Origin of the sequence: Xanthomonas sp. Leaf148 (assembly GCF_001423585.1) — a bacterium.
Taxonomy (GTDB): Bacteria; Pseudomonadota; Gammaproteobacteria; order Xanthomonadales; family Xanthomonadaceae; genus Xanthomonas.
Genome location: NZ_LMOP01000008.1, coordinates 1,034,902 through 1,496,274, shown reverse-complemented (window position 1 = coordinate 1,496,274; position 461,373 = coordinate 1,034,902). Strand labels below are relative to the sequence as shown.

The following is a 461,373-nucleotide window of genomic DNA, read 5'->3' as shown; positions in this document are numbered from 1 at the left end:
CGCACCTACCTCACCGGCATCTCGATGGGCGGTTATGGGGCGTGGGAAATCGGGCTGATGCAGCCGCAGCGATTCGCCGCGATCGTGCCGGTCTGCGGCGCACTCAAGGCGCCACGCGACGAGCGCCACACGCTGTACGTCAGCCTGGTGGCCAAGGAAGCCGACCCGTACACGGCGGCGGTCACCCAGCTCAAGCACGTCCCGATCTGGACGTTCCATGGCGCCAAGGACACCTCCGTGCCACCGCACGACGACCGCGCGCTATACCGCGCGGCAAAAGGCGTGGGCGCCAACCTGCGCTACAGCGAATATCCCGAAGGCAACCACAACGTCTGGGACGCGACCTACGCGGACCCGGCAATGTGGGAATGGATGTTCAAGCAGCGCCTGCGCTGAGCATGTTGCAGTTGGATGCAGTGGACGCGCGCTCAGGCGCGCGGCGACTGCTGCAGTGAAGGCGAAGGCCGGCGGTGATTCTGCCGGCGCCTACCTGACGCTACCGCGCGTTGCGCCTGCCAGTTGATTTCAACCCGCACAGCACCCGAAGACCTAACCGCCGCCATCAATGGTGGTAACCAGTCTCCGCAGTGATCTTGCCGCGGAACACCCGGTACGACCACACCGTGTAGCCCAGGATCAGCGGCAGCAACATCACCAGACCCACTATCGCGAACAGTTGCGAAGACTGCGGAGCGGCGGCCTGCCAGATGGTGTAGACCGGCGGCACCAGATACGGCCACATGCCCAGCACCAGGCCCAGAAACCCGAGCACGAACAAGCCCATCGCCAGCAGGAACGGCGGTGTGTCCGGCCGCCCCGGTTCGGTCGCGCGCCACAGCGCATAGCCCACCACGGCAACCAGCACCGGCACCGGCATCAGCCACAGGTAATGCGCATCGTTGAACCAGCGATCCATCACATGCGATTGCAACGACGGCAGCCACGCGCTGACCAGGCCGATGAAGACCAGCACGCTGAGGGTCAGTGGCCGGCTCAGCTGACGCGCCAGCGCTTGCACGTGGCCTTCGGTCTTGAGGATCAACCAGGTGCTGCCGAGCAGCGCATAACCGAATACCAATGCCGCGCCGGTCAACATCGCAAACGGGCTGAACCAGCCCCAGATCCCGCCGACATAGCGGTCGTTCTCGATCGGCAGGCCCTGCACCAGTGCGCCCAGGATCACGCCCTGCGCGAAGGTGGCCAGAATCGAGCCGGCGGCAAACGCGTTGCTCCATAGCCGCCGCGAACGCTGTGCCTTGAACCGGAACTCGAACGCCACACCGCGGAACACCAACGCCATCACCATCAGCAACACCGGCAGATACAACGACGACAGAATCACTGCGTAGGCCTTCGGAAACGCCGCCAGCAGCCCTGCCCCGCCCAGCACCAGCCAGGTTTCGTTGCCGTCCCAGATCGGCGCGGCAGTGTTCATCATCAGGTCCAGCTGTGCTTCGTCCTTGCGAAACGGCGCCAGGATGCCGATGCCGAGCACGAAGCCGTCCAGCACTACGTACATCAGCACCCCGAAGCCGATCACCGCAAACCATGCCACCGGCAACACTGTTGTCATGTCCATCATGCGGCTCCGTCGATCGATGCATCGGCCGCCGACAGCGGCCGTGCGGGGGTGTGTTCGCCATGGTCCAGATGCGGTGCATCGTGCGGGGTCGGCCCGGTCTTGCCGATCTTGACCAGGTACCAGATGCCCCAGCCGAACACGAAGGCATAGCCGGCCACGTACACCGCCAACGAGATAGCGGTCATCAGCGCCGACTGCGGCCCCACCGCATCGGCGGTGCGCAGCAGCCCATAGACCACGTACGGCTGCCGGCCCATTTCAGTCACAAACCAGCCGGAGATCAGCGCGATGAAGCCGCTCGGCAGCATCCAGCGCCAGGTCGCCAGCAACCAGCGCCACTGCAACAGCTTGCCGCGCCACAACGCGAATGCCGACACCCAGGCCACCAGCAACATCAACGAGCCGATCCCCACCATGATGCGGAAGGCGAAGAACACCGGCGTCACCGGCGGGCGGTCGTGCGCCGGCACCGAGGTCAGCGGCGCGATGTTGCCGTCCAGGCTGTGGGTCAGGATCAGGCTGCCCAGGCGCGGAATCGCCAGCTCGTAGTCGTTACGCTCGGCCTGCGCATTCGGCAGGGCGAACACCACCAGCGGGAATCCCTTGCCCGGCTCTTCGGCATGCCAGTGCGCTTCCATCGCCGCGATCTTCATCGGCTGATGCTTGAGCGTATTCAAGCCATGCATGTCGCCGACGAAGATCTGCAGCGGCACGGTGATGGACGCGAACACCACCGCCAGCTTGAGCATGCGCAGGCCGGCCTCGCGGTGCACGCCGCGATGCAGATACCACGCACCTACCGCGCCCACCACAAAACAGGTGGTGATGAACGAGCCCAGCGCCATGTGCGCAAGCCGATACGGAAACGAGGGATTGAAGATGATCTTCAACCAGTCCACCGGATGCACGATGCCCTCGATCACCTCGTAGCCGGCCGGCGTCTGCAACCAGCTGTTGGAGGAAAGAATCCAGAATGTGGACAACAGCGTGCCCAGCGCCACCATGCAGGTGGCAAAGAAGTGCAGGCGCTCGGAAATGCGTCCCCACCCGAACATCATCACGCCCAGAAAACTGGCTTCGAGGAAGAACGCGGTGAGCACTTCGTAGCTCAGCAACGGCCCGATCACCCCGCCCGCAATGCGGCTCAGTTCCGGCCAGTTGGCACCGAACTGGAAGGCCATCACGATGCCGCTGACCACACCCATGCCGAACGACACGGCAAAGATTTTTTGCCAGAAGAAATACAGCTCGCGCCAGACCGGCAGACGAGTGCGCAACCAGCGCCATTCCAGAAACGCCAGCAAGCTGGAAAGCCCGATGGTGAAGGCGGGAAACAAGACGTGGAAGGCGATGACGAATCCGAACTGGATACGCGATAGCAGCAGAGCGTCCACGGAGAGTGCTCCAGGAAAAGGTGGGAAGCGTCGGCGCACACGCTGCAAATCGATCGCCGAGACACACTGCGGTGGTCGATCGCGACGTCTACGCGACACCAACATGGTATGGACGGATGCGCCCGTTCCCGATGCGACATGGCGTCGCATCTGCGGCAGTGTGTCGCAGCTGCCAGGCAAAAACGGCGCACCGGTGCGCATGCGGCAAGGCCCTGATCAGTGCGACCCGCTCAGACGATGCGCGCACGTCGCACCGCTCGCCGTGCACTTACAGCGGCGAACAAAACGTAGCGAGCAGTCGTCAGGTGGGTGTGGACGGCGCGGAGGAACCGGAGTGTACGAGGGGGGATACATGCCGCACCGAGCACCGGCCGCGCCCGCCTGGCGGTGAGCACAGGAGTTTTGTTAGCTGCTCTTAGTCGTCCGCCTCCCTGCCGGCACCGGCACCGGCACCGCCGAGCCGCTTGACAGCGCATTGGCCTCCCATGCCGCCACGGCATCACCCAGGCCGCTATGGCCGCACCTGCTCCCAGATGCGCACGAAATTGCCGCTATAGACATCGACGATGCGCTGGATGGGCCAGCCTGCGTCGAGCATCGCCTGGGTGAGCCGGGGCAGATCCGCGCCGCTGCGCATGCCGATCGGCAGGCTGGAGATGCCGCCATCGAAATCGCTACCGAAACTCAGATGCTTCCACGGATCTTCGACGATTCCCATGCCGGCGATCAGCCGGGCAAAGGCTTCGTAGTAGCCAATGACGAAGGCCAGATCGGCATCCATATTCGGCGTGTCGTCGGCCAGATACGCATGTTGCAGAAAGTACGGCGCCAGAATGACGCTGATGCAGCCACCGGTTTGCACGATGGCGCGGATCGCCGCATCGTCGAAGCCGCGCTCGAGATGATGCGATGGCCGCGTTTCGGTGCCCCTGGTAATGCTGCGCGATGCGGCGTGCGAGGCCATGGCCGGCACGTTGCGCTGCACGCAGATCTCGCACGCGTCGATCACCCCCTGGCTCGATGTATGCGAAAGATCCACCAGCAGTCCGACCGCGATGCAGCGCTCCACGACCTGCCGACCGAATTCCGACAGACCTGCCCCCTCGATCATGCGCCACGGATTGAGCGCGGCATAGCCGGCCTGCGAGATGTCGGTATGGCTGAAATGGTTGAGTGTCAGGTAGGCGGCCCCTTCCTTGGCAGCGGTGCCCAGACGCTCCAGCCGCAACGCCTGGCTGCGACTGCCGCGTGGACCGAGCATATGCGCCCCCTCCAACGACAGGATCGCGCAACACAGACCTTCGGCCCGAATCGCACGCAGCTCGGCGGCACTGCGTGCCAACCGTAAGCGTCCCCGGCTCGCTTCCACCATCGCCTCGACATAGCGCCGATGATCCACCCAGTTTTTCCAGGGGTCGAGGAACGGCACGGCAACGAGGTTTTCCCAGAGCGCGTGGGCGCTGAAACAGGCACCGCCGTAACCGCCTGCAAGAAAATCGGGGCCACTCACATGGTGCATCAGCGGTTGATTGCGACCTCTCGGCGAGGTCTTGTTCATCAGCCAGAGGATCAACGAGCGTCGATGCGCCTTCCAGTCGCCTTTCCAGAAATCGTAACCGCCCACCCGCGACAGATACAGCGAATCCAGATGCGTGTCGACCGGATAGGCCAGCGCATGCACGGCCTCCAACGTCTGCGCAACAGTCAGGCCTGCAGACTCCTGGGATGACACGGCACTCATGGACGCTCCGGCAATGCCCCTGAAAAACGCACGACTCACAGCGCCCTATGAGCGTTGGATTATAAAAGATGGCATCCGGAAAACTCGCTGAAAGCGCTGGATTCGACTGCCTAAAAGCTAATGGAACCGTTCCGGCAAGTCCACGGGCGCAGCGCTTTTTTGAGAGCGCATCCACAAGGCGACGTGCGTGCTCATTGGCGGTGATGGGTAGTCGACCCTCTGACTGGCGTCATTTGACCGCAGGATGCGCGCGTGTCATGGCATTGCCGTCGGCAACCGCAAGTGCGTGCAGCGACGGGATCGAGCCGGCGGCATGACATTGCCGCCGATACCCGCCTGCAGGTCGCTGAACTGCAGGCGCCGACAGTTTGCCGATGCAAACCGATGCGTCGGCTCTACGCACCCGGCACGATTACGCCGCGGCGCGTACCCGCCGTGCCAGTTCGCTGATCAACGCGATGCCGGCAGTGAGTCCCACCATCGACAGGAATTGCGCGCGGGTGTCCGCCGAGGACGCCAGCAGCACGAAGATCACCGCCAGGATCGCCAACGCCAGCAGCGTCAACACCGGATACCCGCGCATACGGAACGGCAAGGCGATACCGGCACGGTCCGCGCGCGAACGCAGGATCAACTGCGACAGCAGCGAGATGGTCCACACCAGCAAGCAGGTGGCGCCCACGATATTGAGCAGCATCGGCAGCACCTTGCCCGGATACAGCAATTCCAGCACGGCGGCGGCAAAACCGAACAGCACACTGGCGATCACCGCCACCAGCGGCACCTGCTGGCGGCTAGTGTTGCCCAGCCAACGCGGCGCCTCACCGCGCTGGGCCAGCGAGAAGATCATGCGCGAGGCGCCGTAGAGATTGGCGTTGAGCGCCGACAACAGCGCCACCACCGCCACCAGCGTGATACCGGTGGCCGCGCCGGGAATCCGCGCCACTTCCAGCACGGCGGCGAACGGCGAACTCAGCGCGGCGCTGGTCCACGGCACCACCGCCACGATGACGCTGATCGAACCGATATAGAACACCAGGATGCGCCAGGCCACGGTGCGGATGGTGCGCGCCAGGCTGCGCCCGGGGTCGGCGGTTTCGGCCGCCGCCACGGCCACGATCTCGGTACCGCCGAAGGCGAACACCACCACCAGCAACGCGGTGCCCACACCGGCCAGACCCTTGGGCGCGAACCCGCCGTGCTGGGTAAAGTTGGACAGCCCCGGCGATGCCACGCCCGGCAGCAGGCCGGCCAGCAATGCGCAGCCGAGTAGCAGGAAGATCACGATGGCGACCACCTTGAGGATGGCGAACCAGAATTCGAACTCGCCGAAATTGCGCACGCCCAGCAAGTTGATCACGGTGAAGGTGGCCATGAAGATCGACGCCAGCAGCGGCACCGGCAATGCCGGCCACACGGTGGCCAACAGGCTCGCCGCGCCCACCGCCTCGGCGGCGATCACCACCACGATCTGCAGCCACCATAGCCAGCCCACGGTTGCGCCAGCAGTCGCCCCCATCGCATCGGCCGCGTACACCGAGAAGGCGCCGCTGGCCGGCTTGGCCGCGGCCATCTCGCCGAGCGCGTTCATCACGATGATCACCAGCGCGCCGGCAATCAGATAGGACACCAGCACGGCCGGGCCGGCCGCATGGATGCCCACCCCCGAGCCCAGGAACAACCCGGCGCCGATCGCCGTGCCCAGGCCCATCATCATCAATTGCCGCGGTTTCAAGGCATGGCGCAACGCAGGCGCGGCGGTCTCAGCAACAGGATCGGTCGGAAGCGACATGGACGGAATCGCGAAGGTGGTAACGCGACACGATACCGCGTCGTGGCGCCGGCCGCGCCTCTTGACGAAGACGTCCAGGCCAGGCTCAAGTTGCGGCCGCGCCGTCGACAGCGTGCGCTCGCTCCGAAGCGATTGCCCAAGGCCATGCCGGTGCGCGAAGCGCTCGCGCGTCATGCTGCAGTGCACACTGACCGCAGGAGCAACGCCGGCGGCGGCATTGGCAAGGCGAGGCGATGCGCCGGTCGGTCCGAAGACAGGCTGCAACGTGGCGACGTCGCCGAGCGTACGCGCTGATCGAAGGCAGCCTGTCCACACCGTGATCTTGTATCGCGATAACGCGTCTGCGGCACCGTCCACACCAACCGTGTGGCGATGCGCGGTCGTCATCGCCCTTCCCTTCCTACCAACGGCATGTCGCTGCGGCGCGGCCACCTCAGACACATGAGAAGGCGTGGCCGGCAACATCGCGACACATAAAAAAATCCCCGGCATTGCCGGGGATCTATGGATGCAACGCTGCGCCGACGCTTACTCGGCCAGATTCTTGCCTGCACCTGCGGTGGCGATCACCTTGGCCTTGACCTGCGCGGCCGGCGTGACGGTGTAGATGTAGCCCAGCGATTCCGGGAACACCTTGGAGCTGACCCAGTTGGTGGCATTGGCGTAGGGCTTGCTGCCATCGGGCGTACCCCAGGTGATGCCGCTGCCGACGTAGTTGTTGATCAGGTCCCAATAGCCGATCTCGCTGCTATCGCGCGAGGTCACCGGGTTCTTGATGTTCTCGAAGTAGTTGGACTCGATCTTGGCGACGCCGCCCATGCGCACGTTGATGCCCGAGGTGGTGACGTTGTTGAAGTAGTTGTTGTAGATATGGCTCAACCCGCGACGCTGCAACGGCACGCGCGACTCGACGTTTTCGAAGCGGTTGTGGTGATAGGTGGTGCGTGCGGCCGAGTTCTTGGTGTCGCTGTCGCTGTAGCCGTTGAGCGCGACCTTTTGATAGTTGTAGACGTAGTTGTAGGACACGGTGACGTGGTGCACGCCCTTCTTCATGTCGATGCCGCCATCGAACGAGGCATCGCCGGCGCCGGAGCACTTGGTCAACGAGGCGAACACGGTGTTGTGGTCGACCCAGATCTTGGACGGTTCGCCAGTGGAATTGCCTTCCAGCGAAATCGAATCGGCATCTTCGCCGCCTTGCAGCAGGCCGATGGTCATGTTCTGGATGATCACGTTATGCGCGTTGCCGACCACGCGCACACCGAAGTTGGCCGCCGAGCCGTTGGCACCCTTGATGGTGACATCGCTCTTGTTCTTGATCTGCACGGTCTTGGCCGGCAGCTTCCACTGCGCGCACACATCCTTGATGGTGCCGAAGTCGAACTTGCCGGTGTAGTTGAGCACCAGACCACCACTGCCGGAATAACCGTCGATGGCCGCCTGCATCGCTTCGAAGGTGGCCACGTTGACCGGTGTCTTGTTGCCGCCGCCAGTGGTGGCAGCGCCGTAGCCAACCGGGCCGGCAATGGCGCTTGCGGCACCCGTGGACAGTGCAAGCGCGAGTGCGCCCTGGAGCATCTTGCTAATCATGCAGCCTCTCCCAAAGAAGTCGATAGGCGATGCGCGACGTCAGCGCGATGGCAACGACGTCGGCAAAGCAGTGCGTGGGGGCCGCATTCTTCGCGCGATTTAGAACATAAAACAATTATCCATCTTTGAAACTTTGACGCACCACGGTGTTCTCTTTGCAGGACATGCAAAAGAGACAGCAAGAGACACGCAGGACAGGACACTGCTGTGCATGCAACGCCACGCGCGATTGGCGGCTAGATGCAGGTATTTGCGATGCGTACGATGAGCGCAGAGGCAGCTACAGCGGCGCTGATTGCTGCACGGTTGCGCTGAGACAGCGCGTCGCTTCGATCGGTTGTTGCAATGCAGCGCCACGCAACGCAGCACAACCTGCACATCGACGATGTGCGCACGTCATAGACAATCAAGCGAATGCAACCCTGCCGTGTGGCCTCTACGTTGCAGCGATGACATGGCGCACCAGTCCCGCAGGCACGGCACGCTGCGGCGAGTGCTGATGACATGCCGCGCAGTGTCAGATCAACCGATGCCCCTGGCGATGACAGGCTGATGCAGCCACAGTGTTAAATGCAGTAGTACGCGCGACCGACAGCGCGTGGCTTGCGAGCGCTATGGCGCCGCAGTGGGCGCAGAAACCCGCTTGCCACGCAATTGCGCGGCAGGCAACGCAGTGAACGATCAAGGTGACCGCATATCACCGACGCACGCAGTCGATGTCTCGTCGAGCACTGGCGCGATGTTCTCGCGCACAGGCCGCATGCCTGATGCAGCGCACCACTGCGACACGCTCGCGCGACAATGCTCGGCTTTGCACGACAGTCGGCGCGCGACAGCGCCAGTGCTACGCCGCAACGCAACAGGAAGACAAGCTGCCCACCAGGAGCACCGCGCCTTTACACAGCGCGAGCGACCGATCCCGACACATGCGCAAGCTCACCGCCCGGCCACGGCGTGTGGTCATCGAGAAAGTCGCCGACCAGACGCATGCAGGCAGCGCGTTCTTCCACGTGCGGCATGTGGCTGGAGTTGGCGAACACATGCCAGCGTGCATCCGGAATCAGACGCGCGTACGGCTCGACGGTTTCCGGTGTGGCCTCGTCGTACTTGCCGGACAGCACCAGCGTGGGTGCCATGATGCGGTGCAGGCGCTCGATGATGCTCCAGTTGCGCAGACTGCCCACCACGTGGAATTCGGTTGGGCCATTCATGGCGTGATACACGGTCGGGTCGGCATCGATGGCGGCGAAAGTGCGTGCCACCTCGTCCGGCCAAGGCACCAGGCGGCACACATGCTGCGCGTAGAACACCTGGCTGGCCGCCCGGTATTCCGGGTGATCCAGCGTGCCGGCAGCTTCGTGTTGGTCCAACGCGGCCTGTACCTGCTCGGGCAGGCCGGCGCGCAGACGCAGCGCTGCCGCGCGCCACAAGCCCATCGACGCCGGCGAATTGGCGATCACCAACGCACGCAACCCGCTGGGCCGGCGCACCGCGTGCTCGGCGGCCAACATCCCACCCCACGACTGCCCCAGCAGGGCGTATTGCGAGAGGCCCAAGTGGTCGATCAGCGTCTGCAACTCGTCCAGAAACAGCCCGACCGTCCAGAACGCGGAATCCGCGTTAGGCAGATGGGTGGAACGGCCATTACCCAGCTGGTCGTAATGAATCACCGCCCGGCCGCTGCCGGCCAGGTCCTTGAAGCTGTCGACATAGTCGTGCGTGCAACCGGGCCCACCGTGCACCACCACCAGCGGGCAGGCATCGCTGCGCAGGTCGCCGCTGATGCGGTACCAGGTGCGATAGCCGCGGAATTGGACATACCCCTCGGTGGACTGCATGACCTGCGCCTGCTCGGCTAATGATGAGCGCCGAGCCTAGCGGGCAGCTGCGTCTGCGTTAACTGGCAAATCTCACAGGTTTGCAGCGGTTTCGAGGCCACCACATTGGTGGCTTGCGCGTTAGACAGGCTGCGGATCAACGCCTATGAAGTACCGACGATTGTGCAGACCAATCGCAAATTCGATGTTCAAGGTCGACGACTATCGACCACACCGCTACAACTACTGCGATGCGCAGCGTGACCAGGTCTTCAGCATCACCCATTGCAACCCAGGCGCGCGCCCTGCTATGACGTCAGGCGTCGTACCCAGCCTGCGCAACGCGGCGCCGGTCATTGAGAACGTCGATCGCCGCGCATCGATGCGTGGCGTGCAGTCAATGCCACAAGCAGCCACCGCAACGTACTTAAGGCTCCAGCAATCGGTAGTGCATGCCCCGTACCACCGCCTCGACACGATTGCGTGCGCCCAGTTTGCGCGCGGCCGAATTCAGATGCAGGTTGACCGTGGCGGTGGACCGATTGAGCGCGGCCGCAATGCTTTTGGCGGTTAGTCCCTTGGCCGAATACTGCAGGCATTCGCGCTCGCGCCGGGTCAGCGCGATGTGGTGGCAACGACGCTCCTGCGGGTCCAACAGCTCCTGCGCACGCGCCTGAAACGCATGCGCAAGCAGCAAGAACGCAGCAAGCTGCGCTTCGGCCAGGCGCGGCGCTTCGGCAACACTCGCGTCGACCGCACCACTGAACGTGGCAAACGCGCCGCCGGGCAGATGCAGCGGCACCGTGACACCGGTACCCATGCCGCTGTCGCACAGATAGCGCGTCACCTGGCGGTGCTGGGCGCCGACGTATTCCACTCCGGGCCGGTCGCCATCGGTGCGGTACGACCACACGAAAGGCGTGGTGCGTCGCGTGGCACGCTGCTGAACGGGGTCATGTTGATAGTAGCCGTGCTCGCACCAGACATGCTGCATATCGCCTGGCGCATTGCGCTGCATGAACACAGTCGGGGTGATCAGCGCACCTTCCATACTCAGCGGCACTGGCGCGTAGTCGTATACCAGCGACTGGAAGCCCAACGCGCACACGTCGCCAAATACCCGATCCAGACAGGCATTGAGCGTACGCAGTGCCTGCAGATCGCGGCCCAGGCTGGCCAGAGTGTCGAACATGGGGGTCCTTCGGAGCCGTTGACGCCATTGCTGGATGACATCCAGCACGGAAAACCTAGCACTTTTACCAATGGATGGGCTTGCCGGCCACATTATCGTCACAATGCCGGTCACACAGCTGCAGTGCAGCATCGGCGTCCCGGACCGCGCGCCTGCGCTAAACCTGCCTTCCTTACAGCGGATATCTGCATGACCGATACACCACGCCGCGACGATGCGGCAGAGCTGGAACGTTTTGGCTACACGCAAGAGCTCAAGCGCCAGCTCACGCTGAAGGATCTGCTGATCTACGGCTTGGTGTTCATGGTGCCGACCGCGCCGTTCTCGATCTTCGGCGGGGTGTTCGACATCAGTGCGGGGATGGTGCCGCTGGTGTATCTGGTCGGCTTCGTGGCGATGCTGTTCACCGCCTTGAGCTATCAACAGATGTCGCAGGCATTTCCGGTGGCCGGCTCGGTGTACGCGTACGTTGGCCGTGGGCTAAGCAGCGGCATGGGCTTCCTCGCCGGTTGGGCGATCCTGCTCGACTATCTGCTGGTGCCCACCCTGCTCTACGTCGTTGGCGCCAATGCCATGCATAACGTGTTGCCGGGGGTGCCGCAGCCGGCATGGATCGCGTTCTTCGTGGTGCTCAATACCGTGGTCAATCTGCGCGGCATCGAAACGACTGCGCGGGCGAATCGATTTTTTCTGTTCGCGCAGTTGGTGGTGCTGGCGGTGTTCGTGGTGCTGGCGACGCTGGCGATCCAGCGCGGCGTCAACGGCGCGCAGTGGACGCTGCGCCCGTTCTACAACCCGCAGGCGTTTTCGCCGCAACTGATCTTCAGTGCGCTGTCGGTGGCGGTGGTGTCGTTTCTGGGTTTCGATGCGATCTCCACGTTGTCGGAAGAAACGCGTGGCGGCAACCGCGTGGTGGGCCGCGCCACCTTGCTGGCCTTGGTGCTGGTGGCGGGCCTGTTTGTACTACAGACCTGGCTGGCCGCGTTGCTGCAACCGACGCTGCAGCGTTACCCAAGCGCGCAGGCCTCCAACGATGCGTTCTTCGACATCGGCCGGCTGATTGCCGGGCCGTGGTTGCAGATCGTCATCGCGTTGACGGTGGCAATCAGTGCGGCAATCGCCAATTCGCTGGTGGCGCAAGCAGCAACTTCGCGTCTGTTGTTCGCCATGGCACGCGACCGCCAGTTGCCGGCGTTCCTGCGCTACATCCATCCACGCACCGGCGTGCCGCAGCGCGCCATCCTGCTGGTGGCGGCGTTGAGCATGGTGCTGGGCGAAGTGTTTGTCGGCCAGATCGCGCTACTGTCGTCGCTGTGCAACGTCGGTGCGCTGACCGCATTCGTACTGCTGCATCTCGCCGTGCTCTGGCACTTTCGCAACCAGGGCCGGATCGTGTTGCATGGCGTGGTGCCGCTGATCGGCATCGTGATCCTGGCCTATGTGTTGATCAACGCCGACCGCCATGCGCAGCTCGGCGGCAGCGCATGGATGGTGGTGGGGTTGTGCGTGTTGGCGTTCTTGAAAGTCAGTGGTCGCTCGACCGAGTTCCGCGCCAGCGACGCAGTGGAATAGCGCTTCGCGCGCGGCGTTGAGCGTATGCAGTGTCTATATGCCACTGTGCACTGCGTGCACGCTGCAGTGCGCGCGTCTGCTGTGGAAATCAACGCCCGCTCGAATGCGGCATGTCGCGATGCATTAGCCGCGCGCGCATCTTTCGTCGACCCGCGGAGTCGCGCAGCCAGCCTCCCTAACGTGCTGTTCCAACAGTGCTGTGCACGCACGCGTGCACGTGCACTAAGTACACGCACGCGCGACGCTCCTATGTCCATCGCGCATGCGACGCAACGCATCGATGTGTACAAAAGCGATTGTATTTTTCTTGATCGCCCGTCTCTGAACGAGATTTTCAGCACATATTCAGCTCTAAACATTCGCTAGTCTCGTTCGGCGCCAACGATGGCGCCGAAGGGTGTAGCCCCCGCCGCACCCTGCCGATCCCTGACGAGAAGGACTACCCATGAATCGCAAGAATGCGTTGTACCTCGCGCTGCTCTCTGCTGTGTCCGGCGTTGCGCTGGCTGCGCCGCCCACCGAGATGGATGCCGCACCGGTGAGTAGCGCGCCGCAGGCGACCAAGCTCGGCGCGGCGACGTTGCAGTCGGCCAGCCTGCGCGGCGGCATCATGCCCACGCGCGTGGCGCAACTGGCTGCACCGAGCAGCAAGGAACTTGGCGCCGTGCGTGAGCGCCGTATTGCGCAGGTCAAGCATGGGCAGCCGCTGCAGATCGGCTTTACGCGCGCGGTGGCGCAGCCGTTGGTCAACCTGACCAAGCTCGATTGGCAGATGGCCGGCGACGGTTCGCGCGTTGCGACCTTGAAGCTGGGCTCCGCGCAGGCAGCATCGTTGCGTGCGGCGTTGCTGCTGCGTGGTGCCGGCGCAAAACCGGGCGACCCGTCCAAGGTGACACTGCGCTTTGCAGGCGACGACGGCCGCGTGTTCGAACAATCCGGTGCCAGCTTCGTCGGCACCGGCGATGCCATCGGCTGGTCGCCGACGGTGAGCGGCGAAAACCTGCTGGTCGAGCTATCGCTGCCGGCAGGCCTGTACCCGGAGAACTTCAGCCTCAGCATTCCGCAGCTGTCGCATCTGGATATCAGCCCCACCGCCAGCCCGCGCGACATGATGACCATTGCCATCGGCGAGAGCGATTCCTGCCAGAACGACATCGTGTGCCGCGCCAATCCCACCGCCGGCTTTACCAGCGCCGCGAAGGCGGTGGCGCGCATGTTGTACACCACCAGCCAGGGCTCGTTCCTGTGCACTGGCACCCTGCTCAACAACACCAACACGCCCAAGCGCAATCTGTTCTGGACTGCGGCGCACTGCATCAGCACGCAGACGGTGGCCAACAGCCTGCAGACATACTGGTTCTACGATGCGGCCAGCTGCAATGGCAACACCGCCAGTTCGCAGGCGACCACGCTCACCGGCGGCGCGTTCCTGCGCCATGCCAACACCACGCGCGACACCGCGCTGCTGGAACTGAAGACCGCACCGCCGAGCGGCGCGTTCTATGCCGCATGGAACAGCGCGGCGATCGGTGCCACCAGTACTTCGATCGTGGGTATCCATCACCCCGCGGGTGACGTCAAAAAGTACTCGCTGGGCACGGTCAATGGGCTCAACACCTCCATCGACGGCAAGACGCCGCTGTACCGCGTGGTGTGGAACGACGGCGTGACCGAAGGCGGCTCGTCCGGCTCAGGGCTGTTCACCATTGCCAGTGGCGGTGCGTATCAGCTGCGCGGCGGCCTGTATGGCGGCTATTCGTACTGCACCGCGCAGACCGATCCGGATTACTACTCGCGCTTCTCCGACGTGTATTCGTCGATCTCCACGTTCTTCGGGCAGTAAGCGTCAAAGCGTTGTAGTGCAATGCGTGGCAGGCGGTAGATCGCCTGTCACGCGTTTGCATGCCACGTACTGGGCCGTGCCGATCTAGAGCTACTTACAAAACTACTGCGCAACCGTCAGGCAGGCGTGGCCAGCGCCCAACATTCTCATGGACCACTCTTAGACTCGGTTTCCGGTACGCCGTCCACATGCGCCGGACGACTGCTCGCCACGTGTTGTGAGCCACTCTTAGAAGCACAGCGGTGCTCCGCACAGCCATCTGCATGATCGATGTGTCCAGCGTCTTGCCTGGCGCAGTTACGGCAACGCGGTGATGCGCTCCCGCGATGGGTCGTTCCACAACTGTCTCTTGGTGGCATTGTTCAACAGCGTGGTCGCGGTGCTGTTGCCGGTGCGATGCGTGTACAGAATCCAGTTCGGCAGACCCGGGAACGCGCGGTTCGCTTCGATCGCGCGAGCGCCCTGAAAACGCATCAACCGGTACACCCAGAACGTATGCCAGCGATGGTCGCGGGTCGCAGCCGGGTTGGCGGTGATCACCGACAGCTGCAGCAGCGCGCAACCGCGACGGCGTGGCACGCGCCGGTAATCGTCGGCGGTGGGTTCATGCGTGGGCACACGCAGTGCGCGGTAGCGATCGCCCTGCGACAACACCACGGTGCGCCACGCATTGCCGCCGGCCAGACCAACGCCGCCACTACCCAGGGTCACCACGTAATCCGGACGACGGTCGCCATTGAGATCCACGCGCTCCACGTCATGAAAACCAAGCAGCCCACCACCCAATTCGACCGGTGTCAGCAGCACGCGTCCGGCTGCGTCGTTTACCTGCAACATCGGCGCTGCGCCGCGATTGTCCATGGCGAGCACAGTGTTTGCATCGCGAAAATGGGTCACGTCCTCCCACTGCACGCTGCCTTCTACCGCGGATAGCGAGTCCACTTTGCACTCGGGGCCAACGGGCGGCCGCGACCAGGGCGGATACTGCGGATGCCAGGCCTGCGCCTGCGACGACAACAGCGAGGTCAGCACTGCGAGCCGGCATGCGTAGCGACGGCGCTCGCGCCGTCTCGTGGTGTTGCGCACATCCATGGCTGCGACGCTCTTGTTCCGATGGTGCCGCACTATGCGGACTCGCCTGCATGGCGGCAAGCGTGTGCAGCGCTGCCAAGGCAGTGCGGGTGCCAGGCAGGATGACGCCGCGTCGCAGGACCTTGGGCCGACCTACTTTGGAAACCGACTGGCCTCGCGGAGACGGCACCAAGCGCAATCCCCGGCAATCCATGTGGTCGCATATTGTGGTGCCTGCGCAGCCATCGCTGCGGCGATGCGGCGATGCGGCGATGCGGCGATGCGACGCACGCTCCTGCCACGCCAAGCGCATCGCATGTTCAAGCGAGCAAAGCACATGGCAATCCTGCAGACTGCCAGTACTTCCATCGCCAGGATCGGCATGCCGTTTTCCCATCGCTGTCGCCCTGCCGTCACCGCCGCGTTGCTTGCCGCAGTGTCCGCCATCTCCACTGCCGCAATGGCCGCGGCGCCGGCCGCCGCGGAAGACGTCAAGGCCTATGCGTTGCAGCTGTGCCTGCAGCAGAACTACGAACGTAGCGGCCGGCTGGAACCCGACCAACTGCGCGACCGCTCGTATCTACTCACCACTTACGCGCTGGACAATGCCAGGCCTGGCGCCACCGGGCGGTTGCAGACCTTTGTCGCGCAACAGACGGCGGAGTATCACCGTGGCGAGGTGCCGATGAAGGACGAAGCACGCCGCGGGCCGTTCACCACTATCTTTGCGCAATGCATGGCGTTCTATCGCTCACCCGCGCTGCGCGACTTTGTGGCGAAACAACGCTGAGTCGTGCCGGCGCGGCGTGTTTCGATCGCTGCCGACATCCTGTCCCCCGATGATCCCGGAACCGCGATGACCAGTTTCACCAATCTCCGCAGCCGCCGCGGTGTGCTCAAGACCGCACTCAGTGCCGGCGCGTTGCTGGCGGCAAGCCAACTCGCTGCCGCTCCCCGCAAGAAGGTTGCGACAGACGGCAGCGCGCCTGCGCCGTTCCCGGCCAAGGGCAGCGTGCTGGTGCTGCTCGGCACCAAGGGCGGGCCAACGCCCTCGCCGCTGCGTGCGGCGGCAGCCAATGCGCTGGTGATCGACGGGCAGCCGTACCTGATCGATTGCGGCAACGGTGTGGCCCAACAGCTGGCCAAGGCCGGCATCCGGCTCCCCGCACTGCGCGATATCTTCCTGACCCATCATCATTCCGATCACAACGCCGATCTGCTCACTGTGGTGTGGCTCGCCTGGGCCAGTGGCTTGCAGACGCCAGTGCATCTGTATGGGCCACCGGGCATCGGCAAGATGGTGGATGCGTTCGTCGAAATGCATGCCATCGACATTGAAGCGCGCATCCGCGAGGAAGGCCGCCCGCCGTTCAAACCGCTCATCCATGTGCACGAGTTCGACCAGGCCGGCACCGTGTTGCAGAACGATCAGGTCACGGTGACCGCCACGCTGGTGGACCACTACACGCTCAAACCGGCGTTCGCCTACCGCTTCCAGGCCCGCGACCGCACGGTGGTGTTCTCCGGCGATACGCGCTACCTGCCGGCGCTGGCCGCATTTGCCAAGGACACCGATATCCTGGTGCATGAGGTGATGTATCTGCCCGCGCTGGAAAAGATGCTCAAGACCAACGACAACGCCCCCACCTTGCTGGACCATCTGCTCAAGAGCCATTCCACCAGCGAAGAGGTGGGGCGGATCGCCGCCGCGGCCAACGCCAAGATGCTGGTGCTCAATCACTTCGTGCCAGGCGGTGACCCCAGCATCACTGAGGCGATGTGGAGCGAGGGCGCGCGCAAACACTACGCCGGGCCGATCGTGGTCGGCGCGGATTTGATGCGGCTGTAGCGGCGGAACTACACTATGGATCAAGATAATGATGCGCAAGCTTTGGAATAAATCCAAAACTTGAAAGATCGAACAAGTCAAATTTCATCATTTTAACTGCCCGTTGCAGGGCATTTCGCAGGCCGAAAATAGTGCCGCAAGATATGGAACCAGCCGTTGATCCAATGCAGGAAAATCGCCGTCTGCGCGCGTCGATGGAGCGCATGCGCTCTAACCAGCGGCTTGCTCGCAGCGGTGTACTGATCGCGATGTTCGCCGGCATGGCGTTTTTCCAAGTCCGAGATCTATTCAAGGACAACGCGTTACTGATGGTTGGCGTATTACTGTCGGCGGTGAGCAGCATCATTATCGTATTGACGGCGCTACCATTTCTGCGTAGCCCCTGCGAAAATGCAAGCGTTCCTATCACGGTCCGGCAGCATTGCTACGCTCGGCGGAGCAAGCAGCACCTTGCAAGCATTATGGCTTCCAGATCAATCAACACGTTTCCCGTTACTCCTGAAACGCAGTGCACCTAATCGCCTTCATGTCGTGATCTTTAGTTGGAGCACGCAGGCATCTTAAGGTGTGGGAAACAAGCAACTAAACATACTTACATAGCCACCCGCCTGCGCCCACCCCATAGCTGCTCGTCAGCCTTGCAATACGCGCTGATGAAGTCCTGCTGCGACGGCATCTGCTCCACCACGCGCTGGATCGGCTGCGCAATGCCATCCAGCAGGCGGCGCAGATCGGTGTCGGACAACGCCGCCGCCAGCGGATGATGCTGCTGCGGCACCACGCCCTGCCCCAGCAAGACGTGCGTCCAGGAATCCACGCGAAACAGTTCGTCGGTGCCTTGCCAGGCGTGCGCGCGCTCGCGCCAGGCACGCAGACGCAGGCGCAGCGAGTCGGGCAGTTCCATGTCGCGACACTGCTGCCACAGCGGCTCGTCGCGCTGCGTAGCGTGGTAGTGCAAGGTGACGAAATCCCGTACGTGTTCCATCTCGGTGCGGCTGATGTCGTTGAACACATCGACCTGCGACGGCGCGATGCCATCGGCCGGGAACAGCGTAATCAACCGCACCACCGCGGCAATAGTGAGATGGATGCTGGTGGATTCCAACGGCTCGATAAATCCGCTGGCCAGGCCGAGCGAGACCACATTCTTGTTCCAGGCCTTGAGCCGTCGCCCGGTGCGGAACGGCACCAGCCACGGCTCCTTGACCGGGGTTGCGGCCGTGTCGCGCAGCAGCTTGGCGTGCGCCTCGTCATCGGACATGTGCTGGCTGGAAAACACCAGCCCGTTGCCAACGCGATGCTGCAACGGAATATGCCAGCGCCAGCCCGCCTCATGCGCAATGGCGCGCGTATACGGCACCGGTGGGCCCACAGCTTCGGTCTGCACCGCCACCGCGCGGTCGCACGGCAGCCAGTGGCTCCAGTCTTCGTAGCCGGTGTGCAGTGTCTGCTCGATCAACAGACCACGGAAGCCAGTGCAATCGATGAACAGGTCGCCTTCGATCACCTGCCCGTCCTCCAGCACCAGCGCGGCCACATCACCGCTGTCTGGCTGCAACGTCACCTGCTGGATCTTGCCCTCGACACGCGTGACCCCGTGCGCTTCGCTACGCGTGCGCAGAAACCGCGCGTACAACGCCGCGTCCAGGTGGTAGGCATAGTTGACGGCCGGTTCGCGTGGCAACGCGAAGCGGTCCACCCGCGAGGCCACGGTTTCCAGGCAGTAATCGCCGAACGCGCCGGGCATGCCGCGGCGCTGACTTTCCAGCCATAGATGATGAAACGCGCACACCAGCGTGCTCTGGCCGGTAATGCCGAAGGGGTGGATATAGCGCTCGCCCTGCCGGCGCCAATGCTCGAACGAGATCGACAGCTTGAACGTGCCGGCGACCGCGCGCAGAAACTCCTGTTCGTCGATCTGCAAAAACCGATGAAAGGTGCGGATGGGCGGCACCGTGGACTCGCCCACCCCCACGGTGGCGATCTGATCGGACTCGACCAGGGTGATGTCCAACAAGTCGCGAAACTGATGCGACAACGCGCAGGCGGCGATCCAGCCGGCGGTGCCGCCCCCGGCGATGACAACCTTGCGAATCCTGGCCTGGTTCACGGCGTTTTCCTGTCAGTGGGAGCACAACACGATGGAGGTGATCAGCGATTGAGCTTGCCGATCAGCATGGCGCGCAGCTGGCGCGCCAGTGTGGGGTCGATCGGGCCCAGCACCTGGCGCGCGTGCTCGGGCAGATGTTCGCCGGCACGCTCGGCAGGGCCGAACACGTAGTAGTCGAATAACGCACGCCAGGCGGCCTTTTCCGAGGCCGGTCGGTCGCGGATGGCCCACAGCGCGTGATACAGCGCCTGCATCGGTGCAGGCAGCTGCGCGGGAGCGGTGCTCCACCAATAATTGACCAGCACATTGAACGGCTGCAGCGATTGCACGTGGTGCCACCACATGCTGGGGATGAAAATCGCATCGCCCGGTTCCAGCACCGCCGTACGCGCCTGCGACACCGCATCGGCCATGCGCGGATAGCGCGCAAGATCCGGATTGATCACATCCACCATGCTCACCACCTGGCCGCCCGGCGTGGGTTCCAGCGGGCCCGGATACAAATTGGCCACCTGCTCGGGCGCAAACAGCGTGAAGCGCCGCTGGCCTACCGCGCAGACCGCCAAGTTATTGGGCGCATCGAAATGGCAGGAGGCGATGACCCGGTTGCCGATCCAGATGCTGGGCGGCACGGCGTTGCCGTCTGCGCTGACATCCAGCGCATTGCCTGCCGCAAAGCCCGGCAGATGCGCATCGATCGGCAACGAGGCCAGGTAATACGTAGGCGGCTGCGGATCGTCCAGATGCGCCTCGATCGCGTCCAGCAGCGCGCTCAAGCTACCGCGCTGCACCTCGAAGTTGAGATCGCTGCAATCGTCGCGATAAAACGGCCGGCCGCCGATGTCCGGAGCGCCATACGAATACTGCAGTGCGCGGCCGGTATCCATGCTGCGCAACTGCGTCATGGCCTGCGATGTACCACGCTGCGCGGCCTGTACCAGCGCCCAGTCGCGCGCCACCCCGCGCAGCACCAGCGGCTGCGCAGCCGCGCACAACTGCGCCAGCAATGCCGCATCCGGCCGGCAGTCGCTGCGCTCGGGCAACGGGGCGATCGATGACAATGCGCTCATGCGATCAAGCGTTTGCCGCGGCTGCAGCAGCGGCCTGCAGGTGCTGGAGCCGCCGCTGTTTCTCGCCCATCAGCCGGCGCAGGTTGTGGTGCGAGGCCAGCATCAAAAAGGCGCCTTCCAGATATCCGGCGTGATGCAGCTGCTGCAAGCCTGCGCCATCCAGCGCAGCCAATCGCTCGCGGTCGATGCTGTGCAGACCTTCCAGGTGCACGCCGTGGCTGTCGTCGAGCACTACATCCAGCTTCACCGGTTGAATCAGGCCCAGCGCATCGAAGGCGGCGCACATCGCCTGCCCCGCATCCATGCCGTCACGGATGCCGCGCAACACGCTAATGATGTGTTCCAGATAGGCGCTGTGCCCGCCCTGCGGCAGAAACACCGGCTCGCCGTCTGCGCGACTGATGCGCGGGTGCTCCAGGTCGACATGAATCACCGGCTCCTGCACCAGCGCGCCATCGATACGCTGCTCCTGAAACCCGATCAGAAACGGCCCCTTGGCGACGATGCCCGGCAGGTAACCCGCATTCCAGCGGCCGTCTTGCAGAAATAGGTTTTCGTCGGGCGCAAAGCCCAGCAGGGCCACCGACTGATAGGCGCCGGTGGCCGCATCCTTGCGAAAGAACAGCGGGTATTCGCGTTGCAGCTCGGCGTACTCGGTGACGAATGCCGGCACAAAGCCCACCGCATCGCCGAATTCGGCACCAAAGCGCAGAATCACGCGCAGATCGTGGTGCGCCACATTGTTGAGCACTGCATATCGCGTCATCTAAAGCTCCAGCAGTGGCCTGCGATGGGCACTGCACCGGTCGGGGATCGATCACGCGACGACATGCCGCGCCTGCTGCCCGCGAGCATTGCCAAAAAGTGCGAAGCCGGCAAGCGGCAGAGCAGCATGTGCCGGCGGACTGCAGATGATGGGCTGTCGATTGGCGGACACGTCATCCGTGGGCCGGTTTCACTTCGATGACGCAGCGCAACTGTGCCGCCTGTTGCGCTCGTCTCCGAGGTCGCTGCCGGATGACGCATGCAGCCTGCGTGGCTGGTGCGGCAGCGTCTCGCCCCACAGATCTCGACTGGCACCATCGCATGCGCGTATCGCGCAGAGACAGCCCGCGCGGCAGCCGGTGTGCACCAAGGCACACACCGGCTGCGCAGACAGGCCGCACTGGCGTCAAAGCATCACGACCTCTGCGATGCACTCAGAACGCGTAGCGCACACCCAACGTATAGCGCGGCTGCTGGTCGATCAGGCGGACGATCTGCTTCTCCGACCGCCCGTGCCAACGCACGTCTTCGCCGGTGAGGTTGATCGCCTCAAAACCCACCGACAGCTGCTTGTTGACCGCGTAGCTGAGGCTGAGATCGATCTGCTGATAAGCCTCGACGTAGTACGGGTTGCGATTGGAGGCGTCCTGATTGGCCGCGATCAGGTACTCGTCGCGCCAGTTCCAGGCCAGACGCGCGCTCCAACCGTACTTCTCGAACATCAGCATCACGTTGGCGGTATCGCTCAAGCCAAGCAACGCGAATTGATCGCGATCGATGACGTTGTTGTCGAATGCCACATCGCCTTCGACGATGGTGTAGTTGGCGTAAATGCCGAAGCCGGTACTGCCGAAGAAATACTGACCGCCCAGCTCCCAGCCGTGGATGTTGGCCTTGTTCTGGTTGACCGGTCGCGACACATCGAACTGATACAGCGGGTCGGAGGCATTGCCCACGATGTCGTACGCATTTTCCAACGCCAGGCTTTGCGCCGAGCCGCCGTTATACGCACCCAGGCCACCGGTGGCAGCGGCGTTACGCAGCAAGGCCATTGCCGCAAACAGCGAGGTATCGTTGGCCGAGCAGGCCGCCGCCACGTCGTTGCCGGCGGCGCCCACCTGCGCGGTGCAGGCGCCGCTTTGCAGGAACGCCAATGCCGCCTGCGCGTCCGGCCCCGAGGTCGGGTCGGTCAAGCCGTACAGGGTTTCGCGCGAGACTGTAGTGCCGATGAAGTTGCTGACACGCTTGTTCCAGAACGTGGCCGACACATAGCTGGCATCGGCGAAATACCATTCCAGCGCCAGGTCGAGGTTGTCCGATTCCAGCGGGTCCAGGGTCGGCGTCTGCGAATCGCCGCTGGCGCGGTTGGACGGGTTGATCAGGACCGAGCCGGACGGCGTGTTCGGCGTGGGTCCGGCGATGAGGTTGTTGTACGGCGCCCGCGCGATGGTCTGGCCGAACGAGGCACGGCCTTTCAGCTGATCGGTGATATCGATGCTGAAATCCAGATTCGGCAGGATGTAGTTGTAGCTGGTCTTTTCGCTGAAGGGTTGCTGCTCGGCGGAGCGCAGCAACTGGAAGTCGTTGTTGGCCTGCCATTGCAGCGCGACGGGCGTGGCCACCTGCGAGGTGGATTCCACATCGGTGCGCTCGTAACGCAGGCCCAGGCGCGTGTTGGTGGTCATGCCGGCGATGTCGCCGGTCAATTCCAGTTGCACATACGCCGCGCGGGTCTTTTCTTCGACCTGATTGTCCGCGCTGTACAGCGGGTTGTAGCGCGTCGCAGCGCCGTACTGGCTTCCACCCCATAGCGCCAGCTGGCTGGCATCGCCGCGCCATGCATTACGCGCGGCGCCATTGGCGTTGAAGTCATCGAACATGCCGACGATGCTCACCGGCCGCAGCAGGTCGGTCATGCCCGGCTCCCTGCCGGCGTTGGCCACGCCCCAGTCGCCCAGCGTGGAATAATTGTCGCTGGTCAGGCGGTGCATGGTGGTGTTGGACGAGCTGACGCCGAACTGGAAACGCCCGTCGTCGAAATCGAACTTGCCATCCAGGCGGCCTTCCTTGGTCTCGGTCACCTGCTTTTGATAGTAGATGCGCTGCACCTGCGAACCCAGATTGTTCTTGGTGAAGTCCGGGTTGACCACGCCATTGGTACCGGCCAGCGAATCGGCGACGGTGGGATACCACGTGCGTGCGCCGATCGGCAGCGAGTTGTTGAACCACAACTCCTGCCCCCACTGGCCGCCGCAGGACGGACCACCGGTGCAGTTGTTGGTGCCGGCAAAGCTGAAATAAGTCGCGCTGCCGCCGGTGACCGGATCATTGGGCAGGCTCTGGGTCTTGGAGTTGTGCGCATCGAAGGTCAGCTGGAAGCGATCGCTCACCTGCCAGTCCGCGTTGAAGCCGAGCGAACCGAGCGTGTACTTCTGCTCGTTGCGCTGCTGCTCCATGCCGAAGTCCTTGGCGCCGTTGGGCACATCGCGCAGATACACCGGCGTGGCCACGGTCTGACCGGTATCGAAGGTCAGATCGGTGAAGCTGTTGGCGCGTTGCAGCCAGATGCCCTGCTCGCCGCGTTCTTCGCGGATCTCGTTGGACGAATAGGTGTAATCCAGGGTCAGCGTGAGGCTGTCGGTCGGTGCGAACTGCATCACCGCCTGGCCGTTCATGCGCTCGCGCTGGAAGTCGGCGAATGCGTAGCGGATATCGTTGGGCAGGCCATACAGCTGGCCGATGGCCGGCGCGTTGGTCACCACGGTGTCCGGACGCAGTGCCGGGTCGGTACCGGTCCAGCGCTGGATGTTCCAGCGGTTTTCGGTGGCCTGCACCGAACCGCCATGACGCTTCTGATAACTGGCGCTCAGGCCGATACCGAAGGTCTTGTCCGGGTTGGTGTAGCTGAAGATGCCCGACACTTCCGGGGTGAGCGAATCGCCGAACGGCTGCGAGCGATCGGACACCATCTTGGCGCCGGCATTGGCCACCACGCCCTCGTGATTGAACGGCTTGTCGGTCTGGATGTTGATCGTGGCGCCGATACCGCCGCTGGGTGCAGTGGCGCGGCTGGTCTTGAACACTTCGATGCCGGTAATGGCTTCGGAGGCGAGCTGCGCGAAATTGAACGCGCGCGTGCCCACATCCACGCCACCGATCGGCGTCTGCCCGGGCGCACCGAAGGCGTCGGCACCGGGAATCAGGCGGCCATTGAGCGTAACCGTATTGAATTGCGGGCCGAAGCCGCGGGCGGTGACCTGCGCGCCTTCGCCATCGCGGCGTTCGATCGAGATACCGGTGATGCGTTGCAGCGATTCGGCCAGGTTGGTGTCCGGAAACTTGCCGATATCTTCGGCGCTGATCGCATCCACCACACCGGCGGCATCGCGCTTGATGCCCATCGATTGGTCCAGGCTGCTGCGGATACCGGTGACGTTGACGGTATCGAGCGTGGTGGCAGAGTCGCTGCTGGACTGCGGCGCGGGTGTCGGCGGCGCGACGTCCTGCGCAAACGCGGGATTGATGACCAACAGGCCGCCAACGAAGGTGAACATGGCCTTCGACTTGAAGCTGTTCAACGTACGACGCATCGATGTGTCCTCGGGAGTGGAGTCCAACCGCCTACGGCCGATGTCGCGGCATGCGACACGGCGAAGTCATGACCACCGCCCGGTAGGCGATGGAACAGCACTGCTGTGAATACGAGCAGCTGACAAACCTGTTGTGCAGCCGCCAGGCGGACGGGGCCGGTGCTCGGAATCGGCATGTACCGCTCGTACATTCCGGTTCTAAGCGCGCCGTCCGCACTCGCCTGACCACTGCTCGCTACGTTTTGTTGGTTGCTCTAACGGTCCCCTAGCGCGCATGCCGCCGATCGCCCCTACGATCGTCGACTGCGTTGTGCAGTGCATGCCTGCAGCAGACATCGCCAACAGAGGTGATGTCGGCGACAGCTGCGCAACGCGTGCCATGCACGGTGTGTCTGCCAGTGATAGCGCTAACACGCTGCGCAGCCTAGTCAGGCGATAAAGCGCTTGTCACCGTGCGTTGCAGCATAGTGATGGGCACGCACTGTTACAGCCGATACGGCACTCGCTTGAGCCCGCATGCGGTAATCAATGGCAGCGCGGCTGTAAGCGTTATCATCCGATTGCGCGAAAACCGGCGACGGCCACGGTGAAATTCGCACAATGAAACCGGCGTAGCAGGGTCGCGCAAGGCGATTGCGCAAACGTCGCATCGACAACAACGCGGCTGACTCAGACGCGCGACGCACACGATGGCCATGCACTGATGCCGGCTGACGTCGTGGCGTTGGAAACCAGTGCAGCGCCGACGGATGCACAAAGAAAAACGGCGCAATCTTCGCAATCGATTGCGCCGCGTAGCGCGGTTGCAGCGCGCGGCGATTGCGCGCATTGCCGAGCGGGGTCGTCAGCCCGCTCGCGCTGGCGACGGTCAGCCGATCACGTCCACGCGATCGTCGCTGCGGTCGGCATCCGGCAGCGCATGATCCGGGTCCAGGGTCACATGCAGCACTTTCTGCGTGGTAGGCAGGGTCAAGGTCGGGGCGGTGTTCTGCAGCCAGGTCTCCACCGGCACGCGACGGTCCAGATGGCTGCCGTCGGCCAGATCCACCCGCACGGTGACCGGCATCACCAGTTTCTGCCGGCTACGTAAGGTGAGCTGCAGCCCCTTGGCCGGGTCGTGATCGACGTACTGCGCGCGGGCGATGCCCATGTCCAGCTGCCAGTTATTGAGATACCAGCCGCGCCACCACCAGCTCAGGTCTTCACCGCTTTCGCTTTCCATCAACCGGAAAAAATCCGAAGGCGTGGGATGTTTGTAAGCCCAGGTGGCGATGTATTTGCGAAACGCCGGATCGAAGCGCTCCGGCCCCAGAATCTGCTCGCGCAGCAACACCAACCCCAACGCGCCTTTGAAATAGGTCAGCGGATGACGGTAGGTTTCGCTGGTGGCATCGGCGATATCCATCAAGGTGGGCGCCGTGCGATCTGCCAGCAACGGCAGGATTTCATCGACCGGGTTTCCGCCCTTGGGCGCATATTCCGAGTCGCGCTTGGGCGCGTATTCGCCCTTGTTGAAGGCATCCGATGCGTACACATCGATAAAGGTGTTGAAGCCTTCGTCCATGAAGGCATGGCGGCGTTCGTTGGAGCCGACGATCATCGGGAACCAGGTGTGGCCGATCTCGTGTGCGGTGATCCAGAACAGGTCCTTGCCGCCGTCTTCAAAGCCATCGAACACGATGCCCGGGTACTCCATGCCCGCGCCGTAGCCGCCCAGGTTGATCGCAGCGGGCCACGGGTACGCATACCACTGCGAAAAATGTTCGATCGCACCTTTGACGTATTCGGTGGAGCGGTTCCATTTATCCGCGCCCACACCTTCCACCGGGTAGACCGACATCGCCAGCGACTGCTTGCCGCCCGGCAGATTGATGCGTGCGGCATCCCAGACGAACGCAGGCGATGCGGCAAACGCGACATCGCGCGTGTGCTCCATATGGAAGCGCCAGGTGCGCGTGCCGCTGGCTGCCGGTGCCGCTGCGCGTGCGGCGACCTCTGCGGGCGTGCGGATCAGCACCGTGCGGTCGCTGTCGCGCGCCTGTTGCAGGCGTTGCTGCTCGGCGCGGCTGAGCACCTCGGCCGGGTTGGTCAACGCACCGGAACCGGCCACCAGAAATCCATCCGGCACGGTCACCGCGTAATCGAAGTCGCCGTACTCCAGATAAAACTCCGAGCCCAGATACGGTTGCGTATCCCAGCCACGCAGATCGTCGTAGACGGCCATGCGCGGGTACCACTGCGCAATCTCGTAGATCTCACCCTGCTTGCTGGCGCTGTAAGCGGTGCGCCCGCCCCAGGTGCCGGGAATGCGGTAGCGGTAATGGATCTGCAGCGTCAGCGCCTTGCCCTGCCCGGCCAGCGGCTGCGGCAGGTCCACGCGCATGCGGGTGTCGTCCACCACGAAATGCGCGGGCTGGCGGCGGCCATCGCGCTCGATCTCCACGCTGGCGATCTGCATGCCCTCGGTGAACTCGGTGCGCCGCGATGGACGGCTGGCCGCCGCACGCGCGTCGGCGCGGTACATGTTCTGGTCCAGCTGCAGCCAAAGCACGTCCAACGCGTCCGGGCTGTGGTTGGTGTAATGGATGGCGGCGGTGCCGGTGAGCGTGTGGCTGGCCGGATCGATGCGCGCGTCTAGCTGGTAATCGGCACGGTTCTGCCAGAACAACGGCCCGGGCACGCCACTGCCGCTGCGGTAGGCATTGGGCGCATCGGGTAATTGCAACGGGGCGAACAAGGCCAGTGGATCGAAAGGGCTGGCCGGTGCGGGTGCTGCGGTTGCGGAACTGGCTGGTGCGGGAGCGGCAAGTGCGGGCACGGCAACGCATGCCAGTGACAATGCAACGGTAAGCGATCGGCGCACGGTGGGGGTCATGCGAAATCCTGCGGCGTGGGGGACTTCCATCCTACGGCGCGCCTCGCCGCGCGCGGGAATGCCATTGGTCCCGGATGGCGCTGCACGATTCCGCGGCAGCAGCGCTCCGCTCGACGATCTGCGCGACAGCCATGCTGGTGACGCTGAGAGCGGCCACCAAAACTAACCCACGCCTGCCTACCGCAGGGCGGCTGATCTGCGGCTTAAAGTGGACAACAAAACGTAGCGAGCAGTCGTCAGGTGGGCGCGGAGGAACCGGAGTGTTACGAGTGGTACATGAGGATTCCGAGCACCGGCCGCGCCCCTTGGCGGCTGCACAGTAGTTTTATTAGCTGCTCTTGGTTGCAGGGTCCTTGCCCACCTACCATCGCGGGACACGCTGCAAGTACGTCCTTGTCAGCGCTTACGCGGCATCCATGCCGCGTAAGGTCCCGCGACGGTAGGCAGGCAAGGACCAGTCGGGATGGTCGGTATGCATGGCTTTGAGTAAAGCAGCCAGCAAGCTCTCTGGTGCGGTGTCCTCGCCGATTGCGGGACCGTGTGGCGGCATGGATGCCGCCACCGAGACCGCATGGAGTTCACGGCGTGTGCCGCGAGCGGCGAAGGCACCGCGCACGCGATCCACTCAGCGTTTGACCTGGACTTCTGACCGCATCCACCAAGACACGGCCGACAAAACCAGACTCACCACCAGGCGCCCGCTCGCTACGTTTTTGTTAGCCACTCTTATTCCGGAATCAAGCTGCCCAGTCGCAACGCACCATCGCCGTCCGCGCCGAGTGCGTCATCCGGATTGCTCAAGCGGCAGCGGCGCAACGACAGGCAGCCGCAGCCGATGCAATCGGTGAGCTGGTCGCGCAAGGCCTGCAGTTCGCTGATGCGCGCATCCAGCTGCCCGCGCCAGCGCGCGGACATGCGCGCCCATTCCGCGCGCGTGGGCGTGCGCTGATCCGGCAATACCGAGAACGCGTCCAGCACCTGCTGCAAAGGCACCCCGAGCCGTTGCGCGACACGAATCACCGCGATGCGCCGCAACACATCGCGCGCGTAACGTCGCTGATTTCCTGCAGTGCGCAGGCTGCGAATCAGGCCTTTGCGCTCATAGAAATGCAATGCCGATACCGCCACGCCACTGCGCTTGGCCACTTCGCCCACCGACAACTCACGCTGCATTGCCTTGACCTCAACCTTGGTTGAGGCAGGATGCTGCGCGGCCATGACCGACGCAAGCGCCACGGTCACGCCCCTGCTCACTCGCTCTGGATGTTCGATGCCCACCGATACCGCCCTGCCCGCCACACCGCCCCACGCCACGCACCCCACCTCGATTCTGGCAGCGCCATATCGCGCCGCCACGCTCGGCATGGTCGCGCTGGTATCGCTCAATGCCTTCGAATCGCTGGCGGTGGCCGCCGCCATGCCCACCGTGGCGCGCGAGTTGAACGGCTTGCCGCTGTATGCACTGGCCTTCGGCGGCACCCTGGCCACTAGCGTGGTGGGCATGACCGCCGCCGGGCGCTGGAGCGACCGTCGCGGCCCCGGCGGCGCGCTGGGCGTCGGGCTGCTGTGTTTCGTGATCGGGCTATTGATCGCCGGGCTAGCACCGAGCATGCCGTCGCTGATCGCCGGGCGCCTGTTGCAGGGGCTGGGCGCCGGCGCGTATTCGGTGGCGTTGTACGTGATTGTCGGGCGGCTGTATCCGGAAGCGTTGCGGCCACGCGTGTTTGCCGCGTTCTCCGCCGGCTGGGTGGTGCCGTCATTGATCGGGCCGAGCATCAGCGGGTTGATCGTGCAGCACGTGGGCTGGCGTTGGGTGTTTCTATCGGTGCCGCTGCTGGCGATTCCGGCCGGGTTGATGCTGTGGCCGGCACTGCGCGGGCGGAGCTGGACCAATGCGGATCCCGCCGCGCCGACTGCGTCGCTGGGCTGGGCCATCGGCGCGGCATTGGGCGTACTGGGCGTGTATCTGGGCGGTCAATTGCACGGCATGACTGCGCTGGGCGCGATGCTGCCGCCGCTGATGCTCACGGTGTATTGCGCGTGGCAACTATTGCCGGCCGGCACCTTGCGGCTTGCACGCGGGTTGCCCAGCGTGATCGCGCTACGTGGCATCGCTGCGGCGGCGTTCTTCGGGTTCGAGGCGTTTTTGCCGTTGCTGCTGTCGCGCGAACGCGGGCTCACACCGCTGCTGGCGGGCGTGGCACTGAGCCTGGGCGCGCTTGGCTGGTTCAGTGGCTCGTGGTACCAGGGCCACAGCCGCGCCGGCTGGTCGCGGCCGCGCCTGCTCAAGACCGGCGCGCTGCTGATGACGCTGGGCATCGTGATCGGCGCAGGCGCGGTGTGGCCGGCGATTCCGGTGCCGCTGGCCGTCGCCGGCTGGGCGCTGACCGGCCTGGGCATGGGCCTGGTGTATCCCAGCCTGTCGGTGCTGACGCTGGCCTTGTCGCCACCGGCGCAACAAGGCGCCAACAGCTCTGCGATGCAGCTGAGCGAAGCGATTGCCGTTGCCGGCATGCTGGCACTGGCGGGCGCGCTCTTCGCCGCGCTGTTGGCGTCGGCACCATGGGCGGCCTACCTGAGCGTCTTCGCGCTGGCCTGGTTGCTGGCGATGGCGGGCTTTTTTGTGGCGCGCCGGGTATGACGAGGGCTGCGTAGCTGTCGCACTGAGTTGTAGTGCGGATAGGCCGATGCTGCATATCGCATCGGACCGACGCGGATACGTCGTGCAGGCCTTGCGCAAACGATCATGCCTGGTTGGCCGACTGCATCCGCAGTGACATCGCGACGCAGAGCGCTTCCAGAAGTTTGCCGATTCTGTCCAGATCGCTACAAAAGCTGCGCCTGCTTGCTCACCGCGAGCGATTGGTCATTTTTTCGCCACCCATCTTGACAGCGTTGCGGGCCGGGGCCTGCACGCAGTTGTCCACAGCCTTGTGCAAGTTCCATCCACAGGGGGTGTGGAAAACCTGCGCTGCGTCGCACAGCCCGCAGGGCTTGCGCGCAACTGCGGCGTATGCAAAGCAAACGCCGCAGTTACCTGGACACGCGTGACGCGCATCGTCGCTACGACCACATCGCCTATCTGCAACGCGCTGACGCGTTGAGATCAGTCCACGATCACATGCGGCACGAAGCGCGAGGTGTCGCGGGTGATCGGGCCATCGTCGTCGCGCATGCCCAACCCGGCGGGGCGATCGGCCACCACCCAACTGCCCACCAGCGCATGGCGGCCATCGAAGACCGGCAGCGGATGGTGCGCCTGCAGGATCGCCGGGCCGTCCACATACGGGCCATCGGTTTGTGCAGCCTCGCCTTGCGCGGTGACCAGCGCGATGTTGGCGCCTTCGCGCGAGAGCAGCGGCTTGCGTACCCAACCGGCAGCGGGTGCTTCGCCGGCCTGCGCAAAGCGCGCTGCCAGCAGATTGGGATGCCCTTCATGGCGTTCCCACAGCAGCGGCAGGATGCCCTTGTTGCTCAATACCGATTTCCATGCTGGTTCGATCAGGCGCACGCGGTTGGCGATCAACGCCGGGCCGAAGCGCTCTTCCATCATGAATTCCAGCGGATACAGCTTGAACAAGGTCTGGATCACGCGGTCCTGGTCATCGGTGAACCAGCCGTCGGCGCTCAGGCCGATGTCTTCGATGGCGACTTCTTCGGTCGCAATGCCGACCTGATGCGCGCAATCGCGCAGATAACGCACAGTGGCGCGGTCTTCCAGCGAGTCGCGCACCGCCGAAAAATGCATCTGCGCACCCAACGCGCCATCCACCGCCAGCGCGCCCAGCGTTTCGCACAACAGATCCTGGATCAGGTTGTACTGATCGGTGCCCGCTGGCAGCACGCCGGCAGCGATCTGCTGCTCCAGCCACAACCACTGGAAATACGCAGCCTCATACAGCGAGGTAGGCGTGTCGTAATTGAGCTCGTACAACTTGGCCGGGCCGTTGCCGGAGTACGCCAGGTCCATGCGGCCATACAGATGCGGGTCGCGGTTCTTCCAGGAGTTGGCGATCCAGTCCCAGTAAAACGGCGGGATGGCCAGCTTGGTCAGCAGCGCCTCGGAGCCGACCACTTCGTCCACCAGCTGCATCGCCATGTCGTGCAGGTCTTGGGTGGGCGCCTCGATGTCGTCTTCGATCTGCCGCAACGAAAAGGCGTAGTACGCGCGTTCGTCCCAATACGGCTCGCCGTCGATGGTGTGAAAATGAAAACCGAGCGACTCGGCCTGCGCGCGCCAATCCGGGCGTTCGGCAATTGCGATGCGTTGCATGTCAGCCGCCGAACCCGGAACTGCGTCCGCCACTGCCGAACGAGCTGCGTGCCGCCGCACTGGAACCGAAGCCCGAGCGCGACACTGTGATCGCGCGCGTGGGCATATCGATCGCGCCACTACGTCCGCGCACGCTGCCGATGCGATTGCTGGCCAGATCGCCATTGGGCTTGTAATAGCCGCCGCTGCGGTAATCGCGATACAACGGAATCGAGCCGCCGTAGCGATAGCCGCCACCGCCGGTCATGTTGCCCAGCGCGTAACCCAGCAAAAAACCGCCCATCGGCGGAATCCAGCTCTGCTGGCCCTGATTCTGCACCGCGGTGCAGCTACCGAACTGTTCGTCGCACTCGTAGCGCGTGTTGAAACGCGGCGCGGCCTGCTGGTGCTTGGCCACCGCCTCGTCGTAGGCCTTGAGGCATTGCTGGATGTCGTTCTGTTCCTGCTTGACCTTGTAGCAGTCGGAGGCCGACTGCAGCACCACGCCGGTTTCCGGCTCCGAGCCGCAGCCGGTGACCAGCGCGGCTGGCAATGCCGCCATCAGGGTGAGCTTGAGATTGCGTGATCGCTTCATGGCGCAGGCTCCGTTACGGCGTGATCGCCGCGGCGTTGATCAGGCCAACCGCGATCGACACGCCGGCAGAAAAAATACCGGCGGCGGCGACGTTGTCGGTGATCTGCCGCGAGATGCGTCCGGCCACCAGGTTGGCCAGCAGATACGCCACCACCTGGATACCGCAGGCGACCACGCCCCAGATCAAGGCATCGATCAGACTCACAGAATGGGTAATGGCCGAATGCAGCGGCAGCGCCACCCCGATCAGGTTGCCGGCCAGCGCGCTGGCGGCGGCCACATTGCCTTGCCGCAGCAAGGTGAAATCCTTGTGCGGGGTGACCAGGGTCACCAGCACCACCGCGACGATCAACACGCCCAGGCCAGTACCGAAGTAGGAAAGAAACGCGAGAAAACTCTGCAGATTGATCGGATTCATGACAGGACCGGTTGAGTGAAGGGCGAGCGCGTGCTCAGGTGATGTCCAGATCGGCGACGGTGACGTCGATACCGACCGCGTAGGTCACGCAAAATTCGTTGGGGCCGGAATCCTCGCCAGTCACCAGCAAAAATTCTTCGCGCTGCAGCTCGGGCACATCGCGGCTGTAGAGCATGGCGTAATGGGTCAGGTCGCCATCGCGGCGCGGCGGCTGATAGCGGTACAGCACCTCGTCGTAGGCGATCGGCGGAATGCGTGCACTGTCGTCGGTGGATTGGGTGGCGCGCTCCCAGCGCTTGCCGGCGTACTCGATCTGCGCCGCGCCCAGGTGCGGGTGCTGCATCACGAACTCCTGAAACGCCTGCTTGCTCGGCGGGTTCACCGTCTCGCAATACACGAACGCCTTCATCGCTTCCAGATCGCCGCCCACGGTGGTGACCTGCAAAAACGCATCGTCGTCCAGATAGAACCGGTGCAGCGAATAACCATCGCCCAGATTGACGTGGCCATAGCACGGAATGCCCTGATTGCCGCCCGGCAACTCGGCGGTCATGGCATCCGGCGCCATGCGGTACAGCGTGGTATCGATAGCCACCTGCCCCCCCACGCGCAGCCCCAGCGGCAATGCGTGGCCGATGGCGCCGGTGCCGGAGCTGGGCAACGGTGGCGGTTGCGGTTGGCCGAACAACTTGCTGAAAAAACTCATCGTCAGACACCTTGTGGCGATGCAGGAATGGGGTCGGCGGAAGCGCGCAGCGCCTGCCAGGCAATCGCCTGGGCAGGCACGCGCTGTTCGGCCAGGTAATACAGCATGGCACCGCCGGCCACAGCGGTGCGTGCTGGCGGGTTCAAGCGCAATGCGCCATCGGGCGCACGCAGCCCTAGCAGCAAAGCGCCGCGCTGGCTGAAATCGGCGGCCAGCCGGCTGTAATCCAGTGCATCCACCTCCGCAGGCACGGCAAGACTGAACTGGGTGGGGCCATCGTCCACCGACAACAACTCGGCGGTGATGGCGGCACTGCCCGGGTCCTGCGCGGCGCGGGCCAGGATTTCAGCGGTCATCGGGCGCGTGCACTCGATGGCCGGGTAATGGTGGTTGACCAGCCGCGCGGCGCTGGCCGAGTCGAAGTGCGCCACCACATGCGCGCGCGGCGCATGCGCCATCAACGCGAACACCGCCGCCAGGGTCTGGTCGTCGGACGGCGGGTTGACGATCACCCGCGCCGCGCCCGCGATGCCGGCGCGCAGGTACACCTCGGTATGCGTGTACGACTCGGCGGCGACAAAGCGCATATGGTCGGGCATCGGGTTTTCAGCGACCCCTTCGGCGATCAGCACCACGCCTTCGTCGTCGGTGGCGGTGTCCGACAGCAGCAGCTCCAGCAAGCGTGCCGAGGCCGCGCCCTGCCAGCCGATCAGAATGGTGTGCCCGCTCAAATCGGCGTAGGCCATCTTGCCCATGGAATGACGCCTCCAAAACGTGATGAGGACGCCGCTGGTCTTGGCCAGCACCGTGGCGAACAACGCCACCGCGCCCGGCATCAACACGAACGCGGCGATATAGCGCCCGGCCACCGAGCCCGGCGACAGGTCGCCATAGCCGATGGTGGTGGCGGTGGTCATGTAGTAATACGGAAACGCATCCAGACCGACCAGCTTGTGCTCGCCAGCCAGCCACAGCAACGCCCAGCTCAGGCCCATGTGAGCCAGCAACGCCAGCGCCACCATGCCCCAACTGACGCGGCGCACATGGCGCCGCAAGACCCGGAACAGCTTTCCAACGATGATCATGGCGCGTCCTGTGCCGTGCCGCTGTAAGAGCGACTAACAAAACGTAGCGAGCAGTCGTCAAGTGGGTGTGGACGGCGCGCAGAAACCGGAGTGTACGCGTGGTACATGCCGATTCCGAGCACCGGCCGCGCCCACCTGGCGGTGAGCACAGTCGTTTTGTTAGCTGTTCGTAAGTCAGCTGTCGCTGCGGGGAACCTGCTGCACGTCGCGCACCTGGCCGATCAACGGCGCGGTCCCGCTGGCGGTGTCGTGGCCGAGCTGGGCGGCCGGCTTCTTGAAGCGTGCCAGCACCGCGGCTGCATTGGATTCGCCTTCCATCAGGCCAGCCGCAGCCAGACGCCGATTCAGATCGCCATCGCCAGTGGACGATTCGAGCTCTTCGGCCGATTCGATGCGTGCGGAGGTTTCGGCCTGGCGCGCCTTGATGCGTTCAAGCGATTCCAGTGCCGAGCCCATCTTGCTGCTGGCACCAGAGTGCCGCGCAGCGATGGCGGCCTGCGCCTTCTGCACTGCATCGGTGGCCTTGACGGTGTCGATCTGCTGGCGCATGCCGCGCAGCTGGTTTTCGGTCTTCTGGATGGTGGCCTTGAGCATCACCACCGATTGGTCCAGCGACGTCTTGGACGCCTTGTCGCCGGCGTCTTCGCTTTCCAGCGCGGCCAGTTTGACCGCCACGTCATGCGCCAGCGCTTCGTCGTTCTTGGCCAGCGCGCCTTCGATGTAACGCGTGTACTCGGCCATCTTGCCGCCACGCGCGTCGATCTTCTGCTGCGCCAACTTGCTCTGCGCCATCAGTTTGGTCAGCTCTTCGCGCGAGCGCGTGAGCTGGGCGCCGGCATCGCGCATTTCCTGGTCCAGGATGCGCAATGCATTGGCGTCGACCGCTTTCTGGCCGGTTTCATGTGCGGTGCCACGCAGCAGCGTGATCAGTTTGGAAAAAATACTCATGACAACACGCCTTTAGGAAAAGAACGGCTTGAGAGATTCGGCGGCATCCAGCGTATTGGCCGCCAGGGTCTGGATTTCCTCGTCGATCTGGTCGAGCGTGGACGACGCCGACAGCTCGCCGAAGACCACATATGCATCCTTGCCATCGACCTGGACCAGGCCCAGGTTGGACAAGGGATTGAGCGGATTGAGCCGCAGGCAGGCGTCGTTGAAGGCTGCGCGGTCGCTGACCTGGTCGGCGTTGGCCAGCAGCGTGGAAACGAACACCTGCGAGCCGGAGGCGGCAACCTGGATCTGCATGTCGCCGTGGTCGGCCAGGATGAGGTTGATGGCCGGTTCCAGCCCGTCGATCAACTCGACCTCGATCGGCTGGTCGCGGTAGCGCTCGGCCAGCAGGCCGTGCAATTCGACAGTGGTGTACTGCGTCATACGATGTCCTGTCCTTTGGAAACGATGGTCAAGCGATGGGCGGACATACTACAGACTGTTCGCGACCGGCAGAACGTGCCGTTTGGCACCGGTTATGCCGCATCCAGTGCCGCGGCTTTGGCGGATGCGCAGCACGGCCGGGTCCCGGTCTGCCCAGGGCAGCGAGGCGTCCGGACAGGGCGACAGAGGCCGGGCGCCGGGCGTCACGCGCCTGCATGCCAAGGCAGCGGTGCGTGGCACCGACCGGATACACCCACTCTTTGGCAGGCGTCGCAGCGCCAATGCCGCACCGTGCGCCAGCGGCTCGCCCGCGAGCGCGCCGCAGATGGCCGCACTTACGGGTACAGCATCCGCTTGGTCCACCGGCTGGCCGCATCGGCCTCATAGCGCCAGCGCTCGTGCAGGCGGAACTTGGCGCCGTACCAGAACTCGAACGCCTGCGGCACCACCCGGAAGCCGCCCCAGCCGTCCGGACGTGGCACCTCACGGCCTTCGAAGGTGGCCTCGACCTTGGCGATCGCCGCATCGAACTCCTCGCGCGAGCCCAGCGTCTGCGATTGCAACGAAGCCCACGCGCCGATCTGGCTCATGCGCGGGCGCGAGGCGAAATACGCGTCCGATTCGTCCGCGCTCACCAGCTGCACGCCGCCTTCGATACGCACCTGGATGCCGGCCTCGCGCAAGCTTCGCCACAAGAACAGCAGCGCCGCCTGCGGATGGGTCTGCAAATCGCGGCCTTTTGCGCTGTCCAGATGCGTGTAGAACACGAATCCGCGCGTGTCGAAGGCCTTGAGCAGCACGGTGCGCGCGCTCGGCCGCCCATCCACGTTGGCGGTGGCCACGGTCATTGCGCTGGCTTCCAGCTCGGCGCTGTTTTGCGCCTCGGCATACAGCGCGGTAAAGGTGGCAAGCGCTTCTGCGTACAGATCGGGCATGACGGTAGGTGGCAGCAGGAGAAGTGCCCATTGTGGGCGCATCGCACGCGCTTGTCGCATGGGCTGGCTGTCGCCGCCTGCGCAGTTGGCATTGCCATCGGCGCGCGGTTGCTGCGGCAGGCACCGGCCGTGCGCGGGCCGCACTGGTATCGGCGCACGTTGGGCGGCCCGGTCCGCGCGTGCGGAATGCTACGATCCGTGCGCATGAACCCCGCACCCAATCTCGTGATGATCGGCCCGATGGGCGCCGGAAAAAGCTGCATCGGCCGCCGCCTGGCCGAGCGCTTCGGGCTGGAGTTTGTGGATGTGGATCAGGCCATTGTCGAACACGTGGGCAGCAGCATCCCCGCCATCTTCGAACAGCATGGCGAAGCGCGCTTTCGGCAGCATGAAACCGAGACCTTGCAGGCGCTGTTGCAACAGGACAACAAACTCATTTCCACCGGTGGTGGCGCGGTGCTGGATCCGCTCAACCGCGCGCGGATTCGTGAGCGCGGGTTTGTGGTCTATCTGCACGTGAGCGTGCCGGCGCAACTCACCCGGCTGGCGCGCGACCGCAATCGCCCGCTGCTGCAGCGCGCCGACCGCGAGCAGGTGCTGCACGCGATGGCCGCACATCGCACCCCGCTGTATCAGGAGGTCGCCGACCTCACTCTGGAAACCGATCACTTCTCCCCCGCCGAGGCCACCGCGCAGCTGGTGCTGCGCCTGGCTGCGCAATGGCGCATGTCGAGTACCCCCGCATGACACTTCCCCGTTCCTCGCGCAGCGTCGATGTCGACGGTGCGCAGCCGTACACCATCACCATTGCTCCCGGCCTGCTGACCGACGGCGCGCGCCTGGCCAGCCACGTGCGCGGCCGCCATGTACTGTTGCTCAGCGACACACAGGTAGCCCCGCACTACGCGGCCGGCGTGCGCAGCGCGCTGCTGCAGGCGCGCCCGGACCTGCAACTGGGCGAGCTGGTGATCGCCGCCGGCGAAGCCTCCAAGACGCTGGACAACTTCGGCGCCGCCATCACCGCGCTGGCCGAACTGGGCGCCACTCGCGATGCCTGCGTGTTCGCGCTCGGCGGCGGCGTGGTCGGCGACCTGGCCGGCTTCGCCGCCGCCTGCTGGATGCGCGGCGTGGACTGCGTGCAGCTGCCAACCAGCCTGCTGGCGATGGTGGATTCGTCGGTCGGCGGCAAGACCGCGGTGGATATCCCGCAGGGCAAGAACCTGGTCGGCGCCTTCCATCCGCCGCGCGCGGTGATCGCCGATACCGACACCCTGCACACCCTGCCCGCCCGCGAACTGCGCGCTGGCCTGGCCGAAGTGATCAAGTACGGCGCCATCCGCGACCCGCTGTTCTTCCAATGGCTGCACGCCGAACGCCGCGCCTTGCTCGACAGCGATGCGGCAGCGCTGGCACAGGCCATCGCCCGCAGCTGCGAACACAAGGCCGAGATCGTGGCGCGCGACCCGCTGGAAAAAGGCGAGCGCGCGCTGCTTAACCTGGGCCACACCTTTGGCCACGCCATCGAAACCGAGCAAGGCTACGGCGCGCCCGGCAACGACAACCTCAACCATGGCGAAGCGGTGGCGGTAGGCATGGTGCTGGCCGCGCGCCTGTCGACCGCGCTGGGCATGAGCGACGCACAGGACACCGAGGCGCTGCGCACCCTGCTGCAGGAGTTCGACCTGCCCACCGAGATCCCACCCGGCCTGTCGCCCGAGGCCCTGCTGGGGCGCATGCGCCTGGACAAAAAGAATGTCGCCGGCCGGCTGCGCCTGGTGTTGTGGCGCGGCATCGGCAAGGCCGAAGTGGTGCCCGATGTGGACGAGGCGGCGGTGCTGCGGATTCTGGCGGATTGAGGTTGTCTTGCCGGTTGAGGTTGCGTCGGCTGGTTGAGGGTGCGTTGGCTGGTTGGGGTGGCGTTGGCCGGCTGAGGTGGCGTTGGCCGGTTGAGGTTGCGTTGGCTGGTTGGTGTGGCCTTGGCCGGTTGAGGTTGCGTTGACTGGTTGAGGGTGCGTTGGCTGGTTGGGGTGGTGTCGGCTAATTGAAGCTGGGGTTGGCTGGGTTGAGGTCGACGTTTGCCAGCGAAGACAAGCACGGACTGCTAGACGGCCACGCAACACCGCCGTCGGACGCCGGCCCGACGCCCACTGATCTGACAGCGCGAAGACATTGCATTGGTAGGAGCGCCCCTGGGCGCGATGGGCCTCACCGATAAATACCCGTCGCGCCCAGGTGCGCTCCTACGACCAGAGCCCCACGCACCTACAGCGCGACACCGCTGCCTTTGGATACTGCTGCCTTCGTAGGAGCGTGCCTGCGCGCGATGGGCCTTATCGATAAAACCCTATCGCGCCCAGGGCGTTTCTGCGAAACGCTTGTGCACCGATAAACCGCGCACCGTCCGGCCCGACGCTTTTTCCAACCACGCAACTCATCGCCGGCCACGACGCCGACGCATCTGACAGCGCGCCACTGCTGCGCTTGGATACCGTTGCCTTGTAGGAGCGCCCCTGGGCGCGATGGGCCTCACCGATAAATCCCCGTCGCGCCCAGGTGCGCTCCTACGACCAGAGCCCCACGCACCTACAGCACGACGCCGCTGCCTTTGGATACCGCTGCCTTCGTAGGAGCGTGCCTGCGCGCGATGGGTCTTATCGATAAAACCTCAGCGCGCCCAGGGGTGCTTCTACGCACAGACAACCGCAGCAAAACGCATCAGCCACCAGGCATCCGCCCATTTCCGCCCCACTGCCAGCGATGGGCCTTCGCAAGCGGAGCAGCAAGGCGCGCCCACTGCCCCCCAGCCTTCAGCACTGCCCGGCTACAATCGGCCGCATGCGCATCCTCCTGCAACACGATTCCGGCGGCAACGAGCCGCTCCGCTACGTCCAGCTGACCCTGCAACCGGACCTGTTCGGTGGTTGGGAACTGCTGCGCGAGAGCGGCCAGATCGGTGGGCGCACGCAACTGCGACGCGACCAGTACCTGCTGCAGGACGAGGCCGACCGGGCGTTCGAAAAGGCCCGCGATACCCAACTCAAACGCGGCTTCCAACTCATCACCGGCGGCGCCGACGCGCCGCGCTGAGGACACATCTCCCATGCTCAAGAACGATCGCCTGCTGCGCGCCCTCAACCGTCAGCCCGTGGACCGCACCCCCGTTTGGTTGATGCGCCAGGCCGGCCGCTACTTACCGGAATACCGCGCCACCCGCGCGCGCGCCGGCAGCTTCCTGGGCATGGCCAAGAACCCGGACATCGCCTGCGAAGTGACCTTGCAGCCGCTGCAGCGGTTTCCGCTGGACGCGGCGATCCTGTTCTCCGACATCCTGACCATCCCCGATGCGATGGGCCTGGAGCTGTACTTCGTCGAAGGCGAAGGCCCCAAGTTCCGTCACCCGGTGCGCGATGCCGCCGCCATCCATCGCCTGGGTGTGCCGGACATGGAAACCGAGCTGCGCTACGTGATGGACGCGGTGCGCCTGATCCGCCGCGAACTGGATGGCGCGGTACCGCTGATCGGCTTTTCCGGCAGCCCGTGGACGCTGGCCTGCTACATGATCGAAGGCGGCGGCAGCAAGGAATACGCGCGCATCAAGGCGATGGCCTTCAATGCCCCGGACGTGCTGCACCACCTGCTCAGCACGGTGACCGATGCGGTGATTGCGTACCTGTCTGCACAACGTGCGGCCGGTGCGCAGGCGCTGCAGGTGTTCGACACCTGGGGTGGCGTGCTGTCGCCGGCGATGTACCGCGAATTTTCGCTCCCCTACCTCACCCGCATCGCGCGCGAACTCGAACGCGGCGACGGCGCCGAGCGCACTCCGCTGGTGCTGTTCGGCAAGGGCAACGGCGCCTACGTGGCCGACCTGGCCGCCAGCGGTGCCGAAGCGGTGGGTGTGGACTGGACCATCTCGCTGGCCGACGCCGCCCAGCGCGCCGGCGGCCGTGTCGCCCTGCAAGGCAACCTGGACCCGGCCACGCTGTACGGCTCGCCCGAGGCGATCCGCAGCGAAGTCGGCAAGACCCTGGATAGCTACGCCCAAGGCAATGGCGGCTCGCGCGAGGGCCACGTGTTCAACCTCGGTCACGGCATGTCGCCGGATATGAATCCGGATCACGTCGGCGTGCTGGTGGAAGCGGTGCAGAGCCTGAGCAAGCGCTGATGCACGGCGTGATCGACAGCGCCGATATTCGCTGTCGATCACGGCTCGGTTGTGCGCAAGCACCTGCGTCCGCGCGGCGACTGATGGCGCTTACCAGCAAAAGCACCTTGCTGGACAGAAAAGCCGAAAATCCCATCGGTTAGCAAGCCACAAACCATGGCAGAGCGTGATCACAGCTCTGAGCCGACGGCGAGAAACGCATGCTACGCGCAGCAGTCGCCACCTACCGCAGTGCGCTCCCGTCCATCTCCTACAGCCAACTGATGGCAGCGCTCTGTGCCCGCGCACGCCGTCTGCGTTGATGTCATCAACGCGACGCAGCGCACCGCGTAAGACCGCGCCACCCAGGCCAACGTCCGCGTATAGCGCGCGCACCGCAGCGCTGAACCGCCATCTGCAATCGTCCCTGCACATCGGGCCGATTACAGGCTCACGCGCTTGCGCCTGGCAACGCCTACCGACCCACACCCTGGGCATCAGTGGCGCCGCACCGCCCACATTCGATGCGTCGATGTCCCACCCTCGAATCATGGCGTGGTGCTCTGGCAGCGCGCTCGTCAGCAGACTCAGCCGCAGCCATCGATCGATACGCATCTGATCGTCCGGCACACATCGGAAACGCGATCGCGCGCACAACCTGTGGCGCTTGGCACACGCAAAGCCATCAAGCGGAAAAACATTCAAAGATCACCGCGTTTGCCAACTGCGGCGCTCCCGTCGGTTCTACGGGGATTTAGTGCAAACCGCATCGCGGTTTACCGCTGAACGCGCTGCAAGATTCGATAAAACCGGCATTAAGTCGGATACAACGCTAAAGCAGAACAGCATTCACGTCGTTAACCCCGGTATTGCCATCGTTAACCCCAATTTCCTCGATCGATGGCGCTCTATTGTGGCGACACGGTGATGCGGTGGAACTGCACATTCTCTCGACAGGCCAACGACCTGGCAAACCTCGACACCGTCGCGCTTTTCAAGCATTCCAACCGTCGTCACATTCCAAGGAGAGACACATGGCATTTCCAACCGCCGTCAACGACCAGATCACCGACTCCGTCACACAAGCCAACACCAAGGTGCTGGGCGATGCCCCGGCCATCGCCATGGGCAATCTGTATCAGGCAACCGCACAAGCGTTGGCAAACGCCGCGCACAACGCGACCAACGCGCAGCAGCAAAGCTACGTCACGGCGCAGTCGGCCACCACGATGGGGGTCGCCACGCTCTACTCCATCGATACCGCCACCACCGGGATGGCGACCAAGCAGATCCTGAGCACTGGCGTGAAGGGCCTGGGCTGAGTTAATCGCATTGATCTCTGGCACATAAGGAGCACGAAATGGCATTTCCGACCGCAGTCAATAACCAGATCACCGATTCCGTTACCCAGGTCAATACCAAGGTCCTGGGCGACGCGCCCGCAATCGCCATGGGCAATCTCTATCAGGCAACGGCGCAAGCGCTGGCCAATGCCGCCCATAACGCGACCAATGCGCAGCAGCAGAGCTATGTCACCGCGCAGTCGGCCACCACGATGGGTGTGGCGATGCTGTACTCCATCGACACCGCCACCACCGGTGTGACCACCAAGCAGATCCTGAGCGTTTAATCGCCAGGCTGACGCCAAGGACATCCGCGCATGGCATTTCCCACCGCCGTCAACGACCAGATTACCGACTCGGTCACCCAGGCCAACCTGCAGGTACTGGGAAGTTCCCCTGCCGCAGCCATGGGCAATCTGTACCAGGCCACCGCGCAGGCGCTGGCAAACGCAGCCCACAACGCAACGCTCGCGCAACAGCAGATGTACATCACCGCACAAGCAGCCACCACGATGGGCGTTTCGCTGTTGTATTCGCTCGATACCGGCGCCACGGGTGCCGCCACCAAGAAGATGCTCGGCTAACCGCTAACGCCGCAACGTCTTCATTCTTTCACTACCTCAAGGAGCTATCACCATGGCCTTTCCGACTGCCGTCAACAGCCAGATCACCGATTCGGTTTCCCAGGTCAACACCAAGGTCCTCGGCGATGCGCCGGCGATCGCAATGGGCAATCTGTTCGTCGCCACCAGCCAGGCGCTGTCCAACGCCGCCCACAACGCCACCAACAACCAGCAGCAGTCCTACGTGACGATGCAGGCATCGACGACCCAGGGTGTGTCCACCCTGTATGCGATCGACACCGCGTCCGATGGCGTCGCCACCCGGGAAATCCTGAGCACCGGGCTTCGGTAAGCGGCAACCGGGCGCCGCTGTCGCCACAAGAGCGGCGCCCGGTCTGCACTGCCATTGCCGCTGTGACCTACCCCCTGGACGTATCGAGAAAGGACGCATCATGTTGCAACTACATCATGTCCCCACGTCCAACACACTGGACGTGGTTGTGAGACTGATCAGAGGCCGCACCATCGTGGCGACGTTCGCGCCGCACCAAAAAGCGGTGATGAACGTCGAGTTCGACGGCATCCTGCCGGTGATTCCCGGCGTTGAGCCCTTGGTGTACCGCCAGCAGTCCGACAGCGTGATCGACGTACCGTACGGCAATTTCGCACTCCTCGAACGCGTACACAACGGCGTGGCCTTGCAGTACGCGTGCAAACACGAGCCACAGACCACCGTCCTGTTCGCGGCATCGGTCAGCGTTGCCCAGCGCAGGCCGTTGTTGGCCTAGCACGCAAACGCCAGCGCACGGTCATGCAGCCCAGCGCACGTGCCGCAAGCGTGGCCAGCCTGGTCGGCACTGCCGCCACGGGCGCGGCGCTGACCATCGGGCAGGCCCCGGCTTTTGCAATGGGCGCGACGTATCTGGCGCTAGCGGACTCGATCGCACTGGCGATGGAAAACGCCGTCGCCAACCAGCAACGCGGACAGGTGCTTGCCGATGCCGCCCTCACCCAGATTCTTGCCTTAATCATCCAGAAGGGAGCGACTTCGTCATGATCGACGACAGTACCGTGAACAGCCAGATCGTCGACGCCGTCAGCAGCATCGTGACGCTGACCACCGGTCAGGCACCTGCGCAGGCGCTCGGCATGCTCGATGCCGTGATGCTGGAGACGCTGGGCATGGCGATGCACAACGCGGTCAACCGACAGCAGGGCGCCGGCATGATCAATGCCGCAGCGATCACCGCGGCCTGCGCCAAGATGATTTCGGCACCGTTCCCGGTTCCAGCGCCGTTGCCACCCGCACCACCCGGCCCTGCACCGACAGTCGCGCCCTTGCCTGGGCCGCCGCCGATGCCGCCTCCACCGGCAGCGCTGATCGCCGCCGCCGCTGCAGAAGCCAAGGTGGCTGTCGATGTGCTGAAAACGCAGGCGCAGGGTGCGTCGGCAAACGCGGCGACCGCAACCGCCGACCTCATGCAAGTGCATGCGCTAAGCGTGCCGCCCCCTCTGCCCACCAGTCCTCCCGCCCCCGGCGCCGGCTCAGATCATGCTGCCACTTCTGATGCTTCTGCTGCTGCACCCGCAACTGCAGTTGTTGTCACTCCCGCAGCTGTTCGTGCATCTGCACCTATTGCTCCTGTTGCACCTTCATCTACATCTAGCTCTGCACCTGCACCTGCGCCACCTCCTCAGTCGTAGACCGTCTACGGACATGGCGTGTTGCCCCCCTATCACCAGGCCTCATTGAAAGGCGGCCGATCCTTCCATGGGAACCAAGATGGAACCGACAAAGGTCAATGCGCAGGTCATCGACGTCATCAACCAGGTGCAGCTTGCGACCATGAGCCCGCAGGTCGTACTGACAAGCGGAGCCGGCAAAGCCTATCAATCGGTGGCGCAATCGACTGCCATCGCAGTACAGGACGCCACCGATGCGCTGCGCAATGTCTCGACCATCGCGACTACCGCGGTCGGCGTAGCGATGGCGCAGTACCTGGCTACCGGCGACGACAAATATGTTGTCGCGCTCGTCCAGGCGCAGGCACTGATGCAGGGCGCCACCGACGACTTCGCCAGGATCGGCTCGGCGGCAGGCCTGGTACTGAAGAATTTCCCCGCTGGTTGAATCCACAAGGAGTCATGCAATGTCCGTTTCTGTCGCAGGCCGCCTGATCTCGATGCCAAGAATGTTGTCGTCACTGGGCAGGCAGGCCATGGCGTTTATTGATGGAGGCACGCAATGGCTGGACTGGGCGATCCAATCGCCCGGCGCGCGCTATGACTTTCCTGACGAGACCAGCTTGCTCGACGAGGTGCAGCAAGGTCTGCATGGCTCGCGCCTGACCTTGCTCCCGCAGCTGGCGCTGAAGGTCAGCCCGGTCAAGCTGATGACCTTGAGTTCGGCCGACCTGGGCACGCTCTCACAGGCAGAATCCGGCGATACAGGTTCGGTGGTCAAAGCGCAGCTGCAGCGCATTTTTCACGACAACGCCTTGTTTACCGCAAGCGACCTGGCCGCAGGCCGTAGTCTTCTGACGCAGTTGAAGGTCGATGGCGCCGGAGTGTTCCAGTCGCTGGACCTGCAGGAAAGCCTGGCGCTGCGCCAACTGGCCGCCGAAGCGCCGCCAGCCAACGTGACGCCTGCGCTACAGCAGGAGGCCGCCGCATTCGCCATCGAGCAGGCGCGCACACCGCTGGAATTTTGCGATTACTACCGCTTCTATCTGGCCTGCACCGCCACGCTCGCCACTGAGGACGAGCGCGCGCTTGCGGCGTCCTCGGCACTGCAGACACTGCTGCCGCTGCTGTTCGCTGCCCTGGATTGCCCACAAGTGCAGGGGCTGCCCTCGCCCAACGAGGTCGCAATGAGCGTTGCCGAATGGCTGGCGCGCGGTCGCCAGATCGGTTTCGCGCGGTTATCGCTGGCCGCCCAGCAGATCGTCCAACACACCCGCTACCAAGGCGAAGGCGACAACCAGGCAGCGAGCGATGCAATCCGCCTCTATCTGCAGTCTGCACAGGCATTCCTGGCGGCCAACCGGCCCAGCCATGGCTTGCTGGGCCAGGATGGCAATAGCTGCGTGTTCGCCATACAGAACGACACTCTGGCTGCGTTGCTGCAGGTCAACAACGGAATCATCTCGCTCCGCGATTTCGGGGCGGCGCCAGCGAGTGCGGGTACGAGTGTGCCCCAGGATGCAGAGGAGCCGGAGTGAACGCACCAACATCGCTTCCCGCGACAACAGACCAGGCCCCGCCTGCAATCAGCGCCGCCGACGCAGTACGCAACGCGGTGCACACAGGACGCGCCGCTGCCCTGGCTGCCGCACGCCAGGGCATGACGCAGGCCGAACACGCACTGGGCGAGATGCTGCGCACGCTCGAAGCGCAGCGCCCGCCCGATACCGCATCGCTGCCGGCACCGATACAGCACCCGCGAAGCGATGCCGTTGCTCCGCTCCAACCCGCTTCCACTTCAGGAGACACCGACATGTCCGACGACACCCTTCCGACCCCAGCAGCCACGACCGCTGCAGCGCCAACCGCAAGTACTGCGCAACCGCCTGAGCCATCGGCAATCGATGCCGCGTTGCAGGCCGCACAAGCTCAGGTCGAACAGGCAATAGCCGCCAGCGACAGGGCCGTACAGGCGGCGATGCAGGCCGCAACCGCCGCCGTCACCGACAACGAGCAGGCGGTTTATGCATCCCGTCAGGCATTGCAGCAGGCCGATGAAGCCGCAACCGCTGCCGTTGCCGCCGCGCAGCAGCAGGCCGAGCAGGCGATGGCGGCGACAGTAGCGGCATCGCAGCCGGCCGCAGGATCGCCATCGAACGGAGGCTGAGGCCATGCAGGTCTATGCCGCGTTGTGGGATGAAGCGGGCACCTATCTGATCGCACGCAAACGCTGTTTCAACAACTGGTGGGGGGATCACTCCGCACCGGTGTTGGCGGTGGAAGCGGTTGCGCTGTTGTGCAAGATCACTGCGAATGCAGCCGGTGTCAGCCCACCCTTTCCAGATGTCGACTGGGACAGTGCTCGAAACTGCCTGCGAGGAGCGTGGCTAGCCGCCAACGGCCTGCGGGAGAAAGATGCAGCCTACATCGGCGCAGCGCAGGCACTCGGTCTTGCATACCAGAATGCTTGCACCGACAGTCCAAGTTGCGATGCAGTCACCGACAAGGCCATGGAGGGCGCCGGCCACTTGCTCAGGGTGAAATTCGGACCGAGCTCGTCTCGTACAAAGACAGGCGAATCGCTGGAATCGAAAATCAAAGGCGCCGGCAGCGATCCTCTGCAATGGAACGCTGCATGCGTGGAGGCCGACACGCTCGCACGCGACATGTGGGAATGGGCCCGGCAAAAACCGTTGTCAATCGTGAACCAGGCTGGCCAGTGGGCACTGCCTGGCGGCCGTCTCAATCCCGGGGAATCTCCCGAACAGGCGGCGCGGCGCGAATTTAGCGAGGAAACCGGCTTCGCTGTTGAAAATCCCGCCGACTTTTTGCGGGATCTCGACATCGAACTGAAGGATCCCGGTGGGAACGCTTTCCAGCTGGTGCGTTTCAAGAGCACGGCTGCACTCGATGGCATCGTGGATGTCATCAATCGGGCGATCAGGTCGCGAGTCGGCGCCAATCGACCGAACGCAAGTGCGGTGTGCGATTGGGAGATCGCCTCGGTGCAACGCATCGATCGATCGCAACTGACCCACTACCTCGGCGTCCACCAGCCGTTGGCGCCACAGACCATCGAGGAAGGCGCTTACGTCAGCGCAAAACTCGCTTATCCACCCAAGCCAGGCCCGCCCTATCCAACCACTCGTGACGACACTTGGCCGCGAAGAGAAAGCCAGGCAATTGGTTGGTACGGACAAATGGCCACGTATCTGCAGACATCTCCCTGATTCCGATCTCGACGCTTCCTCCCCTCGACGCGGAGCTTCACCATGACCTTCCACACCGGCTTCGACACCGACCGCTTTCCGGGCCTGGCCGCGTTGGCCTGGCTGAAGACAAATACCAGCCTTGCCTGGTGCGGCTATTACCTTGCACCGGCGCCCAGCCATGCCGATACCGGCTGGATGGGATGGCGACCGACGCTGGTCGCCAATGGCTGGGGATTGGCACCGGTCTATCTGGGCCAGCAGACCGCTGGCCCAGGCGCGCACTTTGTGACCGCCGAGCAGGGCGGCATCGACGGCGCGCAGGCCGCCGCGTTGGCCACCAGCGAGGGATTTCCAACTGGCGCCACCGTCTACCTGGACTGGGAGGACGGCAGCCGCCCCGGCGCCGCTGCGATCGCCTACATCCGTGCCTGGATCGTCGCACTGGCTGACGCCGGTTATGCGCCGGGGCTGTATTGCTCGCATGTGCTGGCAGCGGATCTGGTGGCTGACCTGCCGCCGGGGCCGAGTCCGCAGATCTGGGCATGGCGTGTCGCGAGCGTCGGCAGGCATCCCTATGCCGGCGACATTCGCACGCTGACGGCATCAGATCCGGCCGGCTGCGGCTATGCGCACGCTGCGCTCTGGCAGTTCGAGCAGGACGCAGTGCTGTTGCTGCCCGGGACGCCCTGCGATGAACTGGAAATCGACCTGAGTCATTCGTCCGTCGCGGATCCGAGCACGCCGTGAGCACAGATCTTTTCCACAGGTTCGCAGACAAGGCCAAGCCATGAAGGAATCTCCCGAACAAGAAGACCTGCGCCGTGCGATCAGCGGCGAGCTGACCAAGCGGATCAACGACGCAGCACGCTATCCCAACGTGCGCTCGACGGTGATCCAGGCGTTGGGCACCATCCAGGATCGGATCGCGAGTCTGTGCATCGAGTTACGCGACCGTTTCATGCTGCGCGCCGACCAACCGCTGGCCCGTTTCTACATCAAGGGCGGCAACGCGTTCACCGCCTGCATGGATCTGCTGCAGGGACACGACCAGCACCTGTTCGACTCGGGTAGCTCGGACTGGGACACCCAGGTAGCGATCGACCCCTGGCTTCCCGGCTCCGTGCAGGATGCGCTGCATGCAGAGATCGAAGACATCGTCGTCGATGAAATGAAAAAGGCCGGCGTGCTCATCGCGTTCGAGCTCAGCCTGCTTGCGTCTGACGCGTCGCCGTTGGCACAGCAGGTCTACCCCATTCCACGTGCCCAATGGCCTCCGCATACGACCGACGTGGGGTGTTTGCTCAAGTGCGACGAGCCGCAAACCTTTCGCCGTGTCTTCGACCGCGACCGCACCGGCTTGTCTGCCTACACCGGTGTGGAAATCGCCAAACTCGGCGAGCGCGATATGCCCTCCCCACCGGGTATCGTGCTGAACGATGGGATCAAGCCCTTTGTTCTCTATCGACTGGGCTACACCTGGCACGCCACGCTGATCGAAGGCTACCCCGACCACATCGTTTCGCAGCCGGCCAGTCCACGCGGCATTCTGATGGAACTGATCGATGTCAGCGTGCCACGCCGCGATACGATCGAGGCAATCGCGATCTGGTCGGAAATAGGCAATGGGCACCTGACCATCGCCACCGCTGCTGGCCAACAGGAACGCTGGCAATTGCCGCTGCCGGATCTGGACTACCATCTGCGCGAGAATCTGCTGATGTTGTGCGAGATCGCCAGCGATCCGTTGGCACTCGGTGCGCACAAGGAAGCAAAGCGCCGCGAGCGCGTCGCCGCAATTCACGCCTGGTACGCATCCGCCGCTCAGCTGCCGCATTTTCAGGGCGTGCTCGCCGGGATGGCTGGCAGACACGTAGGCGCGTTAGGCGACGATGCCGCCACGCTGGTCAACGCGTTGATGGCCTCGGTGCGCGCACGCACCACGCAGGCGGCGCCGGACTATGCCAATGGACAGCCGACTGACGCCACGCGCGCGCGCATTCTTGCCGCACGCCACGGCACCGGCACCCTGCTCACGTTGCTGTCGGATGCGTTCACCGCGCCGGTCCTGCTCTCGGCCGCCTTCAGCGACGATCTGCTGTTGATGAACACCCTCGCACAAAGCCCGTATCTGGCTGTCGATCAGCTGCGCTTTTCCGGCGTGGACATGGCAGCGGTGGCACGGGTCAGCTACAAACAGCTGCAGGCACTGGACATTGCTGCATTCGAGCACGCCGTAGGACAGTGGCTTGGCGAGGACGTCCAGGTTCTGGCCCAACCGCACAACACGCCGCGCGTGGGAGGCATCAGCTACGAATGCACACTGGTGGTGTTCGTCAATGCCAAACAGCCACCGTTCGAAAAAACCGTCCTGGCGTTCTTGACTCTCACTACTGCCACGGACGCGCAGGCGCCGTTCCACTCTGGCCCAGCCGGTCAAGGCAGCGCTTACGCAGCGCTGCTGGATATCGACGGCCAGCGCAAGGCGGCTGCAGCGCTGGTCGACGAGTTCGTGCTGCGTGAACGGCTGTCCAAACAGCACGATGCCATCAAAACCCTATTACCTCAGGCTTAAACCGGAGACAAATCCCCTTGTCCACGCGCGTTGCGAAACGCGCGCGGACTGACACCCACCAGCCGTCGAAAACTCTTTTCGAAATGACTCAAGTCGCCGAAGCCGACCTTCAGCGCCACTTCGGTCACACGCAGTTTCTGCTCGCGCTGCAGCAGATCCTTGGCCTTCTCGATACGGAGCTGCTGCAGCAGCGGCTTGAACGTGGTGCCCAGCTCCTCGCGGAACAGAAAGCCCAGATGCGACTGGCTGACGTGCGCCTGCCGCGCCAGATCGCCCAGGGTCAGCGGCTCGGCGTAATGCGCGCCGAGATAGACCAGAGCTCGCCGCAGGGCGTCATGCAAGGTGGCGAGGCGCTGACCTGGACGATGCGGAAGACCGTCGATCCAATCGACAGGCGCTGCCGGTAGCGTGGGCGCGAGCGGACCATCGTCCGGCTGCGATGGCACTGAGCCCGCGACACGCTGTTGCCCTTGCAGCAGGCTTGCGGCCAGCCGAGGTGCATGTTGCTGGAGATCGGCGAGCTGGATCGGCCTGCCTGCGGTCATGACCGCCAGGCGCAGCACCACCCGCTCCAGTTCCAGCAGGTTTTCGGGCCATGGATACTGCGTCAGGGCATCCATCAGCGTGTCAGTCACCCATTGCCGGGAATCGAAGCCGTGCCGCTCCAGCACGCGCTCGAGATGAAACCCGATGTCCGGCAACCGCTCACACAACGCGGCAAGCTCGATCGACAGCACATCGAGTTGCGACAACAACGCACGCGAGAAATGCCCCGCGCGCACGCGCTGCGACAGATCGGCAGTGGTGGACGCGATCACCCGGGTGAAGACATCGGTACCCGAGGCGGACCACTGGCCGTGCTGACCCCGAAGACACCGCGACAACTGGCGCTGCAGCGCTGGGTCGAGCTCATCCACTCCTCGCAAGTACAGCGTTCCGCCGGCCGCGCGCTCGAACCAGGCCGACGGGTCGCCATCCGCATCGTCGCAGTCCACCGCGACGAATGGCCCATCCCGCCAGGGCCCCGTTGCATGCAGCAAGACGGCCACTTCCTCTTTCTCGGTGCCGAACCCACCACGCACGATGGCCGGCAAGCGACTGCCTGCGGCACGTTCGACAAACGCATCGACCATCCAGACCTGTTCGCACACGCCTGCCACAAACAACGGCCGATCGAATCGATCTTCCGCCCAGGCCCGCGCGGCATCACGCTTGATCAGATAGGCACAACAGGTGGCGATTCGCTGGCACAACGTCATCGCCTGCGTGGTCATACCGCCCTGGGCCGGCGTCACTCTCAGTGTGCCGAGAACGTGATGGGCATGCTGGACAGGAACATCATGGGTGATCGTCGTCTGCTCGTTCGTCAGATCCGGAGCCGGCGCATCGCTGCCCTCCACCCCGAAAAACGCGCATGTCGCGTCGTTCAAGAGTTCGCTCTGCGCCAGTTCCGCGGCGATCTTTCCAAGCATTGTTGCCAGGGAATCGCCCGGAAGATAGGCGCGCCGTAATACATCGAAGACCTGCTTTTTCATTGATAGTCCGACTCGATACTGGCGCGCTCAGAAGGCGGCCATACCCAAGTCGCGCCATCCCTGACCAGACCGTCGGCAACGCTCCAAGAAACGACTCGGCTTTTCGCGACAATCCAACGCTCCCCGCGTGTCCCGCTCGATCGATCCATCGCACTGTGGGATGAACCTCGCTTGCGTTGGCTGGACCCGTTGGAGGCACCAAGTAGTCGCCAGCGAATCAGACGCTTGTTGCAAAGCCATATTGGGCATTAACACGCTGCTTAGTGTCTGTCCCGACCATTCGTGGCATGTGGCTGCCCCTATCGTCCATTGGGTGAGGCTCGTCTCATTCGTTGCCGGCATGGCGATGGCGTGCTGCGAAGATCTCCAGCAACCACCCGTGCAAACGAGCCCGCATTGCACCGAGCAAGCGGGCGACGTTAGCGGATATGCTGATGCCAAGACACTGCGATGCAGTCCGCCATGCAAGGCATCGGGATCAGTGACGCAGCGCCAGGGTCGCAAGGCGTTCGCTGCGGTGCAGACTGGGGCATCGGAATCGACCGCGCCCTTGCAAGCAGCCCGGCAACACCTCTGGCGACGCTTCACTGCAGTCCGCAGGACATGCACGTTCTGATCAGATGCGCACACCGTTGCGACTTTCTGCACAATGGCGCTGAGAGAATGCGCTGTCCTTCCGATGGCGATCCCCATGTCCCAGCCCGCCCCCATCCTGCGTGGCTACGCCACCATCAAGCCGCTGTTGTGGCTGGTATCGCTGGCGATCTTCATGCAGATGCTGGATGCGACCATCGTCAATACGGCATTGCCGTCGATGGCGCGCAGCCTGCACGAGAGTCCGCTACAGATGCAGTCGGTGGTTTTCAGCTACGCGCTGGCGGTGGCGATGTTCATCCCGGCATCGGGCTGGATCGCGGATCGCATCGGGACACGGCGTACCTTTCTGGCCGCAATCATCGTGTTCACGCTGGGCTCGTTGCTGTGCGCAGCAGCGCAGCAGCTGCCACAGCTGGTGGGCGCGCGCATCGTGCAAGGCATCGGCGGTGCGATGTTGTTGCCGGTGGGCCGGCTGGCGGTGCTCAAGACGGTGGCGCGCGAGGACTTCCTGCGCGCCATGAGTTTTATCGCCATTCCGGCGCTGATCGGCCCGCTGATCGGCCCGACCTTGGGCGGTTGGCTGGTGGAAGTGGCGTCCTGGCACTGGGTGTTCTTGATCAACCTGCCGATCGGCGTCATCGGTTTTATCGCCGCACTGAAGATCATGCCGGACCACTACGGCGATGCACGCAGGCGCTTCGATCTGGTCGGCTATCTGATGCTCGCGTTCGGCATGGTGGCGTTGTCGCTGGCGCTGGATGGCATTTCCGAACTCGGGCTGCGGCATGCGTTTGTGATGTTGCTGGCGATCGGCGGGCTGGCTGCATTGGCCGGCTATTGGCTGCATGCCGGCAATACCGGCAACGCGCTGTTCCCGTTGGCGCTGTTCAAGGTGGCGAGTTATCGCATCGGCATTCTGGGCAACCTGTTTGCGCGGGTCGGCAGTGGCTCGATGCCGTTCTTGATTCCGTTGCTGCTGCAGGTGGGCCTGGAGATGAGCCCGATGAACGCCGGGCTGATGATGGTGCCGGTGGCGCTGGCCGGCATGGCGGCAAAACGGGCGGCGGTAAAGCTGGTCGGACGCTTCGGCTACCGCAACACCTTGATGATCAATACCGTGCTGGTGGGCCTGGCGATGGCCAGCTTCGCACTGATCGATGTGGGCCAACCGCTGTGGTTGCGACTGCTGCAACTGGCCTGCTTCGGCGGTGTCAATTCGCTGCAATTTACCGTCATGAATACCGTCACCTTGCGCGACCTGGATCGCGATCAAGCCAGCCCGGGCAACAGCCTGTTGTCGATGGTGATGATGCTGGCCACCGGCTTCGGCGCGGCGGCCGCCGGCAGCCTGTTGGCCGCCTTCAACACCCATCTGGGCGATACGCACGGCGCCACTGCGGCACTGCATGCCACCTTCCTGTGCGTGGGCGGCATCACGCTGACGTCGACGCTGATCTTCTGGCAGCTGGCCGACACACGGCCGCATCCCAAGGACGTGGAAGCGGTGGCCGAGTAATCGGCGCAACGGCTTGGCGCGGACGCGTTGAAACGCGGTGCGTGCAGGCCGCGCATGGCACAGGTGTCGCCAGTGATGCGGCGGCTTTTTAGATGTCTTCGCGCGGACGGACCCGTCGCAACGCATCGGCAATGGTGTCGGCCAGCATGTCGCCGGTCAGCGGCTTGCGCAGGAAACTGTCGAAGCCTGCTTCCTTGGCGGTTGGCTCGGCGGCTTCATCGGAACGTGCGGTCACCGCAATCAGCGGCATCTCGTAACCGAACACGCGCAATTGCCGCGCGAGTGCGAACCCGTCCAGGCCGGGCAGATCCAGATCCAGCAGCGCCAGGTCGAACGTGTTGTCGGCGGCCTCGGTCAACGCGGCCAGGCCGTGCGGTGCATGCACCATCGAGTGTCCCTGCGAGCGCAGCAGGCCGATGATGACCTCGGCGATGGTCGGGTCGTCTTCCACCAGCAGGATGCGCTGCGGCGCGATCACCGCGCTGGCACGCGTCACCTCGCCGCTGAGTGCAGCGTTGGAGGTGACCCAACGCAGCGGCAGGTCCACGACAAATCGCGTACCGGAGCCAAGCCGGCTGATCACCTCGATATGCCCGCCCATCGCCAGGGCCAGCTCCTGGCAGATCGCAAGACCCAGACCGCTACCGCCGTAGCGCGAGGTGGTCTTGGCGCCATCGCCCTGCTCGAACCGTTGGAACAACCGCGCTTTCTGGTCGGCGTTGATGCCCGGGCCGGTATCGGCGACTTCGAACCGCAGGCCCTGATACGACCCCAGCGTGGTCAACTTCAAACCGACCACACCGCGCTCGGTGAACTTGATCGCGTTGCTGAGCAGATTGAGCAGAATCTGCCGAATCCGGGTAGGGTCGCCGCTGGCGGTGATGTCCCCGAGCAGGCCCACTTCCAGGCTGAAACGCAGGCCACGCTCCTGTGCGAGCGGCGCCATCAACGCTTCGACCTCGGCCACCAACTGACGCAACGAGAACGGCTGCTGATCCAGCTCGAGGCGCCCGGATTCGATGCGCGCCAGGTCCAGCGCATCGTTGACCAACCGCAACAGGTGCGCACCGGCACGACGGATGGATTCGGTATAGCTGCGTTGCCGGTGATCCAGTTGCGTCTTGAGCAACAGCTCGCTCATGCCCATCACACCGGTCATCGGCGTACGCACTTCATGCCCCAGCGTGGCAAGAAAGCGGGTCTTGGCCAGCGACGCCTGCTCGGCCAATTCCTGCTTGTGCACCGCCAACTGCCAGGCATTCAACCGGCGCAATCGCCGACGATACAACAGCACCGCTGCCACCACCACGCACACTGCCAAGGTGACCAGCAGCAGCAGCCCCCACGGGCTACGCCACCACGGCGGCAGGACCTGAAACTTCAATGTCTGGGTCGCCGACCAGATGCCATCGGCGGTACGCCCCTGCACGTCCAGGGTGTAGTCACCCGACGGCAGCCGCGAGAACAGACGTTCACCGCTGGGACCGACGTCGATCCAGTCCGGGTCGTAGCCGCTCAGACGGAAGCGGTAGCTGGACGATTCCGGGTGGGTAAAGGTGGGCATACGCGCCACGATGTGCAGGTCGCGGTCGTCGTCCTGCATCCTCAACGGCTCCTGCCCGGTGACATCCAACCCACGTTCGCCACGTCGCAGGCCAACCCGCTCGATCAGCAGGGGCGGCCTGCGGGTGTTGGGGCGCATGGCAGTGGGATCGAACACCACCACGCCGTCGGGAGAACCTGCAACGATCTGCCCGCCCGTCGCCTGCACCAGGGTGTTGGGCTGCAATTGCGGGCTTGGAAGCCCGTCGTGTACCCCATACACCCGCACCAGCTTGCTGCCGGGATCGATACGGATCAAGCCGCGCTGACTCGACACCCAGGCCACACCTTTGGCATCGACCACCAAGCCGTTCGGCGCCACCATCGGGAATTCCTGATCTTTCCCCACCGTGTCCAGATGCTTGAGCTGCCGACCATCCCAGAGGTAGCGCCGTATCTGCCCCGTCAATCCGATCCAGACGATGTTGCCTTCTGCGAGACGAAAGACCTGCGTTGGCAGCGTTGGCGCGCCGCGCACCGGCACAAAACGGTCGGCAGCCGGATCCCAGCGCCGCAACCCGGCATTGTTGGCAAGCCAGATCTGTCCATCCGGACCCGCGCGGATGTCGAGAATGGTCAACGCTTCCAGCCCATGACTGCCTTCGACGATGGTCCGAAGCAATTGCCCTTCCTCGCTTCTGATCTGCAGCCCCTGCTGCACAACGGTGACCCACAGTCGCCCCTGCGCATCCTCGGCCATCCGACCTGCCCGCTCAAGGGACGCATCGGCATCGACATTGCTACCCAACTGCCAGCGTTTGACCTGGCGCGAGCGCGGGTCATACCGTACCAATTCGTCGTGGACCCCAATCCAGACGTAGCCGGCCCGGCTTTCGAGCATGTAGTCCGCGGCAACGTACTTGCCGATCATGGGCCGCTCTTGCCGCAGGTTCCCGGTTGCCGGGTCGAGGTATTCCAGCACGCCTTTCGTGCCCGTCAACCAGATGCCGCCAGAGGCCGCCTGCGTCGTTGCCGTGATGGACGGATTGGCCGGCGACTGCAGAGCGTTGCTATGGTGAGACAGCACGGCAAACATGTCCCAGTGGGGAGGCAGGTGCCACAGCCCTCCTTCGAGCGCCGCAAACCACAGTCCACCTTCGCGGTCTTCGTAGGCGGAGATCCAGTTCCGCTCGACCAGGCCGTGTGCCGAAAAGCTGTAGATCGGCACGTTACGAATGTTTTGCTCTGTAACCGCCAAGCCAATGCCACCATTGGCGTCCAGCCAGTACCGCCCACTGCGATCATGCAGCAGCACGCCCAGGATGCGTTGCTTGCGCGAGATGTCGCGCCATGGCTGGGGACGGACCTGACCATTGGCCTTCACCCCGAAAAAATCGCCAGTAACATCCGACACCCACAGTGTGTCGCCGCTACGCTCCAGGTACAGCCGGTTGACGGCCTGGGAGTTTCCGGGAAGCGCTACACGCTCCAGCCGCGTGCCGTTCCAGCGTGCGACCCCACCGGGAGTGCCAATCCACAACGTTCCATCTGGCGCCACCTCGAACCCCATGACGCTGTCAGCCGGCAGGCTCGTGTCATCGCCCGGTACAGAGGAGAAGCGCTGCACGCTGCCATCGGGTCGCCGCCGATACAGACCATGGGTTGCGGTGCCCAGCCAGATGTCGCCGTTCGGGGTCTGCGCCAATGCCCACACCGTGATTTCGCGCAACTCCGGAAACTGCGGGCTCTCAAACGGCGTGAAGATGCGCGTCTTGTTCTCCAGGAAACCGGCACCGCCGTTCTCGAAGCCCATCCACACCCGATTGTCGGCGCTGATGCAGACCGTCCAGACCGCATTGCTGGGCAGCCCTTCTTCCATGCGCCAGATGCGGAAGTTGCGCCCATCGAATCGGGCCAGACCATCGTCGCTGGCAAGCCAGAGATAGCCCTGCTTGTCTTCGGCGAGTTCGTTGATGGTCTCCGACGGCAGCCCATCCGCAAGCGTGATCTGGGTAGGCACCGGAGTCACCGGTGCGCGTACTGCCAATGCGGTTGGCACACCGATGCACAAGCCAAGCGGCAGCAAGACCGATAACCGATAGAGAAAAGACAAAAAAAGGCGCACTGGATACGTTTCACGACAAGTCGCCGCATAGTGCGGGCCGCGCGGTACGCGGGCAAGCCCAAGCGGCCTCAAGCAGCCGGTCCAGCAGCGCCAGCAGTTCGATCGCAACGCCGCGGCTAGCGGCTAGCGGCTAGCGGCATAGGGTGTCGAGCCCACGCAGGATGGGCACCATGGTCATTTGGCCAGATTGCAGCATCGCCAGCGGCACCTGGACCGCCAGGCCATGGGCTCAAGCTTCGGCCAACTGCCGTTGCCCGGCAGATCACAAGGCATGCGCGGCCGGGCTGGCAAACCCGTGGCGCGCGCTGCTAGGCAGCGTCGATGTGCGGCCCACTGCCCGCATGCCCATCCCGATGCGGGCCAACTCCAGTGCTTTAGTGCCATCTCCGTCATGGCACTGAAGCAGGCCGTGCGCGGTGAGCGCTGTGCGCCAGCTCAGCCTGGCATAGACATGGACTGATCGCGCGAGCGCGCCGTTGCGCATGCCGCCGCAATCGCCTCGATCAACATGTCGGCTGTCACCGGTTTGCGCAGGAATCCGTCGAAACCGGCGATCTGCGCCTGGCGTTCGGCATCGCCATCGGCGCGTGCGGTGACCGCCAGCAACGGGAAGCCGTGACCGAGCCGGCGCAGTTGCGAGGCCAGCGCAAAACCGTCCAGGCCCGGCAGATCCAGGTCCAGCAACGCGACATCGAAGCCGCCATCGACCGCTTCGGACAATGCCGCCAGACCGTGTGCGGCATGCACCACGCGATGGCCGCGCCCGATCAACAGCCCGCTGATCACTTCGGCCACGGTGGGGTCGTCTTCCACCAGCAGGATGCGCAGCGGCGCGCCGGCCAGCGTGCGTGTTTCGCCCGCAGCACTGCGCGGGGCCGACCGATCGATCGGCAACGGCAGATCCACAGTGAACTGGGTCCCGACGCCGAGTCGGCTGCGGACACGGATCTGGCCCTTCATCGCCACCGTGAGCTCCTGGCAGATCGCCAGCCCCAACCCACTGCCGCCATAGCGCGAGCTGGTACGCGCGCCTTCGCCCTGTTCGAAGCGTTGAAACAGATGCTTCTGTTGCTCGGGCCCGATGCCGGGGCCGGAATCGCGCACCTTGAAGCGCAGGCAGTCGCCATGCCGGCTGACGGAGAGCCCCACTTCACCGCGCTCGGAGAACTTGATCGCATTGCCGAGCAGGTTGATCAGGATCTGCCGCACGCGCGTGGCGTCGCCCATCACCGACAGATTGGCGGGCAGCTGATTGCGGTAATGAAACCGCAGCCCGCGCGCCTCGACGATGGGCTGCATGAAGTCGGCCAGGTCCTGGGTCAGCTGCGATGGATCGAACGGCTGCTGCATCAATTCCAGTTTGCCCGCTTCGATCCGTGCCAGATCCAGCGCATCGTTGACCAGCCGCAGCAGATGCGCACCGGCCTTGCGGATCGCATCGACATGGCTGCGCTGTTTCGCATCCAGCGGCGTGGCCAGCAACAGCTCGCTCATGCCCAGCACACCGGTCATCGGCGTACGCACCTCATGCCCCAGCGTGGCCAGAAAGTGCGACTTGGCGATCGAAGCCTGCTCGGCAAGTTGCTGGCGCTGCTGCGCCAGCACCCACTCCTGCTGGCGCCGCACGCGTCGCCGCCAGCCCCACACGCCCAGGCAAAGCAGCAGCACGCCCAGCAGCACCGCAACCAATTGCGCTGGCGTACTCAGCCACCACGGCGGACGCACCTGCAGGTGCAGCGAAGGTGCGGCGATCCAGTCGCCGTCGCCGGCACGCGCCTGCACGTCGATGCGGTAGTCGCCGGGCGGCAGCCGCGACATCACGCGCTCGCCGGTAGCGCCCTGCTCCACCCACCCCGCGTCGTAACCCTCCACACGGTAGCGATAGCGCGCAGAGGCAGGATCGACGAACGACAACAACCGCGCGCTGATGCGCAGATCGCGATCGCGTGCATGCAGCACGATCGTCCCCTTGTGCGGCAGTGCCTGCGGACGCTCGGCATCGTTGCGGCGGACCTGCACCGATTCGATCACCAGCCGCGCCACCGGTGCCGGCGCGAATGGCTGCGCAGGGTCGAACAACACGATGCCGCTGGTGGTCAATGCCAACACCTGCCCGCCGGGTCCGGTCACCGGCGGGCGCATCGAAAATTCGCTGTCCGGCAGGCCGTCGCGCTGCCCGAACATGCGCACCTGCGGCTGCCCGCGCCGGTAGGCGTACAGACCGCGCGAGGTGGTCGCCCAGACGGTGTCGGTGCCGCCCAGCGCCAGGCCGCGAATCTCGGTGGAGGGCATGCCCTGCGCGTGGCCCACCCGCTCCAGCAGATGTGCCTGCCGGCCATCCCAGCGGTAGCGCTCGATCGCCCCAGGCCGCCCGGCCCAGAACTCGCGCGGCGACACGAACGCCAACGCATAGACTTCAGACGCAGCGTCGGCGCCGCCGATCACTTTGCGAAAGCGCTCGCCCTGCCAGACCCACAGCCCGTCACCGGCGGCCACCCATGCCGAGCCATCCGGGCGCACGAGCAGTTGCTGCACCATGCCTCCCACTTCGCTGAGGTCGGTACCGAAGCGAAAGGTGGCCAGCAGGCGGCCATCGGCCGCACGCCGCTGCACGCCGCCTTCGACGATCGACAACCAGAACTCGCCATCGATGCCCGGCGTCATCAGCTCCACGCGATGCGCGTCGGAGGTGTCGATCTGCATTGCCAGTGGGTGTTTTTCTCCGGTCTTGGGCTGATAGCGGGTCACGCCGTTCTGCAGCGCCACCCACAGGCTGCCGTCGCCGGCCGGCAGCACCGACTGCACGCTGCCGCCTCCCAGCACATCGCTATGCAGCACGGGGACGATCTCGCCTTGATCGCCGACGCGATACACCCCTTCGCCGGTCGTCACCAGGAAGCTGTCGCCGTCAGCGGCCGCGTTCATCAGGTACAGACTTTCCAGCGGCTTGCCCTGCGCCTGCAGGATCGTGGAGAAACGCCGCCAGTCCGGCGGCAGATAGGCCAACCCCTGCGAAATCAGCCCCAACCACAAACCGCCCTGGCGGTCCTGCATCACATCGAGCACGCCGCTGTGGGCGGTGAGAAAGCCGCTGCCCCGATCGCCTTCCATGACGCGCAGTTTGGTCTCGCCCGGCGCAACGCGAAAAAATCCATCGGCCGCACCCACCCAGTAACCACCATGCACGTCGTGCACCACGCTGCCGGCACGTACGCTGGAAGCTCCTTCCCAGGGTGCGGGTTCGAACACACCGGCCGGTGTCACCCGATACAGGCCCTTGCCGCTTCCCACCCACAGCGTGCCGTCCGGATCCTTGCTGAGCTTGAAGACAGTCGCGCTCAGGCGGTCGGGTGCGACGCGTACGAAGCGCTCGCCGTCGCGCATCACCAACCCGCCCGCGGTACCGATCCACAAGCGGCCGCGTGCATCGGTGAGCATGCTCATGATGGTGTCGCTGGGCAGCCCGTCCACTGCGTCGGGCGTGGCACGGAAGACGGTGATGCGGCCATTTTCCTCACGACGGCACAGGCCACCGCCGCTGCTGCCGATCCACAACGCACCCTGCGCCTGCGCCAGCGCCCAGACCTGCCCGACACAGGCTTGCGCAATGTCCGGAAAGGTCGTGAATGCCGCACGGTCCGCATCCAGCATGCTCAGTGGCGAGCCGTTGACGCCCAACCACACCCGGTCGCGATCGTCGACCAGGAGCGTTTCCACCTCGTTGCCGGGAATCGAGCGGGCATTGTGCGGGTCGTGCTGCCACACCTCCAGGCCGATACCGTCATGACGCGCCAGGCCGTCGCTGGTCGCCGCCCAGACATAGCCCTGCCGATCCTGCGCCATTGCCAGCACCATGCGCGAAGGCAGACCTTCGGCTGGCCCGAACCGGCGCATCCGCGGCGTCTCGATTTGATTGACTGCCACCGCATCCATGCCAAACAGCAGCAGCATGGATGCCAGCAAACACCGCACTAGCGTCTTCATGGTCGTCCTTGTCGCGGCCACTTGCGCGATCGCGCGCACTCCCCGGCCGGACTGCACTTTACCCGCTCCAGCACACTTGCCCCTAGTCGGCGGCGCTGTCGTCCGGCGAGTCGGCTGCGTCGGCAAGCGCCCTTGCCAGGGCGTTCGCCAGCAGCTCACCGGTGACCGGCTTGCGCAGGAAACCATTGCAGCCAGCCGCCATTGCCTGCGGCTCGGCATCGGCGTCGGCCCGCGCGGTCACCGCCACGATCGGGAAGCGCACCCCCCGCGCGCGCAGTTGCGCCACCAGCGCGGCACCGTCCAGGCCGGGCAGATCCAGATCGCATAATCCGGCGTCGAAGCTCCGCGTGCTTACCTCGGCCAAGGCGGCCAACCCATGCAAGACATGGGTGACCTGGTGCCCGCGCGTCTGCAGCAACCCCACGATTACCTGCGCCACGGTCGGGTCGTCTTCCACCAGCAGCAACTGCAGCGGTGCCTGATCCCGGGCAGCGACCGCGCGTGCTGGAGCTGGTGCCGCCGCAGGCAACGTCGCCACCCAACGCAGCGGCAGCTCCACCACGAAGCACGCGCCCTGCCCCAATTCGCTGTCCACGCTCACCACGCCGCCCATCGCCGCAGCAAGCTCACGGCAGATCGCCAGGCCCAGCCCACTGCCGCCATGCCGGGCCAGGGTCAGTGCGCCTTCGGCCTGTTCGAAGCGCTGGAACAGGCGCCCACGCTGCTCGACGCTCATGCCGGGGCCGGTGTCGCGCACCTCCACCCGAATGCCTTGTGCAGGACGTTGCGGTAACGCCGAGACGCGCAAATGCACGCCGCCGCGCTCGGTGAACTTGACCGCATTGAACAGCAGATTGAGCAGAATCTGCTGCACCCGACTGGCATCGCCATGCAGTGCCGGCGGCAGCGCGTCATCCAGTTCGCACGCGAACGCCAGCTGCTTCTGCTCGGCACTGGGACGAACCAGTTCGACCACTTGCCCGATCAACAGGCGCAGATCGAAATCGCGATTGTCCAGCGGCAGCTTGCCTGCTTCGATCCGCGCCAGATCCAGGGCATCGTTGACCAGTCGCAGCAAGTGCTTGCCGGCCGACTGGATCGCGCCGGCGTAGCCCTGCTGGCGCGCATCCAGCGGTGTCTGCAACAACAGCTCGCTCATCCCCAGCACACCGGTCATCGGCGTGCGCACCTCATGCCCCAAGGTCGCCAAAAAGCGGGTCTTGGCCAACGACGCCTGCTCGGCCAACTCGCGCTTGTGTTGGGCCAGCTGCCACTGCGCCCGCATGCGCACACGATGCCGGTAGGCCGCGGCAAGCAGTGCACTGAGCAGCAGGCCGAGCATGCAGATCACTGCAATACCGATATCGCTGCGCCACCAGGGTGGCAGCACCGAGAACTGCAACGATTGCACCTGCGATGCATTGCCAAGTGGATCGACACCCTGCATCTCAAGCACATAATTGCCCGGCGGCAACGATGAAAATTCGCGCATGCCCGCGGCGCCATGCTCGACCCAATCGGTGTCGAAGCCGTTCAATCGCGTGCGGTAACGGTTCGCCATCGGGTCGATGAAAGACAGCAGCCGCATATTGATGCGCAACTGACGATCGCTCGGTACCAGCGAAAAACCACCGCCAATCGGCAAGGCGCGACGTCGATCGCCCTGCTGGACACTCACCGCTTCCAGTCGCATCTGCGGGGTAAACGAGGGAACGTCTGGCGCATTGGTATCGATCAGCAGCGTGAATCCGTCGGCGGTCCCGCCCACCAACACACCGTTGTTGGACATCAGCAGACAGCGGCGACTGAACTCCTGGCTGGTCAATCCGTCACGTGCGCTGAAACTGCGGATCTTGGCAGGGGTTGTGCGGGGGTCGATACGCCATAGGCCACGCGGGCCGGACATCCACACACGCCCAAGCGCATCCAGCTCAAGACCGTAGGCATCCATGGCAGGAAATCCTTCGGCAGCGCGAATGCGGCCTCCCCGTTTCCAGACACCATTACGTTGCTCCCAGTGCTCGATGCTACCGGGGCGGTAAAGCCAGATGCGATTGCGATCCTTGACGACAAAGCGCTGGATAAAGTTGACATCCAGCCCCGGCACCAGCATGAATCGATGGGTGTCGGCATGCCAGGCATACACTCCGCCAGTACCGCTGATCCACGCGCGCCCATCCGGCCCCAGGCTGATCTGGTAGTACGGCAACTCCTTCAGGCCATGCAGATCGTTTTGGGAGATCGTCTCCAGGACGCGCCCGCTGACGAGGTCGCGTCGCTGGATCACTTGCTCGAACGCTGTCCACACGGTGCCATCGCCCGGCTCCCCGATCCAGAACACCGCCTCGTCGGGTCCATCCCCGGTGAAATGGGTCAGCCCACCAGTGGTCAGATCCAGACGCGACAGTGCATGCCGTCCGTTACCAAGCCAGAGCTGCCCGCGACTGTCTTCCAGTGCGGAGGTGATTGCCATCTCACGCAAATCCGGATGCTGGATTCCGGTCTGCACCAAGGCACCAGACGACGTGTCGTAGCGCAGCAACCTGCCACTGCTGTCGAATTGCCACAGACCACCAGAGCGATTGGCCAACGCAAGACTGCAAGAGATGCCTTTGCCCTGATCGTTGACCTGCTTGAAAGCTGCCGTCCGATGCCAGTCCTCGCGCAGGTAGGCAAGCCCGCGGCCATGCAGGGGCACCCAGATCCCTCCATGCGGACTTCGCCAGATGGTGGTGACATGACGATTGGAGACCAACGGTTCATCCCCGTTGTTGACCGGCGTCGGTGGATGACCGGCGCGGGTGTGCCATAGCCCCTGCTCGGTGCCGAGCCAGAATTCGCCATCTCCGGCATCGGCCACCGTCCAGACCCGATTGCCTGTCGCAAACATCGAGGCCCAGGTGGGCGTATGCCACCCACCGGAGGAATCCATGTAGCGCAACCCGGTGTCCGAGGAGCTCCACAGCCGCTGGCCTACCCACTGCAGCGCATTGATGCCGCCGGCATCGCCATCCGGTCGCACGCGGTGTAAGGCCAGCCCGTCGTAGTACGCCAAACCGCCGAGCGTCCCGATCCACATGCGCTCACGGTCGTCCAGGGCCAGGGCATAGACCGGATTGGGGTCTAGTGGGTCTTCCATCTTGGACAGATCGAGTGAGCTGAAATTTCCCTTGGCATCCAGGCGCAAGACATTCCCGGTCGACATGCCGAGCCATATCTCATCGCCGCGGCCGGCAATGGCATAGATATCTCCCAACGACAGCGCGGGAACGTCGTCGGGCAGATAGGCGGTGAATTTGTTGCGATCGGCGCTCAGCATTGTCAACCCGGCACCCGCCAGCGCCAGCCAGATGCGATCCTGGTCGTCGATATACATCGCCTGCAGGTTATTGCTGCGCAGCGAGTAGCGATCGGTCGGATCGTTACGCCATACCTTGAACTCGGCGCCGTCATACCGAACCAGGCCATCGGTGGTGGTCATCCACAGATAGCCCGCACGATCCTGTGCGATTGCGGTAATCATGGTCGAGGGCAGCCCTTCGGCGGCACCCACGATGCGAAAGCGCGGGATGGCCGGCACCTCGGCCAGGGCCGGCAACGCCATCAACGCCATCAACGCAACGAGCAACCCCAATAACAGACCGCGCATGCGGGAATCCTTTCCACGTCCAGCCGGCATGCTCGCAATGGATCGTTGCAAGCGCAAGCCGCCCGCGCAGCGCCGGGATGTGTCTAGAATCCGCCCATGACACCCCTCGCCCGCCTGTTGCTCCTTCCCGCTCTGGCATTGACCAGCCTGGCCGCCTCCGCCGCACCGGTACGCTATGCGCTGGATCCGGTGCACACCCGCGTGTTGTTTGCGGTCGAACATGCCGGCTTTTCCAAGGCATTGGGCACCGTGTCGGGCAGTAGCGGCACCCTGGTGTTCGACCCGGACGACTGGGCAGCCGCGCGGCTGGACGTGACCGTGCCGCTGCACCGCGCCGACCTGGGCGATGCCAAGTGGAACGAGGCCACCCTGGCACGTAACCTACTCGACGCCGAGCGCTTTCCCGACGCGCATTTCGTCTCCACGCGCGTGGAGGCCAGCGGCGAGAACCACGCCAAGGTCACCGGCAACCTGACCCTGCACGGCGTCACCCGCCCGGTGACCCTGGACGTCACCCTCAACGCACTCAAACGCCATCCGCTGCCGCCGTTTCGCCGCACTGTCGGGTTCTCGGCAACCGCCACGCTGAGTCGGGCGGAGTTCGGCATCGATGCGTGGAAATCGATGATCGGCGACAGCGTGGAACTGCGCATTGAAGCCGAAGCCGTGCGCGAAGGCCGTGCCGACGACGACGCAGCGCCACCGCAAGCCGAACCTGCCACCACTGACGCGCCCGCCGGCCAGGAATCGGGAACATGAGCCTGAAAAACAACGAGCGCTGGGGCGGTGTCAGCCAGACCCTGCATTGGCTGATCGCCTTGCTGATTCTGGTGCTGGGCATCGTCGGCCTGACCATGGGCGAACTGCCCAAGACACCGAAATACTTCTGGGTCTATACCGCGCACAAATCGGTGGGGCTGACCGTGCTGGCGCTAGTGATCGCGCGGCTGGGTTGGCGTCTGTACGCAGGCGCGCCGCCGCCGGTGGCGGGCACCCCGCGCTGGCAGGAACGGATCGCCGGGCTGACCCACTGGCTGCTGTACGCAATGATCTTCGCCATGCCGCTCTCTGGCTGGTTGTACGACTCCAGCAGCGGCTTGCGCCCGTTCCGCTGGTTCGGCCTGTTCGCGGTGCCCAAACTCAGCGGCCCGGACGAGCAGCTACGCGCCACCTCCCATGCCATCCACGAGTGGGGCTTCTGGCTGTTGATCGCTGTCGTGCTGGCACACGCCGGCGCTGCGCTGTACCACCACATTTTCCAGCGTGATGCCACCCTGGCGCGGATGTTGCCGCGCGGCTGGCTGTCCTCCAAACCTTAAGGATTTCCCATGTCTTCCAAGTTGTTCGCCTCTCCCCTGCTGGTCGCCGCGTCGCTGGTCGCCACCTTCGCCACCGCGCCGGTGCTGGCCGCCGACTACGTCCAGGCGCCCGGCTCGTCGCTGGTGTTCGCCAGCAAGTACGACGGCGAAGTATTCACCGGCAAGTTCCCCGGTTTCGATACCACGCTGAGTTTCGATCCGGCCAATCTGGCCGCGGCCAAGCTCGATGTGCGCATCCCGCTGGCCAGCGCGATCAGCGGCAATAACGATCGCGATTCGACCCTGCAAGGCCCGGACTTTTTCAACGTCGCCAAGTTCGCCACCGCGCGCTATCGCGCCGACAAGTTTCGTGCGCTCGGCGGCAATCAGTACGCGGCCGACGGCACCCTGGAACTGCGCGGCGTCAGCAAGCCGGTCACGCTGACCTTTACCTGGACACCGGGCGCGCAGCCCGTGCTGGCCGGCAAGGCATTGGTGAAGCGGCTGGACTTCGGCGTGGGCGGTGGCGACTGGGCCGACACCAAGACCATCCCCAACGAAACCGCGATCAGCACCAAGGTCGTGTTGAAGGCGAAGTAAGGCCACAGGCCGCAACCGGACGCGGCCACTGAGCGGCGGACTACCTCGTCGGGTCCGCCGCTTTTTTATGCCCGCATGCCGGATGACACCGCACGACAGCTAGACTTGGCGTCCACTCAGGGACGCCGCCAATGCGCACACATGGAACGTTGACCCGCTGGAATACCGACCGTGGCTTCGGCTTCATCACCCCTGCTCAACCGGGCGATGACGTGTTCGCGCACATTTCTGCGTTTGCGCGCAGCGCCGAGGCGCCACGTATCGGCGAAGTGGTCTCTTTCGAAACCGAGCCGGGTCCGGATGGTCGCCCGCGCGCGGTGCGGGTCGTGCGTGCCGGTACGCACGCGCCAAAACACAACGCCCCTGCACGACGCAATACGACACGCACGCCGCCGGCAAAAGGGCAGATCGGGCTTGGCAAGGCCTTGCTCATGATGCTGGCGCTCGGTTGCGGGGCGTTTGCCTATCAGCAGCGCGATTACTTGATCGATGTGTTCACCCCGACACCGGCATTGGAGCAAACGTCGTCGCCAACGCCGTCCGTAGCAACCACTCCCGCGTCTGCGCCCACCGCGCAATACAGCTGTGGCGGGCGCACGCGTTGCACACAGATGAGTTCCTGCGCCGAAGCTACTTACGTACTGCAGAACTGCCCAAATACCGTAATGGACGGCGACCACGATGGTGTGCCGTGCGAGGACCAGTGGTGCCGCTGAATCAATGCGGCTGACACCTTGAACGGTCGGCCGACAAGAATCGTGTGTTAGCCGCATCTTGTTAGATGCAGTCAAAAGCCCAGGTCAAACGCCGAGTCGGCCGCGCGAGCGGTACCCTCACCGCTCGCGGGACACGCCGCGAATACGTCCGTGTATCCATGCCGCCACACGGTGCCGCAATCTGCAAGGACACCGCTCCAGCGAGTGAGTCGTTGGCTTTTTTTAAAGCCGTGCACCCCGACACTCTCGACTGTTCCTTGCCCGCCCACCGTCGCGGGACCTTACGCGGCATGGATGCCGCGTAAGCGCTTACAAGGACGTACTTGCAGCGTGTCCCGCGAGGGTGCGCGGGCAAGGACCCTGCAGCCAAGTCGCAGACCCGCAGCTCCGCACCAGACCGGCGTGAAGTCGTCTTCAGTCGCTCCAAATCCATAAGCTGGCGCGTATCGCATGCGCACACGCCGCATCAGCGTGTACCGGCGTTCAACCACGCGCGCAACCGCACGCCATCGAACGGCCAGTCCAGCTCGCGTCCGTGCACGTCGCGCAACACCGGCACACGTGCGCCATAAGCGGCCTCAAGCGCCACATCGTCGTCGATAAACACGCTACTGAACTCGCCGGCACGCGCCTGCGCCAGTACTTCCACCGCCAGGTCGCAGAGGTGGCAATCGTCGCGCTGGTACAGGGTCAGGGCCATCGAACAGGTCTCATGCTGCGCTGCAGCCGTGCCGCAATCGTCGAACGACTAGAATAGCCGCCTTTACGCTCACCTCTCCGGCACCCATGGCTGTCAGCACGTTCGACCTGTTCAAGATCGGCATCGGTCCGAGTTCCTCGCACACCGTGGGGCCGATGCGCGCCGCCGAGCGTTTCGTGCATCGCTGGTTGCTCGATGCCGGCCGCCTGCAGGATGTGGTGCGCATCCGCGCCGAGGTGTTCGGCTCGCTGGCGCTGACCGGCCGCGGCCACGGCACCGACAAGGCGTTGCTGCTCGGGCTGGAAGGCCATCGCCCCAACCTGATCGACCCGGACGTCATTCCTGCCACGCTCGATCGTATCCGCAGCAGCAAACGCATCACACTGATGGGTCAGCACGAGATCGGCTTCGACGAAAAGCGCGACCTGCCGATGAACAAGCGGCAGAAGTTGCCGTACCACACCAACGGCATGCGCTTCACTGCCTACGATGCCGATGAAGGCGTGATCGCCACCCGCGATTACTACTCGGTGGGCGGCGGATTTGTAGTCAATCAGGACGACGCCGCCGACGACCGCATCGTGGCCGACGAAACGCCGCTGCCGTATCCGTTTCTCAGTGGCGACGAACTGCTGGCCCAATGCGCACGCAGCGGTCTGAGCATTGCCGCGCTGATGTTCGAGAACGAAAAGAGCTGGCGCAGCGAAGACGAAATCCGCGCCGGCCTGCGCGAACTGTGGGTGGCGATGCAGTCCTGCGTGGAGCGCGGTATCCGCCAGGAAGGCACGTTGCCCGGTGGATTGAACGTGTCGCGTCGCGCGCCGGCACTGTATCGCGAGCTCTCGTCCAAACCCGAAGCGGCCATGCGCGACCCACTGACCACGCTGGATTGGGTCAACCTGTATGCACTCGCGGTCAACGAAGAGAACGCAGCCGGCGGCCGCGTGGTCACCGCGCCGACCAATGGCGCGGCCGGCATCATTCCCTCGGTGCTGCATTACTTCGATCGTTTTTGTGCCGGCGCTTCCGAACAACGTATCTTCGATTTCCTGCTCACGGCCGCGGCCATCGGCATCCTGTACAAGGAAAACGCCTCGATCTCCGGCGCTGAAGTGGGTTGTCAGGGCGAAGTGGGCGTGGCCTGTTCGATGGCAGCCGGCGGCCTGGTTGCCGCGCTTGGCGGCAACCCGGGCCAGATCGAAAACGCCGCCGAAATCGGCATGGAACACAACCTCGGCCTGACCTGCGATCCGATCGGTGGCTTGGTGCAGATCCCGTGCATCGAACGCAATGCGATGGGCGCGGTGAAGGCGATCAACGCCAGCCGTATGGCGATGCGCGGCGACGGCAAGCACAAGGTTTCGCTGGACAAGGTCATCAAGACCATGCGCGACACCGGCCGCGACATGCAGGACAAATACAAGGAAACCAGCCGCGGCGGCCTGGCGGTGAACGTCATCGAGTGCTGAGTCTGCCGGTGGCATTTTGATGCGGCGTCTGTACGCAGCACTGGAATGCATTTGCGCGTCGTAGCCGAATGCAGGGGCTGGGCGCGCCGCGGTGAGCGCACGGCGTGGTCGGTCTGCGCGATGCAGCAAGCGCCGCGTCCGCGCGCTTGCTGCCCGAACCGCAGCGCAAAGCGGCATCTTGACCACGCAGTGCGACACCCACGTCCGCATCACGCTGCCGCCCTGCACGTCTGGCAAACAACAGCGCTAAATCGCACCTGCGCTTCTTGCGAAAAGTCACACTGCACGTCAGCTTGTCCTGAGAAGACCAGCGACAGCGCGCGCCTCGTTCGCACGGCTCAAGACACCAACGCACTGTCTGGAGTTAGCTGAAACCGCAGCAGCGAAAACAGCAAGACGGCATCTGCCCATCCCGCCACGCGCGAAGCTGCTCGAAGGGCGGATGAGGACAACCCGCACACACCCTCGGCTTCCACCACAACGCGCGCCCTCGCCGCGGCAACGCCTGGATCCACGCCTCCACCACGGTGCGCCGTGTAGCCTTCCTGGACGGATCCCGGATGGAGAAACACGATGCGACACCTCGCCTGTGCACTCGCACTGTCCCTGGCCTGCGGCCCGCTGATGGCCCAGCAAGCCAGCTACGGCCCGCGTCTGGAAGGCTTCGATTACCCCTACCCGGTCAAGACCTACGCGTTCACGTCGCAGCAGCAAGCGCTGGAAATGGCGTATCTGGATGTCGCCCCCACCGGCAAGCCGAACGGACGCACCGCCGTGCTGCTGCATGGCAAGAATTTCTGCGCGGCCACCTGGGAATCCAGCATCGCAGCCTTGAGCAAGGCCGGCTACCGCGTGATCGCGCCGGATCAGGTGGGCTTCTGTAAATCGAGCAAGCCGGCGGCCTACCAGTTCTCGTTTGCGCAGCTCGCCGACAACACACACGCGCTACTGCAAAAGCTTGGGATCGACCGCGCCGTGGTCGTCGGCCACTCGATGGGCGGCATGCTCGCGATCCGCTACGCGCTAATGTACCCGCAGGCCACCGAACACCTCGCCCTGGTCGACCCGATCGGCCTGGAAGACTGGAAGGCCGCCGGCATTCCGTGGCGCAGCGTGGATGCCTGGTACGACAACGAACTCAAGATCAGCTTCGACCGTATCAAGAAGTACCAGATGGACGTGTACTACGCCGGTCAATGGAAGCCCGAATTCGAACGCTGGGCGCGCATGCAGGCCGGCATGTCGCTGGGCAACGGCAAACAGGCGGTCGCCTGGAATCAGGCCCTGACCTACGACATGGTCTTCAACCAACCGGTCGTCTATGAGCTGCCCAAGTTGGCGGTGCCGACCACGCTATTCATCGGTCTCAAGGACCGCACCGCAATCGGCAAGGACACCGCACCGCCAGAGGTCAAGGCGCGCGTCGGCGATTACACCAAACTGGGCAAGCAGGCAGCTGCGGCCATTCCGAATGCGACCTTGATCGAATTTGCAGACTTGGGGCACTCGCCGCAGGTGCAGGACCCGGCGCGTTTCAACGCTGCGCTGTTGAAGGCGCTCACGCCGTAATCGCCGCAGCGCGCGGCAGACCGATGCCGTGGATGATTGCCTTGTGCGAACCGCAGCCGGATTGCTCCCGGTTGCGGCCATCGCGCAGCGTTGGTCAGACGAGTACCGCAGAAGACGGCTGCAGGCCACCGCGATCGAATCGGTCAGATGCTTGTCGTGACTGAATCGTCGTCATGCGAGCGACGAGATGCGAGCGACGAGGCGCGTTACAGCGCCGGGAGCCGCACACACGCCGGTCAAGCGACAAGACCCAGAGAACGCGCAGACGTTCTCTCGTCCTCGACCGCCAACAACCCAGACGCCTGCACATAACCCGGGCACGCCTGCGGGAGATGCCGCACGTCTCGCGACCCCACTCCCCAAATCAGCCAGCCACGATCCGCAGTACATCGTCCAGCAACGCGGCCGCAGTGACCTCCGCACCCGCACCCGGGCCCTGGATCAACAACGGCTGCTCGCGATAACGGTCGCTACTGATGGCGACGCGGTTGTCGGTGCCGGCGCCACCGGCCAAGGGATGGTCCAGCGCAAGCTCACGCAGACCCACGCTTGCGCCATGCGCGTCCACGCGGCCTACAAAGCGCAGACACCGCCCTGCTGCGCGTGCTTGCTGCCAACGCGCGCCCACCTCGGCATCCAGCGCGCCCAATCGCGCGTCCAGTTCAGCGATCGGCACGCTGGCCAGGCCGGTGGGCACCAGCGACTCAACATGCACCTGTTCGGCCTCCAATTGCCAACCGGCCGCACGCGCCAGGATCAACAGCTTGCGCCGCACATCCTCACCGGACAGATCGATCCGCGGATCCGGCTCGGTATACCCCGCTGCCACCGCCTCACGCACGCATTGCGAAAACGCGCCGCTGCCGTCGTAGCGATGAAACAGCCATGCCAACGATCCCGACAGCACGCCCTCGATCGAATGGATATGGTCGCCACCTGCCACCAGTGCGCGCACGCTGCTCAACACCGGCAACCCGGCGCCCACGGTGGCGCTGTCGCCGTAATGCGCACCGCTGGCATGGCGGGCGGCAAGCAGCGCCTGCGCACGCGATAACGCCGTGCCCTGACCCAGCTTGTTGGCAGTGACCACATGCACGCCGCGCCCCAACCACTCCACATGCCAATCGGCCACCACATCGCTGGCCGTGGCATCCACCAGCACGTCGCCAGCGCGCAGCGCCACGGTTTCGGCCCACGGCTGCAACACCGCCTGGCCACGCGGCGCGGCGTTGGCCTGCAGCAATGCCTGCTCCGCACTCACGCCACAATCCTGAGCGATCCGTGAGTTGGCCAGCCAATCGAAGCGCGGCAACCGCAGCTGGCGTTGCTGCAGGGCGGTGTAGCGCGTCACGAAGGCGCGGCCCACGGTGCCGGTACCCAGCAATGCCAAACGTGGCGTGGGGGTGACCGTCGCCGCGGATGCACGTCGCGAAACAGGCAATACGCTGCTCACGCGTCGACCTGTTTGCGGGAGGCCGCAGTCAGGGTCGCTTCGGCACGCGCCAGACCGGCGCGCAGGTCGATCAGCAGGTCTTCGGCCGATTCGATCCCGATCGACAACCGCAACAAACCATCGGAAATTCCGGCCGCCGCACGAGCCTCGGCGGTCATCGCCGCATGCGTCATCGAAGCCGGATGCGCGATCAGGCTTTCCACTCCACCCAGCGACTCGGCCAGCGTGAAGTAGCGCAGCCCATCAACGAAGGCGCGGACCGCCGCTTCGCCACCATTCAATTCAAAACTCATCATCGCGCCGAAGCCCTTCTGCTGACGCGCCGCCAGCGCATGGCCCGGGTGCGATGCCAGTCCCGGGAAATACACCTGGTTGACCACCGCGTGCCCGTCCAGCAACGCAGCGATCGCATCGGCATTTTCCTGGTGCACGCGCAGACGCGCATCCAGCGTGCGCAGGCCACGCAAGGTGAGGAAAGCATCGAACGGCGAGCCGGTCAGGCCCAGCGCATTGGCCCACCACACCAGTTGCTGATGCAGCTCGGCATCGCGCGCCACCACCGCACCGCCCACCACATCGCTATGGCCGTTGATGTATTTAGTGGTGGAGTGCAGCACCACGTCGGCGCCGAATTCCAGCGGTTTTTGCAGCGCCGGCGACAGGAAGGTGTTGTCGACCACCGTCAACGCACCCACCTTCTTCGCCGCTTCGATGACAAAGCGCAGATCGGTGATGCGCAGCAGCGGGTTGGACGGGGTTTCGATCAACACCAGCTTGGGCGACTGCGCCAATGCATCGGCCAGCGAGCGCGGGTCGGTGAGGTCTGCAGTAATCAGCGCGAAATGGCCCTTCTTGGCCAGCGCATTGAACAGACGCCAGCTGCCGCCGTAGGCATCGTGCGGCACCACCAGCGTATCGCCGGGCTGCAACAGCGCATTGAGCACCAGATTGATCGCGCCCATACCGGTGGAGGTGATCACCCCACCCGCGCCGCCTTCCAGCTCGGCCAACGCTTCGCCTAGCAGATCGCGGGTGGGGTTGCCGCTGCGGGTGTAGTCGTACTGGCGCTTGTTGCCGAACCCATCGAAGGAAAAGTTCGACGACAGCACGATCGGCGGGGTCACCGCACCGTAGGCGGTATCGCGGTCGATGCCCGCGCGCACGGCGGCAGTGGCGGCGGTACAAGGGGCGTCGGCGGGGTCACGATAGCTCATGCGGTTTCTCCGGTGATGCGAAGGGCAGTAGTGAGGATCGCGTCGATGCGATCGATTTCTTTCAGAAAGGCGTCGTGGCCATATGGCGAGCGCAACACACGCAGGCTGCCGCGCGGGCCAAGACCTTCGACCAGGCTGACCATGTCGGCCAACGGCACCAGGCGATCGCCTTCCACCGCCACCACGACGGTGGGCACGCTCACCTGCGCCGGGTCGATACGGTGCAGGTCGATGGATTCGGACAGGCGTAGGTATGCGGTAACCGGCGTGCGCGCCACGTACTGCGCACCGGCGGCATCCAGATAGTCTTCGGCGGCCACGCGCACGCGGCCATTGATCACTTCCGGCGGCGCATCGAAGCGCTCGCTGAATTCTTCCGGCGTGCGATAGCTGAGCATCGCGAACTGCCGCGCCAGCGCCAGCCCATGATTTTCCGCGCACTGCAGCTGGCCCAGCGCCACTGCGCGGCGCTGCAGTGCGCGCCATGCCGCGGCATAGGGATGCGCGCGATGCGCCCCGCTCACCGCAATCAAGGTGCCCACGCGGCCAGCATGACGGGTGGCGAATTGCAGCCCGACCAGCGCGCCATACGAGTAACCGACAAAGCCGTGCAGGCGGGCGATTCCCAGCGCGTCCAGCAGCGCCGCAATCGCGTCGGCCTGGTCGGCGGTATCGATCGGCGCATCCAGCGTGCCATCGGCACCGAGAAAGTCGAATGCCAACAGACGGCGCGATGCAGGATCCAGCGCTCGGCCCGCACCGACCTGGCCATCCACCCAGCCCTTTTCGGGGAACACATCGCTGGCCGCAAGATGCCGATGGGCAGAGATGCCGCCGGCAACGAATACCACCGGCGCATTGGCAGCGCCGATCAACTCGTAGCGCAGGCGCACCTCGCGCACACCGGCATGGCGCATTGGCAACGACACGGCAATGTCGCCGCGCAACGCGATGGCGCCGTCGATGTCGGCGGCAGGTGTATCCAGGTAATCAGTGATAGTTGGCGATGCTGTGGTCACGAGGCTCATGGCGATATCCGGGGTGGATCGGCCATCGAGCTTCGCGGGAGCTCGCGTTCGAGGTGCGCAAGGCACGATTCGAACCATCTTTCGGCGGACGCGGAGGTCCCCGCAGGATTTGGCACCAAACGCGGGCGCTTGCGCGCTCCGCTGGCTGCCCCGGCATCAAAGGGCCTGTCCCTCCGCCGGTCTCGATGGTGAGGCTAAGATGCCACCGCACTTTTGCGATGTCAATCGCTTCATGCGGATGGAAAGATATATTTTCATTCGATACCACCGAATACCGTGATGGGCCGCATACTTGCGCCCCCGCTCGCTCAAGCCAATCGCGTGCACTACCGCGTCTTTCGCCTTCTTTCGCCCGCACTTGCTCCGTTGCTGGTCGCCGCCCTGCTGGCAGGTGCGCCGCCCGCCGCTGCGCAACAGCGCTGGCATTGGAACGGCGGCGCGGCACCCGCCTCACCTGCCACCACGCCGGCGCAAACGACCATTGCCTCAACCGGCACCGGCCCGACCCTGCAACTGGAATGGCAGGCGCCGGTCTATCTGGCGTGGGTGACCAACCCGCTGGCCGGACCTGCGCAGGTCCGGCTGAGTGCGCCGCCCAGCGAGGATTACCGCGCCGTGCCGCAGTTGCCGCTGACGATGTTGCTGGCGGCAAACGAGCGGCGCCTGCTGGCACGGCTGTACCCGGCCAGCAACCAGCGCACGCTGGGCGGGCTGGGACTCAAACTCGACATGGTGCCCGGCGATCCGCTGGCGCAGCCGCCGCCGGTGCGCTACCAGCTGCCGTTCCGCGACGCACCGGTGCAGGTGGATCAAGGCTTCGGCGGCCAGTTCAGCCATGCCGACCTGCCCAATTGGTATGCAGTGGACTTCGCCCTGCCGCAGGGCACACCGGTGCTGGCGGCGCGCGAGGGCATAGTCATGGAAATACGCCAGGACGTTGCCGAAGGCAGCGCCCACGACCCCAGCGCCGGCGGCGGCAACCTGGTGCGGGTGCTGCACGCCGACGGCAGCATGGCGCTGTATGCCCATCTGGCCCCGAACGGGGTAGCGGTCCGCCCCGGCCAGCGGGTCGGCACCGGCGAGCGGCTGGGCGCCTCCGGCACTACCGGCTACAGCACCGCCGCGCACCTGCATTTTTCGGTGCAGCGCAACGCCGATCTGCAGCTGGTGTCGGTGCCGTTCCGGATGCTGGGCCCGCAAGGCGAGCTGCACTTTCCCTCGCCGGCCCCGTAGCGCGCCGCCGCCGGCACAGCGGCCCGATGCCGCCTGGCCGCGGGTCCATAAAAGCCCCCTGCGCCGAAGCCGCTATAATCACCGGCTTCCTCAGTTTCCGCAGGCGTCCGACCGGGCGCGCCCCCGCCCATGTCCGAAGTCTCCAACGAAGCCGCGCGCCGCCGCACCTTCGCGATCATTTCCCACCCCGACGCCGGCAAGACCACGCTGACCGAAAAGCTGCTGTTGTTCGGCGGCGCGATCCAGATGGCCGGCTCGGTGAAGGGCCGCAAGGCCGCGCGCCATGCCACCTCGGACTGGATGGCGCTGGAAAAGGAGCGCGGCATCTCGGTGACCTCCTCGGTGATGCAGTTCCCGTACGAGGGCAAGGTGATCAACCTGCTCGACACCCCCGGCCACGCCGACTTCGGCGAGGACACCTATCGCGTGCTCACCGCGGTGGATTCGGCGCTGATGGTGATCGACGTCGCCAAGGGCGTGGAAGAACGCACCATCAAGTTGATGGAAGTCTGCCGCCTGCGCGACACGCCCATCATGACCTTCATCAACAAGCTCGATCGCGAGGGCAAGAACCCGATCGACCTGCTGGATGAAGTGGAAACCGTGCTCGGCATCCAGTGCGCACCGGTGACCTGGCCGATCGGCATGGGCCAGCGACTGAAGGGCGTGGTGCATCTGATCACCGGCGAGGTGCATCTGTACGAACAGGGGCGCAACTTCACCCGTCAGGATTCGACCATCTTCCCGTCGCTGGATGCACCCGGCCTTGCCGCCAAGATCGGCGAGCAGATGCTGGCCGAACTGCGCGACGAGCTGGAACTGGTGCAAGGCGCCAGCAACGCCTTCGATGTGGACGCCTACCGCGCCGGCCAGCAGACACCGGTGTTCTTTGGCTCCGGCGTCAATAATTTCGGCGTGCAGCCGCTGCTGGACTTCTTCATCGAACACGCCCCGCCGCCGCAGGCGCGCGACACCACCGGCCGCCGCGTCGAAGCCACCGAAGCCAAACTCAGCGGCTTCGTGTTCAAGATCCAGGCCAACATGGACCCGCAGCATCGCGACCGCGTAGCCTTCATGCGCGTGTGCTCGGGCAAGTTCACCGCAGGTATGAAGACCTTGCACGTGCGTAGCGGCAAGGACGTCAAGCTCGCCAACGCGCTGACCTTTATGGCCTCCGACCGCGAGATCGCCGCCGAAGCCTGGCCGGGCGATGTGATCGGCATCCACAACCACGGCACCATTTCCATCGGCGATACCTTCACCGAAGGCGAATCGCTGTCGTTCACCGGCATTCCGAACTTCGCGCCGGAATTGTTCCGCCGCGCGCGCCTGCGCGACCCGCTCAAGCTCAAGCAGTTGCAAAAGGGCCTGGCGCAGCTGTCCGAAGAAGGCGCCACACAGTTCTTCCGCCCGTTGATGAGCAACGACCTGATCCTGGGCGCGGTGGGTGTGCTGCAGTTCGACGTGGTGGCCTACCGGCTCAAGGACGAATACGGCGTGGATGCGATCTTCGAGCCGGTGAGCGTCACTACCGCGCGCTGGGTGCAGTGCGAAAACGCCAAGAAGCTTGAGGAATTCCGCGAGAAAAACGCCGGTAATCTGAGCATCGATGCGGCCGGCCAGCTGGTCTATCTCGCCCCCACGCGCGTCAACCTGCAGCTGGCGCAGGAACGTGCGCCGGATGTGCGCTTCTCGGCGACGCGCGAACATGCGCACGCCAAGGCCATCGATTGAGCCGCGCTTAACGGGAAAAACGCTACGCGACTGCTGGCGATGCGAATTGCTCGCAGTTGCGCTACATTTTTGGCATGAATGCAGACGCCTCCCCCTCGACCGACCTGCGCGACGAAATCGCCAGTGCGCTGACCCATGGCCTGGGCGCCATTGCCGCATTGACCGGTGGCTCGGTGCTGATCACGCTGGCAGCCATCTATGGCGATGGCTGGCAGCTGGCCACCTCCATCGTCTTCAGCGCCACGCTGGTGCTGCTCTACGTCGCCTCCACGCTGTTCCACGCCATCCCGCATGCCGGCGCCAAGGCACGCCTGCAGGTGCTCGATCACTGCGCGATCTACCTGCTGATCGCCGGCACCTACACGCCATTTACGCTGATCAATCTGCGTGGTTCCTGGGGCTGGGGATTGTTTGCCGCGATCTGGACCATCGCCGCGGCCGGGGTGATCTTCAAACTGTTTTTCACCGGCCGCTTTCGGTTGCTGTCCACCGTGCTGTATCTGGCAATGGGCTGGCTGATCGTCGTGGCGATCGAACCGCTGTTGCGTTCGGTCGACACCTGGTCGCTGTGCTGGTTGCTCGCTGGTGGGCTCTTCTACACCTTGGGCACCTACTTCTACCAACGCGACACCCAGCGCTATTTCCACGCGATCTGGCATCTGTTCGTGCTGGCCGGCAGTGCCTGCCACTTCGTTGCGGTGATCGAACAGGTGGTGTGATCGTCGTCGCGTTCGCGCGCCGGTCACGAGCCATCGCCAACCATGGGTCGCGTGAACAACGCGCCCCCGACTGCTGTCACCCCTTCCGCCCGCATACCGCGCCGTCGACGCTGGCTGATCGGGCTCGGCAGCGTTATCGCCATCGTGGCGGTCCTGCTGCTGCTCTTCGACTGGAACTGGCTACGCGGCCCGGTCGAACGCATGGTCAGCGCCAAGACCGGCCGCGTTTTCCATCTGGGACATCTGGATGTGGACCTGGGCCGCACCATCACCGTTCGTGGCGAGCGCTTGCAGCTGGGCAATGCCGCGTGGTCCAAGCGCGGCGCGATGGCAGAACTGAACGCTGCCGAGATCGATGTCGAGCTGTGGCCCCTGCTGCGCGGCAAGGTGCGGCTGCCGGAAATTCGCCTCGATCAGCCCACCGTTCTGCTGGAAGCGGGCGATGAGACGCATCCGGGCAACTGGGTGTTCGATACCCAGAAAGGCGATGGCAGCATGCCGCGGCTCGGACGGCTGCTGGTGACCAAGGGACGGCTGCAATACATCGACGATGCCATGCGCTCCAATATCGATGTGGCCATCGACAGTCTGGCGCCTCCGCGTAGCGACCAGCGTGCAGCGCCGATCGGCATCGACGGCAAGGGCCGCTGGAAGGGCTACCCGTTTACGCTGAAAGGCAACACCGCCTCGCCGCTTGAGTTGAGCCAGAGCGAACATCCCTTCCGCATCGATTTGCGCGGCAGTGCCGGCGCCACCCGTACGCACGTGCGCGGCACGCTGACCAATCCGTTTCAGTTCCGCGTCTTCAATTTGCAGATGGCGCTCAGCGGCCAGGATATGGAAGACCTGTATCCGCTGACCGGCGTCGCCATGCCATCCACGCCGCCGTACACACTCGACGGCCACCTGCGCCGCGATGGCGATGTATGGCGCTACGAGACGTTCACCGGCACTGCCGGCGATAGCGATCTGTCCGGCACGGCGGAGGTGGACCTGCGCAACAAACGCCCGTTTCTGCGTGCCGATCTCGCATCCAAACGGCTGGATTTCGACGATCTGGCCGGCTTTGTCGGTGCACCGCCCAAGACCGGCGCGAACGAATCGGCCAATGCCGAGCAGAAAAAGCAGGCGGCGCAACTTGCCGCCAGCGCGCGCATCCTGCCGACCACGCCCTACGATCTGTCCAAACTGCGCGCGATGGATGCGCAGGTGCGTTGGCGCGCGCAGCGCATCAATGCACCGTCCTGGCCACTGGACGACATGGATGCATCGTTGACGTTGAAGGATGGCCTGTTGCAACTGGACCCGCTCAACTTCGGCGTGGCCGGCGGAGACATCCGTTCGACCATCCGCATGGATGCGCGCAACCCCGTCATCACCACGCAGCTGAAGGCCGGCATTCGCGGCATTCGGCTGGACCGGCTATTTCCAGACGCCACACTCGCCAAACAGGCCTCAGGCGCGATCGGTGGTGAGCTGGACCTGCGTGGCCGCGGCAATTCGATTGCGGCGATGCTCGGCAGCGCCGACGGCTCGATTGGCGTTGGCATGGGCCGCGGTCATGTCGGCAACCTGATCATGGAACTGGCCGGTCTGGACATCGCCGAATCGCTGAAGTATTTGATCATCAAAGATCGTCAGATCCCGGTGCGTTGCATGTTCGGCGATTTCGGCGTCAAGGACGGACTCATGCAGTCGCGTGCCCTGGCGTTCGACAGCACCGACACCATCATCGTCGGCGAGGGCAGCATCAGCCTCAAGAACGAGACGCTCGATCTGCTGCTGCGCCCACGCCCGAAAGATCGCAGCATTCTGAGCCTGCGTTCGCCGTTGCGGATTGCCGGGACCTTCAAGGACCCGAGCTTCCGCCCGGATTTCAAGGCACTCGGGCTACGCGGCGCGATTGCTGTCGCACTCGCCACCATTGCACCGCCCGCAGCATTGCTTGCCACCTTCGAACCCGGCCCGGGCAAGGACAGCGATTGCGGCGGCAAGTACGTGCATTGATCGCGCTGGGTCGTGTGACGCTTGGAGCCGCTGACAGAACGACTGTGCTCACCACCAGGAGGGCACGACCCGTGCTCGGTGCGGCATGTACCACTGGTACATGCCGGTCCTGAGCGCGCCGTCCGCACCCACCTGACGAGTACTCGCTACATTTTTTAGGCACTCTTAGGCTGCACTCGACGTGCATGCGCCGACCCCACTGGCAAGATCAGCCGGCTGGCAGACTAGACCTGCCGCCAACCGGGTTAACGCTCAACTGGCGATATAGCGCTGCAACTGGTCGATATCCTGCCGCTGCGCTTCGATCACCGCCTTGACCAGATCGCCGATGGAGATCACGCCGTGCACGCGGCCGTTCTCGACCACCGGAAGATGCCGAAAGCGGCCGTCGGTCATCAACTGCATGCAGCGCTCAACGGTCTCCGATGGAGACACCGTCACTACCTGAGAACTCATGATCTCCGCCACGCTGGTGGTGGACGACGAGCGATCGCGCAGCACCACTTTGCGCGCGTAATCGCGCTCGGACACGATGCCGGCGAGTCGCTGGCCATCCATCACCAAGACCGCACCGATGCCCTTTTCAGCCATCAGCCGGATCGCCTCGATCACCGCGGCATCGGCCGCAACTGCGAATACCTCAACCTGTTTGGTCCCCAACAGCTGTCGTACGGTCTGCATGGCCCGCTCCGCGCTTGGTCTGGTCGTCGCAGACTACTCCCACCGCGCCGCGGTGGGTATCGACCAAATACAACGGGCGCTGTTTGGCCTCGTCGTACAGCCGGCCCAGGTATTCGCCGATCAACCCCAAGGCAATCAGCTGGATGCCGCCCAGAAACAGGATCACCGACATCATGGTCGGCCAACCGGCCACCGGGTCGCCCATCAGCGCCGCCTTGACCACCACCCAGCCCCCGAACAGGAAGGCAGCAAGCGCGGTCATCAGGCCCAGGTAGGTCGCCGCGCGCAGCGGCACCGTGGAAAAACTGGTGATACCGTCGAGCGCGAAATTCCACAACCGCCACACGGTGAACTTGCTACGCCCGGACAGGCGCGGCGAGCGTCGGTACGGCAATGCCACCTGTCGAAACCCCACCCAGCCGAACAAGCCTTTCATGAACCGGTGGCGTTCGCGCAGTTGCTGCAAGGCTTGCACGACGCGGGGCGAGAGCAGTCGAAAGTCGCCGGTATCGGCTGGAATCGGAGTGCGCGACAAACGCCGAATCACCCGATAAAACGCATGTGCGGCGCCACGCTTGAGCCAACTCTCGCCCTCGCGAAAGACGCGCGTGCCAAAGATGTTGTCGTATCCGGCACGCCACAATGCAACGAATTCGGGAATCAATTCCGGCGGATCCTGGCCATCGGCATCGAGCAGGACCACCGCACCCGGCAGCACATGGTCCAGGCCTGCGGACACCGCCACTTCCTTGCCGAAGTTACGCGACAGCCGCAGCGCACTCACGTGCGTATCGGATTCGGCAAGCGCCCGCAGCACATCCCAGGTGCCGTCGGTGCTGCCGTCGTCGACATACAGCACGCGCGTCTGCAAGCCATGCAAGTCCGCCAGCACCGCACACAGGCGCGGATGCAACAGCGGAATGCTTGTTTCTTCGTTGAACGCCGCGATGACCACCGTGAGACGCTCGGTGGCGGCCGGCAATTGGGCGGTGTCGATGGCGCTCACCTCACCGCGCCTGCAGGTACGCGGCGCCGCCCAACTGACGCGCCTGCCGCTGGATCCAGGCGGTGCGTCGTTGCACATAGGCACCCGGCCGGCGCGCATCGTACCGGCGTGGAGAGGGCAATACCGCGGCCAGGCGCGCCGACTCGGCCGGCGACAGGCCAGCCGCATCCTTCCCCCAGAACTGCCGCGCAGCCGCCTGCGCGCCGTAGACCCCGTCGCCAAATTCGGCCACGTTAAGGTACATCTCCAGAATGCGCTGCTTGGGCCAGAACAGCTCGATCAGCACGGTGTACCAGGCCTCCAGGCCTTTGCGCACCCAACTGCGGCCCTGCCACAGAAAGACATTCTTGGCGACCTGCTGACTGATCGTGCTGGCGCCGCGCACACGCCCGCCGCGCGCATTGTGATCGCGCGCCTTCTCGATGGCCTGCAGATCGAAACCGTGATGCATCGGAAACTGCTGATCCTCGGCAGCGACCACCGAAATCGGCAGGCTGGCGGCGATCTGATCGTAATCGCACCACTGCTGGTGCAGGGAAAAACTCCCGTTCCCCTCGCCCCAGGCCTCCAGGTAGCGCCCGACCATCATGCTGCTGATCGGCGGGTCGACCACCCGCAGCACCAGCACCTGCAACACGCTCGCCGCCGCGAACAGCAGCGGCGCCGCCAGGATCCAGCGCAGCCAGCGTCGGCGCCGCGGTGCTGTCACCTGCTTGCCATCCAATGCATCCGTCCCCATTAGTTCGCTTCGACCTTCAATCCCGATGCCTGCCGCATTATCCGGCAACCAGCGTCCCTTACGTCCGATGTCTCCATGACCGATCACGATCAGCTTTCCCGTTTCCTGCTGCCTGCCGCCGGCGTGCGCGGTGTCCACGTGCGTCTGACCAAGGCCTGGCACGACGTCCAGGGCGCCGCCGAGTACCCTCCTGCCGCGCGCCAGCTGCTGGGCGAAGCCGCGGTGGCGGCCGCCCTGTTCACCGGCCACACCAAGGTCGACGGGCGTCTGTCGGTGCAGTTGCGCGGCAACGATACCCTGCGCACCCTGTTTGCCGAATGCACGGCCGCGGGCACCTTGCGCGGCATCGTGCAACTGGCCGAGGGTGCCGACGCGCCCACCGACCTGCGTGAGCTGGGCGAGGCCGCCCTGCTGGCGATCACCATCGAAAACCCCGGCCTGGACCCGCGCGAACCGCAGCGCTACCAGAGCCTGGTCGGCATGCAGGCCCCGGATCTGGCCGAAGCCTTCGAAACCTATTTCAAGCAGTCCGAGCAGCTGCCGACCCGCCTGTTGCTGGCCGCTGGCCCGGATCACGCCGCCGGCCTGCTGCTGCAGAAACTGCCTGGCGACGAAGGCGACAACGACGGCTGGACCCGCATCGGCGCTCTGTTCGACACCCTCGGCGCACCCGAGCTGCTGTCGGTGGCCGGCGAAGACCTGCTGCACCGCCTGTTCCACGAAGAAGACCCGCAGTTGTTGGGCGGCAAGCCGCTCAGCTTCGGTTGCTCCTGCTCCCGCGAGCGGGTCGCGTCGATGCTGGAATCGCTGGGTGAAGAAGAGGCGCGCGCAGCCGCTGAAGAAACCGGCGAGGTGGAAGTGCGGTGCGAGTTCTGTGGCCGCGAGTATCACTTTCCGTTGACCGAGTTGGCCGTACTTTTCAGCACGGCGCAGCCCTCTCAGCAGGCGCCGGAACGGTTGCAATAGATAGCATCGGCGGTGCGTTCTGGGGAACGTGACCACTTGTTAAATAATCATAAACGCCCTAGCATTCTCACTGCCCGCTCTCGGGAACTTAACAACTGCCCCTAGGGTCTGAACTCTGGTATGCGACACCTTCTGCGCCTTCCGCTCGCTTTGCTGGTTGCCCTTGCGGCAGCTACGGGTGTGCATGCGCAGTCGGCATCCCAGCAGTTGCGCGAGAGCACCATCCTGCCGGTGTGGAACAAGGGCAGCGGCAAGGTGGAAGCGTTTCTGTACCTGGAACCCACCGGCGAGCAGAAGGCCGGCGCGCGCTGGCATTTCGGCCGTAATTCGCTGGATGCTGCGCTTGGCATGACCTCGGGCGATTCCTTAGGCCTGCTCTGCAATAGCAGCCGTGGCACCAACATCAGCGGCCTCGCCAGTCACTGCCTGCTGGCCGGCATCGGCGACGATGAAGAAGACAGCGCTGCCGCGTCGCGTCGCGTCTCCGGCACGCTGGGCTTCAACCGTGGCAGTGGCCGCGTCGGCGTCACCGCAGGTGCCGGTCGCGACACCCTGCCCGCCTGGCTGATCGGCGCCGGCAAGGCACCGTTGACCCGCGTGGAGCAAAACGACCTGACCGTTTTCGGCCAGAAGAACATCGGGCGCGAAGGCTTTGTCTCGATTGGCGGCACCTACGCCCGTGCGCGTCTGGTCCCGCTGGCTGACGTCTCCCCGGCCATCGCCGACCAGTGGGACAGCAAGACGCTCAGCGTCGGTGGCGGCTACGGCGCCTTCAGCGCCAATGTCATCGGCCGCGTCGTCGATGTCCCCGGCCAGCCGGAAAAATGGGAAGGCCTGGGCCTTGGCCTGACCTGGCGCACCCCCTGGAGCGGGCAGTTGACAGTGGGCGCGGAGAACGTCATCTCCCGCGGCAAGAACCCGTTCGCTCCCAACAACGAGAGCAACAGCGACGGCACCATTCCTTATGTCAGGTATGAGCAAGACCTTTAATTTTCTTCCATTCTGAAGTCATAACGCCACCTTCACATATGGTGGCGTTTTCGTTCATGGGAGCAAAATTTAACGGGACTTTAATTTTTAGGGACAGCCATATACCATCGGTTCACCCTGACGCTTTGGGACCGCTGTTTCGGACCCGCCTGCCAGGCCAACCTAACCGTTACACGGAGAGAGAGCCCATGAAGTGCACGTCAAGCAAGCTGCGTGACGCCGTTGTACTTGCGCTTGTCGTCGGAGGAGCTTATTCATCAACATCCTTCGCACAGGACACATCCGCTGGTACAACAACCAACCTCGACAAAATTGAAGTGACCGGATCACGCATCAAGCGCGCTGATCTGGAGACTTCTAGCCCCGTATTCGTGATTGATCGTCAAACGATCCAGAGTTCCGGCGCGGCAACGGTCGGCGAATTTCTCCAGCGCACGCCTGCCATTGCCGGCGCCGCTACCAATCCTCAGGTCAACAATGGCGGCGGCGCGGGCGCGGCTACAATTGATCTGCGCGGACTTGGCGTCAACCGATCACTCGTCTTGGTCGACGGTAAGCGATGGATTGGCACTGTCAGCAATGCGAACGGCGCGGTGGACATCAACTCCATCCCTCTAGGTCTCATTGAGCGCGTCGAGGTGCTGAAGGATGGCGCATCGGCAATCTACGGCTCTGACGCAATTGGCGGCGTCGTCAACTTCATTCTTCGCAAAAATTTCGACGGCGTTGAAGCAAGCGCCTACTACGGAACATCGTCACGTGGTGACGCGTCGACTGAGCGGTATGACGCCGTCTTCGGCATGACAAACGATCATGGCAGCCTGATGCTAGGCGCAAGCTACGACAAAGCAGAAGAAGTACGTGCGGCAGATCGAACCTACTCAAGCCAGCCCTATCAACTCTACGCTGGCGAGAAAGGCATTGGTGGGACCAGCCGCATTTTGACTGGCCGCTATGTCGTGCCGCGTGGGAATGCTGCTGGCGTCAATTTATCTGATCCCAATTGTGGCGCTGGCGCGAACGTTACTCTTACGCGAATCGATGGACGTCCTGGCTCGTCACCGTCGGACTTTCGTTGCTTCAACCCGCAAACCGATGTTTACAACTATCAGGCCGATGGAAATTTGACGCTGACACCGCAGGAGCGGACCAGCCTCTTCATGAACGGCACTTACAAGCTGAGTGACAACGTCGAAGCGTTTGTGCTTGGCTCGTGGCTGCGGACCGAGTCCTCCTTTGCACTGGCACCTCTGCCGTTTGATGGCCGACCTGCAGTCGATGACGTTCCGATCAGCGCAGATAGTCTTTACAACCCCTTCGGGGTCGATATCACGGACGCGCGCCTGCGTCTTCGTGACTTCATCCCCACGCGCACAACCCGCTTCGTAACGGAGACCTACCAGATTACCGGAGGCCTTCGCGGTGCGTTTGGTGACAGCAGCTGGAGTTGGGATGCGTCGTACGGGTACGGCCGTTCGCCACAGTCATCCTCGGTGAAAGGGTATTTGTTCAGCCCTGGCCTCACGGCGGCACTTGGCCCGTCCATGATCGATCCTGCAACCGGAAATCCTATTTGCGTCCGGACGCCAGGTAACCCGGCCACGGCCATCAATGGCTGCTTGCCGGTCAACTTCCTTGGCCCCGCACCCAATGCAAGCACGGCTGTAGGCCAGGCTCAGTTGACTGCGCTTGGCCTGATCAATCCAACGATTACCAATACCAACGAAAACACTCTTAAGGTTTTCAATGCCAACGCGACAGGTGACCTATTTGATATCCCCGCAGGAACCGTCTCATTGGCGGTTGGCGTGGAGCGACGCGAAGAGTCAGCAAGTTCGACCAGCGATTTCCTCACGATCATTCCGCCTGGCGAAACTGTCTGCTTGACCACGCAGGAAGCATGTACGTTTGGTGATATTTCTGGGAAGTTTGACGTCAACGAAATCTACGCTGAATTACTGATCCCATTGTTGACCGACGCACCTTTCGCAGAGAAGCTCAATCTGACACTGGGAACCCGTTACTCGGATTACTCAAATTTCGGCGGCACCAACAACTCGAAAATCGGGCTGGAATGGAAGCCGTTCTCCGATCTGTTGATCCGCGGCACCTATGCAGACGTCTTCCGCGCACCTACGATTGGCGACCTGTTTTCACCTACAGCGCCAAGCGCAAATAGCTATGTCGATCCTTGTAACGGTTACTCGGGCCAGACGACGGCCGACCCGCGCGCCTGTGCAGGTGTTGCGCCTGACGGATCCTTCCGTCAGAGCAACAACCAGGTAACCTCTTTCCAGGTCTCAAACCCGAACCTTCAACCAGAGGAAGGCGATGTTTTCACATATGGTTTCGTGTATAGCCCGAGCTGGCTCGAAGGGTTTAGCGTAACCGCTGACTACTGGCGCGTAAGCCTGGATCAGTTCATTACCAATCTTCCAGAAACCGTTATGCTGAACCAGTGCTACCAATTCGGCCGCTACTGCGACACCTTCATTCGCGACGAAGCAGGTGACGTTGCGCAAATGACGAACGTGATTGGCAACTTTGGTGAGCTGCGGACCAGCGGCGTCGATCTCGGGTTCCGCTACACCACTCAGGAAGCTGCGTGGGGCAAGCTTTCGTGGAATCTCGATACAACATATATCCGTCAGTACGACGTTCGTCTGTTGTCAGGAGACCCGACCAGCGACGTGGGAGCATTCCCAGGCATTCCGGAAAGCAAGGGACTCGCCGGCACGTTCGTTGACTCTGCATCTTCGGGCTTCGGGAATATCGCGCGCTGGCGCGCGCTTAACGATTTGACCTGGACCTATGGCAATCTAAATGCAAGCCTGACAACTCGGTATGTCCACCACGTCAACGAGGCACCGGACGTCGCCGAAGTAGGTACAGACGGCTACGTGGCCAAGCGTCAGGTCCCCTCCTACACCCAGACGGACTTCCAGCTCGGGTATCGCCTTGAGTCGTTGAACAACAGTACGATTCAAATCGGTGTTCGCAACCTGGCAGATCGGCAGCCGCCACTGGTTTATTCCGGCTTCAATGCCTCCACCGACTTGCGGACCTACGATGCCATCGGCAGGTACTACTGGATGCGCTGGACTGCACGATTCTGATCTGAAAAAGGAAAAGGAGGATGCCGCTTCTGCGGCATCCTCCTCTCCGGGTCACCTTCGGCATTTCATTCGAATAAAAGACAATAGTTTGTCAGCACAATTGTGCGCCAAACTGGTCGACTCTTTTGAGGCGCTCAGCGAATTTCACGAAAGAAATGGCCAGGGCATTCGCCAAGGTCTGGAAGAAAGTTCCTGGACGGAATTGGACATCTCCAAATTGTCCGATAGTGCTTTTCTTGGATTCTTCCGCTCGCTGATCAGCGAGGAGCTCAAGCGCTACAACACGGAAGTAGACCTAGACATTGCTGTCCCCGACAGCCCGCTACTAAGCCCGTTGATTCTCAAGCGCTATCGTGCAGGAAGCGATGAACGCTTCCAGACACATTTCGACTCCATAAACAACGTATCCGATCGATACATGGTTTTTCTATGGTATCTCAACAATGTATCGGAAGGCGGCGAAACTTGGTTTCCAGGGTTGAACTACGGCGTCGAACCGAGAGCCGGCAGGCTTTTAATGTTTCCACCATATTGGATGTACGCCCACCAAGGCAGGCCACCGCATAGTGGAGACAAATACATACTTTCCACCTACCTCCGCTTCCCGCAACGCTGACTAATCGTAGCCATAACGGCGACGCCATGGCGCGAGAAGAGTTAGCGTACGCTGCGAGAAATGGTGTCGATAATTTTCCCACCGCCCAATTGCTCGACCATTGATCGGCTCGATAACCTGGGCATAACTCGGCGTGTTGATTCGTGTCGATCGCGACATGGCATGCTCCCGAAAATTTGCCATGGCGTCGTCCCACTCTGACTCCAGGAAGTCTAAGAGTGCAGAGACATGCAAAGGCATGTCATTCACCAGATCTTCGTAACGAACCTCCTGGACATGGGCGTTTGCCAATGCTCTATGACGCTCCCAGTGAGACATCACATTTACATAAGTCTCCGCGGAAGCTTCCAACGTTGCAAATGAAAGAGCACCTCCACGCATGCCAAATGCCTGCATGTAACAGCTCAGCACGCAGTCGTGGGGGTCCCGCAAGAGAAAAATATACTTCGCACGCGGAAATATTCGCGCAATGTAAGGAACTCGCGTCAGATTCAAAGGGTACTTATCGATCAGACTCGGCTTTAGAGAGATGTATTTGGCGGCAACTGCATAATAACAACCTCTCGCCCGACCGATCTGATCGTCAGAGAGTGCAGTCAGCCAATCATCTAGTTGCGGTTCGGCAAAATGCTTACTTGAGCGCAGGCTAGCGATGGCCTCTTCTAACGCCGGACGCTCATCCAATACCGCAAAACCTGGGTGCGCGTCCAATATGCGCTCTAGCAAGGTTGTACCTGATCGCGGGAAGCCCACGAGAAATGTCGGATCTTCCGAACGCTCACCCCTTCTTAAATTACGCCAAGCTAAAGGAACAGGATTCGCCAACGATTCTTCCAACCATCTCAGGGCGTTATCAGCCAACTGCCCTGGAAACCGCTGGTTGTATGCCGCAACAGCGCGTACATGCCCGCGATTCAACGCGGCCATCGCTTCGTCAAAGCGGCTACCAGCATCAGCATTCTTGGCGCGCTCGAACTCCAGCAGCGCTCCAATTGCTCCATCTCCAACCATTGCAATGCCGGAAGCTAGGCATTTTTCAGCGCATTCGTATTTCATTTTCCGACGAAATATTCGCCCCAATGCGAGCGCCTTCATTGGCGACATTTCGCTCCCAATAACGCTTCGATGCTGCAGATAACCTTCAGCTTCCTCCACACGATTAAGTCTCTCAAGCAAAAGAACAAGCTGCATCCGCAACTCACTCGTTGCGTGCGTATCATCAAGAAGATCTTTATACAGAACCAACGCGCGCGGCTCTTCACCGCAATTCGCAAGCAACCAAGCGAAGCTTTCACGCTGCGCACGCGACATTTCGTAATACTCAAGGCGAGCAAGACAAGATTTCATCTCGTCGAATCGCTCAAGCTCCATCAAGCATTGCGAATAAGCCAGAACAACATCACATGCCTCTGGCTCCTGCTGCCAAGCATTTCGAAGACTTATTTCTGCCTGCTGGTACCTTTGCAGATAAAGCAGTGCCAGCCCTTTTCCCAAATGACAAGCCACTTCATCCCCAGCACCTCGCCGCACAGCCTCTTCATAGGCTACCAGCGAACCCGAGAAGTCCTCTAGCTCAAGCAGCAAATTGCCGATGTTTATCAGATATGCGGGCTCACTGAGCTGAAGACTTGCCAGATGCCAATAAGCATGACAAGCATCAAGCAGTAACTTGCCATTATGCAACTCTTCTGCAAATCGCGACCAAGCAGCTGCACTTGAGAGATCGGGCACGACCTCGTCACGAATCCAGGCCTGCATTTTTTCTTGGTGATCAGACAGCAACGTAAGCATCACCGAATGATCTCACATTGCGGCGGATAAGAAAGCGCATAGCTTCATGCGTCTTGTTGAAACGAATACTGCGAATTCGCCGCAGACATTAGAGCCTCAACCGAGTTTAAAAACTTTGCCTGAGCCCTACTAGCTCAGATGCTGATTTAAAAACGCATAGACAGCTACGCCCCCGAAATCGGGGGCGTAGCTTAAGTCAAGCAACCGAACTGCTTATCAGAAACGCTGGGTATAACGCATGTACAGGAAGCGACCGATGTCGAAGCCACCAAAGTAAGAAACGTTGGCGCTAGGCTGACTGTACAAGGTCGGACCAACACGATCAAACACGTTGTTTGCGCCTGCGGAGATCGTCGCGTTCCACGGAGCATTCCAACGGACCTGAACATCGTTGAAGACGGTCGCGCCACGCTCATTGGTTGGATTGCCAATCGAAACGCCTTGATTGTTCGGCGCGCGATAGTTGGGATCACTGCACTCGTCCGGGAACAGGGACGCGCTAAGGCAAGATTCCTTCAAACCGGAGAAGTAACGCATTGTCCAACTTGCACCAAAGTCGCCCTTATCCCAATTGAGTGCAACATTGGATCGAACGCGGAAGTGCGTACCCGTAGTCGTTCCAGCCCAGCCCACCCCCGTCAGCGGGTTCGGATTAGTAACGGACGTGCGGGTGGTCACCAAGTCGTCGCGACTGGTGTAAGTGGTTGTCCACTTGACGCCAAAGGTGCCGAGCGAGTCGGTGGCCAGGCGATAACCGAGATCCAGATCATAACCCTCAACCTCACGGTAGCCGGCATTGATCGAAGTACGATTCAAGGTGTTGACGATGCCGCTCACAGGATCACGGGTGAACGCGTTGCAACGCTCGGTGATGCCGTTGATGTAGCAATCGTTGAGGATCAGATTTGCCGTGTCACCGATGATGGTGTTTTCCACGCGAATCTGCCACCAATCGAGCGACACGTTCAGGCCGTTTACGAAGCCCGGGCTCCATACGAAACCCAAGGTCTTGGAGGTAGAAGTTTCCGGGGTCAGTTCTTCATTGGAGCCCGACAGGAACGCCAGAGGTGTCTGCGAGGACGCTGCCGTGGTCGGCACGAAACCCTGGGCCTGCTGACGGAACGTATTGGCATTGACCGGCAACGCGGCAGCACAGCGTGCTCGAACTGCAGGGCTATTACGCGAGGCACCAAACTGCACATCGCAGGGGTCGGTGTAGGAATCGAAAGACTGTGAACCACCACCGTAAAGATCGGAAATGGTCGGGGCGCGGAAACCTTCAGCCCAGGTACCACGGACCAGCAACGACTGGATCGGCTTCCACTTGAAGCCAAACTTGCTGTTCACTGTGTCACCGAAGGTGTTGTAGTCGGAGTACCGTGTCGCCATGCTCAGGCCAAGCTCGCGAGCGAACGGCAGGTCGGCTAACAGCGGCACGTTGAACTCTGCATACACTTCCTCGACCTTGTAACTGCCGCCGGTGGGGAAGTTGGCCAAACCGGAGGTATTTCCCGACTGAGCGAGCGCGTCAGGGCTGAACTCACCCTCTTCCTTGCGCTGCTCAGCGCCCACTGCAAAACCAAGATCGCCGGCCGGCAGGGTGAACAAACTGCCAGAGAGGTTGGCCGAGATCACCTTGGTCTTGGTGTCCGCAGTTGCATGCGTGGTTGGGATCAGGAAATCCTGGAGAGCCTGGTTGCCGGTCAAAGCACCCGGACCGGACAGGCCGGCAGCAATGAACGGGTTGAATGGCACGCACTGTGCCAGCGCGATCGGGGCCGCAGCCGAGCCGCACTGTGCGACACCGGACGCGTTGATGAAGGACGGACCCACAGCAGCACGCAACGAAGTCAGATTGAGATCACCGTAACCGCTCTGCACCAGCTTGTTGTTGTTGTAGAGATAGCCCACATCCCAGTCGAAGATGCGGTCGCCGACATTGAACGACCCGTCGAATGCGCCCGAGAAACGGTAGGTGGTCAGTTCGGCACGCGTGGTACGCGGCACTTCCGTCGTACGACGCCACCAATTCGGAATTTCGCGATTCAGTGGATTGAACGCACTGTCCACCGACATCGGTGACCCGAATGCAAGCGCTTGGTACGGATAACCCGCAATCTGGCGCTCCGAGTCACGATTGCTGTACAGCACGTTGGTGCGGAAACGCACGTTGTCGGTCAGGTCGTAAGAGCCATCGACGAACAACGAGCGGCGTTCCTGCGGAGTGCGCAGGTCGGTCCAGCGATTGGTGTTGGTCTTGTCCTGGGTGACAGTCTGATCGGTATTCTGAAGACGGTAGTCAGCCGGGTTGTCGGGGTTTCCACCGTCGCGCACCAAAACGCGCACTTCGCGGTTGGGGTTGGCTGCGCTTGCTGCCGGATAGCGGACGTTAGGAAGCGCGTCACCCGGGCGGCTCACGAAACCACCGAACTCACCGACTGCGGTCCAACCAAAATCCGGATGATTAGACGAGCGCGGGAATTCAGAGTAAGGACGGTCAGAAGCCGCAACCTTGTTTTCCTTCGCGTATTCGATGCCGACGGTTAGCGTTCCACGCTCGCCCGTCACGCCCATCACGAAGTCCGCATTGGTCGTTTCACCATCGCCCTGCGAATACTGGCCGTAGTAAACACTGCCGGTCGCGCCATCGAAATTGGTACGGGTGATGATGTTGATGACACCAGCAATTGCATCGGAACCGTAAATCGAAGAAGCGCCATCCTTCAGCACCTCGATTCGATCAATCGACGACACTGGAACGGTCGAGATGTCCTGCAGACCGTCCGTGGTGATCCCCAGACGCTTACCATTGACCAAGACCAGCGTACGTGCGGCGCCGAGATCGCGCAGGCTGATGTACGTGCCACCAACTGCTTCGCCGGAAGACAGCGGCGAAGCGCGACTGATTGGCGGGGTACCCACAGCACTGATGTTCTGCAAAATGTCGGCGACCGACGAAAAACCCTGCTTTTCAATGTCAGCGCGGCTAACTGTCAAAATCGGCTGGGCCGTTTCGGTATCCACCTGGCGAATGCGCGAGCCGGTGACTTCGATGCGATCGAGGTTGGTCGCCCCCGCGTCCTGGGCGATTGCCGTTGACGGCAGTGCCGAGGCGGAAGCGCCAACCGCGATAGCGAACGAAATCGCATCGCGAAGCTTGCTGGTCTTGTAAATCATTGAGCTCTCTCTCCGAGATCTTGATAGTGGCGTGATGAACAACCGTTCGAGGGATCGAAAAACGAACCCAAAACGAAGGTGACGCCGATAGTAGCTATCAACTTGGAAAAATTAAAGATGCGTTAACAAGAAATTGTCTTGTCGTGAATTTTGCGCAAGAATGAAAATAACAGTCTCTTTAAGAGACCATTTAAGTAGTGCGCCGATCGGCCGCTAACAGTGTGGAACTGCGCCCATATGCAGCTGAGTTCGGAAGCTGATGCCTACCGGTGTCATGAGGGTGATGCGATGATTGCACTGATTCGCTAGCTAACCAGCGCTGGCGCCCAGCTGAGTGATGGCTCTTCTACCCAGGAATCAACGTCTGAATCACATGCTCGACGTAGGATTCGAATTCTTCGCGGGCCTGTTTGGGTTGCTGCAGTTGCAGCGATAACTGCAGGAAGCCGACGTAAGCCGCGTAGGCGAGGCGGGCGCGATGCTGGGCGTCGGTGCGGCTGAGGCCGGCCTGGCGGAACGAGGCGATCAAATAGTCGAGGCGGCGTTGCGAGACGCGGTCGATGACCGGACGCACGGCCGGGTGGTCGAGTGCCTTGAGCAGTTCGCTGTAGATGACGTGCGGTTTGACTTCGTGGGCGACCAGCTGAAACAGCGCGCGCAGACGGGCGCTGGGATCGGGAACGTCTTCCAGACTGCCGAAGACTTCCTTCTGCTCGAAGATTTCCCAGCGCTCCAGGGCGGCCTGCAACAGGGCGTCGCGCGAGGGGAAATGCCAGTAGAAGCTGCCCTTGGTGACGCCGAGACGACGCGCCAATGGCTCGACAGCGACGGCACTCACGCCTTGTTCGGCGATCAGGTCCAGCGCCGCCTGCGCCCAATCGTCCGCGCTGAGGCGATTACCGCGACCGGAACTGGCACGGGGCGTGGTGGGGTTGGATTCGGTGATGTCGTTCATGGCGCGATTTAACCATACGCCTGGGTCAGTTGCAGTATGCATCACAAAAATGACAGACAACTGCCATGATTCAAGGGCTTAACACTCCATACGAGGGAGTATTGACAGCAGGTGTCCCGCATCCATACCATTAGGTATGGTTACATCTCCCTCTACGCTTGCCCCCATTGCGACCATGTCGCGCGTTAGCGCTGGCGACGTAGAGCTGGCCGTGTCGATGCGGGGTGCGCAGCACGCACCCACGGTGCTGCTGGCGCATGGGTTTGGGCAGACGCGGCATGCCTGGGAAGCGACGGCAACCGCGCTGGCGCAGGCCGGTTACCGCGCGCTGTCGTACGACTCACGCGGGCATGGAGACTCGGGCTTCAACGAGGCCGATCTGCCCTACTCGCCCACCCAATTCACCGACGACCTGATTGTGTTGGCCGGCGAGCAGCCAGAGCCGCCGGTGCTGGTCGCTGCCTCGATGGGCGGCCTGTTCGGGCTGCTTGCCGAGGCGCGCTGGCCGGGGCTGTTCCGCGCGATCGTGCTGGTCGACATCACCCCGCGTTGGGACACCACGGGCGTGGAGCGCATCCTGCGCTTCATGACCGCGCATCCGGATGGATTTGCCTCGCTGGATGCGGCGGCCGATGCAATTGCCGCGTATCTGCCGCATCGCCCGCGCAAGACTGCGCATCAGTTACAAGCATTGCTGCGTCAACGCGCAGATGGACGTTGGCATTGGCACTGGGACCCTCGCCTGGTCGACGAACTGGCCGGTCAGGATGCGCAGTTGCAGCAGCACGCCTTGTTGGAAGCCGCAGCGCAGGTGCGTTGCCCGATGCTGTTGATCAGCGGCGGGCGCAGCGATCTGGTCACGCCGGACAACATCACCGAATTCTTGTCGATCGCCCCGCATGCGCAGCACGTGCAGCTGGCCGACGCCACGCACATGCTGGCAGGCGACGACAACACCACCTTTACCGCCACCGTGTTGCATTATCTGGACGCACTGCCCTCGGTTGGCACCATTGCAGCGTCCAACATCACCGAGCATGTCACTGGAGCAAGACCATGAGCATCGTTGCACCGTTCCTCCTCGTCATCCTGGCGGCGGGTATCGCTGCCTATCACCGCATGCGCCTTGCCACCTGGGTTGCGATCAGCGCCTGCGTGCTGGTGGCGTGCTGGCTGCTGGGTGCCAATCTCACCGCCACCATCGCCGCCGCCGCACTGGTGGTGCTGGTGTCCGCTCCGGTGCTGTTGCCGTTCCTGCGCAAGCCGCTGCTGACGACGCCGTTGATGGGCTTTTTCCGCAAGGTATTGCCGCCGCTGTCGCAGACCGAGCGCATTGCGTTGGAGACCGGCTCGGTCGGTTTCGAGGGCGAGCTGTTCACCGGCGACCCGGATTGGCAGAAGCTGCTCAACTACCCCAAGCCGCAGTTGACCGCCGAAGAGCAGGCGTTCCTGGATGGCCCGGTGGAAGAGCTGTGCAAGATGGTCAACGACTGGGAAATCACCCACGTCCATGCCGATCTGCCGCCGGAGCTGTGGGACTACATCAAGAAGAACAAGTTCTTCGGCATGATCATTCCCAAGCAATACGGTGGTCTGGGTTTCAGTGCACTGGCGCACCACAAGGTGATCCAGAAGCTGTCGTCGATCTCCAGCGTGGTCAGCTCCACCGTCGGTGTGCCGAACTCGCTCGGGCCCGGTGAGCTGCTGCTGCATTACGGCACCCCGGAACAGAAAGACTATTACCTGCCGCGTCTGGCCGTTGGTGCGGAAGTACCGTGTTTCGGTCTGACCGGCCCGTTTGCCGGCTCGGATGCGACCTCGATCCCGGACTACGGCATCGTCTGCAAGGGCGAGTGGAATGGCGCCAACGTGCTCGGCGTCAAGCTCACCTTCGACAAGCGTTACATCACCCTGGCACCGGTCGCTTCGCTAATCGGCCTGGCGTTCCGCGCCTATGACCCGGACGGCCTGATCGGCGACAAGAAGGACATCGGCATCACCCTGGCGCTGCTGCCGCGCGAGACCCCGGGAGTGGAAATCGGCCGCCGTCATTTCCCGCTGAATTCCACCTTCCAGAACGGCCCGATCCGTGGCACCGAAGTGTTCATTCCGCTCAGCCAGCTGATCGGCGGCGTGGAGATGGTGGGCAAGGGCTGGAACATGCTCAACGAGTGCCTGGCAGTGGGTCGTTCGATCACCCTGCCCTCCACCGCCAGCGGTGGCGGCAAGTACGCCGCGGTGGTGACCGGTGCGTATGCGCGCATCCGCAAGCAGTTCGGTCTGTCGATCGGCCGCTTTGAGGGCGTGGAAGAAGCGCTCGCGCGGATCGGCGGCAAGGCCTATGCGATCAGTGCGCTGGCACAGGCCACTGCCGCAGCGGTGGATCGTGGCGACGTGCCGTCGGTGCCGTCGGCGATCGCCAAGTACCACTGCACCACCATGGGCCGCGAAGTGGTCAGCGACATGATGGATGTGATCGGCGGCAAGGGCATCATTCTGGGGCCGCGCAACTTCGCCGGCCGCGCCTGGCAGGCTGCACCGATCGGTGTGACCGTGGAAGGCGCCAACATCATGACCCGCAGTCTGCTGATATTCGGCCAGGGCGCCATCCTGTGCCATCCGTGGGTGATGAAGGAAATGAAGGCGGCGCAGGATCCGGATACGCGCCGTGGTCTGGAAGAGTTCGACCAGAGCCTGTTCGGGCACATCCGCTTCGGCATTTCCAATGCGGTGCGTTCGTTCTGGTTCGGTCTGACCGGTGCGCGTATCGGCGCAGCGCCGGGTGATGCATACACGCGTCGCTTTTTCCGCAAACTGGATCGCTACTCGGCCAACCTGGCCCTGATGGCCGACGTGTCGATGCTGATGCTGGGCGGCAAGTTGAAGTTCAAGGAGTCGTTGTCGGGTCGGCTGGGCGATGTGCTGAGCCATATCTACATGACCAGCGCGATGCTCAAGCGGTATCACGACGAAGGCGCGCCGGCGGCCGACCAGCCGCTGCTGGCCTGGGCCTTCCACGACAGCGTGCACAAGATCGAGACCTCGCTATCGGCGGCGCTGCGTAACTTCCCGATCCGCCCGGTGGGTTGGCTGATGTGGGTGTTGATCTTCCCGCTGGGCCGTCGTGCCGAAGCGCCGGGCGACCGCCTGGGACACCGTGTGGCATCGATCCTGATGGCCCCGAACGAAGCGCGCGATCGCCTGGCACAGGGTGTGTTTCTGACCCCGTGCGCCAACAACCCGGGTGGCCGCATTTCCAGCTATCTGGCCAAGGCGGTGATGGCCGAGCCGGTGGAACGCAAGTTCCTGAAGGCGCTCAAGACCAAGGGCATCGAAGCCCTCGACTTCAGTGCACAGCTCGACGAAGCGGTGGCCGAGGGCGTGCTCACCGTGGACGAGCGCAAGCTGCTGGAAGAGCTGCGCGAGATCATGATGGACACCATCACCGTGGACGACTTCGATCCGCACGAGTTGCGTGCGGCGAGCTTCTACGACAAGCCGCAGGCGCAGCAGCCGCGCGAAGCCGCGTAAGGTTCGTGCCAAGGTTGTCAGCGACGACGGCGGGCTTTTAGCCCGCCGTCGTTGTTTGCGGGGGCCGCCCATCACCCGGTTACGCTGTGAGCAGATGCGAGCAGCCATGGGCTGCCGAACTATCAGTCTCAGGTGGCTGTCTTGCAGGCGTGGGCTTGCCCACGAAGCGGCGTGACCGGTGATGCCGCATCGCGGGCAAGCCTGCTGACGAGAGGCAAACACCCTGCCAACAGACGCCTCAGTGTGGTAGCCACACCAACCCGAGCGCGATCAACGCGGGCACCGCCTGCACGAAGAAAATGCGGCGGTTGACGCTGTAGGCGCCGTAGCACCCCGCTACCACCACACAGCCCAGGAAAAAGCTCAGCACATCGACCCGTGCCGCCAGCGCGCCCCAGAGCAGACCTGCGGCGAGAAAGCCGTTGTAGAGGCCCTGGTTGGCTGCCAGCACGCGTGTGGCCTGTGCCTTCTCCAATGTGTTGCGGAAGGTCTTCAAGCCCAACGGGTGCGTCCACAGCGCCATCTCTAGTACCAGGATGTAGACATGCAGCAGGCCGACAAGGATGCCGGCGATGATCGCGAACAGGGACATGGCAAGAAAGTCGTGTGGACGTGGCGGCAAGCATAGCCGCGATGCCGCTCCGGCTGTCTGGCAACACGCACAGAGATCGTGCCTTGAACGAGATGACGTCACCAGCGCAGCACTGGCCCACGCGTGATGATCGATGTCGCGTGCTGGTTGTCATCCGCTGGCTGCGGAGTGCGCGCGCAGTCACGGGATAGACACCCCGTACAAGCACTACCACGCGTCAGCACCTGGCCGCCCAACTATGCGCGCGCCATCGTTCCATAGATGTCCCGGCAAGGCCGCCCTGCGCAGCGACAACACAGCTACAAACATGTGACGCGGGTCAGCCCTGCGACTCCGCTGCGCGCCCATCCGCCACACCGTCGCGCTCTGCAGGCAACTTGCGTGCTTCGCGCAGCAGGCCGAACGTGCCCAGCGTCATGCCCACCGCCGCCAATAGACCAACCCCGAACACCGCGGTGGAGCCCAAGCCCGATACCAGCTTGTGGATCCACACAAAGCTCAGGTCGCCGCCGCGATAGACCACCGTGTCGATCGCCGCACCGGCCTTGTAGCGCCATTCGCGGCTGACTCGCGTGTACAAGGTTTCGCGCGCCGGCTTGGCCAGTGCAAACTCACTGGAACGCGTGATCACCTGCACGATGGCGATCATCAGCGGCAGCGGAGAGGCTGCCAGCACCGCGTACCCCAAGGTGATGGCCACCCCCGGAATCAGCAGCGCCGGTGCGATGCCGAAGCGCGACAACAGCGCGCGCGTCACCAGCAATTGCAGCACCAGTGCGAGCGCGTTGACCGCCAGGTCGATACTGGCGTAGTACGCGGTGCTGGCCGCCGCATCGGTATAGAGCCGCCGTACCAGCGCCGCCTGCTCGTTGTAGAGCAAGGTGCCCACGCCCACGCCGAATAACGTCATCAACGCCAGCCAGCGCAGCAACGGCTCGCGCACGATCAGCTTGAGGCCGCCGAGCACGTCGCCGCCCATCGGCACCTCGCCGGAGTCCAGTTGACGCTCCTGCTCGCGCGCCACCGCCCACAAGCGCAGACGCAATACGCAGACCACGCAGACCGTCAGGAACCCGGCCGACACCAGCATCAGGTGCGCAATGCCGATGCGCTCGACCAAGGTGCGGGTGAGGATCGGCCCGAGAAACGCGCCCAGGGTGCCGGCCGCACCGATATAGCCGTAGTAGTTGCGCGCTTCGGCATTGCTGAAGACGTCGGCCATGAAGCTCCAGAACACCGCCACGGCAAACAGGTTGAAGACCGTGAGCCACAAAAAGAACGCCATCCCGCGCCCTGGCACGCCGCTGTCGAACAGCACGTAGAACAGCAGCAGGGTCGCAATGAAGAACCCGTAGACCAGCGGCAGGAACACGCGCCGCGGATAGCGGCTGACCACCACGCCGTACACCGGCTGCAGTAGCAGCATGATCAGGAAGGTGCAGGTAAACAGCACCTGCAAGGTGAAGTCCTTGAGCGGCATGCCGTGCGCGGCAAAGAAGCCGATCATGCCGGCCGGAAACAACGCGGCCACATCCGACGATGCACCCATCGCCTCGCGCACCGGACGCAGCACGTAGTAACCGCTGAGCAGGCAGAAGAAATACAGGAACGACCATGCCAGCGGTGGCGAACTGCGCAGCGCAGCGCCCAGACGGCCAGCCGCCGAGCGCGGGGCAAAGGGACGGGTCATGGCTTCAACATCGCCCGTGCGAACGAGCCCGACAACAAGAGCATGGCGGCGGCAGCACCTGACGAAGTAGCGCGCAAGTTAGCCGATGCGGCGCAGCACCACCAGCGGCGGAGGCAGGACGCTGCGACGCGCGCGTGGGCTGCCCCGGCACGGCACTTGCAACCCGCTTCGCATGCACCCTGCGTGGCGTCGCCACGGCCCTGAGCAGCCCGATTTCTGAACCCAAATCGTCAATAGGATCAATATGATGCCCATTCATCTTCCGGCAGTTTGTGCTATTGCGAAGCGCGGGGCTAGAATCGCTCCAAGCAGTGGAACAGGCGGGACAACCATGACAGTAATGCGCAGGCGCCGACGGTTCCGTCCGTTGGCCATCGGGCTGCTCGGGGCGTTATTGCCTCTGGCCCTCTCTTCCACGGCACAGACGCCCGCGCCCACCGCTTACGCGCTGCAGCCGGCGACCGTCGCGCAGTCGCCCACCGCCCCGCTTCCGTATCGCACCTCGTTGCCGGCCAGCAGCGTGTTGGCGCCGGACGCCGGCTTCGACGTGGCGGCATTCGAATCGATGGCCGACCAGTTGACCTACGGCAACCGCGTACCCGGCATGGCGATGGCCATCGTGCAGGGCGGCAAAGTGCTCAGCGCGCGCGGCTATGGCGTCACCGACGTCAATCACCCGCAACCGGTCGATGCGCATACCGTGTTCCGCCTGGCGTCGCTGTCCAAGGCCTTCGCCGGCACCATGGCTGGCCTGCTGGTCAACGATGGCGTGTTGCGTTGGGACAGCAAGGTGGTCGACTACGTGCCCGGCTTCCAGCTGAGCGACAACGTCGCCACCCGGCAGCTCACTGTCGCCGAGGTGCTCAGTCATCGCGTCGGCCTGACCCGCAATGCCTACGACCGCGATATCGAATCCAACGTCGACTATTACTCGCTGAGCCACAAGCTGGCTGCCGCGCCGCTGCGGTGTGCGCCAGGCGATTGCTATGCGTATCAGAACGTGGCCTTCAGTCTGGTCGGCGATGTGGTCTTCGCCGCCTCCGGCAGTTTTTACGAGCAATCGGTGGAGCGCCGCATCTTCAAGCCGCTCGGCATGAACGATGCCAGCATGGGTCTGGCCGGCATCCAGGCCAGTCCGCATTGGGCACGCCCGCACGTGCGCAGCCGCAACGGCTGGGTGTCGCTCACGCCCAAGCCCACTTACTACCGTCTTGCTCCTGCTGCCGGCGTCAATGCCAGCGCCAGCGACATGGCGCAATGGCTGCTCGCACATACCGGCCATCGCACCGACGTGTTGCCTGCGCCGCTGCTGGCGACATTGCACGCGCCACTGATTTCCACGCCGGGTGAAATGCGTTCGGGTTGGCGCCACGAGCGCGTGGACGCGGCCAGCTACGCGCTGGGCTGGCGCGTGTTCGACTATGCGGGCCACCAGGTGGTCTTCCATGCCGGTGCGGTGCAGGGTTACCGCGGCTTGGTCGCGTTGCTGCCCGAGCGCGACGTCGGCATCGCCATCATGTGGAATGGCGAAAGCGGCCTGCCCTCCGGCATGCTGCCGACCATTCTGGACCGCGCCCTCGGTTTGCCGACCAAGCGTTGGCTGGACATCGATGTGGACGGCGACTTCGGCAGCGAGAACATGCTGGCAGAGAAGGCCGACCCGGCTGGCAAGGGCGCGTCGTCGGGCAAGTCGGTGGCATCGCCGCGCTAAGGGGCGAAGCGCCGGCACCGTAGCGGTGCATGCTGAAACCCAGGCGGCCTTGGCCGCCTGTGTTGTTTCTGATCGCTGGAGTCTGCAGGTGGTTTGAACGCCCTGGCGCCAGACGTGTGCCGGGCAGCGTGCTTGGCGTGCTTGGGGCGTGCTTGTCGTGCTCGGCGTGCATGAGACCAACGCTGCAACGCGATACTGCATCTGCGGCGCACCGCTGGGCTTAGTTCGTCGCCGCTGCACGTCGCCTTTGCATGTAGAGAGTGGATGCGGTTGCTCGGCAGCGGATCGACGCGAGAGGTGCAGGCGCCGTCAGGCTGCCGCACGCGTCATTGCTGGATCCACGACACCCTGCACCACAACGTATCGGACCAAGAGCGCTAACAACACGTCGCGAGCAGTCGTCTGGTGGGTGTGGACGGCGTACTCAGAACCGCAGTGGACGTGTGGTCCATGCGGCACCGAGCACCGGCCGCGCCCGCCTGCCGGTGAGCACAGTCGTGTTGTTAGCTGTCTAAATCATCTGGCTGTCGCGTGGTCGAGAGACGGGCGTCGGGCAGTGCGACGGCGGCAAACTATCGCTGCATCCGGCAGACCAACGGCCCAGGGAATCGGACTGGACAAGTGGTGGCCGAACAATCCTTAGGGAACGCCGATACCGATACGGGTTGGAAGCATCGCCGCCTCAACGCAAGTGCAGCCTTGGGTGATGCATCGGACGCGTCAATGCGTCGCGCAGCACTCTCTTTTTGAGAAGCTCTCGGCGTTGGCGTTGGCGTTGGCGTTGGCGGTTGGCTACAGCTCCAGACCGTGCCACCTCGCGAACCACGTCGCCTCGATGACGGTCGGCATTCGCGCACTGCATCGGACGTGGTCACGGAGCCGTGCAATAAAAAAGCTCCCTCCCCGCTGGGCGTCGGGGAGAGAGCTCGATGTTTACGGCGATCGGGTGTTGCAGATCAGATCAGCGGTGCCGGAGTTGCGGGCAGCGCGACCGGAGCGGCCTTCTTCTTGCGAGCGGCCGGCTTCTTCTTGGCGACCTTCTTCACAGCAGGCTTCTTGGTAGCAGCCTTCTTGGTGGCGGACTTCTTGGTCGCCTTCTTCGCGACTGCCTTTTTGGCAGTTTTCTTCACTGCTTTCTTGGCGGCCTTCTTGACGGCCTTTTTGGCGGCAGTCTTCTTGGTCGCCTTCTTTGCGGTCTTCTTCACTGCCTTCTTGGCGGCAGTCTTTTTGGTTGCCTTCTTGGCAGTCTTCTTCACTGCTTTCTTGGCGGTTGCCTTCTTGGCAGTCTTTTTGACGGCCTTCTTGGCAGCAGTCTTCTTCACTGCTTTCTTGGCAGTTGCCTTCTTAGCGACCTTCTTGGTCGCCTTCTTGGCGGCGGTCTTCTTCACTGCCTTTTTGGCGGTGGGTTTCTTTTTCGCAGCTTTTTTAGTGGCCATGTAATTGGCTCCTCGTCAGTGAACTATGGAGGTGAAACGCCCAGTTGAACCAAACCCCGCGTCGGCATGCCGTCGTCGGGTACCGTCCGCAGGTAATGCGCGACGGGACGGATACAGAAACACCCGCATCGAACGGCGACACGGGTGCGTAGTCGAAACGACAACTGCTTTTTTGGAGAGAAGCGGACCCGACTCCACCATTGAGTGTGCTTCGGTGGACGTCTTGAACAAGCGTGTCGGCTCGATGTCGATTCTGCTCACTCTCTTTCGCAGCAATGTCTGCTGGGCGAAACCTAATCACGCTTTTTTTTACTGTCAACACTCTTTTGCATTTTTTTTTCAGCCGACCATCGCCACGTTCGCCATCGACGTCCGGCAAACGCACCGCGCGCGGCTAGCTGGATGGGTTGGAAGCGCGCGCCCACGCAACAGCGTTAGCGAAAAAGCACTTCTTTTCCGCTGTTTTCTTCAAGCGCTCTAAATCCGCACGATGCAGGCCGCGGTAACGCTGCGACGATGCGCTGCGCGTTGCGGCATCGCTTGCCGCCTGTCCGCCAGCTGAAAATTTTTTATCCGACAACTCCGCTTCCGACGTCGTACGAGCAGAAATGCGCAAACTTATTGCGCCGTTCGATCGCCATGCAGGTGCGCTTGCGCATCGCCGACAGCGTGTTGCGCAACGTCGATCGGTCATCGATGCATGTTGCGAGCGTCGAATTTTTTTTCACCGAGCACACCCCAGACCCTCACGAGCGACTCACGTCAGAAATCCGGCGCACCGGGATGCAGGCGGTTGTGCGGCGACAGGTCGCGCATGGATGCCTCCACGCGCATCGCGTCAGCGCATCGCCAACCGCCTTTCCAACCTGCGAGTGTCAGCACCGTGCAGGTGGCTGCCCCACCGCCCCCTCGATCTCGATCTCGAACGCACACCGCACGGCGGCGGCGCGCCAAAAAAAATGGCCGCTCTGGGAGCGGCCATCGGTGCGCAGCAGGGAAGACGGACTCAGTGGTCGTCGTCTTCGAGCAGCTCGGCGTAGTCGTCGGGCGACAGTAGATCGTTGAGCTGCTCCTTGTCGTCGAGTTCGACAACGAAGATCCAGCCCTCGCCATAGGCATCTTCATTGATGGTTTCCGGCTTGTCGCTCAGCGCGCCGTTGACCTCGACCACGGTGCCGCTGACCGGGCTGTAGACATCGGATGCGGCCTTGACCGACTCGACCACCGCCGCGCCGTTGCCGACCTGCACGGTGTCGCCGACGCTCGGCAGCTCGACGTAGACCAGGTCGCCCAGCAAGCCCTGCGCGTGGTCGGAAATACCGACGGTCACGCGGCCGCTGCTTTCGACACGGGCCCACTCGTGGGATTTGAGGAACTTGAGGTCGCCAGGAATCTCGCTCATGGGTGTGCTCCGGGGAAACTGGGGTTGGGGACAGGTGGTTAGTTTAGACCGCGCGACAAGACAGGTGCACGCATGTCGGTATGGCTGGGTTGCATGCGGTGACAGGAGACCGGCCGACGGCGACCGGCGTCATGCGACTCAGTCACCAAGAACGCCGGGCTGCGCCTGACCGTCGCGCACGAACGGAAATTTCACCGCGCGCAACGGCACCTGCTTGCCGCGAATGTCCACGCGCAGGTCGTCGATGCTGCCGGCCGGCACGCGTGCGAATGCGATCGCCTTGCCGAGCGTCGGCGAGAAGGTGCCGGACAGGATCTCGCCTTCGCCGCTGGCGGTGAACACGCTCTGGCCGTGGCGCAGCACGCCCTTCTCATCCATCACCACGCCGATCAGTTGACGCGGTGCGCCCTGTGCCTTTTGCGCTTCGAGCACGGTGCGACCGATGAAGTCGCGGCCTTCGTCCAGGGTGATCGTCCACGCCAACGCAGCCTCATAAGGAGTGACCGCGTCGTCCATGTCCTGCCCATAGAGATTCATGCCCGCTTCCAGACGCAAGGTATCGCGCGCACCCAGACCGGCCGGCTTGACGCCCTGCGCGAGTAGCGCATTCCAGAACGCAACCGCCGCGTCCTGCGGCAACACGATTTCGAAACCGTCTTCGCCGGTGTAGCCGGTGCGCGCAACAAACAGGTCGATGCCATCGCGCGAGCGCGTCTGCAGTGCGGCGAAACGGCCGAGCTTGCTCGCTGCCGTGGCGTCGGCCGGATCGACCAGTTCGATGACCTTGGCGCGTGCGTTGGGGCCCTGCACGGCGATCATCGCGAAGTCAGCGCGCTCTTCCACGCGTACATCGAAGCGTGCGGCCTGTTCGCCGATCCACTGCAGATCCTTTTCGCGGGTGGCGGCGTTGACCACCAGACGGAAAAAATCTTCGGTCATGAAATAGACGATGAGGTCGTCGATCACCCCGCCCTGCGGATTGAGCATGCAGGTGTACAGCGCCTTGCCGGACACCTTGAGCTTGTCCACCGAGTTGGCGAGCAGGTAGCGCAGGAACTCGCGCACGCGTGCGCCGCGCAGATCGACCACGGTCATGTGACTGACGTCGAACATGCCGGCGTCGCGACGCACCTGATGGTGTTCGTCCAGCTGCGAGCCATAGTGGATCGGCATATCCCAACCGCCGAAGTCGACCATCTTGGCGCCGAGCGCGCGATGGGTGTCGTTGAGGATGGTCTTCTGGGTCATGGGCGCCGGTCCAAGGGAAAGATCCCCATTATCGCTGCCTGGCCGTGCTTGCGGGTAACCGCGTCACTGCGCAGACGCAGCACCGGCCCAACCGTGCAATTGGGCACAAGCACGCCGCACTGCAGCAATGTGCGGCCGGGCTGCTCGCCTTGCTCGGCGATCAGCTGGTGGCTTGCACCTGCAAGGTCATGCCATCGACGCCGACGATGCGCACCGGCGCGCCGGCGGGCAGATCCGGACCACTGACCACCCAGAACGCATCGTCGACCTTGGCGCGACCGCGGCCATCGTGGATGGCTTGATCGAGCAGCACACGACGGCCGATCAATTGCTCGGCACGTCTGTTGAGCAAGGGACGATCGCTCTGCCGCCCCTTGCCGCGGAACCAGGTGCGATAGACCTGCACCGACACAAAGCTGAGCACGACGAACGCCACAATCTGCACCAGCAGCGACATGCCCGGCAGCGCCAGCACGAGCACGCAGACGGCGGCGGCGGCAATCCCCATCCACAGCAGAAACGCGCCGGGCACCAGCGTCTCTGCGGCGATCAATAGCAGCGCCAACACCGCCCAGATCACAACGTCCCAGCGCATGGCTCAGCCTCCCGCGCGCGGCGGCATCGGCGGCATGCGTACGGCTGGCGCGTCGGGCTTGCCCATCGCTTCCTTGGCCAGTTCGGCGATGCCGGCAAGCGAGCCGATGATGCCGCTGGATTCCATCGGCATCAGCACGAACTTCTGGTTGGGCGCGGTGGCCAGTGCCTTGAACGCCTCCACATACTTTTGTGCGACGAAATAATTGATTGCCTGCACGCTGCCGTTGGCGATCGCATCGGACACCACCTGGGTGGCGCGGGCTTCGGCCTCGGCTAGACGCTCGCGGGCCTCGGCGTCGCGGAAGGCGGCTTCCTTGCGGCCTTCGGCTTCGAGCACGGCCGCCTGCTTCTCGCCCTCGGCGCGCAGGATCTCCGATTGACGCGAGCCTTCGGCTTCCAGAATCTGCGCGCGCTTTTCGCGCTCGGCCTTCATCTGCCGCGCCATCGAGTCGATCAGATCGCGTGGCGGCTGGATATCGCGAATTTCGATTCGCGTGACCTTGATGCCCCATGGGTTGGTGGCCTGGTCCACCACGCTCAGCAACTGCGCATTGATGGTTTCGCGCTGGCTCAGCGATTCGTCCAGATCCATCGAACCGATCACGGTACGGATATTGGTTTGCACCAGCGCGATGCTGGCGATCTCCAGATTGGAGACTTCATAGGCGGCCTTGGCGGCATCCAGCACCTGGAAGAACACCACACCGTCCACGCGTACCACCGCGTTGTCCTTGGTGATGACGTCCTGGCTGGGCACGTCCAGCACCTGTTCCATCATGTTGATCTTGCGGCCCACGCCGTAGACCACCGGCACCAGAAAGTGCAGACCCGGACTCAGGGTGTGGGTGTAGCGGCCAAAGCGCTCCACCGTCCACTGAAATCCCTGCGGCACCATGCGCACGGTCTTGAACAACACGATGACGCCAGCGACCAGAACGGCCATGGCCAAAAACGAAGTCGGAAACATGTGCATCCCCTTGCATATGACGAGTCGATCCTTGCAGCAGTATGCACCCGCGCTGCCCGTCGCCGGCTTGGGGATGCAGTGCAGGAATGCGCTCGCGACCATTGCCGCGTCGGGCAGCAAGCGCCTCGGCGCACGCGGATCACACGACCGCCAGGCTCAGACGTTGCGCGGCGCGAACATGATGACGGCCATGCCGAGCAGACAGCAGGCAGCGCCGAGCAGGTCCCATCGCGTCGGAGTGATGCGGTCCACCCACCACAACCACAGCAAGGCACTGGCGATATAGACCCCGCCATAAGCGGCATACACGCGTCCGCTGGCAGTCGGATGCAGACTCAACAGCCACACGAAGATCGCAAGGCTCAGCGCGCTGGGCAGCAGCAGCCACGCGCTGCCGCCTTTGCGTAGCCATAGATAAGGAAGGTAGCAGCCGACCAGTTCGGCCACGGCGGTGGCGACAAACAGCAACAGTGTGGTCAGCGCGGCGCTCATGCGCCGGGCACGGCGCCGGCATCCGGCACCGCGGCGGCGGATTCGTCACGCTTGACCTGTTGCCACAGCGCTTCCTGCGCGCCCAGCGACAACCCATCCAGGGTGGTGCCCTGCGCGTGCGCCTGCGCTTCCATCGCACGGAAGCGCCGTTCGAATTTCAGATTGGCATGCCGAAGCGCGGCGCCCACATCGACCTTGGCGTGTCGCGCGAGATTGGCGCAGACAAACAGCACATCGCCCAGTTCGTCTTCGAGGCGCGCCTGATTGTCGGCCACCGGGCCGCGGGCAAATTCCACCCGCAGCTCCTCGATTTCTTCCTGCAGTTTTTCCAGCACCGGCGTCGGACCAGGCCAATCGAAGCCCACCCGCGCCGCGCGCGACTGCAACTTGGTGGAACGCTGCCACTCGGGCAGCCCGCGCGCGATGCCGGCCAGTGCAGAGTCGTCCTGGTGTCCTGCGGCGCGGCGTTCTTCGCGTTTGATCTGGTCCCAGTTGGCGCTCACCGCCTGCGCATCGTCTGCCGCTTGCGCCGCGAACACATGCGGGTGCCGGCGCACCAGCTTGTCGCTGAGTGTGGCGACCACGTCGGCAAAGTCGAACGCGCCCTGTTCGGACGCCATCTGCGCATGGAAGACCACCTGCAGCAGCAGATCGCCCAACTCGTCGCGCAGCCCGGGCAGGTCGTTGCGATCGATCGCGTCGGCGACCTCGTAGGCTTCTTCGATGGTGTACGGCGCGATGGTGGCAAAGCTCTGCTGCACATCCCAGGGGCAACCGTGCTCACGGTCGCGCAGGCGCGCCATCAACTGCAGCAGGCGGTGGATATCGCCGGTGGGCGGAGTCTGGAGCATGGTGTGTTCCTGGAGCGATGTTGGAAGGCGCATTCGCGGCGAGAGCGCTGACGCAGTGCGGCATTGCGCGTGGCAGCAACTCCGACGCGCGATGCCGCCGCAGTGTACCGGTCAGCCAATCAGGACCTTGCACATCCGCGTTGCCTGGCGTGCGACATTCGCACGGCAGGCGGGCATGCTCAGGCCAGCCAATCGCGCCAAGGCAGATTGGGATCGCCCAGCGCGATGAAGTCGCCATTGAGCAAGGTGTCGCGGCGGTTGTAGCGGAACGGCTTGCCGGAACCGCCGGCCAGCAGCACACCGCCGGCGGCGTGCAACACGCATTGGCCGGCTGCGGTGTCCCATTCGGAGGTGGGGCCGAAGCGCGGATAGACATCCAGGTCGCCTTCGGCGATGCGGCAGAACTTCAACGACGAGCCTTGCGCCAACACGTCGATCTCCCCCATGCGCTCCAGCGCGGCCGCCGTGCGCGCGTCGCGATGCGAGCGGCTGGCAGCGACCCGTAAGGGTGTGGCGGCCGGTGTGCGGGTGTGCAGCATCTCGTCGCGGTCGCCGTCGCGGCGGAACGCGTTCTCGCCGCGTGCGGCGTACCAGACCCGGCCATCGACCGGCGCCTGCACCACGCCCAACACCGGCGCGCCCATGTGGATGAGGGCGATGTTGACGCTGAACTCGCCGTTGCGTTTGACGAACTCGCGGGTGCCGTCCAGCGGATCGACCAGCCAGTAGCTGGTCCAGTACTGCCGCTCTTCCCAGGCCACGTGCGCGGATTCTTCCGACAGCACCGGCACGTCGGGCGTGACCCGACGCAGGCCATCGACGATGACGCGATTGGCGGCAAGGTCGGCCTGGGTCAACGGACTGGCATCGTCCTTGATCTCGACCGCGAAGTCCTGCGCGTACACCTGCATGATGGCCTCACCCGCTTCGCGAGCAATAGCGATCACGGTTTCGCGCAGTTCCATCGGGATACGGATCATGGGTTGCGCTCCAGCCACTCGCGCGCAATGAACAAGGCGGCCAGCGAGCGGCCTTCGGAGAAATCGTCGCGCAGCATCAATTCGTCCAGACGAGCAATTGGCCAGGGCACCACTTCCATCTCTTCCGGCTCATCGCCGACCAGGCGCTCGGGATACAGGTCGCGCGCCAGCACCAACCAGGATTGGTGACTCATATAAGTAGGAGCGAGCGTCATCGCGCGCAGCACCTGAACCTGGCGCGCGCCGTAGCCGGCTTCTTCCTTGAGCTCGCGGTCGGCCGCCTGCTCCGGGGTCTCGCCGGCATCGATGCGCCCCTTGACCAGACCCAGCTCGTAGCGGTGCACGCCGGCGGCGTACTCGCGCACCAGCAGCACGGTGGTCGCGTCGAGCATCGGCACCACGACCACGGCACCGTGGCCCTGGCTGAGTTGCCGTTCGTAGAGGCGGCGCTGCCCGTTGGAAAACTCCAGATCCAGTTGCTGGCGACGGAACGGCCCGTCGCCAAGATCGGTGATCTTGTGGATGGTCGGCAGACGCGGGCTCATGCGTGGCACGCAGCCGCGGAGCGGACCGATAGAATAGGCAGATGCATCGACATGTTCATGAGCCCGAAATCCTAGCAGACCCTGCAGCCTCCGAAGCTGCCGAACATTGGCGGCAACGCGATCTTGCGGTGCTGTGGCACCCGTGCACACAGATGCGCGAGCATCCGCACACGCTTCCGCTGGTCCCCATCGCCGGTGGCCAGGGTGCGTGGCTGATCGGTCATGATGGCCGTCGCTATCTGGACGCGGTCAGCAGCTGGTGGACCAACCTGTTCGGCCATGCCGAGCCGCGCATCGGCGCGGCCATCGCGCGGCAGGCCGGCACCCTGGAGCAGGTGATGCTGGCCGGCTTCACCCACGCGCCGGCAGTGCAGCTGGCCGAGCGCCTGCTGGCGATTGCGCCGCGCCAGCCCGACCGCGCACCGCTGTCCAAGGTGTTCTATGCCGACAACGGCTCGGCCGGCGTCGAAGTGGCCTTGAAGATGGCCTTCCATTATTTCCACAACCGTGGCGAGCATCGCCGCACGCGTTTCATCGCGTTGGAAAACGGGTATCACGGCGAAACCATCGGCGCACTGTCGGTCGGCGACATCCCGTTGTATCGGCGCGTGTATGCACCGCTGTTGTTGCAATCGCTGTTTGCGCCATCGCCCGACGCTTACCTGGCAGAGCCGGGCCAGAGCGCGGAAGACTACGCACTGCAGGCGGCCGATGCACTGCAGGCACTGTTCGAACAGTCGCCCGGCGAAATCTGCGCGTTGATACTGGAGCCACGGGTGCAATGCGCCGGCGGCATGCGCATGTATCACCCGGCGTATCTGCGCCGCGCACGCGAATTGTGCGATGCGCATGGCGCGTTCCTGATCGCCGACGAGATCGCCACCGGCTTCGGACGCACCGGCACCCTGTTCGCCTGCGAACAGGCCGGCGTGATGCCCGATCTACTGTGCCTGTCCAAGGGATTGACTGGCGGCTTCCTGCCGCTGTCGGCGGTGCTGGCCACGCAGCAGTTGTACGACGCGTTTCTGGACGATTCGCGCGAGCGCGCGTTTCTGCATTCGCACAGCTATACCGGCAACCCACTGGCGTGCGCGGCGGCATTGGCGACGTTGCAGATCTTCGCGGACGACGACGTGATTGCGCGTAACCAGCACACCGCCGCGCGCATGAGCGCCCTCGCTGCGCAGATCGGCGAGCACAGCGCGGTGGCGGACGTGCGCCAGGCCGGCATGATCGTGGCCTTCGAGTTGACCCAGGGCGGCGACAAACGCACTCCCTTCCCTGCTGCGGCACGGGTTGGATTGAAGGCGTATCGCGCGGCGCTGGAGCGCGGCGTGGTGCTGCGCCCGCTGGGCGACGTGCTGTACTGGATGCCGCCGTATTGTGTGGATGAGGCGCAACTGGCCTTGCTTGCCGCAACCACCCGTCACGCCATCGACGAGGCCGTCGCATGCGCCTGACCCGGTCCCACGTTGCGCTGCCGCTGCAGTGCGACCAGGAAGTGACCCTGCCCGAAGAGTCCGCCAATCATCTGCTGCGCGTGTTGCGCCTGCGCGAGGGCGATGCCTGCATCCTGTTCAATGGCGATGGCAGCGACTACCACGCGCGAATCACCGTGGCTGGCAAGCGCGAAGCGCGTGCGCTGGTCGAGCGTGCGGAAGCGCTGTCCAACGAATCGCCTTTACGCATCACGCTGCTTCAGGGCATCGCGCGCGGCGAAAAAATGGACCTGATCCTGCAGAAAGCCACCGAGTTGGGCGTCACCGCCATCGTGCCGGTCAACGCCGAGCGCACCGAGGTCAAGCTCGATGCAGCGCGCATGGAAAAACGCATCGCGCATTGGCGCAGTGTGGTGGTGTCGGCCTGCGAACAATCCGGCCGCGCACGCGTGCCGACCGTCGCCGCGCCACTGGGCTTGCAAGAGGCCGCGCAGGCCAGCGACCCGCAGGCGCGACGGCTGACCCTGGACCCGCAGGGCGAGCATCGCCTGTCCACCCTGAGTGCGGATGCCGACCAGGGGCTCATCGTGGCGATCGGGCCGGAAGGCGGCTGGTCGCCACGCGACCGCGCCACGCTCGCCGCTGCCGGTTTCACCGGCCTGCAGTTAGGCCCACGCATCCTGCGCACCGAGACCGCCGGCCTGGCCGCCATCGCCGCGTTGCAGGCGCGGTTCGGGGACCTGTAGGTTCAAGGACTTGTTAGGACATCGCGGCTGCTGATGCGGAGTGCGGGTAGTGTCGCGCCTCGTGTGACCGAACGATTGGCGATCCCCCACGGTGGCGGCAACCCACGTAGGAGCGCACCTGGGCGCGAGAAGCCTTACCGGTAACGCCCTATCGCGCCCAGGTGCGCTCCTACGGAATGCGGCGATGCGATTGCCGAGAGGCCCGATACAGCACGAGTGGAATTACTGCAAAGACGCACGACGCCCGGCCAATGCGTAGGAGCGCACCCGGGCCGAGAAGCCTTACCGGTAACGCCCTATCGCGCCCAGGTGCGCTCCTACGGCGTGCGGCGATGCGATTGCCGATAGGTCCGACACAGCACGAGTGGAATTACTGCAAAGCGCACGACGCCCGACCACGGCGTAGGAGCGCACCCGGGCGCGAGAAGCCTTACCGGTAACGCCCTATCGCGCCCAGGTGCGCTCCTATGGTGTGTCGTGCGTCAGCGGCCGTGCTGCAAAAACCAGCTGGCCGCGCCGATGACGCCTAGCTGGCCGTGTTCGACGATGCTGACCGGCACCTGCTCCAGGGCAGGCCGCAGCGTGCCCTTGTCGAGCAGGCGGGCGGTGAAGTCGCTGGAGGCAATGAACTCGGCGATCTGCGGCAGGAATCCTCCGGCCAGATAGACGCCGCTGCGGATGCCGTAGAGCAGCATCATGTCGCCGACCACGCTGCCCATGAACCCGCAGAACGCCTGCAACGCATCGCGCGCGAGAACGTCGTTGCCGGCCAATGCGGCGGCGGTGACATCGGCCGGGCCTTGATGCAGGGCAGGCTCGCTACGCAGCGCGGCCAACGCGGTGTAAAGGTTCAACAGGCCCGGACCGGACAACAAGGTTTCGGTGCCCACATGCGTGCGCGTGCGACGCAGTTCCTGCAGCAAGGCCACTTCCAGATCGCTGGCGGCGGCAAGCGCGGCGTGGCCGGCTTCGGTCGGCAGCACCATCGGGTGGGCGCCGTTGGGAATCCACACCGCCGCACCCAGCCCGGTTCCGGGACCGAGCACCAGCGCCGGGCCGGGCGCGCCCTGAGCGGGGCCGGACAGCTGCATGACCTGATTGCCGGTCATGTAATTGGCCGCGTAAGCGACCGCTTCGAAATCGTTGACCAGATGCAGCGCCTGCATGCCGAGCTGGCGGCGAATCTGTTCCGGCGCCAGCACCCACGGCAGGTTCGCGGTGATCACGCTACCGTCTTCCAGCGCATAACCGGCACTGGCGATCACACCGCGCCGCACTGGCGCGCATCCCATCTCGGCAAAGAACGCGGACATGATCTCGGCCAGGCCCGGATAATCGGCGCAGCGGTACTTGCGATACTCCAGCACGGTGACCGGCTTGCGCGTATCGGTGCTTGCGCAGACCAGCGCCAGGCGCACATGCGTCCCTCCCACGTCTGCGGCAACGAAGGTGTCGGGGCGCGGAAAGGCCACCGCTTCCATTGGGCTGCTTGCGCTCACGCATTCTCCTGATAAGTGGCAGCGGGCTGGCGTCATGTCCCGTTGTCCGACGAACGGCAGCGGGTAGACAACGTTGTCAGTAATCGCCCTGTAACGCAACCGTGGCGGCGACGATCAGGGCATTCTCCCGCACCGCCCATCATCCACGAAAAATCCGCATGCATCACGGGGATTTCCGCATAAAAACCGCGCATGTGCCAGTGGAACACCGTCCAGCCATAGAAGCCGCCAATTGAGGGTTGGCGACGGAATCCCGCATGTGCGCACGCTCTCAGCGACTTCGACGATCACGTCGCAAAAAATGCTGCATTGCAGCGCAATCGCAAGCGCTTCAGAGATCTGTGACGATGTGTTGACAACGCTGTCAACGCTACGCGAGACTCGATCCAAATCGGGGTTCTGGCAGGAGGGGCCAGCAACTGTTCGGTACTGAAGAACGGCGCTTCCCTCGCCTGCCACGCCAGATTCGTGAGTGGCGCGTCATCCGACGTTCGACTCGCCGATGTCGCATTCGCTCCACCGCTTCACCACACGGGGGACACCTCCTCTACCACGCGCATCGACGCCACCTGCTGCCATTGCGGAGCACGGAGTGCGATCACCGCGATCGGTCAGGGCGTGTTGTTTTGCCGGCCACGCCGAGCGCGTTGTGCCCACTACGGGCCATGCGCACTCACAGCACTAACCAATGAGGTTTAGCCATGCACAGCCGCACCACGACGTTAGCACTCTGTATCACCGCCGCTCTGTACTGCTCCGGCTCTGCAATGGCTGCCGGACAAGAACAACAAGCCCCGGCTGGCGCCACGCCGTCGGCCACCACCGAGCTGGACACCATCACCGTCACCGGTTACCGCGCATCGCTGGAGAAGAGCCAGGCGGTCAAGCGCTCGGCCAACTCCATCGTCGATGCGATCAGCGCCGAAGACATCGGCAAGTTTCCGGACATCAATGCGGCCGAATCGCTGTCGCACCTGCCGGGCATCAGCGTCGACCGCCAGTTCGGCGAAGGCGAAAAGGTCAGCATCAACGGCACCGACCCGGCGTTGAACCGCGTGCTGCTCAACGGCCAGACCATCGCCTCGGGCGACTGGGGCGGCAATCCCACCGACACCAGCGGCCGTACCTTCAACTACACCCTGCTGTCGCCGGAAATCATCGGCCTGATGGAGGTCTACAAGACCCCTGAAGCGCGCATCGACGAAGGCTCGATCGGCGGCACCGTGATCGTGCACACCCGCAAGCCGCTGGACCTGCCCAAGAACACCATTCGCGGCTCGGTCGGCTACAACTACAACGACCGTTCCGAAGAAGGCAATCCGCGCGGTTCGGCGCTGTGGAGCTGGAAGAACGACGACGAAACCTTCGGCGCGTTGATCTCCGCCACGCACGACAAGCAGGACCTGGCACGTGCCGGTATCGAGTACTTCGGCTATACCACCGGCGCCGGCATTCCGCCGACGGCCACCATCACCGGCGACGGCAGCGATGTGGCCACCGCCCGCGTGCCGGCCGGCATCAGCAGCGCGTTCTTCCAGCAGACCCGCGAGCGCAGCGGCCTGCAGGGTGCGTTGCAGTGGAAGCCCAACGAGCAGAACGAGTTCAACCTGACCGGTCTGTACATCAAGGGCAAGTACAACAACTTCAGCCAGGCGCGTTATGTGTGCCCGGCCTGTAACGACGACCGCCAGAAGATCACCCAGGCCAATGTGCAGAACGGCGTGGTGACCTCGGCCACGGTCAGCGATGGCGCAGCCGGTCAGCCGTACGCGCAGCTGGATGCCAACTACCGCGAGAGCACCGTCACCACCAAGAGCCTGAACCTGCGTCACGACTGGTCCGGCGAGAAGTGGGTATTCACCACCCAGGCCGGCTACACCGAGGCCACAGGTGGCAAGAACCCCGAATACCTGATGAAGTACCTGATGCAGGACGGTGGCTACAATTACGCGTTCGACGGCAGCAATACGTCGGTCAACTACGACAACGGCGGCGCCTCCAACTGGGCACTGCCGGGCAACCCCGCCGGCCTGGCGCCGGGCCAGGAAGGCAATATCCCGGGCACCACCACCGGCATCATGCAGGCCGGCGGTATCGCTTACCAGAAGAGCAAGGACGACGAAAAGTACTTCCAGTGGGATGCCGCGCGCGACCTGGAATGGGGCCCGTTCACCAAGCTGCAGTTCGGCTACAAGTACATCAACCACAACAACGGCGTCGACGCGCGCGGTAACCGCATCAACACCACCGACCCGGTGTCGCTGACGCAGTTCAACCCAGGCACCACACCCAGCAGCCTGTACGACGGCCTGGGTGCCAGCGGCGACTTGACCACCTGGCCAACCGCCAACCTGGGCGCCGTGCGCAGCTACTTGCTGTCGCAGCCGCAGGGCCCATACCGCACCGATTTTGGCGCGTCGTTCGACGTCAAGGAAATCACTCAGAACGTCTACACGCAGTTGAACTACGAGACCGGCAAGTGGCGCGGTAACGTCGGCGTGCGCCTGGTCGACACCACCGACAAGTCGCAGTTCTGGCAGAGCAATGACGGCGGCACCAGCTTCCAGCGCGTGGCCGAAACCAATGACTACCGCAAGGCGTTGCCGAGCTTCAACATCGCCTACGACATCACCGACGACACGGTGCTGCGCTTCTCGGCGGCCAAGGTCATCGCCCGTCCGCGTTACGCCGATCTGGCAGGTACGTTCACTGTCAACAGCGGTAACGGCAACCTGACCGCCAACGGCGGCAACCCGGATCTGAAGCCGTACGAGTCCACCAACTACGATCTGGCGGCCGAGTGGTATTTCGCTCCGTCCAGCATGTTGTCCGGTGAAGTGTTCTATCGCGACATCAGCTCCTACATCGTCAACACCACGGTCACCCAGCAGCTGAATCCGGCACCGCCGGCCATCGCTGGCCTGTACCAGGTGACCACACCGGTCAACGTGTCCGATGCCAAGGTCAAGGGTGTGTCGGTCAATTACCAGCAGAGCTTCGGGCTGGGCTTCGGTTTGCAGGCCAACTACACCTTTGCCGAGTCCGACTCCAGCTCCGGTCTGAATCTGCCGTACCTGTCGCGCGATACCTACAACGTGATCCCCTACTGGGAACACGGCGACTGGATGGTGCGTGTGAACTACAGCTACCGCTCGAAGTACTTCACCCAGATCGGTCGTCTGGAGTCGCGTGACTTTGCAGATGCTTACAAGCAGCTGGATCTGAACGCCTCGTACCAGATCACCGACTACATGGGCATCACCGTCGGCGCGACCAATCTGCTGGATTCCACCTACCGGGTCTTCAGCAACACCCGCGATACCCCCACGGCGTTCTACAAGAACGGCCGCGGCTATCAGGCCCAGCTCAACTTCAAGTTCTGATGTAGCACCGGCGCGCCACCGACCCTCCACGGTGGCGCGCTTTTTTTTGACCTGTGCGTTGCATGCAGCGCACAGGTCGATGTTGTACCAAGGAGTGGTACTGGCCACGCCCCTTCGCGGTTGAGGGAGCATGGCCAGGCCCGCTTTTGCCATCCACGTGCCGGCTGCATGCGACCGACACGTTTCGCTTAGAGGAGCAGTTCCCATGACGACCGATAGCCGCATCCATGCGGCTCCATCCCGCCGCCACGCCGGAGCTGCACCCAGAACGCGAATGCTCGCGCTCGGTCTGCTGCTGGCGTTGCCTGCTGCCACGCTCAGCGCGCAATCGCCCACTGCAGCCACGGCCACCACGCTCAGCCCCGAGGTCATCGACCAGCAGTGGCTCGATGCCACCGCCAAGTACGCGCCCGAACGCGAGCGTCTGGTGCGCGAAGCCGAAGCCGGCGCGCGCAAGGGCCCGTTCCGCCCCGACTGGGCTGCGCTGAAGGCGTATCAATCGCCTGCGTGGTACGACAATGCCAAGTTCGGCATCTTCATCCATTGGGGCGTGTTCTCGGTGCCGGCGTTTGGTAGCGAGTGGTATTCGCGCAACATGTATCTGCAAGGCTCCAAGGAATTCGCCCATCACGTGGCGACCTACGGCCCGCAAGCGACCAGCGGCTACAAGGATCTGATTCCCAAGTTCACCGCGCCCAAGTTCGACCCCACTGGCTGGGCCAAACTGTTCCGGCAATCCGGCGCGCGCTACGTGGTGCCGGTGGCCGAACACCACGACGGCTTTGCGCTGTACGACTCCAAGTTGTCGGACTGGACCGCAATGAAGATGGGGCCCAAGCGCGACCTGCTGGGCGAGCTGTCCACCGCAATCCGTGCGCAAGGCCTGCACTTCGGTTTGTCGTCGCACCGCGCCGAACACAACTGGTTCTTCGACGGCGGGCGCAAGTTCGATTCGGACGTCAACGACCCGCGCTATGCAGCGCTGTACGGCCCGGCGCAGGTGCGCCTGCCGGGCAAGGACGACGGCGATGTCACCAACGACTGGACGCCGGTGTCGCAGGCCTGGCTGGACGACTGGCTGGCGCGCACCACCGAGTTGATCGATACCTATCAACCGGACCTGATCTATTTCGATTGGTGGATTGCCCACCCAACGTTCCGGCGCAGCCTGCCGACGATGCTGGCGTATTACTACAACCAGGGCGCAGCGCGCACCGAGGCCGATCGCGGCGTGGTGGTGAACTACAAGCTCGGCGCGTTTCCGGAAGGCGCCGGCACGCTGGATATCGAACGCGGCCAGCTCACCGGCATCCATCCCACGCATTGGCAGACCGATACCTCGGTCAGCAATGCCTCGTGGGGTTATATCGAAAACGACACCTATAAATCGCCCACTTTCATCATCCACATGCTGGCCGATGTGGTGGCCAAGAACGGCAACCTGATGCTCAACATCGGCCCGCGTGCCGATGGCTCGATCCCCGACACCGAGCGCGGCATCCTGCTGGCGATCGGCAAGTGGCTCAAGACCAACGGCGGCGCGATCTACGACAGCAAGCCGTGGCGCGTGTATGGCGAAGGCCCGACCGAAGTGGTGGGCGGCACCTTCCAGGACGTCAAGACCAAGCCATATACGTCCGACGATTTCCGCTTCACCACCCGCGATGGCGCACTGTATGCGATCGAGTTGGGTTGGCCGACCGATGGCGAGGCGGTGATCCGCTCACTCACGCCGGCCGATGGCGTGCGCGGGGTCACTTTGCTGGCCAACGGCAAGAAGATCCCGTTCGAACAACGCGCCGATGGCCTGCATCTGCGCCTCCCCGTAAAGCCGGTTGGCGAGAGCGCCTATGTGTTCCGCATCGACCTTTCTCCCCCTACTCCCTGACGGATGTTGTCCTCCATGAGCAAACGATTGACCTGGATGTTGCTTGCGCTGGCATTTGCCTGCGTCCCGGCCCTGGCCAAGAACCCCACGGCGTTGTTCTATCTGATGAACACGCAGAAATCGACCAACTCGTTCATTGCCAACGTCGACAAGATCGATGTGGTGGTGCCGACCTGGTATGGCGTGGATCAAAACGGCCTGGTCAACGGCACGCCCAATATGTACCTGTACGACATCGCCAAGCAGAAGAAGCTGCGGGTGATGCCGATCCTGTCGATGACCACCGGTCGCGACGGCTTCCACAAGCTGATGCATGACGAAGCGGCCAAGAAGCGCATGATCGAATCGCTGTTGATCCACGGCAAACAGCACAAGTACTACGGCTTTCAGTTCGATTTCGAGAACATCGCCTGGACCGATCGCGACGCCTACACCTTGATGGTCAAGCAGACCGCCGATGCGCTGCACAAGGCCGGTTTCAAGATGTCGGTGGCGGTGGTACCCAATGCACCGGGCCACGCCGAAGGCGGCCAGTTTTCCAAGTGGATGTGGGAATACTGGCGCGGTGCGTATGACCTGAAGGCGCTGGGCCAGGCGGCGGATCTGGTCAGCATCATGACCTACGACCAGCACACCCGCTGGACCACGCCCGGCCCGGTCGATGGCATGGTGTGGATGAAGAAGCATCTGGATTACGCAATCACCCAGGTGCCGAAAGAAAAGCTCTCGCTGGGCATCGCCACCTATGGCTACCGCTGGTTCACCGGCAACCCGGTGAAGGAAGACGGCACCGAGGCGTCGAATATTTCCGCAACCTACATCGATGCCGACGAATCCTTCCCGCTGGCGATCGAACAGAACGCTACCGTGCAGTGGGATCCGGTCGAACAGGAATCGTGGTTCTACTTCTACCGCGACGACATGCGCGAGTGGGTGTTCCGCCCGGACGCGCGCAGCTTCAAGGCACGCTACGAGATGGCCAAGCAATACGGTCTGGAAGGTTTCAGCTGCTGGGTGCTGGGCGCCGAAGACCCGAAGGTGTGGGACGAGCTGCCGACCGCGCATCGCTGATCCCTGTTGCATGCCTGGTGCACGCCGATGAAGCGTGCGCCAGTGCCTGTGTGAGTCGCTGCGGCTTTGCTACTGTGCGTGGCTGCCGCGCATCGCCATCGTCGGCATGACCGAGCGGTGGTGTCGATGCGATATGGTGTTGTTCCATTTGGCTGCGCGCATGCAACCGCGCAGCGACACGCTCTCCGCTACTTCGGGATGTGATTGCATGATGTCCAACACCAGTCGTACGCCACGCATGTTGTTGTCGAGGGCGCTGTTGTTGGACATGCCGTTAGGCAAGAAGCCGTTATCGATGCAGTTGCCGTCGCGGTTGCTTGCACTGTCGTTGGCCGCACTGGCGCTCACCGGTTGCGGCAAACGCGACGCAGCTACGGCACCGGCAGCGGTTAACGCAGGCGCGACGGCGGCGTCACCTTCCGCAACTGCGCCGCTGCCGCTGATTCCCGCACCGGTGGAGGCCAAGCGCAACGCCAGCAGTTTCAGCGTGGGCACCGGCACGGTGATCTCGATCGTGGCAGGCGACGCCGATGCGCGTCGCAGCGCCGAGTACCTTGCCGGCCTGCTCAAGCGCACACGTGGGCTTGCACTGGAAGTGCGTGCAGAAGCCACGCCCTCGCCGGCCAGCATCCGCCTGGAACGCAATGCGCAGGCAGCGGTGACGCAGAAAGAAGGCTATCGCCTGGATGTGGACGCCACCGGTATCCGCATTGCCGCGCGCGATGGTGCCGGCCTGTTTTATGGCGCAATCAGTGCCTGGCAATTGATGACCCCGGATGCGCGCAAGGGCGCGGTGGCGGTGCCCGGCGTCAGTATCCGCGACTGGCCGCGCTTTGGCTGGCGTGGTCAGCATCTGGACGTGGCCCGCCACTTCCACGACGTGGACACCGTCAAGCATGTGCTCGATGCGATGGCGGTGCACAAGCTCAATGTGCTGCATTGGCATCTCACCGATGACCAGGGCTGGCGCATCGAAATCAAGCGTTACCCCAAACTCACCGAGGTTGGTGCTTGGCGCACGCCGCCGGGTGCCGGCAGACACGGCACACCGGAGCGCTCCGGCGGCTTTTACACGCAAGAGCAGATCAGCGAAATCGTCGCGTATGCGGCGCGCCTGCACATCACCGTGCTGCCCGAGCTGGACATGCCCGGCCATGCGCAGGCGGCGGTTGCCGCCTACCCGGAAGAGGTGGGCGTCCCCGGCGTGCGCACCCAGGTGGGCGTGGACTGGGGCGTCAACCCGTATCTGTTCAACACCAGCGAACGCAGCCTCACCTTCATCACCAATGTGCTGGACGAGGTGCTGACGCTGTTCCCGTCCACCTATATCCACATCGGTGGCGATGAGGCGGTCAAGGATCAATGGGAAGCCTCGCCGGCCGTTCGCGCACAGATGCGCAAGCTGGGCGTCAAGGATGCCCATGCCATGCAAGGCTGGTTCAACGAACAGCTTGCGACCTACCTCACCAAGCACGGCCGGCGCATGATCGGCTGGGACGAGATTCTGGAAGGCGGCGTGCCGGCCAGTGCGTCGGTGATGTCGTGGCGTGGCGTCGAAGGTGCGGTCACCGCCGCCAGACAGGGACACGATGTGGTGCTGGCACCGGGCGACTGGCTGTACCTGGATAACCTGCAGACCACGCGTAGCGACGAGCCCAACGGTCGCCTGACGGTGCTGCCGTTGTCGAAGGTGTACGCGTTCGATCCGGTCCCGAGCGACCTCACCACCGAGCAGGCCAGGCATGTGTTGGGCGCACAAGGCGCGTTGTGGTCCGAATACATCCCCTCGCGCTGGCATATTGATCACGCGCTGTTCCCGCGTCTGGCGGCGGTAGCGGAGATGACCTGGTCGCCGCCGAGCGCACGCGAGTGGAAAAACTTTCTGGCGCGGTTGCCGGCGCAGTTGCAGCGCTACAAGGCACTGGACATCGCCTACAGCGACGGTGCGTTTGCTGCCGATATCGCGCTGGAAAACGGCCCCAACCCGGTGCTCTCCGGCAGCCCGGCCAAGGTAGCGTTGAGCACGCAGACTGGCGCAGGCGCACTGCATTACACCGTGGACGGCAGCGACCCTAGCCCCACATCGCCACGCTATGAGGCACCGTTTGCGATCAACCTGCCGACCACGGTCAAGGCCACCGCATTCACCGCCGACGGCGCGCCGCTGGCCGCCACGCGCAGCCGCACCTTCGACCGTGCATCGCTGTTGCGCGTGGACACGCAAGGCCTGCGCGATTGCGTGGAGACTGGCGCGCTCGGCCTGCGCCTGCCATTGCTGCCGGAGATGACCGGCGCCGATACGCCGGTTTACAACGTCGATCTGTTTCATGCCTGCCGGCTGTATCCGCAGGCACGCCTGGATGGCATCGGCGCGATCCGCATCGAGGCCGCGCGCCTGCCCAACAACTTCGGCCTGGCGCACGAGCAATCCAAGGTGGTGCAGTACCCGGCCAAGACCCGCGGCGGCGAGCTGGAAGTGCGCCAGGGTTGCGACGGCGAACTGATCGCCAGCGTGCAACTGCCCAAGAGCGACACCCTGGGCGAACAATTCACCCTGGAAACGCCGCTGCCTGCACGCACCGGCACCCACGATCTGTGCCTGCGCGTCACTGCGCCGATTCGCGGCCCGTTGTATGCCATCGGCGCCGTCCAACTGATTGAAACCACCGCGCAGGCGCCCCCCGCCGCCACGCGCTGATCCATCCAAGGAGACTCACCCATGCCCCTGTCGCACCGCACTGCCCCCGCACTGTCCCTGCTCACCCCCGCCCGGCTCGGGCTTGCCCTGACCTTTGCACTTTCGCAGGCCTGGGCGGCACCGCCTACGGCAGTGACCCTGGACAGCGGCTGGCAGGTGCGCCTGGTGCCGGGGCAGGAACAGGCCAAGACCTATCCCAAGGCGGCCAGCTGGATGCCGGCGCAGGTGCCGGGCGTGGTGCAGACCGATCTGATCGCCGCCAAGGTGGTGCCGGACCCGTTCCTGCGCGACAACGAGGGCAAGATCCAGTGGGCGGGCTTAAGCGATTGGCAATACCAGACCCGCTTCAACGTGGATGCGGCCACGCTCAAGCGCGCGCATGTGGAGCTGGTGTTCGATGGCCTGGACACGCTGGCCGAGGTCACCCTCAACGGCAAGAAGCTGCTCAGCGCCGACAACATGTTCCGGCAGTGGCGCGTGGACGCCAAATCGCTGCTCAAGCGCGGCGACAACGTGCTGGAAATCACCTTCTTCTCGCCGATCAAGAAGATTCAGCCCTGGCTGGCAAAGCAGCCGTATGCGCTGCCGGGCGCCTACGATTCGGCGTTCGGCGACGAGCCGGATGGACGCCACAGTTCCACCTACGTGCGCAAGGCGCCGTATAGCTACGGCTGGGACTGGGGCCCGCGCATGGTCAATGCCGGCATCTGGAAAGATGTGCGCGTGGAAGCATGGGATGCCGTGCGCGTGGACGGCTTGCATATCGACCAGCAGCGCGTGGACGCTGACAGCGCGCAATTGCAGGCGCAACTGGAACTGCAGGCTGGCCGCAGCGGGCCGGTGCAGGTAACGCTGGATGTACTGGGTCCGGATGGACAAAAGGTCGGCCAGTTCACCCAAGACGCGGTGATCGACCCGGGCCAGAACCGCATCGATCTCGCAGTTCGGATTGCCAAGCCCAAGCGTTGGTTTCCGGCCGGCTACGGCGCGCAGGACCGCTACACCTTCGTGGCCACCGTGCGCGATGCCGATGGCGACAGCCAGCAGATCAAGCGCGTCACCGGCCTGCGTTCGGTGGAGTTGCGCCGCGAAAAAGACAAGTGGGGCAAGAGCATGGAGATCGTGATCAACGGCATCCCGATCTTCGCCAAGGGCGCCAACCTGATCCCGCTGGATGCGTTCCCCTCGCGCGTCAGCCAGGAGCGCATGCGCAGCACCTTGCAGGATGCGCGCGATGCCAACATGAACATGCTGCGCATGTGGGGTGGCGGGCATTACCAGGACGATCACTTCTACGAGGTGGCCGACGAGCTGGGCATCATGATCTGGCAGGACTTCATGTTCGGTGGCGCGGTGCCGCCGTACGACGTGGAGTTCCGCGAGAACACGCGGCAGGAGGCGATCGAACAGGTCAAGCGCCTGCGCGACCATCCCAGCATCGTGTTGTGGTGCGGCAACAACGAAGTGCAGACCGGCTGGGAAAACTGGGGCGATCGGGTCAAGTTCAAGCAGTCGGTGGACCCGGAAGAACGCACCCGCATCGAGCGCGGCATGACCACGCTGTTCGGCACCGTGTTCCGCGAAGTGGTGGCCACCTACGATAGCGACGTGCCGTATTGGGCCACCTCGCCGGGCACCGATTTCGACGGCGGTGCCGACCAGGCCAACGATGGCGACATGCATTATTGGAAAGTGTGGGGCGGCCCGGCCCTGCCGGTGACCGAATACCTCAACGTCACCCCGCGTTTCATGTCCGAATACGGCCTGCAGTCGTTCCCGGACATGCGCACCTTGCGTGTGTTTGCCGATGCCGCGGACATGGACCCGGAATCGCCGGTGATGCGCGCGCATCAGAAGTTTGACAAGGGTAATGGCAACAAGCGGCTGATGCTGTACATCCGCCGCGAGTTCGGCGAGCCCAAGGACTTCGAAAGCTTCGTGTATCTGAGCCAGTTGATGCAGGCCGAAGGCATCAACCTGGCCGCCTCGCATCTGCGCGCCTCGCGTCCGCAATCGATGGGCTCGCTGTATTGGCAGCTCAACGATGTGTGGCCGGGTGCGTCGTGGTCCAGCGTGGATTACTACGGCCGCTGGAAGGCGCTGCAATACCACGCGCGCCGCTTCTATGCGCCGGAGATGATCGCCGCGCTGCGTAACGACAAGGGCCAGACCCAGGTGTCGCTGGTGTCGGACCGCACCACCGGCCTGGATGCACGCTGGCGCATGCGGGTGATGAGTATGGACGGCAAGGTGCTGAGCAAGCGCGAGCAAAAGGCCAGCGTCAAACCACTGAGCAGCCTGCAGGTGGGCAACTTCAGCGATGCGCAATTGCTGGGCAAGGCCGACCCGAAGCGCAGCTATGCGGTGTTCGAGTTGTTCGATGGCGAGAAGCTGTTGTCGCGCGAAGTGGTGTTCTTCGCGCCGGCCAAGCAACTGGCGTTGCCGACCGCCAAGATCGACAGCCAATGGCGCGCCGATGGCGATGGCTACGCGCTGACCTTGCGCAGCGACACGCTGGCGCGCGAGTTGTGGTTGTCGTTCGGCGATCTGGACGTGAACGTGGCCGACAACGCCTTCGACCTGTTGCCGGGCGAGCCGCTGACGGTGCACGTGTCCAGCAAGCTGCCGCTGGCGCAGGTGCAGGCCGCGCTGCAGTTGCGCGACCTGGCCAGCACGCTGGCCGGCGCGCCGCCGGAGCCGGCCGAAGCGAAGTGATGCGGCCCTCATCCGCCCTGCGGGCACCTTCTCCCGCAGGGCGGGAGAAGGAACGTATGGCGATTGCAGGGCGATCAACTGCAGGACGATCAACAGAACGAGTGGATCGCGTTTCCCATTGGCACCCGAACACCTTGCCACCCGAACACCGAGAGCATCTCCTTCTCCCGCCTGCGGGAGAAGGTGCCCCGCAGGGGCGGATGAGGGCAACGCTGTCCGTAAAAAAGTAATCCCCCTTGTTGCCCCCGCCTCAATAACAAAAACAAAAGACGCATGGCCGCAGCGCCACTGCGCAGGAGTGCATTGATGTCATCCGTGTTTGTATCGCCCCTTGCCATTGCGCTGGGCCTGAGCCTTGGGCTGCCGTGCATCGCGCACGCTGCCACCGCCGACCGCAGCAGCAGCCCCGAACAACGCGCAGCCGCACTGGTGGCGCAGATGAGCCGCGACGAAAAAGTGGCGCAGGCCATGAACGATGCGCCGGCCATTCCGCGCCTGGGCATCCCCGCCTACGAATGGTGGAGCGAAGGCCTGCACGGCATCGCGCGCAATGGCTATGCCACGGTATTTCCGCAGGCAATCGGCCTGGCCGCCAGTTGGAACACTGCCCTGATGCAGCAGGTGGGCACCGTGGTGTCCACCGAGGCGCGCGCCAAGTTCAATCTGGCCGGCGGCCCCGGCAAGGACCACCCCCGTTACGCGGGGCTGACCATCTGGTCGCCCAACATCAATATCTTCCGCGACCCACGCTGGGGCCGTGGCATGGAAACCTACGGCGAGGATCCCTTCCTCACCGGGCAGCTGGCAGTGGGCTTCATTCGCGGCCTGCAGGGCGATGATCTGAACCATCCGCGCACCATCGCCACGCCCAAGCACATTGCCGTGCACAGCGGCCCGGAACCGGGCCGGCATGGTTTCGATGTGGACGTGTCGCCGCGCGATGTCGAAGCGACCTATACCCCCGCCTTCCGCGCGGCACTGGTCGATGGACAGGCCTGGTCGGTGATGTGCGCCTACAACTCCCTGCATGGCACACCGGCCTGCGCGGCCGACTGGTTGCTCAATGGCCGCGTGCGTGGCGATTGGGGCTTCAAGGGTTTTGTGGTGTCCGACTGCGATGCGGTGGACGACATGACCCAGTTCCATTACTTCCGCCCGGACAATGCCGGCTCGTCGGCCGCATCGCTCAAGGCCGGCCACGACCTCAATTGCGGGCATGCGTATCGCGCACTGGGCACCGCCATCGAACGTGGCGAAGTCGACGAAGCGCTGCTGGATCAATCGCTGGTACGCCTGTTTGCCGCGCGCTATCGGCTGGGCGAACTTGAGGCACCGCGCAAGGACCCGTATGCGCGTCTGGGCGCCAAGGACATCGACAACACCGCCAACCGCGCACTGGCCTTGCAGGCCGCTGCCGAATCGATCGTGCTGCTGAAGAACAACGCCAATACCTTGCCGTTGAAAGCCGGCACGCGGCTGGCGGTGATCGGCCCCAATGCCGATGCGTTGGCCGCACTGGAAGCCAACTATCAGGGCACTTCCTCCACACCGATCACCCCGCTGCTCGGCCTGCGCCAGCACTTCGGTGCGCAGCAGGTGCGCTACGCGCAAGGCGCGCCGCTGGCCGCCGGTGTGCCGGGCATGATTCCGGAAACCGCGTTGCGCAGCGACGGCAAGCCGGGATTGCGCGGCGAATATTTCGACAATGTCGATCTGGACGGTAGCCCACGCGTAGTGCGGCAAGACCGCACCATCAGCTTCAACTGGGATCAGGTCAGCCCGGCCAAGGGCGTGCCGGCCAATCGCTACGCGGTGCGCTGGAGCGGCGAGCTGTTGCCGCCGGGCACCGGCGATTACACATTGGCGGTGCGCGTGGCGCGCTGCTTCGATTGCGCCGGGCATGACCCGGTGCGGCTCTACATCGACGACAAGCTGGTGGTCGCCGGCAACGCCGAAGACAAGCACGTGCCGGCCGGCATGCACAACGCCGATGGCCGCAGTGTGGAAACCGTGCTGCATTTCGACGACACCCGCCCGCGCAAGATCCGTCTGGAAATGGAGCATCGCGGCCAGGACCAGGGCCTGCGCCTGGAGTGGCTGGCACCGGCCGCCGCGCAACTGGCCGAGGCCGAACAGGCGGTGGCGCAGTCCGATGCGGTCGTGGCCTTCGTCGGCCTGTCGCCGGATGTGGAAGGCGAGGAACTGCGCATCGACGTGCCCGGCTTCGACGGTGGCGATCGCAACGACATCGCCCTGCCCGCCCCACAGCAAGCCTTGCTGGAACGCGCCAAAGCCTCCGGCAAACCGCTGGTGGTGGTGTTGATGAGCGGCAGCGCGGTGGCGCTGAACTGGGCCAAGGCCAACGCCGACGCCATCGTGGCGGCATGGTATCCCGGCCAGTCCGGCGGCACCGCCATCGCGCGCGCACTCGCCGGCGACGACAACCCCGGCGGGCGCCTGCCGGTGACGTTCTACCGCTCCACCAAGGACCTGCCGCCGTACGTCAGCTACGACATGAAGGGCCGCACCTACCGCTACTTTAAGGGCGAGCCGCTGTTTCCGTTCGGCTATGGGCTGAGCTATACGAGTTTTGCCTACGACGCGCCGCGCCTGTCCACCAGCACGCTGCAAGCCGGCAGCACGCTGCAGGTGACCACCACGGTGCGCAATACCGGCAGCCGCGCTGGCGATGAAGTGGCGCAGGTATATCTGCAGTATCCGGACCGCCCGCAATCGCCGCTGCGCAGCCTGGTCGGTTTTCAGCGCGTCCACCTCGCGCCCGGCGAACAACGCGAACTCACCTTTTCGCTGGATGCGCGTGCACTGAGCGATGTGGACCGCAGCGGCCAGCGCGCGGTGGAAGCCGGCGATTACCGCGTATTTGTCGGTGGTGGCCAGCCGGGGACCGGCGCAGCGGGTGAGGCGGCGGTATTGTCGATTTCGGGGCGCTCGCCGTTGCCGAAGTAAGAGTTACTAACGGGTTTACCCTGGCTATCACGGACCTTACAAGAAAGCCGATCGAGGCCCTGATGATTGCTCATGTCCGAGCGAAGGAAGTTCAAAGCGGAGTTCAAGCGTGGTGCGGTTGCGCAAGCCATTCAACCCGGCGTCAGTTGTGTCCAGGTCGACGCCCCCCGATTTTGAGTAGCGCCCCAGTTTGGAGTCCAATTTCCTATCCCGAGGAGATTGGACGTGAAGAAGCGTTTTTCCGAAGAGCAGATCATTGGCTTCCTGCGCGAAGCTGAAGCGAGCGTGGCCATCAAGGACCTTTGCCGGCGGAATGGCTTCAGCGAGGCCTCCTATTACCTATGGCGCAGCAAGTTCGGCGGCATGAGTGTGCCCGATGCCAAGCGGCTCAAGGACCTTGAGGCCGAGAACACGCGACTGAAGAAGTTGCTAGCCGAGCAGCTATTCGAGAACGACCTGATCAAGGATGCACTGCGAAAAAAGTGGTGAGCGCACCGGCACGTCGTACGCTGGTGCGCGAGTGGATCGATCGTGGTGCTAGCGAGCGTCATGCGTTGGCAGTGATCGGCATGAGCGCCAGTGCACTGCGTTATCGCCAGCGCGAAGATCGCAACGTCGAACTGCGCGAACGCATCGGTGCGTTGGCGCATCACCATCGCCGTTATGGCGTGGAAATGATCTATCTCAAACTGCGACAGGAGGGACGCCTCGTGAACTACAAACGCGTGGAGCGGTTGTACCGCGAGCAGCAGCTACAAGTCCGTTGCCGCAAGCGGAAAAAAGTACCGGTGGGTGAGCGCCAGCCGCTGCTTCGGCCGGCGCGGGCCAACCAGGTGTGGTCGATGGATTTCGTCTTCGACCGCACCGCCGAAGGCCGGGTGATCAAGTGTCTGGTGATCGTAGACGACGCGACACACGAAGCAGTGACCATTGAGGTGGAGCGTGCAATCTCGGGCCATGGTGTGACGCGGGTGCTGGACCGGCTGGCCCTCAGTCGTGGCTTGCCTCAGGTCATCCGTACCGACAACGGCAAGGAGTTTTGCGGCAATGCCATAGTCGTCTGGGCGCATGCCCGTGGCGTGCAGTTGCGACTGATCCAACCAGGCAAACCGAACCAGAACGCCTACGTCGAATCCTTCAACGGCCGGCTACGCGACGAATGCCTCAACGAACACTGGTTCCCAACACTGCTGCATGCGCGCACCGAGATCGAACGCTGGCGACGCGAATACAACGAGGAACGACCCAAGAAGGCAATCGGCGGCATGACGCCGGCTACTTATGCCCAACACTTAGCAAACACCCATATCATCAACTCTGGACTCTAAATCCGACCGCTATTCACGGCGGGGGACGTCGAGCCCTCAAAATTCTTGACCTGCTGTAGGTACGCATCGGCTTGTTTGCGAGCTTTCGACAGAGTGACCTCGAACCCTGAAGGATCTGGGTACACGGCCATGATGGATTGGTCCCGGAACCATTGCAGCGAGAAGTCGACATCTTTGTCCGCCATGGCAGCCCATCCCTGATAAGCGGTGCTCGACTGTGGGGCCTGTTGCGCGCTAGCAGGGGAAAGCATCTCGGACCCGAGCACCAAGGCGGCGCAGAAGACAGAAAGTACGCGGCTCGAAGACGGGCGGTGCTTTGGAACGGATGCCATTAGATGAGAGCCTTGATAGATCAGGTAGGTCAGGCAGGATCCATGCCAAGCTCTTCCGCGACAGATGTTATCCCTACTGGTCGCACGGTGTCCGCGGACGTCCGAGGGGTGTCCGCCTGTCCGCAGGTAGACGCGCCACAACAGTTCCGCATACTTATTGAGGAAAGTCTCGCGCCTTTTGCAGCCGGCCGGGTCAGGCCAGCTGCATGAAGGCATTGGTCAGCGTAATCCGCCGGTGACCAGGATCTCCTCACCGGTCACGAATCGGGCATCGTCAGATGCAAGGAACGTCACCACGCTTGCGATGTCTTCCGGCTGGCCTGCACGTCCAAGGGGCGTCTGCGCCACGATGCCACTTGCCATTTCCGAACCGACGATGCCGGCAGTGATCGTTCCTTCAGTGATTACAAATCCTGGGCTGACGACGTTGACCCGAATCTTGCGGGGGGCAAGTTCCTTGGCTAACACACCAGAAACTGCGTTCACGGCCGCCTTGCTAGCGGTGTACAGCGATGTACCTGGCGATCGCAAGGTGGTGATTGAGGAGGAGATGTTGACGATGCTGCCTTCATCTTGAAGATGCTTGATGGCGGCCTGTGTGGTCATGACCATGCCTAGAACATTAACGTCGAATAGGCGACGGTACTGATCCTCTGTGACGTGCTCTACCGCTCCCACATCCCAGACCCCAGTGTTGTTTACCAGTATGTCGAGACGCCCGAACTGCGTCACCGCAGATTCAATAAGTGCCTGTGCTTCGATGGCGATGGAGATGTCTGCCCGGACTGCAAACGCATTGCCGCCTGCTGCGGAGATAGCCTCAACCACGGCATCTGCTCCCGCCTTGCTCGACGCGTAGTTGACCACTACTGATGCGCCTTCTGCCGCCAACGCCTTTGCGATGCCAGCGCCGATCCCCTTTGAGGACCCCGTCACCACTGCCACCCTACCTGCCAGCTTCTTCATGTTGCTATCCTCGGTTGTTACTTTTGACATCGACATTGACCAGAGCTGCAGAACGCACACCATAGTCCCGTAGTTCGGATATTATGAACTATGGCCACCAAGGTCAAGCGCTGCAGAAAATCACCATGAGACCCTTACTTCATCCTGCTATCGAAGACGTTCGACCCGCCGCGATTCTCCATGCGCTGTCGGACCCCAACCGTGCGGCGATCCTTGCCAAGATCCTCACTGACGGCCATGTCGAGGCGTGTGCTTCTGTCGCCGAGCTGGGCGATCGCGTGATTCCGAAATCATCGCTGTCGAATCATTTCAAGATCTTGCGCGAGGCTGGACTGATCCGCAGCGAGCGTCACGGTGTTGAGATGCGGAACCATTCGAGATTTCCAGAAATCAACGCCCGCTTCCCAGGGCTGGTAGCAGCGATCATCAACGCCTATGCATCGGACAACGCAGATGGCGCGCCTAACTTGAAATCGTAGGTCAAGATCCTACGCTGCGTGAACCAGCCGCTGGTCAGCGACCGCGAGCGGCGGCTGGTACGCATACTGGAGTGGAACAATATCAGCCTAGCCAGTTCGTGCATTCATTATCAGTCTCACTCCTACACACGGCCTTACCAGCCCCGGAGAAGCCAGCGATCTGCAGCGCTTCAGTGAGCAGCTGCAACTGATATCAAGCATTGAACAGCAACACGGCGGGCGCAGTCTTTTAAACGCTCCCTAACCCCGATAAACATAGATGTGTCCACTTCAAGTGCGAGCGTTCGTCGCGCTCGTTGCGGACAAGATTGGCATGCATCGCGCCATCGCTCCGGACGCAGGTCTGCGGCGGCGGCTCGGCCCACTCTGCCACGCAGGACAGCACAGGCATAAGAAGGTTACTCAGTGTTTCGAACGAAATTCATCTCAACCGTGGGCTTCCTGGTCGGCACGTGCCAGCCCAGGCCATTATTTCAACGCCAAGCGATAAATGGTTAAGACGAATCGAGCTCGCCAGTAAAATTTGCACGCCAAATCATTAGTCAATCATTATCCAATATGCAGTCACGTATTTTTTTACGAAGCTCTCATGTAGCAGTGACGATTATAAATTTTATTGCGCTTCCAATAATCTTGAAACATTCGCTTCGCGGTTTCAATTTGCGTTACTAGGCAACAATATGATCAACGAAGATGTACGTTAGCCAGCTCATTAGTCGCCGGTCCGCTCCCCATGTCTGACCCATCCGCGCCCGATCATCTACAGCGCAGTCTTTCCAACCGCCACTTGCAGCTAATCGCCATTGGCGGGGCAATCGGCACCGGCTTGTTCATGGGTTCGGGCAAGACGATCAGCTTGGCTGGGCCTTCAATCCTGTTCGTCTACCTGATCATCGGCGCAATGCTGTTCTTTGTTATGCGTGCCATGGGCGAGCTGCTGTTGTCCAACCTCGAATATAAGTCGTTCATCGACTTTTCCACAGATTTGCTTGGCCCATGGGCGGGCTTCTTCTGTGGATGGACCTATTGGTTCTGCTGGATCATCACCGCCATTGCGGATGTCATCGCGATCGCTGCTTACGCACAGTTCTGGTTTCCGGACCTAGCGCCGTGGATTCCAGCGGTGATTTGTGTATTACTCTTGCTTGCGTTGAACCTGGTGACAGTGAAGCTCTTCGGCGAGCTAGAGTTCTGGTTCGCACTAGTTAAGATCATCGCCATCTGCGCATTAATCATTACTGGCGCGGGGCTGGTGATGTGGGGGTTCCGTTCGCCTTCCGGCAACCTGGCATCGCTGTCCAATCTGTGGAATGACAGCGGCATGTTCCCAATGGGAATTGGCGGGTTCTTCGCCGGATTCCAGATCGCAGTGTTCGCCTTTGTCGGCATCGAGCTGGTCGGCACCACTGCTGCAGAAACCGCCGACCCGCATCGCAACCTGCCTAAAGCGATCAATTCAATCCCTGTCCGAATTCTGATTTTCTATGTGCTTGCCCTGATCGCTATCATGGCCGTGACGCCCTGGCGGCAGGTAGTGGCCGGCAAAAGTCCGTTCGTGGAGCTATTCGTACTTGCCGGAATACCAGCGGCGGCAAGTCTGATTAATTTTGTAGTGCTCACCTCCGCCACCTCGTCGGCTAACAGCGGTCTATTTTCGACCAGTCGCATGCTTTACGGCCTTGCCGAAGAGCAAAATGCACCAAAGGGATTTGCGAAGCTCTCTCGTGCAGCAGTGCCAGCACGCGGCTTGCTGTTCTCCTGCGTTTGCTTGTTGTTGGGCGCCATGCTGGTGTACCTAATCCCCAACCTAATCACCGCCTTTACTCTGGTCACGACATTGTCGGCGGTGCTCTTCATGTTCGTGTGGTCGTTGATTCTGTGCGCTTACATCGCCTATAGGCGCAAGCGCCCGGAGCTACACGCAGTGTCAGCTTTCAAGATGCCCGGCGGTGTGCTGATGTGCTACGTATGCCTCGCGTTCTTCGCCTTCGTAATTGTCTTACTGACCTTACAGACCGACACACGCCAGGCGCTGTTGGCCAGCCCGATGTGGTTCCTGATACTGGCCGTCAGTTATCTAGCCAAATCGCGCAGCGCAAGCGAAAAGAAATGATAAATTCATCAATAAACGCAAGTATTCCTACCAAGGAGAGAGCACGCCTGCCGATTAGCATGAATTTCATTAATTTGTTTTGAAGAAGCCGCATTTTCATAAAATGCCTTTATTGGCTCCGCGCTTAACAAGCGCGGAGCTCTTATTTTTTCGTTGAATTCCCAATATATGCCTTGAATGAAATGGCATTCGGCGACCTAATGATACCCTCAGCCCCATAAGGAAAACTAATTTTGCGGCATTTTTTCCACACAAAGCAAAAATGGCTTGCGATTTCTTGCAAACACAGTCATGTCAAAATATAAATAATGAAACTTATTGAGGATGAGTTATTAAGTCCTGCGGATCGATGGCGTCTAGCCATTCAGCGGCTCCTGCGTCTTGCGGGCTTGAACTACGCTCCCGCGCATAGTATTTCGCACCCTACAATAATTTTCTAATATTTTTTTAATAACTTTAGATATAAGCCAAACATCGCGTCCACCTCTCCAAGGCAATCACTGTGCGATACATCCTGCAAGCTGCCATCACGTTGACTTTGATCAGTACTTCCCTGCCTTCCTTGGCTCAAGGGGGGGCTGCTGCCCAACGCAGATCAAGCTCGCCGGTGAGCACGGTTACGACCCAGTTGCCCCGTTCCGCTAGGCCCACGCATTACGCGGTAGAGATAACGCCGCATGCCGATACACTTACCTTTGATGGCAAGGTGACCATTGACGTCGTCGTGCTGCAACCCACTGACAGCATCACGCTACATTCGGCCAAGCTCACCTTTGTCAACGCCACGCTCACCCAGCGCAAGCGTGGCACGCCGCAGCCAGCCATGGTCAGCGCCAATGATGAGGAACAGACTGCCAGCTTCACTTTTGAAAAGTCGCTGGCGCCCGGTAACTACGTGCTATCCATCGCCTATAGCGGGGTGATAAACACCCAATCCAACGGACTGTTTGCTGCTGATTACCCGACACCGCAGGGCCCACGGCGTGCATTGCTTACTCAGTTTGAGGCGGCCAATGCGCGCAACTTCATTCCCTCCTGGGACGAGCCCAACTTCAAGGCCACCTTTGATCTGGCTGTGAATGTACCGGCCGCGCAAATGGCGATCAGCAACCTATCGGTGGCCAAGTCCACCGCGATCGCCGGCGGATTGAAGCGGGTGGTGTTCCAGCGCACGCCCCCTATGTCCACGTATCTACTGTTCCTGGGTGTTGGCGATTTTGAGCGCGCCACGATCAAGGCCGAGAATGGCACCGAGATCGGCGTGGTGGCCCAGACCGGCAAGCTGGGTCAGGCGCAGTTTGCGCTGGAGTCGTCGCGCAACCTTCTGCATGAATACAACGCATATTTCGGCGAGCCTTACCCGTTGCCAAAGCTAGACAACATTGCCGCACCGGCACGCTACAACGCAGCTATGGAGAACTGGGGCGCCATTCTCAGTGCCGAAGCTTATCTGTTGCTGGATCCGGCAGTGGCTGGCATTGACGACAGGCAACGTGCCTTCGGCGTGGCCGCGCATGAAATCGCGCATCAGTGGTTTGGCAACCTAGTCACCATGGCCTGGTGGGACGACCTGTGGCTCAACGAGGGCTTTGCCAACTGGATGGGAGCGCGTACGACGCAGAAGCTGCACCCGGAGTGGGACAGCAACAACATGTTTCCAGCTCTGCGTAGCCGCAGTGCTATGCAGGGCGACGCATCTGCCACCACTCACCCGGTGGTGCAGCACGTGACCACGGTGGAGCAAGCCGATCAGGCGTTCGACCAGATCACCTACAACAAGGGTGAAGCGATCATTGCGATGCTGGAAGATTACCTTGGTGCCGAGCAATGGCGCGATGGTGTCCGGCGCTACATCCGCCAGCATCGCTACGGCAACACCACCACCGATGACCTTTGGCAGCAATTCGATGCCGTAGCGCCAGGCAAGCAATTCACTCACGTGGCGCATGACTTCACCCTGCAACCGGGCGTGCCCTTGATCAAGGTGCGCACCACCTGCACTGTGGGCAGCACCACGGTTGATCTGGAGCAGGGCGAGTACACGCTGGATCGCCCGAACAAGACGCCGCTGCGCTGGCGCGTACCGGTGGCTGTACGCGGTGCCAGTGGCACGCTCACGCGTGTGCTGGTGGACGGCACCGCGCAACTACAATTGCCTGGGTGCGGTGGGCCTGTTGTGGTTAATGCCGGGCAAAACGGCTACTTCCGCACGCTTTATTCGCCCGCTGATTTCAAGGTGCTGCGCACAGGTTTCTCCACATTGCCGGTCGTGGATCAGATGGGCGCACTGATGGACACCAGTGCGCTTGCCACCAACGCCCTGCAACCGGAGGCCGACCTGCTCGATCTCACCACCAGCGTGGCATCCACGGCACCACCAGACGTGTGGCAGGTGGTGGCCGAGCTGTTCGACGGAATCGACACGGTATTCGATGGCGCGCCCAAAGAGCAGGCCGCATGGCGTAGCTACGCGGCGTCGCGGTTGACGCCAGCTTTTGGCAACCTGGGCTGGGACAGCCGCGTCAACGAGCGCAGCCAGGTGAAGCTAGCGCGCGCGCAATTGCTCAGCGCGCTGGGCGCCATGGGCGAGCCTGCCATCGTCGCAGAAGCGCGGCGCCGCTTTGTCGCGTTTGAATCCGATCCCGATGCATTGCCGCCTGATCTGCGTAAGAGTGTGTTGGACATCGTGTCCCGCCATGCCGACGCCGCCACATGGGATCGTCTACACGTTCTGGCCAAGGCACAGACCAGCAACACGCTGCGTACGCAGTACTACGTGCTGCTTGCGAATACGCAAGATGCTGCGCTGGCACAACGTGCACTTGACCTAGGCATGACCAGCGAGCCTGGCGGCAACATCGGCATGCGCATGATTTCGCAGGTGGCACGCCAGCACCCGGACCTGGCGTTTGACTTCGCAGTCGCGCATCGCGAACAAGTAGACACACTGATCGGCGCAACCTCCCCCAGCGGCTTCTACACGCGCCTGGTTGCCACCTCGGCCAACCGGCAGACCGCCGACAAGGTCAAGGTGTACGCAGACCACTATCTTGAGCCAGACGCACGCAGCAATGCAGAAAAAGCCATCGCCGCCATTCAAACGCGCGTCACGCTGAGAGAGCGACGGGTTCCGGAAATTGAAGCTTGGCTGAGAGGGCGTAAAGAGTGAGTGCATTTACAGATGCATCGTTCTGTTGCTGCTCGCCCCATGCCCTCAGTCCAAATCAAGTGGGGCTGAGGCTGGTTGATGGACTAAAGAGCGATCTAGCGCTTCACCCTTTGTTTCCATTTACATTCAATTAAAATCGTCTAAAAAAATATCTATTCAACGCAAATTACGAGTCACCCACCTTAACGACAACGCACAATTAGTCCGGAAAAATGCTATCAATAGCATGTATTGCTTTTGGTAGTGCAGCTCTTTATTGCTAGCGCAATCTTTTATTAAAAATCAACAGGCCTGATACAAAAATCATGGATTCATATAGAAAATACTTGAATTATTCAGGCGTGATTTGTCGAGCGCAGTTTTTTTACTAGGTCGCGCCTGCCCAATGCTCCAATGATCTCAACAACATGGCGCGGCATCAATCCACAGCAAAACAGGCTTAGCTCGGGCCGGCTGAGGCTTGGAATCCGGGCAACGAGCAAGCGCTTGCCGCCGACTCGTTGCTACCTTTTTTTCGACAGCGTAGTGATTGATGAAGATAATGGACGTCGCTGGCGCATTCGTATTGCACGTCCATGTGTGCAGCCACCCAGCCGCGGTTTTCCGTCCCTGTGGATGCTGGACGGTAACCGGGCGCTTACCCACTTCGATACCGTCTTGCTGTGCCGGTTGTCGCAGCTGCCGGCGCCGCCCGTGCTGGTGTTTATCGATGCCGACCACGACCTGCTGATCGATTTGCCTACCCGCGCTCGCGATTATACGTTCCAGCCGGCCGACCATCCGTTTCTTAAAGCTCCCGATGCGCCAGACGGGCTAGTAGGTGGCGGCGCGCAAGCATTGCTCAATGCTCTGCTGCTGAAAGCAATGCCTGCTATCACACACCACGTGCGGTTGGATCACAGTAGGCAGGCGCTGTGGGGACACTCATTGGCCGGACTGTTCGTGTTGCACGCGTTGTATGCCGGCGACGGCCTGTTCACCGATTTTGCCACTGCCAGCCCATCACTATGGTGGGGGCAAGGCGCACTGTTAGGCACGCCCGAGGAGCACTTCATTGCAGGCGGGTCGCACTATCCCGCGCGTATATGGATATTTCTCGGTGGAGCAGAGCGAGCCGGCCAGATCGATCCGCGTAGCCGTGAACGTCCTGATCACACAGACTTATTGACTGCAATTCAAGGCGCGCCAGCTGATGCAGCATTGCATCTGGCAAGGCGCCTGGCGACGCTGCCAGGTCTTGCAGTGCGCTACCGCGAGTTCCCCGCCCTGCATCATGCGGCAATGTTCCATGCTTCATTGCGCGCGGTATTGCAACACATTGTCGGACTCCCGAGCCGGGGGCCTCGTAACCGCGGGTTATGAGTCGGTCGGGCTGTCGATGGCTACTACTGGCAAGCAAGTCAAAGCCGGCATGTCCCACACAGCTGTACTAAACGGCAATCGTGCGCTTCGCGCATGCAGCGGGAACTTTGCGGACGGCAGGAACAGGCGATTCTCCGGCGCGTGGATGTCGAATCGGCCAGTCTCTTGAAGCTTCGCCAGCAACTCGTTGTTCTTAAGCGTCTGCTGCTCGATGTTGTGGTGATCTTGAAAAAGCGTCCGGTAGTTCGGCATGACTCAGGCTCCTTCCTATTGGCTCGCGGCTCGCTTCAACGGTTCACGACGTCGTAGAACCAGAGGCCGTCCGATTGGCCTTCGTTGCCAATCCCCGCTGCCTCAACAGCGTCCTTGAACACCCGATCGCAAAAAACACCGCCATGGAAGGGAAGCCTGAAAACGTGGGCCTCTCCAAGCACGTCCCGTTTAAAAGCCAAACGACTCCCACCGGCCAAGCTGTAATACCTTCCGTCCTCATAGTCATCGCTGATCTTGATATCGAGCTCGGAGGCTTCCTCGTCCAAGGCATCCAACGTCCGCACGACATCGCAAAGGAAGACGGTCGGCCCCCTGGAGCCATCGATCAAGCGATAGTCGGCGTCAGTGAAAACGAAGGCATCTGCGTCCACGGACTCCATCACTTGGCGAAGCCGTTGGGAGACCAACCAGTACCCACTGAAGCCACCCTCCAGATCCTGCGGCAATCCCCCTTCGCTGGGGATATAGACCAGGCGCGGAGTCTCGTGCAGTGGGGGAAACCCACCCTCGTCTGGCTTCAAGATGAGCCGCGGAGGCGACAGCAATGCCTTCTCGTTCTCGAAGACCACGCCGTGACCTTTTCCACCTCGGCGGGCATCGGGACGCAACTGGAAGAACTCACCGACCTTGGGTTCGTTGATCGTCTTCTTTTCCATGTATCCGGTCTCCTCCATGTAGCCGCCACCCCATTTTTCTGCGCAAAAGTTTACCGCTCTAACCTTGTCCGTGCGACGCCCACAGTCCTGGATAGCGACTGGATCCAGAACGGCTAACACCCCCTCCTTGAACAATGTCTTTTAAGTATTTTGTACGCATGATCTGCAACAGGAGTCGGATGCCGTTACCGGCGCCTGCTGGGTTATTGACACGTGTTGCGCTGCATCGCATGACCGCCATATCGCTGCTGTGCGCGGCCGAATTGGTGCGCAATCGGCAAGCAACACGATGATGTCCGCACATACTTCACACCTGCTTGACAGACCCAAGCATGAGGTCTATCACTGGCTGCGGTCGGCAGTCCACGCCATCGGCGATCGGTACGACTCATCGACGGCAAAAGCGTTTCCACGCGGCACGCACACTGGGAGAGGATTGTATGCAGCAGCGTCGTATCCACCCGCGTATCCGCGTTGCCGTGATCGCTGCCCCGAGGGTGCAGCGCGCATGACCAAGCACTACAAATTGAGCGCCATGCGCTCGCGTTCCAAATGCATCGCCGGCTACTCGCCGCCACGCCACTGACGCCTGCAACGCTGTTCTAGCTGGCAGACGCTCCGGCGCACTTCCCGTTCGGTCTTTCGCACACGCATCGCGCGTGGCGTTTATTGCCGTGCGCGTGTATTGCCGTGCAGATCGTCTGCACTGACACAAGGCATCGCAAGGCCGTTACCCCCTGGTAACGCGGCCCAGCATCTGGCGAGGTGGCATGTGCACAAGCATGAGCGTTTGACCCGTAAGCAATTGATCGTAGCGATCCTGGCCGTGACCGGCATGGCCTCGGCCGCAACTGCGTTGGCGGGCACGGTGGAGGGAACCCTCAAGGAACGCAGCAGCGGCAAACCGGCTGCCAATGCGAACGTACGCATCGCCGGCACCGCGTACAGCGCGGTGGCCGATGCGGGCGGGCACTTTGTCATCCACGACGTGCCAGCCGGGCAGTACGCACTGAATCTGGACTACCCCGGTTTCAGCGCAGCCGACACCAGCATCCAGGTCGGCGACAGCGGCACCGCTGCGGTAACCATCGCACTGGACGAGGTCAAGCAACTGAAGGCGATCAGCGTGGTGAGCAACCGCTACGACGCCAGCGATCTGAAGATCAATGCGGCCAATACCGTCGATGTGCTGTCGGCCAACGATCTGCAGCGCACCGCTGTGCACAACGTGGCCGAAGCGCTGGGCCTGATCGCCGGCATCAACATCACCAGTACCGGCTCGGGATACTTCGGCGGCATCGATGGCGCCGCACGCGGCGAAGGTATGTTCGCCTCAGTGCGTGGGTTGCCGTCCGAATACAACGTCAACATGATCGACGGCGTCACCGTGGCGCAAGGCATGCCGTATAGCCGCAGCGTGCAACTGAGTTTGTTGCCGCCCACCGGCCTGCAGACCATCGTCGCCAACAAGACCTCCACCGCCGATATGGACGGCGATGCGATCGGCGGCACGCTGGATTTCCGCACCCCCACCGCCTACGACTTCAAGGACGTGAGCAGCGGCAGCGTCACCGGTAGCGGCCGGGTGGAAAGCCGTGCGCGCGATTACGGCGGCGATGGATTGGGCGGCGGCTTTGGCGGCGAGTTCCAGCACAAGTTCGGCGACGCGCAGCAGTTCGGCGTGTATGCCAGCGCCTACTACGACTACCGCACCACCACCAACAGCGAAGTGGCCGCCGCCACCAGCGCGCTCAACGATGGCTCGTGGGAGTACTTGAACACCGATGCCGACGGCGGCAACGCGGCCGGCTTCGATCCGCAACACAACCTCACCAGCACCGGCATGAATGTCGGTATCGCCGCGGGATGGGAGCGCCGTTACGGCGGCAATGCCTCGTTCGACTGGCATGTGGACGACAGCCTGTCGCTGTACGCACGCATGACCTACGCCTACGCCAAGACCGAGCAAGGCACCACCTTCGTGCAGTTGCTACCGCAAGATGTGCGCTACGTACCGAGCGGCACGCCGGGAGGTTTCACGCCCGACATCGGCCGCATCGCGGCGCGCTTCTGGTACGAAACCAATCCGGAAATCGCCGACCTGGCGACCTTCCAGATCGGCGCAAGAAAAACGGCAGGCGGCTGGACCTTCATGCCCAACCTGTTCTACAGCTTCGGTGACAACGACCGCCCCGACCATGTCGAAATCGACGGGCGGCAAGACAAGTTCACTCAGGACAACTACGCCTATTCCGGCAACACGTTCGTGCGCTACGGCGGCGGTGCGTTCCCGTATCCGCAGCTCACACCCGCACTGCTGGCGCAGGTCAACAATATCCCCTCGTTGTTTGCCAGCAGCTATGGCGAGCAGACCAAGATCTACTCCGGCCAGAAGAAAGGCGGCGCACGTTTCGATACCCGCTACGACTTCGAAGATAGCGCGCTGCGGTCGGTGCAGTTCGGGGTGAAGTACAGCAAGAGCAGCCGCCGCTACACCAATCGCGACTGGTATACCGGCGGCGTGGACGGCACCACCACGCTGGGCGATCTGGGCATCTTCACCGGCACCTATGCATCGATCTTTCCCGGTAAATACGCCTGGAACACACCGCGCGTGAGCGAAGCGGCGGTGGCCGGCGTGATCGCCCAGCACCTGACCGACGACGACCTGGACACCTGCGGCAGCGCGTTCTACGTCAACAACTTCAACTGCAACACCATGCGCGGCACCGAGGCGGTCAGCGCCGCCTATGCCACCGCCACCTTCACTGTGGGCAATCTGGATATCGTGCCGGGCGTGCGCTTCGAACACACCGGCATCGACAACACGTTCTGGGTGAGTCCGGTGGATGCGGACGGTAACCAGATCGTCGGTTACTTCGACCACAACAGCACCTCCTACAACGAACCGCTGCCCAGCGTGTTCCTGACCTGGCGGCCGAATCTGCGCACCGCGTACCGTGCGTCGCTCTGGACCAGCTACACGCGCCCGGCGTTCGTGCAATTGGGCGGCGGCAGCCAGATCGACATCTCCAATGGCGTCACCACCATCACCCAAGGCAATCCGGATCTGAAGCCGATCGAATCGACCAACCTGGATCTATCCGGCGAATGGTCTACCGAACGCGGCGGGTTCTTTTCGCTGGCCGGCTTCTACAAGCAGCTGCGCAACTACATCTACGACGCCGGCTCGGCCCAGGCCAACGGCAGCACCACCGGCAGCGGCACGGTGCTGTACCACATGCCCACCAATGGCGGCGACGGCAAAATCTACGGGGTGGAACTCAGTGCGCGGCAAAAGTTCCAGGACCTGCCGGCGCCGTTCGACGGCCTGGGCATCAGTGCCAATGCCACCCGACAGCATGCGCGCGCCGACCTCGGGCTGGACGGCTTTGACAACGAACACATGCAGTCGGCGCCGTCGGCGATGGCCAACCTGGAACTGTTCTACGAACACAGCGGTTTTTCGTTGAACCTGAGCTATCACTTCAGCAGCTCGTACCTGCTGGGCTACGACTTCCTGCATGAAGGCGCGCCGTGGAACGACCTGTGGGCCCGCCCGACCCGGCGCGTGGATCTGCACACCGGCTACCGCTTCGACAACGGCGTGAGCATGGACGTATCGATCTCTAACCTGACCAAGGAATACAGCTACTGGGCGCATGTGGGCCGCAGGAATCTGGCGATCTCCGACATCGTCGATGCCGGCAGCACGGCGCTGTTGACGGTGAAGTACGCGTTCTAGCGCAGCGGTGCATGACGCCGTGTCGCCGGTGGCGGCGTGGCGACGCCTTCCCTTTCGGCTGGAGAGACGATGAAGCGCAGGACCTTGTGCACGTTCGGCCTGTTCGCCCCGTTGGGATTGGCGGCCACACCAGCGCTGCGATCGCCGGCGCGCACCGCGCTGCATGCGCCGCTACCGGATGGGCAGCCGCATGCGTTTGGATTCGCGCACGGCCACTTCACCCTGGACGGGCAGCCCTGGCAGCTGCGCAGCGGCGAAATGCATCCGCTGCGCATCGCGCGCGCCGATTGGCTGCACCGCATCCGCATGGCCAAGGCGATGGGGTTGAACACCATCGCGTTGTACCTGATGTGGAACGCGCTGGAACGCGAACCGGGGCAGTTCGATCTGGACACCGGCGAGCGCGATTTCGCCGCCTTCATCCGTCTATGCCAGCAGGAAGGGATGTGGGTGTATCTACGGCCCGGTCCATACGTCTGCGCCGAGTGGACGCTGGGCGGGCTGCCGCCGTATCTGCTGCGCGAGCCGGACATGCGCCTGCGCGATGCCACCGACGCGCGCTACATGGCTGCGGTGCAGCGCTACATCGACGCAGTGGCGCCACGGATCGCACCGCTGATGGCCAGCGCGGGCGGCCCGGTGCTGATGCTGCAGATCGAGAACGAATACAACATGCACGGCACCGATGTGGGCTACCTGCAGGACTTGGCCGCGCTCTGGCGCGCGCACGGCATCGCCGGCCCATTCTCCTTGGCCGAGGGTCTGAAGGATCTGCGTCGCCGCAAGGCGTATCTGCCTGGTGCGGCACTGGGCCTGGATGGTGCGGACATGGCAGACCTGCAGGCCGCCAAGCAGTTCGCAGGCGACGCGCCGGTCTGGGTGGCCGAAGGCTATCCGGGCTGGTTGACGCATTGGGGCGACGACGACGTTGCACGGCGCGATTACGCGCCGATGCTGCGGCAACTGATGGCCGCCGGCGACTCGTTCAATCTGTACGTAGTGCACGGCGGCAGCAACTTCGGCCTCAGCGCCGGTGCCAATGCAGAAGACGATGGCTCGCAATTCCAACCCGCCCTGACCAGCTACGACTACAGCGCTCCCATCGACGAAGGTGGACGTGCCACACCCGCCTACATGGCGCTGCGCGGGATCATCGCAACGCATCTCGGCACATCGCTGCCGCCAATACCGGCTGCACCGCCGCGCGCGCGTTTTGCATCAGTCACTGCCCGCCCGGTGGCCGCGCTCTGGGACAACTTGCGTGTCGACCCTGTACACACCGAGCGGCCCACCGACAACCAGACCTTGCTCAAGCAGAACCTTGGGCTGGTGGTGTACCGGCGTCGCATCGCGGCCGGTGCGCAACTGCACCTGGGGCAAGTGCACGACTACGCGGTGGTGCATCTGGACGGTGCCGAACTTGGGCATGTGTCGCGCATGCAGCACGCACGCCTGCACAGCGACCCGCAGCTGGCATTGCCGCCGTCCACCGCTACCGAGCGCACGTTGGAGGTGTTGGTCGACAGCTTCGGGCATATCAATTTCGGCCCGGCGTTGGGCGATGCAAAAGGCTTGCTCGGCCCGGTGCAGCTGGATGGCAAGGAGCTGCGCGACTGGCAGGTGCAGGGCCTGCCGCTGGACGGCGACCACGCGCCGACGCTCCGCCCGCTGCACGCAGCACCCACCCGGCCCGGCCTGTTCTTCGCTGCCGACATCGCGTTGGAGACGGTCGGCGACATCTACCTGGACATGGGTCAGTGGCGCAAAGGCTATCTGTGGATCAACGGCCGCCTGCTCGGGCGTTACTGGAACATCGGCCCGCAGCAGTGTCTGTTCTGCCCTGGCGCGTGGCTGCAGCCGGGCAACAACGCGGTGCTGGTGCTGGACCTGCATCAACTGCAGCCCACCGCCATCCACTGCGCCGATGGGCTGACCTCGGCACACAACGCGCCCCCTGTCGCGGCACTCGCACACCCAGAGCGCTGCGCATGTTGACCGCCCCCATCGCGCCACTATCAGCCACGCCCGTCGCTGCACCGCCGCGCACGCTCGGCGTGTGGAGCGCGCTGTCGGCCAACCTGCTGAACATGATCGGCATCGGCCCGTTTATCACCATTCCGCTGGCGTTGTCGGCGCTGGCCGGGCCGGCGGTGTTGCTGGGCTGGGTCGCCGGTGCGCTGCTGTGCCTGTGCGATGGACTGGTGTGGGCCGAACTGGGCGCGGCGATTCCACGCTCGGGCGGGCCGTATCACTATCTGCGCGAGGCCTATGGGCGCGAACACTGGGGGCGGCTGTTCGGCTTTCTGTATCTGTGGCAGACGCTGTTGACCGCCCCGCTGTCGGTGGGCTCGGCGGCGGTGGGCTGCGCGCAGTACCTGGCCTTCCTGATGCCGGGGCTGGGCCATGCCCAGCTCACCGCGATCGCGATGACGCTCTGCGCGTTCAACACGCTGCTGCTGTATCGCAAAGTGCGCTCGGTGCAGGTGCTGTCGCTGCTGGTCAGTGCGGTGGTGATCGGCGCTTGCGTGTGGATCATCGGCAGCGGTGTGCTGCATTTCAATGCCGGCATCGCGGCAGAGTTTCTGCACGCACGCCCTGCGTCGCCGCATGGGTTCTGGTTGGGCTTCGGCACGGTGGCGCTGATCGCGGTCTACGACTACGGCGGCTACAACAACGTGTGCATGCTCGGCGGCGAAATCCGCAGGCCGCGGCGCACGATTCCGCGCGCGGTACTGCTCTCGATCCCGATCGTGGCGCTGCTGTACCTGGGCCTCAACATCACCCTGCTCGGCGTGCTGCCGTGGCAACAGGCCGCGCAGTCGAAGGCGGTGATGGCGGACTTCATGCAGACCATCTACGGCCCCATCGGCGCCACAGTGGCGGTGGCACTGATCGCGCTGGCGGCATGGGGCTCGGCGCTGGTGGTGCTGCTGGGCTATTCGCGGGTGCCGTATGCAGCCGCTGCGGCCGGGCAGTTCTTCGCGGTATTCGCGCGGCTGCATCCGCGTGGTGGATTTCCTACCGTGTCGCTGCTGTTCGTCGGCGCAACCTCGACCCTGGCCTGCCTGCTGTCGCTGGAGGATTTGATCGCCACCTTGATGATCATCCAGATCCTGTTCCAGTTTCTGGCGCAATGCCTGGCGGTGGTGCTGCTGCGGCGCAAGCGTCGCAGGCGTGCGTTTGCGATGCCGCTGTATCCCTGGCCGCTGCTGATCAGCGTCGTGGGCTGGCTCTACCTGCTGGCCACCAGCCCGGGACGGCGCCTGCTCGCGGCAGTGTTGGCGCTGTGCGTGGGTAGTGCGGTGTATCTGATCCAGGCACGGAGGGAGCGCGCATGGCCGTTCCAGCTGCAATGAGCACTGCGCAGATCGCGGTGGTCGGCGAGGTATATCTCGACCATATCTTCAGCGGCTTCGCACGCTGGCCGGCACCGGGCGAAGAAGCGTTCGCGCAGCACTACCGGCGCGAACTCGGCGGCGGCACCGTCATCACCGCCTGCGCACTGGCGCAACTGGGCTGCAGCGTGCGTGTGATCGGTGCGATCGGCGCGCACGATCGCGCACTGTTCGTGCAGCGCCTGGGCGACTTTGGCGTTTCGGCCGACGGGCTGATCGACTCGCCCAGCGGTACCGGCGTGACCACCAGCGTCTCGCTGCAGGACGACCGTTCGTTCTTCACCTATGCCGGCGCCAATGCGGAGCTGCCCGCGTTACTGCTGCGCGAAGACACCATCGCCGCCCTGTGTGCGGCCACGCATGTGCATTTCGCGCTGCCGTTGCCGGCCGTAGTGGCACGCACGTTATTGCCGCAGCTGGCGCGCGCCGGCTGCAGCACCTCGCTGGATGTCGGCTTCAGCCCGGCCTGGCTGACCGACCCGGCCAACCGTGCAACCTGTAGCGCGGTGACCTGGTTCCTGCCCAACCAGAAGGAAGCCGCACTGATGGGCTGCGGCGACGGCGCCGACGCCTGCAGTGCCTGGGCACAGGCGCAAGGCCTGCATCAGACGGTGATCAAGCACGGCGCTGCCGGCGCGATGGTGGTCGATGCCGACGGCGCACGTCTGATTGCCGCCCCCCAGGTGCAACTGCGCGACAGCACCGGCGCCGGCGATGCCTTCGATGCCGGCTTCATCGCCGCGCGCCTGCATGGGCTGTCGCTGGATGCAGCCGCCGGGCACGGCTGCCGCAGCGGCGCGGCGTGTTGCAGCTCGCTGGGCGCACTGGACGGCCTGGTTTCCCTCTCTCCCCTTTTCTCCCCCACTGAGGACGTTCCATGAGCAGTTCTGTCGACAATCGCAAGCTGACCTTGATCGGCGGCGGCGGCGTGCGCACACCATTGGTGGTGTACGGCGTCAACGAAGCCGCCGAAGCACTCGGCGCCCGCGAGATCGTGCTGTACGACCCCGACCAGGAGCGGCTGGCCTTGATGGTGGCGATGGGCCGCGCCATCGTGGCCGAGTCCGGCGGCACGCTGCAGGTGCATGCCGCAACGTCGTTGGAAGCGGCCATCGAAGGCGCGCACTTCGTACTCAACAGCATCCGCATCGGCGGCATCGCCCAGCGCGCCTCCGATGAAAAAACCATCATCGACCATGGTTATTCGGGCCAGGAAACCACTGGACCCGGCGGCGTAGCCAAGGCGCTGCGCACGGTGCCGGTGGCGATCGAGCAGGCGCGCATGATCGAGCGGCTGAGTCCGGACGCATGGCTGGTCAGCTTCACCAACCCGGCCGGGCTGGTCACCCAGGCCATCACCGCGCACACCCGCGCGCGCGTGGTCGGCATCTGCGATACGCCAGTGGAGCTGTTCCACAACATCGCGCGCGCCCTGGGCGAGCCGGCGGCCGATGTGGAGTGCGACTACGTCGGCCTCAATCACCTGGGCTGGATCCGCGCGGTGCGTTTGCGCGGGCAGGACATCATGGACCGCATTCTCGACGACGACGCCATCCTGCGTCAGCTGTATCTGGCGCCGCTGTTCGATTTCGAAATGCTGCGCGCGTTGCGGCTGATCCCCACCGAGTACCTGTATTTCTTCTACGAACGCCGCCGCGCCCTGGACAACCAGCGCGCCAGCGGGGCCAGCCGCGGTGGCGAGATCGAGCGGCTCAACCGCAGCCTGATCGCCGACCTGCGCAGCCGCCTGGAGGCAGGCGACAACGCCGGCGCGGTGCAGACCTATGCTGCCTACCTGGCGCAGCGCTCCGGCTCGTACATGAAGCTGGAGGCCGAAGCCGGCTCGGCGTTCGCACCGGATCTGGCGCCGCAGCCGGATCCGTTCCGCGCCAGCACCGGCTATCACCGCATCGCGGTGGACGTGATGAGCGCATTGACCGGCGCACGCCCGGGCCGGCACGTGGTCAACGTGCGCAACCGCGGCGCGATGGCCGAGCTGGCCGACGACGACGTGGTGGAAATCGCCGCAGACATCGACCGCGACCGCATCGTGCCGATTCCCGCCGCGCCCCTGCCGGACGCGGTGCATGGCCTGGTGCGTGCGTTCAAGGCCTACGAGCACGCCGCGATCGACGCCGCGCTCAGCGGCAGCCATCGGGATGCCTGCAAGGCCATGCTGATCCATCCGGCGATCGGCGAGTGGGGCCCATCGCAGCGCCTGCTGGACGCCTTGTTCGGGCACGACCACGACGACGGCCAATGCGCCGGCCCGGCACACTGGCGCGGGCATGCGGCCGGGTGATGGAGCCGGCCTGCGGATATCGGCCTGGCCGGCACCACGCCGACGCTGGACGCCTTGCACGATCACGACCATGACGACGGCCAGTGCGCCGGCCCGGCGCACTGGCGCGGGCGTGTGGCTGGGTGATGGAGCCGACCTGCGGATGTCGGCTTGCCGGCACCACACCGACGCTGGACGCCTTGCACGATCACGACCATGACGACGGCCACTGCGCCGGCCCGGCGCACTGGCGCGGGCATGCGGCTGGGTGATGGAGCCGGCCTGCGGATATCGGCGTGGCCGGCACCACGCCGCTATCCGGAGGTGTTCCAGCCAAGCCGCGCCGCCACGGCCTGGCAGGCATCCGGCGGCGCGCGCACCCCCAAAATTGTGCGAGCGCACTATGCAGTTTCGACGCACACGTTGTATGGTCATCGGGAATTGGTCATGCATAGGTCTCATCGCCCAGGCTGCCGTCTCGCAGCCGCCAGCGCAGGGAGCACCGTCATGCGGATCGCAGGTCGAATCCATGGAGTCTTGAGGTCATGCATACCCGCCGCGACATCCTTCAGCTAATGGGCGCCAGCGCCGGTGCCGGCCTGCTGGCCAGCGCCCTGCCCGCGTTCGCGGCAGCGCCTGCCGCCGGCGCTTCCACGGCCGGCGGCGCCTTCGTCAGCAAGCGCCCGCCCAAGGCGCAGCGCCGCTTCGTCAGCAAGGCGGTCGAGCAGCAGATCGTGCAGATCAAGGCGCAGATTGCCGACCCGGAACTGGCCTGGCTGTTCGAGAACTGCTACCCCAACACGCTCGACACCACGGTGGAAACCGGCACCCGCAACGGCAAGCCGGACACCTTCGTCATCACCGGCGACATCCATGCGATGTGGCTGCGCGATTCGTCCGCACAGGTGCATCCGTACGTGCCGTTGGCCAAGCGCGACCCCGCGTTACGGCGCATGTTCCATGGCCTGATCCAACGCCAGGCCGCGTGCATCCGGCTCGACCCGTATGCCAACGCCTTCCTGCCCGATGGCCAGACCCAGCGCCTGAAGTGGTCGCTCAACGACATCACCGAAATGAAGCCCGGCGTGGGCGAGCGCAAGTGGGAAATCGATTCGCTGTGCTACCCCATTCGCATCGCGCACGAATACTGGCGCGCCACCGGCGACACCGCTCCGTTCGACGACGACTGGCGCGAGGCGATGCACGTAGTGGTCAAAACCTTCCGCGAACAACAGCGCAAGGACAATCGCGGCCCGTACGTGTTCCAGCGCCCCTCCCCGCTGGCCACCGAAACCCTGGTGCTGGAAGGCTACGGCCAACCGACCAAACCCAACGGCATGATCCACTCGATGTTCCGTCCGTCCGACGATGCCTGCGTGTTTCCGTTGTTCGTACCGGCCAACCTGTTTGCGGTGGCCTCGCTGCGGCAGTTGGCGACGATGAGCAACGCGTTGCATCGCGACACCGCCTTCGCCGCCGAGTGCACCGCACTGGCCGATGAAGTGGAAACCGCAACGCGCCAGTTCGGGCAGTTGCGCGATACCGATGGGCAAGCCTATTGGGCCTTCGAAGTGGACGGCTTCGGCAACCAGTTGTTTATCGACGACGCCAACGCCCCCGGCCTGCTCAGCCTGGCGTACCTGGGCTGCTGCGATCGGCGCGACCCGGTATTTTTGCGTACACGCCAGCTGGCCTGGAGCGAACGCAACCCCTATTTTTCGCGCGGCACCGCGGCCGAAGGCGTCGGCAGCCCGCACAGCGGCATGGGCACCATCTGGCCGATGTCCATCGTGCAATACGCGCTGGTCAGCGACGACGACGCGCAATTGCGCCAATGCCTGCAGTGGCTCAAGACCACACACGCCGGCACCGGCTTCATGCACGAAGCGTTCGACAAGGACACCCCGAGCACGTTTACCCGCGACTGGTTCGCCTGGGCCAATACCTTGTTCGGCGAACTGATCATCGATTTGCATCAACGCAAACCCCAATTGCTGCGCAGCGCCTGAACACCGCGCAGCGCTTGATTGCTATCCGAAGCACCTGATTGCTACTCGAAGCGCTTGATTGCTATCCGAAGCGCTTGATTGCTACTAGAAGCGCTTGATTGCTATCCAAAGCGCTGGATTCCGTCCTTCTCCCGCCTGCGGGAGAAGGTGCCCGAAGGGCGGATGAGGGTGCCCCGGCATCGGCCCGTACATTCAGAGACAACACCCCATGGCAACACGACGCGGTTTTCTCCAAGGCGCCATCGCTGCAGCATTGTTCGGCAGCGTGGGCCTGCCCGGCGCAGCACGCGCACGCGGCGGCAACTACGCGCTGCCCGCCGATGCGCGCACGCGTGCCGAGCTCACCCGCCATGTCGATGTATTCATCGGCACCGGTGGTCATGGCCATACCTTTCCCGGCGCCACGCTACCGTTCGGCATGGTGCAGCTGAGCCCGGACACCTACAACGCGGTGTGGGATTCGTGCTCGGGCTATCACGAGTCCGATGGCTCGATCATGGGCTTTTCGCACACGCATCTGTCCGGCACCGGTATCGGCGACATGCTGGATTTTCTACTGGTGCCCGCCACCGGCGAGGTCAAGCTGGTGCCTGGCTCGCTGGATAACCCGGATGCCGGTTACCGCTCGCGCTTCGATCATAGCGACGAAGCCGCCTCGCCCGGCTATTACCGCGTGCGACTCAAGGACAGCGGCGTGCATGCCGAGCTCACCGCCACCGCACGTGCAGGCCTGCACCGTTACCACTTTCCCAAGGGCAAGCCGGCGCACGTACTGCTCGACCTGTGCCACGGCATGCAGGACAAACCGGGCATTCCCACCCGCGTCAGCGATGCACAGTTACGCGTGGTCGACGCGCAAACCCTCACCGGCGGGCGCCGCGTCTACCAGTGGGCTAAGGGGCGCTACATCTACTTCGCCATGCGGCTCTCGCGGCCGTTTGCACGCGTGCAGCTGTACAACGAAGACCAGTCGCTGGCAGCCGACACCCGTAGCCTCGATGGCACCCATCTCAAGGCTGCGCTGCACTTCCCGGATGCCTCCGAGGCCCCGCTGCTGATCAAGGTCGGCATCTCTGCCGTCAGCGCCGACAACGCGCTGGCCAATCTCGACGCTGAGCTACCGGACTTCGACTTCGCACGCGTGCATGCGCAAGCCGTGGCGACCTGGGAAAAAGAACTGGGTCGTGTGCGCATCGACAGCGATGACGATGCGCAACGCCGCATCTTCTACACCGGCCTGTATCACAGCCTGCTCGCACCCACGCTCTTCAGCGACGTGGACAACCGGTACCGCGGCATGGACCTGCAGATCCACACCGCGCCCAAGGGCTACAACAACTACAGCACTTACTCGTTGTGGGACACCTACCGCGCCGCGCATCCGCTGCTCACCCTGGTGCAGCCCGAGCGCGTGCCCGACCTGGTGCAATGCCTGGTGCGCGGCGCCAACGAATGCCCGGACGGCGTCGGCATCTGGCCGCTGCAGGGCGTGGAAACCGGCTGCATGATCGGCTACCACTCCGCCGTGGTGCTGGCCGAAGCGCACGCCAAGGGCTTTACCGGCATCGACTACGCCGCCGCGTGGCCGGCCTACCGCAAACGCGCGATGGACGACACCACCCACGGCCTGGCGTACTACCGCACGCTGGGCTACATCCCCGCCGACAAGGTGGACGAAGCGGTCAGCCGCACCCTCGAATACGCCTATGACGACTGGGCCTGCGCGCACCTGGCGCAGGCCGCCGGCGCGGTGGACGATGCACGCGCGTTGCGCAAACGCTCGCGCAACTACCGCAACGTGTTCAATCGCGACAGCGGCTTTGTGCAGGCGCGCCTGGAAGACGGCAGCTGGGCAAAACCGTTCGACCCGCGCGGCATGGGCCACATCGCCAAGTGGCGCGATTTCACCGAATCCAACGCCTGGCAGGCCACCTTCCTCAATCAGCATGACCTGTACGGTTACATGGAGCTGTACGGCGGCCGCGATGGCTTCGTCGCCAAGCTCGACGAACTGTTTTCCACCAGTTCCGAACTGCCGGCCGATGCGCCGCCGGATATCGACGGCCTGGTCGGCCAGTACGCGCACGGCAACGAGCCCAGCCACCACGTGGCCTATCTGTTCGCCTATGCAGGCCAACCGTATAAAACCCAGGCGATGGTGCGCCGCTTGCTGCGCGAGCAATACCACGACGCGCGCAATGGCCTGTCCGGCAATGAAGATTGTGGGCAGATGAGCGCCTGGTTCGTCCTCAGCGCACTGGGCCTGTATGCGGTGGACCCGGTCAGCGGCAACTACATCGTCGGCAGCCCGTTGTTCAAGCGCGCAGAACTGGATGTGGGCAAGGGCCGCACGCTGCGCATCGTGGCCAATAACACCAGCGCACAAAATGTCTATGTGCAATCGCTGACGTGGAATGGCAAGCCGATCAATCGCGCCTGGCTGCGTCACGCCGATCTGGCTGCCGGCGGCACGCTGGAATTCACCATGGGTGCCAAGCCCAATCCAGCCTTCGGTGCGAACAAGGAGGATTTGCCGCCGTCGTTCGCATAACGCACTTCCCTGGCGTCGCGCTCACCGCAGCGGGAGCATGCCCTTCCCTTCTCCCGTAAGCGGGAGGCTTGCTTCTCCCTTCTCCCGTAAGCGGGAATCTTGCCTTTCCCTTCTCCCGCATGCGGGAGAAGGTGCCCGAAGGGCGGATGAGGGCCAACACGCAAGCGGCCTCACGCAAAAAAAGCACCGCTGCCGCCATCTCCACTCGTCACTCGTCACTCGTCACCGCCGAGAATCGCCCATGTTGCGCACCACCCTCAGCCCCCTCGTCCTGGCCCTCGCGTTCGCGCTTCCCGTCACCGCCATTGCCGCCGACACCGAGCGTTGGCCCAGCGTCGGCACGCAGGGCACGCAGTTCGTCCGCGACGGCAAGCCGTATCAGATCCTCTCCGGCGCCATCCATTTTCAGCGCATTCCACGCGCGTACTGGAAGGACCGTCTTCAAAAGGCGCGCGCGCTCGGCTTGAACACGGTGGAGACCTACGTGTTCTGGAACCTGGTCGAACCGCAACAAGGCCAGTTCAATTTTGCCGGCAATAACGACGTGGCGGCCTTCGTCCGCGAAGCCGCGGCGCAAGGCCTCAACGTCATCCTGCGCCCCGGCCCTTACGTCTGCGCCGAATGGGAAGCCGGCGGTTATCCCGCGTGGTTGTTTGGCAAGGACAACATCCGCGTGCGTAGCCGCGACCCGCGCTTTCTCGGCGCCAGCCAGGCGTACCTGGATGCAGTGGCAAAACAGGTGCAACCGCTGCTCAACCACAACGGCGGCCCCATCATCGCCGTGCAGGTAGAAAACGAGTACGGCTCCTACGACGACGACCACGCCTACATGGCAGACAACCGCGCCATGTTCGTCAAGGCCGGCTTCGACAAGGCGCTACTGTTCACCTCCGACGGTGCCGACATGCTCGCCAACGGCACCCTGCCGGACACCTTGGCGGTGGTGAATTTTGCGCCAGGCGAAGCCAAGAGCGCGTTCGACAAACTGATCAAGTTCCGCCCCGAGCAACCGCGCATGGTCGGCGAATACTGGGCCGGCTGGTTCGACCATTGGGGCACGCCGCACGCCAGCACCAATGCCAAACAGCAGACCGAAGAACTGGAGTGGATCCTGCGCCAGGGCCACTCGGCCAACCTCTACATGTTCATCGGCGGCACCAGTTTCGGCTTCATGAATGGCGCCAATTTCCAGGGCAATCCCAGCGACCATTACGCGTCGCAGACCACCAGCTACGACTACGACGCCATCCTCGACGAAGCAGGCCAGCCCACGCCCAAGTTCGCATTGATGCGCGATGCCATCGCACGCGTCACCGGCGTGCAACCGCCCGCGTTGCCGGCACCGATCGCCATGGCCGCACTACCGGACACCCAACTGCGCGAATCCGCGTCGCTGTGGGACAACCTGCCCGCACCAATCGCCATCGACACCCCGCAACCGATGGAACATTTTGGCCAGGATTACGGCTACATCCTCTACCGCACCACCATCACCGGCCCGCGCAAGGGCGCGCTGTATCTGGGCGAGGTGCGCGATCTGGCGCGGGTGTATGTCGATCAGAAGCCGGTCGGCAGTGTCGAACGTCGGCTGCAGCAGGTCTCCACCGACGTGGACATCCCGGCGGGCGAACACACGCTGGACGTTTTGGTCGAAAACAGCGGCCGCATCAACTACGGCACGCGCATGGCAGATGGCCGCGCCGGCCTGGTCGACCCGGTGCTACTGGACAACCAGCAGCTCACAGGCTGGCAGGCCTTCCCGCTACCGATGCGCTCGCCCGACAGCATCCGCGGCTGGACCCGCAAGCCCGTGGACGGCCCGGCGTTCCATCGCGGCAGCCTGCGCATCGGCACGCCCACCGACACCTATCTGGACATGCACGGCTTCGGCAAGGGCATCGCCTGGGCCAACGGCGTCAATCTCGGCCGGCATTGGTCCATCGGCCCGCAGACCGCGCTGTATTTCCCCGCCCCGTTCCAGCGCAAGGGCGATAACAGCGTGGTGGTGTTCGACCTGGAAAGCACCGCCAACCCCAGCGTGCGCGGCCTGAAACAGCAGGTGTGGATCAAGCCGAAGAACTGATGACGTCACCTTCGCGCAGATCCAGAAGGTGGTAAGTAACTGCAACACTCAACTCAAAGCCCCTCTCCCCTCGGGAGAGGGGTTGGGGTGAGGGCACTGGGCGGGCCGCATGTATCAGATGAAGGGGCGCCGCACGCGTCAAACCCATCAGCGCTTTAAACCCACCAGCGTTCGCGGGCAAGCGTGCCGTTCCACAAAGCGTTTGTTCGACAACCAGACGAAGTTACGCCGCACCCTCATCCGCCCCTGCGGGGCACCTTCTCCTGAGGGGAGAAGGGAAATCAAAGCCACTCTCCCTTCGGGAGAAGGCGTTGGGGTGAGGCTACGGGGCAAGCCGCACGCACTGCAGGGCAGCCTGCATCGCTCGCCACCGCCAAACCCACCGCCAACCAACTCGGTGCAAGGCGCCTCAACTGCCGCCCCTTCAGACCGCGCCTTGCGCGCCGTTATCTGGAAGTCCGGTGCACCTGTACCGCCCGTTGCCGTCCTGGTATCGGGCGGACCATATTCCAGGCAAGATCACCGGCTGACACCGTTACGGGGGCGCTTTGGTTGCTACGTAGACGGCCTGATTGCAGGTTCCAGGAGCGTTGCATGTCGTCGTCCACCGTTGTTGCCCAAGATTCCACCTCCGTTGCCCCGGAGCACACCCAGCACGCGTTTGCAGAGCAGGTCCAGAGCAAGCCCATGGGCAGCACCGAAGCGGCGCACATGATGACGTTCCTGTGCCAGACCCAGTCGGCCAAGAAACCGCAGACACTGTTGCCGCCACAGGTGCGCGACGAGAACGCCGCCTAAGCACGGCCCGACGCGTGCGCCGCTGCCGACTGCGGTGCACACTTGCCAACGCCCAGCCCGCAGCGTTATTCAAACGCGTTGAGCACCGTCGGCAGGCTGCTCAGGTATCGGACACGCCTGCCTGCGCAACCGTCTCGGTGGCATCGGCTAACGCCGTGGTATCCACACCGTAAATCTGCATCACGCCCTGGTTGGTCGCGGCCTGCGCCAGCGTGTTCTGTTGCTGCTGCGCCGCTACCGCGTTCTGGAACAGGATGCCGGCCGCTTGGGCCATGCTCTGGTAGATCGTGCCCATTGCCATGGCAGGCGCCTCGCCGATGACCTTGACGTTGGAGTGGGTGACGGCATCGGTGATCTGATTGTCGGCTGCGGTTGGAAAAGCCATGCTGCGCTCCTGCGTGAACGAACGCACGGCGTTACGTGCCCCGGCAGCCAAGCTCGGCGGCTGTCGACCGCATCGCGCTCCACAGACCAGGCCGCAAGACACAACACACCATGCCCTCCCGATAGCGGCGTGCAGTCCCGCGCCTGAACCCTCGCAGCGCAGCTTCGCAACGGACGTCGCAGTCACCTCTGCAACGTTTTGCGCAATGGCTCAAGGCAGGGTCAGCGCGCTGAGGCCAAAGGCGGCCAGCCAGCGCAACGGGCAGAGCGGGCGCGACGACATCGCGGGTCCTCGCAGTAGAAGGCGACCAAGGCCGCCTGCGATGACCAGAGCACATGGTATTTAAGAGATAATAAATAGGTATTTTTAAAATCCGCACAGGACTGGACCACGATGGCTTCGCCACGCCTGCTGATTGGCCTGATTGCCAGCCTTGCCGCCTTTATCGCCGGGGCACAGGCGCCCGCCTCGCCGCCTTCGCCGATCGTGCTCAGCGAGTTCATCGCCGACCCGGCACCTACCCCGCAGGCGCATGCCTCCACGTTATTGGAGACCCGCGATGGCCGCCTGCTGGCTGCCTGGTTCGGGGGCGCGCACGAAGGCGCGGCCGACGTCGGCATCTGGCTGACCCAGCGCGACGCACAGCACTGGCAGCCACCGCGTCGCATCGCCGATGGCACGCGTGCCGGCAAACAGGGCGCGACCGTGCCGGCCTGGAACCCGGTGCTGTTTCAATCGACCACTGGCCTGGTGCAGCTGTTTTACAAGCTCGGCCCCAACCCGCGGCAATGGTGGGGGCTGCGCATGACCTCAGCCGACGATGGAACGCATTGGTCTGCGCCACAGCCGTTGCCTAACGGCATCCTTGGGCCGATCAAGAACAAACCCGTGCAACTGCCGAGCGGGCGCATCCTGGCACCAAGCAGCAGCGAAGATCGCGGTTGGCGTGCGCATCTCGAATGGAGCGACGACGACGGTGAGCACTGGCAGCGCGGCATGCCGCTCAACGACCCCAGCGTGATCGGTGCGATCCAGCCCAGTCTGTTGCTGCACACCGATGGCCGCTTGCAGGCGCTGGGCCGCAGCCAGCAGAACAAACTCTTCAGCACCTTTTCGCACGATGGCGGCCTGCATTGGCAGCCGATGCAGTTGCTCGATGTGGAAAACCCCAACTCCGGCACCGATGCGGTGACGCTGCGCGATGGTCGCTCGCTCCTGGTCTATAACCCCGGTATTGCCGGCAAGGACTGGTGGGACGGGCGCGGTACCCTGGCCGTGGCGGTGTCCGACGATGGCGTGCGCTGGCAGCGCGTGTTGACACTGGAAGACAGCGCAAAAGACGAATTTTCGTATCCGGCGGTGATCCAGACCCGCGACGGGCTGGTGCACATCAGCTACACCTGGAAGCGTCAGCGCATCAAGCATGTGGTGGTCGATCCGGCGCGGCTTGGTGGCGGCGAATAACACGCAACAAGCGCGGTGGATGCGGCTGCGTCGGAGTCGCTATCGATAAGCACTACCGTGGTGTTGCGCGCTGTCTGCTGTGTTCTCAGCGTCACTTCAAACACGTTGAATGCACGTCGTGGCAGGTAAACCGCGAACGTGACTACCCCCACCCCAACCTCTCTCCCGAGCGGAGAGAAGCTCTGCCGAGGGCAACGGAGTTCTGATCCTTTCTCCCCTCGGGAGAAGGTGCCCCGCAGGGGCGGATGAGGGTACGGCGTAGCTTGGCGTGCCTGGCGAACACGCGCGTTGCAACGTTGGGCGAGTGCCTGCAAGCGCTGCCGGCCTCAAAAAGATAATGGGGTTAACGCAGGCAGCGCGCTGCGAGCTGGTGCCGGCCGATCGCCTCGTACCCTTATTACCCCGCCCACTTTTCCCAGCGGGAAAGAGGCACATCGGCATTGCCCTTGATGGTCTGTTCCGCGCCAGTGTTCCCAAGAAAGAAGGCAAAACAATCTACGCCCCCTCCCCCGCTCGCGGCGCTGCTGCCCAACCCGCAGCGTGAGATGTTGTCATCGATAACGCACATCAGCTACGCACAACGCACGCGCAACTCACCCGCGCAGCAACGCCACGAGACGCCGCACACGCTCCACATCCGTGCGTTGGTAATCGCCACCCAGGTCGCTGATGTAGGCATGCGGCGCATGCACCTGTGCGGCCACCGGCCCGCGCAAGGAGGCATGAAATTCATGCGCGCCAGTCCGCGCACGCAAGGCTGCAAGGGTGTGCTCGGACACCCCGGCTCCGGGCATGATGTCGATGCGGCCGGCGGCCTGCGCCACCAGCGCAGCGATGGTGTCGATGCCCTCCAACGCACTCGCCCGCGCGCCCGAGGTCAGCACGCGCTCGCAGCCCAGCGCGATCGCGTCTTCCAGTGCGCGTGCCGGATCGGCACTCACATCGATCGCACGATGGAAGGTCACGCCCAGCGCTCCAGCCGCTTCGATCAATACACGCATCGTGGCCATATCGACCTGTCCGTGCCGATCCAGCGCGCCCAGCACCACGCCATCGCAACCCAACCGCACGCACTGCTCCACATCGCGCTGCATCGCCTCGACCTCGGCGGCATCGAACACGAAGTCGCCCACGCGCGGGCGAATCAAGACATACAACGGAATCTGCAAGCGCTCACGCACCACCGCCAACGTGCCGAACGAGGGCGTCAAGCCACCGCCATCCAGCCCGCCGCAGAGTTCCACACGCATCGCACCGCCCTGCTGCGCGGCCAGCGCCGAGCCCACCGAGTCGGCGGCCACCTCAAGCCCCATCGCCACCGACTTGTCAGCTGCGCTCATGCCGCAGGCTCCTGGGTGTAGTGGCTTTCGCCGGGCACCAGCAGGTCCTGCCGCGTCGCATCGCATACCGCGTAACTAAAGCCTTTCTGGATCGCAAACGCTCCCACTTCGCCACGTTTGTTCATCGCCAAAAACCCGACCTGCAACGTACGCGTCAATTCCGGCTTGCGGTGGATCAACCGCATCACCACCTCGCGGCAGGCATCGGCCGGCGACTTGCCTTGGCGCATCATTTCCACCACTGCAAAACTGCCCACGTTACGAATCACTTCTTCGCCCACGCCAGTGGAGGTCGCGCCGCCCACCTCGTTATCCACGTACAGGCCGGCACCGATGATCGGGCTGTCGCCAACCCGGCCATGCATCTTCCACGCCATGCCGCTGGTGGTGCAGGCACCGGAGAGATTGCCGTGCGCATCCAACGCCAACATGCCGATGGTGTCGTGATTGTCTTTACCGCCGGGCAATTTGGCGTCGCGCCATGCGCGGTTTTCCACATTGGCTTCGGGCGAATACTTGGACGTCTTCAACCACTGCTTCCACGCCGCTTCCGAACTTGGAGTGAGCAGCTTGGTCTTAGGAAAGCCCTGTTCCAACGCGAACTGCCGCGCACCATCGCCGACCAGCATTACGTGCGGGGTTTTTTCCATCACCGCGCGCGCCACCGAAATGGCATGCACCACATCTTCCAGCGATGCCACCGCGCCGCAATTGCCCAGGTGATCCATGATGCAGGCATCCAGCGTCACTCGACCGTCGCGATCCGGATACCCGCCCAGGCCAACGGTGGGATTGGTCGGGTCCGCTTCTGGCACGCGCACACCTGCTTCCACTGCATCCAGCGCGATACCGCCGGCACTCAGGATTTGCCACGCGGCCTGATTGGCGGCCACGCCGAAATCCCAGGTCGAGATCACTCGCGCCGCGCCCGCCGGCAAGGCCGCAGGGCGTGCTGCTGCGGTGGATTTCGCTGCGGCCTGCGCACGTGCGCCCCACCCGGCCAGACCGGAAGCAATGGCGCCCAGCGTGGCGCTCTTGAGGAAATGACGACGTTGAATCATCCAGGCGAACTCCATGACGGAAACAGATGCCGCGCACTGCGCCGCAGCCTCCCATCATGCGACAGCGCTGGCTGCGGATAAACCGCATTGCCGTGCGCAACCGGTGCGGATCCATGCACAACCGCGCCTGGCTTAGCGCGGCGAGCCAAAAGTAGCGAGTGGTCGTCAGGTAGAGGCGGATGGCGCGCTCCGAGCCGGAGTGGACAAGGGGCATGCCGCACCGGGCACCGGTCGTGGCCGCCTGGTGGTGAGCGAAGTGGTTGTGTTAGCCACTCCCTCTCTGGCTGGTATCGATGCAATTGCTGAGCGTGCTGGCCACTGCACGCGCCAACGTCCATCGGACAGAGCACCGGGCCTGAGGAAGACCTGCACACCTCCCGGCGGTCCCGAAAAAGGCGTTTTCCTTGCCCAAGGGAAAGGGATTGCGGTGGGCGGACCAGACGTCCGCAGGCGGCAGCCACGAAGCAGCACCAGCTATCGCCAAACCCAATCGCAAGCCCATCGCAAAAAATCTTTCTTCAGTTAACCCCATTTCCCGCGCTGGCCCGTTTTACCTACAGAGGCGCAGTGCACGGCGACCTCGGGCTGTCTGGTTGTTACCCACTTCGTCATCGCCACGCAAAGGATTCCCATGCCACGTCACAGCCTTCTCGCGCTCGCCCTGCTGCTGAGCGCCTGCTCGCACGAGCCCACCGCACCCGTCGTTGGCGACCCGCCGTCATCGCCCCCCTACACCGGCGAGATCGCGTATACGCCCGCAGCCAAACCCGAACCCCAACCCGCGCGTCCACCCGTGCTCGCGGATCCCGCACCGATACAACCAAGCCAGGCTGACATGGTCTATGCGCCCAGCCCGCCAGCACCCGCGGCGCCGCAGAGTGCCAATGGCGCACTTGCGCGGCAAGCACCTGCGGCCACGCTGATGGCCAAGCACGCACTGCCGGATCGGTCCATGCCCGCACCACCCATTGCGTCGATAACACCGGCCGAGAATCGCGAAACCTACCAGACCCTCAGCGACAACCCGGTCGTGCAGGCCGCAGACAATCCGGTGTCTACCTTCAGCATCGACGTCGACACCGGCAGCTACAGCAATGTGCGGCGCTATCTCACCAGTGGCAGCCTGCCGCCGGTCGATGCAGTGCGTGTGGAAGAGATGATCAACTACTTCCGCTACGACGACCCCGCACCCCGCGACGGCCAACCGTTTGCCGTGCGTACCGAACTGGCGCCCACGCCCTGGAACAAGAACAGCGTGCTATTGCGCATCGGCATTACCGGCCGCGATGTCCCCGCGTCCGCCATGCCGGCAGCCAACCTGGTGTTCCTGGTCGACGTCTCCGGCTCGATGGATGCGCCCGACAAGCTGCCGCTGTTGCAGTCCTCGCTCAAGCTGCTGACACGCCAGCTGCGCGCGCAGGACCGCATCACCTTGGTGACCTACGCCGGCAACACCGCCGTGGTGTTGCCGCCCACGTCAGGTAATCAGCAAGCACGCATCGTCGAAGCCATCGACAGCCTGCAATCGGGCGGCGGCACTGCCGGCGCCAGCGGCATCGAGCTGGCCTACAAGGCAGCGCAGCAGAGTTATCTGCGTGGCGGCATCAACCGCATCCTGCTGGCCACCGATGGCGACTTCAATGTGGGCGTCACCGACTTCGATACGCTCAAGGGCATGGTGGCCGAAAAGCGCCGTTCCGGTGTGGCGTTGTCCACGCTCGGCTTTGGCACCGGCAACTACAACGACACCTTGATGGAGCAATTGGCCGACGCCGGCGACGGTGCCTACGCCTACATCGATTCGCCGCTGGAAGCGCGCAAGGTGTTGACCCACGAACTGGGCGCCACGCTGGAAACCATCGCGCGCGACGTCAAGATCCAGGTCGAGTTCAACCCGGCCACCGTGCAGGAATACCGCCTGATCGGCTATGAAAACCGCGCACTGCGCCGCGAAGATTTCAACAACGACCAGGTCGACGCTGGCGACATCGGCGCAGGCCACAGCGTCACCGCACTGTATGAAATCACCCCCGCACGCGGTGAAGCCTCGGTCGACCCGCTACGGTATGCCACTAAAGCCAAACGCCCGGCCGCAGACAATGGCAACGAGCTTGCCCATCTCAAGCTGCGCTACAAATTGCCGGACGCGCACCGCAGCCGCCTGCTGGACACCGTCATCCGCAGCGACCAGCAGGTTGCGCTGGCCGCCTCCAGCGACGCGTTCCGGTTTGCGGCAGCGGTCGCTGGTTTCGGCCAACGTCTGCGCGGCGGCAACCAGTTGCACGGTTGGGATTATCCGCAGCTGCGCGCCTTGGCAGCAGGCAGCATCGGCAAGGACCGCTTCGGCTATCGCGCCGACTTCCTGCGCATGGTGCAGCAGGCCGAAACGCTGAGCAGCCGGCCGGTCGCCACCACCGACTGATGCGCGCAGCGGTTGCCTATACTGCGCGCATGCATCCTGCCGATCTTGCGCATCTCCCCGACGAGGAGCTCATGCTCCTCGTCGCCAATGGCTTTGTCGAACAGCCGGCCACCGAGCTGTTCAAGCGGCATAACCGCGCCTTGTTCAATTTTCTGGCGTGGCAGTGCGAGGGCAATGTCGGCGAGGCCGAAGACCTGGCACAGAAGACCTGGCTCAAGCTGATGACCCGCTGCAGCGACTACCGCCCCGAGCAAGCCGCCTTCAGCAGTTTTCTATTCCAGATCGCGCGCAATGCGTGGATCGACACCCGCCGTAGTGCTTACGTCGCCACCTCGGTGCCGTTGGACGACAGCCATCTGCACCTGCCCGACGACGACCTGTCCACCGAGCAGCTGGCAATGCTGGGTCAGCAGCAACATCGGGTACGCAGCGCGGTGATGGCCTTGCCCGATGCGCAGCGCGAAGTGATCGTGTTGCGGTTCTTTTCCGGCCTGGCCATCGAAGACATCGCACAGGTGGTCGGCGAAGGCTTCGAGACCGTCAAAAGCCGGCTGCGTTATGCGTTTGCCAAGTTGCGCCTGAGCCTGGACGCCGCGCAGTGAGCACACTATTCGAGCGCTTTATTGCTGGCGAAGATGGCCTGGCCGCGTTGCTACGTGCATTGCCGGCCTACGCGCCGCCCGACAGCATGCAAGCGTGGTTTGCGCAGGCCGCTGCGCAGGCCGACAGCACGCGCAATACCGCTGCGCCTGGATCGGCGCAGACAATATCGGCAGACGCAGCAGACACCTTGCAGTTCGAACCACCAGCGACGATGGGCGCCATCTTCGCTGCCGCTGCCGCGCAGGCGGAGCAGGCGCAGGCCGCACAGCGCGCCGCCATCCACGCACGACTGGCAGACGGCGACGACGCGGCGCAGGCACTGGGTGCGCCGGTACACGACAGCACGCGTGCGTGGTTGCAGCAGCAGCTTCCCGTTGCGTCCACAGCCACGCATGCCGCCACGCCTGCGTTGCGAGAGAACGATGGCGCCGATGCGTCTGTGGGTGATGGCACTGCGCCAGTGGAGGCGACGCAGAAGGCGAGTCGCTCGTCCTCCAGCGTTGCACCAGGTGATACGTCGCTGGCTCCAGTGCTGGCAGCGGCGACGTCACCGATCACCTCGCATGCCGCGCAGAACAGCGATGCAGCACAAGCAACCGATGCAACGCGCGCGCATCCCCCTGTCGCGCGTCGCGCACGACGCCAGCGCTGGATGCCGGCATTGGCGCTGGCGGCCTCGGTCACCCTGGCGGTCGGCGTCGGCCTGCAATGGCAAGCGACTACGCCGCCGACAACATCGATGGAGGCTGCGCCGGCTGCGGCTATGCCAGCCGATCAAGCCCAGGCGGACGCAGAAAAGCTGACAAGATCGGCCCCGGACAATCAGGCACCGCTGCCTCAGATTCCGCAGCCAGAGCCCGCGCCCGCATCAGCGTCAGCGTCAGCGTCAGCGTCAGCGTCAGCAGATTTTGATAGCACGGTCGAAGAACGCATGCATCAACCCGCTTCTGCCCCGCCGCCGCCAGCGTTTGCGCCACCGCCGATGCCCGCGCCCGCGCAACCTGTGGAGTCGTTGGTTGTCGTTCCGACTCCCCCGGCGCCGGCCGCAGCACCTTCCGAACCCGCGCCAATCGCAGCAGCCCCTGCCGCCGACCTCGCGCTGCCGGCGCTACCTGCACCGGTTTCGCCGTCCGTCAGCGCATCAGTCGCCGAGATGCCGTCTCCGTCCGCAAATCGCAACGCCGCTGTGCCGGATACCGCCAACGCCGCGCAGGCACGCGTACGCAGCAAACCGAAGCCGGCAGCTGCGCCTGCGTTTGCCGCTGCGACACCGGCAAACGACATGCAGCCATTCGGGCAATTGGACGCGGGGAACCCTGCGCACTCCACGCCAGCCGCTGCAGTGGTCTCCCGGGCGCCTCAGGATGCACAGCTGTCGCGTGCGCCCTCGATCAAACGCGCACCATTGCAGAAAGACGCTGCCACGCAACAACGCGTGCAAGAACACACCGCAGCGCAGGCTCCCGGGCCGGTATCGACAGTGGCTGCTCCGCAAGCCAGCGCCGCAGACGATGCTGCAAGATCCTCCAAGCCGGTGCACTTGCTTGCGTTGACGACCTCGCCGGATACGTGGCTCGACCACGCGCTGCCTGCCGGACAACGTGGGCCGGTGCAGCTGCGAATCTGGACGGCAGATCCCGAGGCGAACGCGTTCCGACAGTGGCTCGATCAACTGCGCAAGGCATACAGCAAGCGCAATGTATCTGCGCAACTGGACATCGCTCGCGACCCACGGCTGCCAACCGACCGCGTGCGCGTCGAAACGGTGGGCCCAACGCAACCGAAGTGAGTGCAGCCAAAAAAGCGCAGCGAGCAGACGTCAGCCGGCTGTGGACGGCGCACAGGACGCGGAGTATCAACGTGGTCCATGTCGACTACGACCACCGGTCGCGCCGGTCGATGCCGCGCTATCGCAAGCATCCGCTATCGCCAGCAGAAACGCGGCGCACCTCACTCCGCGCCGAACTCCCCGTCTTCGCGCAGCAGGCTGGTCAGCACATGATCGCGCCAGACACCGTTCAACTGCAGATAGCGTCGCGCGCGGCCCTCGATCTGGAAGCCCAGCCGCGCCAGCACCTGCGCGCTGCGCACATTGTCCGGCACGTATTGCGCCATGATCCGATGCAACCCGAGCGGCCCGAACACGAATGCGATGCCCTGCGTGGCGGCCCACTGCATCAACCCGCGCCCCTGATGGGACGCATCCAGCCCGTAGCCGAGATGACAGCCCTGAAACGCCCCGCGCTGAATCTGGGTGAAGCCCACCGTGCCGATCACGTCTGGCCCGGAACACAGCACCAGTTGCAGTTCGCGCTCACCGGGCACCGACGCGCGGTAGGCGATGCACAACCGGCGCCAGCCTTCGACGGTGTAGAACGCAGGCGGCCGCAGCGGCATCGCCTCGATCAGATGGCCGCGGTTGCGCGCGTGATAGTCGGCCACTGCGGCGGGGTCGGCGTTGGCCAGATCGGACAACACCACACCGTCCGCATGGCACACGGGCTTGAAGGCGGGCAGGCTCATGACGTCACTCTACAATCGCGATATCGCGCATCGTATCGATCAGCGCCAGCTGCGCAGCGCGATGCGAAATCCACAACGCTGACGCCGAACCATCCACCCGCCGCGCTCACGCATGCGCGCGACCGCAGACGCATCGCCTGGATTCCAGTCGTTTCAAGCGCGGCGATCCACACGCTGCGTGCATGTCCCGCTTGGATCTGGAGATCACACAGAGGCTGCACTCTGCGCGCACGCCCTGCCGAAGGAGAGCACCGCACACGTCGGTCCGACGGCTGCGGTGTCGCTGTGACGGCTGCTCTAGGCGGCGGCAGCCGAGGCAAGCGCCTGCGCCACCTGCGACTCGATGGCGTCCAGATTCGGCAGCAGCGCGCTCTGCTCACCGAGCAGCACACGCATGTGCACGCCGTCCGGCAGCGCGTCTTCCGAGGCGTCGGCCAGCAAGCCGTCGCGCGGCACCGAGATCAGCTGCGGGAACGAGGCAGTGAGCAATGCGAAGTACGGCAGCACGGGATTGCCGCCCAGCGCCTTCAGCACGATCACCTTGTTGTTGACGGCCGTAGGTTCGTCGCCCAGGCCGCTGAGGCGTGCGAACGACAGCAGCGGCACCTTCCAGCCGTACCAGTCGATGCGCCCAACCACCCACCGCGGCATGTCCGGCAGCGCCTCGACTGCCACGCGCGACATCACCTCGGCCACCGTGGCGTTCGGCAGCAGCACCCGCTCGGTGCCGGCCTGAATCAGGACGCCGCGGATTTCGTCATTGTTGGCGTAGCTCATCGCACCATTCCGAATCTGAGAGGGAGCGCCCGGCTTACGCCGGCCAACGCTGTGCCAACGCCTGCGCCAATTGCGCGGGATCGCCGGTCAAAATGCCTTGTCGTGACAGGCGCGCCGCAGCGGCCGGGTCGTAGCAACCGTCGGCGGACTGACCGGCCAACCAGCCACCCTGCTCGGCCAATGCCAGCGATGCATCCACCAGCGTCTCGTTGGCGCCGCTGAGCATCAGCACTGCACTGTCGGTGGCCGGCAGCGCCGCGATCAGCGCAGCAGGATCGCTATGCGCCACGAAGGCCAGTGCACCTGCGTGTTGCTGCAGGCCAATTTCGTCGGACAACACGTAGACCTTGCTCGGCGCGACCACCTGTCCCGGCTCACCCAGCTCGACCGGCAACGCGGAGACGCGCCCCATCTGCCGCACCAGGTTGCCGTACTGGCCACCATCGAGGGTCATGCGCACCAGTACCGCGCGCGGGAAGTTAGGCGGCAGCGCCGCCAGCAGCCGGCGGATCGCATCCGGCCCACCAATGCCGGCCATCACCAGCACCGCGCCGGTCACTTCGCCGCTGTGTTCCAGATCCACCAGCGACAAGCCGCCGGTCGACAGCGCTGCCACGTCCACTTCGGTACGCGGGCGCACCACCACGGCAACCTCGTCGACCAGACCCCAGGTACTGGAATCGCCCAGCGTCGTACTCGGCTTATCGGCAGCGGCAGCGGCAGGCGTCTGCGCGTGATCGACAGCGCGCGTAAACATGGCATCACCCGGCATGCTTTCGAAGGCATGCGCGGCCGCTTCCAGATGTTGATCGAGTTGCAGGTCCGAATGCTGGCGCGGGGCGAGCGTCAGACCCGGCTCGGGTTGCAGCGAGGGCTCGCTTTCGGTGCCCGGCGGCAACACATCGGCATGGCCGTGCAGCTTGGCGGCCAGATGGCGTACCCAACGCTGCGCTTCCCAGCCCTCGCGGCGCACCGTGAGTTCGGCTTCGTCGAAGATCACCGTCACACCAGGCATATTGAAGGCCGGCTCCAACGCCTCCAGCGCGTCTTCGATCGACGGTTCCAGCGAGACCAGCACCGCTACCGGCTCGGCATCGCGCAGCATCTGCACGTCTACCGCCGACGGTTCGTCTTCCAGCACGACCTGCGCACCGGCCAGGCCGAGCGCTTCGCGCAGACGCTCGCGCGCCTCACCCGGCCGGCCCAGCAGGGCGACCGGAGTTCCCATTGCGCCATTAGTCTCGGACACGAGCGATCCCCAGCAGGTCATACACGTTGCGCATCAGATCCAACTCTTGGTAAGGCTTGCCCAGGTAGCGCTGCACGCCGATCTCGAAGGCGCGCTGGCGATGCTTCTCGCCACTGCGCGAGGTGATCATCACGATCGGCACCGCCTTGAAGCGTGGGTCGGCACGCATCGCGGTGGCCAGCTCGTAGCCGTCCATGCGCGGCATTTCGATATCCAGCAGCATCAGATCCGGAACGCGCTCTTCGAGCAGTTCCAGGGCCTCGACGCCGTCGCGGGCGGTGGTGACATCCAGGTTGTGACGTTCCAGCACGCGGCTGGTGACCTTGCGCATGGTCAGCGAGTCGTCGACCACCATCACCAACGGCACCTGGCGCTGCGCTTCGGCTGGGGTTTCCAGCGTAGGACGCGCCGGCTGGCTGAGGTAACGACGTACCAGCGGCGCCACGTCCAGGATCACTACCACGCGGCCATCGCCGGTGATGGTGGCGCCGTAGATACCCGGCACCGAGGCGATCTGCAGACCCACCGGCTTGACCACGATTTCGCGGTTGCCCAGCACCTGATCGATCGCCACTGCCGCGCGCAGATCGCCCGCACGCACCAGCAGCAACGGCACCTGCGCCTGACCGTCGGCACGTGCAACGGGCTGGCCGACCAGCGAGCCCAGATCGTGCAGCACATACTCTTCGCCGGCGTAGTGGTAACCGCCCTCGCCCGACTCGTAACGGGTGCGCGAGATGCGGCCGATACCGCTGACCGAACCCACCGGCACCGCGAACGTCGTCTCGCCGATGCGCACGAACACCGCCTGGGTGACCGCCAACGTCTGCGGCAGGCGCAGCGTGAAGGTGACGCCCTGCCCGCGTACCGAGTGGATGTCCACCGAGCCGCCGAGCTGACGCACTTCGTTGCGCACCACGTCCATGCCCACACCACGGCCGGACAACTGACTGACCTGTTCGGAGGTGCTGAAACCGGAGGCGAAGATCAGACCATCGAGTTCGGCCTCGCTGAGCTCCTGACCCGGTTCGATCAGGCCGCGCTGCTCGCCACGGCGACGGATCGCCTCGCGATCCAGCCCGGCGCCGTCGTCGGCCACTTCCAGCACGATTTCCGAGCCTTCGCGGCGCAGCCGGATCGCGATATTGCCTTCTTCCGGCTTGCCTGCGTCGCGCCGCTGTTCCGGCGTTTCCAGCCCGTGCGCAACCGAGTTGCGCAGCATGTGTTCCAACGGCGCGACCATGCGGTCGAGCACGTTGCGGTCCAGTTCGCCCTGGGTGCCTTCCAGCAGCAGATGCACTTGCTTGCCGGTCTCGCTGGCCGCCTGGCGCACTACACGGCGCAGACGCGGCACCAGGCCGTCGAACGGCACCATGCGCGCACGCATCAGGCCGTCCTGCAGCTCGGAGCTGACGCGCGACTGCTGTTGCAGCAAGCCGTCGTACTGACGCGAAAGGTCTTCCAGTACACCTTGCAGACCGCCCAAGTCGGCCGCCGATTCGTTCAGCGCGCGGCTGAGCTGCTGCAGGGTGGAGAAGCGGTCCAGTTCCAGCGGATCGAAGGTGCGATCGCCCTGGTCTTGTTCGCGCTGATAACGCGCCACGATCTGCGCTTCGGTTTCCAGATCCAGACGCCGCAACTGGTCGCGCAGACGGGCGTTGGTGCGATCCAGTTCGCCCATGGCGCCACGGAATGCACCCAACTGCTGTTCCAGGCGCGACCGATAGATCGCCACTTCGCCGGCATGGTTGACCAGGCGGTCCAGCAGGTCGGCACGCACGCGCACCTGTTCCTGCTGTGCACGCGGCATCAACTCTTCTTCGACCTGGCCTTCGACCGGGATCGGCGCCGACAACGGTGCCTGCTCCACCGACGCCTTGGCGATCGCGCGGACATCGGCGTCGCTGGGCGGGGCGGCATCGCGGCCACGGGTACGGGTTTCGAATGCTTCCACCAGGTCGGTCGGCATCGACACCGCGCGGTGCATGCCGGTGCGGGTCAACAACTGATGCAACCGGTCGAAGCCGCGTTCGAACAAGCGCACGTCGTCGCGATCGATGTCGGTACGGTTGGCCGCCACTGCTTCGAGCAGCGATTCGATCGCATGCCCGAGGTCGCCGATGGCGTTGATGCCGGCCATGCGCGCGCCGCCCTTGAGCGTGTGCAGATCGCGCTGCAGTCCGTTGAGGACCTCGCGGTCTTCCGGCACTTCGCGCATGCGGGCGATAAGACCATCGCAATGGTCCAGCAGGTCGCGGCCTTCTTCGACAAAGATGTCGATCAGCTCGCCATCGAGCCGATCGAAGTTGAGCGGACCGATATCGAACGCGGCGCCCACTTCGTTGGTGGCCGTCTCGACCGGCGCGGCGTCTTCCACCGGTGCGCTGAAGGCCGCGGCTGCGGTGGTTTCATGCTCGGCGTCTGCGTGCTCGGTGTCGGGTGCGCTGTGGTCTGCAGGCTCGCCGGCATCGACGTGCTCTGCATGCTCCGGGTGTTCGAACTGATCGCGCATTGCGGTCGCGTCGTCATGCTGCGCATGGGCGTCGGCCGTCGCGATCTGGTCATGCAACTCAGGCGCAATCTCGGACTGCGGATCACCCGATTCCTCGACCTGATCGGCCGCATGCGCCATTTCGAACGCCTGCACCGACTCGATGGTCTGCTCCGACACTGCCTCATCGGCGTGCACCGTCTCGGCCTGCTGCGCGTCGGCGTGCTCGGCCTCTGCGTGCGCTGCGTCCAAATGCTCGACGTCCGCCTGCGCGGCTTCGTCGACAGTCTCGGCAGTCAATGCATCGTCGTGCGACAGCTGGTCCGGCTGCGCCTGTTCGATCGCATCCAGCTGCTCGCTCGATTCGCCTTGCGCGTCCGACTGCGACGGTGCGTCGTACGCCGGCTGTGCTTCGGAATGCGCAAGCTGCTCGGCGTCCACATGGTCTTGCGACCCTGCGTGCTCGTCCGCTTGCGCGGCGTACTGTTCCTGTTCGCTGACCTGCGCACCGGCGTCGTGCGCCTGCTGCGACTCGGCGTGCTCTGCGGCCTGGTCTGCGACGTGCTCGGCGTGCTGATCCTGCGCACCGGCGTCATGCTCGGACGACGCAGCAACGTGGTCGAGGTGGCCCTGATCGGCGTACTGACCCTCCTGATCGGTCGAGACGCTGTCCAGCGCCGCGGTTTCCGGGGTCCAGTCCTCGGCGATTGCCGCAGGCGCTTCGTCGGCGACCGGCGCATCGGCGTGCACTGCTTCCAATGCGTCGATGGTTTCGACAGTCGCTTCGTCTGCAACCGTGTCGGTATCGGCCGCTGGCGCTAGCGTCTGCGATTCGCCCAGAGTGGCTTCTGCCTCGGCCAGCTCGTCTACCGCAACGGCATCGTCTGCGTGCGTGCCATGTTCTGCCGCGTCGGACGCAGCGGAAGGCGTTGCATCGGAAGCGACGTCCGTTTCAGTCGCTGCAGCTTCGGCATGGTCTGCAGGCTGCAACGCCGTTTCCGCTGTCTCGGCGTGCTGCAGTTCGGTGGCATCCCAGGCGTCGGCTTCGACCGCCGGCTCATCGGAGGCGTCGTGCGTCGCGGCGGCCTGCAAGGGCGCTTCGTCGTGCTGCGCGGCATCGCCATGCAGCTGTTCGGACTGCTCTGTGTGCGTCACCGCTGCGGCGCCATCGCTGGACGCGGCATCGGACGCGACAAATGCAGTGTCCTGCTCCAGCGCTGCGACGTGTGCATCGCTCGCTGCAGGTGCTTGCAGCGATTCGTTCGCCTCGGCCTCGGCCAGCTCGTCCACCGCAATCGGTGCATCAGCGTGTGCGTCGGCGTCTTGCGACTGGTCGGACGGATGCGTCGGTGCGGCGGTATCGGCCGGCAGTGCGCTGGAGTCCAGGTACTGCGACAGATCTTCCACGCCGGTGAGTTCGACCGCTTCGCTGGCGGCAACTTCATCGCTGGCAGCGTCGAGATCGTCCAGCTCGTCCAGGAACGCCTGCGGCGGCCACTGCGCTTCGGGAAGCGTGTCCACCAACGCGCGCAAGCGCTCGGTCAGGGGCGCAAACGATGGAATCAACGGCGCATCGGCGCGCAGTGCGGTGACCGTGGTGGCGATCGCTGCGGCCGTGGCCGTGATCGCATCGATCCCGTCCTGCGATGGCGTTTGCGACGCCCCCAGCAGACGCTTGACATAACTTTCGGCCGGCGAGGTCACCAAGGTGATTTCCGGCACATCGGTCATCGCGAACGCGCCACTCATGGTGTGCACGGCGCGCAACAATTCTTCGGTTGCCAGTTGCGGCTCGGCCTGGGTGGCCTGCAACCAGGCGTTGACCGTTTCCAGATGCGTGGCGACTTCGGCTTCGAGGATCTCGCGCAGCACGCTGTCCACCGATGCGGGGGTCCCGCCGCTGGCGACAAACGCACCGGCAACCGCAGGAATCGCAGCAGTCTCGGCCGCCACCGGCGTGACCGGTGCGGGCACGTAATAGATCTCTTCGCCGGCGGCAACCCGCTCGGCGATTGCCTGGATTTCCGGCAGATCGGCACTGATGCGGCCCTGGTCGCGCAGCGCTGCATTGAATTGCGGCAGCACCTCGTAGGCCAGCTCGACCATCGCCACGACCGCCGGGCTGGCCGGGCGCGAGTTGTCGAGCACGCGGTTGAGCATGCTCTCGACCTTCCAGCTGAACTCGCCGAGCACATTGGCACCCACCAGACGCCCACTGCCCTTCAAGGTGTGGAAGACGCGGCGGATCGGGCGCAGATGTTCCGGGCTATTCGGCGCAGCGCGCCAGACCGGCAGCAACTGCCCGAGGTTGACCAGCTCTTCGTCGAATTCTTCGAGGAAGACATCGCGGATATCGTCGTCGATATCGCTGTCGCCAAAGCCGCCGAAAATGCCGGCATCGGCATCGGCATCGGCAGCAGCGGCCGGAGCCGGTTCGCTCGCGGCCTGCACCGGCGTGGCGTCGGACGCTGCGTCGCTGCGTGCCGATGCATCCTGCGGACGCTCCACGTCGAATTGCGCGGCGGCAGCGTCGAGCTGTGCCAGGAAGGCAGACGATGCATCGTCCAGTTCGAACTCGCTGACGGTCGCCTGCTGCACACGCGCAGCGGTCTGCTCGGCAGTGGCGTCGGTCGGCGCATCCTGTGCGTCATCCGGCGCGGACTCGACGAACGGATCGTCCAGTTCCTGCGGCGGAGCCGGCGGCGGCGAGAACGCATCGTCGATGCTGATCTGCGCGCGGCGCGCTTCGTTTTCTGCAATGAAGTCCAGCGGCGCGTCGACCTGGTCCGCATCGCCCGGCAGATCGATCTGCTCGATGTGCAGCGGCGTCGTCTCGACCACCGCAGGCGCAGCGGCCTGCTCCTGTTCCAGCGCGCTCAGATCCACGGTGTAGCTGACCTGTGCGGCCTCGCTCGGCGCGTGGCTGTCCTGCTCGGCCGACACCGGGTCGAACGCGGACGTGGCGATCGGTGTGGCCTGCTCGGTAGTTTGCAGCTGCCAATCACCCGGCGCGTGCGCACCGTCGTCGGACAGATCCAGCGGCGCAACCGTAAACGGCACGTGCGCCTGCCCGGAGAGGGTTTCTTCCGCGGCCACCGGGTCGAACGAGAACACCGTATCGGTGGCCGCAGCGCCGGTGTCGTGCACCACGCTGGCCGCGAACGGCGTTTCGACCACGGTTTCGTTAGCCCATTCCAGCGACGCGACAGGCGCCGCATCGTTGGATGCTGCTTCCGGCGTGCCGGCGTGCGGGGTAAGCGACGCAGCGACCGGCTGCGACTCAGCCACGTTGCCCGGCTGGTCGGCGCCGACCGGCAATTCGGACGGTTGGCCCGACGGTAGCGGCCAATAACGCAGTGTTTCCAGGCTGTTGCGGGTGATGTCCAGAATCTCTTCGCGGCCGGGACGGCGCTCGCGCAGGGCTTCCAGGTAGTACTCCAGGCTGGCCATCGCGTCGGCCAGCGTATCCAGCTGGCGGCCGCTGGGCACGCGCTGCTTGCCGATCAACTCCAGATCGACGTAGCGACGCACACCTTCAAGATAATCGGCAGCCTGCGGCAGTTCGAGGATGCGCAAGGCACCACCGACTTCGCCGAGCAGATGCGGCACATCGGTCAGACGCGCGTGATCCCAATTGGTTTCGATAAAGGCGACGAAATGCTCGCGCGCCGCACCGAAATTGGCGATCGCTTCCTGCGCCAGCACATCCACGGTGCGGCGCACTTCCGCCGAGGTGGCGCTGTTGCCGGCCTCATTGCCGTCGCCGATGTCGGCACCAAGACTGGCGACCTGATCGTCCAGCGACGCATCCACGTACAACAGCGCGCCGGCGATATCCAGCAGCACGCCTTCGTCCATCTGCACCTGGCCATCGACCACGCGCGCCAGCGCATCGCGCTGCTGCACGACGACGTTGCGTGCCACGCCCAGACCCATCATGCCCAGGGTGTCGGCAACGCTGCCGAGGTCCTTGACCTGGGTCTGCAGCTCGGCGATGTCGCCGCCGGTGCGCAGGTGCAGGTCCAGCGCGTCTTTCACGCGCAGCAATTCTTCCTTGACCGCACTGCCGACAGTGTCGAGCAGTTCGCGGTTGCGGCCAGACAGGCTGCCGCGCGCGTGATCCAGCTCGGCTTCGGTGGCAACACCGGCCTGCGGGTCGAATGCGAACAACACGCTCTCGTTGAGACCCGGCTGGCCACGAGTGGCGCGGATTTCATTGAGCAGCGGCAGCAGCACAATCGGAATATCGCGGTGACCGTTCTGCAGACGCTCCAGATAATCGGGCAGCAGCACGGTGCCACGCATCAGCATGGCGCAGGCTTCGTCGCGGTCGGCCACTTCGCCGGCCTGTACGGCCTGGGCGAGCAGCTCAAGCTCCTCGGCCACCATCGCCGGCGCGTACAACTCGACCATGCGCAAGGTGCCCTGCACTTGGTGCAGGTAACCGGCGCACAGCCGCATCCGACTGGTATCGGACGGTTCTTCGGCGAAGTATTCGATCTCGTTGCGCGCCTGGCGCAACGTTTCGTCCAGCTCCGGCTTGACCCAGCCCAGTGCGGCGTGGCTCATCGCATCGCGAAGCGCACTCATTGCAGCCCCCTGACAACGGCCGGCTCACCGCTTGCGCGGTCACCGGTCACTTCCTGCATCGACGTAATGCGACTACGCGCCATCTGCTGATCCTTTCCCATTCCGCGTCGTGGTCACGCCGGCAGCTTGAAGTCGGCGACCGAACGGCGCAGATCGGCAGCGAGCTGAGCCAGGTTGCCGATCGAGTCGGCCGTCTGTTCCGCACCCTGCGATGTCTGGCTGGTGATCTGACGGATCACGCCCATGGTCTGTGTGATATCGGTGGCCGCCGCCGACTGCTGGTGTGCGGCGATGGAGATGTTCTTGATGAGGTTATTCAGTGCGTTGGACACGCGCTCGATTTCGGTCAGCGCGGTGCCGGCGTCTTCGGCCAGGCGTGCACCGGACACCACTTCGGAGGTGGTCTGCTCCATCGAGCTGACCGCCTCGTTGGTATCGGCCTGAATGGTCTGCACCAGGCCTTCGATCCGGCGCGTCGCACCGGAGGTGCGTTCGGCCAGGCGTTGCACTTCGTCGGCCACCACAGCGAAACCGCGACCGGCCTCGCCTGCCGAGGCCGCCTGCACCGCGGCGTTGAGCGCCAGGATGTTGGTCTGCTCGGAAATGTCGTTGATCAGTTCCACGATCGAGCCGATTTCCTGGGTCGATTCGCCCAGGCGCTTGATGCGCTTGGAGGTTTCCTGGATCTGGTCGCGAATCTGGTCCATGCCCTGAATCGTTTCGCGCACCACGCCGGCACCTTCGGCGGCGATGACCACCGAGCGCTGCGCCACTTCGGCCGACTCGGTGGAGTTGCGCGACACCTGTTCGATGCTGGCAGCGATTTCGCTGATGCGCTCGGACGCGGTGGTGATCTGGTTGGCCTGCTGGCCAGCGGCTTCGGCCAGCTGCATCGCAGTGGCCTGGGTTTCCTGGGTCGACACGGCCACCTTGGCCGAAGTGTCGTTGATGGTGGTCACCAGGTGACGCAGTTCGTCCACGGCGTAGTTGATGGCGTCTGCGATGGCGCCGGTCATGTCTTCGGTCACCGAGGCCTTGACGGTCAGATCGCCTTCACCGAGCGAGCTGATTTCGTCCAGCAACCGCATAATCGCCTGCTGGTTGCGGCTGTTGAATTCAACCTGTGCCTGGTAGCGCACGTCCTGCTCGCGGGTCCGTACGCGCACCGAGCTCCACACGAAACCGACGATGGCCAGCAACGCGATAAGGCCGGAGACCACACCCAGCCAGAAGTTCGGAAACAGGCGCGTATCGCGCACCGAACCGAAGGCGGAGAACGCATCGAACAGCTTCTTGCTGTCGTCCAGCATCTTGCTCGAACCGGCGGTCAGCGCTGCAGCCGACGACTGCGCGGCGAACAGGTTGCGCGAGCTGGCGAGGATGGCGTCGATGTCCTTCTTCATCGTCGTCCACTGCGCCTGCGACTGCTCCAGCGCCGACAACGCGGCCGGATTGCGCACCGCGGCGATGCCCATTTCTTCGTTACCTGCGCGCAGGCCTTCCAGCATCTGCGTGAACACCACCGAGTCGCGTGCCAGCGCGTCGCCCGAGGCGGCGGCATTGGCGCCACCGGCGCGCATTTCGGTGACCCGGCGCGCCATGGTGCCGGCAACCACGACCTGCTGCAGCGTGTTGTAGATCTGCGATGCGGGTGCGCCGCTGACCGTCATCGCGCGCACCACTTCATTCAACTGCGCCTGCAGCTGCGGCACGTTGCCGGAAAAGCGTTCGGCGTTGCCGGCCAGACCGAGCACCGCCGGTTCGCTGGCGATGACCTGGTCGGCGTTCTTGCTGAGCGGCACCCAGGTCGCCTTGAGTTGCGCCATCGAACTGGCCACCGAGCCTTCCTGGCCGTAGCGGCCATCCAGTTCGCTCACCGTGCTGTCGATGCGGCCCTTGGTTTCCTTGAAGGCCGCAAACGCCTTGGCATCGCCGGACACCGCTTCGCGGCCCTGGTTGGCCAGCTGCTGCGAGAGCACCTGCAAGTCGGCCGCGCCGGTGCCGGCACCGGCAAGACGACTGCCTTGCCAGGTCGCGACGCCGGTATTGGCGCCAAACACGATCATCGACAACACCAGCAAGCCAAGCCAGAAGCTGGTGCTGACGCTGCCGAGCTTGTTGGTCTTGCGGGCGTCCGGGGCGGTACTCATGGTTCGACCTCGATCTGTATGACGTGGCGGGGTCGCGGCTTAGGCCGCGGCCTGCCGGAATTCAGGAGTGCGCGACAGCAACGCCAGGGAGAACACACCCCAGTCCTGCGTCTCGTTGCGGAAGGCACGGCCGATAAAGTGCGCGTAGCGGCCCTGGGCCAACTCGCCGGGCTCGACCGCCTGTGACTGTTCGAAGCTGCGTTGGCCGTACAGCTCATCGATGGTCAGCGCGACGTCGCCGCCGCTCTGCCGCATGATCAGCACACGCTGGCCTTCCTGCAGCACCGTGCGACGGCCCTCCAGGAACTGCTTCAGATCGATCACCGGAAACAGATTGCCGCGCAGGTTGCCCACGCCCAGCAACCAAGGCTGCCCGCCGGGCACCGGCGTCACCGGCGGCATCGGCACGATTTCCGCCACTTCGCGGAAATCCGACACCAGTCGCCGGGTACCGACCCGGTAGCCGACGCCACGCCAGATATCGACCGAGAACTGGCGTTCCGGCAGCGGCGTGGCATGCGCAAGACTACGACGCTCGTAGTCTTCAAGAATATCGAATGGAGAACGCATCAACGCACCAGTTGTTTGATGCGTGCGATCAGATCGTCTTCGCGCGGCGGCTTGACGATGTAGTCGCTGGCACCTTGTCGCAAACCCCAGGCCTTGTCGGTTTCCATGCCCTTGGTGCTGACCAGCAGCACGGGGATGTCCTTGGTGGCCTGGTCGCGTGCAAGTGCACGCGTTGCCTGGAAGCCGCTCATGCCGGGCAGCACCACATCCATCAACACCAAATCGGGCGCCTGGCTGCGAATCAGCTCAAGTCCCGCTTCGGCGTTGTCGGTGGCGACAACCGTATGGCCAGCTTTTTCCAGCCATTGACTGAAGACTGCCCGATCGGTGGGCGAGTCCTCGATCAATATAATTCGAGCCATGTTGCCTTTCCCCCTGGTCAGGCGTGGACGTACGTGCGGATCGCGCTCAGTAGTTCTTCACGGGTGAATGGCTTGGTCAGATATTGCTCGGAGCCGACGATGCGGCCGCGTGCCTTGTCGAACAGGCCATCCTTGGAAGACAACATGATCACCGGCGTCGACTTGAAGAGCTGGTTGCCCTTGATCAACGCACACGTCTGGTACCCATCCAGGCGCGGCATCATGATGTCGACGAAAATGATCTGAGGTTGCTGGTCCGCAATTTTGGCCAGTGCCTCGAAACCATCCGTCGCTGTCACTACTTCACAACCTTCCCGCTTCAGCAGCGTTTCGGCGGTGCGGCGAATGGTCTTCGAATCATCGATCACCATCACCTTCAGTCCTGCGAGTTCCCCACCCGCAGCAATGTTTTCACTCATGCAAATATCCCCGGACGCGCAACGCTTCATCCCTTCCGACGTCGCTACGAAACTGCATGTATATCCCAAGACCCGCATTGACTGTCAAGGGCGCATTGCCGGGCCCCCGCCAGGCGGACGTTCCGACCGCGTCTGGGTGCGTCCGGACCGGCAAGTCGCGCATTTGCGACCCGCCAGACACGCCATCGCCCACCGCTTGAAGTTACCATCGGCAGCTTGTTCGAAAGGTTTAGCCCCATGTTGCTCGACGTCGTTGTGGTGATGGATCCCATCGCCTCCATCAAGATCGCCAAAGACACCACCTTCGCCATGCTGCTGGAAGCCCAGCGCCGTGGTCATCGCCTGCATTACGTGCGCCCGGGCGGACTCAGCCTGCGCGAGGGCCGCGCGGTGGCGCAGGTCGCGCCGCTGAGCGTGCGTGAGGATAAAGCCGGCTGGTTCACCCTGGGCGAGTTCGCCGAACTGGCATTCGGCCCCGGCCAGGTGGTGCTGATGCGCAAGGATCCGCCGGTGGATGCCGAGTTCGTCTACGACACCCAGGTGTTGAGCGTGGCGCAGCGCGCCGGCGCGCAGATCGTCAACGACCCGCAGGGCCTGCGCGACTACAACGAGAAGCTGGCGGCGCTGCTGTTTCCGCAGTGCTGCCCGCCGACCCTGGTCAGCCGCGATGCGGCGGCGCTGAAAGCCTTCGTACTGGAACATGGACAGGCGGTGCTCAAGCCGCTGGACGGCATGGGCGGGCGTTCGATCTTCCGCAGCGGCACCGGCGACCCCAACCTCAACGTGATCCTGGAGACGCTGACCGACGGCAACCGCAAACTGACCCTGGCGCAGCGCTTCATCCCCGACATCACCGCCGGCGACAAGCGCATCCTGCTGGTGGATGGCGAGCCAGTGGACTATTGCCTGGCGCGGATTCCGCAGGGCGATGAATTCCGCGGCAACCTGGCCGCCGGCGGGCGTGGCGAAGGCCGGCCGTTGTCCGAGCGCGACCGTTGGATCGCCGCGCAGGTCGGCCCGGAAATGCGCCGGCGCGGCATGCGCTTTGTGGGCCTGGACGTGATCGGCGATTACCTGACCGAGGTCAACGTCACCAGCCCCACCTGCGTGCGCGAGTTGGACGCGCAGTTCGGCCTGAACATCGCCGGGCTGCTGTTCGACGCGATCGAGGCCGGCGCCGCGCAATGAGCACGGCCGCGGCGCAGCCTGCTGCGATGGATGAGCGCCAGCGCCTGAGTGCGATGCTGGTGATCTCGCTGTTGCTGCACGCCGCGCTGATCCTGGGCGTGGGTTTTACGATCAGCGAAGACGCGCCGCTGGTACCGACGCTGGATGTGATCTTCAGCCAGACCAGCACGCCGTTGACGCCCAAGCAGGCCGACTTCCTGGCCCAGGCCAACCAGCAGGGCGGCGGCAACCACGACACCGCCCAGCGTCCGCGCGACAGTCAACCTGGCGTGGTGCCGCAGGACCGCACCGGGCTTGCCCCACAGGCGCAGCGCGCAACCAGCGTGCAGGCCCCGGAGCCGACCCAGACCCGCGTGGTGAGCAGCCGTCGCGGCGAGCAGGCGGTGCCGACGCCACAACCCAATCCGCAGACCGATCCGCTCACCCCGGCCGATGCGCAGCGCGTGCAGCGCGATGCGGAAATGGCCCGGCTTGCGGCCGAAGTGCATCTGCGCTCGGAGCAATACGCCAAGCGCCCGAACCGCAAGTTCGTGTCGGCCAGTACCCGCGAATACGCTTACGCCAACTATCTGCGCGCCTGGGTGGATCGCGCCGAGCGCGTGGGCAATCTGAATTATCCGGACGACGCGCGTCGGCGCCGACTGGGCGGCAAGGTGGTCATCAGCGTGGGCGTACGCCGCGACGGCAGCGTGGAAAGCAGCCGCGTCCTGATCTCCAGCGGCGTGCCGGCGCTGGACGATGCCGCGCTGCGCGTGGTGCAGCTGGCCCAGCCCTTCCCGCCCCTGCCCAGGACCAAGGACGACGTGGACATTCTGGAAGTCACGCGCACCTGGTTGTTCCTGCCCGGCGGCGAGCTGCACGACGACCGCTGAAGGTGCGGTGGAACCCGACCGATCTGCGCGGGCCATGCGAGGTGTTGCGGTTCGGGCACGATGCGGATTTTCACCCTTGGGCTGGTGCGGCGTCCCTTCAGGCGGGTGCGACCTGCAGGCCGGCGCGATCGCGTTGCCCGCGTTGATTGAGCGGAGCATTGACAACGATCACAGCCGGCTGCGGCCGCCAGTGTGTTCAGCCAAGCGGTCGCCGTAAGTCAGGCAACCTGCGCCGCGGCATGCAACTGGTCGGCCAATGCCACAATCTCGGCAGCATCCTGGACCCGCTCGCGCCAGGCGGCCGGAATGCCGTCGACGCCGTAGAACGCGCCGGCCAGCTGGCCGCAGATCGCAGCGGTGGTGTCGGCATCGTCGCCCAGGTTGGCCGCGCGCAGCACCGCATCGGCGAACGTCTCGGTGGTGGCGAAGCACCAGAGCGCGGCCGACAGCGAATCGACCACATAGCCGGTGCCGCGGATCTGCGCCGAGGGCACGGACGCGTGGTCGCGCGCAGCCAATGCGCGCACTGCCGGCGTCACCAAACTATCGCACTGCGTTTGCAGCACTGTCTTACGATCGCCACCGAGCAGCGCGGCGCGCAGCTGCAACGCGAACAGCCGGCAGGCATCCAGCGCTTCGGCGGCGGCATGCGTGGTGCGCGAACTGTCCGCGGCACGCGCGCCCAATTCGTCGGGGCGATGCGCGTAATACATCGGCACCGGGGCCAGCCGCATCAACGCGCCGTTACCGGCCGTGCGCGGGTCCTCGCTGCCGCTGAAGGCCGGTCCGCCATCCAGATACCGCTCCAGCGCCTGCCGCACGGTGCCGCCAATATCGAAACAGGTGCCGGTGCTGCTGAGGTAACCGTGCTGGTACCAGTTGCAGTAGCGATTCATCTGATCGGCGGCATCGAATCCGTGCCGATACAGCAGGCTGTGCGCCAGGCACAGGGCCATCGAGGTGTCGTCGGTCCATTGCCCGGCACGCAGCGCGAACGGGCCACCGCCGCGCATGTCGTCGATCGGGGTAAAGCTGCCGGGCGCGCAAAATTCCAGCGTGGTGCCAAGCGCATCGCCGACCGCCAGACCCAGCAGACAGCCGCGAAACCGCGCGCGTTCGCTATCGCCGCGTGTCATGGCGCGGCTAAGGCTGCGGCTGCCTTCGCTGCACGTGCGGCCTGTTGCTCGACCAGCGTCAGTGCGACGTTATCGCGCAGATAGGCAGGCTCCACGCGTTCCGGCGCCACGCCTTCGCCGCGCTGCAACGCCGGTACCGCCAGCGTGAGCAGGTCGGCGGCATGCGGCAAGGCGCTGGCATCAACGCTGCTCAACTGCGTTGCAAAACGCTGCTGCAGCAGACCATCGGCGGCAGCGAACCCGGTGCCCACTCCGGCGAAGTAGTGCTGTGTTTCGGGCACGACCAGCGTATCGGGCGTGCAAACCACTTCCGGCGCCAGTTCCAAAAACCCATTGCCATGACGCGCGAAGACGCCGGCATACACCTCGCCCATACGCGCATCGATGCAGGCCAGCACATGCGTGGCATCGGCAGGCGCACGCAGCGCCAGCACCTGCAGCGTGGAGACCGCAAGCACCGGTCGATCCAGACCCAATGCAATGCCCTGCGCGATGCCGATGGCCAGGCGCACGCCGGTAAACGCGCCGGGCCCACGACTGACCGCAATCGCATCGAGCTGACGCCGCGTGATGCCGGCTTCGGCCAGCAACTGCTCGGCCCACGGCAACGCCAGTTCCGCATGGCGACGTGGCGCCAGTTCGAAACGCTCGATGACGCGCCCGTCTACGGACAGCGCGACGGAACAGGCTTCGGTAGAGGTTTCGAATGCGAGAACGTTCATGGCAGGGCCGCAACAGGAAGAAGGAGAAGGATCAGCCGTCGCCGAACGGCAACGTCAGTCCGGCATTGTCACCCAGCGGCGCGGAGACGCCAAAAAACGCCCGCACATCGGCGATTTCACGCGTGCGCGCAAACGGTGGCAGCGACTTCATGAAAGTGCGTCCGTAGCTCTTGTTCACCAATCGCGGGTCGCACAGCACCAGCACGCCACGGTCGGTCTCGCTGCGAATCAGCCGCCCAACACCCTGCTTGAGCGCGATGACCGCCTGCGGCAACTGCTCGTCGCGAAAGGGGTTGCCGCCCTCGCGGCGGATCGCATCCAGGCGCGCTTCGAACACCGGGTCGTCGGGCGCGGCAAACGGCAGTTTGTCGATCACCACCACGCTCAATGCATCGCCGACCACGTCCACGCCCTCGCGGAAACTGGCCGACCCCAGCAGCACGCCGTTGCCGGAATCGCGAAAGCGCTGCAACAGCGTGGCGCGCGGTGCTTCGCCCTGTACGAACAACGGCCACGGCGCACCACGCAGTGCTTCGGCCGCTTCGCGCAGCGCGCGGTGCGAGGCGAACAACAAGAACGCGCGGCCGTTGGAGGCGTCCAGCACCGGGGTCAACGCCGCGATCAAGGCGGTACCGAAACCGCGCGCGGCCGGATCGGGCAGATTGGGTGGCAGGTAGCACAACGCCTGACGTTCCCAGTCGAAGGGACTGGGCTGCAGCAAGGTCACCGGGTCGCTCAAGCCCAATCGCAGCGCGATGTGGTCGAACTCGCCGCCCACCGCCAGCGTGGCCGAGGTGAATACCCAGGCTGCCTGTGATTTTTCGCGGTGCTCGCGCAGCGGCCCGGACACGTCCAGCGGCGTGCGCTGGCAGCGGAATCCACGCGGACTGAGCTCATACCAGAGCACATCGTTGTCGACGGCCTGTTCCGGCAGATCCTGGGCAAAATCCGCCACCGGCACGTCTTCGCCCAGCCAGCGCGACAAGCGGTTCAGCGCTTCCTGCGCACGTGCGGTGCAGCCATCGAATCCCGGTGAGGCCTCGCGCAACGGCAGCAGCGATTCGCCCAAGCGCGCCAACGCCGACAGCACCGCATCGAACCCTTCGCGCACCTGCGGTTTGGCCAGCGCACGCCATTGCGTGCCGCGCGGCGGCAGGCCTTCCATGCCGGCGCGCAGGCCGCGCAAGGCCTCGTCCAGGGCGAGGATCGGCTCTTGCAGACTGGCCTGCGCACCGGCGACCAGACGCGCTTCGACCATGCAATCGCGCGCCAGCTCCTGCCACGGCCGCATGCCGAAACTTTCGCCAAAGAAATTGGCTGCCAACTCCGGCAGCTGGTGCGCTTCGTCGATGACAAAGGCCTGCGCGCCCGGCAGGATCTCGCCGAAGCCTTCCTGCTTGAGCGCCAGATCGGCCAACAGCAGATGGTGATTGACCACGACCAAATCGGCGGCCTGCGCACGCTGGCGTGCCTGCACCACGAAGCACTCGCTGTAGAACGGGCACTCGGTGCCGAGGCAGTTGTCGACGGTGGAGGTCACCATCGGCAGCAGCGGCGAATCGTCCGGCAAGGCTTCCATCTCGGCCATGTCGCCGTACTGGGTGCGTCCGCTCCAGGCCACGATGCGCTGGAATTGCGACACCTGCTCGGGCGTGGCGAAGCGCGGCTCGCCACGCGCCTGCTGGGTGCGGTATTTGCACAGGTAATTGGCGCGGCCTTTCAACAACGCACTGCGCAACCCGATGCCCAACGCGGCGCGCACGCGCGGCAGATCGCGGTGGAACAGCTGATCCTGCAGCGCACGCGTGCCGGTCGAGACGATGGTCTTGAGCCCGGACAGCAATGCCGGCACCAGATACGCATAGGTCTTGCCGGTGCCGGTGCCGGCCTCGGCCAGCAGCACGTCGCGCTGTTCGAACGCCTCGGCGATGGCGCCGGTCAGGCGCAACTGCGCATCGCGCGGCGCAAACGCATCGAGCTGACGCGCAAGCGCCCCGCCCTCGCTGAGCGCCTCGATGCTGGCAGTGGCAAGTTGGGACATGAGACCGACGGATGCGGAAGAAGAAGCACGACAGCCTAGCGCGTGCGCGGTGATGCTGCCTGGATCGGGTCTGCAGCAGTCGGTAAACACTTCATCGCGGTAAGGCGACTGCGGCAGACGTGAGAGGGTGATGCATCGATTTTACAGCTGCGTTGTGCCATGCGCGGCTGATGCCGATTGCCAGCGAGGCCCAGGCGCCTTCGATGCAGTTGGCGCGCGCTGATCGCTGCGTCATCCGTGCGGTCCGATGCGCTGTTACGTTTTTGTCGCTAGAGATGCGCTGCCCCATCCGGACACAGATTGCATCCCGATCGGCGATGCAAACTTCGTCACCCAGCGGCTTGGTTGGCATGAATCGGCGACTTGCAGACAACAAGGCAGATTGCCCATGCCACGCGCGTGGTCACACATCACCCAGAAGCGGCCAAAGGCACGCAACCACGAACGCATAGCACTCGAACACCAGACCTGCTGCGGACGAGGCAGAGGGTGCTGTTATCGAGTGACCTATAAGAGGCCCGCTTACGAAACTACTCGCTCAACCGCGCATGACGCAGCCAGCCGAACCGGCCGCGCTGCTGGCAGCGCAACCGGTATTCCACGCACTCAGTACCGCTTCACGCCCGGCACGGTGCAGCCGGCGATCTGCGACTTGGCCGAGGCAGCATTTTCCTTTTCGCCACGCGCCAGCCGCGATTGTTCGATGGTGGCCCAATGGCGCCGGCACAGCGGGCCGGTCTTGGAGCCAAGCTCCACAGCCTGGTTGGCAAAGCGTTCGGCGGCCGGCCAATCGGCCTGCAGCACGGCCACTTCGGCACGCTCCTGCAGGATCGCCGGGTCGCCGGACACCAGCCCCAGGGCCTGATCCAGCGCCGCCGCAGCGCCGGGCAGATCGCCGGCCTGGCGCTTGGCCTTGGCGCTCTCGCGCAGATCGTCCACCTGCGGGTCGCGCAGCGGCTGCACCGACAACTCGGTGTCGTCCACGCCGGCTTCGCGTTCGATCAGCAACAGCCGTTGGGTGGGCGTGGTCGGGTCCACCGGGGTCGGCGGCGGCGCGGGCGGCGCACTGACGCAGGCAGTGACTGCGGCGAGCACGCCGATCAGGACAACAAGGCGGTGCAATCGGATCATGGGGTCACTCCACTCAATGTGCAGGGGGCGCCGACGCAGGCGCCGGGGCGGGTTCTTCCGGCTTCTTTTCCAATCCGAAGAAACGCCGCCAGCCGCCACCGCTGGATTGCTCGGCGGGTGCGGATCCATCGTCCGGCACGTCTTCGATGGAGGGCGCATTACCGGCACACGGCGCATAGGCCGGCGTGAAGCCGACCACGAACGGGAACTGGCGTGCGCCCGGGCAGCCAGCATCGGTGACGCCGGTGCCGGCCGCATCTACCGACTGCCAGTCCAGGCCCTTGCCGCTGACCTTCAACGGTGCGCTGGGCAGGCGCGCGAAGATGCTCGACCACACCCGCATCGCGCCGGTCGCGCCGTACAGGCCGGTCTGCTCGTTCTGATCGTTACCCATCCAGATCACCGCCAAATGGTCGCCGGTGTAGCCGGCATACCAGCTGTCGCGGCCGTCGTTGGAAGTGCCGGTCTTGCCGGCCGGCGACAGGCGCCCGAGGCCATCGCCGAGCAGCTGACGCGCGGTCCCGCCACTGACCACCTGCTGCAGAGCGACGCTGATCAGGTTGGCCGCCACCGAATCGCCTTCCTGCGCTGGCGCCGGGGTCTTGTCATAGCGCTTGAGCAACTTGCCCTGCGGGTCGAGCACGCCACGCACCGCATGCAGTGGCTGGATCTCGCCACCGGCGGCCAGGAACTGGTACAGCTGCGCCATGCCGTAAGGACTCTGATCGGTGGCGCCCAGGATCAGCGATGGGTTCGGGTCGGCCTTGATGCCGGCCAGCACCTGGATCAATTGCGCCACGCGGTCGGCGCCGACCTGCATGCCCACCCGCACCGTGGCCTGGTTATAGGAATGCGCCAGCGCATCGATCAGGCGCACCGTGCCGTGGCTGCGGTTATCGGAATTGCCCGGCGACCAGGTCTTGCCGCGACTGAGCTGCACCGTCACCGGTGAATCGTCGACCCAACTGGACAACGCCCAGCGATCCGGCGAGGCCAGCGCCAGCAGATAGACGAAGGGCTTGAGCAAAGAACCCACCTGCCGCTGCGCTTCGACTGCGCGATTGAAGCCCGGCTTGGCGACATCGCGGCTGCCGACTACTGCCAGCACATCGCCGTTGTGCACGTCGGTCATCACCAGACCCGCCTGCAGCGGCGGGCGCTTTTTGTTGTCCAGCCGCTTGATGGTGCCGGTCACCGCGCCTTCGGCATAGGCCTGCGCGGACGGCGACATGCCGGTGAGCACGCTCATGCCGGCGCCCTGCAGCACGCCTTCGGGGTAATCGTGGGCCAGCTGCCGGCGCACCAGATCCACATAGGCCGGGAAACGGTTGGCCGCGACCAGACCCGGCTCGGTGGGCACGCCCAGCGGCGCAGCCAGCGCGCGCTTGTATTCGGCGTCGTCGATCAGCTGGTTCTCGTGCAGCTTGCCCAGCACAAAGTTGCGTCGATCCAGCGCGCGCTCCGGATTGCGCCGCGGGTCATAATACGACGGCCCCTTGACCAACCCGATCAGCAGTGCGATCTGCTCGGTGGTCATCGAATTGAGCTCGCGACCGAACCACAGCTCGGCACCCGATGACACGCCGTGGATGGCCTGCCCGCCGCGCTGACCCAGATAGACCTGGTTGAGGTAGGCCTCCAGGATGGTGCGCTTGTCGTAGCGCGCCTCCATGATCACCGCGTACAGAATTTCGTTGAATTTGCGCGTGACCGTCTGTTCCTTGCCAATGCCGAGCAGCCCGCTGCGCGCCAGCTGCTGGGTCAAGGTGCTGGCGCCCTGACGGACCTGGCCGCCGGAACGCACCATGATCCACGCCGCACGCACCATGCCGCTCAGATCGATGCCGTGGTGGCTGTTGAAATCGCGGTCTTCTACCGCCTGCAAGCCGGTGACCAGCAGTTCCGGCACTTCTTCCATGCGCACCAGTCGGCGCTCTTCCTGCTTCTGGCCATACAGCGTGGCGATACGCGCCGGATCCAGGCGCGCGCTCTTGAGCGTCTTGCGGTCGGCAGCATCGCGCAGGCTCGCCACGCGGCCACCGGTCAGGCTGACCTCGATACGTCGGGCAGGCACGCGCCCGTCCACATCGTTATAGCCGCGGCTGGCGATGGTGAAGCGGCTGCCATCCTGCTGATAGGTGCCGGCCAGCTTGGCCTGGCCGTCGTCGCGGTAGGACGCCGCATCGAGCTCGGTCTTCAGCGTGGCCGCATCCAACGCTTTGCCGGGCACCAGCACCAACGGGCGCCCGTACACACGGGTCGGGATCTGCCAACGCAGCTCGCCGAAGCGTTGCGTGACCTGCTTGTTCAGATACACGGTGTAAGGAATCAGGAAACCGAGCGCCAGCGCGATCGCGGCAAATCCCCAGACAATTAGCCTGCGTTGCCAGCGGGGGCCTTGCGCGTTGGAGTCGTCCTGAAAGTCGTCGGAATCGTCGTGGTCGTAGCGTCGGGGCACAGGGATGCGAGAATGTAGGGTCGGGCGAGTCTAGCGCAGCGCTGTCATGGTTGCGGCCCGCTGGCCCCGCCGACTTAAGCGCGGCTAACAAACGTCCACGCTCACCGCCACGCCGCCGCGGCCGGTGCTCGGCGCGGCCAGTGCTCCTCGGTACACTGGCGGCGGTTGTCTGCCGGCTGCGCCATCGCACTCCCTGCTGACTCCATTCACCCGTCTCTCCGCTGGAGTTTCAACGCAATGTCGATGTCCCTGGCCGATGCGCGCTATCTGTTCAATCGCGTGCTCGGCCTGATCCACCGCAGCGTGGCCAGCATGCGTACACGCGGGTGGCGGGCCACCTGGCAGCGCATTCGCGTACACACGCAGGCACCGCCGGTTGCGCTCGGCACACCGCTATGGCTGCCCGATGCCGCGCCATTTGCTGCATTCGCAGTACCGCACAGCGCCGTGCCGCGCGTGACGGTGGTGATCCCGGTCTACAACCACATCGCCCATACGCTGGCCTGTCTGCGTGCGCTGGCTGCACATCCACCAACGCTGGAGGTGGAGATCATCGTGGTGGACGACGGCAGCAGCGATGCCACCGGCGTGCACTTGCCGCAGATTGCCGGCCTGCACTACCACCTGCGCACCAGCAACGGCGGCTTCATTGCTGCCTGCAACGACGGGATTGCGCTGGCGCGTGGCGAATACGTGGTGTTGCTCAACAACGACACCATTCCGCAACCCGGCTGGCTGGATCGACTGATCGGCACCTTCGCCGCGCATCCGAACGCTGGCCTGGTCGGCGCGCAATTGGTGTATCCGGACGGGCGCCTGCAGGAATCCGGCGGTGTGGTCTTCGGCGACGGCAGCGCCTGGAGCTACGGCCGCTTCGAGTCGGCCGACGACCCGCGCTATGCCTATGTGCGCGCGATGGACTACTGCTCGGGCGCGGCGATCGCGCTGCCACGGGCGCTGTTGCAGACGCTAGGCAGGCTAAAGGGGTGCGATACCTCATCGGATTGGGATGCTGCCGACCTGGCCTTTGCAGTGCGCGCCGCCGGGCATCAGGTTCTGGTGCAGCCGGCCAGTGTGGTGGTGCATGACGAAGGCACCAGCAACGGCACCGACACGCGCACCGGAGTAAAGGCCTATCAGGTGCGCAATCAAGCCGTTTTCGCAGAAAAATGGCAGCAGGCGCTGGCGACGCAGTTGCCGGTCGGCACGGTGCCCGGGCCGGCGCAACTGCATCGCGGGCAACGCCAGGTGCTGATCCTGGACGAAGGCGTGCCGCACCCGGATCGCGATTCCGGCTCGTTGCGGCAGTTCAATCTGATCCGGCTATTGCGCGAAGAAGGCGCCCATGTGGTGTTCGTACCGACCCGGCGCGAACATGCAGGACGCCACACCCAGGCGCTGCAGCAACTAGGCGTGGAGGTCTGGTATGCGCCGTTCCTGGACGGCATCGGCAGCTGGTTGCGCGCGCACGGCCCGCGCTTTGCGGTAGTGCTGCTGGTGCGGCATCACGTTGCCCACGCCTGCCTGCCACTGTTGAAACAGTACGCGCCGCAGGCACGCACCTTGTTCGACACCGTCGACCTGCATTACCTGCGCGAGCGCCGCGGCGCCGAGCTTGCCGGCGATGCCAATCTGCTGCGCAGCGCCGAACGCACCCGCGTACGCGAACTGGAAATCATGGCGGCCACCGACGTCACCCTGCTGGTGTCTGCTGCCGAACAGGCGCAATTGCGCGCGGACGCGCCGCAGATCCGCACTGCCCTGCTCTCCAACCTGCATGAGGTCGCCGGCAGCGGCCACAGCTTCCTGCAACGCCGTAATCTGGTGTTCGTGGGCGGCTTCCGCCATCCGCCCAATGTGGATGCGGTGCAGTGGTTCATCAGCGCGATCTTCCCGCAGGTGCGCGCGCAACTGCCCGACGTGGAATTTCATTGCATCGGTGCGGATCTGCCGGCGGCGCTGAAGCTGCTTGCAGACGAATGCCCCGGCGTGCGATTGCATGGCCATGTGCCGGATCTGGTGCCGTTCATGGACAGCGCCCGCATTGCGGTCGCCCCGCTGCGCTTCGGCGCCGGCGTCAAAGGCAAGATCAATCTAAGCATGGCGCATGGTCAGCCGGTGGTCGGCACCACCTGCGCGGTGGAAGGCATGCATCTACGCGATGGCGACGATGTCTGCGTGGCCGACGAAGCCGATGCCTTTGCCAGCGCCATCGTGCGGCTGTATCAGGATGCAGCGCTATGGCAGAAGCTGGCCGACAACGGGCTGCGCAACGTGGCCGAGCACTTCTCGCTGGACGCAGCGCGCGCGACGGTCCGCGAGCTGTTTATCGCGGACTGAGGTGGCGCCCCTGGTGACTCACGGGTGCGTTGCGGATCGAGCAGTGGTCGTCGTACCACGCAGATCATTGCGGGCTGCATCGATGTCTTGGCGCGCAGGACGCGGGACTTCGCACAGTTCGCTCACCGCGACGACGAACGCGCACATGAATCGCCAAGCTTCGCTCGTACCCTCATCCGCCCTTCGGGCACCTTCTCCCGGTGGGAGAAGGGAGCAACAATCGGTACGGACTGCGAGCAACTAACAAAACTACTTTGCTGCGCCAGGCGAGCGCGTCCGGCACTCGGAATGCTCATGTATCACGCGCACGCTCCGGTTCTGAGCGCGCCGTCCACACCCACCTGTCAACCGCGCACTACGTCTTGCTAGCCGCTCTGAGGTCATCTTCTGCGCGACAGGGGCAGTGCTGCGGGTGCGGCCAGCCGCCATGGTTATCTCGCCCTGAGCAATCGCCTGATGCGCCCAAGCTGGTCGGCCATTGCCTGCGGCGAAGATGACGTCGAAGCGCTCCTGGATGTCTCCGGTCTGATCACCATCCACTACCGGCATGCACAGGCCAAACGCCGACCAAAACAGCGCACGCCTCAGCGCTGCTCTGCCACCGCTCTGACCCGGCGGGTGAATTCGGCCAGCTCCGGCAAACCAGGATCCAGTTGCTGCGCTTCGTCCTGGGCACGGCGCGCGAACGCCGCATCCTCCTGGCCCAGGCGCTCGCTACCGACCGCGACCCAGCGCTGGGCCAAGCGTCGACGCGCGCCGGGTAGCGCATCGCCATTCGGCGTCAGCGCCTGCCAGGCATCCAGGCAGCCGCGCGCGGCACGCAGACGGTTATTGCGCAGCTCGTCTTCGAAACAGCGCTGGCTGGCCGGCACCACGCGTGCGGCAGCCTGCAGCACGCGTGGATCGCGCGGTGCTAGCGCTTGCGCCGCACGCACCGCGTCGTAGGCGCTGGCACCGGGCGGCGTCATCCATTGCTGCCGCGCTTCGGCGTCGGCGACGCGTTGCAACAGCAGGCGCAGACGGCGCTCGCGCACGCCGCGCGATAGACCGGTTTCCGGGCTGCGCTGGGCGTCACGTGCGCGGGCGATGGCCTGCTCGGCCTGGGCGATGGATGCGGCGCCGGGCACCAGCGACTGCGCTTGTTGCAACGACTGCATCGCCGCGTCGAACTGAAAGTCCGCGGCCTGCCGGCCTGCCTGCGCGGCGTATTCGCTGGCCACCCGTTCCAGCCCGCGCTGCGCGCCGACATCGGCCGGCTCGGCCGCCAGCACGGCGTTGAAATCGCGTGCAGCGGGGGCCAATCGACCGCGTCGCAGCAATGCCTCGGCACGTTGCCGGCGCTGATCCAGCACACGGTGATAGTGCCCTTCGGTCGACGGCACGTCGGCATGCCCGGCGTCGTAACGTTTGGCCGCTGCCAGCAGGCGCGCCGCCTCGCCGAGTGCGTCGCGCGCCAGCGCGTGACGCGCCTGCGCCAAGAGATCGGTCAAGGCATCTTCGCGCCCTTCCAGCGCGTCGGTGCGGTCGGGCGCCAGGGTCAAAATGCGCTGATACAGCGGCAGCGCGCTGTCGGGCGTGCCATCCAGGCGACTTTGCTGCTGGGCGGCAACGGCCTGCGCCAGCAAGGCATCCAGCCCGGCGCGGCGCGCCTGCAGTTGACGCAGCCGCAGCGCAACCGGCGCCACCTGTGCCTGCGGCACCTCCAGTGCAGTTGCCAATGCCAGCGTGCGCTGCGCGGCGTCCGCATCACCGGCCGCGATGGCGGCGCGCGCCTGCACCACGGCAGCCACGCCGGTCCGGGCCAACCCGACACGCGCCTCGCTACGATCGTTGTCCAACGCAAGCGCCGCGGTAAACAGTTCGCGCGCACCGCTGCCATCGGCGGCACTGAGCTTGCCGCGCGACAGCGCAACATCGCCACGTTGCAGCAGTTGCTGGATCCGGGTATCCGGCCACAGCACATCGCCCAGCGGCTTGCGCAGCGCGATGACGCTCAACAGCAGACAGGCGGCCAGCGCCAGCACCACGCGCCACAGTGCACGGCTGCGCAACGGCGCCCAGAGGCGCGGCGACCTGACCCAGCGCGGCAGCGGGAACATACGGTAGCGTCCATCCTTGGCGCGACCTGACGGGGGCGCGTTCACGTGCGCATGGTAGCTGGCCGTGTTGCGAAGACGGTGTAGGGGCGGGATTGGCGGATTCGGAATTGGTCAAGGCAAGCGCTGCGGGTGCGGGTGCGCTGTCCGGACTGCTCTGGTGCATCAATGCATCGTCGTGGCAGTTGCACGACGCCTGGGGTGGCTGACACGTGGGGCCCGCAGCACGGAGACCGCGCAAGCGACTCCCGAAGCGCAGTACACCGAGAGTCAGCCGATGCTCTGCGCCATCCCAAGATGATGTGCGCCACCCCAACCACCAGCAGCATTCGCCAAAAACACGCAACGCCGCTTGATCGCGCTCAGCCCAGCCGCCGCACCTCGTTCACGCCGGGCAAGGCATCCAGCTTGCCAAGCAGGGCGGACAGCTGGTCGTAGTCGCTCACCTTGAGCCGCAGTCGCAGCTGCGCCCTGCCGGTGTCGCGCACGTTGTCGCTGTTGATTTCCAGCACGTGGGCATCTTCCTGCGCGATCAGGTTGGTGATGTCCTTGAGCAGCCAGCGGCGGTCCACCGCGCGCACCTGCACATCTACTTCATACCCGCTGCCGGCCTTGCCCCACTCCACCGGCAACACGCGTTGCGGGTGGGCGGCCGCCAGCCGTGCCAGTGCCGCGCAGTCGGTGCGGTGCACGGTGATGCCGCGGCCGCGGGTGAGGTAGCCGGCAATCGGTTCGCCGGCCACCGGTTGGCAGCACCGCGCCAGTTGCACCAGCAGATTCCCCACGCCCTGCACGGTGAATTTGGATTTCCCCAAGCTCTCGCGGCGCGCAGTCGGCCGCGGCGGCGCCGGCACCGCAGGTTGCGAGGCCGCGCGCTCGGCTTCCAGCAGCGCACGGCTCACCTGGTTCGGCCCGGTATCGCCCAGCGCCACCTGGATATACAGATCGTCGACGTTTTCAGCATGGAACTTGCGCGTCGCCACGCTTAGATCGGCATGCTGCAGACCCAGACGCTTGAGCTCGCGATCAAGCAACTCCTTGCCCGCCTGCACATTGCGCGCGCGGTCGAGCTTGTGAAACCAGGCACGCACCTTGTCGCGCGAACGCCCGCTGGCCAGAAAGCCGTTGGACGCCAGCAGCCAGTCGCGACGCGGGTCGGCTTCCTTGGCAGTCATGATCTCCACGCGGTCGCCGCTGCGCAGCCGATAGGTCAGCGGCACGATGCGGTCGTTGACCCGCGCTCCACGGCAGCGGTGCCCCACCATGGTGTGCACGTGGTACGCAAAATCCAGCGGGGTGGCGCCCTGCGGGAGATCGATGACCTCGCCCTTGGGCGTCAGCGCATACACGCGGTCTTCGATCAGCTCGGCATCCAGCGCACCGGCCAACTCGCCGTGGTCGCCTTCCTGCACCTGTTCCAGCAACTGGCGCATCCACAGGATCTTGCGGTCGAAGGCTTTTTCGGCGCCCTTGCCGCCTTCCTTGTACTTCCAGTGCGCGGCCACGCCGAGCTCGGCCTGGGCATGCATCTCGTGGGTGCGGATCTGGATTTCGATCGTGCGCCCCTCCGGGCCGACCACCGCGGTATGCAGCGAGCGGTAGTCGTTAGCCTTGGGCCGGGCGATGTAATCGTCGAACTCGCTGGGCACAGGCGCCCACAGCGAATGCACCGCGCCCAACGCCGCGTAGCAGGCCGCCACGTCGTCGACCATCACGCGCACCGCGCGCACGTCGTAGAGCTGGTCGAACGACAGCCGCTTTTTCTGCATCTTCCGCCAGATGCTGTAGATGTGCTTCGGCCGCCCGCTCACCTCTGCGCGCAGGCCCTGCCCTGCCAATGCGCTCGACAAGGTGCGCTTGACCGCCTCGATATAACGCTCGCGCGCCACCCGGGTTTCGTCCACTTCGCGCGCGATGCGGCGATAGGTATCGGGTTCCAGGTGCCGGAAGGCCAGGTCTTCCAGCTCCCACTTCACCTGCCAGATGCCCAGCCGGTTGGCCAGCGGCGCATGGATGTCGCGGGTGAGCTGGGCCAGCGCGCGGCGCTGCTCCTCGCTGAGGCGGTCGCCCACGCGCATGCGCGTCAGCTGCCGCGCCAGCAGGATCGGCACCACGCGCAGGTCGTGGATGATGGACAACAGCAGGCGCCGCAAGCCCTCGCTGTTGCGCCCGGCCTCGCGCCCGGCATGCAGCGCCCAGACCTGATCGGCCGCATCCAGGCCATCCAGCAATCCTTCCACTGCCACGCGCCGCTCCGCCGGTTGCCAGGGCAAGCCGGCCACCGCACCGCGTAATGCCGGCAGATCGAACAGCAAGGCCGCAATCACCGTGGCCTCGTCGGCTGCCAGCGACGCCAGCACGTCCAGCGTGTCGGCCAGCAGCGCCCACGGCACGCTGTCGGCCTGCGCGGGCGGCGCCTCCTGCCAGGCCTGCGCCAATGCATCGCGTAATGCCGGTGCGATCGACGCAACGGCCGGGCGCTGCAGCAAGGCATGCAGGCGTTCGAATGAGGAACTGGTCACAACGGTGGACACGGCGGCCGGCGATCACTGGGGTCTGACAGCTACGGTAACGTGCGCGTCACCTTCTCTACAACGCGCAGTTTCGGCGCAAATGCCGGCCGGCAGCATGTTTGCGCTTATGGTCGGTTCACCCGCCAAGGTCTTGATTCGCAACCGCTCTGCGATGGATAGGCGCTGGCGCGACGTGCCAATTGCGACGCAATGCCAGCTTTTTACAAGCTCTTTACAATTGGAATAAACCGGCTGCCTATGCTCGGCTCACGTCATCGCTGCATTGCGCCGCGACGGCGTTTTTCCACCCACTGCGAGGTAGCCGATGAAGACCTGGAAGAAGCCTGTCGTTCGTGAAGTCAACTGTGGCGCCGAAATCAACTGCTACGTCTCTGGCGAGTTTTGATCCGGCACGTCTCAATCGCACCAGCCGCCCTTCCTTTTGATGCATGACCGGCAACTGCCGGCAGAGTAGGTAACAGTTTCCATGCGCATCATCGTTTTGGGATCGGCGGCCGGCGGTGGGCACCCGCAGTGGAATTGCCATACACCCGCAAGTCAGCGGGCCTGGCAACAAGCAGACGGTGCCCAACGTCGTACCCAAGCCAGCATCGCGGTCAGTGCCGACGGCGAGCGCTGGGTTCTGATCAATGCGTCCCCCGATTTCCGTCAGCAGATTCTCGCCACACCCGCGTTATGGCCGCAGCACAGCCTGCGCCATTCGCCGATCGAAGCGGTGCTGCTGACCAGTGGCGAGATCGACCATATTGCCGGATTGTTGTCGATGCGCGAAAGCCAAGCCTTCTCGCTGCATGCCAGCAGCCGCGTGCTGGACCTGCTGGCACAAAACCCCATCTTCGACGCGGTGAATCCAAACTACGTGACACGCCAGCCATTTGCGCTGGACACGCCGGTGTCGCTGCTCGGCCTGCAGCTGACGCCCTTCTCGGTGCCAGGCAAGGTGCCGCTGTTCATGGAATCGCGCAGCGGCGGCGATCTGGCTGGCTCCAACGAAGAAACCCTCGGACTCACCATCGACGATGGCCAGCACCGCGTGCACTACATCCCCGGCTGCGCGGCGATGACCGATGCACTGCGCGCGCGCCTGCAAGGAGCCGAATTGGTCTTTTTCGACGGCACGCTGTGGCGCGACGACGAGATGGTGCAACTTGGCATCAGCCAGAAGACCGGCCAGCGCATGGGCCACATGAGTATCGATGGCGCCGACGGCACCATCGCTGCGTTCGCGCCGTTGAATGTGGAACGAAAGATTTTCATCCATCTCAACACCACCAATCCCGTGCTCGACATCCACTCGCCGGAGTACGCCAGTGCGCGTGCCAGCGGCTGGAACGTTGCCCACGACGGCCTGGAGATCACGCTGTGACCGCCCTGCTCACTCCCGACCAACTGGAAGCGGATCTGCGCGCGATCGGCGCACGCCTGTATCACGACCAGCATCCGTTTCATGCGCTGCTGCACGACGGCAAGCTCGATCGCGGCCAGGTGCAGGCCTGGGCGCTGAATCGCTTCGAATACCAGCGCTGCATTCCGCTGAAAGATGCGGCGATCCTGGCGCGCATGGAAGATCCGGCGCTGCGGCGAATCTGGCGCCAGCGCATCCTCGACCACGACGGCAATAGCGCCACCGATGGCGGCATCGCACGTTGGCTGCATCTGACCGACGCGCTGGGCCTGGATCGCAGCCTGGTCGAATCCGGGCGCGCCTTGCTGCCCGGCACGCGGTTTGCGGTGCAGGCCTATCTGCACTTCGTCCGCGAAAAAAGCCTGCTCGAGGCGATTGCCTCCTCGCTCACCGAACTGTTCGCTCCCAACATCATCGGCCAGCGCGTGGCCGGCATGCTCAAGCACTACGATTTCGTCTCGTCCGAGGCGCTGGCGTACTTCGAGCATCGCCTGACCGAGGCGCCGCGCGATTCGGATTTCGCGCTCGATTACGTCAAGCAGCACGCCGATACGGTCGAAAAACAGCAGCTGGTCAAGGCCGCGCTGCATTTCAAATGTTCGGTGTTGTGGGCACAGCTGGATGCCTTGCACGTGGCCTATGTCACGCCGGGCATCGTGTGGCCGGACGCGTTCGTGCCCGACCGCGACGCCCGCCGGGCCGCTGCGTGAGCGACATTACACGCGAGAGTCAGCCAGCACTGCGCGCAGGCGTGCGTCTGCAGCACGACCGCACACGCGACCAGTGGGTGCTGCTTGCGCCCGAACGCGTGGTCGAACTCGACGAGATCGCCCAGGTGGTGGCGCAGCGCTTCGATGGCGCGCGTTCGCTGGCGCAGATTGCGCAGGAATTGGCCGCAGAGTTCGATGCCGACGCCGCCGAGATCGAAGTGGATGTGATCGAACTGACCAACACACTGCACCAGAAACGTCTGTTGCGGCTATGAACACTGCACCGCCACCGCTGTCGGTCCTGCTGGAGCTGACCCATCGCTGCCCGCTGGCATGCCCGTATTGCTCCAACCCGATTGCACTGGCGGCACTACGCGAAGAAATGGATACCGCCGGCTGGCGTTCGCTGCTGCAGCAGGCCGCCGAGATGGGGGTGCTGCAGGCGCATTTTTCCGGCGGCGAACCGATGTTGCGCAAGGATCTGCCCGAGCTGGTGGCGCATGCGCGTGAGCTCGGGCTGTACAGCAACCTGATCACCTCCGGCGTGGCCGGCGGCGAACCGATGCTGGACCAACTGCAAGCCGCCGGACTGGAGCATGTGCAGCTGAGCGTGCAAGACGTCGACCCGGACGGCGCCGACCGCATCGCCGGGTATCGCAATAGTCTGTCGAAAAAGCGTGATTTTGCCGCGGCTGTGCGTGCACGCGGCCTGCCGCTCACGATCAACGCGGTGCTGCACCGGCACAACGCCGACCGCGTGCCCGGCATGATTGCGCTGGCGCTGGAATGGCAGGCCGAGCGCATCGAAGTGGCGCACACCCAGTACTACGGCTGGGGCCTGCGCAATCGTGCTGCGCTGATGCCCAGCCGCGAGCAGCTGATGGACACCATTACCGCAGTGGAAACCGCGCGGCGCGAGCTCGGCGATCGTCTGGCGATCGACTTCGTCACCCCCGACTATTACGCGCGCCTGCCAAAGCCCTGCATGGGTGGCTGGGGCCAGCGCTTCGTCAATATTTCTCCACGCGGCGACGTGCTGCCCTGCCACGCGGCCGAAACCATCGACGGCATGCGCTTCGACAACCTGCGCGAGCGCTCGCTGGCCGATATCTGGAACAACGGCGAGGCGTTCGTGCGGTTTCGCGGCACCGCCTGGATGCCCGAGGTCTGCCAGGAGTGTCCTAAACGCGAGATCGATTGGGGCGGTTGCCGCTGCCAGGCGCTGGCGCTCAGCGGCGATGCCGCCACGCTTGACCCGGTCTGCGAACGCTCGCCCGACCATGCGCAGGTGCGCGCGATTGCCGACACCGAGGCGGCTGCGTCGGCGCCGGAATTCATCTATCGCCGCCCGGCCCGCCCCGCGAAGGCACCATCAGCCGCTGCCGATCGCGTGGACTGACCGGCGCCGGCTGGCACGGCACAGCGTCTACACTAGCCACCTCTTCCCTGTCGGATGGCTTCCATGTCGCTCGTGCGCCGCATTCCCCTGCTGGTCTGCCTGTCTCTTGCATTGACCGCCACCCCGGCCCTGGCGCAGCGCGCAGTCCACGGCGATCTGCAGTCGCAGATGAGCGCCGAACAGTTCAAGGCTGCTGGCCTAGACAAGCTCGATGCCAGCGAACTGGCTGCGCTCAACGACTGGCTGCAGGGCAAGGTCGCCAAGGAAGCCGCCGTCGTGGTCGAACAGGCCAAGGAAGCCGGCCGCCAGGAAATCATCGTCAAGAACCGTGGTTTCTTCGACTTCGGCAGCAAGGAGCCGATCGAGAGCAACATCGTCGGCGAGTTCAAGGGCTTCTCCAAAGGCCGCGTCTATACGCTGGCCAATGGTCAGGAATGGGAACAAACCGATGTGGCCAGCCTCTCCGGCGTGCGCAAGGAGGCTCCCAAGGTCAAGATCAAGCCCGGCCTGGTCGGCGTGTGGTATCTGCAGATCGAGGGGTACAACACCCCGGCCAAGGTGCGGCGGATCAAGTAAGCGCGGCCAACAAAACGACTGCGCTCGCCGTCAGGCGGGCTTAGCCGGTGCTAGGTGCTTGGTGCGGCATGGGCCCGTCGTACGCTTCGGTGCTGAGTACGCCGTCAATGCATCGCTGACGGCCGCTCGCCGCGTTTTTTAGCCCTTGCAAGTGTTAGCCCGTACAAGCAGTGCGGATGGCGGAAAGGTGCTGCAGAAGCAGAGAAACGCAGCCCCTTGCCGGCGCGCGCGGATGTGCGATGAAGACTGGCCGGCACTGTCCGACCGCTTGTAAGCGCGCTTCTGCGAGAAGCTGGTAAATCAATGGAGCGGCCTCTGTTCGCCGACAGCCCTGACTTCGTTTTCGCCGGCATCTGGTGTGGGCACTGCAAAGGATGGATGCGTCGTACGTGCCAGACTGGCCACCGACAACGGGTTTGATCTGCGCGTCTGGCGCAGGCCGGACCCTTGATCGCGCTGCCCCCCAGCGCCGCTGACGGAGAATGCCGATGCGCCTGATGACACGCTGCGGGATTGCACTGCTGGCCTTGATCGCAGGGCCAGCACTGGCGTCCACTGCTACCGAACGCTGCGCCACCGCGCCCCAGGTCGGGTTTGATCAGGCCCTGATCTGCTATCGCGATGCAGTAGAACAGCAGCCGCTGGTCTACACGCGAGGGGCCACCAGCCGCATCGCTGGTGTCGAGCGGCGCGAGTACCTGTTGACCTCGCAGACATGGTCGCCTGAAGGGCTCGTCACCCCGGCCACCTGGCAGCATGACGTGGCGATGTATGTGCCCGACGATGCGCTGCCGACGCGCGCGTTATTGATCTCCACCAATGGCACGCGTCATCCGGTCGCCGGCAGTGCGGTACAGCCGGCCAGCGAGTTGCCGCCGGAAGCGCTAGCGGCGCTGGCGCAACGCAGCCGCACCGTGGTCATCGCGCTGAGCGACATCCCCAATCAGGCGCTGCAGTATCAGGGCGATTCCGCCCCGCGCCGCGAGGACGACAGCGTCGCCTACAGTTGGTCGCTGTTTCTGCAATCGCCACAGCAGCGCAAGACCATGCCGCTGCATGTACCGATGGCCGCGGCGATCGCGCGAACCATGAGTCTGGCCGAGCGCGAGTTGGCACCGCTGCAGATCCATCGCTTCATTCTTGCCGGTGCATCCAAGCGCGGCTGGGCCAGCTGGCACGCCACCATCGCCGACCCACGCGTGGACGCTGTGGTGCCGTTCGTAATCGACATCCTCAACATGCCGGCCGTGCTGGACCACATGTATCGGGCGTACGGTGGCAACTGGCCGATTGCATTCAACGCCTATGCGAAGCAGGGAATTACCGCGCAATTGCAGACCCCGGCGTTCGCGCAACTGGTGCAACTGCAGGACCCGCTGAGTTATCTGCACACGCCCTATCGCAAGCGCTTGAGGGTGCCCAAGTACATCGTCAACGCCAGCGGCGATGATTTTTTTCTGCCAGACAACACGCAGTTCTTCTATGACGCGCTGCCTGGCAGCAAGGCCTTGCGTATGGTGCCCAACAGCGCGCACAACGGCATCCGCACATCGATCGTCGATAGCTTGGTGCCGTTTCTTGCGCGGCTGCAGCAGCAGCGCTCGCTCCCCAATGTGAGCGATACATTGCGCGCAGGCGACGCACCGCACATTCGCTTCCGCTCGTCGGAACGACCGACGCAAGTGCGGCTGTGGGCGGCCACCAATCCGCAGGCGCGCGACTTCCGCTATGCCTGCGGCATCCGCTACCACGCCACCCCGATTGCGCTTGCACGCGGCAACGCCGTCTCGGTGCCGGTGCAGATTCCAGATGCCGGTTGGAGCGCCTATTTCGTCGAAGCCACCTATGCGGATGGATTCGTCGCCACCAGCCAGACCTATGTGCTTGGCAAGCAGCAATATCCCTCTACAGCACCGCCCACCGACAATGCCGCGTGCAGCACGTTGCCCGGACTTGCGAGTCGCGCTGCTGCGGGTTGAACGGTAATTGCTTTTGCAGTGAGCGCGGGCAACGCATCGCGCGGCGCGCCGTTCGGCATCGTCCATAGCCAACCTTGATCCGCAAACGGCAGTGACGCTGCGTGACGCTGGGCATGCCAATGGCTTCGGCTTTACTAGGCAGTAGTTCGCGATGTCGTGTAGCGCTCCCAAATAAAGACAGGTGGTCGGTGGACTCGCACCTCACTGGCACCGCGTGCATGCGCACCAGCTGAGCACGCCTGCACACCGTCACCGCGCCAACTGCAAGCGCACCGACTGCACCGTCTTGTCCACTTTGCGCAATGAAGTCCGCATAGAACCGGTCCAAAGCGCGGTTTTTGCACTTGAGCCTGCCAACAAGATCGATCCAACCCGACTGGACCATTGACATCGTTGTCACCAACTTCTAAACAGGCCGCTACGCGCTGATGGCATCGGCTGATCAGACGGACTAAGGACTGCATGTGGCTGCGACTTCGCGTTCTGCTCACGCTTCTGCCACGCCTGCTGCTGCGGCCACCGGCTTTATCGCGGCCGATGTCGGCGGCACGCATGTGCGTCTTGGCCACGTGCTGCAGCCAGAGGGCGCAGCGATTGCGCTTGCCCACTACCGCACCTATCGCTGCGGCGACTACGCCAGCCTGGACGCCATCCTGGCCGACTTCCTGCCGCAGGTGAGCCGTGTCGAGACGGTCGTGATCGCCAGCGCTGGCGTTGCGCTGGACGACGGCAGCTTCATCAGCAATAACCTGCCATGGAGTATCTCGCTCAGCCGCCTGCGCGCCGCGTTGGAACTGCGCAACTTGCATCTGGTCAACGACTTCGAAGCGGTCGCCTATGCGGCGCCGCAGATGGAAGCGCGTGCGGTGCTGCAACTGAGCGGTCCCACGCCGCGGCATGCACGCAGCGCCGGGCCGATGCTGGTGGTCGGCCCCGGTACCGGATTGGGCGCGGCGGTGTGGATCGATGCCAAGCCGCGCCCCATCGTGCTGGCGACCGAAGCAGGCCAGGTCGCGCTGGCCAGCACGCACGCGCACGAACAGCAGTTGCTGCGCATCCTGCTGCGCGACCAACACTATCTGCCGCTCGAGCACGTGTTATCCGGCCCTGGACTGTTGCGGCTGTATGCCGCGGTGTGTGCGCTGCACGGTTCGCCGCAACGTCATCAGCAGCCTGCGGCAATCACGCATGCGGCATTGCATGAAGACGACGCACTGGCGCGCGAAACCCTGCACGTGTTCTGCGCCCTGCTCGGCCACGCCGTCGGCGACATGGCGCTGGCCTACGGCGCTGCCGGCGGCATCTATCTGGCCGGCGGCATTCTGCCGACGATCGGACACTTTCTGGCGTCCAGCACGTTCGGCGCGCGTTTTCTGGACAAGGGCAACATGCGCGCGGTGCTCGAACGCATCCCGGTCAAGCTGGTCGAGCACGGGCAGTTGGGTGTGCTCGGTGCAGCCAACTGGTATCTGCAACACCACGCTGACGTGTCGTAAGCGTTCCGCCGCGCGTTTTCCCGAACGTGCGGTTACTAAAAGTGGCTAACAAAACGTAGCGAGCAGTCATCAGGTGGGTGTGGACGGCGCGCTCAGAACCGGAGTGTACGAGGGGTACATGCCGATTCCGAGCACCGGCCGCGCCCGCCTGGCGGTGAGCACAGTCGTTTTGTTAGCTACTTTCAGTCCCCGCATCCGGCGAGCCACGGCCCGCCATCCATCCCTGTGCGTGATGAGGAGAGACATCATGAAATACAGCACCACCCTGCTGTGCAGTGCGATTGCGTTGTCGTTGGCGGTCACCGCGCAAGCCCAGGACAGCCCTGGCCGGCAAGCCACCGAGCTGGACGCCGTCCAGGTGGTCGGCATCCGTGCCAGCCTGGAAAAATCGCTGGATACCAAACGTAACAACACCGGCATTTCCGAAGCGATCACTGCCGAGGACATCGGCAAGTTTCCCAGCACCAATGTGGCCGAAGCGCTGTCGCAGATTCCCGGCGTCACCCTGGACCGACGCTTCGGCCAGGGCGAGCGCGTCAGCATCGACGGCACCGACCCGAGCTTGAACCTGTCGTTCCTGGATGGCCACCCGGTGGCGCAGGCGATCTGGTTGTACGGCGAGCAGCCCAGCCGCGGATTCGATTACACCTTGCTGGCGCCGCAGATCCTGGGCCGCGTGGAGATCCTCAAGTCCTCCGAAGCGCGGCTGACCGAAGGCAGCCTCGGCGGCACGGTGCTGATGCACACGCGCCAACCGCTGGATCTGAAGGCCAACGAGATCGCCGGCTCCATCGGCTACAGCTACAGCGACCAGGCCAGCAAGGGCAATCCCAATGCGGCCCTGCTCTATAGCTGGAAAAATCCCGCAGAAACCTTCGGCATTGCCGTGTCCGCGCAGCACTACGAAGAACGCGTGGACCGCCGCGGCATGGAAGTATTCGGCTATGCGCCTGCCAGCACCTTCGCCAACGCCGCAGGCACGGTTCCGGCCGATGCAGACGTGCCCAACTCGATCAACGCTGCGTGGTTTCAGCAGGACCGCGAGCGCGACAGCGCAGTGGTCAACCTGCAACTCAAGCCCAGCGACGCGTTGGAATTCAATCTGAGCGGCGTGTACATCAACGAGAAGTTCGACAACTACAACCAGTCGATGTACAGCTTTTTGACCTGGAATGCCGGCACGGTAGCCGCGGTGGACCAGCTCGGCGATGTGCGCAACGGCGTGGTGACCAGCGGCCATTCCAGCGCCAATGCCGATCCGCTTGGCGGCACGGTGATCTACGACAACAACGTGCGCGAATCGGAAGTCACCACCAAAGGCCTGGATCTGCGCGGCGCGTTCCGCGGCGATGGCTGGGGTGTGAAGGGACAGGTGGGACAGAGCAAATCCGAAAACAAGGATCTGTCGCAATACTTCATCGAGCCGTTCTACAACGGCGGCTTCCGTTGGGACACGCGCCGCGGCATCCAGTTCGATGACCCTGCGCGCGCACGCGACCCGGTCAATTGGGGCTCGGCCGGCGGCTGGTTCGGCAACAACGGCATCTTCTCCACCGAGAGCAAGGACACCTACGGCCAACTGGATCTGGATGTGCAGTTCGATGGCGTGTTCAACCAGTTACTGCTGGGCGTGCGTCATGGCAAACATGAGGAACGTTTCGAGCTCAACGTCTACGGCGGAGTGACCCCTGGCACATTGGCCGATGTTGGCACGATCGGTCTGACCGACCTGCAGGATTTTTATCCCGACCACGGCCAGCACGTGCAGGCCGGGCGCAACAATGTGCTGAACTGGATCCGCAACAGCCCGGTCGATTACAACGCGCCGGATCCGGCAAGTTATCTCAACAACAGCTGGGCGCTGGAGCAGACCAATAACGCGGCCTACGCGCAGTTGAATTTCTCCGGCGGCGGTCTGCGCGGCAATCTGGGCGTGCGCTATGTGGACTCCAAGACCGAGGGTAGCGGCTTTGTCTATAGCGGCACACCGTCGCTGGCCAACGCCGAAAGCCTGTGGCAGACGCGCACCCGCAAAGAGGACTTTCTGCTGCCGTCGCTGACCGTGTCCTACGACGCCAGCGAGGACTGGGTGTTCCGCTTCGCGGCTGCCAAGGTGATCGCCTGGGCGCCTTACAACCAGATGGTCAACAACACCTTCCTCAACGACACCACGCTGACCGGCAGCGGCGGCAACGCCGAGCTGTCGCCATATGAATCGTGGAATTTCAATTTATCGGCTGAGTATTACTTCGCACAGCAATCGGTGGTGGCGTGGTCGGTGTTCTACAAAAAGATCGACAACTACATCGACACCAGCGCCAGCGTGGAGCGTCAGTACAACGCGCTGCGCGATACCGCACCGCAGAGTTGGGCGCAATTGCTCGGCAGCAACGGCTGCACCGCCGACGGCTACTGCGACTACAGCGTGCAGCGGCCGCGCAATGCCGGCGACGGCAAGGTCAAGGGCTTCAACCTCTCATTCCAGCAACCCTTTGGCGACAGCGGCTTTGGCCTGACCGCCAACTACACCTACGCCAACGGCGAAAACAACACCGGCGATGCGCTGCCGTACCAGTCACGCAACAGCGTGGCCTTCAGCCCGTACTTTGAGAAAGGCCCGCTCAACGCGCGACTGACCTACAACTGGCGCGACAGCTATCTCGCCGGCGGCTATGTGGCCGGTGCGGCACCGGCCAGCGTGGACGACTACGCCGAACTCGGCGCCAGCATCGGCTATGCATTCAGCCCGAACTGGTCGCTGCAGATCGATGGGCAGAACCTGCTGGATGAAGAGTATCTGCAGTATCTCGGCGACAAGGACCATCTAGCCGGCCGCTACAAAAGCGGGCGACGCTATATGGCGAGCCTGCACGTGAAGTTCTGAGGCTGCGACGTTCTGACGCTGGCGTCTTCGTGGGTGCGGCCACTGCCATGTGGCCGCACGCGCGGGGAGCGCTGGAAACCTGCATCGACTAGTACTGTTTGGCGAGGCGTCGGTGTACGCCACACATCGCTCGTCCACGCAACATGATCTAGACGTCACGCATGGCAAGGCAAGCGACCGACATGCCATTGCGGCGGCCAAGCGCATGGCCCATCACTCGTCGCCAGGTAAGTGCGAACGGATCACGCTACAGCGGGCTGCAAGCAGCCGTACGCAATCCGCCGACAACTCATCAGCGCAACGCCGCCACCCGCTGCGACAATTTCTTTGCCGACACGCCGGACCTGGCACCGAGCTCCTGCGCGAACACCGACACCCGCAGTTCTTCCAGATCCCAGCGCAGCGCCTGCCAGTCGGCACGCTGCTGCAATCCACGCGCAGCCGCATCGCCCAACGCATCCACAAACGGCTTGAGCTCGAGCATGCGCGACTGATCGCGCGCCGGGTCGCGCTTGGCACGCTCGGTCCGCAGGATCATCGCCTTGAGATAGCGCGGATAATTGGCCAGCGCCTCTGCCGGTGTGTCACGCAAAAAGCCCGCATGCACCAGTGCGCGCAACTGCTGCTCCATGTCGTCCAGATTGCCGCGTGCCCAGCCCATCAGTGGCGCTTCCAGCAACGGTTTGAGCTCGGCAACGGCGCCCAGGATGCTCTCGGCCAATTTGAGCCGTTCCATCGCTTCGCCGAACAGGCGCTTGGTCGCATCGTCGCGGCGTTGCGCAAACGCACCCGGGTCGCGGATCGCGCCCAGCCCATCGGCCAGCACCGCATTGAGCGCGGCATCAACCAGATCGCCGCGCAGGCGCTCCTGCGATTCGATCGCTGCGTACAGCAGACCGGTTTTGGGCGAGACCGGCAACTGTTTGCGCGCGTGTTTGATCTTGTCGGCCAACGCGATTTCCAGCAGGCGACGCACGCCGCGTGGATGCGCCTGCGCGGCGTCGTTGCGATCGGCAAAGATACGCAAGGCAGCATCGTCGCCCTGATCCACCAAGGCCGGGTACGCCGGCACACCGGCCTCGCCGGCGACCTGTTCGGGAATCGGCGTGGCGGGGAAATCGCGCAATCCTTCCGCAGCCAACGCGCGCCCGGCACGCGCAGCAAACGCCTGCCCGGCGCGTTCGCCGAAGCGCGCACGCAGCCCGTCCAAATCGCGCGATTCGGCAAGCACCTTGCCATCGTCGTCGCGCAGACGCAGGTTCATCAGTAGATGCGTGTCCAGCGATTCTTCGTCGAAATCCAGCGCGGCGACCTGCACACCGGTGGCCTTGGACAGAAAGCGCGCCAGCTCGCCACGGATATCGTCGGCCGACGGCAGGCTGTAGGCCTCGTAGAACGCACGCCCGAAATCCGGCGCCGGCACAAAATTGCGCCGCTGCACCTTGGGCAGGCTGCGGATCAGCGCCGATGCCTTGTCGGCGACAAAGCCAGGCGCCAGCCATGACAGGCGCGCCGGGTCCAGCGCATTGAGCAGGTGCAGCGGCACGTCCAGGGTGACGCCGTCATCGATCGCACCCGGCTCGAAGCGGTACTGCAACGGCAGCCGCGCATCGCCGAGCGGGAAATACTTCGGAAAGCGATCGGCTTCGCTGCCTTCGCCAGGCAGCAGATCGTTCAAGGTCCAGTGCAGGCCGCGGCGCTTGTCCGGCGGCAAGGTTTTCCACCACGCATCCAGGCCGCTGGCCGAATGCAGCTCGGCCGGAATGCGGTCCAGATACCAGCGCGCCTGCCAGCCTTCGTCGGCCACGATACCGGCACGGCGCAGCTTGGCCTCTTCCTCACGCGCCTGTTCCAGCACCTTGAGGTTGTCGGCCACAAACGCCGCGCGCGTATTGATTTCGCCGGTCACCAGGGCTTGCCGCACGAACAGATCGTGCGCGGCGGCCGGGTCGATCTTGCCGAAATGCACCGGCTTCTTCGGCGCCAGCACCAGCCCGAACAGGCTGATCTGCTCCGAGGCCACCACCTGCCCTTGGGCGCGCGACCAATGCGGGTCGAAATGCTTGCGTGCCAGCAGATGCGGCAACTCGGCGATGGCCCAATCCGGCTCGATCGCGGCGTTGGTCATGCCCCACACTTTTTGCGTGTCCAGCAAGGTCGCCGCAAGAATCCACGGCGGTGGCTTGCGCGCCAGTGCGGAACCCGGGAACGGCACGAAGCGGCGTTGCCGCGCCGCCAGGAAGTCGCCCTTTTCGGTGCGATGGCCGATCTGCGTGGGTAGGCCCGCCAACAGTGCGCGGTGCAGCGATTGGTACGCGGCAGCGCGTTCGCGCTCGCTCGCGCGCGCCGATACTTCCGCGGCCTCGGCCTGTTTGTTCGATGCCGCCGCAGCAGATTGCGTCGGTGGCGCAGTCGGATCGGATTTGCCTTCGCGCGCAAGACGCGCGGCGCGATGCAGCTGCCCGCGCGTCGGCCGGTTGGCGTTGTGACCATCCTCGCGCGCAGGCGCACTGGCGCCCGCCAGCAGCGGCGCCAGCATCACGTTGGCCGGCTCTTCGCTCCAGCCGAGTTCTTCGCACAACAGGCGCAACTGCCGATGCAGCTCGCGCCACTCGCGCATGCGCAAAAAGCCCAGAAAATGCCGGTTGCACCAATCGCGCAACTTGGACTGAGTGAGGTCTTCGTGCACCTGCCGGTACGCGTCCCACAGGCGCAGGATGCCGACGAATTCCGAGCGCGCATCGGCAAACAATGCATGCGCATTGTCAGCCGCCTCGCGCGCTTCCGGCGGGCGTTCGCGCGGGTCCTGGATGCCCAGGAACGCGGCGATGATGATCATCTCGCGCAGGCAGCCGTGCTGCTGCGCGGCCACCAGCATGCGCGCCAGCTTGACGTCCACCGGCAGGCGCGCCATCTGCCGACCGATGGCGGTCAGACGGCGCTCGGCGTCGATCGCCCCCAGCTCCAGCAGCTGCTGCCACCCATCGGCCACCGCGCGCTCGTCGGGCGCTTCCAGAAACGGGAAGTCTTCGATCCGCCCCAGCCCGAGTTGCAGCATGCGCAGAATCACGCCCGACAACGACGCGCGCCGGATTTCCGGATCGGTAAATGCCGGCCGCGCGGCAAAGTCCGCTTCGGCATACAGCCGGTAGCAAATGCCTTCGGCGATTCGCCCGCAACGGCCCATGCGCTGATTGGCGCTGGCCTGCGAGATCGGCTCGATATGCAGGCGGTCCAGCTTCTGCCGCGGGCTGTAGCGCTTGACGCGCGCAAAGCCCGGGTCAACCACATAGCGGATGCGTGGCACCGTCAACGAGGTTTCGGCCACGTTGGTGGCCAGCACCAGACGCCGGCGCGGGCCTGGGTTGAACACGCGGTCCTGGTCGGCCGCCGACAGCCGCGCATATAGCGGCACCACTTCGGTCTCGCGGTATTTGCGCCGTTCCAGCGAATGATGCGCATCGCGGATCTCGCGCTCGCCCGGCAGGAACATCAGCACATCGCCACGTGGATCGATGCGGGTGATCTCGTCGATCGCCGCCACGATCGCATCGTTGACGCTGCGCTCGCCGTCGCGGCCGGCATCCTGCGCATCGTCGCCGCCGCTTTCGCCTTCGAGCGGGCGGTAGCGCACTTCGACCGGAAAGGTCCGCCCTTCCACATTGATCACCGGCGCATTGTCGAAATGCTGCGCAAAGCGCTCGGTATCGATGGTCGCCGAAGTCACGATCAACTTGAGATCAGGGCGTTTTTTCAGCAGCTGCTTGAGGTAGCCGAGCAGGAAGTCGATGTTGAGGCTGCGCTCGTGCGCCTCATCCACGATGATGGTGTCGTAGGCCGACAGCCAGCGGTCGCTGGCGATCTCCGCCAGCAGGATGCCGTCGGTCATGAACTTGATGCGCGACTGCTCGCTCACCCGGTCGGTGAAGCGCACCTGGAAGCCCACCACGGTGCCCAACGGCGTCTTCAGCTCGTCGGCCACCCGCGCGGCCACCGCACGCGCGGCGATCCGGCGCGGCTGGGTGCAGCCGATCATGCCTGCGGCACCGCGCCCGGCGGCCAGACACAGCTTGGGCAGCTGGGTGGTCTTGCCGGAGCCGGTTTCGCCAGCGATGACCACCACCTGGTGGTCGCGGATCAACCCGATGATGTGCTCGGCTTCGCGTGCGATCGGCAGTTGCGTGTCGAGCGTGATTGCGGGCTGCTGCTCGGCACGCGCCTGCCGCTCCGTCAGCGACGCCGCCAGCGCCTGCTCGAACGCGTCGCGCAGCTGCGGGTTGCCGGGTTTGCCCTGCCAGCGCGACCATAGGCCAAGCAGGCGGCCCCGGTCTCGGCTCATTGCGCCATCCACGGCATGGCGGCGCTCACGCAGCAGCGTGGCAAGGTCGGTGTCGATAGCGCTCATTGATGGAAAAATGTGAAAGATTGAATGACGTTTGATCCTTTAGCCTGTCTATTGTGACGCCATATCTGTTCCATCAGACATCCACTTCCTCAGAAGGGCCATCCCATGTCCAAGAAAAAGAACGCCAACAAGCCCGTCGTCATCAACGATGCCCTGCCGGTCGCTGCCGCGTCGGCGCCGCATATCGATATCGGGATCAAGGACGGCGATCGCAAGAAGATCTCCGACGGTCTGGCCCGCTACATGGCTGACGCCTTCACGTTGTATCTGAAGACCCACAACTTCCATTGGAACGTCACCGGGTCGATGTTCAACTCGCTGCACACCATGTTCGAAACCCAATACACCGAGCAGTGGGCTGCGCTGGACGAAGTGGCCGAGCGCATCCGCGCCCTGGGCTATAACGCACCGGGCTCCTACAGCGAGTTCGTCGCATTGACCTCGATTCCGGAAGAGCCGGGCCTGAGCGACAGCGCCGACTGGCGGGAGATGGTGCGTCAGCTGGTCAGCGGCAACGAAGCGCTTTGCCGCACCGCGCGCAAGGTGCTGGGCACCGCGGACGATGCCGGCGACGACCCGACCGTGGACCTGCTGACCCAGCGTCTGCAGACCCACGAAAAGTACGCCTGGATGCTGCGCTCGCTGCTGCAGTAACCCCTTGGGCTTGGCCCCTGCGGATTGCCCAAGGTTTCGCTGCGCCGAAACCTTGGGCGCCTGCTCACTGCCTGCCTCACCCAGCGCCTTCGGCGCGCCCCCTGACTCAGGGGGTGCGGCCATCTCCGCTTCGCGGACATGTCCCCCAACGTTTGCTCTGCAAACGGCGGGCCCCGCTACGCATCTCCACACCCCGCGCCTTCGGCGCGCCCCCTGACTCAGGGGGTGCGGCCATCTCCGCTTCGCGGACATGTCCCCCAACGTTTGCTCTGCAAACCTCGGGCCCCGCTACGCATCTCCACACCCCGCACCTTCGGCGCGCCCCCTGACTCAGGGGGTGCTTTGTGCTGTCAGTTGTTGAGCCCCTCTCCCTCCGGGAGAGGGGTTGGGGTGAGGGTACGGTGCGAAGCCTCATCCAGCTCAACCTCACAAGACCTCACACGCCACTGATACACCACCACCGCATCACGGCAATCCCCGACCCGCTATCGGACAACACTGCCGGCATGACACCGACCAGAACTTGACCCGCACGGTATCCTAGGCGGATGTCTTCCCCCGCCCACGAACTGCTCAGCCGCGTCTTCGGTTACGACGACTTCCGCGGCCCGCAACAAGCCATTGTCGAACATGTTGCTGCCGGCAACGACGCCCTGGTACTGATGCCCACCGGCGGCGGCAAGTCGCTGTGCTACCAGGTGCCAGCGCTGTTGCGCGACGGCATCGGCATCGTGGTGTCGCCATTGATCGCGCTGATGCAGGACCAGGTCGAAGCCCTGCGTCAGCTGGGCGTGCGCGCCGAATTCCTCAATTCCACGCTGGATGCGGAAAACGCGCAACGGGTCGAACGCGCCCTGCTGTCAGGCGATCTGGATCTGCTCTACGTCGCACCGGAGCGCCTGTTGACCCAGCGCTTCCTGTCGTTGCTGGAACGCAGCCGCATCGCGCTGTTCGCCATCGACGAAGCGCATTGTGTGTCGCAATGGGGCCACGACTTCCGCCCCGAATATCGCCAGCTCACCGTGCTGCACGAGCGCTGGCCGCACATCCCGCGCATGGCCTTGACCGCCACCGCCGACCCGCCCACCCAGCGCGAGATCGCCGAGCGCCTGGATCTGGTGGACGCACGCCACTTCGTCAGTTCCTTCGACCGCCCCAACATCCGCTACACCGTGGTGCAGAAGGACAACGCGCGCAAGCAGCTGCAGGAGTTCCTCACCCGCCATCGCGGCTCGGCCGGCATCGTCTATGCGATGTCACGGCGCAAGGTCGAAGAAACCGCCCAGCAGCTGTGCGCGCAAGGCTTCAACGCCCTGCCCTATCACGCCGGCCTGCCCGCCGAAGTGCGTGCGCAGAATCAGCGCCGTTTCCTGCGCGAGGACGGCATCATCATGACCGCCACGATTGCTTTTGGCATGGGTATCGACAAGCCGGACGTGCGCTTCGTGGCGCATGTGGACCTGCCCAAATCGCTGGAGGGGTACTACCAGGAAACCGGCCGCGCCGGCCGCGATGGCGACCCGGCCGAAGCGTGGCTCTGCTACGGCCTGGGCGATGTGGTGCTGCTCAAGCAGATGATCGAACAGGGCGAAGCGGCCGAGGAGCGCAAGCGCCTGGAACGCGCCAAGCTCGATCACCTGCTCGGCTACTGCGAATCCATGCAGTGCCGCCGCCAGGTACTGCTGGCCGGCTTCGGCGAGACCTATCCCAAACCCTGCGGCAACTGCGACAACTGCCTGACCCCGGCAGCGGCGTGGGATGCCACGGTAGCCTCGCAGAAAGCGCTGAGCTGCGTGTACCGCAGCGGGCAGCGCTTCGGTGTCGGTCACCTGCTCGACATCCTGCGCGGCAGCGAGAACGAGCGCATCAAACAGCTTGGCCACGATCAACTGAGCACCTACGGCATCGGCCGCGACCTGGACGAGCGCACCTGGCGCGGCGTGTTCCGCCAGCTGGTGGCGGCCAGCCTGCTGGAAGTCGACAGCGAAGGCCACGGCGGCCTGCGCCTGACCGATGCCAGCCGCCAGGTGCTCAAGGGCGAGCGCCAGGTGATGATGCGCCGCGAGAACCCGGCCGCCGGACGGGATCGCGGCGCGCAGCGCACCGGCCTGCCGGTGCAGCCGCAGGATCTGGTGTTGTTCAACGCGCTGCGCGGTTTGCGCGCGGAACTGGCCAAGGAACAGAACGTGCCGGCCTTCGTGATCTTCCACGACAGCACGCTGCGCAATATCGCCGAGCAACGGCCCACCAGCATCGATGCGTTATCGCGGGTCGGCGGCATCGGTGGCGGCAAACTGGCCCGCTATGGTGCGCAGCTGATCGAGATCGTGCGCGAGCAAGGCTGATGCAACAGCGTGTGTCAGCGCCATGCCTGTCTCGACACAACAATCGGCCGAATCGACAGCGCGCATTCAATCAGCCGTTGCTAGTTTCACAAGGCGAGCTGGCACGCGCTGCCAGTCATTCCTATAGAGTCCAACCGATGAAACGCAGCCTGCTTCTCCTGGCCACTCTATTTGCCGCCGGTGGCGCGCTCGCCCAGACCGGCGATGTCAGCGCCGAACCGGCCACCGCCCGCTCGCTGGACCTGAGCGTCCCCCAGGCACCTCTCCAATACCGCTCCGACCCGGAGTACAGCACCGACCCGCCCGGCACGTTTTACGGCGACAAGAGCGGCCCCCGCCCGGCGCTGGCACGCCCCAGCGCCGCATCGATCGCGGCCGAACGCGCCGAGCAATGCCAGGGCAAGCTGCATGGTGCGGTCGAGACCGGCATGGGCTATTCCAACCGCGGCGGCAACAGCAACTGGCAGGCGGTCAATCTGAACTCCTGCAAGACCTATTACGACGACGACGGCAAGGCGCATCAGATCGGCGTCAGCATCAGCGTCGGCCGCGGCGAAGGCCCGGTATTCGGCCCACGCTACGCACCCGGCGGTTATGGCCCCGGCCCGTTCGGCTGGTAACCATACGGCTCCGTCTGCGTTGACGGGGGGTTCACTGCCGCATCGCTGAAAATGTGGCTTGCCTTACGAGACGTGCTCATGTCACAGAACAAGGAACGGCCAGTTGTATTCGTCGTTGAAGACGGCGACGGCACCCGACAACTCAGCTGCCTTGTCCTGGAAAGTTACGGCTTTACCTGCCGCAGCGCCGGATCGGTCGAAGAAGCCCTGACCCTGATCGACAGCGACCCGCGCGTCGATGTGTTGTTTTCCGATATCCATTTCCCCGGTGGCCTGACCGGCGTGGATCTTGCGTTGAAGACTGCGTATGCGCCATACAACCTGCCCGTGTTGCTGACCTCCGGTCTGGCGGTGGAGTACGTGGAAGAGATCCTGCCTGACGGCGTGGCCTTCCTGGAAAAGCCCTACACCCCCGAACAACTGCTCACCGCGATCCGCAGCGTGATGGCGAAACGCCGCGTGCTCGCCACCCCAGGCGTGTAACGCAGACGGCCGCAGCTGGACGGCGGCCCACAATCCCGGTATGAAATGCCAGCCGCCGCGCGATGCGGCGGCAACGGGGATTGATCACGACATAGCTGTGCCAAGGCCGCGGTGCAATGCCCGCCTGGTGCCGCTGTGCTTTACGCCAGGGGACAACATGAAACAGCTAGTGACCGCAGCCATCGCCATGGCTGCGTTGAGTGGTTGCGCAACGGTGATGAACGACGCGACCCAGCCGATACGCGTCGATACCAAGACCGCCGACGGCCAAACCATCACCGGCGCCGACTGCGCCATCGGCAATGACAAGGGGCGCGTCACCCTGAAGTCCGGCCAGACCGCGCAGGTGCGCCGGTCCGCGCACGATCTGGAGGTCACCTGCGTGCTGCCCGGTCAGCGCGATGCGGCAGGCCGCTCCATCTCGCGTGCCAACATGGGCATCTGGGGCAACATCCTGATCGGCGGCGCAATCGGCGCCATCGTCGACCACAACAAGGGCACCGGCTACACCTACCCGAGCTGGATCCAGCTGGTGTTCGGGCAGACGCTGAGCTTCGACCGCCGTCGCGAGGAACGTGGGCAGCCACTGCAAGGCGAGACCGCGCAAGGCGGTGGGGTGGCGGCAAGCGGCCGCACGCACAACGAAGCGGTGACAACGCCGCTGGCAAGCGATGTCCCCTCCGCTGCGCCTGCCCGCGTTGCGGCATCTCCCGTCGTCGCTGCGGCTCCGACGACCACTGCAGGCCCGGCGATGTCGAGCGAATCGTCCATGGCACGCGCTCAAAGCATCAGCAGCGGTTTGAACTGCGGCCCGGTGCAGGCGGCTGGCCCCACCCGCTTCACTGCGACTTGCCAGAGTGGCAGCACGGTGCAGATCGATTGCGCCGGCTTCCGCTGCACGCCCGCTTTTCAGTGACCTCCGGCGACTGCGCTCCGCTGCGAGCGCAGTCGCACCAGCATGGTTGTCGGGAACACCCCGACAGCCTGTGGGCGCGCCCCCGATTTGCGTGATGCAAGTCTCATTTAAACTGCAACCACCGGACGCGAGGCCTGTTGGGCCGCTCAACTCGCGAGGCGCTGAGCACGCCCCTGCCGGGACATTGCTGATGCAGACCTGCCGTGGCGCAGTGCTGTCTTGCATTGGCCAACGCGCTCGTCAGACCGTTGCGACGCGATGAGCGCGCTCCGTTGGCTTTTCATCTGTTTGCCTGCGTGCGTCGTTTCCGTGTGCCAACAGTTGCGTCTGCTGATGGAAACCTGCACTTCACTGGATGTCGCGAAGCGCGTCCAGCGATGCGAACGGCATCATTGCTGCAGTCGACACACGTGGCGACCATCGCTGGTTTGCTGACTGATCCAGTCGATCTCGTCTGCTGGCCGATCTCATTGGTGCAGTACGCATCCTGCTCGCGCCTGCGTCGCACGGTTCAAATGTCGCTGGCTGCTGGTCGCAGTAGCGCAGCTGCTGACACGTCTGTCTGAAGTTGGTTGACTTGCAATGGCTCTGACTGCGCACGTGGCCTCCGTGCTAGTTGCACCAAACGCCGCAGAGCAAGCGCCTCCACTGCAGCAATGCACTCCTAGCCGCACGACAGTGCTCCTGGCCTTCGAGCTAAGTAAGCGTGCGTCGATGCATGCGTGCTTGCACTGGTGCGTGCTTGCAAGCAAGCAAGCGCATTTCACGCGATCACGCAGACCGCTCGCTAGGCTAACGCCAGTGCAGCGCTTCGCTGCAATGACTTTCAGGAGATTCTCATGGGCGACAACGCGTTTCTGACACCGGCATTCGCCATCTTGGTCATCGGGATCATCGCCGTGGTGTTCTGGCTGGTGACCCGCGCCAAGAAAAGGCGCAACAAGAAGTAAGCGAACCAAGCGTCAGCCTGCGACGTCCTTGCGCGGCGCGCATCGCTACGTGCGATGTGGCCGGTCGGGCGTCGGCCGACGTGAGTCGGCGTGTGCTTGGTACACACCTCATGATGTTAGATGCCGACATCGCGAAGGCCGCAGCAAAGACGCTTGGGTTGCCTTACAGCAATCCGCGTTTGCCGAAACGCATCGCGGTGTCGATGCGGCCACTGTAGTCAAGTGCGCTACGTGCAGACACCGTACGCGCACTGACCAATACGTCTCTTAGAAACGTTCGCCCGACGGCAGATAGCGCCACTGGCCGATGGCCAGCTTGCCCAGCGACACGCGACCTACGCGCAGCCGGCGGATGCTCACCACGTCCAGCCCCACCTCGCCGCACATGTAACGCAGTTGGCCTGGCTGCACATGCTTGATCGCAAAGCGCAGCCGCTCTTCGTTCTGCCAGCTCACCTTGCACGGCGGCAGGCTGCGCTGCTGATACACCAGACCGTGCGCCAGACGCGCCATGCCATACGGGCGCAGCTCGCCGCGCACTTCCACCAAAAATTCCTGCTCGATCGAGCTGGCATCGGCCGTCAGCCTGCGCAGTACGCGGCCGTCCTGGCTCAACACCAGCAAGCCGCTGGCGTCGTCTTCCAGTGGCAGCGGCGCGCTGAGGCGCAGAAAATGCCGCTTGAGCACGCGCAACTCGGCGTTGTCCAGCTCGCTCCGGCTTGCCGGGTTGGCCAGCGCCAGCGCAGCGTCGGCGGTCATGCCTGCCGGCTTGTGCAAGAGCAGGGTGGCAGGCTCGGCAGGTTCAAGCACTGCATCCGGTGCAAGCGTCACCTGCACGGCGGTTGCCAGGGCCTGCGGCTCTTCGACAACGACCCCGTCCACGCTGACCCAGCCACCCTCGATGTACTGCTGCGCCTCGCCACGCGAGCAGCCGAACTGCGCGGCAACGCATTTATCGAGACGAATGGGATCGGACATCGGGCAGGCTCAGCATCAGGGCACGGCAGTGTACGTGCTGGGTCGCCGAATGCGTGAGGCGAGCGCCTTTCCAGTCACCCGCTCCACAGGTGGGCCACGCCACAAAAACCGCAAGGACGCTGCGGCATTGCCTGGGGTCACCTCATCGACGCGCCTTCATCCATGCATGCTTCTGCCCAGCAGCACAAAGTGGGAAACTCAGCGCTCACACAGGAGCTCGCAGATGTTCATCAAGTTCGGCACCACCCGGGTCCGCGTCACCCATATCTCCGTCATCAGCGATCCGTTCAACGCTGGTGAAAGCTTCGGCTCGTATTGCCACTCGGTCCGGGTCGGCATGATCTCTGGCGAAGAGGTCTTCGCGCGGTTCAACAGCGAGTCCGATGCACGACAGCTGCACGCCGACGTGCTGGCTGCGCTGGAAGCCTGATGCCGGTTGGTAGCGCGGCGCGCGTGCTCGGCTGCTGAGGTTCGCCTCGTCACCAGATGCAGTGCGCGCTGCCGACCTGCTTAACGCTCCCAAGCAGTGCCCTGCACTGGGGGCACTGGCGCAACATCGATCGACGCAGGTTGACCGCATCTCTCGCTATCGCTCCAGCGAATCTGCGCAAGGTCCATTGCAGGTAGTAGGCAAGACGCAATCCGACGCGCCTACCAGCGTGTCACGCGCTGCAGAACGAACGTTCTGCAGGTGACACGCATCGATCCAGTCAGACGTTACAAGTGCGACTAACAAATGGCGCGCGCGATCAGTTATCGATGCGGATTCCTGCACATACGCTGCGACGACATGCGTATTGCGAGCACTATTTCCAGCATCGGCAACATCTATTTAACGTGCACGCAAAAGCGGCGTTAGCTGCGCTCCATGCCTCTGACGCCATCAAGATGTCAGGCGCCGATGGACAGCTGTCGGGGAATCTCTTCCGCGCAATGAATCCGCTGTAACTATTACAGAACGGAAGGCTTTAGCACACCCGTCTCCAGCCGCTAGCTGGGCAAGAGGCTTGAGTGGATGCACCCCGCATCCACTGGCCCCTTCAGCTGCGCTAACTGGATGCGGTTATGAACGATTATTTGCAACGCTTCAATGTCGGTCGTCGCTTGGGCATGGCTTTCGGCATTTTGATTCTCTTGTCGGGTCTGCTTGTGGCGACCGGCCTGATCACCATGTCCAACGCCCGTTACGAGCTGGATACCATCGTCAACAACAACATGGAGCGGATTCGCCTCTCGAGCGACATGCTCGATGCCAATACCAACGTGGCGATCGGCTTGCGCGACATCGTGATGGTGTCGGGCGATGCAGCAAACCGCAGCGCAATGGAGATGGTCCAAAACAATCGCGCGCGTTACAAGGAATCTCAGGCTGCACTGGCGGCCATGCCCAGCAGCGACGTAGAAAAGGCTGCGCTCAAGCTGGTGCAGGAAAAACGCGACATCTCGGTCAAGTTCAACAACCAGATTCTCGACTACGGCATCCACGACCAGAACCAGGAGGCCCTGGGCTTGTTGCAAGGTGCGGCCGCCACTGCGATGAATGAGCAGCAGGCCGCCATTCGCGACAACGCCGCGTTGGAGCGGCGCCTGAGCAAGGAAGCGTATGCCGCGGCCGTGCAATCCATGCATCGCGGCAAAGTCATCCTGGCAAGTGGCGGCATCGCGGCATTGGTGATCAGCACCTTGCTGGCGTGGTTGATCACGCGCAGCCTGACCACACCATTGAGCCAGGCCACACGCACCGCCGAAGCCATCGCCGCCGGCAACCTGCACAACGACGTCCACACCACCGCCACCGACGAAACCGGCCGTCTGCTGCAGGCCATGGACAAGATGCAACTGCAGGTGCGCAACCTGATCGCTGCACAGACCGATATGGCCAGGCATCACGACGCCGGCACGATCAGCTTCCGCATCGATGCTTCGGCATTCCCCGGCGACTACGGCCGCATGGCCAATGACACCAATCTGCTGGTGGCCTCGCACGTTGCCGTACAGACCGATCTGGCACGCATCATGGGCCGCTATGCCGTTGGCGAACTATCCGAAGACATGCAGCCGTTGCCCGGTGAAAAAGCGGTGTTCAGCGACACCATGTCGCAGGTCAAGCTCAACCTCTCGGCGATGAATCACGAGATCAAGCATCTGGCGCAGTCGGCCGCCAACGGCGACTTCAGCGCGCGCGGCGATGTCGAGCGCTTTCAATTCGACTTCCGCATCATGGTCGAAAGCCTCAATCATCTGATGTCCACCGCCGACGGCAATCTGCAGTCGTTGTCGTCGTTGCTGCAATCGATCGCCGCCGGCGATCTCACCGCGCGCATGAGTGGCGACTTCCGTGGCGTGTTTGCGCAAATGCGCGACGATGCCAATGCCACCGCCAGTCAGTTGGCGCAGATCGTCGGCAACATCCAGCAGTCGGCGGTATCCATCAACGCGGCTGCCAGCGAGATCGCGGCCGGCAACCAGGATCTGTCGCAACGCACCGAACAACAGGCGGCCAATCTCGAAGAGACCGCAGCGTCGATGGAAGAACTGACGTCCACCGTCAAACAGAATGCCGAGGGCGCACGCCAGGCCAATCAACTGGCGATCGGTGCCGCACGCGTTGCCTCGCAAGGTGGCGAGGTTGTGGGCAAGGTCGTCGACACCATGAGCGGTATCGAAGCCTCCTCGAAGAGGATCGCCGACATCATCAGCGTCATCGATGGCATCGCGTTCCAGACCAACATCCTCGCGCTGAACGCAGCGGTGGAAGCCGCACGTGCCGGCGAACAAGGCCGTGGCTTTGCCGTGGTCGCCTCCGAAGTGCGGACGCTCGCACAACGCTCCTCCGGTGCGGCCAAGCAAATCAAGGATCTCATCGACGACTCGGTGCAGCGCGTGGCCGATGGCTCGGCGCTGGTCCACAGCGCCGGCAAGACCATGAGCGAAGTGGTCGCGAGTGTGCAACGCGTCACCGACATCATGGGCGAGATCTCCGCCGCCTCGCAGGAACAATCGGCCGGCATCGAACAGGTCAATCAGACCATCACTCACATGGACGAAACCACGCAACAAAATGCAGCGCTGGTGGAAGAAGCCACCGCCGCCGCACGCTCGATGGAAGAACAGGCAGCGCAGCTCACCGATGCGGTGGCCATCTTCAGAATCGATGCACGACAGGCGCAAGACACCAACATGCGCACGGCTGCTCCGGTCGCACGGCTGCTCCACAAAGTCGCCAACGCCTGATCGATCCGCGGCGGCAAGTTCGCCGCGATATCTCCAGCACCGCCGCGTGCAACATGTCAGCAAAAGAGCGCCGCCTGGCGCTCTTTTGCTTTGGCTATTCACGCATCACGCCATCGGCAAGCGCTGGCGCGTGACACCGATGCGCGAGCGCGAGCGAACCTTCGCTATGGCGCATCTGCTCGACCAAGCACGCGCGCGATAGGCACTGCCTAACAACTTCGCAATGCCGCAACCGTCGACGCAACCACTACTCCCGCTAGCGACACATGGCATCGCCCTCACCCCAGCGCGCGTCACCGGCGCGCCGTATCGCGCTTCGCTTATGACTTCACAAGTTCGCACCCTGGTGCGCCTGCGGTACAGATGTGAAACATCATCATTACTTCATCAGTTGACCTTCGAGAAGTGGTTATTTATTTCCTATCACTGTGAACAGTCATTGCATTACAGATAGGTATTACCTAACACGCATGACTGGGACGAATGCCGTGCAGCAGAAGCCGCTGGATTGCAGGCTCCGACGCTCTCCGCCGATGGCTGCACACCCCGCACGATGACCGGCTGATAGTGCTGCGCGCGCGACGTTCCCACCCATGCTCATTCCGACGGCCCCGACCGTCATCCCCCTGCCGCTTGCCCAGGGCGTCATGTAGCGAGGTCTTTACATGGAATTGCGAGTCAACATCGGCACGGCATTGGGCATCGCCCTGCTGGCCACCGCCGGCGCTTCGCAGGCGTCCCCCTTCGGCACCCATCCGGCCCGTGGCACGGTCTTGTCGAGCAACGTTCTGACCAGCTACACCCGCGATGCCATTGCGAACATGCTGCGCGACGACCCATCGCATGAGCAGCCCAGTTGCAACGTTCGCGTAGCGGAATTCACCTACGCCACCATCGGCGTCGAAGGCGAACCGGCCACCGCCTCGGCCGCGCTGCTGGTGCCGGGCGGTCCACAGTGCCAAGGCCCCTATCCCCTGCTGGCATGGGGCGAAGGCACCCAGACGTTGCGTAGCACGGAGCAGGCCAAGGACATCCGCGACGCGCGCGGGAACGATCCGTTGGTCACCCGACTTGCCAGCCAGGGCTATGTCGTCGTCGCCACCGATTATCTCGGCCTTGGCAAGTCGAATTACCCGTATCACCCCTACATGCACAGCGCCTCGCAAGCCAGCGCCATGATCGATGCGATGCGCGCCGCGCGCAGCGTCCTGCGCCGCTTGAACACGCCGCTGTCGGGCAAGGTGATGCTCTCCGGCAACTCGGCCGGCGCCCACGCCGCACTGGCAACACAACGCGAGATCGAAGCGCACATATCGCAGGAGTTCAACCTGGCGGCCAGCTCGGGGATCTCCGGACCTTATGCGCTAAGCGAATCGGTGCTGGATGATCTGACCGGGCGTAACACCGTGGCCGAAAGCACCTTTGCCTTGGTCTTTTTGAGCTACGCAATCACCTCCATGCAGCGCACTTACCACAACGTCTATCTGGCGCCCTCGCAAACGTATCAAGACCCCTGGGCCGCACAGGTGGAAGCGTTTTTCCCCGGTACGCGTAGCGTGGGCGATCTGGTCACCACGTTGCCGCCGGTCGGCAAGATCAAGGACTACTTCACCGCGGCCTTTCTTCAGGACGTCGCAAACAATCCGTTCAACCCGTTGCGGCAAGACTTGCAACGCAACGACCTGCTCGACTGGCGCCCGCGCACCCGCACCTTGCTGTGCGGCTCATCCAACGATGCGAGCGTGCCGTTCAAGAACGCCACCAGGGCGATCGACACGTTCAAGCGCAATGGCAGCAACCAGGTGACAACGCTCGATCTGGGCACCGGCAAGCGAGAAGACAACAGCGCCTTCGTGCATCTGGCAGTCGAGGAAAGCTGCATCGTGGCCGTGCGCCAACAGTTGCTGGACCGTAGCCGCTGACGGTTGCGAATACGCGCGTCTGCGCCTTGCCACCATCCCGCAGGCAGCTGCGGGATGGTCGATCATGATTGCTTACTCAGGCCGCAGCTGCGCCAGCGCATCCTTCAGGTCGCGAAACTGAAAGGGTTTTTGTAACCCATGCCGATGGCGGAACTTCTCCGGAATTCCGCTTTTCGCATATCCGGTTACGAAGATGTAAGGCACTCCGCGCGCATCGAGTTCTTCTGCGATCGGAAAGGACAAGGTTCCACCCAGGTTGACGTCGAGCACGGCCAGATCCAGGTTGCCCTGCTGTACCACCACAAGCGCGGTATCGACATCGCCTACCGTCGCGGCAATTTCATACCCCAGCTCGGACAGACAATCTTCCAGCAGCATGGCGACCAGCGATTCGTCCTCGACCAACAACACACGCATGGTCACGGACGCACCTCGGCGAGCTCGATCGGCAGCGGAATGGACACGCAAAAACGCACGCCCGTCGGCTCGAACGAAAGCTCTACATCGCCCTTGAGGTCGTGCTTCAAACCGCGTTCCAACATGCGCGACCCAAAGCCCTTGCGCGTGGGCGGTTGCACAGCCGGGCCACCGGACTCCTGCCAGATCAGCTCAAGCATCTCTTGGCCGTCTTGGGTGTGGCGTTTCCACGCAATCTGCACAGCTCCCTCGGCCGACGACAGCGCACCATATTTGAGGGCGTTGGTGCACAGCTCATGCAACGCCATCGAGAGCGCCAACGCGCGCCGCGGATCAAGACGGCAGGAATCGCCCAGCAGCGTAAAGCGCTGACTGTCGCGCGGTGCGTGCAGCGCCGCCGCATCGCGGGTCAGCTCCAGAATATCTGCGCTAACCCAGTTCTCGCGGGTCAACGTGTCGTGCGCACGCGACAGCGCGAGCAGACGCGCATCGATTTTTTCCTGCGCATCGGCCAGGCTGTCGGCATTGCTGAACGACTGACGCGCCAACGACTGCACCATCACCAACGAATTCTTGACCCGATGGTTGAGCTCGTTGATCAACAACTGCAGATGCTGCTCGTGCTGTTTGTGCTCGGTGATGTCGCGCGTGGCGCCGGCGATTGCCTCGACGTTGCCATCCGGCCCGAACACCGGCGTAAAGATGTAATCGTAGACCCGCAATCCCTTGACCGTATGCGGAAACGGCACCTCGCCCCGAATCGGCTGACGCGTGGCAATGACGCGCTCGATCTCCTCGTCATGCATCGCGGCATGCCACGGCTCGTAGCCCAGCTCCAGACACGTCTTGCCGCACGCGTCTTCCCAGCGCATGCCCCACATCGTCAGTAGCGCATGGTTGGCGTAGACGAAGCGATGCTGGGTGTCGAACACGTATAAAAGGTCCGGCGTGGCCTGTAGCAAAGCCTCGTAAATACGCGACTTTGCGGCGTCTTCCTGATACTCGGCCATTCCCGTCATGGTCCTGAAGTTGGATCGCACAATAGAACGATTGCCGTGAACGCTCGATCATGCCGGCACCGGGATCTTGCCCACCCCAAAATGCATACCTGCCGCGCGCCTTATGCCCGGCGAATCAGACAGATACGCCAACTGCCGCGAAGCGGCCCCGACCAAGGCATGCGCCGGCACCGCTGTGCCAGAGGTTGCACGCACTGAGGTTTGGCGCGACCTCCACGCCAGCTTCGCCCTGCCATCCAGGTAGTTGAAAGGTCTGACGGATCAGCACCTGGACGCCCGGACGCGGCGGCTTGCGCTGCGATCGCCGTCGGGCGATGAACACCGGAATAACCCATTCGATTCGCAAACCCACGGTCACCGGGGCGTCTTATGCACCCCGTAGCCTCCCGCCGAAAGTGACCAACACCCCCACCCTTCCATCACTCGAATCGGCCAGACCATGTCTTCGTTCTCACGCAAAAACTCCCTTCGCACCTCGATGCTGGCGTTCGCAATCATCCTCTGCTCCAGCGTGGCCACGACTGCCGCTGCAACATCGCTGCATGTCGTCTCCCGCACCGAGCAGATGACATCGTTCACCCACACCGGGCCGAGCAGGACCGAGGTGTTCAATCAGCAATGGGCGGACAGCGCCGCGCAATGCCGCGACACGTTTCCGCAGACCACCTCGGTGCAACTCGGCCAGGTCAATACGCGTGCGATCAACGCAAAGACCTTCAAGGTCACCGGCAAGTGGATCTGCAGGGGCTGATCGCCGCGGCCGGCAAGCAGTGCTGATTCAAGAGTCAGCCTGCTTCAGGCGTAATCGCCAGTCGGGAAAAAAACATCGCGGCGACTGAGCATTCCATGCCTAGGCGCACGTCATGAGAACGCACGCCAGCCGCTAATCGCGGGGCGGATGAGAGATTGCAGCGCGGGGAGTTTGGTTAAAGCGTTGATGTAGATGGTGGGCCGTGATGGATTCGAACCATCGACCAAAAGATGAAAAGTTGGCTTTGCTGAGCTTACGAATCAGCAATTTGCATGGCTTACTTTTCCTGGCGGCTAGCGCCGGAGGCCTAGTGCGCGCTGGGGCGTCCTGCAAATTTTCCCGATCCTTGCGGGCACTTACCTCGCGCTATATGGATCGAGCACTCGGTCTCCGGGTTGTAACTGCAGCTCGGATCCTCACCTGGTGCCGCGCGGCCCACATGGCGGAGGCCGCACAGCGCAAATCGGAAATCGGAAATCGCCTGTCTGGATCGGGTCGCGCGCGCCAATCTGATTCCATGTGGCGAAGACAGGCTGTGCGCAGAGCTGGAGAAGAAAGGACCACGCTATGGTGATAGCGCGCAATATCGGGCCATCATCTTGCGCCCGTCCACCCCGCAATAAGAACCGCGCCGCCACATGGGACGGCTCGGTGACTTCGACCACAGGGCTTTCAAACGGTCGCGGACAACGGCGGCATATTGATCGGTCATCTTGATGCCGACCGCCTCGTCACAGCTGCCCAGATGTTGCTGAGCTCCTGTAGGTAGACGATGCCCGCAAGCAGGCACTGAACGCACAGCGGCCACATCGCAGCCTCGCCCCAACTTGATCATCGCTGCATCAATTGTGACAGTGCGGTACTTGCCGCGTTGCGCCGAAGCCGACGTCGCACTAGTCGCCGCCTTCGTTGCACGACCCCACAGTTCGTAGGCAAGCAGCGCGGGCCAGGCGATGACGCAGATGATTTGGTTCTTAGAACAACGACCAAGAAGTTAAGGCTGGGAATGCCGATCATCTTGTGCGTTGGCGGCACCAAGGATGGCGATATGGGGCACCGTTTCGATCCTGCTACTGCAAGGACGCAACCTATCTAAAGTTCGCGCATGGGACTCGCGTAACACCACTTTCCCAATCCCGACACCCCTGAGAAAAACTCGATACCTGATGAAGAATCTATTGCTGCAAAAGCATGCGGCAGCCCTGGCAATTGGCATTGCAACCATCCTTGCATCCTCCGTCGCCACCGCTCAAACCCCCGGCATCGTGGCGCCTCGAAATCCCGATCGCGCGGTCCTCCCGGTTATCTCCGGCTCAAAAGTCAGCGTTCCCTTTGGGTCATGCACCGTAGGTGCGGTACTGGTGCCCACGAGCATCTTTCACAGACTGACGCCTTACCAACGTGCAACGCGATGGATCGTACTAGCTAAGCACTGCGCGCCCATGTACGCGAGCATCCACGTGGGTACGGATGCCATCGGCAACGTTGTGTGGCAGTCGGCTACCTCTGACATTGAGCTTGTGCGGGTATCGCCCCAGCAGAATCAGGCCGCAGTGGTGTACTGCTCTTCCCACAGCAGCGCAGCCTTTTGCAATCCAATCCAGTCCTACACTCCTCGGGCGAACAACCAAGTCTTCATGCCGCGTGCCGGGCGGGAGGCACGGCTTCCTGTTACCGGGTGGTCGAACGCACCGGATGGGCAGTTCTGCACAAGCGGATGGCGCACTGGCGTCCGCTGCGTATGGCAAGGATTCTCGCTCGTACCGGGAATTTGGAGACCGGCTTATGAGCACATCAGTACGGCCCACTCGTCCGAGCTCAATAGCATTGACAACGGCGACTCCGGCGGACCAGTCGTCACCTATGACCGGCATCTAGTCGGGATCATTTCCTCCGGTGAACCTGAGGGCCGTTCGATCGTCTACTACACGCCGATGCAGCAGGTGCTGCACGAGCTGTATAGCTACACCCTCGCTCCGGCCAACCTGCCTACCGCTGCCGGCGACGACAACCCGCTTTCTCCGGGTGGCGAAAACGCTGGGTGGGAACTGGCACCGGCCGACGGCTGAGGCGAGCGGTTGACGTCTAATGCCGAATGGAGTGGCACAGGTCAGCAATCAGGAAATCGCCTGTACCGTCAGCATCCCGTGTGGCATTCGGGGTAGCTCTTCAGATAGTAAGGCGCCGCCTCCGTGCGGCGCTTTGCTATGGGGCGTCCAGCGACCGCCTGCACGGCTCTCAGTTGCTAGGCCGCGCTCTTGCAATATCAGCGTAAAGCGAAGTCATCTCCATACCTGTAAGACCGTAGCCCTCCACCTGCGCCGCCACCAGGGTCGTTCCGCTTCCGGCGAACGGATCTAGCACCCGTCCTCCGGACTCACAGATCCGGACCAACTGCCGCATCAACTCCGTTGGTTTGCCTGTTAAGTGATGCTTGTCAGTCTTGCGCACTGGCTCGCGGATCACTCCCGGCAGCACGGGCGCGCGACGGTCTAGCGGCATGTTGCCCTTGCTGCCCCACACGATGTACTCGGCCTGGTTGCGGAAGCGGCCCAACTGCGGCCGCACGCCTTCGGTCTTGTCCCAAACAGTGATGCCGCGCCAAGTGAAGCCGGCGATCTGCAGCGCGTCGGTGGTCAGCGGCACCTTCCGCCAGTCGGTGAACAGCAATACCGGCGCGCCATCCCTGAGCACGCGTGCGCACTCGGACAACCACAGGTGCATCCACTTCAGGTGCGAGCGCTGGTCGCGCTCGTCTCCCACAAAGTCGGCATGCAGTTGCGCACCACTGCCCTGGACGTACTTCTGCGATGGTGGCTTGGCGCGTGCCGCAGGGGTGAGGCCACCGTTCGCATAGGGCGGATCAGTGATCAGCGCGTCGAACGAATTCGCGTCGAGCGTGGGCAGGATGGTCAGGGCGTCGCCCTGCAGCAGCTGGTTTTTCATGGTGAGAGCCTTCTTGGATTCGCTCGCGGCGATCGGAGGTGAGGCTCTCGGCCTTCATGTGATTGAGCGTGCCGCAACGCGGGCACTGGATCTGGATTTCATCGAAGGCGCCGGCCTTGCACAGCAGGCGGGCGCCTTCGCCACAACGGAGGTTCTTGAGCATTGCGTGGTCTTGCAGTGGGAAAGGATTACGCGGCCGCTGGCGGCGCATAGGCGGCGAAGGCGATCACCTCATCGCCCACTCAATCGTTATGAACTGAAGCACCGGGGCATCACGGATACCGAGGGCACGCGTGCCGACAAGCAGGAAGCTGCCGGCCACAGAACGCAGAGAATGACGCAACATTATTCCCACGATGTGCCAGCAGTGAAGCCGCCTCGCCGGCCTTGATCGGCCGTGGTCTTCGACACAATTGCGGCCGAGGAACGCATCTCCGCTCAGTTATTTTCCCGGCAATTTTCCCGGAGACACAAAAAAGGCGCCTACGGCGCCTTCTAAGGTACTGATTTAGTTGGTGGGCCGTGATGGATTCGAACCATCGACCAAAAGATTAAAAGTCTTCTGCTCTACCGACTGAGCTAACGGCCCACTGACCCGACTTTGCGTCGGGGTGCGCATTCTACCCTACACAAGCGTCAAGACGAAATCGCGTAATGCGTGGGGTCCTGAACGCCGGCGTCGGCGAAGCCGGCGGCGCGCAGCCGGCAGGCGTCGCAGTGGCCGCAGGCGCGTCCGTCGGGGTCGGCGCGGTAGCAGGACACAGTGAGGCCGAAGTCCACGCCCAGGCGTACGCCTTCGCGCACGATGTCGGCCTTGCTGAGGAACTGCAGCGGTGCGTGGACGCGCAAGCCGGCGCCTTCCACGCCGGCCTTGGTGGCCAGGTTGGCCAGCACTTCGAAGGCGCGCACGAATTCGGGGCGGCAGTCGGGATAACCGGAGTAATCCACCGCATTGACGCCGCAGAACAGGTCGTTGGCGCCGACCACCTCGGCCCAGCCGAGCGCCAGCGACAGCATGATGGTGTTGCGCGCGGGCACGTAGGTGACCGGGATGCCGTCGCCGCCGGCATCCGGCACCTCGATGTCGTCGGTGAGCGCCGAGCCGCCGATGCTGCGCAGATCCACATCGACCACCTTGTGCGCGACGACGCCCTGCGCCGCGGCAACGCGGACGGCCGCATCCAGTTCGGAGGTGTGACGTTGACCGTAGCGCACACTCAGCGCGTACACGGCAAAGCCCTGCTCCTGCGCGAGCGCAATGACAGCGGCGGAGTCCATGCCTCCGGACAACAGAACGACAGCTTTTTTCATTTCAGGGCAGCATCGACAACAGAAGACGCAAAGGCTAGCAGGGTCGGCGCCGGGCCGCGATGGCGAGCGGTCTGTTCGGCACGCTCATCAACCGAGGCGACACAACGGAGGCGCTGGAGACTGTTTGGTAGCCGAGGTCAGAATGCGGGCGCTAATGCATCAACAGCGCGCCGCTGCCGATGACCAATCGCGCCTCGCCTACTTCCAGCGCCATCGCGTTGATCGACCGGCACCATCCGTCACGACGACCATGCGCGTGCGTCCCTTCGGCATGCCGTTTTCCAAGCAGATTGCAGGGCGTCTGTGCGGACCACTGTCAGCTACCGATACGACTCAAAGCACCACCTCGCGATTGCTTCTGAAGGCACGCATGCTGGTTGGTGCCGCGCTAGCACGGGAGACGTCGGATGTTGCAGCCGCTGTGGAGACAGCCTCCTTGCTGCCATCCCCGCGCCAACGCGTCTGCAACGCAACCGGCGTACTCAAGACGGCCGACAAACCGGAGCGAGCAGTCGTCAGGTGGGTGTGGACGGCGCACTCAGAGCAGGCATGGAAGCGTGGTCCATGCCGCGCCAAGCGCCGGCTGTGCCCGCATGGCGGTGCGCGCAGTCGCTCTGTTAGTCGCTCTTAGCGGCCCGGCTCGTCGTCCCAGAGAATCTTGTGCAGCTGCATCTGGAAGCGGACCGGCAGGCGGTCGGCCACGATCCAGTCGGCGAGCTGGCGCGGCGTCACTTCGCTCTTGCTGGGTGAAAACCACACCGTGCAACGGCGGTCGAGCGCATGCGTCGCCACGATCTCGCGCGACCATTCGTAATCGGCGCGGCTGCAGATCACGAACTTGATCTGGTCGCGTGCGGTCAGCAATGCCAGGTTGTCCCAGCGGTTGCGCGGCTCTTCGCCCGAGGCAGGCGTCTTGATGTCGACTACACGCGAGACGCGCGCATCGACCTCGGAAACATCCAGTGCGCCGGAGGTTTCCAGCGACACATCGAAACCGGCATCGCAGAGCTTCTGCAGCAGTACCAGGCAGCGTTTTTGCGCCAGCGGCTCACCGCCGGTCACGCAGACATGCCGCACACCATGGCTGGCGACCTCGGCCACGATCGCGTCGATGTCATGCCACTGGCCGCCGTGAAAGGCGTAGGCGGTATCGCAGTAGTTGCACCGCAACGGGCAGCCCGTCAGGCGCACGAACACGGTTGGCCAGCCAGCCGCTTCGGCTTCGCCTTGCAGGGACAGGAAAATTTCGGTGATCTTCAATCGCGGCAACGGCGACTGGACGATCTCGCTGGGGACGGCGGCGGCGTTCATGGGCAAAGTATGCGCCGCGCCAACAGGCGACGACACGCGGGCTCAGCGCAGTTGCTGGCCGAGACGGATGGACTGCAGGCGTTCCTGGGCGACACGTGCTGCGTCCGAGCCCTGGTACTGCGAGACGACCTGCTGCAAGGTCTGCTGGGCTTCGTTGTTCTTGCCTTCGCCGTACTGCGACAGGCCGAGCTTCAACAGACCGCCAGCGGCCTTGTCATGCGTGGGATAGCGGCTGACGAGATCGCGGAACTGCGCCTCGGCAAGCTGGAAATTGCGGGTGGCGTAATAACTCTCACCCAGCCAATACAGCGCATTGGGGGTGTAGACACCATTGGGATAGAGCTCGAGAAAGCTCAAAAACAGCTGCGACGCGTCGTCGTATTTGCCGTTCTTCAATGCATCGAACGCGACGTTGTAGGCAGTGCGCTCATCGTTACTGACAGCCAGGGTGCCTGCGTCGCCATGGACGGACGGCGGCTTCTCGGAAGTGGCCGCCGCTGCAGGCCGCGCGGCCGGAGCCGGGGCTGGGGGGACGCTGCCGGTGGCAGAAGGCAGCGGAGGCGTTGCGCCACCTGCACCTTCCAACCGGTTCAGACGTCCGTCCAGGTCCAGATACTGGTCCTTGGACTGTTGCTTGAGTTGCTCGTTGTCGTGCTGCAGCTGTTCAACGGTCGCACGCAAGCCCTGCAGGTCCGAACGCGCCTGCTGCAGCTGGTTGAGAAGATCGTTGTTGGCCTGACTGTTGGCCTGCTGCTGCTCGAGTACCGCCACACGATCAGCGAGACTGGCTCGCTGGGCGTATGCCGGCGCGGCGACCACAAGGGCCGCCGCGACGAACAGAGATGTCACTCGAAAGCGCATCGTTTCTTACTGAGCCGTGTACACGATTTCGACGCGACGGTTCTGCGACCAGCAGCTTTCGCTGGTTTCGGTGCAGACCGGACGCTCTTCACCGTAGCTGACGACGGTCAGCTGGCTGGCCGAACCACCGGCAGCCTGCAGCGACGACGACACAGCATTGCCGCGGCGCTCGCCCAGGCCCATGTTGTACTCGCGCGAACCGCGCTCGTCAGCATTGCCCTGCAGGGTGATGCGCGAGGACGGACGGTCGCGCAGGTACTTGGCGTGGCACGCCATGATGGCCTGGAATTCCGGCTTCAGGGAGTCCTGATCCAGATCGAAGTAGACAACGCGCTGGCGCAGGCAAGCATCGGTATCCAGGTCGCCCGGGCCGTACAGGCCAGAGGTGGCCGGGCCGGTGGGAACGGAGGAACCGGCGGTGGTGTCGGTTGCAGGAGGCGGAGTTTCCTTCACCTTCTTCGAGCAACCAGCCAGCACGGCAACGGACAACAGGGAGACAAGCAAGACGCGGGTGGACTTGTTCATGGGATACCTATGGAGGCTCTGGGCCAATGAGTGGTTTAACGCAGCGAAATATTAACATTAATGCGCGGTTCGGTAAGGCCCCCAAGCGGGTTCTCTCACATCACCATCGGCCAGAACCAGACGCTGGCGAACCCGAGCGTCGGCGGATACGGCGTAAAGCACGCCCCGGCCACCCTCACGTGCGGCGTACAACACCATGCTGGCGTTGGGCGCAAAGCTCGGCGATTCGTCCAGCGAACCCGGCGAGAGCGTGCTCCAGCTGGGCGAACCCAGGCTGCGATCCATCATGGCGATGCGGTAGCTATTGCCACTGCCCTGCGCCACGGCAATCTTCTTGCCGTCGAACGACACGCTGGCGGTCGCGTTGTAATTGCCCTGGAAGGTCACGCGGTTGGCGCTGCCGCCGCTGGCAGCCACCTGATAGATCTGCGGACGACCGCCGCGATCGGAGGTGAAATAGATACTGCTGCCATCCGGCGCCCAGGTCGGCTCGGTATCGATGCCGAAGTGGTTGGTCAACTGGGTCAGCTGCTTGCTGCCCAGATCCATCACGTAGATCTCTGGGTTGCCGCTGCGCGACAGCGCCAGCGCCAGGCTACGGCCGTCCGGCGAGAACGACGGTGCGCCATTGATGCCGCGGAAGCTGGAGACCAGCTCACGTGCGCCGGTGGCGATGTCCTGCAGGTAGATCGAGGAATTGCCACGCTCGAAGCTCACGTAGGCCAGCTTCTTGCCATCCGGGCTCCAGTTCGGCGACAGCAGCGGCTCGGCCGAGCGCACGATGGTCTGCGGGTTGTAGCCATCCGAATCGGCCACCATCAGCGCGTAGCGCATGGCGCCACCCTTGCCGCTGGCGGTCACGTAGGCGATACGGGTCCAGAACGCGCCGCGCACGCCGGTGATTTTTTCGTAGATCGCATCGGCCATCTGGTGCGACACGTCACGCATCGCATTGGCGCGCGCGGTCATCGCCAGACCGAGCATGCGCTCGCCCTTGGCCACGTCAAACAGTTCGTACTCGACGCGATACGCGCCCTCGCCCGCATCCATCACGCGGCCGACGACGATGTAGTTCTGCTTGAGGGTGCGCCAGGTCTGGAACTGCACCTCGGTACCGCGGGTGGGCTTTTCGACGATCTGCGCTGCCGGCAACGTGCGGAACTGGCCGGAACGATCCAGGTCGGCGCCGACGACGGCAGACACATCGGTCTGCGGTGCGGTGCCGGAGCCCTGGTAGGGCATGGGGATGACGGTGATCGGCGTCGCCGAGGCGCTACCGCCCACGATGTCGATGGTGAGCCCTTGCTGTTGCGCGAGTGCGCTCAGCGGCAACAACAGGGCGGTCAAGGCAGCTAGCCAACGCAGCGGTTTTTTCATGGACGGCTCGGATCGGGCAGGAAAAGTGTGCAAGGGATACCAATCAGCGAGTGAACATACTCGCAATCATGAACGAGACAACGTGAAAATGGAGCGAGCGGTCGAGCGGCGAGGCAACTTCGTAAGGCCTGAATCTGGTCGGGCGCTACCAAGCCGCAATCGACGCCGGCAAGACATTAAGACGACAACGCATTGACCCGGTTGTCATCCCGGGCCTCGTCCCCCGGTGCAGCGCTCGCAAGCTGCCGCACCGCGATCCACCCAACGATTACTGATCCTGCGCGGTGAATACGAAGGTCAGATTGCGCTGGAACACCGATTCGAACCCGCGATACGGCAGCGGCTGTGCGCTCAACACCGCGGCCTCGATCGAGCGCTGGCCGGCCTCGTCGTACGGGCAACCCGGCGCGACCTTGGCCTCCATCACGCTGCCACCGGGCAACTGACGGATGTTGATGGTGCACTTCTGCCCCGGCGGCACCGATGGCGGGCGCACCCACTGGGCAAGCACCTTCTGCTGGATCGCGGCGGCGTACTTGGCCGACAGGTCGGTACTGGTGCCGCCTTGCCCCGCGGTCGGCTGCGCACTGGTCGCTGCCGCGGCAGAGGCCTGCTGCGCGCGCGCAGCCGCAACCTGGCGCAGCTTCTGCTCGGCCAGCGTAGCCTCCTTGGTGGCCTGCTCACGCTGGCGGCGGATGTCGGCGATCTTTTTCTGGCGCTCGACATCGGCAGCCTGCTCGGCAGCGGCCTGCTTCTTCTTGGCGTCGGCCTCTTCCTGCTGCTTGGCCAGGCGCAGTTTCTGCTCAGCCTCGTCCTGACGCTTACGCTCGGTCAGGTCGATCTGCTCCTGGCGGCGCTTGGCTTCCTGTTCCTGCTTGGCTTTCTCTTCGGAAATGGCCAGCGCATCGACCTTGTCCTGGTCGACCTTGTCCGGCTGGGCAACGCGTTCCTGCGCCTGTGCCTGCTGCTGCGTAGGCGCATCCTGCGGGCGCAGCTCCGGGATCGGCTGCGGCGGCGGCACACTTTCTTCCGGCGCGGGCTCGGGCAACGGTGCCGGCGGCGGGGGGGCTTCCACCGGCGTGGCCTTCAGCGCCTGACGCGCGACGCGTGCCTCGGCGGCGGAAACGTCCAGCGAGGCTTCCATACTGGGATCGCCCGCAGCCGGTTCGACCGAGCGTTCGGGCGACCACAGCCAGCCGGCGATGAACACCAGCGCGACCAGAATATGCACGACCAAGGCCAGCATGACCGGTCGCAGCCAGCCATCCTCGCGCGCGCCCTGGGTGGGGAGTGCGTCAGCGTGCATCGCTGCCTGCAGTGCCGCCGGAGTCGGAGATCAGGCCGACCTTCTCGACCTTGGCCTGCTTGAGCACGTCGATGGCGTCCATGATCTTTTGATATGGCGCGGCGCGATCGCCAGCCACCACCACGCGTGCATCCTTGTCCTGCGCCACGATGGCGGCCAGCTGCGCCTGCAGCGCATTGACGTCCATGGCCTGCGGCTTGCCCTTGGGCAGCTGCAATGCCAGTTGGCCATCGGCGGCAACCACCACCACGATCGGGTCCTGCTTGCTTTCCAGCGCCTTGGCGCGCGAGCTCGGCAGGCTGACGTCGGTACTCAGGGTCAACAGCGGCGCGGTCACCATGAAGATGATCAGCAGCACCAGCATCACGTCGATGTATGGCACGACGTTGATGTCGGATTTGAGCTTGCGCTTCTTACGGCGGGAAATACCGGAAATCATCGCGAAACGTTCCTAATTAATCCCTCGCACAGACGTGTGCGACCTGTCGCCAGTGGCTCGCCTGTCCAGGTGCTGCAGACCAGTGCGTGCGCATCGGCGGCGGACGTATCCAGCCGCCGCGCGGTGCAGGTTCCTGCAACGCGCGCGCGCAGGCCAGAGAGCTTGCGAGAGAGGCGCATTACTCGTCCGCGCCAGCCTGGCGCTGCAGGATGGAGCTGAACTCGTCGGCGAAGGTTTCGTAGCGCACCGACAGCCGTTCCACGCGGGTGGTGAAGCGGTTGTAGGCCCACACCGCCGGGATCGCCACGAACAGGCCGATGGCGGTGGCGAACAAGGCTTCGGAAATACCCGGCGCCACGGCCGCGATACCGGCCTGCTCGCCGCTGCTGACCATGTCGTGCATGGTCACCATGATGCCGAACACGGTGCCGACCAGGCCGACGTACGGCGCGGTGGAGCCGATGTTGGCCAGCAATTCGAGATTGCGCTCCAGCTGATCGACCTCACGGGTGAAGGCGGTCCGCATGGCGCGCTGTGCGCCTTCGAGCTGCACGCGCGCATCCAGGCGGCGGCGATCGCGTAGCCGCGAAAATTCGCGAAAACCGCTTTCGAACATCGATTCCAGACCACCGACGGTGCGGTTGCGGTCGGTTGCCGAAGCGTAGAGCTTGGCAAGATCGGCGCCGGACCAGAAGCGGTTTTCGAACTCATCCGCCTCGCGGTTGGCCTGCTTGAACGCACGCGCCTTGCGGAAAATGATCACCCAACTGATGAACGAGCCGATCAACAGCAACAGCACGATGATCTTCACCGGGATGCTGGCGCGCAGGATCAGATCAACATAGTTGATGCTGCTGTTATGCGCCGCCGTGGCGGTTTGCGCCGCGGCCGCGGTGACTTCCTGCGGTAGTGCTTCCACTACCGTGTCCTGCAGGGCCAGGAGCAATGCAATCGACATCCGTTGGTTCCTCAGTAATCTGATTCTGGGGTTTCTAAAGCTTTCAACACGTCATACAGCGCATCGTCCATGCCGCGCGGGCGGAAGTCGCTGGTGCCGAGTGCGGCGATGCGCACCTCGGCAGTCAACAGCACCTCGCCTTCGCGACGGACCGACTGCGCAAACAGCAGGCTGGCCCGTTTGCATTTCAGCAATACCGCCGACACAGACAGCGCGTCGTCGAGCCGGGCCGGCTTGAGGAAATCCAGTTGCATCGAGCGGACCGCAAACACCAGACCGTGGTCCTGGCGCATCAGATCCTGCCCGTAACCGACCGCGCGCATCCACTCGGTGCGCGCGCGTTCCATGAAAGCAACGTAGCGCGCGTGGTAGACCACCCCGCCGGCGTCGGTATCTTCCCAGTAGACGCGTGTCGGCCAACTGAATACAGGCGGGGAATCGGGAGACGGGAATCGGGAATCGGTGGTCATGGGGACGGATTGTTGGTCGAGACGGCCTGAGCAAGCGACAAGCGGAGCGTCATCAGAACAGGTCTCCCGGCTCGCCGATGGCTGGTGCGCGGTCGCGCGGCGGCTTCAGGCCCAGGTGCAGATAGGCCTTGGTGGTGACCATGCGGCCGCGCGCGGTGCGGATCAGAAAACCCTGCTGGATCAGGTAGGGCTCGATCACGTCTTCCAGCGTGCCGCGCTCTTCCGACAACGAGGCGGCCAAGGATTCCACACCCACCGGGCCGCCGTCGAAATGTTCGACGATGGTGCGCAACATGCGGCGATCGAGCTCGTCGAAGCCTTCCGGGTCGACCTTGAGCATCTGCATGGCGGCCTGCGCCACCGGCAGATCGATATGGCCGGCGGCTTTGACCTGGGCGAAATCGCGCACGCGGCGCAGCAGCCGGTTGGCGATACGCGGGGTGCCACGTGCGCGACGCGCGATTTCGGCGGCGCCGTCGGGCGTGCAGTCGATGCCCAGAATCGCGGCCGAGCGGATCACGATGCGGGTGAGCTCTGCCGGCGAATAGAACTCCAGCCGCTGCACGATGCCGAAACGGTCGCGCAGCGGCGCGGTCAGCAGACCGGCGCGGGTGGTGGCGCCGATCAGCGTAAACGGCGGCAGATCGATCTTGATCGAGCGTGCGGCCGGGCCGTCGCCGATCATGATGTCGATCTGGAAATCTTCCATCGCCGGGTACAGCACTTCTTCCACCACGGGCGACAGCCGATGGATTTCGTCGATGAACAACACGTCGTGCGGCTGCAGGTTGGTCAGTAGCGCGGCCAGATCGCCGGCCTTTTCGATCACCGGCCCGGAGGTGGAACGCAGGTTGACGCCCAGCTCATTGGCAATGACGTGGCTGAGCGTGGTCTTGCCCAGGCCGGGCGGGCCGAAGATCAGCACGTGATCCATCGCCTCGCCACGCGCCTTGGCAGCCTGGATGTAGATCTCCATCTGCTCGCGCACCGGCTGCTGGCCGAGGTAATCGGCCAGGCGCTTGGGGCGGATGCTCGCATCGGCGGCATCGTCTTCGCGGGTGGCGCTGCTGGCGATGATGCGCTGTTCGGTCATCCCGCCATCTTCGCATGCCGCGCGCGGGCGGCGCAGCTTCTAGAAATCAAGATCGGCCTGCCGCAGCACGCTGAAGAACGCATCGAAGCTGGGCGCGCGCCAGGTCGGGACCAGCCCCTCCCATTTCTCGAAATAGACGACTTCCGGCTCGCCCTGCGGGCCGCGCGCGCGATAGTCCAGGCACAGCAGGCAATCGATGTTGTGGCACGACAGCACCAGCACCTGGTCCAGGCCGGCATGCAGGCACGCCGCCGCACTGAAGTCGTCAGGGTCTTCGAAGGCCGCGGCCAGGTCCAGCAGGCTGCCGATCTGCGCAAGCGGCGATAGATACCGATCCACCAGCACGCATTCCCAATCCACGTAATGCGCGGAAGCAAAGCGCGTGCGCGGCACCCAGCACCAGCCCGTGTCGCCGCCGTCCTGGACGCTATACAGCCGCTTGAACAACGCCGGCAAGCGCACGCCCAGCCGCGCTTCGGCAGCGGCCAGCGCACCGGCATCTGCGGCCGCTGCGGTGTCGTTCCAATGCCCGGGGCCGCTCCAGAAAGTGCGCAATGCCGGTGGCTGAGGCTGCCAGTGCACCAGCTCGTTCTCATCGTGCTTGGCCTGCAATGCAGGCGACCAGTGCACGACATCGACAAGCTGCGACAGCAGAGCGTCCACGTTCTCGAACACGATCAACCGACGGTTCCCGCCGGCATCGACATAGACCAGGGTGGGCTCGGCGCCGGGCACGGAATAATCCAGACACAAGGCCCGGCTGGGTGAGCGGTGGTCGGCGGCGATGACGATCAGGCGGCGATCGTCGCCACCGGCGGCCAGACCGGCAAATGCATCATCGCGGTAGTCCTCGCGGGCACGCACCTGCGCGAAGGAAAACAACTCCGCGCTGCCAAGCAGGCGCGCGCGCGGGATCAGCCATTCGGCCTTAAGCCAGTTGTCCGGCTCATCGAGCGACTGACCACGCGCCATCTGCACCGCGCCGCCGTCATAGCGCGCATACAACGTGCGTAGCCACGTCGGCAGATGCACCTCGAGCCGCGCTTGCGCGGCGGCGATGGCGGCCTCGCTTGCCGGTGCACGCCCAAGATTCAGCGCTTCGTCCCAGAAGGTATCCAGGCTCGGCGAGCGGCCGTAGACCATCCACTGCAGACCAGCCACGCTCAGATCTCCACTTGCGCGCCCAACTCGACCAGGCGGTTACCGGGAATACGGAAGAAGCCGGTGGCCGGGGCGGCGTTGCGATGCATCAGCGCGAACAGCTTGTCGCGCCAGATCGGCATGCCGCGGTTGGCGCTGGCCACGATGGTTTCGCGGCTGGCGAAGAAGGTGGTGTCCATCGGGTCGAAATGGATGCCGCCCTGGTCGCAGGAGCGCATCAGCGCCAGCGGCACGTCGGGCGTTTCCATGAAGCCGAAGCGCACGTAGACGCGGTAGAACTCGTCACCGATCGATTCGATCTGCAGGCGCTTGTCTACCGGCGCATACGGGATCGGCAAGGTGTCGACGTTGAGGAAGATGTTGCGTTCGTGCAGCACCTTGTTGTGCTTGAGGTTGTGCATCAGCGCATGCGGCACGACCATCGGATCGGCGGTCAAGAACACCGCCATGCCCGGCACGCGCGCCGGCGGCGCCAGCATCAGGCCCGGCAGGAAGCTGTCGATGCGGATGCCGTCCTTGCGGATCTCTTCGCGCAGCAGCGCGCGGCCACGCCGCCAGGTGCGCATCAGGGTAAACACCACGATGCCCAGCGCCAGCGGGAACCACGCGCCCTGCAGCAGCTTGGCGCCGTTGGCGATGACAAACGCCAGCTCGATGATGAAGAACACCACGCACAGCGGCAGCACCCAGTTGCGCCAGCGCGGCCACAACGACCGCGCCACCAGGGCCAGCAGCAAGGTGTCGATCAGCATCGTCATCGAGACCGAGATGCCGTACGCCACGGCCAGATTGGTGGAGCTGCGGAAGATCAGCACCAGCGCGATCACCATCACCATCAACAGCCAGTTGATGCCGGGCACGTAGATCTGGCCGATGGTGGTGCGCGAGGTGTGCTTGATCTGCATGCGCGGGATGTAGCCCAGCTGCATGGCCTGGCGGGCCACCGAATACGCACCGGTGATCACCGCCTGCGAGGCGATTACCGCCGCCAGCGTGGCCAGGATGATCATCGGGTACAGCGCCCAGCTGGGCACCGCTTCGAAGAACGGGTTTTTCAGTGCGGCAGGGTGATTGAGCACCAGTGCGCCCTGGCCCAGGTAATTGAGCAGCAGCATCGGCAGCACGAAGAAGTACCAGCCATGCCGGATCGGGCGCGCGCCGAAATGGCCCATGTCCGCATACAGCGCTTCACCGCCGGTCACCGCCAGCACCACCGCGCCGAGGATGAACACCCCGTGCCAGCCGTGCTCCATGAAGAAGCGGATCGCCCACCACGGGTTGAAGGCTTTCATCACTTCCGGCGCATCGACGATGTTCCAGATGCCGATCGCGCCCAGCGACAGAAACCACAGACAAGTGATCGGGCCGAACACCTTGCCGACCGTTTCGGTGCCGAAGCGCTGCACCATGAACACGATCAGCAGCACCACCACGGTGATCGGCACGATGAAGGGGTGCAGGCTGGGCGCGGCGATCTCCAGGCCTTCCACCGCGCCCATCACCGAGATGGCCGGCGTGATCACACCGTCGCCGAAGAACAGCGAGGCGCCGAAGATCCCGAGGATGCCAACCACGTACGCCGATCGCGAGCCCTGTTTGAGGGTGCGCTGGGTCAGCGCCATCAGCGCCATGATGCCGCCCTCGCCCTCGTTGTCGGCACGCATGATGATGGTGACGTACTTGAGCGTGACGGTGATCATCAGCGCCCAGAACGCCAGTGACAGCACGCCCAGCACGGTGTCGTGATCGCTGGTCAACCCGTAGTGCGGCGAAAACGCCTCCTTGAGGGTGTACAGCGGACTGGTGCCGATATCGCCGAAGACGACGCCGATGGCGCCGACGACCAAGGCCATATGGCTGTTGGCAGGCGCGTGGCCGTGGCCAGCTGCGGGAGTGGAGGTCTGTGACATTGAGTGGGCAGGTTATCGCTGAAGGGCGTGAAGAATGAGAAAGGCCGAGCTCGCTTAACGCAGCGCGGCCTGGAGTGCCTTGCGAATGACCGTGGCGACTTCGTCGCCTTCTGCCCCGGCCTCGCGTGCCATGCGTGCGGCCTCGGCCGGCTTGTAACCCAGTTGCTGCAAGGCGACCGTGGCTTCGGATACCGCATCCGGACCCAGCTGGCCGGTGATCGGCGCGCCGCTGCTGAAGTCGGCGGCGCGGTCGCGCAGCTCAACCACCATGCGCTCGGCGGTCTTCTTGCCAATGCCCGGAATGCGCGTCAGCGCGGTGATGTCGCCGCCGGTGACCAGGCGGGCGAACTCGTCCACGCTGACCCCGGAGAGCACCGCCAGCGCAATTTTGGCGCCGATCCCGGTGACTTTTTGCACGTCGCGAAACAGCCGCCGCTCGCCCTCGCGCAGGAAGCCGTACAGCGCGACGCTGTCTTCCTTTTGCGCGTAATGGGTGAACAGGATGACGTCGCGACCGACATCGGGCAGATCGTAGAAGGTGCTCATCGGCGCCTCCAGCTCGTACCCCACCCCGCCCACGTCGATCACCAGCCACGGCGGCTGCTTGTAGGCCAGGATCCCGCGCAGACGGCCGATCATTGGGCACCGCCTTGGCGGTGCCGGGAATGGGGAATCGGGAATGGGGAATCGAAACAGCACGCGCCGTTGTGGACTCCGCTCTCGGCGTTTCCGATTCCCGATTCCCGATTCCCGATTCTCATTTCTTGCGGCTCCAGGCCTGTTGGGTAGTGACGCCCAGACGCTGCGCGGTGGCGCGGACGTGGGCGTGGGTGATGGCGACCGCCAGTGCATCGGCGGCGTCGGCCTGCAGCTTGCCTTTCAGGTTGAGCATGATGCCGACCATGTGCTGCACCTGCACCTTGTCCGCGCCGCCCTTGCCGACCAGCGCGAGCTTGATTTCAGTGGCAGCGTACTCGTGCACCGGCAGATCGCGCATGACGACCGCGCAGATCGCCGCGCCACGTGCATGGCCGAGCTTGAGCGCCGAAGCGGCACTTTTGCCCATGAAGACCTTTTCGATCGCCACTTCATCCGGCCGGTAGGTCTCGATCAACTCGCCCAACCCGTGCAGCAGGCGCTTGAGCCGCTGCGCAAAGTCGCCCTCGCCCAGCAGCACCAGCGGTGCGTGATGCACATGCCGGCTGCGACCGCCCTCGTCGATGTCGATGATGCCGACCCCGGTGCGCTGGGAGCCGGGATCGATGCCCAGGATGCGGGTCATCGAGGGGCCGGGAATCGGGAGTCGGGAATCGGGAATGGGTAAAGCGGCCTACTGGCGTGCTCGACGTCGCCGAGCACCGCAGGATGCAGTCGTTTCGATTCCCGATTCTCCATTCTCAATTCCCGGCGCCTACGCGCCGAAACTCGATTGATCGACGTTCGAATACACGTCCTGGACATCGTCCAGGTCTTCGAGCAGGTCGAGCAGCTTGCGGACCTGCAGGGCCGTGTCGCCGTCGACGGCGATGTCGTTTTCGGCGCGGAAGGTGACTTCGGCGTGGGCCGGTTCCAGGCCGGCCGCAGCCAGGGCGTCCTTGACCTGGGCGAAGGCATCCGGGGCGGTCAGCACGTCGATGGCGCCGTCTTCCGGGTACACCACCACGTCGTCGGCGCCGGCTTCGATGGCCGCGTCGGTGAGGGTGTCTTCATCGATGCCGGCGGCAAAACTGAGCACGCCCAGGCGCTTGAACATGAAGGCCACCGAGCCATCGGTGCCCATGTTGCCGCCGCATTTGCTGAAGGCATGGCGCACGTCGGCCACGGTGCGCACGCGGTTGTCGGTCAGGCAGTCCACGATCACCGCCACGCCGCCGGGCGCGTAGCCCTCGTAGCGCACTTCTTCGTATTCCACGCCTTCCAGCTCGCCGGTGGACTTCTTGATGGCGCGTTCGATCACGTCCTTGGACATGTTCGCCGACAGGCCCTTGTCCATGGCGGTGCGCAGGCGCGGATTATTGGACACATCGCCGCCGCCGGCGCGCGCAGCGACGCTGATCTCGCGGATGATCTTGGTGAACATCTTGCCGCGTTTGGCGTCGGAGGCGTTCTTGCGGCCTTCGATCGAGGGGCCTCTACCCATGGGTGATTCCAGACTGGCTTGGATGACAGGGCGCGGATTTTACCTGATTGCTTGCACTCACCGGGGCCGCGACATCCGCCAGCGGATGTTCAAGACGAAAAGCGGCCGCTGCGCAGGAAGGCCAACGCCTGCCGGGCGGCCTCGGGCGAGCGCAACAGCCCGCTGTGGCTGGCGTGCACCACGCAGTGGTCGCGCAGCCCCGGCAGACGGGTTTCGGCCAGCGCCACGGTGCCGTCCGAGCCCTCGGCCAGCGGCGCCAGCCAGCGGCCGACCCCGCGCGGCACGCACCCGGCGACCTGGCCGATCTCGACCGGGCCGTCCCAGCGCGCAAACCCTTGCTGCAGCAGGGCGGCGCTGCGCCCCATCGCCCAGACGCCCCCGCGCCGCGCCAGTCCGCGCGCAGCGGCGCTGCCGCACAGGGGCGAGCCCAGGCAGACCACGCGACGCACCGGTAGGTCGGGGGCATCGCACAAGGCCTGCAGGGCCATCAGCCCACCCAGGCTGTGGCAGACCAGCAATTGCGCGCGGCTGGTGCGCAGGCGTTCGATCAAGCGCGGCACCGCCTGGGCCGGCCCGCCGAGCACGCTGGCATAGCCGAACAACGCAGGCGCCAGCCCATCGGCGCGCATCCGGCGCGCAAGCGGCAACAGCCAGTGCGCGGTATTCCAGATGCCGTGCACCAGCAGCACATCGGCGGTGGCGGTGGCGGTGGCGGTGGCCGCGTGCTTGCGCGGACTGCGCCGAGGGATGACAGGGATGGCCGACGATGCGTTGGACAAGGACGTGGTTACCGGAAGGGAAGGTGAGCGTCAGGCGAATGTCTGACGCGCATGGGGTCTGCAGCACCGACTGCGCGATTGCGATCGTAGGCCCGCTGCGCCGATCTTGCGGCAAGCGCAGTCGCGCCTGGGCAGAACAGAATGCCTTGCCGCGCTGCCACGGTTAGGCAGCCCTGGCTTGGAGCCGCGAATACACCGTAGCGAGCGGCTGCCAGGCGGGCGCGGGTGGCGCACGGGAGACGGCCTGCCCGAGCGACACATGCCGATTCCGCGGCACCGGCCGCGCTGGTCCGATGCGCGTGCAGTCGTTTGGTCGTCGCTTAGTCGGCCGCCAGCACCGGCTTGCGGCGCAGGATGAACTCGCGGTCGACGATCTTGCCCACCGGGAAATCGTATTCGCCGATTTTTTCGAAACCGTAGCGGGCGTAGAAGCGCTGCGCACCGAAATTCTCCGACCACACACCGATCCACAAGGTGTGTGGGCCGTCGCGTTCGAGCCATTCCAAGGCAGTTTCGAACAGCCGGCTGCCCCAGCCGCTGCTCTGGTAGTCCTTCAATAGATACAGGCGCTTGAGTTCCCTGTCGCCGGGGCGCACCTCGTCGTGCGGCAAACCGCATGGGCCGGCGGCGGCGTGGCCAACCAGCAGGTTGTCCAGCTCCAGCAACCAGATCGCGTAGTCCGGATGCGCCAGCACGATACGCGCACGCTCCACCGCATAGGTCTCTTCCAGAAAACCGCGCAAGTCTTCTTCCGGATACAGATGCCCGAAGGTTTCGGTAAACGTCTGCGCAGCCAGAAGCGACAGCGCTTCGGCATCGTCCGGCGTGGCGCGGCGGATGCGGGTCATGCGGGCCTCTCGTGCCGGGTGGACGTGGCAGCTTCTCGCATGCGGCGGCGGTTCTGCAAGTTGGGGAATCGGGAATCGGGAATCGGGAATCGGGCAAGCATCTGCGATGCGTGGATTACCCGTGTGCGGGATTCGGTGTGGGCGCTGATGGTTTTGGCGAAGCGCGCGACGCTGGCTGCGCACCGCAGCGCGTCGGAAAGATAACCACGACGTGCGAGTCGCGGCCATGTACTGGCGCAACGCCGGTCGGTTCGGAACGGACCTGCAGGCAAACCGCCGCCGGTTGATCGGCGGCGATTGGATGGCCGTGATACATGCACAGCCTCCGGCCCTGGGGCTGACGGTTCCGCCAAAGTGCGCAGCGCTGGCTGCGCTGGGCGCCTTGTACAGATGACCACGCATAGCGCGGCCATCTGCTCGCGCAGGTCAGACCTGCTTGGGGCGCACCTGCACGTGCACTTCGGCCAGCTGCTCGGCGGCGATCGGCGACGGGGCGTCGGTCATCAAATCCTGCGCGCCGGTGGTCTTGGGGAACGGGATCACGTCGCGAATCGATTCGGTGCCGGCCATCAGCGCGGCGATACGGTCGATACCGAAGGCGATGCCGCCGTGCGGCGGTGCGCCGTAGTTCAACGCATCCAGCAGGAAGCCGAACTTGGCGCGCGCTTCTTCCGCGCCGATGCCCAGCAACTCGAACACCGCGCTCTGCATGTCCGGGCGGTGGATACGGATCGAGCCGCCGCCGATTTCATTGCCGTTGAGCACCATGTCGTAACCGCGCGACACCGCAGTGCGGGCGTTGGTGCGCAGGTCGGCGATATCGTCCACCGCCGGTGCGGTGAAGGGGTGATGCAGGGCGACGTACCGCTGTGCTTCGTCGTCCCACTCGAACATCGGGAAATCGGTGACCCACAGCGGCGCCCAGGTATCGGCGACCAGCTTGAAGTCCTTGCCGGCTTTCAGGCGCAGCGCGCCCATGAAGTCGGACACCTTGTTATAGCCGCCGGCACCGAAGAACACGATGTCGCCGTTGCTTGCACCCACGTGCTTGAGCAGCGCGGCGAACGCTTCTTCGGAAAAGAACTTGGCGATCGGCGAGCTGACTTCGCCGGTTTCCGACAGCTTGATGTAGGCCAGCCCCTTGGCGCCGTATTTGGCGGCGTGCGCGGCGTACTCGTCGATCTGCTTGCGCGACAGCGCTGCGCCACCGGGAATGCGCAGTGCTGCCACGCGGCCGTCGGCATCGTTGGCGGCGGCGGTGAACACCGGGAATTCGCTGGATTTGACCAGCTCGGCCACATCGATCAGTTCCAGCGCGATACGCAGGTCCGGCTTGTCCGAGCCATAGCGACGCATCGCCTCGGCCCAGGTCATGCGCGGGAACTGCGCGGCCAACTCGACGTCCACCACTTCCTTGAAGATGGCGCGGATCATGTCTTCGACGAAATCCTGCACATCGCGCTCGCGCACGAAAGCGAATTCCATATCGAGCTGGGTGAATTCCAGCTGGCGATCGGCGCGCAGCGCTTCGTCGCGGAAGCAGCGCGCGATCTGGTAGTAACGGTCGAAGCCGGCCACCATCAAAATCTGCTTGAACAGCTGCGGGCTCTGCGGCAAAGCGTAGAACTCGCCCGGATGCATGCGCGCCGGCACCAGGAAGTCGCGTGCGCCTTCTGGGGTGGCCTTGGTCAGGATCGGGGTTTCGATATCCAGGAAATCGCGCGCATCCAGATGGCGGCGCAGCGCCTGCACCAGCTTGATGCGGGTGCGCTGCATGCGCTGCATTTCCGGACGGCGCAGGTCCAGATAGCGGTACTTCAGGCGGGTTTCTTCGCCCGGATTTTCGTGCGCATGGAACGGTAGCGGCGCCGCCTTGTTGAGGATGGTGATGCGGGTGGCGATCACTTCGACCTTACCGCTGCGCAACTTGTCGTTGACCGCATGCCGCGCACGCACCACGCCTTCGACCTGCAACACGTCTTCGTAGCCCAGGCTGGCGGCCACCGGGAACACCTCGGCGTTCTCCGGTTCCACCGTCACCTGCACGATGCCTTCATGGTCGCGCAGGTCGATGAAGCAGACGCCGCCCAGGTTGCGGGCCACGTCGGTCCAGCCGGCGAGAGTGACGGTTTGGCCGATCATGGTCTCGTCGACCAGGCCGCAGAAGTGGGTACGCATCGAAAGCTCCGCTGAAAACCCGACGCAGGCAGCGCCGGAAAGCCGGATATTCTGGGGCCGGCGGGCGGCAGGAGCAAATGCGGCGACGGTCACCGGCGCTTAAGTCAGCGCCCGGCTGAATAGGCGCCACGCCCCTCCCGTACCAAGGACGTCACGATGCTGCGCACCGCCCTGCTGATCTCCGGCTTCAGTCTTGTCGCCCTCGCCGGCGCCCTGGTCAGCCGCCCCGCCGCCGCGCAGGACCGCGGCTTCAACGGCCCCAGCATCACCTGCTCCAGCAACGATAACCGCCGCCGCGAGTGCGACACCCCGTTCCGGGGGCGCGCCGCGCTGGTGGAAAACATCTCCGGCACCCGCTGTATCGAAGGCCGCAACTGGGGCAGCGACCGTGGCCGCGTCTGGGTGGACAACGGCTGCCGCGGCCGCTTCGTCGAGGCCCGCGGTGGCTGGGGCGGTGGTGGCTGGAATGGCGGCGACGACCGCCCCGGCAACGCAGCCGCCGGCACCGTGCGTTGCGAAAGCCGCGACCAGCGCCAGGCGATCTGCAACACCGGCTGGCGGCGCGCGACGATCGTGCGTCAGCTCTCCGGCACGCCCTGCGTGGAGGGCCGTAACTGGCACCAGGAAAACGGCCGGATCTGGGTGGATGACGGCTGCCGCGCCGACTTTGCGCAGGCCCGTGGCGGCGGCGGCTGGGATCGCGATGACGGCTATGGCGGCCGTGACGATCGCCCGCGTGGCGACTACTCGGTGACCTGCAGCAGCGACGACCGTCGCCTGCGCAGCTGCGACTGGGACGTGCGCGCAGGTCGCCCGGTGCTGACCCGCCAGTTGTCGAACACCCGTTGCGAAGAAGGTCGCACCTGGGGCTTCGACCCGCGCCGCTCGGCGGTCTGGGTCAACGATGGCTGCCGCGCGCGGTTCGACGCGCGCTGAGGTTTCCAGGCTTGGTGTCTTTATGTGTTTGTCGCAACAGGCCGGTTCGTGGTGAGCCGGCCTGTTTGCGTTGGCGCTTTGCGGTTTTGCAACAAGATGAGCGGCCGCGCTATCTGAGCGGCAGATTGGCGGTGGCAGGACCGAGGACGCTATTTACCGCCGGCCGGGCGGCTCAGTCACGCGTAACCAAGCCTCGCTATCCACTCTTGCGATCGGCCGACCAAACGTAGCGCGCCGTTGTCAGGTGCGCTTGGACGGCTTACGGGAGCCAGAGTCTGCGCGTGGCAATAAGGATGCCGGGCACCGGCAGCGTCCGCATGCGGTGAGCGCCATCGTTTTGTCAGCCGCTCTTGGCCGGCTCTCAACTTCCCCACGGCGCCGGAGGCAAGGGCACCGGCCGGGTGAGATCGAACTCCACCCGAAACAACCGCCCGCCCGGGCGACTCAGCTCGTACACCACGCTGCGCCCGGGCTGGACCTCCATCGCCCAAGTGTTCTGCAGCGAGGCGGTGGCGCCCAATCGCTTGAACAAGGCAATCGACTCGGCATCCACCGGGAATTCCTGACGCGTGGCACTGCCCGCGTCACGGCTGTCGCCGCCGTACTGGGTCAATGCATCCGCACTGCCATCGGCATGCCGATGATCGTGTTTGAGGCGTAAACCGGCCTGCGTGCGGGTCAGCACCCAGGTGCGCGAGTGGTCGTCGCCCACATGGAACGGCACCCGCAGCTCGCGGCGCGGGTCGGCGCAACCGCGCACATGCATCACCAGCGGCTTGCCAGCGAACGGACTCGGCGTTGTCGATGCGGGCGTGTCGACCAGCACACGACCGGCAAACGCCTGCCCGCAGTGCGCCGCAAGCGCGGAGAGAAAGCGGTCGGCTGGCACGACGGCGGTGCTGGGCGGCGGTGCGGCGCTGGCGCAGCCGCTGATCGCGATGGCCAGCAGCCACGGCGCCAAGCGCGACATCGTGCTGACAACGCTGCCGCGCCTATCGACCATCACGCCGCGCCGGATGCCGGCTTTGCGGCGGGCGCGGCCGGTGCGGCTGCGGGCTTGCTGTCGCTGGCCGCCGCCGGCTTGGCATCGCCGCCGCCTGCGCTGCTGCTCTCGGTGAGGTTCTTCTTCTTTTCGCCAGCCGACTTGAAATCGGTCTCGTACCAGCCGCTGCCGGATAAGCGGAATGACGGCGCGGTGACCTGGCGCTTGATGGTGGCCGCAGCGCAAGACGGGCAGGTCTGCGGATCGGGGTCGGCCATCTTCTGCAGGCGGTCGAACGAGTGGCCGCAGGTGGTGCACTGGAACGCGTAGATGGGCATGACAAATTCGCTGAAGACGATGCAAGGGCGCCGATTCTAGACGGATGCGGGCATGTCGGCGCAATGATCGAATCGCGCGCTGGCGCATGGCCGGGCTGGCGGGAGAGTGCTGGGCAGTGACCGACGCATTGCGGATGCACGTGCGGTGCGTCGGGCCTCTTGGCACGCTGGGGCGTCTCGCAGGCTGGACGCTTGAGGCTGCTGGCTGCTGGCTTCTGGCTGTTGGCTTCTGGCTGTTGGCTTCTGGCTGTTGGCTTCTGGCTGTTGGCTTCTGGCTTCTGGCTTCTGGCTTCTGGCTGTTGGCTGTTGGCGGTTGGCGGTTGGCGGTTGGCGGCGACATCGAGACGAGTAGCGGATTCGCTGCGTCAACGAAGACGCTTTCGGCCAGCTCGTCAGTTACGGCCTGAAAGGCTCTCCTCGTCTATAGAGCGCGGCTTAGCCATGCCATTTTGATCCGGCACTTCCGGCGGCTCTCCTTCACCAGCGCGGACCTGGCCTCAGAGTAGCTAACAAAACTCCTTCGCTCACCGTCAGGCGGGCGCGGCCTGTCCGCGGAATTCTCATCTACCACTCGTACACACCGGTTCCTGCGCGTCGTCCGCACCCCTTGACGACTGTTCGCTACGTCTTGTTGGCCGCTCTAAATGCACGCCGGCCCGCGTCTCCGCCAACACATGGTGATAGCGCAACCCCATTCCATCGGCAGCGAGCTGCTCAGCCATCGCCACCTGATCGCGTTATGCGAGCCACATCGATCGAGTCGCAGCAGCGTGGCTGCTACACTCGATCGCGTGATCGACGCGCCTTTTCCCCCACGAGGGCCGCATCCATGTTGCGGCTGACCGCCCTGTTGCTGGGCGTTGCCCTGCTGCTGACCGGCAGCGGGCTGCTCGGTACGTTGCTCGCCGTACGCGGTGGTCAGGCCGGGTTCGATGCGCGTGCGCTGGGCCTGATCATGTCTGGTTATTTCGCCGGCTTTTTTCTTGGCACGTTTTTCGCGCCGCCGTTGATTCGACGCATCGGGCATATCCGCGCATTTGCGTTCTACGCATCGCTGGCGGCCATTGCCGTGTTGTTGCATCCGATCTGGCTCGACCCCTGGGGTTGGGGTGTGTTGCGCCTGGTCACCGGCGCTGCCCTGGTGGGCTTGTACACGGTGATCGAAAGCTGGCTCAACGCCGAGCCGGATGCACGCCGACGTAGCCGTGTTTTCTCGGTGTACATGGCGATCAATCTGTCGGCGCTGGCGCTGGGCCAGATTCTGCTGACTGCAGGCGACGCGCGAGCACCGGCCATGTTCACGCTGACCGCCATCCTGATCTGCGCAGCGGTAATGCCGGTCGTCACCACGCGCTTGATTCCGCCGGAGGTGCCGCAGGTGTCGCGCCTGCGCCTGAAAACGCTGTATGCGCTGGCGCCGGTCGCCACCGTCGGCGCCGGATTGTCGGGATTGGCGATGGGTGCGTTCTGGGGCTTGCTTCCGGTGTATGCCAACCGCATCGGACTGGATGCCGATGGCGTGGCGATGTTCATGCTCACCGCAATCGTGGGCGGTGCCGTGCTGCAATGGCCGATCGGGCGCATCAGCGACGGGCACGACCGACGCATCGGCCTGGTCACGGTGAGCGTGCTGGCCGCCGCCATCGCCATCGCTGCTGCAGTGCCGATGGTGCAGTCGCAGACCACCGTCTTGTTCATGCTGTTTTTCGTGTACGGCGGGCTGGCGTTTTCGCTGTACCCGTTTGCGGTGGCGCACATGCTCGATTACCTGCCGCGCGAAGACCTGTTGTCCGGCTGCAGCAGTCTATTACTGGTGCATGGCGTGGGTGCTGCCATCGGCCCGGCGCTGGCGGGCGGGGCGATGCAGAAGTTCGGCCCTGCGGCGCTCCCGGTTTATTTCGCAGTGATGTTATTGGCGCTGGCCGGCTTCACGCTGTCGCGCTTGCTGCGGTTTGCACGTCGTCGCACGCATCCCATCGCGTTCCGGCCGATGCTGCGCACCACGCCATCGGCACTGGAATTGATGCCGGAAACCCAACAGATCGAAGCAGCGCCAAACGCCAAGAAGCGCTGAGAACGCGATGTCTCGGTCGTAAGCTACCGACGCTGGTGCGATACGCGGGATACAGCTCGCAGCGGCATGTATCTTTCGCACAGATCTGGTCTGCGTGAGATGCCCACACGCCCTGCCGGTTGCTCGCGATGTTTTGTCAGCAGCTTCAAGACTTGGAGCACGCGTTGTGGTGCGGCTGGACGCTTTGAATGCGTTGAGTGCAGAGCGGTGGATCTGCGCTTTACTGCAGGGCCCTTGCCCGCCCACCATCGCAGGACACGCTGCAAGTACGTCCATGTAAGCTCTTTGGCGGCATGGATGCCGCCACGGAGCGTCCATGGATGGATTCACAGCGTGTCCCGCAAGCGGTGAGGACATCGCGCCCTCGACCAACCGACCACAGCTTGCGCATCCCCAAACAGCGTTGAATCGCGCGCGGTGAGAACACCGCATCTCGACCAATCGTAAATGCTGCTTACGCACTGCAAATAGCGCTGAATCGCACTCCGCCTAGGGGTAGAGAAGCTGCGCACATCCACCCAGTGATCGCAGCCCATCTGTAGCGCGGTCATCATCACGCAATGCAAGCACGGCAGTCTGCGGCCACCTCCCCCGCTCGTTGGATTGCAATGGATTTGACCACCTGCCCGCGCGTGCGACATCCGGCCACGCTTGCCCTGCTGCTGGTTCCATTCGCCCTGCCCGCCTACGCGCAGCAGGCACCGGATGGCGCCACACCGGCAGCGCCGAGTTCAGAAGTGCTTGCCAGCGGCGAGCAGGTGTCCACGCTCGATCAGGTGCAGGTGGTCGGGCAGGCAATGACGTATTCCAAGACCACCGTGAGCAAGGAAATGCTCGACCGCCAGTTCGTGCTGGGCAGCGTCAACGACGCGCTCAACGAACTCCCCGGTGTGGTGGTCACCGAAGCCGATGCATTCGGCTCGTCCGATTGGGGCACGCAGATCAGCATGCGTGGCTTTGTCAGCAACCGCGACACGCAGCAGATCGGCACCACCGTCGACGGCGTGCCTAACGGTGGCTCGGCGTATGGCGGCGGCTCCAAGGCCAACCGCTTCATCGACATGCCGGACCTGGAAACGGTGGAAGTGAGCCAGGGCACTGCCGATATCGCGTCGCGCTCGAACGAGGCGCTGGGCGGCACCCTGAATTACCTCACCGGCGAGCCGCTCGAAGAACAGCGTGTGCGCGTGATCGGTGGCATCGGCGACAACCAGGCGCGCAAGTATTACGCGCGCTACGACACCGGCCTGCTCGGCGGCAACACGCGTGCCTGGATTAGCGGTTCGTCGGCGCGCAACGACGACTGGATCGACGGCAGCGGCCACACGAGCCGCGACCATCTGGCCGGCAAGTTCGTCAGCGCGTTGAACAAATGGACGCTGAGCGGCTACGCGTCCTACGACGATGCCGACGAATCCGAATACACCAGCGTGACGCCTGAGCAGTTCGCGCGCGACCCGGAACACGATTTGTTGACCGGCACGCTCACCGGCATTCCGTATCTGGATCAGAACTACCGCTCCGGCTCGCGCGCGCTGCGCAAGAACACCTTCGGTTATTTGCGCGGCGCCTTCGATGGCGGCAATGGCTTCAAGACCACGCTCACCGGCTACGCGCATCGCATGCAAGGCCGCGGCGACTGGATTCCGCCGTATCTGGTGGACGTCACCAACGATGGCGCGGGCGCGCCGGAATCGGAGGCGCGCGGCGGCAACACCGTGTATGCCGGCAGCGACCTGGGCAAGCTGTATTACCTGACCCCAGGCGGTGCGGCGGCAACGCTGCTGGCCGGTTGCGCCGACAGTGCGGCGGTGCCGGCCGAATCCAATCCGGCCTGCTATCCGGCAGGTTCGGTACCGGTGCAGTCGTATCGCCATAGCCATTACGACAATCACCGCACCGGTGCGATGGCCGATGTGGAATGGCGCCACGACCTGGGCCCGATCGACAACACCGTGCGTGCCGGCGCTTGGCTGGAACGTTACGACCGCAGCGTCACCCGCGACTGGCATCGCCTGCTCAACGTCGGCACCAACATCAGCTTCGACCATCAGCCGTACTGGGTGCAGTTCAAGGACAACTACCAGACCGACGAGCAGATGTATTACGTCGAAGATGTGATGCGTTACGGCGCTTTCGCCTGGCGCGTGGGTGTGAAGCAGTTCTTCCTCGACCAGACCCGCGACCGCCGCATCGGCGATGCGCAGCATGTGGAGTCGGATGCGCACTCCGACCCGCTGCTCTCGGCGGGCCTGACCTGGACCACGCCGGTGCAGGGGCTGGAAGCCTTCGCCGGGTATTCGCAGAATTTTGCCGCGATTCCGTCCGGCGTGCTGGGCGAAACCGACCCGGTCGCACTCAGCCGCGTGCAGCCGGAAACTGCCGACAATATCGAGCTTGGCCTGCGCATCAGCCGCTGGCCGTTGACCGGCAGCGTGACCTTGTACGACATCCGCTTCGACAATCGCATCGTGTATGTGCCGGCCAACTTCGTCAGCGGCATCGACTATCTGGGCGAGACCGACGGCGTGTATGAAAACTTCGGCGGCGTGCACGCGCGCGGCGTGGAAGCGGCGCTGGGCTACGGTTGGGACAACGGCTGGCGCCTCAATGGCGCCTACACCTACAACAAGGCCGATTACCTGGGCAGCGGCGATGCCGCGCGCGATACCGCCCTGGATATCACACCCGGCGCGCAGGTGATCGGCCAGCCGCGCAACACCTTGGTGGTCTCGGCCGACTGGCGTGGGGAAGCATGGCGCTTCGGTGTGTCCGGTCGGTATCTGGGCAAGCGCTATCTGGATGCATCCAACCGCGCCGCGCTCGATGGGGTGACCACCTTCAATGCGAATCTGGGCGTGGAGCTGTCGCAGCTGTCGGCGCAACTCAAGGGCCTGCAACTGGCGCTCAATGTCAGTAACCTCACCGACAAGCGCTATCTGGAAGGCGTGGATGGCAGCGATAGCGCCTTCATCGCCGCGCCGCGCACGCTGGGGCTGACGCTGACGCTGGATCTGTAACGGCCACCTGCCATGCTGACGTGCACGCCGGGACTGTCTTCCTCTCCTGCTTTGCGGGAGAGGGCTGGGGTGAGAGCACAGCGCCCCCATCCGCCCTTCGGGCACCTTCCCCCGCAGGCGGGGGAAGGCACTCGGACGGGTTCAGCCACTCAGAGGTGACACGATGATCGACCTGCCCCGCCGCCGTTTGCTGCAAGCCGGCCTGACCAGCGGTGCGGCCGCGCTGTTGCCCAGCATCGCGCGCGCCGCTGCCATCGCGCCGGACCGCCGCAGCGGCACGCTGGAGGATCTGCAGCACGTGGTGATCCTGATGCAGGAAAACCGCGCTTTCGATCATTACTTCGGTGCGCTGCCCGGCGTGCGCGGGTTCGGCGATCGCTTTCCGATCCCGGCCCGACCGCTACCCGGCGCGCCCTCGCGCACGGTGTGGCTGCAGCCCAGCGAAGACGGCATGCAATGGCTCACGCCGTTTGCATTGGATACCGCAGCGCAATTCGGCTTCATGCGCGTCAAGGGCACGCCGCATAGCTGGCCGGATGCACAACAGGCCTGGGATCACGGCCGGCTCGGGCAATGGGCGGCAGCCAAGCACAATCACGCGCTGGGCTACTACGGACGGGCGGATATTCCCTTCCAATACGCGCTCGCCGATGCGTTCACCATTTGCGATGCCTACCACGCCTCGATCCAGACCGGCACCAATTCCAATCGCGTGTTCCTGTGGACCGGCGGCAACGATCCGCACGGGCGCCATGGCGGGCCGGTGATCGGTAACTCGCACGACAACTTTCCGGAGCTGGGCGGGTTTGCCGAGCCGTATCGATGGACCAGCTATGTGGAACAGCTGCAGCGCGCGGGTGTGAGCTGGCAGATCTACCAGGACATGGCCGATAACTTCACCGACAACCCGCTGGCCGGGTTCGAGGCGTTTCGGCAGGCTTACAGCAACGCGCCCGGTCACGATGCACAGCTGCGTGCGCGCGGCATCAGCACGCGGGGCGTGGAGCAGTTGCGCGCAGACGTGATGGCCGATCGGCTGCCGTCGGTGAGTTTTGTCATTGCCGATGCGGCCGGCAGCGAACATCCGGACCCGTCCAGCCCGGCGCAAGGCGCGGCCTACACCGCACGCGTGCTGGATGCGCTCACCGCCAATCCGGCGGTGTGGAGCCGCACTGCATTGCTGCTGATGTTCGATGAGAACGACGGCTTCTTCGATCACATGCCTCCGCCTGCACCGCCATCGCCGGACCCGCGCGCAACCGGCGGGTTTGCCGGCGCTTCCAGCGTCGCCACCGACGACGACTACCATCACCAGCCTGCACCCGGTGAGCAGAAAGTGGATCTGCCCGCACTGCACGGCCGCCCCTACGGGCTTGGTCCGCGTGTGCCGCTGTATGTGATCTCGCCGTGGAGTCGCGGTGGCTGGGTGGATTCGCAGGTGTACGACCACACCTCGGTGCTGCGCCTGCTGGAACGACGATTTGGCGTACAGGCGTCGGAGATCACGCCATGGCGGCGCGCGGTATGTGGCGACCTGACCAATGCGTTCGATTTCCGCAACGCCGATGCACGCCCATTCGTCGCATCGCTACCCGATGTGGGCGATGCGGCAGCGCGCGCAGCAGCCTTGCGCGAGCACACGTTGCCGCCGCTGCCGGCCACGTTGCAAGCGCCCGAGCAACCGTTCGGCGTGCGCCGTTCGCGCGCCGTGCCGTATCGCCCGAGCGTGCAACTGGCGCATGTGCAAGCGCGCGGCGAGGTGCAACTACGCCTGCGCAACAGCGGCGCGGCGGCGGTGCTGCATGTCTACGACCGCTACGACCTGGCGGCGATCCCGCGCCGCTACACGGTGGGTAACGGTGCCACGCTGGACGGCGACTGGACCACCTACGATGGCCGCTACGATCTGTGGCTGATCGGCCCCAACGGATTCCATCGCCACTATCGCGGCGACCTGAGCGCTGCATTGCTGCTGGCCGACATCACCCAGGCAGCGGACGACCCGGCGGCGCTGTCGTTGTCGTTGCACAACACCGGCACCACGCCGATCCAGATCGCACTGCAACCGGCCGCGTATGCGCAGGCGCAACCGCGCGAGCAACTGCAGCTTGCGGGCGGCCAGACCTGGCAACGCAGCTGGAAAGCGGCAGCCAGCGGCGGTTGGTACGACCTGTGGATCGAACACGACGGCGCAAGCCAACGCCTGGCCGGTCGCATCGAAACCGGCGCAGACAGCGTCAGCGACCCGGCGATGGGTGGGCCGGCGCGGCTGCAGCAGGACAGGCCTATCGTGATTGGCCCATTGGGCTGAGCCGTGCGGCCTTGCGCCGTGCGAAGGCTGCGCGCAGTGCGGGATCGCGAGCGAAGGTCACTCCGTGCAAGCAGGGCAGCGGGGGTCAGTGCCCTGCGGCCGGGGCCAACACGCCGATAGTCCCCAGCCACGTCTCCACCAGACTTGGCCAGTGCGCGATCGGCAGCTCCTTGGCGCGCAGGCCGAAGGCATGCCCGCCCTGCGCGTAGAGATGCATTTCCGTCGGCACGCCGACCTGCTTCAGCGCAACGTAGTAAGCCAGCGACTGCGTTACCCCATCCACCTCGTCGTCCTCGGCCTGCAGCAGAAAGGTCGGCGGGGTATCGGCGCTCACGGTGATGTCTGGACGCAGCTGTAGGTGGGTTGGATCGCGCTTGGCATGATCCTCATCTTCGTGCGCCCACAGATGGCCCGGATAGACCGCGATGGCAAAATCGGGACGGCAACTTTCCGCATCCGCCGCGTCCACCGGCTGATAGGTGCGCTTTGCGAAATGCGTGCTGGCCGCGGCGACCAGATGCCCGCCGGCGGAAAACCCGATCACCCCGACCTTGTGCGGATCGATCCGCCACTCCACCGCATGCAGGCGCACCAGTCCCAGCGTGCGCTGCGCGTCCTGCAGCGCGGTCTGTACCTTCGGATAGTAGCGGCCGCCGTTGACCCAGGTCGGCCCCGAGTTGGGTACGCGGTACTTCAGCAACACACAAGTGATGCCGCGCGAGGTCAGCCAATCGCAGATCTCCGTGCCTTCCAGATCCATGGCCAGGACTTGATAGCCACCACCGGGGAACACCAGCACCGCCGCACCGGTGTTGCGGCCCGTGGGCGCATACACCGTCATCGTCGGCCGGCTGACATCGTTGGCCCTGGGCCACCACGGACGCCCCGGGCCGGGACCGACCGATTCCGGTTTCGGATGCGGCAACCCATTGGGCACCTTGCCAGGCCAGATCGGCACCTGCACATGGCCCGGTGCCGGTTGCCAGATCTGCGCCTTCGCCGATCCATGCGCGAGCGCAAGTGCGGCGGCGACGACCGCCAAAAAGAGGGGAGTACGCATTGTGCTGATCCAGTGGGTGGCGAGGATGGGATAGAAGCGGATGCGATGCGTGGAACGCGCGGGAGGTGCGACCACAGGCCTGGCCGCGCATGCGCCGAGGACTGGATGTCGTGATCGGCAACGCGGGCGCGGCTACCGCGCACGGCGGGCAGTGCGCGATGCCGCCAGCCAGCGGCGGCATCCACTGGACTGCCACGCGCGCCGAACGGCGCGATAGCGACACCCCAACCGCGCGGAATCGCCGCGTCGCGGCACTCAAGGCGCGAGCGTCTCCCGCACCGCCACCGCAACCGCCTTCAACGCCGCATCGCGCCCAGCATCGTCGACCTTGGCGCCGTTCAAATACGTCGTCAGCAACAGCGGCGCCCTACCCTTTGGCGGCCACAGGATCGCGATGTCGTTGCGGGTGTCGGTGCCGTTGCTGCCGGTCTTGTCGCCGATCTTCCAGTCGCGCGTGAGCCCTGCACGCAGGCAATCGTCGCCGGTGCGGTTGTCGATCATCCAGTCGGTCAGCTGCTTGCGCGAGGCAGGTTGCAGGGCATCGCCGAGCAGCAGCGTGCGCAGCGTGGACGCCATTGCCGCCGGGGTGGTGGTATCGCGCGGCTCGCCGGGGGCGAACCCATTCATCTCCGGCTCGTAGCGGTCACTGCGGGTCTTGGCATCGCCGATGCTGCGCAAGAAGGCGGTCACGCCGGGCGGGCCGCCGACCAGTGGGAACAACAGGTTGGCGGCCGGGTTGTCGCTATAGATCATCGTGGCCCGGCATAGTTCGCCGACACTCAGCGCGCTGCCGACATGGCGCTCGGTCACCGGCGCATGCGACAGCATGTCCGAGGCACCGATCTTGACCGGTTGCGCCAACGGCAGCTTGCCGCGGTCCACCTGCTGCAATACCGCGGCAGCCAATACAAATTTGAAGGTGCTGCACATCGGAAAGCGCTCGTTCTCGCGCTGCCCGATGCGCCATCCGGTGGCGCTGTCGAGCAAGCTGATGCCCAGGCGACCGCCGGTGCCACGTTCGATTTCCGCCCATTGCGCCCGCAGCAGGCCGTCCACCGTCACCACCGGGCTGAGCGCCCGTGCGGGCCGGGACGCCGCAAACAGCATGCCCGCGCCAGTTGCGCATAAGAACTCTCGCCGATTCACCATGTGTCTGCTTCCTTGAGGGAGCCCGCAGTATCGATGCGCACGAAGCAGCCGACCATCGCGATGTTTCGATCCCTGACATGAATTGAACTAATCTCTACGCATGCCCCGCCCTCGCCTTCCACTCAATGCCCTGCGCGCCTTCGAGGCGGCCGCACGTCATCAGAACCTGACCCGCGCAGCCGGCGAGTTGTGCGTGAGCCAGGCCGCGCTCAGCCACCAGATCAAGGCATTGGAACAGCAGCTGGGCACCAGCCTGTTTCACCGCCTGCCACGCGGCGTGGCGCTCACCGACGAAGGGGCGGCGCTGGCACCGGTGCTCGGCGAGGCCTTCGACCGCATCGCCGCCACCCTGGAGCGCTTTGCCGATGGGCGCTATCGCGAAGTGCTCAGCGTGGGCGTGGTGGGCACCTTCGCCACCGGCTGGCTGCTGCCGCGATTGCCGGCGTTTCATGCCGCGCATCCGGATATCGAATTGCGCCTGTCCACCCACAACAACCGGGTCGATCTGGCCGGCGAAGGACTGGATCTGGCAATCCGTTTCGGCGACGGCGACTGGCAGGGCCAGATCGCGCAGGCGCTGATGGAGGCACCGTTTGCACCAGTCTGTGCACCCAGCATGGCGCGTGGCTTGCGCACGCCGGCCGATCTGGCGCAGCTGCCGTTATTGCGCTCGTACCGCCTGGACGAATGGCCGCAGTGGTTTCGCGCGGCGGGCGTGGCCGAGGTTCCCGCACGCGGGGCGATGTTCGATTCGTCGTTGACCCTGGCCAGCGTGGCGGCGGCCGGGAGCGGCGTGGCGTTGCTGCCGTTGCCGATGTTTCGCCAGGATCTCGACGCGGGGCGCCTGGTGTGCCCATTCCCGATCCAGATCGACGCCGGGCGCTACTGGCTCACCCGGCTGCGCTCGCGCCCGGAGAGCGATGCCGACACGCGACTGCGCGATTGGCTGATGGCAGAGCAACAGCGCTCCGGTTAAGCGAGCTCAAGGTGCCGCTCAGCGGCGCGCCGCCTCGATCCCCTGCACCGCCACGCGGCGAAATGCCTCGTAGTGCGCCTGGTCGGCGAACCAGTGCGGGGCGAACAGCTCGAACAAGCGGTCGTTGTGATACAGCAGCAGCACGCGCTCGTTCTCGCGGTAGCGGATGTAATCGGACCAGGGCCGGCGCAGCCGCCCGTCCACCCAGGTGATCTCCAGCCCGCTCTCGTCCCACGCAAACGTATAGGCATACCGCAGCGAGGCCTGCTGGGCGTGCAGGCGTTTGATCTTTCGCGGCAAGCCCCACGCGTGCAACACGGCCAGGCCGATCAAGCCGCCGCCACCGCCGCCGAGCAGCACCGACCCGATGATTTCGCTGGCCCCGATCAGTTGCAGCATGCCCGCCCCGATCAGCAGCAGGACCACCAGGATCACGATCAACAGCTTGCCCGTCTGCCGCGCATGCAGGCGCTGTGCGGCCAGGTGGTCTTCCAGACTGATGGTGGCGCTGATCATGTTCGCTCCTTCCTTGTGCTTGGCCCGACACGCATCGTAACGCCTGCGCGTTACGCGCCCTCGATCAACTCCATCCACGCCGCTTCCGCTGCGGCCAGCTGCTGCGCCGTCGCCTCACGGTCGCGGCCCAGCACCGCCATCTTGTCGGTGTCGGAGTAGTTCCCCGGGTTGGCAAGTTCGCGGTCGAGCTCTGCCAGCAGCGCTTCCAGCTCGCCCACACGCTTTTCGGCGCTGGCCAGCTTGTGCGGGTTGACGGCTTTTTTCGGCGGCAGTGGTTTGGTCGGCGGCGGCGGGGTCGGTGCCACTTCGGCCATCTTCTGCTTGGTGCCCTGCGCGGCCGGGCGGCTGCGCAGCCAGGCGGCGTATTCGTCCAGATCGCCATCGAACGGCTCGACCACGCCATCGGCCACCCGCCAGAAACTGTCGCAGACCAGGCCGATCAGATGGCGGTCGTGCGAGACCATCACGATGGCGCCTTCGAAGTCGCTCAGCGCCTCGGCCAGGGCCTCACGCATCTCCAGGTCCAAATGGTTGGTCGGTTCGTCGAGCAGCAGCACGTTGGGCTGTTGCCAGGCGATCAAGGCCAATGCCAGACGCGCACGCTCGCCACCGGAGAAGCCATCCACCACTTCAAACGCACGGTCGCCGGCGAAATTCCATTTACCCAGGAAATCGCGGAACGCCTGATTGGAACCATCCGGCGACAGATCGCGGAAGTGATCCATCGGCGACTGACCTTCGTGCAGCGACTCCACCGTGTGCTGGGCGAAGTAGCCGATGCGCAGGTCCGGATGCGCGTTGCGCTCGCCCGCCAGCGGCGCCAGCTCGCCGACCAGGGTCTTGACCAGCGTGGTCTTGCCCGCGCCGTTGGGACCGAGCAGCCCGATGCGATCGCCGGCCTCCAGGCCGAATCCGACGTCGTGCAGAATCACCGAATCGGCGCCATAGCCGGCTTCGATATGGTTTAGCCGAATCAGCGAAAACGGCAGCCGATTGGGCTGCGCGAACTGGATGCGGAATTCGCGCTCGGCGCGCACCGCCTCGGTGCCGGCCATCTTGGCCAGGCGCTTCATGCGGCTCTGCGCCTGCGTCGCCTTGCTGGCCTGCGCCTTGAAGCGGTCGATGAAGCTCTGCAAATGCGCGCGCTCGGTCTGTTCCTTGTCGTGCGCGATCTGCTGCTGGCGCAGGTGTTCGATGCGCTGGCGCTCGAAATCGGTGTAGCCGCCGACGTACAGCTTGGCGGTGCCGCCATGCAGATGCAGCGTGTGGGTGGCCACGTTGTCCAGAAACTCGCGGTCATGGCTGATCAACAGCAAGGTGCCCGGGTACTTGAGCAGCCATTGCTCCAGCCACAGCACCGCGTCCATGTCCAAGTGGTTGGTTGGTTCGTCCAGCAGCAGCAGGTCGCTGGGCATCATCAGCGCGCGCGCCAGGTTCAACCGCACCCGCCAGCCGCCGGAGAACGACGACACCGCGCGGTGGTGCGTGTCGGCCGGAAAGCCCAGGCCGTGCAGCAGCTTGCCGGCACGCGCTTCGGCATCATAAGCGCCGAGTTCGGCCATCTTCTGGTGCGCATTGGCGACCGCTTCCCAGTCTTCACGCGCGGTGGCTGCCGCTTCTTCCTGCAGCACCGCGGACACCTCGATATCGCCGCCGAGCACGAACGACAGCGCCGGGTCCGGCAACGACGGGGTTTCCTGCGAGACGCTGGCGGTGCGCACCTTGCCGGGCAGATCCACGTCGCCCTTGTCGGCCTCCAGTTCGCCCTTCACCGCGGCGAACAGGCTCGACTTACCGGTACCGTTCCGCCCCACCACGCCGACGCGGTAGCCGGCATGCATGGTCAGGTCGACGTTGGACAACAGCAGACGCTCGCCGCGTCGCATGGAGAAGTTGCGCAGGGAAATCATTGATGGACAGTCCGATAGAACGAAAAGGAATGAGCAGATGAGCAGCATTCCTGCGACGCCATTCTAGCGTTAACGAATAATTAGCGCCTTCAGGTTGAACGACACGCGCGCTTCGCACGGCCGTGATCGCCACCCGCCCAGTCTAGTTGGCCCCGCTTGGGCTGCCGTTTTCGGAGTTGTCATGAACCACCCCCTGTCCTTGCTTGCGACCGCCGTGGTCGCTGCACTGCTTGCTTCTCCCGCCCTGGCGCAAGACGCCGCGCCGGCCACCGCCAATACCCTGGATACGGTGATCGTCACCGGCACCCGCGTGGCCGACCGCACCGTGGCCGAGTCGCAATCGCCGATCGACATTATCAGCGCCGAGTCGCTACAGGCCACCGGCACCCCGGAACTGGCGACCGCGCTGGCGCGCGCGCTGCCGTCGCTGAACTTCCCGCGCCCGGCGCTGAGCGACGGCACCAGCGCGATCCGCCCGGCCCAGCTGCGCGGCCTGTCGCCCGATCAGGTACTGGTGCTGGTCAATGGCAAGCGCCGCCATACCTCGTCGCTGCTCAATCTCAACGGCACCATCGGCCGCGGCGCGGCGGCGGTGGATCTGAACACCATCCCGGTGGCGGCGATCGCGCGGGTGGAAGTGCTGCGCGACGGCGCGTCGGCGCAATACGGCTCCGATGCCATCGCCGGCGTGGTCAACATCGTGCTCAAGGGCGCGGAAAAGGGCGGCAGCCTGCAGGCCGGGTTCGGCCAGTATTCGGCCGGCGACGGTAACAACTACGAGCTGTCCGGCGACACCGGCGTGGCCTACGGCGGCGACCGCGGCTGGCTGCATGTGGCCGCCCAGCTCAATCAGCAGGACCCCACCGACCGCGCCCGCGGCTATGCCGGCGCACCCAGCGTGTCGCAGCCGGCCGTGGGCCAGAAGGCATTCAAGATCGGCGACCCCGACGTCAATGCGCAGGCCGCCTCGCTCAATACCGAATACCAGTTCAGCGACAGCATCACCGGCTACGCGTTCGCCACCGCCAGCAACCGCGATATCACCTCGTTCGCGTTCTTCCGCGCGCCAGGCAGCAGCCAGAACATCCTGTCGATCTACCCGCAGGGCTTTTTGCCGGAGATCCAGAGCTATGCCAAGGACCGCTCGCTGGTGGCCGGCGTGCGCGGCTCCACCGCCAGCGGTTGGGACTGGGACGCCAGCTACAACTACGGCTACAACCGCATCGATTTCCACACCCGCAACACGCTCAACGTGAGCCTGGGGCCGACCTCGCCGACGTCGTTCTACGACGGCGCGTTGGAGACCACGCAGAGCATCGTCAACCTGGACGTCAAGCGCGGTTTCGACTGGGGCCTGGCGTATCCGGTGACAGTGGCCTTCGGCGCCGAATACCGCAACGAAAAATGGAACCAGTCGCCGGGCGAAGTGGGCTCCTACTTGCAGGCCGGCACGCTGGCCGGCGGCGCGCAGGGCTTCGGCGGATTCGCCCCCAGCGTGTCGGGCCAGTATTCGCGCAACAGCTATGCGCTGTACGCCGACCTGGAAGCCGATTTCACCGACAAGTTCTCCGCCGGCCTGGCCGGCCGCTACGAAGACTATGACGACTTCGGCAGCCAGGCCTCGGGCAAGTTGTCGGGGCGCTATGCGTTCACCGACAAGATCGCGTTGCGCGGCACGGTGGCCTCGGGCTTCCGCGCACCGTCGCTGGCGCAGCAGTATTTCCAGTCCACCAGCACCACCTTCCTGGCCGGCAACCCCAATCCGTTCGAAATCCGCACCTTCCCGGCCGACAGCAACGTGGCGCGCGCCTTCGGTGCCGAACCGCTGGATGCGGAAACCTCGCTGTCCTACAGCCTGGGCCTGGTGTTGCAGCCCACCGATGCGCTCTACCTCACCATCGATGCCTACCAGATCGACGTGGACGACCGCATCGTGCTGTCGTCCAACCTCACCGGTGCCGGCGTGCGCAGCCTGCTGGAAGCACAGGGCATCTTCGGCATCAACGGCGGGCGCTACTTCACCAACGCGGTGGATACGCGCACCCGTGGTGTGGACGTGGTCGGCAGCTACCGCTGGCAGCTGGCCGCCAGCAGCGTGGACCTGACCGCCGGTTACAACTACTCCGAAACGGACGTGCGCAATGTGGCGGCCAATCCGGCGGCGTTGTCGGCCAACGGGCTGAGCCTGGAGCGCATCGACCGCACCGAGCGTGGGCGCATCGAAGAAGGCTTCCCGCGCGACAAGTTCCTGGTCAACGGCAGCTGGAATTCCGAGCACTGGACGCTGGCGCTGGGCGCCACCCGCTACGGCGAATACAGCACGCGCCCGGCGGCGGCGATCAACGACCAGACCTTCGGTGCCAAGTGGGTGGTGGATGCCTCGGCCAGCTATAAGGTCGATCGCTGGACGCTCACGCTGGGCGCAGACAACCTGCTGGACGAGTATCCGGACGAGAACAACTTCGCCAACTCCACCAGCGGGCAGTTTGCGTATAGCAATCTGTCGCCGTTCGGCTTCAACGGTGCCTATGTCTACGGGCGGATCAACTACCGCTGGTAAACACGGCCAACGCCGCTAGCGACGGCTGACGATGGAACGCGCTGCACGCTGATGCTGCAGTACCGACATCGATGTTCGACCACACGCCCCGGCCAGCCCGGGGCGTGTGTGTTTCTGCGCTTGTGCGCTTATGACAAACACACAAGCAGGCGCAACCGCTCACCGAATACCGCTCTGCGTTGCATGGCATATGCACGGCGCGCGTACCGCAGGCTTGCCATCAAGCTTCGGTGCGCTGCCTGGCTGCCATGCGTCCACACAGCTCAGGCAACGCAATGACGAGGCGTACGCCCGGTGCGTGCTAAGACCGGTGCTCCTGTCATTGCCGGAGCACGCCAATGGAAGCATCGCAACTGTGTCGCGGCCGCTTGATCGATCACCTGCATCTGGTGGTGCACGACCTGCCGGCAAGCCGCCGCTTCTATCAAGCCGTGCTCGAAGTCCTGGGCATTCCCATCGGCGGCGACGGCGATGGCTACTTCTGGGCCGACGAACTATTCGTTTCCAACCGCGACACGGTGGCGCAAGGCGTGTTGACCGGCCGCCATCATCTGGCCTTCCAGGCGCGCGACGCTGCGATGGTGCAGGCGTTCCATGACGCCGCGCTGGCCAACGGTGGGCGCGACAACGGCGCGCCGGGTTTGCGCCCTTATCACCCGAGTTATTACGCGGCGTTTGTGCTCGACCCGGATGGCAACAACATCGAGGCGGTCTTCCACGGTCCTGCGCAACGCAGTGCCGATGCGGTGCAGATCACGTTTTGATGCACAAGTTTCATAACTGGTATCGATGCCCAAAATGGGGCAACGCAATCCGTTGCCCAGCGTAGGGAAATGCTATCGACGCCTCACTTTGGTGCACGATGACAACGTTGGCATAAGCATACGTTCGATGACAGTTGCATGCGGAACGTAACCAAAATTTGACATGTGGTTACGCGTGGTTAATGGTTGAGAACGTACCGCAGCTGCCGCAACGGACGCGGCCTGGGAGGGGGCCCACTGCGCTGCATCCGTTCCCCACTCGGAGTTGTTACCGCATGAATTGCAAGTCCAGTCCACTCGCAGTCGCTGTCGTTGTTGCCTTGTCGTTTTCCGCTTCAACCGCAGTTGCGCAGTCGCAAGCTCCCACCCAGAAAACCCTCGACACGCTGATCGTGACCGGCACGCGCGTGGCCGACCGCACCGTGGCCGAATCGGCATCGCCGATCGACATCATCTCGCCACAGGCACTGGAATCGACCGGTACCACCGAGTTGGCTACCGCGCTGTCACGCGCGATCCCCTCGCTCAATTTCCCCCGGCCCGCCATCTCCGATGGCTCGGATGCGGTGCGTCCGGCACAGCTGCGCGGCCTGTCGCCCGATCAGGTGCTGGTGCTGGTCAACGGCAAGCGCCATCACAGCACTGCGCTGATCAATCTCAACGACACCCAGGGCCGTGGCTCGTCGCCGGCCGATCTCAACACCATCCCGATCGCTGCGGTGGAGCGCATCGAAGTGCTGCGCGACGGTGCGTCGGCGCAATACGGCTCCGATGCGATTGCCGGCGTGATCAACATCGTGCTCAAGGGCAGCGGTGAAGGTGGCAGCGTCAATGGCCGCTACGGCAAGTACAGCGCTGGCGACGGCGAGCAGTATCAGCTGTCCGGCGACGCCGGTTTCAGCTTCGCCGGCACCGGCAAGGTGCATCTGGCGGCGCAGGCCGGGCATTCGGATCAGACCAACCGCGCGTTGCCGTTCGGCGGCCGCGTGGAGCAGCGCTACGGCGACCCGGAAATCGACCAGGGCGCCATCTCGTTCAATGGCCAATACAGCCCCACCGATTACCTCACCTTCTACTCATTCGGCATGGTCAGCCGGCGCGAAGTGCTGTCCAACGGCTATTTCCGCTTTGCCGGCGACAACCGCAATCGCCCGGAAATCTATCCGGACGGCTTCCTGCCGCAGATCTACAACGTCAGCAAGGACGTGTCGTGGGTCGGCGGCTTGAAGACCTCCACCGAAGGCGGCTTGAACATCGATCTGAGCTACAACTACGGCCAGAACAATCTCACCTTCGATGTGCGCAACAGCTTGAACAACAGCCTGGGCGTGACCAGCCCAACCGACTTCCATGCCGGTACGCTGGAAGTCACCCAGAACGTGCTCAACGCCGACTTCACCAAGACCCTCGATTGGGGCCTGGCCTACCCGGTCACGCTGGCCTTCGGTGCGGAATGGCGCGGCGAGAAGTTCAACCAGTCGCCTGGCGATGCGGCTTCGTCGGCCAACGGCGGTATTCCGTCTGCAAACGGCGCGTTGATTCCTGGCGCGCAGGTGTTTCCGGGCTTCAAACTCTCCGATGCCGGCTACTACGACCGCAACAGCCATTCGGCGTATGTGGATCTGGAAGCGGATCTGACCGAGAAGTTCTCGGCCGGCCTGGCCGGGCGCTACGAGAAGTACAGCGACTTCGGCGACACCGCCACCGGCAAGCTGTCGCTGCGCTATGCGTTCACCGACAAGGTGGCGCTGCGTGCTACCGCCTCCACCGGCTTCCGTGCGCCGTCGCTGCAGCAGCAGAACTTCCAGTCGATCGCCACGCAGTTCCTCAACGTGGCCCAGCCCAACGGCTCGGTGACGGCGATTCCTTTCGAGATCGGCACCTTCCGCACCGACAACCCGGCCGCCATCGCGCTCGGCGCCGAACCGCTGAAGGCCGAGGAATCCAAGAACTACGGCCTGGGCGTGGTGTTGCAACCGGTCGAAAACCTGTACATCACCGTCGATGCGTACCGCATCGATATCGATGACCGGGTCGTGCTATCGGAGAACCTGACCTCCATCGCCGCGCGTAACTATCTGCAGGCCAATGGCTTCCCGGGTATCGGTGGCGGGCGCTATTTCACCAACGCGGTGGACACCAAGACCCAGGGCGTGGATGCGGTCGGCACCTACCGTTGGAACCTGGATGGCGGCAGCGCGGAGCTGACCAGCGGCTACAACTACAACAAGACCGAAGTAGAGAAGATCGCCGACAACCCGGCAGCGCTGGTGGCGATCGACCCGAATGCAGTCCGCATCGGCCGCGCGGAACTGGGCCGTATCACCGAAGGCACGCCGCGCGACAAGTTCTTCCTGGGCGGCACCTGGGCGCCGGGCAACTGGTCGTTTACCGGTACTGCCACGCGCTGGGGCGAGTTCAGCACCTTCGGCACCAACGCCGGCAGCGATCAGACCTACGCGGCCAAGTGGACGCTGGATCTAGCCGCCTCCTACAAGCTGGGCGCCTGGAACTTCACCGTCGGTGGCGACAACGTGCTCAACGAGTATCCGGACCGTCAGGAAGCCGGGCTGGGCACGCGCACCTACCTGCCTTACAGCAGCGCCTCGCCGTTCGGTTTCAACGGTGCGTTGGTGTACGCCAACGTGAACTACAAGTGGTAATCGCAGGCGTCGGTCGCTAGCGACCGATGCTTCCCTTGCACGGCAGCGCAGTACAGCGCGTTGCCGACTGCAGCGGTCTTGCGCCTGCACTCTCGCGACGGGGAGTGCGGGCAATCGAATCTTCGTTTCGCCGCTTTCGCAAGGACGCCCCGCAAGGATGCACAACGCGCTGCATGGCGCGTTGCAGATCGCCGGTATTGCCACGCCTGCCGCTTTGCATCTGCAAAGACCCAACGTGCATGCCCGATCACCCCACGCAGTTGTCTTCTCCCGGTTACACGCACTTCACCGCTGCGTCCTTCATCCCCTTTGAGCCTTGATTCCCATGCACACCTCCAACGCACTCTCGCTGGCGATTTCAGTCGCACTCACCGTCTGTTCGTTCGCTGCCAGTGCGCAGTCGCAATCGACCCCGCCGCAGAAAACCCTGGACACTCTGATCGTCACCGGTACCCGCGTCAGCGACCGCACCGTGGCCGAATCCGAATCGCCCATCGACATCATCACCGAGCAATCGCTGCAGGCCACCGGCGCTACCGACATCGCCACGGCATTGGGCAAACTACTGCCGTCGCTGAACTTTCCGCGCCCGGCGATTTCCGATGGCAATGACGCCTCGCGCCCGGCCACCCTGCGCGGGCTGTCGCCGGATGCGGTGCTTGTGCTGGTCGATGGCAAGCGTTATCACACCTCTTCGCTGATCAACTACAACCCGTACGTGGGTCGCGGCTCGGCGCCGGCCGATCTGAACTCGCTGCCGATGTCGGCGATTGCGCGGATCGAAGTGCTGCGCGATGGTGCATCCGCGCAATACGGCTCCGATGCCATCGCCGGCGTGGTCAACATCGTGCTCAAACACGGCGCCGCTGCGGGCAGCAACAGCATCTCGGTCAACGGCGGCATCATGGACAAGGGCGATGGCGAGCAGAACGGCATCGACGGTTCGGTGGGCCTGGCCTTCGGCGGCAGCGGCGGCGACACCGCGCCGGGCTGGGTGCGGCTGTCGTGGAACTACCAGAACACCATGAGCACCAATCGCGGCGAAAACACCAACCGCGCCACCACCGTGCCGGGGACGCCCAATCCGGGCGGTGTGCCGTATCAACGCCATGGCGACCCGGCATCCAACTTCTATCAGGGCCTGGCCGCATTCGGCTATGAGTTCTCGCCCAATGTGGAGCTGTACGGCCACCTGAGCATGAGCCGTCGCGAAGTCACTTCCAACGGCTATTACCGCGCCGCCGACAACACCGCGCGCAATGTGCAGGCGATCTATCCCAACGGCTTTCTGCCGCAGATCTACAACCCCACCAACGACCGCTCGGCCGTGTTGGGTCTGAAGGGCAGCACCGAGAACGAATGGAATTGGGACGTGTCGGCCACCTACGGCAAGAACGACATGACCTTCAACATCCTCAACAGCATCAACACCAATCTGTACTACACCACCGGCGCCTCGCCGACCAACTTCAACTCCGGCGGCTTCGAAACCGAGCAGGGTACGGTCAATGTCGATGTCAACAAGTCCTTCGACTGGGGCCTGGCGTATCCGGTCAATGTGGCCTTCGGTGCCGAGCACCGTCAGGACCGCTATGAGATCACCGCCGGCTCGCCGGCTTCTTACTTCTTCGATCCCAACACCATCAATCCCGACACCGGCGCGCCCTACCCCGGTGGCGCGCAGGTGTTCTCCGGCCTGGAGCCCTCGGTGGCCGGCCGCTTCGGTCGTCATAGCAATGCGGTCTACGCCAACCTGGAAGCGGACATCACCGACAAGCTCTCCGGCGGCATTGCCGGGCGCTTCGAAAACTACAGCGACGCCGGCTCCACGCGCTCGGGCAAGCTGTCGGCGCGCTACGCCTTCAGCGATACGTTCTCGTTGCGCGGCACCATCTCCAACGGCTTCCGCGCCCCGTCGCTGGCGCAACAGAACTACGCTTCGGTGGTCACGCTGATCCAGAACGGCGAGCTGGTGCAGGTCGGCACCTATCGCACCTCCGACCCGGTGGCTGTCGCATTGGGCGCCCGCCCGCTGAGCCCAGAAAAATCCACCAACTACGGCCTGGGCGGCGTGTGGCAGCCCACCGCCAACTTCACCTCCAGCCTGGACGTCTACCAGATCCGCATCTGGGACCAGATCCTGTATTCGGATCAGCTGCAGCTTGCGCAGCCGATCGGCCAGGTGGCGGCAGTGCAGTTCTTCGTCAACGGCGCCACCAGCCGCACCCGCGGTGTGGACTGGATCAACAGCTACCTGGCCGATCTGGGCAACTACGGCAAGCTCAATCTCAGCGCCAGCGCCAACTACAACAAGACCACCATCCTGGAGCTGTCCAACCCCAACTTCGGCCGCGCCAGCCAGGGCCTGCTCACCGATGCCACGCCGCGCACCAAGTACATGGCCGCCGCGGACTGGTCGATCGGCGGATTCGCGCTGAACTTCAACGCTACCCGCTACGGATCGATCAAGCGCATCAGCGACCCTGCCGATGGCAGCCAGGACCAGACCTATGACGCGCGCTGGCTGCTGAATCTGGCCGCCAGCCAGACCTGGGACGCGTTCACCTTCACCGTGGGTGCGGACAACATCACCAACCAGTACCCGACCAAGGCGCAGCTCACCACCGCCTACGACGACCGTGCCGGCGGCCTGCAATATTCGTCGCTGTCGCCGTTCGGCTTCAACGGCCGCTACTGGTATGGCCGGGTCACCTATCGATTCTGATTGGGGACGTGTATTGGCTGTTTAGCGCCCGCGCTGATCGCAGATTGCGATCAGCGCGGGCGTGGCACAGACATCGCCGATCGCTTGGCGATGCCTGTCGCTGTCATCGCATCCACGCGTGTGCCAAGTCCCAACGCGCGGCTCGCGCAAGGCAGCACGCGTTGCCTCACCACGACGCCGGCAAGGCATCCACGCCGCGCAGATTGGCGCGGTCATTCCATGTCAGCGTCTCGAGTTGCTCCAGGCGCAACGCCGGCAACTGCTCCAGCAGTGCAGCAAGCGCTGCCTCCATTTCGATCAAGGCCAGCCGGTTGCCCAGGCAGTGGTGAATACCGCCGCCGAACGACAGCGCACGCCCTTGCTGTCGGCGGATATCCAGCACCTGCGGGTCGCTGAATTGCACCGGGTCGTGATTGGCCGCGCCCAGCATCAGATACACCATCTCACCTTCGCGCAACGCGCTCCCAGCGATCTCGAAATCCTGCAATACCGTGCGCGTGGCCATCTGTACCGAGCTGTCGTAACGCAGGCATTCGAGTACAGCGTTGGGCAGCAAGGCCGGGTTCTGCTGCAGCAGTGCCAACTGCTCGGGATGCCGATGCAGGGCGACCAGTGCATTGCAGATCATGTTGGAGGTGGTTTCGTGGCCGGCGAAAAACAGCAGGATCACATTGGAGACGATCTCGTCGCTGCTCAGCCGCTGACCCTGATCCTCTGCACGGATGAAGCGTGAGATCAGATCGTCGCCGTCGCTGCTTCGACGCGCTTCGATCACCGCATGAAAGTAGCTTTCCAACTGCAGATACGCCGCGCTGGTGGCTTCCAGCTCTTTGGGCGTCATCAACGGGTCGAACACCTTGGCCAGTGCGCTGGTGGCCTGCCCGACCGTGATGGCGTCGGCAGGATCGATGTCGAGCATGCGGCAGATGATGCTGATGGGCAGCGGAAACGCGAAGTCGCGCAACACATCGCACTGGCCCTGTGCGCGAAAGCCGGCAATCAACACCGCAGCGGTGTCGCTGGCCACCTGACGCATCGACTCCATCTGCCGCGCATTGAATGCCTGGGTCATCAGCCCGCGCAGACGCGTGTGCACCGGTGGATTGACCATCAGGAACATGCGGCTCATGCCCTGAAACAGCGGCATCTCCACGGCGGCCTCGCCATAGCGCAGACGGATACTCTGCAGATAATCGCGGCCGACGCGTCGGTCGCTGAGCAGGCTGTCGACCACCGCGTAGTGGCCGGTCATCAAACGGCGTTCTGCCACTTCCACCAGCGGCCCTTCGGCGCGCAGGCGTGCATAGGTCGGATACGGGTCCTGACGAAACTGTTCTGTTGCGAAGTCGCTGAGATGCATGACCTGGGCTCGTGAAGCCTGATCGCGGGGGAAGCGATAGAGGCGTGGCATGGGGAGGGAGTGCAGACCGCTTGCGCGAAGCGACGCCTGGATTGTCAGCCGTCGTTGCGCATTTGCCTGACACAGGCGCGAAGCCGTGTCGTCAAACTTCAAACCCTGTGCGGCGGCGCCGTTGCCTCATCGCGCGTGCGCATCGATGACAGCGCGCAACCCTCTCCACGATTGCCGCGTTGCATGCGCAACGTCGCACGCGTTGCGCATTGCGAGACACGCGCGTAGCCGCGTAGCCGCGTAGCGATCGATTCGCGCCTGTTGCAGGCAATGGCCAGCGATGGCGTGCACACGCAAACCACTGCCTGTGCGGGTGACCTGGGGACGTGCAATCGGCCATGGTTACGCGGCGCGTCGTCACGACGCTATTCAGCGCTGCGGCACAGTCGCAGTGCGCTGTCGATGGTGGCCGATGTCGATGGATGTGCTGTCCGGCGACGCCGCGGCCGCAGCGGTCCGTCGGTTGGCAGTGCTGGCATCGGTTCGAGCGACCCGCATCACCGTCGCCAACGGATTGCCCCTCGCGGCCGCATGCGCTACGTGTCGCATCGCGTTAATCATGCGCTGTGTACTATGGGCGTCCGGCCAACCGGACCGCTCTGCGGCCCTGGTCCCCCGCGCCGGATTCCAGCACTTCATTCGCGATGCCCGCAGGCGCTGCCCGGCGCAGTTCGTTTGGCTGGTCACGCCGTTTCATCACTTCGGACACTCTCACAACGGATTGGAATGCACCACGACACCAGCCTCATCGACATCATCGCCGTCGGCCTCGCGGTCGCCTTCATCCTGGGCACGCTCGCGCAGAAGATGAAGCTCTCGCCGCTGGTCGGCTACTTGTTGGCTGGCGTCTGCGTTGGGCCGTTTACACCGGGATTCGTGGCCGATCAGACCATGGCCAACCAGCTGTCCGAGCTGGGTGTGATGTTGCTGATGTTCGGGGTGGGCCTGCACTTCTCGCTCGAAGACCTGATGGAAGTGAAGTGGATCGCGGTGCCCGGTGCGCTAGCGCAGATCGTGGTGGCCACGCTGCTCGGCTGGGCGCTGGCCTGGAGCATGGGCTGGCCGTTGATTCATGGCCTGGTGTTCGGCCTGGCGCTGTCGGTGGCCAGTACAGTGGTGCTGTTGCGCGCGCTGGAAGAACGCCGCCTGCTGGACACCCAGCGCGGCCGCATCGCGGTGGGCTGGCTGATCGTCGAAGACCTGGTGATGGTGCTGGCCCTGGTGTTGTTGCCGGCGCTGGCGGATGCGCTCGGGACCGGTACGCCAGCTGCGCACGACGGCGCGTCCAGCTCGCTGCTGGCCGCGCTCGGGCTGACCTTGCTCAAGATGGTGGCGTTTGTCGCGGCGATGCTGGTGATCGGTCGTCGGGTGATTCCCTGGTCGCTGGAAAAAGTGGCTGCGACCGGCTCGCGCGAGCTGTTTACCCTGGCCGTGCTCGGTATCGCGCTGGGTGTGGCGTTCGTGTCGGCCACGTTGTTCGGTGTGTCGTTTGCACTGGGCGCGTTCTTCGCCGGCATGCTGCTCAAGGAATCCGAGCTCAGCCATAAGGCCGCCAGCGATTCGCTGCCGTTACGCGACGCGTTTGCGGTGCTGTTCTTCGTGTCGGTGGGCATGTTGTTCGACCCGATGATTCTGATCGCGCACCCGTGGCAGGTGCTGGCCACCTTCCTGACCATCACCGTGGGCAAGTCGCTGGCGGCGTTTGTGATCGTGCGCGCGTTCGGCCATCCCACCGGCACGGCGCTGACCATTTCCACCAGCCTGGCGCAGATCGGCGAATTTTCTTTCATCCTGGCCGGGCTGGGCGTGCAACTGGCGATCCTGCCGGAGACCGGGCGCGATCTGATCCTGGCCGGCGCGTTGTTGTCGATCGTGGCCAACCCGTTCCTGTTCTCGTGGCTGGACCGTTGGCAGGCCAAGCAGGCGCAGGATGCACCGGCCAAGGTGGAGCCGGAACTGCCGCCCGGCCCGCCATTGCCAGCCGACGGGCATGCCATCGTCATCGGCTACGGCCGCGTGGGCAGCGCGCTGGCGCAGCTGCTGCGCAGCCGTGGCGTGCCGGTACTGGTGATCGACGACAACGGCGACCATGTGGCCAAGGCGCATGCAGCCGGTATCCCCGGCATCCGTGGCAGCGCAGCGGCCGACCGCGTCCTGGCCGAAGCACGTCCGGAGAACGCGAAAATCGCGATTCTGGCGATCCCGCAACCGCTGGAAGCCGGCGAAGCACTGGCCAAGCTGCGCGCGATCAACCCGTCGCTGACCTTGCTGGCGCGCGCGCATAGCGATGCCGAGGTCAAGCATCTGCTCGAACACGGCGCCGACGGCGCAGTGCTGGCCGAACGCGAACTGGCCTACTCGCTTGCCGAAATGGTGATGTCCACGCCGCCGTACCGGGCGTTGAACGTGCCGGCGTCGTAATCGCCGCCGGGCGGCGAAGCCGACGACACTGCAGATAAAGCCATTGGGTAAACGTAGACATCGCGCCGCAGCACCACAGGTGCGATGCGCACCGGGCGCTAGATTCCTGCGGCAACTACCCCGGCCGAAACTCCAGCCGCTGCGACGGCCCATTGCAGGAGTGGATGTCGGACAGACCTGCGCTCGCTACGTCCGCCGAATTTGCAGGATGAATGGTGCGGCCGGTGAACTGGTGAGTGACGCAGAATATCAGCGCGGCCTTACTGGCCGATATTGTCGTCGGTCGCCATAGGCTGCGCCCTTTGTCTCGACATTGGCGCAGAGCCTGCCGTCGCATAGGGTGACATCGGCTGCGTTGTAGGCGCGCAGTAATTCGGCACGCAACTGATTGTCACGAATCTCATCGCGATACTGGGTCAGCAACCATGCGCCACCAGCCAGTAAGAGCAGCAGACTCCCGATAACGACGGCCGCACCCTTCCACAACAACACGCGCTGCCCGCGCTCGATGCGCTTAAGTTGATCGGACAAGGAGTGCGCGCCTTCACCGATCAAGTTACCAGCCTGCTGCAGCCGCTTCTCGAAACCGGCGACGGGTTGCTCCATTCCTTGCTGCATGCTCCGAATCAATGTATCGGGCACACGCTGCAGCGTCTGTTCCGCCGACCGGGTCATCACGCCAGGCAGCGACTGCGCAACTTGCTCCAGCTGTTGCGCGAGGCGGTTCTGCTGCTGTTCCAATTCGATGCATCGGCGCTCGAACTGCTCCATGAGCGAGGCTGCCTTGCTAACCAGCGCAAGCGGATCTTGTGCGTTCATCGTGCGTCCTGCCTTTCTCCTGATGACGACTACAGGCTGCGCGCGCCGACGCGCATCGTTTCCTGCTGTTGTGTCTCTGCCTGCTGCCGCTGCGCCTGCATCGCTTGCTGCGCGGCCTGCTGTTCGTGCTGGTTCACCGCCTCGACGGCTTCGGCGCGTAGCGCACGGCCGGGCGGCTCGCTGGCCAATACCTGGGTCATCTGCCGGAACTGGTCGCGGTCACCGCTTTGTGCAGCAGCTAACATGCGATCAAGGAACGCGCCTGGATCTTCCCGCACCGATGGAGATCCGCGCCCCTGCGGTGCTAGCGCTCGATCAACTTGCGCATCCTCCCTCAGCGGAACCTGCCATGCCTGCGGTGCATGGCTACGCTCGCGGTCGCGCTGAAACTCCTGCATCTGCTGCTGCCAGCTCGGCGCCTCCATTTCCAGGCGCCCAACACCCGGCTCCACCGGACCACGCAGGTGGTCAACTCCATCGCGAACAAGGCCCGGCACGCCTCGCGAATACAACGTCAACCCTGAGCGCATCGCTTCTACGTCATCGCGATACTTTGCGATCATCGGCGCGTATTGCCGTGCCAGCTGTTGTGTTGTCGGGTCTTCCAGCACGGAGCGATCTGGTTTGCCAGCGCCATCGACCGGAAGGAAGTTGTGCATGCGGTGCGACTCGCCCAACCTGACTGCAGCAGACAAGGGATCGCGCGCGTCCAGCACACTGTTGTCGTTGGCGTAATCGGACTTTTTCAGCGTAGCGATTTCATTCGGCGTGGCATAGATCTCGACCCGCCCGTAGTGCAGGCTGGCAGCGCTGACCGCATCGCCGGCCATGACGTGATTGATGACGTCATTTCCACCTTCCGGAATCCGCCGATCCAGACTGACCGCACCGTAGGCGTCGAAGGTCTGGCCCTTGAGGCCGAAGTGATGCGCAGTAACCTGCGCCAAATTGCCGCCGAGCGAGTGGCCTGCAACCGTCACATCGGACGCTGGTTGGCCGGTACTGACATGCTTTTGTTCTGCGTATTCCAAGGCGTCCTTGGTGAACGCGATGGCGTCCGCTATCTGCGCACTGCGGCGAGTCGCGACCATTCCACCGTCGGCGAGTGCGCCGTCCAGGATGGGCTGGCGATCAAACTCGCTTCCTCGGTGGACAACTACCATTTCACCGGTGTCGGCTCTTTCGTAGATCACGCCTTGATAGCCTGACGGCTTGTCTACATAGTCCAGCCGCCTACATGGAATACCACCAATATTTACGATAGGGCTTTTCGGCCCCACGTTATCCGGCTTTTGGTATGCATCATAAGCAAGCGCAGCGTATTCCTGACTGGTCAGGCTCATTGAACCAACCTCTCTGCCTTGAGAGTCACAACAAATAGATTTCTTCGGTTTGGCTCAGCGTAATTCTCGGCAGATGGCTTTCCTGTATCCGGGAAGTCATCGACGCCACTTCTGGGATAACCACCTTTCCAAAAGTAAGTTTTCTTTGAGGACGACTGCAGGATCTGCTCTTTCTCCAAACTAGGCGCGAAGTCAGTCTCCTCGTGTTCTCCACTCGCTTTTAGCGACATCCCGACCCCCGTCAACTCCCAGTGGCACACACCCTTTCCATAATAATCCGCGTCAATCATGCCATCTGCAAAGATCGTCGCCACGTAGGTCGTCGCGTCGACATTTTGGAAAACCGCGGGAACGCTGTCTTCCTTTTGCTTGAGCCAAACCCCAGCAATCGGCTCTATCGGGGTGCATTGCTGATGATTAGAAATTTGATAAAAGGCGGCACCGTCCACGAAACCAAACGACCCCGGCGCATCATCGATAGTCATCGTAATCCGATAAGCCTGCTTGGGATGCGGATTCTTCTGGTAAACAGGATCGCCGTCAGCGTCACTCACCTGCTTATCCTGTGACTGCATGCTCGTCTCCTTTAAACCGCAAGCGCCCAATGTCATGACAAGGGATACGCAAAGCAATAGGGCGTAGTTGCGACACATGGTGTTTTCGCCAATCAGCATCCTTTCGCAGGAGCCTACGCCGCTTCCATGAAGCATGCAAGATTCACTAACTATTACGTCTTTCCTGAGGTCTTTTCGGCATCAATTACACAGGTGTTATATCTCCAACACCCGGAATGCATTCATCCACGTGACGTTTGGCTGGAAAACGCAAACTATGGCGATAGGCCTAGAGCTCGCAACACTCAAACCAATTGCTACAGTTAAATCATGCTGCCACTCGTGTATGGCGATGCAACACTATCCAACGAATAGAGCGCATCTGTTTGGGTTCAACCGCTGCCAGAAACGCTGATCTTCAGACTCCCTGCATCGTGGAGCCCAGGGACAATGGCAACGAGCGCAAGTGTCCTAGTCACGAAAAGTAACCACCCAACACACTTGATAATCATTCCCATCAAGAGCAGGATGAGCGCCCGTTTCCTTGGCAGCCTCTTCCATGGCGTATGCGGTTGGCGTTCTGAATGCATTGCCCAGCGTGCAGCTGTGCGAGCTGCTGGGCCGCATTGGCTATGGGTTTGTGGTGCTGGACCTGGAGCACGTGTTGCGCGCGCCGGACGAGCTGGAACACGCGATCCGCGCCTGTGAGCTGTCCGGCTGCGAGGCGTGGGTGCGGGTGCCGGAGGTGGACGAAAAACTGATCGGCCGGGTGCTCGATGCCGGCGCGCGCGGCATCGTGGTGCCGCGTGCCGAATCGGCGCAGCAGATGGCGCGCGCCGTCGCCGCGGCGCGGTTCCCGCCGCTGGGCCGGCGCGGGATCACCGGCGGCCGCGTCACCGGCTTCGGCAACGTCGATCTGCCCACGTATATCGCCCAGGCCAACCGCGATATCCGCATCGTGCCGATGATCGAAAGCGCCGCCGGCGTTGCCGCGCTTGCCGAGATTCTCGCTGTGCCCGGCGTGGCCCTGGTGATGGAAGGCGCGCTCGATCTTGCACTGGACCTGGGCCTGGGCCCGCAGCCCACGCATGCACAGGTATGGGACTTGCTGCTGCAGCTGCACGCGCACTGCCGCGCCGCCGATATGCCGTTCTGCCCCAATCCACGCACCGATGCGCAACGCGCGCACTGGCTGCAACAACCGGATCTGCGCTGGCTACTCGCCGGCGAAGATCGCGCCCTGATTCAACGCGCGCTGCGCGGCCATCTGGCCACCTTCGACGCGCCCGCCTCCCTACCCGCTTGCAGGAGCACGCCGTAGATGTCGCCGATCCGTTTGCACACCCTGACCCTCGCCATCGCCGCGGCCTGCTGCGGTCTGCCGCAGGTGGCGCTTGCCACTGATGCGCCGGCTGCCAACGAAGCCACTGTCGTCGATGGTCAGACACCGATCCGTGCACTGGATGCGATCCAGGTACAGGGCAGCCTGCTTGGCCGTTCCAAACCGGATGACGTGCAACGTTACGCGGGCAGCCGCCAGGTGATCGATCGCGAGCAGCTGCGCACTGGCGGCAATCGTTCGCTCGACGATGCACTGCAACGTGTACCGGGCATCAAGATCTTCGACGAAACCGGCACCGGCGCACTGCCGCAGATCATGTTGCGCGGCCTGTACGAAAGCCGCAGCGGCCGCGTGCAGGTGCTCGAAGACGGCATCCCGCTGGCGCTGGCGCCGTATGGGCAGACCAGCTTGTCGTTGTTTCCGGTGGGTCTGAATCAGATCGATCGCATCGACATCGTGCGCGGCGGCGCGGCCGTGCAGTACGGGCCGAACAATGTGGGCGGGGTGATCAATCTGGTCAGCAAGGAGATTCCCAGCGAGTGGAGCACCACGCTGGCGCACAAGGTCACTGCCGGCGGCCAGGGCCAGTTTCTGCAGGACAGCGCGCTGAGCAGCGGCGGCTATCTCACCGACAATTTCGGTCTGCAGGTCGATGCCAATCGCACCTGGGGCGAGTATTGGCGCGCACATAGCGATACCGACATCAGCAATCTGCGCGTGCGTGCGGAGTGGTGGCTGGACGACACCAAGTTGATCAAGGCCAGCGTGCAGCGGTATCTGGTGGACATGGATCTGGCCGGTGCGCTCAGCCCGGACGATTATCGGCGCGACCCGCGCCAGTCCACGCGCCCGCTGGATAGCTTCAACGGGCGCACCACGCGTGCATCGTTGAGCTATGAGCAACTCTTGGGCGATTGGGGGCCGATGAAGGATGTTCGGTTGTCCTGGACCAATTTCAGCGCGCGCAGCAGCCGCAATTTCATCGTCGGCATGCGCCAAGCCGCCACCGAAACCTGGCGCTCGGACCTGCCGCCGCAACTGCGCCAGACCGCACCACGGGACTTCCGCGTGGTGGGCAGCGAGCCACGGCTGAACTGGAGCATGGGCGATGCCGGCGGCGTGCGTCAACAGTGGACCGCTGGCGTGCGCGCGGTACGCGAGGACATCGATTTCCTGGTTGGCAACCTACGCTTGCGCGATGGCCTGTTCACCAGTGTGCGCGATTGGCAGTTCGAAGACCGTGCGTTGGCCGCCTATGTCAGCAATGCGATCACGCTGCCGGACGAGCGCATCACCATCACGCCCGGATTGCGCTACGAGCGCCTGGATTCGCGCTATTTCAACCGCACCACCGGGGTGAGCACCCTCAACCAGACGCGCGACGTGCTGCCCGGCCTGACGGTCGGCTTCCAGGCCAACGCGCAGTGGTTCTTCTATGCGGACGGGCAGCGTTCGATGCGCGCGCCGCAGGTCACCCAGATCATCTTCGGCAACAATCTGGATGCCGAGCTGGCGTGGAATTACGAAGCCGGCACACGCTATCAACCCAATGACCGTACCCGCATCCAGGTCGGTGGCTACCTGATCGACTTCGATCAACAGATCCAGCTGGACAACACCACCCGCGTGTTCCGCAATCTGGGCAAGACCCGCCATCAAGGTGGCGAGGTGGAGCTGCAATGGAGCCCGGAACAGCTGCGTGCGCTCACCCTCAACGCAGGCTATGCCTACCTGGATGCCAGCCAGGAATCAGGGGCGTTCCGCGGTTTCCGCGTGCCCTACACCTCGCGCAACCAGATCACCCTGGGCGGCAACTACGCGCTCGGTCATACCACTGTCGCGCTCTCCGGCTACTACTTCAGCAAGGCCTTCAGCGATGCGGCCAACACCGTGCAGGAGAACGCCATCGCCTCGGTGGGCCAGTTGCCCGCCTACATGGTCTGGAACACGCAGGTGAGCCATACCTTGTTCGAACGCGATGGACAAAAATTCAGCGCGTCGCTGGCGATCAACAATCTGTTCGACCGGCAGTACTGGTTCCGCGGCGTGGACACCAGCCCATGGGGCCGTCAGGCCGCACCCGCACGCACGTTCACTGCAGGTCTGGAGTACACGTTCTAACCGCGGTGCGCACGGCAGGCGGTAGCAACCAGCAAGTGCTACTCGCGCAGTTGTTCGTCGCCGCCACGCGCACCTGATCGAGGGTTGCACCGTTTTATCAGCGTCACGCTGCACGGAGCAGCAGCGGCACCACACGACCGATGTACAGGGGCATCGGTCGCCCACGACGGCAACGGCGATCCCGCTGTGGCCGCCGCCAGAAACACGGCGTGCACGAAGCACGCATCAGCGCCGCAGCACGCGGCATTGCGATCACTGCATCGCAGGCCACCCAACGCCGATCATGGCGCCAGGCAGCCCGTTTCAGTACCGGTTTTTCCACCGCCCTGTCGAACGAGAACTGCCATGACTGCAACATCCGCTGCACCGTTGGTGATCCTCACCCATGTCTGCCACCCGGCCATCACCGACGGCTTTCTGCCGGCCGCGCACGCGCAAGGCGTTCCGGTGTGGTTGCTGACCGACCATCGCCTCGATCACCTGGCCTATTTCCGCGACCACCCTGCGCAGGCGCCGCAGCGGGTAATCGAATGCGATGTCTTCAATCCGCTGGGCGTGCTGGACGTTCTGCATGACGCCGGCATTGCGCCGCGCGCGGTGTTCAGCAACAGCGATCATCTGCAGACCAGCACCGCGCTGGTGGCCGCCGGATTTGGGCTGCCGGGCAAGGACTGGCAGGTGTGTTACGCCGCCAAGAACAAGGCGGCGATGCGGCAACGCCTGCGTGCACGCGGCCTGCCCTGCCCGTGGTTCTGCACGCTGACGTCGGGCGCCGCAGTGCCAACGGATATCCCCTGGCCGGTGGTGGCCAAGCCGCGCGAAGGCGTGGCCAGCCTGGATGTACGCCACTGCGCCGATGCTGCGCAATTGCAAAGCTATCTGGACGACCTGTGGCAGCGCCACCCGCAGCGCACCGTGTTGCTGGAAGGCATGTTGCACGGACCGCTGTTCACGCTGGAAACGCTGGGCGATGGCGACACGCTGCATGCCATCGGCGGCTTCAAGGTGCGGCTGTCGCCACCGCCGTATTTCGTCGAATGCGAAGCGCAGTGGGATGCGCACGTACAGACCCCGGTGATTGCGCAGGCACTGCAGCAGCTGCGCGCCTTCGGCGTCGGATTTGGGCTATGCCATAGCGAATTCATCCTCACCGACGATGGTCCGGTGCTGGTGGAGATCAACTACCGCAGCATCGGCGACCGCCGCGAATTTCTGCTCGACGGCATGTTTGGCGGGCAATGGTTTTCCGCCGCGCTGGCGCCGCATCTAGGCCAGCCATTGCCGCAGCTGCGCAGCGACCGCGCGCATGCCTTGCTGCGCTATTACGTGGCCGAGCGCGACGGCGAGCTGGTCACCGCCAGCGAAGACCGCCGTCATCACGATGCACACAGCGACGTGCATTACCGGCGCATGCGTGCACCGGGCGAACGCATCCAGCTGAGCCATTCCAACAAGGATTACCTGGGCGTGTTGAGCGCCGTGGCCAGTGATGCACAGGCGCTGCAACAGGCCGTGGTGCATGCCGAAGCGGGCCTGCACTGGCGCATCGACAACGCGCAGGTGCACGCATGAGCAGCACCGCCGACCAGCGCTACATCGCCACCCGCATCATCGATGCCTGCCTGCGCGAGGACCTGCGCGCGATCGTCAGCCGTGGCACGCCAGCCACGCCCGACGCGAGCACATTGGCCGCCTGGACCGACCCCAGCCCGGTGGACGGCTGGTGGCGCATCGCGCATCTGCCCAACGGCTCGCTGTGGTTGCCGATCCATCGCCACGGCGTGCTGCAGGACATCAGCGCCTGCGGCGATCGCTGGATCGTGCAGGGTTCCGACGCTGCGTATGTCGAACAGGGCGCGCGCGCATGGCTGCAACGCATGAGTGCCGAACTGGATTTGGAAACGCAGGAACTGCACCGTGCCTACGCCGACGAAGCCGAGTGCGCCGCCGCGCACCGTGGTCTTGCGCAACAGGCGTATGCCGCGCAGGCGCCCGCATTGGCCAAGGCGCTGCAGCATGACGATGCCGCCGAACGCGCGTACCGCTGCGACCAGCTGGCCAGCTACCGCGATCATCCGTTCTACCCCACCGCACGCGCCAAGGCCGGCCTGGACGCAGACGAACTGCGCCACTACGCACCGGAATTTGCGCCCACCTTCGCGCTGCGTTGGTTGGCGATTCCGCGTGCACTGGCCAGTTGCACCAGCGCACCGCCAGAGGCGTTATGGCCGGACTTCGCTACCCTGGGGCTGCCGCCCGCGCTCGCCGCGACGCACATCGCCTGGCCGGTGCATCCGCTGGTCTGGGCGCGTATGGAACAGCCGCACTTTGCGCTTCCACCCGGGACGCTGCGCGCACCGCAGGCCTGGCTGGAAGTGCGCCCCACCCTGTCGGTGCGCACGCTGGTGCCGCTGCAGCATCCGCATCTGCATCTCAAGCTGCCGATCCCGATGCGCACGCTGGGCGCATTGAATCTGCGCCTGATCAAACCTTCCACGCTGTACGACGGGCACTGGCTGGAGCGCGCGCTACGCCGTATCGATGCGCACGACCCCGCATTGCAGGGGCGTTGCGTGTTCGTCGACGAGTCGCATGGCGGGCATGTCGGCGACACCCGGCATCTGGCCTATCTGGTGCGGCGTTATCCGCCGCTGGACGCCACCACGCTGGTCCCGGTGGCCGCGCTATGCGCACCGATGCCCGACGGCCGGCCGCTGGCGCTGCATCTGGCCGACCGGTTCGCGCACGGCGATGTGCAGGCCTGGTGGCGCGAATACACCGAACTGTTGCTCGCGGTGCATCTGCGGCTGTGGCTGCGCTACGGCATTGCGCTGGAAGCCAATCAACAGAACAGCGTACTGGTTTATGCGCATGGCCAGCCCACGCGCCTGTTGATGAAGGACAACGACGCCGCGCGGATCGCGATGCCGCAATTGCGTGCCCAGCTGCCGTACATCGAGACCCTGGGCGCGCTGCAGGACGCACGGATCGCGGTGAACGAGACACACGCGCTGGCGCAGATGTTCTGCACCATCGTGCTGCAACTGGATCTGCAGGCGATACTCGAAGGTCTGGCCGACTGGCAGCCGGCCTTGCGCGCGCCGCTGGCTGCGCAACTGCAGGACCAGGTTGCGCAGACGCTGGCAACGCTGGATGCCGATGGCATCGACACCGCGCCCGCGCGGCGCCTGCTGGCCGCACCACGGTTGCCGGTGAAGTACCTGCTCAGCGCCGGCAGCCTGCTCAGCAAGCAGCTCACCGGTGCGACCGATATCAACAAGTTCTACGGCGACAGCGCGCCCAATCCGTTCGGCACCACGTTTGCGCACACACAGCCGCAGCCGCGTCGCCATGCCGGTGGTCAGCGATGAAACGCATCCTCGCCCCGGTGCTGGCGGCCCACTATCTGGCGGCCTTCACCGCCCTGGGCATGCCGCTGTTTCTGCCGCAGGTTCTGGCCGAACTGGCGCCCACCGCGGCGGTGGGCTGGAGCGGCGTGCTGTATGTGTTGCCCACCTTGTGCACTGCGTTGACGGCGAGCACCTGGGGGCGATTGGCGGACCGCTACGGACGCAAACGCTCGTTGCTGCGCGCGCAACTGGGGCTGGCATTGGGCTTTGCGATTGCCGGCTTCGCACCCTCGCTGACCTGGCTGGTGATCGGCCTGATCGTGCAAGGCACCTGCGGCGGCTCGCTGGCGGCGGCCAATGCGTATCTGGCCAGCCAACCGCAGGCCGGCCCCTTGGCGCGCGCACTGGACTGGACGCAGTATTCGGCGCGACTGGCGATGGTCAGCGCACCGGCGTTGCTGGGGCTGGCCCTCGCCTTGGGTCCGGCGCAGTCGCTCTACCGCGCGCTCGCGTTGCTGCCATTGCTTGCCTTTGCATTGACCTGGCGATTGCCGGCGGATCAGCCCAACGCGCGTCCACTTGCATCTGCGACGACGTCATCAGCTACCGAACCTGCAACACACCCGTCGGCCACCACAGCATCGTTGTGGCCGGCCTTGTTGCTCGCGCAGTTTCTGTTTTGCTTCGCGATGGTGGTGACGTTTCCGTACTTTATTCCCTATGCGCTTGAACGCGGTGCCGGTCACGACGCGCTTGCCGGCCTGCTCTACAGCCTGCCGCATCTGGTCTATCTGGTGGTGTTGCCGTGGTGGCGGCGCGGCGATGGCGAGGCATGGCTGATCCCGGGGCTGCTGCTGTTTGCGCTGGCCTGCCTGTGGCAGGCGCTGTTGCACGACGCCGTCGCGCTGGCGGTGGCGCGGCTGCTGTTCGGCGTTGGCATGTTGTTCGGCCTGCGCGGGCTCAATCGCAGCCTGGCGCTGGTCGCCAGCGGCCAGGGCGCCGGCCGCCTGTTCGGCCGTTTCGATGCCTGCGGCAAGTGGGCCGGCGTGGCCGCTGGCGCCGCAGCCGGTGCGCTGGCTCAGGCCGCCGGCCCCGCACTTCCTTTCCTGGCCGCCGCCGTTGCTGCGGCTGGCGCTGCGCTCACCGTTGCGGTGCGCTTTCCTTCAAGGAGAACTGCCGATGTCGCTGCACACGATGCATGACCCCTGGTACGACAGCATGGCCGATGCACAGGCCTGCAGTTGCTGGTTGAACTGCTACCTGCGCGAGTTTGCCATCCCGCAACGCGCAGCCGATTTCGATTACCGCGGGCTGGATCGCCCCGGGCCGCGCATGGCCGAGCAACGTTGGCTGCGCATCGACCTTGGCGATACCGGCGCGGTGTGCGTGCGCATTGCCTACGCAGACCGTTTGGGCCGCTGCCGCTTCGCGTCCACACCGTTTCTCAAAAGTGCCGGCCAACCGTGGCACGCGCTCGACGCGCATGCGTTGGCGCGCTGCCTGCTGCAATCGCTGGGCAGCACGCAGGCGGTCAACCCGGAGCTGCTTGCGCAAAGCGCCAACAGCGTGGCGATCACCGCAGCGATGCTGCGCCAGGCACAGCGCACCGCACCCACCGGCGATGCGATGATCGATGCCGAGCAATCGATGCTGTGGGGCCACGCGCTTCATCCCACACCGAAAAGCCGCGAAGGCGTGGCGCTTGACCACGTGCTCGCCTGTGCACCGGAAGCGCGTGCGGCATTTCAGTTGTTCTGGTTCCGTATCGACCCACGCCTGCTGCGCGTGCAAGGCAAGAACGTGCGCGCCAGCCTGAGGCAGCTGTCCGGCAGCGACGATCTCTACCCCTGCCATCCGTGGGAGGCGCAACGCCTGCTCGACGACCCGCTGCTGCGCACCTTGCAAGCGCGCGGATGGATCACGCCGGTCGGCCTGCGCGGCGATGTACTACGGCCCACCTCGTCGGTGCGGACGCTGTATCACCCGCAGCTGGATTACTTTCTCAAGTGCTCGGTGCATGTGCGGCTGACCAATTGCGTCCGCAAGAATGCGTGGTACGAACTGGAAAGTGCGGTCGCGCTGACCGACCTGCTGGCGCCCAGCTGGCAGGCACTGGCGGCGCAGGTACCGGGCTTCGACGTGATGCTGGAGCCTGCCGCCACGTCGCTGGATGTCGCGCAGATCGACCGCGCCCTGCACGATGCCGACCCGCAGGCCGCACGTGCGTTGTCCGAAAGTTTCGGCATCCTGTATCGCAAGACCATTCCTGCTGCGCAACGCGCACGTTGGCAGCCGCAGGTGGCCGCCGCCCTGTTTACTTGTGATGCGCAGGGCAACAGCGCGTGTGCCCAGCGCTTGCAGGCGCTGAGCAGCGCACAGATGGACCGCCATACCGCCACACTGCTGTGGTTCCGCGCTTATGCAGGCCTGTTGCTGGATGGCGTGTGGAGCGCGCTGTTCCAGCATGGCATCGCGCTGGAACCGCATCTGCAGAACACCGTGATCGGCTTTGCCGACGGCTGGCCGACGCGCGTGTGGATTCGCGATCTGGAAGGCACCAAGCTGCTGGCCCACCATTGGCCGGAAAGCCGCTTGCAGGGTGTGGGCGAACGTGCGCGGCAATCGCTGTATTACACGCCGGAACAAGGCTGGAAACGCGTTGCCTATTGCGCGCTGGTGAACAATCTGGCGGAAGCCATCTTCCATCTGACCGAGGGCGATGGCGTGCTGGAAGTGCGGCTGTGGCAGTGCGTGGGCGAGCTCGCCGCACGCTGGCAACAACGCTACGGCGCGCAACCCGCGCTGCAAGGCTTGATCGACGGCGCCCCACTGCCGGGCAAGAACAATCTCGGCACGCGCCTGCTGCAACGGGCCGACCGTCAGTCCGACTACACCCCATTACCCAACCCGATTGCACACATCGCCACCGCGCGGCAGGTGGCCGCGTGAGCCTGCGCATCGACACCGCCGCAGTGATCCACGCGCTGCCGCAGCTACGGGCGAGCAGCGATGGCCCGCTTTGCGCGTACCTGTACGATTTGGCCGCACTGCACGCGCATGCGGCCTGGATGCGCGCGCAGCTGCCGGCGCAGTGCGAGCTGTTCTATGCGGCAAAAGCCAATGCAGAGCCGCAGATTCTGCAGACGCTGGCGCCGCATGTGGATGGCTTCGAAGCCGCGTCCGGTGGCGAACTTGCCTGGCTGCATGCGCAGCAACCGCAGGCAGCGCTGCTGTTTGGCGGGCCGGGGAAACTCGACAGCGAGCTGGCCCAGGCCGCTGCCCTGCCCGACTGCACCGTGCACGTGGAAAGCATCGGCGAGCTGCAACGGCTGGCCACCATCGCGGCACACGCCGGCCGCTGCGTCCCGGTGTTTCTGCGCATGAACATCGCCGTGCCCGGCGCACAGAGCACGCGGTTGATGATGGGCGGGCAGCCCTCGCCATTCGGCCTGGACCCGCAGGATCTGGACGCCGCCATGCAGCTGCTGCGCACCAGCCCGTCGCTGCGACTGGAGGGCTTTCATTTCCATCTGATGTCGCATCAACGCGATGCCGGCGCGCAACTGCATCTGGTTGCTGCGTACTTGCGCACCGTGCAGCAATGGCGGCAGACCTATGCGCTCGGGCCGTTGCGGGTCAACGCGGGCGGCGGCTTCGGCGTGGATTATCTATCGCCGGAGTCCTCGTTCGACTGGGCTGGTTTCTGCGCCGGGCTGCCCGCGTTGCTGCACGAACACGGCAGCGCGCTGCGTCTGCGCCTGGAACCGGGCCGCTACGTCAGCGCCAACTGCGGTTGGTATTTGATGGAGGTCCTGGACCTCAAACGCAGCCACGGCGATTGGTTTGCGATCGCACGCGGCGGCACCCATCACTTCCGCACACCGGCCGCGCAAGCGCACGACCACCCATTCCGCGTGCTGCGCGGGACGCACGCGCCGGTCATCAGCGACACACCGGTGACCTTGGTCGGCCAGCTCTGCACGCCCAAGGACGTCCTGGCGCGCAACCAACCCGTCGCCGCACTGGCCCCGGGCGACTGCCTGGCGTTTCCGCTGGCAGGCGCTTATGCGTGGAATATCTCGCACCAGCAATTTTTGATGCATCCGCCGCCGCAGAAGGTGTTTCTAACTGAGGGGCATTGACTTACCGATTGCGGACGAACAAAGCTTAGGCCTGGGTCAGTAGGCCCGCATGCAGATGTGCTGTTGCCGCAATTTCATGAGGTGACTCGAAGTAGCTGTGCAGAAATTTCGTAGAAGTTAGCCAATCGGATCGTTGTCCAGTGGCAATTCTCCTAGGGAGGTCTGAACGACCCACCAAACCTCTCAAATTCCAGCTTCTTGCATGTCAGTGAAGAACAACATGTCGCGTTTGGTGCGATGTCTGCAACTTTCTAGCGGTTTTAGCTGCCACCAAGCAACATTACCCCCGGGCCGGCAGCAATTGCCGGCGCACCATCCATCAGTTGGCATCTGGCTCGGCTCTTGCCTGTGCCCTCAGACCCCGGCCAAGGATGAGATCGCGGCATGATTGAGTTCGACCCGCACCATCGTATAGATCTGAACGGCCCTCGGACCGGTTCTATTTCCTCGGTGATCGCCTGATCACTTCCGGAAGGTCGCGAGCTGCTCCCGGAAGATTTGGCCTGGCTATCGCTCACCGCGTGCCAAGCGCAGGAATGGCTCCGGATGCTGGAAGCTGCACGCTCGGAACCGTTGCTCAACCGCACCGCGCTTGAACTCGGCACTGAACTTACTATGCTTTGACATAAATACTCATCACGGCCTGAATCCACCTTCCTGTAAGTGTCCGTGAAAACGGGGTAGAACCCCCACTGCCATCCTGGAAGGCTAAGCTATGGCACGTAGCCGCTTGCATAGGGTCACGACAAGAATTGCACGAAACCGTATGTCCGGACCAACGAATGGAGAACGATTTTAGATGAAGAATTGGCTGATCGGCTTAGTAGTCACCATGGCATGGACTAGCCCCTGCCTTGCTCAAATCGCCCCTGAGTTGCTTGGGGGCGCGGATCCGGATAAGCCGATGTTCAGCGAATCCTTCTTCAAAGGGGTTGAGGGCAATTGGGTGCTGGTACGCGAACCCGTCAACACCGGTTACCACTGCTCGGTTAATTTCATCACGCCAGATTCCACCTTGTCGCTTCGCGGTCCCGCCGACGCTGGGATGGCGAGAAAGGGTAATGGCAGTCTTTGGCTCATCAGCGAGAAAATCCCCCCGGTGACAAAGACCGAGATCGCTCCGATCACGTTGTCATCTACCAACCACCCTACGCAGAATGTTCAGGCCGCCCATGTGAGCATGCCTGGCCAGAGCAGTGGGGCGTTGTTGCTGACCATCGACGTGCAGAAATCGGTGCAGGAAAAGCCGGACAGTAATGAGCTCGCCGTCCAGCTTCAGGGGAAAGAGGTGTTCCGGTCAAAAGTTGTCCAGTTGCAGCTGGCGTATCGCCAGCTTTCGGCTTGCATGAGCGCGGCTCGAAAATAGACCATGATTTCAGCCGTTTGGCACGTTCAAGATGTCGGTGCAGGCGCGCCCTATCCCACTTGTGTCGCCACTCGTCTGAACGAAGATATTCACATCGGCAACCCTCAGCATCCCGGCGCTGTCCGGGATCAGCACATAGCGGACGTTGCAACTTTTATAACCGCCGCCATTGTAAGTCGCGCCAGTCACGAGATTCTGCCACATCACGCGATTGTCAAAGGCCTGCCCATAAGAGAGCGTCCGCGCGATCCCAGCCTGACGGATAGCTGGGTTGCCGTTCGCGGCGACGACCTCTTGCTCAGTCTTACCCGCCCACACCTGGATCAGGAGCGATTCACTGCGTGTTAAACGCCTTTTTCCCCGGTATTCAGCGGCGGTCCGAATAAAATCCAGATTGGCGTCCATCGTCGCCAGCTTGTCCTGCACCTCCCCCTGCGCTTCGGTTACTTGTTGCTGCATTTGGGCCAATTTTGCATTGAGCGCTGCCGATTCTGCTGGCGTCAGCTTGCGGCCGTTATTGATCGCGGGCTTCGGTACATCGGACCACAGCGTTTCCCAGGTAAAGTCGGCAAGCGAACTCATTGACAGTCCATCGGGAACCAGTTCCAGTCCATTCAAACCAATGGCTGCCAGTTTCGGTCGCAATGTGTCGGACTTAACCACACGGTTGACCGACGCAGCTTCTTTGGCGCCGTTAATGCTGTCACTGTTGCAGGCTACATTCCATGCCTGTCGCATCGTGTAGCTGGTCGTACTTTGCCAATCGGTGGGCTGGAGATCAATGATCGCCGGATCCTGTTTCATTGTCTTTGCGCCGCTGGCCAGCCGGAATTCCACGGAATCCGGCGTTTCCAATATGCCGGTTGAATCAGCCTTGTGCTTGGGTGCGCCACGGCCGCGCCGAATCGACTTGGGGCATTTGAACTGAAGTTGATATTCCAACCATAGGGGTTGGTTGACCGCTTCATAGACCATCGTCAAATCAATCTGAATGACCCGGTTTGAGTCAGGATTTGCGAGATCATCATTGATCGGTGTGTGGTCCATAATTGCGTCACTGGCGTAGACGTTGACACGATTTCCGGCTGCACCTTGCATATCGATCAGAAACTTGGTGGCCCCGACTTGCGTCGTGATAGCCATGATGCCCACACCGATTACGAGTTTTGTGATTTGTCGTGTCATGAGCGCTTCCTTACCCGTTATACCAACTCGCGCTCTACCGCGCACGTATGCTAATGCTATCAAGACGTTCTCAAAATTTGAGCACGCAATTTTTGAAGCTTCTTCCGGAACCAGCCGCTTCCAGGTCGATTGTGCTGCAGCGACATCGGAAATGCTAAGCCTTGTGGCGGAACGCCCTCATTAGGCTTGTAGACCAAGCGCGGAACTTCTCTAAGTGCCGGGAAGCCACGAGCGACGCCGGTGTTGCACCTGCGCCGGAGAACGCAGCAGACAACGCACGCTGACGGATGCCGGTGGTAGCAGCGCCTAGGGATGCTCTGAGCAATCACCACGGAGTGCTGAATTTCCAGCATCTGAGTGGTCCGGACCCATCAGGCGCATGCGATTGCCATTGCTTTCTGCCCTCGAGGTGCCCTTGTTGGCACCTCGGGACGGAGTAACCCCTACGTCGGCAGCAACTGCCGGCGCACCATCCACAGGTTGGACAGCGCAAACAGGGTGAGTACCTGCGCGGTGTTTTTCGCCAGACCTCGATAACGCACCTTGGTGTAGCCAAACTGCCGTTTGATCACGCGGAACGGGTGTTCGACCTTAGCGCGTATGCTGGCTTTGCAACTCTCCCAGCGCTCAACCTGCTTTCGCTCCCGTGCGTTGCCGATCGCTTTCACCTTTGAGCGCTTGGCAGCGATGAAAAACGTCGCCTTGCAGTCGGACAGTTCAGCACGTTTGTCTGCACCGCTGTAGCCGCTATCGCCGAACACACCGGCTTCCTTGCCGTGCAACAGCGCGTGGGTGACTGTGACATCGCCCACATTAGCTGCCGTGCACTTCACGTGGTGCACCAGACCGGAAAATTCGTCAACGCCGATATGCGCCTTCATCCCGAAGTACCACTGGTTGCCCTTGCGGGTCTGGTGCATTTGCGGGTCGCGCGACCTGTTGGCGTTCTTGGTGGAACTTGGCGCGTTGATGATCGTGGCATCTACGATCGTGCCAGCACGCAGGCTTTGGCCCTTGCGGGCAAGGTGCGCGTTCACCGCTTCGAGCATCTTTGCCGCAAGGCCGTGCGTCTCCAGCAGACGACGGAAGTTGAGGATCGTGGTCTCATCCGGAATCGCGTCAAGGCCGCTGAGCCGCGCAAACAACCGCATTGAGGCGATCTCGTGCAGCGCTTCCTCCATGCCAGGGCCGCTCAATGCATACCACTGCTGCAGCAGGTGGATGCGCAGCATCGTTTCCATTGAGTACGGCGGCCGACCCACGCGGCCCGAGCGCGGGTAATGCGGCTCGATCTGGGCCAGCAACGCCTTCCAGGGGACCACCTGTTCCATCTCGGCTAGGAAGATCTCGCGTCGGGTCTGCTTGCGCTTGCCCAGGCCCTCGGCATCGCCGAATGTCAGCTGCATGGATGGCTCCTCAACATGTACCGTCATTGTCGCTCAGACTGCCGGCCAGCGGCCGGCACTACCCAGGGACTTGTTCAGAGCATCCCTAACAAAAGGACTGTGCTCACCGCCAGGCGGGCGCGACCGATGCTCGGTGCAGCATGGACCACGCTTACACTCCGGTTCCTCCGCACCGTCCACACCCATCTGACGACTGCTCGCTACGTTTTGTTGGCCGCTCTGAAAGCAACTCAGCGAGCATGTCGGCCCTGCGCGTGCAGATGTTTCGCGCGCAGGCAACAGCTTGCACAATCGCTCTGCAACTCAGCTACGCGTGCGGCACTGCGTCCGTCACCTCAACCACGCGTTTGGGTCGCCGCCACCGGCACCCGAATATCGGCGCGCAGAATCGCTTCGGGTGTTTCTTCCGGATCGTCCAGATACAGGTAATGCAGCGGTGCATCGCGCAGCAGGTAGCCGCTGCCGGGCAGCCAGGCGGCCAATAGCTGGTCCAGCGCATCTTCCAGCCCGGCATACGAACCCACATGCCGCAGGACGGCGTGCGGTCCGCCGTCCAGACGGCGCAACTGCAAGGGCGCTGCTGGCATGGCCACTGCGTCGAAGCCCACACCGCATTCGAACAGATGCGCGTGCGCCGGAACGTCGCGGTGATCGCTCAGCGGCAATCCCACCAGACATTGCAGGCTGTCGACGATGCCGGCGCGCGCCGCCCAGGCCACAATCCGGCCGAAGCCGCGATCCAGGTCGTCGAATGCGCCGCGCTTGCGTAGCACCACCAATTCGAATGGCTCCAGCGTCTGCACGCTAACCTGCAGCGGTGCTGACGGGCTGTTTGCCAACGTTGCCGGCGTCGATAACTGCTGCAGCTTGCTGGCCCGCAATGCGGGCGCCGAGCGCAAGACGGTGGGACTGGCCTGCAGTGCGCTGCGGCAGGCACGCGCCAGCGCCTGAGGTGTCTGGTAACCGACTGCGAGCGCGACCTCGGTCACCGACGCATCGTCGCTGCCCAACAGATGCAGGGCTTGGCTCAACCGCAAGCGTGCCACCGTGTGGCCCACGGTCTCACCGGTCAGGGCGCGATAGACCCGATGGAAGTGATACGGCGACTGGTGCGCGATGCCTGCCAATTCGGCCAGATCCGGCAATGCGGCGCCGCTGCGAATGCTGGCCTGCAGATGCGCGATGACGCGCTCCACGCCGCGTTGCCAACTGCTAACTGCTGAGTCTGCTGCATGCATGGTGTTGGCTCCCTGGTGACGGCATCAGCATCGCCTGCATCGCGTGCCTGCGCGGTCCCGATCTTGCGGAATGTTGCACCCCGTTGCACAACGTGCGGCTCAACCCAGCCACAGCGCCAGCGTCACTAGCACGGCCGTTTCAGTCAGTTCCACCAGTGCGCCGCAGGTATCGCCCGTCATGCCATCCAGGCGCTGCATGCAGGCGCGGCGCCATAGAACGAAGACCAGTGCAGCACTACCGAGGCACAGAGCCGCGCTCGCCATACCGGCAGCGACGCAGACCACGGTCGCCAGTATCAACGCCAGCCACAAGCTTGTGCGTGGTGCGGCGACCAGCGCGCTGCCCAGGCCGCCAGCGCGCACGTACGGCGTGGTCAAGAACGCCGCCACCACCGCGGCACGTGCCAGCAATGGCGCCAGCCACAGCGCACCCGGTGCGTGCGGCAGCAATGTGGCCAGTGCGGCGCATTTGAGCAGCAAGACCAGCACCACGGCGGTCACTGCCATCGGTCCGCTGGTGGGGTCTTTCATGATCGCCAGCGTGCGCGCGCGGTCGCCCATACCGCCGACCCAGGCGTCGGTCATGTCGGCCAGCCCGTCCAGGTGCAGGGCGCCGGTCAGCCAGGTCCATGCGCTCAACAGCAATGCCGCGCCCAGCAATGGCGCGACATCGCGCAGGCACCACGCCAGGCTACACAGCAGCGCACCGAGCAGCAGGCCGACCCCCGGATACCACGGCAACGAACGTGCCTGCACGCCCGGCCGGGTGAACACCGCACCGGGCACCGGAATGCGGGTCAGGAATCCGATCGCCGCGAGCAGCCCATCGATCATCCGGCGTCGTGTGCAGACTGCGGCGCTGCTGCAGGCACCGATGGCAGCGCTGCAGCAACATTATCGGCCGGTGGCCAGACCAGTGGATGCAGCGAGGCGTGCGGCACCGCCAGCTCGGTCATGCGGCCGAATCCATTGCCAGCCACCATGCACTGCACTGCACGGATGGCACCGCCATGGGTGACCACCAGCACGCGACGCGCCGGGTAGGTGGCGACCACCGCATCCAGCGCCGCGGCGAGCCGCGCGCAGAACGCCTCGAACGGTTCTGCCTGCGGCGGCGGGTGGTGCAGCGGGTCGGCCCAGAAGCGGCCAAGCGCTTCGCCTTCGTCGCGATCGATCTCGGCCACCGGCACGCCTTGCCAGCGGCCAAAGTGATACTCACGCAGCCGTGCGTCCAGCTGCAGCGGCAAGCCGCGCGCGTCGGCCAGTTCGGTAGCGAAGGCTGCGCAGCGCTGCAAGGTGGACGACACCACCACATCCCATTCGCCCTCGGCGGTGGCCGCGCGCAATTGCTGCCAACCCAGCTCGGTGAGCGGGTCGTCGAGCTGGCCGCGATAGCTGCGCTGCCCGGTGTCACCGTGCCGCAGCAAGGTGATCTGCGTGCTCATGCGTCTGACACTCCCGCTTCGGCAAAGGTGGCCATGCCGTTGTGCAAGGCGCAGGCGCTGCGCAGCAGTGGAATCGCCACCGCTGCGCCACTGGCTTCGCCCAGGCGCAGGTCCAGTTGCAGCAACGGCTCGGCATCCAGGGCGCGTAGCAAGGCGGCGTGGCCGCGCTCCTGTGAGCGGTGTCCGAACAACAGCCATTCGCGCACGCCGGGATTCAGACGGGTGGCCACCAGCGCCGCAGCGGTGGTGATGAAGCCATCCACCAGCACCGGAATGCCGGCCTGCGCGGCGGCGATATACGCGCCGACCAGGGCGGCGATCTCGAACCCGCCGAGCCGGCGCAACCGTTCCAGCGGCGTGGTGGCGTCGGCGTGCAAGGCCAATGCGCGGCTGATCACCGTTGCCTTGTGCGCGATGCCTTCGGCATCCAGGCCGGTGCCGGCGCCAGCCATCGCCTGCGGAAACTGCGACAACAGCGCGCAGCCCAACGCGGCAGCGGCGGTGGTGTTGCCGATGCCCATTTCGCCGCCGACAAACAACTGCGTGTCGCAATTTTTGGCCTGCGCGATGCTCTCCGCACCGGCGGCCAGCGCGTCGCGCAACTGGCTGGGGGTCATCGCCGGTTGCTCGCAGATGTTGGCGCTGGAGGGTGCGATCCAGGCGCGACGTACGCGCGGCAACTCGCCGGGGTCGTTGACTACGCCCAGATTCACCACTTCCAGACGCGCACCGAGTTCGCGCGCCAACACCGCAATGGCCGCACCGCCGCGTGCGAAATTGCGCACCATCTCGCCGGTGACCGCCTGCGGAAACGCCGACACGCCCTCGGCGGCAACGCCATGGTCGGCCGCGTACACCGCAATCCAGACCCGCTGCACGGTCGGCTGCGCGGTGCGTTGCCAGGCCGCCAATTGCACGGCCAGTTGCTCCAGCCGGCCCAACGCGCCGGGCGGTTTGGTCAGTTGTTCCTGCCGTTCCAGCGCAGCCGCGCGCACGCGCGCATCCGGCACTGCGCATGCGGCAAAGATCCAGTCGCTACTCACAGCTGCTCTCCCTTCAACACCATCGGCAAACCCGCCACGACAAACACCACACGCTCGCACTGTAGCGCCAATGCCTGATGCAGCCGGCCGGCTTCGTCGACGAAACGACGCGTGAGTTCGCCCAGTGGCACGATGCCCTGCCCCACTTCGTTGCTGACCAGTACGATCTGCCCAGGCAACTGCGGCAGCGTTGCGAGCAGTGCGTCGCGTTCGCGCGTAAATGTGCCCGCATCCGGTTGGCCCAGCAAGTTGCTCAGCCACAGCGTCAGGCAATCGACCAACACGCAGCGATCAGGTGCGGCCAACGCCTGCAGCGTGGCGGCCAAGGCGATGGGTTCTTCCACGCACTGCCAATGCGACGGGCGCTGGCTGCGGTGATGGGCGATGCGTTGCTGCATTTCGTCATCGAACGCCTGCGCGGTGGCCACATAGCACACGTGCTCGGCCGCGCTGGCGGCAAGGCGTTCGGCCAGTGCGCTCTTGCCCGAGCGCGCGCCACCCAGAATCAACTGCCGCATGCCGGTTCCTTGCTGGTGAGCCGCGTCAGCGCGGCGGTGTCTAAATGCGTGTGCACCGCATCGGCAAGACGGTCGAGCGTGGCCTCGCGCAACGCCGCCAGATCCAGCGGCGTTGCCTGCGCCAGGCCGGCCCATGCGAGTAACGCGGCCAGTGCCTGCGGGTGATCGAAGATGCCGTGCAGATAGGTGCCCAGCACCTGGCCGTCGTCGGAGATGGCGCCATCGCTGCGGCCATCGTCCAGCTGCACCAGCGGCCGCGCCAACGCAGCGCCGGTGCTGAGACCGCAGTGAATTTCATAGCCGCTGGCAGCCACGTCGCCGAGCGCCAGCAGCCCGTGTACGCGGTGCAATTGCTTGTGCGCGTGCAACTGCGTGTCCAGTGCCAGCCAGCCCAACCCGGCACTGCTGCCGGCCGGGCCTTCGATGCCATCGGGGTCGTGGATCTGCTCGCCCAGCATCTGCAGACCGCCGCAGATCCCGAGCAGCTTGCCGCCATACCGCAGGTGGCGTGCGATGGCGGTGTCCCAGCCGTGCGCGCGCAGCCACTGCAGATCCTGGCGCGTCGCCTTGCTGCCGGGCAGCACGATCAGATCGCAGGGCGGTGGCGTCTGGCCCGGGCCGACCAGTTGCACCTCCACCTGCGGATGCGCCAGCAAGGCATCGAAATCGGTGTGGTTGCTGATCCGCGGCAGCACCGGCACCACCACGCGCAGCTGCGCGTGCGGCTTGTGCAGCGCCTGCCGTGGCAGCGCATCTTCGGCCTCCAGCTGCAGGCCGTGCAGATACGGCAACACGCCGAGCACTGGCTTGCCGGTTTCGCGTTCCAGCCAGTCCAGGCCCGGTTGCAACAGCGCCAGATCGCCACGAAAGCGGTTGATGACAAACCCGGCAACGCGTGCGCGTTCGCTCTCCGACAGCAAGGCCAAGGTGCCGACCAGATGCGCGAACACGCCGCCACGGTCGATGTCGGCAATCAGGATCACCGCGCAATCCACCGCCTCGGCATAGCCCATGTTGGCGATATCGTTGGCGCGCAGATTGATCTCTGCCGGGCTGCCCGCGCCTTCCACCAGCACCACGTCGAAACGCTCGACCAGCCGTGCGTGCGAGGCCAACACCGCGGCAAGCGCGGTGGCCTTGTAAGCGTGGTAGCCCACCGCATCCAGCGTGGCGACCGGGTGTCCATGCACGATCACCTGCGCCCCGGTGTCGCTGTTGGGTTTGAGCAACACCGGGTTGAAGTCGGTGTGCGGCTCTAGTCCGCAGGCTTGCGCCTGCACCGCTTGCGCGCGGCCGATCTCGCCACCATCGACGGTGACTGCCGAGTTCAGCGCCATGTTCTGCGGCTTGAACGGCGCCACCGCCACGCCCTGGCGATGCAGCCAGCGGCATAGCGCGGCCACCAGCGTGCTCTTGCCGGCATCGGAGGTGCAGCCCTGCACCATCAACACGCGTGCGCTCACGCCAATACCTCGCCCAGTGCCGCATCCAGGCGTGCTTCGGCGGCCGCATCGGGCGGCAGGCCGAAGCGCAGGCTGGCCGGGGTATCGAACAGGCGGGTCAGGATGCCGCGTTGCGCCAGCGCCGCATGCAACACCGCCGCATCGTCGCGCCGACACCATTGGAAAAACGCAGTGCCTGCGGTGGGTGCGATCGCATGACTGCGCAACAGCTGCGCAAGCCGCTGCGCTGCCGCGTGCAGGCGTTCGCGGGCCTGCGCGTGCCAGTGAGTATCTGCCAACGCCTGCTGCAGCGCCCAGCGGGTGGGGCCGCTCACCGTCCATGGCCCCAACTGCTCGCGCAGTGCATCCAGCAACTGCGGCTGCGCGCACACGAACCCGGCCCGCGCACCGGCCATGCCGAAGAACTTGCCGACCGAGCGCAGCACGATCAAGCCCGGTTGCAGCGTCTGCGCGCACACGCTGTCGTGCGGCGTGGCATCCATGAAGGCTTCGTCGATCACCAACCAACCGCCGCGTGCTGCCAGACGTGCATGCAGCTGCAACAGCACTTCGCGATCGAAGGTCTCTGCGCCTGGGTTATTGGGATGGATCAGCACCACCACATCGAAGGTCTCTGCCGTCTGCAGCAACGGCCCCGCCGGCAGCGGTACGACGGTGTGGCCGGCGCGTCGCCACGCGTGTGTATGTTCGGCATACCCCGGTGCCAGCACGCCCACCCGGCTGCGGCTGCGCAACAGCGGCAAGGCCTGAATCGCCGCCTGCGAGCCGGCGACCGGCAATACATGCGGCGCGCCGTAATAGGCCGCGGCGCTCTCGGCCAGACCATCGTCGTCTTCCGGCAGGCGCTGCCACGCCTGCTCCGGGATGGCAGGCACGGGCCAGGCGAACGGGCTCACCCCGGTAGACAGATCCAGCCAGTGCGACAGCGCAATCCCGTAGGTCTGCGCGGCGCGGCGCAACCGGCCTCCGTGTTCAAGCATGAGCGACTCCACGAGATGGTGCGTGACTGCACAGAGATTGCCGATGGTCGACGCAGCGCCTGCGCGCAAGGGGTTGGCGGCCGGTCATGGCGTCACCAGCGCCAACGCCAGTGCACCGAGCAACAACCACAGCAGCACCCCGGCACGCACCAGCAGCAGCGCACGGCGCACGCTGCCGGCGCTGGCCGGCAGGCCCTCGCCCAGGCGCGGCCGTGTCTGCCAGTGGCCGTGGTACGGCGCTGGCCCACCCAATTGCACCTGCAGCGCGCCGGCACCGGCCGCCATCACCGGGCCGGCATTGGGGCTCTTCCAGCTGCGCCCCTGCTGCCAGGCGCAGCGCATGCCGGTACGGCTGCGGCCGAGCAGCGCGTACGTCGCGGCGGTGAGCCGCGCGGGCACCCAATTGAGCACATCGTCGATGCGCGCCGCAGCGCAGCCGAAGTTGGTGTAGCGCGGCGTGCGATAGCCCCACATCGCATCCAGCGTATTGGACAGCCGATACAGCACTGCGCCCGGCGCGCCGAGCAGCACACCCCAAAACAGCGCGGCAAACACCGCATCGCTGCCGTTTTCCAGCACCGACTCGGTCGCTGCGGCGGCAACCTGCGTGGCATCGAGCGCGGCGGTGTCGCGGCTGACGATGCGGCCCACGGCAGTGCGCGCCGCTGCCAGGTCGTCGGCCTGCAATGCGTCGATCACCGGCTGCGCATGTTCGCCCAGGCTGCGCAATCCCAGCGCCAGGTACAGCATGACGGCGGCAAAGACAGTTGCCGCCCACGCCGACCACCACCACAGCAGCGCTTGCAACGCGGCTGCCAGGAGCGTCCATGGCACCACCGTCGTGCACCAGGCGAGCACGCCTGCACCGCGACGATCGCGGTACAGGCGTGCTTCCACGCGCTGTGCCCAGTGGCCGAACAGCACCAGCGGATGCGCGCGCCGCGGTTCGCCCAGCAGCAGATCCAGCAGCACGGCCGCCGTGGCAATCACCAGCGCCATGGTGGGCGTCCCTGCGTCATGACAGGACACACGCCGATGCAGCTGCAGGCAATTGCATGCGCGTGGTCATGCCTACAACTCGATGCCGAGCTGCGCCTTGATGCCGGCGTTGAAGGCATGCTTGATCAGGCGCATCTCGGTGACGGTGTCGGCGACCTCGATCAACCCGGCCGGCGCACCGCGCCCGGTGATCACCACATGCTGCCCGGGCGGACGCGCAGCCACGGCTGCGAGCACCTCGTCCAGCGCGATGTAGTCTTTGACCAAGGCGATATTGAGTTCGTCCAGCAGCACGAAGTCGTAGCGCGGGTCGGCCAGCATGCCGCGCGCCAGTTGCCAGGCGGCCTGCGCAGCGGCGATATCGAGTGCACGGTCCTGGGTTTCCCAGGTAAAGCCCTCGCCCATCACGTGGTAGTCGAGCAGATCCGGAAAGCGGCGGAAAAACGCTTCTTCGCCGGTGGAAAACGTGCCCTTGATGAATTGCACCACGCCGCAGTAAAGGCCATGCCCGAGCGAGCGCGCCAGCATGCCGAAACCGGACGAACTCTTGCCCTTGCCATTACCGGTATTGACCAGCAGCACGCCACGGTCGATGACCGCGCGTGCGATGCGTCGGTCCACCAACTCCTTCTTGCGCTGCGCGCGTTCGCGGTAATGCGCGTCGTCGTGTTCAGGGGTGCTCATGCGCTTGCTCCAATCGGATGACGTGCGACGATGCCACGTAGTGCAGCCAGCAGCGCGAAAGCGACGCCGACATAGCCTGCCAGCGTGCCGAGTGCGTGCGGATAATAGTCAGGCACGCGCGCGACAAAACCGCCAAGCGTGGCCTGCGGATAACGGCCGGACAAGAAGTAGAAGCCGCCCTTGGAGAGCAGATACGCCAGGCTGCCGCTTAGCAGCACTGCGCACAGCAGGCGGGCCGCATCGCGCCACACGTCGCGGTGCAGCTGCATGGCATACACGCGCCCACCCAACCACAATGCCGCATACGCCAATGCCAGCGCCCAATAGGCCGGCGACAGACACCAATCGCTGATGCTGCCGGAGACCAGGCCGATCAGATCCAGCGCAGACGCCACCCCGAACAGCAGCGGCAGCATCCACCGCGGGCGCAGCAAGGCACCAGCCAGAAAAAACACCGCCCAGGATGCGCTGGGCAATGCATCCACGCTGGCGAAATGCTCGCCGCGCGTGCACACCATCAACAGCACCAGCGCGCTACCGCACATCCATGCGGCGGTGCCTTGCAGTGGCGCGCGTGCCGGCGTGCGCGTTTGCCGTGCAACCGTCATGACCGCTCCAACGGGGCCGATAACGGCGCTGCAGTGCGCGCGGCACGCCAGCGCAATACACACCACGCGCCGGCAAGCGCAACCGCCAGATACAGCGCGGTGGTGCGCACGAACAACGGGCCCCACTGCGCTGCGCGCTGCAGATACTGCGCCCAATGCGGCTCGGCATAGCGCCCGCCCCACCAGTAGAACGCGCCGTTGGAGATCAGGAACGACACCACAGCGGCCAAGGTGCCCAGCGCCCACGCAATACACATCGACCTTGCATCCGGGCGAAGGTGAGCGTGATAGGCCCGGCCGGCGTACCACAGCACCCCGTACGCTAGCGGCAGCGCCGCATAGGCGGCGGTGATGCAGAAGTCGCTGACACCGGCCACCGTGACCGCGGCCCAATCGATCGCCACCGACAACACCAGCAGGGCGACAAAAAACGCATGCCGTCGCACTGCCAGACCACCCAGAAAGAACACCGCCATCGATGCATCCGGCAGATGCAGCCAGTCGCTGACGTGATGGAAGCGGGTGACAGTCATCACCAGCATCAAGCTGATGAAGACAGCGCGTTCGGCGGGACGGGAGAGCGGGGTCATCGGTGTTCCTTCGAGTACAGACGCAGATGCGCTAGCAGTGGAGACAGGCAAACGGGAGATGCTGCAGTGTACGAGTGGCACATTGCTGCTGATGCTGCCGGGTCACTGGCCGTCCGGCTGCAGCCGATTGCTCAGTGGAGCGTTGGAGCGACGCACTGCCACCAGTGCGAAGAGTTGCGCGATGCTGCGGCCGGTCGCTATCGGCCGGATGCATCCCGCCATCGCACATGCCATCGACCGCCCGCGCGTTACTGCGCCGCCTGGTAGCGGAAGGTGAGCAGATAATTGCGCCCCGGCTGCGCATACCAGCGTGCGGTCTCGTACTGGCGGTCGAAGATATTGTTTGCGGTGAACTGCACCTTCCAGTCCGCGTCGATCGCATAGCTCACGCGCAGATCCAGCAGGCCGTAGCCGGCCAGCCGCTCGGTGTTGGCCAGATCGTCGTAACGCTTGCCGGAACCGAACAGGCTGGCGCCGACGCTGAAGGCACCGAAGCTGCGGTCGGCATCGATGCGCCCGCTCTGCCGCGCGCGCCGCGGCAACCAGTTGCCGTGATTGACCTCGCCATCGGCCTGCGGCTGTAGCCAGGTCAGCGCGCTGCGCACGGTCCAGCCGGCCAGCTGGGTGTCGTAGCCGGCTTCCACACCGCGAATGCGCGCCTGGTCGATGTTGTTCGGCTGCCCGAACGGATGGGTGGCATCCACCAGCGAGGCGTCGTAGGCGATCAGATCGTCGATGCGGGTCTGGAAGGCATTGAGCGTCCAGGTGCCCCAGTCGTAGCTGCCGCGCAGCCCCAGCTCGGCGCTCTTGGAGGTCTCCGGCCCCAGCAACGGATTGCCGTAATCCGGGTAGTACAACTCGTTGAAGGTGGGCGCCTTGAACGCAGTGCCGTAGCTGGCGGTCACGCGCAAATGCTCGGCGAAGTCCCAGCCCCACAACAGGCTGCCGGTGGTCTTGCCACCGAACTGGCTGTTGTCGTTGCGACGCAGGCTGGCCTGCAGCGACTGGCTGCCGAAGCTCTGCTGCCACTGCGCAAACGCAGCGCGGTCGATGCGGCTATCGGCATCGTAGGTGTCGCTGCTGGCGATGGCGTCGCGCTGCCAGTCGAAACCGACCGTGAGCAGGCCCGGCCCGGTGTTGACATCGGCCTGCAGCGAGCCCTGCTTGCGGCGTGTGTCGTAGGTCGACAGGTACGCACCCTGGTAATACGCGTCGCTGAAATCGGCGCTGCTGCCCAGGCTGGCGGTGAAGGTCAGCGCATCGCTGGGCGCATAGCGCAGGCGCCCGCCCACGGCCTGCTGCACGCCCTTGGACAGATTGCCGCCGAAGGCTGAGCCGTCGTATTCGTTGCGGCTCTGCGCACGCAAGGCGTGCACGTCCGCATCCCACTGCTGATTGAAGCGCCAGCCGCCCTGCGCGCTCAGCGAATCGTTGCGGTAACCGTCGCGGTCCGGATCGTAGGCACTCGAGCTGGTGTCCAGATACGCATTGATGCCATCGGTTTCGTCATGCACGGCGTTGACCGAATACCAGCCGCCGGCTTCGCTCAGATCGCCCTGGCTGCGTCCGGCGACACCGGCGCCATAACGGCGCGCATTGTCGCTGCCGGCCGCCACGCTCAGCGTCGGCACGAAGCGGCCTTGCGGGCGACGGGTAAAGATCTGGATCACGCCGCCCAATGCTTCGGAGCCATACAGGCTGGAAAACGGCCCGCGCACGATCTCGATGCGCTCGATCTGCTCGATCGGCAGATCCTGTAACGCCGCACCGCCGGCGGTGGCCGAGCCGATGCGCACGCCGTCGATCAGCACCACCAGATGATCCGATTCGGTGCCGCGCAGGAACAACGAGGTCGCCTTACCCGGACCACCGTTATTGGCCAGCGACACCCCGGCTTCGCCTCGCAGCAGGTCCTGCAGCGAATTGATCTGGCGGCGCTCGATCTGCGCGCGGTCGATCACCGTGACCGGCGCCAGCGTCTGGTCCTGGGTCTGCGCGGTCCGCGAGGCGGTGACCACCACTTCGTCGAGATCGATAGCGGCTTCGGCCTGGGCCAGATTGATCACGCACAGCGACAACCCCGCGGCCAACACAGCGCGACGCGGCAAAACGGAAGAAAGGGACATCTACTGCTGCTCCTGAAACCGCGCCGACCCGCGCGGGGGCAATGGGGCGACACGCAGCAACGGGCCAGCCGCCCGACGCAGCAGCATCGGACGCGCAAGGCCACGCCCACCGCGTGCCGGGTCAATCCCTCAGGCCGGTCTCCGGGCTTGCGAGCGGAAGCGGATGCTTCCCGGGTCTGCGCCTTCCCATGCAAAGCACAGTGGCGTGACGTGCAGACCCTTGTCTCGCCCACCGTTGCGGGGGCAGCTCCGGAATTGCGACTCGCCCAAGGCGATGCGCGCACCGGATTCCCGTTTAAACCACCGGCCAGCCGGCAGTCACCTCAGGGGCGCGCATGGTAGCAGGATTGGCTGGCGCCTCAGCGGTCTGGTGCGACCGGCCAAGCGCAGCGCGTCGCCACGCGCCGGGATGGTGTGACTACTGATTGCTTCTCCCATCGGGAGAAGGTGGCGCGCAGCGCTGGATGAGGGGACGGAGCGCAGCCTCATGCCATGGATGCAAGCAGCATGCTGGGATTACTTGTATGTCCGCCACCGAGCTTGATCTCGCACATATGCGTGGGCTTCGCCCCCGTAATTGAGCCCGCGATCCCTCCCCCCGCTCCGCGCCCCAGCCCACGCTTGCGCTTGCGGCGCGTGCGCTCCAAGGCCACCCGCGCCCATCGCGCGCAAGCTGTTCCTCCTCGCCCCGACGGGAGAGGGGCGAGCCGTTCCGGGCGGCAGAAGGGCTTCAAGCCAAGCGTCATTGGCGTGTTCAAGATGTCCGGGTCATGGAAGCGACGTCCCGAGGCGGCAGCGCGGCTGGGGATTGGCGGAGAGCGGCACAAGGATGTGCCGCGGCGGCGAGTCAGACAGGATGTCTGACCGAGCCGAAGAGCCAATCCCCAGNAGCGCGGCTGGGGATTGGCGGAGAGCGGCACAAGGATGTGCCGCGGCGGCGAGTCAGACAGGATGTCTGACCGAGCCGAAGAGCCAATCCCCAGCCGCGCTGCCGCGCTCACCGAAGCCAGTACCGGCGGACATCGCGCTGCGCCATACCCACCCCCGCTCCGCTCCGCGCTAGCAGTACGAGCGCACCAAGACACGCGCGACGGTGGCGCGCACGCCGTGCCTTGGTATCCGACGGGAGCGCTGTTCCAAGAGTGGCCAACAAAACGTAGCGAGCAGTCGTCAGGTGGGTGTGGACGGCGCGGAGGAACCGGAGTGGACGCGTGGTACCTGCCGCACCGAGCACCGGCCGCGCTCGCCTGGCGGTGAGCACAGCCGGCTTGTTGGCTGCGCTAAAACCTCACGCTCCCTGTAGCGCCTGCTCCAGATCCGCCAGCAGATCGTCGATATGTTCGATGCCGATCGACAGGCGCACGGTGTCTTCGCTGACGCCGGCATGTTCCAGTTCGGCCGGATCGAGCTGACGGTGCGTGGTGGATGCAGGATGCGTCGCCAGCGATTTGGCATCGCCGATGTTGACCAGCCGCGTGAACAACTGCAGCGCATCCAGAAACCGCGCACCCGCCGCACGCCCACCGGGCAGGCCGAAGGTCAGCACGCCCGAGCCGTGCCCGCCCAGATACTTCTGCGCCAGCGCATGCTCGGGGTGATCCGGCAACGCGGCGTAATTGACCCAGGCCACCCGCGCGTGTTGCTGCAGATACGTCGCAATCGCCAATGTGTTGGCATTGATGCGCTCCATGCGCAACGGCAGGGTTTCGATGCCTTGCAGGATCAAAAACGCATTGAACGGCGACAACGCCGCCCCGGTATTGCGCAGCGGCACCACGCGCGCGCGGCCGATGTAGGCGGCCTCGCCCAACGCGTCGGTATACACCACGCCGTGGTAGCTCACGTCCGGCTCGTTGAGACGCGGAAACCGCGCCTTGTGCTCCGCCCACGGAAAGCGCCCGCTGTCCACGATGGCGCCACCGATACTGTTGCCATGCCCGCCGAGATACTTGGTCAGCGAATGCACCACGATGTCCGCGCCGAAGTCGATCGGCCGCAGCAACGACGGGGTGGCCACGGTGTTGTCCACGATCAGCGGTACGCCATGCGCATGCGCCACGGCCGCCACCGCTTCGATATCGGTGATGTTGCCGCGCGGATTGCCGATCGACTCGACGAACACCGCCTTGGTACGGTCGTCGATCAGGCCGGCAAATGCTTGCGGATCGCGATAGTCGGCAAATCGCGTACTGATGCCGAACTGCGGCAGCGTATGCGCGAACAAGTTGTAGGTACCGCCATACAACGCACTGGACGACACGATGTTGTCGCCCACCTCCGCGATGGTCTGGATGGCGTAGGTCACCGCCGCCTGCCCCGACGCCAGCGCCAGTGCGCCGATGCCGCCTTCCAACGCCGCGACGCGCTGTTCCAGCACATCGTTGGTCGGGTTCATGATGCGGCTATAGATATTGCCCTGCACCTTCAGATCGAACAGATCCGCGCCGTGCTGGGTATTGTCGAAGGCGTAGGCAACGGTCTGGTAGATCGGCACCGCCACCGCGCGCGTGGTCGGATCGGGGCGATACCCGCCATGCACGGCGATGGTTTCGGGCTTCCACTGCGGGTCGGTCATGGTGCGGCTCGGTCGGGAGAAAACAAGGACGATACGCGGCTGCTGCCATGCCCCTCATGACAGAACGCCATGACGACATCGCCAACTGTCAGCTCCTGCAACGGCGCACCCGCGCGCGCAGTGATGCCGGCAACGCTGCGTCCTCCAACCGTCGATCAACGCACCGGCTTGTGGTAAACGTCGTGCAACATTTTTCTGTACTGCTCCATGGGAGGCAGTCCCATGTGTTGGCGACGCACATCCAGGCCAGCTTCGTCCTCAGTGGGCTGCAACGACATGCGGCCATCCGCATCGGTCTGGAACTGGGTGCCGTAGCGCTGAGGCTTGCCTTGCGCGCGCAAGACGCGATCGGTGAGCAGCGCAACGTCGTCAGGTGCCACATCCTGCCTGGCAAGCGCCGCCTCCATCAGTGCCAACACCTGCGCCTGAAACGCTGGGTCGGCGTCGGAGTGCTGTATCAGTGTCCATGCTGCATTGGCGCCATCTTCGCCCACCAGGCGCCGTCCCGGCCACCCCTGCGTTGCGACGACTTGCTTGAGCCATTCGGTATTTTCGCGCGTCACCGGCACGATAGATGCCCAGTCGGCTGGCTTGCCCCCAGCAGCGATTGCTGCATTTTGCGCTTGCTGATCCTTCTCCACGCGCGCAAGCAATTGCTGCCGCAATTGCGGATTCTGTGCCGCCTGCTGCTGCGCATTGATGCGTTCGGCCTTCGCCAAAAGTGCAGGCCACCCGCGCATCTTTCTTAGACGATTCAGGCCAGGTCGATCCTTGCTGCGCAAATCATCGATGGAAATGCGCCCTCGTGGAATTTCATCATCGAGATAGCGCATCGCCTCATCGGTCCGTTCTGCTGCCGCCAGGCATTCTGCGCGCAGGAGTTCGCCATTCTGTGGCAGTTCGCCGGATGAGCGCTGTAATGCGTCCATTACCTCGGCACAGCGCGCATAGTCTTTTGCCTCGTAGGCATTGAGCGCGGCGAAAACATCCGGCACTTCCCCTGCGTGCAGGGCACCTGCCAATCCCGAGGCGACGCCGAGGTAGATCGGGACATACGCAATACGCATCTGAAGTTCCTTGCCAGATGAGACGTTCGACTGGAGAAGAGCGCGACGGTTCGCCACGCTCCAAAACGACCTGAATGATGCAGACGACGCCTCGCATCCTGCGGGACGACCCGCCCTTCAATCAAGCCTTTCCAAACGCCAGACGCCCGCCCTCGACACGCACGCGCACCGTGTCGCCGCTGATGTAATGCCCGGACAGGATCTGCTGGGCCAGCGGGTTTTCCACCTGCGACTGGATCGCGCGCTTGAGCGGTCGCGCGCCATACACCGGGTCGAAGCCGACGTTGCCGAGCAAATCCAGCGCGGCATCGTCCAGATCCAGCTTGAGTCCGCGTTCGGCCAGGCGTTTTTCCAGGCCCTGCAGCTGGATGCGCGCGATCGATTTGATCTGCGCCTTGTCCAGCGGATGGAACACCACGATGTCGTCCAGCCGGTTGATGAACTCCGGGCGGAAATGCGCCTGCACCACGCCCATCACCGCGGCCTTCATCTGCGTATAGGCCTCGGCACTGTCGTCGCCGGAGAGCTCCTGGATCTGATGCGAACCCAGGTTGGAGGTCATCACGATCACGGTGTTACGGAAGTCCACGGTGCGGCCCTGACCATCGGTCAGACGGCCATCGTCGAGCACCTGCAACAGGATATTGAAGACATCGGCATGCGCTTTTTCGACCTCGTCGAGCAGGATCAGCGAATACGGGCGGCGACGCACCGCTTCGGTGAGATAGCCGCCTTCTTCATAGCCCACGTAGCCCGGAGGCGCACCGATCAGGCGCGACACCGAATGTTTCTCCATGAACTCGCTCATGTCGATGCGGATCATCGCTTCGGTGCTGTCGAACAGAAAATCCGCCAACGCCTTGCACAGCTCGGTCTTGCCCACGCCGGTCGGGCCCAGGAACAGGAACGAGCCACTCGGACGATTGGGGTCGGACAGGCCGGCACGCGAGCGACGCACCGCATCGGACACCACCTTGATCGCCTCGTTCTGGCCGACCACGCGGTGATGCAACTCGTCTTCCATGCGCAGCAATTTGTCTCGCTCGCCTTCGAGCATCTTGTTGACCGGAATGCCGGTCCAACGCGACACCACTTCGGCAATTTCTTCGGCGGTCACGCGGTCCTGCACCAGCTTGAAGTCGTGATGCTCCACTTCGTTGGCCAGCAGCATCTGCTTTTCCAGCTGCGGCAACACGCCGTACTGGATCTCGCTCATCTTGGCGTAGTCCTGGCGACGCTGCGCCGCTTCCAGTTCCAGCTTGGCGTGCTCGATCTGCTCCTTGACCTTGGTGGTGCCCTGCAGCGCGGCTTTTTCCGACTTCCACAGCTCGTTGAGGTCGTAGAACTCGCGTTCGAGCTTGTCGATATCGGTTTCCAGATCGGCCAGGCGCTGACGTGAAGCGTCGTCTTTTTCCTTCTTCAACATCTCACGCTGGATCTTGAGCTGGATCAGCCGGCGCTCCAGGCGGTCGAGTTCTTCCGGCTTGGAGTCGATCTCCATGCGGATGCGCGATGCGGCCTCGTCCATCAGGTCGATGGCTTTATCCGGCAACTGGCGGTCGGTGATGTAGCGGTTGGACAAGGTGGCCGCCGCCACGATGGCCGGGTCGGTGATCTCTACACCGTGGTGCACGGCGTAGCGTTCCTTCAAGCCACGCAGGATGGCGATGGTGTCTTCCACCGTCGGCTCGCCCACAAACACTTTCTGGAAGCGACGCTCCAATGCCGCATCTTTTTCGATGTACTTGCGGTATTCGTCCAGCGTGGTGGCGCCGATGCAATGCAGCTCGCCGCGCGCCAGCGCCGGCTTGAGCATGTTGCCGGCGTCCATCGCGCCATCGGCCTTGCCCGCGCCCACCATGGTGTGCAACTCATCGATAAACAGGATGATCTGGCCTTCGTTCTTCGACAGGTCGCTGAGCACCGCCTTCAAGCGCTCTTCGAACTCGCCACGGAACTTGGCACCGGCAATCAGCGCGCCCATGTCCAGCGACAGCACCCGCTTACCGCGCAGGCCTTCGGGCACTTCGCCATTGATGATGCGCTGGGCCAGGCCTTCGACAATCGCAGTCTTGCCGACGCCGGGTTCGCCGATCAGTACCGGGTTGTTCTTGGTCCGGCGCTGCAACACCTGGATGGTGCGGCGGATTTCTTCGTCGCGGCCGATGACCGGATCCAGCTTGCCGCTCTCCGCACGCGCGGTGAGATCGATGGTGTATTTCTCCAGCGCCTGGCGCTGCTCTTCGGCATTTTCCGATTGCACGGTTTCGCCGCCGCGCAGTTTGTCGATGGCCGCTTCGATCTTTTTCTTGTCGCCGCCGGCCGCGCGCAGTGCCACGCCCAGCGGGCTGGCATCGTCGGCGGCGGCCAGCACAAACCACTCGCTGGCGATGAAGGCATCGGCATGTTGCTGAGCGAGCTTGTCGGTCTGGTTGAGCAGGCGATTGAGATCGTTACCGATCGACAGGTTGCCTTCCTGCCCGGAGACCTTGGGCAAGGTATCCAGCGCCTCGCCGAGACGCTCGCGCAGCGACGGCACGTTGACCCCGGCCTGCGACAGCAGCGGGCGCGTACTGCCACCGCTCTGGTCGAGCAGCGCGGCCAGCACGTGCACCGGCTCGATGATGTTGTGGTCGCGGCCCACGGCCAGCGACTGTGCGTCGGCCAGTGCCTGCTGGAACCGCGAGGTGAGCTTGTCCATCCGCATGGGAAATCCTCTGAACGGGTGGCCGGCAACGCCGGCGATACCGTGCAGATGCGGCTGCCGAGCGGGGTTTCAAGGTTTGATCGGCACGGAACGAACCGAGACCAAGGCCCCCGAGACCGCCTTATCCGGCCCCAGAGTGTCGTTGCAAGCTGCGGGCAGCGCGGTCTGGCATCGGCCACGGGGCCGACCAACGGACGATTGCTACACAATCCGTCGCAACGGCACTGCCGCATGCAAAGCGCTGCCACCGCCAGCGATGCCCTGCCCCGTATCACCCTGCGCGGGAGTTGTGGCCGCACCCGCCTGCCCAGCGCCCAGCAGACGCGACAGCACCTGCGCCTGGATCGCGGCAAGCGCCGGCAAGCCAGGCGCGCGCGGATGCGCCACCGGCACGACCACATCCAGGCCGACCTGGCCCTGCTCGATCACCACGATGCGGTCGGCCAGCGCGCTGGCTTCGGCCACATCATGGGTCACCAGCACCAGGGTGAAGCCGTACTGCCGCCACAGCTGCACAATCAGCTGCTGCATCTCGATCCGCGTCAACGCATCCAGCGCGCCCAGCGGCTCGTCCAGCAGCAACAACCGCGGCCGATGCACCAATGCGCGCGCCAGCGCAACGCGTTGCCGCTGCCCACCGGACAACGCCGCCGGCCAGTCGCCGCCGCGCGTGCCCAGCCCCACCGCGTCCAGTGCCGCCTGTGCCTGTGCGCGCCCCACGCGACCCAGGCCGAGCGCCACGTTGTCGATCACCCGCTTCCAGGGCAGCAGCCGCGCATCCTGAAACATCAGCCGCACCGCATCGCGCCGCCGCGCCAACGGTGCATCGCCACTGTCCACGCGACCGGCATCGGCGCGCTCCAGACCGGCGATCACGCGCAGCAGCGTGCTCTTGCCGCAACCACTACGGCCGACCACCGCCACACAACTGCCGGCTGCAATCTCCAGATCGATGCCGCCCAACACATCGCTGCCGCCATAGCGCTTGCCGATACCGCGCAGGCTCAGCGGCAACCCATTGCCTGCCACCGTCATCGCGGCACCTGCGCGCGCCGTTGTTGCGCCGGATGCCAGCCCAGCCACCAGGCTTCGAGCCCGCGTGCGGCCAGATCGGCCAGCTTGCCGAGCACCGCATACAGCACGATCGCCACCACCACGATATCGGTCTGCAAGAACTCGCGCGCATTGGTTGCCAGGTAGCCAATGCCGGAGCTGGCCGAGATGGTTTCGGCCACGATCAAGGTCAGCCACATCAGCCCCAATGCAAAGCGCAGCCCCACCAGAATCGACGGCAGCGCGCCGGGCAGCAGTACATCGATAAACAATTGCGGCCCACGCAAGCCGTAGTTGCGTGCCATCTCGATCAACGCCGGGTCCACGCTGCGGATGCCGTGATAGGTATTGAGATAGATCGGAAAGAAGGTACCCAGCGCCACCAGAAACAACTTGGCGCCCTCATCGATGCCAAACCACAGGATCACCAGCGGAATCAGCGCCAGATGCGGCACGTTGCGCAGCATCTGCAGGCTGCTGTCGAGCAGGCGCTCGGCCACGCGCGATACACCGGTCAACAGACCCAGCGCCAGGCCAAGGCTGCCGCCGATGGCCAGGCCCACGGCGGCGCGCCAACTGCTGATCGCCAGGTGCTGCCACAGCTCACCGCTTTGCACGAGCGTGGCCGCCGCACGCAGCACTGCGTCCGGCGCCGGCAGGATGCGCTGCGGCAGCCAGCCAACCAATGCAGCGCCCTGCCATGCCGCCAGCACCGTCAATGGCAACACCCACGGCAGCAGCCGGTTGCCCCAGCGCCATGCGCGGGCGCTCATTGCATCGCCTTCGCGTTGCCGGTGTGCAGCGATGCAGCCGTGCGCATCACTTGCCTGCCGCTCGCGCGGCAACCGTGGCCGGCGCGCGCCACACTGCCGGTGCCACCAGCACGCGCTTGGGCAATAGCCGCTGCGCATAGAACAGGTCGGCGGTGGCCTGCTGCGCCTTGATGACTTCGGCGCTGAGCGGTTGCACGCTGGCCGGCGGGCGGTGCGCCAAGGTGCGCTCCACCACCGCAGGCGACAGCCCACTCACCTGCGCCAGCACCTTGATACTGCCGGCACGGTCGCGTTCCAGCAGGCCGTCGGCCTGATTGAGCGTGCCCATCACCTGCTGCACGAACGGGCCCCATGCCGTGGCATAGCGGCGCGACGACAGAAAGAACCCGCCGGTCAACCCCAACCCTTCGCCGTTGGCGAGCAGGCGCGCACTGCCATCCAGCGTCAACGCCGAATACCACGGGTCCCAGATCGCCCAGGCATCCACCTGCCCGGCCGCAAACGCAGCACGCGCATTGGCCGGCGACAGATACAGCGGAGTGATATCGCGCAGGCTCAAGCCGGACTTGGCCAATAGACGCAGCAGCAGGTTATGCGCGCTGGATCCTTTTTGAAACGCAACCCGCTTGCCCTTGAGATCGGCCATGCGCCGCAGCGTGCTCTTGGCCGGCACCAGAATGGTTTCGGCCTTCGGCGTCGGCGGCACCCAGCCCACGTACAACAGATCGGCACCGGCTGCTTGCGCGAACAACGGCGGAATATCGCCGGCCCCGCCCAGATCGACGCTGCCCACGTTCAAGGCTTCCAGCAATTGCGGCCCCGCTGGAAATTCCACCCAGGTAATGTTGGTGCGCGGGAAGCGCTGCTCCAGCAGACGGTGCTGTTTGGCCAGTACCAAGCTCGACACCGCTTTTTGATAGCCGATACGCAGCTGTGCGGGGTCGGCCGCAGACGCGCACGGCAACCACGCGGCAGTTATCAACAACATCACGACCCAGGCCACACGCATGCGCATCGACGATCTCCTCATTGCCAATCGGTTGACGGTTTTTCCCACAGGTTGATGCCGCCCTCGACCGCAAAGCGATCGATCTCGGCCAACTCTTCCGCGCTGAAGTTCAGGTTCTGCAATGCCGCAACGTTTTCGATCAACTGTTCCGGCCGGCTGGCACCCAACAACGCCGAACTCACGCGCGCATCGCGCAGCACCCAGGCCAGTGCCAGCTGCGCAAGGCTTTGTCCGCGCTTTTGCGCAATCGCATTCAATCCACGTGCGCGTTGCAGGTTGTCGTCGGACAGATGCTCCGGCCGCAGCGATTGCCCACCAGGGCGATTGACGCGCGCATCGGCCGGCACGCCATCGAGATACTTGCCGGTGAGCAGACCTTGCGCCAGCGGCGTGAATGCAATCACCCCGGCACCGATGTCTGCGGTGGCATCCAGCAGCTCGTGCTCAAGCCACCGGTTGAACAGGTTGTAGGCCGGTTGATGGATCAGCAACGGCACCTTCCACTCGCGCAGCAATGCCGCAATCTCGCGCGTGCGCGCCGCCGAATACGACGACACGCCCACGTACAGCGCCTTGCCTTGTTGCACGGCGCTGGCCAGTGCGCCGGCGGTTTCTTCCAACGGCGTGTCCGCATCGAAACGGTGCGAATAGAAGATGTCCACATAGTCCACGCCCAGCCGTTGCAGGCTCTGATCCAGGCTGGACAGCAGATACTTGCGCGAACTGCCGCCCTGCCCGTAGGGGCCGGGCCACATGTCCCAGCCGGCCTTGGTGGAGAGGATCAATTCATCGCGGTACGGCTTGAAGTCTTCGCGCAGCAAGCGGCCGAAGTTGCGCTCCGCGCTGCCATACGGCGGGCCATAATTGTTGGCCAGATCGAAATGGGTGATGCCCAGATCGAAGGCGGTGCGCAGTAGCTGCCGCTGGGTGTCGATCGGCGTGCTGTCGCCGAAGTTGTGCCACAGCCCCAGCGACAATGCGGGCAAGACAAGGCCGCTGCGGCCGACACGGCGGTAGGCGATGCGGTCGTAACGATCGGGATGTGCGAGATAGGTCATGGGTGTGTCCGGTAGATCAGCGGGCGCTGAAGCGATTGACGGGGCGTATCAGCCCCAGATGATCGCGCAAGGTGCGCCCTGCATATTCACGCCGGAACAGTCCACGTCGTTGCAGCTCCGGTACCACGTGCGTGGCCACATCGGCCAGGCCACCGGGCAGGTGCGGCACCAACACGTTGAAGCCATCGGCTGCGCCTTGCTCGAACCATGCCTGCAACTCGTCGGCAATCTGCGTTGGCGTACCGATCAGGCTGTAATGCCCGCGCCCACCGGCGATACGCCGACCGAGCTGTGCAATGCTCAACTGCTCCTGCCCGGCCAGTTCGGTGAACAACTGCTGGCGGCTGCGCTGGCCGGTTTCGGTGAGCGGCAATTCCGGCAACGGGCCGTCCGGCGGATAGCCGGACAGATCGAAGTTGCCCAGCATGCGCGACAGCAGCGCGATGCCGACCTCAGGCTCCACCAGCTCCTGGAATTGCTCGAATTTTTCCTGCGCTTCGGCCTGGCTTTGCCCCACCACGATGAACACGCCCGGCAGCACCTTCAATGCATCGCGCGTGCGGCCAACATGTTCCAGCCGCCCTTTGATATCCGCATAGAACGCCTGTGCCTTGGCCAGCGACGATTGCGCGGTGAACACCACCTCGGCGGTTTCTGCCGCCAGCGCGCGCCCGGGCTCGGACGAACCGGCCTGCACCAGCACCGGATGCCCTTGCGGCGCGCGCGCGATATTGAGCGGCCCGCGCACCTGAAAGTGCGTGCCGCGATGATCGAGCACATGCGCACGCGTCGGGTCGTGATGCAGGCCGGCCGCCTTGTCGGCAAAGAACGCGTCATCGTCCCAGCTGTCCCACAGGCCGGCGACCACCTGCTGAAATTCGCGCGCCCGCGCATAGCGCTCCGCATGCACGTAATGCGCATCGCGATTGAAGTTGAGCGCCTCATCGGCGGCGTCGGAGGTGACCAGATTCCACCCGGCCCGTCCGCCGGACAGATGGTCCAGCGAGGCGAACTTGCGCGCCACGTGATACGGCTCGTTGTAGCTGGTGGTCATGGTGGCGATCAAGCCGATGCGCTCGCTCACCGCGGCCAGTGCGCTGAGCAGCGTGAGCGGCTCGAACAGGCTGGAACGCGCCATCCGCGGTGCGATCGGCCCGCCGGCTGCGGCCAGGCTGTCGGCCACGAACACCGCGTCGAACTTGGCGGCCTCGGCGATGCGCACCATCTCGCGGTACTGCGCAAAATCCAGCGTGTCTGCGCTCGCCTGCGGGTGCCGCCAGGCCGCGACGTGGTGCCCGGTCGCCATCAGGAAGGCACCCAGCGACAGTTGCCGTGGCGCGCTCATCGCCGACCACCCAGCAGCATGCGCTGTGCGTGCTTGATCTCACTGTGTAAACCCATCGATTGCATCCTCAAAAATCCTTGTGCACTTGCACGCCGACGTAGCGCCGGTCGTCGCGCGGGACCAGGCGGTAGACATTGCCGGTGGCATTGGCCAACAGCGGCGCATACGTGCGATCGCCCAGGTTGCGGCCCAGCACCGCCACCCGCCAGCCATGCGCGTCGTCGGCCAGCGCAATGCTGGCGTTCCAGATCGCATACGGGCCCTGCAGGGTTTGCGCGGTCTGGCTGAGGTCGTACTGCACGCTGTCCTGCCAGCTCACATCACCGTTGAACTCCACGGCCAGGCTGCCACGCAGCGGCACGCGGTAGCCGGCACGCAGATTGCCCTTCCAGTCCGGCGAAAACGGCAGCGGTTTGCCGTCGACATTGCAGTTGGCCGCCGCTGCCGCCGGGCACGCAAAGCGTTGGATACGCGCCTGCGTGTACGCCAGCGATGCGGCCAGGCTGAGCCGCTCGGTAGGCCGGTAGTCCAGATCCAGCTCCAGGCCTTGCGTGCGCACCTGCCCGGCATTGATCAACCGCGTGACCACCTGCCCGGCCACGGTGTCGAAGAAGTTGGCCTGATAATCGGCATAGTCGGTGTGGAACAGCGCCACATTCGCACTGAGCCGGTCGTCCAGCGCGCGCGTCTTCAACCCCAACTCCCAGGCGTTTGACGTCTCCGGCTTCAGCGCCGGCGTGTCGCGCGGCTGCATGTTGAAGAACACGTTGTAGGCCGGGCCCTTGTAGCCACGCGAATAGGTGAGGTAACCGGTGGTCTGCTCGTTAATGTCGTACTGCAGGCCGGCGCGCCCGGACACGCCATTTTCGGAGGTGCTGCCGCTGCTGGCCGTGGAGGGCTGAATCCCGCTGACCGCTGTTGCCGCGCTGGACACGCGCTGATGCTGATACTCGAGCGTGTCGCGGGTGACGCGCGCGCCCAACAAGGCGCGCAGGTCCGGGCGCCAATGCCAGGTGGCCTCGCCGAACAGCGCATAGGTCTGCGCGCGGGTGTCGTAATCGGCCACACCCACATTGCTGGCGGTGGGCGTGGTCACGCTGCGGCGGTAGGTTTCGTCGCTACGGGCGTGCAGGTAGTACAGACCGGCCACCGCTTCCACTGCACGGTCGCGCGGCGTCTGCACGCGCAACTCCTGCGAATACTGCGTGTAGCCCAGCTCGCCACGATCGTGCGATGCCGGAAATGACGCACTGCGCTGGGCAGTGCGGTCGCCGTCCTGGAACTGCGTGTTATCCCATTGCCGCCATGCGCTGATCGAGGTCAGCACCACCTCGCCGATATGCCGGTCCAGTTGCAGCGACGCGCCCTTGTTGATGTCGTCCAGAAAGGTCGGGTAATCGCTGTTGATCTGGCGGTTGTCGGCACTGCCACGCACCGGCGCAAGCGCAGCGGCAAAGTCGGCGCGTGTGCTGGCAACGACGACGCCGCTGGGCGCATCGCTATGCGATTTCAGGTAATCGGCAAGCAAGGTCGCGCTGAAGTCCGGGCTTGGCGTGAGGTCCAGCCGCACGCGTGCGCCGGCGCGCCGGTAGCCATTGACGGTCTGCCCGTCGGCCACATTGCGCACGTTGCCGCCGTACTCGGCCCACAGCGCCGACACGCTGGCCTTGAGCACCTCAGGCACCAGCGCACCGCCGATGCTGGCACGCACGCGGTCTTCGTCGCCGCCGCCGAAGTGGGAATAATCCACATAGCCGCCAAACACCTCCGGCGCCGGCTTGCTGACGATATTGAGCACGCCGGCCGAGGCGTTCTTGCCGAACAAGGTGCCCTGCGGCCCACGCAGCACTTCGATGCGTTCGACATCGAGCAGGTCCAACGTGGCCTGTCCCGGGCGGCCCAGCACCACGCCATCGATTACCGTAGCCACGCTGGGCTCCACGCCCGGCGAGGTGGAAATGGTGCCCACGCCACGCAGGAACAACGAGGTGTCCTTGTTGGATGCGCCGCTGCGGAAGGTCAGGCTAGGCACCAGCGCCGGCAGGTCGGCCACGCTGTTGCGGTTCTCGCGCTCCAGGGTCTGGCCCTGTACCACCGACACCGCCACCGGCACCTGCTGCAAGGTCGTTTCGCGGCGGGTGGCGGTCACCGTCACCGCGCCCAACGTCTGTGCCGCGCTCTCCGGTGCTGCTGCTTCGCTCGACGCGTTGGCCAGCGTCGGTGCGCATGCCACCGCAAGACTCCACGCCAGCAACTGCGGTGTTCCCAACAACCTCGAAGCAGGAGCGATCCCCACAGGGATCCGGTGTTGCACAGGCATGGAGGTCCTTCGTGTGGACTGGAGCGATCAATGTGAAAGGTGGTGACGCGGCGATTCTGGTGGGTTGCACGCTGTGCAACCGCGCGTTGGCCACGAAGCCGCCTCGACCGCCAATGGCGATACGGCATGCTGTTTGCCAGCGCCATGAGCGTCAAATAACCAATGTTTAGGTGGTTATTCACTCATGCGCGGTCTCGCGTGCACTGGCCGGAGATGCGACCTTGCGACAGCGCGCTGCACAAGCGCGGCATCCACGGCGATAATGCGCAGATGGATGCGCCCAAGCCCTGGTATCTCTACTTGCTGCAGTGTCGCAACGGCAGCTATTACGCCGGGATCACCAACGATCTGGAGCGGCGCTTCCAGGCGCATGTGCGTGGCACCGGGGCGCGCTACACGCGGGCCAATCCACCGCTGCACATCCTCGCGAGCCACCCCTACCCCGACCGCGCCAGCGCCTCGCGTGCGGAGTGCGCAATCAAGCGGCAACCGCGTGCGCGCAAGCTGGCCTGGCTGCTGGCGCAGCCGCCATGCAACGCTGAGTCACATCCCGCTGACACCCCGATCACACTCGCCTAGCCGCCCGCTCCCTACGCTGCAGCGCCAATCCGATACCGGAGCAGCGCATGCACTATCAGCTCTATTACTGGACCGGCCTGCAAGGCCGCGGCGAGTTCGTCCGCCTGGCACTGGAAGATGCCGGCGCCAACTACACCGACGTAGCGCGCATCGACGGCGACGAGGTCATGACCGACTTCCTGGACGGCAAGCACACTGGTGCACAACCGTTCGCACCGCCTTTTCTGAGTGCAGGCGAGGTAGTGGTTTCGCAGGTGGCAGCCATCCTGCATGCCATTGGCCCGCAATTGCAGCTGGTCCCAGAGTCAGAGGCGCAGCGCCTGCAGGCATTGCAGTTACAGATGACGATCACCGACCTGGTTGCCGAGGTGCACGACACCCATCATCCCATCGGCGTCGGGCTGTACTACGAAGATCAACAAGCCGAAGCGGAAAAACGCGCCAAGGATCTACGCGACAACCGGCTACCCAAGTTCCTCGGCTACTTCGAGCAAGTGCTGCAACAGGCAGGCGGCACGCATGTGCTTGGCACCCATTCGTACGTGGATCTATCGCTGTTTCAGCTGGTCAGCGGCCTGGAGTACATGTTCCCCAAGCGCATGGCGACGTTGTCGAAGACGTTGCCGGGGCTGAAGGCCCTGCAGCAGTGCGTGGCCGAGCGCCCGCGCATTGCCGCGTATCTCGCATCCGAGCGCCGCGTGGCGTTCAACACCAACGGCATCTTCCGCCACTATCCGGAACTGGACGCGGCATAGGCGATGCCCCCGGCATCACACAGCGCGCGTGTGCCGGTCAGCTTCAATTTCGGTCAATGCATGGCTGACGCGCGCAAGTCGCTTCTGCTGCGCGTTAGGTGCTACCGCGACTTGCCCGCGTCATTGGGCACCGGCACGCGCCCCAGATATCGCCGATGCAAGGCCGCACAGATGCGGCTTTTGATTTCGACGCAGCCGAACCGCCAACCTCAACGTCCCTGCAACAACGCTGTGCGAATGGCCTGCAACTGCACCTTCACTGCGGCAGCCTGGGTTGGCCCCAGCCGCAGCAGTGCCTTCTGCCCGACCGACGCAGATTCCAGCGCGGGATCCGCAAAGAGATAGCGGCCACGCGCATCGCGCACCACCGCAATTGGCTGGCGCGGCTCCGGCGTGCGCAGCAGATGATCGATCACATCGATCACGCGGTCGTTGAAGTAACGGTCCGGCGCGCCGAGGTTGGCATAGGCCTGCTGAAACAATGGATAGAAGCGCACATAACTCCGCACCAGCGCCTGCGCATCCACGCTGGTAAACGCGGCGACATAGGGCGCATAGCGTGCTGCGTTGGTCTGGTCGATCACACTGCGATCGGCTGCGCTGGCGACCTGCAGTTCGCCCGCCACCGGCTGCAGCACCGAGGCGCGACGGCTGATACTGGGCTGGGTGAGGTTGTCGACCATCACCACCACGCGTTCGATCAGATGCCCGCGCAACACGATCGACAGCGCGTCGTCCTGCTGCACCAGGTCCAACAGCGCTTGCCATGCGGCGGCGTCGCTCTGCGCCAATGCCGGAATCGCCGCATCTGCGGCATCGGGCGATGGCGTCTGCACCGGGTGGCGCGGCGCGGCGGGTGCAGGCGGCGACGGTGCGACGGCCGCGGCCACCGCGCTGGCGGTCTGGCTGATCGGCGCGGGCATCGCACCAGATGGATCGGACGGCCCGCGGAACAGCCACCAGGCGGCGCCGGCAATGAGCGGCACCGCCAACAGCCAGGGCCAGCGCGAGGACTTGGTTTGCATCATGGGACTCCTGACATCGACAACATCAGGGTGTGACCATGAGATGGTGCGGTGGTTCCATCAATGTGGGGCCGCAGCGCATTCATCGACCGTGCGGGCGCATGCCGAGGCGAGGCAGCGTCACGCACGCGAGGCAGCAAGCGCCTGATCGGCGCGCGGGCATCAGGCAGCCACGCGCCCGCAGCCGATCCGGCTCAAACGAAACACGACGCAACACTGACGCAAAAAACGAAGCGCCACGTACGCCAAACCGCGCTCAATTGGCGAAGTCCAAGCGCGCATTCACCCAGGCCGCCACGATTGCAGCGGCAGCCTGATCGGCCTGTTTTGCGGGCAGCTGTTTTTCGCGCACCAGCCACGCCGCGGTGTCCGCGCGCACCTTCGGCAACAACGCGCGCACCGCCTTGCGGTCTGCTGCCGGCCACTCGCTGTCATCGCCGTCCCAGGCGGCGATGGCCTGGTCCGGATCATCGCCATAGCGCTTGCGCAAAGACGGTTGCAGGTACAACAGCGGCGATACCGAGGCGCGCAGCGCAATCACGCCCCACTCGGCGTAGCTGGCATAGCGGATGGTGCCGGCGTCCTTGCTCAAGGCTTCGATCAAGGAATCAAACCCGTCGTCCAGCTGCTTCCAGCTGGCCAGCGCAAACAACCCACCCGGCGGCTCGCACACCGGGGCAAACGAGTCGCGCGTGGAGCCATACAGCGGCCCGAATGCCTCGTACGCAGGCTCACCCACCGCTGCAAAAATGAAGCAATGCACATAGGGCCGATTTCCGCTGCCGTCTTGCTCGATCCACATGCGCAGCAGCATGAGCACGCGTTCGGGCTGTGGCGTTGCCGGCGTACCGGCAGCGTCATCCAGCAACGACGCCGCAAAATCATCGATCTTGCGCAGGGCCTTGCGCGCACTTTCAAAGCGCGCGTTCGCCAACGCGGCGCCCACACCGGCGGCGGGCACGAACTGATGCAGATACGCCAGCCATGCCGAAGCCAATGGCGCGTCGTAGGCCTGCAACTGCCGCGCAGCCTCGGCAGGCTTGCCGGGGATGCTGGCGATGATGCGGTCCAGCGCCTGTTGCTGCGCGGTGAGCGCCTTGGCCAGCACATCGGCCCTGGCGCTGAGGCTGCGCTGCAGGCAGCCGTCCGGCTTGGCGTCCTGCGCGCAGGCGTTGCGCTGCCGCAGCCAGGCGCGCTGTTGCTCGCGCACACCGGCCACCGCAGCGCGCGGCGTGGTTTGCATCAGCGCCTGGTAGCTTTCGTCCAGTTGATCGTCGAGCAGACTGAGTGCGGGCACCGCGCAGATGCGTTTTTCTACCGGCGTACTGGCCTGTTTGCAGTCGAACGAGGCCGCCCATGCAGTGCCGGCGCTCAGCACCAGCGCGCCGCCAAGCAGCAGTCGACCGACACGCGCCTGATATTTCATTGCACTGCCTCCTTGCGTGCCGGCAGCAGCGACAGCAACAGCAACGTCAAAGACAACGCGACGTAGGCGCCGACAAATTGCCAGCTGATCGCCCGGGCCAGGCCCTGCAGCGACCAGGGCAGATAGATGCCGCCACGTGGGTCCACCGAATGGATCAGTCCGAACAGCGTCAAGCCCGCAGCGACCAGCAGAAACACCGCAGCGCGGCGCAGCCGGCCATCGATCATCGCCGCCACCGTAGCGATCCACAGCATCGCAGTGATGATGAACCCGTTGCCCAGCGCGAAGATCACTGCCAGCTCCGGCAGGCCGTGGCCATCCACCTTCGTGGTCAATGCTACCAGTTGCTCCGGTGCGATCCAGCCCGGTGCCTTGATGGTCAGCAGGTACGCCACCGACGGCAGAAACCCCAGCACCATCGCGCCGGCGTGGTGCCTGGGCGTGGCCTGAAACGCCTGTGTGGTGATGTCGATGGACACGTACACGATGATCGGTGCCAATACCGCCAGCGGCAGCCATTGCACCAGCCCGCTGATCACCCCGAGCATGCCGCCGATGCCGACAAACAGGCCGGTGAGCAAGGTATAGCCGCTGCGTGCGCCCATGTTTTTATACGCAGGCTGGCCGATGTACGGCGTGGTCTGTGCCACGCCGCCGCACACGCCGGCCACCAATGTGGCCAGCGCCTCCACCAGCAGGATGTCGCGGGTGCGGTAGTCATCGCCGGCCGCGCGCGCGCTTTCGCTCACATTGATGCCGCCCACCACCATCAACAGGCCGAACGGCAGCAGCAATGGCAGGTAGGTCACCGTCGCCGGCAGTCCTTCGATAAAGCCCAGATTCGGTAGCGGCAGCACGATCTGCGGCGCGGTCCACGCAGGCACTGCAAAGCCCGGCGCACCCAGGCCCGCCAGTCCCAGCCCGTAATACAGCGCCGTGCCGATCACGAAAGCCACCAGCACGCCCGGCAGTCTGGTCGGCAGGCGGCCCTTGGCCAACAGCACGTACAGCAGCAGTCCCAGGGTGACGAAGCCGGCCACCGGCGAACGCAACGTCTCCAGCAACGGCAACAGGCCCATCAGCACCAGCGCGATGCCGGCGATCGACCCGAGCAAGGCTGCGCGCGGCAGCGCACGCGTCACCGCCTCGCCAACGAACGACAGCACCAGTTTGAGCAGGCCCATCACCACCAGTGCGGCCATGCCCAGTTTCCAGGTGGCGATTGCCGCCGCCTGCGGATCCAGCCCTTGCGCCTTGAAGCCGGCAAACGCCGGGCCCAGCACCAGCAACGCCATGCCGATGCTGGTGGGCGCATCCAGGCCCAGCGGCATCGCGGTGACGTCGTCGCGCCCGGTGCGTGCGGCCAGCCGCCGTGCCATCAAGGTGTAGAGCAGGTTGCCCACCAACACGCCGAATGCAGTGCCGGGAAACATGCGCCCGAACACCACCTCGGCCGGGAACTGAAATATCCCGATCAGCGCCGCAGAGATGAAGCCAAGAATGGAGAGGTTGTCGACGACCAGGCCGAAGAAACCGTTGAGGTCGCCGGCGACGAACCAGCGCGGCGAGGCCGCAGGACACGAAGAGGGAGCGGACATGGAGGTCTGCAAGACGTGGGGACAGGCGATGGTAGCCGCTGCCCGGCACCGGTGACAGCGGACCGGTGGAACGGGGTGTTGGCGCGCATGGGATGGGGAACACGGCCATCGGCAAGCGCCTACGCATGCCGATGCAGCACGGCGACATGCGACACGGCAGCGCGCGCGTCTCGCGTGCGCGCAGTTCGACGCGCGCGCAGGCAATGCGATCCGACCTCACCAACAACGGCCATTAGCGGCGGCTGACAAAACGTAGCGAGCAGTCGCCAGGCGGATATGGACGGCGCACTCGGAGCCGCAGTGCACGAGTGCCGGGCACTCGCTGCGCCAGGCTGGTGGCTGCGCAACAGTACTGTTTGGCCGCTCTTAGCGGCGGTCATGCGACCGCGCACAGCATGCCGGCGACGACACAGAACGGATGCCACAACCGATTCAAGATGCCGGCCGCGCCCACATGACAACCGGCACCGGTTATTGCCCGCTGCCAGCGGAAGCGGCATCCACCGCCACCCAGCCCACCACCTCGCCCGCCGTGGCGCTGCGGTAACGCAGCTTGATGCGCATGCCATCCGTGCTGACATCCAGCGCATCGGCGCGATCGCCCTGCACCAGATACCGCCGCGTGCTGGCCGCGGTTGGCGTGGCATACAAGGGCAGCCGTGCCACCTGCACCCGCAGTTGCACGGGCATCGGCGACTCCAGCGTTTCGCCGATGGTGGTGGCGATCACACCACCATGCGCGTCGAAGGTGGACCACACCGACAGCGGATAGGCGTCGTCGCCATCGCGCCCCAGCAGCGACTGGATGTCGGGCGATTCGATCGGTTGCTGCGAGCGATACACATACAGCCGGCCATCGCTGGCATAGCGATACTGGTCGCTGTACCACATCGGCCCGCTGCGGCAGGCGCTGGTCAGACTGCGGTCCTTGGCGTCGGGGGTCAGATTCCATAGCCCGTCGCACTGCACCGCCGGGCGCGTGGGCGCGGCCAGTGGCCGGAAGCGCCGTTGCACCGGGTCGAACAGGAACAGCAACGTCGCCTCGTTGACCTGGCCCAGCATCGCGGTGACCGCAAGATCACGGTGCCCATCGAAGTTGTAGTCGTCGCTTCGGACGCTAACGCCGCCCTCGCCGTCATCCACATTGGCGTCCAGCCATTGCTCGCTGCCGCCCGGCGACAGCACCACGTGCAGGCGCGCGCCCACCAGGCTGGCGGTTGCGTGTGTCGTCGCATCGATCGCCACCTGCACCTGGCCGTCTGCTGCCGTCGCGGCAAACCCCAGCAGGCCGAGCGCTGCGCCCAATGCCACGCGCATGGCCGCGCTATCGGGACGCAGCCCGTCGCGCCCTTGCATCTCGCGCATGCGCACCGCGCGGCTCAGAACGACACATCCACCGCCTGCCGCGACCACAACACCGACTGATGCCCGGTGGCCTGCTTCCAGGCCAGCCGAATCGCTTCGATGTCGTTGCGCCGCTGCGGGGTGTCTTCATGCAGGATCACCAGCACCTTGGTGCCGAGCCGGTTCGGCTCCTTGGCGCCGCGGAACAGCCACTGGCCGTAGGCATCGAACACCGTCAGCCCATCCGGGAAGCGTGGGGTTACTTCCTTGTCCAGGAACGCGCGCCACTGCGTCTCGTCGATGGTGCGGGTCTGCGGACGATCGGCGGGGCCGGTTTCTTCGCCCACGCCAAAGTAGAGCTCGCTGCGAATCCAGCCACGCGCGTCGCCGGGACGTTGCGCATCGCCCTGCATGCTGGCGGTGGTAGTCGCCGCAGCGGGCGTCTTGCCCGGCATGGTGGCGCAACCAGACAACGCCAGCACGGCGGCGATCAACACGGACGGCAGCAACTTCATCGAGTTCTCCAACGGTTTTAGGGGGACTAAAAAAAGCAGCGATACACAGGTGGCGCGCCGCAGTCGGCGCGCACAGTGGCGGGCGTCATGCGGCAAGTGTACGAGCGGCACTGCTGCGGGCGTTACGCCAGTGGCGCTGGCGCTCATGCGGCCGCGCTATCAGCACATGCAGGGGCGCGCACCGCGCTATCTCGCGCAGGCCTGAACAACGCGATAATATCTCTCCATCCGGATGAATGTGGAACAGTCCGACCCCTTGCGCACCAGTCCGGCCGGACGCCGGCCCTGCGGCGCGTTTGCAGTTGCAGGAGAGATAGCATGACCCGACCCACCCTTTCGATGATCGGCCTGGCTGTAGCCGCTGCATTGAGCGCCAACGCGCAGGCTCAGCAGGCCGATGCCGGCGCTACCACTCTGGACACGGTGATCGTCACCGGCACCCGCGCCAGCGACCGCACCGTGCTGGAATCGACGGTTCCGGTGGACGTGCTCACTGCCGAAGACATTCGCAAGGCCGGCGTGGTCAACGGCGAGTTGGGCAGCGCGCTGCAGGCGCTGCTGCCGTCGTTCAATTTCCCGCGCCAGTCCAATTCCGGCGGTGCCGATCACATCCGCGCCGCACAATTGCGCGGGCTCTCGCCCGATCAGGTGCTGGTGCTGGTCAACGGCAAGCGCCGCCACACCTCGGCATTGGTCAATACCGACAGCAAGATCGGCAAGGGCACCACGCCGGTGGATTTCAATTCCATCCCGATCAACGCAATCAAGCGCATCGAAGTGCTGCGCGACGGTGCCGGCGCGCAATACGGCTCCGATGCCATTGCCGGTGTCATCAACGTGATCCTGGACGACAACCCTGAGCGCGGCGAACTGGAAGCCAGCTTCGGCGCCTACAACACCGATGTGGCGCCGATCGATCGCCGCGTCACCGACGGCCAGACCAGTTACGCCAGCGCCAAGGTCGGCTCGCTGCTGGGCGATGACGGCGGCTTCTTCAAGGTCGGCCTGGAATTGAAGAATCGCGAAGCCACCAACCGCGCCGGCTTCGATCAGATCCCGCCGTTCGAAGAGCAGACCCCGGCCAATCTGGCCCTGGCCGGCCGGCGCAATTACGTGCTCGGCGACGGCGCCACCAAGGGCCTGAACGCTTGGCTCAATACCAAGATTCCCTTCAGCGCCAGCGGCGAGTTCTACGCCTTCGGTACGTACAACCAGCGCGACACCGAAGGCGCCAATTACTTCCGTTACCCCGACAGCAGCGCCAACTGGCGCGAGATCTACCCCAACGGCTACCGGCCGATTTCCGAAGGCGAAAATCGCGATCTGCAACTTGTTGCCGGCGCACGTGGGCAGTGGGGCAACTGGGATTACGACGCCAGCGTCAACTACGGCCGCAACGACTTCACCTACCGCCTGCGCAACTCGCTCAATGCCTCGCTCGGCCCGGGCAGCACCACCGCGTTCAAGACCGGTGATTTTGCGTTTTCGCAGACCGTGGGAAATTTCGATCTGACCCGCGTGTTCGACATTGCCGGCGCCACCCATACCTTCGGCACCGGTGCCGAATTCCGCCGCGAGCAATACCGCACCCATGCCGGCGACCCGGCCAGCTACGCCGCCGGCCCGTTCACCGACCGCCCCACCGGCTCGCAGGCCGGCGGCGGGCTCACCCCACAGGACGAAGCCGATCTGTCGCGCAATGTCGCCAGCGCCTATGCCAACGTCTCCAGCCAGTTCGGTGAAAAATTCTCCACCGACCTGGCCGGTCGCTACGAGCATTACCAGGACTTCGGCAGTCAATGGACCGGTAAATTGGCCGCGCGCTATGCGTTCGCCCCGGCATTCGCGCTGCGTGGCGCCATCTCCAACAACGTGCGCGCGCCATCGCTGAGCCAGATCGGTTACGAAGCCACTTCCACCGGTTACGACGCCGCCGGCCGGCTGACCCAGGGCCGCCTGCTGTCGGTCAATAACCCGATCGCCCGCGCCCTCGGCGCCACCGATCTCAAGCCGGAAAAGTCGGTCAACTACAGCCTGGGCTTCACCAGCAAGCTGGGCGACCACTTCGACCTGTCGCTGGATTTTTTCCAGATCGATATCGACGACCGCATCGCGCTGTCCGAAGACATCACCGGCGACGCCTTGACCAGCTTCGTGCAGCAAAACTTCGGTGTCACCGGCGTGCAGAGCGCCAGCTATTTCCTCAACGCCGCCGACACTCGCACCCGCGGCGCCGAGCTGGTCGCCAACTGGCGCCAGTACGCCTTCGGCGGCGATCTGCTGCTCACCGGCACCTACAGCTATGCCAAGACCGAGCTGGAAAACATCATCGCAACGCCCGCGCAATTGCTGGCCTTGAACCCGGACTACGTGCTGTTCGGCGTGGAAGAAAGCAACACGCTCACCGATGCGGCACCACGCACGCGTGCCGCGCTGGCCGCCAACTGGAACAACCAACACTGGAACCTGCAGACGCGCGTGAACCGCTACGGCAGCGCCACCCGCGTGTTCGACTTCGGCGGCGGCTTCGTTCCGCGCCAGACCTATGGCGCCGAATGGCAGCTGGATCTGGAAGCCGAATATCACCTGGGCACACAGTGGACGCTGGCCATCGGCGGGCAAAACATCCTGGACAACTATTCGGACCGCTCCATCGACGATATCGCCTACTTCGGCAACCTGCCCTACGACGTGCTCTCGCCGATCGGCAGCAATGGCGCGTACTGGTATGGGCGGGTGCGGTATACCTTCTGAGCAACAGCGCAGGCTGCAAACCCCCTTTCCCCTCAGGAGCGTGCTCTAGCTCCTCTCCTGCGGGAGAGGGGTTGGGGGTGAGGGTACGGAGCGAAGCCTCCGTGTCGTTCCAACTGCACGAGGCTTCGCCCGTACCCTAAGCCGGCGCTACGCGCCATTTTCTCCCGAGGGGAGAAGGATAGGCAGTTGCACGTGTCTACCAACACCCACTGCCGTTCCATAACCTGAATCTCACACCGGTTTGCGCACACTAGCGCAATGGCAGACGCGCATTCCCCCCTTCCGTCGCCGCCATTGCTGGACGATGCCTGCGCATTGTTTCTGGACGTGGACGGCACCCTCATCGACTTTGCCGACAGCCCCGAGGCCGTACGGCTATTGCCCGAGGTACGCGAAGCAGTCGTCCAGCTGAGCGAGCGCCTCAACGGTGCCATCGCCCTGGTCAGCGGACGTCCGCTCGCACAGCTCGATGCCTTGTTCGCACCACTGCTGCTGCCGGCCGCCGGCCTGCATGGGCATGAGTTGCGCAGCGATGTTGCCGCACGTGCCGCCATGCCGCAGGACACTTCTGCATTCCTGCATGGCCTGCATCAACGCGCTGCGGCGCTGACGCACAAACACGCAGGCGTGCTGGTCGAAGACAAAGGCGTCAGCGTTGCGCTGCATTGGCGCGCGCAACCGGATGCCGGCCCTGATGTGTTGGCCTTCGCGCAGGACGAGATCGCCCAGCTCTCCGGCTATCGCCTGCAGCCGGGCGACCACGTGGTCGAATTCGTGCCCGAAGGCAGCAACAAGGGCCTGGCCGTCGAACAACTGATGCAGACCGCCGCATTTGCAGGCCGCACGCCAGTGTTTGTCGGCGACGACCTAACCGACGAATTCGGCTTCGATGCGGCCAATCGCTTAGGCGGCTGGAGCATTCTGGTCGGCGATCGCGCACAGACCAGCGCGCGTTTTCGCGTCGACGGCACTGCCGCTGTGCACGCGTGGCTGCAACACAACGCGCGCTACGCATCACCGTAGGCGCGCTTCCTTTCGCTACTTACAGGATCGTTTGCACCTCATGACCGAGCCAAATCTGGATCTGGGCGTCATCGGCAATTGCAGCTTTGGCGCATTGGTCGATCGGCAGGCACGCGTGGTGTGGAGCTGCCTGCCCGCCTTCGACGGCGACCCGGCCTTTTGCAGCTTGCTGTCGCCCAAGACCGAAGGCGGCGATTTTGCGGTGGAGCTAGAAGACTTCGTCAGCAGTGAGCAGCACTACCTACCCAACACTGCCGTGCTGCGCACCGTCTTGCGCGATAGCCACGGTGGCGAAGTGGAAGTCATCGACTTCGCACCGCGCTGGCGCAATAACGGCCGTTTTTACCGGCCCGTCAGCATCATCCGGCAGATTCGCCCGCTCGCTGGCAACCCGCGCATCATCGTGCGTGCGCGCCCGCTCGCCGACTGGGGTGGCCGCACGCCCGATACCACCTGGGGCAGCAACCATATCCGTTGGGTGTTGCCGGAATTCACCTTGCGCCTGACCACCGACGTGCCGGTGCGCTTCGTGCGCGACGGCTTGCCGTTCGTACTCAGCCACCCGGTGAGCCTGGTGCTGGGCGTGGACGAATCGCTGACCCGCTCCCTCACCGGTTACGTGCAGGAAGCGCAGGAACGCACCGAAGAATATTGGCGCGAATGGGTGCGCTATCTGTCCATTCCGCTGGACTGGCAGGAGGCGGTGATCCGCAGCGCGATCACGCTCAAGCTGTGCCAGTACGAAGATAGCGGCGCGATCATTGCTGCGATGACCACGTCCATTCCGGAAGCGCCGAATACCCCGCGCAACTGGGATTACCGGTATTGCTGGCTGCGCGACGCCGCGTTCGTGGTGCGTGCGCTCAACCGGCTCGGCGCCACGCGCACGATGGAGCAGTTCATCGGCTACATCTTCAATATCGCCACTGCCGACGGCACCCTGCAGCCGCTGTACGGCATCGGCTTCGAATCGCAGCTGGAAGAGCACGAAGTCGACACGATGGACGGCTACCGTGGCATGGGCCCGGTGCGGCGCGGCAACCTGGCGTGGATCCAGCAACAGCACGATGTCTATGGCAGCGTGGTGTTGGCCTCGACGCAATTGTTCTTCGATCTGCGCCTGAAGGATCAGGGCGACGCCGACACCTTCCGCCGGCTCGAACCACTGGGCGAGCGCGCCTATGCGCTGCACAACGTGCCCGACGCCGGCCTGTGGGAATTCCGCGGCCGCGCCGAAGTGCACACCTACACCGCCGCGATGTGCTGGGCCGCATGCGATCGCTTGTCGAAGATCGCCGACCGACTGGCCTTGCCCGAGCGCAGCGTGTATTGGCAGCAGCGCGCAGACAGTATTCGCGAGCGCGTGTTGGCCGAAGCCTGGAGCGAAGAACGCGGCCATTTCACCGACACGTTCGGTGGCCATCGTCTGGATGCCTCGCTGCTGTTGCTGGCCGACATCGGCATCGTGGATGCCGACGACAGCCGCTTCGTGCGCACCGTCGAAGCGGTCGGCCGGGTGCTCAAACATGGCGATGCGCTGTATCGCTACATCGCGCCCGACGACTTCGGCGAGCCGGAAACCAGCTTCACCATCTGCACGTTCTGGTACATCGATGCGCTGGCCTCCATTGGCCGCAAGGACGAGGCACGTGAATTGTTCGAGCGCATTCTGTCGCGCCGCAATCACCTCGGCTTGCTCTCGGAAGACCTATCGTTCGAAGACGGCGAAGCCTGGGGCAACTTTCCTCAGACCTATTCGCATGTCGGTTTGATCATCGCAGCGATGCGCTTGTCGCGGAGCTGGCAGGAGGCGTCATGAGTCGTTTGGTGGTGGTATCCAATCGTGTTGCAGTGCCCGGCGAAAACCGTGCCGGCGGCCTTGCAGTCGGGTTGTTGGCAGCGCTCAAGGAGCGCGGCGGCATGTGGTTCGGCTGGAGCGGCAAGACCGCGCGTGGCGACAGCGGCGGCATGCACGAGCAGACCGAAGGCGACATCACCTTCGTCACCATGGACCTCAACAAGCGCGACATCGACTCGTACTACAACGGCTTTGCCAATCGCACGTTGTGGCCGTTGCTGCACTTCCGGCTGGACCTGGTCGATTACGACCGCGCCAAGCGCGAAGGCTATCTGCGCGTCAATCGCCTGTTCGCAGAAAAGCTGGCGCCGCTGCTGAAAGACAGCGACACCTTGTGGATTCACGATTACCACATGATCCCGCTGGGCGCGATGCTGCGCGAGCTGGGGGTGGGCTGCAAAATGGGCTTCTTCCTGCATGTGCCGATGCCGTCGGCCGATTTGATGCAGGCGATGCCCGATCACGCACGCTTGTTCAGCACCTTTTACGCCTACGATCTGGTCGGCTTCCAGACCCAACGCGATGCAGAGCGCTTCAAGGCGTATGTACGCCTGTTCGGTGGCGGCCGCATTCTGGACGGCGATCTGGTCGAAGGCCCGGGCGGGCGGCGCTTCACTGCCTCGTCGTTCCCCATCGGTATCGACACCGATCTGATTGCCAATCAGGCAAAAGCATCCGTCAGCAAGCAAGCCGTGCGCGATCTGCGCGAGAGTCTGCGCGGGCGGCAGCTGGCCATCGGTGTGGACCGATTGGATTATTCCAAAGGTCTGCCGGAACGCTTCCAGGGCTTCGAGCGTTATCTGGAGCGCTACCCGGATCAATCCGGCAGCCTGACCTATCTGCAGATCGCACCGGTATCGCGCGGCGATGTCACAGAATATCGTCAATTACGCGGGCAGCTGGAACAGATCGCCGGCCATATCAATGGTGGACATGCGGGCCCGGACTGGACGCCGCTGCGCTACGTCAACCAGAACTTCAGCCATGCGACATTGACTGGTTTCTATCGGGCCGCATCGGTGGGCCTGGTAACGCCATTGCGCGATGGCATGAATCTGGTCGCCAAAGAATTTGTGGCCGCGCAGGACCCTGAAAATCCCGGTGTCCTGGTGCTGTCGTTGCTGGCCGGCGCGGCGGACGAAATGAAGGAAGCGCTGCTGGTCAATCCGCACGATCTGGACGGTGTGGCCGATGCCATTGCGACGGCAGCAAGCATGCCGTTGGCAACACGTATCGAGCGGTGGCGAGCGATGATGGATCATCTGCGCAAGAACAACATCAACCACTGGCGCCAACGGTATCTGCAGGCGCTCGCAGACGCCTAAGCTTTCCTCGGTGCGGGGCAATGTACGCAGACTCGCTGCGTGCATTGCCTTCTTCCCGCCAGAGGCTGGAGACATTCTTCTTGCGAGAGGCTGGATACATTCTTCTTGCGAGAGGCTGGATACATTCCCTTCTCCCCCCGGGAGAAGGTGCCCGAAGGGCGGATGAGGGTACGGCAGTCACGCGAGCAATCCGACATTGTGCTCGATGGACTGTCGCAGCCCTGGCTTGAGCGCTGTGCTTTGGAGCGAGCGACGTACTCTGGATTGAGCACTGTGCTCTGGATTCACCGTGGTGCTGAAGTGCCCGCATTTTTTTGCCAATCCCAAATCCCAAATCCCGGCTTCAAACGCCGTCGCCTGACGCAATCCGGCGCGATACGGCCGCACCGGTGCCCTGCGCTCTTCGCCATGCGCGGCACGGCGCTCAAACTCTCCGCATGCATTCCCTTCTCCCTCCTGGAGAAGGTGCCCGAAGGGCGGATGAGGGTACGGTTACAAGGGATTTCCGGCAGGTGCGCTTGTCGCCATGCGGGAATTTCAAGCCCAGCTTTAAGCCACAGCGCTCTAGGGCACAGCGAAGTCAAAGGCTTCCACGCCCTTCAGGCGCGGGTGGCCTCTTCGGCCACGCATGACTGCGGTGCTCGGCTTGCTTTAAGGCGACTGGGTGAGTCAAAAGCAAAAAACTGAGCTAAGCAAAGCAACGGCAAGGCCAATGCAGAGCAAGCCGAACAAAAAAAGCAATTCGAAAGCGACAGCGCCTCGCGCGTGCATCACTGGTCAGGTATCACCGCGCATCACCCGAAAATGTCAGTGCCCTTCGCTGCACTGCTCAAATTCCACGCAAATTCAGTACATCCGAGTTGCAGGTTGGAACAATGGTTCCTATTCCGTCACGGACAGGCGGCGCTCAGGGGTCTAAAATATTCACATGAGTAGCGCTGAGGACCCTGGGAGGGGCTGCGCGTTCATATCCAAGGTCGCCGGCAGCCTTTGCCAACGGGCGACCTCTCTCCCTCCACGACTTGTCGCCGGTGCATGCCGCCCAAGTCCTTCCTGATATCTCAAAATGACTGATCAATCCTCAAAACGTGGGCTAGGCACCTGGTTGCTGGTGGCCTATGCAGTGGTGATCGCCGTGCTCGGTGCGGTGCTCGCCTACGAAGGCGGCCGCCTGGTCGCCGTCGGCGGTTCCTGGTACTACCTGCTCGCGGGCATTGCGCTGCTGCTGGCCGGCGTGTTGCTGGCGCTGGGCAAGCGTGCCGGCCTGTGGCTGTTTGGCGCCACGCTGGCCGCCACCATCGCGTGGGCGCTGTGGGAAGTGGGTCTGGATGGCTGGGGCCTGGTTCCGCGTCTGGCCTGGATGTCGGTGCTGGGCCTGGTATTGCTGCCGTTCTGGGGCGTGGCGCGTCGGCGCATGCAGCCGTTGTCCGGTGCCGGCTATGTCGTGGTGACCGGCGTGCTGCCGATCCTGGGCGCAGCGCTGATCCTGTGGCCACTGTTTATGCCGCGCAATGTGGAACTGGCCGACGCATCCAAGCAGCCGGCCGACAACGCCACCGCCTTCAGTCGCGGCAGCGTGCCCAGCCCGGACGGCAATGTCGCTGCCAATCACGACGCCAGCAACTGGACCGCGTATGCCGGTTCCAACCTGTCCAATCACTACACCCCCGGCGCGCAGATCACCCCGGACAACGTGAAGAACCTCAAGGTAGCCTGGGAATTCCATACCGGCGATCTGAAGCCGAAGGATTCCAAGCTGGGCTACGCCTTCCAGAACACCCCGCTCAAGATCGGCGACCTGCTGTACATCTGCACCCCGACCCAGAAGGTGATTGCGGTGGAAGCGGCCAACGGCAAGGAGCGCTGGCGCTTCGACCCGCAGACCAACCCCAAGGCGATGGCCGGTGTGGCCGCCACCACCTGCCGTGGCGTGTCGTACTACCAGGCGCCGGAAGGCACTGCCGACTGCCCGACGCGAATCTTCTGGCCGATGGTCGATGGTCGCCTCGGCGCGCTGGACGCGCAGACCGGCAAGCTGTGCGCCAGCTTCGGCAACAACGGCTATGTGGACCTCAATGCCGGCACCGGCAACACCAAGCCGGGCTTCGTCGGCCCGACCTCGCCGCCGGTGGTAATGCGCGGCGTGGTGATCCAGCCGACCGGCCAGGTGCGTGACGGCCAGGAAGGCGATGCGCCGTCGGGCGTGGTGCGTGGCTTCGATGCCCTCACCGGCCAGCTGCGCTGGGCCTGGGATCTGGGCAACCCGGCGATCACCGCCGAACCGCCCGCTGGCCAGACCTACACGCGTTCGACCCCGAACGTGTGGTCGCTGATGGCGGCCGACGACGAGCTGGGCCTGGTGTATCTGCCCACCGGCAATGCGTCCGGCGACTTCTTCGGCAAGGGCCGTACCCCGCAGGATGAGGAATACACCGCCTCGTTGGTCGCCGTGGACGCGGCCACCGGCAAGGAGCGCTGGCATTTCCGTACCGTCAACCACGACCTGTGGGACTACGACATCGGCCCGCAGCCGAACCTGGTCGATTGGCCGGTCGCCGGCGGCGGCACGCGTCCTGCGGTGATCCAGGCCACCAAGTCCGGCCAGGTGTTCGTGCTGGACCGCGCCACCGGCGCGCCGTTGATGCCGGTCAAGCAGATGGCCGTGCCGCAGGGCACTGACCATGGCGACTGGACCGCTGCCACCCAGCCGATCTCGCCGGGCATGCCCAACACCGTGGGCGCGCCCAGCCGCGAGGTCGAGACCATCATCGAATCCGATGCCTGGGGCATGACGCCGTTCGATCAGCTCGCCTGCCGTATCCAGTTCAAGCAGCTGCGCTACGAAGGCATGTTCACCCCGCCGACGCTGCAAGGCTCGCTGGCGTTCACCGGCAACCACGGCGGCATCAACTGGGGCGGCGTCTCGGTCGATCTGCAGCGCGGCATCATGGTGATGAACAGCAATCGCCTGCCCTACACCTTGCAGGTCTATACCCGCGAGAAAATGAACGAACTCGGCGTCGTGTCGGTGTTCGACGGCAAGAGCAAGACCCCCGGCTACATGGCGCAGAAGGGCCTGGCCTATGGCGCCCGCAAGGAGCCGTGGATGTCGCCGCTCAACACCCCGTGCGTCGCCCCGCCGTGGGGCTACATCTCCGGTGTGGATCTGCGCACGCAGCAGGTGCTGTGGCGCCGTCCGCTGGGCACCGGTTACGACCAGGGCCCGATGGGCATCCCGTCCAAGACCAAGTTCGAGATCGGCACGCCCAACAACAGCGGCTCGCTGGCCACCGCCGGCGGCGTGACCTTCATCGGCGCAACCCTGGACGACTTCATGCGCGGCTTCGACACCCGCACCGGCAAGCAGGTCTGGGAGACGCGCGTCCCAGCCGGCCCGCAGGCTGCCCCGCTGAGCTACACCATCGACGGCAAGCAGTACATCGTGGCCGCCGTGGGTGGACACGACCGCATGGAAACCAAGTCCGGCGACAGCGTCATCGCCTGGGCCTTGCCGGACGCTGCACCAGCGGCGCCGGCGAAGTAATCGCCAGCCCGTTCGGGCAGTGACACAACAGACCGGCCATCGCGAGACGGCCGGTTTTTTTATGGGCGCGGCCTGTCGATTGGGCGAATCGTCGTTGCCCAGAAGGGTGGAGCATGTGGTGTGCGGTCGGAATCCGTGGTTCTGGCAGCACGCCTGAATTGCACGGTGTTGCATCCGCTCATGACAGGTGTGCCGGAACTGCGGTTTGACCGACCGGCCATCTGCATCGCACCGAGCCGTGTCGGATGGAGGTCTTTCCGAAATTCTTCGGGTCGCTGCCTTGCAAGTTCTCCTGCTGCGATTTCCCGACACGAGGTGCACTGCCATGGCGGTGGTTTGTGCCCACTCTAATTTCAGCGCAAACCCGACACCGACACCGGCAACAGTGCAACGCGCGCTAGTCGCCGCTGCCAGATCAGAGGGAAGCGAACCGCCCATCTGCATTCCATCGGAGCGCGGAATTGCGCGACCTCACAACAGCCAAAATTCACGTGAAATTTACAACCAAGCACACCGCTTCCGAGCAGCAGCGCGCTGCTCAAAACATACGCACCGCAACTGAAAACGCTTCCAAATCAACCACATCAGCTTTTTACGTGGTCCGCAGCACGCATTCCGACAAACGGTCCTTTCACACCATCATGATTCGGGCTCGGCCGCCGATACCCCATTGCAGCCCACTCCTGCCGCACACCGTTCCCCCTTTCCCAGAACACTAGTCGGACTCAGCCTATGTTGCCTTCACACGATGCCGCACCCGTTTCCCGCCCACCGGCGGACGCAAACGTTGCGCGTACCACCTGGACTGCATGGATGCCCGCTGCCGCACACCTCGCGCTGCTGGCCTTGCTGACGTTCTATGCCGCCACGCTGGTGCCCGGCGGCGTCGGTAGCGCGTTCGCGAAGCTGTTCCCGGCGCTGCTGGTGCTCGGCGCGGCCAGCGTCGGCCTGTGGTGGTGGGCGCGTCGTCGCAGCAGTGCGCAGCTGCAGCAGGCAGTGAGTGCCGTCGCTGCGCTGGGCGAAGGCCGCTTTCAGCGCCTGGACGCGCGTACCGCCTCCGGTGAACTGGCACCGCTGCTGCGCACGTTGCAGGCGACCCAGGACAAGCTGGCCATCCGCATCGACGTGATGGAACAAGGCCTGCGCCACGGGCAGTTCGTGATCAAGGCACTCGACGATCTGGATACCATGATCCGCATCGCCGACGACGACGGCCAGGTGCTGTTCGCCAACCGCAAGCTGCTCGCGATGCTCAAGCTGATCGAGCCGGATGTGCAGAGCTTCCGCCCCAGCTTCCATGCCGAAGGATTCGTCGGCGGCAGCATCGGCGACATCTACCCGGACAGCCAGGCTGCCATCGACCGCATGCGCGCGTTGAACGCGTCCAAGGCCGTGCGCGCCCCGTTCTTCGGGCGCCAGATCGACTTCGTATACAGCCCGATCATCGCCGCCGACGGCACCAAGCTGGGCACCATCGCGCAGTGGATGGACGTCACCGCGCAGGTCAACGCCGAGCAGGCGCTGATCCAGATCATCGATGCGGCATCGGCCGGCGATTTCAGTCGCCGCATGCAGGTCGACGGCATGGATGGCGTGCTGCTGTCGCTGGCGCAAGGCATCAACCGCATCTACGACTCGGTGGAAACCCACCTGGCCGCGTTGGCACGCGTCATCAGCGCGATGGCCGAAGGCGATCTCACCCAGCGCGTGGACGGCGATGCGCACGGCATCTTTGCGCGCCTGCGCGACGACACCAACCAGACCGTCGCCCGTCTGACCGAAATCATCGGCGGCATCCAGACTGCATCGGACACCATCCGCCAGGCGGCTGTGGAAATCGCCGCCGGCAATACCGATCTGTCCGAACGCACCGAGCAGCAGGCGGCGAATCTGGAAGAAACCGCAAGCTCGATGGAAGAACTCACCTCGACCGTGAAGCAGAATGCCGAAAGCGCGCTGCAGGCCAACCGCCTGGTGGTGGGCACTGGTGAAGTGGCGCAAAGCGGCGGCCAGGTGATGGACGATGTGGTCGCCACCATGAGCCAGATCAGCACCGCCTCGCGCAAGATCGGCGAGATCATCGGCGTCATCGACGGCATCGCGTTTCAGACCAATATCCTGGCGCTCAATGCCGCAGTGGAAGCAGCACGTGCCGGCGAACAGGGCCGCGGTTTTGCGGTCGTCGCCTCCGAAGTGCGCGCATTGGCGCGGCGCTCTGCCGATGCGGCAAAAGAAATCAAGACGCTGATCGCTGATTCCACCGACAAGGTGGAGCTGGGCTCGGGGCTGGTGCATCGTGCCGGCGCGACCATGCGCGAGATCGTCGGCTCGGTCAAACACGTCACCGACATCATGAGCGAGATCACCTCGGCCAGCGCCGAGCAGTCCAGCGGCATCGAACAGGTCAATCGCACCGTCGCACAACTGGATGAGGTCACCCAACGCAACGCCGCGTTGGTGGAAGAAGCCACCGCCGCCGCACGTAGCCTGGAAGAACAGGCGGTGGAACTGGCCGATGCGGTCTCGATCTTCCGCCTGCAGCCCGCGCACAGTGGCAACTCGAACGTCGTGCGCGCAAGTTTCGGAAACGCGGCGGCATAAGCCGTAGGAGCGCACCCGGGCGCGACGAAGCATCACCGGTAACGCCCCATCGCGCCCGGGTGCGCTCCTACGCAAAGTAAGCGTGCGTGTCTGCCATCGTTGGTCCGGCACGCGCAGCCGCAAACAACACGCCGAATCGAAGAGCCATCGCACAGATGAGCCAATCTTCGTAGGAGCGCACCCGGGCGCGACGAAGCTTTATCGGTAACGCCCCATCGCGCCCAGGTGCGCTCCTACGCGGGGATGGCTTCGCAGCGGAGAGGGCTAATTCAGGAACCGCGCACGCTGCTCGGGTGTGGGCAGCATGCAGTGCTCGGTACGCCCGAACCAGCGATAGCGATTGCGCGCGATCAGGCGATAGCCGATGTCGCGCAAGCCACGTGGGACCACGCGCAACACTGCAAACAAGCGCCAAACGCCACCCAAACCGGCCAGCACGCGCACGATCGCATCGCTGTCGGTCCATGCACCGGTGTCGTCCACCAGCAAAAACGACAGCGGATCATCGGGATCCAGCCCGTGCTGCTGCAACAGCGCGCGCCCGGCGTGCCCCTGCATCGCGGCAAAGCGATAACGCCCACGTCGATCGTGGCGCAGCAGCAACGTGACCCAGCCATTGCACAGCAGGCACACGCCATCGAACACGATGGTTGCCGGCGCACTGCGCGCATCAACCTGCGGTGATTCAACCTGGCGCAAGCCAACCCTCGTAACGAATGAACGGCCCGACCAGCGGCAGGTGCACGTCGACGAAAAATCCATAGCGGCCAGCGTCGGCATGCTCGCGGCAACGCACCTGCTCGAACCAGCGCGCAGGCAGCGGGATCCAGCCGAATGCCCACACGCGCGTGGCCTGCCAGTACAACGCGTCGGCATCGGCACGCAGCGCGAATTCGAAGCGCACCGCGCCCAGGTGCTCGCGCAGTGCGCCGCCCTGCCGCCACAACCGCGAATACATCGGCAACCCGGCAAACCGCCGGTGCCAGCGCTCGCCGTGCGCATCGACCAGAAACTCCACTTCGACATCCACCTCGCCAGTGCGCGGCAAGCGGCTCAGCAACGCCAGCAACGGCACCAAGGCATGACGACCGCGCTGAATCTGCGCCCTTCCGCCAAAGGTCTGCCGCTGCTGCACCGAGTGCAGCGCGCGCACCGGCGCAGGCAGCTGCGCGAACGCATCCTGGCCGAGTACCTGCGCAAACAATGGCGTGTTCAGGGCGCGATCCAGGCCAGCGTGGCCATGCGTCCGCTGCGACGGTCGCGGCGGTGCGAGAAGAAGCGTTGCGGATCGGAAATGGTGCACAGCCCGCCGCCATGGATCGCGCTGGCCGGCACGCCGGCACGCTGCAAGCGCTGGCGCGCCAATGCATACAGATCCACCCGCCAATGCCCCGGCCGCGTGGCGATGAAGGCGTCCTGCGCCTGCGCATCGTCGGCGACGAAGGCATCGAAGACGTCCTGCCCGATTTCATATGCCTGCGGCCCCGCTGCCGGCCCCAGCCATGCGATCAACCGCGACGCAGGCGTACGCATGGCGGCCACGCTGCGCTCCAGCATGCCGTCGGCCAGCCCGCGCCAACCGGCATGCGCGGCCGCCACTTCGCTGCCATCGGCCGCCGCCAGCACCACGGGCAGGCAATCGGCAGTGAGGATCGCCAGCACCACGCCAGGCACAGCGGTGACAGCCGCATCGGCAATGGGTTCAAACGCAGCTGGCGCGAGATCGCCCGCGCCATCCGACCGCGCATCGGATGCAAGCAGCGACGCGTCGACGCGCACCACCTCCACACCGTGCACCTGCCGCAACCAATGCGGCGCGCTCGGCAACGCCAGCGCTTCGACCAGCAGTGCCCGGTTGCGCTCCACCTGCTCGGGCGTATCGCCCTCGGGGCTGTTGCGGTTGCCCAGATTGAGCGTGTCGAACGGCGGCAGTGAGCCGCCCAGCCCGTAGCGCAAGGTGGTCAGCGCCTGGATGCGTGGCGGCGCAGGCCAGTCGGCCGGCAGGATGCAAGGCGCGGCCACTGTCACTTCAGCGGCGCGCCAGCTCGGCGGCACGTGCGCTGTCTTCGCGCAGCGCGGTCATCAGCCGCTGCAGGTCGGCCGGCACCGGTGCGGTGGCGCGCACCGGCTCGCCGCTGACCGGATGCAGGAATTCCAGCGTTTCGGCATGCAATGCCTGGCGCTTGAAGGTGCGCAGCTCGTGCACCAGCTCGTCGGTGGCGCCCTTGGGCAGCTTGAGCGCGCCGCCGTACAGCGGGTCGCCAACGATCGGCGACTTCAGATGCGCCATATGCACGCGAATCTGATGGGTGCGCCCGGTTTCCAGGCGGCATTCCAGCGCGGTATGCGCACGGAAGCGTTCGCGCAGCCGGTAATGGGTGACCGCGTCGCGGCCGTCGTCGCGCACCGCCATCTTCAGGCGATCGCGTGGATGGCGGTCGATCGGCGCATTGGCGGTGCCGCCGGACACCAGCGCACCGACCACCACCGCCAGATACTGGCGATGCACATCGCGCGCGGACAGCTGTTCCACCAGCGCCGTCTGCGCCTGCACGGTCCGCGCGACCACCATGACGCCGCTGGTTTCCTTGTCCAGACGATGCACCACGCCGGCACGCGGCACCGCCGACAACGCGGGGTCGCGGAACAGCAGCGCATTGACCAGGGTGCCGTCCGGATTGCCCGCACCCGGATGCACGACCAGACCGGCCGGCTTGTCGATCACCAGCACCTGGTCGTCTTCGTACAACACGTTCAGCGGGATGTCCTGCGGGGCCGCATGGGTCTGGGTTTCCAGCACCACTTGCAGCTGCACGCTCTCGCCGCCGCGCAAGGTGTCGCGCGGACGCGCCATTTCGCCATCCAGCAGCGCATCGCCGGACTTGATCCATTCCGACAGCCGCGAGCGCGAGAATTCGGGGAACAGCTCGGCCAGCACCGCGTCGAAACGGCGCCCTGCGGCGTTATCGGGCACGATGGCCTGACGGATGGACGGGTCGATGGGGTCGGCAGATGGGTCGGACATGGACACTGGCACTCAGGCAAAAACGGGAATTTAGGGGTCCGGGAGGCAGGAGTCAGTCGCCGGACAGGCCACTAGGCTATCATCGCGCTTTCGTTTTCCTGACGCGTCCTTCCCAGACCCATGATCCGACGGTCCACGTTTTCCGCGCCTGCGCGCCTGATTGCCCTCATGCTGGTCATGGCGTTCGTCGTCACCGGCTGCCACCGCGGCGCCAAGGACAAGAATCCCGATGAGGGCATGCCGGTCGAGCAGCTCTATGGCAAAGGCCACGGCCTGATGGAGAAAGGCAACTGGGCTGGCGCCGAAGCCAGCTACAAGCGCCTGATCGCCCAGTACCCGTATGGTCCGTACACCGAGCAGGCGATGATCGAAAGCGCCTATGCCCAGTACAAGGCCGGCAAGCACGACGACACGGTGTCCAGCGTCGACCGCTTCATCCGGACCTATCCCACGCACCGCAACATCTCGTACCTGTACTACCTGCGCGGGCTGGCCAACAGCAACCGCGACACGGTGTTCCTGCGCCGGGTGTGGTCGCTGGACCCAAGCCGCCGCGATCTGTCGTCGCCGCAGCAGGCCTACAACGACTTCAATACGGTCACCGACCGCTATCCCAACAGCCGCTACGCGCCCGATGCGCGCAAGCGGATGATCGAGCTGCGCGACGTGTTTGCCCAGCACGAGCTGGATAACGCGCTGTACTACCTGCGCCGCAACGCCTGGGTGTCCGCAGCCGGCCGCGCCAACTATCTGCTGGAAACCTACCCGCAGAGCGCCTATCAGTACGACGCCGTTGCCGTGCTGGCGGAGGCCTACACACACCTGGGCAACAAGACCCTGGCCGCAGACGCACGCCGCGTGCTCGAACTCAACAGCCCGCAGCACCCGTGGCTGACTGGCAATTGGCCAAAGTACCCCTGGGCGATCCGCAAGCTCAACCCGTTTGCCGGCGAGAAGTCCGCCGCGACCGGTCAGCGCAATGCACAGATGAGCCGCGACTAAGACTTGCAGTCACTGCCGAATACATAAGGGGCCGAAAGGCCCCTTTTTCATGTCTGAGAGGTCGATACGGCAAACCACCGCAGCAGTGAACGCTCCCCACTGCGGTAGCGTCTGTGCGCGTGTACTCGCTCCCTGTGCCGGCGTATCGCAAGCCCGCGCGCGCGTCCCGTAACCGGCGCCAGATCACCGAACCGGCGCGCTGGCCTGACTATACTCAAGCCTTAGAGCAGCTAACAAAACGACTGTGCTCATCGCCAGGCGGGCGCGGCCGATTCTCGGAGTCGGCATGTACCACGCATACACTCCGGTTCCTCAGCGCCGTCCACACCCACCTGACGACTGCTCGGGACGGTTTGTTAGCCGCTCTTAGGAAGATCCGACTCCCCGCCGGCGCCAGCCAAGGAGGCCGCATGTCTCGTCTTATCGCCCTATTTTTGCTCGCGATGTCGCTGGCAACACTGAGCACGGTCTCAGTCGCGGCCCCGATCGTCTACGGCGTCAACGCCCACGACAATCGCCCCGGCTACCCCATGAACCAGGCCGAGGCACGCTTCAAACTGCTGGCCGCGCGCAATCTGCGCAGCTACCGCTTCGATGTGGATCCGCGCGATTACGCAACGCTGGATGCCTTGGTCCCACTGGCGCGTCAGTACGGCATCACGCTACGCCCGATGGTCTACCCGATGTCGCGCGAGATCGGTTACCAACTGGCACGTCGCTACGCGGCCGACATCAAGGTCTGGGAGATCGGTAACGAACAGGACCTGGTGCGCGCCGAAGCCGATGCCCGCATCGCCGCGATGACCACCATGTATCTGGGGATGCGCCAGGCCTCAAACGAACTGGGCGCGGGCCTGCGTTTCACCATCAACATCACTGCCTGCAACAGCGACGACCGCAGCGCCAACGCGCGTTGCCCGGGCGACCGCAATGGCTCGCTATGGTTTCTTGCCAAGGCCAAGGCCGCCGGTTTCGACTTCGACCACATCAGCTTCCACTACTACGCCTTCCACCACGATGCCGGCTACTGGACGGACTTGTACCTGGGCCAGCTACGCACCGCCGCGCAGACCTACAACACGCCGGTGTTCTTCAACGAGCTGAACTGCGCCGAGGTCTACACCGGCAACACCACCGGCGGCGCGGAAGGCGATCGCGGCTGCTTCGACAGCCTGGCGCAGCTGCTGCGCAACGTGCGCGCCAACTATGCCGACGTGGTCGCCGAGATCAATGTCTACGAGTTGCTGGACCAGACCACCATCCAGGGCGCAGAAGGCCATTTCGGCCTGATGTACGACCTGACGCGACCCAAACCGACTCTTGATTTGCTCACCCGCTTCGCGCAACCGCCGGCCACCGCAGCGATGGCCGACGCGCCGGGTTACTGACCGGAATACCCGTTGGTGATCGGGTAACGCCGCTCGCGACCGAACGCGCGTCGCGAGATCTTCGGCCCGGGCGCGGCCTGATGGCGCTTCCATTCGTTGATCCGCACCAGGCGCAGCACGTGTTCGACGGTGTCGGCCGCATAACCGGCGGCAACGATCTCGTCGCGCGACTGCTCCTGGTCGACATAGCGGTACAGGATGCCGTCCAGCACATCGTAGGGCGGCAGCGAATCCTGGTCGGTCTGGTTGTCGCGTAGCTCGGCCGATGGCGGGCGCGAGATCACCGCCGGTGGAATGACTGGCGCACCGCCGACGGTATTGCGCCATTTCGCCAGGCCGAATACTTCGGTCTTATAGAGATCCTTCAGCGGCGCGTAGCCACCGCACATGTCGCCGTAAATCGTGGCGTAGCCCACTGCGTATTCGCTCTTGTTGCCAGTGGTCAGCAGCAGCCCGCCGAATTTGTTGGACAGCGCCATCAGGATCACGCCACGGCTGCGCGACTGCAGATTCTCTTCGGTGACATCCGGCTGGGTGCCTTCGAACATTGGACCCAGCGCAGCGAGCAAGCCTTCGAATGCCGGCTCGATCGCGATGGTTTCCAGCTTCACGCCCATCGCACGGCATTGCTCCTCGGCCAGATCGTTGGACAGACCGGCGGTGTAGCGCGACGGCAGCCGAACCGCGGTGACGTTATCGCCACCCAGCGCATCGACCGCCATCGCCAGCACCAGCGCCGAATCGATGCCGCCGGACAGGCCCAGCCACACCTTGCTGAAGCCGTTCTTGCGGCAGTAATCCTGCAGGCCACGCACCACCGCGCGCCAGGCGAGTGCGTCCATGCTCTCGTCGCCATCGTCCACCCAGACCACCGGGGTGAAGCGGCGTTCGCCAGCGGCGTAGTCCACCACCAGCCATTGATCGACAAAGGCGGCGGCGGCCGGATGCACGGTGCCGTCGCCATCGGCCACCACCGAGGCGCCATCGAACACCAGCGCGTCCTGGCCGCCAACCACGTTGAGATACGCAATCGCCGCCCCACTCTCGCGTGTGCGCTCGGCCAATAGCGCATCGCGCTGCGCGTGCTTGCCGCGCTCGTACGGCGAGGCATTGGGGACCAGCACCAGCTCGGCGCCGGCGTGCACGGTTTTGGCCAGCGGCTCGGCGAACCACAGGTCTTCGCAGATCACCACACCCACCTGCACGCCCTTGACCGTGACCACGCAATTGTCGCCATCCGGGTCCACATCGAAATAACGACGCTCGTCGAACACCGCGTAGTTGGGCAGCTCGCGCTTGCGGTAGGTCGCTTCGATGCGGCCATCGCGCAACACGCTGGCCGCGTTGTAGACCACGCTACCAGCGCTCTGCGGCCAGCCGACCACGGCGACGATGCCGCGCGTACTCGCCGCAATGCGCGTCAGTGCTTGTTCGCAGTGCGCCAAGAACCCCGGACGCAGCAGCAGATCTTCCGGCGGGTAGCCGCTGATCGCCAGTTCGGGAAACAGCACGATGTCCGCCTCGAACTCATCGCGCGCTGTGGCAATGAACTCGATGATGCGATCGGTATTTTTTGCCACCGCCCCAACCGGGAAGTCGAACTGGGCCATGGCGATGCGGAGGATCTGGGACATATCGGCAGCCTTTTGCGGTTCCTACCGGATGCCGGAAGGAGGGAAAGAAGAACGGGCAACGCACAAACCTTGCGCAATCGCGTTGCACACATCGTCAGTGCGCGCCAGCACCGCATTATTCCAGAAGCGCAGCAGCTGGAAGCCCTCGCGCTGCAGGAAGGCGTCGCGTACTGCATCGGAGCAGGCGTTCAGATGCTGGCTGCCATCAAGTTCGATGATCAATGCGCAGTCCAGACAGGCAAAATCGGCGATGTACGGCCCGACCGGACACTGCCTGCGAAACTTGAAGCCCAGCAAGCGCCGATCACGCAGCCGGTACCAAAGCGCGCGCTCGGCGTTGGTCATCTCGCGTCGCAAGATTTTCGCGAATCGAATTTTTTCGCCAGCGCGCATTGGATGCATCGGGTTTTTGTCAGATCACAGCGTGTTATGGAACTGCCGGTGCCAGCTATCGGTTGCGATCGATTTGGGGTGTAGGGGAAAGCTGCCCTCACCCCTACCCCTCTCCCGCAAGCGGGAGAGGGGAAATCCAAGGCACGAAGCTAAAGCAGTCCGCCTCTGCTGCAACTGCTGCGGCAACTGCTGCTGCAACTGCTGCTGCAACTGCTCCTGCAACTGCTCCTGCAACTGCTCCTGCTCCAGCACCTGCCCCTGCTCCTGCTCCCGCCCCCGCCCCCGCCCCTGCCCCTGCCCCTGCCCCTGCCCCTGCTCCTGCTCCTGCTCCTGCTCCTGCTCCTGCTCCTGCTCCTGCTCCTGCTCCCACCATCTATCAGCCACGCAACTGTCTGCGTCACTCCCTTCTCCCGCATGCGGGAGAAGGTGCCCGAAGGGCGGATGAGGGAAGAACTACCCAACCATAAAAAAAGGCCACCCGAAGGTGGCCTCTCTCAACTCGCAGACTTGCGCGCAGCGCGTACTTACTTCACCAGCGCAGCAATCGCCGCACCCAGATCGCCCGGCGAACGGACGGTCTTGACGCCAGCGGCTTCCATCGCCGCGAACTTGCCTTCGGCGGTGCCCTTGCCGCCCGATGCGATCGCACCGGCGTGGCCCATGCGCTTGCCGGCCGGAGCCGACGCACCGGCGATGAAGCCGACCACCGGCTTCTTCACGAACTGCTTGATGTACTCGGCACCGGCTTCTTCGGCGTCGCCGCCGATCTCGCCGACCATGATGATGCCTTCGGTCTGCGGGTCTTCGTTGAACAGCTTGAGGCAGTCAACGAAGTTCAGGCCGTTGATCGGGTCGCCGCCGATACCGATACAGGTGCTCTGGCCCAGGCCCACTTCGGTGGTCTGCTTGACCGCTTCATAGGTCAGGGTGCCCGAACGCGACACGATGCCGATCTTGCCCGGCTTGTGGATATGGCCCGGCATGATGCCGATCTTGCACTCGCCCGGGGTGATCACGCCGGGGCAGTTCGGCCCGATCAGCACGGTGTCCGGATGCGAGCGGGTCAGCACGTTCTTGACGCGCAGCATGTCCAGCACCGGGATGCCTTCGGTGATGCAGACGATGACCTTGATGCCGGCCGCAGCCGCTTCCAGGATCGCGTCGGCCGCATACGGCGGCGGCACGTAGATCACCGACGCATCGGCGCCGGTGTTCTGCACGGCGTCGGCCACGGTGTTGAACACCGGCAGATCGATATGCGTGGTGCCGCCCTTGCCGGGGGTCACGCCGCCGACGACCTGGGTGCCGTACTCAATCATCTGAGTGGCGTGGAAGGTGCCCTGCTGGCCGGTGAAGCCCTGCACGATCACCTTGGTGTTCTTGTTAATCAAAACGGACATGGATAGTTCCTTCGGTGTCGTGAATCAGGCGGCGTTCTTGACAGCTTCAACGACCTTCTTGGCACCGTCGTTGATGTTGTCGGCCGGGATGATGGCCATGCCACTGTCGCGCAGCAGCTGCTTGCCTTCTTCCACGTTGGTGCCTTCCAGGCGCACCACGACCGGAACCTTGACGCCCACTTCCTTGACCGCAGCGATGATGCCTTCGGCAATCATGTCGCAGCGGACGATGCCGCCGAAGATGTTGACGAAGATGCCTTCGACCTTGGCCGAGGACAGGATCAGCTTGAACGCCTCGATGACGCGCTGCTTGTTCGCACCGCCGCCCACGTCCAGGAAGTTCGCCGGCTCGCCGCCATTGAGCTTGATGACGTCCATGGTGGCCATGGCCAGGCCTGCGCCGTTGACCATGCAACCGATGTTGCCGTCCATGGTGACGTAGTTGATGTCCAGCTCCGAAGCAGTCACTTCGGTCTCGTCTTCCTGCGTCTTGTCGCGCATGGCGATGAGCTGCTTCTGACGGAATGCGGCGTTGTCGTCGCTGTCGAACTTGCCGTCCAGCGCGTACAGGTTGCCGTCGTCCAGGATCGCCAGCGGATTGATTTCAACCAGCGCCAGGTCCTTTTCGTTGAACAGGCGGTACAGGTTCACCATGATGCTGGCGAACTGGCCGGCCTGCTTGGCGTTCAGGCCGAGCTTGAAGCCGAAATCGCGACCGTGGTAGCCCTGCACACCTTCGACGAAATCGACGTTGAGCGAGTGGATCAGCTCCGGCGTTTCGGCAGCGACCTGCTCGATCTCCACGCCGCCTTCGGACGAGGCGATGTAGGTGATGGTCTTGGTGCCGCGGTCGACCAGGATCGACAGATACAGCTCCTTGACGATCTCGCCGGCGGTGGTCACCAGCACCAGGTTGATCGGCAGCTCGACGCCGGCGGTCTGGTAGGTCGACATCTTGGTGCCGAGCATCTTGGCCGCTGCGGCCTTCACATCGTCGGTGGTCTTGCAGAACTTGACGCCGCCAGCCTTGCCGCGGCCGCCCGCGTGGATCTGCGCTTTCACCATCCAGGGGCCCTTGCCCAGGGAATTGGCGACTTCAACCGCTTCGTCCGGGGTCGCCGCGACCTTGCCGGCCGGAACGGGGATGCCGTACTCGGCAAGCAGCTGTTTTGACTGGTATTCGTGGAAATTCATGCGTCACCGTGGGAAAAGGAAACGACCGCTGCGTGTAACGCAGACCGCCGGGGCGGCACGTCGAAAGACGCTAACGGGCCGCCTATTGTGGCCGACCACGCCGTGCGGCGCAAAATTCGCCGGCATTGCCTGTCCGATCGCCGCGCTTGCGCGCCGGCCGACAATGTGCACACGCAATGTGGGCACGCGCTGTGCCCAGGACCGCACCTGCCTATACTCGCGGCTTGTTCCGGCGGGGAATCGGCTTGACCTCCATTGCATCGCTCATCGCCCGGGTGCAGTCCGCGCCGCAGCGCGAGCTGTACTTCTTTTCGTTGTACCGGGTGCTGGTGGCCGGCCTAATCGCAGCATTGGTGTTCAGTCCCTTGTCCGACGCCATTCCCGAGCCGCGCTACCCGCGTCTGGCTGCCGGAGTGGCGATCGGCTACCTGTGCATGGCCATCCCGCTGTTGTTCTGGGGCCGCAGCGAACGCCGGCTGACCGCCACCGTGTTGTGCGCGGTGGTGGCCGACATCCTCGCCGCCACCCTGGCCACCCACGCCCTGCCCGGCGCCAGCGCCGGCATCGCGATGATGCTGCTATTCAATGTCGCCGCCGCCTCGATTCTGCTGCGGCTGCGCTACGGCATGAGCGTGGCGGTGCTCGCCAGCATCGCCATCGTGCTCGAATATCTATGGACGCTGCTCGAAGGCGGCGCCACCCGCCCGCTGGCCGAGCTGGCGATGTTTGCCACCAGCTACGTGGCGGTGGCCTACATCTGCCAGCAGATCGCCGCGCGCGCGCGCAGCAACCAGGTGCTGGCCGAAGAACGCGGCGCGCAGGTCGCCAATCTGTACGAGATCAACGAGCTGATCATCCGGCGCATGCGCACCGGCGTGCTGGTGGTCGACACGCATAACCGCATCACCCTGGCCAACGAAGCGGCACTGGCACTGCTTGGCGATGGCGACCAACGCAATGCGCCGGCGGATCTGTCGCTGGCCGCGCTCACCCCGGAACTGGCGCGCAGGCTGCAGCGCTGGCGCAGCGGCTGGCGACAGGAAGAAGCGCCGCTGCAACTCGGTGCCGACCGTCCGGAAGTGCAGCCGCGCTTCGTGCGCCTGCTCGCCGACAGCGACCTGGTGCTGGTGTTTCTGGACGATGCCACCGTCGTTTCACGCCGCGCCGAATCGCTGACCTTGTCGGCGATGGGGCGGTTTTCGGCCAGCCTGGCCCACGAGATCCGCAACCCGCTGGCCGCGATCAGCTACGCCTCGCAATTGCTGGAAGAATCCCCCGACATCGGCGATGCCGACCGCCGCCTGCTGCAGATCATTCATCAGCAATGCCAGCGCACCAACGGCATCGTCGAAAGCGTGCTCGGACTGGCCCGCCGCGAACGCGCCAGCCCGGAAAACCTGGATCTGGCCGCGTTCGTGCGCCGCTTCGTGGTCGAATATCGGCAGACCCTGTCGATGGAAACCGACATCCTGGAGGCCAGCATCCAGGGTAGCTCGGTACACGCCCTGGTCGACCCCAAGCACCTGTATCAAATTCTCACCGCCCTGGTCCATAACGCGCTCAAGTACGGCCGCGTCATGGACGAACCGGCTCGGGTAAAACTGCGCGTGGAGCGGCAGGAGCGCATGGCGGTGATCGATGTCGTCGATCGTGGCCCCGGCATCCCGGAGACGGTGGCCGCGCAACTGTTCCGCCCGTTCTACACCACCTCCGAACACGGTACCGGGCTCGGCCTGTACATCGCCCAGGAGCTGTGCCGCGCCAACCAGGCGCAACTGGACTATGTACCGGTTCCCGGCGGTGGGGCGTGTTTCCGGATTGCCTTGCAGGGGCCTAATAACTTGCAGGGTAAGAGCAACTAACAGAAGGACTGTGCACCCGCCAGGCAGGCGCGGCCGGTGCTCGAAGTCGGCATGAACACCAGTACGCCCCGTTTTCCTCCGCGCCTTCCGCGCCTACCTGACCTGACGTGCTCGCTATGTTTTGTGAGCCGCTCTAAGTGAGTTTGCCGATTCGGGCGTTTCGCGATTGCGTGTGTGGGCAGCGTTGGTTCGCCGCTGCTGTATTGCGCGTGGGCATGCGTCCGATGTGCGGCGACGTCCACACTGCATCTGGTCTATGGGCGATGCTTTCGAGAACAGCATGCCGATGATCAAACGCTTGAAAACGGCTGAAAAAGCAGCTGCCACTCGAACAAAGGGCCGCGTGTGAATCAGATCGCATGTGCCCGGGAAGCGCGCCCAGACCTTGATGGCCGTCCGACACCTCTGGCCCGCGTCCCGCCCGATCCGTTGAGCCACCCTGCCGCGCCATCGTTGCAGGTAATTGTCGATTGTCATCACGCTGGGCTATCGTGCGCACCATGAGCGAACCCAAAAGTGCCCTGGTTGTCGATGACGAGCGTGATATCCGCGAGTTGCTTGTTCTCACCCTGGGCCGCATGGGCCTGCGCATCAGCACCGCCGCCAACCTGGCCGAGGCGCGCGAGCTGCTGGCCAGCAACCCCTACGACCTGTGCCTGACCGACATGCGGCTGCCCGACGGCAACGGCATCGAACTGGTCACCGAAATCGCAAAGCACTATCCGCAAACCCCGGTCGCCATGATCACCGCGTTCGGCAGCATGGATCTGGCGGTGGAGGCCTTGAAGGCCGGCGCCTTCGACTTCGTCAGCAAGCCGGTGGACATCAGTGTGCTGCGCGGCCTGGTCAAGCACGCGCTGGAACTGAACAACCGCGACCGCCCTGCACCGCCCCCGCCGCCGCCCGAACAGGCCAGCCGCCTGCTCGGCGATTCGACCGCGATGGAGAGCCTGCGCGCCACCATCGGCAAGGTCGCGCGCAGCCAGGCGCCGGTGTACATCGTCGGCGAATCCGGCGTGGGCAAGGAGCTGGTCGCACGCACCATCCACGAGCAAGGCGCCCGCGCCGCCGGCCCCTTCGTTCCGGTGAACTGCGGCGCCATTCCCGCCGAACTGATGGAAAGCGAGTTCTTCGGCCACAAGAAGGGCAGCTTCACCGGCGCGCATGCCGACAAACCCGGCCTGTTCCAGGCCGCGCATGGCGGCACGCTGTTTCTGGACGAAGTGGCCGAGCTGCCGCTGCAGATGCAGGTCAAGTTGCTGCGCGCGATCCAGGAAAAATCGGTGCGCCCGGTCGGCGCCTCCGGCGAAACGCTGGTGGACGTGCGCATCCTCTCGGCCACGCATAAGGACCTCGGCGACCTGGTCTCCGACGGCCGCTTCCGCCACGACTTGTATTACCGCATCAACGTGATCGAACTGCGCGTGCCGCCGCTGCGCGAGCGCAGCGGCGACCTGCCGCAACTGGCCGCCGCCATCATTGCGCGCCTGGCGCGCAGCCACGGCCGGCCAATTCCGCTGCTGACCCAGTCTGCCCTGGACGCGCTGGACACGTACGGTTTTCCGGGCAACGTGCGCGAGCTGGAAAACATCCTCGAGCGCGCCCTGGCCCTGGCCGAAGACGACCAGATCAGTGCCACCGACCTGCGCCTACCCGCTCACGGCGGCCACCGTCTGGCCGCGACGCCGGGCAGCGCAGCGGTCGAACCACGCGAAGCCGTGGTCGATATCGACCCCGCCTCCTCCGCGCTGCCCTCCTACATCGAGCAACTCGAGCGCGCCGCGATCCAGAAGGCACTGGAAGAAAACCGCTGGAACAAGACCAAGACTGCCGCGCAGCTGGGCATCACGTTTCGTGCGTTGCGCTATAAGCTGAAAAAGTTAGGGATGGAGTAGCTGAAAGGCCGGGATTGGGGATTCGGCAGCGGGATTCGTAAAAGCGGGCAGCCGGCTTCGATCATGCTTGCCGGCGAGGTCGCGATGACTGAAGCGTCGCAAGCGCGGTAGTCGCTGCTAGCGATGGCTAAAACACAAAAAACTGGAAAGTGTGTTTCCCAGGCTATTCCGATTCCCCAATCTAATTTCCGCTCCTTGCCCATGCGGATGATCTCGGACGGGGCGATCATCCCAATGCGCGGCCGTCCTCATACCCAGCAGCGCAACCCCGATAGCAATCCAAAGCTGGTATTTAACCAACCACCAAGCGGACGACGCGCTGCGGTCGGCGCTCTTTATAAATCCCCAATCCCGATACCCAATTCCGCGCCCACTCAATCCTTCGTCACCGGATTGATCTCGGTCAGACCGGTCACTCCCTGTCAAACCTTCAACATCGAATGAAGCAGGCCAACGACGCAGATCTGGGACTCAATTAGCCAAAGATCAGGGCTCTTGCGAACCCCCAACCACGGCTCCCGGATCCCCGCTCACTCAGCCCTTCGTCACACGATTGATCTAGGCAAGGCCGGTCACTCCATGTCAAGGCTTCAACATCGAATGAAGCAGGTCGACGACGCAGATCTGAGACTCAACTAGCCAAAGACTGGGGCTCTTGCGAATCCCCAATCACGACTCTCGAATCCCCGCTCACTCAGTCCTTCGTCACACGATTGATCTCGGCCAGGCTGGTCACTCCATGCGAAGCCTTCATCAACGCCGACTGGCGCAGATCGCGGATGCCGATTTTCTGCGCGGCCTCGGCAATCTGCATCGCATTGCCGCCTTCCAGCACGATCGCGCCGATCTCGTCAGTCATCGGCATGACCTGATAGATACCGGTACGACCCTTGTACCCCTCGGTACACTCATCGCAGCCCACCGCCTCATAGAGCTCGATGTTCGCGATCTGCTCGGGCGTAAAGCCTTCCGCCAGCAGCGCATGCTCCGGCAGCGTCGACTTGCGCTTGCAGTTGTTGCACAGCCGCCGCGCCAAACGCTGCGCGATCACCAGCGTGACCGACGAAGTGATGTTGTACGGCGCAATGCCCATGTTCATCAGACGCGCGATGGTCTGCGGCGCATCGTTGGTATGCAGCGTCGACAGCACCATATGGCCTGTCTGCGCCGCCTTGATCGCGATCTCGGCCGTTTCCAGGTCGCGGATTTCGCCGACCATGATGATGTCCGGATCTTGACGCAGGAACGAGCGCAAGGCCGCAGCGAACGTCATGCCACGCTTTACGTTCTGCTGCACCTGATTCACACCCGGCAGCCGGATTTCCACAGGATCCTCGGCCGTGGAAATATTACGTGTCTCGTCGTTGAGGATGCCTAGCGCGGTATACAACGACACCGTCTTGCCCGAACCGGTCGGCCCGGTCACCAGCACCATGCCGTAGGGCTTATGGATCGCATCCAGGAACAGCTTCTGCTGGTCCGCCTCGTAGCCCAGCTTCTCGATCCCCAGCTTGGCCGCACTAGCGTCCAAAATACGCAACACCACCTTCTCGCCGAACAGCGTCGGCAAGGTACTCACACGGAAGTCGATCTGCTTGGTCTTGGACAGGTTGAGCTTGATGCGCCCGTCCTGCGGCACCCGCTTCTCGGCAATGTCCAGCTGCGACATCACCTTCAGGCGCGCCGCAATGCGCTGACTCAACTTCACCGGCGCCTTGGCCACGTTCTTCAGCAAGCCGTCGATGCGCAAACGCACCCGATAGTCGTCTTCATACGGCTCGAAATGGATGTCGGACGCTCCCCGCCTGATCGCATCCACCAGCATTTTGTTGACGAACTTCACCACCGGCGTATCGTCCCCCTTGGCATCGACCCCAGAATCCCCGGCGGCGCCCATGTCCTCATCCCCGGACGACACGTCCAGGTCACCGATGTCGTCATCGTCATTACCCAGCGATGAACCTAGCGACGCATTACTGGCCTGCCACTGCTCAAGCGTTCGGCGGATCTGATCCTCATCGACCAGAATCGGCTCGACCACCAGATTAGTGTGAAACTTGATATCGTCCAGCGCCCTGGTCTGGGTCGGGTTGCTCACCCCCACGAACAACCGATTGCCGCGCTTGAACAGCGGCAGCACCTGGTACTTCTGGAGCAACTCCTCACTGACCAGCTTGACCGCGTTCTGGTTGGCATCGAACACAGACACATCCATCAGCGGCATGCCGAATTCCACGGCATTGGCCGCCGCCAGCTGCGACGCCGACACCAGCTTCTTCTCGGCAAACCACTGCGGCAGCGGCACCTTGGCAGCGGCCGCCTGTTCCATCGCCGTCCGCGCAGCGGCTTCTTCCAGGGCGCCATCCTGCACAAGGCGACGAGCGATGCCGGTGATGCCAACGAGGTTGGTGGTAGCTACTGAATTCATCGTTTGATTCCCGCTGATGTCCCCATCTCCCCGATCATCGGGACGATGCCCCATATTTATACTCGGTCAACATTCTCAGATCAGTATTGACCTCGACTGGTCGCCCGGCCCGCTCTTCCACCACATCAACGCCTACGAGATCGGCCGCGGTGACCTTCCGCACAGCGGCCACATCAGACGCATTGGCCGGATTAAAGACCGGCCGGCCATGCATTCGGGTCGCGTAAATGGCTTCGCCACCAGCGCGAAGCGTATCGCGGAAGTCGCGCCGTGACATGATGACACTGTTGCCAAACAGATAGGCCTGCGGAAACTCAGAAGCTGCCGTCTTGAGAACCTCTGGAGACCCGGTGGCATTCACCAACGCTACGCCTGAATCGGACAGATGCGCGCCAACCAAGCGAAAGAACTCCTGCGAGAGAAGCATCGTCGCACCAGAACGCCAGTGGAAGGTACTGTTTACCACGACCGCATCGTAGCGCCCGCCCCCTTGTGCCCTCAACCAGCGACGACCGTCGTCGATATGGATGTGGACACGCGGATCCTGCAGGATCGGTGCAACTTGTGGGTGACCGGCGATCAACTCGAGATAGCCCGGATGGATCTCGACAACGTCCACGCGCTCCACAGTCGGGAATGATGCAATCACACGCGTCCAGCTGCCGCCGCTAAGACCGATCACGAGCACACGCCTGGGATTCGGCACAGCCGCCATGACTGCATAGACACGATCGATCTTGTTGCTGTTCAGTCGCAGATCGATGTTGATGCGCCCGTCGTACACGTTGCCGCCAAATACGATGTCTCCTTGTGGGTCGGCGATCGTATGGATGATTCCTTCCTTGCGCTCCAGCAACCAGTCGGCCTGAGCCCCCCCCGTCGCCATCACGATACGGCTGGCAAGCGCCGGCAAAGCAGGCTGGAGTGAAAGTGCCGCAATCGCGACCACCACTGCAGGCACCGCCAGTAAGCGAAGGCCGGCCAGCCACATCCCTGCCACCGCGGTGACAGTGGCGACACCGACGAAAAGCTGCTCCATCGCCATCACGTCCATCAGCCAGAGCGTGACGATCAGTGGACCGAGGGTACACCCCGCGACATTGGCGAAGTAGACCTTGGAGAACGACCCCCCTTTCCATGCCACTGCATCATTGCTGCCCAGATGGTGCACCACCGGGAACAATGCACTCTTCAGCGCAGCGGTTGCGATCACCAGAGGCAGCATTGCCACAGTTACGGGAAGAAAACCGATCCCCCAAGAAAACAGGAAAGGGGCGGCGATATCGACCAGCGTGGACAGCAACAGCACGAGCGACGCGCGACGCCTGATGTCCAAGACCCGGCCAACGCACAGACGACGCCCTAGCTGCGCTCCTACCGCGATACCCAGAAGATACAACGCAAGGATCATCGCGAATGTCTCTGGCAGACCACCGGTCGCGAATCCCGCAAGCCGCACCCACAGCACCTCCTGCACCAGACTCGCCGCGCCCACAAGGAAAGCAACACCCCGCGGCATCCATTTCAAGCTCATGCCGCCGCCCTCCTTACCAGAAACCATCCGCCGAGGGCGACCGTTGCATTGATGGCTGCCGCAAGCCAGGTGACCTGCCGCAAGTCCATGATATGAAAAAGATAAAGACCGGTCCCGATGGCCCCCGATGCCGCGCCCATCGTATTGGCAAGATAAAGCGAACCCGTCGCCTCACCTACGTTGCGGACAACACGGTCCAGCAGGATCACCAGGATCGGCAAGGTCATCCCCATCAAGGTTGTCGGCACGATCAACGCAAACAGTGCACCGAACACGACGACCCCATGCCCAAGCCCACCAGCATGCATCATGACCAGATCGATCACTGCGACACTACATACGCCATAACACGCAATACCAAGCTCCACTGCGAGGAACCATCGCAGTGGACTGGTGGCACGGTCCGCGGCCCAGCCCCCGATCAGCGCCCCGAGCCCAAGCCCTAGCATGAACACCGAGACGATGACCGCGACAGACAGCGTGTCCGCTCCCAGACCCGAAAAAAGGACACGCTGCCAGCTCACCTGGTAGATCAATGCCGCAGCACCGGAGAGGAAAAACAACACGCCCAAGGATGAAATCCACCCCGTTTTCCCGGACACATTCGTTGATGAACCGTTCAATACGGACTCCTGTTCAGTGACAGCGGGGAACATCGAGCGGCAGCGACGCGATATCGAGCGGAATACCAGGCTCTGCCGAGGAAAAATCGTGCGATTGGCGGTAGCCGGGCACGTCGATACCCGCCAATCGGGTCGTGGTGTCGAAGACCATGGAGGTGGATAACATCTTTTCTGCATTCGCACGAAGATTCCGGACGGCCTCCGGCGCGTGCTTGAGGTAGGCCTCCGATCCCCACCACACCGCAGCGACATGATGGGTCGCTGGTGATGATTGACCGTGCCCGCTTTCGGCGCGACAGTCATCGAACAGCGCCTCGCCGTGATCGGCAACATAGAACATCCAGGATGCAGCATCAAATTTCCCGAGCTGACCGATCAGGCCATCAAGGAAGCGATCGGTGGCGCGGATCGAGTTGTCGTATCCATTGACCAGGTATTCCTTGTGATCCGGGTCATACAACCTGGCATTGCCATGTTCCGGCTTGTCCGGCAGGAAGACCGCATCCTCGGGGCGGTACCGGTCCCGATAGCGGAAGTGACTGCCCATCGTATGGATCACCAGGAACAGATCGCGCTGGTCGGCGGCAAGTAGACGCCTGACGTGCGGCAGCAGATCCTCGTCGCGGACGCCTGCATGGCGATAGTCGACCGGGCTGACAAAGCGCACCTCATCGGCATCCTTGGCCAGAACCGTAATAGGCGAATCATGGAACCCCATCGGCGCCTGATTGGAGAGCCATACCGTGTGGTAGCCGGCTTCGCGGGCCGCCTGCAACAACGAGCGCTCACCGAAGGTAGCTTCGACCGAACCCGGGGGCTTGCGGCTCAGAATCACGGGTACCGACAGCCGGGTGAAGGTGGCCCGCGAGTAGAACCTCGTAAAGCTGATCAGGTCATTGCGACGCGAAAGCCGAGGCGTACTGTCACGACTGTAGCCGTTCAGCGCCCAATGATCGGCTCGACCTGTCTCGCCGATCACCAGCACATGCACACGCCGTGGCCAGCCCACCACCACCGAGCGGCTGGCTCCGAACCTAAAGCTTTCAAGGCCGGCATCAGCAGCGACCAGTTCTCGACGCTGCCGGAAATACTCCCAGATGACCAACGGCATCCCCGTCGGGTACCCCCGCCGCAAGGCCTCCATGCGCTCCAAGGATGGCTGATCGAAAGCAGCACCCACTGGCGTCTCGTGCAAGCCTTCGAATGCAACGACGATTGCCAGCAGCGCCGCACATACCCCACCGCCGAATAATGCAAGCCGCCTGCCCGGCCATCGCAAAAGTTGAGGCGGCCATAGCATCAGCCCTCCCCAGATCACAACAATCAGTCCCCAGCCAAACAGAAGGCGTACAGGCACTGAGTGCAGTAACGGCAAAGCTTCGCCACTGGTGGTCTCGGAGACCAACGCGAGCGCGTTGACGTCCACCATTCCCCCGAAGCGTAGCAGCATCTCCACCTGCAGAATCGCGCCGGCACTGATGAGCGCCAACCAAGTGCAGGTCAGGCGCGGTAGCCTCCGCAGGGGCGAGACCGAAACAACCAGGCCCGCCAACGCATACAACGCAGATATCCCGACGTCATCGCCCCCGTTCACGATCAACATGACAACGGGGGTCAAACTGACCGACACGAAAAAAGTCGCCCCTACTAGTGCCCGTTTGCCCCGCAACACGATATGCCCCCAGAAAAAAAGAGGCCCCGCGTTGCGGGGCCTCTAAAAGCTACTCGTCTGAACCTATCAGGTGCCCGAGTTACGGCACTCCGCCGGCAGGTACTTGACATTGATGGCGGAAGAGCAGGTCCACTTCAGCTGGCCACCACCGACATCAGTCGGGGTCAGCAGGAGGGTACCGGTTGCGTTCGGCACGGTGGAGGTTACAGCGACTTGGCCCGTAGCACTGGTGATGGCGACGCCGCTGACATACTTCGTGGCACCCGGGAATGCGTAACCCGAATTTGCCGCAGTAACCTGAGCAAGGCCACCGAGCGACGATGCAGTCTCAGTTACCGCAAGCTTGGCAGGCGCCGACATCGTCAGCGCTTCAGTGAGCTTAGCGCGAGTGGTGTAGTCCTGATAAGCCGGCAGCGCGATGGCGGCCAGGATGGCGATGATCGCGACCACGATCATCAGTTCGATAAGTGTAAAGCCTTGTTGCTTCTTCATGGATGCATCCCCTAGAGGTTGTGAGTTTACCGAAATCTCCGGCCCGGGCACTTGGTGCACCCGAGCAGGGCGCGTGTGCAAATCGGTACATGCAGATTACGTGCCAATCAGCAATGCCCGTTCGCTTCTTCTCCCCGGGGCAATGATGCCAGGCATTTCGGCAAATGAAAGCTCCTCTGCCTTCAAGTGCGATGGGGATGACCATATGACGCGCAAGGTCAGATTCCGACTACGAGTGGTCACTTCTCAAGACGCCGCAGGTCCATCGATCGATATGATGCCCTTGCCTAGCAAACACGCTACCATCACTGCGTACTCCGGCCTGGGGATGGCTGGATTTGGGGAGCTCAACATGTCAGTCGCGCGTAGCGCCATCAAGAAGCAACCGGTCGACCGGAACACAAGCATGCTGCAGACCTTCATTTGGGAAGGGGCTGACAAGCGTGGCGTGAAGATGAAGGGAGAGCAGCCAGCCCGTAACGCCAATATGTTGCGAGCAGAGCTGCGCCGTCAGGGCATTGTGCCCAGCATGGTGAAGCAAAAGCCGAAGCCTCTTTTCGGAGCGGCAGGCAAAAAGATCACGCCAAAAGATATTGCATTTTTTAGTCGCCAAATGGCGACTATGATGAAGTCAGGCGTGCCGATCGTGAGTTCTCTCGAGATCATCGGCGAGGGGCACAAGAACCCACGCATGAAGAAGATGGTGGGCCAAGTCAGGACTGACATTGAGGGCGGCTCGTCGCTCTATGAGTCAATCAGCAAGCATCCAGTTCAATTCGACGAGCTCTACCGCAACCTTGTCCGCGCGGGCGAAGGCGCTGGCGTACTGGAGACAGTCCTTGAAACGGTCGCTACCTACAAAGAAAACATTGAAGCCCTAAAGGGCAAGATCAAAAAGGCACTGTTCTACCCTGCCATGGTGGTTGCGGTGGCAATCATCGTGAGTGCGATTTTGCTCATCTTCGTGGTGCCTCAGTTCGAAGAAGTATTCAAGGGCTTCGGTGCCGAACTACCGGCATTCACTCAGCTCCTCGTCAACGCATCGCGCTTCATGGTCAGCTATTGGTGGTTGATGCTGGTGGTCGCAATTGGATCTGTCCTTGGCTTCATGTTTGCCTACAAACGTTCTCCACGGATGCAGCATGGACTCGATCGATTGATCCTCAAGGTGCCCGTAATCGGGCAGATCATGCACAACAGTGCGATTGCACGCTTTGCACGGACGACTGCAGTGACATTCAAAGCAGGCGTTCCTCTAGTGGAGGCACTTGGGATCGTAGCGGGCGCTACTGGCAATAAGCTTTATGAGGAGGCTGTTTTCAGGATGCGGGACGATGTGTCTGTGGGTTACCCGGTCAACATGGCGATGAAACAGGTGAACCTATTTCCACACATGGTTATTCAAATGACTGCGATTGGCGAAGAAGCCGGCGCGCTTGATGCAATGCTCTTCAAAGTGGCTGAATACTTTGAACAAGAAGTCAACAACTCCGTGGACGCTCTTAGCAGCTTGCTCGAACCACTGATCATGGTGTTTATTGGCACGATCGTAGGCGGCATGGTCATCGGCATGTATCTTCCGATCTTCAAACTCGGCGCAGTGGTTGGATAAGACGTAATGGCATTTCTCGACCAGCATCCCGGTCTCGGCTTTCCTGCCGCGGCCGGACTGGGACTGCTGATCGGCAGCTTCCTGAACGTGGTGATCCTGCGCTTGCCCAAGCGCATGGAGTGGCAGTGGCGGCGCGATGCGCGCGAGATCCTGGAACTGCCGGAGCTGTATGAGCCGCCGCCGCCTGGGATTGTGGTTGAGCCGTCCCATGATCCGGTCACCGGCGACAAGCTCAAGTGGTGGGAGAACATTCCGCTCGTCAGTTGGTTGATGCTACGCGGCAAGTCGCGTTACAGCGGCAAGCCGATTTCCATTCAGTACCCGCTGGTCGAGCTGCTCACCTCTATCCTTTGCGTGGCCAGCGTATGGCGCTTCGGCTTCGGCTGGCAGGGCTTCGGCGCGATCGTGCTGAGTTGTTTCCTGGTGGCGATGTCGGGCATCGATCTGCGCCACAAGCTGCTACCCGACCAGCTGACCCTGCCGTTGATGTGGCTGGGCCTGGTCGGCTCAATGGATAACCTCTATATGCCGGCCAAGCCCGCCCTGCTGGGTGCGGCGGTCGGCTATGTGTCGCTGTGGACGGTGTGGTGGCTGTTCAAGCAGCTCACCGGCAAGGAAGGCATGGGCCACGGCGACTTCAAGCTGCTGGCTGCGCTCGGTGCGTGGTGCGGGCTGAAAGGCATCCTGCCGATCATCCTGATCTCTTCGCTGGTCGGCGCCATCCTCGGCTCGATCTGGCTGGCGGCCAAGGGTCGCGACCGCGCCACGCCGATCCCGTTCGGCCCCTACCTGGCCATCGCCGGCTGGGTGGTGTTCTTCTGGGGCAATGATCTAGTGGACGGCTACCTGCACTTCGCAGGCCTGCGTTGACCGGAGCACGACGATGAGCGACTTCATCGTCGGTCTCACCGGTGGCATTGCCTCTGGCAAAAGCGCGCTGGCCGCCGAGTTCGAGAAACTGGGCGTGCCGGTGATCGATGCCGATGTCGTTGCGCGGCAGGTCGTTGCGCCCGGCCCGCTCCTCAATGCAATCGTCGACCGCTTTGGTCCAGGCGTTGTGCTGCCCAACGGCACGCTGGACCGGCTAGCCTTGCGCAACATCGTCTTCTCCGATCCAGCCCAACGCAAGGCGCTTGAGGCAATCACCCATCCCGCCATTCGTGCGGAGCTACAGCGCGCGGCACAGGCAGCGGACGGCGCTTATTCCATCGTTGCCATCCCTCTTTTGGCCGAAGCGGGCGGCCGGGCGGCCTATTCGTGGCTTGACCGCGTCCTCGTTGTCGATACACCGGTCGAGCTGCAACACGCACGACTGATGCAACGCGACGGCAGCACGCCCGCATTGGCGGATCAAATGATTGCCGCACAAGCATCTCGCAACCAACGGCTGGCGATTGCCGATGATGTCGTATGCAATAGCGATCAGCTGGAGCAACTCGCGGCGGCAGCGGCCAGGCTGGATGCGGGCTATCGGGCGCGATGCTCGAGGTCACCTGAGTCAGTTTGATCTCTGCAAGCTGCAGTAGGTCGTTACCTTGGGCATGGCAGTTACGCTCTGTCGCCTGCTGCAGCTAAAGCTGTCCGCGCACTGGCCCTGGCTGCCTTGGCGCTTCTGCTGGCTTATTCGCTATACAACTTCGCAGTACACGCCAGCTCAGCTCATCAACACCACGATAAGCAGCGATGGAGCGACTACATCGATACGGCGCGCCGCTGCGATCTTGACGGCCACCTGCAGATAACCAAATAAATCCGTCGACACAGAACAAAGCCACGACTAGCTTTGGCGCGCCTTTGCTTCGGAGCACTCGCGCCAGAGATCGCCGGCCACATGAGGTAAAGAACCCAACTCCGCTGAGCACTGCAATTTGTTAGCCTGCGAATTGCCGGTTTTCAGGGCATGCGGCTAAGAGCGGCCCACAAAACGTAGCGAGCAGTCGTACGATGGGCGTGGACGGCGCGGAGGAACCAGAGTGTACGCGTGGGACATGCCGATTCCGAGCAGCGGCCGCGCCCGTGTAGCGGCTGCGCAGTACTTTCGTTAGATGCCTTAAAGTAAATACAAGCTTGTAAATTACGACGCGCGAACGTGGTCCCACTGAAGAAAAAAACTACATGTTCTGTCTAGCATTGTTTGCTGGTGTAGGCATTACTGATGAGGTTCTGGGTAAAGCCCTCGCGCCCAGGTGCGCTCCTACACAAGATTTCACTTGACGGTATCGTTAGCGCGCTTTTAGCGGTGGACTTAACGATGGAAGGCGAGCGTTGCGATGACGCCGCGCTCTTGGCCTGGGCGCACGCTCACGCGCCAGCCGTACAGGTCGCATAGGCGGCTGACGATCGACAGACCGATGCCGCCGCCTTGCGAGTGGCCTGCGTGGGTACCGCGGTAACCGCGCTGGAAGAGTTTGGCTGCGTCTTCTTCGCTCAGGCCGGGGCCGGAGTCGATGACTTCCACGCAGTCCCCACGCACGCGTACGCGCACCTGGCCGTCCTGGGTGTACTTGACGGCATTGCCGATGAGGTTGCCCAGCGCCACCGACAGGGCGGATTCCGGTGCGTCGATGACCAGGTCGCGCTCGCCTTCCAGCAGTAGCTCCAGCGGTTTGCCGCCGAGCTGGGCGCGATGCGAATCAATCAGTTGTTCGGCGACCTTGGCCACATTGCTGCTGCCCTGCCCGCGTTCGTTGCGCGAGAGCAGCAGCAGCGAGCCGATCAGATCGCTGCACTGCAGTTCGGCGCGCTGGATGCGCTGCAGACGCTGCAGCACCTTCTCATCCAGATTGGGCTTGGTCAGCAGCAGTTCGGTGGCACCCCGGATCACCGCCAGCGGGGTGCGCAGCTCATGGCTGACGTCGGCGTTGAATTCGCGGTCGCGCTGCACGACCTCGGTCAGGCGCGCCGAGTAGTCGTCCAACGCTTCGGCGAGCTGGCCGACCTCATCGTCCGGAAAGTGCGCTGCCAACGGTTTGGGTTCGCTAGTGCCGCCACGATAGGCGCGCAGGCGGGCCGCCAGATCCGACACCGGCCGCATCACCTTGGACGCCGACCACCAGCCGATCACCAACGAAAACCCGCTGAAGACGAGCACTGACAACATCAAGGTGCGCTTGAGTTGAATCTCACCACGCAGCGTCTGCGTCATGTCGTAAGCGAGGAAGAACCACTCGCTGGGCGTCTTGCGCACCGCCAGTTTGTACGAGTACGCGTTGCCACTTTCGTCCACGCCGGAGATGGTGTGGATGCCATCCGGAAACTGGTACCACTCCGGCTGCTCAAGGCGCAGCGCTTCGAACTTGTCGCTTTTGACCACACGCCCGCGCATCTGCTGCACGGGCAGATCGGGATTGCGCAGCGGGTCGGAATAGAACCGCTGTGCAAAGGCGTCGATGTTGCGATTCATCACGTCTTCGACCAACTGGTTTTCCACACGCGCGCGTGCCCAGTTGGTGGCGAAGGCGAACAGTGTTGTCAGGCAAAAGCCCAACAACACGAACGACAGAATGATGCGGCTGCGCAGGCGCCGCCGGTAGCGGCCACGCCTACGGGCGGGCCGCACGCTGCTGTTACTTTCAGGCATCAGGCGAAGCGATGCGATAACCGATGCCGTGACGGGTCTGGATCATCGGCACGTCGAACGGCTTGTCGACCACTGCACGCAGGCCATGGATATGCACGCGCAGCGAGTCGGAATCGGGCAGTTCTTCGCCCCAGACACGGGTTTCCAGCTCTTGCCGCGTCACCACCGCCGGGGAGGCTTCCATCAGCGCCTGCAGGATCTTGAGCGCGGTCGGGTTGAGCTGCAGCAGCTTGCCGCGGCGACGCACTTCCAGCGTGTCCAGGTTGTATTCCAGATCGCCGGTTTCCAGCACGCGGGTATGCACACCCTTGCCGCGACGCGACAAAGCGTTGAGGCGTACTTCCACTTCCTGCAGCGCGAACGGCTTGATCAGGTAGTCGTCGGCACCGGAGTCGAAGCCGGCCAGCTTGTTGTCCAGCGAGTCGCGGGCGGTCAGCATCAGCACCGGCGTCTGCTTGCGCGCTTCGTTGCGCAGCTTGCGACACACCTCGATGCCGTCCATGCCGGGCAGGTTGAGGTCGAGCACGATGGCGTCGAACTCATGCACCACTGCCAAATGCAGCCCGGTCACACCGTCGGCTGCGAAGTCCACGGTGTGACCACGGTCTTCAAGATAGTCGCCCAGATTGGCGGCGATATCGCTGTTGTCTTCAATTACTAGAATTCGCACTGGAACCTCGTTGGTAAGCTATTTTTAGCGCTGGCGCCGAGAAATTTGGTCTTGACTCACAGTCGTCTGACGGCGGCGCTCGGCGGCTGTCATGCACTGCTTCGTACTCATCTGCGAACCAGTTGCGCGCTCGCGCCGACAGATCAGCCGGCTATCTTCGCCCGCCCGGGTCAAAATTCTGGTGACAAGCTCTTGATCGTTACGCACGGCCGCCTGTTGGTCTGGCTGCAATGCTCGGACGTCAGGCTGCGCGTCGAGCGCCCTGTCCATCCGATCAAGTGCCGCAAACACCTTAGCGCGCTCTTCCTGACTGATCTCGGAGTACTTGTCGCCCTCTTCAAGATCAGAGCGCACTTGCGTGGCCTGTGGCTTGAAAGGCTTTTCAGCATCGATCACTGCTGCCGATGCAGAACTGCAAGCACAGATGGCGAGAAGCAACACCAGAACGCCTAATTGCCTTGCCATGCGGACGCTTCCTTATGTCTGACCCGATTTAACATTTAACAAATGTAGACGCGAACCCCGAAAGCGGCAAGCCACGAATAAAAAGGCCCAAGTGCGACACCGCACTTGGGCCAAAAGTTCATCCCGATCACCGTCACTGCCGAGAGCGGAGCTACGGTCGACAGAGGCTAGCGAGCAAAGGATTAGATTTTCGTTAATTTTTCGCTAAAAACAGTTGATCTCCGATCAACGGGCCGATTCCTCAAGATGCTGGATGATGCTGGCGGCCACATCCACGCCACAAACGCCTTCCACGCCCTCAAGGCCAGGGGTCGAATTGACCTCCAGGACCAGCGGCCCGCGCTTGGAGCGGATGAGGTCGACGCCGGCCACCGCCAGGCCCAGCGCGCGCGCCGAACGGACCGCCACCTGCTGCTCCTGCTCGGTGGCCTGGGCCACCGCAGCGGTGCCGCCAAGATGCAGGTTGGAACGGAAATCACCTTCGGCCGCCTGGCGGCGCATCGCTGCGACGACGCGGTCGCCGACCACGAAGCAGCGCAGGTCTGCGCCTTCGGCTTCGCCAATGAACTCCTGCACGATAAAATTGGCATACAACCCGCGCAGCGCCTCGACCACGCCGCGCGACGCGCTGGCCTTCTCGGTCAGGATCACTCCGGCGCCTTGCGCCCCCTCGTTCAACTTCACCACATGCGGTGGCGGGCCGAGCATGGAGAGCAGGTCCTGGGTGTCGTCGGGGTTATCGCCGAACACAGTGACCGGCATGTCGATGCCCTGCGCCGCCAGCAATTGATGCGCACGCAGTTTGTCGCGCGAACGCAGGATGGCGTCCGAGGGATTGGGCGTGTAAGTGCCCATGAATTCGAGTTGGCGCAGCACCGCGGTGGCATAGCGGGTGACCGAAGCGCCGATGCGTGGAATCACCGCATCGAAGCCGGTGATCGGCTTGCCCTTGTAGTGCAGGCTGAAGCCATCGGCGGCAATGCGCATATAGCACCGCAGCGGATCGAGGATACGTACAGTGTGGCCACGCTTGCGACCGGCCTCGATAAGCCGTCGGGTCGAATACAGCTTGCTGTTGCGCGAAAGAATCGCGATTTTCATCGCAGCAGGGACACGGCGCGGCCTGGACATTGTCGGAGTCTGATGACGAGGTGACCCAAGCCCGTACGTCTGCAGGCCGACCGCGCGGGCGGGCGCGTTGTGCGCTGCTCGCAACGGTTGAACTGGTGTGCGACGGCCCCGAGGATGGAGACGCGATAGCGCCTCGGCACGTGCTGCAACCGCGCATGGGTGCGCAGCTGCAACCAGATCGATGCTAGCAGGGCGCACGCGTAGCGCTCAAGCAGCGGGAAGCCGCGCTGCATTCACCACTGCGCATTGTCATGCCGACGCGGCATCGCAGTGCTCGTCCATGATCGATAGGGGCCACGGTCGCCACAAGCGAACGCCGCCGCTGCGCCAGATCACAGCGCGCTGCGTGGTGCGAAGCCTCGGCGGCGCGCCATCACGCCATACCCGTGTCGCCGTAACGCGTTTTGCACAGCAACAACCGCAATGCTTGCGTCCCCTCAATGCCGGCATGCCGGCGCACCCGAGACTCTCCATGCGACGTCCAGCAAGCGCGGCCTATGCCAACCCCTCCCGCATCCGCCAGGGACGCCCGTTTCCCCGCGGCGCCGTCTTCGATGGCAAAGGCATCAATTTCGCGCTGTTTTCCGCGCATGCCACGCGGGTGGAACTGTGCCTGTTCGACGAACAGGGCAACGAAACCCGCGTCGACCTTCCCGAATACACCAACGAAATCTGGCACGGCTATCTGCCCGATGCCAAGCCGGGCCAGCGCTATGGTTACCGTGTGCACGGCCCCTACGCGCCGACCGAAGGTCACCGCTTCAATCACAACAAGCTGCTGCTGGACCCGTATGCCCGCGAGCTCGAAGGCGATTTGATCTGGGCCGACGAACTGTATGGCTACACCGTCGGTCATCCGGATGGCGACCTGAGCTTCGACGAGCGCGACAGTGCGCCGTTCATGCCCAAGTGCGTGGTGGTCGAAGACACCTACGACTGGGGCGACGATGCGCGCCTGCTCAAGCCGTGGAACGAGACAGTCATCTACGAAACCCACGTGCGCGGCTACACCATGCGCAACCAGCAGGTGCCCGAAGCGGTGCGCGGCACCTTCGCAGGTCTCGCCCAGCCGCAGGTACTGCAGTACATCAAGGACCTGGGCATCACTGCCGTCGAACTATTGCCGGTGCATGCGTATCTGGATGATCAGCATCTGCTGGACAAGGGCCTGCGCAATTACTGGGGCTACAACACCATCGGCTTTTTTGCGTTGAAGTCGCGTTACCTCTCCAGCGGCCACCGCGACGAGTTCCGCGACATGGTCAAGGCCATGCACAAGCAGGGTCTGGAAGTGATTCTGGACGTGGTCTACAACCACACCGCCGAAGGCAGCGAGCTGGGGCCGACCCTGTCGTTCAAGGGCATCGACAATGCCAGTTATTACCGGCTTGCCGAAGACAAGCGCTATTACATCAACGACACCGGCACCGGTAATACGCTGAACCTGAGCAATTCGCGGGTGATCCAGTTCGTCAACGATTCGCTGCGCTACTGGGCCGGCGAAATGCACGTGGACGGTTTCCGCTTCGACCTGGCGACGATTCTTGGCCGCGAGCCGAGCGGTTTCGACCAGCGTGGCGGCTTCCTGGATGCGTGCAATCAGGATCCGCTGCTATCGGAAGTCAAACTCATCGCCGAGCCGTGGGACTGCGGCCCGGGCGGCTATCAGGTGGGGCATTTCCCGCCGGGCTGGTCGGAATGGAACGACAAGTTCCGCGACAACGCGCGCGAGTTCTGGAAGGGCGAGGATGGCAAGCTTGCAGAGTTCGCAACCCGGTTCACCGGCTCGGCCGATCTGTTCGATCGCCGCGGCCGCCGTCCGTGGGCTTCGGTCAACTTCATCACCGCGCATGACGGTTTCACCCTGCGCGATCTGGTGAGCTACAACGAAAAGCACAACATCGACAACGGCGAAGACAACCGCGACGGATCGTCCAACGATGGCTCCTGCAACTACGGCGAAGAAGGCGAGACCGACAACGCCGACATCCTGCAACTTCGCGAGCGGCAAATGAAGAATCTGCTTGCGACGCTGCTGCTGTCGCAAGGCACGCCGATGATGCTCAGCGGCGACGAACGTGCGCAATCCCAGGGCGGCAACAACAACACCTATTGTCAGGACAACGAGATCACCTGGCTGGATTGGGAAAACGACCCGACCGATGGCCGGCTCACCGATTTCGTCAAGGCATTGACCGCGCTGCGCAAGCGCTACCCGATTCTGTCGCGCGGACGCTTTCTCAATGGGCAATACAACGAAGAGGCTGGCCTGCGCGATCTCACCTGGCTCAATCCAGGCGGCACCGAAATGGAAGACGCGCATTGGACCGATGCGGGTGCACGCTCGGTTGGCCTGCTGCTGGAAGGCAAGGCGCAGACCTCCGGCGTCAAGGAGCTGGCCAACGACGACACCTTGCTGATCGTCATCAACGCCTACCACGAGGGTGTGACCTTCACCCTGCCTGCCGCTGATGAACCGGTGCATTGGAAGCTGGTGCTGTCGACCGATGAAGCGCTGGAAGTGGACATGATGCCGGCTGGCGCCAGCGAATTCCTGGCCCCGCCGCGCAGCGTGTCGGTCTTCGAGTGTAAGAGCGATCAGTAACGATTGAGCAGTAATCAGGCTCGCTGTCCGCCAGCATGGTGGGCGGCGAGCTTTTTGGTGTGCTGCGGTGTTTCGTTCGCGAAACGAGGAGGTGGGACGTGTCGGCGAGCAGCCGTGTCATGCCAGGGGTGATCGCACTGGCACCAACTCGCGGGCGCGCTTGCAATCTTGCTGCGCGACATACGTCGACTCTGCGATGCCGTGCCTTGTCTGAATCCGGGTATTTCCGCAGAAGCATGCAGATCTCCGGCGATCAACACGGCGATCTGCAGCGCATGACCTATGTGCTGATTGGCGCTTAGCGATCGATACATCGAACACGCCGTCTCACTACCGGCCAACGTCCGCTGACATTCTGATTGCGTCATCCGCTCGCGCCCACAGCGACGCTTATCGCGAGCCGGTCAGCTCACGCATTCACTGCAACCGATCAAACGAAAGGCCGAATCGGCAGTCGCCCCCAGCGCAATACTGCACGCATCGAGTAGGTAAGCACGCAGCTAACCGACGCGGCTCGCATTGAGAACGCCACAAGCACGCCAAATCCGCGAAAAACTCACCCCGGATAGAGCGGGAAACGCTTGTCCGGATGCTTGGACTTCCATTCCTTGTAGGAACTGGTGCCTTCCCAGGCCTTGAAGACACGCGGTGTGCGGCCACGGCCGGACCAGGTCTCACCAGAATGCGGAATCCAGTATTTGGCCACCACCTCACCAGTGGACGACAGCGGCCCCTTGGACTTGCCGGTCATGGCGAGCGAGGCGATCTGGGATTTCTGCTTTGCGTTGAATCGGCCGCCGAACTGGGTCAGCACCTCGACGACCTGGTCAAAGGCTTCCAGGGTCTGGGCATATTTGAGCTGCGCCTCTTCCTGCTCAAGCTTGCGCAGCTCTTCCAGCAATTGGGCTTTGGCGGCGGCAGAGGGTGAAGCGGGCGGAACCTGGCGCATTGACGAAACTAAGGTTGGACGGGTCAGCGAGTATTGCCCCTACGCCGTCTAGCGTAAAGCGCCCAGCCCACACCGGGTCTGCTGGCGCTCAGCGATGACGCAGCAAGGCGTGCTCCCGGGCCATGGTCAGCACCGGCCCAATGCGGCCTGCCCGGATCAGCTCGCTGCAGTGTTTGCCGACAAATTCCACCCTGGGGGCGGTGAACCACTGCACCACCCGGTCTAGCTGCCCGGCGTTGATCGACCACGCGTGACAGACCGCCTCGCCCAGCTCCTCGACCCCAACCAGTCCGATCTGGCGGACCTGGTCGGCATCGAGCTTGAACATCTCAATCACCTTGCTGGCATCGTCCGGCGTACCACACACATGCGTCTGATCCGCCCCCCCGGTGCGATAGGCAATCGAGGCGACACGCGCAGATTCGGCGCGACGCATGCCTTTGATCAAAGCACCAACCAGCTGGGAGTGAGTAGTCTTCATGGTGTCCGCTCAATGATGCAGTCACTATGGTCGTCATGGGACGCGTTCTCAATCAGGAGGTTCCTGACCCTGCGGAAGAAAAAGACGAAGCTGTGGCGCACTTTTTGTATCGATTGCAAGCCTGCAATCGATGTCATTGACACCACATATCGAAGCGATAGGGAAGAACTGCCTGGGATCACCCGCAGCGCGGCACGCCTGCGACACGGGTTGAAAAGGTCCCATCAGGGTGCGCCGAACCGATCGCCACTCATCTTGAAATCGGGCTGGGTCCGCCACCGTGCTGCCAGAGACTGCGCCTGCACATGCAATAGGTCCCACCCATCCCTGAATCAAAAACTCGGTGAATCGGCCTGACGAAAGTTGCCAAGTCACACCTCATCGTTGCAATGAATCACCGCACTATGGAACCTCTGAACAACTCTTCAATGCGTGTTCGACCAACAACCTAGGCCACCGAGACTAAGCGGCAGTGGTTGATTTTCAGCAGGGTGAGCGCCTGGATCCAACGAAATTTCATTTCACTCGCAACGCCGTAAGTTGTTCACACCTTCTCTAACGACTGCTCCACATCCTTCAGCATGCGCCCATACGAAGCTCGCTCTGCCGCACTGAGAAAACCTTGCTCGCGTACAAGCTTAGGAACGTCCGCAGCAATCTTTGACAGGTACTCCGTCAGTTTTTTCGCGCGTACGGGCGTCATCGACTTGCTCTTGCGCGCATCCGCAATCGCGCTACGCAAGGTCTCTACCCGCTCGGCAAAATACAGTTGCTGCGCCTGATTGACCCGCCAATGGTCATCGGCCGGCCCGGCTTCGAGGCCACTGCCACGCACCGATTCAATGAAGGCCTGATCGGCGGTCAAGGACCCGGTCAGTCCAGCGGCACGCTTGCCTTGCAACAGTGACGGATCCACTTCCACCGCGCATCCGGTGACGTGGGCCAACTCCTGCAAACGCTCGTCGAGGCGCTGCGCAGGCAGCGAGACAGCAAACGGCCCGGGCTGGCAGGCCGCAAATACCGGCGCCGCACAAATGATGGCACCCAATGCAACGATGATCGAAGGCAAACGATTGCGTGCGACAGACATGACAGCATCCGGAATACACGGACATCCGTGCGCTGCGAACGCTAGACCGCCGATCCCGAACGGCACTGAAATCGGCGTCGGGCGGCGCCCTTATCGCCAACGCGTCCGCGTCGAGACATCGGAATAGCGCCAAGCGCCTATCAGGCGGTCTCCATCAGCACGTACTGAAATGCAACGACGCCGTCGGCCAGCGCTGTCGCAACTAAACCGAACCACATGCATGCCGCGGCCCTTGCGCGATGACGTTGCAAGGCCCCGATACGCACAACGTGCATCGCAACCAACAGCGCAGCGCGGCCATCTCAGATGAGTGTGTTCAGTGGGGACGGAACTCCACCCTGCCCCATCGGTTCATGGTTTGGCCGGCAACAGGGCCTTGTCGATCTTTGCCGCTACTCCCACGCTGCGGCCGGCCAGGTTCGGGATGCTGTAGTGCAGCGCTGTGCCCAGCACCTGCGCGCTCTGCGAAAGCGTCAGCCCGTAATCCTGCTGGAGCCACTGGACCATGCCGGTACTAGCGGACTTCAGCGCCTCGTCGAGCGATCCCGCCTGACCCAGCACCATGATCTGGGTTGGCGACTCGACCCGTGGCATCGACACGCTGCGCCCCTTGATAAGGTCAACAGTGACGGTCACGTCCATCGACGTTTCCAGCGCATATTGCGTCGTCTCGCCGTCCCCCTGAAGCGCATGGGCGTCGCCGAAATAGAGCAGCGCGCCGGGTTGCTGCACGGGCAGGTAGACGGTGTTGCCTTCCACCACTTCGTTGAAGTCCATATTCCCTCCGAAGCGTCCCGTGTCCCCGGTCGAGATTGCCGGCATCCCGAAGCCCGGCGCGACCGCCATGCCGCCGAGCATCGGCTTTATTGGCACCGAGTAGCCGGCGAGCGGGCCGGTCGCGTTTTCAGGACGTGCACGCCCCGTCTCGCGGTCTAGCCGCCACTTGACCGGCTTACCCAGGGCGGCGGCTTCCGGCACCAACGCTGTACCGAGCGCACGCCCAACGATCGTGTCGAGGCTGTCGGCCCAGTCGCGGTTGAGCTTCAGGCGGCGGATATGCACCGCCAGCGTATCGCCGGGCTGTGCGCCTGCGACGAAGAACGGGCCGGTCTGCGGATTTCCGAACAGCGCCCTGGTTTTTCCCTGCGCGTCGACTCCGCCGGAATCGACCGTCGTCGTGTGGATCGTATCTCCCGGCCAGACGATCAGCACCGGTTTGCGATCAGCATTCCACGTGTTGGAATAGTCGGTCGGGCTGAACTCCACCGTGCGCGGTCCGCCATCGCGATCGGGCACACGCCAGCCCGTCACCGCATGGGTGGCGCGCGCGGCGGGATCGTTGGTGTCCGGCCCCTCCGTCGTGCCGGTCAGCTCCTTGCCCTTGAGGCGCAGGACGTAGCGCGACGTGCGCTGCTGGCGATCGGTCGCAGTCAGCGTCAACCGATCGCCGCTAGCGCCACCGTCGATCGTGTCGCCGTCCAGGTCGCCGCTGATCCGGTTTCCCGTTCGATCAATTGAGAGGTTCGAAAACGCGGGATTTCCCCATAAATCGGTGCGGACGATCCACGTCTCTGCGTGCGTCGTGCCCGCTATCGCAGCGGTCGATGCGGCGAGGAATACAGCGGTAAGACGGGGGATCGGCATGAGATGTTTTCAGTGGACGAGACATCGCGATACTAGCGGACACCGTCCCTGGTAACTCGATAACAACGTGTCCCTGAACTTGGGCACCCTGCAAAGCGACCAAACCCTTGAGGTCAACGCGCAGCTTGCAACATTGAGCACGCCTGGCGGACGATGAGTTCAAGCACTCCACGCATGCAATGCCCCTCCTGATTCCAAGCGGCGCGCTAAGTGGAGTTCTATTGCCCCACCCCGCAGATGACGATCCAGGGCAGGCGTCTGCGCCTCCAAGCCATGTGAGCAGGAACATCGCCATGAAACATAGTCGCCCCCTCCGCGCTTTGACGTTTGCACCACTGTTTGTCCTCTCACTTGCTGGGTGCATGGCGTCGGGCGCCGGTACTAATCACCCCGTTGAAGGGCCTGTGCGGCTGGGAGAGATTGCAGCCGTCGACGGCCCCAGGGTGCGCCCCGACCGCGTCATTGAGGACAGCCGTTGCCCGGCCAACGTTCAATGCATCCACGCTGGACGGATAATTGTCAGGGCGACCGTGTTTGGCGGCGGCTGGTCCACGCAAGTCGACCTTACGTTGGGTATTCCGGTCCCTGTGGCCGATGGCATGTTGACGCTGGTGGACGCAACACCTTTGCCCATCAGTGGGAAGGCCGTCCCAGCATCCGTTGCTCGTTTCACATTCAAGTTTCAGGGCGGCCGTTAGACAAGCGTACTCAACTGCCAGCGCCTTGGACGTTTTTTTTTTGCTTGGTTCGTCAGTGCTGATGGGCCCGTGCCAAGCCAAGATCACGTCGAGACATCGTCCGGCGAATCCAGCATCTTTCGACATGCGTGCTCTCGATTCAATGCGCTGCGCCATGCCCGCGAACGTGCGCGAGAAATGGCCCCGATCAGGACTCGACGCCCGCAATGTTGGTATCGCCCCACCTTGTCGCCCACCAGAACAGCAGTGCAAAAAGACTGACTGCCGCGCCTAGCACGCACACACCCTGCCAACCTGCTCGGGCATAGGCGACCGTCGCGCCGATTGCACCCAGTCCGCTGCCGACGGCATAGAACAGCATGTAGAGGCCAACCAACCGACTGTGCGCCTCAGGCCTGGTGCGGAAGATCAAGCTTTGGTTCGTGACATGTAGCGCTTGCCCGCCCATGTCGAGCAGCACGATGCCAATGACCAGCGCCCACAATGACCATTCCATCAGCGACAGCGGCCACCAAGCCAGCAGCAGCACCGTGAGCGCTACTGCACTGGTGCGCTGCGCATGGCCCTGGTCCGCCCATTGTCCAGCGCGCGCAGCGACCAAGGCACCCACCACACCGACCAGACCGAATGCACCGATGACCGTATGAGAGAAGCGGTAAGGCGGCATGCTCAACGGCAGCACCAGCGCACTCCAAAAGATATTGAATGCGGCGAACATCAACAGCGCCAGCATGCCGCGCACTTGCAAGATCCTTTCCCGGCGCAGCAGCGTCAGCATCGAAACGATCAAACGCGGGTACGTCATCGTCCGGGACGTCGACGGCAAATCTGGCAGCGACCGCCACAACGGCAATGCAATCGCAACCATCAGCAAAGCAGCGCAGAAATACACTCCGCGCCAGCCGGCCAAATCGCTTACACCACCGGCAAACACCCGCGCCAATAACAGGCCAATGAACACACCACCTTGCGCTGCGCCGACCACGCGGCCCCGCTCATGGGGCGCGGCGGCAGTGGCCGCATAGGCAATCAGTCCCTGCGTCATCGCTGTGCCCAATAAGCCTACGACGAGCATGCCTACCAGCAGTGCAGGCGCAGATCGCGCCATGCTCACAACGGCAAGTGCGATCACCAGCGCCAGGAGCTGCATCGACATCAGGCGACGACGATTGACCAAGTCGCCTAGCGGCACCAGCAGCAACAATGCCAGCGCACAACCGATTTGAGTGGCTGTAATGACCCCGCCAATCGCCGCATAGCTGATGCCAAAATCTCTGGCCAGCGCGTCGAGCAGCGGCTGAGCGTAATAGACATTTGCCACGCTCAGTCCGCTTGCGACAGCAAACAGCCAAACCAAGTGGCGGGGCATGTTCGCAGAAGGAACCGTTGAACAACCGAGTGACGGTAGCGGTGATGCAGAATAAATCCCCGTGGTTTCAGCCACATTCAATCCAGTTGCAAATCAAGACTGCTTGAATGCTAGACAATCCGGTTTTAAAGTGCAACTTGATTGATCCACTATTGACCGGCCGCGGAGACGCTATGCCCCCCCGAAAACGCTTTGATGACGAACACTGCCCGGTTGCACGTTCGGTTGATCTCATCGGAGATCGCTGGGCGCTACTGATCGTGCGCGATGCCTTCGATGGTGTTTGCCGCTTCGGCGATTTCCAGCGCAGCTTGGGTGCGGCGCGCAACATCCTGTCCGATCGGCTGCGCAAGCTGGTCGATGCGGGCATCCTTGAAATGCAGGATGCATCTGACGGCACGGCTTATCAGCAATACGTGCTAACAGCACAGGGAGAAAACCTGTTCCCCGTCGTGGTGGCATTGCGACAGTGGGGCGAAGACCATCTGTTTGAGCAAGGCGAACGTCATTCGGTGCTGATCGACAAGCGCACGGGCAAGAAGGTCCCACGCATGACGCTCCAGGCAAAAGACGGCTCTACGCTGCTGCCTGTTTCTACCCAGGTTCGTAAAATAATCTGAGGAAGAATTTTGATTGCCAAAAATTTCTTCGATGACGATGAAGTATTCGCCCCATGTCTCCGACGTTAAAAAGCCGAGATTTGCAGGGCTTTTTAAATCTCACGTTCAAGCGCCAATCATCGCGCCTGGAGGCACGATTGCTCGTTCGGCAGTCATCTATCCGGGGCGCTTACGCCCGCGATGGTTTCCCAACGAGCGGACAAGATAGCGCTAGCCAATCAGGGCTCGAAGATCGGTGGGGAACAAAGAAAAGCACAGACAAGCCAGCCGAGCGCGAGATCATCAGAGGCTTGGGCAAGGTTGATACCTTGAGGGGCATCGCCCGGAATCATCAATCGGCCGAAGTATCCAACCCAGTCAGGCACTTAGAGACTTGGCGGAAGCAGTTGGAGCGGGCGAAGGGAATCGAACCCTCGTCAGTAGCTTGGGAAGCTACAGCTCTACCATTGAGCTACGCCCGCTTGGCGTGGGGAGAGTTTAGGCGGGTGCAGGTGTCTGGCGCAATGCGCAGACGTGACGAAGGCCGGTTGCCCGGCCCTCGTCTCTTACCTCAGTGCTACCAAGCCAGTCGGCGCAATCAGAAATTGCCGCTGAAGTTCACGAACAAGGTGGCATCGCGGGCGCTGCGCTGAGCAGTGGTGGTGCTCAAGCCCACGTTGCTCTGCAAACCCCAAAGGCCGGTACGCGCGCCCAGTACCACAGTGGCGTAGTTGCGGTCGAAGTTCTGGCCCGGCACGGTGTACATGCCCACTTCCGGCATCGACTGCAGCCAGGCGCTGGCTTCGCCGCCGTCCTTGAACTCGTGGTCGTAGGTCGCCTGCACGTACGGCTTGACCGCCGCGCCGTCAAGGCGCACCTGGAAGCCGATACGGCCGACCAGCGAGTCGATATCCTGGTCGGCATACCCCAGCGCGGTGGAGCTCTCGTTGCTTTCGGTGTAGCCGTCGAGCTTGAGCTTCTGCCAGGTCAGGCCGACCACCGGGCCGTACTTGACGTTGCCTTCGCCCAGCGAATAGCCGGCGTTGACGGCGGCGGTCAGGTTGCTGCCGTCCGGCGATCCGCTGTGCACACGCGTGGCTGGCCCGAGCTGGACTTCGCGGTCGACGTCGTAGCTCAGCCAGCTGTAGCTGACCTGCGCGTTGACCCACACCGGACCGGTGTACCAGCCGAAGAAGCCGCCCAGGGTGGTGTCGTCCTGCTTGAAGCTGCCGTTACGGTTGCCGAAGTCGGCGTCCATGCGGCCGAAGCCGGCAAAGCCGCCGAACACCATGTCGCCAGCGCTCCAATCCACGCCGAACAGGCCGGCCGGCGCCATGCCGTCGTACAGATCGGCGTGGTCGTAGCGCTGCATGTCGCCGCGCACGCTGCCCCACCAGCGCAGACCATCCGCGTCCGGCTTGCCGTCCAGATGCCAAGCCACCTGGTCGGCGCGCGCGCGGCCACCGGCCTGCGCCGAATGGGTCAGCACCTGCTGCAGACGCGGCGCTTCCAGCAGCGAGATCGCGTACTGGCCCAGGATCTGATGGACCGCGGTGGTCGGGTGGATGCCGTCGGCGAACACATAGGTGTTCTGCGCGTTGGCCGCGACCAGGCTGGTCGGGTTGCACGCAGGCAGCGGCACGGCCGGGTTGCAGGCGGTGTTGGTGACGTTGGTGAAGCCGAAGGTGCCCGGTGCGGCGACGATTTCCTGCAGCATGTGGAAGGTGTCGACCGGGATTACACGCAGACCGGCCGACTGCAGGCCGTTGAACAGCGCGGTGTTGTACGTGGTCGCAGCGGCGGTGCCCTGGGCCATTGCGACGGCGCCGCCAGCGCGGAAGCGCGGGGTGATACCGACGTCCGGAATGGTCGGCACCATGACGTAACGCGCGCCGGCATTCTGCAAGGTCGCCACGGCGCCGACCTGAGCGGTCACTGCACTGCCGATGATGGCCTGCGCCTGTGCCGGCGCGGCGGCTGCGGCGAGCAGATCGTTGGCGCCGCCCCACACGGTGTAGAGCGCATTCGGGTTGGCACGGCCGCCGTTGGCGGTGAGGTAGGTGTTGATCTGGCTGGTCACCGACGGCGCGGCGCCGAGCGCGCTGACCGAGCTGGCCTGGATGCGCGCGCCGCCGGCAGCGTAGTTGTCGCCGGTCTGGCCGTTGCCGTTGGGCGCAGCGTTGGTGCCGAAGTGGTCGCCGACATACTCGGCCCACACCCAACCCGGGTTGGTGGTGAACTTGCCGGTGACTGCGCGCGAGGCGGCCGGCAGCAGCGGGTTGTAGTAGCCGCTGTCGGTGAGGCTGTCGCCGAAGAAGACGGTCTGGTCGAAGGCCGACTCGGCCATGGCCGGGGTGGCCGCGATAGCGATGGCAACGGCCATCAGGGAGCGGATCGGGCGAAGTGTTGAAGCCATGGGAGTGCCTGCTTGAAAGTGGATGGGACCGGACCGGGCTGCATACGTACGCCGGCGAATGGCAATGGTTTCACCCTCGCCGCCTGTGCTCACGCTGCACCGCCGCATAACGCAAAAACGCGCGCCCTGACGGCGCGCGATGCCACAATGATGACATGAACATTCAACTCAACGGCAGCCCGCGCACGCTTCCCGATCACCTGCCGCTCGCGGCCCTGCTGGACCAGGAGGGCTTGGCACAGCGACGTGTGGCAGTGGAGGTCAATGGCGAAATCGTGTCGCGCGGACGGCATGCCGAGCATGCGTTGCGCGAGGGCGATGTGGTGGAGATCGTGCACGCATTGGGTGGCGGTTGATGCCTTGCGCGGCCGGCGCATCCGCGCCCGATCGGTGATAATTGCCGGATGACGAATCCCGCCCCCTCTGATGCGCTGGTCATCGCCGGCAAACGCTACCGTTCGCGCCTGCTCACTGGCACCGGCAAGTTCAAGGATCTGGACGAAACCCGCCTGGCTACCGAGGCCGCTGCCGCCGAAATCGTGACCGTGGCGATCCGCCGCGTGAACATCGGCCAGGACCCGAATGCGCCCAGCCTGCTCGACGTGCTGCCGCCTGATCGCTACACGCTGTTGCCCAACACCGCCGGCTGCTACACCGCCGAAGACGCGGTACGCACCTGCCGGCTCGCCCGCGAGCTGCTCGACGGCCACAACCTCACCAAGCTGGAAGTGCTGGGCGACGCGCGCACGCTGTACCCGGACGTGGTGCAGACGCTCAAGGCCGCCGAGCAATTGGTGGCCGATGGCTTCGAGGTGATGGTCTATACCTCCGACGACCCGATCCTGGCCAAGCGCCTGGAAGAGATCGGCTGCGTGGCGGTGATGCCGCTGGCGGCGCCGATCGGCTCGGGCCTGGGCATCCAGAACAAGTACAACCTGCTGGAAATCATCGAAAACGCCAAGGTGCCGATCATCGTCGATGCCGGCGTGGGCACGGCATCGGACGCGGCGATTGCGATGGAGCTGGGCTGCGACGGCGTGTTGATGAATACCGCCATTGCCGGTGCACGCGATCCGATCCTGATGGCCAGCGCGATGCGCAAGGCGATCGAGGCCGGGCGCGAGGCGTTTCTGGCCGGGCGGATTCCGCGCAAGCGCTATGCCTCGGCGTCGAGCCCGGTCGATGGTGTGATCGGATGAGTGGGTGTGCTGCGTTGATATTGCAGTCGACTCGCAGTGATTGGCCGTGTGACGTGCCGGATGTTGCCATTGCTGGATCGCGCGTTGCTGCGAGTGCCCTCGGCACGCCGTACCCTCGCCCCAACCCCCGCTCCGCGCCCCGGCCCGCGCCTGCGTCGCGGGCGCTCCTATGCACGCGCGCCTACGGCGCGCAAGCTGTGCCTCCTCGCCCCGACGCGAGAGGGGCTTTTGTTTTCCGATGTGACTGACATTTCATGACCGACCCGTTTACCAGCGACGGCGCCAAGATGCCGCCCAAGCCCTTCACCATCGAAGAAGGGCGCCGCCAGGTGCGTAGCTTCGTATTGCGCCAGGGCCGCTTCACGCCCGCGCAGCAGCGCGCCTTCGACGAGTTGTGGCCGCGCTTCGGGCTGGATTACACCGGGGAGCGTCGCGACCTGGATGCCGCGTTCGGCCGTCCTGCACCCAAGGTGCTGGAAATCGGCTTCGGCAACGGCGCCGCGTTGCGCTTTGCCGCGCAGCACGACCCCAGCCGCGACTACATCGGTATCGAAGTGCATGCGCCAGGCGTCGGCCGGCTGCTCAATGCGCTGCACGATGACGGCGGCACGCATGTGCGTCTGTATCACCACGATGCGGTGGAAGTGCTCGAGCACGAGATTGCCGATGGCGCGCTGGATGAAGTGCGCATCTACTTCCCCGATCCGTGGCACAAAAAACGCCACAACAAGCGTCGCCTGATCCAGCCTGCCTTCGCGCAGCTGCTGGTGCGCAAGCTACGCGAAGGCGGCCGTTTGCATGCCGCCACCGATTGGGCCGACTACGCCGAACAGATGTGGGACGTCCTCGATGCCACACCGGGACTGATCAACCGCGCCGGTCCGCGCGGCCACGTCGAACGCCCCGCCTGGCGCCCGCAAACCCACTTCGAAACCCGCGGCCAGAAACTCGGCCACGGCGTCTGGGATCTGCTCTACGACCGGGAATCGGGAATAGGGAATGGGGAATCGCAAGGGCACACGCCAGCGGCGCCCGGATAATTTGCCAGCGTCAGCGTCTTCGCTTTTTCCATTCCCTATTCCCGACTCCCCATTCCCGGCCCCCAATGGATACCGCGCTGACACTGACCAACGATATGAAGCTCGTCCTCGGGCTGGTCGGTTTCACGATGGCGATGTTTCTGTTCGAGCGCATCCGCGCCGATGTGGTGGCCTTGATCGTGCTGGTGGTGCTGGGCGTCACCGGGCTGGTGGCGCCGGAAGAACTGTTCGGCGGCTTTTCCGGTAATGCGGTGATGAGCATCATCGCCACCACCATTCTTGGCGCGGGGCTGGAACGCACCGGCGCCTTGAACCGGTTGGCGACCTGGCTGCTGCGGCGTTCGCATGGCAGCGAGCAGCGCTTGATGATGATGACGCTGGCCATCTCCGGCTTGAACTCATCGTTCATGCAGAACCCCTCGGTGATGGCCTTGTATCTGCCGGTGGCTTCGCGGCTGGCGGCGCGCACCGGGCTGACCCTGCAACGCATGTTGTTGCCCATCGCTGCAGCCATCGTGATGGGCGGCGCACTCACCATGGTGGGCAATTCGCCGTTGATCCTGCTCAACGATCTGTTGGTCTCGGCCAACAACAACCTGCCCTCGGGCATGGCCAGCATCGAGCCGTTGACGATGTTCGCGCCTTTGCCGATCGGCCTGGCCTTGCTGATCGCCGCATTGCTGTACTTCCGCTTCTACGGCGATCGCAAGCTGATCGAAGAGGAACGCCTGATCAACGAAGGCGTCACGCCGTCGCGCACCGAAAGCTATTTCGCCAAGACCTACGGCATCGATGGCGACGTGTTCGAGCTCACCGTGACCGCCGAGAGCCCATTGGTCGGCATGACCCTGGGCGAAGCCGAAGCCATTCACGACGCGCCGCTGCTGCTGGCCCTGAAGACCGGCAACGACACCCGCCTGGCGCCGCCGGCGGACATGCGCATCTGGGTCGGCAGCGTGCTGGGTGCGATGGGCCAACGCCAGGAGGTCGCCGATTTTGCGCAGAATCACTTCCTGCGCATGTCCTCGCGGCTGCGCAACCTGGGCGATCTGTTCAACCCCAGCCTTGCGGGTATTTCCGAAGCGGTGATTCCGCCCAACTCGCGCCTGATCGGCAAGAGCGCCGGCGAGCTGCGCTTGCGCAAGCAGAGCGGCATCAGCCTGCTGGCGATCAACCGCGACAAGCAGGTGATCCGCGAAGACGTGCGCAACGTGCCGCTGCGTGCCGGCGACATGCTGGTGTTCCACAGCATCTGGCAGGACCTGGCGCAGGCGGCGGAAAGCCGCGACTTCGTGCCGGTCACCGACTTTCCCAAGGGCGAGCAGCGTCCGCACAAGTTCAAGATCGCGATGGCGATCTTCGCCTTCACCATCCTGATCGCGCTGACCTCGCGCCTGCCGGTGGCGCTGACGCTGATGACCGGTGTGGCCTGCATGCTGGTCAGCGGCGTGCTGCGCATGGACGAGGCTTATGCGTCGATCAACTGGAAGACCATCTTCATGATGGCCGGCTTGATTCCGCTCGGCTGGGCGATGGACAGCAGCGGCACCGCCGCCTGGGTAGCCGGCCACACCATCGACCGGCTGCCCGAAGGTGTGCCGGTGTGGGCGCTGGAAATCAGCCTGGCGTTGTTGACCACGGCATTTTCGTTGGTGATCAGCCACGTCGGCGCGACCATCGTGATGGTGCCGATCGCGGTCAATCTGGCGCTGGCGGCCAACGGCAACCCCACTGCGTTCGCACTGATCGTGGCGTTGTCGGCGTCCAACAATCTGATGACCGCCTCCAACCCGGTGATCTCGATGGTGGCCGGCCCGGCCAACTATCAACCGCGCGAGTTGTGGCGCGTGGGCGCACCGCTGTCGCTGATCTACATCGTGGTGATGGTGTCGATGATCAATCTGATGTTCTGGTGGGCGGCGCGCTAAGGGGCGGCGCGTTGCGGGTTAACGATCTAACCGCGCGTGCCGGCATCGACTGCCATGCTGCGCACACACCAACCTGCCTGCAATGGCACGTCGTCGATCTGCATCGCAGCAGGCACCGGCCGCGCCCGCTATCGGGCTGCAGCGCGACCGCATTGTCGGCCGTTATCCGAGCAGCACGTGCTCGCCGTCGATGCGTACCGGCACTGCCACCAACGATTGACCACGACAGGGGCCGCTGATGCATTCGCCCGCGACGAGCTCGAACGCGGCGCCGTGCGCAGCGCAGACCAGATGGCCATCCTTGGTCTTGAGGAACTGACCCGGCGCCCAATCCAGCCTGCGTCCGGCATGCGGGCAGACGTTCAACCACGCACGCACCTGCGCACCTTCGCGATACAGCACCAGCGACTCCGGGCCGTCTTCCCACGCGGCTTCCACTTCCAGAAATCCGGCATCGGGAATCTGCGCCAAGCTGGCGAGCGTGGTCGGTGAGGACGATGGCATGGGCAACGACTGCGCAAGAACGATCGCCGATTGTGGCATGCGCCCGCACCGCCGCTGCGCGAGGCGCAACGCCGTGTCGATGACCGCGCCATCTGCGAGCTGACCAGGTAGCGACGGCGATCCGGGCACGACCTCAGACCCCGGCCAGCACATACAACGTGATGGATTTAACAAAACGCTGATCGAATTAACGAACTTTTCACTCAATGACATGAAACCGCAACGATACTGCGCGCTTGTTTCCTGCCCGGCAGCCCACCGCCATGCCTGCACGCTTCTTCCAATTCGGCAACCTCCATCACCTGTTTGCGCCACGCAAGCCGCGCCACCCGTTGGTGCGCGTTGCGGCGGGTCTCGCCGGCCTGGTGATCCTTGCGGTGCTGATCTTCTTCAGTGTGTTCGTCGGCGCGGCGATGATTCTGGGCGGCGTCGCCTGGAAACTGTTGAGCAAGTCGAACCGACGCACGCCGCAGCAAGCGCGCGTGGTCGAGGCCGAATACCGCGTGGTGCGCAAACCCGCGCTGCCGATGTCGCACTGAGCGCGTTGCGCTTGTGCGGCACACCCGACGCACCTCGCAGCGGGTTCTACATCGTCGACACATTGAATCGGCATGTCTGCGGGCATGCCGATGTGCGTTTTGGGTTGCCGATCGGCCGAAGATATTGAGCTGCGAACGGGTGCTTTGCCGCTCACTTCAGCACTGAAGGTTCCGTCGTACACGGCCAAGCGGCTAGACTCACGCGTCCCGTTCCGAGGATGCGTGCATGACTGACGATGTGATTCCCGCTGCCGATGTTCCGCGCATTCCGGTGGTGGGTGGCGGCAGCTTTCCGGTGCACCGCATCTACTGCGTGGGCCGTAACTTTGCCGATCACGCGCGCGAGATGGGCGCCACCGCGCCAGCGTCCAAGGCCGAGCGTGGCCAGCCCACCTTTTTCATGAAGCCTGCCGATGCCATCGTGGTTGGTCACGGCGACCAGATCCCCTACCCGCCCGGCACCAAGGAGCTGCACCACGAAGTGGAGCTGGTGGTGGCGCTGGGGAGCGATGCGCCAGCTGGTGAGTTGCCCGTGGATCAAGCCGAAGGCCTGATCTATGGCTATGGCGTGGGCCTGGATCTGACCCGTCGCGATCTGCAGGCCGCGGCCAAAGCCAAGGGCCTGCCGTGGGACACCGCCAAGGGCTTCGATCACTCCGCACCGATCAGCGAGTTGGTGCACGCCGGCGAAGTGGGCGCACTGGATGCGTTGAACCTTTCGCTGGAAGTCAACGGACAGGTACGTCAGCAATCGTTGCTGGATCAGATGATCTGGAACGTGCCGGAAATTCTGCATGAGCTATCCAAGCTGTATGCACTGCGCGCAGGCGATCTGATCTTCATGGGTACACCGGCCGGCGTCGGTCCGTTGCTGCCGGGCGATCAGTTCAGTGCGCGCTTGGAAAATGTAGCCGAACGCCACGGCATCATCGCGGGCTGACATCGGCCGGGCTAGGATCGGCACAGCGGCAGTCGGTCCGCGTCCGCCTCTGGAGTGCGTTATGGGAATGGTCAGCGAATTCAAGCAATTCGCGATGCGCGGCAACGTTGTCGATCTTGCGGTCGGTGTGGTCATCGGCGCGGCGTTCGGCAAGATCGTCACCGCGCTGGTGGAAAAAATCATCATGCCGCCGATCGGCTGGGCCATCGGCAATGTGGATTTTTCGCGGTTGGCGTGGGTGCTCAAACCCGCCGGCGTCGATGCCACCGGCAAGGACATTCCGGCCGTGGCGATCGGCTACGGTGACTTCATCAACACCGTCGTGCAATTCGTGATCATTGCCTTCGCGATCTTTCTTGTGGTCAAGCTGATCAATCGCCTCACCCAGCGCAAGCCGGACGCTCCCAAAGGCCCGAGCGAAGAAGTGCTGTTGCTACGCGAGATTCGCGACTCGCTGAAAAACGACACGCTCAAACCGCCGAGCACGTTGTAAGCGGACACATCCACCGTGCGCTTCGCGCACAAGGATGACTTTTCGCACGCCGACGGGGGACCTGCCGCTGATAAGCTCGGGGTCCCCCTTGTCGTTGGAGCCGCCCTGCATGCGTCGCCTCGCTGTTGCCATCTCCGCCCTGCTCGCCTGTTCCCCCGCGCTTGCCGCACAGACCACCCTTGCCGACAGCGCGCTGCGCACCGCTGCGCAGTTGCGCGAGCAGGCCCTGGCCGACACCACCGGCTTTGCAGTGGTGGAATCGCTCACCACCGAAGTGGGTCCGCGCATTGCCGGTGGCGACGCCGATCCGCGCGCGGTGGCGTGGGCCAAAGCCAAATTCCAGTCGCTGGGCTTCGACAAGGTGTGGACCGAGCCGGTGACCTTTCCCAAGTGGGAACGTCGTAGCGAACACGCTGCGGTGCTGGGTGCACACGCGCAACCGTTGACCATCACCGCATTGGGCGGCAGCCCGGGTGGCAGCGTCGAAGGTGAGGTAGTGCGCTTCGACACCCTGGCCGCGCTGCAGGCAGCGCCTGCAGGATCGCTGACCGGCAAGATCGCGTTTGTCGATTACCAGATGGTCAAGGCCCGCGATGGCAAGGACTACGGCAATGGCGGCGCGGTGCGCAGCAAGGGCCCGTCCGAAGCGATTCGCAAGGGCGCGATTGGCTTTGTGATGCGCTCGGCCGGCACCGATTCGCATCGCGTGCCGCATACCGGCATCACCCGGTTCGATGAGGGCCTGACGCCGGTACCCGCCGCCGCCTTGTCGGTACCCGATGCCAACCAGCTGGCACGTCTTGCCGCGTTGGGCACCACACGTATCCGGCTGGCGCTGGATTGCGGTTGGAACGGCACCGCGACCTCGTACAACGTGATCGGCGAGATCACCGGGCGCAGCAAGCCCAAAGAAGTGGTGGTGATCGGCGGGCATCTGGATTCCTGGGATCTGGGCACCGGTGCGATCGACGATGGCGCCGGCGTGGCCATCACCATAGCCGCCGGGCATCTGATCGGGCAGCTCAAGCAGGCGCCCAAGCGCAGCATCCGCGTGGTGGCGTTCGCCAACGAAGAACAAGGGCTTTACGGCGGCAAGGCTTATGCGGCCGCGCACGGCAAGAATGCCAAGGACATGGCGCTGCATCAGATCGGCGCGGAGAGCGACTTCGGTGCCGGGCGCATCTATGCATTCAACACCGGCTCGGCTGCGCCGGAAGCGTCGCGCGCAGCAACCAAGCAGATTGCCGAGGTGCTGGCACCGCTCGGCATCGCGTATGAGCCGAGCAAGGGCGGCCCCGGCCCGGACGTCGGCCCGATTTCTGCCAAGGGTGGCGCGTGGGCATGGCTGGCGCAGGACGGCACCGACTACTTCGACCTGCACCACACCGCCGACGACACGCTGGACAAGATCGACCCGAAGGCGCTCGCGCAGAATGTCGCCGCCTACACCGTGTTTGCGTATCTGGCGGCCGAAGCCGATGGCGATTTCGGCAGCCGCGCGAAAGTTGTGCAACCGCCGAACGAGTAGTCTGGCAACGCAGCGCTGCGAACGCGTTTTTTAAAGCGGCTAGCAAAAACGTAGCGAGCGGTCGTCAGATGGGGGTGGGCGGCGCGGAGGAACCGGTGTGTACAAGTTGGTACATGCCGTACCGAGCACCGGCCGCGCCCGCCTGGTGGCCGCGCAGTCCTTTTGTTAGCTGCTCTTACTCCAGGACGAGCACACACGATGGCGGTCAAGCGGCAACTTAGTGCGAACACCGCGGCGACGTTACTGGATGTCGCCAAACATGCCGGCGTCTCGCCGATGACTGCCTCACGCGTCATCAACCGGCACCCGCATGTCGGGCAGGACATGCGGGTGCGCGTGGAAGCTTCAGTGCAGGCCTTGGGCTACCGGCCCAATCTTGCCGGCCGCTCGCTGCGCACCAGCGGGCTGTTGCGTATCGGCGTGCTGTACAGCAACCCCAGCGCCGCGTATCTCAATCAATTCATGCTCGGGCTGCTGGAGCAAAGCAGTCTCAATGGCAGCCAGGTGCTGGTGGAAAAATGCGGCGCCATCCGTAGCCAGCGCGCAGCGACCGAGCGTTTGCTCGCGGCCGGCGTTGACGGCGTGATCCTGCCGCCACCGTTGTGCGATTCGCGTCAGACCATCAGCGAACTGGATGCACGCGGCATCCCGGTAGTGGCGGTAGCCAGCGGCGCGCCGATGGCGCAAATCAGCTCGGTGCGCATCGATGACTATCAGGCCGCGCGCGCCATCGTCGCGCATCTGATCGAACTTGGGCACCGCCGCATCGCGCTGATCAAGGGCGACCCCAAACACATACCAAGCGCGCTGCGCGCCAACGGCTATCTCGACAGTTTGCAGGCAGCAGGATTGGAGATTACAGAGACCCTGATCGCCGACGGATTGTTTACTTATCACTCGGGATTGCTCGCCGCGCGCAGCCTGCTGGCACACCCCAAACCACCGACGGCGATTTTCTGCAGCAACGACGACATGGCGGCTGCCGCGGTTGCGGTCGCGCATGGACTGGGCTTGCGTGTACCGGAAGATGTTTCGGTGGCCGGTTTCGACGACACGCCGGTGGCAACCACCATCTGGCCAGAACTCACCACCGTGCATCAACCGGTGACCGCGATGGGACGCGCAGCAGTGTCCTTGCTTGCAGATGCGATTCGTCAGCGGCGCAAGGGCGATGCCGCGCAGGGCGTGCATCAGGTGATGAAGTACACCCTGGTCAAGCGCGGCTCGACGGCTGGGCCACCCCGGGAATGACACGCTGACGCGCGAACCCGGAGCGGTTTGGCTGACGCTGGATGCTGCAAGCGTGGCGTGTGCCTGTTCGCGCTATCGGCAGCACCTTTCGGGTCTCTGAACCGTGCCGCTGCAATGCGCTCGCTGCGGCGTGCACGCAGGCAAGCAAGCGAGTTGCGTAACGCTAGCAACGCACGACATCGACCTCAGACACACCGAGCAGCCCCGCCAACGGCACCTGCGCCTGGCGCTGCCGTGGGCTGACAGCCAATCCCTGACGGCGGACGCTGTCCAATAACTGCTCGGCCAGCGGCATCACCATGTGCCTGCCCCAACAGCGCTCCGACGCGTGCCCGAACGGGAGATAGCCGGGCTGATGATCGGGATCCAGCTGATCCCAGCGCTCCGGACGAAATTCATCGGGTGCATCCCACAGCGCAGGATCGCGGTGGCTTAGGAGTGGCAATACCAACACATCGTCCTGCACACCGATGCGGGGATCGAGCAGCGGATATTCCGGCGATGCGTTGCGCAAGATGTTCCAGGAGGGCGGCAACAGACGCAGCGATTCGTAGATGATATTTCGGCTGGAACTGGCAGGATCGAATGGCGATCCCAGCCACAGTGCGTTGGCGACCAAGGTGGAAATGGTGAAGCACACCGGCGCGGCGGTTCGTCGATACAAGCCCATGGCGAAGCGGCGCGCATCGTAGCCGTCTGCGGCCGCAGTCACTGTCGCAAGCGCCGACGCGTTGGCCTGCAGCGTGAGCGGCCTGATTGCGCTTGCCGCGATAAGCGCCCAGGTCAACTTGGGTGTCAGCTCCAGGGTGCGGTCCATCAACAGACGCAGGCGCAGCGGGTCGCCACCCAACAGCAGATCGCGCAGATACACGTGCCCAACATGCGGCCATGGGCCGGACAGATCCACGTCTGCGCTAATGGGGCGCTTCAACGCCTCGCGCACATCGCGCCCGATTGCCTGCATCAGTTTGGAGGCATGCGTGCGTGCGATCGAATGCCCTTGCAGCGGCTTGAAGGTTGGCCGCTCACCTTCTGTTGCCAGACGTGCAGCCAGCAACCGATGCGTCAACAGCGGCCCGGCAACACCGACGGTATCCCCATCCAGCCGAAATACCTCCTTGCCCATGTGCTCACGCAGCAGCGCCAGCAACCGCGGCGCGAACACGGTCGTCCTGTCCAAACCTGCGTTACTGACTGAAGACATGACGATCGCCTTGCTATCGTTGACGCCCGCGTCCGGCAAAACGCTTACCTCGCGCGGGCGAGCATGACCAACATCACACTGAGAACACGGCGACTTTTACCGCGCTTGTCAGTGCGCTCAGTACCAGATGTACCAAGCGTAGGACTTCAGACTTTTCTTGGAAGCCAACAGGTTTTTGAGCGAGAACAGCATCTTCATGAGCGACATCCTGTTTGGGGAGGGGTTTGCCCTGATGGGCGTTCGCACAATCGGTCAAGCGTGACGCGAGCGACCATGGTGACGCTCGCCACACCAAGCTACGCCCCGAGATCAGGGAAGAACATTGCGTGCGCGCACAGATTCCTCACCCTGCAGCAACGCATTGCCGCACTGCACGCTTTGACGTACATGACTTCGCATTTCGCACAAACGACCATGGCGGCCAGATGGCCGCCATGGGTTCAACACATCATCAGGTCACCACAGCGATGGTGTCATCGCGGCCACGCGTGCCGCCCATGACGGGTGGACACCGGCGTACCGGTGTCCACCGCGCACATCACCTGGTCGGCTTGGCACGCACCACAGCCGATGGCGCACTGGTCCCGGCCGCGCTGTTTGCAGTGACCACGTAGTCGTAGTCCGCGCCATTGGCGACGGACTGATCGACATACGAGGCCGCTGCAACATTGGAACCGACCGTGGTGAACGCACCCGCGGCACCTGCGCGACGCAGCACCGTGTAGCTGGTTGCTCCCAGCACCGGCGACCAGCTCAGCTTGACCCGGCTGTCGCCGACGGTGGCGGTGAGGCCGCGCGTTGCGCTCGGCGCCGCGATCGGTGCAAAGGTAGCCACCGCGGTGCTGGCGGTTGCGATCACCGGGTAGGCGTTGTTCACCAGCTCGACGAACTGGTTATGGAACCACGCGCCGGAGATCGGCGCGCCGGCGAGTGAGCCGGTCAACACGCCATCGGCCGTGGTGTAGGTCGGGTCGCACATCCGATCGAAGCCCTTGCCCTCGTTATTCGAAATGAGGGTACTGGAGCCATCGGACTCACCCGGCGGCTTGACCCACGCATACGCATCCAGATGCGGCCCAGGCGCTGCGACGGGGAGCACCCCGATCCCTGCTCCGCTTTGATTGCACCAGTTGCCGCGATGGAGGCGACGATCGATGCGACCGGTATTGACGTACGTATTGATGTCGCTGCCGGACGCGCTGGCAGGACGATTCGGACCGCCCCAGCCATTCCGGCCGGTATCGACGATAAAACCGATCGTGCTGGGCCAACCCGCGCCGACAAAACCGTTGTACAGCGCCTGGGTAAAATCGGCCTCGTCGAAATACGGATTCCATTCGTAGTATTTCGACGACTTGATCGGCTGCCCATTCACGCTCAAATCCGGATTGGGTAAATTGGGTTCGTTCAATGGCGTGGTATTGGCGGTATTGGTGACAAAGCCGTCGACGCTTGCCAGCCCGGCGCTCGTTCCCTGGACCACACGGGTATATAGCGAAATCGACGGACCACGGTTGCTATCCCAACCTAACCAACCCGAGTGACCGATATCCAGGTAGTTGTAGGTATTGGGAACCGCGTGCAGCTTATTGAGTGCGTACTTGATGCCTTCTTCGTAAATTCCCGTGGAATTGGCCAGCGCGCAACGCATGTCATTCAAGTTGGTGACCAGATTGGGCAGGCTATCGGGCTCGATCACATTGACGATGCGGATATCCTTGTATTTCGGGTCCGCAAAGATCGCTGCAATGACGTCGATATATTCTTTCTTGTAGCGTTCCAGCGCCGCCGGGGTCAGCGGCAATTCGCCGTTGGACGCCAATGCGTGACAATCGCGGCCTGGCAAATCGTAGATGACAAAGCTGGCAGTAATCGGCGTGTTGGCTTTTTTCTGTGCCAATGCGGCATCCAGATGCCCCCTCAAGCCAAGCCGACCGGCATTCTGCGATCCGCCGGCAATCGCGGCAATGCGATCCAGCCAGACTGCGGTGGGAACGGCCTTCACCACGCCCATCTTGGCTTTCAGCGGTGCGCCCTTCACCTTCGCAATCGATGCATCGACTTTCTTGGCGTAATCGGGATTCACATAACCACTCGCGCCGACGAAGGGGTTGTCGACATGCACCTGCGCACAGACGCTGGCGACAAATAACGGATTTAATGCCAACAGCGATAACGCCATCGAGCGCGTGAGGTTATGACGGATGCCCTGACTGGATTTCATGAGATTCACCTTATTTTTATCGGATGGTTTTTATTCGAAAATCAATGAAGCACTGCCTTTTTGGCCTGCTTTGTTCCTCTTCAGGGCACCCATCAGAGATGTCTAGAGCCAATCAAACACGCTCCGTCGGCGTCCCGCCGAAGAGCATTTGCATGGCATGACGTCGGTAATGTCCACACAAAGACACTCAAGCCAATGGCTCGCTTGTGTCCCGAGACATTACCTAAGACCTCGGATTCGTTGGAAGCTAACGCACTCGCATCGATATTCTCGTTGCGACAGTTGCCTCCGTGATTTGCGGAGTATCTCCAGGGAGCGAATGAGCGATCAGCATGGGATGCTGTGCCTGCGAACGGGGTGGTGAGTTCGCCATGCGGAAACTACGCTGCATATCTGATAGACGCAATCGCCAAACATTGCGTTTGGGCACAGATCCAGATAATGCCCGCACTCATATTTCGACTGCAGGCATTACTACACAAATGTATGTGCCATCACGCACAAAAAAAACGGCCGCATCGCTTCCCGACGATGCAGCCGAATGGGAGGGTGCTCGACGTTGCCGTCGGGCGTCTTGCAGCACCGGCACGCCGGTGACGGGAAGAAAGCGAAATGACCGCTTGGAGAGGGACAACAGAAGATCATGTGCGACACGACGCGGGGGTGCGCCGTGTCGCACATCGGGACATCACATCAGGACATCACATCAAAAGCGCAGACGCAGACCTGCGTAGTAACGACGCTCGAAGATGTTTTGATCGTAGTAGTGGTTGGTCCACTGCGCGTAACGCCGCTCGCTTTCGCCGGTGAGGTTGGTGGCCTGGGCGTACAGCGTCAGATGATCGTTGACGTCGTAGCTGAGGGATGCATCCAGATAGCCGACATCGTCGTTCCAGATCGCCAGCTCGTCGCCCCACGCACCGCTGTTGACCTGACTGAAACGCTTGCTGCGCCAGTTGTAGGCCACCCGCGCCTGCAACTTGTCCTTCTGATACCACAGCACCGCGTTGGCCTGATGCTTGGAGTTGTCGCCGATCGGAAGCGTGTTGCCTTCGATATCGGTGTTGTCGGTATCTGCATCGGAGAAGGTGTAGTTGATGTTGGTACCGAAACCGCTCAACCAACCCGGCAGAAAATCGAAAGCCTGTTGATAGCCGATTTCGAAGCCCTTGATCTTGCCGCCACCGCCATTGACGATGCGCTCCACCGGGCCGCCAAGCCGCGCCACGCCATCGGCGTCGGGCAACAGTTCGATGTTGGTCACCGTGGTGGGGAACGACTTCACGTCGATCAGGAACGCGCCCACGCTGAGCAACGACGCATCGGAGAAATACCATTCCCACGACGCGTTGTAGTTGGTGGCGCGGTACGGATCCAGGTCCGGATTACCCGAACGGCCATTGAGGAAAAGCACCGCATCGGAAGGCAGCGACGGGTTACGCGGCGGCGTGCCATTGACGGCGTAGAAGCTCACCAGGCCGCGGCCAAGGTCGGGCAGATCCTGACGCGCCACCGCCTTGTTGTAGGCAAAGCGCAACTTCTGCGCGTCGGTGATATCCAGCGACAGGTTGGCGGTGGGCAACACGTCGGTGTACTGACGATTCAGACGATTGGTACCGATTGCCGGGCTGACGCCGTTCCATTCGACATTGCCGATAAACACATTGCCGCTGCTCAGATACTGATCGATGGCGAGTTTGGTCTGCACGATGCGTGCGCCGATATTCGCGGTCCACGGCACTGCACTGCCGGTACCGCCCTCCAGATTCGCCAGAAAATACGCCGCGGTGCTTTTTTCGGTGACCTTGTACGAATCGGCAGCCTGCTGATAGGCCACGTTGCCCGGATACAGGCTGTTGAGATACGCCACCGGGTCCTTCATGACCTGTGGGTTGATCGCCGGCAAGCCTTGGCTGCCCAGGCCGGTGACCTTGAGCGGATCGAAGTCGTTGAAGTACGCCCAGTAGCCGGGAATCGAATTGAACGGCAGCAGGCGCGCTTCGGACACGCCGCTGCAGGTGTCGACAATCAGCGGGTCCTTGAAGTAGTACAGCGAGCGGTTGGGGTCTGCACAGGTAGTCGACACCGGCGACAGGTAGCGATAGGTGTCCAGCTTGACCTCACGCTCGCCGTAGCGAATGCCGAACTGGAAGCCGCGCACCACGCCTTCGTCGAACTCGAAGGTGCCATCGGCGCGGAATGCATCCATCGTGGCTTCGATCTTGTTGCCCTGCGCCCAGGTGGACATCAGCTGCCAGTTGTCCGGGTTGGACACATCGGTGCCGAGGTTGACCGCCGGGTAGCTGCCGCGGAAATCCACCGAGGCATCGACCACCGGCAAGCCGTTCGCGTTCGCCCATTGGGTGACGCCGCCGGCACGCGTGATCTGATCGCCACGTGTCACCACCGCATCGGCGCGCGCTTCGTCGTAAGTCCGCTGCGCATCGCCATGCACCCAGCGGAACGACGCACGGAACGGGCCGCCGTCATCGAAGCGCAGCTCCAGATTGGTATTGAGCGAATCCGAATCGGCGACGCCCGCCATCGAGTGCGCCTGGAAGCGGTTGTAGCGGAACTGGCCGTACTCGAGCACGCCATTGGAATCTACCACCGATCCCGGCTGCAACTGATTGGTTGCCCAGCCGGTGTGCAGCTGCGCGGCCACCGACGTGTCGTGGTCTTCGAGCTTGGTGTAGGCCGCATCGGCCAGCACCGTCCAGGAGTCGTTGATGTTGAACTGGAACGAGCCGTTGACGCCGGTGCGCTGACGATCGGTGCTGCGGTTATCCAGTTCGGTGGCGACCCAGTTGTAGAAATAGTCGCGCGGCAGGTTGGACGGATCGGTATTGCTGCCGATGCGGCCGTCGCCGTTGAAGTCGAAGCCTACGTTCTGCTCGGTCGATTTTTGCGCGCCGTTGGAATACACGCTGGGGTGCTTGTTTTCCAGCGTGGCATCCGAGTACGACACCGCCAGCAACGCACCCCAGCGTTCGGTGCGGAAGCTGGCCAGCCCCGAGTACAACTCGTTGAGTTCCTGCACGCGATCGCCGTAGGACCCTTCGGCCTGGCCGCTGAAGGTCCAGCCTTCGGGCAGATCGAACGGGCGGCGTGTCTTGAGCGACACCGTGCCGCTGATGCCGCCATCCAGATCGGCGGCGGTGGGCGACTTGATTACATCCACGCCGCTGAACAGCGTCGGCGGGATGTCGACAAAGTCCGGTTGGGCGCGGCCGATATTCGGTTGGCCGAACTGGTCGCCACCACCGGCGCTCAGATACAGTTCGCCGTTCATGGTGGTCTGCACCTGCGGCATGCCGCGGATGTTGAGCTGCGAACCCTCGCCGGCCGAGCGCCGGATCTGTACGCCGGGCACGCGCTGCAGCGAATCGGTGATGGTGACGTCGGGCAGCTTGCCGATATCTTCGGCCGAGATCGAGTCGATGATCTGTGCGGCGGTGCGCTTGTTTTCGATGGCCTCGGCCTGCGCACCGCGCACGCCCTTGACCATGACCTTGTCCAACTCGGTGACGCCGGCGGTGCTGCCGGCTTCCTGCGCTGCGGCAGTTGCCGCGACCAAAGTGAGTGCAGCGGCCAGCGCGGCGGCCAGCGGGGTGTGACGCGTACTGCGATGCAGCTTGTTCATGGTCCCCTCCCAGGGATGACGACAATCCACGAGCGTTTCGAATGGCAATGCCGGGGGGCACTGCAGTGTTGGATGACGCGCCGATCGGCGCGTCAGTGCAGACGCCGTGCACGTGCACGGCGTGGCAACGTGCTGGCGCTGCTACGGAAGCCCGTTGGCAGCGCCGGTTGATGGTTCGACATTCCAGCCACGCACTTGCAGCGTGGCGTTGCGCAAGGTGTCCGCAGACGGGCCACGGATCTCCACCTCGCGCTGCTCGCCCGGCACCAGGCTCAGATAGTTGTCGCTGTAGTACGCCGGCAGGATGCGTTGGCCTTGCGCATCCACCAGGGTCAACTTGGTGTTGAGTGCCACCTGTTGCGATGCATTGCGCACGCTGGCGCGCAACACCGGCTCGGCCGCGTCGCGTACTTGCGTAGTGAGCTGCACCGGCACCTTGGCCAGCGCATCCAGCTCGCGCATGGCGGCAGCATCGCGCGCCACCCAATAGAAGTTGCGCGAGCGCACCACCGCGTCACGGTCGAGCAATTGCAGGCGCACAAACCCCAGGCCATTGGTGTCCTTGAGCAACGGTGCCAATTGCAGCACCGGCGCAGAGACCGCAACTGCGGCCGCATCCAGCGCCTGTTCGCGCTGCTGCAGCAGTTTGCCGTCGCTGCCGTAGACCTCTGCACGCACGCGCAAGCCGCGCACCGGCTCGGCCGCGTTGTTGACCACCACTACCTCGTGACCAGGCAGATTCATCTGCACATGCAAGGTTTCCGCCGCGTTGCGCACGCCGTAGTACGCGGCGTGGGTGTCGTAATCGTGGCTATAGATTTGCCACATGTTGCTGGGCCACGCCGGGTGACTCATCCACAACAGGCGCCCGCTGTTCTTGGTCCACAGCTGTGCGTTGAAGCCTTCGAAGATGGCGCGGTGGGTGTCGTAGTTGAGCAACTGCGCCTTGCGTTCGAAGTCTTCCAGGCTGGTCGGTGCGCCCAGCTTGTCGGTGAGCGACCGCATGAAACTTGCGGTGTCGCCATTCCCGGACTGATGCCAGTCGTGATACGCCCAGGCATCGCTGATCGGCCACTGATCGCCGACTGCAGGCACCGAGGCCTTGAACGACTCCAGCGTGGAGAACGACGGCGTGCCCACTTCCACCGAAAAGCCCTGCGCCAACGCAGTGAAGTAGGCCACCGGCTCGCGATAGTTATACGGCCCGCTGCCCTGCAGATTCACCTCGTTGGAGCTGCCGGTGTACCAACGCGTGCCATCGAGATCGGCAACCAGTTTGTCCAAGCCTTCGTTGAGGATGGGCGCAGGCACGCCCTCATTGCGGCCGAACCACAACACGATGGACGGATGATTGCGGAAGCGCTTGATCACCTCTGCGGCGTTGTCCAGGAACAGGGCCGCATCGGCCGGCTCCATGTTGTAGTTCTGGGTGGACTGCCAGAAGTCGTTGAGCACCAACATGCCGTATTCGTCGGCTAGATCGAAAAAGCTGGCTTCGGTGTTCTGCCCCACCCAATTGCGCACCACGTTGAAATGCGCGTCGCGTTGCAGGCGGAAGTACGGCTCCAGCCGCTCGCGCGAGACGCGCTTGCGCCAGTCGTCCATGCCCCAGTTACCACCCTTGACTGCAATACGCACACCGTTGATGCGCAGCACCAGATGCGGCGCCAGCGTGGTGTCTTGCAGTTGCTGCACTGCCGGCAAAGCCAGTGCGCCCGGATACAACGATTGCGCCTTGCCGCCCGGTACCGCGCGGATCGCCTCATGCCGTACATCGACGATGCGCTCGCCAAGTTGGCGTGCCTGGTTGAGATCGACCAGCACCCGGCGCAGCACGCCGTCTTCGTCGAACAGGGACAGTTCGTAGGTCACCTCGCGAATGCCGAAGCGCAGTTGCTGTGCGTCCGATCGCGCACCGGCCGCATCGACGCCAACCTGCAGCGAATACAGCGCCGGCTCGCCATAACCGTTGGGCCACCACAAGCGCGGATTGGCGATGACCAGCTGCGGCGTGTCGGCCGCAGTGAACTTGAGCGTGCTGTCGCCAGCAGGCACGTTGACCTGACGCTGGATGCGCACATCGCCGATGACCAGCTGCACATTGCCTTGCACGGCAGCGCCGCTCTCATTGCGCAGCGGCACAGTGACTTCGAGTTCGGCACGACGGTGATCCGGCGCCAAGCGCACCGTCACCACCTGGGTATCGCCGATGGTCACCGGCCCGCTGGCGCGCAGTTGCACGTCCTGCCACAGACCAGCGTTGCGATCGCGCACTGCGGGAATCCAGTCCCAGCCCTCGCTGGCGATAAACGTGGGACCGTCCAGCGCCTGCATACCGCCGTTTTCGCCAACGCCCGCCGTCATCGATTGCTCGTGTGCGATACCCGGATGCGGCGGCGGCGAGACGCGCACCGCAATGATGTTGCGACCGGCTCTGAGCTGCTTGCTGACATCGAAGCGACCGCGTGCAAATGCACCGCGGGTGCGCCCGACCTGGGTGCCGTTGACCCAGATTTCGCCTGCATAGTTGATGCCGTTGAACAGCAACTCCAGCCGCTTGCCCTGCGCGGCTGCAGGCAGATCAAAACTGCTGCGGTACCACCAGTCGTGCCGGCTCAGCGATTCGGGAATGGCCATGTTATTGAGGCCGATATCCGGGTCCGGATACACGCCGCGATCGACCAACGTGGTGAGCACCGTGCCCGGCACCGTCGCCACACGCCAGGCCGCATTGCCGGCGTCCGCATCGCTGCGCGACAGCGTCGCACCCGTTGCCTGCCCAAGCTGCGGCGCAGCGGCCAACTGCCACGCACCAACGCGCCAGGCTGCATCGTCCAGCGGCTGCAATGCAGGCGCGGCCTGCGCCGGCTTGGCAAGCGTCGCAGAAAACGCAGCGGTGCTGCGCGGCAAGGTGGATGCGGCCTGCGGCGCCAACTGGCCGGCCATCTGCTTGACCTGCACCGGCCAAGCCGGCGATGCATCTTCAAACCGTTGCAGCGCCGGGTCGGGCGCGTGCGCTGCAAGCTGCGCAATGGCCGCTGTCTCCAACGCGCCAGATCGCGCGACGAAGTCGGCAATCTCACCACCGAAGTGTTGCGTGTACGCCGCAGGTTGCTCGCGCGGGCCAAACATCAGCACCGGTGCAGCCGCCGCTTGACGCACTGCACCACTGGCGACCTGTCGCCCATTGGCATACAGCGTCAAACGGCCACCTTGTGCCACCGCAGTCACGTGCGTCCACGTGCCTAAAGACAGCGCCTGCTTGCTGCGCAGCACGGTGTCGGCGCCCTGCACAAAGCCAAGCGTGCCGTTGTCGATCGCAAAGTAACGGCCCGCACCATGCGGATCGCCAATGCCGGCAATCAACGCTGCGCCGGTCATTGCACGCGATGGGCGCACCCAGCCCGACATGCTCCAGTCCGCGTTGGCGGCGAGCAATGGCGTATCTGCGGCAAACTTCTTTACCAACCCCATCCCGCCCCCAAGCACGCGAACATCGTAAGGACCTGGCGGGGCCATCTCGGCAGGGGCAGCCTCCACTGCGGTCCAACCAATGCACCCACACAACAGCCACAGCGCTCCACGGCGGAACGCCTTGCGAACCATCAGCATTAGAGGCCTCTCCCAAGCTCTACTGCCACACAACGGTGCACACCACATCTGTGCAACCGGCATACATCCAATCGACGTAGCGCAGTTGTATCCAGTGATGCCGCCCGTGGCTGCCGCCCCTGTTTCAGCGACCATGGTGCGAGGTAACGTTACCCCAAGGCGATATCGACGACAACACTTTCTGCGTTAGGGTTGGCGTTCCCAGGAGGAGGGACTTATGCGAAACCTGATCCAGTCCGCACTACCGGCGGCATGCGCATTGCTGTGTGTGATCGCAACGCCAGCAACCGCACAGAGCCTGCGCGTGCAATCGCCCGATGCACGTACCGAAGTGGAATTCACGCTACGCGACGGTGGCGTCCCCAGCTATCGTGTGCTGTACCGCAACACGTTAGTGCTCGACGACGCACCGCTCGGACTGGATCTTGGCAAGGCCGGCAAACTTGGCCGCAACATGACCGTGCAGGGCAGCAGCACCGACACGCACGACAGCACGTTTACGTTACCGGTTGGCAAGACCCAACAGGTGCGCGATCACTATCGTCAATTGCGCGTGCAGTTGACCGATCAACAACAACGTCACCTCACCGTGGAATTGCGCGCGTACGACGATGGCGTGGCGCTGCGCTACGTGTTGCCCGATGCCGGCGAGGTACGCATCCGCGACGAACTCACCAGCTTTGCGTTTCCGCGCGACTACCCATGCTGGACCTTGAACCTGGGCCGGTTCGGAACCAGTCACGAGGGCGAGTACGACGCCATCGCCGCGTCCAAATTGCGCCCGCACAATCTGCTTGAGTTACCGCTGGTGTGCCAGATCGATGCACGCGGCACCACGCTGGCGATCGGCGAGGCGAATCTGCGCGACTACGCAGGCCTGTATCTCACCGGCCGCGCCGATGGCGGCTTGGGCGTGTCGGCAAAGTTGTCGCCGCGCCTGGACGAACCGAAGATGGCGGTCATGTTCGACGCGAAGGGACGCGATTTCGCAACGCCGTGGCGCGTGATCATGCTGGGCGACAGCCCGGAGAGCCTGATCGAATCCAACCTGATTTCTGCGCTCAACCCGCCACCGGCCTTCGATGCGCGCTGGGTGCGTGCGGGTAAATCGGCGTGGGATTGGTGGTCGGGCAACCTTGCCGGCGGGGTGGAACACCCTGGCATGAATACCGCCACGATCCAGCGTTACATCGATCACGCGCAGCAGTTGAAGCTGCAATACATGTTGATCGACGACGGCTGGTATTACGGCAGCACCGGCGACGGGCAATACAACAGCGATGCCGATATCCGTCGCCCCGTAGAGCAACTCGACCTGCAGGGTCTGGTGACCTATGCACGCAAGCGCGATGTGGGGTTGTGGTTATGGGCGCACTGGCGTGCACTCGATGCGCACATGGACGAAGCGCTGGCGTGGTACCAGCAACTCGGCATCAAGGGCATCAAGGTCGACTTCATGGACCGCGACGACCAGCAGATGGTGGACTTCTATCACCGCCTGCTGAGCAAGGCCGCCGAACACAAACTGCTGGTGGACCTGCATGGTGCGTATCACCCGACCGGCCTGACCCGCACCTATCCCAATTATCTGACGCAAGAAGGCGTGCTTGGCGCCGAATACAATAAGTGGACCACGCGCATCACCGCCACGCATAACCTCACGCTGCCGTTTACGCGCATGTTGCTTGGGCCGATGGATTACACGCCGGGTGGCTTTCGCAATGTGCGCCCGGCCGAGTTCAAGATGCAGCACATCGCACCGCAAGTGATGACCACACGTGCGCAGCAGCTGGCGATGTATGTGGTGTATGAGAGCCCGTTCGCAGTGGTGGCAGATAGCCCCGAGCAATACGAAAACGTGCCCGCAGCGCAGTTTCTGCGCGATGTCCCGGCAAGCTGGGACGAAACACGCGCACTGGAAGGTGCGATCGGCGAGCACATCGCGCTGGCACGACGCAGCGGCAAGGACTGGTACGTGGGCGCGATGACCAACGAGCAAGCACGCACGTTGAGTTTGCCGTTGTCGTTCCTGGGCAAGGGCAGCTGGACCGCAACGATCTACGCCGACGGCCAGGCGCCGACCGAGGTCCGCATCGAGACCCGCAAGCTCACCCGTGACGACAGCCTGCAACTGGAACTGGCTGCAAGCGGCGGCGCAGCGGTACGGCTGCAGAAGAAATAAGCGCAGCGCTCGGGGCGCGATGCAACACCACCCCCTCTCTCATCTTGAGAGGGGGTGAGTGAGGATACGACGACGCTATGCAGCGACGATTCCCGCAGGTGCGCTCGACCTGTGGGATGACAGATCGATAGCAGCCGGGCATTGCTGCAACACCACAGCTCAACACCCGTGACCGTGACCGTGGACACTGTTGCGCAGAGGCACTGCACCGCATATCGCCAAGTACATGTTTGCACCGGACATCCGCTTAGCGCATTGCGCTTGCCGTGTGCCTGGCGTCACGCAATCAATATCTTCGAATACTTTTGCAAAGCATACGTTTTAGGATGCGCGCACCTTCACCGCAGGTGTGCGTTGCCAGCTATTTCCCGGCTCGCCCTGTGACGTGATGGCGCGGCCTGCATGGTTCGCCGCATGCGGGGCCGTTTCATTCCGGCGCCAGGAAATACTCCCATGACGTTTCGTTCCAAGCGACCGATGTCGATCGGCCGCGCCGTTGTCGCGCTTGCCATTTGCACCGCAGCGCCCGCGAGCCTTGCAGGCACATTGCTATCGCCCTCCATCTCGGCTGCAGATGATCAACGTATCGATGCGCTGATGCCGCCGCTGCTGCGCACACCCGCCACCGCACGTGTTGCGCCCAAGCAGCGTGCCGGCATGCAGCACAGCACTGCTGCGGTATCGCGTGCATTTCCGTTGGTCACGCAAGAATTCAAGCAATTTTTGGATGCGCAGGCACAGCGCAGCTACGCCACGCGCGAGGTCACCGCCAAGGTGCGCGACCCAGCGGCCTTCGCGCAGATGCAGCGTTATCTGTTCAATCGCTACAACGGCCTGACCGTGCTGCGCAGCGTGCATCAGCGCGGCAAGGTGTTCGACTGCATCCCGCTCGCGCAGCAGCCCGCGTTGCGCGATGGCGGCGCGCTTGCCATGCCGCCCAGCATTGCGGCCGGCGTCAGCAGCAGCGCTCCACTCGATGCGGCGCAACGCTGCGATGCTGGCAGTGTGCCGTTGCAGCGCATCGGTCTGGCTGACATCAGCCAACACGCAACGCTGCGGGCGTTCTTGCGCGGCACCACACCGCAGGCGACGACACCCGACCGCCCCACTCTGCTACCCGCCGCGGAGGATGCCGCGTCGGTGGTGCATTACTACTCCACCATTTACCTGGACACCGCCGGCTCGCCAGTGACCGGCGCCGGTGCCGATCTCAACACCTGGGTGCCGGCCGTGCGCGCCAACGATGCGCAGTCGATCAGCCAGATCTGGCTGGCTGGGTACACGGCGCAACGGCAGATCCAGACCCTGGAGGCCGGTTGGCAAACCCAACCTGGCGCAGGCTGGGGCAACACGCCGATCCTGTTTATCTATTCCACGCAGGACGGCTATATCAACACCGGCTGCCATAACCTGGATTGCGCCGACTTCGTGCAGACCAGCACGGCGAATGTGCTCGGCGCAGCGCCAGCCGGCGGCTTCAGCACCGCGGGCGGCAAGCAGGCCATGTTGCATGTGGAATTCCAACGCAATGCCGACGGCTATTGGTGGTTCGGCTTGAATGGCGAATGGATCGGCTACTACAAGGCCGAGCTGTATGCCGGCGACATTGCCGAAGGCAGCGCCAACATCTTCATCTCGGCCGGTGGCGAAATTTCCACCTGGGATGGTCGCCCCAGCACACCAATGGGCAGCGGGCGGTTCGCATCGGCCGGCTACCGGCAGGCCGCGTTCCAGGCCAACCACTTTTATCGCGATGCGGCCATGGCCACCTGGCCTGCACAACGGTTGTCATCGATGAGTGTGGAGCAGCCGTCGTGCTACACGTTGGCGATTGCCGGCTACAGCTATCCGTATGCGTTGGGAGCCGGCGTCTCCCGCACCAGCCTGTCGCCGGAGATGCAGAACGGCGGCATCTACTTCGGCGGGCCGGGCTGCGCCCGCTGAGTTGCTGCGAACGCGCGCACTGCTGCAGCGCGCGCGTTCGCTTGTTGGCCACGACACGAACCCGCATGCAGTTGCGCCGTTGTGCGGTGCATGCTGAAACGTCAGAACTGCCAGCACCACTGCAGCGTGCGGCCAAGTGGTGTTGGCTTATCGGCGTGCCGAATGCAGAGTGCTCATCACGGCAGGCGCGCCCACGCTCTCTGGTAGTCCTTGCAAGCGACACACAGCCAGCAAGGACTCACCACGCCACTCGCCGTGGCAATGGATGCCGGCTTACGGCAAATCCACGCCTGCGCACACGGCCGGGCGCGCGTCCTTGATCTGCTGCACGCCGCGCGCATCGAACTGCAGCGCCGCATGTTTCGGCGCAAATGCCGGCCATGCAGGCAAGCCCTTGGCGTTGGGATTCCCACGCTGCACGAATGCCGCCCAATAGCGTTGCAGGCTAACCGGCGGCTGGCCGATGGGCAGGTCCTTGAACAGGAACGGCAGTTCGGCGCTGTGAGTCACCTGCCCACCCGGCGCTGCGGTGTCGAACACGTAATGCCACACCGGCACGCCGAGCGCGGCCTGGCGCTGCGCCACTGTCACCGCCGGGCAGCGAAAAGTGAGATCGGTGGACAGCTGCATCGCGGCATTGCCCTGACGCTCGGCACGTTGCGCCGCATGCTTACGCTGCGCCTGCAACACTGCCTCGGCACGGTCGGGATAATCGCGACGCAGACGCGCCTGTGCGCCCTGGTCGCCGCCGTAGGTAAGCTCCTGCACCACGTAGCCGATCAACAGCGGCACCTTGGCCTGTGCGCCACTGGCCAGCAGCTCGGCCGGGGAGCGCGGCAGCACGCGGCCATCGACAACGGCTTGCAACCAGATGTAGCCATCGTCATCCAACGCTGGCACATCCACGCCCTGCCCGGCCTTGAGCAACTGCTCCACCGGCAACGCGCGCAATTGGCTCAGCCGCGTCGCTGCATCGTCGATACCCGCACGTTTGGCGATGGCAACGCCCAACGCGCGATTGTCTTCCAGGCTGCGCGCCGGCAGCCCGAAACCAGCGGTGCCGCTTTGTTCGATTGCTGCAGAAAACAGCCCGCGCGCGAGTGGGCTGAGCATCAGCAAGCCCACATCCTGGCCACCGGCCGACTGCCCGGCGATGGAGACCCGCGCAGGGTCGCCGCCGAACTGCGCGATGTTGTCGCGCACCCAGCGCAGCGCGGCGATCTGGTCGAGCAACGCGTAGTTTCCGGCCGCTTGGTTGTCGCCATCGCGCAGTTCCGGCAGCGACAGGAAGCCCAACGCGCCCAGCCGGTACTGCAGCGTCACCACCAGCATGTTCTGCGCGACAAGATTGGTGGGCAGATGCCCATCTGCACCGCCGGCGACATTGGCGCCGCCATGGATCCACACAAACACCGGCAACGGGGTTGCCGGCTTCAGCGTGGGTGTCTGCACTTCGACGTAGAGGCAGTCTTCGCTGCCGCGCCTGGCCATCGCATCGTTCCAGCCCAGCGCGGGCTGCACGCACGGTGTGGCCGCCTGCGTGGCGTCACGCACCTGCGTCCATGCGGCAACCGGTTGCGGCGGGCGCCAGCGCAATGCGCCCAGCGGCGGCGCCGCGAAGGGGATGCCACGAAACACCGCACTGCCGTCGGCCTGCCATTGCCCACGCACTACACCGTGATCGGTGCGCGCTTCCGGCGGCGTCGCAGGAAGCGTAGACGCGGCAGCAAACGCGCTGCCGCTCAGTGTGCAGAGGGCAGCAAGCAACCAGGCCGATGGACGCATCACAGCGCTCCGGTGTCGACGCGGGCGCGCCAGGCCGCCTGAAACACGGCGGTGGCCGACGCCACATTGAGGCTTTCGACCTTGCCGCTGCCGCGGATGGATAACTGCAGATCGCACTCGCGTGCGAACTGGCGATCCATGCCTGCGCTTTCTGCACCCATCACATACACCAGGCGCTGCGGCAACGCGGCGGCAAAGACATCGTGCCCACCGTCGACCAGCGTGGCTGCGATCGCGAAGCCGGCCTGACGCAGCTGCGTCATCGCCACTGCGGTCTCGGGCAATTGCACCAGCGGCACGGCTTCGGCACCGCCTTCGGCAACGCGCGCGGCGGCGCCGGACAGGCCCAGCGTGGAGCCGGCCGACAGCAGCAAACCGGCCACGCCGAAATGCGCCGACGAGCGCAAGATCGCACCGAAGTTATGCGGGTTGCCCACGCCATCCAGCCACAGCGCCAGCACCGGGCCATGCGGCAATGCCGCCAGCCACTCCTGCAACGGCTGCGGCGATACCCGCAACACCTCGGCCACGATGCCTTCGTGATGCGTACTGGCGGCCAGCTTGGTGAGGTCGGCCTCCTCCACCACGCGGTAACCGATGCGCTGGGTGACGCACCAGGCCAGCAAGGCCTTGAACTGCGGAATGCGCGCCTCGGTCAGGTAGAGCTTACGCAGCGCCTGCGGACGCGCGTCGAACATCGCCTGGATGGCATTGATGCCGTACAGGCGCAGCTCGCGTGCGGTATTGGCGTTGGCAGCGGCCGGTGCGGCGGCGGCGGTGCGTACCGCAGCCGGTGCCGGCGCACGCGGCGCCGCGCGGCCCCAGGGGTTGAGCGGCGCAGCGCCGCTGCCGGTGTTGTCGCGTGGCGGCCGTGCGCCACGTCCATCATGCTGTTTCATCGTTGTGTCCAGAAATCCGCGTTCTTGATGCCGAGCGACACCGGATCGAAGACCGGATCCAGCCCCTGGCGTTTTTGCCGTTCGTAATCCTTCAAGGCCAGCATGGCCGGCTTGTGCAGGATCAGGATGGCGATGATGTTGAGCCAGGCCATGACGCCGACGCCGATGTCGCCCAGCGCCCAGGCCAGCTGCGCATTGTGGAACGCGCCAAAGATCACCATGCCCATGATGCCCAGGCGCAGCAGCAGCACGGTGAGCGGCCGGCGGCGGCTGCCATTGATGTAGCTCAGGTTGGTTTCGGCCATGTAGTAATAGGCCATGATGGTGGTGAAGGCGAAGAAGAACAGCGCCACCGCCACAAAGCCCGCGCCCCAGCCCGGTAGCACCGATTCCACTGCCGCCTGCGCATAACCTGGGCCTTCTTCCACCCCAATCAGGCCGGCGTACAGGCCCGGCTTGGCACCGTCGGGCGCGTACACGTTGTACTTGCCGGTGGTGAGGATCAGGAACGCGGTGGCGGTGCACACCATCATGGTGTCGAAGTAGATCGCAAACGCCTGCACGTAGCCCTGCTTGGCCGGATGCGACACCTCTGCCGCTGCCGCAGCATGCGGCCCGGTGCCCTGCCCGGCTTCGTTGGCATAGATGCCGCGCTTGACGCCCCATTCCACCGCCAGCCCCAGCAAGGCGCCGAACGCGGCATGGCTGCCGAACGCACTGCTGAAGATGGTGACGAACATGTCCGGCACGCGCTCGGCGTTGAGCACCATGATGACCAGCGCCATCAGGATGTAGCCCATCGCCATGAACGGCACCACGATTTCGGCGAAGTTGGCGATGCGCTTGACGCCGCCGAAGATGATCACCGCCAGCATGCATGCCACCAGGATGCCGATGCCCAGCTTGGCCGCATCGCGCATCGGCAGGCCCATCCACTGCCCGTCCATCGCACCGCACAGGCTGGTGCCCCGGCAGGCGTTGATGGCGCTGTCTGCAATCGCGTTGGCCTGGACGCCCGGCATCAGAAAGCCGGTGGCGATGATGGTGGCCACCGCGAAGGTGAGCGCGTACCACTTCAGACCCATCGCCTTTTCGATGTAGTACGCCGGGCCGCCGCGATAGCGGCCATCGGCATCCTTGATCTTGTAGATCTGCGCCAGCGTCGATTCCACGTACGACGTGGACGCGCCGAGAAAGCCCATCACCCACATCCAGAAGATCGCGCCCGGCCCACCGAAGGCGATGGCGGTGGCGACGCCAGCGATGTTGCCGATGCCGATGCGCCCGGCCATCGACATCGCCAATGCCTGGAACGAGGACACCCCGGCATCGGACTTCTGCCCGCCCACGGTGAGGCGAATCATTTCCACGAACCCGCGTACCTGCATGAAACGGGTGCGGATGGTGAAGTAAACGCCTGCGCCCAGGCACATGAAAATCAGTGCCTTGCTCCAGACGATGCCGTTGATGCCATTGATGAGTGCTTCCACGCAATCTCCCCGAGTGCTGGATCGTGAACCCCAGCGCCGTGGGGAGTGGGTCGATTCTGGCCGAAAGCGCCGCTCGATGCGACGTGCATGCGAGTTGCGCCGTCAGCGCGCGACAACGTGCCGGCGGCGCATGTGCGAATCGTGCGCACCATCGTGGGGCATCGGCGCTGCACGCCGCACGCCCTGTGCAACGACGCCAGTGGTGTTCGCGAGCTTGGCCGAGACCGGATGCACGTCGCGAGCGGTCATCGGATAGCGGTGGACGGTGGGTTCAGAACCGGCGTGTGCGCAGGGCACATGCCGGTTCCGAGCAGCGACCGCAGCCGCCTGGCGGCCGCGCAGTCGCGTTGTTGGCCGCTTCTGGCGCTCAGCGCTTGGCGGTCTGCGCCTGCTTGAGCGCGGCGCACAAGCGGATGGTTTCGCCGGTCTGCGCCAGGCCGCGATCGGCGCCGCTGAGTTTGGCCAGGCGCGGCTGGAAGAAGGCATCCAGGCGGTCGGCCTCTTCCACGCTGCAGCCACCGGATGCGCCGAGCGCCGGCAGACCGCCGCCGTCGAACGACCCGCTGCGCTGCACGATGCGATCAAAGTTAGCGGTGAACCACGGCCACATCGACGCATGCGGACCCTCGTAGCTGTTCCCACGCGTCAGCATGCTCTTCATCTCGCCGACCTTGATGGCATCGGTCAACGCAAAATCGCGCACCTGCTTGAGCAACGCCGGGTCCTGCACCGCACCCAGTGCAGCGATCATGGCGTTGCGCTGTGCGGGGTCGGCGTGCGTGCGCAATGCCGCGATCAGGGTCTGCACCGCGGGCGCGCCGCGTTCCTGCGCGGTGACCGCCAGCACGGTGCCGAGCAGATCCGGGTTGGCCGCGGAAAAGTCCAGCGCCCCGTTGCCACCGGCCAGCACCGCATCGCCCTGGGCAAGCAGCGCCTTGCGCACTTCCGCGTTCTGCAGGCGTAACCCAAACAGCCCGGCCAGCGACGACCGCAGCGCGGTGTCGTCGACCGATTCGCCGCTACGCCGCACGTAACCCAGCTGGCGCAGACGCGGCAAATACGCCTGTTCGGCGGCCTTGCGCAACGCGCCGCGCTGCGCCTCGGTGCTGGCCTGGTAGCGCCAGATCCACCCGAAGCGATCCACCAGCGCGGTCGAGACATCGGCCGATGCGGACGGCGCCAGCTGCTTGAGCGCCATCAACACTGCATCGCTGTCGGCATCGCCGTGGCGGTAGGCCGCATCGATGGCATCGGCGTAGGCCAACTGCTCGTTATCGTCGAGTTGAGCGACCTGCTTGCCGAGTGCGGCCAGCTGCTTCTTCGGCAGGCTGAAACGGTAATAGCCGGCGCCATGCGCGTTCGGGAACACCCAGGTGTTCTTGCCGGCGCCGTCCAGCACGATGCTGCCGCTGCCGTCTTCCAGCAACTGGCAGGCGGTACCGACCTGGTTCTTGCCCTTGCCGTACTTCACGCATACCGGCACGCCCCACTGCTGCGCGGTGGAGCCGGTCGAACCCAGCGGCAAATACCGCTGCTGCTGCAGCTTGACCACAGTCTTGCCGCCTTCGCGCGCCACCTGGGTCTGCAGGTACGGCACACCCGGCTGATTCAGGAAGCTGCGGAATGCCGCCTTGAAGTCTTCGCCCTTGCCGGCGGCTTCGGCGATCGCATCGACCAGATCGTCGGCGGTGGCGCTGCCGAACTGATGCTTGGCGATGTAGGCGCGCATGCCTTCGCGGAACACGTCCTCGCCAACGAAGGCTTCGAACATCGCCAGCACCGCCGCACCCTTCTGATAGGTGATGCCATCGAAAGCGGTTTCGATATCGCCGTTACCGGTGATCGGCTGGCGGATCTTGCGTGCGCTGACCAGACTGTCGTTATTCATCGCGTATTGCGCGCCACCGATGCGATCCAGGTTGGCGTGATACTCCGGGTGCAGCTGCATGGTGATTTTTTGCTGCATCCAGGTGGCGAAGGCTTCGTTGAGCCACAGGTCGTCCCACCATTCCATGGTCACGGTGTCGCCGGTCCACTGATGTGCCAGCTCGTGCGCGTTGGTGTTGAAGGAGCGCTGCACGTTTTCGGCCGGCGAATCCTTGTCCAGCAACAGCAACCAGTCGCGGAAGGTGACAAACCCGGGGTTTTCCATCGCGCCGGCGCTGAAATCCGGTGCGGCGACCAGATCGAGTTTGTCGAACGGATAACCGAAGTCGTAGTAGTCCTCCAACGCGGCGATGATCGCCGGGGTCTGGTCCAGCGCCGGAGTGATGCGCGGGCCCTGGCCCTGGGCGGCGATGCCGCGCAGCGGCGTGGCGTTGGGGCGCTGCGGGGTGGCCGGCATGGGCGGCACGTCCACCACATCCCACGGGCCGGCGGCGTAGGCGACCAGGTAGGTCGGCAACGGCACGGTCGGCGCAAAGGTCACCGTCTTCCAGCCCTTGCCGGCCGGTTTGGTGGAGGTGGCGATGGTATTGGCCAGCGCCTGATCGTCGCTGGGCACGGTCAGGCTGAGGTTGAACGGGGTCTTGAAGGCCGGCTCATCGAAGCCCGGGAACGCGTAGCGCGCACTGATCGGCTCCATCTGCGTCATCGCATACGCCTTGCCCTGGTACTTCACCTGATACAAGCCCTGCAGCTGCTGGTTAAGCGGCGCGCTGTAGGTGATCTCCACGGTGAGCGTCTGCGGCTTGAGCATGCGCCCGAACTCCAGACGAACCACACCGGTCTGCGCATCGGCATCCACATAGCGCGCGGTGAGCGCCTTGCCCTTAGCCGGCTTGACCGTGGCCTTGCTGACCTTCAGCTCCTTGCCGTGCAGCCACAGATGATCGGATGCCTGCTTGAGCTGCACGCGGATGGTGGTGCGGCCACTGAACTGCGCCTGCTCGGGGTCGACCTTGATCGCCAGGCTATAACGCTCGGGCACCGCCCAGATCGGCAACCGGCCATTGGGTACCGGCTCGCCGGACGTCTGCGCGAGTGCGTTACCGCAGCACAGCGCAAGGAGGGAAGGAGCAAGCAGGCAGGCAAGACGACGCATGGGCAATTCCGGTCAGGGTAACCGCCGAAGTCGACCACAGCCGGGGATGACTGTCATGTGACCTTAGTCACTGCACCAGCGCAGCGAAGGCTGTCGATGCCGACGCTGGCGGCTGCGATAAACGCAGTGGCCATACTAGGCACAGTTGCGCTACAGGCGTGACCGTGACTGGCACGCATGCGCCGCGTGCAGCCATCCGCACACGCGCACAACGTAGCGGCGCCCGGCATCCGGGTCCTGCAGCCAACATCGCCAATCAGCGGAACTGCGGGATGCCGATCACTCGCGCAGGCGCAATGCTGCGACCGCGCACGCGTGTCGAGCAGCGCTTAGAGCGGCTAAAACGCCTGGCGCGCAGTCGTCAGGTAGGCGTGGACGGCACGCTCAAACCCAGAGTGCATTAGTCACACATGCCGCGCCGGGCACCGACCACGCCCGCCAGGCGGCGAGCGTAGTCGTTTTGACGGCCGCGCTTACGCGTGCCCGCCCACCGATGGCGTGGTTGCCTCCAGGGTTTCCAGCTCGCGTGCGACCGCTTCCGGCGACTTGGTGTACGGGGCGATCAGGCTGTAGAACGCCGGCACCACGTACAGCGACAGCAGCGTGGACAGCGACACACCGAAGATCACTACCACGCCGATAGTGGCGCGGCTGGCCGAGCCGGGCCCGCCGGCCACCACCAGCGGAATCGCGCCAACCACAGTGGCGATCGAAGTCATCAGGATTGGGCGCAACCGCACCGAGGCCGATTCGACGATGGCCTGATGCACGCTGCGGCCTTCGTCGCGCAACTGATTGGCGAACTCCACGATCAAAATGCCGTTCTTCGCCGCCAGGCCCACCAGCATCACGATGCCGATCTGACTGAACAGGTTGAGCGTGCCACCGGTGAGCCACAAACCGACCAATGCACCCAGCACCGCCAGCGGCACGGTGAGCATGATCACCAGCGGATGCGCGAAACTTTCGAACTGCGCAGCCAGCACCAGATACACCACCAGCAGGGCCATGCCGAAAGTCAGCAACACCGCGCTGCCGGATTGCTGGTATTCGCGCGATTCGCCCTTCCAGTCCAGCTGCGCATATTCCGGCAGTTCTTCCTGCGCGGCCTGCTGCGCCCAGGCGATGGCATCGCCCAACGGGTAGCCCGGCGCCAGACCGGCGGTGATGGTGATCGCGCGCAGGCGATTGAAGCGGTTCAAGGTGCCGGCTTCGGCCACTTCGCTCAAGCTCACCAGGTTGGATAGCGGAATCAGCTCGCCACGGGTAGAGCGCACGCGGATGGCGGTAAGGTCCTCCGGCGACATGCGACCTTCGCGCCCGGCCTGCAACATCACGTCGTATTCCTCGCCGTTGTCGACGAAAGTGGTGACGCGGCGCGAGCCCATCATCGCCTCCAGCGCGCCACCGATGGCGGTGACCGGTACGCCCAGATCGGCTGCGCGCAGGCGGTCGATGTTGACGCGCATCTGCGGGCGGGTTTCCTTGTAATCCGAATCCGGGCCGACCAGACCGGGGTTGGCTTCCATGCGCTGCAGGATGCGGTCGCGCCACTGCGCGATCTCGGCATAGTCCGGGCCACCGAGCACCAGTTGGAATGGTTGGCCGCGGCTGCGCACCAGGCCGCCACTGACCTGCGTGCGTGCGCGCACGCCACTGAGCACGCTGAGCTTTTGTTGCAGCTCATCGGCCACTTCGGTGGTGGGGCGTGTGCGTTTTTCCCAGTCCTGCAAGAACACGCTGACGCGGCCGGTGTGCATTTCCTCGCTGCTGCCGAAGCCGCCGGGTACGCGCGGGTTGGCACGCACGATGGGTTTGTCCGGTCCCACGTACGGGCGCAGGATGTCTTCGACCTGATGCATCTGCCCGACGGTGTAATCGAAGCCGGCGCCTTCGGGCCCGTCGATCATGATCTGGAAATTGCCGCGATCTTCCGCCGGCGCCAGTTCGGACGGAATACGGCTCATCAACCAGGCGCTCGCACCCAAGGCCAGCAGCATGAGCAGCGCGAAGATCCAGGTGCGGTGCACATGCCGCTCCAGCGAGCGCCCGTATGCGCCGGACACCGCCTGCATGCGCCCGTTGAACCAATGATGGAACCGATTGGGTTTGGCCACGCTGTGCGAGCGCAGCAGCTTGGACGACATCATCGGCGTCAGCGTCAGCGCCACGAAAGCCGAGATCGCCACCGCCGCAGCCAACGCCACCGCCAACTCGCGGAACAAGCGCCCGGTATTGCCTTCCAGAAATCCCACCGGCAGGAACACCGCCACCAATACGGCGGTGGTCGCGATCACCGCGAATGCTACCTGGCCGGTACCGCGCCTGGCGGCCACCAAAGGCGGCTCGCCCAGATCGATGCGGCGCTGGATGTTTTCCACCACCACGATGGCGTCGTCCACCACCAGACCGATACACAGCACCAGCGCCAGCAAGGTGAGCAGGTTGATCGAGAAATCGAACGCGTACAGCGCAATGAACGCAGCGATCAGACACACCGGCACGGTGACCGCCGGAATCAGCGCTGCACGTGCGCTGCCCAGAAACACCCAGATCACCACCAACACCAGCACCACCGCTTCGACCAGGGTGTGATAGACGCGCTCCACCGCCGCATCGATGAAGGTGGTGGTGTCGAAGGCGACAAAGATGTTGGTGCCCTGCGGCAGCGACTTCTGCACTTCTTCGGCCTGCGCGCGCGCTTCGCGCGCCACATCCAGCGCGTTGGCGGTGGAATTGCGCACGATGCCCAGGCCCACGTTGGGCACGCCATTGCTCTGGAAATAGGCGCGCCGTTCGGCCGAGGTCAACTCCACCTTGGCCACATCGCCCAAGCGCACCACATAACCGCCCTCGCCCTTGCTCAACGGCAACTTGGCGAAGTCTTCCGGCTTGAGGTAGCTGCGCTCCACACGCAAGGTGAAGTCGCGCTGCGCCGATTCGATGCTGCCGGCCGGCAACTCCACGTTTTCGTTCTGCAGCGCCGTTTCGACATCGGCCACGGTGAGTGCGCGTGCGGCCAGTTGGTCGCGGTCCAGCCAGATGCGCATCGCATAGCGCTGGCGTCCGCCGATGCGCACCTGCGCCACGCCATCCAGGCTGGAGAAGCGGTCCACCACATACCGCTCGGCGTAGTCGGACAGCTGCAGCGTGTCCATCGTGCTGGAGCTCATGTTGAGCCACAGGATGGGATCGGCGTCGGCTTCGACCTTGGAGATTTCCGGCGGGCGCGCCTGGTCGGGCATGCGGTCGGAAACGCGGCTCACCGCATCGCGTACGTCGTTGGCGGCCGCTTCCACATCGCGCGATTGCACGAACTCGATACTGATATCCGACGAACCGTTACGACTGCGCGCTTCGATGGTGGCGATACCTTCGATACCGGCCAGCGCGTCTTCCAGCACCTGGGTGATGCGGCTTTCCACCACCGCTGCCGAGGCGCCGGTGTATTCCACATCCACCGAGACGATGGGCGGGTCGATCGCCGGCAGTTCGCGCAGGGTGAGGCGGGTGAACGACATGACTCCCAGCACGATCAGCAACAGGCTCATCACCACCGCCATCACCGGGCGGGTAATGGACAGGTCGGAGAGTTTCATTGTGCTGCGGCCTGCGGGCGCGTCGACGCGGGCGCGGCCTGGTCGACCACCTTCAGGCCCGGACGCAGCTTGCCGGTGCCGTCCACCACGATGCGCTCACCAGCCTTGACGCCCTCCAGAATCTCCACCTTGCCATCGCGCCGCTCGCCCAGGCGCACATCGGCACGCTCCACGCTGCTGTCGGGTTTGACCCGGAACACGTACGACTCGCGGCCCACCTGCACCACCGCAATCTCCGGGATCACCACCGCCTGCCGCGCCGGCTGCAGCAGCCGCACATCCAGCAGCATGCCCGGGCGCAGGCGGCGATCGTCGTTGGGGAAGTCCGCACGCACGGTCACCGAGCGGGTGGTCTCGTCGATGCGCGAATCGATCGCGGCAACGATGCCGTCGAAGCGCGCACCCGGATACGCCGCCGCGGTGCCATTGACGGTATTGCCGAGCTGCACCAGACCGAACTGCGATTCCGGCACCTGAAAATCCACGTACATGCGCGCCACATCGTCCAGCGTGGCGATCACGGTGCTCGAGGTGATCAACGACCCGGGGCTGATCTGGCGGATGCCCAGCACGCCGGAAAACGGCGCGCGCACTTCGCGGTCGGTGATTTCCGCGCGCATCTGCTGCACCCGCGCCTGCGCTGCATCGCGCAGGGCGCGCTGGGTGTCGACCGTGGACTTGGCGACCAATTGCTGCCCAACCAGGCTCAACTGGCGACGATAGAGCTGGTCGGTTTCCTCGAAGGTGGCTTGCGCGGCGGTCAACGCGGCCTGCTGCGAATTGCCGCGCAGCCGCAGCAGCAACTGCCCGGCCTTGACCTCATCGCCGCTGTCGAAATTGACCTGCTCGACCACATCGCTGACCGCTGCGGTGAGCGCGACCGATTCGCGCGCACGTACGGTGGCGATCGATTGCACGGTGGAGTTCCAGGGCTGCACCGCAACCGGCTGCACGACCACCGGGATGGGCTTGGCAGCGGCCGGCGCGCTGGCCTGACGGGCACAACCGGACAGCCACACGGCCAACAAGAGCGCGGCGCAATTGCGCGCGCTGGGCAGAACAAGCATCAGAACATCCTGGCGGGGTACCGCGAAAGTTTACCGACCTCACCGCCAAGCGTTGACAGAAAGGGCGCGCTTTGCACCATGACCAAAGACCCTTGCCGTCGTCGTCATGATGCGCTGGTCGGCGCGGCCCTCGACACTGCAACCACCGCCCGGGAAAGCCCGATGGCGCAAACCCGCGCGGTCACTCCACGATAGGGTCTGCCGCCACGCGCACTACGCGGGAGACTGGATGCCACGTCCTGATGCCTGCGCTCAGCGTTCCAGCCCCAGAAACTCGAGCACGTGGCGCGCCAGCGCCTCTACATTCTCACCATCGGCGTGAAGATGGATCTCCGGCGTCTCGGGCGCCTCGTACGGCGAGTCGATCCCGGTGAAATTGGGAATCTGCCCGGCCCGCGCCTTGCGGTACAACCCCTTCACGTCGCGCGCCTCTGCAACCGCCAGCGGCACATCCACGAACACTTCGACAAACTCGCCCGTATCGAAACGCTCGCGCGCCAGTTGCCGCTCGGCGCGGAACGGAGAAATAAAACTGACCAGCACGATCAGTCCCGCATCGGCCATCAGGCGCGCCACTTCGGCCACGCGGCGGATGTTTTCCACGCGGTCTTCGTCGGTAAAGCCCAGATCGCGGTTGAGCCCATGGCGCACGTTGTCGCCATCCAGGATGAAGGTGTGATAGCCCAAGGCATGCAGGCGCTTGTCGACCAGGTTGGCGACGGTGGATTTGCCCGCCCCCGACAGGCCGGTGAACCACAGCACGCGCGGCGCCTGGCCCTTGATGCGCGCACGGGCACCGCGGTCCACGTCCAGATGCTGCCAATGCACGTTACCGGCGCGGCGCAACGCAAACTCCAGCGTGCCCGCGGCCACGGTGGCATTGCTCTGCCGGTCGATCAGGATGAACCCGCCGAGCACGCGGTTGCGGGCGTACGGCGCGAAGGCGATGGGTTCGTCCAAGGCGAGATTGCAGTAGCCCACTTCGTTGAGCTCCAGCCGCTTGGCCGCCAGCCGCTCTTGCGTATTCACATCGACCTTGTGCTTGATCTCGCTGACGCTCACGGTGACCGTGCGGGTGCCGATCTTGAGCCAGTACGGGCGGCCGGGCAGCAGCGCGGCATCGTCCATCCACAGCAAATGTGCAGCGAACTGGTCGGCCACTTCCGGCGGGTCGTCGATGGCGGCGATGATGTCGCCACGGCTGATATCGATCTCATCGCGTAGCGTCAGCGTCACCGCCTGCCCTGCGCGTGCGCTGGCCACCGCGCCATTGGCATCCAGCACCGCAGCCACCTGCGAACGTCGCCCCGATGGCACCACCACCACCGCATCGCCCACGCGCACCTGCCCCGCCGCGATGGTGCCGGCATAACCGCGGAACTGTGAGTTGGGGCGGTTGACCCACTGCACCGGCAGGCGCAGGCCGCTGTCGGCGTCGGGCGGCTCCAGTTGCACACTGTCCAGATGCTGCAGCAAATGCGGGCCGCTGTACCACGGCATGCGGGTGGAGGCGCTGGACAGGTTTTCGCCAGCCAGCGCCGACAACGGGATGCACTGCACATCGGCAATACCCAGCTGCGTCGCCAGCGCGCGGTAGCTCTCGGCGATGGCGCTGAAGACGTCGGCGTCGTAGTCCACCAGATCCATCTTGTTGACCGCCAGCACCACGTGGCGAATGCCCAGCAACGACACGATGTAGCTGTGGCGGCGCGTCTGCACGAGCAAGCCCTTGCGCGCATCCACCAGCACCACTGCCACATCGGCGCTGGACGCGCCGGTGGCCATGTTGCGCGTGTACTGCTCGTGGCCTGGGCAGTCGGCGACGATGAATTTGCGTTGGTCGGTATCGAAATAGCGATACGCCACATCGATGGTGATGCCCTGCTCGCGTTCGGCTGCCAGCCCGTCCATCAGCAACGCGTAATCGATACCCTCGCCTTGCGTGCCATGCCGCCGGCTATCGCTTTCCAGCGCCGCCAGCTGATCGTCGAACAAGCGCTTGCTGTCGTACAGCAAGCGCCCGATCAAGGTGCTCTTGCCATCGTCCACGCTGCCGCAGGTGATGAAGCGCAGCAGCGGCTTGGATTCGTGCTGCTGCAGGTAAGTGTCGATGGTGCCGGGAATCGGGAGTGAGGAATCGGGAATGGCACAAGCCGCATCCTCGATCGATGTAGACGCAGCGAACCGCTGTTGCGATTCCCCATTCCCGATTCCCGATTCACTGCCCATCAGAAATACCCCTCAAGCTTTTTCTGTTCCATCGACGCACCGGGCGCATGATCGATCATGCGGCCCTGACGCTCGGAGCTGGTGCTGACCAGCATTTCGGCGATCACCGCTTCCAGGGTGTCGGCGGTGGAGTCGATCGCGCCGGTCAGCGGGTAGCAGCCCAGCGTGCGGAAGCGCACCGAGCGCAGCTGCGGGATTTCGCCCGGCTGCAGCGGCAAGCGTTCGTCGTCGACCATGATCAACGCACCGTCGCGCTCCACCACCGGGCGCGCTGCGGCGAAATACAGCGGCACCACCGGGATCTTTTCGCGGTAGATGTACAGCCAGATATCCAGCTCGGTCCAATTGGACAACGGAAACACGCGCACGCTCTCGCCGGGTTTGGTGCGAGCGTTGTAGAGGTTCCACAGTTCCGGACGCTGGTTTTTCGGGTCCCAGCGATGGCGTGCATTGCGGAACGAAAACACCCGCTCCTTGGCCCGCGACTTTTCTTCGTCGCGCCGTGCCCCGCCGATCGCCGCATCGAACGCGCCGTGCTCCAGCGCCTGCTTCAGGCCCTGGGTCTTCATGATGTCGGTGTGCACCGCGGCGCCGTGGCTGATCGGACCGATGTCCTGCGCGATGCCATCGGGATTGATGTGCACGCGTAGATCCACCCCGGTTTCGGCCGCGCGGCGGTCGCGAAAGGCGATCATCTCGCGGAATTTCCAGCGCGTGTCCACATGTAGCAGCGGGATCGGCGGGGGCGACGGCGCAAACGCCTTGAGCAACAGATGCAGCAGCACCGAGCTGTCCTTGCCGACCGAATACAGCATTACCGGTGCCCGAAACTCGGCGGCGACCTCGCGCAGGATGTGGATGCTTTCGGCTTCGAGCCGGTCGAGATGGGACAGCGGTGGCAAGGTCATCAGGATGTCGGGAGCGGCGGCAGGCAAGACCAGCCGATGGTAGGCCAAGGCAGCGCAGTGTGTGGCGGGCAGATGTCTGCTTGAAATAAGCGGCCGGCATAACGCGATAACCGGTGATCCTTTCTGGACCAGCGAACGCTTCCCTAACATCGTTCATCCAATCCCCGCCCCTGGATCCGAATGACCGCCGCCAGTTCCGCGCTACCGCCCAGCCCCTTGCCCGACGAGCGCAAGGCGCTGCTGGAACGGTTGGTCGACGGCCTGGATACCGCCGCGCTGTGGTGGCTGTCCGGCTACACCGCCGGGCTGGCGCAGGGTCACCCGCCGCGCTCGTTGGCGGTGCTGCCGGGCGGGCAACCGCAGGCGGCCGCGCAGGATAGCCAGCGCTTGACCGTGGTGTACGGCAGCCAGACCGGCAATGCGCGCCGCCAGGCCGAGCAGCTGGCCGCCGATGCCGAGGCCGCCGGGCTGAGCGTGCGGTTGCTGCGCGCCGATGCCTACCCCACCCGCGAACTCGCCAGCGAACGCCTGTTGTACGTGGTGATCAGCACCCAGGGCGAAGGCGACCCGCCAGACGATGCGATCGGCCTGGTTGAATTCCTGGCCGGCCGCCGCGCGCCCAAGCTGCCCGACCTCAAGTACGCGGTGCTGGGCCTGGGCGATTCCAGTTATGCGGAGTTTTGCGGCATTGCGCGGCGCATCGACGACCGTCTGGCCGAGCTCGGCGCCAGCCGTGTGCAGCCGCGCGGCGAAGCCGACCTGGACATCGACAGCATCGCCGACCCGTGGCGCGCGCAAGCGCTCAAGCATGCGCGCGAGCAGCTCAAGAGCGCCCCGCACTCGGCCACGGTCACGCCGCTGCGCAGCAACCCGGTGGCGCCGGTGTGGTCGCATCAGCATCCGTTTGCTGCCGAGTTGCTGGCCAACCAGATCATCAGCGGGCGCGACTTCAAGGGCCCGGGCTTTCGCGCCTATGCGCAGCCCGGCAAGCGCGTGCGGCATCTGGAATTTTCGCTGGAAGGCAGCGGCCTGAGTTACGAACCCGGCGATGCCCTGGGCATCCGTCATCGCAATCCGCCCGCGCTGGTGGATGCGGTACTGCAGACCTTGCAGCTGGATGGTCATGCCGCGGTCACCGTCGGCGAAGAGACTCTGGCCTTGAACGAGTGGCTGACCACCCGGCGCGAACTGACCAAGCTGTCGCGGCCATTCCTCACCGCCCATGCCGAGCGCGCACGCGCAGACGACCTGCAGGCGCTGCTCACCCCCACCCAGACTGCCGGCCTGGCGTCGTTGCTCTCCGATCATCAAGTGATCGACGTGCTGCGACGCTGGCCGGCGGATTGGGACCACGCCAGCCTGCTGGACACGCTGCGCCCGCTCACCCCGCGGCTGTATTCCATCGCCTCCAGCCGCAAGCGCGTGGGCGATGAAGTGCATCTGGCGGTGGATGAACTCAACTATCAGGCGCACGGGCATGCGCATTTGGGTTCGGCCAGCGGCTTTCTCGCCGCGCTTGCCGAAGGCGATACCGCCCCGGTCTACATCGAACCCAACACACGCTTCCGCGTGCCGGCCGACGCGGACCGCGACATCCTGATGATCGGCCCGGGCACCGGCGTGGCGCCGTTCCGCGGTTTCGTGCAGGAACGCGCCGAAACCGGCGCCAAGGGTCGTAACTGGCTGTTCTTCGGCGCCCAGCATTTCAATACCGATTTCCTGTATCAGGCCGAGTGGCAGCAGGCCTTGCAACGCGGCGAGTTGCACGCGCTGGACCTGGCGTTCTCGCGCGACCATGCCGAAAAAATCTACGTGCAACACCGCCTGCGCGAACACGGCGCCGAGGTCTACGCCTGGCTGCAGGGCGGCGCGCATCTCTATGTTTGTGGCGCCATCGGCATGGGCAAGGATGTGCACGCCGCATTGCTGGACATCGTCACCACCCACGGCGCCCGCAGCGCCGAAGACGCCGCCGCATATCTCACTCAGCTGCAGGTGGAGGGGCGATATGCGCGCGATGTGTATTAGTGCCGGGAATCGGGAGTGGGGAATCGGGAATTGGTACAGCCCTCACCTGACTTTTCCTGGCAGACCAGGCAGCTTTTTACGATTCCCTATTCCCCATTTCCGATTCCCATGAGCCACTCTGTCGAAGACATCAAATCCGAAAGCCGCCGTCTGCGCGGGTCGCTGGAGCAGAGCCTGGCTGATCCGATCACCGGGGCGCTGCGCGAGGACGATCAGACGCTGATCAAGTACCACGGCAGCTACCAGCAGGACGATCGCGATATCCGCGATGAGCGGCGTCGGCAGAAGCTCGAGCCGGCATATCAGTTCATGATCCGCACGCGCACGCCGGGTGGGGTGATTTCGCCCAGCCAATGGCTGGCGCTGGATGGCATCGCCACGCGGTACGCCAATCATTCGCTGCGCATCACCACGCGTCAGGCGTTCCAGTTCCATGGCGTGATCAAGCGCGAACTCAAGGCGACAATGCAGGCGATCAACGCCACCTTGGTCGATACGCTGGCGGCGTGCGGCGACGTCAATCGCAATGTGCAGGTGGCGGCGAACCCCTTGTTGTCGCAGGCGCATGCCACGTTGTACGCCGATGCTGCGCGCGTGTCCGAGCATCTGCTACCCAACACGCGTGCGTACTACGAAATCTGGCTGGACGAAGAACGCGTATCCGGATCCGGCAGCGAAGACGAGCCGATCTACGGCGACCGGTATCTGCCGCGCAAGTTCAAGATCGGCTTCGCCGCACCGCCGCTCAACGACGTGGATGTGTTCGCCAACGATCTGGGCTTCATCGCCATCCTGCGCGACGGCGAGCTGCTCGGCTACAACGTCAGCATCGGCGGCGGCATGGGCGCCAGCCACGGCGATGCGGAGACCTGGCCGCGCGTGGCCAACGTCATCGGGTTTATCACCCGCGATCAGTTGCTGGATCTCGCAACCGCCGTGGTCACCACGCAGCGCGACTTCGGCAATCGCGCAGTGCGCAAGCGCGCGCGCTTCAAGTACACCATCGACGATCATGGCCTGGACACCATCGTGGCCGAGATCCAACGCCGTGCCGGTTTTTCGTTGCAGCCTGCGCGGCAGTTTGCGTTCGACCACAACGGCGACCGCTATGGCTGGGTTGCAGGCGAAGACGACCTGTGGCATCTGACCCTGTCGCTACCGGCCGGCCGCATTGCCGACACCGACACTGCCGCGCATCTGAGCGGGCTGCGCGCGATTGCGCAGTTGAACGTGGGCGAGTTCCGGATGACGCCTAACCAGAACCTGGTCATCGCCGGCGTCCCTGCACAGCAGCGCGCGCAGATCGATGCGCTGGCTGCGCAGTACGCGCTGGATGCGGGCAACCATGCCGGCACCGCCTTGGCACGCGGCGCGATGGCCTGCGTGGCACTGCCGACCTGCGGCCTGGCGATGGCCGAAGCCGAGCGCTATCTGCCCGATTTCAGCGCTGCGCTGCAGCCGTTGTTGCAGCAGCACGGCTTGGCCGACACGCCCATCGTGCTGCGCCTGTCCGGTTGCCCCAATGGATGTTCGCGACCGTACTTGGCGGAGATCGCACTGGTGGGCAAGGCGCCCGGTCGCTACAACCTGATGCTGGGCGGCGACCGTCGCGGCCAGCGGCTCAACACCTTGTATCGCGAAAACATCACTGAAGCAGAGATCCTGGCCGCGCTGGAGCCACTACTGGCTCGTTACGCCGCAGAACGCGACCAGGTAGGCGATGAAGGCTTTGGCGATTTCCTGCACCGCAGTGGCCTGATCGCCCTGCCGCCCTACCCCACGCACCGTCACCTCGACCTGGAATTGCTCGCATGACCGCGCTGCCTGTCGCATCGATCACCTCTTCCGCGTTGGACGATCTGGACGCGCTCAACGCACACCTGGAAACCCTGCGTGCCGACGAACGCGTGGCGTGGGCGCTAGAACATGGCCCGCAGGACGTCGCGCTGTCGTCCAGTTTCGGCGCGCAATCGGCGGTGACGCTACATCTGCTCACCCGGCAACGTCCGGACATTCCGGTGATCCTGATCGATACCGGGTATCTGTTTCCGGAAACCTATCGCTTTGCCGACGCGTTGACCGATCGGCTCAAACTCAATCTCAAGGTGTATCGCCCGCTGGTCAGCCGCGCCTGGATGGAAGCGCGCCATGGCCGGTTGTGGGAACAGGGCATGGTCGGCATCGACCAGTACAACAACCTGCGCAAGGTCGAGCCGATGCGCCGCGCACTGGACGAGCTCGACGTCGGCACCTGGTTCACCGGCCTGCGCCGCAGCCAGTCCGGCGGACGCGCACAGACGCCAATCGTGCAGAAGCGTGGCGACCGCTACAAGATCAGCCCGATCGCCGACTGGACCGACCGCGATGTCTGGCAATACCTGCAGGCGCACGACCTGCCGTATCACCCACTGTGGGAGCAGGGCTACGTCTCGATCGGCGATTTCCACACGACTCGCCGCTGGGAACCGGGCATGCGCGAAGAAGACACCCGCTTTTTCGGCCTCAAGCGCGAGTGCGGGATTCACGAGGACATCTGAGTTGAGCTACGCATCGCGCGCTATGTAGAGCGCCGCGACGCGAGGTGTCTGGTTTCTGCGTGCTGTGCGCATGGAAGACAGCGCAACGCCTGGAGATCTTTCTGGTGGGCTGGTGGCCGTAACACGTGCGAGGCATCGCGCCGTCGTTGCAGCAAGATCGCAGGATCGAGAAAGGCGTGATCTTTGCCGAAGAGCGCGGCAATGCTGGTCCCGGCACCGCGAACACAGACGACATCGACGTGAGCTGTAGCTACAGCTACAGCGGCTGAGAGATGCAATCGCTACATGTGCAGCGATAGCGACACGCGCGGCCATCGCATCACGCCACGGCATTCGCTTGCACGCGCTGCATCCAATAACGATCGAACAACCACATCAGCAACAACGACAGCCCGACCAGCGGAAAGAGTAATCCGCACAGCACCAGCAGCACTAGCAACCCGCGCAGGGTGCGTGGGTCGGCAGGCAATGGCGGCACGCCCAAGCCGCCCACCGGCCGCCGCTTCCACCACATCACCACGGCACTGACGCACAACAGCACGATCAACGCGCACGCCAGCAGCAGGATCAGCTGATTGGCGGTGCCGTATTGCTGCCCCAGGTGCACATTGATGCCCCATTCCAGCGTCTTGGCCACCGGCCCGTAATCGCGGTAGCCCATGTCCAGCAGCACCGCACCGCTGTACTGATCCAGATGGATCACCCGCTGTTGCTGCAGATCGGCCGGATACACCGTCGCGGTATAGACACCGCGCACGCCACGCGGCGGCGACACGCTATAGCCCGACGCAATGCCGAGCGCATCGAACCGCGCCATCGCCGCATCCAGATCAATCGCGCCCATCCCCGGCGCAGCGACACTGCCGGCACCACCGTGCGCTGCATGGACTGAATATTCTGACTGGCGTGAATGTTCTGAGTGCGCCGAATGTTGTGAGTGTTCCGAATGCTCTGAGTGATCTGAATGTTCTGAGTGATCCGAATGCTGCGAGTGCTCCGAATGTTCCGAATGTTGTGCATGAGCATGGTCGAAGTTAGCCCCTCTCCCCTCTGGGCGAGAAGGCACTGTTTGTGCGCCACTGGCGCGCGTGCCTTGGAGCTCCCACGCCGCTAGCGCGGACCTGGGGTTGGGGTTGGGGTGCGGGTCGGCCGCACGCATCGCAGCCGCGTGCAGCCCACCCGCTTGGCCGTCATGCAATCGCTCATCCAGCGCAGCAGGCACAGGCACAGCAGATTCCGGCAACCGCGCCTGCCGCAGCGACCACGCAGGCTCGCCACTGTCGGTCAGGCGCTGCTCCGACATCGGCTGCTGCACACGCAGCCCGGCCGGATACCCAAAATCATGCCCGTTGGCCCAACGATTAACCTGCGCACCCCACAGCCACGACCACGGCATGCCGGTCAGCGCCAGAAACAACAGGATCGCACCCACACCGGCCCCGGTCACCGCGTGCAGGTCGCGCCAGAACAGCCGCTGCGTCGGCGTGCCACGGACGTTGACCACACCACCACGCCGCCCGCGCGGCCACCACAGGTACACACCTGTGAGCACCAGCACGATCGCCCACCCCGCCGCCATTTCGATCAGCCCCTGTGCAAACGGGCCGATCAACTCCAGGCTGTGCAGCCGGCGAATCGTCCAGGCCAGCGTGCCGTGCTCGGGCAAGCGACCCAGCACACGCACGCGATACGGGTCCACATACACCACCGTGCGGGTGCCATGCGCGTCCACCAGGCCGATCTCGGCACTGGCATCGGCACGTTTGGGCGTGGTGTAGCGGAACAATGTCCCGCCATCCTCGCGCTGCGCCACCTCCACGAGTTGCTGTACGGACGCGCGGGCCGCACCCACCGGCACCACCTTCAACCCATGGTGCACCGTGCGATCGATAGCGTCCTGATACAGAAACGCCGCGCCGGTCAGCGCCAGCCAGATGATGAAAGGCAGCACCAGCAGCCCGGAATAGAAATGCCAGCGCCACACGGCCCGATAGAACCGCCAGCGGCCATCCCGCTGCGGTACGTCGACGCTGGTAGTGCTTGTGCGTGTCCGCATCAGAAACTCCAATCCCAGGACACCGACAGCGCGCGGCCATCGCCTGGCGAATAGCCGGAACTGCCGCTGTCGTACCACGCGTACACATAGGCGCGATCGGTGACATTGCGCAGTTGCACGCTGAGCGCGTTGCGCGCATCCACGTTCCAGCGCGCGCCAAGATTGAGCAAGGCATAGCCACCGGTGCGGCCTAGGGTGTTGCTGCGCTCCAGGTAATAATCGCCCTGCGCATTACCCCAGGCGCTGAGCTGCACGGCTGCACTCACCTGCCACTCCAGCCCGGCGGTGGCCAACCAGTGCGGCACGTTCTCGATCTCCTTGCCACGCGTGGCCGGCGCGCTGGGGTCAGGCGTGGCGATGCTGGCCTTCTGCCGCGAATACGACATCCACGCACGCCAATGCTCGGCAGGCTGCAGGTTCAGTTGCGCATCCCACCCGCGCCGCAGCGTGCGGCCGACGTTGGCCACATCGCCGATGCCGGCCACGCCATTGACACCAAGAATGGTGGCCACTTCACCGGACGCGCGTTGTTCCCAATACGCCACCCGCCCATCCAGCAGTGCCGACGGGGCGAATTTGAAACCGGCTTCCCAGCCATCGTTGATCGATGGCCCAAGATTGCCTGGCTGGCGACGGTAGGCACCATCGCCGCTGCCGATCTGGAAGGTGCGTCCCCAGTTGGCGTACATGCTGCTCTGTTCGCCCACACGGTAGCTGGCACTGAACTTGGGTTGCTTGATGGTGCCGTAGTCGTAGCTCGGCGCCCAGATACCGGCCAGCAGGTCGTGCAAGGTGCCATCGACACGATCGATGCGATACCCCGGCACCAGTTGCAAACGGTCGACCGGGCTCAGCACCGCCTGCACATAGGCACCTTGGGTGTGCAGATCGTAGTTCCAGTCGCGCAGTTGCGCGCCGCGCACGCGTGCGACGGTGCGGTAGCGCTGCGACTGGTTGTCCTGCCACTGCGCATCCGCACCGGCTTCCAGCGCCGCATTCCACACGCCCCAGTCGGGCTGCCAGTTGCCGCGCAGCAGCACGCCGCGATGGGTTTCATCGGTACCGCGCTCCTGCTGCAGGCCGGCGGCGGAAAAACGGACCCAGCGTTGATTGCGGTAGTCGTTCTGGTAGGCCTTGGCGCTCCAATGCGCATCCGCGCCCAGCGTGCCATCGGCATGCAATGCGGTCTGACGCACACGGCGCTCGCTGCGATCGTCCTGCGCATAGGCCGGCGAACTGCGCGGCGCCGCACGCGCGCTGGCCGCGTCCAGATACCCCGCCTCCAGCGCGTGATTGTCGTAGTAGCGCGTGGTCAGCCCGGCACGGAAGGCGCCATCCGGGTCGGTGTAGAACCACTTGCCGGCGACGCTGCGTTTGCGCGCATCGGCGTGCGCGCGATAGCCATCGGAATCGCGCCAGGCCAGCACATAGTTCTGGCTCCACGGACCCCGCTCGAAGCCCTTGCCCAGCTGCACTTCGCGCGCACCGAAACTGCCCGCGGTCACGCTGAGGCGGCCATCGTTGCCACCGGTGCGGGTCAGCACATCCACGCTGCCGGCGATGGCGTTCAAGCCATATCGCGCATCGTTGGTGCCGCGCACGATTTCGATCGCACTGATGTCCTGCGGAAACACCGCATCCAGATAGGGCATGCCACCGGCGTTGTCGTTGCTGGGGATGCCGTCGATCAGCAGCTTGACCGCGTTGATCCGCCCCTCGCCGTTGAAGCCACGGAACGAAAACCGCCCTGCATCGGTGCCCATGCGGAATTGGGTCACCTGCACGCCGGGCGCACGCATCAGCAGTTCCCAGCTGTAATCCACGTGCTGATCGTGCAGCAGCGCACCACCGATCACGTCCACCGAACTCAGCACGCGCGCGGTACTTGGCGTGCGCTGCACGTACTCACTCACCTGTACCTTGCCCAGCGTCAATGCCGCATCTTGCGCCTGCACCTGCCAGGGGTGGCCACACACCAGCGCCAACGACGGCGCGTACCACATCGTTTTCAACAACCGTAACCGCATGACCAACCCTTCGCCGCGACACCACGGCAATGCCGCCGTGCGCCGCCCCCACAGGGCAAGCACCGGCTTCATTCAAAGAATGCGTCGTCCATCGAGTGTGCGCAGGCACGCCAACGCATCAGGCGCAGACAGGCTGCAGCAGCACGGACGCCCGCAACGGGGCAAGGCTCAGGCGTACAACGGTGGCCCACGCGCTCCGAGGGCGGTCCAGCGCAAGGCCGACCATGCCCGCACCGCGGCGGGCAGCGGCATCGGCACCGGGCGTCGTTGCAGCAGACACAGCACCAGCAGTGCCAGCCAGGGCAGCAGACGCGCGGCCAACATGCAGTAGTCGCAGGCTTCGCCATGCAGCGCAGCGTCATGGTCGCCGGCGCGTTGCGGGGCACCGGGCATGCCGTGATCCCGAGGCACTGCGCTGTGCGCAGGCGCGTGGCTCGCATGCACTGCAGCGCTGGTGCCAAGCGCCGGGCCGCTCATGCACATCGGCTCGAGCATGCGCGCCTGGCTCCAGCGGCTGATCAACGGCGCCAACAGCATCAGCGCCACTGCCAGGCAGGCGAGCAGGTGCAACAGATGATGGCGATGAAGCGCGGGCATCGCCGCAGTGTAAGCCGCCATGTCGGCAGGAGCGATGGGAGCGGCCGGTGCGCGACCGGATGTCGCACCCAAACCCGCGCAGGCGTCCGGGCGACCGGCATCGCCCGCTGACGCCTGTCGAGCTGCGCCCCATCAGCCATCGCCACGGCCGAGTCGATGAAGCGCAGCCCATCACCTGGATATCACTGCCGCCCCATTGTCCAGGCCGGCAGTCACAGTTCTACCGATGCGTATAAGACCGCGCGCATGCGAGGCGTCGCCATGCCCTATGCTTGGGCGTCATCCCATTCATCCAGCGCGCGCATGAGTCCTGTCCTGTCCGATCCAGCGGCTGAGCCACTTCCCTGCGCGCCCAAACCGCCCAGCGAGGCGCTGCGCCTCCAGGCCCTGCGCAGCTACGGCATCCTCGATACGCCGCGCGAGGCGGCCTTCGAAGACATCACCCGGCTTGCGTCGATCATCTGCCAGACCCCGATCGCCCTGATCAGCCTGGTGGACGCGGACCGCCAGTGGTTCAAGAGCGAGCTCGGCATGGGCGAGCGCGAGACGCCGCTGTTCAAGTCGATGTGCGCGCATGCGCTGCTCGACAGCGACGTGCTGGTGGTGCCCGATACGCGCGAAGACATCCGTTTTTCGCGCAACCCGCTGGTGACCGGCGAAGCGCCGCTGTACTTCTATGCCGGTGCGCTGTTGAAGACGCCGGACGGCCTGCCGTTAGGCACCGTCTGCGTGCTCGACCGGCAGCCGCGCAAGCTCACCGACGAACAGGTCGAGGCGCTGCGCGCGCTAGCGCGCCAGACCATGGCGCAGCTGGAATTGCGCCGTGCGCTGCTGATTGCGGAAGAATCCGACCGCTATCGCAGCCGGCTGATGGCCATTGCCGGGCACGATCTGAAGACCCCGCTGCGCACCGCTGCCTACGCCATCGACAAGATGCGTCGGCATGCCAACGTCGATTCCATCCCGACCTTGGTGACTGCGCGCGACGCGATCAGCCTGGTCGGTCGCAGCCTGGACGAACTGGCCACGCTGGCCGCCGCAAGCAAGTCCGCCATGCCGGATCTGCAGCCGCTGCAGCTGGAAGACGTGCTGCATTCGGTGCTCGGCGTCTGGCGCCAGCCGGCCATCGACAAGTGCCTGTCGCTGCGCCACGTACCGACCTCGCTGCGCGTGCGCAGCCACCCGACGTTGTTGACCACCCTGATCGGCAATCTGGTCGGCAACGCGATCAAATACACCGAGCGTGGACGCGTGCTGGTCGGCACGCGCCGCCGCCCCGGCTATGCGGTGGTGGAAATCATCGACAGCGGCATCGGCCTGAATCTTGAGCAGCCCGAGCAGGTCTTCCAGGCGTTTCGCCAGGCCGACCCGCGCAGCGACGGTCTGGGCATCGGGCTATGGATCGTGCACCGCACCGCCGAGACGCTGGGGTGCGAGGTGAAGGTACGGCCACGTTCGGAAGGCGGGACCTGTTTTTCGGTTCGCATTCCGTTGGCCTGACGCAGTCCCGCACGGCTGCGTGGCGATGTGCGACCGCGCAGCTGTGCAGCAGACCTGGCGCACGTCGCTTCACAGGCGTTGATTCAAGTCCCTGGCGCTCGCCAAGAGCGGCCAACCCAGCTCGGCCGCCGGCGCATGCTGCGCTTGTTTCGGCGAAAAATCGGCCAAAAAAAAGGCGGACCCGAGCTCCCGACCCGGATCCGCCGCCAAACACGCCAGGCCTCTCCCCAGGGACCCGGGTGCGCCAGCCGCGCTGTGTGCGCAGCCTCGCGCAACAGTGATGCGACAGCGCTAGCAACCTTTCGACGACACCACTGATCACACCGGTGAAGCGATACATGCATCGCCGGTCCTGCGCCGTCCACCCCTAGACGTCCGAAGTGTCGCGTCATGGTTGCTATAAGGGTTTACGACAGCGCCGCGCCCAACTTGATGGGTGTCGACAACGCGGCTAAGGCGGCCCTGACACGTGTAGGGAGAATCACTGACAGCAACACGCGCGGCGCGTCGGCCAGCGCTCGCATGGCATTGATTGCAAAGAGGATTTGCGGGCCACTCTACACTGCAGTGCAACATGCGATTCTGCGTTAGCGGACACGACAACAAGAGCATGCAACACACCCAGCGCACGACGACGTGGCAGAAACCGCTGTTAGGAATTCCAACTCCCTAATCTCCAATCCCGGCCTCATCCCCCTGCTGCGCAAACCACGCCGCCGAATGCACGTCCTCGGCCGCCACTTCCAGTAGCTGACGCAACACGGCCAGCGGAATCTGCACCGGCGTTGCGCCGGCCTGCAGCGCCACCCACAGCGATTCGTCCTGCGGGTCGGCCAGCACCGTCAGCATGGCGTGCTCGCGTCCGTCGATGTTTGCCGACAGTTGCAACGACATGCCGCCATCGGGTTCGGGCGACCACAGTCTGCTGAGCGACGGACGTACTGGCTCGGTCATCGCGTAGCGCTCAACTGGTGATGGTCTGGGTCAGCGATTCCCAGGTCGGCGGCAGCGGCCAGTTCGGCGCCTGATTGCCGTCCAGTACGCGGCGCAGGTCGCGCTTGTCGATCTGCGGCGCCAGCACATGCACCAGATCCAGCGCGTAGTCGCGCAGCACCCGGTCGCGCGGCAGCACCGCCCAGGCGATGCACTCGGCGATCGGCGCTGGCGCTGGCCAGGAACGCAGGTCCTCGTCCTGGGCGTTGACCGCCATCTCGGCCACCAACCCCACACCGAGCCCGGCGCGCACATAGGTCTTGATCAGGTCCGCATCCAGCGCAGTTAGCGCGATGCTCGGCTCCAGCCCGACCTGCGCAAATGCCCGCTGCAGCGACGAGCCCGGTCGGGTGGACGATTCGTAGCTGATCAGCGGGTGCTCGGACAGCGCCTGCATGTCCGGCGCCACCCGCGTGTCCAGCGCATGCCCGCGCGGCACCACCACCAGCCGCCGCCAGCGATACAACGGCACCGCAATGCCGGCACTGGGCTCGCCGCCGGCGGTGCTGACCACCGCGATATCCGCATCGCCCTGGCTAAGCAGATCCAGCGCCGCACTTTCGGCCGCCTGCTGCAGATGCACGCTCACCTGCGGGTAGGCGTGCTTGATCTGCGCCACCGCCGGCGGCAACACGAAGCGCGCCTGGGTATGGGTGGTGGTCAAGGTCAGCTGGCCCTGGCTTTCGCGACGCTGGTTGGCGGCGTAGGTACGGATGTTGTTGGCTTCCGACAGCACCGCGCGTGCCCGCTCGATCACTTCCACCCCGGCCGGCGTCACCGCGTCCAGGCTGCGTCCTTTACGCACGAACAACAAAAAGCCCAGCTCGTCTTCCAGCTGCTTGAGCTGCTTGGACAGGCCGGGCTGGGTCGCGTGCACACGCGCCGCCGCCAGCGTGATGTTCAGCTCGGCATCGGCGATGGCCACCAGGTAGCGAAGTTGGGTCAGCGTCATGGGCTTATGTCCAAAAAAGCGCGAGGCGCCACAAGGACTTGGACTGTAGAGGAGTTCGACGGCTCAGCTTATAACCGAACGCTATTTTTAGGGCGCATGAAGTCATTTCCGACGGCTATAAGCCGGCGTTACGGTCTGGCCCTCCCTTTCGATGCCCCGGTCCGTGACTTCTGCGTTCCCGCTCCTTGCCGACCTGCGTGGCCGTGCCGTCCTGGTGGTCGGTGGCGGTGCCGATGCCGAACGCGCCACCGCCAACCTGCTGCAGGCCGGCGCGCTGCCGCTGGTTGGCGCCCCGCAACTGACCCCACAGTTGCAGCAGTGGGCGCGGGCCGGCCGGCTTCGATGGCTGCACGGTCACTTCGACCCCGCCTGGCTGGCGCTGCCGGATGCCCCCGTCTGGCTCACCATCGCCGCCAGCGAGCAGCCGGAACACAACGATGCCCTGCGCGCCGCAGCGAGCAGCCAGCGCTTGTTGACCCACAATGCGGCGCCGGCCGTATCCGCAGCTGCGCCGGCGCCCTCCCCCGCGCCGCAGGCAGGTATCGCGCCACTCTCCCCCGGCAGCGTGACCCTGGTCGGTGCCGGCCCGGGCGATCCCGGCCTGCTCACGCGCCACGCATTGCGCGCACTCCGGCAGGCCGAGGTGGTGCTGTACGACCGTCTGGTCAGCCCGCAGATCCTGCAACTGGCCCGCCGCGACGCAGTGCGTGTGGAAGTCGGCAAGGCCGCGCAAGGCCATAGCACCCGCCAGGAACAGATCCATGCGCTGATGCTGGAACATGCCCGCGCCGGGCGCCGGGTGGTGCGACTCAAGGGCGGCGACCCGTTCGTGTTCGGCCGTGGCGGCGAAGAGCTGGAATTCCTGCGCGCGCACGGCATCGGCTTTCAGGTTGTCCCCGGCATCACCGCCGCCATCGCCTGCGCGGCCTATGCCGGCATCCCGCTCACCCATCGCGATCACGCGCAATCGCTGCGCCTGATCACCGCGCACTGCAAGGATTCGCTGGACACGCTGGACTGGCACGCGCTGGGCCAGGAGCGCCAGACGCTGGCCTTTTACATGGGCGTGGCGGGCCTGGACGGTATCCAGCAGCGCCTGCTGCAGGCCGGCCGCGCACCCACCACGCCATTCGCCCTGGTGGAAAACGGCTCGCGCCCGCAGCAGCGGGTGATCACCGGCACGCTCGCCACCCTGGCCAGCACCGCACGGCAGTTCAAGGTACAGGCGCCCGCTCTGCTGATCCTGGGCGAAGTGACCGCACTGGCGCCGACGCTGCATTGGTTCGGCGCTGCACCGCTCAGCGCGCCGCTGCCACACTCACCCATCGCAACGCCCGACACGCCCACACTCGCCCACGCAGCCTGAATTCGACGGAGACCCCATGGCCCTGTACGACAACATCCTCGACACCATCGGCCGCACCCCGGTGGTCAAACTTCACCGCCTCGCCCCGGACAACGTCACCTTGTACGTCAAGGTCGAGGCGTTCAATCCGGGCGGCTCGGTCAAGGACCGCCTGGCGCTGGCGATCATCCTCGACGCCGAGCAGCGCGGCCTGCTCAAGCCCGGCGATACCATCGTCGAAGCCACCTCCGGCAACACCGGCGTGGCGTTGGCCATGGTCGCGGCCGCGCGCGGCTACAAGTTCGTCGCCACCATGGTGGAAACCTTCTCCATCGAGCGCCGCAAGCTGATGCGCGCGTACGGCGCCAAGGTCATCCTGACCCCGGCCGCCGAGCGAGGCAGCGGCATGGTGCGCAAGGCCAAGGAACTGGCCGAGCAGCACGGCTGGTTCCTGGCCAGCCAGTTCGCCAATCCGGCCAACCCGGCCTATCACCGCAACACCACCGCCGCCGAAATCCTGCGCGACTTCGCCGGCCACCGGCTGGACCATTTCGTCACCGGCTGGGGCACCGGCGGTACGCTCACCGGCGTGGGCGAAGTGCTGCGTGTCGCCCGCCCGGAAGTGCGCATCACCGCCAGCGAACCAGCCGGCGCCGCGCTGTTGCAAGGCCAGGACTGGAAGCCGCACAAGATCCAGGGCTGGACCCCGGACTTCATCCCCGAGGTGCTCAATCGCGAGGTCGCGCACGAAGTGCTGAGCGTGGAAGACAGCGATGCGATCACCATCGCCCGCCGTCTGGCCGCCGAAGAAGGCATCTTCACCGGCATCTCCGGCGGTGCCACCGTCTCCACGGCGCTGCGCGTGGCCGAGTCCGCCGCACCCGGCGCGGTCATCCTGGCGATGCTGCCCGATACCGGCGAGCGCTACTTCTCCACCCCGCTGTTCGCCGACATCAATGAAGGCTCGGATGACGATTGGCTGGCCGGCCTGCCCTGAGCGGACGGTTGGTTGGCACGCGAGGGCCGCGCGTTCAGCGCGGCCTTTTTTGTTCTGGGACCGCGGACCTGGGAAGCGAAGTCGATCGACAGACCCCCGCATCACTGCTTGTTTCATCGCGGCAGCGGACTGAGCACAGCCGGATCGCCATTGCGATTGAGCACCCAGCAGTGCATTGCGAAACCCATGCTGGGCGGCACGGTTACCGAAGTAATCGCACCATGGCAACAGCGCCCAGCGCACCTGATTGCGTGCGCCTTTCGGCAAAGACAATCACAGCCGAACCGGGAACAACACATCAGGCAAGCACCGCAGTGCGTTCGCGTCGCCGCCAGCCACACGCAGCCCGCCGCATCGGCGCCGTACCGCGAGTGACCGCCGCCACACCCTGATGGCGGGCAACGCAATCAAAAAACGCGACGCGCCCGCTGATTGATCGCCGCAACATGGCCTCACCTGATTGAAGACGCTGCATTGCGCGTGCACGTCATACGAGCAGCGCTCAACTCCTAGTAAAGAGCGCACAACCGTACCGCGCCGCGACGGAAACGCGCTTTCCGGCTCCCCAAGTCTCCGGCCCTATCCCGTTCCCCCGCGACACATTGCATTGCGATGGATGCACTCCCCTCCTTGTCAAGGAAACGTTAGGATGTCCGCCGTTCTGCAGGGAGAGTGTGGTGAGCAAGCAATCGTATGGGCACGGCGGCACACGCAGCGCACGCGCGCCGTGGCTGGTGAAGATCACGTCGCCCGTGCACTTCGCTGCGACGCTGGCCCTGGGCGCCTGGCTGCAACGGCGGTTCGATCTGCCCTTGCCGCCGCCAGACCTGTTGGCCTGGATCGAACTGCTTGGCGGCATCGTCGCCTGCCTGGGCTTGGCCCTGGCCATCAATTGCTTTGTGCTGTTCGCGCGCCGCCGCACCACCATCCTGCCCAGCGGCCATCCCTCGCAGCTGGTCCTGACCGGCCCGTACCGCTTCACCCGTAATCCGATGTATCTGGCCCTGATCCTGAGCTATCTGGGCCTGACCGTGCAGATGGGCTATCTATGGGGCGTGCTGTTGCTGCCGCTGCCGTGGCTGGCGCTGCAGTTCTACCTGATCCCGTTCGAAGAAGGCCGCCTGCGCGCCGAATTCGGCCGCGCCTACACCGCGTACTGCACGCGCGTCCGCCGCTGGCTCTGACGCGCAACGCGCGGGCCGCGCCGCGTCGCGCAATGCGGCGGCGGTTTGGCAGGCAGGGGCGCCGGTAACTCCCTGCCGCCAGCGATAAATTCTTCCAATCGTTGCCGCGACTGTTTCGTCCGAAAACCCGATTCTGGCTGATCTTTTGCTGCGCCTCCGGCACCGTCGTGGGTTGTCGCAGCGTGTGAGATGAATGGGCCCTAGCGTGTGGCTCCGCAACGCCTGACCCCATCACGCGTTCATCATTCAAATCCCATAACTATCGCGCTATGAGAATCGAAGTCTGGCAAGGCGACATCACCGAACTCGACGTTGACGTCATCGTCAACGCCGCAAACGAATCACTGCTGGGTGGCGGCGGCGTCGATGGCGCCATCCATCGTGCTGCTGGCCCACGTCTGCTGCACGCTTGTGAAGCGCTGCCGCAGGTGCGCCCAGGCGTACGCTGCCCCACCGGCGAAATCCGCATCACCGAAGGCTTCGATCTGAAGGCGCGCCATGTGTTTCATACCGTGGGCCCGGTTTGGCGCGACGGCAAGCACAACGAGCCGGAGCAACTGGCCAACTGTTATTGGCAGTCGCTCAAACTTGCCGAGCAAATGATGCTGCATTCGATCGCGTTCCCGGCCATCAGCTGCGGCATCTACGGTTACCCGCTGTACCAGGCCGCACGGATTGCCGTGACCGAAACCCGTGACTGGCAGCGTTCGCACAAGGTGCCCAAGCACATCGTGCTGGTGGCCTATAACGAGGCGACCTACAAGGCGTATCAGCAGGCACTGGCAACGCAGGACACCGCGGCCGCCTGATCGCTACGCAATGCAGGTTGCACTGACGAGCGCCGCAAGGCGCTCGTTGCGTTTCGGTCAGTGGAATCCCGTCGTCGTCTTTCAACCGCGCCACTACTGTGCAGCAGTCCTGATGCACAGCCTTAGCTCGCCCGATCGCACCAGGAGCGGCTGACAAACGGAGAAGGCGTCAGGCAAGTGCGCACAGCGCCGAGGAACTACGGTGCCCGCATCGGTGCATGCCGATCCAGGCACCGGCCGGTCATACCCGCCCGGCGAAGGCGCAGTGTTTCGTGCGTTGCGGCTGCGTTGCGCCGAGCTGGTCCGCACCTGGGCGCAGTCAACCCGCACGTCGACACCCAATAAAAAACGCCGGCATCGCTGCCGGCGCTTTGGTCTTACCGGCGATGCAGCCTTGCGGCCGCCATCACTCGATCAGCCCTTCCACTTGCCCAGTGCCGCCAGGCCGTTTTCCTTGGCGCGCTCATAGATGATCTGCTGCGCCTTGGCGAAGTTGCCGGTCATGTCCTTGGCCCACAGCTTCAGTGCGGCCTGCTGCATCGCGCGGCCGTAGGAGAAGCTCAGCGGCCACGGCAGATTGCCGAGCTGGTGCATTTCGTTGAGGTGCGCGGTGGACTGCTCATCGGTCTGGCCGCCGGACAGGAACACGATGCCCGGCAGGATCGCCGGCACGGTCGACTTCAGGCACATCACGGTGGACTCGGCCACTTCCTCGACGCTGGCCTGCTCTTCGCAGCCCTTGCCGGAAATGACCATCGAGGCCTTCAGGATGGTGCCTTCGAGCACGACGTTCTGCTCATACAGCGCGCCAAACAGCGAACGCAGCGTGGCTTCGGTCACTTCGTAGCAGGTCTCGATGTCGTGGCTGCCGTCCATGATCACTTCCGGCTCCACCATCGGCACCAGGCCCTGCTCCTGGCACAGCGCGGCGTAACGCGCCAGCGCATGCGAGTTGGCCTCGATGCAGGTGCCGGACGGAATGTCTTCGCCGATGTTGATGACCGCACGCCACTTGGCGAAACGCGCGCCCAGCGTGTAGTACTCCTCCAGACGTGCACGCAGGCCGTCCAGACCTTCGGTGACCAGTTCGCCCGGCATGCCGGCCAGCGGCTGCGCGCCCTTGTCGACCTTGATGCCCGGGATGATGCCGTGCTCGGCCATGTACTTGGCGAACGGCACACCGTCCTTGGTCTTCTGACGGATGGTCTCGTCGAACAGGATGGCGCCGGAGATGTAATCGCTCAGCTTGGGCGTGGTCAGCAGCAGTTCGCGGTAAGCGCGGCGGTTTTCTTCGATGTTCTCGATGCCGACGCTGGCAAAACGCTTTGCGATTGTGCTGGTCGACTCGTCGATGGCGATGATGCCCTTGCCCGGGGCGACCATGGCCTGGGCGGTTTCGGCAAGCTGTTCGATGCTCATGTAGTTCCTGTGGCAGCTGCGGGGGAGGACGAAAGTATAGCGACGAAAGTCGTACACATTCCTTCACGGAATGCCTGCAACCGATTACACCTTGCCTGCGTGACAGGATGTGTGGCGCCGCTCGCATCGCGCTGCACAAGGCGCCATCGCTGTGGTGTGTGGTTGCCAACGCTTGCACAAGCGCATGCGGACGCAACGTCTGCATGCCAGCGCGCGATGCTGCAAAAAGGTCTGCACATGCGCTGCGATCACCCTAGCAGCGCGCGTGTAGCGGTAGATCTGCATGCCCCACTGTGTGCGCAGAACCTGAGGGCATCGCAGTTGCCGCGTCGATCGATCACGTCAACACGTGGACGGGCGCAGGTCGTGTCCCCAGGAAGACGTGCCGCGCGACAGCAGCTTTGTCGGCAGCATCGCCGCCACTTGGAGCGCGATGGCAGCCAAGCAGATGCCACCGACGATCCAGGCCTGTTGAATCACGCCATGCACGATGGAATGCGTGATGTGGTGAGCGACATGCAACGCACCAGCGGTGCGGACGCCAGACAGCGCACGGTCGGTGCATGCCGAATGCCACGACGCCCGACGCACCGAACCGCACACAGCACAACGGCGACCCGAAGGCCGCAGCTGTGCAGGATGCGCGCTGTTCAACCCGCCGCGGACGTCAATCGACATCCGCGAATGGCCGGCAGTGCGTTACAGCTCGCCCAGACCGGTGGCGCGGCCGTCTTCGCCCACTTCCAGCAGACGCAGCGTGTTGGTGGCGCCGTGCATTTCCATGTGCTCGCCGCTGGTGAACACCACGCGGTCGCCCGGGCCCATGCGCTCGTTTTCCACCAGCAGGCGGATGGCCGCACGTGCGGCTTCGCGCGGGGTCAGGCCGCGGCTGTCGAAGCTGATCGGGAACACGCCGCGCATCATCGCCATCTGGCGACGCGCGCCATCGTGACGGGTGAAGGCGTAGATCGGCATGTTGGAGCGGAAGCGCGACAGGAAGCGCGGCGTGCCGCCGGATTCGGTCAACGCCACCACGCCGCCCAGACCGATGTGCTCGGAAAGGAACATGGTCGCCATGGCGATCGCCTGATCGGCGCGCTGCAGGTTGCGTTGCGCCGCTTCGAAGTCGGTATCGAATTCGAACTGGTGCTCGGCGCCCAGGCAGATACGTGCCATCGCTTCCACCGCGCGCACCGGATAGGCGCCGGCGGCGGTTTCGGCCGACAACATCACCGCGTCGGTACCGTCGATGACCGCGTTGGCCACGTCCAGCACTTCGGCGCGGGTCGGGATCGGGCTTTCGACCATCGACTGCAGCATCTGCGTGGCAGTGATCACCACCTTGTTCTGCGCCAGCGACTCGCGAATGATCTTCTTCTGCAGACCGGGCAATTCGGCGTCGCCGATTTCCACGCCCAGATCGCCGCGCGCCACCATCACCACGTCAGAGGCTTCGACGATTTCGACCAGATTTTCGATCGCTTCGGTGCGCTCGATCTTGGACACCAGCTGCGCATCGCAGCCGTGCTGCTGGGCGATCTGACGCGCGTCGTGCATGTCCTGCGCATTGCGGCAGAACGACACCGCGATGAAGTCCACGCCGATCTTGGCGACGATGCCGATCAGCTCCTTGTCGCGCTCGGTCAGCGCGCCCAGCGACAGGCCGCCGCCCTGCTTGTTCAAGCCCTTGCGGTCGGACAGCACACCATCGTTGAGCACGGTGGTGACGATGCGCGCGCCTTGCACGTCGGTGACCTGCAACTGCACCAGGCCGTCGTCGAGCAGCAGCACGTCGCCGGCCACCACGTCCTGCGGCAGACCCAGGTAGCTCACGCCCACCTGATTCTGGTCGCCGGCCGGCGCATTGACATCGGCCACCAGATCGAAGCGCGCGCCCATGGTCAGCTTGATCTTGCCTTCGGCAAAGCGCTCGATACGGATCTTCGGGCCCGGCAGGTCGGCCAGGATGCCCACTTCGGCACCGGCGCGCGCAGCGGCGGCACGCACTTCGGCGGCGCGCTTGGCCTGGCCCGACGGGTCGCCGTGGCTGAAGTTGAGGCGCACCACGTTGACGCCCGCCTTGAACAAAGCGTCCAGCACACCGGGCGCGTCCGTTGCCGGTCCGAGGGTGGCGAGGATCTTGGTGCGGCGTTGACGTTCTTTCATGATGGCCTCCCTGTAAAAGCCGCGAAACTTAACACACACGTCACGTACCGAGGATGGCATTGCGGCATAGCCACCCTCTTATTCCGGCATGTCTTACAGACAGTGCGGGACAGTACGTCCGTTTACGCACGCGTTGCACCGGGCAACGCGATGCGGTCGCCACCCTAACCCGGTGGCAGTGAAGAGCAATCTGTTGCATCACGTTGCGCAGCGCGCCGGCGGCGACCAAGCGAGCGCCACCGCCGATGCGCAGCGCTCACGCGTGGATCAACTGGGTCAGTTGCGCCGGGGTGTGTGCAATCGCGCCGGCACCTGCGGTGCGCAGTTCGGCCTCGTCGCCGAAGCCCCACAGCACACCGATGCTGTGGATACCGTGGTGATTGGCGCCATCGATATCCATGCGACGGTCGCCGATCATCACGCAGCCGGCCTTGTCGATCTCAAGGCGGCGCAATGCTTCGGCGATCAGGTCCGGCTTGAAGCGGCGTTCGCCATCTTCGCTGGCACCGATCACATTCTCGAAGCACGCACCAAACGGCAGGTGCTCGACGATGCGGCGTGCGTAACGCTCGTTCTTGGAGGTGACCACGGCCAGGCGATGGCCGGCGCGTTGCAGGCCGGTGACCACCTCGCCGATGCCATCGAACACGCTGAGTTCGGTCCAGCCCACCGCGTCGTAGCGCTCGCGGTAGAGGCCCAGCGCGCGCTGCACCAGCTCCGGGTCCTGCGGAAAACACTCGGTAAAGCTGTCGCGCAACGGCGGGCCGATCCAGGCACGCAAGGTCTGCGCCGATGGACGCGGCTGGCCCACGGCATCGAAGGCATGCACGATGCTGGCGACGATGCCCGGTTCCGAATCCACCAGCGTGCCGTCCAGATCGAAGAACAGCGTGGCTGCACTCACTTGCCGCGGGCCTCGAGTGCGGCCACCGCCGGCAAGGTTTTGCCTTCCAGAAATTCCAGGAACGCACCGCCACCGGTGGAGATGTAGGTCACGTCCTTGGCGATGTCGTACTTGTCCACGGCCGCCAGGGTGTCGCCGCCACCGGCGATGGAAAACGCCTTGGATGCGGCGATCGCGCGTGCCAGGGTTTCGGTGCCGTGGCTGAAGGGCTCGAATTCGAACACACCGACCGGGCCGTTCCACACCACCGTGCCGGCATTGGCGATCATCTCGGCATAGTGCTGCGCAGTCTGCGGGCCGATGTCGAGAATCAGATCGTCCGCCTCGACGGCATCGAGCGACTTCACCGTGGCTTGCGCATCGGGCAGGAACTGCTTGGCGACAACCACGTCGGTGGGCAGCGGAATCTCGGCGCCGCGCGTTTTGGCATCGGCCACGATCTGGTTGGCGGTCGGAATCAGATCCGGCTCGTTCAAGGACTTGCCCACCGCATACCCGGCAGCGGCGATGAAGGTGTTGGCGATACCGCCACCGACGATCAGCTGGTCGACCTTGTTGACCAGGTTGGAGAGCAGCTCCAGCTTGGTCGAGACCTTGCTGCCGGCCACGATCGCCAGCAGCGGCTTGGCCGGGTTATCCAGCGCCTTGGCCAGCGCATCGAGTTCGGCCATCAGCAGCGGGCCACCGGCGGCCACCGGCGCGAAGCGGATCACACCATGCGTGGACGCCTGCGCACGATGCGCGGTGCCAAAGGCATCCATGACGAACACATCGCACAGCGCGGCATATTTGCGTGCCAGGGTCTCGTCGTCCTTGCCCTCGCCGACATTCATGCGGCAATTTTCCAGCAACACCACCTGGCCCGGCGCGACCTCCACACCGTCGACCCAGTCGCGCACCAGGGTGACTTCGACACCCAGCAAGGTGGTCAGCCGCGCGGCGACCGGCGCCAGTGAATCGTCTTCGCTCCAGCTGCCTTCCTTCGGGCGGCCCAGGTGCGAGGTGACCATCACCGCCGCGCCTTTTTCCAGCGCCAGCTTGAGGGTGGGCACCGAAGCGGTGATGCGCTGCTCGGAGGTGATCTGGCCGTTGTCGATCGGCACGTTGAGATCCTGGCGGATCAGCACGCGCTTGCCGGAGAGATCGAGGTCGGTCATACGGACAATGGACATGGGCTTGGCTCGCTAAGTCTGGAGATTAGGGAATCGGGGATTGGTACACGGCGCCGCGCCTGCGTTGGACGCGTGCGTGCACGCTCTGTGCGCGGAGGAAATCACGCTACTGCGCCGCCTTGACGGGGCAGCGCCTTGCAAAGATGCCGCCATTGCAACTGCGGCCGACACGAACGGCAGTCGACCGGAGACGACGGGCAATGCGACCGCCTTGGCGGCGGGGATTGGGTCATCAGGAGTCGGGATCGGCGCGCCGTACCGCAACAAGGCAGTGCGCTGGACGGGCGCTGCCGCACATGCGGATGGCGCCAACTGTGATCGGTCGAACACGACGGGCAATGCGGCTGCCTCGGCGACGGGGGATACCCATTGTCCGGCCTTCGCAGCAAAGCGGCAAACCCGCATCACCTGCACACCGCTGGCGACAGCGCGACAGCGCGGCGTTACAGCGGCCGGTCCGTACCGGATTTGCGCAGCAGACTGACCGCGAAACCGCCCACCAGCAAGGCGCCACCGACCAGCAGCGCCCAGAGCAGCCATTGTTTCCAGTCGCGCGGCGTGGCGGCCGGCTGCAGTGCCGCATCGCCGGCAAGCGACTGTGCCTGCGCGGCCATGCTGGCCTGCACGGGCTGCCACTGCATCCCGCGCTCCTGCCGCAGCGCCTGCAGCATCGAGGCCAATGGCGCGTCGCCACGTTGCACGCGCGCGCTGCCAGCGACGAGCGCATACGGCGGCTGCCCCTGCGCAAGAAACATCAATCGCTCCGGCTGATACCCCGCGCGCAAGGTCGGCACCGCGGTGCTGCGGCCCTGGGCAGCCACCAATCGCCACTGACGATCGCGCACGAGTGCGGACAACAGCTGCGGTGGCGAGGCGCCATTGCCAAGCCGATACGCCAACCATGGCCCGGCGCGACGCGACCACGGTGCGTCGTCGGCATCGCGGCTTTCCACGATCCATTCCACCGCTTCGGCCAGACCGCCGCCCACATCCAGCTGCGTGATCGGGAAGCGACCCGGCACGACATAGGTCACGCCGGTGTCCTGGGCAGTGCCCTGCAAGTCCAGCCAGGACAGTTGGGTGGGCGCGACAACGCCATCCACTTCCGCATCAACCGCACGCAGCGTCGGCAAGCTGCCCGATACCGGCACGATGCGCAGGTACTTTGCGCCGTCGTCTAGCGCAATGCGGCGTTGCTGCAGCCGCTGCGCCTGATTGTCCAAGGCCATGACTGTTGCATCGGAAGCGAGCACACGCCAGTCGCGCAGATCGTCGCTGCCCTCCACACGCAGCTGCGCCTGCACCGGCGTATTGCCCTCCCAGTCCAGCAACAACGCACGCGGGCGATCGCGTAATGCGCTGGCGTCGATCAACCAGCTGCCACCGACGCCGGGCGCTGCGGGTGCACCGGTTGCAAAGCGGCCTTCCAGCCGCCGCACTGCCCCGCTGGCATCGCGCTCGGCGATCAACTGCAGATCGCCGTTGGCCGGCGCAGCGCCTTCAGGCAATGCGAACAACGGCAACCGCTGCCGACGCGATGCGGATGGCACAGCGGCGACGGGCAGCGGCGCGGTGGGCATCTCTTCGCCACGCGCGTCGATCACCGTGACATCGCCTAATTCCGCATCGACTGCGCTGCGATAGACCGCTTCGTTCAAGGTCAGCTGATACATACCGGCGTCGGAGCCGGCCACCTGCAGCGACCACTGCTGCCGATAGTCCTGCCGCACATCGGCCGCCTGCGCCATCAGCGGCACCAGCAGCACCCATCCCCAATGTTTCGTACTCATGCCTGATCCTTTGCCGCGCCATCGTCGTCGACAGCGCGCTCTTCAATCGCCGGACGCGGCGGCGCCGGCGCCAGATACCCCACCACCGTACACAACAGGCCGTAGGCCATGAACGAGCCGATGCCGAGCAGATTGCCCAGGTGCTGGCGATCGACCAGCACCAGCTTGGCCAGCACCAGGCCCATCAACAAGGCACCGCCCAGCCACAGTCCGCGCTGCCCGCGACGCGAGCCCACCACCCAACCCAGCACACCCAGCACGCTCCAGACGATGGTCAGGCTGGTCTGCGACACCGTCGCGCCCACCAACGCGGCATTCCACGGCACATCGCCCCAGTGATGCACGCTGTGCAAGGTGCTGCCGGTGATCAACACCCAGCCCAGCACACCGAGCGCAGTGACGCGCCGACCTTGCAGGATCGCCGGCGCGTCCGTCGACCACGCCCAGCGCGCGACCAAGGCGAGCACCGCCAGCTGCGCCAGTTCGGCCGGATTGAGCAATGGCACCCAGGGCAGCGGCGCGGCGCTGACCGGATCCAGCAATGCGAGCAGCCAACCGATACCCAACACCGCGAACACGCAGCTCAGCAACCCGGTGCGCGCAGGGTCGAAGCGCGCCCCCTGCGGCCAGGTCAGCCACGGCCAGCGCAGCAAGCCCACGGTCGCCACGGCAAGCCACGGCACCGCCAGCAAGGCGCAGCGCCAGCCGTTGGCAAGGGCAAACGCATCGGCCAGCCAAGCCGCACCCAACGACACCACCGACGGCCATAACAGCCACCAGATGAACTGCGCGACCACGGCGCCTGCGCCAGGCTGCATCCGCAGGCACCACAACGCCCGCGTGCCTGCCAGCGCAAACGCCAGCCAGGCCAGAGCACCCCAATGCGCGAAGGGCTGCGTATGCGCATGGTTCTGCCACAGCGCCAACGGCGCGGCCAGCGCCAGACCCGCCATGACCGTCCACACCAATGCAGCGGCAGGGCGACGGCGGTGCACCTCGGCCGCCAGCCACACGCTGAACGCGACGAAGCCCAGCAGCAGATCCGGCTCGCTGCGCAGATCGCCGGCAAAGCGCAGGATTTCGTGTACCCCGCACATGGTCCACCAGCCCAGCCCCCACAGATACGCCACCAGCGCGCTCCGCCGATAACCCGCATCGCGCAGGAACCAGGCACTGGCCCAGCCGGCAATGGCGATCAGCAAGCTGCTCATGCAGGTGGCATTGGCCACCGCCACGCTGTCGTAGCGCCACGCATCCACACCGAAGGCCACGCCCACCGCCGCAAGCAGCTGCAAGGCCACACCGCTGATCTGCGAGATGCGTCGCTGCTGACGCAGGCCCAGCCACAACAACCCCACGCCTTCCAGCGCGAACACGCTGGCGGTGGCACGCGCCGACAACGCCAACGGCACTGCCAGCGTCGCAAAGCCGACGGCCAGCATGGCGTGCGCCTGGCCCAGCAAACGTGTGGAGGCACGCCGCAGCAACCAGCTCGCAAGACCTGCATACAACGCCGCCACGGCGACGGCGCACAACGCTAATGGCAGGCGATCGCCTTCCAGCAAACGCGCCTGCAACGCAAAGGCGACCAAAGGCGTGCCGAACAACAGGCTGCCATCGATGAGCTTGCCCGCACTGCCGTCGCCGCGTCGCGCATGCAGCACCGGAATCGCGACATACATGGCGAAGAACAGCAACAAGAACGGCTCGGTGCTGGCGAATTTTGCAGGGGTGTACTGCAGCGCGCCCCACAGCGTGCCGATGCCGAAGGTAAAGGCGAATCCAAGCAGGTTGAGCACCCGCCACGGCCGCGTCCACGCTATCGCCACGATGCCGGCGTTGAGCAAGGCGTAATACGAAAACAGCCCGACATGATTGCCGCTGCCGGTGGACAGCCAGATTGGCGCAAGAAACCCGGCCAACACACCCAACACAGCCAACGTGCGCGAGTCCTGCACCACCGCCAGCACGCACATGCCGGCAATCAGCACCACGCTGATGCCCATCGCCAGGCCGGCGCCCAGCAAGCTGTACAACTTGAATGCCGCAAACACCGTCAGCAACAAGCCGCCGATCGCACCGCCCTGCAACGCCAACGCAAACCCGGGCCGCTGCAACCGCTGCTTCCAGCCGAATACCAGACCGGCCAGCGCCAGCACGCTGATGCCGGCCAACCGCAGCTCGACCGGCATGCGCATCCAGCCCTGATCGCTGGCGTACTTCAACAACGACGCCACGCCGGCCAGCAACACCAGCATGCCGACCTTGACCGGCACATTGCCTTCGGTAAACCAGCGCTTCACCGCGCCGATGGCGCGCGTGATCGGGTCCGGTTGCACTGGCAGCGCAGGCAATTCCTGCGCTTGCTGTGGCAGTCCTTGCGGCTCCGACGGCGACGATTGCGCTTGCCAGCCGGACGCAGGCGCATCTTCCGCTGTTGGACTGGTTACCGACGCTGCAGGCGCGTCTGCGGGCAGTGTTGGTGGCGTCTGCATCACAGACGCAGACGGCGAAATGCGACTCGACGCACTCGGAAAATCGAATGCGTCAGGCACCGCCGCGTCGGAAGTGGAGGTGTTCAATGCGGACGTGTCGCCCGGCTGCGCCCATGCGTCCGTCGGCGCAGAGGCCTGCCTCTCGGCCGCACGCGCTGCCGCATCCGCAGGCGCATTCCCCGCCTGCCAGTACGCAAGCCGCTGCTCCAGCGCATCCACCCGCCGCCGCAGCCCGGCAATCCACACCAGCGCGATCACAACGCCCACCGGCACTGCGAGCAGCACCAGGGCCACCAGCACGATTATCGTTTCCAACGCCTATCCCCTAGCCGGCATCCGGCCGACTCTAGCGCCGCCATGCTACTCGGCGTACGCACGAAAGTCGGCATCGCCACGCATAAGCGCACGACAAGACGCTGTGCCCAAGACGACCTGGACGGTAAAGCAAGCGGCTCGCGTACCAGGTGCCTGCATCTTGCAGTAAAGCCAGTCGCGCAGCTTGCGCATGCCATGGGGCGGACAACACGTCTCGGGGACACCTACGGCTTTACATCCACGCCCGACCGGCCCTGCCACCGGAACGAGCGAAACGCCCATAAAAAAACCCCGGACTAACCGGGGTTTTTTGCACGACGTCAGAACTTACTTCGCAACAACACGCACCATTTCCAGGCACTTGTTGGAGTAGCCCCACTCGTTGTCGTACCAGGACACCAGCTTGACGAACGTCGAGTCCAGCGCGATGCCAGCGTCGGCGTCGAACACCGAGGTGCAGGTCTCGCCGCGGAAATCGGTGGCCACGACCTTGTCTTCGGTGTAACCCAGGATGCCCTTCAGCGCGCCTTCGCTCTGTGCCTTCACTTCGGCGCAGATCTCGGCGTAGGTGGCCGGCTTTTCCAGTTCGACCGTGAGGTCGACCACCGAGACATCCGAGGTCGGCACGCGGAAGCTCATGCCGGTGAGCTTCTTGTTGAGCTCGGGAATCACCACGCCCACAGCCTTGGCAGCGCCGGTGGAGGACGGAATGATGTTTTCCAGAATGCCGCGGCCGCCGCGCCAGTCTTTGTTCGACGGGCCGTCCACGGTCTTCTGCGTGGCCGTGGCCGCGTGCACGGTGGTCATCAGGCCGCGCTTGATGCCCCACTTGTCGTTGATGACCTTGGCCAACGGCGCCAGGCAGTTGGTGGTGCACGAGGCGTTGGAAACGATCGCCTCACCCTTGTAGGTCTTGTCGTTGACGCCGTAGACGAACATCGGTGTGTCGTCCTTGGACGGAGCCGAGAGGATCACCTTCTTGGCGCCTGCGTCGATATGCTTCTGCGCGGTTTCCTTGGTCAGGAACAGGCCGGTGGATTCGATCACCACGTCGGCGCCCACGGCATCCCACTTGAGGTTGGCCGGGTCGCGCTCCTGGGTCAGGCGGATCTTCTTGCCGTTGACGATCAGGGTGTTGCCGTCGACCGACACCTCGGCCTTGAAGCGGCCGTGCACCGAGTCGTACTGCAGCATGTAGGCCAGGTAGTCGGGCTCGAGCAGGTCATTGATGGCCACGATCTCGATGTCATTGGCGAAGTTCTGCACCGCAGAGCGCAGCACGTTGCGTCCGATGCGACCGAATCCGTTGATGCCAACCTTGATTGCCATGTTCACTAGCTCCTGCGGCCGCGACAGCGCGGCGGATGGAAAGGGGCTGACATTCTAACAGCGTCCTCCCTGGACGGCCGTGCTGTTGCGTGTGGGCGGGGGTTCGGGATCGGTCATTGCCTGCCTTCAACCCGTCCGCGGTGCCCCTTGTCCAGTTCGGCGGACGCCGGCGCACGGCGTTCTGCGTTGCGCTTGATGTCGCGACTTGCTCGCCGACATTGTCCACTGCACCACCCCTGGAGCGTCCCACGCGCAAATCGCGTCATCGGGGCCAAGCGCCATCCAACGCACCGGATCAATGCATACTCTTTATTTTCCAAATACTTACAATTCAACTAAATACGCCGAAAAGCGTATTCATGCATATGCCGAACAGCAGCATTTCGGCGCTCCGTGGATTTCGATACTGGCTCTGCCTGCTGAGGCACCCAATCAACTACACGGAGATTTCCATGCGTCGCACCCTGTTCTCTCTGGCTTTGGCTCTGGCTGCCACCCCGGCGCTGGCCGCTGGCGTGATGCATTACACCGAAAAGGCAGCGCTGCCCGTCGACGGTGAAGCACGTGAAGTCGCCGCACTGTTCGACACCTGGAACGCTGCACTGGCGACAGGCAACCCGCACAAGGTGGCCGATCTGTACGCGCCGGACGGCGTGCTGCTGCCGACGGTCTCCAACGAAGTGCGCGCCTCGCGCGAGCAGATCGAAAACTANAACCCGCACAAGGTGGCCGATCTGTACGCGCCGGACGGCGTGCTGCTGCCGACGGTCTCCAACGAAGTGCGCGCCTCGCGCGAGCAGATCGAAAACTACTTCGAAATGTTCCTGACCAAAAAGCCCAAGGGCGTGATCAATTACCGCACCGTGCGCGTGCTCGATGACGACAGCGCGGTGGATGCCGGCGTCTACACCTTCACGCTGACCGACAAGAGCGGCAAGAAGAGCGATGTGCAGGCGCGCTACACCTTCGTCTACGAGAAGCGCGACGGCAAGTGGTTGATCATCAACCACCACAGCTCGGCGATGCCGGAAGTNGACCGACAAGAGCGGCAAGAAGAGCGATGTGCAGGCGCGCTACACCTTCGTCTACGAGAAGCGCGACGGCAAGTGGTTGATCATCAACCACCACAGCTCGGCGATGCCGGAAGTGGATGCGCCGCAGGTCGCCAAGGCCAAGTAAATGCGGGCGCCTCGGAGTACGCCGCCCGCTGTCTGCGGCCTCCCGAGCGCCACCGTCGGCACACCTCCCCCGCCGACGGTGGCGCGGCCCGCAGCGCATTGCACATCCGACCTGCGACCTGCATGCGATGACCGCCACGGTGCGCTGCGCTGCTGCCATTGCGCAGCGACGCTGCAGTCCACGCATGACCACCCGCATCGCGATGCCCCGGCGCGTAGTGGCCTTGGTTTGATCAGGATCAAGGCGGCAGCCGCGCAAACCTACAAGACTTCGTCCAACCCCTGCACACAACGAGAATCTCTATGCGTATGCGCTCTACCCTTCTGCTCGCCGGCCTGGCCGCCAGCCTTGCCAGCGTCCCCGCACTGGCTCAATCCAAAGGCGACTGGACCGTTGCCGTCGGCGCGCACCAGGTTGCTCCTAAATCCGACAATGGCCGCCTGGTCGGCGGCACGCTCGAAGCGGACGTGGGCAAGGACATCAAACCGACCTTTACCGCGGAGTACTTCATCGCCGACAACCTGGGCATCGAGGTACTGGCAGCGCTGCCGTTCGAGCACGACATCGCTCTGCGTGGGCTGGGCCGCGTCGGTAGCACCAAGCATCTGCCGCCGGTAGTGTCGCTGCAGTACCACTTCAACAGCCAGGGCAAGGTGTCGCCGTTCGTCGGAGCCGGCATCAATTACACGCGGTTCTTCAGCACCGACACCCGCGGCGCGTTGGCCGGCAGCCAGCTGGAACTGGACGATTCGTGGGGCCTGGCCCTGCACGCCGGGCTGGACTTCAAGCTCAGCGAGCGTGGCGCGCTGCGCGTCAATGCACGCTGGATCGACATCGACAGCGAAGCACGCCTCAACGGCACCCGCATCGGCACGGTCAACATCGACCCGCTGGTCTACGGCGCGGCGTACGTCTACCGGTTCTAAGAGCAGCTAACAAACCGACTGTGCCCACCGCCAGTCGGGCGCGGCCGGTGCTCGGTGCGGCATGTACCACGCGTACACGCCGCTTCCGAGCGCGCCGTCCACACCCACCTGACGACTGCTCGCCAGGTTCTGTTAGCCACTCTAAGTCACAGCAGCAAGCGCGGTGCATCTCTGGCACACTTGACGTCCAGGGACGTGCATCCACCGCCGGAGTTGCGGACAGGTCAGTCACGTCGAACGCCTGTCCGACCTACCGGGGATTCCATGAGCATGTTCATCCGCACCGCCCTCGCCATCGCATTGGCCGCTTCGGCCACTCCCGTGCTTGCACAGTCGGCCGGCCACTGGACGACCGGCTACGGCGCGGGCTATGTCTCGCCCAAGTCCGACAGCGGCAACTTCGGCGGCGCACGCGCCGAGATCAAGGGCGCGCCCGCGCTGTCGTTCACCTACGAATACTTCATCCGCAACAACCTCGGTATCGAGGTGCATGCCGCTGTGGCAGGCAAGCACGATCTCGAGCTGGAAGGCGTCGGCAAGGTGGGCAGCTATTGGTCGGTGCCGCCCAGCGTGTTGTTGCAGTACCACATCAACGGCTACGGCACGGTATCGCCGTTCGTGGGCGTGGGCATCAACTACACCACCTTCCTGGGCGAAGACACCGAGCAAGCGTTCGGCAATAGTGAGCTGCGGTTTGGCGACTCGGTCGGCGCCACCGCGCATGTCGGTGTGGACTTCATCTTCAACGACCGCAGCGGGCTGCGCGTGGATGCACGCTGGACCGATTCGCGCAGCAATGTCGATTTCAACGGCACGCGGCTTGGCAAGGCGCGGGTCGATCCGTTGACCTATGGCATCTCGTACCTGGTCTATTACTGATCGCGCTGCCACCGTCGCGTTGATGCGCGGCGACGTGGCAACAACAGCCATCAAACCGTCCCGGACGGTTGCGTACAATCGGGGGATGAAGACGTTCTCCCCCTCTCTTGTTGTGCTTGCCGTGGCGCTGACCGCGGCCATCCAGCCCGTTACCGCATTCGCCTGGGGCCCGCAGGGCCACCGTCTGGTGGCACGCGTTGCCGAAACCGAATTGAGCCCGCAGGCGCGCGCGCAAGTGGCGCAATTGCTTGCCGGCGAGCCGGACCCGACATTGCATGGGGTCGCGAGCTGGGCCGATGAATTGCGCGAACACGATCCGGATCTGGGCAAGCGCTCGGGGCCGTGGCATTACGTCAACCTCGCCGAACACGACTGCGGCTATGCGCCGGCGCGCGATTGCCCGGATGGCAACTGCGTGATCGCCGCACTCGACCGCCAGACTGCCGTGCTTGCCGACCGTCGCCAGTCGCTGGACGCGCGTCGTCAGGCGTTGAAGTTTGTGGTGCATTTTGTCGGCGATATCCATCAGCCGATGCACGCCGGTTATGCGCACGACAAGGGCGGCAACGATTTCCAGCTGCAGGTCGATGGCAAGGGCAGCAACCTGCATGCGTTGTGGGATAGCGGCATGCTCAACGACCGCCACCTCAGCGACGATGCCTACCTGCAACGCCTGCTGGCGCTGCCTGCGGCCACGGCGGTCTCTCCCGTGCTGCCGCCGCCTGCTGCGGCGTGGGCGCAGGCGTCGTGCAAGATCGCCATCACGCCGGGCGTGTACCCGGCAGCGCACGTGTTGCCGGCCAGCTACATCGCCACCTATCGTCCGATTGCCGAGACGCAGTTGCGGCTGGCAGGCGACCGACTGGCCGCCGTCCTCAACGCCGCGTTGGCCACTCCCTAACGTGGAGACAGCGATGCAGCCCGAGGTTCTTGCGTTCTTCCATGCCGACAGCAGCACCTTCACCTACGTGGTCGCCGATGCGGCGTCCGGCGCGGCGGCGGTGATCGATCCGGCCCTGGACTATGCAGCGGACACCGGCGTCATCGGGACCCACGCCGCGCAGGCCATCGTCGAGGCCATCCGGCAACGCGGCTGGCACGTGCACTGGTTGCTGGAAACCCACGCGCATGCCGATCATCTGTCGGCCGCGCAGTGGTTGAAGCAACAGTGGCCCCAGGCACTGGTCGGGATCGGCGAGGGAATTCGCCAGGTGCAGCAGACGCTGGCGCCGCGCTATGCATTGCCGCAGCACTTTCGCCCCGACGGTTCGCAGTTCGACCATCTGTTTGCCGATGACGAACGCTTTCTGCTTGGCGACATCGAGGTGCGCGTCATTGCGGTGCCTGGGCACACCAGCGACAGCATTGCGTATCTGATCGGCGATGCGCTGTTTCCCGGCGATTCGTTGTTCATGCCCGACGCGGGCACCGCGCGCTGCGACTTTCCCGGCGGCGATGCGCGGCAACTGTACGCATCGATCCAGCGCCTGTACGCACTTGCCGACGATACCCGCGTGTTCGTCTGCCATGACTACGGCCCCGGTGGCCGGGCAGTGGCGCATCGGACCACCATTGGCGAGCAGCGGCGCAGCAATGTCCATGTGCGCGATGGCGTCGATGTCGAAGCATTCGTTACCCAACGGCAGGCACGCGACGCTACCCTGCCCGAGCCGAAACTGATCCGGCCCGCATTGCAGGCAAACCTTCAGGCGGGCCGCTGCGAGGACGTGGCTCCGTAGCGCCCGTTGGCCTTCGCCACGCCGGTCGGGCGCAGCCGCTATGATCGGTGCCTTCCCTCGGCTGGACATTCCCATGCGAACGATCGGTTTCTGGCAGCGCGCCCTGTGTGCGTTGATGCTCGCTTTGCCCGTCCTGGCCGCTGCGCAGACCCCGCCGGTCACCGTGTTCGCCGCCGCCAGTCTCAAGGAGTCGATGGACGAGGCCGCCGCCGCCTATGAAAAAGCCTCCGGTACGCCGGTGCGGGTGTCGTATGCGGCGAGTTCCGCATTGGCGCGGCAGATCGAGCAAGGCGCACCGGCGGATGTGTTTTTCTCGGCCGACCTGGAATGGATGGACTACCTGCAGCAGCGCGGCCTGGTCGTGCCGGCGCAGCGCCGCAACCTGCTCGGCAATACGCTGGTGCTGATCGCACCGGCCACCAGTAAGGCACGGGTAGATCCACGCACACCCGGCGCCATCGTCAAGGCGCTTGGCGAGAATGGACGCCTGGCAGTGGGCCAGACCAACAGCGTGCCGGCCGGCAAGTACGCCGCCGCCTCGCTGCGCAAACTGGGCCAGTGGGATGGGCTGAGCAACCGCCTGGCCGAATCGGAGAGCGTGCGCGCCGCGCTGATGCTGGTCTCGCGCGGCGAAGCGCCGCTGGGCATCGTCTATGGCTCGGACGCACGCGCCGACCCCAAGGTGCGCGTGGTCGCCACCTTCCCCGCAGACAGCCACGACGCCATCGTGTATCCGGTGGCGGTCCTGAAAAACAGCAGCACACCCGATGCCGCCAAGTTCGTGCAGTGGCTGAGCAGCAAGCCGGCCAAGGCGATCTTCGTGCGTCGCGGCTTTTCGTTGAAGGATTGAGGCACACCGCCTGTCGATGTTCACCGCTGAAGAAATCACCGCGATCGGCCTGAGCCTGAAGGTCGCGCTGGTTGCCGCCATCGCCAGCCTGCCGCCGGGCATCGCCTGCGGCTGGCTGCTGGCGCGGCGCCGCTTTCCGGGCAAGGCGCTGCTGGACGCATTGCTGCATCTGCCGCTGGTGATGCCGCCGGTGGTCACCGGGTATGCGTTGCTGGTGATGCTGGGCACACAGGGGCCGATCGGCAGCTGGCTGCTGGAACACCTCGGTGTGCAGTTTGCGTTTCGCTGGACCGGTGCAGCATTGGCCTGCGCGGTGATGGGATTCCCGTTGATGGTGCGCGCGATCCGGCTGTCGATCGAAGCCACCGACCGCCGCCTGGAAGCGGCCGCCGCCACCCTCGGCGCTGGCCCGTGGCGGGTGTTTTTCAGCATCACCCTGCCGCTGGCGTGGCCGGGTCTGGTGGCCGGCATGGTGCTGGCGTTCGCCAAGGCGCTTGGCGAATTCGGCGCCACAATCACCTTCGTTTCGAATATCCCAGGCGAGACGCAGACGCTGTCGTCGGCCATCTACGGCTTGATGCAGGTGCCGGGCATGGAATCGGGCGTATGGCGCCTGGCTGGCGTGGCGCTGGCGATCTCGCTGGCGGCGCTGTTGTTGTCCGAGTGGTTGGTGCGCAGACAGTACCGACGCGAGGACGAGTGATGCTGGATCTCGATCTGCATCTGCAACGCGGCCATTTTCAGCGGCGTATCCGTATCCAGGACGACGCACGCGTGGTGGCATTGGTTGGCCCCTCCGGCGCCGGCAAGACCACCGTGCTCAATGCGATCGCCGGCCTAGTGCGTCCGCAGGCCGGGCATATCCGCATCGATGGGCGCTGCCTGTTCGATCACGCGCTGGGCGTGGACGTGCCGACGCATCGACGCAGCATTGGCTATGTATTTCAGGATGCGCGGCTGTTCCCGCATCTGGATGTGCGGCGCAACCTGCACTACGGTCGGCATGCGCGCGGTGCGGCGCCGTTCGGATTCGACGACGTGGTGGCCTTGCTCGGCATCGGCCCGCTGCTGCATCGCCGCCCGCGCAACCTGTCCGGTGGTGAGGCGCAGCGTGTGGCCATCGGCCGTGCATTGCTGTCGCAACCGGACATCCTGTTGTTCGACGAACCGTTGTCCGCACTGGACCAGGCGCGCCGCGAAGAATTGATCCCTTACCTGCAGCGCGTGCGCGACGAGATCCGTCTGCCGATGCTGTACGTCAGCCACAACCCGGATGAAGTGCAGCGCATTGCCGACAGCGTGCATGTGTTGGAGTGAGACGTGATGGGCGATACGGCGGCGGTGCGGACTGTCCGCTGTATGCGGCCGGCACTCGTATTGAGCCGACACCCATCACGGTGATCCGCGAGTTATCGTCTGCACGTTTTGGATGATTGCCGCGCCATAGAGCGGCCTATAAAACGTAGCGAGCAGTCGTCAGGTAGGTGTGGACGGCGCGGAGGAACTGGAGTGTACGCATGGTACATACCGCACCTAGCACCGGAAGCGCTCGCATGGTGGTGAGCACAGTCTTTTTGTTAGCTGCTCTTGGCCAAACCAGCGCCTACAGGATGACCGCTTGAACGTCATTGCTGCGCGACAGCTGTCACCACGCACGCCGAAATCAAGCGTCGCAATCACGCCCCTTCAATGCGCAACCTTGCCGGTACGCACGCTCACCTTGCCTTGCCGCACTTCGAAGGTAAACGCGAACGACAACGTCACCGGTACGGGTTCTTCATGCGTCGCGCCGGTGCAATCATCCAGTGCCGCAGGCTGTGCGACACCCGGTGCATACGTGCACAGTGCGGCCGGCACGAATTGCCAGTGCTGCACGGTTGTGCGCACGGCCTGCAGCAGGTCGGCGTTCTCCGGCAGTCGCCCGGCCACGCACTCGTCGCGATCGGACAGGGGGTCCACGCGTTGCACTGCGCCGTCGCCGGCAAGAATCACGTGTGCGCATACCGTGGTTGGCGGCAAAGTCTGACGTGGCGAATCGGCCGGCAGCACCGGCGCCTCGCTGCGCAAGGCGCGCGGCATGCGAAACCGCTGCGTTTCCGCCAGCGTGTACGGAGCTATCGCAGCAGCGCCACCACCACCCGATTGCGGCGGCAGCATGCGTTGATCCACCGAATCTTCGCGCTGACTGCGCTCCTGCTCCGCCATGCGCTGCGTTGCGCATCCGCACAGGCTCAGCGCGACGACGCTGCACCATGCCAGACCGTACTTCATTGCAGTGCTCCTTTTTTTGCGCATCCTGCGGATGCCACGCAGTCATCGGTGCGACTGGATTGCGACGCGAGGCGCTGGTCGCCGCCAACATCGCTGAATGCACCCGCCTGTTCCGGCGGATCCAGCTCGAACCGGACCGGCACGCGTACCCGGGAAGCTACTGGCTTGCCGTCTGCAATCGCGGGCTTGAAGCGCCAGTGACGCGCTGCCTCGAGCACGGCCTGATCGAACACCCCGGCCGGCTGGCTGTGCACGATCACGACGTGGTCGGGTGCGCCGTTCGGGCTGACATCGATCTGCAACTCGACAAGGCCCGCAAGGTTTGCAGCGATCGCTTCGGCTGGATAGCGGGGCGGCGGCATCGTGCTGAAATCCACTGCATTGCCTGGCGTCGGTGTCGCGCTCAGACGCGCAGGCTGGATGACCCAACAGGCAAGACTGGCGACGGTCACAAGCGAGACCACCATGCGCACGTTCCACCGTGCACGGCGCACCTCCAGCGCAGGCGCACGTAACGCGGCGATGCGTTGCGTCAACGGATGCGTCGCGGCCCAGTGGCACGCCAACGGCGACCATCTGTCGCCCAGCTGGCATTTGAGCATCGCGCCGGCATAACTGCGACGCTTGTCCGGATGGCGCGCAAGCACGGCGGCATCGCACGCCAGCTCCTGATCCAGCCGGAATGCACGCCATGCCAGATGCAGGAGCGGATTGAACCAGCCGATGCACAGCAGCACGGTCGCCAGCAGGTTGGCGTGCAGATCGCCACGGCGCAGATGCAGTCGCTCGTGGGCCAGGATCAACGCACGCTCGTCGGCGCTATAGCGCGTGGTGAAATCCATCGGCAGCACAATCCGCGGACGCCAGAGTCCGAGCGAGGCCGGCAGCCCGACATCATGCGTGGCCAGCCACAGCGTCTTGTCCAACGCATGCAGCGGGCCGAGACTGCGCATGAAGCGCCGCTGGCCACGCCACATGATGACCGCGCTCAGTACGGCGCCCGCCAGCCACACCGCGATCAGCCATTGCTGCACACCTGGCGCGCCAGTGCCGGTATCTGATGCGAACGGGATGCCAGCCAGCGCCGGCAGCTGCACTACCACCGCGCCCATCGGCGGACCGGGAAGTAGTGCCGCCAGCAACGCGGGCGGCACGCTGGCCCAGAGTGCATAGGCTGCCGTGGCGCCCAGCCAGGTACGCAGCGGACGGCGCAGCAGCAGGCACGCCAGCAACGCAACCGTGGTGTAGAGCGTGGCGCGCAGCCACATCAGCGCATCAGGGCTCATCGTCCAACTCCTTGAGCAGACGCTTCAATTCGGCAACGTCGGAGGCGCTGAGCTTTCCGCGTTCGCTGAAGTGCGCCACCAGCGGCGCAACCCGCCCACCGAACAGACGTTGCAGCAACCCTTCGCTTTGTTGCTGCACCCAGTGGTCGCGCTGCAACAGCGGCGTGTAGAGGTATTTGCGCCCCTCTTTTTGCGCTGCGATGGCGCCCTTGTTGAGCAACCGGTTGAGCAAGGTCTTGACGGTTGGCTCGGCCCAATGGGTCTTCGCCAACGCGGCAACCACCTCGTCCGCCGTGCGCGGCGCACGTTCCCAGAGCACCTGCATCACCACCGCTTCCGCATCGCTGATCGACATGCGATTACATCCGTAATTTTTTGCGATTACATGCGTAAACCGAATATCTGTCAAGCGGCATGGCTGCATGGCGTTCCGGCGGCACCACCATTGGCGAACACCCATTGCAAGGCGGGCAGCGCGGCATCGGCTCGGCTACTCTGCACGGATGACCGAACATCTCACCGACCTCCCTTCCGCCGTGCAACGGATCCTGCAACGCATCGACGGCCCGTTGCGGGTGGGTGCACCGCTGGGCATCGGCAAGCCGCATCGGCTGTTGAATGCCTTGTACGCGCAGATCGAGAACACGCCCGCACGGCCGCTGGCGTTGTATACCGCGCTGTCGCTCAATCCGCCCAGGCCGGGCAAGGGGCTTGAGGCGCGCTTTGCGGCTGGGTTCATCGCACGTCACTTCGGCGAGGACTTCCCGCGGCTTGCATATGTCGATGCCATGTTGCGCGACGCCTTGCCGGCGCATGTGCAGGTGGAAGAGTTCTACATGCAGTCCGGCGGTCTGCTGCAGTCCACGCAGGCGCAAGCCGATTACACCAGCTTGAACTACACGCATGCCGCGGCCGCAGTGGCGCAGCGCGCGCCGAATCTGATCGTGCAGAAAGTCGCGCGCGAACCCGGTGGTACGCGGCTGTCGCTGTCGTGCAACAACGACATCACCCAGGACACGCTGGACGCCGTGCAGGCATTGGGCCTGCCACGCCCGCTGCTGGTGGCCGAAGTGGACCCGCAGCTGCCGTGGATGGGTGGCGCTGCCGCGGTGGATGCAGCGTTCTTCGATCTGATCATCGACCTCCCCGGCCCTTCGCCGCGTCTGTTCGGCCTGCCGCGGCAACCGGTGACGACCGTCGATTACGCCATCGGCCTGTATGCAAGCACGCTGGTGCGCGATGGCGGCAGCTTGCAGATCGGCATCGGCACGCTGGCCGACGCATTGAGCCATGCTTTGGTGCTGCGGCATACCGACAATGCAACCTATCGCCGCGTGCTGAAGGCGCTGGATCCAACCCTGGAGGCGCACCCCAGCGTGCGTGCCAGCGGCGGCCTGCAGCCGTTTGCGATTGGCTTGTATGGCTGCAGCGAAATGCTCAACGAAGGCTTCAAGCAATTGGTGGACAGCGGCGTGATTCGTCGCAAGGTGCATGACGATCTATCGCTGATGCAGCGCATCGCCGATAGCAGCGCTGATGCCGCCGATCATGCGCGCCTGGCAAACGAAGGCGAGTTCCTGCATGGCGCGTTTTATCTCGGCTCGCCGGACTTCTATCAATGGCTGCGCGATCTGGATGCCGACACCCGCAATGCCATCGGCATGCGCCGCATCAGCGAGATCAATCAGCTGTATGGCGGCAATGAAGCGCTGGAGCGGCTGCAGCGCCGCGATGCACGCTTCTTCAATTCCTGCATGATGGCCACCGCACTCGGTGCGGCGGTCTCCGACGGCCTGGAAGATGGCCGCGTGGTCTCCGGCGTCGGCGGGCAATACAACTTTGTCGCAATGGCGCATGCCCTGCCGCAGGCACGCAGCACCTTGATGCTGCGCGCCACCCGCGATGCCGGCGCAGACGCCGCAAGCAATGTGCGCTGGAGTTACGGCCACACCACGATTCCCCGCCATCTGCGCGACATCTACATCACCGAGTACGGCATCGCCGATCTGCGCCACAAGACCGATCAGGCGTGCGTGGTGGAAATGGCCGGCATCTGCGATGCGCGCTTTCAGGACGCGCTGCTTGCGCAAGCCGCCCAGTCACGCAAGCTGCGCACGGCACCCGTGTTACCTGCGCGCGCACAAAACAACACGCCCGACGCGCTTGAACAGGCGTTGGCGCCATTTCGACGCGATGGCAGCCTGCCCGATTATCCGCTCGGCAGCGATTTCACCGCGGTCGAACAACGCTTGCTACGCGCACTGACATGGCTCAAACGCGCCACCGCCAGCAAGGGCGCAACACTGGCGACGCTGGCGCGTGCGGTGGCATCGCGCGCTACCGACACGGCTGATGACGCGGCCTGCCTGCAGCGCATGGCATTGGAAACACCGCGCACGGTTGGCGAGCGTCTCCAGGCACGATTGCTGGCCTATGCGCTGCGCCAAACAACACCACAATGAAACTAGTCATGTAGAGCGGCTAACAAAAGGACTGCGCTCACCGCCAGGCAGGCGCAGTCGGTGCTCGGTGCTCGGTGCTCGGTGCGGCATGTACCACGCGTGCATTCCGGTTTTGAGTGCGCCGTCCGTACCCACCTGACGACGGCTCGCTACGTTTTATTAGCCGCTCTTAGTGATTCACTAGATTCGCCTGCACGCATCGAAGCGACTGACGCACGACGGCAACACTGCGGAAAGATGCGCGTCAAGCTGCGCCCGGATGATGACGACCACCTTGTTTCCTGGCGTCGCCGCATGGGTTTTGTTCCGGTTTTTTCCGCACGTTGTTCAGCCATTCACCGCAAAGCGAAGCAGTCGCGCATCGAACGAAGCAAGCTGCCGCACGCTGCACTGTTTGCCGCCTTGCTCATCAGCAATCTTGCGCTAGCTGCTCCGCCGCGCCTCACCGACCTGCAATACGTCGGCAGCCACAACAGCTACCACGCCGGGTTTGCACCCAGCGAAGCCACGCTGCTGAAACAGCTCAATCCCGTGTTGTTCGCGGCATTGGATTACCGCCATCCGTCGCTGACACAACAACTGGACGATGGCGTTCGGCAACTGGAACTGGACGTATTTGCCGATGCCCAGGGTGGTCGCTACGCACACCCGGCGATCGCCGCGCAGATTGCCAAGGCCGGGCTGCCGCCAGCACCGGCCAGCGCACCCGCCGGCGTGATGGACACACCCGGCTTCAAGGTCATGCACGTGCAGGACGTTGACCAACGCAGCACGTGCCAGCCGCTGATCGCCTGCCTGCAGCAGGTGCGCGACTGGTCCAGGCAACACCCCGGGCACGTGCCGATCTTCATCCTGCTGGAAACCAAGCAGGCGCCTGTGCAGCTGGGCTTTCCCAGCGTGCAGCCTGAGCCGTTCGATGCAATGGCCATGGATGCATTGGATGCAGAACTGCGCTCGGTCTTTGGACCGGGCGAATACGTCAGCCCCGACCAGGTGCGTGGCAGCGCGCGCACGCTCAACGCGGCGGTGCTTGCGCATGGCTGGCCGTCGCTGGCCGAGACGCGCGGCAAGGTGGTGTTTTTGCTCGACCAACGTACCGCCGGTGCGAGCTATCTGCCGGGACATCCGTCGCTGCGTGGCCGGGTCTGTTTCACCAATGCCGTGCCTGGCGAAGACGATGCCGCATTCACCGAACTCAACGACGGGCCTGCCGACACGATCACGCAGCTGGTGAAAGCAGGCTACCTGGTGCGCACGCGAACCGATGCAGACCTCAAAGAAGCACAGCAACACGACACCACCCGCCGCGACAGCATGCTGGCCAGTGGTGCGCAGCTGCTGAGCACCGACTTTCCCGCGCACGAGCCGGCCAATACCGGTTACGAGGTGCGCCTGGATGGCGATGCGGTGGCGCGCTGCAATCCGCAGCGGCCGCCAACGCACTGCAAGGGCGTCGATCTGAGTCACTGATCTGCGCCACTGGCATTGGCGCACATCGCATAGATGCACACAGACCCGCCGCAATGGAAGGCATCGGCACTGCACGCCTGCGCCCGCGTCACGGCCAGGCGTTCCTTTCACTTGGAGCGGCTAAAAAAACGTAGCGAGCAGTCGTCAGATGGGTGTGGACGGCGCGGAGGAACCGGCGTGTACGCGTGGTACATGCCGCACCGGGCACCGGACGCGCCCGCCTGACGACTGCACAGTAGGTTTATTAGCTGCTCTTACACGAGCCCCCCGTATGCACACTCCCCGCACCCTCCATCGCCTGAGCTGCGCCATCGCATTGGTGCTGTCTGCACCCGTATTGGCCGAGACGCCCGAGCTGGCCACCACCACGCTGGATTCGGTCAACGTGCAGGCCAAGCATGCTGCCACGCCCGGCTCGCTCAACGAGCAACGCCTGTCCAGCAGCGTCAACAGCGTGATGAGCAAGCAGCAGATCGACGCCATCCCGTCCGGCGGCATCGCCGATGTCGTGGCGCATCTGCCGGGTCTGTCGTCGTACAGCGACATGCATCTGGGCCAGGCCACCACCGGCGAGAACGCCTACGTCAGCATCCGCGGCATGGACGCCAGCTATAACGCTTACACGCTCAATGGCTTCGGCATGCCGGAAACCGATGCGTCGACGCGCGCGATCTCCTTGAACATGCTGGCGCCGTTCGGTATCCAGTCGGTGCAGGTGTCCAAGTCGCCCACACCCGACATGCCTGGCGATGCGATTGGCGGTGCGATCGACATGCGCACGCCCAATGCGTTTGATTTCGACCAGGACGTGTATGCCAAGAGCACTGCGCAAGGGCAGCTCAACACGCTGGCCTCGCACCTGGGCGGCAAGCACACCGGCGGCACATTCCAGCAGGAAATCGCCTGGAAATTCGGTAGCGACCATGCGTTCGGCGTTTACGCATCGGCCTATTACGGCAAGAACAACAACATGGCGCAGGCACCGGCGCCCAACAGCAAATACGTGCCGGCCGATCCCGCACTGGCCAATGCAACCGATCTGCGCGCTGTCGGCCCGTTGATCAGCACGCGCTACAAATACAGCGTGTACACCAGCCAGATCGAACGCTATGGCGGCAACCTTTCGCTCGATTGGCAAGGCGACAGCAGTGCGCTCTATGCGCGCGCCATCTATGGCAGCTACGGCGTCACCGGGCAGCAGGATCAATCCAGCGCGCGCCTGGAAACCTATCTCAACCAACCCACGGCGGTGCGCGGCGGCTACTTCAATACCCACGACATCGACGAGAAGCTGGCGACCTTGCAGCTTGGCGGGCAGACCACATTGGACCGTTTGCGCTTCGACTACGGCGCTTCGGTGGGGCGTGGTACGCGCAGCCGGCCGGACTATGTGTCTGCCAGTCTGTATGGCTTTACCTCGGGCAGCTTCGCCTTCGACCTCAGCGACCCAACCTACCCCAGCATCGGCCCCAGTTCGGCGGCGTTGAAGGACTTCTTCTACAACCTGGATTCGTCGCTGCTGTGGAAAGTGCAAGGCCACGATGCCGGCAGTCACGACAACCGCATCAATGCGCATACCGATATCACCTACCAGGTCGATGGCGATGTGCTGGACAGCGTCAAGGTCGGCCTGTCTGCCGATCACTCCGACCGCGGCGCCTACGATCACCCGTTCTTCCACAAGGACGGCAACTTCGTCACCAACGGGCCGTACTTCGGTGGCCCCAATTACGCATTCCCTACCGCAGGCGGACCGCCGCTGAGCGCCATTCCCGGCCGTCTTACCTACAACGCCTTCGACGGGCATTACGCAGGTCCGTTCAAACTGCTGGATCGCAACTGGATGCGCGCGCAAGCCCTGCCCTACAAATACATCGACGACCCGAACGGCGCGGGCGCCTATACCGCCAACGACTACAACGCCAACACCACCTCCAGCACCGAAGCGATCTATTCGGGCTACGCGATGGCCGCGCTACACATCGGCCAGGTCAGCATTCTGCCCGGCGTGCGCTATGAGTTGACCCGCTACTCGGCCGATTCCTGGCAATCCAGCGGCGACGGCAACAGC

At 64.2% G+C, this 461,373-nt stretch carries 340 protein-coding genes, 2 tRNA genes, 21 other RNA genes, 7 pseudogenes and 2 riboswitches (2 of these 372 cut by a window edge); of the genes and pseudogenes, 166 read left to right on the top strand and 204 right to left on the bottom strand.

Annotated elements, in window-relative coordinates:
- Nucleotides 1-396, top strand: partial view of a prolyl oligopeptidase family serine peptidase gene (locus ASF90_RS10775; RefSeq protein WP_193552604.1) — the 3' end only. Its footprint begins 444 nt before the window's first position; 396 of the gene's 840 nt are visible here — the last part of the coding sequence; the start codon falls outside the window, past its left edge; the stop codon is at nt 394-396.
- 166 nt (nt 397-562) lie between these two features.
- On the opposite strand, the gene cydB is transcribed toward ASF90_RS10775, so the two are convergent.
- The 8 genes from cydB to ASF90_RS10740 all read right to left on the bottom strand — a co-directional run bounded on the left by cydB (nt 563) and on the right by ASF90_RS10740 (nt 11,108).
- Nucleotides 563-1,579, bottom strand: coding sequence for a cytochrome d ubiquinol oxidase subunit II (gene cydB, locus ASF90_RS10770; RefSeq protein WP_055849534.1), 1,017 nt, complete (start codon nt 1,577-1,579; stop codon nt 563-565).
- Nucleotides 1,579-2,976 carry a cytochrome ubiquinol oxidase subunit I gene (locus tag ASF90_RS10765; RefSeq protein WP_055849530.1) on the bottom strand — a complete coding sequence of 466 codons (1,398 nt, stop codon included), beginning with the start codon at nt 2,974-2,976 and terminating at the stop codon, nt 1,579-1,581. The genes cydB and ASF90_RS10765 overlap by 1 nt, the downstream gene beginning before the upstream one ends.
- Nucleotides 2,977-3,251: 275 nt before the next feature.
- Nucleotides 3,252-3,330: non-coding RNA, sX9 sRNA (locus tag ASF90_RS22105), on the bottom strand.
- A 157-nt stretch (nt 3,331-3,487) separates the two neighbouring features.
- Nucleotides 3,488-4,717, bottom strand: coding sequence for a membrane dipeptidase (locus tag ASF90_RS10760; protein ID WP_055849527.1), 1,230 nt, complete (start codon nt 4,715-4,717; stop codon nt 3,488-3,490).
- A 412-nt stretch (nt 4,718-5,129) separates the two neighbouring features.
- Nucleotides 5,130-6,509 carry an amino acid permease gene (locus ASF90_RS10755; protein ID WP_055849522.1) on the bottom strand — a complete coding sequence of 460 codons (1,380 nt, stop codon included), beginning with the start codon at nt 6,507-6,509 and terminating at the stop codon, nt 5,130-5,132.
- A 528-nt stretch (nt 6,510-7,037) separates the two neighbouring features.
- On the bottom strand, nt 7,038-8,099 hold the full coding sequence (locus ASF90_RS10750; RefSeq protein WP_055849519.1) for a pectate lyase: 1,062 nt from the start codon (nt 8,097-8,099) through the stop codon (nt 7,038-7,040).
- Nucleotides 8,100-8,995: 896 nt separating this feature from the next.
- Entirely contained in the window at nt 8,996-9,937 is a 942-nt protein-coding gene (locus ASF90_RS10745) for a proline iminopeptidase-family hydrolase (protein WP_055849515.1), read from the bottom strand.
- A gap of 406 nt (nt 9,938-10,343) precedes the next feature.
- A complete protein-coding gene (locus ASF90_RS10740; RefSeq protein WP_055849511.1) occupies nt 10,344-11,108 on the bottom strand; it encodes a LuxR family transcriptional regulator in 765 nt (254 codons plus the stop codon).
- A gap of 189 nt (nt 11,109-11,297) precedes the next feature.
- On the opposite strand from ASF90_RS10740, the gene ASF90_RS10735 reads away from it, so the two are divergent.
- Nucleotides 11,298-12,680, top strand: a complete 1,383-nt coding sequence (locus ASF90_RS10735) for an APC family permease (protein WP_055849509.1) — start codon at nt 11,298-11,300, stop codon at nt 12,678-12,680.
- 445 nt (nt 12,681-13,125) lie between these two features.
- Nucleotides 13,126-14,523: a trypsin-like peptidase domain-containing protein gene (locus ASF90_RS10730; protein WP_055849506.1), complete on the top strand. Its 1,398-nt coding sequence runs from the start codon at nt 13,126-13,128 to the stop codon at nt 14,521-14,523.
- A 297-nt stretch (nt 14,524-14,820) separates the two neighbouring features.
- Here ASF90_RS10730 and ASF90_RS10725 read toward each other — a convergent pair whose 3' ends face one another.
- A complete protein-coding gene (locus tag ASF90_RS10725) occupies nt 14,821-15,615 on the bottom strand; it encodes a hypothetical protein (RefSeq protein ID WP_055849503.1) in 795 nt (264 codons plus the stop codon).
- Nucleotides 15,616-15,976: 361 nt separating this feature from the next.
- On the opposite strand from ASF90_RS10725, the gene ASF90_RS10720 reads away from it, so the two are divergent.
- Together ASF90_RS10720 and ASF90_RS10715 are read left to right on the top strand one after the other, a co-directional pair.
- Nucleotides 15,977-16,384 (top strand): hypothetical protein, encoded by a 408-nt coding sequence (locus ASF90_RS10720; protein ID WP_055850384.1) that lies wholly within the window; start codon nt 15,977-15,979, stop codon nt 16,382-16,384.
- A gap of 66 nt (nt 16,385-16,450) precedes the next feature.
- A complete protein-coding gene (locus ASF90_RS10715) occupies nt 16,451-17,443 on the top strand; it encodes an MBL fold metallo-hydrolase (protein ID WP_055849500.1) in 993 nt (330 codons plus the stop codon).
- 13 nt (nt 17,444-17,456) lie between these two features.
- Here the strand turns inward: ASF90_RS10715 and ASF90_RS23435 are convergent, their stop codons facing one another.
- From ASF90_RS23435 to ASF90_RS10690, 5 genes are all read right to left on the bottom strand, one after another.
- The gene (locus ASF90_RS23435; protein WP_153066572.1) at nt 17,457-17,789 is read right to left on the bottom strand and encodes a hypothetical protein; all 333 of its coding nucleotides are present in this window, start codon (nt 17,787-17,789) and stop codon (nt 17,457-17,459) included.
- A 246-nt stretch (nt 17,790-18,035) separates the two neighbouring features.
- Nucleotides 18,036-19,553 (bottom strand): tryptophan halogenase family protein, encoded by a 1,518-nt coding sequence (locus tag ASF90_RS10705; protein WP_055849495.1) that lies wholly within the window; start codon nt 19,551-19,553, stop codon nt 18,036-18,038.
- A gap of 41 nt (nt 19,554-19,594) precedes the next feature.
- Complete coding sequence (locus ASF90_RS10700) at nt 19,595-20,623, bottom strand: cupin-like domain-containing protein (protein ID WP_055849492.1); 1,029 nt, start codon at nt 20,621-20,623, stop codon at nt 19,595-19,597.
- A gap of 4 nt (nt 20,624-20,627) precedes the next feature.
- The gene (locus tag ASF90_RS10695) at nt 20,628-21,389 is read right to left on the bottom strand and encodes a SapC family protein (RefSeq protein ID WP_055849489.1); all 762 of its coding nucleotides are present in this window, start codon (nt 21,387-21,389) and stop codon (nt 20,628-20,630) included.
- 433 nt (nt 21,390-21,822) lie between these two features.
- Complete coding sequence (locus ASF90_RS10690) at nt 21,823-24,978, bottom strand: TonB-dependent receptor (RefSeq protein ID WP_055849484.1); 3,156 nt, start codon at nt 24,976-24,978, stop codon at nt 21,823-21,825.
- Nucleotides 24,979-25,152: 174 nt separating this feature from the next.
- Between ASF90_RS10690 and ASF90_RS22100 the strand changes: the two genes are divergently transcribed.
- Nucleotides 25,153-25,229, top strand: a non-coding RNA gene (locus ASF90_RS22100) — sX9 sRNA.
- A gap of 617 nt (nt 25,230-25,846) precedes the next feature.
- Here the strand turns inward: ASF90_RS22100 and ASF90_RS10685 are convergent.
- The 3 genes from ASF90_RS10685 to soxR all read right to left on the bottom strand — a co-directional run bounded on the left by ASF90_RS10685 (nt 25,847) and on the right by soxR (nt 29,026).
- Nucleotides 25,847-27,853: a M1 family metallopeptidase gene (locus ASF90_RS10685; RefSeq protein ID WP_055849481.1), complete on the bottom strand. Its 2,007-nt coding sequence runs from the start codon at nt 27,851-27,853 to the stop codon at nt 25,847-25,849.
- 210 nt (nt 27,854-28,063) lie between these two features.
- Nucleotides 28,064-28,131: non-coding RNA, sX9 sRNA (locus ASF90_RS22095), on the bottom strand.
- A gap of 448 nt (nt 28,132-28,579) precedes the next feature.
- Nucleotides 28,580-29,026, bottom strand: coding sequence for a redox-sensitive transcriptional activator SoxR (soxR, locus tag ASF90_RS10675; RefSeq protein WP_055850382.1), 447 nt, complete (start codon nt 29,024-29,026; stop codon nt 28,580-28,582).
- 97 nt (nt 29,027-29,123) lie between these two features.
- Between soxR and ASF90_RS10670 the strand changes: the two genes are divergently transcribed.
- Nucleotides 29,124-30,494, top strand: coding sequence for an MFS transporter (locus ASF90_RS10670; protein ID WP_055849474.1), 1,371 nt, complete (start codon nt 29,124-29,126; stop codon nt 30,492-30,494).
- 465 nt (nt 30,495-30,959) lie between these two features.
- Here ASF90_RS10670 and ASF90_RS10665 read toward each other — a convergent pair whose 3' ends face one another.
- From ASF90_RS10665 to pdxH, 9 genes are all read right to left on the bottom strand, one after another.
- On the bottom strand, nt 30,960-32,126 hold the full coding sequence (locus ASF90_RS10665; RefSeq protein ID WP_055849471.1) for a glutathionylspermidine synthase family protein: 1,167 nt from the start codon (nt 32,124-32,126) through the stop codon (nt 30,960-30,962).
- A 1-nt stretch (nt 32,127) separates the two neighbouring features.
- On the bottom strand, nt 32,128-32,700 hold the full coding sequence (locus ASF90_RS10660; RefSeq protein ID WP_055849469.1) for a DUF1190 domain-containing protein: 573 nt from the start codon (nt 32,698-32,700) through the stop codon (nt 32,128-32,130).
- A 13-nt stretch (nt 32,701-32,713) separates the two neighbouring features.
- Nucleotides 32,714-33,118: a DUF350 domain-containing protein gene (locus ASF90_RS10655; protein WP_055849467.1), complete on the bottom strand. Its 405-nt coding sequence runs from the start codon at nt 33,116-33,118 to the stop codon at nt 32,714-32,716.
- A 34-nt stretch (nt 33,119-33,152) separates the two neighbouring features.
- Nucleotides 33,153-33,830, bottom strand: coding sequence for a YjfK family protein (locus ASF90_RS10650; protein WP_193552497.1), 678 nt, complete (start codon nt 33,828-33,830; stop codon nt 33,153-33,155).
- Nucleotides 33,827-34,909 (bottom strand): ion channel, encoded by a 1,083-nt coding sequence (locus ASF90_RS10645; RefSeq protein ID WP_055849459.1) that lies wholly within the window; start codon nt 34,907-34,909, stop codon nt 33,827-33,829. The genes ASF90_RS10650 and ASF90_RS10645 overlap by 4 nt, the downstream gene beginning before the upstream one ends.
- Before the next feature lie 31 nt (nt 34,910-34,940).
- A non-coding RNA gene (locus ASF90_RS22085) (sX9 sRNA) lies at nt 34,941-35,016 on the bottom strand.
- 67 nt (nt 35,017-35,083) lie between these two features.
- A complete protein-coding gene (locus ASF90_RS10640; RefSeq protein ID WP_055849456.1) occupies nt 35,084-35,857 on the bottom strand; it encodes a PspA/IM30 family protein in 774 nt (257 codons plus the stop codon).
- Nucleotides 35,858-35,869: 12 nt separating this feature from the next.
- Entirely contained in the window at nt 35,870-36,286 is a 417-nt protein-coding gene (locus ASF90_RS10635; RefSeq protein ID WP_055849451.1) for a YjfI family protein, read from the bottom strand.
- Nucleotides 36,287-36,621: 335 nt separating this feature from the next.
- A complete protein-coding gene (gene pdxH / locus ASF90_RS10630; protein ID WP_055849447.1) occupies nt 36,622-37,221 on the bottom strand; it encodes a pyridoxamine 5'-phosphate oxidase in 600 nt (199 codons plus the stop codon).
- Nucleotides 37,222-37,425: 204 nt separating this feature from the next.
- On the opposite strand from pdxH, the gene ASF90_RS10625 reads away from it, so the two are divergent.
- The 17 genes from ASF90_RS10625 (at nt 37,426) to ASF90_RS10545 (ending at nt 50,738) form a co-directional block, all read left to right on the top strand.
- Nucleotides 37,426-37,968: a shikimate kinase gene (locus ASF90_RS10625; RefSeq protein ID WP_055850381.1), complete on the top strand. Its 543-nt coding sequence runs from the start codon at nt 37,426-37,428 to the stop codon at nt 37,966-37,968.
- Nucleotides 37,965-39,077, top strand: coding sequence for a 3-dehydroquinate synthase (gene aroB, locus ASF90_RS10620; protein WP_055849445.1), 1,113 nt, complete (start codon nt 37,965-37,967; stop codon nt 39,075-39,077). The genes ASF90_RS10625 and aroB overlap by 4 nt, the downstream gene beginning before the upstream one ends.
- Nucleotides 39,078-40,056: 979 nt before the next feature.
- Nucleotides 40,057-40,308 (top strand): WGR domain-containing protein, encoded by a 252-nt coding sequence (locus ASF90_RS10615; protein ID WP_039414382.1) that lies wholly within the window; start codon nt 40,057-40,059, stop codon nt 40,306-40,308.
- 13 nt (nt 40,309-40,321) lie between these two features.
- Nucleotides 40,322-41,386, top strand: a complete 1,065-nt coding sequence (gene hemE / locus ASF90_RS10610) for a uroporphyrinogen decarboxylase (RefSeq protein WP_055849442.1) — start codon at nt 40,322-40,324, stop codon at nt 41,384-41,386.
- A gap of 1,013 nt (nt 41,387-42,399) precedes the next feature.
- Nucleotides 42,400-42,687, top strand: coding sequence for a RebB family R body protein (locus ASF90_RS10605; RefSeq protein WP_055849437.1), 288 nt, complete (start codon nt 42,400-42,402; stop codon nt 42,685-42,687).
- A gap of 38 nt (nt 42,688-42,725) precedes the next feature.
- Complete coding sequence (locus ASF90_RS10600) at nt 42,726-42,995, top strand: RebB family R body protein (protein WP_055849433.1); 270 nt, start codon at nt 42,726-42,728, stop codon at nt 42,993-42,995.
- 30 nt (nt 42,996-43,025) lie between these two features.
- Complete coding sequence (locus ASF90_RS10595) at nt 43,026-43,292, top strand: RebB family R body protein (protein ID WP_055849430.1); 267 nt, start codon at nt 43,026-43,028, stop codon at nt 43,290-43,292.
- Nucleotides 43,293-43,344: 52 nt separating this feature from the next.
- On the top strand, nt 43,345-43,623 hold the full coding sequence (locus tag ASF90_RS10590) for a RebB family R body protein (protein WP_055849427.1): 279 nt from the start codon (nt 43,345-43,347) through the stop codon (nt 43,621-43,623).
- Between the two features lie 148 nt (nt 43,624-43,771).
- Entirely contained in the window at nt 43,772-44,059 is a 288-nt protein-coding gene (locus ASF90_RS10585) for a hypothetical protein (protein WP_236699242.1), read from the top strand.
- 50 nt (nt 44,060-44,109) lie between these two features.
- Entirely contained in the window at nt 44,110-44,328 is a 219-nt protein-coding gene (locus ASF90_RS10580; protein WP_228324248.1) for a RebB family R body protein, read from the top strand.
- Nucleotides 44,325-44,975: a RebB family R body protein gene (locus tag ASF90_RS22080; RefSeq protein ID WP_082473490.1), complete on the top strand. Its 651-nt coding sequence runs from the start codon at nt 44,325-44,327 to the stop codon at nt 44,973-44,975. Before ASF90_RS10580 ends, ASF90_RS22080 begins: the two co-directional genes overlap by 4 nt.
- A gap of 79 nt (nt 44,976-45,054) precedes the next feature.
- The gene (locus ASF90_RS10570; protein WP_055850379.1) at nt 45,055-45,402 is read left to right on the top strand and encodes a hypothetical protein; all 348 of its coding nucleotides are present in this window, start codon (nt 45,055-45,057) and stop codon (nt 45,400-45,402) included.
- Between the two features lie 19 nt (nt 45,403-45,421).
- Nucleotides 45,422-46,492 (top strand): hypothetical protein, encoded by a 1,071-nt coding sequence (locus tag ASF90_RS10565; RefSeq protein WP_055849413.1) that lies wholly within the window; start codon nt 45,422-45,424, stop codon nt 46,490-46,492.
- Between the two features lie 275 nt (nt 46,493-46,767).
- On the top strand, nt 46,768-47,121 hold the full coding sequence (locus ASF90_RS24245) for a hypothetical protein (RefSeq protein ID WP_236699240.1): 354 nt from the start codon (nt 46,768-46,770) through the stop codon (nt 47,119-47,121).
- A gap of 4 nt (nt 47,122-47,125) precedes the next feature.
- Nucleotides 47,126-48,184, top strand: a complete 1,059-nt coding sequence (locus ASF90_RS24240) for an NUDIX domain-containing protein (protein WP_055849407.1) — start codon at nt 47,126-47,128, stop codon at nt 48,182-48,184.
- 42 nt (nt 48,185-48,226) lie between these two features.
- Nucleotides 48,227-48,913: a glycoside hydrolase domain-containing protein gene (locus ASF90_RS10550; protein ID WP_055849405.1), complete on the top strand. Its 687-nt coding sequence runs from the start codon at nt 48,227-48,229 to the stop codon at nt 48,911-48,913.
- A 40-nt stretch (nt 48,914-48,953) separates the two neighbouring features.
- Nucleotides 48,954-50,738 carry a hypothetical protein gene (locus ASF90_RS10545; RefSeq protein WP_055849402.1) on the top strand — a complete coding sequence of 595 codons (1,785 nt, stop codon included), beginning with the start codon at nt 48,954-48,956 and terminating at the stop codon, nt 50,736-50,738.
- On the opposite strand, the gene ASF90_RS24235 is transcribed toward ASF90_RS10545, so the two are convergent.
- Complete coding sequence (locus ASF90_RS24235) at nt 50,735-51,475, bottom strand: AraC family transcriptional regulator (RefSeq protein WP_236699259.1); 741 nt, start codon at nt 51,473-51,475, stop codon at nt 50,735-50,737. The genes ASF90_RS10545 and ASF90_RS24235 overlap by 4 nt on opposite strands.
- Before the next feature lie 33 nt (nt 51,476-51,508).
- A pseudogene (locus ASF90_RS24230) lies at nt 51,509-51,871 on the bottom strand (sigma 54-interacting transcriptional regulator); the annotation flags it as partial.
- A gap of 1,093 nt (nt 51,872-52,964) precedes the next feature.
- On the opposite strand from ASF90_RS24230, the gene mdtD reads away from it, so the two are divergent.
- Nucleotides 52,965-54,386 (top strand): multidrug transporter subunit MdtD, encoded by a 1,422-nt coding sequence (gene mdtD, locus ASF90_RS10535; protein ID WP_055850377.1) that lies wholly within the window; start codon nt 52,965-52,967, stop codon nt 54,384-54,386.
- Nucleotides 54,387-54,474: 88 nt separating this feature from the next.
- Here the strand turns inward: mdtD and ASF90_RS10530 are convergent, their stop codons facing one another.
- The 3 genes from ASF90_RS10530 to ASF90_RS10520 all read right to left on the bottom strand — a co-directional run bounded on the left by ASF90_RS10530 (nt 54,475) and on the right by ASF90_RS10520 (nt 65,686).
- Complete coding sequence (locus ASF90_RS10530) at nt 54,475-58,014, bottom strand: ATP-binding protein (RefSeq protein WP_236699258.1); 3,540 nt, start codon at nt 58,012-58,014, stop codon at nt 54,475-54,477.
- A 474-nt stretch (nt 58,015-58,488) separates the two neighbouring features.
- Nucleotides 58,489-62,037 (bottom strand): ATP-binding protein, encoded by a 3,549-nt coding sequence (locus ASF90_RS10525; protein ID WP_055849394.1) that lies wholly within the window; start codon nt 62,035-62,037, stop codon nt 58,489-58,491.
- 82 nt (nt 62,038-62,119) lie between these two features.
- Nucleotides 62,120-65,686, bottom strand: a complete 3,567-nt coding sequence (locus ASF90_RS10520) for an ATP-binding protein (RefSeq protein WP_055849391.1) — start codon at nt 65,684-65,686, stop codon at nt 62,120-62,122.
- Between the two features lie 96 nt (nt 65,687-65,782).
- On the opposite strand from ASF90_RS10520, the gene ASF90_RS10515 reads away from it, so the two are divergent.
- From ASF90_RS10515 to ASF90_RS10500, 4 genes are all read left to right on the top strand, one after another.
- Complete coding sequence (locus ASF90_RS10515; protein ID WP_055849386.1) at nt 65,783-66,445, top strand: YceI family protein; 663 nt, start codon at nt 65,783-65,785, stop codon at nt 66,443-66,445.
- Nucleotides 66,442-67,005: a cytochrome b gene (locus ASF90_RS10510; RefSeq protein WP_055849383.1), complete on the top strand. Its 564-nt coding sequence runs from the start codon at nt 66,442-66,444 to the stop codon at nt 67,003-67,005. The genes ASF90_RS10515 and ASF90_RS10510 overlap by 4 nt, the downstream gene beginning before the upstream one ends.
- A 9-nt stretch (nt 67,006-67,014) precedes the next feature.
- Complete coding sequence (locus ASF90_RS10505) at nt 67,015-67,584, top strand: YceI family protein (protein ID WP_055849380.1); 570 nt, start codon at nt 67,015-67,017, stop codon at nt 67,582-67,584.
- Between the two features lie 131 nt (nt 67,585-67,715).
- Nucleotides 67,716-68,300, top strand: a complete 585-nt coding sequence (locus ASF90_RS10500) for a cold shock domain-containing protein (protein ID WP_082473489.1) — start codon at nt 67,716-67,718, stop codon at nt 68,298-68,300.
- Nucleotides 68,301-68,766: 466 nt separating this feature from the next.
- Here the strand turns inward: ASF90_RS10500 and ASF90_RS10495 are convergent, their stop codons facing one another.
- Nucleotides 68,767-69,000 (bottom strand): glutaredoxin family protein, encoded by a 234-nt coding sequence (locus ASF90_RS10495; protein WP_055849377.1) that lies wholly within the window; start codon nt 68,998-69,000, stop codon nt 68,767-68,769.
- Nucleotides 69,001-69,086: 86 nt separating this feature from the next.
- On the opposite strand from ASF90_RS10495, the gene ASF90_RS10490 reads away from it, so the two are divergent.
- Together ASF90_RS10490 and ASF90_RS10485 are read left to right on the top strand one after the other, a co-directional pair.
- Nucleotides 69,087-70,469, top strand: a complete 1,383-nt coding sequence (locus ASF90_RS10490) for an L-serine ammonia-lyase (RefSeq protein ID WP_055849375.1) — start codon at nt 69,087-69,089, stop codon at nt 70,467-70,469.
- A gap of 573 nt (nt 70,470-71,042) precedes the next feature.
- Nucleotides 71,043-72,038, top strand: coding sequence for an alpha/beta hydrolase (locus ASF90_RS10485; RefSeq protein ID WP_055849373.1), 996 nt, complete (start codon nt 71,043-71,045; stop codon nt 72,036-72,038).
- A gap of 364 nt (nt 72,039-72,402) precedes the next feature.
- On the opposite strand, the gene ASF90_RS10480 is transcribed toward ASF90_RS10485, so the two are convergent.
- From ASF90_RS10480 to ASF90_RS10470, 3 genes are read right to left on the bottom strand one after another with little or no spacing between them, the layout of a single operon-like run.
- Entirely contained in the window at nt 72,403-73,491 is a 1,089-nt protein-coding gene (locus tag ASF90_RS10480; RefSeq protein WP_055849371.1) for a homoserine dehydrogenase, read from the bottom strand.
- Nucleotides 73,488-74,705 (bottom strand): O-succinylhomoserine (thiol)-lyase, encoded by a 1,218-nt coding sequence (locus ASF90_RS10475; RefSeq protein WP_055849368.1) that lies wholly within the window; start codon nt 74,703-74,705, stop codon nt 73,488-73,490. The genes ASF90_RS10480 and ASF90_RS10475 overlap by 4 nt, the downstream gene beginning before the upstream one ends.
- Nucleotides 74,702-75,733 carry a homoserine O-succinyltransferase gene (locus tag ASF90_RS10470; protein WP_055849366.1) on the bottom strand — a complete coding sequence of 344 codons (1,032 nt, stop codon included), beginning with the start codon at nt 75,731-75,733 and terminating at the stop codon, nt 74,702-74,704. Before ASF90_RS10470 ends, ASF90_RS10475 begins: the two co-directional genes overlap by 4 nt.
- A 71-nt stretch (nt 75,734-75,804) precedes the next feature.
- Nucleotides 75,805-75,925, bottom strand: a riboswitch (SAM riboswitch).
- A 174-nt stretch (nt 75,926-76,099) separates the two neighbouring features.
- On the opposite strand from ASF90_RS10470, the gene ASF90_RS10465 reads away from it, so the two are divergent.
- The 5 genes from ASF90_RS10465 (at nt 76,100) to ASF90_RS22065 (ending at nt 81,587) form a co-directional block, all read left to right on the top strand.
- Nucleotides 76,100-76,966 (top strand): M23 family metallopeptidase, encoded by an 867-nt coding sequence (locus ASF90_RS10465; protein WP_193552627.1) that lies wholly within the window; start codon nt 76,100-76,102, stop codon nt 76,964-76,966.
- Nucleotides 76,967-77,095: 129 nt separating this feature from the next.
- Nucleotides 77,096-78,700 carry a peptide chain release factor 3 gene (locus tag ASF90_RS10460; RefSeq protein ID WP_055849361.1) on the top strand — a complete coding sequence of 535 codons (1,605 nt, stop codon included), beginning with the start codon at nt 77,096-77,098 and terminating at the stop codon, nt 78,698-78,700.
- Between the two features lie 74 nt (nt 78,701-78,774).
- Nucleotides 78,775-79,419, top strand: a complete 645-nt coding sequence (locus ASF90_RS10455) for a hemolysin III family protein (RefSeq protein WP_055849357.1) — start codon at nt 78,775-78,777, stop codon at nt 79,417-79,419.
- 42 nt (nt 79,420-79,461) lie between these two features.
- Complete coding sequence (locus ASF90_RS10450; protein ID WP_055849354.1) at nt 79,462-81,426, top strand: AsmA family protein; 1,965 nt, start codon at nt 79,462-79,464, stop codon at nt 81,424-81,426.
- An 85-nt stretch (nt 81,427-81,511) separates the two neighbouring features.
- Nucleotides 81,512-81,587: non-coding RNA, sX9 sRNA (locus ASF90_RS22065), on the top strand.
- A gap of 91 nt (nt 81,588-81,678) precedes the next feature.
- Here ASF90_RS22065 and ASF90_RS10445 read toward each other — a convergent pair.
- Genes ASF90_RS10445 through mtgA form a run of 3 tightly spaced genes read right to left on the bottom strand, consistent with a single transcriptional unit; the run spans nt 81,679 to nt 83,852 of the window.
- Nucleotides 81,679-82,107, bottom strand: coding sequence for a CBS domain-containing protein (locus ASF90_RS10445; protein WP_055849352.1), 429 nt, complete (start codon nt 82,105-82,107; stop codon nt 81,679-81,681).
- On the bottom strand, nt 82,067-83,113 hold the full coding sequence (locus ASF90_RS10440) for a glycosyltransferase family 2 protein (protein ID WP_055849351.1): 1,047 nt from the start codon (nt 83,111-83,113) through the stop codon (nt 82,067-82,069). Before ASF90_RS10440 ends, ASF90_RS10445 begins: the two co-directional genes overlap by 41 nt.
- Nucleotide 83,114: 1 nt before the next feature.
- Complete coding sequence (gene mtgA / locus ASF90_RS10435) at nt 83,115-83,852, bottom strand: monofunctional biosynthetic peptidoglycan transglycosylase (RefSeq protein ID WP_055849349.1); 738 nt, start codon at nt 83,850-83,852, stop codon at nt 83,115-83,117.
- A 75-nt stretch (nt 83,853-83,927) separates the two neighbouring features.
- On the opposite strand from mtgA, the gene ASF90_RS10430 reads away from it, so the two are divergent.
- From ASF90_RS10430 to ASF90_RS10415, 4 genes are all read left to right on the top strand, one after another.
- Nucleotides 83,928-84,818 (top strand): Hsp33 family molecular chaperone HslO, encoded by an 891-nt coding sequence (locus ASF90_RS10430; RefSeq protein ID WP_055849347.1) that lies wholly within the window; start codon nt 83,928-83,930, stop codon nt 84,816-84,818.
- A 153-nt stretch (nt 84,819-84,971) separates the two neighbouring features.
- The gene (locus tag ASF90_RS10425) at nt 84,972-85,808 is read left to right on the top strand and encodes a hypothetical protein (RefSeq protein ID WP_055850372.1); all 837 of its coding nucleotides are present in this window, start codon (nt 84,972-84,974) and stop codon (nt 85,806-85,808) included.
- Nucleotides 85,809-85,996: 188 nt separating this feature from the next.
- On the top strand, nt 85,997-88,924 hold the full coding sequence (locus tag ASF90_RS10420) for a TonB-dependent receptor (RefSeq protein WP_115560579.1): 2,928 nt from the start codon (nt 85,997-85,999) through the stop codon (nt 88,922-88,924).
- A complete protein-coding gene (locus ASF90_RS10415) occupies nt 88,878-89,540 on the top strand; it encodes a 2OG-Fe(II) oxygenase (RefSeq protein WP_082473485.1) in 663 nt (220 codons plus the stop codon). The genes ASF90_RS10420 and ASF90_RS10415 overlap by 47 nt, the downstream gene beginning before the upstream one ends.
- Here the strand turns inward: ASF90_RS10415 and ASF90_RS22060 are convergent, their stop codons facing one another.
- The 3 genes from ASF90_RS22060 to ASF90_RS10400 form a co-directional block, all read right to left on the bottom strand.
- The gene (locus tag ASF90_RS22060) at nt 89,541-91,331 is read right to left on the bottom strand and encodes a sulfotransferase (protein ID WP_082473484.1); all 1,791 of its coding nucleotides are present in this window, start codon (nt 91,329-91,331) and stop codon (nt 89,541-89,543) included. It lies immediately after the preceding gene.
- A 216-nt stretch (nt 91,332-91,547) separates the two neighbouring features.
- Nucleotides 91,548-94,508 (bottom strand): TonB-dependent receptor, encoded by a 2,961-nt coding sequence (locus ASF90_RS10405; RefSeq protein ID WP_055849340.1) that lies wholly within the window; start codon nt 94,506-94,508, stop codon nt 91,548-91,550.
- 346 nt (nt 94,509-94,854) lie between these two features.
- Nucleotides 94,855-95,463: a TetR/AcrR family transcriptional regulator gene (locus tag ASF90_RS10400; RefSeq protein WP_055849338.1), complete on the bottom strand. Its 609-nt coding sequence runs from the start codon at nt 95,461-95,463 to the stop codon at nt 94,855-94,857.
- A gap of 136 nt (nt 95,464-95,599) precedes the next feature.
- On the opposite strand from ASF90_RS10400, the gene ASF90_RS10395 reads away from it, so the two are divergent.
- Both ASF90_RS10395 and ASF90_RS10390 read left to right on the top strand, forming a co-directional pair.
- Nucleotides 95,600-96,523, top strand: coding sequence for an alpha/beta hydrolase (locus tag ASF90_RS10395; protein ID WP_055849335.1), 924 nt, complete (start codon nt 95,600-95,602; stop codon nt 96,521-96,523).
- Complete coding sequence (locus ASF90_RS10390) at nt 96,520-98,994, top strand: acyl-CoA dehydrogenase (protein ID WP_055849333.1); 2,475 nt, start codon at nt 96,520-96,522, stop codon at nt 98,992-98,994. Before ASF90_RS10395 ends, ASF90_RS10390 begins: the two co-directional genes overlap by 4 nt.
- 238 nt (nt 98,995-99,232) lie before the next feature.
- Here the strand turns inward: ASF90_RS10390 and ASF90_RS10385 are convergent, their stop codons facing one another.
- Both ASF90_RS10385 and ASF90_RS10380 read right to left on the bottom strand, forming a co-directional pair.
- Nucleotides 99,233-99,586, bottom strand: a complete 354-nt coding sequence (locus ASF90_RS10385) for a DUF1304 domain-containing protein (protein WP_055849330.1) — start codon at nt 99,584-99,586, stop codon at nt 99,233-99,235.
- Between the two features lie 319 nt (nt 99,587-99,905).
- Nucleotides 99,906-101,276 (bottom strand): MFS transporter, encoded by a 1,371-nt coding sequence (locus tag ASF90_RS10380; protein WP_055849327.1) that lies wholly within the window; start codon nt 101,274-101,276, stop codon nt 99,906-99,908.
- Between the two features lie 367 nt (nt 101,277-101,643).
- Here ASF90_RS10380 and ASF90_RS10375 point away from each other — a divergent pair, with 367 nt between their 5' ends.
- Complete coding sequence (locus ASF90_RS10375; RefSeq protein WP_193552628.1) at nt 101,644-102,987, top strand: serine hydrolase domain-containing protein; 1,344 nt, start codon at nt 101,644-101,646, stop codon at nt 102,985-102,987.
- A gap of 375 nt (nt 102,988-103,362) precedes the next feature.
- On the opposite strand, the gene ASF90_RS22055 is transcribed toward ASF90_RS10375, so the two are convergent.
- The 11 genes from ASF90_RS22055 to nudE form a co-directional block, all read right to left on the bottom strand.
- Nucleotides 103,363-103,439: non-coding RNA, sX9 sRNA (locus tag ASF90_RS22055), on the bottom strand.
- 504 nt (nt 103,440-103,943) lie between these two features.
- On the bottom strand, nt 103,944-104,423 hold the full coding sequence (locus tag ASF90_RS22050) for a histidine biosynthesis protein HisIE (RefSeq protein ID WP_082473483.1): 480 nt from the start codon (nt 104,421-104,423) through the stop codon (nt 103,944-103,946).
- 394 nt (nt 104,424-104,817) lie between these two features.
- On the bottom strand, nt 104,818-105,003 hold the full coding sequence (locus ASF90_RS23430; protein ID WP_156364962.1) for a hypothetical protein: 186 nt from the start codon (nt 105,001-105,003) through the stop codon (nt 104,818-104,820).
- A 426-nt stretch (nt 105,004-105,429) separates the two neighbouring features.
- The gene (gcvH, locus tag ASF90_RS10365; RefSeq protein WP_055849316.1) at nt 105,430-105,825 is read right to left on the bottom strand and encodes a glycine cleavage system protein GcvH; all 396 of its coding nucleotides are present in this window, start codon (nt 105,823-105,825) and stop codon (nt 105,430-105,432) included.
- Nucleotides 105,826-105,963: 138 nt separating this feature from the next.
- Nucleotides 105,964-107,073, bottom strand: a complete 1,110-nt coding sequence (gene gcvT, locus ASF90_RS10360) for a glycine cleavage system aminomethyltransferase GcvT (protein ID WP_055849313.1) — start codon at nt 107,071-107,073, stop codon at nt 105,964-105,966.
- Between the two features lie 160 nt (nt 107,074-107,233).
- Nucleotides 107,234-107,668 carry an NfeD family protein gene (locus tag ASF90_RS10355; RefSeq protein WP_055849309.1) on the bottom strand — a complete coding sequence of 145 codons (435 nt, stop codon included), beginning with the start codon at nt 107,666-107,668 and terminating at the stop codon, nt 107,234-107,236.
- 3 nt (nt 107,669-107,671) lie between these two features.
- Nucleotides 107,672-108,637: an SPFH domain-containing protein gene (locus tag ASF90_RS10350; protein ID WP_055850368.1), complete on the bottom strand. Its 966-nt coding sequence runs from the start codon at nt 108,635-108,637 to the stop codon at nt 107,672-107,674.
- 156 nt (nt 108,638-108,793) lie between these two features.
- The gene (locus ASF90_RS10345; protein WP_055849305.1) at nt 108,794-109,129 is read right to left on the bottom strand and encodes a YnfA family protein; all 336 of its coding nucleotides are present in this window, start codon (nt 109,127-109,129) and stop codon (nt 108,794-108,796) included.
- Nucleotides 109,126-109,980 (bottom strand): nucleoside triphosphate pyrophosphohydrolase, encoded by an 855-nt coding sequence (gene mazG / locus ASF90_RS10340; protein WP_055849302.1) that lies wholly within the window; start codon nt 109,978-109,980, stop codon nt 109,126-109,128. Before mazG ends, ASF90_RS10345 begins: the two co-directional genes overlap by 4 nt.
- 179 nt (nt 109,981-110,159) lie before the next feature.
- Nucleotides 110,160-110,960, bottom strand: coding sequence for a 3'(2'),5'-bisphosphate nucleotidase CysQ (gene cysQ / locus ASF90_RS10335; protein ID WP_055849299.1), 801 nt, complete (start codon nt 110,958-110,960; stop codon nt 110,160-110,162).
- On the bottom strand, nt 110,957-111,505 hold the full coding sequence (gene nudE, locus ASF90_RS10330) for an ADP compounds hydrolase NudE (protein ID WP_055849296.1): 549 nt from the start codon (nt 111,503-111,505) through the stop codon (nt 110,957-110,959). The genes cysQ and nudE overlap by 4 nt, the downstream gene beginning before the upstream one ends.
- Before the next feature lie 41 nt (nt 111,506-111,546).
- Here nudE and bioA point away from each other — a divergent pair, with 41 nt between their 5' ends.
- Nucleotides 111,547-112,965, top strand: a complete 1,419-nt coding sequence (bioA, locus tag ASF90_RS10325) for an adenosylmethionine--8-amino-7-oxononanoate transaminase (protein WP_055849292.1) — start codon at nt 111,547-111,549, stop codon at nt 112,963-112,965.
- Nucleotides 112,956-113,690: a 16S rRNA (uracil(1498)-N(3))-methyltransferase gene (locus ASF90_RS10320; RefSeq protein ID WP_055849289.1), complete on the top strand. Its 735-nt coding sequence runs from the start codon at nt 112,956-112,958 to the stop codon at nt 113,688-113,690. Before bioA ends, ASF90_RS10320 begins: the two co-directional genes overlap by 10 nt.
- A gap of 482 nt (nt 113,691-114,172) precedes the next feature.
- Here the strand turns inward: ASF90_RS10320 and ASF90_RS10315 are convergent, their stop codons facing one another.
- Nucleotides 114,173-115,171, bottom strand: a complete 999-nt coding sequence (locus ASF90_RS10315) for a glucokinase family protein (RefSeq protein WP_193552629.1) — start codon at nt 115,169-115,171, stop codon at nt 114,173-114,175.
- Between the two features lie 719 nt (nt 115,172-115,890).
- Here ASF90_RS10315 and ASF90_RS10310 point away from each other — a divergent pair.
- From ASF90_RS10310 to ASF90_RS10270, 7 genes are all read left to right on the top strand, one after another.
- On the top strand, nt 115,891-118,572 hold the full coding sequence (locus tag ASF90_RS10310) for a TonB-dependent receptor (RefSeq protein ID WP_055849283.1): 2,682 nt from the start codon (nt 115,891-115,893) through the stop codon (nt 118,570-118,572).
- A 205-nt stretch (nt 118,573-118,777) separates the two neighbouring features.
- On the top strand, nt 118,778-120,460 hold the full coding sequence (locus ASF90_RS10305; RefSeq protein ID WP_055849280.1) for an alpha-L-fucosidase: 1,683 nt from the start codon (nt 118,778-118,780) through the stop codon (nt 120,458-120,460).
- 3 nt (nt 120,461-120,463) lie between these two features.
- Nucleotides 120,464-121,531, top strand: a complete 1,068-nt coding sequence (locus tag ASF90_RS10300; protein WP_055849277.1) for a glycosyl hydrolase family 18 protein — start codon at nt 120,464-120,466, stop codon at nt 121,529-121,531.
- Between the two features lie 268 nt (nt 121,532-121,799).
- Complete coding sequence (locus tag ASF90_RS10290) at nt 121,800-124,229, top strand: family 20 glycosylhydrolase (RefSeq protein WP_055849271.1); 2,430 nt, start codon at nt 121,800-121,802, stop codon at nt 124,227-124,229.
- A 21-nt stretch (nt 124,230-124,250) separates the two neighbouring features.
- Nucleotides 124,251-126,944 carry a glycoside hydrolase family 2 protein gene (locus ASF90_RS10285; RefSeq protein ID WP_055849267.1) on the top strand — a complete coding sequence of 898 codons (2,694 nt, stop codon included), beginning with the start codon at nt 124,251-124,253 and terminating at the stop codon, nt 126,942-126,944.
- Nucleotides 126,945-127,250: 306 nt separating this feature from the next.
- Entirely contained in the window at nt 127,251-129,911 is a 2,661-nt protein-coding gene (locus tag ASF90_RS10280) for a glycoside hydrolase family 3 protein (RefSeq protein WP_055849264.1), read from the top strand.
- 225 nt (nt 129,912-130,136) lie between these two features.
- A protein-coding gene (locus ASF90_RS10270) for an IS3 family transposase (RefSeq protein ID WP_193553004.1) occupies nt 130,137-131,239 on the top strand; the annotation gives its coding sequence in 2 pieces (ribosomal slippage) (nt 130,137-130,395 and nt 130,395-131,239; 1,104 coding nt in all).
- 551 nt (nt 131,240-131,790) lie between these two features.
- On the opposite strand, the gene ASF90_RS10260 is transcribed toward ASF90_RS10270, so the two are convergent.
- A complete protein-coding gene (locus ASF90_RS10260) occupies nt 131,791-132,537 on the bottom strand; it encodes a glucose 1-dehydrogenase (RefSeq protein ID WP_055850364.1) in 747 nt (248 codons plus the stop codon).
- Between the two features lie 83 nt (nt 132,538-132,620).
- Between ASF90_RS10260 and ASF90_RS10255 the strand changes: the two genes are divergently transcribed.
- The 4 genes from ASF90_RS10255 to ASF90_RS10240 all read left to right on the top strand — a co-directional run bounded on the left by ASF90_RS10255 (nt 132,621) and on the right by ASF90_RS10240 (nt 139,660).
- Complete coding sequence (locus ASF90_RS10255) at nt 132,621-133,016, top strand: helix-turn-helix domain-containing protein (protein WP_236699239.1); 396 nt, start codon at nt 132,621-132,623, stop codon at nt 133,014-133,016.
- A 733-nt stretch (nt 133,017-133,749) separates the two neighbouring features.
- Entirely contained in the window at nt 133,750-135,129 is a 1,380-nt protein-coding gene (gene cycA, locus ASF90_RS10250) for a D-serine/D-alanine/glycine transporter (protein WP_055849258.1), read from the top strand.
- Between the two features lie 502 nt (nt 135,130-135,631).
- A complete protein-coding gene (locus ASF90_RS10245; RefSeq protein ID WP_055849256.1) occupies nt 135,632-138,298 on the top strand; it encodes a M1 family metallopeptidase in 2,667 nt (888 codons plus the stop codon).
- Nucleotides 138,299-138,784: 486 nt separating this feature from the next.
- Nucleotides 138,785-139,660 carry an alpha/beta hydrolase-fold protein gene (locus ASF90_RS10240; RefSeq protein ID WP_236699238.1) on the top strand — a complete coding sequence of 292 codons (876 nt, stop codon included), beginning with the start codon at nt 138,785-138,787 and terminating at the stop codon, nt 139,658-139,660.
- Here ASF90_RS10240 and ASF90_RS23865 read toward each other — a convergent pair.
- Nucleotides 139,655-139,912, bottom strand: a complete 258-nt coding sequence (locus ASF90_RS23865) for an AHH domain-containing protein (protein ID WP_055849253.1) — start codon at nt 139,910-139,912, stop codon at nt 139,655-139,657. The genes ASF90_RS10240 and ASF90_RS23865 overlap by 6 nt on opposite strands.
- A 35-nt stretch (nt 139,913-139,947) precedes the next feature.
- Nucleotides 139,948-140,589, bottom strand: a complete 642-nt coding sequence (locus ASF90_RS10230; RefSeq protein WP_115560292.1) for a DUF1629 domain-containing protein — start codon at nt 140,587-140,589, stop codon at nt 139,948-139,950.
- An 835-nt stretch (nt 140,590-141,424) separates the two neighbouring features.
- Between ASF90_RS10230 and ASF90_RS10225 the strand changes: the two genes are divergently transcribed.
- The 9 genes from ASF90_RS10225 to ASF90_RS10185 all read left to right on the top strand — a co-directional run bounded on the left by ASF90_RS10225 (nt 141,425) and on the right by ASF90_RS10185 (nt 157,451).
- Entirely contained in the window at nt 141,425-144,334 is a 2,910-nt protein-coding gene (locus ASF90_RS10225; protein ID WP_236699257.1) for a TonB-dependent receptor, read from the top strand.
- A gap of 69 nt (nt 144,335-144,403) precedes the next feature.
- Nucleotides 144,404-146,329, top strand: coding sequence for a beta-galactosidase (locus ASF90_RS10220; protein ID WP_055849247.1), 1,926 nt, complete (start codon nt 144,404-144,406; stop codon nt 146,327-146,329).
- The gene (locus tag ASF90_RS10215; RefSeq protein WP_193553005.1) at nt 146,323-147,690 is read left to right on the top strand and encodes an APC family permease; all 1,368 of its coding nucleotides are present in this window, start codon (nt 146,323-146,325) and stop codon (nt 147,688-147,690) included. The genes ASF90_RS10220 and ASF90_RS10215 overlap by 7 nt, the downstream gene beginning before the upstream one ends.
- Entirely contained in the window at nt 147,669-148,610 is a 942-nt protein-coding gene (locus ASF90_RS10210) for a carbohydrate kinase family protein (RefSeq protein WP_236699237.1), read from the top strand. Before ASF90_RS10215 ends, ASF90_RS10210 begins: the two co-directional genes overlap by 22 nt.
- Nucleotides 148,607-150,031, top strand: coding sequence for a 6-phospho-beta-glucosidase (locus ASF90_RS10205; protein WP_055849240.1), 1,425 nt, complete (start codon nt 148,607-148,609; stop codon nt 150,029-150,031). The genes ASF90_RS10210 and ASF90_RS10205 overlap by 4 nt, the downstream gene beginning before the upstream one ends.
- Before the next feature lie 524 nt (nt 150,032-150,555).
- Nucleotides 150,556-152,019, top strand: a complete 1,464-nt coding sequence (locus ASF90_RS10200; protein WP_055849238.1) for a glycoside hydrolase family 125 protein — start codon at nt 150,556-150,558, stop codon at nt 152,017-152,019.
- A 208-nt stretch (nt 152,020-152,227) separates the two neighbouring features.
- Nucleotides 152,228-154,570 (top strand): GH92 family glycosyl hydrolase, encoded by a 2,343-nt coding sequence (locus ASF90_RS10195; RefSeq protein WP_055849235.1) that lies wholly within the window; start codon nt 152,228-152,230, stop codon nt 154,568-154,570.
- A 241-nt stretch (nt 154,571-154,811) separates the two neighbouring features.
- Nucleotides 154,812-156,653 carry a beta-galactosidase family protein gene (locus ASF90_RS10190; protein ID WP_055849232.1) on the top strand — a complete coding sequence of 614 codons (1,842 nt, stop codon included), beginning with the start codon at nt 154,812-154,814 and terminating at the stop codon, nt 156,651-156,653.
- Nucleotides 156,654-157,247: 594 nt separating this feature from the next.
- Nucleotides 157,248-157,451 (top strand): hypothetical protein, encoded by a 204-nt coding sequence (locus tag ASF90_RS10185; protein WP_055849229.1) that lies wholly within the window; start codon nt 157,248-157,250, stop codon nt 157,449-157,451.
- A gap of 65 nt (nt 157,452-157,516) precedes the next feature.
- Here ASF90_RS10185 and ASF90_RS10180 read toward each other — a convergent pair.
- Nucleotides 157,517-157,836 (bottom strand): annotated as a pseudogene (locus ASF90_RS10180) (RebB family R body protein).
- 393 nt (nt 157,837-158,229) lie between these two features.
- On the opposite strand from ASF90_RS10180, the gene ASF90_RS10175 reads away from it, so the two are divergent.
- The gene (locus ASF90_RS10175) at nt 158,230-159,300 is read left to right on the top strand and encodes a sialidase family protein (RefSeq protein WP_055849226.1); all 1,071 of its coding nucleotides are present in this window, start codon (nt 158,230-158,232) and stop codon (nt 159,298-159,300) included.
- Between the two features lie 593 nt (nt 159,301-159,893).
- Here the strand turns inward: ASF90_RS10175 and ASF90_RS10170 are convergent.
- Together ASF90_RS10170 and ASF90_RS10165 are read right to left on the bottom strand one after the other, a co-directional pair.
- Nucleotides 159,894-160,613 (bottom strand): copper homeostasis protein CutC, encoded by a 720-nt coding sequence (locus ASF90_RS10170; protein ID WP_055850354.1) that lies wholly within the window; start codon nt 160,611-160,613, stop codon nt 159,894-159,896.
- A gap of 23 nt (nt 160,614-160,636) precedes the next feature.
- Nucleotides 160,637-161,701 carry a N(4)-(beta-N-acetylglucosaminyl)-L-asparaginase gene (locus ASF90_RS10165; protein ID WP_055850351.1) on the bottom strand — a complete coding sequence of 355 codons (1,065 nt, stop codon included), beginning with the start codon at nt 161,699-161,701 and terminating at the stop codon, nt 160,637-160,639.
- 631 nt (nt 161,702-162,332) lie between these two features.
- Between ASF90_RS10165 and ASF90_RS10160 the strand changes: the two genes are divergently transcribed.
- The 3 genes from ASF90_RS10160 to ASF90_RS23420 are packed head-to-tail and all read left to right on the top strand — an operon-like array spanning nt 162,333 to nt 166,515.
- Nucleotides 162,333-164,123 (top strand): VWA domain-containing protein, encoded by a 1,791-nt coding sequence (locus ASF90_RS10160; protein ID WP_055849223.1) that lies wholly within the window; start codon nt 162,333-162,335, stop codon nt 164,121-164,123.
- 29 nt (nt 164,124-164,152) lie between these two features.
- A complete protein-coding gene (locus ASF90_RS10155; protein WP_055850350.1) occupies nt 164,153-164,725 on the top strand; it encodes a sigma-70 family RNA polymerase sigma factor in 573 nt (190 codons plus the stop codon).
- Nucleotides 164,722-166,515 (top strand): hypothetical protein, encoded by a 1,794-nt coding sequence (locus ASF90_RS23420; RefSeq protein WP_055849221.1) that lies wholly within the window; start codon nt 164,722-164,724, stop codon nt 166,513-166,515. The genes ASF90_RS10155 and ASF90_RS23420 overlap by 4 nt, the downstream gene beginning before the upstream one ends.
- Nucleotides 166,516-166,676: 161 nt before the next feature.
- On the opposite strand, the gene ASF90_RS10145 is transcribed toward ASF90_RS23420, so the two are convergent.
- The 8 genes from ASF90_RS10145 to pilG all read right to left on the bottom strand — a co-directional run bounded on the left by ASF90_RS10145 (nt 166,677) and on the right by pilG (nt 179,857).
- A complete protein-coding gene (locus tag ASF90_RS10145; protein WP_055849218.1) occupies nt 166,677-167,249 on the bottom strand; it encodes a GNAT family N-acetyltransferase in 573 nt (190 codons plus the stop codon).
- A gap of 297 nt (nt 167,250-167,546) precedes the next feature.
- Complete coding sequence (locus ASF90_RS10140; protein ID WP_055849215.1) at nt 167,547-168,026, bottom strand: chemotaxis protein CheW; 480 nt, start codon at nt 168,024-168,026, stop codon at nt 167,547-167,549.
- 34 nt (nt 168,027-168,060) lie between these two features.
- Nucleotides 168,061-169,254, bottom strand: a complete 1,194-nt coding sequence (locus ASF90_RS10135; protein ID WP_055849213.1) for a chemotaxis protein CheB — start codon at nt 169,252-169,254, stop codon at nt 168,061-168,063.
- A gap of 7 nt (nt 169,255-169,261) precedes the next feature.
- The gene (locus ASF90_RS10130; RefSeq protein ID WP_055849210.1) at nt 169,262-176,356 is read right to left on the bottom strand and encodes an Hpt domain-containing protein; all 7,095 of its coding nucleotides are present in this window, start codon (nt 176,354-176,356) and stop codon (nt 169,262-169,264) included.
- A gap of 113 nt (nt 176,357-176,469) precedes the next feature.
- Complete coding sequence (locus tag ASF90_RS10125; protein WP_055849207.1) at nt 176,470-178,506, bottom strand: methyl-accepting chemotaxis protein; 2,037 nt, start codon at nt 178,504-178,506, stop codon at nt 176,470-176,472.
- A 39-nt stretch (nt 178,507-178,545) separates the two neighbouring features.
- A complete protein-coding gene (locus ASF90_RS10120; RefSeq protein WP_055849203.1) occupies nt 178,546-179,076 on the bottom strand; it encodes a chemotaxis protein CheW in 531 nt (176 codons plus the stop codon).
- A complete protein-coding gene (locus ASF90_RS10115; RefSeq protein ID WP_006450735.1) occupies nt 179,076-179,438 on the bottom strand; it encodes a response regulator in 363 nt (120 codons plus the stop codon). The genes ASF90_RS10120 and ASF90_RS10115 overlap by 1 nt, the downstream gene beginning before the upstream one ends.
- Before the next feature lie 17 nt (nt 179,439-179,455).
- Entirely contained in the window at nt 179,456-179,857 is a 402-nt protein-coding gene (pilG, locus tag ASF90_RS10110; protein WP_005913706.1) for a twitching motility response regulator PilG, read from the bottom strand.
- A 237-nt stretch (nt 179,858-180,094) separates the two neighbouring features.
- On the opposite strand from pilG, the gene gshB reads away from it, so the two are divergent.
- A complete protein-coding gene (gshB, locus tag ASF90_RS10105) occupies nt 180,095-181,045 on the top strand; it encodes a glutathione synthase (RefSeq protein WP_055849199.1) in 951 nt (316 codons plus the stop codon).
- On the top strand, nt 181,042-181,917 hold the full coding sequence (locus tag ASF90_RS10100; protein WP_055849196.1) for an energy transducer TonB: 876 nt from the start codon (nt 181,042-181,044) through the stop codon (nt 181,915-181,917). Before gshB ends, ASF90_RS10100 begins: the two co-directional genes overlap by 4 nt.
- A 218-nt stretch (nt 181,918-182,135) precedes the next feature.
- Here the strand turns inward: ASF90_RS10100 and ASF90_RS10095 are convergent, their stop codons facing one another.
- From ASF90_RS10095 to mrcB, 5 genes are all read right to left on the bottom strand, one after another.
- Nucleotides 182,136-183,053, bottom strand: coding sequence for an ADP-ribosylglycohydrolase family protein (locus tag ASF90_RS10095; protein WP_055849193.1), 918 nt, complete (start codon nt 183,051-183,053; stop codon nt 182,136-182,138).
- The gene (gene tsaB, locus ASF90_RS10090; RefSeq protein WP_055849190.1) at nt 183,050-183,775 is read right to left on the bottom strand and encodes a tRNA (adenosine(37)-N6)-threonylcarbamoyltransferase complex dimerization subunit type 1 TsaB; all 726 of its coding nucleotides are present in this window, start codon (nt 183,773-183,775) and stop codon (nt 183,050-183,052) included. Before tsaB ends, ASF90_RS10095 begins: the two co-directional genes overlap by 4 nt.
- A 31-nt stretch (nt 183,776-183,806) precedes the next feature.
- Nucleotides 183,807-185,816 (bottom strand): ATP-dependent DNA helicase, encoded by a 2,010-nt coding sequence (locus ASF90_RS10085; RefSeq protein WP_055849187.1) that lies wholly within the window; start codon nt 185,814-185,816, stop codon nt 183,807-183,809.
- Between the two features lie 606 nt (nt 185,817-186,422).
- Nucleotides 186,423-186,947 (bottom strand): hypothetical protein, encoded by a 525-nt coding sequence (locus tag ASF90_RS10080; RefSeq protein WP_055849184.1) that lies wholly within the window; start codon nt 186,945-186,947, stop codon nt 186,423-186,425.
- 13 nt (nt 186,948-186,960) lie between these two features.
- Complete coding sequence (gene mrcB, locus ASF90_RS10075; RefSeq protein ID WP_055849180.1) at nt 186,961-189,405, bottom strand: penicillin-binding protein 1B; 2,445 nt, start codon at nt 189,403-189,405, stop codon at nt 186,961-186,963.
- Between the two features lie 237 nt (nt 189,406-189,642).
- Here mrcB and ASF90_RS10070 point away from each other — a divergent pair, with 237 nt between their 5' ends.
- Nucleotides 189,643-191,745: a glycosyltransferase gene (locus ASF90_RS10070; protein WP_055849177.1), complete on the top strand. Its 2,103-nt coding sequence runs from the start codon at nt 189,643-189,645 to the stop codon at nt 191,743-191,745.
- A 294-nt stretch (nt 191,746-192,039) separates the two neighbouring features.
- A non-coding RNA gene (locus ASF90_RS22020) (sX9 sRNA) lies at nt 192,040-192,116 on the top strand.
- Between the two features lie 213 nt (nt 192,117-192,329).
- Here the strand turns inward: ASF90_RS22020 and ASF90_RS23860 are convergent.
- A complete protein-coding gene (locus ASF90_RS23860; RefSeq protein ID WP_055849173.1) occupies nt 192,330-193,844 on the bottom strand; it encodes a hypothetical protein in 1,515 nt (504 codons plus the stop codon).
- A 359-nt stretch (nt 193,845-194,203) separates the two neighbouring features.
- Entirely contained in the window at nt 194,204-196,375 is a 2,172-nt protein-coding gene (locus tag ASF90_RS10060) for a bifunctional (p)ppGpp synthetase/guanosine-3',5'-bis(diphosphate) 3'-pyrophosphohydrolase (protein ID WP_330218876.1), read from the bottom strand.
- A gap of 304 nt (nt 196,376-196,679) precedes the next feature.
- Between ASF90_RS10060 and pqqA the strand changes: the two genes are divergently transcribed.
- The 8 genes from pqqA to ASF90_RS10025 all read left to right on the top strand — a co-directional run bounded on the left by pqqA (nt 196,680) and on the right by ASF90_RS10025 (nt 203,940).
- Entirely contained in the window at nt 196,680-196,760 is an 81-nt protein-coding gene (gene pqqA, locus ASF90_RS22015) for a pyrroloquinoline quinone precursor peptide PqqA (protein WP_002812057.1), read from the top strand.
- 81 nt (nt 196,761-196,841) lie between these two features.
- Complete coding sequence (gene pqqB, locus ASF90_RS10055) at nt 196,842-197,741, top strand: pyrroloquinoline quinone biosynthesis protein PqqB (RefSeq protein WP_055849169.1); 900 nt, start codon at nt 196,842-196,844, stop codon at nt 197,739-197,741.
- Nucleotides 197,738-198,490 carry a pyrroloquinoline-quinone synthase PqqC gene (gene pqqC / locus ASF90_RS10050; protein ID WP_055849166.1) on the top strand — a complete coding sequence of 251 codons (753 nt, stop codon included), beginning with the start codon at nt 197,738-197,740 and terminating at the stop codon, nt 198,488-198,490. The genes pqqB and pqqC overlap by 4 nt, the downstream gene beginning before the upstream one ends.
- A complete protein-coding gene (gene pqqD / locus ASF90_RS24225) occupies nt 198,487-198,765 on the top strand; it encodes a pyrroloquinoline quinone biosynthesis peptide chaperone PqqD (protein ID WP_055849163.1) in 279 nt (92 codons plus the stop codon). The genes pqqC and pqqD overlap by 4 nt, the downstream gene beginning before the upstream one ends.
- The gene (pqqE, locus tag ASF90_RS10040; protein ID WP_055849160.1) at nt 198,762-199,889 is read left to right on the top strand and encodes a pyrroloquinoline quinone biosynthesis protein PqqE; all 1,128 of its coding nucleotides are present in this window, start codon (nt 198,762-198,764) and stop codon (nt 199,887-199,889) included. Before pqqD ends, pqqE begins: the two co-directional genes overlap by 4 nt.
- A 63-nt stretch (nt 199,890-199,952) precedes the next feature.
- A complete protein-coding gene (locus ASF90_RS10035; RefSeq protein WP_055849156.1) occupies nt 199,953-200,465 on the top strand; it encodes a hypothetical protein in 513 nt (170 codons plus the stop codon).
- A gap of 488 nt (nt 200,466-200,953) precedes the next feature.
- Entirely contained in the window at nt 200,954-202,444 is a 1,491-nt protein-coding gene (locus ASF90_RS10030; RefSeq protein WP_055850346.1) for a PhoPQ-activated protein PqaA family protein, read from the top strand.
- Nucleotides 202,445-202,908: 464 nt separating this feature from the next.
- Nucleotides 202,909-203,940 (top strand): glucokinase family protein, encoded by a 1,032-nt coding sequence (locus ASF90_RS10025; protein ID WP_055849153.1) that lies wholly within the window; start codon nt 202,909-202,911, stop codon nt 203,938-203,940.
- A gap of 43 nt (nt 203,941-203,983) precedes the next feature.
- Here ASF90_RS10025 and ASF90_RS22010 read toward each other — a convergent pair.
- A non-coding RNA gene (locus ASF90_RS22010) (sX9 sRNA) lies at nt 203,984-204,060 on the bottom strand.
- A gap of 127 nt (nt 204,061-204,187) precedes the next feature.
- Here ASF90_RS22010 and ASF90_RS10020 point away from each other — a divergent pair.
- Nucleotides 204,188-206,824, top strand: a complete 2,637-nt coding sequence (locus ASF90_RS10020; RefSeq protein WP_055849150.1) for a TonB-dependent receptor — start codon at nt 204,188-204,190, stop codon at nt 206,822-206,824.
- A 292-nt stretch (nt 206,825-207,116) separates the two neighbouring features.
- Here the strand turns inward: ASF90_RS10020 and hrpA are convergent, their stop codons facing one another.
- Entirely contained in the window at nt 207,117-211,229 is a 4,113-nt protein-coding gene (gene hrpA, locus ASF90_RS10015; protein ID WP_055849147.1) for an ATP-dependent RNA helicase HrpA, read from the bottom strand.
- A gap of 105 nt (nt 211,230-211,334) precedes the next feature.
- Here hrpA and ASF90_RS10010 point away from each other — a divergent pair, with 105 nt between their 5' ends.
- From ASF90_RS10010 to ASF90_RS09990, 5 genes are all read left to right on the top strand, one after another.
- A complete protein-coding gene (locus ASF90_RS10010; protein ID WP_055849144.1) occupies nt 211,335-211,883 on the top strand; it encodes a Dps family protein in 549 nt (182 codons plus the stop codon).
- 548 nt (nt 211,884-212,431) lie between these two features.
- Nucleotides 212,432-214,228, top strand: a complete 1,797-nt coding sequence (gene recQ / locus ASF90_RS10005; protein WP_055849142.1) for a DNA helicase RecQ — start codon at nt 212,432-212,434, stop codon at nt 214,226-214,228.
- Nucleotides 214,229-214,365: 137 nt separating this feature from the next.
- The gene (locus ASF90_RS10000; protein ID WP_055849139.1) at nt 214,366-214,848 is read left to right on the top strand and encodes a hypothetical protein; all 483 of its coding nucleotides are present in this window, start codon (nt 214,366-214,368) and stop codon (nt 214,846-214,848) included.
- Nucleotides 214,849-214,926: 78 nt separating this feature from the next.
- Entirely contained in the window at nt 214,927-215,331 is a 405-nt protein-coding gene (locus ASF90_RS09995; RefSeq protein WP_055849136.1) for a response regulator, read from the top strand.
- Between the two features lie 157 nt (nt 215,332-215,488).
- The gene (locus ASF90_RS09990) at nt 215,489-216,247 is read left to right on the top strand and encodes a hypothetical protein (RefSeq protein ID WP_236699236.1); all 759 of its coding nucleotides are present in this window, start codon (nt 215,489-215,491) and stop codon (nt 216,245-216,247) included.
- Between the two features lie 1,217 nt (nt 216,248-217,464).
- On the opposite strand, the gene ASF90_RS09985 is transcribed toward ASF90_RS09990, so the two are convergent.
- Entirely contained in the window at nt 217,465-218,175 is a 711-nt protein-coding gene (locus tag ASF90_RS09985; RefSeq protein ID WP_055849133.1) for an rRNA pseudouridine synthase, read from the bottom strand.
- A gap of 223 nt (nt 218,176-218,398) precedes the next feature.
- On the opposite strand from ASF90_RS09985, the gene ASF90_RS09980 reads away from it, so the two are divergent.
- The 3 genes from ASF90_RS09980 (at nt 218,399) to ASF90_RS09970 (ending at nt 223,331) form a co-directional block, all read left to right on the top strand.
- Complete coding sequence (locus ASF90_RS09980) at nt 218,399-218,605, top strand: hypothetical protein (RefSeq protein ID WP_055849131.1); 207 nt, start codon at nt 218,399-218,401, stop codon at nt 218,603-218,605.
- A gap of 635 nt (nt 218,606-219,240) precedes the next feature.
- Complete coding sequence (locus ASF90_RS09975) at nt 219,241-221,409, top strand: methyl-accepting chemotaxis protein (RefSeq protein WP_055849127.1); 2,169 nt, start codon at nt 219,241-219,243, stop codon at nt 221,407-221,409.
- A 665-nt stretch (nt 221,410-222,074) separates the two neighbouring features.
- On the top strand, nt 222,075-223,331 hold the full coding sequence (locus tag ASF90_RS09970) for a lipase family protein (RefSeq protein WP_055849124.1): 1,257 nt from the start codon (nt 222,075-222,077) through the stop codon (nt 223,329-223,331).
- A gap of 72 nt (nt 223,332-223,403) precedes the next feature.
- On the opposite strand, the gene ASF90_RS09965 is transcribed toward ASF90_RS09970, so the two are convergent.
- Nucleotides 223,404-223,754 (bottom strand): response regulator, encoded by a 351-nt coding sequence (locus ASF90_RS09965; RefSeq protein WP_055849121.1) that lies wholly within the window; start codon nt 223,752-223,754, stop codon nt 223,404-223,406.
- Nucleotides 223,751-224,758, bottom strand: a complete 1,008-nt coding sequence (locus ASF90_RS09960) for an HWE histidine kinase domain-containing protein (protein ID WP_055849118.1) — start codon at nt 224,756-224,758, stop codon at nt 223,751-223,753. Before ASF90_RS09960 ends, ASF90_RS09965 begins: the two co-directional genes overlap by 4 nt.
- 574 nt (nt 224,759-225,332) lie before the next feature.
- Between ASF90_RS09960 and ASF90_RS09955 the strand changes: the two genes are divergently transcribed.
- Entirely contained in the window at nt 225,333-225,518 is a 186-nt protein-coding gene (locus ASF90_RS09955) for a hypothetical protein (RefSeq protein WP_055850342.1), read from the top strand.
- A gap of 1,166 nt (nt 225,519-226,684) precedes the next feature.
- Nucleotides 226,685-227,587, top strand: a complete 903-nt coding sequence (locus ASF90_RS09950) for a trypsin-like serine protease (protein ID WP_055849115.1) — start codon at nt 226,685-226,687, stop codon at nt 227,585-227,587.
- A 169-nt stretch (nt 227,588-227,756) separates the two neighbouring features.
- Here ASF90_RS09950 and ASF90_RS09945 read toward each other — a convergent pair whose 3' ends face one another.
- Nucleotides 227,757-228,464, bottom strand: coding sequence for a site-specific DNA-methyltransferase (locus ASF90_RS09945; protein WP_055849113.1), 708 nt, complete (start codon nt 228,462-228,464; stop codon nt 227,757-227,759).
- Nucleotides 228,382-228,627 carry a Com family DNA-binding transcriptional regulator gene (locus ASF90_RS22005; protein WP_082473477.1) on the bottom strand — a complete coding sequence of 82 codons (246 nt, stop codon included), beginning with the start codon at nt 228,625-228,627 and terminating at the stop codon, nt 228,382-228,384. The genes ASF90_RS09945 and ASF90_RS22005 overlap by 83 nt, the downstream gene beginning before the upstream one ends.
- Before the next feature lie 81 nt (nt 228,628-228,708).
- Between ASF90_RS22005 and ASF90_RS22000 the strand changes: the two are divergent.
- Nucleotides 228,709-228,855, top strand: a pseudogene (locus ASF90_RS22000) (integrase); the annotation flags it as partial.
- A 122-nt stretch (nt 228,856-228,977) separates the two neighbouring features.
- Here ASF90_RS22000 and ASF90_RS09935 read toward each other — a convergent pair.
- From ASF90_RS09935 to aspS, 20 genes are all read right to left on the bottom strand, one after another.
- Nucleotides 228,978-229,053 (bottom strand) — tRNA-Lys (locus ASF90_RS09935).
- Between the two features lie 47 nt (nt 229,054-229,100).
- Nucleotides 229,101-229,775, bottom strand: a complete 675-nt coding sequence (gene queC, locus ASF90_RS09930; protein WP_055849107.1) for a 7-cyano-7-deazaguanine synthase QueC — start codon at nt 229,773-229,775, stop codon at nt 229,101-229,103.
- A 489-nt stretch (nt 229,776-230,264) separates the two neighbouring features.
- Nucleotides 230,265-230,341, bottom strand: a non-coding RNA gene (locus tag ASF90_RS21995) — sX9 sRNA.
- Nucleotides 230,342-230,402: 61 nt separating this feature from the next.
- A complete protein-coding gene (gene queE / locus ASF90_RS09925; protein ID WP_055849104.1) occupies nt 230,403-231,086 on the bottom strand; it encodes a 7-carboxy-7-deazaguanine synthase QueE in 684 nt (227 codons plus the stop codon).
- 42 nt (nt 231,087-231,128) lie between these two features.
- Entirely contained in the window at nt 231,129-231,947 is an 819-nt protein-coding gene (ybgF, locus tag ASF90_RS09920) for a tol-pal system protein YbgF (protein ID WP_055849101.1), read from the bottom strand.
- Nucleotides 231,948-231,953: 6 nt separating this feature from the next.
- Nucleotides 231,954-232,472, bottom strand: a complete 519-nt coding sequence (gene pal, locus ASF90_RS09915; protein ID WP_039423449.1) for a peptidoglycan-associated lipoprotein Pal — start codon at nt 232,470-232,472, stop codon at nt 231,954-231,956.
- Between the two features lie 57 nt (nt 232,473-232,529).
- Complete coding sequence (gene tolB, locus ASF90_RS09910) at nt 232,530-233,849, bottom strand: Tol-Pal system beta propeller repeat protein TolB (RefSeq protein ID WP_055849099.1); 1,320 nt, start codon at nt 233,847-233,849, stop codon at nt 232,530-232,532.
- A gap of 268 nt (nt 233,850-234,117) precedes the next feature.
- Entirely contained in the window at nt 234,118-235,155 is a 1,038-nt protein-coding gene (gene tolA, locus ASF90_RS09905; protein WP_055849096.1) for a cell envelope integrity protein TolA, read from the bottom strand.
- Nucleotides 235,145-235,594 carry a protein TolR gene (tolR, locus tag ASF90_RS09900; protein ID WP_005996094.1) on the bottom strand — a complete coding sequence of 150 codons (450 nt, stop codon included), beginning with the start codon at nt 235,592-235,594 and terminating at the stop codon, nt 235,145-235,147. The genes tolA and tolR overlap by 11 nt, the downstream gene beginning before the upstream one ends.
- 178 nt (nt 235,595-235,772) lie before the next feature.
- Entirely contained in the window at nt 235,773-236,552 is a 780-nt protein-coding gene (gene tolQ / locus ASF90_RS09895; protein ID WP_005996093.1) for a protein TolQ, read from the bottom strand.
- An 11-nt stretch (nt 236,553-236,563) separates the two neighbouring features.
- Nucleotides 236,564-237,022: a tol-pal system-associated acyl-CoA thioesterase gene (ybgC, locus tag ASF90_RS09890; protein ID WP_055849094.1), complete on the bottom strand. Its 459-nt coding sequence runs from the start codon at nt 237,020-237,022 to the stop codon at nt 236,564-236,566.
- Between the two features lie 52 nt (nt 237,023-237,074).
- Entirely contained in the window at nt 237,075-238,115 is a 1,041-nt protein-coding gene (gene ruvB, locus ASF90_RS09885; protein ID WP_055849093.1) for a Holliday junction branch migration DNA helicase RuvB, read from the bottom strand.
- A gap of 39 nt (nt 238,116-238,154) precedes the next feature.
- Nucleotides 238,155-239,276 carry an SMI1/KNR4 family protein gene (locus ASF90_RS09880; protein WP_055849091.1) on the bottom strand — a complete coding sequence of 374 codons (1,122 nt, stop codon included), beginning with the start codon at nt 239,274-239,276 and terminating at the stop codon, nt 238,155-238,157.
- Nucleotides 239,277-239,278: 2 nt separating this feature from the next.
- Nucleotides 239,279-241,186 (bottom strand): potassium transporter Kup, encoded by a 1,908-nt coding sequence (locus ASF90_RS09875; protein WP_055849087.1) that lies wholly within the window; start codon nt 241,184-241,186, stop codon nt 239,279-239,281.
- Nucleotides 241,187-241,240: 54 nt separating this feature from the next.
- Nucleotides 241,241-241,825: a Holliday junction branch migration protein RuvA gene (gene ruvA / locus ASF90_RS09870; protein ID WP_055849084.1), complete on the bottom strand. Its 585-nt coding sequence runs from the start codon at nt 241,823-241,825 to the stop codon at nt 241,241-241,243.
- 118 nt (nt 241,826-241,943) lie between these two features.
- Nucleotides 241,944-242,468, bottom strand: coding sequence for a crossover junction endodeoxyribonuclease RuvC (gene ruvC, locus ASF90_RS09865; RefSeq protein WP_055849080.1), 525 nt, complete (start codon nt 242,466-242,468; stop codon nt 241,944-241,946).
- Between the two features lie 129 nt (nt 242,469-242,597).
- Nucleotides 242,598-243,326 (bottom strand): YebC/PmpR family DNA-binding transcriptional regulator, encoded by a 729-nt coding sequence (locus tag ASF90_RS09860; protein WP_055849077.1) that lies wholly within the window; start codon nt 243,324-243,326, stop codon nt 242,598-242,600.
- 89 nt (nt 243,327-243,415) lie between these two features.
- Entirely contained in the window at nt 243,416-244,105 is a 690-nt protein-coding gene (locus ASF90_RS09855; RefSeq protein ID WP_055849074.1) for an alpha/beta hydrolase, read from the bottom strand.
- 320 nt (nt 244,106-244,425) lie between these two features.
- On the bottom strand, nt 244,426-244,953 hold the full coding sequence (locus tag ASF90_RS09850) for a GNAT family N-acetyltransferase (protein ID WP_055849071.1): 528 nt from the start codon (nt 244,951-244,953) through the stop codon (nt 244,426-244,428).
- Between the two features lie 426 nt (nt 244,954-245,379).
- Nucleotides 245,380-247,131, bottom strand: coding sequence for an aspartate--tRNA ligase (gene aspS / locus ASF90_RS09845; protein WP_055849069.1), 1,752 nt, complete (start codon nt 247,129-247,131; stop codon nt 245,380-245,382).
- A 156-nt stretch (nt 247,132-247,287) separates the two neighbouring features.
- Between aspS and ASF90_RS09840 the strand changes: the two genes are divergently transcribed.
- Nucleotides 247,288-248,067 carry a DUF3011 domain-containing protein gene (locus ASF90_RS09840; RefSeq protein WP_055849066.1) on the top strand — a complete coding sequence of 260 codons (780 nt, stop codon included), beginning with the start codon at nt 247,288-247,290 and terminating at the stop codon, nt 248,065-248,067.
- Between the two features lie 214 nt (nt 248,068-248,281).
- On the opposite strand, the gene ASF90_RS21990 is transcribed toward ASF90_RS09840, so the two are convergent.
- The 3 genes from ASF90_RS21990 to ASF90_RS09830 all read right to left on the bottom strand — a co-directional run bounded on the left by ASF90_RS21990 (nt 248,282) and on the right by ASF90_RS09830 (nt 249,387).
- Nucleotides 248,282-248,356, bottom strand: a non-coding RNA gene (locus tag ASF90_RS21990) — sX9 sRNA.
- Nucleotides 248,357-248,428: 72 nt separating this feature from the next.
- The gene (locus ASF90_RS09835) at nt 248,429-249,037 is read right to left on the bottom strand and encodes a hypothetical protein (RefSeq protein WP_055850341.1); all 609 of its coding nucleotides are present in this window, start codon (nt 249,035-249,037) and stop codon (nt 248,429-248,431) included.
- A 32-nt stretch (nt 249,038-249,069) separates the two neighbouring features.
- Nucleotides 249,070-249,387 (bottom strand): zinc ribbon domain-containing protein, encoded by a 318-nt coding sequence (locus ASF90_RS09830; protein ID WP_055849062.1) that lies wholly within the window; start codon nt 249,385-249,387, stop codon nt 249,070-249,072.
- Nucleotides 249,388-249,949: 562 nt separating this feature from the next.
- Between ASF90_RS09830 and ASF90_RS21985 the strand changes: the two genes are divergently transcribed.
- The 4 genes from ASF90_RS21985 (at nt 249,950) to ASF90_RS09810 (ending at nt 256,792) form a co-directional block, all read left to right on the top strand.
- A non-coding RNA gene (locus ASF90_RS21985) (sX9 sRNA) lies at nt 249,950-250,024 on the top strand.
- A 192-nt stretch (nt 250,025-250,216) separates the two neighbouring features.
- Nucleotides 250,217-251,461 (top strand): MFS transporter, encoded by a 1,245-nt coding sequence (locus ASF90_RS09820; RefSeq protein WP_055849059.1) that lies wholly within the window; start codon nt 250,217-250,219, stop codon nt 251,459-251,461.
- 608 nt (nt 251,462-252,069) lie between these two features.
- Entirely contained in the window at nt 252,070-254,481 is a 2,412-nt protein-coding gene (locus ASF90_RS09815) for a TonB-dependent receptor (RefSeq protein ID WP_055849056.1), read from the top strand.
- Between the two features lie 163 nt (nt 254,482-254,644).
- Entirely contained in the window at nt 254,645-256,792 is a 2,148-nt protein-coding gene (locus ASF90_RS09810; RefSeq protein ID WP_055849054.1) for a phospholipase C, phosphocholine-specific, read from the top strand.
- Nucleotides 256,793-256,877: 85 nt separating this feature from the next.
- Here the strand turns inward: ASF90_RS09810 and ASF90_RS09805 are convergent, their stop codons facing one another.
- Both ASF90_RS09805 and bla read right to left on the bottom strand, forming a co-directional pair.
- On the bottom strand, nt 256,878-257,852 hold the full coding sequence (locus ASF90_RS09805) for an alpha/beta hydrolase (RefSeq protein ID WP_055849051.1): 975 nt from the start codon (nt 257,850-257,852) through the stop codon (nt 256,878-256,880).
- Between the two features lie 255 nt (nt 257,853-258,107).
- On the bottom strand, nt 258,108-259,001 hold the full coding sequence (gene bla / locus ASF90_RS09800; protein ID WP_055849047.1) for a class A beta-lactamase: 894 nt from the start codon (nt 258,999-259,001) through the stop codon (nt 258,108-258,110).
- A 100-nt stretch (nt 259,002-259,101) separates the two neighbouring features.
- Here bla and ampR point away from each other — a divergent pair, with 100 nt between their 5' ends.
- Entirely contained in the window at nt 259,102-259,977 is an 876-nt protein-coding gene (gene ampR, locus ASF90_RS09795; RefSeq protein WP_055849046.1) for a LysR family transcriptional regulator AmpR, read from the top strand.
- Nucleotides 259,978-259,995: 18 nt separating this feature from the next.
- Here ampR and ASF90_RS09790 read toward each other — a convergent pair whose 3' ends face one another.
- Both ASF90_RS09790 and ASF90_RS09785 read right to left on the bottom strand, forming a co-directional pair.
- On the bottom strand, nt 259,996-260,493 hold the full coding sequence (locus tag ASF90_RS09790; protein ID WP_055849043.1) for a YcxB family protein: 498 nt from the start codon (nt 260,491-260,493) through the stop codon (nt 259,996-259,998).
- 50 nt (nt 260,494-260,543) lie between these two features.
- Nucleotides 260,544-262,403, bottom strand: coding sequence for an ABC-F family ATP-binding cassette domain-containing protein (locus ASF90_RS09785; protein WP_055849039.1), 1,860 nt, complete (start codon nt 262,401-262,403; stop codon nt 260,544-260,546).
- A 181-nt stretch (nt 262,404-262,584) separates the two neighbouring features.
- On the opposite strand from ASF90_RS09785, the gene ASF90_RS09780 reads away from it, so the two are divergent.
- From ASF90_RS09780 to ASF90_RS09765, 4 genes are all read left to right on the top strand, one after another.
- Nucleotides 262,585-264,963, top strand: a complete 2,379-nt coding sequence (locus ASF90_RS09780; protein ID WP_055849036.1) for a TonB-dependent receptor — start codon at nt 262,585-262,587, stop codon at nt 264,961-264,963.
- Between the two features lie 338 nt (nt 264,964-265,301).
- Entirely contained in the window at nt 265,302-265,727 is a 426-nt protein-coding gene (locus ASF90_RS09775; protein WP_055849033.1) for a VOC family protein, read from the top strand.
- A 275-nt stretch (nt 265,728-266,002) separates the two neighbouring features.
- Nucleotides 266,003-268,390 carry a TonB-dependent receptor gene (locus ASF90_RS09770; protein ID WP_055849030.1) on the top strand — a complete coding sequence of 796 codons (2,388 nt, stop codon included), beginning with the start codon at nt 266,003-266,005 and terminating at the stop codon, nt 268,388-268,390.
- Nucleotides 268,391-268,715: 325 nt separating this feature from the next.
- The gene (locus ASF90_RS09765; protein WP_055849028.1) at nt 268,716-271,115 is read left to right on the top strand and encodes a TonB-dependent receptor; all 2,400 of its coding nucleotides are present in this window, start codon (nt 268,716-268,718) and stop codon (nt 271,113-271,115) included.
- 166 nt (nt 271,116-271,281) lie between these two features.
- Here ASF90_RS09765 and ASF90_RS09760 read toward each other — a convergent pair whose 3' ends face one another.
- The gene (locus tag ASF90_RS09760) at nt 271,282-272,475 is read right to left on the bottom strand and encodes a cytochrome P450 (protein ID WP_055849026.1); all 1,194 of its coding nucleotides are present in this window, start codon (nt 272,473-272,475) and stop codon (nt 271,282-271,284) included.
- A 777-nt stretch (nt 272,476-273,252) separates the two neighbouring features.
- Here ASF90_RS09760 and ybaL point away from each other — a divergent pair.
- Nucleotides 273,253-274,947 (top strand): YbaL family putative K(+) efflux transporter, encoded by a 1,695-nt coding sequence (ybaL, locus tag ASF90_RS09755; protein WP_055849022.1) that lies wholly within the window; start codon nt 273,253-273,255, stop codon nt 274,945-274,947.
- Between the two features lie 249 nt (nt 274,948-275,196).
- Here the strand turns inward: ybaL and ASF90_RS09750 are convergent, their stop codons facing one another.
- Genes ASF90_RS09750 through ASF90_RS09740 form a run of 3 tightly spaced genes read right to left on the bottom strand, consistent with a single transcriptional unit; the run spans nt 275,197 to nt 277,684 of the window.
- Complete coding sequence (locus ASF90_RS09750; RefSeq protein ID WP_055849019.1) at nt 275,197-275,766, bottom strand: hypothetical protein; 570 nt, start codon at nt 275,764-275,766, stop codon at nt 275,197-275,199.
- 29 nt (nt 275,767-275,795) lie between these two features.
- Entirely contained in the window at nt 275,796-277,109 is a 1,314-nt protein-coding gene (locus ASF90_RS09745) for a DUF6792 domain-containing protein (protein ID WP_055849017.1), read from the bottom strand.
- Entirely contained in the window at nt 277,106-277,684 is a 579-nt protein-coding gene (locus ASF90_RS09740) for a hypothetical protein (RefSeq protein WP_055850339.1), read from the bottom strand. Before ASF90_RS09740 ends, ASF90_RS09745 begins: the two co-directional genes overlap by 4 nt.
- A gap of 538 nt (nt 277,685-278,222) precedes the next feature.
- Here ASF90_RS09740 and ASF90_RS09735 point away from each other — a divergent pair.
- The 7 genes from ASF90_RS09735 to ASF90_RS09705 all read left to right on the top strand — a co-directional run bounded on the left by ASF90_RS09735 (nt 278,223) and on the right by ASF90_RS09705 (nt 288,618).
- Nucleotides 278,223-278,984 carry an aldolase/citrate lyase family protein gene (locus ASF90_RS09735; RefSeq protein WP_055849014.1) on the top strand — a complete coding sequence of 254 codons (762 nt, stop codon included), beginning with the start codon at nt 278,223-278,225 and terminating at the stop codon, nt 278,982-278,984.
- Nucleotides 278,985-281,126: a TonB-dependent siderophore receptor gene (locus ASF90_RS09730; protein ID WP_055849011.1), complete on the top strand. Its 2,142-nt coding sequence runs from the start codon at nt 278,985-278,987 to the stop codon at nt 281,124-281,126. It abuts the gene before it with no gap.
- A gap of 345 nt (nt 281,127-281,471) precedes the next feature.
- Nucleotides 281,472-282,698, top strand: a complete 1,227-nt coding sequence (locus ASF90_RS09725) for an ATP-grasp domain-containing protein (protein WP_055849008.1) — start codon at nt 281,472-281,474, stop codon at nt 282,696-282,698.
- Entirely contained in the window at nt 282,695-284,497 is a 1,803-nt protein-coding gene (locus ASF90_RS09720) for an IucA/IucC family protein (RefSeq protein WP_055849005.1), read from the top strand. Before ASF90_RS09725 ends, ASF90_RS09720 begins: the two co-directional genes overlap by 4 nt.
- Nucleotides 284,494-285,678, top strand: a complete 1,185-nt coding sequence (locus ASF90_RS09715) for an MFS transporter (RefSeq protein ID WP_055849003.1) — start codon at nt 284,494-284,496, stop codon at nt 285,676-285,678. Before ASF90_RS09720 ends, ASF90_RS09715 begins: the two co-directional genes overlap by 4 nt.
- On the top strand, nt 285,656-287,425 hold the full coding sequence (locus ASF90_RS09710) for an IucA/IucC family protein (RefSeq protein ID WP_055849000.1): 1,770 nt from the start codon (nt 285,656-285,658) through the stop codon (nt 287,423-287,425). The genes ASF90_RS09715 and ASF90_RS09710 overlap by 23 nt, the downstream gene beginning before the upstream one ends.
- On the top strand, nt 287,422-288,618 hold the full coding sequence (locus ASF90_RS09705; protein WP_055848997.1) for a type III PLP-dependent enzyme: 1,197 nt from the start codon (nt 287,422-287,424) through the stop codon (nt 288,616-288,618). Before ASF90_RS09710 ends, ASF90_RS09705 begins: the two co-directional genes overlap by 4 nt.
- Nucleotides 288,619-288,823: 205 nt before the next feature.
- Here ASF90_RS09705 and ASF90_RS24500 read toward each other — a convergent pair.
- Nucleotides 288,824-288,946: pseudogene (locus ASF90_RS24500) on the bottom strand (IS5/IS1182 family transposase); the annotation flags it as partial.
- A 471-nt stretch (nt 288,947-289,417) separates the two neighbouring features.
- On the opposite strand from ASF90_RS24500, the gene ASF90_RS09700 reads away from it, so the two are divergent.
- Nucleotides 289,418-289,984, top strand: a complete 567-nt coding sequence (locus ASF90_RS09700; RefSeq protein WP_055848994.1) for a hypothetical protein — start codon at nt 289,418-289,420, stop codon at nt 289,982-289,984.
- Between the two features lie 9 nt (nt 289,985-289,993).
- Here the strand turns inward: ASF90_RS09700 and ASF90_RS09695 are convergent, their stop codons facing one another.
- On the bottom strand, nt 289,994-291,130 hold the full coding sequence (locus ASF90_RS09695) for a hypothetical protein (protein WP_055850337.1): 1,137 nt from the start codon (nt 291,128-291,130) through the stop codon (nt 289,994-289,996).
- A gap of 482 nt (nt 291,131-291,612) precedes the next feature.
- Nucleotides 291,613-292,575, bottom strand: coding sequence for an IS5 family transposase (locus tag ASF90_RS09690; protein WP_055848992.1), 963 nt, complete (start codon nt 292,573-292,575; stop codon nt 291,613-291,615).
- Between the two features lie 140 nt (nt 292,576-292,715).
- On the opposite strand from ASF90_RS09690, the gene ASF90_RS21980 reads away from it, so the two are divergent.
- Nucleotides 292,716-292,791, top strand: a non-coding RNA gene (locus tag ASF90_RS21980) — sX9 sRNA.
- A 119-nt stretch (nt 292,792-292,910) separates the two neighbouring features.
- On the opposite strand, the gene ASF90_RS09685 is transcribed toward ASF90_RS21980, so the two are convergent.
- From ASF90_RS09685 to ASF90_RS09585, 22 genes are all read right to left on the bottom strand, one after another.
- The gene (locus ASF90_RS09685) at nt 292,911-293,813 is read right to left on the bottom strand and encodes an AraC family transcriptional regulator (RefSeq protein ID WP_115528702.1); all 903 of its coding nucleotides are present in this window, start codon (nt 293,811-293,813) and stop codon (nt 292,911-292,913) included.
- A 99-nt stretch (nt 293,814-293,912) separates the two neighbouring features.
- Nucleotides 293,913-294,647: an adenosylcobinamide-GDP ribazoletransferase gene (locus tag ASF90_RS09680; RefSeq protein WP_055848989.1), complete on the bottom strand. Its 735-nt coding sequence runs from the start codon at nt 294,645-294,647 to the stop codon at nt 293,913-293,915.
- On the bottom strand, nt 294,644-295,258 hold the full coding sequence (locus ASF90_RS09675; protein WP_055848986.1) for a histidine phosphatase family protein: 615 nt from the start codon (nt 295,256-295,258) through the stop codon (nt 294,644-294,646). The genes ASF90_RS09680 and ASF90_RS09675 overlap by 4 nt, the downstream gene beginning before the upstream one ends.
- Nucleotides 295,255-296,301 carry a nicotinate-nucleotide--dimethylbenzimidazole phosphoribosyltransferase gene (gene cobT, locus ASF90_RS09670; RefSeq protein ID WP_055848983.1) on the bottom strand — a complete coding sequence of 349 codons (1,047 nt, stop codon included), beginning with the start codon at nt 296,299-296,301 and terminating at the stop codon, nt 295,255-295,257. The genes ASF90_RS09675 and cobT overlap by 4 nt, the downstream gene beginning before the upstream one ends.
- Complete coding sequence (cobU, locus tag ASF90_RS09665; RefSeq protein ID WP_055848981.1) at nt 296,298-296,819, bottom strand: bifunctional adenosylcobinamide kinase/adenosylcobinamide-phosphate guanylyltransferase; 522 nt, start codon at nt 296,817-296,819, stop codon at nt 296,298-296,300. The genes cobT and cobU overlap by 4 nt, the downstream gene beginning before the upstream one ends.
- Complete coding sequence (locus tag ASF90_RS09660; RefSeq protein WP_055848978.1) at nt 296,807-298,282, bottom strand: cobyric acid synthase; 1,476 nt, start codon at nt 298,280-298,282, stop codon at nt 296,807-296,809. The genes cobU and ASF90_RS09660 overlap by 13 nt, the downstream gene beginning before the upstream one ends.
- A complete protein-coding gene (cobD, locus tag ASF90_RS09655; RefSeq protein WP_055850335.1) occupies nt 298,279-299,262 on the bottom strand; it encodes a threonine-phosphate decarboxylase CobD in 984 nt (327 codons plus the stop codon). Before cobD ends, ASF90_RS09660 begins: the two co-directional genes overlap by 4 nt.
- Nucleotides 299,263-299,346: 84 nt before the next feature.
- Nucleotides 299,347-300,261, bottom strand: a complete 915-nt coding sequence (cbiB, locus tag ASF90_RS09650) for an adenosylcobinamide-phosphate synthase CbiB (protein WP_055848975.1) — start codon at nt 300,259-300,261, stop codon at nt 299,347-299,349.
- Nucleotides 300,262-300,333: 72 nt separating this feature from the next.
- Entirely contained in the window at nt 300,334-300,945 is a 612-nt protein-coding gene (gene cobO, locus ASF90_RS09645) for a cob(I)yrinic acid a,c-diamide adenosyltransferase (protein WP_055848972.1), read from the bottom strand.
- Nucleotides 300,942-301,490: a hypothetical protein gene (locus ASF90_RS09640; protein ID WP_115529147.1), complete on the bottom strand. Its 549-nt coding sequence runs from the start codon at nt 301,488-301,490 to the stop codon at nt 300,942-300,944. Before ASF90_RS09640 ends, cobO begins: the two co-directional genes overlap by 4 nt.
- Before the next feature lie 59 nt (nt 301,491-301,549).
- Nucleotides 301,550-302,143 carry a hypothetical protein gene (locus ASF90_RS09635; RefSeq protein ID WP_055848967.1) on the bottom strand — a complete coding sequence of 198 codons (594 nt, stop codon included), beginning with the start codon at nt 302,141-302,143 and terminating at the stop codon, nt 301,550-301,552.
- A 248-nt stretch (nt 302,144-302,391) separates the two neighbouring features.
- Entirely contained in the window at nt 302,392-304,269 is a 1,878-nt protein-coding gene (gene btuB / locus ASF90_RS09630; protein WP_055848964.1) for a TonB-dependent vitamin B12 receptor, read from the bottom strand.
- A gap of 114 nt (nt 304,270-304,383) precedes the next feature.
- A riboswitch (cobalamin riboswitch) is annotated at nt 304,384-304,610 on the bottom strand.
- Nucleotides 304,611-305,413: 803 nt separating this feature from the next.
- A non-coding RNA gene (locus ASF90_RS21970) (sX9 sRNA) lies at nt 305,414-305,489 on the bottom strand.
- A 68-nt stretch (nt 305,490-305,557) separates the two neighbouring features.
- Nucleotides 305,558-306,844, bottom strand: a complete 1,287-nt coding sequence (locus tag ASF90_RS09625) for an aminotransferase class V-fold PLP-dependent enzyme (protein ID WP_055848961.1) — start codon at nt 306,842-306,844, stop codon at nt 305,558-305,560.
- Nucleotides 306,845-306,999: 155 nt separating this feature from the next.
- A complete protein-coding gene (locus ASF90_RS09620) occupies nt 307,000-307,911 on the bottom strand; it encodes a DUF6624 domain-containing protein (protein WP_055848958.1) in 912 nt (303 codons plus the stop codon).
- A gap of 121 nt (nt 307,912-308,032) precedes the next feature.
- Nucleotides 308,033-310,618, bottom strand: a complete 2,586-nt coding sequence (gene clpB / locus ASF90_RS09615; protein ID WP_055848955.1) for an ATP-dependent chaperone ClpB — start codon at nt 310,616-310,618, stop codon at nt 308,033-308,035.
- 201 nt (nt 310,619-310,819) lie between these two features.
- Nucleotides 310,820-311,653, bottom strand: coding sequence for an ATP-binding cassette domain-containing protein (locus ASF90_RS09610; protein WP_055848953.1), 834 nt, complete (start codon nt 311,651-311,653; stop codon nt 310,820-310,822).
- Nucleotides 311,650-312,444, bottom strand: a complete 795-nt coding sequence (ssuC, locus tag ASF90_RS09605) for an aliphatic sulfonate ABC transporter permease SsuC (RefSeq protein ID WP_055850334.1) — start codon at nt 312,442-312,444, stop codon at nt 311,650-311,652. The genes ASF90_RS09610 and ssuC overlap by 4 nt, the downstream gene beginning before the upstream one ends.
- Nucleotides 312,445-312,490: 46 nt before the next feature.
- Entirely contained in the window at nt 312,491-313,453 is a 963-nt protein-coding gene (locus ASF90_RS09600) for an aliphatic sulfonate ABC transporter substrate-binding protein (protein ID WP_162847473.1), read from the bottom strand.
- A gap of 17 nt (nt 313,454-313,470) precedes the next feature.
- On the bottom strand, nt 313,471-314,511 hold the full coding sequence (mgrA, locus tag ASF90_RS09595; protein ID WP_055848948.1) for an L-glyceraldehyde 3-phosphate reductase: 1,041 nt from the start codon (nt 314,509-314,511) through the stop codon (nt 313,471-313,473).
- 16 nt (nt 314,512-314,527) lie between these two features.
- Nucleotides 314,528-315,856: an LLM class flavin-dependent oxidoreductase gene (locus tag ASF90_RS09590; RefSeq protein ID WP_055848945.1), complete on the bottom strand. Its 1,329-nt coding sequence runs from the start codon at nt 315,854-315,856 to the stop codon at nt 314,528-314,530.
- A 67-nt stretch (nt 315,857-315,923) separates the two neighbouring features.
- Nucleotides 315,924-318,176 carry a TonB-dependent receptor gene (locus tag ASF90_RS09585; RefSeq protein ID WP_236699235.1) on the bottom strand — a complete coding sequence of 751 codons (2,253 nt, stop codon included), beginning with the start codon at nt 318,174-318,176 and terminating at the stop codon, nt 315,924-315,926.
- Between the two features lie 270 nt (nt 318,177-318,446).
- Between ASF90_RS09585 and ASF90_RS09580 the strand changes: the two genes are divergently transcribed.
- On the top strand, nt 318,447-318,755 hold the full coding sequence (locus tag ASF90_RS09580; protein ID WP_055850330.1) for a GIY-YIG nuclease family protein: 309 nt from the start codon (nt 318,447-318,449) through the stop codon (nt 318,753-318,755).
- Nucleotides 318,756-318,802: 47 nt separating this feature from the next.
- Nucleotides 318,803-319,510 carry a glutathione S-transferase gene (locus ASF90_RS09575; RefSeq protein ID WP_055848942.1) on the top strand — a complete coding sequence of 236 codons (708 nt, stop codon included), beginning with the start codon at nt 318,803-318,805 and terminating at the stop codon, nt 319,508-319,510.
- A gap of 209 nt (nt 319,511-319,719) precedes the next feature.
- Here the strand turns inward: ASF90_RS09575 and ASF90_RS09570 are convergent, their stop codons facing one another.
- The 6 genes from ASF90_RS09570 to ASF90_RS09550 all read right to left on the bottom strand — a co-directional run bounded on the left by ASF90_RS09570 (nt 319,720) and on the right by ASF90_RS09550 (nt 325,418).
- Complete coding sequence (locus tag ASF90_RS09570; RefSeq protein ID WP_055850328.1) at nt 319,720-320,535, bottom strand: DUF3014 domain-containing protein; 816 nt, start codon at nt 320,533-320,535, stop codon at nt 319,720-319,722.
- A gap of 256 nt (nt 320,536-320,791) precedes the next feature.
- A complete protein-coding gene (locus tag ASF90_RS09565) occupies nt 320,792-321,961 on the bottom strand; it encodes a lysozyme inhibitor LprI family protein (protein ID WP_055848939.1) in 1,170 nt (389 codons plus the stop codon).
- Nucleotides 321,958-323,559, bottom strand: a complete 1,602-nt coding sequence (locus tag ASF90_RS09560; protein WP_055848937.1) for a hypothetical protein — start codon at nt 323,557-323,559, stop codon at nt 321,958-321,960. Before ASF90_RS09560 ends, ASF90_RS09565 begins: the two co-directional genes overlap by 4 nt.
- 240 nt (nt 323,560-323,799) lie before the next feature.
- A non-coding RNA gene (locus ASF90_RS21965) (sX9 sRNA) lies at nt 323,800-323,878 on the bottom strand.
- 152 nt (nt 323,879-324,030) lie between these two features.
- Nucleotides 324,031-324,924: a hypothetical protein gene (locus tag ASF90_RS09555; protein ID WP_236699234.1), complete on the bottom strand. Its 894-nt coding sequence runs from the start codon at nt 324,922-324,924 to the stop codon at nt 324,031-324,033.
- A gap of 14 nt (nt 324,925-324,938) precedes the next feature.
- Entirely contained in the window at nt 324,939-325,418 is a 480-nt protein-coding gene (locus tag ASF90_RS09550; protein WP_055850323.1) for a DUF3574 domain-containing protein, read from the bottom strand.
- 318 nt (nt 325,419-325,736) lie between these two features.
- Between ASF90_RS09550 and ASF90_RS09545 the strand changes: the two genes are divergently transcribed.
- The 6 genes from ASF90_RS09545 (at nt 325,737) to ASF90_RS09520 (ending at nt 338,523) form a co-directional block, all read left to right on the top strand.
- A complete protein-coding gene (locus ASF90_RS09545) occupies nt 325,737-328,172 on the top strand; it encodes a TonB-dependent receptor (protein ID WP_055848934.1) in 2,436 nt (811 codons plus the stop codon).
- Nucleotides 328,173-328,430: 258 nt separating this feature from the next.
- A complete protein-coding gene (gene otsB / locus ASF90_RS09540; RefSeq protein ID WP_055848931.1) occupies nt 328,431-329,195 on the top strand; it encodes a trehalose-phosphatase in 765 nt (254 codons plus the stop codon).
- A gap of 40 nt (nt 329,196-329,235) precedes the next feature.
- A complete protein-coding gene (locus ASF90_RS09535) occupies nt 329,236-331,014 on the top strand; it encodes a glycoside hydrolase family 15 protein (protein WP_055848929.1) in 1,779 nt (592 codons plus the stop codon).
- Complete coding sequence (gene otsA / locus ASF90_RS09530) at nt 331,011-332,378, top strand: alpha,alpha-trehalose-phosphate synthase (UDP-forming) (protein ID WP_055848926.1); 1,368 nt, start codon at nt 331,011-331,013, stop codon at nt 332,376-332,378. Before ASF90_RS09535 ends, otsA begins: the two co-directional genes overlap by 4 nt.
- A gap of 1,105 nt (nt 332,379-333,483) precedes the next feature.
- Nucleotides 333,484-335,922, top strand: coding sequence for a membrane-bound PQQ-dependent dehydrogenase, glucose/quinate/shikimate family (locus ASF90_RS09525; RefSeq protein WP_193589406.1), 2,439 nt, complete (start codon nt 333,484-333,486; stop codon nt 335,920-335,922).
- A gap of 732 nt (nt 335,923-336,654) precedes the next feature.
- The gene (locus ASF90_RS09520; protein ID WP_055848921.1) at nt 336,655-338,523 is read left to right on the top strand and encodes a methyl-accepting chemotaxis protein; all 1,869 of its coding nucleotides are present in this window, start codon (nt 336,655-336,657) and stop codon (nt 338,521-338,523) included.
- A gap of 264 nt (nt 338,524-338,787) precedes the next feature.
- Here the strand turns inward: ASF90_RS09520 and ASF90_RS09515 are convergent, their stop codons facing one another.
- The 4 genes from ASF90_RS09515 to rluD are packed head-to-tail and all read right to left on the bottom strand — an operon-like array spanning nt 338,788 to nt 341,548.
- Nucleotides 338,788-339,222 carry a thiol-disulfide oxidoreductase DCC family protein gene (locus ASF90_RS09515; protein WP_055848918.1) on the bottom strand — a complete coding sequence of 145 codons (435 nt, stop codon included), beginning with the start codon at nt 339,220-339,222 and terminating at the stop codon, nt 338,788-338,790.
- Complete coding sequence (locus ASF90_RS09510) at nt 339,209-339,739, bottom strand: DUF4166 domain-containing protein (protein WP_055850321.1); 531 nt, start codon at nt 339,737-339,739, stop codon at nt 339,209-339,211. Before ASF90_RS09510 ends, ASF90_RS09515 begins: the two co-directional genes overlap by 14 nt.
- The gene (gene pgeF, locus ASF90_RS09505) at nt 339,736-340,551 is read right to left on the bottom strand and encodes a peptidoglycan editing factor PgeF (RefSeq protein WP_055850319.1); all 816 of its coding nucleotides are present in this window, start codon (nt 340,549-340,551) and stop codon (nt 339,736-339,738) included. The genes ASF90_RS09510 and pgeF overlap by 4 nt, the downstream gene beginning before the upstream one ends.
- 1 nt (nt 340,552) lies before the next feature.
- A complete protein-coding gene (gene rluD / locus ASF90_RS09500) occupies nt 340,553-341,548 on the bottom strand; it encodes a 23S rRNA pseudouridine(1911/1915/1917) synthase RluD (RefSeq protein WP_055848915.1) in 996 nt (331 codons plus the stop codon).
- 120 nt (nt 341,549-341,668) lie between these two features.
- Between rluD and ASF90_RS09495 the strand changes: the two genes are divergently transcribed.
- The 3 genes from ASF90_RS09495 (at nt 341,669) to ASF90_RS09490 (ending at nt 343,938) form a co-directional block, all read left to right on the top strand.
- Complete coding sequence (locus tag ASF90_RS09495; protein WP_055848912.1) at nt 341,669-342,550, top strand: outer membrane protein assembly factor BamD; 882 nt, start codon at nt 341,669-341,671, stop codon at nt 342,548-342,550.
- A 286-nt stretch (nt 342,551-342,836) separates the two neighbouring features.
- Nucleotides 342,837-342,912, top strand: a non-coding RNA gene (locus ASF90_RS21960) — sX9 sRNA.
- Between the two features lie 48 nt (nt 342,913-342,960).
- Nucleotides 342,961-343,938, top strand: a complete 978-nt coding sequence (locus ASF90_RS09490; protein ID WP_055848909.1) for a hypothetical protein — start codon at nt 342,961-342,963, stop codon at nt 343,936-343,938.
- Here ASF90_RS09490 and ASF90_RS09485 read toward each other — a convergent pair.
- The 5 genes from ASF90_RS09485 to sucC form a co-directional block, all read right to left on the bottom strand.
- Entirely contained in the window at nt 343,932-345,572 is a 1,641-nt protein-coding gene (locus tag ASF90_RS09485) for an NAD+ synthase (RefSeq protein WP_055848907.1), read from the bottom strand. The two genes, ASF90_RS09490 and ASF90_RS09485, sit on opposite strands and share 7 nt — an antisense overlap.
- A 21-nt stretch (nt 345,573-345,593) precedes the next feature.
- Nucleotides 345,594-345,965 carry a DUF559 domain-containing protein gene (locus ASF90_RS09480; RefSeq protein ID WP_055848904.1) on the bottom strand — a complete coding sequence of 124 codons (372 nt, stop codon included), beginning with the start codon at nt 345,963-345,965 and terminating at the stop codon, nt 345,594-345,596.
- Nucleotides 345,966-345,989: 24 nt separating this feature from the next.
- On the bottom strand, nt 345,990-346,349 hold the full coding sequence (locus ASF90_RS23405) for a hypothetical protein (protein WP_055848901.1): 360 nt from the start codon (nt 346,347-346,349) through the stop codon (nt 345,990-345,992).
- 140 nt (nt 346,350-346,489) lie between these two features.
- Nucleotides 346,490-347,365 (bottom strand): succinate--CoA ligase subunit alpha, encoded by an 876-nt coding sequence (sucD, locus tag ASF90_RS09470; RefSeq protein WP_055848897.1) that lies wholly within the window; start codon nt 347,363-347,365, stop codon nt 346,490-346,492.
- Between the two features lie 24 nt (nt 347,366-347,389).
- Nucleotides 347,390-348,559: an ADP-forming succinate--CoA ligase subunit beta gene (sucC, locus tag ASF90_RS09465; RefSeq protein ID WP_055848894.1), complete on the bottom strand. Its 1,170-nt coding sequence runs from the start codon at nt 348,557-348,559 to the stop codon at nt 347,390-347,392.
- A 245-nt stretch (nt 348,560-348,804) separates the two neighbouring features.
- Here sucC and ASF90_RS09460 point away from each other — a divergent pair, with 245 nt between their 5' ends.
- Both ASF90_RS09460 and ASF90_RS09455 read left to right on the top strand, forming a co-directional pair.
- Nucleotides 348,805-350,421 (top strand): HAMP domain-containing sensor histidine kinase, encoded by a 1,617-nt coding sequence (locus tag ASF90_RS09460; protein ID WP_055848891.1) that lies wholly within the window; start codon nt 348,805-348,807, stop codon nt 350,419-350,421.
- 500 nt (nt 350,422-350,921) lie between these two features.
- Nucleotides 350,922-352,316 (top strand): sigma-54 dependent transcriptional regulator, encoded by a 1,395-nt coding sequence (locus ASF90_RS09455; protein WP_055848888.1) that lies wholly within the window; start codon nt 350,922-350,924, stop codon nt 352,314-352,316.
- Between the two features lie 694 nt (nt 352,317-353,010).
- On the opposite strand, the gene pilB is transcribed toward ASF90_RS09455, so the two are convergent.
- The 5 genes from pilB to ASF90_RS09430 all read right to left on the bottom strand — a co-directional run bounded on the left by pilB (nt 353,011) and on the right by ASF90_RS09430 (nt 359,065).
- Nucleotides 353,011-354,744, bottom strand: coding sequence for a type IV-A pilus assembly ATPase PilB (pilB, locus tag ASF90_RS09450; protein WP_055848885.1), 1,734 nt, complete (start codon nt 354,742-354,744; stop codon nt 353,011-353,013).
- A 34-nt stretch (nt 354,745-354,778) separates the two neighbouring features.
- The gene (locus ASF90_RS09445) at nt 354,779-356,305 is read right to left on the bottom strand and encodes a hypothetical protein (RefSeq protein WP_055848882.1); all 1,527 of its coding nucleotides are present in this window, start codon (nt 356,303-356,305) and stop codon (nt 354,779-354,781) included.
- Nucleotides 356,275-356,901, bottom strand: coding sequence for a hypothetical protein (locus ASF90_RS09440; protein ID WP_236699232.1), 627 nt, complete (start codon nt 356,899-356,901; stop codon nt 356,275-356,277). Before ASF90_RS09440 ends, ASF90_RS09445 begins: the two co-directional genes overlap by 31 nt.
- A gap of 13 nt (nt 356,902-356,914) precedes the next feature.
- Nucleotides 356,915-358,504 carry a phosphoethanolamine transferase gene (locus ASF90_RS09435; protein WP_055848879.1) on the bottom strand — a complete coding sequence of 530 codons (1,590 nt, stop codon included), beginning with the start codon at nt 358,502-358,504 and terminating at the stop codon, nt 356,915-356,917.
- Nucleotides 358,505-358,639: 135 nt separating this feature from the next.
- Nucleotides 358,640-359,065 carry a pilin gene (locus ASF90_RS09430; protein WP_055848875.1) on the bottom strand — a complete coding sequence of 142 codons (426 nt, stop codon included), beginning with the start codon at nt 359,063-359,065 and terminating at the stop codon, nt 358,640-358,642.
- A 352-nt stretch (nt 359,066-359,417) separates the two neighbouring features.
- Here ASF90_RS09430 and ASF90_RS09425 point away from each other — a divergent pair, with 352 nt between their 5' ends.
- From ASF90_RS09425 to coaE, 3 genes are read left to right on the top strand one after another with little or no spacing between them, the layout of a single operon-like run.
- Complete coding sequence (locus tag ASF90_RS09425; RefSeq protein ID WP_055850317.1) at nt 359,418-360,677, top strand: type II secretion system F family protein; 1,260 nt, start codon at nt 359,418-359,420, stop codon at nt 360,675-360,677.
- Between the two features lie 6 nt (nt 360,678-360,683).
- Entirely contained in the window at nt 360,684-361,547 is an 864-nt protein-coding gene (locus tag ASF90_RS09420) for an A24 family peptidase (protein ID WP_055848873.1), read from the top strand.
- Nucleotides 361,548-361,560: 13 nt separating this feature from the next.
- Nucleotides 361,561-362,184, top strand: coding sequence for a dephospho-CoA kinase (gene coaE / locus ASF90_RS09415; protein ID WP_055848870.1), 624 nt, complete (start codon nt 361,561-361,563; stop codon nt 362,182-362,184).
- A gap of 407 nt (nt 362,185-362,591) precedes the next feature.
- Here the strand turns inward: coaE and ASF90_RS21950 are convergent.
- The 5 genes from ASF90_RS21950 to rimK all read right to left on the bottom strand — a co-directional run bounded on the left by ASF90_RS21950 (nt 362,592) and on the right by rimK (nt 366,523).
- Nucleotides 362,592-362,667, bottom strand: a non-coding RNA gene (locus ASF90_RS21950) — sX9 sRNA.
- A 255-nt stretch (nt 362,668-362,922) separates the two neighbouring features.
- Nucleotides 362,923-364,257 carry a HAMP domain-containing sensor histidine kinase gene (locus ASF90_RS09410; protein WP_055848868.1) on the bottom strand — a complete coding sequence of 445 codons (1,335 nt, stop codon included), beginning with the start codon at nt 364,255-364,257 and terminating at the stop codon, nt 362,923-362,925.
- Nucleotides 364,250-364,927 carry a response regulator transcription factor gene (locus ASF90_RS09405; protein ID WP_003490678.1) on the bottom strand — a complete coding sequence of 226 codons (678 nt, stop codon included), beginning with the start codon at nt 364,925-364,927 and terminating at the stop codon, nt 364,250-364,252. Before ASF90_RS09405 ends, ASF90_RS09410 begins: the two co-directional genes overlap by 8 nt.
- Nucleotides 364,928-364,951: 24 nt before the next feature.
- Complete coding sequence (locus ASF90_RS09400; RefSeq protein ID WP_055848865.1) at nt 364,952-365,392, bottom strand: hypothetical protein; 441 nt, start codon at nt 365,390-365,392, stop codon at nt 364,952-364,954.
- Nucleotides 365,393-365,617: 225 nt separating this feature from the next.
- On the bottom strand, nt 365,618-366,523 hold the full coding sequence (gene rimK, locus ASF90_RS09395) for a 30S ribosomal protein S6--L-glutamate ligase (RefSeq protein WP_167455844.1): 906 nt from the start codon (nt 366,521-366,523) through the stop codon (nt 365,618-365,620).
- A 472-nt stretch (nt 366,524-366,995) separates the two neighbouring features.
- Between rimK and glgX the strand changes: the two genes are divergently transcribed.
- Nucleotides 366,996-369,128 carry a glycogen debranching protein GlgX gene (gene glgX / locus ASF90_RS09390; RefSeq protein ID WP_055848859.1) on the top strand — a complete coding sequence of 711 codons (2,133 nt, stop codon included), beginning with the start codon at nt 366,996-366,998 and terminating at the stop codon, nt 369,126-369,128.
- Nucleotides 369,129-369,684: 556 nt separating this feature from the next.
- On the opposite strand, the gene ASF90_RS09385 is transcribed toward glgX, so the two are convergent.
- The 4 genes from ASF90_RS09385 to ASF90_RS09370 all read right to left on the bottom strand — a co-directional run bounded on the left by ASF90_RS09385 (nt 369,685) and on the right by ASF90_RS09370 (nt 373,292).
- On the bottom strand, nt 369,685-370,077 hold the full coding sequence (locus tag ASF90_RS09385; RefSeq protein WP_055848856.1) for an H-NS family nucleoid-associated regulatory protein: 393 nt from the start codon (nt 370,075-370,077) through the stop codon (nt 369,685-369,687).
- A gap of 88 nt (nt 370,078-370,165) precedes the next feature.
- Nucleotides 370,166-370,558: a hypothetical protein gene (locus ASF90_RS09380; RefSeq protein WP_055848853.1), complete on the bottom strand. Its 393-nt coding sequence runs from the start codon at nt 370,556-370,558 to the stop codon at nt 370,166-370,168.
- Between the two features lie 544 nt (nt 370,559-371,102).
- Nucleotides 371,103-371,648: an STN domain-containing protein gene (locus tag ASF90_RS09375; RefSeq protein ID WP_055848850.1), complete on the bottom strand. Its 546-nt coding sequence runs from the start codon at nt 371,646-371,648 to the stop codon at nt 371,103-371,105.
- Between the two features lie 351 nt (nt 371,649-371,999).
- Nucleotides 372,000-373,292 carry an acetamidase/formamidase family protein gene (locus ASF90_RS09370; RefSeq protein WP_055848847.1) on the bottom strand — a complete coding sequence of 431 codons (1,293 nt, stop codon included), beginning with the start codon at nt 373,290-373,292 and terminating at the stop codon, nt 372,000-372,002.
- A gap of 293 nt (nt 373,293-373,585) precedes the next feature.
- Here ASF90_RS09370 and ASF90_RS23855 point away from each other — a divergent pair, with 293 nt between their 5' ends.
- Entirely contained in the window at nt 373,586-373,990 is a 405-nt protein-coding gene (locus tag ASF90_RS23855; protein ID WP_055848844.1) for a hypothetical protein, read from the top strand.
- Nucleotides 373,991-374,038: 48 nt separating this feature from the next.
- On the opposite strand, the pseudogene ASF90_RS24220 reads toward ASF90_RS23855, so the two are convergent.
- A pseudogene (locus ASF90_RS24220) lies at nt 374,039-374,242 on the bottom strand (hypothetical protein); the annotation flags it as partial.
- Entirely contained in the window at nt 374,178-375,359 is a 1,182-nt protein-coding gene (locus ASF90_RS09360; RefSeq protein ID WP_055848842.1) for an MFS transporter, read from the bottom strand. The pseudogene ASF90_RS24220 and the gene ASF90_RS09360, both read right to left, overlap by 65 nt.
- A gap of 173 nt (nt 375,360-375,532) precedes the next feature.
- Between ASF90_RS09360 and ASF90_RS09355 the strand changes: the two genes are divergently transcribed.
- A complete protein-coding gene (locus tag ASF90_RS09355; protein WP_055848839.1) occupies nt 375,533-375,979 on the top strand; it encodes a helix-turn-helix domain-containing protein in 447 nt (148 codons plus the stop codon).
- Nucleotides 375,980-376,366: 387 nt separating this feature from the next.
- Here the strand turns inward: ASF90_RS09355 and ASF90_RS09350 are convergent.
- A tRNA-Gly gene (locus ASF90_RS09350) sits at nt 376,367-376,440 on the bottom strand.
- Nucleotides 376,441-376,556: 116 nt separating this feature from the next.
- Nucleotides 376,557-378,341: an autotransporter domain-containing esterase gene (locus ASF90_RS09345; RefSeq protein ID WP_055848836.1), complete on the bottom strand. Its 1,785-nt coding sequence runs from the start codon at nt 378,339-378,341 to the stop codon at nt 376,557-376,559.
- 188 nt (nt 378,342-378,529) lie between these two features.
- On the opposite strand from ASF90_RS09345, the gene thiS reads away from it, so the two are divergent.
- The 4 genes from thiS (at nt 378,530) to ASF90_RS09325 (ending at nt 382,541) form a co-directional block, all read left to right on the top strand.
- Nucleotides 378,530-378,730, top strand: a complete 201-nt coding sequence (gene thiS / locus ASF90_RS09340; protein WP_055848833.1) for a sulfur carrier protein ThiS — start codon at nt 378,530-378,532, stop codon at nt 378,728-378,730.
- Nucleotides 378,731-378,778: 48 nt separating this feature from the next.
- On the top strand, nt 378,779-379,573 hold the full coding sequence (locus ASF90_RS09335; RefSeq protein WP_055848831.1) for a thiazole synthase: 795 nt from the start codon (nt 378,779-378,781) through the stop codon (nt 379,571-379,573).
- Between the two features lie 254 nt (nt 379,574-379,827).
- Nucleotides 379,828-380,613: a tRNA (guanosine(46)-N7)-methyltransferase TrmB gene (gene trmB, locus ASF90_RS09330; protein ID WP_055848828.1), complete on the top strand. Its 786-nt coding sequence runs from the start codon at nt 379,828-379,830 to the stop codon at nt 380,611-380,613.
- 65 nt (nt 380,614-380,678) lie between these two features.
- The gene (locus ASF90_RS09325; RefSeq protein WP_055848825.1) at nt 380,679-382,541 is read left to right on the top strand and encodes an SLC13 family permease; all 1,863 of its coding nucleotides are present in this window, start codon (nt 380,679-380,681) and stop codon (nt 382,539-382,541) included.
- A gap of 162 nt (nt 382,542-382,703) precedes the next feature.
- Here ASF90_RS09325 and ASF90_RS09320 read toward each other — a convergent pair whose 3' ends face one another.
- Nucleotides 382,704-383,045 carry a Rieske (2Fe-2S) protein gene (locus tag ASF90_RS09320; RefSeq protein WP_055850316.1) on the bottom strand — a complete coding sequence of 114 codons (342 nt, stop codon included), beginning with the start codon at nt 383,043-383,045 and terminating at the stop codon, nt 382,704-382,706.
- 263 nt (nt 383,046-383,308) lie between these two features.
- Between ASF90_RS09320 and ASF90_RS09315 the strand changes: the two genes are divergently transcribed.
- The 4 genes from ASF90_RS09315 (at nt 383,309) to ASF90_RS09300 (ending at nt 386,545) form a co-directional block, all read left to right on the top strand.
- Nucleotides 383,309-383,584 carry a hypothetical protein gene (locus ASF90_RS09315; protein WP_055848822.1) on the top strand — a complete coding sequence of 92 codons (276 nt, stop codon included), beginning with the start codon at nt 383,309-383,311 and terminating at the stop codon, nt 383,582-383,584.
- Between the two features lie 226 nt (nt 383,585-383,810).
- Nucleotides 383,811-384,524, top strand: a complete 714-nt coding sequence (locus ASF90_RS09310) for a fumarylacetoacetate hydrolase family protein (RefSeq protein ID WP_055848820.1) — start codon at nt 383,811-383,813, stop codon at nt 384,522-384,524.
- Nucleotides 384,525-384,585: 61 nt separating this feature from the next.
- Complete coding sequence (gene mscL / locus ASF90_RS09305; RefSeq protein ID WP_055848817.1) at nt 384,586-385,017, top strand: large-conductance mechanosensitive channel protein MscL; 432 nt, start codon at nt 384,586-384,588, stop codon at nt 385,015-385,017.
- A 109-nt stretch (nt 385,018-385,126) separates the two neighbouring features.
- Nucleotides 385,127-386,545, top strand: a complete 1,419-nt coding sequence (locus tag ASF90_RS09300; protein WP_055848815.1) for a M20/M25/M40 family metallo-hydrolase — start codon at nt 385,127-385,129, stop codon at nt 386,543-386,545.
- Nucleotides 386,546-386,582: 37 nt separating this feature from the next.
- Here ASF90_RS09300 and ASF90_RS21940 read toward each other — a convergent pair.
- Nucleotides 386,583-386,660: non-coding RNA, sX9 sRNA (locus tag ASF90_RS21940), on the bottom strand.
- An 83-nt stretch (nt 386,661-386,743) separates the two neighbouring features.
- Between ASF90_RS21940 and ASF90_RS09295 the strand changes: the two genes are divergently transcribed.
- Nucleotides 386,744-387,796, top strand: coding sequence for a LacI family DNA-binding transcriptional regulator (locus ASF90_RS09295; protein WP_055848812.1), 1,053 nt, complete (start codon nt 386,744-386,746; stop codon nt 387,794-387,796).
- Between the two features lie 163 nt (nt 387,797-387,959).
- Here ASF90_RS09295 and ASF90_RS09290 read toward each other — a convergent pair whose 3' ends face one another.
- The 5 genes from ASF90_RS09290 to ASF90_RS09275 form a co-directional block, all read right to left on the bottom strand.
- Nucleotides 387,960-389,000: a cytochrome P450 gene (locus ASF90_RS09290; RefSeq protein WP_055850314.1), complete on the bottom strand. Its 1,041-nt coding sequence runs from the start codon at nt 388,998-389,000 to the stop codon at nt 387,960-387,962.
- Nucleotides 389,001-389,117: 117 nt separating this feature from the next.
- Nucleotides 389,118-389,207: a tryptorubin family RiPP precursor gene (locus ASF90_RS24215; RefSeq protein WP_064629343.1), complete on the bottom strand. Its 90-nt coding sequence runs from the start codon at nt 389,205-389,207 to the stop codon at nt 389,118-389,120.
- Between the two features lie 331 nt (nt 389,208-389,538).
- Nucleotides 389,539-391,182, bottom strand: coding sequence for a glycoside hydrolase family 6 protein (locus ASF90_RS09285; RefSeq protein WP_115560161.1), 1,644 nt, complete (start codon nt 391,180-391,182; stop codon nt 389,539-389,541).
- A gap of 748 nt (nt 391,183-391,930) precedes the next feature.
- Complete coding sequence (locus ASF90_RS09280) at nt 391,931-394,867, bottom strand: TonB-dependent receptor (RefSeq protein WP_055848806.1); 2,937 nt, start codon at nt 394,865-394,867, stop codon at nt 391,931-391,933.
- A gap of 141 nt (nt 394,868-395,008) precedes the next feature.
- Nucleotides 395,009-398,479, bottom strand: coding sequence for a glycoside hydrolase family 2 (locus ASF90_RS09275; protein WP_055848804.1), 3,471 nt, complete (start codon nt 398,477-398,479; stop codon nt 395,009-395,011).
- 217 nt (nt 398,480-398,696) lie between these two features.
- Here ASF90_RS09275 and ASF90_RS09270 point away from each other — a divergent pair, with 217 nt between their 5' ends.
- Together ASF90_RS09270 and ASF90_RS09265 are read left to right on the top strand one after the other, a co-directional pair.
- Nucleotides 398,697-400,661 carry a glycoside hydrolase family 97 protein gene (locus ASF90_RS09270; RefSeq protein WP_055848801.1) on the top strand — a complete coding sequence of 655 codons (1,965 nt, stop codon included), beginning with the start codon at nt 398,697-398,699 and terminating at the stop codon, nt 400,659-400,661.
- 453 nt (nt 400,662-401,114) lie between these two features.
- Entirely contained in the window at nt 401,115-402,605 is a 1,491-nt protein-coding gene (locus ASF90_RS09265; protein ID WP_236699230.1) for a neprosin family prolyl endopeptidase, read from the top strand.
- Between the two features lie 273 nt (nt 402,606-402,878).
- Here the strand turns inward: ASF90_RS09265 and ASF90_RS09260 are convergent, their stop codons facing one another.
- From ASF90_RS09260 to cysD, 8 genes are all read right to left on the bottom strand, one after another.
- Nucleotides 402,879-404,393, bottom strand: coding sequence for a carboxylesterase family protein (locus tag ASF90_RS09260; protein ID WP_055848799.1), 1,515 nt, complete (start codon nt 404,391-404,393; stop codon nt 402,879-402,881).
- Nucleotides 404,390-405,289 carry a TrmH family RNA methyltransferase gene (locus tag ASF90_RS09255; RefSeq protein ID WP_055848796.1) on the bottom strand — a complete coding sequence of 300 codons (900 nt, stop codon included), beginning with the start codon at nt 405,287-405,289 and terminating at the stop codon, nt 404,390-404,392. The genes ASF90_RS09260 and ASF90_RS09255 overlap by 4 nt, the downstream gene beginning before the upstream one ends.
- Nucleotides 405,286-406,779: an alanine/glycine:cation symporter family protein gene (locus ASF90_RS09250; RefSeq protein ID WP_055848793.1), complete on the bottom strand. Its 1,494-nt coding sequence runs from the start codon at nt 406,777-406,779 to the stop codon at nt 405,286-405,288. Before ASF90_RS09250 ends, ASF90_RS09255 begins: the two co-directional genes overlap by 4 nt.
- A gap of 367 nt (nt 406,780-407,146) precedes the next feature.
- A complete protein-coding gene (locus ASF90_RS09245; RefSeq protein WP_055848790.1) occupies nt 407,147-409,822 on the bottom strand; it encodes a M1 family metallopeptidase in 2,676 nt (891 codons plus the stop codon).
- Between the two features lie 473 nt (nt 409,823-410,295).
- Nucleotides 410,296-413,421 (bottom strand): efflux RND transporter permease subunit, encoded by a 3,126-nt coding sequence (locus ASF90_RS09240; RefSeq protein WP_055848786.1) that lies wholly within the window; start codon nt 413,419-413,421, stop codon nt 410,296-410,298.
- Nucleotides 413,418-414,488, bottom strand: a complete 1,071-nt coding sequence (locus tag ASF90_RS09235) for an efflux RND transporter periplasmic adaptor subunit (RefSeq protein ID WP_055848782.1) — start codon at nt 414,486-414,488, stop codon at nt 413,418-413,420. Before ASF90_RS09235 ends, ASF90_RS09240 begins: the two co-directional genes overlap by 4 nt.
- Before the next feature lie 252 nt (nt 414,489-414,740).
- The gene (gene cysN, locus ASF90_RS09230) at nt 414,741-416,654 is read right to left on the bottom strand and encodes a sulfate adenylyltransferase subunit CysN (protein ID WP_193552632.1); all 1,914 of its coding nucleotides are present in this window, start codon (nt 416,652-416,654) and stop codon (nt 414,741-414,743) included.
- 62 nt (nt 416,655-416,716) lie between these two features.
- Nucleotides 416,717-417,625: a sulfate adenylyltransferase subunit CysD gene (gene cysD, locus ASF90_RS09225; RefSeq protein ID WP_055850311.1), complete on the bottom strand. Its 909-nt coding sequence runs from the start codon at nt 417,623-417,625 to the stop codon at nt 416,717-416,719.
- Nucleotides 417,626-417,805: 180 nt separating this feature from the next.
- On the opposite strand from cysD, the gene ASF90_RS09220 reads away from it, so the two are divergent.
- From ASF90_RS09220 to ASF90_RS09210, 3 genes are all read left to right on the top strand, one after another.
- The gene (locus ASF90_RS09220; protein WP_055848777.1) at nt 417,806-419,653 is read left to right on the top strand and encodes an assimilatory sulfite reductase (NADPH) flavoprotein subunit; all 1,848 of its coding nucleotides are present in this window, start codon (nt 417,806-417,808) and stop codon (nt 419,651-419,653) included.
- Between the two features lie 108 nt (nt 419,654-419,761).
- Nucleotides 419,762-421,468 carry an assimilatory sulfite reductase (NADPH) hemoprotein subunit gene (cysI, locus tag ASF90_RS09215; RefSeq protein WP_055848773.1) on the top strand — a complete coding sequence of 569 codons (1,707 nt, stop codon included), beginning with the start codon at nt 419,762-419,764 and terminating at the stop codon, nt 421,466-421,468.
- On the top strand, nt 421,465-422,190 hold the full coding sequence (locus ASF90_RS09210) for a phosphoadenylyl-sulfate reductase (protein WP_055848769.1): 726 nt from the start codon (nt 421,465-421,467) through the stop codon (nt 422,188-422,190). Before cysI ends, ASF90_RS09210 begins: the two co-directional genes overlap by 4 nt.
- Nucleotides 422,191-422,509: 319 nt before the next feature.
- Here ASF90_RS09210 and ASF90_RS09205 read toward each other — a convergent pair whose 3' ends face one another.
- The 3 genes from ASF90_RS09205 to ASF90_RS09195 all read right to left on the bottom strand — a co-directional run bounded on the left by ASF90_RS09205 (nt 422,510) and on the right by ASF90_RS09195 (nt 426,870).
- Nucleotides 422,510-424,246 carry a PepSY domain-containing protein gene (locus tag ASF90_RS09205; protein ID WP_055848767.1) on the bottom strand — a complete coding sequence of 579 codons (1,737 nt, stop codon included), beginning with the start codon at nt 424,244-424,246 and terminating at the stop codon, nt 422,510-422,512.
- On the bottom strand, nt 424,246-426,249 hold the full coding sequence (locus ASF90_RS09200; RefSeq protein ID WP_055850309.1) for a TonB-dependent receptor: 2,004 nt from the start codon (nt 426,247-426,249) through the stop codon (nt 424,246-424,248). The genes ASF90_RS09205 and ASF90_RS09200 overlap by 1 nt, the downstream gene beginning before the upstream one ends.
- A gap of 192 nt (nt 426,250-426,441) precedes the next feature.
- Entirely contained in the window at nt 426,442-426,870 is a 429-nt protein-coding gene (locus tag ASF90_RS09195; protein ID WP_055850307.1) for a DUF2946 family protein, read from the bottom strand.
- A gap of 303 nt (nt 426,871-427,173) precedes the next feature.
- On the opposite strand from ASF90_RS09195, the gene ASF90_RS09190 reads away from it, so the two are divergent.
- Nucleotides 427,174-428,370, top strand: coding sequence for a GAF domain-containing sensor histidine kinase (locus ASF90_RS09190; RefSeq protein ID WP_055848764.1), 1,197 nt, complete (start codon nt 427,174-427,176; stop codon nt 428,368-428,370).
- A 669-nt stretch (nt 428,371-429,039) separates the two neighbouring features.
- Here ASF90_RS09190 and ASF90_RS09185 read toward each other — a convergent pair.
- Nucleotides 429,040-429,324 carry a hypothetical protein gene (locus ASF90_RS09185; protein WP_055848762.1) on the bottom strand — a complete coding sequence of 95 codons (285 nt, stop codon included), beginning with the start codon at nt 429,322-429,324 and terminating at the stop codon, nt 429,040-429,042.
- A 10-nt stretch (nt 429,325-429,334) separates the two neighbouring features.
- Nucleotides 429,335-430,315, bottom strand: coding sequence for a LysR family transcriptional regulator (locus ASF90_RS09180; RefSeq protein WP_055848759.1), 981 nt, complete (start codon nt 430,313-430,315; stop codon nt 429,335-429,337).
- 163 nt (nt 430,316-430,478) lie between these two features.
- On the opposite strand from ASF90_RS09180, the gene cobA reads away from it, so the two are divergent.
- The 4 genes from cobA (at nt 430,479) to ASF90_RS09160 (ending at nt 434,650) form a co-directional block, all read left to right on the top strand.
- Nucleotides 430,479-431,681 (top strand): uroporphyrinogen-III C-methyltransferase, encoded by a 1,203-nt coding sequence (cobA, locus tag ASF90_RS09175; protein ID WP_082473471.1) that lies wholly within the window; start codon nt 430,479-430,481, stop codon nt 431,679-431,681.
- A 16-nt stretch (nt 431,682-431,697) separates the two neighbouring features.
- Nucleotides 431,698-432,657: a cysteine synthase A gene (gene cysK / locus ASF90_RS09170; RefSeq protein WP_055848757.1), complete on the top strand. Its 960-nt coding sequence runs from the start codon at nt 431,698-431,700 to the stop codon at nt 432,655-432,657.
- Nucleotides 432,658-433,334: 677 nt separating this feature from the next.
- Complete coding sequence (locus ASF90_RS09165; RefSeq protein ID WP_055850303.1) at nt 433,335-433,841, top strand: isoprenylcysteine carboxylmethyltransferase family protein; 507 nt, start codon at nt 433,335-433,337, stop codon at nt 433,839-433,841.
- Between the two features lie 269 nt (nt 433,842-434,110).
- Nucleotides 434,111-434,650: an O-acetyl-ADP-ribose deacetylase gene (locus ASF90_RS09160; RefSeq protein ID WP_055848754.1), complete on the top strand. Its 540-nt coding sequence runs from the start codon at nt 434,111-434,113 to the stop codon at nt 434,648-434,650.
- 414 nt (nt 434,651-435,064) lie between these two features.
- Here the strand turns inward: ASF90_RS09160 and ASF90_RS09155 are convergent, their stop codons facing one another.
- The 7 genes from ASF90_RS09155 to gap form a co-directional block, all read right to left on the bottom strand.
- The gene (locus ASF90_RS09155; RefSeq protein WP_055848751.1) at nt 435,065-436,069 is read right to left on the bottom strand and encodes a class I fructose-bisphosphate aldolase; all 1,005 of its coding nucleotides are present in this window, start codon (nt 436,067-436,069) and stop codon (nt 435,065-435,067) included.
- Nucleotides 436,070-436,768: 699 nt separating this feature from the next.
- Complete coding sequence (gene pyk / locus ASF90_RS09145; RefSeq protein ID WP_055848745.1) at nt 436,769-438,235, bottom strand: pyruvate kinase; 1,467 nt, start codon at nt 438,233-438,235, stop codon at nt 436,769-436,771.
- A gap of 256 nt (nt 438,236-438,491) precedes the next feature.
- A complete protein-coding gene (locus ASF90_RS09140; protein WP_055848743.1) occupies nt 438,492-439,139 on the bottom strand; it encodes an HAD family hydrolase in 648 nt (215 codons plus the stop codon).
- The gene (locus ASF90_RS09135; RefSeq protein ID WP_055848740.1) at nt 439,136-440,311 is read right to left on the bottom strand and encodes a phosphoglycerate kinase; all 1,176 of its coding nucleotides are present in this window, start codon (nt 440,309-440,311) and stop codon (nt 439,136-439,138) included. The genes ASF90_RS09140 and ASF90_RS09135 overlap by 4 nt, the downstream gene beginning before the upstream one ends.
- A 443-nt stretch (nt 440,312-440,754) precedes the next feature.
- Nucleotides 440,755-442,101 carry a DUF3999 domain-containing protein gene (locus ASF90_RS09130; protein ID WP_055848738.1) on the bottom strand — a complete coding sequence of 449 codons (1,347 nt, stop codon included), beginning with the start codon at nt 442,099-442,101 and terminating at the stop codon, nt 440,755-440,757.
- A complete protein-coding gene (locus ASF90_RS09125; RefSeq protein WP_055848735.1) occupies nt 442,098-444,911 on the bottom strand; it encodes a DUF2339 domain-containing protein in 2,814 nt (937 codons plus the stop codon). The genes ASF90_RS09130 and ASF90_RS09125 overlap by 4 nt, the downstream gene beginning before the upstream one ends.
- A 327-nt stretch (nt 444,912-445,238) precedes the next feature.
- Complete coding sequence (gene gap / locus ASF90_RS09120; protein WP_005988872.1) at nt 445,239-446,240, bottom strand: type I glyceraldehyde-3-phosphate dehydrogenase; 1,002 nt, start codon at nt 446,238-446,240, stop codon at nt 445,239-445,241.
- 452 nt (nt 446,241-446,692) lie between these two features.
- Between gap and ASF90_RS24210 the strand changes: the two are divergent.
- From ASF90_RS24210 to modC, 11 genes and pseudogenes are all read left to right on the top strand, one after another.
- A pseudogene (locus ASF90_RS24210) lies at nt 446,693-446,952 on the top strand (SgcJ/EcaC family oxidoreductase); the annotation flags it as partial.
- A gap of 1 nt (nt 446,953) precedes the next feature.
- Nucleotides 446,954-447,273, top strand: a pseudogene (locus ASF90_RS24205) (SgcJ/EcaC family oxidoreductase); the annotation flags it as partial.
- Between the two features lies 1 nt (nt 447,274).
- A partial coding sequence (locus tag ASF90_RS23850; protein ID WP_168371663.1) for a nuclear transport factor 2 family protein occupies nt 447,275-447,419 on the top strand: 145 nt, incomplete at its 5' end.
- A gap of 302 nt (nt 447,420-447,721) precedes the next feature.
- The gene (locus ASF90_RS09110; protein ID WP_055848732.1) at nt 447,722-448,345 is read left to right on the top strand and encodes an OmpW family outer membrane protein; all 624 of its coding nucleotides are present in this window, start codon (nt 447,722-447,724) and stop codon (nt 448,343-448,345) included.
- A 61-nt stretch (nt 448,346-448,406) separates the two neighbouring features.
- Nucleotides 448,407-448,483: non-coding RNA, sX9 sRNA (locus ASF90_RS21925), on the top strand.
- A gap of 126 nt (nt 448,484-448,609) precedes the next feature.
- Entirely contained in the window at nt 448,610-449,224 is a 615-nt protein-coding gene (locus ASF90_RS09105; protein ID WP_055848729.1) for an OmpW family outer membrane protein, read from the top strand.
- A gap of 127 nt (nt 449,225-449,351) precedes the next feature.
- Nucleotides 449,352-450,125 (top strand): S1/P1 nuclease, encoded by a 774-nt coding sequence (locus ASF90_RS09100; RefSeq protein ID WP_193552633.1) that lies wholly within the window; start codon nt 449,352-449,354, stop codon nt 450,123-450,125.
- Between the two features lie 13 nt (nt 450,126-450,138).
- Nucleotides 450,139-450,963, top strand: coding sequence for an MBL fold metallo-hydrolase (locus tag ASF90_RS09095; protein WP_055848723.1), 825 nt, complete (start codon nt 450,139-450,141; stop codon nt 450,961-450,963).
- A gap of 73 nt (nt 450,964-451,036) precedes the next feature.
- Entirely contained in the window at nt 451,037-451,813 is a 777-nt protein-coding gene (modA, locus tag ASF90_RS09090) for a molybdate ABC transporter substrate-binding protein (protein ID WP_055850302.1), read from the top strand.
- Nucleotides 451,814-451,829: 16 nt separating this feature from the next.
- Complete coding sequence (gene modB / locus ASF90_RS09085; protein ID WP_193589405.1) at nt 451,830-452,516, top strand: molybdate ABC transporter permease subunit; 687 nt, start codon at nt 451,830-451,832, stop codon at nt 452,514-452,516.
- Nucleotides 452,516-453,130: a molybdenum ABC transporter ATP-binding protein gene (gene modC / locus ASF90_RS09080; protein WP_055848717.1), complete on the top strand. Its 615-nt coding sequence runs from the start codon at nt 452,516-452,518 to the stop codon at nt 453,128-453,130. Before modB ends, modC begins: the two co-directional genes overlap by 1 nt.
- Nucleotides 453,131-453,263: 133 nt before the next feature.
- On the opposite strand, the gene ASF90_RS21920 is transcribed toward modC, so the two are convergent.
- The 4 genes from ASF90_RS21920 to ASF90_RS09065 all read right to left on the bottom strand — a co-directional run bounded on the left by ASF90_RS21920 (nt 453,264) and on the right by ASF90_RS09065 (nt 455,725).
- Nucleotides 453,264-453,339, bottom strand: a non-coding RNA gene (locus ASF90_RS21920) — sX9 sRNA.
- 160 nt (nt 453,340-453,499) lie between these two features.
- Nucleotides 453,500-454,084 carry a hypothetical protein gene (locus ASF90_RS09075; protein ID WP_055848715.1) on the bottom strand — a complete coding sequence of 195 codons (585 nt, stop codon included), beginning with the start codon at nt 454,082-454,084 and terminating at the stop codon, nt 453,500-453,502.
- On the bottom strand, nt 454,081-455,370 hold the full coding sequence (locus ASF90_RS09070; protein ID WP_055848712.1) for a TonB family protein: 1,290 nt from the start codon (nt 455,368-455,370) through the stop codon (nt 454,081-454,083). Before ASF90_RS09070 ends, ASF90_RS09075 begins: the two co-directional genes overlap by 4 nt.
- The gene (locus ASF90_RS09065; protein WP_055848709.1) at nt 455,360-455,725 is read right to left on the bottom strand and encodes a BlaI/MecI/CopY family transcriptional regulator; all 366 of its coding nucleotides are present in this window, start codon (nt 455,723-455,725) and stop codon (nt 455,360-455,362) included. Before ASF90_RS09065 ends, ASF90_RS09070 begins: the two co-directional genes overlap by 11 nt.
- A 148-nt stretch (nt 455,726-455,873) precedes the next feature.
- Between ASF90_RS09065 and ASF90_RS09060 the strand changes: the two genes are divergently transcribed.
- The 3 genes from ASF90_RS09060 (at nt 455,874) to ASF90_RS09055 (ending at nt 459,302) form a co-directional block, all read left to right on the top strand.
- Nucleotides 455,874-457,832, top strand: coding sequence for an acetyl-CoA hydrolase/transferase C-terminal domain-containing protein (locus ASF90_RS09060; protein ID WP_055848705.1), 1,959 nt, complete (start codon nt 455,874-455,876; stop codon nt 457,830-457,832).
- A gap of 88 nt (nt 457,833-457,920) precedes the next feature.
- Nucleotides 457,921-457,997: non-coding RNA, sX9 sRNA (locus ASF90_RS21915), on the top strand.
- Nucleotides 457,998-458,126: 129 nt separating this feature from the next.
- Entirely contained in the window at nt 458,127-459,302 is a 1,176-nt protein-coding gene (locus ASF90_RS09055) for a phosphatidylinositol-specific phospholipase C1-like protein (RefSeq protein ID WP_055850301.1), read from the top strand.
- A gap of 118 nt (nt 459,303-459,420) precedes the next feature.
- On the opposite strand, the gene ASF90_RS21910 is transcribed toward ASF90_RS09055, so the two are convergent.
- A non-coding RNA gene (locus tag ASF90_RS21910) (sX9 sRNA) lies at nt 459,421-459,496 on the bottom strand.
- Nucleotides 459,497-459,573: 77 nt separating this feature from the next.
- On the opposite strand from ASF90_RS21910, the gene ASF90_RS09050 reads away from it, so the two are divergent.
- Nucleotides 459,574-461,373: the 5' portion of a TonB-dependent receptor gene (locus tag ASF90_RS09050; RefSeq protein WP_055848701.1), read on the top strand. 915 nt of this gene lie beyond the right edge of the window; 1,800 of the gene's 2,715 nt are visible here — the first part of the coding sequence; the start codon lies at nt 459,574-459,576; its stop codon lies beyond the right edge, outside the window.

Coding starts and splice junctions, on each gene's coding strand:
- trmB (WP_055848828.1), top strand. CDS start 379,828: ATGACCGACCCGTTTACCAGCGACGGCGCCAAGATGCCGCCCAAGCCC.
- ASF90_RS09950 (WP_055849115.1), top strand. CDS start 226,685: ATGAAGAATCTATTGCTGCAAAAGCATGCGGCAGCCCTGGCAATTGGC.
- bla (WP_055849047.1), bottom strand. CDS start 259,001: ATGGTGAATCGGCGAGAGTTCTTATGCGCAACTGGCGCGGGCATGCTG.
- gap (WP_005988872.1), bottom strand. CDS start 446,240: ATGGCAATCAAGGTTGGCATCAACGGATTCGGTCGCATCGGACGCAAC.
- ASF90_RS10475 (WP_055849368.1), bottom strand. CDS start 74,705: ATGAGCTATCGTGACCCCGCCGACGCCCCTTGTACCGCCGCCACTGCC.
- ASF90_RS10350 (WP_055850368.1), bottom strand. CDS start 108,637: ATGTTTCCGACTTCGTTTTTGGCCATGGCCGTTCTGGTCGCTGGCGTC.
- ASF90_RS09635 (WP_055848967.1), bottom strand. CDS start 302,143: ATGACCCCGCTCTCCCGTCCCGCCGAACGCGCTGTCTTCATCAGCTTG.
- ASF90_RS09430 (WP_055848875.1), bottom strand. CDS start 359,065: ATGAAGAAGCAACAAGGCTTTACACTTATCGAACTGATGATCGTGGTC.
- ASF90_RS10125 (WP_055849207.1), bottom strand. CDS start 178,506: ATGAGTACCGCCCCGGACGCCCGCAAGACCAACAAGCTCGGCAGCGTC.
- ASF90_RS09385 (WP_055848856.1), bottom strand. CDS start 370,077: ATGCGCCAGGTTCCGCCCGCTTCACCCTCTGCCGCCGCCAAAGCCCAA.
- ASF90_RS10010 (WP_055849144.1), top strand. CDS start 211,335: ATGTCCAAGAAAAAGAACGCCAACAAGCCCGTCGTCATCAACGATGCC.
- ASF90_RS24245 (WP_236699240.1), top strand. CDS start 46,768: ATGTCCGACGACACCCTTCCGACCCCAGCAGCCACGACCGCTGCAGCG.
- ASF90_RS23855 (WP_055848844.1), top strand. CDS start 373,586: ATGAAACATAGTCGCCCCCTCCGCGCTTTGACGTTTGCACCACTGTTT.
- ASF90_RS10590 (WP_055849427.1), top strand. CDS start 43,345: ATGGCCTTTCCGACTGCCGTCAACAGCCAGATCACCGATTCGGTTTCC.
- ASF90_RS10035 (WP_055849156.1), top strand. CDS start 199,953: ATGTCGCTCGTGCGCCGCATTCCCCTGCTGGTCTGCCTGTCTCTTGCA.
- tolR (WP_005996094.1), bottom strand. CDS start 235,594: ATGATTTCCGGTATTTCCCGCCGTAAGAAGCGCAAGCTCAAATCCGAC.
- ASF90_RS10315 (WP_193552629.1), bottom strand. CDS start 115,171: ATGGAAGCGGTGGCCTTTCCGCGCCCCGACACCTTCGTTGCCGCAGAC.
- ASF90_RS10290 (WP_055849271.1), top strand. CDS start 121,800: ATGCCGTTAGGCAAGAAGCCGTTATCGATGCAGTTGCCGTCGCGGTTG.
- ASF90_RS09135 (WP_055848740.1), bottom strand. CDS start 440,311: ATGTCCATTGTCCGTATGACCGACCTCGATCTCTCCGGCAAGCGCGTG.
- ASF90_RS09410 (WP_055848868.1), bottom strand. CDS start 364,257: ATGCCTGAAAGTAACAGCAGCGTGCGGCCCGCCCGTAGGCGTGGCCGC.
- ASF90_RS10185 (WP_055849229.1), top strand. CDS start 157,248: ATGTCGTCGTCCACCGTTGTTGCCCAAGATTCCACCTCCGTTGCCCCG.
- ASF90_RS09065 (WP_055848709.1), bottom strand. CDS start 455,725: ATGTCGATCAGCGATGCGGAAGCGGTGGTGATGCAGGTGCTCTGGGAA.
- ASF90_RS09220 (WP_055848777.1), top strand. CDS start 417,806: ATGACCGCCGCCAGTTCCGCGCTACCGCCCAGCCCCTTGCCCGACGAG.
- ASF90_RS10470 (WP_055849366.1), bottom strand. CDS start 75,733: ATGAGCCTCGTGACCACAGCATCGCCAACTATCACTGATTACCTGGAT.
- ASF90_RS09980 (WP_055849131.1), top strand. CDS start 218,399: ATGTTCATCAAGTTCGGCACCACCCGGGTCCGCGTCACCCATATCTCC.
- ASF90_RS09245 (WP_055848790.1), bottom strand. CDS start 409,822: ATGCGTCGTCTTGCCTGCCTGCTTGCTCCTTCCCTCCTTGCGCTGTGC.
- ASF90_RS09710 (WP_055849000.1), top strand. CDS start 285,656: ATGTCGCTGCACACGATGCATGACCCCTGGTACGACAGCATGGCCGAT.
- ASF90_RS10280 (WP_055849264.1), top strand. CDS start 127,251: ATGTCATCCGTGTTTGTATCGCCCCTTGCCATTGCGCTGGGCCTGAGC.
- ASF90_RS09270 (WP_055848801.1), top strand. CDS start 398,697: ATGCGAAACCTGATCCAGTCCGCACTACCGGCGGCATGCGCATTGCTG.
- mazG (WP_055849302.1), bottom strand. CDS start 109,980: ATGCTCCAGACTCCGCCCACCGGCGATATCCACCGCCTGCTGCAGTTG.
- ASF90_RS09200 (WP_055850309.1), bottom strand. CDS start 426,249: ATGTGGTACGCGCCGTCGTTGGCGCTGGTGTGTGGCCACCCCTGGCAG.
- ASF90_RS09545 (WP_055848934.1), top strand. CDS start 325,737: ATGACCCGACCCACCCTTTCGATGATCGGCCTGGCTGTAGCCGCTGCA.
- ASF90_RS09160 (WP_055848754.1), top strand. CDS start 434,111: ATGAGAATCGAAGTCTGGCAAGGCGACATCACCGAACTCGACGTTGAC.
- ASF90_RS09360 (WP_055848842.1), bottom strand. CDS start 375,359: ATGCCCCGCCACTTGGTTTGGCTGTTTGCTGTCGCAAGCGGACTGAGC.
- ASF90_RS10070 (WP_055849177.1), top strand. CDS start 189,643: ATGTCGATGTCCCTGGCCGATGCGCGCTATCTGTTCAATCGCGTGCTC.
- ASF90_RS10390 (WP_055849333.1), top strand. CDS start 96,520: ATGAGCATCGTTGCACCGTTCCTCCTCGTCATCCTGGCGGCGGGTATC.
- nudE (WP_055849296.1), bottom strand. CDS start 111,505: ATGAGCCCGCGTCTGCCGACCATCCACAAGATCACCGATCTTGGCGAC.
- ASF90_RS10400 (WP_055849338.1), bottom strand. CDS start 95,463: ATGAACGACATCACCGAATCCAACCCCACCACGCCCCGTGCCAGTTCC.
- ASF90_RS09455 (WP_055848888.1), top strand. CDS start 350,922: ATGAGCGAACCCAAAAGTGCCCTGGTTGTCGATGACGAGCGTGATATC.
- ASF90_RS09180 (WP_055848759.1), bottom strand. CDS start 430,315: ATGACGCTGACCCAACTTCGCTACCTGGTGGCCATCGCCGATGCCGAG.
- ASF90_RS09970 (WP_055849124.1), top strand. CDS start 222,075: ATGGAATTGCGAGTCAACATCGGCACGGCATTGGGCATCGCCCTGCTG.
- ASF90_RS09355 (WP_055848839.1), top strand. CDS start 375,533: ATGCCCCCCCGAAAACGCTTTGATGACGAACACTGCCCGGTTGCACGT.
- ASF90_RS10100 (WP_055849196.1), top strand. CDS start 181,042: ATGAGCACGGCCGCGGCGCAGCCTGCTGCGATGGATGAGCGCCAGCGC.
- ASF90_RS10310 (WP_055849283.1), top strand. CDS start 115,891: ATGCACAGCCGCACCACGACGTTAGCACTCTGTATCACCGCCGCTCTG.
- ASF90_RS10670 (WP_055849474.1), top strand. CDS start 29,124: ATGCCCACCGATACCGCCCTGCCCGCCACACCGCCCCACGCCACGCAC.
- ASF90_RS10175 (WP_055849226.1), top strand. CDS start 158,230: ATGGCTTCGCCACGCCTGCTGATTGGCCTGATTGCCAGCCTTGCCGCC.
- ASF90_RS23435 (WP_153066572.1), bottom strand. CDS start 17,789: ATGATGCTGCTCACCGCCGACAGTAATACGCCAACCATCAGTAACGCG.
- ASF90_RS10095 (WP_055849193.1), bottom strand. CDS start 183,053: ATGACACGCGGCGATAGCGAACGCGCGCGGTTTCGCGGCTGTCTGCTG.
- ASF90_RS09110 (WP_055848732.1), top strand. CDS start 447,722: ATGCGTATGCGCTCTACCCTTCTGCTCGCCGGCCTGGCCGCCAGCCTT.
- pdxH (WP_055849447.1), bottom strand. CDS start 37,221: ATGCCCGATCTGTACGCAGAAGCGCTTGCCACCTTTACCGCGCTGTAT.
- ASF90_RS10170 (WP_055850354.1), bottom strand. CDS start 160,613: ATGGGGCTTGAGGTGGCCGCCGACTCGGTGGGCTCGGCGCTGGCCGCG.
- ASF90_RS10690 (WP_055849484.1), bottom strand. CDS start 24,978: ATGCGTCGTACGTTGAACAGCTTCAAGTCGAAGGCCATGTTCACCTTC.
- ASF90_RS10455 (WP_055849357.1), top strand. CDS start 78,775: ATGAATGCAGACGCCTCCCCCTCGACCGACCTGCGCGACGAAATCGCC.
- ASF90_RS09380 (WP_055848853.1), bottom strand. CDS start 370,558: ATGAAGACTACTCACTCCCAGCTGGTTGGTGCTTTGATCAAAGGCATG.
- ASF90_RS10645 (WP_055849459.1), bottom strand. CDS start 34,909: ATGATCATCGTTGGAAAGCTGTTCCGGGTCTTGCGGCGCCATGTGCGC.
- ASF90_RS09075 (WP_055848715.1), bottom strand. CDS start 454,084: ATGAAGTACGGTCTGGCATGGTGCAGCGTCGTCGCGCTGAGCCTGTGC.
- ASF90_RS10615 (WP_039414382.1), top strand. CDS start 40,057: ATGCGCATCCTCCTGCAACACGATTCCGGCGGCAACGAGCCGCTCCGC.
- ASF90_RS10730 (WP_055849506.1), top strand. CDS start 13,126: ATGAATCGCAAGAATGCGTTGTACCTCGCGCTGCTCTCTGCTGTGTCC.
- ASF90_RS10000 (WP_055849139.1), top strand. CDS start 214,366: ATGAAACGCAGCCTGCTTCTCCTGGCCACTCTATTTGCCGCCGGTGGC.
- glgX (WP_055848859.1), top strand. CDS start 366,996: ATGCGACGTCCAGCAAGCGCGGCCTATGCCAACCCCTCCCGCATCCGC.
- queE (WP_055849104.1), bottom strand. CDS start 231,086: ATGAACGCCGCCGCCGTCCCCAGCGAGATCGTCCAGTCGCCGTTGCCG.
- ASF90_RS10665 (WP_055849471.1), bottom strand. CDS start 32,126: ATGCAACGCATCGCAATTGCCGAACGCCCGGATTGGCGCGCGCAGGCC.
- ASF90_RS09130 (WP_055848738.1), bottom strand. CDS start 442,101: ATGAGTACGAAACATTGGGGATGGGTGCTGCTGGTGCCGCTGATGGCG.
- ASF90_RS10225 (WP_236699257.1), top strand. CDS start 141,425: ATGGCCTCGGCCGCAACTGCGTTGGCGGGCACGGTGGAGGGAACCCTC.
- ASF90_RS09770 (WP_055849030.1), top strand. CDS start 266,003: ATGAATTGCAAGTCCAGTCCACTCGCAGTCGCTGTCGTTGTTGCCTTG.
- ASF90_RS22005 (WP_082473477.1), bottom strand. CDS start 228,627: ATGCTCAAGAACCTCCGTTGTGGCGAAGGCGCCCGCCTGCTGTGCAAG.
- ASF90_RS09955 (WP_055850342.1), top strand. CDS start 225,333: ATGACATCGTTCACCCACACCGGGCCGAGCAGGACCGAGGTGTTCAAT.
- ASF90_RS09435 (WP_055848879.1), bottom strand. CDS start 358,504: ATGTTGATCGTGAACGGGGGCGATGACGTCGGGATATCTGCGTTGTAT.
- ASF90_RS09760 (WP_055849026.1), bottom strand. CDS start 272,475: ATGCATCTCAGCGACTTCGCAACAGAACAGTTTCGTCAGGACCCGTAT.
- ASF90_RS09345 (WP_055848836.1), bottom strand. CDS start 378,341: ATGGCCGTTGCCATCGCTATCGCGGCCACCCCGGCCATGGCCGAGTCG.
- ASF90_RS10460 (WP_055849361.1), top strand. CDS start 77,096: ATGTCCGAAGTCTCCAACGAAGCCGCGCGCCGCCGCACCTTCGCGATC.
- ASF90_RS09205 (WP_055848767.1), bottom strand. CDS start 424,246: ATGCGGACACGCACAAGCACTACCAGCGTCGACGTACCGCAGCGGGAT.
- ASF90_RS09735 (WP_055849014.1), top strand. CDS start 278,223: ATGGCGTATGCGGTTGGCGTTCTGAATGCATTGCCCAGCGTGCAGCTG.
- cobU (WP_055848981.1), bottom strand. CDS start 296,819: ATGCGGCAGTTGATTCTGGGTGGCGCGCGCTCGGGCAAGAGCGCACTG.
- ASF90_RS10215 (WP_193553005.1), top strand. CDS start 146,323: ATGTTGACCGCCCCCATCGCGCCACTATCAGCCACGCCCGTCGCTGCA.
- ASF90_RS10285 (WP_055849267.1), top strand. CDS start 124,251: ATGCCCCTGTCGCACCGCACTGCCCCCGCACTGTCCCTGCTCACCCCC.
- cobO (WP_055848972.1), bottom strand. CDS start 300,945: ATGAGCACCCCTGAACACGACGACGCGCATTACCGCGAACGCGCGCAG.
- ASF90_RS10305 (WP_055849280.1), top strand. CDS start 118,778: ATGACGACCGATAGCCGCATCCATGCGGCTCCATCCCGCCGCCACGCC.
- ASF90_RS09775 (WP_055849033.1), top strand. CDS start 265,302: ATGGAAGCATCGCAACTGTGTCGCGGCCGCTTGATCGATCACCTGCAT.
- ASF90_RS10020 (WP_055849150.1), top strand. CDS start 204,188: ATGAAATACAGCACCACCCTGCTGTGCAGTGCGATTGCGTTGTCGTTG.
- ASF90_RS10520 (WP_055849391.1), bottom strand. CDS start 65,686: ATGCGCGGTCTGTTATTGGGGTTGCTCGTTGCGTTGATGGCGTTGATG.
- ASF90_RS10750 (WP_055849519.1), bottom strand. CDS start 8,099: ATGATTAGCAAGATGCTCCAGGGCGCACTCGCGCTTGCACTGTCCACG.
- pal (WP_039423449.1), bottom strand. CDS start 232,472: ATGAACAAGTCCACCCGCGTCTTGCTTGTCTCCCTGTTGTCCGTTGCC.
- ASF90_RS10355 (WP_055849309.1), bottom strand. CDS start 107,668: ATGCGCTGGGACGTTGTGATCTGGGCGGTGTTGGCGCTGCTATTGATC.
- ASF90_RS10495 (WP_055849377.1), bottom strand. CDS start 69,000: ATGGCCCTGACCCTGTACCAGCGCGACGATTGCCACCTCTGCGACCTG.
- ASF90_RS09285 (WP_115560161.1), bottom strand. CDS start 391,182: ATGGCGTTATCGCTGTTGGCATTAAATCCGTTATTTGTCGCCAGCGTC.
- ruvC (WP_055849080.1), bottom strand. CDS start 242,468: ATGACCCGCATCCTGGGCATCGATCCCGGCTCCCAGCGCACCGGGGTC.
- ASF90_RS09570 (WP_055850328.1), bottom strand. CDS start 320,535: ATGCAAACCAAGTCCTCGCGCTGGCCCTGGCTGTTGGCGGTGCCGCTC.
- gcvH (WP_055849316.1), bottom strand. CDS start 105,825: ATGAGCGAGATTCCTGGCGACCTCAAGTTCCTCAAATCCCACGAGTGG.
- ASF90_RS10500 (WP_082473489.1), top strand. CDS start 67,716: ATGCGCACACATGGAACGTTGACCCGCTGGAATACCGACCGTGGCTTC.
- ASF90_RS09490 (WP_055848909.1), top strand. CDS start 342,961: ATGTCTCGTCTTATCGCCCTATTTTTGCTCGCGATGTCGCTGGCAACA.
- ASF90_RS10720 (WP_055850384.1), top strand. CDS start 15,977: ATGCCGTTTTCCCATCGCTGTCGCCCTGCCGTCACCGCCGCGTTGCTT.
- ASF90_RS09820 (WP_055849059.1), top strand. CDS start 250,217: ATGTTGCGGCTGACCGCCCTGTTGCTGGGCGTTGCCCTGCTGCTGACC.
- modA (WP_055850302.1), top strand. CDS start 451,037: ATGCGAACGATCGGTTTCTGGCAGCGCGCCCTGTGTGCGTTGATGCTC.
- ASF90_RS09740 (WP_055850339.1), bottom strand. CDS start 277,684: ATGCAGTCACAGGATAAGCAGGTGAGTGACGCTGACGGCGATCCTGTT.
- ASF90_RS09445 (WP_055848882.1), bottom strand. CDS start 356,305: ATGGTTTCTGGTAAGGAGGGCGGCGGCATGAGCTTGAAATGGATGCCG.
- ASF90_RS10445 (WP_055849352.1), bottom strand. CDS start 82,107: ATGCAGACCGTACGACAGCTGTTGGGGACCAAACAGGTTGAGGTATTC.
- ASF90_RS09265 (WP_236699230.1), top strand. CDS start 401,115: ATGACGTTTCGTTCCAAGCGACCGATGTCGATCGGCCGCGCCGTTGTC.
- aroB (WP_055849445.1), top strand. CDS start 37,965: ATGACACTTCCCCGTTCCTCGCGCAGCGTCGATGTCGACGGTGCGCAG.
- rimK (WP_167455844.1), bottom strand. CDS start 366,523: ATGTCCAGGCCGCGCCGTGTCCCTGCTGCGATGAAAATCGCGATTCTT.
- ASF90_RS09070 (WP_055848712.1), bottom strand. CDS start 455,370: ATGAGCCCTGATGCGCTGATGTGGCTGCGCGCCACGCTCTACACCACG.
- ASF90_RS09860 (WP_055849077.1), bottom strand. CDS start 243,326: ATGGGTAGAGGCCCCTCGATCGAAGGCCGCAAGAACGCCTCCGACGCC.
- ASF90_RS09640 (WP_115529147.1), bottom strand. CDS start 301,490: ATGTGCGGTAGCGCGCTGGTGCTGTTGATGGTGTGCACGCGCGGCGAG.
- ASF90_RS09300 (WP_055848815.1), top strand. CDS start 385,127: ATGCGTCGCCTCGCTGTTGCCATCTCCGCCCTGCTCGCCTGTTCCCCC.
- ASF90_RS09580 (WP_055850330.1), top strand. CDS start 318,447: ATGGATGCGCCCAAGCCCTGGTATCTCTACTTGCTGCAGTGTCGCAAC.
- ASF90_RS09810 (WP_055849054.1), top strand. CDS start 254,645: ATGATCGACCTGCCCCGCCGCCGTTTGCTGCAAGCCGGCCTGACCAGC.
- ASF90_RS09105 (WP_055848729.1), top strand. CDS start 448,610: ATGAGCATGTTCATCCGCACCGCCCTCGCCATCGCATTGGCCGCTTCG.
- ybaL (WP_055849022.1), top strand. CDS start 273,253: ATGCACCACGACACCAGCCTCATCGACATCATCGCCGTCGGCCTCGCG.
- ASF90_RS09610 (WP_055848953.1), bottom strand. CDS start 311,653: ATGACGGTGGCAGGCAATGGGTTGCCGCTGAGCCTGCGCGGTATCGGC.
- ASF90_RS10660 (WP_055849469.1), bottom strand. CDS start 32,700: ATGAAGCGATCACGCAATCTCAAGCTCACCCTGATGGCGGCATTGCCA.
- pqqA (WP_002812057.1), top strand. CDS start 196,680: ATGAAGACCTGGAAGAAGCCTGTCGTTCGTGAAGTCAACTGTGGCGCC.
- ampR (WP_055849046.1), top strand. CDS start 259,102: ATGCCCCGCCCTCGCCTTCCACTCAATGCCCTGCGCGCCTTCGAGGCG.
- ASF90_RS09295 (WP_055848812.1), top strand. CDS start 386,744: ATGGCGGTCAAGCGGCAACTTAGTGCGAACACCGCGGCGACGTTACTG.
- ASF90_RS09275 (WP_055848804.1), bottom strand. CDS start 398,479: ATGCTGATGGTTCGCAAGGCGTTCCGCCGTGGAGCGCTGTGGCTGTTG.
- ASF90_RS10395 (WP_055849335.1), top strand. CDS start 95,600: ATGGTTACATCTCCCTCTACGCTTGCCCCCATTGCGACCATGTCGCGC.
- ASF90_RS10195 (WP_055849235.1), top strand. CDS start 152,228: ATGGCAACACGACGCGGTTTTCTCCAAGGCGCCATCGCTGCAGCATTG.
- pilG (WP_005913706.1), bottom strand. CDS start 179,857: ATGAGTGAAAACATTGCTGCGGGTGGGGAACTCGCAGGACTGAAGGTG.
- ASF90_RS09815 (WP_055849056.1), top strand. CDS start 252,070: ATGGATTTGACCACCTGCCCGCGCGTGCGACATCCGGCCACGCTTGCC.
- pilB (WP_055848885.1), bottom strand. CDS start 354,744: ATGAATTCAGTAGCTACCACCAACCTCGTTGGCATCACCGGCATCGCT.
- ASF90_RS24240 (WP_055849407.1), top strand. CDS start 47,126: ATGCAGGTCTATGCCGCGTTGTGGGATGAAGCGGGCACCTATCTGATC.
- ASF90_RS10190 (WP_055849232.1), top strand. CDS start 154,812: ATGTTGCGCACCACCCTCAGCCCCCTCGTCCTGGCCCTCGCGTTCGCG.
- ASF90_RS09620 (WP_055848958.1), bottom strand. CDS start 307,911: ATGCGTATTGCGTATGTCCCGATCTACCTCGGCGTCGCCTCGGGATTG.
- ASF90_RS09730 (WP_055849011.1), top strand. CDS start 278,985: ATGTCGCCGATCCGTTTGCACACCCTGACCCTCGCCATCGCCGCGGCC.
- bioA (WP_055849292.1), top strand. CDS start 111,547: ATGCATCGACATGTTCATGAGCCCGAAATCCTAGCAGACCCTGCAGCC.
- ASF90_RS10255 (WP_236699239.1), top strand. CDS start 132,621: ATGAACTATGGCCACCAAGGTCAAGCGCTGCAGAAAATCACCATGAGA.
- ASF90_RS24215 (WP_064629343.1), bottom strand. CDS start 389,207: ATGTCGCTCATGAAGATGCTGTTCTCGCTCAAAAACCTGTTGGCTTCC.
- ASF90_RS09210 (WP_055848769.1), top strand. CDS start 421,465: ATGACCGCGCTGCCTGTCGCATCGATCACCTCTTCCGCGTTGGACGAT.
- hemE (WP_055849442.1), top strand. CDS start 40,322: ATGCTCAAGAACGATCGCCTGCTGCGCGCCCTCAACCGTCAGCCCGTG.
- ASF90_RS09280 (WP_055848806.1), bottom strand. CDS start 394,867: ATGAACAAGCTGCATCGCAGTACGCGTCACACCCCGCTGGCCGCCGCG.
- ASF90_RS09835 (WP_055850341.1), bottom strand. CDS start 249,037: ATGTCGCGCTTGGCGCCGTGGCTGCTGGCCATCGCGATCAGCGGCTGC.
- ASF90_RS09255 (WP_055848796.1), bottom strand. CDS start 405,289: ATGAAACAGCATGATGGACGTGGCGCACGGCCGCCACGCGACAACACC.
- otsB (WP_055848931.1), top strand. CDS start 328,431: ATGGCAGACGCGCATTCCCCCCTTCCGTCGCCGCCATTGCTGGACGAT.
- ASF90_RS10145 (WP_055849218.1), bottom strand. CDS start 167,249: ATGAGCCTGCCCGCCTTCAAGCCCGTGTGCCATGCGGACGGTGTGGTG.
- ASF90_RS10635 (WP_055849451.1), bottom strand. CDS start 36,286: ATGACGCAGTACACCACTGTCGAATTGCACGGCCTGCTGGCCGAGCGC.
- ASF90_RS09780 (WP_055849036.1), top strand. CDS start 262,585: ATGAACCACCCCCTGTCCTTGCTTGCGACCGCCGTGGTCGCTGCACTG.
- ASF90_RS10515 (WP_055849386.1), top strand. CDS start 65,783: ATGACACCCCTCGCCCGCCTGTTGCTCCTTCCCGCTCTGGCATTGACC.
- ASF90_RS09625 (WP_055848961.1), bottom strand. CDS start 306,844: ATGACCGACCCGCAGTGGAAGCCCGAAACCATCGCCGTGCATGGCGGG.
- sucC (WP_055848894.1), bottom strand. CDS start 348,559: ATGAATTTCCACGAATACCAGTCAAAACAGCTGCTTGCCGAGTACGGC.
- ASF90_RS09485 (WP_055848907.1), bottom strand. CDS start 345,572: ATGTCCCAGATCCTCCGCATCGCCATGGCCCAGTTCGACTTCCCGGTT.
- ASF90_RS09785 (WP_055849039.1), bottom strand. CDS start 262,403: ATGATTTCCCTGCGCAACTTCTCCATGCGACGCGGCGAGCGTCTGCTG.
- ASF90_RS09060 (WP_055848705.1), top strand. CDS start 455,874: ATGACCGAACATCTCACCGACCTCCCTTCCGCCGTGCAACGGATCCTG.
- tolA (WP_055849096.1), bottom strand. CDS start 235,155: ATGCACGCTGACGCACTCCCCACCCAGGGCGCGCGCGAGGATGGCTGG.
- ASF90_RS09335 (WP_055848831.1), top strand. CDS start 378,779: ATGACGAATCCCGCCCCCTCTGATGCGCTGGTCATCGCCGGCAAACGC.
- ASF90_RS09375 (WP_055848850.1), bottom strand. CDS start 371,648: ATGTCTGTCGCACGCAATCGTTTGCCTTCGATCATCGTTGCATTGGGT.
- gshB (WP_055849199.1), top strand. CDS start 180,095: ATGTTGCTCGACGTCGTTGTGGTGATGGATCCCATCGCCTCCATCAAG.
- ASF90_RS10080 (WP_055849184.1), bottom strand. CDS start 186,947: ATGATCCGATTGCACCGCCTTGTTGTCCTGATCGGCGTGCTCGCCGCA.
- ASF90_RS22080 (WP_082473490.1), top strand. CDS start 44,325: ATGATCGACGACAGTACCGTGAACAGCCAGATCGTCGACGCCGTCAGC.
- coaE (WP_055848870.1), top strand. CDS start 361,561: ATGAGCGACTTCATCGTCGGTCTCACCGGTGGCATTGCCTCTGGCAAA.
- ruvB (WP_055849093.1), bottom strand. CDS start 238,115: ATGACCGAACAGCGCATCATCGCCAGCAGCGCCACCCGCGAAGACGAT.
- ASF90_RS09675 (WP_055848986.1), bottom strand. CDS start 295,258: ATGAGCACGCAGATCACCTTGCTGCGGCACGGTGACACCGGGCAGCGC.
- rluD (WP_055848915.1), bottom strand. CDS start 341,548: ATGTCCGACCCATCTGCCGACCCCATCGACCCGTCCATCCGTCAGGCC.
- tolQ (WP_005996093.1), bottom strand. CDS start 236,552: ATGTCGATTGCATTGCTCCTGGCCCTGCAGGACACGGTAGTGGAAGCA.
- ASF90_RS09700 (WP_055848994.1), top strand. CDS start 289,418: ATGAAGAATTGGCTGATCGGCTTAGTAGTCACCATGGCATGGACTAGC.
- ruvA (WP_055849084.1), bottom strand. CDS start 241,825: ATGATCGGCCGTCTGCGCGGGATCCTGGCCTACAAGCAGCCGCCGTGG.
- ASF90_RS09560 (WP_055848937.1), bottom strand. CDS start 323,559: ATGTCCGCTCCCTCTTCGTGTCCTGCGGCCTCGCCGCGCTGGTTCGTC.
- ASF90_RS10550 (WP_055849405.1), top strand. CDS start 48,227: ATGACCTTCCACACCGGCTTCGACACCGACCGCTTTCCGGGCCTGGCC.
- ASF90_RS09990 (WP_236699236.1), top strand. CDS start 215,489: ATGAAACAGCTAGTGACCGCAGCCATCGCCATGGCTGCGTTGAGTGGT.
- ASF90_RS09480 (WP_055848904.1), bottom strand. CDS start 345,965: ATGCGCGCTGGCGAAAAAATTCGATTCGCGAAAATCTTGCGACGCGAG.
- ASF90_RS09790 (WP_055849043.1), bottom strand. CDS start 260,493: ATGATCAGCGCCACCATCAGTCTGGAAGACCACCTGGCCGCACAGCGC.
- ASF90_RS10205 (WP_055849240.1), top strand. CDS start 148,607: ATGAGCAGTTCTGTCGACAATCGCAAGCTGACCTTGATCGGCGGCGGC.
- ASF90_RS09520 (WP_055848921.1), top strand. CDS start 336,655: ATGTTGCCTTCACACGATGCCGCACCCGTTTCCCGCCCACCGGCGGAC.
- ASF90_RS09840 (WP_055849066.1), top strand. CDS start 247,288: ATGCTGCGCACCGCCCTGCTGATCTCCGGCTTCAGTCTTGTCGCCCTC.
- ASF90_RS23865 (WP_055849253.1), bottom strand. CDS start 139,912: ATGCCGAACTACCGGACGCTTTTTCAAGATCACCACAACATCGAGCAG.
- clpB (WP_055848955.1), bottom strand. CDS start 310,618: ATGCGGATGGACAAGCTCACCTCGCGGTTCCAGCAGGCACTGGCCGAC.
- cysK (WP_055848757.1), top strand. CDS start 431,698: ATGGCCCTGTACGACAACATCCTCGACACCATCGGCCGCACCCCGGTG.
- ASF90_RS09055 (WP_055850301.1), top strand. CDS start 458,127: ATGGGTTTTGTTCCGGTTTTTTCCGCACGTTGTTCAGCCATTCACCGC.
- ASF90_RS10685 (WP_055849481.1), bottom strand. CDS start 27,853: ATGACCCCCACCGTGCGCCGATCGCTTACCGTTGCATTGTCACTGGCA.
- ASF90_RS09975 (WP_055849127.1), top strand. CDS start 219,241: ATGAACGATTATTTGCAACGCTTCAATGTCGGTCGTCGCTTGGGCATG.
- ASF90_RS09850 (WP_055849071.1), bottom strand. CDS start 244,953: ATGACCCGCATCCGCCGCGCCACGCCGGACGATGCCGAAGCGCTGTCG.
- ASF90_RS09195 (WP_055850307.1), bottom strand. CDS start 426,870: ATGCCCGCGCTTCATCGCCATCATCTGTTGCACCTGCTCGCCTGCCTG.
- ssuC (WP_055850334.1), bottom strand. CDS start 312,444: ATGAGCGCCCGCGCATGGCGCTGGGGCAACCGGCTGCTGCCGTGGGTG.
- ASF90_RS09680 (WP_055848989.1), bottom strand. CDS start 294,647: ATGATCGATGGGCTGCTCGCGGCGATCGGATTCCTGACCCGCATTCCG.
- cobD (WP_055850335.1), bottom strand. CDS start 299,262: ATGCTTGAACACGGAGGCCGGTTGCGCCGCGCCGCGCAGACCTACGGG.
- ASF90_RS09550 (WP_055850323.1), bottom strand. CDS start 325,418: ATGAAGTTGCTGCCGTCCGTGTTGATCGCCGCCGTGCTGGCGTTGTCT.
- ASF90_RS10600 (WP_055849433.1), top strand. CDS start 42,726: ATGGCATTTCCGACCGCAGTCAATAACCAGATCACCGATTCCGTTACC.
- ASF90_RS10715 (WP_055849500.1), top strand. CDS start 16,451: ATGACCAGTTTCACCAATCTCCGCAGCCGCCGCGGTGTGCTCAAGACC.
- ASF90_RS10115 (WP_006450735.1), bottom strand. CDS start 179,438: ATGGCTCGAATTATATTGATCGAGGACTCGCCCACCGATCGGGCAGTC.
- ASF90_RS10625 (WP_055850381.1), top strand. CDS start 37,426: ATGAACCCCGCACCCAATCTCGTGATGATCGGCCCGATGGGCGCCGGA.
- ASF90_RS09565 (WP_055848939.1), bottom strand. CDS start 321,961: ATGAAATATCAGGCGCGTGTCGGTCGACTGCTGCTTGGCGGCGCGCTG.
- aspS (WP_055849069.1), bottom strand. CDS start 247,131: ATGCGTACCCACTTCTGCGGCCTGGTCGACGAGACCATGATCGGCCAA.
- ASF90_RS09535 (WP_055848929.1), top strand. CDS start 329,236: ATGACCGAGCCAAATCTGGATCTGGGCGTCATCGGCAATTGCAGCTTT.
- btuB (WP_055848964.1), bottom strand. CDS start 304,269: ATGTCCCTTTCTTCCGTTTTGCCGCGTCGCGCTGTGTTGGCCGCGGGG.
- soxR (WP_055850382.1), bottom strand. CDS start 29,026: ATGCAGCGTGAGTTGTCGGTGGGCGAAGTGGCCAAGCGCAGTGGCGTG.
- ASF90_RS10420 (WP_115560579.1), top strand. CDS start 85,997: ATGAAGTGCACGTCAAGCAAGCTGCGTGACGCCGTTGTACTTGCGCTT.
- ASF90_RS09690 (WP_055848992.1), bottom strand. CDS start 292,575: ATGCAGCTGACATTCGGCGATGCCGAGGGCCTGGGCAAGCGCAAGCAG.
- cysD (WP_055850311.1), bottom strand. CDS start 417,625: ATGACCTTGCCACCGCTGTCCCATCTCGACCGGCTCGAAGCCGAAAGC.
- ASF90_RS10380 (WP_055849327.1), bottom strand. CDS start 101,276: ATGACCCGTCCCTTTGCCCCGCGCTCGGCGGCTGGCCGTCTGGGCGCT.
- ASF90_RS09310 (WP_055848820.1), top strand. CDS start 383,811: ATGACTGACGATGTGATTCCCGCTGCCGATGTTCCGCGCATTCCGGTG.
- mgrA (WP_055848948.1), bottom strand. CDS start 314,511: ATGACCTATCTCGCACATCCCGATCGTTACGACCGCATCGCCTACCGC.
- ASF90_RS09495 (WP_055848912.1), top strand. CDS start 341,669: ATGATCCGACGGTCCACGTTTTCCGCGCCTGCGCGCCTGATTGCCCTC.
- ASF90_RS09960 (WP_055849118.1), bottom strand. CDS start 224,758: ATGGCCGAGTATCAGGAAGACGCCGCAAAGTCGCGTATTTACGAGGCT.
- ASF90_RS09745 (WP_055849017.1), bottom strand. CDS start 277,109: ATGAGCCTGACCAGTCAGGAATACGCTGCGCTTGCTTATGATGCATAC.
- ASF90_RS10320 (WP_055849289.1), top strand. CDS start 112,956: ATGCGCCTGACCCGGTCCCACGTTGCGCTGCCGCTGCAGTGCGACCAG.
- ASF90_RS10700 (WP_055849492.1), bottom strand. CDS start 20,623: ATGAGCGCATTGTCATCGATCGCCCCGTTGCCCGAGCGCAGCGACTGC.
- ASF90_RS10755 (WP_055849522.1), bottom strand. CDS start 6,509: ATGTCGCTTCCGACCGATCCTGTTGCTGAGACCGCCGCGCCTGCGTTG.
- gcvT (WP_055849313.1), bottom strand. CDS start 107,073: ATGACCCAGAAGACCATCCTCAACGACACCCATCGCGCGCTCGGCGCC.
- ASF90_RS10525 (WP_055849394.1), bottom strand. CDS start 62,037: ATGAAGACGCTAGTGCGGTGTTTGCTGGCATCCATGCTGCTGCTGTTT.
- ASF90_RS09315 (WP_055848822.1), top strand. CDS start 383,309: ATGCCTGCACGCTTCTTCCAATTCGGCAACCTCCATCACCTGTTTGCG.
- ASF90_RS10165 (WP_055850351.1), bottom strand. CDS start 161,701: ATGATTCAACGTCGTCATTTCCTCAAGAGCGCCACGCTGGGCGCCATT.
- ybgC (WP_055849094.1), bottom strand. CDS start 237,022: ATGACCACCGATTCCCGATTCCCGTCTCCCGATTCCCCGCCTGTATTC.
- ASF90_RS09290 (WP_055850314.1), bottom strand. CDS start 389,000: ATGTCTTCAGTCAGTAACGCAGGTTTGGACAGGACGACCGTGTTCGCG.
- tsaB (WP_055849190.1), bottom strand. CDS start 183,775: ATGAACGTTCTCGCATTCGAAACCTCTACCGAAGCCTGTTCCGTCGCG.
- sucD (WP_055848897.1), bottom strand. CDS start 347,365: ATGTCCGTTTTGATTAACAAGAACACCAAGGTGATCGTGCAGGGCTTC.
- ASF90_RS10415 (WP_082473485.1), top strand. CDS start 88,878: ATGCCATCGGCAGGTACTACTGGATGCGCTGGACTGCACGATTCTGAT.
- ASF90_RS10485 (WP_055849373.1), top strand. CDS start 71,043: ATGCGACACCTCGCCTGTGCACTCGCACTGTCCCTGGCCTGCGGCCCG.
- thiS (WP_055848833.1), top strand. CDS start 378,530: ATGAACATTCAACTCAACGGCAGCCCGCGCACGCTTCCCGATCACCTG.
- ASF90_RS10130 (WP_055849210.1), bottom strand. CDS start 176,356: ATGAGTGCGCTTCGCGATGCGATGAGCCACGCCGCACTGGGCTGGGTC.
- ASF90_RS10740 (WP_055849511.1), bottom strand. CDS start 11,108: ATGTTCGACACTCTGGCCAGCCTGGGCCGCGATCTGCAGGCACTGCGT.
- ASF90_RS10385 (WP_055849330.1), bottom strand. CDS start 99,586: ATGTCCCTGTTCGCGATCATCGCCGGCATCCTTGTCGGCCTGCTGCAT.
- otsA (WP_055848926.1), top strand. CDS start 331,011: ATGAGTCGTTTGGTGGTGGTATCCAATCGTGTTGCAGTGCCCGGCGAA.
- mdtD (WP_055850377.1), top strand. CDS start 52,965: ATGTCCCAGCCCGCCCCCATCCTGCGTGGCTACGCCACCATCAAGCCG.
- ASF90_RS22060 (WP_082473484.1), bottom strand. CDS start 91,331: ATGCTTACGTTGCTGTCTGATCACCAAGAAAAAATGCAGGCCTGGATT.
- ASF90_RS09805 (WP_055849051.1), bottom strand. CDS start 257,852: ATGCGTACTCCCCTCTTTTTGGCGGTCGTCGCCGCCGCACTTGCGCTC.
- hrpA (WP_055849147.1), bottom strand. CDS start 211,229: ATGAGCGCTATCGACACCGACCTTGCCACGCTGCTGCGTGAGCGCCGC.
- ASF90_RS10725 (WP_055849503.1), bottom strand. CDS start 15,615: ATGGATGTGCGCAACACCACGAGACGGCGCGAGCGCCGTCGCTACGCA.
- ASF90_RS09585 (WP_236699235.1), bottom strand. CDS start 318,176: ATGCCTGTGCAACACCGGATCCCTGTGGGGATCGCTCCTGCTTCGAGG.
- ASF90_RS10260 (WP_055850364.1), bottom strand. CDS start 132,537: ATGAAGAAGCTGGCAGGTAGGGTGGCAGTGGTGACGGGGTCCTCAAAG.
- pyk (WP_055848745.1), bottom strand. CDS start 438,235: ATGAAAGAACGTCAACGCCGCACCAAGATCCTCGCCACCCTCGGACCG.
- ASF90_RS09875 (WP_055849087.1), bottom strand. CDS start 241,186: ATGTCACAGACCTCCACTCCCGCAGCTGGCCACGGCCACGCGCCTGCC.
- ASF90_RS09370 (WP_055848847.1), bottom strand. CDS start 373,292: ATGCCGATCCCCCGTCTTACCGCTGTATTCCTCGCCGCATCGACCGCT.
- ASF90_RS09945 (WP_055849113.1), bottom strand. CDS start 228,464: ATGAAAAACCAGCTGCTGCAGGGCGACGCCCTGACCATCCTGCCCACG.
- ASF90_RS10695 (WP_055849489.1), bottom strand. CDS start 21,389: ATGACGCGATATGCAGTGCTCAACAATGTGGCGCACCACGATCTGCGC.
- ASF90_RS09555 (WP_236699234.1), bottom strand. CDS start 324,924: ATGCGCGAGATGCAAGGGCGCGACGGGCTGCGTCCCGATAGCGCGGCC.
- mtgA (WP_055849349.1), bottom strand. CDS start 83,852: ATGGGGACGGATGCATTGGATGGCAAGCAGGTGACAGCACCGCGGCGC.
- ASF90_RS09155 (WP_055848751.1), bottom strand. CDS start 436,069: ATGAGCATCGAACAGCTTGCCGAAACCGCCCAGGCCATGGTCGCCCCG.
- ASF90_RS10640 (WP_055849456.1), bottom strand. CDS start 35,857: ATGAGTATTTTTTCCAAACTGATCACGCTGCTGCGTGGCACCGCACAT.
- ASF90_RS10160 (WP_055849223.1), top strand. CDS start 162,333: ATGCCACGTCACAGCCTTCTCGCGCTCGCCCTGCTGCTGAGCGCCTGC.
- ASF90_RS10300 (WP_055849277.1), top strand. CDS start 120,464: ATGTTGTCCTCCATGAGCAAACGATTGACCTGGATGTTGCTTGCGCTG.
- ASF90_RS10220 (WP_055849247.1), top strand. CDS start 144,404: ATGAAGCGCAGGACCTTGTGCACGTTCGGCCTGTTCGCCCCGTTGGGA.
- ASF90_RS09725 (WP_055849008.1), top strand. CDS start 281,472: ATGACTGCAACATCCGCTGCACCGTTGGTGATCCTCACCCATGTCTGC.
- mscL (WP_055848817.1), top strand. CDS start 384,586: ATGGGAATGGTCAGCGAATTCAAGCAATTCGCGATGCGCGGCAACGTT.
- queC (WP_055849107.1), bottom strand. CDS start 229,775: ATGAAAAAAGCTGTCGTTCTGTTGTCCGGAGGCATGGACTCCGCCGCT.
- ASF90_RS09425 (WP_055850317.1), top strand. CDS start 359,418: ATGTCAGTCGCGCGTAGCGCCATCAAGAAGCAACCGGTCGACCGGAAC.
- ASF90_RS09320 (WP_055850316.1), bottom strand. CDS start 383,045: ATGCCATCGTCCTCACCGACCACGCTCGCCAGCTTGGCGCAGATTCCC.
- cbiB (WP_055848975.1), bottom strand. CDS start 300,261: ATGGCGCTGGTGATTGCCACGGCGGCCGTGCTGCTGGATCTGCTGCTG.
- ASF90_RS10450 (WP_055849354.1), top strand. CDS start 79,462: ATGGGTCGCGTGAACAACGCGCCCCCGACTGCTGTCACCCCTTCCGCC.
- ASF90_RS10030 (WP_055850346.1), top strand. CDS start 200,954: ATGCGCCTGATGACACGCTGCGGGATTGCACTGCTGGCCTTGATCGCA.
- ASF90_RS10760 (WP_055849527.1), bottom strand. CDS start 4,717: ATGAGTGCCGTGTCATCCCAGGAGTCTGCAGGCCTGACTGTTGCGCAG.
- ASF90_RS23860 (WP_055849173.1), bottom strand. CDS start 193,844: ATGTTCCCGCTGCCGCGCTGGGTCAGGTCGCCGCGCCTCTGGGCGCCG.
- ASF90_RS10120 (WP_055849203.1), bottom strand. CDS start 179,076: ATGCGTTCTCCATTCGATATTCTTGAAGACTACGAGCGTCGTAGTCTT.
- ASF90_RS10595 (WP_055849430.1), top strand. CDS start 43,026: ATGGCATTTCCCACCGCCGTCAACGACCAGATTACCGACTCGGTCACC.
- ASF90_RS10155 (WP_055850350.1), top strand. CDS start 164,153: ATGCATCCTGCCGATCTTGCGCATCTCCCCGACGAGGAGCTCATGCTC.
- ASF90_RS09420 (WP_055848873.1), top strand. CDS start 360,684: ATGGCATTTCTCGACCAGCATCCCGGTCTCGGCTTTCCTGCCGCGGCC.
- ASF90_RS10210 (WP_236699237.1), top strand. CDS start 147,669: ATGGCCGTTCCAGCTGCAATGAGCACTGCGCAGATCGCGGTGGTCGGC.
- pqqB (WP_055849169.1), top strand. CDS start 196,842: ATGCGCATCATCGTTTTGGGATCGGCGGCCGGCGGTGGGCACCCGCAG.
- tolB (WP_055849099.1), bottom strand. CDS start 233,849: ATGAAAAAACCGCTGCGTTGGCTAGCTGCCTTGACCGCCCTGTTGTTG.
- ASF90_RS09600 (WP_162847473.1), bottom strand. CDS start 313,453: ATGCGTGTGGCCTGGGTCGTGATGTTGTTGATAACTGCCGCGTGGTTG.
- ASF90_RS10545 (WP_055849402.1), top strand. CDS start 48,954: ATGAAGGAATCTCCCGAACAAGAAGACCTGCGCCGTGCGATCAGCGGC.
- recQ (WP_055849142.1), top strand. CDS start 212,432: ATGTCTTCCCCCGCCCACGAACTGCTCAGCCGCGTCTTCGGTTACGAC.
- ybgF (WP_055849101.1), bottom strand. CDS start 231,947: ATGCGCTTTCGAGTGACATCTCTGTTCGTCGCGGCGGCCCTTGTGGTC.
- cysQ (WP_055849299.1), bottom strand. CDS start 110,960: ATGATCCGTATCCCGATGGAACTGCGCGAAACCGTGATCGCTATTGCT.
- ASF90_RS09685 (WP_115528702.1), bottom strand. CDS start 293,813: ATGCATGCAGCAGACTCAGCAGTTAGCAGTTGGCAACGCGGCGTGGAG.
- ASF90_RS10510 (WP_055849383.1), top strand. CDS start 66,442: ATGAGCCTGAAAAACAACGAGCGCTGGGGCGGTGTCAGCCAGACCCTG.
- ASF90_RS10200 (WP_055849238.1), top strand. CDS start 150,556: ATGCATACCCGCCGCGACATCCTTCAGCTAATGGGCGCCAGCGCCGGT.
- ASF90_RS10140 (WP_055849215.1), bottom strand. CDS start 168,026: ATGAGCTACGCCAACAATGACGAAATCCGCGGCGTCCTGATTCAGGCC.
- ASF90_RS10570 (WP_055850379.1), top strand. CDS start 45,055: ATGGAACCGACAAAGGTCAATGCGCAGGTCATCGACGTCATCAACCAG.
- modC (WP_055848717.1), top strand. CDS start 452,516: ATGCTGGATCTCGATCTGCATCTGCAACGCGGCCATTTTCAGCGGCGT.
- ASF90_RS10655 (WP_055849467.1), bottom strand. CDS start 33,118: ATGAATCCGATCAATCTGCAGAGTTTTCTCGCGTTTCTTTCCTACTTC.
- ASF90_RS09590 (WP_055848945.1), bottom strand. CDS start 315,856: ATGAGCGCGCCACGGCAACTGTCGCTGGGTGCCTTCCTGATGGCGACC.
- ASF90_RS09325 (WP_055848825.1), top strand. CDS start 380,679: ATGGATACCGCGCTGACACTGACCAACGATATGAAGCTCGTCCTCGGG.
- ASF90_RS09750 (WP_055849019.1), bottom strand. CDS start 275,766: ATGAACGCACAAGATCCGCTTGCGCTGGTTAGCAAGGCAGCCTCGCTC.
- ASF90_RS09985 (WP_055849133.1), bottom strand. CDS start 218,175: ATGTCCGATCCCATTCGTCTCGATAAATGCGTTGCCGCGCAGTTCGGC.
- ASF90_RS10745 (WP_055849515.1), bottom strand. CDS start 9,937: ATGCAGTCCACCGAGGGGTATGTCCAATTCCGCGGCTATCGCACCTGG.
- ASF90_RS09400 (WP_055848865.1), bottom strand. CDS start 365,392: ATGGCAAGGCAATTAGGCGTTCTGGTGTTGCTTCTCGCCATCTGTGCT.
- ASF90_RS09720 (WP_055849005.1), top strand. CDS start 282,695: ATGAGCAGCACCGCCGACCAGCGCTACATCGCCACCCGCATCATCGAT.
- ASF90_RS10490 (WP_055849375.1), top strand. CDS start 69,087: ATGGCTGTCAGCACGTTCGACCTGTTCAAGATCGGCATCGGTCCGAGT.
- ASF90_RS09995 (WP_055849136.1), top strand. CDS start 214,927: ATGTCACAGAACAAGGAACGGCCAGTTGTATTCGTCGTTGAAGACGGC.
- ASF90_RS09765 (WP_055849028.1), top strand. CDS start 268,716: ATGCACACCTCCAACGCACTCTCGCTGGCGATTTCAGTCGCACTCACC.
- ASF90_RS09190 (WP_055848764.1), top strand. CDS start 427,174: ATGAGTCCTGTCCTGTCCGATCCAGCGGCTGAGCCACTTCCCTGCGCG.
- ASF90_RS09185 (WP_055848762.1), bottom strand. CDS start 429,324: ATGACCGAGCCAGTACGTCCGTCGCTCAGCAGACTGTGGTCGCCCGAA.
- ASF90_RS22050 (WP_082473483.1), bottom strand. CDS start 104,423: ATGGCCACTAAAAAAGCTGCGAAAAAGAAACCCACCGCCAAAAAGGCA.
- ASF90_RS10565 (WP_055849413.1), top strand. CDS start 45,422: ATGTCCGTTTCTGTCGCAGGCCGCCTGATCTCGATGCCAAGAATGTTG.
- ASF90_RS09575 (WP_055848942.1), top strand. CDS start 318,803: ATGCACTATCAGCTCTATTACTGGACCGGCCTGCAAGGCCGCGGCGAG.
- ASF90_RS09095 (WP_055848723.1), top strand. CDS start 450,139: ATGCAGCCCGAGGTTCTTGCGTTCTTCCATGCCGACAGCAGCACCTTC.
- ASF90_RS09235 (WP_055848782.1), bottom strand. CDS start 414,488: ATGCTTGTTCTGCCCAGCGCGCGCAATTGCGCCGCGCTCTTGTTGGCC.
- pqqE (WP_055849160.1), top strand. CDS start 198,762: ATGAACACTGCACCGCCACCGCTGTCGGTCCTGCTGGAGCTGACCCAT.
- cycA (WP_055849258.1), top strand. CDS start 133,750: ATGTCTGACCCATCCGCGCCCGATCATCTACAGCGCAGTCTTTCCAAC.
- ASF90_RS10735 (WP_055849509.1), top strand. CDS start 11,298: ATGACCGATACACCACGCCGCGACGATGCGGCAGAGCTGGAACGTTTT.
- cydB (WP_055849534.1), bottom strand. CDS start 1,579: ATGGACATGACAACAGTGTTGCCGGTGGCATGGTTTGCGGTGATCGGC.
- ASF90_RS10430 (WP_055849347.1), top strand. CDS start 83,928: ATGACCGATCACGATCAGCTTTCCCGTTTCCTGCTGCCTGCCGCCGGC.
- ASF90_RS10135 (WP_055849213.1), bottom strand. CDS start 169,254: ATGGGAACTCCGGTCGCCCTGCTGGGCCGGCCGGGTGAGGCGCGCGAG.
- ASF90_RS10405 (WP_055849340.1), bottom strand. CDS start 94,508: ATGATTTACAAGACCAGCAAGCTTCGCGATGCGATTTCGTTCGCTATC.
- ASF90_RS10230 (WP_115560292.1), bottom strand. CDS start 140,589: ATGGAAAAGAAGACGATCAACGAACCCAAGGTCGGTGAGTTCTTCCAG.
- ASF90_RS09830 (WP_055849062.1), bottom strand. CDS start 249,387: ATGCCCATCTACGCGTTCCAGTGCACCACCTGCGGCCACTCGTTCGAC.
- modB (WP_193589405.1), top strand. CDS start 451,830: ATGTTCACCGCTGAAGAAATCACCGCGATCGGCCTGAGCCTGAAGGTC.
- ASF90_RS09715 (WP_055849003.1), top strand. CDS start 284,494: ATGAAACGCATCCTCGCCCCGGTGCTGGCGGCCCACTATCTGGCGGCC.
- ASF90_RS10345 (WP_055849305.1), bottom strand. CDS start 109,129: ATGAGCGCCGCGCTGACCACACTGTTGCTGTTTGTCGCCACCGCCGTG.
- ASF90_RS09240 (WP_055848786.1), bottom strand. CDS start 413,421: ATGAAACTCTCCGACCTGTCCATTACCCGCCCGGTGATGGCGGTGGTG.
- cysI (WP_055848773.1), top strand. CDS start 419,762: ATGAGCCACTCTGTCGAAGACATCAAATCCGAAAGCCGCCGTCTGCGC.
- ASF90_RS10085 (WP_055849187.1), bottom strand. CDS start 185,816: ATGTCCCAACTTGCCACTGCCAGCATCGAGGCGCTCAGCGAGGGCGGG.
- ASF90_RS10605 (WP_055849437.1), top strand. CDS start 42,400: ATGGCATTTCCAACCGCCGTCAACGACCAGATCACCGACTCCGTCACA.
- ASF90_RS10505 (WP_055849380.1), top strand. CDS start 67,015: ATGTCTTCCAAGTTGTTCGCCTCTCCCCTGCTGGTCGCCGCGTCGCTG.